The organism is Arthrobacter sp. 05N429, from assembly GCF_056397045.1.
The window spans coordinates 1-406,576 of record NZ_JBFTMQ010000004.1 but is presented as its reverse complement, the minus strand read 5'-3'; the positions used below and the strand labels follow the sequence as shown (position 1 = coordinate 406,576).

Genomic DNA, 406,576 nt, shown 5'->3' with positions numbered 1-406,576 from the left:
CGCCCGGTCCCATTCCGAACCCGGAAGCTAAGACCCACAGCGCCGATGGTACTGCACCCGGGAGGGTGTGGGAGAGTAGGTCACCGCCGGAACATCATTACACGGTCGAGAGCCCCAACCACAGGTTGGGGCTCTCCCGCATTTAACCCACAAACCACAACCAGAACCCTCCCGCACCTCCTGCCGGCCACACCCGCACCCTCCTGCACCGCCGGCGGCATAAAACCCGGCCCTCCCGCACATCCTGCCGGAGCGTCCAGGACAACCCGCCATCGCCGGCGACCCGGTGCCATCACGCGCAGAAGCCGAACCGCATGCGACAGGCCAGCAGCCGGCCGGATGCCGCCGTCGTCGGCCTCAGGGACGGGCGCGGCAGCGCCGCCCCGGATAGCGCCGGATTTGCGGGAGCATCGGGGCGGATGCCGCCGGAGCTGCGGGAGCGTCCGCTGATGGCGAAATAATGCCTCGAAAGGCGCCGATTCGCGGGTTTTTCCTCAAAAAAGGCCGAAAACACGCGGAATTTGCCACCTCGGCGGCAGCAAGCTGGTAAGTTTTCGGACAGTGGCTTGTGCGCATGCCGTGTGCAGGCTCCAGAAATCATGACCGTCCAGGAGGACATAAATGGCTAAGAACCGTAGTGAACTTGTTGCAGAGGTAGCAGGCAAGGCCGGCACCAGCCAGGCAGCCGTCAACTCCGTGCTGGATGCACTGTTCGAGGTCTTCGAGACCTCTGTCGCCGCGGGCGAAAAGATCACCATCCCGGGCTGGCTCGCAGTTGAGCGCACCGACCGTGCAGCTCGCACCGGCCGCAACCCGCAGACCGGCGAGACCATCCAGATCGCCGCGGGCCACAGCGTTAAGCTGACCGCCGGCTCCAAGCTGAAGGCTGCGGTCTCCAAGAAGAAGTAGTCTTCTTGAATGCTTGAAAGGAGCGGCGACCCTCTGGGTCGCCGCTCCTTTTTGGTTAAGCGGCGTCCGGCAACGGCGCCCGGGTGTTTTCGGGCAGCTGCCGATTCGGTGAGCAGGCGGGGCGTGGCGGACAATGGACTTGTGCCTTCCGCAGCAAATCCCCGTGCCACCGCAACCGCTCCCACCCCGACCGGGGGAGGGAGGGGCCCTGTTGCGGGTCCCGCCGGGATCTCCCGGCCCTGGCTGTTCGCGGGCCTGGCTGGCCTGTTCCTGGGACTTATCGCCGCCCTGCTGTTCTCCGGTGCAGCAGCAGCCCGGGAGGTTTCTGATCCGGGTGCACTGGTCCGCTGGGGTCTTCCGGTCAGTAAGGCCGTCCACAACGTCGCGCTGGCCACCGTGATCGGCGGGCTGCTCTTTGCCGTCGGAATCCTGCCCCGCTCGCTGGCCCTCTCGCGGTCCAAGGCCACGGACGCCCCGGAGCACCCGGCCTTCACCCGCGCGCTGGCAGTCGCCGCCGCGGCGGGCGCCGTCTGGACCCTGTCGGCGATTGCGGTCCTGGTGCTGAGCTACTCGGACATCGCCGGGCAGGGCATCTCGGGGGATCCGGAATTCACCCGTTCCCTGGTCTACTTCATGACCGACATCGAGACCGGCCGCGCCTGGCTGGCCGTGGTCATCATCGCCGCAGTCGTCACCACGGCGCTCTTCGGCGTCCGCTCCCTGGGCGGCCTCGCCGCCACCCTGGTGCTCGCGCTCATCGGGCTGGTCCCCTCAGCGCTGATCGGGCACTCCGCCAGCGCAGCCGACCACGAGGGCGCCATCAACTCGCTCGGCCTGCACCTGGTGGGCGTATCGGCCTGGGTCGGCGGCATCATCATCCTCGCGCTGCTGTCCGGTGTGCTGGGAGCCTCTGCGTCCGGCGCGAAGACCGGCGGCCGCCCGGACATCACCGAACCGACGCTGCGCCGGTTCTCCGCCCTGGCCGGATTCGCCTTCATCCTCGTCTTCGCCTCCGGCGTGATCAATTCCAGCATCCGACTCACGTCCTGGAGCGACCTCTTCGGTTCGGCCTACGGGCAGCTGATCCTGGCTAAGACGGCGGCGACCCTCGTCCTCGGCGGCATCGGCCTGATGCACCGGCGCTGGGTCATCCCGCAGCTGGTCAGCAAAACAGGCGGTCTGTCCGCCCGCCGCGTGCTTTGGCAGCTCATCGCGGTCGAGCTGCTCGTGATGGGAACGACGTCGGGCGTCGCCGTCGCGCTCGGCCGCTCCGCGCCGCCGCAGGGCGAGACGCTGGCCCCCAACGCCACCCCGGCCTTCATCGTCTCCGGCTACGACCTGCCGCCCGAACTTACCCCAGAGCGCTGGCTGACCGAATGGCGGCCCGACTGGCTCTGGGTCGCCGTCGCCGTCTTTGGCCTGGTGGCCTACATCCTCGGCATGCGGAAGGTGCTCCGGCGCGGGGACTCCTGGTCCTGGTTCCGGGCCGTCAACTGGGTGATCGGGCTCGGGGTCCTCACCTACGTGACGTCCGGTCCGCCGGCGGTCTACGGCCGGGTGCTGTTCTCGGCGCACATGGTGGACCACATGGCACTGACCATGGTGGCGCCCATCTTCCTCGTCCTCGGCGCCCCCGTGACCCTGGCCCTGCGCGCGCTCACGCCGCGGCGGGACAGTTCCCGCGGCCCGCGCGAATGGCTGCTCATCCTCATCCACTCGAAGTTCTCCCAGCTCGTCACACACCCGCTGTTCGCCGCCGCTAACTTCGCCGGCTCGATCGTGCTGTTCTACTACTCGGACGCTTTCGGGTATGCGATGCGGGACCACGTGGGCCACGAGCTGATGAACCTGCACTTCGCCCTGACCGGCTACATCTTCGTGCTGACCATGATCGGCACCGACCCCCTGCCCCGGCGGGCGCCATACCCCATGCGGCTGCTGCTCCTGCTGGCCACGATGGGCTTCCACGCCTTCTTCGGCGTCGCGATCATGGGCGGCACCGGGCTGCTGGCCGCGGACTACTTCGGCAACCTCGGCCGGACCTGGGGCGAATCGGCCCTGCTGGACCAGCAGCTGGGCGGCGCGGTGGCCTGGGGCATCGGCGAAGTGCCCACGCTGCTGGTGGCGATCGGCGTCGCCGTCCAGTGGTCCCGCTCCGATGCGCGCGAATCCAAACGCACCGACCGGGCGGCGGACAGGAATAACGACGCCGATCTCACCGCTTACAACGATATGTTTGCCAAGCTGGCCGAGCGCGATGCCCGGCTGGCCGAACGCAACTCAAAGCTGGAAGGACGCTCATGACCGAAACCGTACGCACCCACCTCCGGGTCCGGGCCTCCGAGCTGGTGGGCCGCAACTGGCTCAACACTGGCGGCAAGTCCCTGGACCTGGAATCCCTGCGCGGCAAGATCGTGCTGCTGGACTTCTGGACCTTCTGCTGCATCAACTGCCTGCACGTGCTGGATGAACTGCGCCCGCTCGAGCAGCAGTACTCCGACGTCCTTGTCACGGTCGGCGTGCACTCTCCCAAGTTCGAGCACGAGGCGGACCCGGTGGCGCTGGCCGCCGCCGTCGAGCGTTACGAGATCCGCCACCCGGTCCTGGACGATCCCGAGCTGGACACCTGGAAGGCCTACACCGCGCGCGCCTGGCCCACGCTGGTGGTCATCGACCCCGAGGGCTACATCGTGGCGCACCTCTCCGGCGAGGGCCACGCCGACGGCCTCGCCGTGCTCATCCCGGAGCTGATCGCCGAACACGAGGCCAAAGGCACCCTGCACCGCGGCGACGGGCCGTATGTGGCGCCGGAGCCGACGTCGGGCACCTTGCGGTTCCCCGGCAAGGCGCTGTTCCTCCCCGACGGCCGCGGCGTCGGAAGCGCCTCGGAAGCCGGTTCCTGGCTGGTCACGGACACCGGACACCACCGCCTCGTGGAGCTCTCGACCGATTTCCAGACCGTGCTGGCCACCTACGGCTCCGGTGACAAGGGCCATTCCGACGGCAACGCGGCCACAGCCCGCTTCAACGAACCCCAGGGCCTGGTGCTGCTCCCGGACGACGTCGCCGCCGAGACCGGCTACGACGTCGTGATTGCCGACTCCGTGAACCACCGGCTCCGCGGGCTGTCCCTCACGGACGGGACCGTCAGCACCCTGGCCGGCAACGGCGTGCAGCGGCTCCTCGAGACGGGCCCGGCCCGGGTGGACGAGGAGGGCGCCGCTTATGGCGCCCGCCTGGAGGCGGACCCGCTGCGGGTTTCCCTCAGCTCGCCCTGGGACGTTGTCTGGTCCACCAAGCTGAACGCGGTCGTGGTGGCGATGGCCGGCGTGCACCAGATCTTCAGTTTCGACCCGCGCTCCGGCGCCGTGTCCATCATCGCCGGCAACGGCCTCGAAGGCCTGTTGGACGGCCCTGCCGAGGAAGCCTGGTTCGCCCAGTCCTCCGGCCTCGCCGAGGATGCCGACGGCAACATCTGGGTGGCGGACTCCGAGACCTCCGCCCTGCGCAAGCTCGTGATCGCCGACGGCGGTTCGGTTACCGTCGAGTCAGCCGTCGGCAAGGGCCTGTTCGACTTCGGTTTCCGCGACGGCCCCGCCTCTGAGGCGCGGCTGCAGCATCCCTTGGGGGTGACGGTGCTCCCGGACGGTTCGGTGGCGATCGCCGACACGTACAACGGCGCCGTCCGCCGCTACGACCCGTCCTCCGGCACGGTCTCCACGCTGGCGCGCGGACTGTCCGAGCCCTCCGACGTGATCGTGGACCACACCCAGGTGGCCGGCGCGGAGCCGCTCCTGGTGGTGGTCGAGGCGAACAAGCACCAGCTGGTCTATGTGCCAATCCCCAAGGAAGCGCAGCAGGTGGACGAGGGCGCGGCGCAGACCCACAGGCCCAAGAGCCCCGTGGCCCCCGGTCTGCTGGAACTGGCCGTCCGTTTCACCGCGCCGACCGGCCAGAAGCTGGACGACCGCTGGGGCGACCCGACCCAGCTGAAGATCTCCTCCACCCCACCGGAGCTGCTCGTGTCCGGCGGCGGAACGTCTGTGGGGCTGCAGCGCACCCTGGAGCTGTCCTCCGACGTTCCCGAGGGCGTGCTGCACATTACCGCCCGCGCCGCGGCCTGCGACGGCCCGGAGGACGCCGACGGCGAGATCCCGGATCACGCCGCCTGCCACCTGTACCAGCAGGACTGGGGCATCCCGGTGCTGCTGCAGGCCGACGGGGACACCGAGCTGGTGCTGGACCTGCGCGGAATGGACTGACCTCCGCCCGGGGTGGCCCGGTTTTGGCTGCTGTTCGTGACGCTGGCGTCACGGGCAGCAGCCTTTTGGGTTTAACAGGCCCCCGGATCCGCAGAATTTCGGGGATTCGACGCCTCGGCGGCCCTAAAACAATGCTCCCCGTGACGTGAAGATGTCCACATAGAAGGTCAACGGACTGCCGGCGACGCGTGACGGGGGAAACGATGGCCCCATGGATGTCTTGCGGGCTTTGGCCATCTGCGGGGGAGCGGCCCGGCGGCCTGCGCTGGCCCGCTTGGGGATCGACGACGCCGCGCTACGTCGGGCGGTAAGGGCCGGCGTCCTGCAGCCGAACCGCGGCCTCTATGCGCTCCCGACGGCGGCCCCGGACCATGTGGCGCTGCTGCAGCACCGCCAGCTCCTCACATGCAGCAGCGCGGCTCCCTTCTACCGGCTCTGGTCCATGAACTCCACCGGGCCCATCCATGTGCAGCACAGACGCGGTGAAGCCTTCGAAGGGCAGATTGGCCACTTCGGCCTGCTCCTGGAGCCGCATCCGCACCGGCCGGTTGCTGCCCTGGGCGACGTGCTCCTCCACGCGCTGAGGTGCCTGCCGTTCGCTGAATCCTTGGTCATGGTGGACTGCGCCGTCGGCCGGGGCGATATGACAGTCGGGTTCCTGCGGGAGCGACTCCCCGGGAAGCGCAACGGCCGCGCCCGCCAGGTCCTGGACTGGGTGGACGGTGGTGCCGAATCCATGCTGGAGACCCTTGCCAGGACGTATTTCCGCCAGGCGGGCATCAGCGTGGAAACGCAAGTCCACATTGATGGCGTCGGATACGTGGATCTCCTGCTGGAGGGCAGGCTGATTGTGGAGCTGGATGGACGCCATCACGGTGAGTGGACCCAGGTCAAGAAAGACCAGCGGCGCAACAACGTATCCGTAGTCCGTGGCTACTCCGTGCTCCGGTACTACTACGACGACGTCGTGCACCACCCGGCGCTGATGCTGGCCGAGGTCCGGGCAGTCCTCGCCGGGGTGAATCTGCAGGTCTAGGTGTCACGGCAGGCAGGTTTTTGGCAGCGGGAAACCACTTTTTTCGCGGAATGACGGGGTGCGGCGCGGCTGGCTGGGCCAAAAGACTGCCTGGCGTGACGCCCGGACGCCCTGGGTGCCGCCGCAGCCGGGGCTAGTAGCTCAGGAGCGGGGTGACTTTGACGGTTTCGGCGTCGATGTCCAGGCGCGTGGTGAAGCTGAAATCGTGGATAGCGTTGAGTTCAGTCACGGCCCCGGTGAACAGGTCCACCTGCTGGGCCTTGATCTGGGCTTTGCCGTTCAGGGGCGCCACCACCCAGCGTCCGCCGAAGGGCTCGATGCTGACGGTGGGGTACTCCGTGATGCTCCAGTCGATGGTGCCGTCGACGACGCGGTTGTTGGTGGTGTGGTAGAACGGGCAGTCCGGCTGGAGCTTCTGCTGCTTGTCGGCGGTGTCGGCGCAGGTGTCCAGGAACTCCTTCACCTTGCTGCCCACGGCGTCCTTCAGCCCGTCCGTGGCCTCGGTCATCAGGTTCAGCGGGGCTGCGGGGACCTCGCGGCCGGACAGCGTGGCCTTGGTGGACGGGGCGGAGAAGTACTCACCGGCCAGTGAGGCCTCGTACTCGCCGGGGTAGAAGACGGCGAAGGAGTTGCGGCCGTTGGGCATGTTCACCGGCACCCCGTTGAGCGTGGCCTCATTGGCGTTGACCACAGTGACGTCCAGGACCGGAAGGGCGGCGGGGACAATGGCCCACCTGTGGAAGAACAGCCAGTCCGTGCCGGACTTTTCCAGCAGGAACTCCGTCCGCAGTGTGCTGCCGTCAATCGTGTATTCAACCGGGACCATGACCCGGTTGCCACCGCGGTCCTCCGCCTCGCCGTACTTCACACCGCTGATCCGCGCGGCGGCGGTCTGCAATGCCGTCCCGTCCAGCATCGCCGCGCTGCTTTGGGGCACGGTGGCGTGCAACAAGCCGAGGGCTTTCTCGCCCTCGCCCTTCTGCAAGGCGTCGAGATATTCGCGGACAGGCTGCTGCGGGCTCGCAATGGAGTTGTTCACGATATTGATCGCGACGACGCCCGCGGCCACGGCAAGCATCAGGCCCAGCAGCCACCCGGCTGCGATCCTGACCAACGCCTGACTCATTTGCACTTACCTTACGTTACCTGCACCCCACAGGAATCCCCTTGTCACAAGGGCCCCATGTGACAAGGTCCGCTCAGCGGCGGCGCTTTAGCGGCGGCGCTTGGGGGCCGTGCCGAAGACGCCGCGGAGCAGTTCGCGGCCGAGCTGGGTCCCCAGCGAGCGGGCCATGCTCTTGAGCCCGCCGCCGAGGGCGCCGCCCAGAGCGCCGGCAAGGTCCCCGGCCGTGCCGCCGTCGTCCGCGGGTTGCCGCTGCGGCTGGCGGGGTGACTGGCGCTGAGGTTCCTGGCGGGTCTCTTGAGATGCGGGAGCGGGCGCGGGCAGGCTGCTGGGGCGGCCCAATATGTCCTCCTCGATCCGCCGCGCCTCCGCGTCGACACCGGACGTGCCGGCGCCGGGAGCCGGTGACTCCGCCTCGCCGCTGTCCGCCGCTGCCTTCCCGGAGATCTTCTCGTACGCGGAGACGTTGTCGACGGCGGTGCCGTACTTGGGCAGCAGCGCCGAGCCGGCCACGGTGCTCGAGATCAGGGCGTCGGCGCTGGGACCCATGACGGATTCGGGCGCGCGCAGGCGGGTGAGCGCCACCGGCGTCGGGGCGCCCTTTTCGTTCATGACGGTGATGACCGCCTCGCCGATGCCGGCCGAGGTGAGTGTCTCCTCAAGGTCGTAGTCGCTCATCGGGAACGTGGAGACGGTGGCTTTGAGCGCCTTGGCGTCCTCCGGCGTGTAGGCCCGGAGGGCGTGCTGCACCCGGTTGGCGAGCTGCCCCAAAACCTCCGCGGGGACATCCTTGGGGGTCTGGGTGACGAAGAAGATGCCGACGCCTTTGGACCGGATCAGGCGCACGGTGGTGGTGATGGCGTCCAGGAATGCCTTAGAGGCGTCGTTGAACAGCAGGTGGGCCTCGTCCAGGAAGAACACCAGCTTCGGCTTGTCCAGGTCGCCGGCCTCGGGTAGGTCCTCGAACAGGTCGGCCAGCAGCCACATCAGGAAGGTGGAGAACAGCATCGGCTTGGTCTGCAGGGTGGGCAGTTCCAGGCAGGTGATGACGCCGCGTCCGTCGGGGACCGTGCGCATCAGTTCGGCGGTGTCGAACTCGGGTTCGCCGAAGAACTTCTCCATGCCCTGCGCCTCGAGCGTGATGAGTTCACGGAGGATCACGCCGGCCGTCGCCTTCGACAGCCCGCCGAGTTCCTCGAGTTCGTCCTTGCCTTCGGCGGAGGTGAGGAACTGGATGACGGCGCGCAGGTCTTTCAGGTCGATCAGTTCGAGGTTGTTCTTGTCGGCGAAGTGGAACACCAGCTGCAGGCTCGATTCCTGCGTGTCGTTGAGCTCCATGATGCGGGAGAGCAGGATGGGCCCGAAGGACGTGATGGTGGCGCGCACCGGGATCCCGTTGCCGTCGCCGCCCAGGGCCAGGAATTCCACCGGGAACGTCTTGCCGGACCAGGGCTGGCCGATCCCTGCCGTGCGGGCCAGCAGTTTTTCGCTGCCCGCGGCGGCAGTGGCCAGCCCGGACAGATCGCCCTTGATGTCCGCCAGGAAAACCGGGACCCCGGCGGCGGAGAGCTGTTCGGCCATCATGTGCAGCGTGACGGTCTTGCCCGTGCCGGTGGCTCCGGCCACCAGCCCGTGGCGGTTCATCATCGAGAGCGGCAGCCGGACGGGGGCGTCCTTGTGGACCTCGCCGTCGATGATCGCGGCGCCGAGTTCAATCGTGGGGCCCTCGAGGGTGTACCCCTTCTGGATGGTGGCGACTTTATCTGCAGTGGATTTGATGGCCATGCGGACAGCTTAGCCGGGTCCGGCAACCCGGACCCGGCTTCGGCGGGGTCGCTACCCGGCCAGGGCCTTGAGGACTTCCTGCGCCACGTCCTCGCTGGACTGCGGGTTCTGGCCGCTGATCAGATTGCCGTCGCGCACCACATGGGAGCTCCAGGCGGCGGCGGTCTCGACGACGGCGCCTTTGTCCCGCAGCACGTCCTCCACGAACCACGGCGTGTTGGGCCCGGTGCCGCCGCCCAGTTCCTCTTCGTTCGTGAATACGGTGAGGCTGCGTCCCGCGAAGGCGAACGTACCGGCGTCGTCGGTGGCGCTCAGCAGACCGGCCGGGCCGTGGCAGAACGGCGCGATGATGGTGCCGGCCGTGTTGGCCGCCACCAGGATTTTGCCGAGGTTCGCGTCCTGGTAGAGATCGGCCATGGGGCCGTGGCCGCCGGGCAGGACGATCGCGTCGTAGCCGGAGGGGTCGACGTCGGCCAGCGCCAGCGGCGCGGACAGCTCGGCGTCGATCCCGGCGAGGTACTTGCGGAAGCTGTCGGCGCGGTCCTGGCCACCGGCGGACTCGGCAGCAAGGCTCACCTCGTCCACTGTGGGCTTGGCGCCGCCGGGGGTGGCGATGTGGACGGTGTGCCCGGCGTTGCGGAGGGTCTGGTGTGAAACCACCAGTTCCTCGGCCCAGTAGCCGGTGGGGTGTTTGCTGCCGTCCCGCATCGTGAGGGAATCGGCGGCGGATACGACCATCAGAATGCTTGCCATGTGAGGCTCCTGTTCTGCCGGCCAGCGGGCCGGCGTTGGAAAGTGAAGGGACTTAGGGGCGGCAACTCCCTCAGCCTGCTGAGTATTCCAACCGCCGACGCGCACGGCGGGTTTCCCGGCCCGGGGCAGGGGCCGGTCGTAAGCTGGGGCATGGCTACCCGGGTATTGACGAAGCTGGTTTCTGCCGCCATCACGCTTGGCCTTGTCCTCCTGGGCGGTGGAACGGCCAGTGCGGCCCCGCCCCGAAATGCCGAGCCGGTCGGCATCGACGTTTCTTGGCCCCAATGCGGCAAGACCCTCCCCAAACAGCCGGCTTTCGCGATCGTCGGCGTGAACAACGGCCTCGCCAACACCACCAACCCGTGCCTGCCGGCCCAGCTCACCTGGGCGAACACCGCCCCGTCCCCGGCCCTCACGGCCCAGCCTCGGGTGGCGCTGTACGTCAATACGGCCAACCCGGGCCTCCAGGGCTCATGGTGGCCGAGTTCCAATCGCTACGGCGGTGCCGACGTTGCCAACCCGTATGGTGTCTGCGGCAGCGGCGAGGGCGATTTCCGGGCCTGCTCCTACATGTACGGCTATGCGAAGGCTTACGACGACGCCACCATCCGCGGCGTCGACAATCCGGAAAAGTACCTGTGGTGGCTGGACGTGGAGACCGAAAACAGCTGGCAGCCGGACAAGACCTCCAACGTCGCCGACCTCGAAGGCATGGCCGCCTACTTCAAGAGCATCAACGCGAAAGTCGGGCTGTATTCCACGGGGTACCAGTGGAACCAGATTGCCGGCACGGTTCCGGCAAGCAGCCCGCTCGCCGGCTTGCCGAGCTGGCTCGCCGGCGCGCGGTCCCTCACGGGTGCCAAAGCCAACTGCTCTTTGCCGGCGCTGACCCCCGGCGGCCGCGTCGCGGTGACCCAGTACATCTCCGCGGGGCTGGACTACAACTATTCGTGCCCCTGAGCGGCCGCCGGCTACATGGGGAGCGCCACAGCCGGGGCAGAAATAACCCGGGGCCCGGCGTCGTTGTCGCCAGTGTGAGCGTGCCGTGATCCGGCGCGGCACCTGAATCTTCCCCGCTACGAAAGGCCGGCTTTTCCGTGACTGTTCCGCTTTCCATCCTTGACCTGGCAACCATCGGCAAGGACCAGACGGCGGCAGAAAGCCTCGCGGGAAGCGTCGCGATGGCGCAACTTGCCGAGAAGCTGGGGTACCGGCGGGTCTGGTATGCCGAGCACCACAACATGTCGGCCATCGCCTCCTCGGCCACCAGCGTGCTGATCGCCCACGTCGCCGCGCAGACCGGGAGCATCCGCCTCGGCGCCGGCGGCGTGATGCTGCCCAACCATTCCCCGCTGACCATCGCTGAGCAGTTCGGCACCCTCGAAACCCTGCACCCGGGACGCATCGACCTGGGCCTGGGCCGTGCACCCGGCAGCGACCAGAACACGCTGCGGGCCCTGCGCCGCGACCCGATGTCCTCGGACAGCTTCCCGCAGGACGTGCTGGAACTCCAGGGCTACCTGACCGGCCCCACCCGCATCCAGGGCGTGGAAGCCACCCCGGGCAAGGGCACCAATGTGCCGCTGTACATCCTGGGATCCTCGCTGTTCGGCGCCAGGCTCGCCGCGCAACTGGGCCTGCCCTACGCCTTCGCCTCGCACTTCGCGCCCAACGCGCTGCAGGACGCCGTCGCCATCTACCGCCGCGACTTCCAGCCCTCCGCGCAACTGGACGCCCCGCACGTGATCGCCGGCGTCAACGTGATCGCGGCGGATTCCGCGGCCGAGGCGCAGGAGATGTTCCGGGCAACCAAACGCGCCCGCGTCTCGCTGTTCTTCGGCAACGGCCGTGAGTTCAGCGACGACGAGGCGGACATGATCCTGGACTCGCCGCAGGGCCAGCACGTGGCCCAGATGATGAAGTATTCCGCCGTCGGCACCCCGGACGCCGTGCTGGAATACCTGGACGAATTCACCGCCCACGCCGACGCCGACGAGCTGATCGTCGCGCACCAGAGCACGGGCACGGAGGCCCGGCTGCGCTCGGTGCAGCTCCTCGCCGACGTCGCCGGACTGGTCCGGGTTTAGCCTTAGGGGTCGGCGCCCGCGCCGCCGTCGGGTGCCACCCGGCCCCGTCACGCACGGCAGGCTTTTGCGGGGCTCGACGCCGTCCTGCCGCGGATTGGCGCGGCGGGAGGGCTTCTTGGTCGCCGAAGACCTGCCCTGAGTGACGCGGGTCCCGGCGGCCCGGCGGATGTTACACACCCGCAACCGCCGGGACACCCAGGGGAAATCGAGCCGGGCGGATACTGGAAGTACGTCCCGCGGGGACGGTCTCATGCAGGCATTGGGGACGACTCGAAGGACTCCGCGCATGCCCACTCCGCTCAACCAGTCCCTGGCCGACTCTGCCCTCCTGACGAAATCCCTGCCGCTGGGCCTGCTCCGCGCCTTTGTGCAAACCAACGCCGCCGACGACGGGCTGACGCCGCAACTGCTGGCCGAACTCAAGATCCTGGCCCGCACCCCGGGGCTGCTCGTGGCCTGCAACTACGGCGGGACCCTGTGCGAAGCGGAAGGAATCTCCACCGAGACCCTGCCACTGGGCGGTGCGGCGATTGCCCTCCGGGCGCTGGCCGCCCTCCCGAACACCCACGCGGCTGTCATCTCGGGGCGTTCCCTGCGTGACCTGGCCGCCGTCTCACGGCTCCCGGCCGAGGTGCACCTCGTCGGTTCGCACGGCGCCGAGTTCGACATGGGCTTCGCCCACGGGTTGTCCCTGGCCACCGAATCCGTGCTGCAGCAGGCCAGCCAGGCCCTCGCCGAAACCGTGGGCGCCTACCGCGGCATCACCATCGAGCGCAAGCCGGTCGCAGTGTCCGTGCACACCCGCCCGGCCGCCCCCGACGTCGTCGCGCTGGCCACCCAGCAGGCGGAGGAAATCGCCCGGGCGCACGGGCTGAACTTCATTGTCGACGGCTCCGTCCTGGACCTGTCCGTGGTGGAACCGTCCAAGGCCGCCGCCATGGAGCACCTCCGGTCCATGCTGGGGGTCAGCGCCGCCCTCTACGCCGGGGACGCCTCCAGCGACGAGGCCGCCATGGCCACGCTGCGCGGCCCCGACCTGGGCCTGCGCGTCGGCGCGGGACAGACCGTAGCGGCGCACCGGCTGCGGGATCCGGAGTCCTTCGCCCGGGTCCTGGGCATCCTCTTTGAACTCCGCCGGGCCTGGCTGTTCGGGGAGGACGCCGTCGGTCTGGAGCGGCACTCGATGATCGGCAACGGCTCCTCCACCGCGCTCATCACACCGGACGCCAGGATCTGCTGGATGAGCCACCCCCTGCCGGACTCGGGATCCCTCTTTGCCCACCTCCTCGGCGGCGACGCGGCGGGCCATTTCTCGGTGGAACCGGTGAAGGCCTCGCAGGTCCTGGGCCAGCGCTATGTGGACAGCACCATGATCGTGGAAACCCGCTGGGCCGACGTCACCGTCACGGACTACCTGGAGCCTGCGCCGGACGGCATCACCAGCCTGGTCCGGGTGCTCTCCGGCACGGGCACGGCGCGGATTGTCTTTGCCCCGCGCCCGGACTACGCCAACGCCCCGTTCAGCATGGAAGCCCGCGGCCCGGAGCTGCACGTTGTCGGGACCGCGGACCCGATCATCCTGCTCGCCCCCGGCGTCGGCTTCACCATCACTTCGGACGGCCGCCATGCCACCGCCACGGCCGACGTCGAGCTGCGGTACGGCCCGGTGGTGCTGAACCTGCGCTGCGGCGACACGGAACCCCAGCGGGCGGAACCGCCGGAGGAGAACTCGCGCCGCGCTGCCGTCGCGCATCATTCCCGGCGCTGGGTGCAGGCACTGCAGCTGCCGGCCGTGAAACCCTCCCTGGTCCGCCGGTCGGCCCTGGTGCTCCGCGCCCTGGTCCATGAGCCCACCGGCGCCGTGCTGGCCGCGCCCACCACCTCGCTGCCGGAGGGGATCGGCGGCACCCGGAACTGGGACTACCGGTACTGCTGGCTGCGGGACGGCTCCATGACGGTCAACGCGCTGGTGGACCTCGGCTCCACCGCGGAGGCGGAAGGATTCCTGGCCTGGCTGGGCCGGATCCTGGCCAACGCCCCCGGCCCGGAGTGGCTGCATCCGCTGTATTCGGTCACGGGTGCGCCGCTGTCCACCGAGGCCATCATCGAAAGCCTGCCCGGCTACGCGGGCTCCCGGCCGGTGCGGATCGGCAACGCCGCGGACCACCAGGTGCAGCTGGACGTCTTCGGGCCGATCGCCGAACTGATCGATGCCCTGAGCGCCCGGCAGGGCGCACTGGCCGACGCCCACTGGGAGCTGATGGTCCAAATGGCCTCGGCCGTGCTGGCCCGCTGGCACGAGGCCGACCACGGGATCTGGGAGGCCCGGCGGGCGCCACGGCACCACATTTACACGAAAGTGATGTGCTGGGTGGCGCTGGACCGCGCCCTGCGCACCGCCGCCCGGCACGGCCGGGAGCCGCTGCCCGAGTGGGAACCGACCGCCGCGACCATCCGGGAGGAAGTCCTGCGCGAGGGCTGGGACGAGAGCTCAGAGTCCTACACCGTGGCCTACGACAGCCCGGACCTGGACGCCGCGGTGCTGCACATCGGGCTCTCCGGGCTGCTGGACGTCGCGGACCAGCGCTTCCTGGACACCGTTACGGCGGTGGAGCGGGAACTGCGCGTGGGGCCAACCGTGTTCCGGTACCGGTACGACGACGGGCTGCCGGGCCTGGAGGGCGGCTTCCACATCTGCACGACGTGGCTGATCGAGGCCTATGTCGCGGTGGGCCGGATCGAGGAGGCCTGGGACCTGTTCGACCAACTGGTCAACCTGTTCGGCCCCACCGGGCTGCTGCCGGAGGAGTACGACCCGGGCACGGAAACCCATCTGGGGAACCACCCGCAGGCGTACTCGCACCTGGGCTTCATCCGCTGCGCCCGGCTGCTCGACGCGCTGCCGAAGAACTAGGGGCTCTGCGGGCGCTGCACGGCCTGCATATGGTGGCGCGCTATTCGCAGGCGACGCCGTCGCGGTCGCCGTCCATCTTCTCGCGGTAGCCCGGCTGGCCGGCCCGCAGCGGCGCGGCGCCGGCAGCCCGGGCGGCGGCGCAGTTCGCGTAGTACACCGCCGCGGGAGCCGGGGCTGCGGGAACCGGGGCGGCGTTGGCCGGGGCGGGCGCGGCGTTGGCCGGGGCGGCCGGGGGTGCCGGCTGGGGTTCTGCCTGCTGGGGTTGCGCCGGGGGAGCGGGCGCAACCTGGCTGGTGGGCGCGGCCGTGTCAGGGCAGTCCCCGAGCACGCGCGCCATTGCATCGTGTTCGGCCCGGGTGACCCACAGCCCGTAGCTGGACTTGACCGAGATCTGGCGGGCCACATAGTCGCAGCGGTAGGACTTGTTCGGCGGCAGCCAGGTGGCGGCGTCGCCGTCGCTCTTTTGCTGGTTGGCGGGCCCGTCCACCGCGAGCAGGTTCAGCGGATCGTTGGCGAAGGAGAGCCGCTGGGCCTCGGTGAGCTGCTGGGCGCCCTTCTGCCAGGCATCGCTGAGGGCTACGACATGGTCGATCTGCACGGCAGCGCTGGTGCTGCTGCCGCGGAGAAAGTTGATCAGGGTAGCCGTGTAGGGGTCGGTCAGGACGCCGGAGAGGACAACGCAGTCCCGGGTGCCGGACTTGAGGGCCAGGTTGCTCAGGTCCCGGCGGAGCATGTCGTTGCGGGTGTCGCAGCCGTTGCGGTCCACGTCGGCCCAGGCCTGGCCGAACTGGTCGCGCGAGTAGCCCGTCTTGGGCGCGCGGCCCTTGACCGGGATCGTGGCCAACACCTCCAGGGCCTTGCTGGCGAACGCCGGCTGCTGGTGGGGCGCGCTGGAGCCCTCGGCGGCGGCGGGAGTCTCGGGGTCCAGCGGGGCGCCATCCACGGCCGGGGCGGAGCTCTCGACGGCGGTCGGGGCGGCGGCCGGTGCCGTCCCGGGGCTGGCGCAGGCCGTGGCGGAAACCAGCAGCAGCCCAGCCAGTCCGGCCGCGATCCAGTCGACGGCGCCGGACCTGGCCGTTAGAGATCCAGCGGCCAGAGGTCCAGCAGTCCGAAATCCAGTGGTGCCGCGTCTTTTGTCCCGGCGCTGGTTGTCTCCGCGCCTAATATCGCTGTGCAATTCTTCCCCAATTCGTGCTGTTGCCCCGGTTATCTGCGGGGCGGATAAGGCCGGACCCAGCCTACCGGCGCCGGGCGACAACGCGGGGTCACATCGCGTCCATGCCGAGGGGCGGGAGGGGCGCGGTCTGACCCCGCGTTGCCTCTGTACCGACCAAGGGATCAGCGGACGCCCGGGCGGGACGCCGAGAAGATGGCCGGCGCCGTGCCTTCGCCGGTCGCGAGGTCGGCGAGGATCCGCCCGACGACGGGCGTGAATTTGAACCCGTGGCCGGAGAAGCCCGCGCCGATCACGAGCGGCCCGATGCGGTCGAGGATGAAGTTCTCGTCCACGGTGGTGGTGTAGGTGCAGCTGACATCCGTCAGGGAGTCGGCATCCACTCCGGGGAGCCAGGTCCGGGCGTAGCATTGCAGCGCCGCCATTTGCGTTGGCTCCGGCGTGAAGGACCTCCGGTCCGGGTCCACGACCGGTCCCACGCCGTGCCACCCGGCCTTGATTCCCTCGCCGGGTGTCTGCATCCCGTAGACCGGCGAGTACCAGTCCGCGAACTCCGCGCCGTGGCCCGGAACATGGTTGAACCCGGGCCAGACCGCGCCCTCGTCCGTGACGGCGAAGTGTGCCGGCTGTTCCTGCGTCACGGTGAGCCGGGGGAGGGACGTCAACCCGCCGAGCAGCTTCGAGGTCCAGGCGCCGGCGGTGACGACGGCCTGCCGGGCGGCCAGCACCTCGGTCCGGCCGTCGGCGTCGACCGTCAGCCGGACGCCGTCGTCCTTCACTGCGAGCTCCAGCACCTTGACCCGGTGCCGGATGTCGGCCCCGCGGCCCGCGGCGAGGCGCTGCAGCACCGGCAGGGCAGCGTCGGGATTCAACTGCCCGCCGTCGGGCATGTGCAGCACCTCCTCGTCGAACCGGATGCCGCGCCAGCGTTCGGCCGCTTCCGCGGCGCCCAGGAACTCTGCCCGCAGGCCGGCGGCGTGGAGGGCGTCCCGAACGTCGCCCAGCCGCGGATCGGTCCCGTGGTTCACGACGCCGGTGCGCGCCAGCAGGCGCTCGCCGCCGTCGGCCTCGAGTTCGTGCCACAATCGGACCGCTTCGGCCAGCATCGCGACGTAGTCCGGATCGGCGTAGCCGGGATTGAAGTTCCGCGTGGCGCCGTGCGATGCGCCGTTGCGGTGCCCCGGGGTGAACTGCTCCAGCAGGGTCACGTCCCGGCCGCGGCTGGCCAGGGCCCAGGCAGCCGCCGAGCCCATGGCGCCGCCCCCGATCACGATGGTGTCCAGGTGAGTGGTCAATGGGTCCTCCGGTTGGTGTTGGTGCGGGAAGGCGGGCGGGCAGGGCAGGGCAGGGCTGGCGTCAGGTGAGGAGCAGGGCCACAACGATCATGGCCGGCACGGCCACCACCGTCGTGATCAGCACTGTGTCCTTGGCCACGGCCAGGCCGGTCCGGTAGCGGGTTGCGATGACAAAAACGTTCTGCGCGGTGGGCAGGGCGGAGGTGACCACCACGGCGAAAAGTGCCTGGTCCTCCAGATGCAGGGCGAAGCGCGCGAAGAGGTAGGCCAGAAGCGGGTGGACCACGAGCTTGAAGCCACAGGCCAGGAGGGTGTCGGTCCGGCGGCCGGCCGAGGCCTGCAGCGGGCGGGAGCCGTTCAGGCTCATGCCGAAGGCCAGCAGCATGGCAGGGATGGCGGCCCCGCCGATCAGGTGGATCGGCTCCATCACCAGCGGTGGCACCTGCCACCCGGTTGCGGCCACCGCCAGGCCCAGCCCGGTGCCCACGATCATAGGATTCCGCAGGATCATCAGCACGAAGCTCAGCGGGGTGGTCCGGTGGGTGCTGGTGGTGGCGTCCAGGGCCATCAGGAACAGGGGAGTGAAGAACGCCAGCTGGAAGATCAGCAGCGGCGCCACGTAGCTGGCATCGCCCAGGACGTACACGGCGATGGGGATGCCGAGGTTGGCGGAATTGGCCAGTGAAGCGCTCATGGAGGACATCAGGGATTCCGCCAGGGTGCGTTTGAGCAGGAAGCGGACGATGACGAAGAAGAGCCCCGCCGTCGCGAAGGCGCCGACCGCCGCCACGAGGAGCGGGGCGGCGAAAATGTTGTGGACGTTGGCCTTGCTGAGGGTGTCGAACAGCAGGGCCGGACTGGCGACGAAGAACGTCAGGGCGCTGAGTACGGAGCGGGCGTTCTCGCCCAGGATCCCGCGCCGGCCGACGAACATGCCCACCAGGATGATGCACCAGACCACGAAGAATCCGGCGAGGACGCCTAGCACGCGGCGGTCCGCGGCGTGCTGGGCGGGGAAAGGGTGGCGGTCACCCTTCCAGAGTAATCAGCTTTATTAGTGCCGGGCGCCTGTTACGGCGCAAGGCGCGGGGCCAGGTTGGGGGCCGTCAGTTCAGCGTGGCGTTGTTCAGCGCAAACGGCGGGCGCATGATCCCGGGCGTATGGCCTTCCGCGGGGTCGTTGCCGATCTGGACAATCTTGTTGTCCTTGTCCACATGGACCACCTTGGGGCTGTAGGCCTTGGCCTCATCCGTGGTCATCTGGGCGTAGGTGATCAGGATGATGATGTCGTTCTCGTGCATGAGGTGCGCAGCGGCACCGTTGATCCCGATCACCCCTGAACCGCGCTCGCCGGCGATGGTGTACGTCTCCAGGCGGGCCCCGTTGGTGACGTCGACAATGGACACCAGCTCGCCGGGAAGGATGTCGGCCGCTTCCAGCAGATCCAGGTCCACGGTGACCGAGCCGACATAGTGGAGGTCCGCGTGCGTGACCGTGGCGCGGTGGATCTTGGACTTGAATATTGTGCGATTCATAACGGGACCAGTCTAGCGCCGGGCCGCCGGGAGCGCTGTGAGCCAGCGAACACCCTGCCGGTCAGGGTCCCGCGGGCGGGATCGAGGCCGCCGTCTCGGCCAGGATCTCCCGCGCGGCCAGGATCGCAGGGCGCGTGGCGCTGGAGCGCCGCACCGAGGTGAAGATGGTCCGGTGCGGGTCGCCCGGCAGGGTGATCAGCTGCGACGTCGTGCCCCGCCCGGTCCAGACGAGGTCCGGCATGAGGGCAACGGCGTTCCCGGATTCAATCAGCCGGATCTGGGCCTGCAGGTCGGCTGTCTCAAAGCGGACGTCGGGCTCGAACCCGGCGCTGCGGCAGGCCTGCTCGGCCCAGTGCCGCGACGCCGCCCCGCGCGGCTCCATCACCCAGGCCATCCCGGCGGTATCCGTCAGGGACGTGATGGCCGGCCGGCCGGGGCCGGGCGGCGGAACGGCGAGGCGGATCGCATCACTCGTGAGCCGGACGCGGTCGAGTTCGTCATACCGGGGAGCCGCGTGTCCGGGGTACTGCTCGGCAATCACCAGGTCGAAGTCCCGCGCCCAGGTCTCATGCAGGGCCGTCTCGGGTTCCCGTTGGGTCATTTCGATCCGCACCTCGGGGTAGCTGGACGACATCCGGGTGAGGGCATCCGGCATCAGCGCCAGCGCCGCGGACTGGAAGACGGCGATGCGGACGGTGCCTGTCACAGTGGTCAAGGAGGCTGCCAGATCCGCCTCGGCCTGTTCCAGCGTTTCCAGGAGTTGGGCCGTGTGGGCCACCAGGACCTCGGCCTGGGGGGTGAGCTGGACGCGGCGTCCGGTCTTGCGGAGAAGCTCGACGCCGGCCTCTTTTTCCAGGAGCGCCAGCTGCTGCGAGACCGAGGAGGGGCTGTACTGAAGCGCCTCCGCGACCTCGGCCAGGGTGCCCCGGATCTTCAGTTCGCGCAGAAGGCGCAACCGCCGGACATCCAGCATCGCTATTCCTTTGTGAATTCTAATGGTTATTGATTAGGAGAATTCACTTTATCTAATGCAATCCCGGTTGCATACTGTTGTCGTTGAGTAACCCCCATCACAGGGTGGATTGATGGGCGCCACACCTAAACGCGGGAGACCCTGATGGCTACACAAGACATAGACAGGTCGATCATGCGGCGCAAGCCGATCGACGACATTGAGGAAGAGAACCTTCACAGCGGTTTGATGAAAAGCCTGGGGTTCTGGCAACTGACGGCCATCGGCGTCGGCGGCATCATCGGCGTCGGCATCTTTTCCCTGGCGGGCCTCGTCGCCCACGGAAGCGAGTCCGAACCCGGCGTCGGCCCGGCGGTGCTGTTTTCCTTCCTGATCGCGGGACTCGCCTCAGCAGCGGCCGCATTGTCCTACGCGGAATTCGCCGGCATGATCCCTCGGGCGGGGTCGGCCTATACCTATGGCTACGTGGCGCTCGGCGAAATCATCGGCTGGTTCATCGGCTGGGACCTGCTGCTGGAATACATTGCGATTGTGGCCGTCGTGGCCATCGGCATTTCCGGCTACTTCGACGCTTTTCTCTCCGGCATCGGCATCAACATGCCCGTCTGGATGACTGCGACGCCGGATGAAGGCACCGGCGGCATCGTCAACATCCCGGCGATCGCGGTCTGCCTGCTCGTGACCTGGATCCTGTCCCGCGGCACCAAGACCTTCGGACGGTTCGAGCTCATCGCCGTCGCCATCAAGGTCATCCTGATCCTGTTCATCATTGGTCTCGGCATCTTCTACATCGATACCGGAAACTACAACCCGTTTATGCCCAGCGGCTTCGGGCCGGTGGTGGCGGGAGCGGCCACAGTGTTCTTCGCCGTGTTCGGGTACGACGCGATGAGCACCGCCGCGGAAGAGGCGAAGGACGGCAAGAAGCACATGCCGAAGGCCATCATCATGTCCCTCATCATCGCGATGCTCCTCTACGTCGCCGCAACCCTGGTGCTCACCGGCATGCAGAACTACTCGGAAATCGACCCCAAGGCCGGCTTCGCGTCCGCCTTCAACAGTGTGGGGCTGCCGGTCATCGCGACGATCATCTCGGTCTTTGCCGTGCTGTCCATCCTGACCGTGATGCTCACCTTCCTGCTCGGCGTCACCCGCGTCTGGTTCTCGATGAGCCGCGACGGGCTGCTCCCCGGCTGGTTCTCCAAGACGGACCGCCACGGCACGCCGCAGCGCGTGACCTGGATCGCAGGCGTCGCCTCCGCGCTGCTCGCCGGCGTGTTCCCGATCAAGGCCGTCGCCGACCTGACCAACATCGGCATCCTGGCCGCGTTCGTCGTCGTCTGCACCGCGGTCATCGTGTTCCGCTATAAGAAGCCCGAGGCCCCGCGCACCTTCCGGCTTCCCCTGATGCCGCTGGTTCCCGCCTTCGGTGTGCTGGCATCGGCGTTCCTGATGCTCCAGCTGCACTGGGAGACCTGGGCCCGCTTCGGCATCTGGCTCGTCATCGGCCTGGTCATTTACTTCGGCTACGGCCGCAAGCACTCGCTGATGAATCCGGACAGCCCGCGGCACGAGGAGCTCGTCGAGATGCACCGCCCCCTCAAGTAACCGCGCACCACCCGAGTTGCGCTGTCAGTTTTGGCTCCCATCCGCGCCTTGTGGGAGCCAAAAATGATAGCGCATCCGTGTGTTCGGGGGCGGCTGCGTCCGGCCCGGGACTCTTCGATTTTTCTAACCAGTATTGCTCGGAAAACATCGCTTTATCTTATGAAAATCCGGTCGCATACTGAATCAAGAAGGGTCCACATTTTGAGAAAGAACGAGTACCAGCCATGACCAACATTTCAACGGAGTCCGACGTGAACACTGGCAGCGCCGCCGACCACGCACCCGTCTCGGAAGGCTCGCCGGTCCTTGAGGCCGCAGCCCTCGCCGAGGAGACCATCGGGCTGGTACGCCACTGGCTCACCGAAGCGGCGAAGGTCCCCGTCGACGCCTCCGCCGAACAGCTCGCCGGCGTCCTGAAGGACCCCAACGGCCTCGACTTCACCGTGGGGTTCGTCGACGGCGTCGTGCGCCCCGAGGACCTGCAGGTCGCCGCCCGGAACCTTGCCGCGCTGGCGCCCAAGGTCCCCGCCTTCCTGCCCTGGTACATGCGAAGCGCCGTCCGCCTCGGCGGCACCATGGCCCCGGCCCTGCCGCAGGTGGTCATCCCGGTTGCCCGCCGTGTGCTCCGTGAAATGGTCGGCCACCTGATCGTCGATGCCACTGACGCCAAGCTCGGACCCGCCATCGCCAAGATCCGCAAGGACGGCATCAAGCTCAACGTCAATCTCCTCGGCGAGGCCGTGCTCGGCGAACACGAGGCTTCGCGCCGCCTCGAGGGAACACACAAGCTCCTGTCCCGCCCCGACGTCGACTACGTCTCCATCAAGGTTTCCTCCACCGTGGCCCCGCACTCGGCCTGGGCGTTTGACGAGGCCGTGGAGCACGTCGTCGAGAAGCTCACCCCGCTCTTCACCCGCGCCGCCTCCTTTGCCGCCGGCGGACAGAAGGCCAAGTTCATCAACCTGGACATGGAGGAGTACAAGGACCTGGACATGACCATCGCCGTCTTTACCCGGATCCTGGACAAGCCGGAGTTCAAGGACCTCGAGGCCGGCATTGTGCTGCAGGCCTACCTCCCGGACGCGCTCGCCGCCATGATCCGCCTCCAGGACTGGGCCGCCGCCCGCCGCGCCGGCGGCGGAGCCGCGATCAAGGTCCGCGTCGTCAAGGGCGCCAACCTGCCGATGGAACAGGTCGAGGCGTCCCTGCACGACTGGCCGCTCGCCACCTGGAACACCAAGCAGGACTCGGACACCAACTACAAGCGCGTCATCAACTACTCGCTGCACCCGGACCGGATCGGCAACATCCGGATCGGCGTCGCCGGCCACAACCTCTTCGACATCGCCTTCGCCTGGCTGCTGGCCAAGCAGCGCGGTATCGCGGATACCGCAGAGCAGAGCATCGAATTCGAGATGCTGCTCGGCATGGCCCAGGGCCAGGCAGAAGCCGTCAAGAAGGACGTCGGCTCCCTGCTGCTCTACACCCCGGTGGTCCACCCGGCCGAGTTCGACGTCGCGATCGCCTACCTGATCCGCCGCCTCGAGGAAGGCGCCAGCCAGGACAACTTCATGTCCGCGGTCTTCGAGCTCAGCGAGAACGAAACGCTCTTCGAGCGCGAGAAACAGCGCTTCCTCGCCTCCCTGGCCAGGCTCGACGACGAGGTCCCGCCGCCGAACCGCCGGCAGAACCGCAGCCTTCCGGCCGAGCCGATGCCGCACGACTCCTTCGAGAACACCGCCGACACCGACCCCTCCCTGCCGGCCAACCGCGACTGGGGCCGCGCCATCCTCGGCCGCGTCACGACGTCGACTCTGGGCAACGCCGCCGTCGAGGCCGCAACGATCAACGATGCCGAGACCCTTAACACGGTGATCGATACCGCGGTGGAAAAGGGCAAGGCCTGGGGTGCGCTCTCCGGCGCCGAGCGTGCCGCGATCCTGCACCGCGCCGGCGACGTCCTCGAGGCCCGCCGCGCCGACCTCCTCGAGGTCATGGCCAGCGAGACCGGCAAGACGATTGACCAGGGTGATCCGGAAGTCAGCGAGGCAGTGGACTTCGCGCACTACTACGCCGAGGCGGCCCGCAAGCTCGACGACGTCGACGGCGCCAGCTTCGTGCCGGCAAGGCTCACCGTCGTGACCCCGCCGTGGAACTTCCCGGTGGCCATCCCGGCCGGTTCCACCCTGGCCGCCCTCGCAGCCGGTTCCGCCGTCGTGATCAAGCCCGCCAAGCAGGCCCGCCGCAGCGGCGCCGTGATGATCGAGGCACTCTGGGAAGCCGGCGTACCGAGGGACGTGCTGACCATGGTCCAGCTGGGCGAGCGTGAGCTCGGCCAGCAGCTGATCTCCCACCCCGCCGTGGACCGGGTCATCCTCACCGGCGGTTACGAGACCGCGGAACTGTTCCGTTCCTTCCGCCAGGACCTGCCGCTGCTGGCCGAAACCAGCGGCAAGAACGCCATCATCGTCACCCCAAGCGCCGACCTGGACCTCGCGGCCAAGGACGTCGCGTACTCCGCTTTCGGCCACGCCGGCCAAAAGTGCTCTGCGGCCTCGCTGGTGATCCTCGTAGGTTCCGTGGCCAAGTCCAAGCGCTTCCACAACCAGCTCATCGACGCCGTCACCTCGCTCAAGGTCGGCTACCCCGAGGACCCGGCCAGCCAGATGGGCCCGATCATCGAACCCGCCAACGGCAAGCTCCTCAACGCCCTCACCACCCTCGGCGAAGGCGAAAGCTGGGCCGTCGAGCCGAAGAAGCTGGACGGTACGGGCAAGCTCTGGAGCCCGGGCGTCCGCTACGGCGTGCGCCGCGGATCGTACTTCCACCTCACCGAGTTCTTCGGCCCCGTCCTGGGCGTGATGACCGCAGAAACCCTTGAGGAGGCCATCGCCATCCAGAACCAGATCGAGTACGGCCTGACGTCCGGGCTGCACTCGCTGAACCCGGCGGAAGTGGGCCTCTGGCTCGAGACTGTCCAGGCCGGCAACCTCTACGTCAACCGCGGCATCACCGGCGCCATCGTGCAGCGCCAGCCCTTCGGCGGCTGGAAGAAATCCGCCGTCGGCGCCGGCACCAAGGCCGGCGGGCCCAACTACCTCGTCGGACTCGGCGAATGGGTCGGCAAGCCCAGCACTGCCCCTGCCGCCGTTTCCCCCCACGCGGGAGTCCGCCGGATCGGGCAGGCAGCCGTGGGCTTCCTGGCCGCCGACGAGCTGGAAGCGCTGGAGCGTGCCCTGGCCTCCGACGCCCTCGCATGGACCGAGGAATTCGGTACGGCCAAGGACGTCTCCGGGCTGAGCGCCGAACGGAACATCTTCCGCTACCGCGCGCTGCCGGTCACGGTGCGGCTCTCCGAGGGCGAGCCCCTCGCCCGCCTGGTCCGGACAGTGGCGGCCGGCGTCCTGGCGGGCTCGGCACTGACTGTGTCCACCGCCGTCGAGCTCCCCGCCCAGCTGCGCACCGTGCTCTCCGGCCTTGGCATCGACGTCACCGTTCAGAACGACGCCGACTGGCTGGCCTCCGCGGGCAAGCTCGCCGGAACGGCCAGCCCGGCTCGTGGTCTGTGGGGAGTGCGCGGCGCCCGCGGCCTCAGCCGAAGTACCAGCCGGGCGGAACCCACGCCGCGGGCACCGCGTGCGCGGAGAAGTCGTCGCAACCGGAGCAGAAGTACGTGACTTCGCCCAGCTTATTGATGGAACCGTCCCGGTGATGGGTGGCGGGGACAAAAGTCTCAAGGTAGATGAACTCGTCGGTTCCGCACCGTTCGCAATATGGGCTGCCGACGTATTCCGCCTCAACCAACGTGGTGGGATGCGGGTCCAGACGTCCGAGGCTGGGATGCTTGGCGGCTGCGCCGCGGTGCACAGCCTGTGAGAACGGGCCCACGGGCTTGAGGCTTCGGGCTGTCGATGCGGAAGGGGAGTGCGGGCGGTTAATGGCTGGCGTCACTGTCGGCCTATCCCGAACGCCTCCGGCGGGTCGCCGCACGGCGGGCCCATAGGACAGCGTTCGTTAATCGAATCGTTGTCATAGGCCACTGCTTGACCTTCGACACACTCAGGATATGTCAGGAATACGAGTGGATCAATGGTATGCGTAAGTACGCAATCCGAGTAGGTACATCGGCGTGTACGCAGGCCATGGGAACACTGCTGTTCCACTGCGGCACGAGTGGCGGCTCAGGCGGGGCGCCGCAGGGTCCGGCCCGCGATCGTCTGGGTCAGCGCCTCGATCACCTCGGTGTTGGCCAGCGGGTTGCGGATGAGGGTGAAATCGACGTCGCCCACCGGCGGCAGGTCGAAGCGCCGGGTGATGATCTTCAGGTCCTCCGGCACCAGCGAAGCCGGCATGACCGCCACGCCGATGCCGGCCCGGACAGCCGCCAGCACGCCGCTGATCTGCCGGGTGGTGCAGGTGATGCGCCAGGTCCGCCCGGCGGATTCGAGCGAGTCGATGGCGAGCTTCCGGCTCAGGCTGGGTGACGGATAAGCAATCAGCGGCACGGGCTCGGCGGGGTCCAGCGAGGTCTGCTCCAGGCCCACCCAGGCGAAGGAGTCCTGCTGCACCACTGTGCCGTCCTTGGCCCCGGCCACCCATTTGACGAAGACGAGGTCCAGCTGGCCGGCATTGAGCCTCTTGTAGAGCTGGTCGCTTTGGCCCACGGTCAGTTCCAGGTTGATCTGCGGGTAGACCTGGCGGAACTCCCGCAGGATCCTCGGCAGGCCGGTGATCGCGAGGTCGTCCGCCGTGCCGAACCGCAGCCGGCCGCGCATTGCAGACCCGGAGAAGTAGCGTGAGGCGGCGTCGTGCGCGGACAGGATGCTGCGGGCGAAACCGGCCATGGCGTCCCCGTTGTCCGTCAGGCGCACGTCCCTGGTATCCCGTGCCACCAGGACGCGCTTCGCGGCGGCCTCGAGCTTGCGCACGTGCTGGCTGACCGTCGGCTGCGCAAGGCCCAGCCGTTCGGCAGCCTTGGTGAAGCTCAGTGTTTCGGCCACGGCAAGGAAGGACCGCAGCTGGGCCGGTTCGAACATGCGGGCTCCTGACCTGCGGCGAACTCGCGCCGCATTGCGTTCCGTAATGCTAGTTATGCGGTGAATAATCTTCCACAATTCCCTGCGGCCAGCTTAGCGTTAAGGCATCCCCGCTCACCCGCTCCTTTGAGGACTTTCCGTGGCACCCCCTCCGCCTCTAGAGGCCAACGTAACTGCCCTGCCGGACACCATCACCGCGCCAATCGCCGTCGTCAACGCGCCACTGCCCTGGCGCCACACCTTTATCTCGCTGAAGGTCCGCAATTTCCGCATCTTCGCGATCGGGCACTTCATCGCCGTGATCGCCCTGTGGATGCAGCGGATCGCCCAGGACTGGCTGGTGCTCCAGCTCTCCGGTTCCGTCACCGCCGTCGGGATCACGGTGGCGCTGCAGTTCCTGCCCTCGCTGTTCCTTGGCCCGTGGGCCGGAATGATGGCGGACCGCTTCGCGAAGCGCAGGATCCTGATGCTGTGCCAGTCCGTGGCCGCTGTCCTCGCCGCCATCCTCGCGGTGCTGGCACTGACCCAGCGGATCGAGGTCTGGCACGTCTATGTGATCGCCCTGGCCCTGGGCCTCGTCACCGTGCTGGACCAGCCCGCGCGGCAGGTCTTCGTCAACGAGCTCGTGGGACCGGCCTACCTCCGGAATGCCATCAGCGTGAATTCCACGACCTTCCAGCTCGGCGGCCTGATCGGGCCTGCGCTCGCCGGACTGCTGCTCACGGCGGTGGGCGCCGGGTGGGCGTTCGCCGCGAACGCCGTCGCTTGTTGCTTCACTGTCGCGATGCTGCTCACCCTGCGGAAGGACCAGCTGCACCTCAGCGCCCCGGTGCCCAAGCGCAAAGGCATGCTGCGGGAAGGACTGAACTACGCACTGGGCAAGCCCACCATCTACTGGCCCTGGCTGATGGCCGGCTTCGTCGCAGTGTTCGCAATGAGCCTGCCGGTGCTGCTGGCCGCCTTCGCGGACCACGTGTACGACGTCGGCGCCGGCGGGTACGGGCTGCTGAACGCGCTCGTGGCCCTCGGGGCGCTGGCCGGGGCGATCACCTCCGCACGCCGGCGGGAACTGCGGCTGCGCTCGGTGATGCTGGGCGCCGGAATGTACGGGCTGATGCTCTGCCTGGCCTCGCTGGCGCCGTCCATGGTGTGGTTCGGCGCGGCGATGGTGCTGGCCGGGTTCTGGTGCCTGATGTTCCTGACCGCTGCCAACCAGCTGGTCCAGATCAGCTCCAATATGGCCATCCGCGGGCGCGTCATGAGCCTGTACATCATGGTGCTGATCGGGGGGCAGGCCATTGGCGGGCCGATGATCGGCTGGCTGGCCGAGCACGTGGATCCGCACACGGCCATCCTGGTCTCCGGCGGGGTGCCGGCGCTCGCCGCGGCGACGGTCGCCGTCGTGCTGGCACGCCGGGACCAGCTGATGCTCAAGGTGGACCTGAAGGACCGGCGCAGGCTCTTGAGGATTGTCCGGAACCAGAAGCTTTCCGCACCGGTTTAGGACAGCCGCTGCGTGGATCCACGCAGCGGCTGTCCTATTTCGCAGCGGAAACGGGTGTCAGTCCGTCAGAGGCAGGTGCGGGTACTCCGGCTCGCGATGCTGGAACTGCAGTACATCCGGGTTGAGGATGACGCCGTCGCGGATTTCGATCGCGCGGCGGATGGTCTCGTTCTCTGTCCAGGCCCCGGGGCCGCTGGTCACGGTCTCCAGGAACGGCAGCAGCGCCTCGCTGATTTCCCAGCTGGCCGAGTTCCACAGGTAGGACGGGCTGTGGTCCACCGCGTAGTAGTCGATATGGTCCCCGACCTTGAACATCGGCTCGGCGAACGTGGTGGTTTTCGCCCAGCTGAAGCCCATGCCCTCGTCGCAGGACACATCCACGATCAGGCTGCCGGGCCGGAACGCGTCCAGGTCCTCGGTGCGCAGGTACGTCAGCGGCGCGTTCGGGTCCTGCAGGGTGCAATTGACCACGATGTCGCTCTCGGCGAGGAACGGTGCCAGCGGCACGCGTCCGCGCTCCGTGATGACCTCGCTGAGGAACGGCGCCTCGTGGTCGTGGTCGAACTGCGCGATCCGCACCGAATGGATGGGGGACCCAACGGCGGCGACGCCGCGGTTGGTCAGCACCTGGACGTCATGGATGCCGTGGGCGTTGAGGGCCGTCACCGCACCGCGGGCAGTGGCACCGAAGCCGATGACGACGGCGCTCAGCCGGCGGCCATAGTCGCCGGTGGAACCGGTCAGCGCCAGGGCGTGCAGCACGGAGCAGTAGCCGGCCAGCTCGTTGTTCTTGTGGAACACGTGGAGACCGAAGCCGCCGTCGCTGGCCCAGTGGTTCATCGCCTCGAAGGCGATGAGCGTGAGCTTCTTGTCGATCGCCAGCTGCGTGATGGCCCGGTCCTGGACGCAGTGCGGCCAGCCCCAGAGGACCTGACCGTCGCGCAGTTCGGCGAGGTCTTCGGGCTGCGGCTTGGGCAGGAGGACGACGTCGGCCTCGGCCAGCAGTTGCGCGCGGGGGGCGATACGCCCCACGAGCGGCGCCAGGTGGGCGTCCGAGACGCCGAAACGTTCGCCGTAGCCTTCCTCCATGATGAGCTGCTGCCGGAGTTCCGGGGCGATGCGGTCCAGATGGTGGGGGTGGATCGGGAGTCGCCGTTCGTCAGGCTTCCGCGTGGTGGCCAGGACTCCGAGGGTGAGGTGGCTCATGGTGCCGCTCACTTCTTTTTGGCACCCGCCGGCTTGGAGCTGGTGGCCTTGTCCAGGGAGCTGGGCGGGGCTGCGGCGTCCCTCTTCTCGGCGCGCTTTTCCTTGATGGATTTAGCGGATTTCTTGGATGCTGCTTGACGGGGGGACTTGTCAGCCATGATCGCTCCTGTAGCGGAACCGAAGAGGTTCCTGACTTCGAACGATACAGGTAGCGACCTAACGGCCCCGGGGCCTTCCGCTGGACGGAGTTCCGGAGGCGGGATTGGAGCGGCTGACGGGAATCGAACCCGCGTATCAAGCTTGGGAAGCTAGCGCTCTACCATTGAGCTACAGCCGCAGTGGGACGGTCCAGAAAGCTGGACGCGGTCCCGGGGAACAACGAGTTTTACCTTACCCCAGCCGGAAGCCATCTCAGAACACCCGTTCCGGTTCTGACCCCTCCAGTCGTTCCCGCAGCCATCCGAGGCATGCTGCCCCTTCCGCCTGCTGGAAAGCGCGCAAGGTGGGAAGCCCCGGGGGTGACGGCTTGCGGGCGCTGTCAAGGAAATATCCGGCCAGCGCTGCGAGCACAGAATCCACCTGCTGCGGCTCGGCGGGCGCGAATACCGCGTGCTCCCGGAGGGCTGCCTCCGTATCGCACGCCGGGTCGCTGACTCGCGCATCGACGAGGAGGGTGAGGGCGTCGAACCACGACGCTCCATGTGCCGCCCACGGCCAGTCGACAATGACAGCCCGCCCGGCGCGGTCGATGAGAATGTTGTCCGCCCGCAGGTCCACGTGTGCGAGCCGATCACCGCCCACGTTCTCTGCAGCGGCAGCGGACAAGGACTCCAGCAGGGCATGGTTCACTGCCGCCCACGGGCCGATTCCGTCGTGCGGGTCGTTACGCAGCCTCGCCCAGCCCGCAAAAATTTCCCGCACCTCATCTGACAGCGACGGCAAGACCTCGAGTGCCTGGGGCGGCAAAGGACGTGCGGAGATGGCGTCCACGGCATCGAGGACAGCGTGAAGATCGGCGCCCGACAGTTGCGGGTGCCGTCCATCAACGTCGGTGAACACCAGGGCGACCCACTCGCCGTCGTCATGGGTGCCCACAAGTCGCGGGATGGGAAGTCCGTCGGGGAGCAGGGGCATGATCCGTGCTTCCCGGCGGTGCAACTGCGGCGACTCGGGGTTCAGTGAACTGGTTACCGCCTTCACAAAAAAGCGGTTGCCTTCGGCCGTGACCACTCGATCCGCGCTGCCGGGGGAGTATCCGCCGGGTTGGGAGCGGGCGGCGATGACAGGGCTGCCCGCCATGCACTCGACGGCGGACCGGACGAATTCCGGGAGGTCGGCCCACCCGATGCGGGAGCGGCCTTCTGGCGTGGCATCTGGGCCAGGCGACGGTGCCGGTATGCCCGGCGTGGACGCGGCGGCGCGGAGCACGGCCTGGCCTTCACCGGGTGCGTCGTTCATGTCGGCTGGCCGCCTCGGCACGAAGTCGCTCATGCAGCAAGACTAGCGACGGGACGGCGTGTACTTGGGGAACCGATCTGCCTTGTGTCCTGCCCGGGCCAAGCGGCCGGGCGGCTGCATTGGGGGTCAGCCGCCCGGCACACTTCTACGTTACTCGGCTTCGGTGGTGTGGGTGTCGTGGAGAACTCCCGCGAATGGCGGCGGCAATGCCCGGCTCCAGGTGGAGTTGCCGGGTGAACCAGCGCGGCCAGGAACGGTTCGCGGAGCGTCACGGCGCCCGAGGGGCGCAGACCTCTATAGCCTAGATCCATGACTGTTCTCCCGATGAAGGGCCAGCGGTGGTAATGGACCCCGCGCCGGCGCTGGACGCCCAGCCGGACGCCGGGCCCGCCAGCGAATCCGCCGTTCCCCGGCAGACCCCGCGGCACCAGCAGCTGATCGTCACGATCTACGGCCTGTATGGTCGCGCCAACGGCGGCGCGCTGCCCGTCTCGGTGCTGATTTCCATGCTGGATGACCTCGGCGTCGAGTCTTCCGGGGTGCGCTCTTCCGTCTCCCGGCTCAAGCGCCGCGGCGTGCTGGAAAGCGTCAGGCAGGGCGGGGTGGCCGCCTACCGGCTGGCGCCCAATTTGGAGGATGTCTTCCAGGAAGGCGACCGCCGCATCTTTTCGCCCCGGCGGGCGACGGCGGCCGACCGCTGGCTCCTCATCGCTTTCTCCGTCCCGGAATCCCAGCGCCACCTCCGCCACCAGCTGCGCAGCATGCTGACCCGGATGGGCTTCGGCTCCGTGACCCCGGGGCTTTGGATTGCCCCGGGCAACACCTATGAGGACATCAGCCACCAGCTCGAGCGGGCGGGGCTGACGGAATATGTGGAGTTCTTCAAGGCCGAGCACCTGACCGCCGGGGACGTCAAGGACAAAGTTTCCCGCTGGTGGGACCTGCCGGCCCTCGAATCGCTCTACGCGGAGTTCATCGAACGCTTCGCGCCCGTGTTGGAACGCTGGGAACCGGCGGGAGCGCCGGTGCCCGGGCCCGACGCCGACCGGGCGGCCTTCGCGGACTACGTCCAGCTGCTCACCCAGTGGCGCCGGCTGCCGTACCTGGATCCGGGCCTGCCGGAGGAGTTCCTGCCGCCGGGCTGGCGCGGGCTGACCGCGGAACGGATCTTCGCGGAACTGCACCGTCTCCTGAACGGCCCGGCCCGCCAGCATGCCGAGCGGCTGCTGGGGGCCACGGGCAGTTCCGCGTAGCCCCCAGCCTTAGCCTCGGGCCTTAGCCCTGGCCCGACACGACGGCGACGGCCTGGATCTCGATCAGCGCCTCGGCCTGCCAGAGCCGCGTGACGCCGACGCCGGCCATAGCGGGATAGTCCGTGCCGGCCATCTCGCGCCAGATCCGCCCGATTTCACGGCCGTTCTTCTGGTAGTCCTCGACATCGGTCAGGTAGATGGTGACGTTGACCAGGTCCGAGGGCATGCCCCCGGCTTCGGCCAGGGTGGTGAGGACGTTGGAGAAGCACTGCCGGAACTGTTCCACGATGCCGCCGGGAACGATGTCGCCGTTGCTGTCCATGGCCGTCTGGCCGCCCAGGTACACGGTGTTGCCGGCCAGGATGCCGTGGGCGAAGCCGGAGGGCTTGGCCAGGGCTGCGGGGTTGATGACCTTGTGGTTCATGGTGGCTCCTCATTGAGTCGGCGGTGCATTGGAAAGGCCGTGCTGTGGAATTCGAGCTAACTGCGAACGGGCGGATCCGGCACTTCTGCCGGTCTACCCAAACCGGTGAATTCGTGTTAACTTGAGCATATGTGACGACCGTAAAAATGTCGACATACCCTCTCGGGGGATGGCATAGTTTGCACGTCACCGGAATCGGCAATGGGGCCGGTTCCGCCGTCGAACCGGAAGTGAAGAATCATGCGCCTTGCGACCGTCATTACGGCAGCCAGCGACGCCAGTGGTGATCCCGCCACCCGCGCCGCCGTGCAATCGGGGGACCGTTTTGTGCTCCTGGCCGCGCGGGACCTCAATGAGCTGCTGGAGACTGCCGGCTGGCAGGAGCAGGCAGCTGCCGCCGCGGAAGAAGCGGCCGGCGGCGGCCCGCACGACTCCATCCCTGCCGACGGCGCCCGGTTCGCCACCGTACTGCCGCGCCCGTCCAAGGTCATCTGCTGCGGACTGAACTACGCGGACCACATCGCGGAAATGGGCCGGGAACTGCCGGAATACCCCACCCTGTTCGCCAAGTATGCGGACACCCTGATCGGCGACGGCGAGGTCATCGACGCCGCCGGCCACGGCGCCAAGGTGGACTGGGAAGCGGAACTGGCGGTCGTCGTCGGCGCCCCGCTCAAGAACGCCTCGCCGGAGGAAGCCTCCGCCGCAATCGCCGGCTACACCGTGGCGAACGACATCTCCCTGCGTGACTGGCAGAACCGCACCCTGCAGTGGTTCCAGGGCAAGGCCTTCGACCGCACTACCCCGCTGGGCCCGGTACTCGTGACCCCGGACGAATGCGACCCTGAAGCCGGCGTCCGGGTCCGCTGCCTGGTCAACGGCGAAGAGGTCCAGAACGGCAACACCAAAACCCTCGTCTTCACCGCGGCCGCCCTGCTGTCCTACATCTCCACCTTCACCCGGCTGAGCCCCGGCGACGTCGTCCTCACCGGCACGCCCGGCGGCGTCGGCATGGGCGCCACCCCGCCCCGATTCCTGCACGACGGCGACGTCGTCACCACCGAGGTCGAGGGCATCGGCACGCTCACCAACACCGTCCGCCTCTAAGCCACCAATACCGACCCGCCATATAGAGAGGTATCACCATGACAGAACAGATCACAGACCAGGTTGTCCCCGTCGTCACCCGCAAGGGCGCAGAGCACCGCGACACCGGCCAGTCCGGCGGAGCCGTCCGGATCTCCGGCGTCAGCGCGCAGCACACCCCTGCTACAAAGATTTGGTACGGCCAGGTCAGCAACGAACCCGGCTACCGTTCCTTCCCGCACCACCACGGCGAAGCCGAGACCGGCGGCTACGTGCTGCGCGGCCACGGCCGGATCTACTTCGGCGAGGACTACAAGGAATTCATCGACATGACCGAGGGCGACTGGGTCTTCGTCCCGCCGTACATGCCGCACGTGGAAGCCAACATGAGCATCACCGAGGAACTCGTCTGGCTCACCGCCCGCACGCCGGAGAACATCGTGGTGAACCTCGACGACGTCGACGACTCCACGCTCGACGGGTACCGCCGGGTATGAGCCCGACGTCGGAGATCCTCCTGTCCGCCCTCGAGCTGACACCGGCCGAGCCGGACTTCCTCGACGAGGCCTACACCGCCACGACGCAGTACGTGCCGTGGCCCAAGGCCTACGGCGGGGACATGGTGGCCCAGGCCGCGGCCGCGGCGATGCGCTCGGTGGGGGATGACCGCTCGCTGCACTCGATGCACAGCTACTTCATGCGGCCCGCGGACATCGGCGCCGAAGTCCGCTACGAGGTGGAGCGGCTCCGCGACGGGCGGGGCTACTCCACCCGGCAGGTCCGCGCCTACCAGGGCGGCAAGACCGTCTACGTGGCCATGGCCTCCTTCCACGCGGAGGAATCCGGCGAGGAATTCGCCCGGGCCATGCCGGCCGGGATCCCGGATCCGGGGTCGCTGCCGTCCTCCGCCGACGTGCTCGACGGCGTCGACGGCGACGCCGCGGCGTACTGGTCCGGCGGCCGCAGCTTTGACATGCGGCACGTGCCCGGCGCCGTCTACCTCAGCGTCGAGGGGGAGCAGGTGCCGCACCAGGCGGTCTGGGTGAAGGCTTTCGACCGGCTCCCGGACGATCCCGACCTGCAGCGTGCCGCCCTGGCCTACGTCTGCGACTACACCATCCTGGAACCGGTGCTCCGGGTGCACGGCTACGCCTGGGGCGACCCGGGCCTGGTCACCGCCAGTCTGGACCACGCCATGTGGTTCCACCGCGAAGGCCGTGTGGACGACTGGCTGCTCTACGTCCAGGAAGCCGTCTCCGCCCAGGCCAGCCGCGGCCTCGCGCAGGGACACTTCTACGACCGGCAGGGCAGGCTCCTCGCCACGGTGGTCCAGGAAGGCATGATCCGGATGTCGACTGCTCCGTAACTGCCCTTTTGGCCCGTCAAAACGGCCGTTTCGGAGCAATCGATGATTACTCCCACTCCTATCAATGACGATACGAAAGGCCTGCCATGGATCTAACGCCCTCGGCGCACCAGGACACCTTTGCCCGTGACAACCTGCCCCCGGCAGAGCAATGGCCCGCCCTGGAGTTCACGCTCCCCGAACTGCAGTACCCGCAGCAGCTTAACGCCGCCACCGCGCTGATCGACGACGCCGTCCGCAGCTTCGGTGCCGACCGCCCCGCCCTGCTCACCCCCGACGGCGGGTCCTGGAGCTACGGTGAGCTGCAGGCCCACGCCAACCAGGTGGCCCAGGTCCTGGTCGAGGACTTCGGGATCGTCCCCGGGAACCGCGTCATGCTGCGCTCGCCGAACAACCCGTGGCTCGTCGCGGCCTGGCTCGGCGTGCTCAAGGCCGGCGCCGTCGTCGTCACGATCATGCCGGCGTTGCGCGCCAACGAGATCCGGACCCTGCTGGAACTGACCCGGCCGGCCGCCGCCCTGTGCGACCACCGGTTCCTGTCCGATCTGGCCGAGGCCGCAGGAAACGAGGTGCCGGTGCTGGCCATGGGGGGCAGCACCGGCACGGACCTCGTCGCCCGCTGCGCCGCCAAGAGCGGCGACTTCACCAACGTCGCGACGGCGGCAGACGACGTCGCGCTGCTCGGCCCGACGTCGGGCACCACCGGAACGCCGAAGATCACCATGCACTTCCACCGCGACATCCTCGCCAACGCGGACACCTTCGCCCGGCACATCCTGAAGCCGACATCGGACGACGTCTTCGCGGGGTCCCCGCCGCTGGCCTTCACCTTCGGACTCGGCGGCCTGGTGGTCTTCCCGCTGCGCTTCGGCGCCGCCGCCCTGTTGACCGAACGCGCCACCCCGCTCGAACTTGCGCAGGCGGTGCACGCGGCGAAGGCCACCATCCTGTTCACCGCCCCGACGGCCTACAAGGCGATCATCAAGGAAGGCGCCGAGGGGCTTCTCGCCAGCCTCCGCACCGCCGTCTCGGCCGGCGAGCACCTGCCGGCCGAAACCTGGCGCGCCGTCCACGAACGAACCGGCCTGAAGCTGGTCAACGGCATCGGCGCCACTGAAATGCTCCACGTCTTCATCTCCGCGGCAGGCGACGACATCCGCACCGGCGCCACCGGCACGGCCGTCCCCGGCTACCGGGCCACCATCCTTGACGAGGACGGCCGGGAACTCGGCCCGGACGCCGTCGGACGCCTTGCCGTGATCGGCCCCACCGGCTGCCGCTACCTCAACGACGCCCGCCAGGCGGACTACGTCGTCAACGGCTGGAACGTCACCGGCGACACCTTCAGCCGCGACGGCGACGGCTACTTCTTCTACCAGGCCCGCTCCGACAACATGATCGTGTCCTCCGGCTACAACATCGGCGCCCCGGAAGTCGAAGCCGCGATTGACCAGCACCCGGACGTGATGGAAAACGCCGTCGTCGGCCGGCCCGACGCGGACCGCGGCAGCGTGGTCTGCGCCTTCATCGTGCTGCGCGAGGGGGTCGAGGCCGATGACGCCAAACGCAAGGAAATCCAGGACTTCGTCAAGCAGACCATCGCCCCGTACAAGTACCCGCGCCAGGTGAACTTCGTTGACGGCCTGCCCCGCAACCCCAGCGGCAAACTCCAGCACTTCCGGCTGCGCGAGCAGCTGGCCGCTGACACCGCCACCCCCGAACACCAGAACGCTTGAGAGGCACCACATGAAAATCGCAATCATCGGCGGCGGTCCGGGCGGACTGTACTTCGCCGCCCTCATGAAGCAGCTGGACCCGAACCACGAGGTCACCGTCTGGGAACGCAACGCCGCGTCCGACACCTTCGGCTTCGGCGTCGTCTTCAGCGACGAAACCCTCGGCGGCATCGGCAACGCGGACACCGTGATCGCCGAGTACATGTCCGAGCGCTTCGCCCGCTGGACCGACATCGACATCCACTTCAAGGACGCGCAGCACACGGTCGGCGGCCAGGGCTTCGCCGCCATGAGCCGCAAGGAGCTGCTCGAGCTGCTGCAGCGGCGCTGCGCCGAACTCGACGTCGACCTGCGCTTCAGCACCCTGGCGCCCGACGTCGAGGAACTCAGCAAGGACTACGACCTGGTCCTCGCCGCGGACGGCCTAAACTCCGCCGTCCGCTCCCGCTACGCCGACGTCTTCCGGCCCAGCCTGGACGTCCGCAAGTCCAAGTACATGTGGCTCGGCACCGACCTCGTCTTCGAGGCGTTCAAGTTCTTCGTCAAGGACACCGAGCACGGCGTCATGCAGATCCACGGCTACCCCTACTCCGACGAGGGCAGCACCTTCATCGTCGAAATGCACGAGGACGTCTGGCGCAGCGCCGGCTTCGACGCCACCGAGCACCAGGCCTTCCGGCCCGGCGAAAGCGACGAGGCGGCCGTGGACGCCATCCGCGCCATCTTCGCCGAGGAGCTGGAGGGTCACGAGGTCCTGGTCAACAACTCCAAGTGGATCAACTTCACCACGGTCCGCAACGAGTCCTGGCGGCACGGCAACGTCGTGCTCCTCGGCGACGCCGCCCACACCGCGCACTTCTCCATCGGCTCCGGCACCAAGCTGGCCATGGAGGACTCCCTCGCCCTGGCGGCCTGCCTGCACGAGCACTCCGATCTCGAAACCGCCCTGGAAGCCTACGAAACGGAGCGCCGGCCGGTGGTCGAGTCCACCCAGCGCGCCGCCCAGGCCTCCCTGGAATGGTTCGAGAACATCGGCATGTACAAGGACCAGAACCCGGTGCAGTTCTGCTTCAACCTGCTCACGCGCAGCCGCCGGATCACTTACGACAACCTCAAGCTGCGCGACCCCGAGTTCGCGGCCCGGGTGGACGAGGAATTTGCCCGCACCCAGGGCATCGCGGGCAGCGCCCCCGCCATGTTCCAGCCATACCGGATCGGCGGGCTGGAACTGAAGAACCGGATCGTCGTCTCCCCAATGGACATGTACTCCGCCACCGACGGCGTCCCGGGCAACTTCCACCTCGTCCACCTCGGCAGCAAGGCCCTCGGCGGCGCCGGCCTGGTCATGACCGAGATGGTCTGCGTCTCCGAGACCGGCCGCATCACGCCGGGCTGCAGCGGCCTCTACAACGATGCCCAGCAGGAGAGCTGGCGCGAGATCGTCGACTTCGTGCACAGCCGTTCGACGGCGGCCGTCGGCGTCCAGCTGGGCCACTCAGGCCGCAAGGGCTCCACCAAACTCATGTGGGAAGGCATCGACGAGCCGCTGCCCGAGGGCGGCTGGGAGCCGGTAGGCCCCTCGGCCATCCCGTACGGCCCCGGCAGCCCGGCCCCTCGCGAAATCAGCCGCGCTGAAATGGACCAGGTCCGGGACGAGTTCGTTGCCGCCACCGTCCGGGCGGCCGCTTCGGGCTTCGACCTGCTGGAGTTGCACTGCGCCCACGGCTACCTGCTCTCCTCGTTCCTCTCGCCGCTGGCCAACCGGCGCACGGACGAATACGGCGGATCGCTGGAGAACCGGCTGCGTTACCCGCTGGAGGTGTTCGACGCCGTCCGAGCCGCCTGGCCCGCGGACAAACCGCTGACTGTGCGGCTGTCGGCAACCGACTGGGCCCCCGGCGGCAACGACGAGCAAGACGCCGTCGCAATTGCCCGGGCCTTTGTGGAGCACGGCGCCGACGGCGTGGATGTCTCCTCCGGCCAGGTGGTCAAGGAGGAGAAACCCGCCTACGGCCGCAGCTACCAGACCCCGTTCGCGGACCGCATCCGTCAGGAAGTGGCCCACAAGGCAGGCGTGGCGGTGATCGCCGTCGGGGCGGTGTCCTCCTACGACGACGTCAACTCGATCCTGCTGGCGGGCCGGGCGGATCTCTGCGCCCTCGGCCGCACGCACCTGTTTGATCCGCAGTGGACCCTGCACGCGGCGATCGAGCAGGACTACCGCGGCCCCGGCGCCGACTGGCCGCAGCAGTTCCGCGCCGGCAGCCGGAAGCCGCCGTCGGCCCGCACCGACGCCGTCCGGCCCCGGCTGGCGCTCGTGCGGGAGCCGGAGATCGCCGACCTGCCCACGCACCTGCGCTGGACGCCGGCGAAGGTGCCGGCGTCGGTCTAGGGACGGTAAGGAATCGCCGCCCGGCGCGGCCGGGAGGGCTAGTCCTGGCCGTGCGCCGCGCGGGCGGTGACTTTGGCCGCCAGGTCCGCCGGCCACGGGGTGGCAGCCGTGCCGCCCCGGGCCACATGGGCGGTGACGAAAGTTCCGTGGGCGGCGAGGGCGCGGGGTTCGCCGCGGAACTCCTCGCCCCACACTTCAAAGCTGAACGTCATGGACGTGCGGCCGATTTTCTCCACCACTACGGTGGTGGTGACCTGCTGGCCGAAGTACAACTTCGCCCGGTAGTTGAGCTCGTGGCGAACCCGCGGCGCCGACGGAAAGTACTCCGGCAGATCCAGGTCCCGGAACAACTTGGCCTCGCAGGCCTCGACAAAGCGGAGCACCGCCGAATTGTGCTGGTGCCCCGCGGCATCCGTATCCACCCATTCAATGGTCCGAACCAGGGTTGCCGTCGTGGCAGTGCAGGGGAGGGACTGGGTGGGGTTCATGGACGCCGCCTGGGAGTTAGAAGAGCAATACGAGTGCATTACTGAGTGGGAGGTAAGTCCATGCTAGTAGTTTCACAAAGTTTCCCGGACGCGCTGGTGCAGGCCGTCGATGCCCCGCAGGAGACCGTGCCGGCGACCGTCGCCCAGCTCGTGGGCCGGACCCTGGCCGGGCTCGGCGTCGGGCATGTCTTCGGCGTCGTCGGCAGCGGCAACTTCGAGGTGACCAACGCACTGCGCCTGGCCGGAGTGCCCTTCACCGCCGCCCGGCACGAGGGCGGCGCGGCCACGATGGCCGACGCGTACTCCCGGATGTCCGGGCGGGTGGGCGTGGTCAGCACGCATCAGGGCTGCGGGCTGAGCAACGCGATCACCGGGATCGGGGAAGCCGCCAAGAGCCGGACGCCGCTGATCGTGCTGACCGCCGACACCCAGGCCTCCGCCGTACGGTCCAACTTCAAGATTGACCAGGATGCGCTCGCCCGCAGCGTCGGGGCCGTGAGCGAGCGGATCCATTCCCCGGCAACCGCCGTCGCGGACACCCTCCGGGCCTTCCGCACGGCACGGAACGAACGCCGCACCGTGGTGCTCAACCTGCCCCTCGACGTCCAGTCCGCCCCTGCCCCCACTGTGCACCGGGATGCGCACCCGGCTGCGGTGGCCGACGCCCAGCCGGTCCGCCCCTCCGCCGCCAGCGTTCGGCGCCTCGCGCACCTGATCAACGCCGCCGAGCGCCCGGTGTTTGTGGCGGGCCGCGGGGCGCGAAATGCGCGGGAGGAACTGCTCGGCCTCGCCGCCCACGCCGGCGCGCTCGTGGCCACGTCCGCGGTGGCGAACGGGCTGTTCCAGAACGAGGACTTCAACCTCGGGATCTCCGGCGGATTCTCCTCACCGCTGACCGCCGGGCTGATCCAGGGCGCCGACCTGATCATCGGCTGGGGCTGCGCCCTGAACATGTGGACCATGCGGCACGGCCACCTGATCTCGGACGGGACCGCCGTGGTGCAGGTCGACGTCGAGGACTCCGCGCTCGGCGCCAACCGGCCCGTCGACCTGGGCGTGGTGGGGGACGCCGCACTGACCGCGGCGGATGTCCTCGCGGAATTGCGGGCGCTCCAGCCGGACCCGGCGGAGAAGTACTGCACCGTGGAGAACGCGGAGGCCATCGCAGAACGCTCACGCTGGAACGGCGTCGAAACGCCGGACCTCTCCGGCGGCGGGCGCATCGATCCCCGGGTGCTGAGCCGCGAACTGGACGCCATCCTGCCCGCGGACCGGATCGTCTCGATCGACTCCGGCAACTTCATGGGCTACCCCAGCACCTACCTGGCAGTCCCGGACGAGTTCGGCTTCTGTTTCACCCAGGCCTTCCAGTCGATCGGCCTGGGCCTCTCCACGGCGATCGGCGCCGCACTGGCCCGCCCGGACCGACTGCCGGTGCTCGGCGCCGGGGACGGCGGGTTCCTGATGGGCATCAGCGAACTGGAGACCGCCGTCCGGCTGGAGCTGCCGCTGGTCTGCATCATCTACAACGACGCCGGCTACGGGGCGGAAGTCCACCACTTCGGCGCCGCGGACGACGGAGGGGACGACGGCGGTCCCGCCGTCGATCTCAGTACCGTCACCTTCCCGGACACGGACATTGCCGCGATTGCCCGGGGCTTCGGCGCGGACGCCGTGACGGTCCGCAGCGTGGCGGATCTCGAGGAGGTCCGCGACTGGGTGCGGGCGCGTCCCTCCCGGCCGCTGGTCATCGACGCCAAGATCGCGTCCGACGGCGGCGCCTGGTGGCTTGCCGAGGCTTTTAAGGGCCACTGACGCAATTCGCAACGACTGACGATCGTTACGCAAACGATATATGCTGATTTGTTTACTGTCGCAATCAAAGCGTGACACAGTGGGCACAGCATGTGAGCTACCACACAAATCCCCACGAAATCTCAACGAGAGGTACATCCATGACGCAGTCAATGTCGACTGAGTTGCGCAACGAGGCCACACCTCGCTGGAAGGGCCACGCGGTCCTCATCCTGTGCTTCGTGGCCATTGTCTTTGATGGCTATGACCTGGTGGTCTACGGTTCCACCGTCCCCACGATCCTGAAGTTCCAGGAATGGGGAGTCACCCCCGCACAGGCAGGCCTGATCGGCAGCCTGGCCCTGGTCGGTATGCTGGTCGGCACGCTCTCCGTCGGCATCCTGACCGACAAGCTGGGCCGCCGCCGCATCATGCTGGCCTGCATCGCCTGGTTCTCCACCTTCATGCTGCTCACGGCCTTCGCGCCGTCCGCTGAGGTCTTCGGCTTCCTGCGGTTCCTGACCGGCCTGGGCCTGGGTGGCATCGTGCCGACCTGCATTGCGCTGACGGTCGAATACGCCCGCAAGGAGCGCCGCCAGATCGCCAACGCCGTCATGTTCAGCGGGTACTCGGTGGGCGGCGTGGGCGCCTCGCTGCTCGCCATCAACCTCCTGCAGCACATCGACTTCCGCTGGATGTACGCCATCGGCGCCCTGCCCCTGGTCACCCTGCTCCCCATCGCCTGGAAGCTCCTCCCCGAATCGGTGGCCTACCTTGCCCGCAAGCAGCGCATTGAAGAAGCCAGGACCACCGCGGACCGCTATGGCCTGGTCTACTCGGACATCGTCACCGCCGAGGACGTCAAGACCGGCGCCGAGGCGCCGAAATCAGCCATGAAGACCCTGTTCACCCGCAAGTGGGTCCGCTCCACGGTCCTCTTTGCTCTCGCCAACTTCTGCGGTCTCCTGCTGGTCTACGGGCTGAACACGTGGCTCCCGCAGATCATGCGCCAGGCCGGCTTCCAGCTCGGGGACGCCCTGACCTTCCTCCTGGTCCTCAACGCCGGCGCGATCGTCGGCTCCATCAGCGCCTCTGTGCTGGCGGACAAGATCGGCATCCGCAAGGTGGTGACGGCGTCGTTCCTCCTCGCCTTCGTGGCCATCCTGATGCTGAGCCTCCAGCTGCCGCTGGCGATGCTGCTCGTAATCGTCGCCTTCGCAGGCCTCGGCTCCGTGGGAACCCAGATTCTGGTGGGCGGCTACTGCGCCACCCACTACCCGCAGTCCCTGAGCGCCACGGCCCTCAGCTGGTCCCTGGGCATCGGACGTATCGGCGCCATCTGCGGGCCGCTGATCGGCGGGCTGATCGCCGGCATGGCGTTCGGCTGGCAGCTCAACTTCTACATGTTCGCGGCCTTCGCCGTGATCGGCGCCATCGTGGTGTTCTCGGTGCCGAAGCTGACCGAAAAGTAGCCCCTGAATCAGCCACTGCGAGGCAGTCACGGAGCAGTACACAGTCGGTGCACAGTCCGGAGGCCCATAACTCTTCGATAAAGGCCCGCCCCCGCAGCCGCGCGGGGCGGGCCTTGCTGTCTATCCTGAAGGAGTTAGCTGCAGTTCCGGGGAAGCGGGCTACGCCCATCAGCTGTCCGCCGAGCAAGGATTTCCGTGGCAATCGCAGAGTACGACGTCGTCATCCAGCGGGATGCCATGAGCGTGTATGACTTTCTGCTGGACGCCCGCAACCTGCCCCGCTGGCGGGCCGGCGTCCGCAGCATTGAGCTGGAATCCGGCGCCGCCGGGACCAAAGGCGCCGTCTACCGGCAGACCATTGCCGGCCCCGGCGGACGCACCCTCAGCGGGGATTTCGAGATCACCGAGGCGCGCCCAGGCGCGGAGATCCAGTACAGGGTCCTCGCCGGGCCGGAACGGATGCACGGCGGCTACTACCTGAGCACCGAAGGCGGCAGCACCCGCGTCCGCTTTGCCCTCGAACGCGAACCCCGGGGGATCCTGGCCCGGCTGAAGTCCCCCTTCCGCCGGCGGATGAAGGCTGAAGTCTGCCAGCTGGAGCAGCTCAAATCGGTGCTGGAAGGATAGCCGGGCAACCAATCGGCGGGGCTACTGCGCCAGCCTGATCCCGGCCCAGGCGCCGCCGATATTGGACGGCGAGGACAATGCCCCGGTGCTCAGGTCCCAATACTGCACGACGTCGCTGCCCCGGCGCAGCGCCAGTCCAGTCGAATTGATGCCGGTGACGTTCCGGAGGGGCCGGATGGCGGTCACATCCGACCAGCCGCCGGCCACGACAACCCGCGGCTCCGAGCGGGGCGAGGGAACACCGGCGCCACGGTACAACAGGACGTTGCCGTTGGACTGGAGGGCGAGCAGATCCTGGAAGCCGTCTGCGTCGTAGTCCACCATGGACAGCCGGGTGGCCGGAATTCCGGAGCCGACCATGGTTCGCCGGGACAGGTCGCCGAGTCCCGTGTTGTGGTACAGCCACAGGTTCCCGGATCCGTCCAGTGCCAGCAGTTGGGGAAGCCGATTGTTCGAACACCACTGGCCAAGCGCCACCGTCATGCCAGCCCAGCCGGCCTGGCCCAGTGTCACCGACCCGCGGAAGCCGCCGCCCGCCAGCCCGGAGTGGAGCGTGACACGCCCATCGCTCCACTGCGCCAAAACGTCGTACACGCCGTCGCGTTCCCAGTCGGTAAGAAATATCTGCAGGGCGGAAGAGAAGCCGCCACCAATGACCGTCGGGGGACCATAGCCCAGGCCGCCCAGCCAGGGCCTGTTCACCAAAGCGCCCGCCGAATCCACGGACAGCAGGTCGCTGCCGCTCTTGATGGCTGCCGCAGTCAGGTCGAGGGTTGGCGGCATATGCTTGACGGCAGGATCGCAGACGCTCGGACTCGGGGCGGGTACGCCGTCGTTCCCCCCGCCGGGGGCGCTGGTGGTTCCGGCAGGCAGGACGTTGAAGCCGAAGAAGTTGACGACGCCCCACATCGTGTAGCGGCTGGGGCTTGTCCGCCAGTCGCCGTCAGTGAAGGTGATGCCAATCCCGATGACGTTGAAGCGCGGATCCCGGAGAATGGCATCGTGGGCGGCAGAACCCTTCCACCATTCGACCAACTGTGCCGCGTCGCGGTCCCAGCGGACGGCGATGACCTCTCCGGCGCCATTAGTGGGGTTCAGGGCCCGTGCGTCGCTCCAGAAGTTGGCCCGGTGCTCGATGACTTCCCGCGACGCAATGTTGTCGGACCATTCCTGCGACATCGCCGCGACGGTGGCGTGATACTTCACGGGAGGCAGGCTCAGGGAAGCGCGGTACTTGTTGATGGCGTCGAAAACCGCGACGAGCTGGGAAGAGTTGCTGTCCCGGACAAGTGCCTGGGTCGAGACGTCGGGCGCAGTTTCAACATATCCGGCCGCTGCCGAGCGGAGTTCGGCGTCGGTCGCGGAAAGTGGCGGGATCGAGGCCGGCTGCGGCGGGATGGAGGCCGGCGGCGGAGCCGTCCCGGGTGCTGGGACGTTGGACCCCAAGGATCCGGACGGACTTGTTGCAGCAGCCTGCGCAGGAGTTTCGGTGGAGGGGTCATCGGGCCGGCCAACGGCGGGGGGCGCCGAGTCAGTGTCCCGGCGGCCGGCCTCAGTCGAGGAGACCGGCAGGGGCGGCGTTGGCGCCGTTTTGTCCGGAGCCGTGGTGGCAGGCGGGAGTTCCAAGGCAGAGCCCGCATTGTCCAGGCTGCTGATGGCCGCTGGCGAAGGTACAGCGATTGACCGCAAAGGCTCGGCTGCCGGAGAGACCAGCGCCAACGCGCACAGCGCAACCACGGCAAACTTCTTCAAAACGAACCCCAGATCCGTTGTGGCCGCCGGTCACCGGATGGCCTACTGTCACAGCAGTAACACTAGCCTCACCTGTACCAGCCAGCAACAGCAAGTAGGGTAATTTTGAGTCTGTGCTGATCTCAGACCGCGACATTCGTGCCGAAATTGACTCCCAACGGATCGTTCTGGAGCCGTTCGACCCCGCCATGGTTCAGCCATCGTCGGTGGACGTCCGGATCGACAAATTCTTCCGGCTCTTCGACAACCACAAGTACGCCCACATCGATCCGGCCGAGGAACAGCCCGAGCTGACCCGCCTGGTGGAGGTCGAAGCCGGCGAACCCTTCATCCTTCACCCCGGAGAATTCGTGCTGGGCTCCACCTACGAGACGGTGACGCTCCCCGACGACATCGCCGCCCGGCTCGAGGGCAAGTCCTCGCTGGGCCGGCTTGGCCTGCTCACCCACTCGACCGCCGGATTCATCGATCCGGGATTCTCCGGCCACGTGACCCTGGAGCTGTCCAACATGGCGACGCTGCCGATCAAGCTGTGGCCGGGCATGAAGATCGGCCAGTTCTGCTTCTTCCGGCTCACCTCGGCCGCTGAGCACCCGTACGGCTCCGGCGAGTACGGCAACCGCTACCAGGGCCAGCGGGGCCCTACAGCCAGCCGCAGCCACCTGAACTTCCACCGCACGGACGTCTAAGACCCACCTGCCCGGGATGGGCGGCGCAGACCGGCTGTGCGGTCAGATCCCGTCGGCCGTCTGTACCGCGGGCGGCTTCGCCGGGCGGCGCAGCATCGCCACCATCGGTTCCACGTACCGGGCCGCAAGCGGGCCAGTCACCGCCATAATCAGCACGTAGGCGGTGGCCAGGGCCGCGAGCTCTCCGGGCACCACGCCGGAGGCCACGGCGAGTCCGGCGATCACGATCGAGAACTCCCCGCGGGCGATCAGTGCCGCGCCGGCGCGGAAGCGGCCCGGCAGGCCGATCCCGGCGCGCTTCGCCGCCCAGATCCCGGTGAGCATCTTGGTGGCCGCCGTGACGGCGGCCAAAAGGAGCGCCCAGCCGAGCACCGGCGGGATGGTGGAGGGGTCCGTATTGAGGCCGAAGACCACAAAAAAGATGGCCGCGAAGAGATCCCGCAACGGCTCCAGGATCCTGGTGGCGCTGTGCGCGGTGGCGCCTGAAATCGCAATTCCGAGCATAAAGGCGCCCACCGCCGCGGACACCTGCATGGCTGCGGCGAGACCGGCCACGAGCAGGGCAGCCCCCAGCAGGTTGAGCAGGAAAACCTCGGAATTTTCGCTGTGCACGGCCTTGGACACGTGGTGACCGTGCCGCAGTGCCACCACCAGGACCACGGTGACGACGGCAAGTGAGATCCCGACGGTCTGCAGCCCCACGGCGAAGCTGACTCCGGCCAGGGTGGCCGTCAGGATCGGCAGGTAGATGGCCATGGCGAGATCCTCGAACACCAGGATCGAGAGCACCACCGGAGTTTCGCGGTTGCCGATCCGGCCCAGGTCCGTGATCACCTTGGCGGCGATCCCCGACGAAGAAATGTAGGTGACGCCGCCCATCACCATCGCTCCGACGACGCCCCAGCCCAGCAGGATCGCGAGGAGGGCGCCCGGCGCGAAGTTCAGGACGAGGTCCAGAACGCCGGCCTGCCACGAGCGGCGCAGCCCTGTGACCAGTTCGGCGGCTGTATATTCCAATCCGAGCATGAGCAGGAGGAGGATGACGCCGATCTCGCTCGAGAGATGTGCGAACTCATGCATACCTTCGAGTTTCACAACACCGCCGGCCCCGAAGAACAGGCCGCCGAGGAGGTACAGCGGGATAGGGGACATGCCGATCCGCCCGGCCAGCCTCGCCAGAATGCCGAGGCAAAAGACGACGGCCCCGAGTTCAATCAAGGTCAATGCGAGCGGATCCATGCCGTCAGCCGTTGCGCAGGATGCCGGCCGCCGTGTCGAGGCCTTCTTGCGTTCCGACAGCAACCAGGAGGTCGCCCGGGTGCAGGACGACGTCGGGTCCCGGTGACGGGACCACCTCGCCCTCACGCATGATCGCGACGATCGAGACGCCGCTGCGGGTCCGGATGGCGGCCTTGCCCATCGGCTGGTTGTGGAACGGGGAGCCGGCGGCGATGGAGAACTGCCGGGTGACAATCCCCGGGACTTCGCGGTGGGCTTCCGAAAGCTGCATGGCCAGGCGCTGGCCGCCCAGCAGGTTGCCCAGCGCGGCGGCCTCGTCGGCGGTCAGCGGAATGGACGCCTGGCAGGTGTCCGGATCGTCCCATGTGGAGACGATCAGTTCGGTTTGGCCCTCACGGTACTCCACGACGCCGATACGCCGTCCCGAGGCGGTCATGAAGTCCTTGCGCCGGCCTAGTCCCGGGAGGTCTGTTTCATCCACGTTCATGCCTCCAGCCTAGTGCGCCGTATGGCTTTTCGCGCAGCGTCAGGCGGCGGGGACGACTGCGATTTCCGTCTTGTCCGGAGCCTTGACCGGGAGCAGGAGCAGCAGCCCGGCGAGGAGCACCACCATGATCCCCAGGATGCCCCAGCGCTGCGCTTCGCCGGGCTCCACCAGCGGCGCCGCGACCGTGATGCACAGCGTGAAGAGGGCGGGGGCGAGGAAGCTGACGGCCCGGCCGGTGGTGGCGTAGAGGCCGAACAGCTCGCCGGATTCCCCGTGCGGGGCAAGCCGGGCCAGATAGGCCCGCGAGGAGGACTGCGCCGGCCCCACGAAGAGGCACAGGAACAAACCGAAAATCCAGAAGGTGGTGCTGCCGGCCCACTCCATGCCGAAGAAGGAATGGGTTTCGTTGCCGAGGACCAGGATCGCGGTGCCGGCGATCAGCAGCCCGGTCAGGGATCCGATGATCACCGCCTTCGGTCCGATCCGGTCGTCGAGGAAGCCGCCCAGGATGGCGCCCACCGCGGCAACGACGTTCCCGAAGATCGCGAAGAAAATGACTTCCTTGAGCTCGAAGCCGAAGGTGCCCGCGGCGATGATGCCGCCGAAGGTGAACACCGCGGCCAGCCCGTCCCTGAACACTGCGCTGGCCAGCAGGAAGTAGATGGTGTGCGGGCTGGTCCGGTAGATCGCCTTGATCCGACGCACCAGCAGGCCGTAGGAGGCCAGGAACCCCAGGCTGGCGCCCTGCCGGGACCGGGGAAGCTCCGGGACGGCGAACATGACGGGCAGCGCGAAGATGAAGAACCACAGCGCGGAGAACACTGCGACCAGGCGGATGTTCAGGCCGTCCGCCGTCGAAGCGCCGAACCACTCGAAGCTGGGCTGGACAAACAGCTGGAGCACCGCCAGCAGCGCCACAATGCCGCCGAGGTACCCCATGCCCCAGCCGAAGCCGCTGACCTTGCCGATGTTCTGCGGGGTGGAGATCTGGGTGAGCATGGCGTTGTAGTTCACGCCGGCGAACTCGAAGAACACGTTCGCCAGCGCAATCAGGGTCACGCCGAGCAGCAGGAACTCCGGCCGGGGGAACACAAAGAAGCACAACGCGGTCAGGAGCGCGACGGCGGCGGTGTTGACCCCGAGCCAGAGCTTCCGGCGTCCGCCCGTATCGGAGCGCTGCCCGGTGACGGGGGCCAGCAGCGCGATCGCGGCGCCGGCGATGGCGAGTGCGCCGCCCAGGACAGCGGACGCCTGGTCCTCGCCGCCGAAGGCATTCGAGGTCAGGTAGACGGTGAAGACGAAGGTGGTCATGACCGCGTTGAAGGCGGCCGAGCCCCAGTCCCAGGCAGCCCAGGCGAGGATGCGGCCCTTGTGGAAGACGTGGTTTCCGGATTCCAGTTCCGAGGCGGGACGCATGGCCTCTGGGGCGGCGGCGGAGTTCATAGCTCGAATATTATCCGCAGCGGGCGCACGGCCAGGCGCACCGTGCGAAAGAAACCCAGCGAAAAGAATTTGTCCACGCTTGGTAAACTGTCCGGACTGAACCTAACCAATGCCCCGCCTGCTCCAACTTTTGACAATCGAATTCCTGACGTTGCGGAGATAACAGTGATTACAGTCCTTGCCGTGCACTTTGCGGTGGCTGCTGTGGCGCCATTTCTCTTCCGAAGGTTCGGCCGGAATTCGTTTTTCGCCCTCGCGGCGGTGCCGGCGGGCTCGTTCGTCTGGTTGATCCTCCAGCACGGCGCGGTCTATTCCGCCGATGGCGGAACCCAGGCCGGCGCTGCCGGCAACGCCGTGTCCGAGGTCCTGCCGTGGATCCCCGAGCTGCAGATCGACCTCGCCTTCCGGCTGGACGCCCTGGCCTGGGTCATGTCCCTGCTGGTCCTCGGCGTGGGGGCGCTGGTCCTGGTCTACTGCGCCCGGTATTTCAAGGACAAGGACGACTACCTCGGCGGGTTCGGTGCCCAGCTGCTGGCCTTCGCCGGTGCCATGTTCGGCCTGGTGACGGCCGACGACCTGCTCCTCATGTTCATCTTCTGGGAACTGACCACCGTCCTGTCCTACCTGCTGATCGGCTACGCCCGGACCCGGCTGTCAGCGCGGCGCTCCGCGTTGCAGGCCCTCGTGGTGACCACCGCCGGCGGCCTGGCCATGCTGGTGGGCCTGATCATCCTGGGTTTCAACGCCGGCACCTACCGGATCTCGACCATCCTCGAGCAGGCGCCGGCCCTCACCACCGGGCCGGCTTCCGGAGCCGTGGCAGCCGCCGTCGTCCTCATCCTGGTGGGCGCGATCACCAAATCCGCACTGGTCCCCTTCCACTTCTGGCTCCCCGGCGCCATGGCGGCCCCCACCCCGGTGAGCGCCTACCTGCATGCCGCGGCCATGGTGAAAGCCGGCGTCTACCTCGTGGCACGGCTGGCCCCCGGCTTCGCGGAAACCCCGTTCTGGCACCCGGTGGTGCTCGGCCTGGGCCTGGCCACCATGCTGGTGGGCGGCTACCGGGCGCTGCGGCAGACGGACATCAAGCTCATCCTGGCGTACGGAACGGTCAGCCAGCTCGGCTTCCTGACCATGGTGGTTGGCCTTGGCACACCCGAGGCGGCCCTCGCCGGGCTCGCGCTGCTCCTCGCGCACGGGCTCTTCAAGGCCACCCTCTTCCTGGTGGTGGGCATCATTGACCACCAGGCCGGAACCCGCGACATCCGCAAGCTCTCCGGCGTCTACCGGTCTTCCCGTGCCCTCGCGATCGTGGCCGGAATCGGGGCCGCCTCGATGGCGGGCATCCCGCCGCTGGCCGGCTTCGTCGCCAAGGAATCCGTCTTCGAAGCCTTCGTCCACTACGCCTCCGACCCCGCCGCCGGCCTGTGGGGGCCGGTCATCCTGGCCGGCCTGGTCCTGGGGTCCATCCTGACTTTCGCGTACAGCGCACGGTTCATGTGGGGCGCCTTTGCCGTCAAGCCCGGTGTCGAGGCCACCCCCTTCAAGCCGATCAAACCGGCCTTCCTGGCCGCCCCCGCCATCCTGAGCCTGCTGACCATCGTCTTCGGCCTGTGGCCCGCCCCGGTGGACGGCTGGATCCAGCCGTACGCGGCACTGTTCGTGCCCGCCGGCGAGGACGTGGCGGCCGCCGCCGGCCACCTGGCGCTGTGGCACGGACTGACCCCCGCCCTGGGGCTCACCGCCATCACCTTCGCGCTCGGCCTGGCCATGTTCTACGGCCGCAACGCCGTCGCCCGGCTCCAGGGCCTGGTTCCGGGCTGGATCGACGGCGACCGCACCTACCAGCTGACCATCGGCGCCCTCGACGACGTCGCCGTCTGGATTACCGGGCGGACCCAGCGCGGTTCGCTGTACTTCTACCTGTCCGTCATCCTGACCGTGGCGTTCGTCCTGCCGCTCACCGCGCTGGTGCTGGCCAACAAGCCGCTGCCCGGAGACCTCTACTTCATCGACCCCAACGCGCCGCTGCAGATCGTGGTAGGCGCCGGGATCGTGATCGGCGCGCTGGCCGCCGTGCGCGCCAACAAGCGCTTCCTGGCCGTCCTGATGGTCTCCGTCACCGGCTACGGCATCGCCTTGATGTTCGCGTTGCAGGGCGCCCCGGACCTCGCGCTGACCCAGATGCTGGTGGAAACCATCATCCTGGTGGCCTTCGTCCTCGCCATGCGCAGCCTCCCCGCGGAGCTCCGGGACCGCACCGGCGGGCGGTACCGGGTGGTCCGAGTGATCATCGGCGCCGCTTTCGGCATCACGATGGTGTTCGCCGCGATCTATGCCCTCGGCGCCCGCGTGGCGGCGCCCGTCTCGCTCGAATTCCCCCAGTTGGCGTATGAGGGAGGCGGCGGACTCAACATCGTCAACGTGACCCTCGTGGACATCCGGGCCTGGGACACCTTCGGCGAGATCTCCGTCCTGGCCCTGGCGGCCACCGGCGTCGCCAGCCTCATCTTCGTCCGGGGCCGCGGCGACCGGAGCCCTGCATCGTCGAGCGTCGCTGAGGGCACGGTCGGACGCCGGAAGCCCGGCGCCGCAGGCGGGGGCAACACCCGCGACGACGCCGCGCTGGCCATGAGCCGCCGCTTTGCCGCCTCCAGCCGCGATGCGTGGCTGGTTGCGGGCCGGACCCTGGCGCCGGAACGCCGCTCGATCATCTTCGAAGTGGTCACGCGGCTGATCTTCCACTCGATGATCGTCTTCTCGATCTACCTCCTGCTGGCCGGCCACAACCTCCCCGGCGGAGGCTTCGCCGGCGGCCTCACCGCCGGGCTGGCACTCACCATCCGCTACCTCGCCGGCGGCCGTTTCGAGTTGCGCGAAGCCACCCCGGTCAGTGCCGGCGCGCTGCTGGGCATCGGCCTCGCCACGGCCGCGGCCTCCGGCGTCGCGCCGCTGCTGCTGGGCGGCCAGGTGTTCCAGACCGCCATTCTCGAGTTCTGGCTGCCGGTCTTTGGCGACGTCAAGTTCGTCACCTCCACCATCTTCGACATCGGCGTGTACATCGTGGTCGTCGGCCTGGCCCTGGATGTCCTCCGCAGCCTGGGCGCCGAGATCGATGAGCACTTCGAGGAACACCCGGCAGAACCGTCCGAGGACCAGGAAGCCGGCGACATCCCGGCCGAAACCACAGCCAAGGGGAAAGCATGAGCGTCAACCTGACCCTGCTGACGGTCATGGGGGCACTGTATGCCTGCGGCATTTACCTCATCCTGGAACGCAGCCTGACCCGGGTCCTGCTGGGCCTGATGATGCTGACCAACGCCACCAACCTGCTGATCCTCACCACGGGCGGTTACGCGGGGCTGGCGCCACTGTTCAGTAAGGACACCGGCCCCGGCGAATACAACGACCCGCTGCCCCAGGCCCTGATCCTCACGTCGATCGTGATCTCCTTCGCCGTCACGGCGTTTATGCTCGCCCTGATCTACCGCACCTGGGTGCTGGCCCGCCAGGACGAGATCCAGGACGACGCCGAAGACCGCCGTGTCGCCAAGACCCCCAGCTTCGACGCCGAGGACGACTCCGTGATTCCGGTGGAAACCTCCGAATTCCCGTTGACCATGATCGGCGGGGACGGCGACGCGATATCCAACACCCGAGACGGCGCCAACGGGGCCTCGGGCGCCACCGTGAAGGTGGGCGACCGCAGGCTCGAGGCCGACGAGACGGCGTCGGAGGAACAACCCGGCTCCCTCAACGTGAAACAACCCAAACAGGAAGGAGGCGGACAATGAACATTGCCAGTTTCGCCCCGCTCGCCGTCCTCCTCCCCATCCTCGGCGCCGCGCTGACCTTCCTGCTGATCCGGCATTCGCGGGCCCAGCGGACCGTGAGCATCGGGGTCCTGTCCGTGACGCTGCTGCTTGAGTGCTGGCTGCTGGCCTCCGTCTGGGACGGCGGCACCGCGGCGGTCAACATCGGCGGGTGGCTCCCGCCCTGGGGCATCGTGATGGTGGTGGACCAGTTCTCCTCACTGATGCTGGTGGTGTCCTCCTCCGTGAGCCTCGCCGTGCTGATCTACGCCACCGGGCAGGGCATGGCCGACGGCGACCAGGACGCTCCGGTCTCGATTTTCCACCCCACCTACTTGATCCTGGTGGCCGGCGTGTCCAACGCCTTCCTCTCCGGGGACCTGTTCAACCTCTATGTGGGCTTCGAGATCCTGCTGACAGCAAGCTACGTGCTGATGACGCTCGGCGGAACGGGACCGCGGATCCGGGCCGGGGTGACCTACGTGGTGGTCTCGGTGGTGTCCTCCGTGCTCTTCCTGATCGCGATCGCCATGATCTACGGGGCCACCGGAACCATCAACATGGCCGACCTCGCCCTCAAACTCGCCGAGCTGGATCCCGGCACCCGGAACCTGCTGCACGTCATGCTGCTCGTGGCGTTCGGGATCAAGGCCGCCGTCTTCCCGCTGTCCTTCTGGCTGCCGGACTCCTACCCGACGGCGCCGGCCCCGGTCACGGCCGTGTTCGCCGGCCTGCTGACCAAGGTGGGCGTGTACGCCATGGTCCGGACCGAAACGCTGCTGTTCCCGGGCGACACGTTCAATACGCCGCTGATGGTCGCCGCCCTGCTGACCATGGTGGTGGGGATCCTCGGCGCCCTGGCCCAGAGCGACATCAAACGACTCCTGTCCTTCACGCTGGTCAGCCACATCGGCTACATGGTGTTCGGCCTGGCGATGTCGTCGGTGGCCGGGCTCGGCGCCGCCGTCTTCTACGTCGCCCACCACATCACCATCCAGACCAGCCTGTTCCTTGTGACGGGCCTGATCGAACGCCGCGGCGGCAGCTCCTCGATGGACCGCGTCGCCGGTCTTGCCAAGCTGTCCCCGCTGCTGGCGGTGCTGTTCTTCGTGCCCGCCATGAACCTGGCCGGCATCCCGCCGTTCTCCGGTTTCCTGGGAAAACTGGGCCTGCTGCAGGCCGGCGTCCAGCTCGGAACGCCGCTGGCCTACGCGCTGGTGATCGGCGGTGTGCTGACCAGCCTGCTGACCCTGCTGGCCATCGCGAGGGTCTGGAACCGCGCCTTCTGGCGCAAACCCGAGGACGCCGAACACCCCGACCCGGTCCTGCTGGCAGATCCCGCCGGTTCGGCCAAGGGCGACCGGGCAGGACAGAGCAACGTCACCCTCCTGCCGCGGACCATGGTGGGATCCACGCTGGGACTGGTGATCTTCGGCGTCGCGCTGACGGTCTTTGCCGGGCCGCTGTTCCGGGTGGCGGACCAGTCCGCCGTCGAGATGCTGGACCGGACCTCTTACATCCACGCGGTCCTCGGCGAGGGCGCGCCGGTCCCGGCGCTCTCCCAGCCAGGCCCGGACCCCGCCGGCGTGCCGCCGGTCAGCGGGGAGGAGCACAAATGAGCCGTAAACGGATATCCCTGCGCCAGGAACTGCCGCTCCTGGTCTGGCTCGTGATCGTCTGGGGCGCCCTGTGGCAGAACTTCAGCCCGGGAAACCTGCTCTTCGGTGCCCTCATCGCGGTGCTGGTGGCCCGGCTGTTCTACCTGCCCCCGGTGGAGCTCGGCGGGCGCTTCAACGTGCTGCGCGCGGTGCCGTTCGCCCTGACGTTCCTGGGCAAAGTGGTTGTGGCGAGCTTCCAGGTCCTGTTCCTGGCAGTGGCCAAAGGCCCCAAGGTCATCAGCGCCGTCGTCGCCGTACCGCTGCGGAGCCACTCCGACCTGCTGGTCACCGCCACGGGGCATGTGACCGCGCTAATCCCGGGCTCGCTGGTGGTGGAAGTGGACCGCTCCACGTCAACGCTCTACATCCACGGCATCAACGTCCGCAACGCCGAAGACGCCGCGCAGTTCCGCAAAGACGTCCGCAACACTGAGGCCGGTTTGATCAGGATCATGGGCACCAAAGCCGAACTGTCCGCCCTCAACCAGGAGCTGGTGCCATGATGCAGCTTGTCCTGACCGTCACCGCCGTCGTGCTGTCCCTGGCCGCCGGAGGGGCCATCATCCGGATCGCGAGGGGCCCGTCGCTTCTGGACCGGGTGCTCGCCGCGGACGTGCTGCTGGCCATCCTGGGAGCGGCGCTGTGTATCGACATGGCCGTGAACCGGCACCTGAACAACCTCATGCTGCTGGTGGCAGTGTCACTCATCGGGTTTGTCGGCTCCGTCACCGTGGCCCGGTTCGTCGCCGACCGGAGGGAGCAGCCCCGTGAATCCTGAGACGTTTTCAGGCGATGCCGTGATCGACGCCGTTTCGGCGGTCTTTCTGGTGGTCGGCGCGCTGATGTCCCTCGCGGCGGCGGTGGGGCTGCTGCGCTTCCCGGACCTCATGACCCGGATGCACGCGGCCACCAAGCCGCAGGTGCTGGGCCTGTTCCTGCTGCTGTTCGCGCTGGGGCTCCAAATGCGCACCTGGTGGGTGTGGCCGGTGCTGGTAGTGGCCTGGATCTTCCAGCTGCTGACGGTGCCGGTGTCGGCGCACATGGTGGGCCGGGCCGGTTACCGCACCAAACACCTGCACCCGGAGCTGCTCAGCACCGACGAACTGGAGGCTGTGGTGCAGCAGGCGGCGGGTACAGGCGGTTTCACCGACGACGGCGACGAGGTCACCGGCCCGCGGTAGTGGCCGGGCAATGCGCCTGAACCAGGCGCCCTGAACCAGGCGCCTTAAACCAGGTCTTGAGTCTTGGCGAAGCGCGTGATCGCGCGCTGGGTGCCGCGGTTGGCGAGGACCTGGATGATGGCGCTGACGGACGCTGAGATCAGCGCGAAGGTCAGGGCCGAGCGCAGCGTGGTGGGCACGTCGTCGTCGTTGCCCTTGGGCGGCTTGTTCCCCGTGGATTTTTCCCAGACGCTGTCAACGAGCTTGGTGCCGAGGAAGCCGGCCAGCAGGCTGATGCCGGTGCCGAGCAATTTGATGAAAATGTTCATTCTTCGCAACTCCTTGCGGGAGGAAACAGGGCTGCCCCTAGCCTAGCGTTCCCGGACCGGCGGTCCAGCCAGGCAGCGTGCTGAGAACAACACCCGCCGCCGACGTCGGCGTTCAGTCAGTTCCCTGTGCCTGCAGCCCCTGCCGACCAGGAGCGAAGAGTCGGCTTGTTGTCCAGGGCTGACGAAATAGGACGATGTGCGGGGCCCCGATGTCGATGCTTAGCCGCACGTTCCGCCGGCGATCAGCGGGACAGTGACTTGCCTTCGTTCATTGGGGTCCATGTAGTCGAACACGTAACTGATGGTGGCCGTGTTGGCGGCCCATTCCACTGAGTATTGCCTGTCCCTGAACGGGTCGTAGCCGTCGTCGGTGGTGATCGTGGCGCGGCGCACCAGGAGCGGACCGCAGGCGGGCTCGTAGACGTCGTGGCTGCCGAGCAAGAGAAAACTGCTGTCTACGATGAGGAGCCGGTGTGCGCCGTCGGGGGATTGGATGGCGCGGTGCGTCGTGTCGGCCGCGATCGTCATGAACGCGCCGTAGAGGGCGAATGCGGTCAGCATGGCAGCGGTCAGGGTCCAGAGGATGGTTGACGCCGCGGTCCGCAACCAGAGCGGCCTGACCGCGGTCAAGGCCCTGGGGATGAGGATCATGGCGGCGCCCATGAACAGGAACCATGCCGTGGCCAGGCAGAGAACGGCAAGGATGTCGGACCCAACGGGCCCGCCGAGGTGGATCAGCACACCATCGGTTTTCAGGGTGGTGAGGGTGTGGGCGATGCTAAGGAATCCGCAAGCCTGAAGGAGCCGGCTGAAACCGAAAACGGCCGGCCCCGTACGCAGCTGTCCGGGGCCGGCCTGCTGCTGTTCTTCCCCGAGGACCAGCGTTTCGAAGCTTTGGTAGGCCCGGTCCGAGAGGGTTCCATCGAAGACCGCCGGGTGCCGGCGGGGCGGCGTCATTTGCCGGCTGATGCGGTGCGTTGGCGGAAGGTCCCGGCGATGGAGAGTTTGCTCGAGTATTGGATGGACCCGTACCGGAAGAGGTGGACGGCGAGTCGGAGGATGAGGAATCCGGTGATGAACAGTTCGGCGATGATGATCGTGGACTCAAGCGGGCTGAGCGTGCCAAAGCTGTTGCGGAGAAGGGCGGTCACGGGGGCCGAGAGCGGGAAGTACGTGAAGATTTGCACGATGGGGGCGCGCGGGTCGGAGATGATCAGGCTGATCGCGTAGAACGGGACGAAGATCAAGGCCATCAGGGGCCCGAAGATCGTGCCGCCGTCTTTGGCTGTAGGCATGATCGCCCCGATTGCGACCAGGACACCGGTGAATACCGTGAACCCGCCCAGCAGCAGCAGCGCCCCGACGGCCATGGTCCCCGGATCGAAAGTAATGGTCGACAGGTCCAGGTCGGGTATGGCGAGCTTGTCGCGGAAAAAGAGGAACGCCACAACGATCGGGGTCAGGAAGACCAGGATCTGGATGAGCCCCACCATGAACAGGGCAATGACTTTGCCGATGATCAGGGTGGTCGGGTTCAGGGTGGTGAGGATCATTTCGGTGACCCGGTTTTCCTTCTCTTCCAGGGTGCTGTTGAGCATCTGGTTGGAGAGCAGAATTATCGAGACGTAGAAGATCAGCAGGAACATCAGGGGCGGTATGGCGGAACCGAAGCCGCCGGTGGCCTGGCCGTCCTTGAAGGTCTGGGACTCGGTTTTCACGTCGCCGCTGGCTGCGGCGGTGAGCTGCGGGGAGCCGACCGCAGACTGGGCGGAGGCGGTGAGGAGCTGCTTCGCGACGGCGTCGTACTTGCCGTTTTCGAAGATCCCCTTATCTGTTCCGTAGACCTTCACCGGCTGCGAGGCCGGTTCGGCGGGGTAGGCGAAGTACGCATCCGTCACCCCGGCTTTCACGTCCTGCAGGGCCTGGCCGGGGTCTGTGGCTTTCTTCCCGCCCATGGCCGTCGCGATGTCCGGGGTGACGAGCCCGGAGTTGTCGGTGTAGGTGAAGCTCACGGCGGCGGTCTTCAGTGCGTCTTCGGTGGCCGCGGTGGAGGAGTTGCTCAGGTAGACGAGCGCAAACACGATTGCCATGACGACCGGGATGGACAGGGTCGCGATCCAGAAGGCGCGCTTCTTCATGGTGCGGGTGAATTCGAAATCCACCACCGTGCGGAGGTTGTGCCGGGCGAAGGGCCGCTTCGGCGGGACGGGCAGCGTGGGAGGTACCGGGCCGGGGGAGGGGAGTTGGGTGGATGTCTGCTGTGCCATTGAAATCTAGACCTCCGCCATTTCGTGGTTCTCGCCGTAGACCTTGATGAAGACCTCGTCCAGCGAAGTCCTGGCGGTGGTGAAGGAGCGGACGGCAACACCGTGGCCGATAAGTTCGCGCAAGACGGCCGTTTCGTCCGTGCCGGGGCCGGGGGAGAGTTCAGCGGCGCCGCCAGCGTCGGTGACGATGTCGTACAGGGCAGAGGACGGCAGGATTCCGTCGTAGGTGAGCCGGTAGACGGTTCCGCCGAATTGTTCCTGGACGTCCGCGACGGTGCCGTAGGCGCGGGAGGTGCCGTCCTTGAGCAGGATCACCCGGTCACAGAGGCGTTCGACTTCCTCCATCTGGTGCGTGACCATGATGACGGTCGCGCCGGCGAGTTTTTGTTCCTCGATGATGTCCATCAGCAGGCGCCGGTTGACCGGGTCGAACCCCTTGGTGGGTTCGTCCAGGATCAGCAGCTCGGGGTCGTTCATGATGGTCACGCCGAGCTGGATTTTTTGCTGTTGTCCGCCGGAGAGCTTGTCCAGGCGCGTGTTCGCTTTGTCGGCGAGACCGACGCGTTCCAGGTACTCCCGCGACCAGGTCCTGGCGTGGGTTTTGTCCAGGCCCTTGAGCCGGCCAAAGTAGACCATGAGGTCAAGGACGGACTCTTTTTTGTAGAGGCCGCGTTCCTCGGGCAGGTATCCCAGCCGGGCACCGTCCTGCGGGGCGAAAGGCTTGCCGCCGATGTGGAGGGTCCCGGCGGTCGGCTGGTAGATGCCCAGCAGCGCCCGGAGGGTGGTCGTTTTCCCTGACCCGTTGCTGCCGAGGAATCCGAAGGTCTCCCCGGCCCGGACGTCGAAGGAGAGGTCTTTGATGACCGTCGTGTCCCCGAAGTCCATCCTGAAGTCTTTGATGTGTACAAGCGGCTCCGCGGCCGCGTCCCCCAACGTCATGCGCACCACTCTAACCGGACACTCAGCCGCTGGTGATCAACGGCACACCACGCGGAACCCGGCGGGAAGCGGCGAGCCGTCCCGGCCCGGCGTCCCGGCTAATTCCCGGCACGGCCGAGGATGTCAGACAGGGCCTCAACCACCAGCTCATGGTCGGCCTTCTGCGGCAAACCCGACACCGTGACGGTGGCAACCATTCCGGTTCCGCGCACGTAGATGGGGAAGGCGCCGCCGTGGGCGGCAAACTCCTTCTCATCGAACCAGGCGTTGTCCTCGATCATCCGTCCCGCGGACCGGGCCCTGAGTCCGACCAGCAGCGACGGGACCTCGTACCGCACGGCCGTGCGCTGCTTGGCCCTGATCCAGCGTTCATTGTCCGGGGTGGCGCCCTCCAGTGCCGCGTGGAACAGCACCTGTTCACCTTTGGTGATGTCGATGGCGATCGGGTAAGAGCGCTGCCTGCCGAGTTCCACCAGACGGAGCCCCAGATCCAGGGCGTCGTCTTTGCTGAAAGACGGGAACTGCAGTTCGTCCATTTCCGCCAGAATCCTGCCGATGAGTGCCGCCAGGGATCCGTGCGGCTGCGGTTCGGTCGAGTCCGGATCGTAGCCGGGTGAAGGAGCTGGTGGGTTGGTCACGTGATTCAGCTTCCGTTAGTGAGCCGCCGTCGGGTAGCCATCAGGCCGCAGCGGTGTCCGGTGTTCCCATGCCCTGCCGACTCTACCAAGCGGGCGTCCGCAGGTCACCGGCGCCGAAGCCGGCGGATTGTGACGGCCGGGCCCGGAAAACAACGCCCCCCGGGTGTAAACTGGGCCACGCCCACAAGGGCAATTTTCAATACGACAGGGGAGCGCCGCCGTCGGGCATCACCGGAGAAATCCGGGGAAACCACAGGTGGGCGCTGAGAGTGCGGACAGCCGCAGACCCTCGAACCTGATCCGGTTAGTACCGGCGCAAGGGAGTCGAGTTCTCAGAGTGCCCGGGGCGGCGGCGGATGCCGCGGCCCGGGGGCACTCTCCCCTCCTGTTCCTCAGGAGGACGAAATGACTGATACATCTGCTGCATCTGCGAAACAGACGCGCACCCGGCGCAGCTACAACTGGCGCGTGGTGGACATTGTGGTGGCCGCGTTGATCGCGGTGGCCGGCGGCGTGATTTTCTGGGCCTGGTCCCAGGGCGCCAACCTCGTTTCCGTCCCGCTCAATGCGGTTTACCCCCCGCTGACCGGGCTTTACGCCGGCGGCTGGATGATCCCGGCGGTGCTGGGCATGCTTATCATCCGCAAGCCGGGCGCGGCACTGTTCTGCGAAACCGTGGCTGCTACCGGCGAGCTGATCATGGGCTCGCAATACGGCGCCTCCGTGCTGTTCTCCGGCTTCCTGCAGGGCCTGGGCGCCGAACTGGTCTTCGCCGCGTTCGTGTACAAGAAGTTCAACCTGCCCGTGTCCCTGCTGGCCGGTGCCGGCGCGGGCCTGTTCTGCGGGCTCAACGATTCGTTCCTGCCGTGGGGCTGGAACATTGCGTATTCCGGCGGCGACAAGCTTGCCTACATCATCTTCACTGCCATTTCCGGCGCCGTGATCGCCGGCGGACTGTCGTGGATCGCCACCCGGGGCCTGGCCAGGACCGGTGTGCTGAGTTCCTTTGCCTCCCGCAAGGCGGCCACGGAGCCCGTCTTTTCCTGATGTCCGCCTTCAACACGTCCGCCGGCAGCGGGGTCCGGCCGGCGGCGATCACCGCGCGGGGCTGGGGCTGGCGGCACGCCGGCCGGCCCCGGCCCGCCGTCAGCGGCCTGGACCTGGACATCCGGCCCGGGGAACGCGTGCTGCTGCTGGGGCCTTCGGGCGCCGGCAAGTCCACGCTGCTCCACGCCCTGGCAGGCGTGCTCGGCGACAGCTCCGCCGGTGACGCCGGCCGGGCGCCCGGCGCCGCTGACCTTGCTGCCAGCGGCGCGGCCGGGGACGCGGACGAGACCGGCAGCCTGCTGATCGACGGCGCCCCGCCCCGCGTCCGGCGCGGCCGTGCCGGGCTGATGCAGCAGGACCCGGAGACCCAGGTGGTGCTCTCCCGCCTCGGCGACGACGTCGCCTTCGGCGCGGAAAACCTGTCCGTGCCTCCGGCGGAGATCTGGTCACGCGTCGCGGAAGCGCTCGACGACGTCGGGCTGGGCCGGCTGCCGCTGGACCACCCGACGTCGGCCCTCTCCGGCGGCCAGAAGCAGCGGCTGGCGCTCGCCGGCATCCTCGCGATGCGGCCCGGGCTGATCCTGCTCGACGAGCCGACCGCCAACCTGGACCCCGCCGGAGTGCTGGAAGTCCGGGACGCCGTCGGCCGCTGCCTGGACAAAACCGGAGCCACCCTGGTGGTGGTGGAGCACCGTGTCTCGGTCTGGAAGGACCTCGTGGACCGGATCGTGGTGCTGCAACCGGGATCGGCCACGGATTCTGCCGTGCTGATCGACGGGCCGCCGGACCTGGTCCTGGCGCAGGCACGGGACATGCTCACCGCAGCCGGGGTCTGGGTGCCCGGCTACGTGCCGCAGACCCGGGCACGCGGCTTGCGGGCCGCAGGCACACGCGCCACCGGGCCGGAAGCCGCACAAGGCAATATCGCGGGGCAGCTGCTGCTGGCCGTGGAGGATCTGGGCGTCTCGCGGGAACGGCCGCGGCGGGCGGGGTTCCGCGGAGGCTTCCGTCCCATTCCGCCGGAGCCCGTACAGTCCGGGATCACGGCCCAGGTCCGCGCCGGTGAGGCGCTGACCATCACGGGACCTAACGGGTCGGGGAAGTCCACCTTCGCCCTGACCCTCGCCGGCCTGCTGGCGCCGGTCTCCGGCAGGGTGTCCGCCACCCTGGACCTCAGCGCCGGCGCCGGGATCGATCCCTACCGGTGGAAGGCGCAGCAGCTGATCGCCAGGATCGGCACCGTGTTCCAGGAGCCCGAGCACCAGTTCGTCACCGGACGTGTGCTGGACGAGCTGATGTTCGGACCCCGGCACCTGGGCCGCGGCGGGGAACGCGTCGACGAACTGCTGGAGCGTCTGCGGCTGACTGATCTGGTGGACGCCAATCCGTACACACTCTCGGGCGGCGAAAAGCGGCGCCTGTCCGTGGCCACCGTCCTCGCCGCGCACCCCCAGGTGCTGGTCCTGGACGAACCCACCTTCGGCCAGGACGCCAACACCTGGGCCGAGCTGGCCTCCTTCCTCTCCGAACTGCTCGACGGCGGCACCGCCGTCGTGTCGGTGACGCACGACGCCGAATTCAGCGAGGTCCTGGGCGGCACCACATTGAGCCTCCGCGCACCGGAACACCGGGAACCTGGCCGGGCGCCGGAAGTTCCGGAACCAGAACGCCGCGAAACTGAACGCCGGGAACCAGGGAAGGTCCAAGCACCATGAGGCAGGAACTGAACCTGCGCGGCAACCATGCGCTGCTGGCGCGCGCCAACCCGCTGGCGAAGTTCGCCGCCGTCATGCTCATCACCCTGGTGCTGGCGCTGTCCATCGACTGGGTGTCCGCGTCGGTGGCGCTCGCCTTCGAACTGGCGCTGCTTCCGCTGGCCGGGCTGACCCTCGGACTGCTCTGGCAGCGTGGCTGGCCCCTGATCCTCGCCGCGGCGCTGGGCGGCTGGAGCACCACGATCCTGGCGCCGGACAGCGGGAACATCCTGCTCGACGCCCGGATCTGGTCGATCAGCGAAGGGTCCCTCGAACTCGGCCTCGGCTTTATGATCCGCGGCCTGGCCATTGCGCTGCCGGCCGTCCTGCTGATGAGCTGCACGGATCCCACGGACCTGGCCGACGCCCTCGCGCAGAAGGCGAAACTGCCGCACCGCTTCGTTCTCGGCACGCTCGCCGCGCTGCGCCTTGTGGGACTGATGGCCGAGGAGTGGCAGACCATCGGCATGGCCCGCCGCGCCCGCGGGGTGGGCTCGCACGGGAACCCGCTGCGGCGGCTGCGGGCCATCCTGGGGCAGAGCTTCGGGCTGCTGGTGCAGGCCGTCCGGCGTGCCTCGCGCCTGGCCGTCACCATGGAAGCCCGCGGCTTCGGCAGCGCACAACGGACCTGGGCCCGGACCTCGGTTTTCAGCGGCCTGGACGCCTGGGTGTTCCTGGGCGGGGTCCTGATCGCCGGAGCCGCCGTCGCGTCTGCCCTGGCGGCGGGGACCTGGAACATGGTCTTCCTGGCGCAGCAATAGCACCGGTTATCGCACAATACGGGTAGTGCTGTGAGATTAACGGCATTCCGGCGGGTTTGCCGGGGGTTAATAAATCATGCGTGATATTTTCGTGGAATGACTCAAGAGACTGCTGAACACGTCGGAGCACTGCTCCGCGACGCCCGCGGCCAGAAGGGCTGGACCCAGGGGCAGCTCGCTGCCGAGCTGGGAACCAGCCAGAGCGCCATCGCCCGCATGGAACAGGGCAAGCAAAACCTGAGCCTGAAAATGATCCAGCGGCTCGAGACCATCTTTGGCCGGAGCATCGTGAAGGTGGGACGGCCCGCCATGACGCACCTCCGGGTCGAGGGCGGCCGCACCCTGTCCGGCTCCGTGGACGTCAACAGCAGCAAGAACGCCGGCGTCGCGCTGCTGTGCGCCAGCCTGATCAACCGCGGCACCACCACGCTGCGGCGGCTCGCACGGATCGAAGAGGTCAACCGGATTGTCGAGGTGCTGGCCAGCATCGGCGTCGAATGCACCTGGCTCAACGCCAACGACCTGCAGATCCGCCGCCCCGCCGTGCTGGACCTCGACTCGATGGACGTCGAGGCAGCCCGCCGTACCCGCAGCGTCATCATGCTGCTGGGCCCGCTCCTGGACGAATCCAGTGAGTACCGGCTGCCCTACGCCGGCGGCTGCGACCTCGGCACCCGCACCGTGCAGCCGCACATGCAGGCGCTGCGCCAGTTTGGCCTCAGCGTCGACGCCAAGTCAGGTTTCTACGCCGTCCAGGCGCCGCCGTCGGACGGGCACGACCGCTCCTTCGTGCTCAGCGAACGCGGTGACACCGTCACCGAAAACGCCATTATGGCCGCCGCCCACCGCAGCGGCACCACCATCATCCGCAACGCCAGCCCCAACTACATGGTGCAGGACCTCTGCTTCTACCTGCAGATGCTCGGCGTGCAGATCGACGGTGTGGGCACCACCACGCTGAAGATCACCGGCCGCCCCGCCGTCGACGTCGATATCGAATACTTCCCCTCCGAGGACCCGATCGAGGCGATGAGCCTGATCACCGCCGGCATCGTCACGGACTCGGAAGTCACCATCCGCCGCGTTCCGATCGAGTTCATGGAAATCGAACTCGCGACCCTGGAACAGATGGGCCAGCGGCTCGAAGTGTCCGGCGAGTACCTGGCCCGCAACGGGCGGACCCGGCTGGTGGACGTCACCACCAGGCCCTCGGAACTGCGCGCCCCCGAGGACAAGATCCACCCCATGCCGTTCCCCGGGCTGAACATCGACAACCTGCCCTTCTTCGCGGTCATCGCCGCGAATGCCACGGGCCAGACGATGATCCACGACTGGGTCTACGACAACCGCGCGATCTACTTGACCGAACTGAACAAGCTCGGCGCCCAGGTGCAGCTGCTCGACCCGCACCGGATCTACGTCAACGGACCCACCAAATGGCGTGCAGCCGAGGTTGGCTGCCCGCCGGCCCTGCGGCCCGCGGCCTGCCTGCTGCTGGCGATGCTCGCCGCCCGGGGCGTCTCGGAACTGCGCAACATCTACGTGATCGAGCGCGGCTACGAGGACCTGGCGGAGCGCCTCAACACCATCGGCGCGAAGATCGAGTACTTCCAAGACTGAACGTACTGGCCGGAGTGACCCCGCGTTAAGGTAGGAGCGTTTCGGCGGTTCCTGCCGCACAATAGATTCATGCGCACCTTCGGCGTGGAGGAAGAACTGCTCATAGTGGATCCCGAAACAGGGATGCTGCTTGCGCTCGCCGACGTCATGCTGCCCAGCCTGGTGCCGCCAAAGCAGGACGCCGCCCTGGTTCTCCCGGGGCAGCAACCGGTCCACGACGGCGGCGCCGACTTCAGCTACGAGCTCAAGCTCGAACAAATCGAAACCCAGACCCGGCCATGCCTGGACTACGCGGAACTTCTCCGGCAGCTCAGGCAGGCCCGGGCGCGGGCTGACCACGCAGCCCGCGCGCACGGCGGCCGCGTCGCGGCCCTCGCCACCTCGCCCCAAGGCGCCGCCACCCACCTGACGCCGAACAAGCGCTACATGACCATGCAGCAGCGCTTCGGGCTCACGGTCCGGAACCAGCTGACCTGCGGCCTCCACGTCCACACCTTTGTGGAGTCCCCGGAGGAAGGCGTGGCCGTGATGGACCGGATCCGGGACAAGCTTGCCGTCCTGATCGCCCTCAGCGCGAACTCCCCGTACTGGAACGGCGCAGAGACAGGATTCGAAAGCTACCGAACCCAGGCGTGGAACCGCTGGCCCGGGTCCGGCCCCACAATGATCTTCGGCAACCTGGCCGTCTACCGGCGGCTGGTGACCCGGCTGGTGGAAAGCGGCGTCCTGATGGACGAGGGGATGGTCTACTTCGACGCCCGGCTGGCAAGGCTCCATCCCACCGTGGAGGTCCGGGTCGCCGACGTCTGCCTGCGGGCCGAGGACGCGGCGCTGATCGCCGTGCTCGTGCGGGCGCTCGTCGAGTCCGCATCCCGGGAATGGAACGACGGCGTCGATCCCGCCCCCGTGCCGACGCTGCTGCTGCGGATGGCCGCCTGGCAGGCCAGCAACTGCGGACTGCGCGGGGAACTGCTGGACTTCGGAACCTTCACTCCGGCCCCGGCCGCGGACGTGGTCTGGTCGCTCGTGGACTTCGTGGCCCCCGTGCTCGAGGAACAGGGCGAGCTGGATCTGGTCCGCGAGGGCGTCGGCCGGATCCTGGCGGAGGGCTCGGGTTCGCAGCTGCAACGGGAGCCGTTCCACGCGGGCGGGCTCGCCGCCGTCGTCGAACGGGCGGTCGAGGTGACCACGGAGGGGACCGCGGGCGACCAGGCTGACCAGGGGCCGTCCCTGGGGCGGATCCGCCAGGGCTGACCGGAGGAAACCTAGACCTGCTTGAGCGCCTGGCCCAGGTCGCGGACCAGGTCCTCGATGTCCTCGAGTCCCACGGAGAGGCGCACCACGCCGTCGCTGAGCCCGATTGCAGCGCGGCCCTCCGGCCCCATGGCGCGGTGCGTCGTGGTGGCGGGATGGGTGATGAGGGACTTCGAATCGCCGAGGTTGTTGGAGATGTCGATGATCCTGAGCGCATCCAGCAGCGCGAAGGCGGCCTCCTTCGCCGAGCGCCCGGCGGACGGGGAGAGCTCGAAGGTCAGCACGGTGCCGCCGGCCTTCATCTGCCGCGCGGCCAGTTCGTGCTGCGGGTGGGACGGCAGCAGCGGGTACTTGACCCAGCTGACCGCGGGCTGCTCCTCAAGCCATTCGGCCAGCCGCAGCGCGGAAGCGGAGGAATGGTTCACCCGCAGGGCCATGGTCTCCAGCCCCTTGGTCAGCACCCACGCATTGAACGCCGAAAGTGCCGGCCCGGTGTGGCGCATGAGCTGCTTGACCGGGCCGTCGATGAACTCCTTGGTGCCCAGGATCGCGCCGCCGAGCACCCTGCCCTGGCCATCGATGTGCTTGGTGCCGGAGTAGACGATCACGTCCGCGCCGAGCTCCCCGCAGCGCTGCAGCAGGGGAGTGGCAAAGACATTGTCGACGACGACCGTCGCCCCGGCGGCGTGCGCCAGGTTGCTCACGGCGGCGATGTCCACGATTTCCTGCATCGGGTTCGACGGCGATTCGAAGAAGACCGCCGCCGTGGGTTCCGACAGCGCGGCGCGCCACTGCTCCAGGTCCGGGCCGTCCACGAAGACCGTCTCCACACCCCAGCGGGGAAGGATCTCGTTGAGGATCACGAAGCACGAGCCGAACAGCGAGCGGGCCGCGACCACGCGGTCGCCGGCGGCCAGCAGGGCGCCGAGGGCCGTGAAGACGGCGGACATGCCCGAGGCGGTGGCGAAGCAGGCCTCAGTGCCTTCGAGCAGCCGGAGCCGTTCCTGGAAGGTGGCCACCGAGGGGTTGCCATAGCGGGAGTAGACGAAGCGCTCGTCCTCGCCGGTGAACGCACGCTCGGCAGCGGCCGCGGATTCGTAGACGAAGCCGGAGTTCAGGAAGATCGGCTCGGACGTTTCCTGGAAGCCGGTCCGGTCGAGTCCGCCGCGGACGGCCTGGGTGTCGGCGCTCCAGCCGGCGGCGTCGGGGTTGAAGGTCACTTAGTGCTTTCCGGGGTTGGTGGGCAGGCCGCGGTTCTTCCAGCCGTTGACGGTGCGCTCGCCGTGGCGGTCCGGTTCGCCCTCAAAGCCCTCGAGGACGTTGTAGGAGGTGTAGCCGGCCTGCGTCGCGGCGATCGCTGCGGCGATGGAACGGGCGCCGGAACGGCACAGGAAGACCAGTTCGGTGCCCTGCCCGTCGGGGGCCTGCAGCTTCAGCTGTTCTATGAACCGGGCGTTGGGGATGCCGCCCGCGAGGTTCCACTGGATGAACAGCGGATCGTGCGGCTTTTCCCCCGCCGACGCAGTGTCCGGGATGCCGATGTGGGCCCATTCGCCCTCGGTGCGCACGTCCACCAGGACGGCGCCGTCCTCCAGCTTGGTCCAGGCCTCCTGCGGGCTGAGGTCCCCGGCGTAGCTCACGCGTGGCCCTCGCCGTCGAACTCCAGATCATCCACGGCATTGGCGACGGCGGCATCGGCGCTGGCGATCGCGGCCGGCAGCACCACGGCCTGGGCCACAATGACGCTGCCGCCGTTGGACGTGGCGGCCGGGCCGCCGTGCAGCACGTAGCCCTCGGCCAGCGCGGCCGAGACGCGCTCGCAGAAGGCGCGGTCATCGGGGCCGGTGAACAGGCGGTACGCCAGTCTCTCTCCGGCGGCACCGGGGACGGCGGGGTCTGGCACTGTTCGGGGTGCTGTATCGGGGACAGCGGGGGCGGACGCGTCAGGCACGACGGATCTCCTTCTTTCACGCTTGCAGCTCGAATTGGTCGATATGCCGAGTATTCACCTGAGGCACCCCGCCGCGAAAGGGAGGGTTGCCGACCGGCCAGTCAGGGCTTGGCGCCGGTTCTCATTACTCCCCAAAAACGTAACACCCGCGACGCCGGCCGGCACCGCCGCCGTCGTCATGTTAAGTAACGGAATCCGCCGGAGTGCGGGGACCCATCCGGCGGTTCCGGGAGGATAATGACGGGAGGTGAAGTCCTTTTACGCCGGATGAAATCAGGTGGCCGTGAACACCTCGGATGCCCCTACAGTCGGTCCCATGCTGCATTTTGGGTGGTTTGTGGGCCACGGCTTCGGCGTCCAGGGCTGGGGAACCCCCGGCTACGGGATCGGTTATGACTGGAAGAAGCCGGCGCTGTACCAGGACGCGGTCCGGGCCTTTGAACGCTCAGGGCTGGACCTTTTCATCATCGAGGATTCCCTCACCGTCCCGGACACCTACGGCGGCAGCGCGGAAGTCTCCCTGGCGCAGGCGTCCTTCGCGCCGAAACACGATCCGCTGGCCCTCGTGCCGTACCTGTTCTCCGCCACGAGGCACCTGGGCATCGTGCCGACGATCAGTGCCTCCTTCTACCCGCCGTTCACGGCGGCGAGGCTGCTGGCCACCCTGCAGCACTTCTCGCACGACCAGCTGGGCTGGAACGTGGTGACCTCCGGCAGCGACCTCGCTGCGCAGAACTACGGCCTGGACCAGCAGATCGAACACGACCGGCGCTATGAGAAGGCCGAGGAGTTCGTGGATGTGGTCCGCCGGCTGTGGCGCAGCTGGGAACCGGACGCGATCCGGGAGGACGCCGGCGGGGGCGTATTCGCGGACCACACCAAGGTCCACCCGATCCACCACGACGGCGAGTTCTTCAAGGTCCGCGGGCCGCTGAATACGGCACCATTGCCGGAGGAACCTGTGCTGGTGCAGGCAGGGGCCTCCCCGCGGGGCAAGGCCTTCGCCGGGGGCAATGCCGACGTCGCGATTGCGCTCGCCCGGGGAGCGGACGGGATGAAGGCCTACCGGGACTCCATCCGGGCGGAGGCGGCCACCGCCGGCCGGAACCCCGACGACGTCAAGGTACTGTTTGTCCTCAAGCCCACAGTGGTCGGCTCGCGGGCGGAGGCGGAGGAGCTGCGGGCCCGGCGCCGGGACCTGACGCAGCGGGACATCGACAGCCAGCTCAACTCCATCTCCTATCTCTCCGTCATCGACTTCAAGCAGTTCGACCTCGACGCCCCGCTGCCGGAGCTGCACACCAACAGCAACCAGGGCACCCTCGACCACTTCACCAAGGCCGCGCCGCCGGGATCCACGCTGCGCCAGCTCCTCCAGGCCCGCAGCGGCGGCGCCGGGGACAGCATCATTGGCACAGCCGAGGAGATCGCGGACTACCTCGAAGAGACCGGGGCGCAGGTGGGCGGCGACGGCTTCCTCTTCTCCGGGTTCGTGGACCCCGCGACGGTCCACGGCGTCCTGGACCGGCTGACCCCCGTGCTCCGCCGCCGGGGGCTGATACGGACCAGCTACGGCGACGGCGGCCTCCGCCGGAACCTGCGGGACTTCTAGCGCAATGACCGACCAGCCGGCCGCCGCAGCAGCGTCCTTCCTCATCGGCACGGCCCGGCTGCATGCCCGGGAGGTCGCCGCGGCGGCCGCCGACCCCTCCGTGCGGGTGGTCCTGAGCGAACAGGCCCTCGAAGTGGTGGGCCGCTCCCGGGAAGTGGTCCAGCGGGCCATTGAGTCCGGGCACAAGGTCTACGGCCTCAACACGCTGCTGGGGTCCGGCCGGGACACGGCCGTGGCGGAGGAATCCATCCTCGCCTACCAGGTCCAGGTGGTCCGCTACCACGACAGCGGCGTCGGCGGGCTGCTGGACGCCGCCGAAGCCCGCGCCACAGTCCTTGCCAGGCTGATCGGCGTCAGCCGCGGAGGCTCGGGGGTGCGCCCGGAGACGGCCCGTTTCTACGCCCGGCTGCTCAACCGCGGCGTGCTTCCCGCCATCCCGCGCGACGGCTCCGTGGGATCCTCGGACCTGACCCAGCTCGCCGCCGTCGCCGCCGTCGCCATCGGGGAGGGACAAGTCCTGTCTCCGGACGGGCCGCCCGTCCCCGGCGCGCAGGCGCTCGCCGCCGCCGGGCTGGAGCCCCTGGCCCTGGCGCCGGGGGAAGCACTGGCCCTGGTCAGCGCCAACTCCTACTCGATCGGCGTGGGCGCGCTCCTGCTGGGACGGCTCCTGCGCCTGGCGGACCTGGCCGACACCGCGCTGGCGCTCTCGCTGGAAGCGACCGCACGGTACGACGGCGGCGGGAACCTCAGCCCCTTCTCCGCGGCCGTGCAGGCGGCCAAGGCCGTCGACGGCCAGGCTGTCTCCGCCGGCAACGTCCGCCGGCTGGTCCGCGGCGGCTGGCTGGAGCAGGACGGCCGGGACGCCTCAGCGCAGGATGCCCTGTCCTTCCGGGCCGCCCCGCAGACCCACGGCGCCTTCCGCTGGCAGCTCGGCGCCCTCGAGGAAGCCCTCGAAGTGGAGCTCAACGGACAGGGCGACAATCCGCTGACCGACCTGGCCTCGGGACGGATGGTGTCCGGCGGGAACTTCCAGCCCATGCAGCTGGCCCTGGCCTTCGAAGCCCTCCGGGTGGGCCTGGCGCACCTGGGGATCAGCAGCGAACGCCGGATCGCCAAGCTCTATCCGCCGCAGCGCCGGATCCGGCAGCTGCACCTTGCCGCTGCGGGGGACGGCGCCGCCCTGGAGCGGGAGGAGCTCCCGGGCCTGCTCTGGTACTCGGCGGCCGGGCTGCTGGCCGAGCTGAAGACCCTGGCGGCGCCGGCCACCCTGGGGGCTCCGACCCTGTCCGCCGACGTCGAGGACCATTCCACGCTGGCGCCGCTGGCCCTGCAGCAGCTCGAACGCTCCGCCGAGGCCGCCGAGAAGCTCTTCACCATCGAGGCGCTGACGGCGGCCTACCTGCTGTCCCGCGCCGGCGACGGTGGGGGCCCGGGGGCGGCCGGGACCGGAGAGCGGCCGCTCGGGGCGGGGACGGGCGCCATCCAGGCACGCCTTGAGCGGGTGCTGGCCTACGGCGCCTCCGGCGGCCTGACGGCGTCCGCACTGCTGGACGCGGCGCGCGATGATCTGCACGCCGCCCTCGCGGAACGTGCCACAGGGGAGGGGGAAAGCCATGACGGGGAAGCACACGGTCGCGGAGAAGCTGCCCAATGACGCGGATGCCGTCCTTGCCCAGGTGGGCAACACCCCGCTGGTGCGGTTGAGAACGATCACCAAGGGCCTGGCCAGCGCGGTCTACGTCAAACTCGAATCGGAAAACCCGGGCGGATCGATCAAGGACAGGACGGCCCTGAGTATGGTCCGGGCCGCCGAGCGCAGCGGGGCGCTGCAGCCGGGCGCCACGATCGTGGAGAGCACGTCGGGGAACACCGGAATCGGACTTGCCCTGATCGGGGCACTGACCGGCCATCCGGTGGTTGTGGTCACGGGTGACTCGATTTCCGCCGAGAAGCTGGCCGCCCTGCACCGTTACGGCGCGCGGGTGGTGATTACGGACTGGGACGCACCGTCCGGATCGCCGGAGAACGCGCGGGCGGTGGCGGCACGGATCACGGCGGAGACACCGGGGGCGTGGCGTCCGCTGCAGTTCGACAACCCCGCCAACCCGCAGGCGCACTATGACACCACGGCGCCGGAGATCTGGGAGCAGACCGGCGGCACGGTCACGCACTTCGTCGCCGGTGTGGGCACCGGCGGCACCATCAGCGGCACCGGCCGCTACCTCAAGGAAAAATCGGCGGGCCACGTCGAGGTGATCGGCGCCGATCCGTTCGGCTCGGTCTATAGTGGCGGGCACGCGGGGCAGATCCTGGTGGACGGGGTGGGGAATACCTGGCCGGAGGCCGACTGGCCGAAGGCCTTCAACCGTTCCACGGTGGACCGCTTCCTGCGCATCCCGAACGACGAGGTCTACACGACGGCGCACCGGCTGCTGAACGATGAGGGACTGTCACTGGGACCGTCTTCCGGACTCGCGGTGGCGGCCGCTCTTCGGGTGGCGCTCGCCGCGCCGCACGGCTCGGTGGTGGTGGCCATCGCCCCCGACGCCGGCAGCAACTACCTGAGCAAGGCCTTCAACCCGGTGTGGCTGGCCGAAAACCATATCCACCCCGCCGGGGAAACCCGCGACGAATAACCGCGAAGGAAGCGGCAGGAATGCGGCAGGAAAAGCCAATTCGGGTAGTCGAAGTAATGAATGCGAGTACTACCCGGCTCGGCATTTAATTCTGATCGATGAAGTTTCAAGTAGTCCCTACTCGGGTCATCTGATAGGCGACTCACCTTTACTGGAAGAGCAAGTCCAAGGTCTCCAGAAGGTCCCAAATGCCACGCAACATGCCGGGGGGCAATCGCGCTGTGCAACATATGCGCTGGTCAACGCCCAGAGGTGCGCGCGCAGCCGATCACGGTTGCGCCGGTTGCTGTCATGCGCCCCGCCGGAGATGCCGCGGACTGACAATTAGCCCGGCCAGCGCTGAGGGCTGCCGGTACTTCTACGAAGGAATTAGATTTCCATGGTCTCGATATATGTCCTGCTCATTGTTTTCCTGATCACTTTTCTGGTGGCCGCCGCCGTCGGCCGTTCCTGGTTCCATCGGCGGCTGCGCCGGCCCGAGTTGCTCCGGCAGATTTCCCTCGCAGTTGCAGGCACGTTGCTGTTGACGAATCTGGCCTGCTTCATCCTCGACGCGCCGGACTTCTGGCGGACCGCCGACTTCACCGCAACCCTCGGGGGCCTCGCGGCGCTGGGCGTCGCCATGACGGCCCTGCGCACCGGGGGCGCCCCGGCCCGGCAGCCCCGCCGAGTCCTGGCCATCGGCGCCCACCCGGACGACCTCGAACTGGCCTGCGGGGGCACCCTGGCCAAGTTCATCGACTCCGGCCACGAGGTCCAGGGACTCGTCCTGAGCGACGGGAAGCGTGGCGGGGACGCCCTGGAGCGGTCGCTGGATGCCCAGCGGGGCGCGGCGTTTATGGGCCTCACCGGGATGACCCACCACAATTTCACCGACACGGAGCTCAACCGGCACAGCCAGGAGATGGTCGGTGTCATCGAGGCCGCGATCGCACGCTACAACCCCGACATCATCCTGACGCACTCCAACCACGACCAGCACCAGGACCACCAGGCCGTGCACCAGGCCACGCTGCGGGCCGCCCGCCAGCATCACTCGATCCTCTGCTACGAAAGCCCCTCCGCGACGCGGGAATTCAATCCGAGCGTGTTCGTCGACATTGACGACTACATGGATGCCAAGGTCCAGGCGGTCAAGATGCACAGCGACCAGCTCGCCAAGCCGTACATGACTCCCGAGCGTGTCCGCGGCATGGCCTCCTTCCGGGGCGGGCAGGCCCGCCGCCGGGTTGCCGAAGCCTACGAGCCCATCCGCCTCCTGAACACCGAAATGGAAAAGCTGTGAAGCCCCGCGTCCTGGTCACCGGCGCGGGAGGGCCGGCAGGCAGCGCCATCGCGGCCCAACTGAAGGCCCGCGGCATTCCCGTCCTCGGCGCCGACGTCCGCGAGCTTCCCGCCGGGTCGGGCCTTACGGTTGTCCCCGTCCCGCCCGCATCGGATCCGGAGCTGGTTTCGGCGCTCCGCAGGCTCGTTGTCCATGACGGCATCAACCTGGTCATCCCCACAGTCAGCGAGGAACTCCCGCAAATTGCGGCGTTCCGGGCGGCGTTTGGGGCGGAGGTCCGCGTGATCATTGGCGATCCCGGGCCGGTGGCGGTCGCCAATGACAAGCTCTTCACGGCCTGGCAGCTGCAATCGGCCGGAGTCCCAGTGCCACGGTTCGGTGTGCCCGGGGACTTCGCCGACGCGGAAGCCGCCATGGCCGCGCTGGGCGGACCCGTCGTCGTCAAGCCCCGGGTCTCCCGCGGCGGGCGCGGCGTGATCGTCATCGACGGAAGTACGGACGTGGACTGGCACCATCTCCCGGACGGGCAGATCATCCAGGAGTTCATCCCCGGCACCGAGTACGGACCCATGGTGTTCGGCACCCCCGCGCACAACAGCGCCGCGCCGTTCGTCGTCGTTGTGGAGAAGACGGAGCTGGCACAAGGCAACGTCGGGAACGCCGTCGCGACCCGCCGGGCAGAAGCCGGCGAGGCGATCGACGTGGGAAACGTGGCGATGGCCGCGGTCCGTTCCCTGGGCCTCGCCGGCCCGGTGGACGTCGACGTCCGGCGCCGAGCGGACGGGACCCCGGTGGTCCTCGAGGTGAACGCCCGGTTCGGCGCGAACAGCGCACAGGCCCCGGAACTGCTCGACGCCGTGCTGGCGTCCTTCGCCCTTCCGTCCTTCAACCCGGCGTCCTTCCGGCAAAGCACAGGGGTGTACGCCAATGTCCTGGTTTGAATCAACCCTCCCCGCGGCCCTGCTCCTGCTCCTCGTGCTCGGGGTGCCGATCCTGGTCTTCGGGCTGGTGAAACTGCTGGTGCTGCCGCTCTCCGTGTGGTTCGAAATCCGTGCCGCCCTCCGGCGCCGCCGCGAAGTCCCCACACTGCGCGACGAATGGCCCAGCGTGTCGATCATCGTGCCCGCCTTCAACGAGGCAACAGTCATCGGGAACTGTGTCCGGTCGATCCAGCTCACCCGGTATGACCGGTACGAGGTGATCCTCGTGGACGACGGCTCCACCGACAACACGGTAGAGCTGATGGCGGAACTCGCCGCCGGGGACCCGCGGATCAAGGTGCTGACTCAGGCCAACGCAGGCAAGGGGGCCGCGCTGAATCTGGGGATCCGGAACGCCACCGGCGAGGTCCTGATGTTCGTCGACGCGGACGGCATTTTCTCCCGGTACACCGTCGAGAAGATGCTCCAGGGCTTCGAGGACGGGCGCACCGGGGCGGTCTGCGGCGATGACCGCCCGGTGAACCTGAACCGGGTCCAGACCCGGATGCTGGCCTTCATCAGCCACATCGGCACCGGCATGGTCCGGCGTGCCCTGACCATGATCGGCTGCCTGCCCATCGTCTCCGGCAACATCGGGGCGTTCCCGCGCAAGGTGGTGGAAGAGATCGGCCTGTTCCGCGAAGACACGGTGGGCGAGGACCTGGAACTGACCTGGCGGGTGCACAAGGCGGGTTACCGCGTTGTCTTCGCGCCCCGGGCGCTCGTCTACGCGGAGTCCCCGTCGACCATCGGCGCACTGTGGCGGCAGCGGGTCCGGTGGGCCCGCGGGCTGCTGCAGACCATGGCCGTCCACAAGGGCATGATCGGCAATTTCCGGCACGGCAGGTTTGGCGCGTACCTGCTGTTCAACGCCGTCACCATGGTGATCCTGCCCGTGGTCCAGATCCTGGTGCTCCTCGATCTGGCGTTCCTGCTCGCCCTGGGCTACAACCCGCTCGGCGGGGATACCTGGGCGGTCCTCGGCTGGCTGGGCATCATCGTGACGCTCGTCCTGACGGTGTGCGCCCTCGGCATGAACCGGGCATGGAAAGACCTGCGGCATGTGTGGGTGCTGCCGCTGATCCCCTTGTATTCCGTGTTCACCAGCCTGACCATGGTCGCTGCCCTGGGCCAGGAACTGCGGGGGAAGGAAGCCCGCTGGAACAAGCTCACGCGGACGGGGATCGTCAGCGTCAATGTTCCGCAGCCCCGCACGGAAGTGCGGGCTTGAGACGCGGCCTGGGTCTCCTGTCCGTGCTGGCGCTCGCGGCAACCTCGTGTTCCGGACCGCAGGACGGGCCGACGGCGGGGGCGGCGTCCGCCGCGGAGCGGACGGTCGGCGTCGGCTACGAAACCGTGGTTGACGCCGCCCACACGCTGCCGGCCCTGGCCAGGAGGCTGGACGAGGTGAACGCCAACAGCGTCACCATCAGCGTGGGTCGGCTGGACTGGACGGCCTTCCCCTGGGCTGCCCACCCGGAACTGGAGGCGGTCCCGGGCCGGGACCATGCAGCCGAGGCCATCAAAGCCCTGGGCGCCGGCAGCGACGGGACGAAGCGGAGGATCACCCTGACCGTGGACCTGCTGATCCCGGGCTGGATCAGCACGAATCCGGGCCTGGCGGGCATCAACTTCGACGGCACCCGGTCCACGGACTTCGCCAGCGTCACCGCCCTCACCACCGGCCCGGTGGGGGAGCGGCTCGTGGAGTTCGTGGCCGAGGTGACGCGGCGCTATCGGCCGGACGCGGTGGCCCTGACCGAGCTGATGTTCGACAACAACACGTACGGCGGGGACGACCGCGATTCCTACATGCTGGCCAGCGGCGCCACCGACTGGCCGCGGCTGGCGAACGGGGACATCGACGTCGAGCATCCGGGCATCGCGTCCTGGCGGTCCGGGGCGCTGGCCTCCGTGGTGGCCCGGGCGGCGGCGGCCGCGCACAGCAACGGGGCCACCCTGGACATGGACGTCCGTGCGCCGTGGGACGATCCGGCCGGCGACCGCCCGGAGAGCGGCCACGACTACACCCTGTTGGCCTCGGCCGCGGACCGGCTCGTGCTGTGGAACTACTTCGGACTCAATGACAAGGAGCCCGGCTATTCCGCCGAACTGGCCCGTGCCATGGCAGCACGCCCCGGCAGGTTCGCCATCTCGGTGGGGATGTGGGCGACGGACGGCAGGATTTCCGCCGCCGACCTGGCGGGCGGGCTGGAGGCGTCCGTCTCCGGAGGCGCGACAGCCGTCGCCGTCACGCCGTCCAGCATGCTCGACGACGACGCCTGGCGGGTGCTCCGGAGGGCGTGGTCCTAGGCTGCACAGGGCCGGGCCCGGCCGCTGAGTGACCCCGCGTGCCCTGACTGTGGGCTGGCGGAGGCTACTCGATGGTGGCGTAGAGGGCGTTGAGCTCTGCCGTGAGCTGCCGGCGCAGCTCCGGGGTGCCGATTTCCTTGCCGTCGATGTGGTTGACGGGCGCCAGCAGCCGGATGCTCGAGATCAGCCAGACGGCGTCCGCGTCGTACAGGTCGTGGGGCTCCAGCGGGCCGTAGCCCAGCTCCCAGCCGGCGGCCCTGGCCGCGGTGAACAAGGCGCCCTGCGAGGTGCCGGGCAGGATCCCGCTGTCGAGCTGGGGGGTGATGAGGCGGCGGACGGTGCGGACCCCGCCGGCTCCGTCGTCGGAGGTCTCCAGGTGCGCGAGCAGCACGGTCGACGTCGGGCCCTCCAGGACCCGGCCGTCCGAGGAGGTGAAGATGACGTCGTCCGCGCCCTGGGCGTGGGCGTAGCGCAGCGCGGCCATGTTGACGGCGTAAGAGAGGGTCTTGGCGCCCATGAGCAGCCACGGGGCCCGCTCGCCGACTTCGCTGTCGTAGCCGCGGTCCAGCAGGATCACATCGACCCCGGTCTCGCGCTGCCGCCGCCCGGCGGGGCCGGGAGCTGACGCCTGGACCCAACAGGTGGATGCGGCCGCGACTTCGACGCCGCGGGTGACGAGCAGCTTGACCACGAGTTCGTCGTCGGTGCCGGCCTCGGCCCCCGGCAGGTGCTGGCTGCGGTATTCGCTGATCGCCGTCGCGATGGCGCGGCGCCAGGCGTCCTCCGCCGGGATGTCCAGCTCCAGCAGCCGGGCGGACCCGGCCAGCCGGTCCAGGTGCGCCTGGAGCTTGCGGGGCTGCCCGCCAACGGCCAGCAGCGACTCGAAAACCCCGTCGCCGCGGGTGGCGCCCTGGTCGGTCGCCATCAGCTGCGGCTTGGACGCATCGGCCAGCCGGCCGTCCTCGAAGGCGGGGTCGAGGAAGACCAGCACCGTGGCGTGGGAGGGGGCGGCGGCAGGAGAAGTCATGGCTTCAGCTTAGTGCGGCGGGCAACGGGTTAGGATTTGACGGTTGCCCGTTCCGGAACTGTTCCGCGGGTCTGGAACCTGAGGGGTACGCCTGTGCTGTGGCCGTTTTCGCTGGCGGAATCACTCCCGTCCTGGGTGATCCTGATCATGACCGTGGTGGACCTCGCGATCCGGGTGCTGGCCCTCGGCATCATCCCGGGAAACCGCCGCCCGACCACTGCCATGGCCTGGCTGCTGATCATCTTCTTCGTCCCGGCCGTGGGCCTGGTCCTGTTCCTGCTCTTCGGTAACTTCCGGCTCTCCCGCAAACGCCGGGCGCAGCAGGACGCCGTGAACACCCGGGTCCGCGCCGGCACCTCCGAGCTGGCGATGCTGGAAAGCCGCTACGAGGGTCCGGAATGGGTGTCCTCCGCCGCGGAACTGAACAAGACCCTGGGCTCGCTGCCGATGGTGGACGGCAACCACGTGGAGCTCCTGCCCGGTTATCCGGACTCGATCAAGGCGATGGCGGCCGCGGTCCGCAAAGCGGAGTCCTTCGTCAATGCCGAGTTCTACATTCTGAGCTCGGACCACGTCACGGACGATCTGTTGACCGCGATGGAAGAGGCCGCCGAGCGCGGCGTCGAAGTCCGCCTCCTGTTCGACCACCTGGGAACCCTGCGCATCAAGGGCTACAGCAAGCTGATCGCCCGGCTCAAGGCGAGCAAGATCCGCTGGCGGCCCATGCTGCCGCTGCGACCCGTGCACGGGCAGTGGCGCCGCCCGGACCTGCGCAACCACCGCAAGATCATGGTGATCGACGGCGAAGTGGCCTTCACCGGTTCGCAGAACCTGATCGAGCCCTCCTACAACAACCCGCGGCACCGCAAGGTGGGCCGCGAATGGGTCGAGCTGATGGCCTGCCTGCGCGGGCCGATCGTCACCACACTCAACGTCGTCTTCGCCACCGACTGGCTCAGCGAGACTGACGAGTCGCTTGAGGCCCAGCTCGCGCACCGGCCCGAACTGCACGCCGGCAACATCACCGCCCAGGTGGTGCCCAGCGGCCCCGGCTTCATCACGGAAAACAACCTGCGGCTCTTCAACACGCTCATTTATTCGGCGCAGCACAAGATCTCGATCTGCAGCCCCTACTTCGTCCCGGACGACTCGCTGCTCTACGCGGTGACGACGGCGGCGCAGCGCGGCGTCGACGTCGAACTCTTCGTTTCGGAAAAAGGCGACCAGTTCCTGGTCCACCACGCCCAGCAGTCCTACTACGAGGCGCTCCTGGAAGCCGGGGTGCGGATCTACCTGTACAAGGCCCCGTTTGTGCTGCACGCCAAACATTTCACCATCGACAACGAGGTGGCCGTGCTGGGCTCGAGCAACATGGACATGCGCTCCTTCTCGCTGAACCTCGAAGTCTCGGTGATGCTCCTGGGCGAGGACATCGTGCGGCGGATCAGCGCCGTGGAGGACACCTACCGGGGCATTTCGCGCGAACTGACCCTCGATGACTGGATGAAGCGGCCGATGGGGGTCAAATACGTGGACAACGTTGCCCGGCTGACCGCCACCCTGCAGTAGTCCGCACGGCGTCAGCCGGGCGGGAACTCCGCGCCGAGCGCCGAGAGGACGCCGAAGGCCTTGGTCCGGATCTCCTCGTACTCCTCCTGGGGCGAGGAATCCGCCGTAATCGCGCCGCCAACGCCGAGGCTGAGCCCGGTGCCGCCTCCGTCCTGTCCGCTGAGCACGAGGGTCCGGATGGCGACGGCCAGGTCGGTGGCGCCGTTCAGTGAAAAGTAGCCGATCGCACCGGAGTACACGCCCCGGGGCGCGCCCTCGAGCCGATCCAGGATGGCCATGGTGCTGACCTTCGGGGCGCCGGTCATGGATCCAGCCGGGAAGCACGCCGCGACGGCCTCGGCCCGGGGCATCCCCGGCCTGAGGCGGGCATCGATGGTGCTCACCATCTGGTGGACCGTGGCGTAGCTTTCGATCGCGCAGAGCCGGCTGACGGACACCGAGCCGGGCACTGCGAAGTGGCTGAGATCGTTGCGCAGGAGGTCCACGATCATGATGTTTTCGGCGCGGTCCTTGGGGGAGGACTCGAGCTCCTGCCGCAGCAGTGCGTCCCGCGCGGGGTCGGCGTTCCGGTGCCGGGTGCCCTTGATCGGCTCGGCGCGCATCCCGCCGTCGGCCGCGATCCGCAGGAAACGCTCGGGAGAGGTGCTCGCCACGGTGAGGTCCCCGAAGCGCAGGTAGCTGGCGAACGGGGCCGGGTTCCGCCGGCGCAGCGCCAGATAGGCCTGCCACGGGTCCAGCGCCTCGCCGGGAAGTCTTGCCGTCAGCGCGGTGGTCAGGCAGACCTCGTAGGTGTTGCCCTCGGCGATCTCGTACTGGGCCTCGGTGATTTTCGACTTGTAGGCCACCTCCGAGTCCCGTGCCGTGAAGTCCAGCGAGGCGTGGCCGGGGGCAGCAGGGCCGGCGCCGCTGGCGCCGTTGCCGGAGGCTGTCGCGTACCCGTGGGCCGCCGTGGTGGCGGAGCGTGCCATTTCGAGCCAGTCCGCGGCGTCCGCGGTATCCAGGGTGAGCAGCCAGGCCGTGCGCTCCACATGGTCCAGCACCACGGCGCGGCCGGCGAACAGCAGGCAGGCGTCGGGGGATTCGGCCGTCACATCACTGCCGCCGGTCTCACGTTTGAGTTCGTAGCCGAGGTAGCCGAGCCAGCCCAGGGTGAACTCGCAGGGGTAGCCCTCGGGGCCGCGGAGGGCGCGGCGGCCCCAGACGCCGTCGAGCCAGCGGAAGAAGGGGCCCTCGGTCCGGACGCTGGCGTTGCCGATGCTCACCTGGGTGCTGCCCGAACTGTGCCGGACCGACTGGCCGAAGGGGCCGCCGTCGTCCGCGAGGATGCTGAAGCGGCACCGTTCCGCCGCGGCGTTGCCCTCCGGTGCCAGGGAGGAATCGAGCCAGACGGCGTTGGTCGAGTGGCCGAAGAGGGACTCGAACAGCCGGGCAGGGTCCGGGGCGGCGTCGATCCGTTCGGCGCGGAGCTCGAGGCCCCGGCGGGCGGCAAGCTCGGGGACCAGCACCGGGGAAAGCGCCGGCAGGTACTGGAGTGCCTGCAGCACTTCTGCCGGGGCTTCGCCGTCGGCAAGGTTGTGCACCATGACGTCGGCATGGGCAGGAACGTCGTCCCGGGCCAGCCACTCCTGTTCCTGCGCGGCCCACTCGTCCCAGAAAGGTTCGTAGCTATCGCCGTCCCGGGCGAGGGCCCTGCTGCGCCGGTCCTGTTCGGGTGAATCGGCCCAGATCACAGCGGCCAGGTAGGGGCGGGCTGCCTCTGCGGCTGCCCCCACGCCCTCCACCAGGACGATCTCGGCGGGCTGGGTGGTGCGGGTGTCGCCGTCGTAGTGCGCGTTCCAGTCCCAGCTGACCCACTCGGGCGGCTCGCCGCGGTGCAGCGGGGCCAGGACGGTCGAGGCGTAGCGCTCAATGCCGGCCGCGAGCCCGTTCCAGCCTGGGTAGATGTCCTCGAGGTGGAAGAGGGACACCTTGTGGTGCTCGCGGAGCCGGGCCGCCAGTTCGATCGCCAGGGTGGTCTTGCCTGCGCCGGAGCGTCCGTCGATGGCGATAATGACGGGTGCGGGACTCATGAAATAGAGCGTACCGGCTGCTGTGCATTGGGTTGATCACTGCCGGGATGTTGCCCGTCCGGCTGGCGCAAGGCGAGCTCCGCCCGGACATGCGCCACGATCCCGGGAAGCGCTGCCTGGATCAGGTTCCAGGTGAGGTCGAAGTCCGCGTGGCCGCCGTACCAGGGATCTTCGATGCCCTGGTCGAGGGGGTCCTTGCCCGCGACGGCCGGATCGAAGCTGCGCAGCATCCTGACTTTTGCCAGGGACTCGCGGTCCGGCGCCGCCTGCTGCAGCCAGCCGAAGTGGTCCACGTCCAGTGCCAGGATGAGATCGCGGCTCCGGAACCATTCCGCCCGCCATTCGCGCGCCACATGACGGTCCGAGGGGATGCTGTGGGCGGTGAGCTGGCGGGCGGCGCGGGGGTCGATCGGCCGGCCAACCTCATAGGCCGTGATTCCAGCCGAATCCACGACGGCGCCGGCCAGTCCCTCGGCGGCGATGGCCTCCGCGAGCATCAGTTCGGCCATCGGCGACCGGCAGATGTTTCCGGTGCAGACCGCGATGATCCGGTACTGGCTCGACATTGAGGTCATAGAGCAAGCATGAATCATGCGGGTCCGCTTGGCTAGTTTCCGGGCCGCGCGTATTACAAAGTTTGTCACACTTGTATTCCACGCTGTCATGTGCCGTCTGGGGCTTGCCGGGACCCTTGCCCGGGCCCTGGTTGGTGCGGCGGGTCCGTCAGTGGATCAGGGCCAGCATGACGCCGACGGCCATGAACAGGACGCCGAACGTCCGGTTGAGGATCCGCTGTCCGCGGGCATCGTGTGTGAAGCGCTGGAAGGACTTGGCCGCGGCGGCAAAGAAGAACCACATGACCAGGATATCGATCACCACCACGGTGGCAGCCAGGACCAGGTACTGCGGCACGAGCGGATCGCCGGGGCGGATGAACTGCGGCATGAAGGCCAGGAAGAACACGATGGCCTTGGGGTTCAGCAGGTTGACCCAGAGGCCGCGGCGGAACATGGAGGCGGCCGGCTCATTGCGCAGTGCTGCGGCCTTCTCCTGGTCCAGATCGGGCTTGTGCCGGAACTGCTGGATGCCCAGATACACAAGGTAGGCGGCGCCGGCGTAGCGGATCACGTTGAACGCGACCGGCGAGCTGGCCACCAGGACTCCGACGCCCAGGGCCACGATCACGACGTGCACGATCAGTGCGGCCTGCTGCCCGAGGATTCCCCAGATGGAACGCCGGAAGCCCGAGTTCAGGGAGTTGCTCATGGTGTTGATGGCGCCCGCGCCGGGCGTGAAGCTGATCAGGACGCCGGCGCCCGCCAGGGCCAGCCAAAGGGAGGGTTGCACGGAGCCAGTTTACGGCCGCGGACGGGCCTGCCCGGTCGCAGCTTCACAACGCCGTCACACGCCGTGTGCTGCCGGCCGCCGGGAGGTCGCCCGGAGCCTGACTCTCCCCTCAGCTGCCGCGCAGGCCGTAGCTCAGAATCATGTTGCCCTTGCTGGTCTGTTGGGATGACTGCAGCTCAAGCCGGGTCAGGGGATCGCCATCGTTGAAGAGCCGCCGGCCACTGCCGGCCACAACAGGATGGACGATCAGCATCAGGCTGTCCAAGAGCCCGGCGAAGAACAGCTGGCGGACCAACGAGATGCTACTGAACACGCCGATGTCGCCGCCGTCGTCGTCCTTCAGCCCCGCGACGAAATCCTCCAGCGGCCCCGCGATCAGTTGCGAGTTCTGCCACGCCAGATCGCCGGTCAGCGTGCGGGACGCCACATATTTGGGCAGCGGGTTGATGAACCCGCCAAAGTCGGCGTCGGCTTCTGCGTTCGGCCAGTACTCTGCCCATTGCTGGTACCCAACGCGGCCCAGGAGCCCGGTATCGATCCGGCCCATCATCTCGTTCATCCCCGCGCCCAGTTCCTCATCGAAGCTGTCGAATTGCCAAAGGAAAGGGTCTTCCACCACGCCGTCCACGGAACTGAACAGTCCGGCCGTCACTTTGCGCATGCTTCCTCCTCGTCACAGGGTGTCTGAGTGCACCCTAGCGGCAGATCCGCCGGCGGGGAATGGCTGGCGTATACCTGCTCCGGACAAATGGCGTCGGAGGATTCGTCGTTGCTGTTGAGTCCGCCCGAGAGCCGGGCCGGACTGGCCATTCGCGGGGCGACGGAGCCGGAACCAACTCACGCCCGGGCGATCACCTCGCCGTTGGGGATCAGGAACCAGCCGTCGTCCGTGGAACCCCAGCGGTGCCAGCCGGCCGAAATCCGGGCCAGGTCGGCGGCGTTGGCGAAGCCGTATTCAAGCGCCTGGTCCGCGAACGCCGAATGCAGCACCCGTTCGCCCCATACGCGGGCCTGCCAGCGGCGCTGCTGGCCGGTGGCGTAGAGCCAGTTACTGCTGGAAGGCGCGACGTCGGTGAACCCGGCGGACTGCGCCCAGGAAACCAGGCGGCGGCCGGCGTCGGGCTCGGCGCCGTTGCGGCGGGCGATCCGCTGGTACAGCTCCATCCACTCATCCAGCTCGGGGACGGCCGGGAACCAGCTCATGCCGTGGAAATCGGCGTCGCGCACCGCCACGATCCCGCCGGGTTTGGCGACGCGGCGCATTTCGCGCAGGGCAGCGACCGGGTCAGTGAGGTGCTGCAGCACCTGGTGGGCGTGCACGACGTCGAACGTTTCATCCTCGAAGTCGAGGTCGTAGATATTTCCTGCGACAAACTCGACGTTCTGCACGCCGCGCTCGGCCGCGAGAGCGGCCGCGTGGCTGATCACCTCCGGCGAGCGGTCCAGCCCGGTGACTTTCCCGGGGGAGACGAGCCCGGCGAAATCGCAGGTTATGCTGCCGGGCCCGCAGCCGACGTCGAGCACCGAGACCCCCGGTGTCAGATGCGGGATCACAAACGCCGCGGAGTTCTCCGCCGTCCGCGAGGCGTGGGCTCGGACCACCGACTCGTGATGGCCGTGGCTGTACACATCTTCAGGCTGCTGCGCACTCATAATGAAACGCTACCGCCCCGTGCCGACAAATCCGCGAAAGCCGGGGAAGGCGGCCGGGAAGACGGCAGACTGTGGGGCACGGGCGCTCATGGGGGAGCGGGCGAGAGCCGCCGGCCGGCTGGTTTCCGAATTCAATCCGTCCCCGGTGATAAATTGGTAAGCGTGACCACTGCCGAGAAGGAAGAATGGGTTGGGCCTGGTCGGCAAGTGCCGATTTCCCAGACCACGCGAGCCCCACGGCAGTCCCTGCGTGAGGTGCAGAAACAGGTAACTCGCGAGAGGCTCATCGATGCCGCAGCGGAGGAGTTCCGGAACCGCGGCTTCAATGAGACGACTGCCGAGAACATCGCGACCGCGGCAGGCGCAAGCCGCGCCACGTTCTATGTCTACTTCCGGACCAAGGCGGAGATCGTTGCAGAGCTGATGCGGCGCAGCCAGTCCGATGTGATGGCTGCCTACCGACGGTTGGACGAAATGGAAGATCCGGACCATGCGGGCATCCTCGAGTGGTTGGACGACACCATTATGCTGTGGCGGGAGCGCTCCAGCGACTTCACCACCATGGAGCAGGCGCTGGCGAACGATGACTTGGTTACTGAAACATGGTTGACCATTCTCGGCGACACCTACAAGGTGATGCCGAAGACCTTTGCCAGGTACACCGATCCGGCGCAGCACGAACGCGCGCGGCTGCACTTGCTGACACTCCAGATGGCGCTGGACCGGACCATGTTCTTTACGATCCTTCGCGGCAGGCCGCTGGATATGGCCCTGCTTAAGGACGTGCTGGCCATGCAGTGGCTGGCTTTCGTCCGCGGTGACGCCGCCGAAGGCTAAGCGGGGCAGAAACAGACGCAGAGGCGCCGGACCACCGTGTCCGGCGCCTCTTTGCTGATTTAGGTGCGTCGACCCAAGTCAGCTAAAGCGGTGGCTGTCTCAGTGGCCGGAAATCTCCGTCAGCTGGACACGCTTTGAGAGGGTGAACGCCGCAGCGATCGCCACCAGGGAGACAACGGCTGCCGTGAGGAAACCGGTGGCGTAGTTCTCAGCCGGAGGCAGTGGAGCTGCAGGCGTGGTGTTCAGGCCGATGATCGCTGCGTAAACTGCCGTTCCGATGGCCGATGCGGACAGGGCAATGCCCACGTAGATGGAGGCGGTGCCGGCACCCTTCCCGGCCGGCGCTTCGGCGGCGATGATCGAGACGGCAATGGTCAGCACCGTGGTGTAGGCAATGCCGTAGAAAAGGATGCCGACGACGACGGCCCAGAGCTGGGCATGCATGAAGTACAGCCAGACAAATGACAGCATCAGGAGGAAGGCCCCGGCGGCTAGGGGGCCGCGCGGCGGAATCCGGTGCAGCAACCTCGGGATGACCGTTGAGACCACGATCCCGGCCACCGTCATCGGGATGAAGAGAAACCCCGCCGTCAGGGGATTCAGTCCGAAGCCATAACCCGCCAGCTCGGCAGGGGTCAGTGCCCAGCCCATCACGAAGTTGAACATCATGATCCCGGCGATGCCTAGCGTCACAAATACGGCGTATGCGGGCAGCAGCCGCGAGCTGAGCAGCAGCGAGATATCGACCAACGGCTGCTTGCTGCGGGATTCCGCGAAGAGCGCCAGGCCAAGGCCCACAACGCCGGCGATCACCCAGGTGAGGGTGGCAGGGGAAGTGAAGCCCCAGACCGGGCTCTGGCTCAGGCCGATGCAGATGGCGGTCAGGGAGAAGCCGAGGAGGGTGACGCCGGCGACGTCGATGCGCTTGCTCTTGCCCCGGTTCCGGACCGTGGCGTCAGAGTCCGAGCCCCACAGCAGCATTCCAATCATGCTGAGGACGGTCAGGGCTGCGCCGATCCAGAACGCATGGCGCCACGTTGCGCCGATGACTACCATGAGGCCGCCCACGCCAAAGCCCAGCGTGACGCCGATGGCCTGGCCGCCGGCGATGATGCCGATGGCCTTTTTGCGGTCGAAGTTGCTGAGGCGGTCGTTCATGATCCCGACCACCAGGGCCTGCCCGGCCATGATGCCGGTCAGTGCGCGGCCGATCACCAGCATGGTGAAATCTGTGGCGAGTGCTGACATTACGTAGCCCGCGAAGATACCCACGATGCAGATGATCATCACCTTGCGGTGGCCGAAAACGTCGCCAGCCTTCGACAGGAGCGCGATTGAGGCGGCACCCATCAGTAGGGTCGCCAGCAGGGCCCACGAGACCTGTGACGGCGTGAGGCCGAGGTCCAAGCTCATGGACTGGTAGAGGGGGATGGCCATCATGGCGCCCACCTCGTTGAGCATCTGCAAGCCGGAGAACGTCACGGCCATCAGCATGCCAGCACGCTTCCAGGGGAGCTTACGCTGCGTATCCGGCAGCTCGCCTGGAGCCAGTTGGACGGCCGGGGAGCCCGTCATTGGAACTGTCATGCTTCTCCTTTGAAGAGAGGCCCGAGGGCCTCGAAGTTCTGTCTGGTGAGGTTCCCTGCGGCCGTCAGGCTCCAGGGCGAAGTGAGCCCGGAAAGCGACATCGGACATGGACCGGATATGTGACCGTACTCACGGGGATGGAAGAAGCACAACACATTGACTGGACACTTGTCTACTAAATCTACTAATGCATTTTTTCTTACACGCCGTCCAATAATTCGCTGGACATGTGTCTAGCGAGGTGCAACACTGGTGTCCGACATCACATTTTGAGCCGCCTCGCTGGCGGACAGCAGAAAGGCACATCGTGACTCTTCAAGGGAAAGTGGCATTCGTCACCGGAGCCGCCTCCGGAATCGGACTGTCCACCGCAAAGGCTCTTGCGGACGCAGGCGCCGCGGTGGTTGGTGCCGACATGTCCGAGGCTGCCCTGGACCGCGAGTTCTCTGCCATCCCCCGATCGCTGTCGATCCCCCTGGACGTCACGAGCAGCGTCGCCGTCAACGATGCCTTTGGCAAACTGGACGCAAAATTCGGCCGCCTCGACGTGGTCATCAACGCAGCTGGCATTAACGCGCCGTCCAAGGCCGCGAACGACAAGCTCGTTGACACCAACGTCCGCGCCTTCCGGGCAGCACGGGCAGGCGAGGACTTCTTCCCCGACTTCCTCGGTGACATCACGGATGACGATTTCCGCCGGGTCCTGGAAGTCAACCTGTTCGGGCCGTTCTACGTCATGCGGGCGGCCGCCCCGCTGCTCAAGCGCACCGGCGGAGGTTCCATAGTCAACGTTTCCAGCTCGGCTGCCCTGCTCGGCGTGCCGATGCCGCTGTACTACCCGGCGTCCAAGGCGGGCGTCCTCGGCATGACCAGGGCGGCGGCCGCCGAGCTGGCACCGTTCAACATCAGGGTCAACGCGATCGCCCCCGGCGCCGTGGACACCCCGCTGTTCCGTCAGCAGCCGGAGGAGATCACGGGGATGCTGATCGGCATGCAGCCCATCAAGCGGCCCGCCACCCCGGAAGAGATTGCGGCCACGATGCTGTTCCTGGCCAGCGAAGCAGGCGCCTACTACACCGGGCAGACCCTCTCGCCGTCCGGCGGCCTGCACATGTAGGGCCGATGCCTCCCACAGCAGCCTCCCGCCGCCGTCGAACGCACGACGGCGGACTGCCGTCACCACCCCGTTCATTCCCCTTTACGCCAGCTACCAGGAGCAGGACCATGACCCACGGACTCAACGCCGAGACCATCGACCTACTAGAGCAGACCATCCGCAACGACATCAGTGCAGGCGACTACGACGGCGCCCGCATCATCGTGGCCCGCCACGGCGAAGTTGCCCTCGACGCAAGCCTCGGCTGGGCGGACCGTGCCGCCGGCCGCGCCATGGCGACGAACAGCATCTTCCGCGTGCTGTCACTGACCAAGGCCTTCACGAACGCCCTGGTGTACCAGGCCATCGGCGAGGGCCGGCTGGCCCTGAGCACCCGCGTGGTGGACGTCATTCCCGAGTTCTATGGCAGCGACCGGTTCCGCGCCGGACGCAAGGACCGCGTAAACCTGGCACACCTGCTCACCCACCGCTCCGGTATGCCGGCCACGCCGGAACCGCTCCCAAATGCGCAGCTGGGAAACCTCAGCGACGTCATCGCCGCCATCTGCGAACTCGACGTCGTCCACGAGCCGGGCACCAACCTCACCTATTCACCCGCCGTCAACCATGCCCTGATGGGCGAGATGCTCCGCAGGGTCTACGGCGCCGATTCCTTCCGGGACCTGGCCGACAAGAATCTCTTCGGACCGCTGGGCCTCAAGGACACACGGTTCGGCCCCCTGGCGGACTGGAAGGACCGGATGGTTCCGCTCAGGGCCTACATCCCCGACTCCGGCTGGCTCTCGGCCAAGGACATTGAGGTCCTCGACGACGTCATCAACGAGGACGCGGAAATGCCGTGGGTGGGCTCCGCCAGCAGCGCCGCTGACGTTTTTGCTTTCGCCGAGATGATCCGCCGCAGGGGCGCCCACGAGGGCCGGCAGTTGATCGCGCCCGCCGTGCTGGACGCGGCCACCACGCTGCAGACCGGCGACATGACCAATGACCTGTACGCCATGATCGCCCGGTTGCGCGGCTGGGAAGAGCCCCCCGGAAACTTCGGCCTGGGCTTCTCCCTGAGCGGAACCGGAACGCACCCGTCCTTCTTTGGCCCCTTCACCAGTCCGCGTACCCACGGCAACTACGGTGCCGGATCCACGCTCTTCTGGATCGACCCGGAACGCGACATGACGTTCGTCTGCCTGACGGCCGGGGTCATGGACGAGGGCGACAACGTCCTGCGCTTCCAGAAACTCTCCACCATCGCCGCCTCCGCGGTCCTCTGACACCCCTTCCTCCTGGAGCACACCATGTCCATCAACACCATCGCCCCCGCCCACCGAGGCCCCCTTTCCCCCGGCTTCGACGCCATGGGCGATGACTACTACCGCGACCCCGCCCGGCATTTCGCCGACGTCCGCGAGGGCCGGCCGGCCTTCTTCTACCCGTACCTGAACGCGTGGATCATCACCCGGCGCGCCGACGCCGAAACCATCCTGCCGGACTGGCAGAAGTTCTCCAGCGCCAGCAACGGCGGATTGATCCCGGTCCCCGAGGCGTATCAGGAGATCATGCCGGCCGAGCTGATCTCCCGGATCCTGGTTGGGTCTGATCCGGCCGGGCACACGATTGCCCGGCGCGTGGCCCAGAAGGCGTTCCTTCAAGACCGGATGGAAGCGTTGCGGCCCGAAATCGAAGCCCGCGCCCACCGCATCATCGACAGGTTCGAGACGGAGGGGCACGCCAATCTGATGGACGCCTACTGCCTGGAGCTCACTACGCAGACGCTCCTTGCCCTGATGGGGCTCGGTCCGGAATTCGATTCCCTGATGCGCGGCCTCCGTGACGATTTCTTCCAGGTGCTCGCCAGCGCCCAGGAAAAGCTCGAAGAGCCGCGCCGCTCGGCAGTATGGGACAGCTACGTGTCAGCGCAGCTGACCCTGCGCCGGATTGTCCGCGAACGGCGGGACAGCCCGGCAGACGACCTCATCTCCGTCATGGCCCGGGACAAGGACCGGGAAGGCAACTGGTCCCTGTCCGAGGAACAGATCGCCCTGCACCTGAGTGAATTCGCCGCTGCCGGCACCGACACCACCGCCCAGGCCATGGCCAACGCGGTCATCTTCCTCAACGAGACACCGCCCGCACTCGCAGACGCCCTGGACGATCCCACGCTCTGGCAGCGGGTTTTTGACGAGACCGTCCGGCGCCGCCCGTCGTCCACGTTCGCTTCCCGGCGGGCCAACGTCGACGTCACCATCGGCGACGCCGACATCAAGGCCGGCGACATGATCTGGATCGCGCTGGCCAGTGTCAACACGGACCCGGACTACTATGACCGGCCTTTCGAATTCGACATCCACCGCGAGGACCCCAGGGACCACCTGGCGTTTACCAAGGGCCGGCACACCTGCCTGGGACAGCCGCTAGCCCGCGCACAGGGTTCCACCGGTCTGATGGTGCTCTTCCAACGACTGCCCAGCCTGCGCCCGGCCAGGGATTGGGGCCTGGACTTCGTCAGAATGGCCCTCCTGCCGGTCCGCAGAAGCCTGGACGTGCAGTGGGACGTGGCACCCAGGGCGGGGCGGCACGCCGTCGAACTCCCCGATGATCCGACGGCCACCCTGGAACTGACGGTGCGGGAGCTGCGGGAGGAGTCCGACGGCGTCGTATCCCTGACGCTCGTGGACCCGTCCGGGCTGCCGTTGCCAACCTGGCACCCGGGGGCACACATCGACGTCCACGTCGATGGCCATATCCGGCAATACTCCCTGTGCTCGCCCGGAGGAGGCCAGGACAACTGGCGGATCGGGGTGCTGAAGGAGGTCAACGGGCGCGGCGGATCGCTGGCCATTCACAACACCGTGGAGGCCGGGTCGACCCTGGTTGTCGGCCAGCCGCGCAATAACTTTGTACTCCAGCCGTCCCCGCACTACGTCTTCATCGCCGGCGGGATCGGCATCACGCCGATCCTGGCCATGGTGGAGCAGGCCGAACGCGAGGGTGCCGACTGGAGCCTTGTCTATGGCGGACGCTCACGCGCCACAATGGCGTTCCTGGAGGAGCTGGGCGTTTACGGTGACCGTGTCCTGTTCGTCCCGGAAGACACCGACGGCAGGGTGAACTTCACGTCCCTCTTGAAGGACGTCCGGCCTGAAACCCTGATCTATTGCTGCGGACCCGAGCCCCTGCTGAACGTCGTCGAAGGCGCCTCGGCGCACTGGCCCGCCGGCAGCCTGCACGTGGAGCGCTTCGTGGCCAAGGAAATCGACGTCAGCGGCGACGTCGCCTTTGAGGTCGAGTTCGTGGACAGCGGCGTCACGCTGACCATCCCCGCGGACAAGTCCATCCTCGAAGTTGCCCAGGCTGCCGGACTGCCCGCCCTGTCCTCGTGCAGCGAGGGGACTTGCGGCACCTGCGAAACCCCGGTCATTTCGGGTACACCAGACCACCGGGACTCCATCCTGACGGATGACGAGAAGGCCAGTTGCGACAGCATGTTCATCTGCGTCTCCCGGTCCCAGGGTGGCTGCCCGCTGAAGCTCGGGCTCTGAGTCATGGGAATGGAGCAGCTTCTGCTTGATGCCCCAGCGCTCCGCTGGGGCATCAAGCGGAGTTTCATCGACTATCTGTCCCGGCTGCCTGACGGCAGCGTCTCAGCAGACGCGGGGGCGTCCATCGTCAGCGGGAGCTACTTCCAGTTCGAGCCCGACGGCGGTGCGTCGGCGGCGGAGGCTGGGTGGCCGGCGGGCGTCCGCAAGTTTCGCGGCCAGGTGCGGCTCAGCGGCCATCAAGGAATGATGAGCCTGTTTGTCACGGACCCGTGGCTCGAATTCGGTGCTGAGGGCGTCTTGCTGAGCGTCGCGGACCCGCGGCGGACGCCGGGCAGCGAGGCCCGGCTGGAACTCCTCCGGCTGGCCGTGCCGCGTGGCCCGGAGTCTGCCGCGACGGAATGGACGGAACTGCCGGCGCAATTGGCTGCGGCCGGTGTCGAGCTCTTCAACGGCCAATACGTGGCTGGGGAGGAAATGGATCCTGTTCTCCTGGGCCGCGAGGTTCCGGGCAGGTGACGTGCTGACCCGCGGGATGCACTGCATTCAACTTGTGTCCCAAAGGCAGTACAGGCCCGTCACAATAGCGTCGGTACTGGCCTAAAAAGCTTTCATGTGTTGCCACCAAGCGATCCGTTGTGATTGCATGCAATAGGCTTGTATTTAGTGAACTTAGGCACGTGTAGGAGAAGGTGAGGGATTCAAAATGACCGAACTCACGGTGAACCGGGAGATCACGCGAGAACCTGCGTCGCATGTTTTCGATGCTCTCGGCGACGCCTATTTTCGCGACCCGGCGAAGCATTTCGCCGACATCAGGGACGAGATGCCGGTTTTCTGGTACCCCTACTTGAAATCTTGGGTCGTTACTCGAAAAGCAGACGTCGAGATGGTCCTGTCCGACTGGAAACGGTTCAGGAATGGGTTCAAGGGCGAATCAATCCACGTTCCGGAAGCATTCCAGCACATCATTCCGCGGGATTTGTTCTCCAACATCTTGATTGGGTCTGACCCGCCCCGGCACACGCGTAACCGCGCCATCGCTCAGCGAGGATTCGTGAAGTCACGAATGGATGCACTGCGCCCCGTCATAGAAAACCGGGCACATCGCATCATCGACTCGATTGAGCACAAGGGATCCGGCAACCTCATGGAGGACTACTGCCTGGAACTAACGACGCAGACTTTCATGGCGCTGGTCGGTCTTCCGCCTGAGGACGAACCGATGATGCGCCAGCTCCGAAATGACATGTTCATGATTCTTGGCTCAGCACTTGAGCCCATGCCGGAACCGACCTTGACCAATGTCTGGACCCGGTACACGGAGGCGCTGGTTCATATCGGCCAGGTCGCACGGGAACGTGCAGAAAACCCGGGAACGGATCTCATTTCTGAGATGGCCTCGGCACGGGACGAGGCCGGCCATCCCTTGATGTCACCCGAGCAGGTGGCCCTCCATATCGGGGAATTCGCCGGGGCAGCTACGGATACAACCGCCCAAGCGATGGCCAACGCCGTACTGTTCTTGGACCGGAATAGGGGAGTCCGTGAACGGGCACTGGGCGATTCCTCGCTATGGCCGGTCGTTTTCGATGAAACGGTCCGGCGTCGACCGTCAGGAACCGGGACCCGATGGGCAACAGAAGATGTAGAGATCGCTGGCGTACAGATCAAAGCCGGTGACGCTATCTGGCTGGGATTGGCTTCGGCGAATACCGACCCCGACTACTACGATCGTCCATTCGACTTCACGCTCGACCGGGAAGTCGGCGACCATCTGGCCTTCACGAAGGGCCGGCACACCTGCCTGGGACAGCCCTTGGCTCGGGTGCAGGGGTCTACCGGACTGAGAGTACTGTTCGAACGGCTGCCATCTCTGGCACCCGACTCCGACATTCCCTTGGATTTCATGCAGCTGGCGCTCCTGCCGGTGCGCCGGACGCTCCCAGTGACATGGGACGTGGAGGCTGACGCGGGACGGTTCGAACCGACCCCGCCAAGCGAAGTAATTGGCGCCCCCGCACCCAAGGCACATCTCCAGGAAACCATGGGGCTTCGAGTCTCAAAGCGGGTGATGGCATCGGAATCGGTACTGGCGCTGGAATTCGAACACCCACTCGATGAGGAGCTGCCGGAATGGATGCCCGGAGCGCACATTGACGTCTTGGTCGAAGACGGATCAGCCCGACAGTTTTCCTTGAGCTCAGATCCAGCGGACCGCACACGGTACCGCCTGGGCATCCTGCGGGATCCGGACGGAAATGGCGGATCGATGTACCTTCACGACAACGTCAATGTTGGGGACGTCTTAGCGGTCGGCCTGCCGAGGAACCACTTTGAGCTCGTTGAATCCGACGCGTACTTGTTCGTCGTGGGTGGCATTGGTGTCACACCCGTACTGCCGATGATCCATGCCGTCGAGGCTCAAGGCAAAGAGTGGAAGATGCTCTACCTTGGTCAGTCACGCAGGACGATGGCTTTCCTCGACGAGTTGGATCCCTACGGCGATAAGGTCACAGTCTGGCCGAGCGAGGAACGAGGCCGTGCAAGGCTAAGCGACTGGATCGGCGCTCCTGCCGAACGATGCAAGGTCTATGCGTGTGGGCCCAACAGAATGCTCGAAGAGACTGAAGACCTGATGAAAGCTTGGCCGTCGGGCGCACTCAAGATCGAGCATTTTGAACCCAAGACCATCTTTGTTGAAGGTGAAGACGAACCCTTCGAGGTGGAATTCACGGACAGCGGGATCACCGTCGCGGTTGGCGCCGACCAGACAATTCTGGAAGTAGCCGAGCAGATTGGCGTCAACGTCTTTTCATCGTGCCAGGAAGGCACGTGTGGAACCTGCGAAACTCCGCTTCTGTCGGGTCGGGTGGAACATCGGGATTCTCTCTTGACCGATGAAGAGAAGGACGCGCAGGACACCATGATGATCTGCGTCTCGCGAGCCGAACGCGGATGCCCAAAACTGCGCCTGAAACTTTGAGCCGGGTGCAGGTGTCACGGCACGCATGTGCAACTTATGAAAGGAAATCTCTATGGTGCAGGTCAGCGCTTTAGGGCCTACTGATACCGCTTCGACGGTTGAACTCCTGGCCGCCCAGCGGGAAAGCGGGGTAGTCCGGTCGGAACGTGGATTGGAAGTTCTTCGCTATCAAGAGGCGCTCGAGGCGCTTCGACATCCACAGTTGTTCCGGGCAAAGCTCTTTCTGTGGCGGCACGACCGCATCGGGTTGGGCCTTGGATTTGCGCGCGACTTCCTGACTCGGACGCTCAACTCGCAGGAAGGGGAGCAGCGTTCGCGACTGCGTAATCCGCTTGCGCGGATCCTTGCGCCGCGGTCAATCCGAAAACTGACCGACGGCGTTCATGACATCGTTGCCCAGATTCTGGATGACATCGACAATCCGGATGACGTGGACTTTCTCGGGGATGTTTGCTGGCGGCTGCCGTCGATGGTCTATTGCATGATGGTGTCAGCGCCGATGGATCTTGCTCCGACCATCCAACGGCTGTCCGACTCGATTCTCGCGCCGATGCTGACTGTCGACCCAACACGGGTGCAAGAACTGGAGGACGCCCGACGTGAGGCGTATGACCTTGCAGTGAAACACATCGAGGAGCGGCGGAGGAACCTGGGAGATGACTTCACGTCCGCTCTTATCCGTGAACAAATCGATGGAAACCTCACCGAACAAGAGCTTCACGATATCGGCGCAGCGCTGCTGGAAGCCTCGGTGGATAACACGGCTCATTCGGCCGCGATAACGGTGGCGCGACTGCTGGAACGCCCAGACGATTGGCACCGCCTCACAGAAGATCGCAGCCTTATTGCGGGCGCAACAGAAGAAACGATCAGACTATGGCCGCGGTTCAGGACCCATATGCGGTACGCGTCCGAGGACATGGAATTCGCCGGTGCCGCTTTGGCACGCGACGATATGGTCTTTGTCTCTGTCGCGGCTGCGCAGCAGGACCCCGCCGTATTCCCCGATCCGGAGAAGTTCGACATCACACGGCCGTTGGTCCCCGGCACGCTGGTATTTGGGCAGGGAAAGTACTCCTGCATAGGAATGCACCTCGCCCGTCTGGAAATGCACGTGCTGCTCGATGCTGTGCTTGAACGCTTCCCTAATGCCCGCCTCCTGGAGTTTGAGGAAGAAGAAGGCCCCTTCATCCGGTCTGTCACAAAATGCCGGATCTCATTGAGCGGCAACTACGAAGACTTTGAAAGGAAACACAGATGAGTTCGGATCTATTGGGTAAAACGATAATCGTGACTGGCGGTGCCCGCGGTCAGGGAGCAGCCGAAGCCAAGAAGCTGGTGCAGCTGGGTGCCAATGTTGTGGTCGGAGACCTTAATGAGGACGCCGGGGCCGAGCTCGTTACGGAGCTCGCCGGAGGACCGGGAACGATCCGGTTCTTCAAGCTCGATGTCACCGACGAGAACAACTGGCGCACACTGGTGCAGGAAGTGGCGGGGGCAACTGGGACCATTGACGGCTTAGTCAACAATGCCGGAATTGCGGTTCCTGGTCGTCTTGGATCGATCGATTTGGAATCCTGGAACAAGTCGTTCGCCGTCAATGTCACCGGTGCGATGCTGGGCATGCAGGCGGTCGCCCCACATATGCCCGAGGGCTCCTCCATCGTCAACATTGGGTCCGTCGCTTCGGTCATCGCCCACCACAACGCCGCTTACGGTGCGGCCAAGTGGGCGCTGCGCGGCCTGTCCAAGTCCGCTGCAGTCGAGTTCGCGCCGTTCGGAATCCGCGTCAATATGGTCCATCCCGGCTATATCAAGACCCCCTTGAACGCCAATGCTGATCCGCGCTTTCTAGAGACCCATCTGAAAATGACTCCTGCACGTCGTGGTGGAGAGGTCGATGAGATCGCCGATGCCGTGATCTTCCTGCTGTCCTCAGCATCCAGCTACATCACCGGCGTAGAACTTCCGGTGGACGGTGGTTTTTCCAGCCACGGCGGCAACATCGTTGTATTTGACGCCCTCGGACGACCGGAGCACCTTGAAAACATTTCTTGACTGGGGTGTCCGCAAGAATTGGCGTGCCTACGTGCTGGGGCTCTCTGACGGGCGCTTCCATACCGACGGTGGCATCATTCTGGAGAACCAGTCTGCACTCTTTCCTCTGCTGGACGATTCCAATTGGAGCGACGGGCGGGGAATCCTGAAATTTTCCGGCACCCTGCAGGCGTTCGGTCACTTCGGCATGTCCTTGGGGCACATCATCGACCCCTGGGTGGAGAAACACCAAGATGGCGTGCATCTGTCGGTCGTACGTTGGCCGGGCCAAAGTCACCGCATAACCATTGCCGATCTGCAAGGAAATCCGCAGAACGGCCAGTCAGGCGCAACGCTCACCCTTGAAGGCACAGAAGTCTTCGGTGGCGTCTACCAGGCCGGCACCGAGCTCGATCCAGTTTCGGTGGTCTCCAATCCCTGATGGGGCCAGGGACCACGTCCATTTAATCCACGAAGAGAAGGGAAACGCTATGACTCAAACATCGGTCGACGACCGGGCAGTCGAACGTCTATTGAACACCGTCCGTCAGGACATCGACGCCGGCCAATATGACGGAGCGGTTCTTGCCCTGGCCCACCGCGGCCAAATCATCGCACATGAGGCAATCGGCCAGACGGACGTCGACGCCGGACGTGCTGCACAGGCCGACGACGTCTTCCGCATCCTCTCCCTGACCAAAGCATTTACGGTTGCGCTTGTTTTTCGTGCAATTGATGCGGGGCTGTTGTCCCTGACCACCAATGTCGTGGAGATAATCCCCGAGTTCCGTTCTCCGGATCGGTTCCTTAACAAGGTCCGTGACAGGATCTCGGTGGCGGATCTCCTCACCCACCGGGCGGGCCTGCCCGCTACCCCCGAACCGCTGCCCTACGACCGCTTGGGCACCCTGTCTGAGGTGATTTCGGCAATCTGCGAAGCCGGTCCCATCGGTGAGCCCGGTCAAGCAATCGAATATAGCCCTGCTTTCAACCATGCGCTCTTGGGCGAGATGGCCCGCCGGGTACTCGGCCCGGAGCGCCGATACCGTGAACTCGTGAAGGAACACATCTTTGAGCCACTGGGGATGGGCGACACGGCGATTGGAGCGCGACCGGACCTTGGCGACCGCCTTGTGCCTTTGAAAGCGCGGTTCGAACCGTCCGGATGGCTTGGCCCCCGTGATATCGAAGCACTCAATGACGCTGTGGACGCTGAAGCTGAAATGCCCTGGGTAGGTGGCGTTTCTACTGCCTCGGATGTGTTGCGTTTCGCGGAGATGCTCCGTCGCGGCGGAGCGCTGGGGGAGACCCGGATACTGTCGAACGCGATTTTGCAGCGCGCCACGCGCAACCACACCGGCGACACGCCCAACAATTGGTGGATCCCGATGGCTGAACGTCGAGGATGGAAAGTCATGCCGGCAAATCTGGGGCTCGGGCTCTTCCTGCGGGGTGAGGGCCTTCATCCTTCTATCCTTGGAACACTCACTTCTCCGCAAACCTTCGGTAACTACGGTGCTGGCTCGAGCATCTATTGGGTGGATCCAGTCCGGGAAATGACCTTTGTTTGCCTGACCGCCGGGATCATGGAAGAAAGCGAAAATATAGTGAGGTTCCAAAAGCTATCCGACCTTGCAGTCAGCACCATAGTAACTGCAGACCACTATCCACCCCTCTAGCCAAGAGGGGCCCAATACGGTCCGACGCCCTCCGAAGTTCCCGGGCCAGGCGGCGGCCACGAAAACGAGACGATGATGGACACTGAACGCATTGAAGTGAAGCACGCCAAGGCCAAGGGCAGTGAGCCCGTAGGCCTCGATTTGCGCAACTTGGTGGTGAAGAGCGGTCACGGATCGACGACGGATGCGGTCACGGATGCCCTCAGGGAGGCTATCCTGACCGGACTTCTGCACCAGGACACATGGTTGCGTGAAGGCGAGCTGGCGGAAGCTTTGCAGGTGAGTCGGACACCAGTCCGCGAGGCTTTGCGGCGCTTGTCCGACGAAGGCATGACCCAAAGGGTAGCCAACCGTGGCACCGTTGTTGCGCCGATTACGTTCGAAGAGATCCTAGCTGTTTACTCGGTGCGGACCAGCCTGGAGGGGCTAGCCGCCCGGCTCGCCGCCTTGCGCAACCCCCCTGGACTCGTGGAGGAACTCATAGGTATCCAGCGGGAAATGGCCGAGGCAGTGCGGGATGACAGCGACGTCTCAGAGATCAACCTTCGGTTCCACAGGGCCATCAGGGACGCAGCAAGAAACCCATATCTCGAACGCTTCCTGGTCCAGGTGGAAAACGCCGTCCGACGGTTCGGCGAAACGACCTTCAATGTGCCGGGCAGGCTCGATGAAGTCCTGGTTGAACATCAGGCCATCATCGAGGCCATCGCAGCCAGCGATCCCGACACGGCCGAAGCGATGGCCACATCCCACATGCGTAAAGCCCGCGACGTGAGAACGCGGCAGATGCTCTCCCCGTAAAACTTCCATGCAACTTTGTGGAAACAGCGACCGAGCCGGCGATCTGTGCGTGACGTCTAGCGCAGCAGCGTTTTGTTACGGATCGGTGCCCTTCCTGACATTGCCCCAACCCTAGGAAAATCAACACATTTTGGCCGTGTCACGGCCTCCAGCTGCTTCGTCGCGCCATTTTTCGGTTCCGAGTCAAACCCTTTTCGCTTTCCAAATAACCCACTGTCGCAACAAGTAAGAAATACGTTGGCAGGGACAATCCGCTCATGTAGCATTCTCAGTGCATGCAATCTTGTGTGATCTAACTTACAAAAAACTTTGATTCAAGTCTCAGGAGGACCACCGATGTCGAAGAAGACATACACGCGACGCAAAGTTACGACCCTCGTTGCTGCCATGGCAGCGTCTGCCATGCTGGCCGCCTGCGGTGCCGGCGGACAAGCTCAGTCTTCCGGGAATGCCGCTAGCGACGAGAAGACTTCCCTCACCGTCCTTCGCACGAACGGAGGGCAGTTCGAAGGGATCCTGCTGGGCAAAGAGAAGGGTATCTGGGCTGAGAACGGTCTCACCCTTGACGACAAAATCGGCGCGGACTCTTCAGCGCAGCGCGTTCCTCCGCTGTTGAACAAGGAAGCGCACTTTGCCCAGATTGATGCCACGGCGATGATCCGGGCCGCTGCTGAAGGTCTTCCCGTGCAAATCGTTGGTTCCGTCCAAATCGCGCCGGACACCGGTGCCGCAGGATTTAAGCCCGCAGACGGGTTGATGGTCCCGCCGAATTCGCCGATCAAGAGCCTCAAAGACCTCGCCGGAAAGACTGTGGGTGTCCCCGCGTTGGGTGCGACCATCCACGTTACCGCCATGCTGGCCCTGGAAAAGGCCGGCGTAGACCCGAAGTCCGTCAAGTTCATTGCTCTTCCCGCGGCAAATCTGCTCTCCTCGGCCGAGGGGGGCCAAGTGGACGCCGTGACATTGTGGAGCAACTTCTATGGGCAGGCCCAGTCGAAGCAATTTACTGTTATCGGTCCTTCCGCGGGCGAAGTGATTAAGGGTATTCCGCAGATTGTTTGGGCCTCGTCCAAGCAGTACGCCAATGAAAGCCCCAAGGTGGTTGAACAGTTTCTGAACGCCAACGCCAAGGCCCAGGACTACGCCAATAGCCACCCGGAAGATCGACGCCGCTTGATGGGTGAGCTGACCAAGCTGCCCAAGGACTACATCCAAAACGTGTGGCTGGTCCCGTTCTCCAACCAGATCAACCGTCAGGGCGTGCAGGAACTGGCCGATGCACTGAAGCGCTTCGGATTCATCGATAAGGCGCCAGCCATGGACGACATCATCTGGAAGGGTGCCCAAACTGCCTGATCCAGGCAGTACAGGTAGCGGTCAGAGATTGAGGTGAAGTAGTGCGACAGCAAAAAATGACAGTCCTAGGGAGCCAGATCGGCGTAATCCTCGCCCTTCTGGTGATCTGGGAGTTGATCGCCCGGTCGGGGTTGGCTGCAGAGAATGCGTTTCCGCCCTTCTCGGCGGTGGCGGCGGAGTTGATACAGGGAATGCCAACTTCCAGATACTGGACCGCTGTGTGGCAGACCCTTCAGGGGGCGCTGCAGGGATTCCTGGTGGCTGCGGTAGTCGGGATTCCACTAGGTGTCGTGGTGGGCTTCTCGCCCTTCCTTGAAAAGTCCAGCCGCATCCTGGTCGACTTTGGACGATCCTTCCCCGCCATTGCCCTGCTACCCATTTTTGTGCTGTCGTATGGGTCGACCATCACCACAAAGACCATCGTCATCGCCGTCGGTTGCGTGTTCCCCATCTTTGTTCAGAGCTTCTACGGAGCTCGCCGGGTGGACCCAGCAATCGTCGAGACGGCCAAGGCGTTCCGTATTCCTGCAGGTATGCAACTCACTCGCATTGTTTTACCGAGTGCCGTTCCCTCGATCATGACCGGCTTGCGACTGGGCATTACGATGGCCGTCCTCCTATCGATCGGCGTGGAAATTCTCGCAGGCATACCGGGACTTGGCCAGCGGATTGCCGGCGCACAGCAGGATGGCGCATCGGCCGTAGCCTTTGCGTACATCCTGACGGCAAGTGCGCTGGGTTTTGCCGTCAGCAAACTGTCGCAGGCAGTTGAAAGCCGCCTGCTGCGGTGGCGACCACCAACGACCGTAAGTTGAGAGGGGACGGGCTCATGAACATCCAAAAGACCTTGCTCGACGCCGGGAAAATGTTGTGGCTGCCAGCCCTGGTCGTTGCCGCCTGGTGGGTTCTTTCCGGGACCTCGGAGAATTTCTACTTCCCACCCCTGTCCAAGATTTTCGACAAGATCATCTTCCAGGCCACCGAAGGAGCGCTTTGGGAGAACGTCCTGTTCTCCATGATCAACTTCATCATTGGTTTCGTCGTCGCTGGCATCGCCGGCATCCTGTTCGGCATTCTGCTGGGATCACTCCGACGCGTCCGTGTCGCGGTGTCCCCGCTGTTGGACTTCATGAGGTCCATGCCGCAGATCGCCTTGGTTCCCGTTGTCATCATGGCCTTTGGCATTGGACCGCAGCCCAAAGCGTTCCTTATCGGGTTCATCTGCTTCTGGCCGATCCTCCTGAACACCATTGACGGTGTCCGTGGACTCAATCCCCAGCTCCTTGAGGTCGCGAAGGCCTACCGGATCCCATATCCCGTCTACCTGATGCGGATGGTCCTCCCCGCTACACTGCCCACCATTATGGCGGGCATGCGAATCGCCATCGGCCTGGGCGTCGTCATGATGGTGGTCAGCGAAATGTATTCCTCGACGCGGGGAATCGGTTTTTACATCCTCCAGAGCCAAGAAAGCTACCGCATCACTGACGTCTGGGCCGGAACGATCGTCATTGGCCTCCTGGGCTATTTGATCTCCGTGGGCTTCGTCGCCGTCGAACGCTATCTCCTGGCCTGGTACTACCAGGTGGAGCGCCGTGGACTGCGCAGGTGGCCGCCTAACACCGCCGCCAAAAACGCAGCAGCACCGCCGGTGAGGAACCCCGTTGGCGAGCGTTTGAAAGAAGAGCTCACCGCAGATAAGGACTCTGAAGTAGTTGTGGCAACACGGAAAGGCGTTTGACCATGTCAAACCATACAAGCGACACCCTTTATGTCGAAGGACTCTCAAAGACCTACGGAGAGGGAAGCACGGCGCACCAAGTGCTGGGAGATGTGTCCCTCGAAGTTCACCCACAGGAGCTGGTGAGTCTCGTCGGTCCCTCGGGAGCTGGCAAGACCACACTCCTCCGCTGCCTCTCCGGGTTGCTTGAACCTACATCAGGGCAGGTCCGACTCGGCGACCGGCCGGTCAGCAAACCCATCGAAGATATTGCCGTGGTCTTTCAGGACTACCGCGGATCCCTTATGCCCTGGATGCCCGTCTCCGAGAACGTCGCCTTTCCCTTGCAGGGTAAAGGGGTGGCGAAGGCAGAGCGTGACCATCGAGCGCAGCAAGCCTTGGAAGCAGTAGGTCTGGGTGATGCCGGGAGCAAGTACCCGTGGCAATTGTCCGGCGGAATGCAGCAGCGCGTCGCTATCGCGCGAGCCTTGGCTTACGAGGCCCCTATCCTCTTGATGGATGAGCCATTCGGGTCGGTCGATGCGCAGACACGGTTCGATCTGGAGGACTTAACCCTCCGACTCCGCCGCGAAATGGGCATCACCATCGTGCTGGTGACTCACGACATCGACGAAGCGGTCTACATGGCCGACCGGGTTGTTGTCTTGGGCGGGCGACCGACTCGGGTGCTGGAAACCATCGACGTCGACCTTGGCGATGACAGGGATCAGATCAGCACCAAAGAAAACCACCTATTCGCAGAGCTCCGGTCGCACGTCCTGAACGAGGTCCGACACAATCCGGCGATTTAGGAAAGAGGAGATCACTGTGGTTGAAACAGCCATTCTCGACACCCGCATGCTTATTAACGGTCTCCGGGTCGAGCCCGACACCGACCGGACTATCCCCGTCTACAGTCCCCTCACAGGCCAAGTGCTCGCTGAAGTCGCCGACGCTACGGCGGAACAGGCGGCCGCAGCGATCAGTGCGGCCGAAGCCGCATTCGAAAGCTGGCGAACCACCAGTGGTGCTGAGCGCGCCCGTCTTATGCATCGCCTTGCCGATCTGCTCGATAGAGAGGCCGATTCGTTGGCCCGTCTCGAAAGCGCCGATAACGGGAAGCTACTTCGTGAAACATCAACACAGGCGAAGTTCACGGTGCGGAACTACCGGTTCTTCGCCGGAGCCGCCGACAAGATTTACGGACACACCATCCCCCTGGACGCATGGGAGACCTTCGACTACACGCGGCGGGAGCCTGTAGGCGTCGCAGTGCTCATTACGGCCTGGAACTCTCCGATGCAGTTGTTGGCCAACAAACTTGCGCCCGCCTTGGCAGCGGGTTGCACCGTGGTCATTAAACCCAGCGAAATTGCACCCCTCACAACCCTGAGCCTTGCCGGCATCATCGAGGAGGCGGGCTTCCCGCCGGGAGTAATCAACATTGTCACCGGCGGCCGGGATGCTGGTGTGGCTCTCACCACGGACTCCCGCGTCGGTCGGATCTCGTTCACCGGATCAGTGTCCACGGGGCAGGCCATCGCCCGCGCGGCCGCGGACGTCCTTGTGCCTGTGACACTCGAGCTTGGGGGCAAGAGCGCCAACATCGTCTTCGAAGACGCAAACCTCGACCGTGCTGTGCCAGGAGCGGTCGCTGGCATCTTCGCGGCCGGCGGACAGACTTGCATCGCCGGCTCCCGACTCCTTGTTCACGAATCAATCGCTTACGAGTTCACCCGCCGCGTCTCCGAAGTCGCCCAGACGATCCGGCTCGGAGATCCAGCGGATCCAAACACCCAAATGGGGCCAGTTGCATCAACCGCGCAACGAGACCGCATCCTCGCGATGATCGCCGATGCCAAAGCCGACGGATCCCGCCTGATCACCGGAGGCGGCACCCCCGCAGCCCCGGAGCTGGCTGACGGCGCCTTCGTGGAACCGACAATCTTCGTGGACGTGGATCCAGCATCTCGGTTGGCACAGGAGGAAGTCTTTGGCCCAGTACTGGCCGTCACAACCTTCCGCACAGACGAGGAGGCAATCGCCATTGCCAACAGCACGGACTTCGGCTTGGCATCGGGGATATGGACACAGAATGTGCAGCGCGCCCATCGCATCGCGCGGGACCTTGTGGCCGGCACCGTATGGATCAACACCTACCGCTATTCGGCCGCCCAGGCCCCGTTCGGAGGGGTCAAGCAGTCTGGCTACGGGCGGGAACGCGGCCTGGAAGCCCTCGACGAGTACTTGCGCACCAAGAACGTGTTGATGGATCTTTCCGACGACATCCGCGACCCATTCGCCATCAAGGCGTAAGGAAGGAACCATGAGCGACCATATAGCAGTCGTGGGTCTTGGCCAGATGGGACTTCCCATCGCCACTCGCCTCGCAGCCAGCTTCGACGTGCTGGCCTTCGATATCTCCAACGAGCGCCGCACGCTGGCGGCCGAGCACCGCCGAATCACGACCACAGACGACCTCACGCAGCTTGGATCAAGCACCACCGTGGTCTTGTCGCTACCGAACCCCTCCATTTCCCGCAGCGTGCTCTCCCAACTTGCGCCACAACTGACACCCGGAACCGTCGTGGTCGAGACGAGCACGGTCCTGCCGGATGATGTCCGCGAATGGCAAAGGCTGCTCGAGCCCGTAGGAGCACGAGTCGTTGACGCGGCAGTGCTCTCCGGCGTGGCACAAATGGAGCAAGGCAAAGCCACTCTCCTTGTCGGCGGGGACACCTCCGATCTGGGGGGTGTCTCCGCTGTGCTCGCAGCAATCGGGGGAGCCGGCGTGCAGCGGTTCGGCCCGTTGGGCGCGGGCATGGCCGCCAAAGTCGTTAACAACGGCGTCGCCCACGCTGTCATGGTCGTCCTGGTCGAAGCGTTCGCCATGGCAAGGGCTGAGGGTGTCGCGCTCGAGGATATCGCCGCCATGCTCGACCGTGAAGACGGAGGACTGCAGCGACCCCTCAACCACCGGATCATGCAGCGGATGGCGTCCGCCGACTTTGAGGGCGGCATGCCCCTGGAAGCCGCACGCAAGGACTCGACCCTGGCATTGGCGATGGCGCAGCGATCGGGCACGCCGCTGTTCGCAACCCAGGCCGCTCAAACTGTCTACGACATTGCCTCCGGGGCGGGCCTGGGACGCGCAGACTACTCTTCGGTTGCCAAGCTCTGGGAGGAATGGACAGGACGCGGACTGTCATACGGGGAGGCCAGCGATGCGCGCCTCTGACGGGGCCTACGCGCTGCGCTACGCCTACCGCACCGAGTCCTTCAAGGGCGAGCACTTCCATGGATACGCCAAAGACTGCCATGACCGCTGGCCGATCGACTACTACACCTGGGTCATCGTGCAGGATGGGGTGCCGTACATTTTCGATGCGGGCTTCACCCGGGAAGAAGCCGAACGCCGCGGGGCACGCACCTATCTGGCCTCGCCGGTTGAACTGCTGGCAAAGCTGGGATTTGCGCCGGCGGACGTGCCGGTGCTCGTGCTATCGCACCTTCATTACGACCACACCGGTCACCTTTCCTCCTACCCGAATGCGCGCATATTCGTGCAGGCCAGCGAACTCGAATTTTGGGAAGGCCCGTACTCGCGTCGCGGGGCATATGTCCATCTCCGCCCCCATGAGGACCTTTTGGCGCTGCGGAAACTCGTAGACGACGGACGAGTCGAACTCTTGGAAGGCGATACGGAAATCGTCCCTGGAATCACTGTGCATCTAGTCGGCGGGCATACCGCCGGAACCCAGGTCATGCGCGTCGAGACACCCGAGGGCCCATTGGTTCTCGCCTCGGATGCCTCGCACTTCTACGCCAACTTCGAAGAAGACCGTCCCTACGGCGCCGTGCACCATCTCGACTTGATGTACGCGGCCTTCGACACCCTCTTCGAGCTCGCCGGAGAACAAGGTGTCATCGTTCCTGGCCATGACCCTCGGGTACCCGAGAGACACGCGCCTCTCAGCGATGATCCCCGCATCATCCGGCTACGCATTCCGCGCTAAATTGCCCTAGTACTTAGTTGTATACATGTGTATACAATAACCAAAACGGAGCCAGATGCTGACGCATGACGGCCCAAGGAGACAAAGAACTCTGAAAGGAATTGGTTGTGACGACCCCAACTGAATTTGATGTGATTGTTGTCGGTGGCGGAAACGCCGCCTTCGCGGCCGCCCACGCCGCAGCTGAACGAGGGCGGAAAGTTGTGTTGCTGGAACGCGGCCGTGAGGACATGGCTGGCGGCAACAGCTTCTACACAGCCGGCGCTACCCGCATCTCCCACGACGGACTCGAGGACCTCAAGGACTTCGTGGAACAGGACGACCGCCACGCCGTGACCGAGGTCCCGCCCTACTCGAGCGAAGAGTACCTCTCTGACCTGATCAAGGTCACTGACGGAAAAACGGACCTTGCAATGGCAGATGTGCTGGTCAACGAGTCCCAGGACGCGGTGCGGTGGCTCAACGACCTTGGCCTCAAGTACCGGCTGATGTACGAGCGTCAGGCATACTCACGTTCCGACGGCTCCTACCTCTTCTGGGGAGGTCTGCATGTCGGCAACGTGGGAGGTGGCGAGGGGCTCATTGCCGACCATACCGACGTCGCCGCACGCCTTGGCACCGAAGTTCGCTACGGCATCCGCGCTACAGGCCTCATTGTCGAAGACGGCAAGGTGGTCGGCGTACGCGGAACCGACGATCAGGGCGCCGCACACGATGTGCGCGCCGAGAGCGTCATTATCGCGTCAGGCGGCTTCGAATCTAGCCCCGAATGGCGCCAGCAGCATCTCGGCCAGGGCTGGGAGAACGCGATAGTTCGCGGAACCCCGTACAACGTCGGAGACATGATCGAAGCGGCCATCAAGATCGGGGCCGCCAAGGGCGGCGATTGGTCGTCATGCCACTCCGTCCAGTGGGACGCCGGGGCCGAAGAAAACGAGTCGAACCGCGAGCTGACCAACCGCCTGACTCGACAGAGCTACCCGTTGGGCATCATCGTAAACCGCAGCGGTGAGCGCTTCCTCGACGAGGGAGCAGACTTCCGCAACTACACCTACGCCAAATACGGAAAGGAAATCCTCAAGCAGCCCGGTTCGATTTCTTGGCAGATCTTTGACTCAACATTGCGACCGATGCTGCGCACCGAGGAATACGACATGCCGGGAATCGGCGTCCACCGAGCCGACAGCATTGGTGAACTGGCGGACGCCATGGGCGTTGACCCTTCAGCACTTGTCTCGACGGTCGATGCCTTCAATGCATCCATCGACCGCGACGTCCCGTTTGATCCGACTGTGCTCGATGGCCGCGCTGCCCACGTGAATCCACCGAAGTCGAACTGGGCCTCGCCCATTGAGACGGGACCCTTCTACGCGTACCCGGTCACCTGTGGAATCACCTTCACCTTCGGGGGCCTCAAGGGCGACCTGGAAGGGCGGGTGCTGGATGAGAGCGGGGAGCCGATCCAGGGATTGTTCGTCTGCGGTGAAGCGCTGGGCGGGCTCTTTTCCGGCAACTACCCCGGCGGCTCGGGTCTTGCCGCCGGAATGGTCTTCGGACGCCGGGCCGGAGCGATAGCCTAATTCCCTAACTGCTTGACGACGATAGTGATACTCGAGGGCTTGTGCGATGTCGACAAATGTCTACGATACGATCCGTGATGCCATCGTCAGCGGGCGCATCAAAGCCGGTGACCCGCTGAGCGAGAACAAGCTCGCCGCAGACTACGGCACATCCCGCACGCCCATCCGCGAGGCGCTGCACCGGCTCGAGATCGAAGGTCTCGTTGAACGGTTGCCGCGGGGGGTGCAGGTACGTGAGACGAGTCCCGAAGAGATCATTGACATCTACGACGTGCGCATCACCCTGGAAGGAGCCGCGGCGCGGGCGGCAGCGGAACGAGCGACAGAGCTCGACCGACGCCGCCTGCGTGCGGCTCAGGCAGCCATGGTTGCTGCGGGGCAAGATCCGGGCGTTCGGGCAGAGGCGAACCGCCAATTCCACGAAGCCATCTGGGCGGCCAGCCACAGCCCCACCCTTGTGGATCTGCTCCACAGGCTCAACGTGCATCTCGTGCGGTATCCCACAACCACCCTCGAATACGAAGACCGCTGGAAGGCCGTACTCGCTGAACACGAGGCGCTGCTCGGGGCTATCGAGGCTCGCGATTCCGCCAAAGCCCGCGAGGTCGCGGAAGCGCATATGACCGGCGCTCGTGAGGTGCGCATGCGCATGTACGCTCACTCGGACCCCGCCGCTCAGTGAATAGCCCAGAAGTCACACAGGGCAACCATGGTTTCTAGTGCGGGTCGGCTGGAGCCGGTGCCGTCTGCTGCGCCGCCTCCTGCCCGGCCCTGACCGTCGCGTCAATCATCGAGGTCATGAACCGAGTGGCGATCTCTAGCTCCTCGGCGGTGAACTGGGCCATGGCCGCGTCCATCTGGCGGGCCAGCGGCATGAACATGGCGCTTCCGTCGCGGTAGGCCTTGGGGGTCATCCGGAGCTGGACCTGGCGGCGGTCCGTGCCCTGCCGTTCGCGGACCACGTGGCCGGAGTTGTAGAGCCGGTCCACCAGCGCGGTCGTGGCGGGTGAGCTGAGGTGGAGTTCCTTGCGGAGCACTCCCGGAGTGACGATCTGGTTCCTCGCGGTGTGCTGCATAATCACAGCCAGGGCATTGAGGTCGGTCCGGTGCATGTCATTGCGGCCGCCGGCGGAATCCACGTAGCGGTTGGCCTCGAGGCTGAACTCCTGAAGCAGCCGGACCAGCGGCGGCGGACCGGAGCCCGCGGGCAGGCCTGCGGCTTCGGATGGGCCTGCGTTTCCGGATAGGCCCAGGTGTTCGGCTGACACGGCGGACCTCCCTTGTTCCTAGTTATGGCGTTCATAGATAGGGGCATCTCTGGATAAGTCGTCCCTGTCGGCGGCGGTCTGACTGCAGCCGGGTGGCGTCAACGACGGCACTCTCCGGATTTTACTGCAGCCCGAACCATACTGCGGCGGCCGCCGGGCGCCGACGGTTCGTCCCTTCTTCCGCCCTTCTCCTCAGGCCGTCGCAATGACACTTATCTCTACCATAGAGATAGTCTACTATGGAGCTACATGCCGGTTCCACGCCCCGCACCCCGGAAGGTCACATGAAAAACCCCACGCCCCCGCCGACTTCGGAAAACCGCGGCGAAATCGGACCCCCGCACCCCGGATCAGCAGCGCGGTCGTCCGAAAGCGGCGCAGAAAACCGAATCCGAACGCCCCGTGTCCCCTTTTGGCTGCGCTGGCTGGTTCCCGTCCTGCTCGTCGTCACGTGGCTGGCCATCGCCGGCATCGGCGGGCCCACCTTCGGCCGGCTGGACGAGGTCTCCTCGAACGACCAGGCGTCCTTCCTCCCGGCAGGGGCCGAGGCAACCGCGGCCCAGGACTGGCAGGCCAAGTTCCGGGACTCCAACGAGATTCCCGCCGTCATAGTCATCGAAAGCGACGCCGCCTTCACCCCGGCCCAGCTCGGCGAGGCGGCAGCACTCAAAGGCAAGCTGGAGGCCGTCGGTGCCGGTAGTACCGTCGTCGGTCCCATCCCGTCAGAGGATGCCAAAGCCGTGCAGTTTGTGGTCCCGATCGATTCGGCCGGCGAAGTGAAGGAAGTGGTCAAGGAACTCCGCGAGGTGGTGCAGGAATCGGCTCCGGAGGGCATGCAGACCTTCGTGACCGGCCCGGCCGGGCTCACGGCGGACCTGGTCAGCGCCTTCGCCGGCATCGACGGCATCCTGCTGCTCGTGGCGCTCGGCGCGGTCTTCCTGATCCTGCTGATCGTCTACCGCTCGCTGCTGCTGCCGATCGCCGTTTTGTTCACCTCGGTCTTCGCCCTGTGCGCCGCCATCCTGCTGGTGTTCGGCATGGCCAAACTGGGGTGGATCCAGCTCAACGGCCAGAGCCAGGGCATCCTGTCCATCCTGGTGATCGGCGCGGCCACGGACTACGCGCTGCTCTATGTGGCACGCTTCCGCGAGGCCCTGACGCACACCACCAACCGCACGGCCGCCGCACTCACCGCATGGAAAAATTCGTGGGAACCCATCATTGCCTCCGGCGCCACGGTCATCATCGCCCTGCTCTGCCTGCTGTTCTCCGACCTCAACTCCAACAAGGCCCTCGGCCCGGTGGCGGCCGCGGGCATCCTCTGCTCGCTCTTCGCCGCGCTGACCCTGCTGCCGGCGCTGATGGCGCTGCTGGGCCGCGCCGCGTTCTGGCCGTTCCGCCCCAAACTGCTCCCGGAGACCGAGCGCGAGCCTGAACTCGTCACTGGCCTCGAGGGGCAGAAGGGGGTGTGGCGGGCCACCGGTTCCCTCGTTTCCCGCCGGCCGCGGACCGTCTGGATCGCCTCCGTGCTGCTGCTCCTGGTGGCGTCCGCCGGCGTCCTGCAGCTCAAGGCCAACGGCGTCCCGCAGACCGACGTCATCCTCACCGCCTCCAACGCCGTCGACGGCCAGGACGCCCTGGCCCGGCACTTCGACGCCGGCTCCGGCAGCCCCGCCGTGATCGTCGCGGACGAGGCGAAAGCCCAAGAGGTGCTGGCGAAGGCCAAGGTGACCGGCGGCGTCGGGGACGCCTACCTGCTGGCCGACGGCGGCGCACCCGTCATCACGGGGGTGCCGGCTGCCCCCGGCGCTCCCGCCCCGGCGGCGCCCGCCGTGCGGGACGGGAAGATCCTGATCAACGCGACGCTGAACTTCGCCGCAGACTCCACCGAGGCCGAAAACGTCGTCGTGGACCTCCGCCGGGAACTGAAGGAGATCGACGGCGGCGCACTGGTCGGCGGCGTGACCGCGACGGCGCTGGACACGAACACCACCGCCCAGCGCGACCTCGTCACCATCATCCCGGTGGTCCTCGCGGTCATCCTCGTGATCCTGATGCTGCTGCTGCGCTCAGTGCTGGCACCGGTCCTGCTGGTCGCCTCCGTGGTCCTGTCCTACGGCGCCGCGATGGGTGTTTCCGCCTTCGTGTTCAACAACGTCTTCGGATTCCCGGGCGCCGATGCCACGGTTCCGCTGTTCGGCTTCGTCTTCCTCGTCGCGCTGGGCGTGGACTACAACATCTTCCTGATGAGCCGGGTCCGGGAGGAATCCCTTAACCACGGCACCCGGCCCGGGATCCTGCGCGGCCTCGGAGTCACGGGCGGGGTCATCACCTCCGCCGGCGTGGTGCTCGCGGCCACCTTCGCGGCCCTGGGCGTCATCCCCATCATGTTCCTGGTGCAGCTGGCCTTCATCGTGGCCTTCGGGGTGCTGTTGGACACCGTCCTGGTCCGCTCCCTGCTGGTCCCGGCCCTGGCCTACGACATCGGCTCGCGGATCTGGTGGCCCGGCAGGCTGGGACGCCCCGAGGTGGACGCCGCCGCACGCGCGCTGCCCGCCGTCCCGGAGGCCGAGCCCGCGGAGGCGGGAAGCCGCTAGGAACCCTGCCGTCGAAAACCCCGCTCGTCGGAACCCTCAACCGCAGCCGTCGTCACCGTTCCTGGTCCCCCCACCAGGCAACCGTGGCGGCGGCTGCTTCCGTCAGCGGGGTCGGCGCCACGCCCAGGGCGGACTGGCTCGCAGTCGAATCCATCACGAACGGGCGCTCGAACTGGTACAGCGTCTCGGCGATTTCCCGCAGATCAGGGGAGAACACCGTCATCGCCTTCAGCGCCCATCCGGGTATCGCCGTGACACGCGGCGCCCGGGCACCGGCTGCCCTGGCGAATGCCCCCGCAAGCTCGCGCTGGGTCAGCGCAGGTCCGGTAGGCGCATGCCACACCCGGTTCCATGTGTTCGGATTATTCGCCGCGGCGATCATGGCGGCCGCGAGGTCGGGAACGTACGTGAAGGAATGCGGCTGGTCCGCCCGGCCGACCACCTGCATTGGCTTGCCGGCCGCGACGGGACGGACCATGCGCTCGCCGGCGTGCGACATGCGGACCCGCGGCCCGAAGAAATCGCCCGCCACCACGCTCACCGTGTCCGTTGCGGACGCCGCCCGCGCCTTCAGCAGCGCGGTGCGGACACCACGCTTGCCGCCCTGCGCCTCGCGCGGACCCTCCTCGGTCATCGGCCGGTCAGGCTCGCTGTACGAGTACAGGCTCTCCGGGAAGACGACGACGGCGCCCGCCTCGCCCGCCGCGGCCAGCACGGTCTGTTCGGCGCCGGGAAGTTCCGCCGCCCAGACCTTCGCGTTGTACTTCGAACCGTGGATGCAGTGGAACACCGCTTGGGCGCCGCGGAACAGCCCGCGGAGCTGGGCCGCGTTGGACACATCCGCTGCCTTCTTCTCGATGAGCGGGTGATCCGGCCCGCTGCCGGAGCGGGTGAGGACGCGCACCCGCTGGCCCGCAGCGGCGAGCTGCTCGGCCACCGTCCATCCGACCGGACCGGCTCCGGTGACCACAAACAATGCCGGGGCCTGGACCTCCGGGGATTCGAACTGGGACACGGTGTTCTCGCTTTCGCTGGGCCGGCTGTGCTGTCCGGGCCGGGGTTTGTTCCGCCCGTCGGGCTTATCTCGCTTGAGAGCAGTGCTCTCTGAGTACAGGATGCGACGGTCGTCGACAGAAGTCAAGAGCGGTGCTCACACTTGTTGACACTGCTCTATTTTATGGAATGCTGGAGCCGTGCCACAGACTGCCAGCGTCCCGTCCGAGAAGCCGCCCACACCCCGCGAGCGGGCCCGGGCCCGGACCATCGAGGACATTGTGCGCCTCGGCCGGGAGCATCTGGCGCTGCACGGGGCTGCCGCTCTGTCGCTCCGCGCCGTAGCCCGGGACCTCGGCGTCGTCTCCTCGGCGGTCTATCGCTATGTGGAGAACCGCGAAGAGCTGCTGACCCTGCTGCTGGTCGATGCTTACAACGAGCTTGGGGACGAAGTGGAAGCCGCGGTGGCCGTCCTTCCAGTGGACGATTTCGCCGGCCGGTTCAGCGCACTGGGCTCCGCGGTGCGGCGCTGGGCCCTGCGCGAACCGGCCCGCTACGGGCTCCTCTTCGGCAGTCCCGTGCCCGGCTACCGGGCGCCGGCCGAACGGACCACCGGCCCGGGTACGCGGGTCATCTATGCGCTGATGGCACTCCTTGACGGCGCTTACCGCGCCGGCCGGCTGACGATGCCTGGCGGTCCGGCCGCCGTCACCGCGCCGCTGGCCGCCGACTTGGAGCGCATCCGGGCCGGGATGGGACTCGCCGTGCCGGACAGTCTGCTGGCGCGGGGTGCGCTCGTCTGGACCTCACTCTTCGGCGCCATCAGCTTCGAGGTCTTCGGCCAGTACGGCGCGGATACCTTCGCCGCCCCGGATGAGCTCTTCTCCCACCATCTGGCCGTGCTTGCGGATCTCGCGGGACTTGGGCTCTCGGCGGGCCAGTCCGGCGGGCGGGCCGCTCAGCCGGAATAGCCGTTTTGATCGACGCTTGGCCGGGCCGTCTCCCGGCGGGGTGTCTCCGTTTCCCGCGGTTTCCCCCTGTTGTCTCCCGGCGGCGCTAGATAGACTGCCCCTGCGCCTGCCTGGGCGCGCTGAAGCTTCCAGGAGGGATCCAACCATGTCCGAAAACAATGACTTTGACCGCAAGGCAGCAGAACCCGAAGCCGAGACCGCCGAGGGCCAGTATGTCGAGGGGGACTACGGCACCGCGGGCGCTACCGGGGAGAATCCGGCAGAGGCCGCGGAGGGCGAATACGCCACCGGCGACTACGGCTCGGCAGGCGTCGCCGGGGCCACCGCCGTCGGCACCGAAGAGGGCGACTACCCCGAGGGGGACTACGGGGCGGCAGGTGGCACCGGCGCAGCACCGGCCGCCGTCGAAGAGGGAGAGTATCCCGAAGGTGACTATGGCGCCGCCGGCGCCGCCAGCGGCCGGCCGGCCAGCCGCGCCGCCGACAAGGCGCCCGCGAGGGACGAATCTGCCGGCGAAGAGGGCCGCGGCGAACGCTAGGAGTACGTCCAGGCAGCGGACTTCGCGCACAGCGAACAGTGCGGCGTCAGTGCCGCGGCTGCACAACCATGCCCGGAATTCCGGGAAATCCCAGCCGCTGAAGAACGTTCCGTAGCGCCCAAAAGAGCAAGTTGAGCGTACTTCACTCAAGTTTGAATTGACTTTGAAACGGCCCTGAGTAAAGTTGAGTGCAGATCGCTCAATAACGGTCGGATCCAGCGAGCTATAACCGCTGCGGTCCGAAGCCATCTCAGCAAGTTTCCAAAGAAAGAGGAAGCAACACATGTCACGTGCAGTAGGTATTGACCTCGGAACAACCAACTCCGTCGTCTCCGTTCTCGAAGGTGGCGAGCCCACCGTCATTGCCAACGCCGAGGGTGGCCGCACCACGCCGTCGGTTGTTGCGTTCTCCAAGTCCGGCGAAGTGCTGGTCGGCGAGATCGCCAAGCGCCAGGCCGTCAACAACATTGACCGCACCATTGCTTCCGTCAAGCGCCACATGGGCACCGACTGGTCGGTCGCCATTGACGACAAGAAGTACACGGCGCAGGAAATCTCCGCCCGTATCCTCATGAAGCTCAAGAACGACGCCGAGTCCTACCTCGGTGAAAAGGTCACGGACGCCGTGATCACCGTTCCCGCGTACTTCAACGACGCCGAGCGCCAGGCCACCAAGGAGGCCGGCGAAATTGCGGGACTCAAGGTCCTGCGCATCGTCAACGAGCCCACCGCGGCCGCACTGGCCTACGGCCTGGACAAGGGCAAGGAAGATGAACTCATCCTCGTCTTCGACCTCGGCGGCGGAACCTTCGACGTCTCCCTTCTCGAAGTGGGCAAGGACGAAGACAACTTCTCCACCATCCAGGTCCGCTCCACCGCCGGCGACAACCGCCTCGGCGGCGACGACTGGGACCAGCGCGTCGTCGACTACCTGCTGAACCAGCTCAAGGTCAAGGGCATCGACCTGTCCAAGGACAAGATCGCCCTGCAGCGCCTGCGTGAGGCAGCCGAGCAGGCCAAGAAGGAACTCTCCTCCTCCACCAGCACCAACGTCTCGCTCCAGTACCTCTCCGTCACCCCCGACGGCCCGGTGCACCTGGACGAGCAGCTGACCCGCGCCAAGTTCCAGGACCTCACCAAGGACCTGCTCGAGCGCACCAAGAAGCCGTTCCACGACGTCATCAAGGAAGCCGGAATCCAGCTTTCCCAGATCGACCACATCGTGCTCGTCGGCGGGTCCACCCGTATGCCGGCCGTCTACGACCTGGTCAAGGAACTCGCCGGCGGCAAGGAACCGAACAAGGGCGTGAACCCGGATGAGGTCGTCGCCGTCGGCGCCGCCCTGCAGGCCGGTGTCCTGAAGGGCGAGCGCAAGGACGTTCTCCTGATCGACGTCACCCCGCTCTCCCTCGGCATCGAAACCAAGGGCGGCATCATGACGCACCTGATCGAGCGCAACACGGCCATCCCGACCAAGCGCTCCGAAACCTTCACGACGGCGGATGACAACCAGCCGTCCGTGGCCATCCAGGTCTTCCAGGGCGAGCGTGAGTTCACCCGCGACAACAAGCCGCTGGGCACGTTCGAACTGACCGGTATCGCTCCGGCCCCGCGCGGCGTCCCCCAGGTCGAGGTCACCTTCGACATCGACGCCAACGGCATTGTCCACGTGTCCGCGAAGGACAAGGGCACCGGCAAGGAGCAGTCCATGACCATCACGGGCGGTTCCAGTCTCTCCAAGGAAGACATTGACCGCATGGTCAAGGACGCCGAGGAGCACGCAGCAGAGGACAAGGCCCGCCGCGAGGCAGCCGACACCCGCAACACCGCCGAGCAGCTCGCCTACTCCGTGGACAAGCTGATCGCCGACAACGCCGACAAGCTGCCGGAAGAGGTCAAGACCGAGGTCCAGGCCGACGTCGACGCCCTCAAGGCAGCCCTCGAAGGCACTGATGACGCCGCCGTGAAGACCGCATTTGAGAAGCTTCAGGCTTCCCAGGGCAAGCTCGGCGAGGCCATCTATGCCCAGGCAGGTTCCCCGGACGGCGCCACCGGCGCCCAGGGTGCACCGGCCGGCGAGCCGGCAGCCGGCACCGATGAGGACATCGTCGACGCCGAGATCGTTGACGAAGACGAGAAGAAGTAGCCATGCCGCATCACGGTAACGAAGAAGAGCACGGTTCTTCCGAGAGCCGTCGCGACGCTGAACAGCGGGACAACGAGCCGCAGAAGCCGATCATCCACGACAACCGCAAGGTTGATCCGAAGACCGGACAGGCCCGCCGCCCTGACCAGGAGCACGCCGATGCTGCGGACTCCCGTTCCGGGGATGCACTGTCCCAGGCGGAGGACATCCTCAACAGCGTTGAGGTGCCGGCCGCGGAGTCCGTGGCCCAGGGTGCCGACGGGGCGGAAGCGGAGGAGCTCAGGAATGACCTTCGCCGCCTGCAGGCCGAGTACGTCAACTACCGCAAGCGGGTCGAACGCGACCGTGCCGTGGCAGGGGAGATGGCCGTCATCGGCGTCCTGAACTCCCTGCTCCCGGTCCTGGACGACGTCGACGCCGCCCGCCAGCATGGTGACCTCACGGACGGACCGTTCGCCGCGATCGCCGCCAAGCTGGAGAACGCGCTGAAGACGTACGGCCTGGTGCGCATCAATGAGACCGGCGTGGAGTTCGACCCCACGATCCACGAGGCCCTCATCCAGCAGCCCGGCCCGGACGTCGAGATCGACACCGTCAGCCAGGTCCTGCGCTCCGGCTACAGGTCCGGCGACCGCGTGCTCCGCGCAGCACAGGTCATCGTGGCTGTGCCGGCGTAGTTGCCTCCACGCCTCCGCGGATGAGGGGGCCCCGCCCCTACGCGTGGCGGCTTAGGTCCTGCGGACCCAAAGCCGCCACGCTCCGGCAGGCCCGAAGCCACTCCCGGGCCCCCTCATCCGCTCCGGCGTTCAGCGTTCGTGTCACCTAAGGTGAGATGATCACATGCTCGGAGCGATACATGGGCCCCGGGAGTGGCATCGGGCCTGTCGAAGCCGGGTGGCTTGGGATCGCAGATCCCAAGCCACCCGGCGAAGGGGCGGGGGCCCATGTATCGCGGAGAGCTCGGTAAGAACAGATTTGAAAGGAAACGCCATTGGCTAGCCAGGACTGGGTGGACAAGGACTTTTACAAGATCCTTGGAGTCGCCAAGGACGCTTCCGACGCCGACATCAAGAAGGCTTACCGGAAGCTCGCGCGGCAGCACCACCCGGACACGAACGCCGGTGACACCGCGTCGGAGAAGAAGTTCAAGGACATCTCCGAGGCCTACTCCGTGCTTTCCGATCCCGACGAGCGCCAGCAGTATGACGCTATCCGGGCCATGGGCGGCGCACGGTTCGCGCCCGGCGGCGGAGGGGGCGGCGCCGGTGGCGGGGCCGGCTTCGAGGACCTCTTTGGCGGGCTATTCACCGGCGGCGGGGGACGCCACTCCGGCGGCTACAGCACGGCGGGCGGCATACCGCCGGAATTCGCCGACCTGTTCGGCGGTGGCGGCGGCTTCGGCGGGGGCCAGTCGTTCCAGCGTGCCCCACAGAAGGGCGCGGACCGCACGGCGTCCACCTCCATTTCCTTTGCCGGGTCCATCCGCGGCACCACCATCGGCCTGCGTGAACCGGACGGCGAAGTCATCGACGTGCGCATCCCGGCCGGCATCAAGGACGGCCAGAAGGTCCGTGTCCGCGGCAAAGGCCAGTACGGTCCGGCCGGGTACGGGGACCTCATGGTGAGCGTCTCAGTGAAGCCCCACGATTTTTATGTCCGCGACGGCGACAACCTGCGGATCCACGTGCCGGTCACCTTCCCGGAGGCAGCCCTGGGCGCCGACATCGAGGTTCCCACCATCGACGGCGACAAGGTCAAGGTACGCGTCCCGGCCGGCACACCGTCGGGCCGTACCCTCCGGGTCAAGGGGCGCGGCGTCAAGCACGCCAAGGCAACCGGGGACCTGCTGGTGACCATCGACGTCGCCGTCCCGCGGAAGCTGAACAAGGAAGCCGAGGAGGCCGTCAAGGCCTTCGGCGCGGCCACCGCCGGCGAGGACGTCCGCGCCGAACTGGCAGCCAAGGCCCGGCTCTAGGACCGGGTGCCTGCCATGGCCATCGAGTACGAGCAGCCGATCTTCGTGATCTCCGTCGCCGCGGAGCTGGCGGACATGCACCCCCAGACGCTGCGGCAGTATGACCGGCTGGGCATCGTGTCGCCCAGCCGCGCGCCCGGCAAGTCCCGGCGCTATTCACAGCGGGACATCACCATGCTCCGCGAGGTGCAGCGGCTCTCCCAGGAGGGTGTTTCCCTCGAAGGCATCAAACGGATCCTCCAACTGGAAAACCAGGTGGCGGCCCTGCAGCGGCGAGTTACCGAACTCAGCGGGGAACTCGAACGCCGCCCCCGCGCGCTGGACTCCCGCATCTTCGCCGCCGGAGCCGCGGGCGACGTCGTCAGCCTGGCCCGCGGCAAGCGCCCCCGGGCCCGCTCCCAGGCAGTTGTCGTGTGGCGGCCGCGGAACAGCGAGTGACGGAGCCGGTTGCCGGCTCCCTCCTCCGTCCTCCCCCGTCCGTCCACGTAGTCAGCGCCCCAGAGTGAGTACTGGTGCGCGGTCGCCGGGTGGCAGCCGTGCGTAAAGACGGGTACAGCGTTTGCGTGACTTCGGGGCCGCCGGGCCGTTTGAATTGTCCATGGCAGGAATCTGGCGTCGCAGCCAGTGAAGCAGCGAGGACAGCCGGGGGGCACCTAATGTTGAATCCATCTTGGCCGGGCAGATCGGCACCTGGACCCGCACTGATCGCGGGCAGGTCATGAACTCCGGACTCCAGGTCCTGGCCATGTTCGCCGGATCCCTGACCGGCTCAATCCTGCTGTCCCTGGGCCAGACCGTGGTGGTGGTGTGTGTCTGCTTCGACATGGTCCGCGCCCTTTCGGTGCCCCGGTCCCACCGCCGCTACGTGGCCAACACCGTCTTCGCGACCCTGGCCTGGCCGTCGATCCTGATCAGCGCAGTCACCGTGCTGATCGATGCCGCCAGCGGAACGTGGCAGGAGGTTGCGGCCGGAGTCTTCGTGATGGTCATGGTGATCTTCCGGTGGCGCCACGGCGGCGACGAGGACAGCTGGTGGAAGGGCAAGGGCAAGAAACTGGCCGCTTGGTTCCGCGACCAGACGGCCTCCCGGCCCGCGGCCGCGCCCGCCGCCGCCTGACCCCGCGACGCGGGGTCACTCCGCGCCCATCCCGACGGGTCTCACCGGCGCAAAGTTCCCCCGCGTTCAGTAGCTGGCGGGGGTGTCCTCCGACTCACCTGTCGGGCCCGGCCGGACGTATTCGGCGGCGAGTGCCTCGGAGCCACGGGCCAGCAGCGCCACGTCGGCGCCCACCAGGACAAACGCCGCACCGGCAGCAAGGTAGGCGCGGGCAGTTTCCGGGTTGAAGGCGTTCACCCCGGCCGGTTTGCCGGCCGCTGTGGCAGCGGCAAGGCAGTGTTCGACGGCGGCGCGCACCTTGGGGTGTTCCTGTTGGCCCAGCAGTCCCATGGAGGCGGCGAGGTCCGAGGGGCCCAGGAAGATCGCGTCCACGCCGTCCACCGCCAGGATCTCCTCCACCGCGGCAACCGCGGCAACGGACTCGATCTGCACGGTGACGCTGACGGTTTCGGACGCCCGGGCGAGGTAGTCGGTGACCCGGTTCCAGCGCGCAGCCCGGGCCAGGGCGGAGCCCACGCCGCGGACGCCGTGCGGCGGATAGCGGGTGGCGGCGACGGCGGCTTGCGCCTCCGCGGCCGAGTTCACCATGGGGATCAGCAGGTTCTGGGCGCCCAGGTCCAGGTACTGCTTGATCAGCACGGTGTCGTTCACCGGCGGCCGGACCATCACCTGGACCGGATAGCCGTTCACGGCCTGCAGCTGGGCAATGATGGATTCCAGCCCGTTGGGGCTGTGCTCGGCGTCGATCAGCAGCCAGTCCAGCCCGGCTCCGGCGCAGATTTCGGCCACGAGGGGGCTGCCCGAGCACACCCACATCCCGGCCAAAGGACGGCCGGCAGCACCGGTTTGGCTGCGCAGGGCGTCCCTGAAGGTTGCGTCTGGTTCTACTCGAAGCGGCATGTGATGCTCCCCAATGGTCCGTAGTCGGCGTGGACGGTATCACCCTTGTACACCCAGAGGGGGCGGGTGAACGAGCCGGCGAGGATGATGTCCCCGGCTTTCATGCCGTCGCCGTGGGCGGCGATTTTGTTGGCCAGCCAGTGCACCCCGGCGGCCGGGTGGTCGAGGACCCCTGCGGCCACGCCGGTTTCCTCCACGGTCTGGTTCTTGTAGAGGATCGCCGAGACCCAGCGCAGGTCGACGGCGTCGGGACGGACGGGGTTGCCGCCCACCACCATGGCGCCCATGGCCGCATTGTCGGCAATGGTATCCACGATGGTCCGGCCCTCCATCTCGATCCGGGAGTCCAGGATCTCGAGGGCCGGCACCACGTAGTCGGTGGCGTTCAGGACGTCGAAGATGGTGCAGCCGGGCCCGGACAGGTCCTTCTTCAGCACGAACGCCAGCTCCACCTCCACCCGCGGATGGGTGTACCGGTCCCACTCCACGGAGCAGCCCGTCTCGAGCACCATGTCATCGAAAATGGCGCCGTAGTCCGGTTCGGTGATGCCCGTGGCGGCCTGCATGGCCTTGGACGTGAGGCCGATCTTGCGGCCCACGAGCTTCCGGCCGGCGTCCTCATTGCGCCGCCGCCACAGCTGCTGCACGGCGTAGGAGTCCTCCACCGTCATGTCCGGGTAGCGGGCCGTCAGTCGGGGGACCGGTGTCCGGCTGCGGCCGGCTTCCAGCAGTTCGTCGGCGATGGCCTCGATCGTCTTGGCATCCAGCATGGCTACAGCTGCGCCCCGAGCTTGAAACCCTCAGCCTCAGAGCCTTCCTTGCGGGTGTAGGAGAATCCGTCGGCCCCGACGGTCACAGCCATTTCGGAGGCGTCGGTGCGCTCGATGACGGGTTGGGGGTTCCCGTCGAGGTCCAGGACCAGGGAGGCTTCGGTGTACCAGGACGGGACCACGGGGTTGCCCCACCAGTCGCGGCGCTGGTTGTCGTGCACGTCCCAGGTGATGGTGGGGTTGTCCGGGTCGCCGGTGTAGTAGTCCTGCGTGTAGATCTCCACGCGGTGGCCGTCCGGGTCCAGGATGTAGAGGTAGAAGGCGTTGGAGACGCCGTGCCGGCCGGGACCGCGTTCGATCCGGTCGCTGATGCGCAGGGCGCCCATCTTGTCGCAGATCTGGATGATGTTGTGCTTCTCGTGCGTGGCGAACGCGACGTGGTGCATGCGCGGGCCGTTGCCCCCGGTCAGGGCGGTGTCGTGCACGGTCTGCTTGCGGTGCATCCAGGCGGCGTAGGTGACGCCGTCGGAGTCCTGGATGTCTTCGGAGACGCGGAAGCCGAGATCCTCGAGGTACTTGCGGCCGCGCGGGACGTCCGGGGTGACCTGGTTGAAGTGGTCCAGCCGGACCAGCTCGCCGGCGGAGTAGAGGTCGTAGCGCTGGGTGAGGCGCTCGACGTGCTCCACCTCGTAGAAGAACTCGTAGGGGAAGCCCAGCGGGTCCTCCACCCGGACGGAGTCGCCGATGCCCTTGGTGAAGCCGTCCTTGCGGCGTTCGGTGCGGCAGCCCAGTTCTTTGTAGTACGCCTCGGCGGCGTCCACTTCGGCGGGGGACTTCACCCGGTAGGCGAAGGCCGCGACGGCGGCGATGGGGCCCTTGCGGAGCACCAGGTTGTGGTGGATGAACTCCTCGAGGGAACGCAGGTAGATCGCGTTCTCGTCTTCTTCGGTGACGTGCAGGCCCAGCAGGTCCACATAGAAGGCGCGGGACTTGGCGAGGTCGGTGACCACGATCTCCATGTAGGCGCAGCGGACGATGTCCGGGGCCGGGACGGTGGGGGTGGGGACGAAGTTGGTCATGGGAATCTCTCTTCTTTGAAAGGGGTCTGGGTGGCGCTGGAAACTCAGGCGCCGAATTTGGGGGTGTGCACGGTGCCCAGGGTGATGTGCACGGCCTGCTGGTCGGTGTAGAAGTCGATGGAGCGGTAGCCGCCCTCGTGGCCCAGTCCGGAGGCCTTGACGCCGCCGAACGGGGTGCGGAGGTCGCGGACGTTGTGGCTGTTGAGCCACACCATGCCGGCCTCGACGTTCTGCGAGAAGTTGTGGGCGCGGGTCAGGTTCTGGGTCCAGATGTAGGCGGCGAGGCCGTACTTGGTGTTGTTCGCCAGGGCGAGGGCTTCGTCGTCGGTGTCGAACGGGGTGATGGCAACGACGGGGCCGAAGATCTCCTCCTGGAAGATCCGCGCGTCCGGGGCGACGTCGGCGAACACCGTGGGGGCGATGTAGTTGCCCTCCGGGAGATGGTCCGGGCGGCCGCCGCCGGCCAGCAGCCGGCCTTCGGACTTACCGATCTCCACGTAGGAGGCCACCTTGGCGTAGTGCTCCGGGTGGACCAGGGCGCCGACCTCGGTTTTGGGGTCGTGCGGGTCGCCGACCACGATGTTCTTGGCGCGGGCGGCGTACTTGTAGCAGAATTCCTCGTACACGGCACGCTCCACCAGGATCCGGGAGCCGGCGGTGCAGCGTTCGCCGTTGAGCGAGAAGACGCCGAAAAGTGCGGAGTCGATCGCGGCGTCGAGGTCGGCGTCGGCGAACACGACGCACGGGGACTTGCCGCCGAGCTCCATGGACAGGCCCTTGAGGTTGGCCGCGGCGTTGCGGAAGATCGTCTGGCCGGTGGTGGTCTCGCCGGTGAAGGAGATCAGCGGGACGTCCGGGTGCTTCACGAGCGCGTCGCCGGCTTCCTCGCCCAGGCCGTTGACCAGGTTGAAGACGCCGTCGGGCAGGCCGGCGTCCTTGAAGATCTGTGCCCACAGCGATGCGGAGAGAGGCGTGAATTCGGCCGGTTTGAGCACCACGGTGTTGCCGGTGGCCAGCGCGGGGGCGAGCTTCCAGGACTCGAGCATGAACGGCGTGTTCCACGGCGTGATGAGGCCGGCGACGCCGATCGGCTTGCGGTTCACGTAGTTGATCTGGGCGCCGGGGACTTTCATGGCGTCGTCGAACTGGGCGACGATCAGGTCTGCGAAGAAGCGGAAGTTCTCGGCTGCGCGGAGCGCCTGGCCCTTGGCCTGGGTGATGGGCAGGCCGGTGTCGAAGGTTTCGAGCTCGGCGAGGCGGGCTTCCTGGGCTTCGACGGCGTCGGCGATCTTGTTCAGGACGCGGGCCCGCTCCCGGGGCTTCATCTTCGGCCAGGGGCCGTTCGTGAATGCCTCGCGGGCGGCGGCGACGGCGAGGTCGATGTCTTCCTTCTGCCCGGCGGCCGCGGTGGCGTAGTTCGTGTTGGACACCGGGTCCAGGACGTCGAAGGTCTTGCCGCCCACCGAATCAACGAATTCGCCATTGATGTAGTGCTGGATGTGGGTGGGGAGGTCCTGCGGGACGTAGTGGGTGGTGGTAACAGGAGCAGTAAACGTCATTGTTGTCTTCCTAACTGTTGCTTTGGGCGAGGTACGCGTCCAGGGTGGCGGAGCGGTGCAGGCGGGCTGCTTTTTCGATAGCGTCCGCGCTGGCGCCGGACTCGATGAGCTGCAGCAGCGCCTCGTGTTCGTCCACTGACTCGTGGGCGCGGCCCGGGACGAAGCGGAACGTGGAGGACCGCAGCGAGGCGAGCCGGTTCCAGCCCCGGTGGACGAGGTCCAGGATGTGCGGGTTAGGGCAGTGCTCGAACAGGACGCTGTGGAAGTCCTGGTTGAGTGCGGTGAAGCGGACGGGGTCGAAGTGCTGCAGGCATTCGCGCATCTCGGCGTTTACGGCGCGGGCGCGGGCGATGTCCGCCGCCCCGATCAACGGGGCCGAGAGGGCTGTGGCGGCACCCTCGACGATGCTGAGCGTCTGCATCGTGTAGAGGTATTCGGTGGGGTCGATGCCGGCCACGGTGGCGCCGACGTTCCGCTCGAACTTCACCAGGCCCTCGGCCTCGAGCCGGCGGATGGCCTCCCGGACCGGGACCACGCTTACGCTCAGGTCCTCGGCGATCTTCGCCAGCACCAGCCGGTAGCCGGGGGAGTAGGTTCCGTCCACGATCCGTGCTTTGACGGCGGCGTAGGCCTGCTCGGATTTGCTGGCTGTGTGCGCGGCAGCGTTAGTGGCTGCGGTCGCGACCGCGTCAGCCATTGGTGTTCCCCGCTTCCCATTCCCCGTACTTGGCGCGCCATTCGGCGTTCAGCGGGTAGAGGCCGTCCACGCTGTGGCCCTGCTGCACCATCTCGGCGATAAACGTTTCTTCACGCTCCTGGGCGATGGAATCGTCCGCGACCTCCCCGGCGAGGGCCGGCGGGATCACCAGGATGCCGTCCGAATCCGCCACGATGATGTCCCCGGGCTGCACGGTGGTGCCGCCGCAGGCGATGGTGATGTCCGTGTCCCACGGGATGTGCCGGCGCCCCAGGACAGCGGGGTGCGGGTTGGAGTAGTACGTGGGCATCTCCATGGCGGCCACGGCGGAGAAGTCCCGGACGCCGCCGTCGGTGATGATGGCGGCCGCGCCGCGGACCTGGGCGCGCAGGGCCAGGATGTCACCGATGGTTCCGGTGCCCTTTTCGCCGCGGGCCTCCATGACCAGGATCTCGCCCTCGTTGACGGAATCGATCGCCTTCTTCTGGGCGTTGAAGCCGCCTCCGTGGGTCTTGAAGAGGTCCTCGCGGTTGGGCACATAGCGCAGCGTCCGGGCCAGGCCCACGATCCGCTTCTCCGGCCGGGTGGAGGAGAGGCCGTCGATGCTGACGTTGTTCAGGCCGCGCTTGCGCAGCTGGGAGGAAAGGGTGGCCGTGCAGACGCTTTCCAGCTTCGCCTTGAGTTCCGGGGTCAGGACATGCCCGACGGCGGCGGCCGCCACGGGTGCCAAGCCGGCCGCTTCGCGTGAACCGTACGCTTCCTCCCGTTGGAGGTCATCGGTCTTCGGCCGGGCGCCGAAGTCCGCGAACGGCGTCGAGCCTTCCGTTACCCGGGTGGCCAGCCGCCCGGTGGTCAGGGCCCCAGCGCTGACTTCAACCTCGACGACGTCGCCCGGCTGGGCGACGGAGGCGCCGGCCGGGGTGCCGGTGAGGATGATGTCGCCCTCCTCGAGGGTGAGCAGCTGGGACAGGTCAGCGACCAGGCGGGCGAACGGGAAGAGGAGGTCCTCGGTGGTGTCGTCCTGCACCAGTTCGCCGTTGTGCCAGGTGCGGATCCGCAGCTTGGCGGGGTCGACCGCGTCGGCGGCGATCAGTCCCGGGCCCACCGGGGTGAAGCCGTCGCCGCCCTTGGACCGGAGGTTGGAGCCCTTGTCGGCGTAGCGGAGGTCGTAGACGCCGAGGTCGTTGCTGGCCGTGACCCACTCGACGTGGCGCCAGGCGTCCTCGATGCTTACGCGGCGGGCGGGCTTGCCGATGATCAGGGCGATCTCACCCTCGAAGCCGAGGAGTTCGCAGCCGGCCGGGCGTTCCACCGTTGAAGGGGTATCCGCCGAGCCGAATGCCAGCGAAGAGGAGGGCTTCAAGAAGTAGGAGGGCTGCTCCGGCGTGCGGCCCCGCTGGGCTGCCCTGCTGGGGTAGTTGATGTGCACCGCGATGACCTTGCGGGCCGCGGCCAGGAGGTGGTCGGTGACCTGTTCCAAAAGTTACTCCTCATCGAGTACGAAATCGTATACGATGACTATGGCTGAGGAATTGCAGATCGTCAACCCCTGATGCCGGGGGTTTTCGCACTACTTGTAACCCACGTCATATCTGCCGTAGAGTTTTGGATCACAGACTAAATTTCGATAATCGAACACGAAATTCTATTATCGAACACGAAAGACGGCAACAGGCCGCCACACAACGAAGTGAGGAAAGCCCGTGCATTTCCACCATCACGGATACGTATCCGGTGACCCGCGCGTCCAGCCGGCTGCCGGCGTCGGCACCAACCGCCCTACCCAGCTTCCTGACGAGGTCGACGTGCTCATTGTGGGCACCGGGCCCGCAGGTATGCTCGCGGCCGCTCAGCTGTCCCAGTTCCCGGACGTCACCACACGCATCGTGGAGCGCCGCGCAGAGCGGCTCGCCATCGGCCAGGCCGACGGCATCCAGGCCCGGAGCGTCGAGACCTTCCAGGCCTTCGGCTTCGCGGAGCGGATCATCGCCGAGGCCTACCGCATCACCGAGATGGCATTCTGGAAGCCGGACCCCCAGAACCCTTCGAAGATCGTCCGCAGCGCCCGCACCCTCGACGACCCGGGTGGGATCAGCGAGTTCCCGCACCTCATCGTCAACCAGGCCCGCGTACTGGACTACTTCGGCGAATTCATGGCCAACTCGCCCTCCCGCATGGCGCCCGACTACGGCTACGAGTTCGTTGGGCTCGAGGTCGGCGAGGGCGAGTACCCCGTCTCGGTGACGCTCCTCCGCACCGCCGGTCCCGAAGAGGGCCAGACCCGCACTGTCCGGGCCAAGTACGTCGTGGGCGCGGACGGCGCGCGCAGCAAGGTCCGCGCTTCGATCGGCTGCACCATGGCCGGCGACCAGGCCAACCACGCGTGGGGCGTTATGGACGTGCTGGCGAACACGGACTTCCCCGACATCCGCCTCAAGTGCGCCATCCAGTCCCACGATGGCGGCAGCATCCTGCTGATCCCGCGCGAGGGCGGGCACCTCTTCCGTATGTACGTCGACCTCGGCGAGGTGCCCGCAGACGACAACGGGGCCGTCCGCAAAACCACCATCGAGCAGATCATCGCCAAGGCCAACGCGATCATCCGCCCCTACACCCTCGACGTGCGCAACGTGGCCTGGCACAGCGTCTACGAGGTGGGCCACCGCCTCACCGACAGGTTCGACGACGTCCTCCCGGAGGACCTCGGCACCCGCACCCCGCGCGTTTTCATCACCGGCGACGCCTGCCACACGCACAGCGCCAAGGCGGGCCAGGGTATGAACGTATCCATGCAGGACGGCTTCAACATCGGCTGGAAGCTCGGCCACGTGCTGGAGGGCCGCAGCCCGGAGAGCCTGCTCTCCACTTACTCGGCCGAACGGCAGGTCGTCGCGAAGAACCTCATCGACTTCGACAAAGTGTGGTCGACGCTCATGGCCAAGAAGCCCGAGGAGTTCGAGAACCCCTCCGAGCTCGAGGACTTCTACGTGCGCACCGCCGAGTTCCCTGCGGGCTTTATGACCGAGTACTCGCCGTCGATGATCGTCGCCGAGGCGACGCATCAGAACCTGGCCACCGGCTTCCCTGTCGGCAAGCGCTTCAAATCCGCGCCGGTGGTGCGGGTCTCCGACACCAACCCGGTCCAGCTCGGCCACCAGGCCACGGCGGACGGCCGGTGGCGCATCTACGTCTTCGCCGACGGGGGCGCGCCAGGACAACAGGCTGGTGCGCCGTCGCCGACCGCGGACCTGGCCGCGTGGCTGGCAGACGCGCCGGACTCGCCGCTCGCGGCCACCCCCGAAGGCGCCGACCGTGACGCGTGGTTCGACGTGAAGGTGATCTACCAGCAGGACCACACCAGCGTGGACATCGGCGCGGTGCCGTCGGTGTTCAAGCCGCAGGTGGGACCGTTCAAGCTCAACTACCTCGAGAAGGTCTACGCCACCGATCCGGCGGCGGACATTTTCGAGCTGCGCGGCATCGACCGCGGCGGCGTGGTGGTGGTGGTGCGGCCGGACCAGTATGTGGCCAACGTCCTGCCCCTGACGGCGACGGCGGAGCTCGCGGCGTTCTTCGAACCCCTCCTTCATGCCGGCAACCGCGCCCCCGAACTCCAGGACCACGCGGGCTGACCGCCGGCCCGGGCACCTGCCGATGATGCGGTGACGCTCCTGCCCAGTTACCGCAGACCGCACCTCCACGCACCCGCTAAACCCCGCGGAATCTAGCGGTTCCCGGGTGTGGACGTGGGGTGCGGCCCCGAGTAACCGGGCTGGAGCGTCGCCACCCGGGAGGCAGGGACGGGCGGATGCCCCCCCGCGCAGCCCCCGTCCGGCTCCGCGGCTCAGGCCATTCCGCTGCGGAAAACGTCCTATGACACGGCAACGGCCCAGCGCTGCGGATAGACCGCAGCGCTGGGCCGTTTGCGCGTCACGAGCCCGGGCCCGTAGCGAGCGCGTCAGCCGTTGATGACCTGCGGGACGCCGAGGGCTTTGAGGCCTTCGACGCCGAACTCGAGTCCGTAGCCGGACTGCTTGGCTCCGCCGAAGGGGATGCGCGGGTCGACGGCGCCGTGTTTGTTGATCCAGACGGTGCCGGCTTCGAGCCGGGCCGCCACGTTCCGGGCGTCGGCCGCGTCGGCGGACCAGACGGAGGCACCGAGGCCGACGTCGAGCGCGTTCGCCATGATGACCGCCTCATCCACGGTGCCGTAGCGGATGATCGGCAGGGCGGGGCCGAACTGTTCCTCGGTCACCAGGGGATTGTTGTTGCCGATGTCGGCCACGAGGGTGGCGGGGTAGAAGTGGCCGGGCTGGTCCGGGTCCGGGTTGCCGCCCAGGAGGATCCGGGCGCCGGAGTCCCTGGCGGCGCCCACGAGCCGGGCCACGATGTCGAACTGCTGGCGGTTCTGCAGCGGGCCCAGGACGTTGACCTCGTCCAGGCCGTTGCCCATGGGCATGGCGGCGGCCACCTTGGTGAGTTCTTCGCAGACGGCGTCGTAGATGCTGTCGTGGACGTAGAGGCGCTTGAGTGCCGCGCACGTCTGGCCGGTGTTGATGAAGGCGCCCCAGAAGAGGCCCTCGGCGATGGCTTTGGGGTCGGCGTCGGGCAGGACGATGCCGGCATCGTTGCCGCCGAGTTCCAAGGTGAGGCGTTTGACGGTGTCTGCGGAGGATTTGATGATGGCCTTGCCGGTGGCGGTGGAGCCGGTGAACATGACCTTGCCGATTCCGGGGTGTCCGGCCAGCGCTTCGCCGACGTCGCGGCCTCCGCTGACCACCGTGAGGAGGCCGTCGGGGAGCTCTTCGTTGAGGACCTTGGCGAGGGCCAGCACGGACAGCGGGGTGTATTCGGAGGGCTTGACCACCACGGCGTTGCCCATCCGGAGGGCCGGGGCGATCTGCCAGACCGTGATCATCATGGGCCAGTTCCAGGGCCCGATCGCGCCGACGACGCCGATGGGCCGGTAATGCAGTTCGGCGCGGGTTTCGCCGTCGTCCACTACGGTTTCCGGGTCCAGCGGCGTGCCGGCGGCGGCGCGCAGCCAGGCGGCGCAGGCCCCGACCTCGAAGCGGGCATTGGGGCCGTTGAGGGGCTTGCCCTGTTCGCGGGAGAGCAGTTGGGCGAGCTCTTCGGCGGAGCGTTCGACGGCGTCCGCAGCCTTCAGGAGCGCGGCGGACCGGGCGTCGTGGCCCAGCGCCGCCCACGCCGGCTGGGCGGCTTCGGCGGCGGCGATGGCCTGCTCGAGGTCTTCGACGGTGTGGACCGGGGCTTCGCCGACCGGCTGCCCGGTGGCCGGGTCAAGAATCGAGCGGGTCTCACCGGACACGGGGGTGATCGAGGCGAGAAGGGCGTCGTAGGTTTCCATGGGTACTCCACATCGAGTAGTTGAGGCACTGAGTCGTTGCGACACATGTCCGAGTGTCCTCCTGCGCCGGACGTGCAGTCTTGTCTTTGCGCGAACTGCAGTTGACCCGGTGCGAATGATCGCCATGGCCCGGAGGCCGGTGCGCCGATTCCACTGCGCTGGGGAACAACAACCGGTCACTGATCGACAAAAGAGTGACGGGCGTCACCTGCCATGCTGGATTTCACGGTGCACCATTGCCCGGGCCCGGCCGTCTTCCCCGCACATTCCCCAGCACTCATCACCGTTAAGAAGGATCCAATGAGTATTTCGAATCCCGAATCCCGGACCGCAGAACCCGGTTCCCGCCAGGAACACTCCACCGCCCTGCGCGCAGGCAGTATCGGAGTCCTGGGCATTCTGTTCTTTGTCCTGTCCGCGCAGGCCCCGCTGACCGGAATCGTCGGAGCAGCACCGCTCGCAGCGGCGCTCGGCAACGGCGCCGGCGCCCCGGGTGCCTACCTCGTCGTCGGCATCGTCATTGTCATCTTCGCCGTCGGCTTCGTGGCCATGAGCCGGAAGGTGCAGACCAACGGCGCCTTTTATGCCTACGTCACGGCGGCGTTCGGACGCAAAGTGGGTGCCGGGGCGGCGTGGCTTGCCCTGCTGGCTTACAGCACGGTGCAGGCGGCGATGTACGGCCTGTACGGGGCGGCCTTCTCGGGCCTGCTGGCCTCCGCCGGGGTCGCTGTGCCCTGGTGGCTGCTCGCCCTGGTCACCATGGCCGGCGTCCAGGTCCTCGGATCCATGAACATCGAGTTGGGTGCCCGCGTCCTTGCCGTATTGGTGGGCCTGGAGGTGGCCATCCTCCTGATGTTCGGGGTCTCCGTGCTCCTCAAGGGCGGCGGTCCCGAGGGGCTGAACTTCGCCGCCTCGTTCGCGCCCGAAGCAATCGCCAGCGGAGCCCCGGGGGTTGCCATCATGTTCGCGGTTGCCTCGATGTTCGGCTTCGAATCCACGGCCATCTACTCCGCCGAGGCCAAGGATCCGCACCGGACCGTGGCGCGGGCCACGTATCTGTCCGTCGGCATCATTGCCGTCTTCTTCTCCTTCATCACGTGGATGCTGGTCAGCTTCTACGGTCCGTCACACGTGGTCGACGCCGCGGGTGCCGCCTTGGAATCCGGGGACGCGACCTCTTTCGTGATTGGCCCCATCGTCGAAATGTTCGGGCCCTGGGCCGGCATCACTGCCGGAGTCCTGCTGGTCACCTCGCTGCTCGCAGGCATCATCGCCTTCCACAACGGCATCAACCGCTACCTGCATTCACTGGCACTGCGTGGCTCCATGCCGGCAGTTGTTGCCCGGACCAACAAACACCGTGCGCCGGCCGCCGCGGCCTGGATCCAGACCGTGGTCGCGGCGCTGCTGGTGGCGCCGTTCGCCCTGCTGGGCCTGGACCCGGTGCTGACCCTCTTCTCATGGTTCAGCGGGCTCGCCGTCGCGGCACTGCTGGTGCTGTACATGCTGTCCTCGGCCGCCGTCGTCGGCTATTTCCGCCGGGAGCGGGTGACCGGCCAGCTGTGGCAGACGTTCATCGCCCCGGTGCTCGCTTCCGTGCTGCTGGCGTGGGTGCTGTACCTGGTGGTCAGCAACTTCACCTCCCTCATTGGAGGAAGCACGGAAACGGCCGTGGGGCTGCTGATCGCGGTACCGGTGGTCTTTGCGGCAGGCGTGCTGGTGGAGGTCCGGGTGGAGAAGCAGATCCGTACCTCAGCGCTGGAGTTCGCCGGGCAGCCGCGCGGCTGAGGAGGTGCGGAGGCGGTGCCGGGCAGATCCGGCACCGCCCGTCCGCGTCCGGGCCGGCGCGCGTGCGATGGTCACCCTGTAGTGTCATGGCAACGGCAGTATGGGGGTGCTGGCAGATGTCACAGTTCACGTTGCGCGGCCACCGCAGAAGGTGGGTCCTGGCGGCACTTCTTGTTGTTGTCGGGCTGGCTGCAATCCCCGCGGCGGGCATCGTTCGCCACATGGTTGACCAGGCTGTTGGAAGGACAACAGTGGTCACGGGCGCCGATGGTACCGAGCGCACCGTCTACTGGCGCGCATACCCCGGCGTCGCCGGGATCGATCCCCGGCAGGTATTGGAGGGCCCGACGCCACAGGAGGGCCACGACGCCGGGCAGGCCATGGTTGCCGAGATCAAGGCCGCCTTGTCGGAGGAATTCCAGCTTGAATGGGCCCCGTTGGGCACCGAAGTCGGCAGCAGCCCGTTTCATCGGCCCATCGAGAACGGCTACGGAGGCGAGTCGCTCCTCACAAATGTGAACGGCCCCGAATCCCAGAGCACCACCGTGCCGCAGGCGTGGGAAGAAAAGCAGCGGGCAATTGGCATCATCGGGGAGGTTGCCCGCCGATACGGCTACGAGGCGCCGGCCATCAACGGCTTGGAAAACTGGTCCGCAGAAGACCGCATCCGAGACCTTGGCGGGCTCACTCCGGACCGGCAAGTTATTGTTTCCGGGGTCGCGCCGGGTCCGGCAGGTCAGTGGGTGTCCTTCAGGTTCCAGGATCTTTCAAAGGACACCAACGGCGTCTTCGAGGAGCGGCTCCGGCCGCCCGAAGGATCACAATGGCAGATGAATACGCTGGCGTTGAGTTACGGGGCTAACGGTCTTCTGGCAGCGGAAGACCGCAACGAATTCCAGGCCCGCATTGAGCCCTTTCGGGGGCTCACCCCGCCGGAGCCGCTGGAGAGTTAAGGCATCGCCAGTGCGGCCCGCACTTCAATCCGGGATGCCGGGCTCAGGCGCCGCGCCGCCAGTCGCTGGGCGATTCACCGAAGGCGTCACGGAAGGTGCGGCTGAAGTGGGCCGCATCCAGGAAGCCCCAGCGCCCCGCAACGGCCCCCACCGGCATGCCGGCCAGGAGCGGATCCCGCAGCTCGCGGCGCGCCCCTTCCAGCCGCTGCGTGCGGATCCAGCTCGCCACGGTGGTCCCGGATTCGTGGAACACGTTGTGCAGGTGCCGGGTGGAAATGAAATGGGCCGCCGCGATGGAGGCGGGCGAGAGCATCGGATCGGCCAGGTGCGCGTCGATGTACTCGCGGACGGATGCTGCCAGGAGGGCCTGCGGTTTCATCCGGTCCGGGGACATGTCCAGTTCCGAATGCAGCATCGTGGAGACGAGATCGAGGGCATTCGTGGCGAGGCGGGACCCGCTGGGGCCGCTCAGCGCCTCCAGGTTCTCCGCGAGGTGGGCGATGAACGGCCCGACGATCGCGGCGAGGCCGCCGTCGGAAGCCATCCGCACGGCGGAAAGCTGCGCGATGCAGTCCGGCGGCAGGGACAGCGCATCCCAGGGAAACATCACGACCATGAGCCGGGCGTCACCCTCGAAGGCAAGCGTGTAGGGGCGGCTGGTGTCATAGATGGAGAGATCGCCCGGATGCAGGACTGCCTCGCGGTTGTCCTGGATGAGGAGCCCAGTGCCCTGCAGCTGGAGATTGAGCTTGAAATACCGCTGGTTGGACTGCGCAATCAGCGCCGGCGTGCGGTGGACCTCATGGCTCGTCGAGGAGACCTCGACGAGTGCCACACGGTCCAGCTTGCGGGCCCGCATGCGTCCGCGGAAGTTGTCCGCAGCTGCGCTTGAAGCGGCCAGGGGAACGAAAGACTCCGCGACCAGATGCCGCCAGTGGTCGAAGGATTCCGCCGTGCTGGTGCGGACGTCCTGTCCGGCGGGACTGGGCGAGGGGCGGACTGCAACTGCGGTCATCGAAGTTCCTGACGCCGTCGTATTTCTGGGACTGTCCTCAAGGAATGTGTCTTGGGGCACAGTCCTTTCAGGGTAGCGCCGCAGCCCGTCGGTGTCATCTTTTTTCGACAACCGGCGAAAAAAGATTGTCCGCGGACCTAGCAGCCCAGCAGCGTCAGGAAGCCCTCCAGCTGCTCGTTCAGTCCGAGCTCCACCTGGCCTTCCGGTGCCAGCGCCGCGGCGATCTGCGCGCCGAGGAGGAGGTTGAGCAGCTGCCCGGCGAGGGCGGCGTCGTTGACGCCGGTGGTGACGGTGCCGGCCTCCCGCGCCTCGGCGAGGTACTGCCGCATCGCCGCAAGCCACTGCTCCATCGAGTCCCGGTGGATCCGCGCCTTGCCGGGGTCGTTGATGGCCTTCTGCCAGAACGGGATGACAATCCGGGCCTCGTTGATCCGCTCCTCATCCAGGGGCAGCACCTCGACGCAGAATGCCCGCAGGGCCGGGAGTCCGGCCTGCCCGGCGGTGACCTCCGCGATGCGCTCGTTGGTGCGGTTGAAGACGTGCCCGAAGGCGAACGTCAGCAGGTCATCCTTCGTGGGGAAATACGGCTTGAGGGCCCCGTTCGCAAAACCGGCCTCGAGGGCGATCTCCCGCATGGTGGCACTTTCGATCCCGAGCCGGGCGATGATCCGCCATGTGGCGTCGACGAGTTCGAGCCGCCGCTGGTCGTGGTCGACAATCTTTGGCACCGGACAGTTCCCCAATTTTCTTGCGTCGGACTCTTGTGGCACAGCTTACATTTCCGTATTCTCTACAACTATAGAAAATAAAGTTCCGACCCGCCAGGGTCCTTGAACAAAGGCCGTCATGATGACCGCACAAACCGACACCCGCAGCTCGTTTAGCCCGTACAGCCTGGCCGCGGACGCCGAAATCACCGCAGTCCAAGGCATCCTGGGGGCGGCGGGCCTGCTGGGCGAGACCAAGCGCATCGCGTACCTGGGCCTGGTGGACCCCGCCAGGAACGCGCCGGCGGGAACCGAAGACCGCCGGTTCCGGGTCTTCCTGCACGATGTGCGCGGGGGAAAGCCCGCTGACGTGACCGTCTCGCTGTCCAGCGGCGCGGTGATTTCCGCCGTCGAACTGGACACGGCAGAGACCGGCGAGCTCCCTGTCCTGGAGGAGGAGTTCGAAGTCGTCGAGGAGCTCCTGGCCACGGACGAGCGGTGGCTCAAGGCCCTGGCCAGCCGCGGCCTGGATGTCAGCAAGGTCCGTGTTGCCCCGCTGTCTGCCGGCGTCTTCGAGTACCCGGAGGAAAAGGGGCGCAGGATCCTGCGCGGCCTGGCCTTCGTGCAGGATTTCCCCGAGGACAGCGCCTGGGCGCATCCCGTGGACGGTCTCGTGGCGTATGTCGACGTCGTCAGCAGGGAAGTCACGCAGGTCCTGGACATCGGCGTTGTCCCGGTGCCCGCGGAGCACGGCAACTACACCGATCCGGAGCTCACCGGCCCGCTGCGCACGACGCAGAGGCCCATCAACATCACCCAGCCGGAGGGTCCCAGCTTCAGCGTCACGGGCGGGAACCACGTCGAGTGGGAAAAGTGGAGCGTCGACGTCGGCTTCGACGTCCGCGAAGGCGTGGTGCTGCACAACATTGCGTTCCAGGACGGCGACAGGAAACGGAGCATCATCAACCGCGCCTCCATCGCCGAAATGGTGGTCCCGTACGGGGATCCGTCGCCCATCCGGTCCTGGCAGAACTACTTTGACACCGGTGAATACCTCGTGGGCCAGTATGCCAACTCGTTGGAACTGGGCTGCGACTGCCTCGGAGAGATCACGTACCTCAGCCCCGTCATCAGCGACGCTTTCGGCAACCCCCGGGAGATCCGGAACGGCATCTGCATGCACGAGGAGGACTGGGGAATCCTGGCCAAGCACAGCGACCTCTGGACGGGCATCAACTACACCCGCCGCAACCGCCGCCTGGTGATCTCCTTCTTCACCACCATCGGCAATTACGACTACGGCTTCTACTGGTACCTCTACCTCGACGGCACCATCGAGTTCGAGGCCAAGGCCACCGGCGTCGTCTTCACCTCCGCCTTCCCGGAGGGCGGCTCGGCCAACATCTCCCAGCTCGCCCCGGGCCTGGGCGCCCCCTTCCACCAGCACCTCTTCAGCGCCCGCCTGGACATGGCCGTTGACGGCTTCACCAACCGGGTGGAGGAGGAAGACGTGGTCCGCCAGGCCATGGGCGAAGGCAACGAACTCGGCAACGCCTTCTCCCGTAAGCGCACCGTACTCACCAGGGAGTCCGAGGGTGTCCGTGAGGCCGACGCCGGAAGCGGCCGGACCTGGATCATCTCCAATCCGCAGTCCCTCAACCGCCTGGGCGAGCCCGTGGGCTACAAGCTCCACTCCGGGAACCAGCCCACACTGCTGGCGGCGCCGGAGTCCTCCATCGCCAGGCGCGCCGCTTTCGCCACGAAGGACCTCTGGGTTACCCGGTACGCCGACGACGAGCGGTACCCCACCGGCGACTTCGTGAACCAGCATTCCGGCGGGGCTGGCCTGCCGGCCTACGTCGCCCAGGACCGCGAGATTGATGGCCAGGACATCGTCGTGTGGCACACCTTCGGCCTGACCCACTTCCCGCGTCCCGAGGACTGGCCCATCATGCCGGTGGACACGGTCGGCTTCAAGCTTCGGCCCGAGGGATTCTTTGTCCGCAGCCCCGTGCTGGATGTGCCCGCGAGTGCACAGCCGGCCGGCGGCCACTGCCACGGCTAGTCCGGCCGCCGTGAGTGCCGCAGCGAGCCTGGACCGCCGGTCCGGCGTCGTCTTCCATTCGCGGATCTGCGCCGCCGTGACGGCGGCGTCGTGCCTCGCGCACCTGTGGCTTGTCGCCGGGAACCAGCACGGGACGTGGCTGAGCCTGCTCATGCTCGCCATGGTGGCGGTGTGCGTGCCGTGTGCCGTGCATATCTGGCGCCAGGGCCGGGTCGGGTCCCTTCGCCAGGTCATGGCCTCGGCGCTGGCGATGACCGGGGTGCATGCGCTCCTGCTCCTCGGCGCCGGTCCTGGGGCAGCTGGCCACATCCACCATGGCGGCGCTGCACCGGCAGCCGGAGCGGCAACTTCCGGCGCCGGCATGCTGCTGGCGGTCATCGCACTGGAAATGACGACGGCGTTGATCGCCTCGACGCTCCTGGCCCGGCTCCGGCGACGCTCCTGCCCGGTTACTTCCGGCCGAACCTCCACGTACCCCCGGAATCCCGCGGTTCCCGGGCGCGGAGGTGGGGTGCGGCACCGAGTAACCGGGATGGAGCGTCGCGACCCGGAACCGCTCCGGGCGCAGGGCAGCGGCTGGACACCGGCTGAACCGCGTCCGGACCGCGTCAGTCGGTGAACAGGCCGGCCAGGTCCTCCGCCGTGAGCGCTCCGCCGGACAGCGCGTCACCGGACATGACGTCGGCGAACAGCTGGGATTTCCGGGCCTTGAGCGCCATGACCTTTTCCTCGATGGTGTCCTTGGCGACGAGCCGGTAGACCATCACGTTCCGGGCCTGCCCGATCCGGTGCGTGCGGTCCACGGCTTGCGCCTCCGAGGCCGGGTTCCACCACGGGTCCAGCAGGAACACGTAGTCCGCCTCCGTCAGGTTCAGGCCGAACCCGCCGGCCTTGAGGCTGATCAGGAACACCGGCGCGGCGCCGTTCTTGAACTCATTGACGACGTCGGTGCGGTTCCGGGTGCCGCCGTCGAGGTAGCAGAACTCAATGTTCTCCTCGACAAGCCGCTCGCGGACCTTGCCCAGGAAACCGGTGAACTGGCTGAAGATGAGGGCGCGGTGACCTTCCGCCACGAGGTCCTCGAGCTGCTCGAAGAGTACATCGAGCTTGCTGGACCGGACGCCGGACAGCGAGGGATCGATCAGCGAGGGGTCCAGGCTGAGCTGCCGCAGCAGCGTGAGGGACTGGAAGATAGTGAAACGGTTCTTGTTGACATCGTCGATCAGGCCCAGGATCTTCTGGCGCTCCCGCTGCAGGTGCGTCTGGTAGACCTTCTGGTGCCGCGGGTTCAGCACGACCTCGAGGATCTGTTCCTGCTTCGGCGGCAGGTCGTGGATGACCTGTTCCTTGGTGCGCCGCATCATCAGCGGACGGACCCGACGCCGGAGCTTGTCCAGCTGCGCCTTGTCACCGTTCTTTTCGACCGGCTTCTGGTAGTACTCGGCGAACCGCTTCGGGCTGGAGAAGAGGCCCGGCGCGACAATCGAGGTGAGCGCCCAGAACTCCATCAGGTTGTTCTCCAGCGGGGTGCCGGTGATGGCCAGTTTGAACGCCGCCGGAAGCTTCCGGGCGCACTGGTAGGCCTTCGACTGGTGGTTCTTGACGAACTGGGCCTCGTCCAGGACCAGCCCGGCCCATTCTTTGGAGGCGTAGGCCTCGTAGTCGATCCGGAACAGGGCGTAGGAGGTGATGACGATGTCCGCGCCGGCCATCGCCTCTGCCGGGTCCGAGCCGCTCTTGGCAAACGTTTCGCCGATGGCCCGCACCATGAGGCCCGGTGCGAACCGTGCGGTCTCGGCCTCCCAGTTGCCCACGACGCTCGTGGGGGCGACGACGAGGAAGGGCGCATTAGGGGCGGCGCCGGGTGCCGTGGCGGGCGCCGGGCCGACGGCAGTGCCGTCGTCGGACGCTTCCGCTTCCGGCACCACGGCCGCGTCCTTGGCGGCGCAGATCAGCGCCAGCGCCTGAACGGTCTTGCCCAGGCCCATGTCATCGGCCAGCACGCCGCCGAGTCCGTGGCGGTAGAGGAAGCTAAGCCAGTTGAAGCCCTCCAGCTGGTAAGGGCGCAGCTCGGCGTTGAGCGTTGCCGGCAGCGGCAGGCCCTTCACGCCGCCTTCCAGAAGCCCGCCGACAGCCTCGCGCCAAGCTGCGGCCTGCTGGTCCACGATGCCGAGCTGGGCCAGTTCGTCCCAGAGCCCGGCCTGGAAGCGGCTGATCTGCAGGGGCGCATCCTTGTTGTCCTGGAGTTCCCTGGCCTCTTCAATGAGGGCGCGGAGCTGGTGCAGTTCCGGCAGGTCCAAGGAGAAGTAGGCCCCGCTGGGGAGCAGCATCTTGGTCTGGCCGGCCGCCAGGGCCGAGAAGACGGCCGCGAAGGACACCGGCTGGCCCTCCAGGGAGATCTGGATGCCCAGGTCGAACCAGTCACGCTGCTCGGTGGCCTTGGTGGAGATGGATACGACCGGAGCCTCTTCGGCCTCGCGGTAGTCGGCGATCTCGCCGGCGGTATCCACACTGACACCGGGGACCTCGCGGAGCCGGGGGAGCAGCTCCTCGGTGAAGGCCAGGGTGTCGAGGCCGCTGAGTTCCGCCGAAGCCGCCAGCCGCGGTGTTCCCCAGCCGCCGGTGGCCGACTCGCCCAGGGCCGGCACCACGTCCCACGGCTGCCCGACCGCTTCGAGGATCCGGGCCTCTGCGGGGTCGTCCCGGTAGCCGTGATCGCCGGGGTGGCGCCACAGCGGCTGGGCCGTGACGAGCTTGCCGGACTTGTAGTGCCATTCCCAGTGCAGCCGGACCCGGTGGCCGGCGCCGTAGTTCGCCAGCAGCGACAGGGTGGGAACGGCCAGCTGGGGCAGTTCCACGGATTCGTCGGAGGCCGTGACCCGGGCGCTCTGCTTGAGTTTGGGGTAGAAGCCGGTCAGGAACCGGCTCTCGTCCCGGGCCGGAATGTGCAGCGTGGTTCCGGCGGTGACGAAAGTCAGGAGTTCCTCGCTGAGCCCGCTCTCCAGCGGGGCGAGCGTGATAATGGAGTCTCCCGGCGCGATGCCGGGCAGGGCGTCCGCCCCGGAAGTCAGGAAGATGCCGTGGGCCGGGCGCCCGATGGTCCCGACGGAGGCCGGATCAACCACGTCCCCCTCGACCGTGATGGTGGGGGCGAGCGACAGCCCGCCGTCGTCGGCTGCCTCGGCCGGGACCGGCGCGGTTCCGTACCGCGTCAGGTTGAGTCCGACGGCGGCCGGCTGCTCAACGAGCCGCACGGGCTCCGAACCCCGGCTGTGGACCAGGGCCACGCCGACTTTCCGGGCCTGGGCCAGCAGGCTCCACAGGTTTTTGCCGGCATAGGTGTTCAAGCCCAACCACAGTCCGGTCCCGGCGTGCTGGCGGTTGGCCTGGGCGGTATGCGCGGCCAGGAACTCCTGCATCCACTCGACGTGGGCCTCGTTGCATTCGCGCCGGTAGCTGAGGTAGCTCAGGGTGTTCCAGGAGACATCGCCCCGGATCCATTTGCCCTTGGCGCCCATGATCACGGGACGGGCCTTCAGTTGCCGGACGCTGCGCAGCGGATCCCGGCGGCCGGTGTAGGAGAAGTGCGGGGCGGGTTCTTCGATTTCGAACTGGAGCGCCAGCGGGATGCCGTTGGTGGACGGAGTGATTCCCGGTTGGGCGATCAGCGGGCTGAGGGCCTGTTCCCAGTCCGGGACCTCCAGCGCCGGGACCTGCCGGGACAGCCGGCTGACGTCGGCGGGGGCGAGCAGCTGGACCCGGATCGCCGGACTGTCCTCGGCGGAGAACAGCAGGGCGGCAACATGCTTGCAATCCTTCCGGACCGGGCAGCTGCAGACGCCCACGGTGCAGCTCCAGCCGCCCGCCTTCCGGACCAGCTTCGCCGTCGTCGAATATGGCGCGTCGGCGCCGCCCCGCACCTTGCCGAGCATGAGGCCGGTGGCGGCGTCGAAGGAAATCCCGGAAACGCGGCTCCCCATGGCGTAGGCAAGCCCGGCCGCGAGGGAGCGGTCGTTGATTGCGGGAGTCTGTATTGCCAGCGCCGCACTCTCGTCCGGATGGGATGGCATGTGCGCACTACTTTCAGCAGTTGGTCATCTGATCCATCTTAGCGAGCCGGGCGGGGCCCCTCGAACTCAGGGGCCGGCACGAGGGCCGTGGTCGGTGCTTCGTCTACTGGATCTTGACCGGCGGCGCGCCGCGCGGCGAAGAGGACTCCCTGGCAACTGCCACCCAGGCGGAGGACCACCCGGACCCGGACGTGGGTGGAGCCAGTGGCTTAGTTCCGCGGAATCTTGCCCGGGTTTAGGCCGCCAACGCTGTGTCGAAGAGGCGCTCGGCCAGCCGGAGCAGGTGGGCAGGTGCAGCTGCGTCGTCGCCGTTGTTTCCGTGGCCGAGGAAGACAACCGTCCCGCGGACGGTCTCTTCGAGCTGCAGGCCTGCTTCGCGGATCAGCACTTCGGCCCGGGCGTTCACGGGCAGGGGGATGGAGTCTGCCTCGTCGTTGAGATAGACGTGCCAATCCACAAAAGTGATTGCCCCGACGCTGCCTTCAACCAGGGTCTGCCGTGTCGCCAGAGAGGTGTCGATCTCTTCGGCGCGAATGGGGTGGCTGAAGCGGGCCGGAATAATCAGGGCGGTATGGGTCTGGCGCATGACTGGGTCTTTCTGTGTCTCAACGATCGGCAATTTCCGCAGGCTTGAAAAACGGTCCAGCCGAGAATCACCCGGCGCCCGTCGGAGCAATCTGAAGCATCAATATCGGTCGCGTGGTTTGCATTGAACCGTCTAGCGCGAATTGGAAGTTTTTGGCGGTAGTTGCGGGCAGCCGGTCGCGGCTAGGAGTCTCGCGTCCGGCTGCCCGCAGTTCCTTCAACGCGGAGGGCCCCAGCCCCCGGGCGCGTTGTAGGCCCGTTTCCGCCTGCAACCGTGGCTGCGTGCGGATGGTGCGTCAGGGTCGAGGTGTCACCGCTGGTTTTTGCGCGGCTTTGCGAACAGGGTTTCGCTGGATTCGCTTTTTGCCTTTTTTTCGGCTCTCTTTTCGAGAATCGACTTTCCCGTTTTCTTGGCACTGCTGTTTCTGGGAGACTTTCCTGACAATGGAATCACGCCTTTCTAAACGCTATCTACCCATCACCATACCCACTTATATTTTAAATGCCAGTCCGCGGGTTTAGGGGGAATTGCGGACCGGTCTCGGACACAAAAAGAGGCACGAAATCTGGCCGTCCGAACGAAGGCGCAACTTCAAGAATCGCGCCACGCGTCGTGTCCCCGCCGTCCCGGGTCACCCAAACTTCGCCGGACGTTCAGCTCCGGCTCAACCGCGGCGCCTGCGGTGCAACGTACGTTGAAGGGGATCGGAGCGGCACCCGCCTAAGCAGTGAGGATTTTCCATGAGCAACGGCCTTTCCACCACCCTTCCCGCCACCGGATACGCGACGGTCCTGCCGCGGGAGAGCATCACCGGCAGCGACGCGGACGTCGTCGACGCGAACGTGAACGTGGTCAACATGATGTACGCGGAGCTGCTCGACATCGAGGAAATCGCCCCCAGCGCCCTGGGCAGCTACTACGTCGACTTCTACCTGACGCAGTGTCTGGGCGGAGGCTTCGCCCAGTATGTGTTCTCCGCGCCCGGGCGCGCAGAGATCGACGCCTGCGTCCGGGCCGGGCTGGAAGGCATGGGGGCTGCCGCGCACCTTGACCTCTTCAACCGCAGCGTGGCCGCCTTCGACTCCCTCTCCGAGGAGGAGGCAGACGCGTACCTTGACGGGGACACGGACCTCGAAGGCGACGCCGACGGCGGTGTCCCGGACGCCGTCCGCCTCCTCGAAGAGCTCGACGGCGACTTCGAAAGCCTGCTGGAGACCGAAAACATTGTCGCGCTCAACGCCGCGTGGCTCCGGAGCCAGGCAGACCTCCTCGTCCTGGACGATGAGGAGCTCGACCGCCACATCGCCGAGCGCGTGTCCCGGATCCCCAACCTGGCGGAGCGCCAGGCTGAGGCCGCCGAAGATGAACTGCTGGACACTCCGGAATTCGAGATGATCATCCGCGAGCTGTGCGCCGTGGCCGGGCACACGCTCCTGAAGATCACCATGGGCGACCCCAACTATGAGCACGAGGGCCGGACCGCCCTGGCATGGCATTTCACCACGGACCAGGGCGAGTTCCTCATGCTGGACGATGAGCAGGAAGCGGTCATGATCCACCCGGACACCAAGGAAATCCTGGCCGCCGTCGAGTTCGAGGACGCCGACGGCTAAGCCCTGCTGTCCGGTGCCTGCCGCCGTCGTCCGTCCTTCGTCAGTACCCGGCGGCGGCGGTGATCATGTCACCGGAGGGGGCCACGAGATACCAGACGCTCCCGACGCCCTGGCCGGTAATGTCCCCGGCAGCCAGATCCTTGGCGTAGTAATACACGGGCATCCCGTTGATGGTCAGCTGATTCTTGCCGTCGGGGGTGGCAATCGTGCCCACGGTGCCGGTGACGCCGTCGACCGTTGGTGTGTCAGCGGTGGCGAGGACCGGCGGCCACGCGTCGAGGCAGCCGCCGGTGCAGGCGCTCGTCCCGGAGTCCTTGACGTCCTTCGTGTAGTAATAGACGCTCATGCCCTTGCCGTCCACCACGATCTTGCCCGCGGAGGAATCCGCCACCTTGAGGTCCGCCGTGGCAGCGGCCGGTGCAGACGTCGAAGCGGGACCCGACGTCGACGAAGATCCCGCTGCGCTGGTTGGCGCCGCCGTCGTCGGGGAAGTGGTGGTTCCGCCGCTGCCGGCACAGCCGGAGAGTAGTGCGGCGAGGGCGAAAGCGGACAGGCCAATGCTGAGGTGCTTCTTCATCTGCTGCTCCTTGACTCGAATGCTCCATGACTCGAAAACACCGTGAAGCGAACCCCCCAACTGGTCCGGCGGCGCTAACCGTTACGACGCCTCCGGGGTAAGAATGGTTCACAGCTGCACTGGACCCGGCCCCGCAACCGGTGCACGTGAACTTTTCCGGCGGACAGCACGTCGTAGGGGCAGAAGCGCGAGCCGAAGGGCTGCGGAACCGCAAAGCGGAACCGCAGAGAAGGGTGGACGGTCATGCCGCTGGACGAAGACGTGGTGGCTGCGATTTACCGCGACCACGGAGCGGCGCTCAGGGGCTTCGTCCTAAGCGCCTGCCGGGACCCTCAACTTGCGGACGACATCGTGCAGGAGACCGTGCTGCGGGTCTGGCAGCAGGCCCCGCATATCACCGGAAGCATGCGGAGCTACCTGTTCCGGACCGCCCGCAACATCATGATCGACAACTACCGCAAGGCCCAGCGCCGGCCCCGCGAGACGACGGACCGGGATCTGGCCGACCCGGCCGGCGGCGCGGAACGCGTCGACGAACTCCTCAACCGGGTCCTGATGGAAGAGGCGTTGCTGCGGCTCAGCGCGGAGCACCGCAACGTCCTGGTGGCCCTCCATTACCGCCGCTATACCGTCCAGGAGGCATCAGTCAGTTTGAATATCCCGAGTGGAACAGTGAAGTCCCGGGCGTTCTACGCCGTACGGGCCCTCCGGACAATCCTTGACGAAATGGGGGTGCAACGGTGAGTGCTACTGACCCGCACCAGCTGCTCGGCGCCTATCTGCTGGGCGGCCTGGAGCCTGACGAGGCCGCCGCCTTTGAGCAGCACTTGGCCCGTTGCACGGATTGCCGGCAGGAGCTGGACGAACTGGCCAGCCTCCCGGCGCTGCTGGACGCGCTCCCGGTGACCGACGCCGTCGCCCTCGGCACGGCGGCCGGGCGGGAACCGGCGCCGTCGGTTCCCGCGCCGGCTGCCGTGCCGCGGCGGCTGCTCGACGAGCTGTCCACGCGGCGCCGGAAGGTGCGGCTCCGGTGGACCGCCGCCGTGGCTGCGGCGGCGGCGGCGTGCCTCGCCCTCGGGATCCTGGCCGCGCCGCTGGTCAACCCGCCGCCCAAGCCGGACGCCAGCTACTCCGTCCAGGCCGGCGACGGGCTGCAGTTCACGGTGGGCATGGTCAAGAAGACGTGGGGCACCGAGCTGGCGGTCGAGGGCCGGAGCCTGCCGGTGGACGGCACCCTTTCACTGTGGGTGAAGGACAGCGGCGGCGGCGAAGAGCGCGCCTGCGCGTGGACGGCCACGCCCAGCGGCAGGGTCAGAATCACCGGGGCCACGCCCCTGCAGCTGACCAATATCGCCAGCGTCGAGATGCGGGACGGGCAGCAACAGACCATGGCCGTCATCGCCGTCCCCCGCGGCTAGCGGTACTCAGCTAGCGGCGGCGGTGCCCCCGCCTATTCCGTCACACCCCTCTGTTCTACTCAGGGTGGGAGAGCTGCCGGCTTCTCCACCACCTGCGGCATGGACGTCCGCACCTGCGAACGGGGATTCGTTATGGAACAGGCTTATGTGGTTGTCACTTCAGGGAAAGAACTCGCGCTGCGCCTGAGGGCGGCCGGACGGACCAAACCGGCGGCCGTCATTTCCTGGCATCCGGAGCAGCGTGACAACGGAATCGACGTGGAACACATTGCCCGGGAAGTTGGAGACCTGGCCGACGTCTATTGGCTGGAAAACGGTCCGGAAAGCTATGCCTTCGGCGACAGCCTGCCGGCCGGGGCGCACGTGTTCGGGAATGCGGCACGCGTCTATTCGGAGGATCTCCGCTGGATGAAGGACGTGCACCGCAGCCCGCTCCGGATGGCGCGGGACCGCCTTGCGGCTATCCGCGCGGCCGAGGACATCATCGAGGACGTGCTGAACCTGATCACCGTGGTTCCCCCAAAGGCTGCCCCTGTCCGCGCCGCGCCCAGGCGCGTCCGGGGCACCGTCAAGGCGTTCGCCAGCGCCGGGTCCCGCGCCATCGTAGAACTGGCCGACGGCAGCTGCTGCACCATCCAGCGCGAACACGTGTCCCCGCCGGTCCGCCTCGACTGGATGCTGGCCCTCGGGCAGTCCGTCGACGGCGACCTCAACGACGAGGACAAGACACTGGACATCAGGGACCTGCGGATAACTCCCCGGCTCGCGGAGCTCTACCGCTCCGGAGACCTCGTTCTCGCCCTGGCCGAAGAGGTTTGCGCCAACAGCGCGAAGCTCACCCTCTACCCCGGATTCAGCTGGCCCGTTACACAGGACCGCGTCTCCTCCAACCCCCTCGACACCGTGGACAGCCTGGTGACGGAGGGCGAAGTGGTGGTGGCGCGGTTCCTTAGGGAACGCGGGGCGGTGGTGTTGTCCCTGTTCGATGTCGATGACGACGCCGACGTCGTGGAGGCGCCGGCGCTTCTGACGGGCGGTACTCCTTGGCTGCAGTCCGGGCGGCACCTCACGGCGCAGTCCACCTCGGGCCGGACATTTTCCGCTGAAGCCGCCGGCACCCCCGGGGCGGGAACCGGGGACGCGGGGCAGAGCGGCGGTTCCGCAGCCGGGGCGGAGCCCGCTCCCAGGCCGCCGGTAGCGCTCATGACCGTCCAGCTCCAGCTGGAAGCCGAGCGGAGGAAGGTCGCGGCCCTGCAGGAACTGGCCGCAGCGGCCAGTCAGTCCGGGGCAGGACTCGTCAGCCTCCAGCAGGAACTTGATGCCCTCCGGCTGGAACTCGAAGCGGAACAACACATCGCGGAGGCGGCCCGGGCGGCGCTGGAGGACACGGCGGTCCGGCTTGCCCGGCGGCAGGAGGAACTCCTCGAACTCCGGGCCTACAAGCGCCGGACGCAGCCGGCCCTCAAGCGGGCGCTGGCAGCCGATTCGGACGGGCTGTTCGCGGCGGACGAGGAGCAGCTGAGGCATGACGTCTACCTTGCCTGGGCCAAAAACGTTCCGGCGTCGGACAAGGCGCGGCAGGCGCTGCCTTCGGACTGGACGGCCGGCCCCGGGTTTGCGGCATCCCTCTACGGCTTTACCGAGCCCGGAGTCGTGGCCAAGGCGCTGAAGGCAACGGTCGAGGTGCTGACAGGGACGGCGGAGCGGAACGCAGCGCGGCAAGTCCATGCGCTCCGGGCAAACCCGGGCGGAGATGCGGCCCAGGTGGTGCGTGAGGACGGGGCGAAATGTTTCCGTGCGGCGATCGAGCAGAACGTGGCGTCGGCCCGGCGGCTGCACTTCTGGCGCCTGCCGGACGGTTCGGTTGAGCTGTCGAGGGTTGTGGTCCACGACGACTTCAGGCCGTAACCCCGGCCGCCGGCGCGCCGCCGTCGTGCACTACATCTCGTCGGGCACTACATCTTTGCGAGTTTCGCCCGCACCATCATGAAGATGCCGTAGCAGATCAGGCCCACGCCGACGGCGGCCAGCATGTACACGCCGAAAGGCTGGTCGCGGAGGGCCTTCAACCCGCCGTCGACCCCGGTTGACTCCTCGGGGTGCACTTTCACGGTGGCGATGATGACCAGCAGCCCCACCAGCAGCAGGGCGATGCCTTTGGCCGCATAGCCCACGACTCCCAGGACCGTCACCGCCGTCCGCGCCCGTTGCGAGGCCGGGAGGCGGAGGTGCTTGGCGAACGACTGGCGGAAGCCCCGGATGGCGTACACGATCCCGGTGACCGCCACGGCTGCCCCGATGGCGAGCAGAAGAGCGTAGCCGCCGGGGGCTTTCATCACGGACGCAGTGAGGTCGCTCGTGGAGCTGCTTTGGTCAGAACCGGCGCCGTTGGCGAACGAGAACAACGTGATGGCGAGCCCGGCATAGACGACGGCCTGCAGCGCGGCTTTGAGCTTCTTTGCCAGCTTTTTCTTTGCCGGCAGGTGCTCGAAGTCGAAAATGGCGTCACTGGTCTGCCAGATGGCGAGGGCCACGCACGCCGCGAATGACGTCCACAGCAACAGCGGGCCGGCCGGCTGGCTGGCAAGCTGCTGGACGGCTCCGCTGACGTCGGCCTTGCCTTCCCCGCCCATGGCGAGCCGGATCGCGACTACCCCGATGAGGAGGTGCAGGACGCCGCTCACGGCGAAACCGGCACGCGCTACGAGCTCCAGCGCACGTGAATTGGTGATTTCTTCCGCCGCATCCGCAGCGGTTTTCATTTCTTTTTTGATGGCGGATTCCTCAACTGGCTCGGTGGTTCTGCCGGGCTTCTGGTCAGCCCGGTTGCATCTTCCGCAATCGTGCCACGCCGAGCCCCCCGCGAACAGCACCCGGCAATGCGGACCCTGAAAGGCGACAGCAGGGGAGTCGGACCCGGCCGGCGGGCCGGCTCTCCGCGGCCTGTTTTTCTAGCTACCGGCGCCGGTAGCTGAGGTCGAAGATCAGCCGGCCCGCCTCGTGTGCCTTGTTCTCGAAACTCGTCAGGATCCGGCCATCGAACCGCGGCGCCCAGCCGCCGGTCTCGTCGGTGCCCTCGTTCGGGCCGGTGTGTTCGGTGCTCACCGGGGCGCGGCCCTCCTTGACGGGGGCGCCGCCCACAAGGGACTCGACGCCGGATTCCCACACCTTGGTGAGGGGGCTCTCCGGGCCGCTGCGCTCGCCGTCGTGCAGGTTCTCGAAGTCGGGGGAGCCGGCCAGGACCTCCCGCACGTGCACGGCGTAGTTGGACCAGTCCGTCGCGATGCGCCAAAGGCCGCCGGGCTTGAGGGCCCGTGAGGCCAGTTCGGCGAAGGCAGGCTGGATGAGGCGGCGCTTGTGGTGCCGGGACTTGTGCCACGGGTCCGGGAAGAACACCCACAGCTCCGTCACGGAACCGGCCGGCAGCATGGTGGCGAGCACCTCGGGGGCATTCGCCTCCACGACGCGGACGTTGCTCAGGCCGCGGCTGTTGATCTTGATGAGGGTGTTGGCCAGCCCCGGGGTATAGACCTCAACGGCAAGGAAGTCCGTGTCCGGGTTCTCCTCGGCGGCGTGGCAGACGGCGTCGCCGAGCCCGGAACCGATCTCCACGATCAGCGGCGCCTTGCGGCCGAACTCGGCTTCGGCGTCGAAGACGTAGTCCGGGTGCACTGACGTGTTGGCGATGTGGCGGGGGACCTCGACGGCCCACCGGTCGGAATGCTCCTCCCACGCAGCCTGCCGGCGGCCCTGCAGCCTGGTGCCGCGCCGGACGAAGCTGACCGGGCGGCCGCCGTAGGTGCCGAAGGAGGCCTGGCTGCCGGGGGTCACCGGGCGCGGTGGCTGCGGCGTTTCGGGGGATTCTGGGGTTTCACTCATCCCTTCCAGAATAGTGGAGTTCCGCCGTCGGGCCGTTGGGACCGTGGCACGCGTTCCAGTCCGGGGTCCGTGGCAGACTGTCCGCATGACCGACGCAATACGCGAATACTGGGACGGGCAGGCGGCGGACTTCGACCGGGAGGCCGACCATGGCCTGCTGGATCCGGGCGTCCGCCGGGCCTGGGCGGAGCTGATCCTGCCGCTCATCCCCTTGCCCGCCAGCGAAGTGGCCGATTTGGGTTGCGGGACCGGCAGCCTGTCCATCCTGCTGGCGGAGGCAGGCCACCGCGTCCAGGGCCTGGACCTGTCCGCCCGGATGGTGGAAGCGGCGCGGGTAAAGGCAGCCGAGGCGGCCAATGCTGCCGAAGCCGCCGGCGCCCGGCCGCCGGCAGCGGTTGAGTTCCTGCAGGGTGACGCCTCGGAACCGCCGTATCCGCCGGCGGGCTGCGACGTCGTCCTGGCCCGGCACGTGCTGTGGGCGCTGCCGGATCCGGACGCCGCGCTTGGCCGGTGGACGAGGCTCCTGCGCGGACCCGGAACCATGATCCTGGTGGAAGGGCTGTGGGGCACCGGGGCCGGCATTTCCTCGGCGGAGTGCCGGGAACTGGTTCTCAGGCACCGCCGCCACGCCCACGTCGTCCCGCTGACAGACCCAGCGCTGTGGGGGAAGGAGATCAGCGACGAACGCTACCTGATCCTGAGCCGGAGCTGACAGGACCGCCGGCAGGGTGCTGTCGACGGGCCGCTGTTGACAACGCCAGCGGCGACGAGCCTGCCAGAATGGGTCCGTGACTGCACCGAAGAGCTCCCAGGACTCCACCGTCGGCGGCCTCGAGATCGAGGACGGCCGGGGCATGCTGGTGGACGCCGAGATCGACGACGTCCCCGCAGCGGAACCCACCCGGGTCGCCAGCCGCCGCGCGCTGGCTTACCTGGGCGTGTGCCTTGTCCTGATCGGGCTGAATCTCCGCACTGTGTTCTCAAGTTTCTCTGCCGTTCTTCCGGAGGTGACAGCCGACGCCGGGCTGCCGGGCTGGGCGGTGGTGGTCCTCACGACCGTGCCGGTGACGCTGCTGGGCGTCTTCGCCCCGCTGGCTCCTGTCCTGGCGCGCCGTTTCGGGGCCGAGCGCGTGCTGCTGGGCGCCATGGTGGTGCTCACCGCAGGGCTGCTGCTGCGGCCCCTGGAAGTGGGCGATGCAGGCCACCTCCCCGCCCTGCTGGCAGGGACGGCGGCCTGCGGCGCCGCGATCTCGCTCTGCAACGTGTTGCTGCCCGGCCTGGTGAAGCGCGACTTCCCGCACCGGCTCGGCCTGATGGGCGGCCTCTACACCACGGCGATCTGCGCCTCAGCGGCCCTCGGCGCAGGGTTCACCTACCCCGTTTTCAGCGCGACAGGGGAGTGGACTGCGGCGCTGCGGTTCTGGGCGCTGCCCGCCGGCGTCGTTCTCCTGCTGTTCCTGCCGGTGGCCATCCGGCAGCGCCACGGCCGCCAGCGGTTGTCGCACGGCGGCGTGAATGTGTGGCGCTCGGGGATTGCCTGGCAGGTGACCATCTTTATGGTGCTGCAGGCGATGATGTCCTTCAGCGTATTCGCCTGGCTGGCCCCGATCCTGCGCGAACGCGGCGTCGACGGCGGCACAGCCGGGCTGATCGTCTCCGTCTCGATCGTGCTGCAGATGCTGGGGTCCCTGTTTGCCCCGGCGCTGGCCACCCGGTTCCGGGACCAGCGCGGTATCAACACCGTGGTGGCGCTGATGACCGGTGGCGGCTTCGCACTGACCATTTTCGGTCCGCTGGAGCTGATCTGGGTGTGGACCGGGCTGCTGGGCCTGGGCCAGGGCAGCCTGACCGCCGCCGCGCTGACCATGATCATGGTCCGCACCCGGGACGGGCACACCGCCGCGCACCTGTCCGGCATGATGCAGGGCGTGGGCTACGGGGTGGGCTCCACCGGCACGCTGATGGTCGGCCAGCTGCACCAGTCCACGGGGTCCTTCGCGGCGGCCGGGGTGCTGTTCATCGTCGTCGGATTGCTGGCCGCGGTGTTCGGCTACCGCGCCGGGCGGAACCGCTTCGTCGGCGGCTGAGCCCGTCCCCGACTCGTTTTCAGCGGCGCGGGCTCAGCGGCGCCGGGCCTTCAGATACTGCTCGACGAGGTGGTCCGCGATGGCCAGGCACGACGTTGCGGCCGGCGACGGCGCATTCCTCAGCAGCGTCACCGGCCCCACTTGGTCCACCGCGAAGTCGTCCAGCAGCGACCCGTCGCGGCCCCAGGCCTGGGCCCGGACGCCCGAGGCTGTCTTCGCCGTGAGGTCCGCCATGGTGAGCTCGGGGATGAAGCGCCGGGCCTTGCGGTAGTAGGCCGGTTTGAAGAGCGACGCGCTGATCTCGTCGATACCCATCCGCCAGTGCTTTTTCGCCAGCGGGCCGGCTCCGGGCCACAGCAGCGAATCCCAGGTGTCTTTCACCGAGACCGTCCGCCAGCCGTAGCCTTCGCGGGCGAGCGCCGGGACGGCGTTGGGACCCACGTGCACGTCGTCGTACACACCGCGGGTGAAGTGCACGCCGAGGAACGGGAACCGGGGGTCCGGCACCGGGTAGATCATCCCCTGCACCAGATGGTCCCGCTCCGGGCTGAGTGACCAGTATTCGCCCCGGAACGGAAGGATTTTCGGTGAGGGGTCGGCGCCCACCAGGCGGGCCACGACGTCGGACTGCAGACCGGCGCAGGCAATCACCCGGTCGAACACATGCTCGGACCCGGCGGTTCCTACCCGCACGGTGCCGCCTTCAACGGCCATCGCAACCACCTCCTGTCCGAGCAGGATCGTGCCGCCGGCGGTCCGGACGTCCTGGGCCATCGCTTCCGTAATCGCCGCGAAATCGACGACGGCGGTGTGCGGCGAATGGACCGCCGCCACCCCTGCGACGTGCGGTTCGATCTCGCGCAGCCGCGCGGCGCCGTCGATCCGGGCCAGGCCGGGCACGCCGTTCGCCCGGGACCGGCGTTCGATTTCGGCCAAGGCAGGCAGTTCGGATTCGTCGACGGCGACCACCAGCTTGCCGACTTCCCGGTACGGAAGGCCCTTCTGCAGGCAGAAGTCCCGCAGGGCCGCACGTCCGGCAACGCATAGCTGCGCCTTCAGCGAGCCCTCGGCGTAGTAGAGGCCGGCGTGGACGACGCCCGAGTTGTGGCCGGTCTGGTGGGCGGCCAGCCGGTGCTCCTTCTCGAAGACCGTGACGTCTCCCGTCCCGGCCTGGGCAAGGGCGCGGGCCAGCGCGATGCCAACAATCCCGCCACCGATGATTCCGATTCGTTCAGTCACGTCATTGCGTCCTTGTCGCCGTGGTCTTCCCGCGAGTATAGAACCCCGCCAATGCCCAGGGGCTGCGTCCCGGCCGCCGGCTGTGGCATGCTTCCCCTTAAGCCAACATCCCGGTTCCATCAGGAAACCTCGCCCGGCAACGGGCCCCGACCCCAACGTCACCTGAGGTTCCGGGATCCGTCCACGACTACCGATCAGGCCACGCCCTTGCCCAGCACCACCCCCGCCCCGACCTTGGAATCAGCCGGCATCTTCCACCGCGAGTACCTGCTGGTGACCCTGGGTGCCTGTGCCCTCGTGTTCCTGGCTGCCTTCGAGTCGCTGGCGGTGACCACGATCATGCCGCTGGTCAGCCGTGAACTGGATGGGGCCGCCTTCTACGCCCTGGCGTTCGCCGGTCCGCTCGCCACCGGCGTCATCGGCATGGTGGCCGCCGGAAACTGGTCCGACCGGCGTGGCCCGGTGGGCCCGCTGTACGCGTCCGTGGCCATGTTTGTGCTGGGCCTGCTGATCGCCGGAACAGCGTCGACCATGCCCGCCCTCGTGGCGGGCCGGCTGGTCCAGGGCCTGGGCGGCGGCGCCATGACCGTGGCGCTGTATGTGGTGATCGCCCGGGTCTATCCGCCCGTGCTGCACCCGAAGATCTTCGCCGCGTTTTCCGCGGCCTGGGTGATTCCCTCGCTGGTGGGACCCTTCGCCGCCGGCATCGTGGCGCAGGTGCTCAGCTGGCATTGGGTCTTCCTCGGAGTGGTGGGCCTGGTGGTGCCGGCCCTGCTGATGATCGTTCCCGCCCTGCGCGGGCTGCGCGGAACACCCGACGCCGGACCCCGGGAGGGCGCCGCACCGAAGGACATGTCCACCCGCAAGTCCACGGGCTCCGGCAGGCTGGCCTGGGCTGCCCTCGCGGCGCTCGCCGTGCTTGGCCTGAACCTCTCCGCCAGGCTTCCGGTGGCAGGCGGAGTCGTGGCCGTGGCCGCCGTCGTCGTGGCCCTCATTGCCGTCCGCCCGCTGGTGCCGAGGGGAACCCTGACGGCCCGCCGGGGGCTCCCCAGCGTCATTCTTACGCGCGGCCTGGCCTCTGCAGCGTTCTTTGGCGCCGAGGTCTATCTGCCGTACCTGCTGGTGGAGCAGTACTTCTTCTCGCCCACCTTCGCGGGCCTGGCGCTCACGGGCGGAGCCGTCTCGTGGGCCGCGGGCTCTGCCGTGCAGGGCCGGCTCGGGTCGCGCCTGGACCACGGCCGCGCGGTTCGAATCGGAGCGGCCATGGTCCTCGGCGCCGTCGTTCTGGTGCTGGTGACCACGCTGCTGGGCTGGCCGGCCGCCGTCGCGATTGCCGCGTGGGTGGTCGCGGGTGGCGGCATGGGCGTGATGTACGCGCGGCTGAGCGTCATGACCCTGGCCCTGTCCAACAGGGACAACGAGGGCTTCAACAGCTCTGCGATGTCCATTTCCGATTCGCTTGGCGGGGCGCTGTCGCTCGCCACGACGGGAATCATTTTTGCCGCGTTCCCGACGGCGGCGGCGTCCTTCGGCGGCGTCTTCGCCCTGACGGCGTTGATCGGCGTCGCCGCCGTGGTGGTTGCCCCGCGGGTCTCCGGGCGGCGGTAGGGCCGGCGCCGCCAGGCCGCGTTGCCCGGAGTTTTCCTCGCCTGCGCTGGAGTTAAACCAAGGGAGCTCCGGCCGGTGGATCCGGCCGGAGCTCCCTGCCCGGGTGCCCTTCGGGCCGCCGGGAGGAGGGTTATTGCCTAGCTTGCTGCGGGGACTGACGCGGCGTCGCGGATGGCTTTCCATTCAGCAATCCGGGCCTGCTGCAGCGGCGTCTGGCGGTTGAAGTACCAGGCGGCGCCCAGCATCAGGAACCAGATCGGCGCCACCAGCAGGGCGAGCCGGGTGTCGTCGGCCTGGCCCAGCGCCACCAGCATGAAGCCGAAGAAGGCGAGCACCACATACGGCATGAAGCCCGACCCCGGCATCTTGAACTTCGAGGCCGCGTGCAGTTCGGGACGGCGGCGGCGGAACACAATGTAGCTGATGAGGATCATGGACCAGACGAACATCGTGAGCACGGAGGCCACCGAGGTGACCACGGTGAAGGCGCCGATCACCGAGTCGCCCGAGTAGAGCAGGATCAGGCCGGCCAGCAGGAAGATGCAGGAGAACAGCAGGGCGTTCTGCGGAACCTTGCGGATGCTCAGCTTGCCGAAGGCCTTCGGGGCGTTGCCGTCCTGGGCCAGGCCGTAGACCATGCGCGAGGTGGAATAGATGCCGGAGTTGGCGCTGGAGGCCGCGGAGGTGAGCACCACCAGGTTGATGACCACCGCGGCGATGCCGAGGCCGGCCAGGGTGAACATGCCGATGAAGGGGCTGCTGGCGGCATCGATGGTGCGCCACGGGTTGACCGCCATGATGACCACCAGGGCGCCTACGTAGAACAGCAGGACACGGATGGGGATGGAGTTGATGGCGCGCGGCAGGTTCTTCTCGGGGTCCTTGGTTTCTGCCGCCGCGGTGCCCACCAGCTCGATGCCGGCGAAGGCGAAGATGGCGATCTGGAAGCCGAGGATGAAGCCGAACATGCCGTGCGGGAACATGCCGCCGTCGTTCCACATGTTGGCCAGGTTCGCCACTGCGCCGTTGGGGGAGGTGAAGTTCGTGGCGATCATAACGATGCCGGTGCCGATCAGCGCCAGGATGGCCACCACCTTGATGATGGCGAACCAGAACTCGGCTTCGCCAAAGGCCTTGACGGTGGGGAGGTTCAGCAGGATCAGGACAACAGGAGTGATCAGGGCCGGGATCCAGAGGGGTGTGCCGGGCGCGAGCTTGTCCACGTACCCGGCGATCGCGACGATGTCGGCCACGCCGGTCACCACCCAGAAGAACCAGTAGGACCAGCCCGTGAAGAAGCCCGCCCAGGGGCCCAGGAGGTCGCCGGCGAAGTCGCTGAAGGACTTGTAGTTCAGGTTGGAGAGCAGGATCTCGCCCATGGCCCGCATGACGAAGAACAGCATGAAGCCGATGATCATGTAGACGAAGATGACGGACGGGCCGGCCAGGGAGATGGTCTTGCCGGAGCCCATGAACAGTCCGGTGCCGATCGCGCCGCCTATGGCCAGCAACTGGATGTGGCGGTTGCCCAGTGCGCGGGCGAGGTGCGGTTCCTGGCCCTGGCTGCTGGGGGAGGACTCTGGAGCGATGTTCGGGACAGCCGTGGTGGTGCGTTCAGACATTAGGCTTCTTCCTTGTTACAGGCGGGCCACGGGCGGAGAGCATTCCGCCGGAGGCCCGCACGGATCCATCGGAGGTGTGATGGAGGTAACACTTTGTCGTGTGGTTTAAGCGTAGGTGCGGGATTTGGGCGGTTCTGCGGCGCCGCTGCCCGGCGACCCGGCGCCGTCGTGCCTCCCGTGGCGGGGCCCGCGGGGGACGCGCAGGGCCTCCCGGCCGGACGGCTAAAAGGCCCGCCCCGCCGCGAACCCGGGAATTTTCGACGCCGGCGTCCGCCTGCCGCCGCGGCTCCGGCCGGGGCTGACCGGCGGCCGTTCCCGGCGTTCCCATGGTCGACAACTGTCGACCAACCCAGCCTCAGTTGTCGTCCAGTGTCCCATGTCATATCTGAATCCTGGAAACGCGGGGCCGAGACGCGGTTGGCGCCGGCGGATCAGGTGCGGTTGCCGCCGCGCTCAGCGGGCGGCGAGGCGGGTGGCGCGCAGGACGGCGTCCGTCAGGGCGGCAGCCTCGCCGTCGGGCCCGGTGGCGCTGCGGTGCCGGGTGTCCACGACGTCGAGCCGCCACTCGGGTGCCTCAATGCCCAGCTCGCGCGCCAACTGCTCGGCCGTGTAGAACTTCTCCGGCGCATGGTGGTGCTGCCCCCACGGCGGCAACCCCGCGGGGTGGTGGCCCACAATCAGCAGTGTTCCGCCGGTCCGCACCGCGGCGGCGGCCAGCTGCAGGGCCTGCTGCCAGGGCATCACCGTGGAATGCAGGAACTGGGCCGTGACCAGATCGAAGAGCTCCCCCGGCACCCACGTGGCGAGATCCTCCCGCACCCACTTGATGTTCCCGCCCTGGCCCCGTTCCTGCGCGTGCGTTTCGGCCCGCTCCAGCGCGACGGCGGAGACGTCGACGGCGGTGACCGTCCAGCCGCGGCTGGCGAGCCAGATGGCGTCCGCACCCTCGCCGCAGCCCAGGTCAAGGGCCGTCCCGGGCGGAAGAGGCGCGGCCTCGGCAATCAGCTGCGGATTCGGTTCGCCGCTCCAGATCCTGTTCCGGCTCCGGTACTTCTCGTCCCACACTTCGGCCGCGCTGGCGCTGCTGGTCTCCGCCGGGTGATTGTGCTCCGTCATCGTTGTCCTCGCCGGTCGTGTGGGTGGTGGGTTGTTAGCCACATCATGGCAGGGGGAGGCTGCCGGCGGAACCAAGGTCTGGGCGACACGAGAACATCACCGCGCGGAAACGCCGTCGAAACCTTCATGGTGGAGGCTGAAGCCTGAGAGCGGAATGGCGCTGGGGTGAATCCGGATCTGGGGAAAGGAGCAGGCCATGACTGCAGAGGTTTCGCAGCAGGTGCAATCGAGTGGGGAGCTGTCGGTGGGGGACCGGATTGAAGCGTGGCACAACGGCAAACTCTTCCATCGGGGCGAGGTTATCCGGACTGTGGCGGACACGGACCTGTTCTGGATCCTGGATGGGGGCACCGGAACCCGGCGGCTGATAGACACCGAGGCATTGGTCATCGTGCGTGTCGCGGCCCCGGCCGCCGGGCGCGGTACGGCCGCAGCGTTCGGCGCCGCGGCCGGGAGTGAGCCGTCCGTGCTGCCGCCGGTGAAGTCCCCGGAGTCCGTGCGGCCGGCGTCGCACGTTCCGCTGTTCCAGGCCCCCGCTTTGGTGCCCTGAGCGGGGAGAAGGCGGCCCTGGCCCCGGCCGGATGATAGACTGGGTGAACTTGATGTGCAGTGATGCCCACTTTGGTCTTGAATGACCGGTCCGGTTCATCAACCGGTTCCCCTGCTGGATTCCTTGCGGATTCCGCTCAGGGAGTGGGACTTTTTCATGTGAGAGGCACATCCTGCGTCGATGAACGCGTTCTATTTGGTCCTGGCCGCCGCTTCTTACAGCAGCTGGCCGGTTGATCACCTGACTTTTCTTCGGCGAACCCCTGGGCCAACCGGCACCGGGGGCCGATATCCGCATGGATACCGCCTGAAAGACCATTGAAACTTATGACTACTTTTGCTGCCCTCGGCACGCCCAAAGCACTTGCCGACACGCTGACCGCCCAGGGGATCGTCGAACCGTTCCCCATCCAGGTCAAGACCCTCCCGGACACCCTGGCCGGACGCGACGTCCTCGGCCGCGGCCGCACCGGCTCCGGCAAGACCATCGCCTTCGCCATCCCGCTTGTAGCGCGACTCGCTGAGCGGGAAGCCAAGCACTTCCGCAAGCCCGGCCGCCCGATGGGCCTGGTCCTCGCGCCGACCCGTGAACTGGCCACCCAGATCAACGCCACCATCGAGCCGATGGCCAAGGCCATGGGCCTGAACACCACCGTGATCTACGGCGGCATCTCCCAGGCCCGCCAGGAAAAGGCGCTGCGGGCCGGCGTCGACATCGTCATCGCCTGCCCGGGCCGCCTGGAGGACCTGATCCGCCAGCGCATCCTGACCCTCGAAGGCGTCGAGATCACCGTCCTGGACGAGGCCGACCACATGGCCGACCTCGGCTTCCTCCCGGTGGTCAAGAAGCTCATGGACATGACCCCCAGCCAGGGCCAGCGCCTGCTCTTCTCCGCCACCCTGGACAACGGTGTGGACAAGATCGTCCAGCGCTACCTGTCCAACCCGCTGACTCACGCCGTGGACGAATCACAGGCCGCGGTGACCACCATGGAACACCACGTGCTCGTCGTCAACGACCAGACCGTCAAGAAGCAGCTGATCGTCGAGCTCGCCTCGGGTGCCGGCCGCCGCGTGCTCTTCCTGCGCACCAAGCACCACGCCCGCAAGCTCGCGAAGACCCTGACCGACGCCGGCATCCCCGCCGTCGACCTTCACGGCAACCTGTCGCAGAACGCCCGTGACCGCAACCTTGCCGAGTTCTCCTCGGGCGAGGTCCGTGTCCTGGTCGCCACCGACGTCGCCGCCCGCGGCGTCCACGTCGACGACGTCGAGCTGGTCATCCATGTGGATCCGCCCACGGAGCACAAGGCGTACCTGCACCGCTCGGGCCGCACCGCCCGCGCCGGCTCCGACGGCACCGTGGTCACGCTGACCCTGCCGGAGCAGCAGTCCGACGTCAAGAAGCTCATGAAGGCTGCCGGCGTCGAGGTCAACTTCGAACGCGTCACCGCCAACTCGCCGTTGGTTGCCGAACTGGTCGGCGAAATGGCCGACAAGATCGATCCGCGCACCCGCGCCGCGCTGCTGGCCGCCAAGTCCAACCAGGGCGGCGGCAGCTCCACCGGTGCCAACGCCGAGCGCAAGCGCGCCCGCCGCACCACCCAGGCTGCACCCACTGCGGGTGGCCGTGGCGGCCGTGGCGGACGCGGACGCGTCGGAGCCGAGGCTCCCCGCACCGACCTTCCCCGTGCCGAGCGCCGTGCCGTGGCCTACGAAGGCCAGGCTGCCGCCCGCAACGCGGCAGAGCGGGTTATTGAGCGGAACGAGGACCGGATGGATGCAGAGCGCGCCGAGCGCCGCAGCGCCCGGGCCCGCTCGACGTCGTACGGCACCCACCGCAACGATGTCCCGGCCGCAGGCGGCCGCGCGTCGGCCGGCCGCGGTTCGGACGGACGCGCAGCAGAAGGACGCAGCGACGCCCGGGGCGCTTCGGCTCCCCGCAGCGGCGCTCCCCGCAGCGGTGCACCGCGCACCGGCGGGGCTCCCCGTACGGGTGGCGCAACCGGCGGCCAGCGCAATGGACGTCCGGCGACGGGCCAGCGTGCGGCTGCCGGCGCCAAGTCCGGAGCCAACTCGGCTGTCTGGTCCTCCAACACCGGTGGCACCTCGGGCGGCTCCTACGCAGGCGGCGGCAACGGCCGCTCCGGCGAAGGCCGTCCGGCACGCAGCGGCGGACCCCGCCGCGCGTCAGCCCCGGCGTCGAACGAACGCCGTAGCCGCTAAGGTTTAGGTTTTCCGCTACACAAACGGACGGACGCTACGGGGATTCCCGCAGCGTCCGTCCGAAAGCGTAGCGCCAGTCTGCAGCTACCAGCCGCGGGCGCGCCACTCTTCCAAGTGCGGGCGTTCCGCGCCCAGGGTGGTGGGCTTCCCGTGGCCCGGGTGCACCACGGTGTCATCCGGGTACACATCGAACAACCGCTCGCTGACATCGCTGATCAGCTGGGCGAACCGTTCGGGATCCTTCTGCGTGTTGCCCACGCCGCCGGGGAACAGCGAGTCGCCGGAGAAAATGTGCGCCGGGCCTTCCGGGTCCTGGTACACCAGCGCGATCGACCCCGGGGTGTGGCCGCGCAGGTGCACTGCCGTCACGTCGAAGCCGTCGAAGTTGCCGACGTCCCCGTGATCCAGCAGCACATCCACCGGCACCGGCAGCTCCGGGGCGTCAGCCGTCCCGGTCGCCGTCTTCACGCCGGTGGATTCCACCAGGCCCGGCAGCGCCCGTACGTGGTCCCAGTGCTGGTGGGTGGTGGCAACCAGCGCCAGTTTCGGCTCCGCGGAGGTATCCGCGGCGGCGTCGGACAGCAGTTCCTGGATGGCGGCCAGATCATCGGCCGCATCGATCAGGAGCTGGGCGCCGGACGCCTTCGCGGTGAGCAGATACACGTTGTTGTCCATCTCGCTGACCGAAATCCGGCGGATGGTGATGTTCTGTAACGAGTGAATGAGCGAGTCCATGGGCTTCAGTCTACGGAGACGCTATTCACGGCCCTGGGACACCCAGTGCGGGTCCGCGGAGCGGGAGCCGACGACGGCGTCCGCAGCGGCGTCGAGCTTCTCCAGTTGCGCCGGGGTGAAGTCGAGCGTCAAAGCACCCAGGTTCTCGTCGATCCGGTCCGCCTTGCGGGTGCCGGGGATGGGGACCACGGGCAATCCCAGGCTCCGGCCCTGCGCGAGCAGCCAGGCCAGAGCCACCTGGGCGGGAGTTGCAGCCTGCCCGGAAACGGCAAGTTCAGCCGCGACTGCCTGCACGGCGGCGACCACCCCCTGGTTGGCGTCCAGCGCCGCTTCGGCGAAGCGCGGGATGTTGCGGCGGAAGTCGTTGTTGCCCAGCGTCGCCGCGTCCACGGTGCCGGTGAGGAATCCCCGGCCCAGCGGCGAATAGGGCACAAAACCCACCCCAAGTTCGGCCGCCGCGGGAACAACGCTGCGTTCCACATCGCGGCTCCAGATGGACCATTCACTCTGGACCGCGGCGATCGGGTGGATGCTGCTGGCTTCACGCAGTTCCTCGGCCGTCACCTCGGACAGGCCAAGGTGCCGCACCTTGCCGGCCTGAACCAGCCCCGCCATGGCCTCCACGGTTTCCACTATCGGAACGCGGAGGTCACGGCGGTGCATGTAGTACAGGTCGATGGTGTCGGTGCCCAGCCGCCGCAGGCTCCGGTCCACGGCCTGCCGCACGTAGGCGGCGTCGCCCCGGATGTCGGAGTAGCCGGTGGCTGGGGTGCCCACCAGCCCGAACTTGGTGGCCAGCTGCACCTCGCTGCGGCGTTCCTTGAGGAGCTTGGCGATGAGTTCCTCGTTGCCGCCCCCGCCGTAAATGTCCGCAGTGTCGATGAAGCTGGCGCCGGCGTCCACCGCGTGATGCAGGGTCCGCAGCGCCTCGGCCGGATCCACGTCCCCGTACACCGGGGTCAGGGCCATGCCGCCGAACCCCAGGTGACTGACCATCAGGCCGTCGCCGAGCCGGACTGTCGCTGCCGTCATCTTTGGTCTCCCTTCGCGCTTCGGGTAGTTCCGTCCCTGCCAAGAACCTCGGGGTGCGCGCGGCTATTCCGGCCCCAATGGAAGAATCTCCCCACCTTTGAATGTTGTGCGGCCGGTACGACGGCGTGCCGCGGGGGACACGCCGTCGTACTGCCTCAAAGGTGGGGAGATTCCGCGGGGAATGGCGGCTCCGGTGCCTCCGACGCCCGTGCCGTTGCCTATTTTGCCGCCGGCAGGAGCTTCAGGCCTGCCGCGCAGCCGACAATCCCGGCGATGAACAGCAATTTGAGCGGGCTGGCCGGTTCGACGCCGGTCGCCATCGCCCAGCCGACCGTCAGCGCCGCGCCGATCCCCACCCAGACGGCGTAGGCCGTGCCGAGCGGGATGCTTTTCACGGCCAGGCCCAGCCCCGCCATGCTCAGGGTCGCGGTCAGCGCGAACACGAGGGTGGGCAGGGGTTGAGTGAAGCCGTCGGAGAGGCCCAGGGCCGTGGCCCAGACCGCCTCCAAGACCGCGGAGGCGAGCAGGATGAGCCAGGCCAGCGTGGTGGCCGGGGCTTTGGTTGCCGATATTGGTGTGCGGTTCGCGGCCATGGCTACGCCACCAGCTTCAGGCCGGCCACGCAGGCGACGATTCCGCCGAGCAGCAGGATCCGCCCCGCCGTCGCGGGCTCAACTTTGCTGACCATGGCGTAGGCCGAGGTCAGCACGACGCCGACACCCACCCAGACGGCGTAGGCGGTCCCGGTCGGGATGGACTGCATGGCGACGGCGAGCCCGCCGGTGCTGGCGAGCACTGAGACGAGGAAGACGGCGGCCGGTGCGATCCGGCGGCGGCCCGTGGCCTGCGCTGTCCGGTGCAGGGCTGCGGCCCAGACGGCTTCCAACGAGCCCGAAAGAATGAGAATTAACCACGACATGACTGCTCCTGTGGCCAGTCTTGTCGCGTACCGGGTACTGATCCGTCGTCCGGAGGCCCAAGAAAGGGCCTTGATTCCAGCTTAGCAACGCCCGTGCACAGAGGCGAACCCGCCGGCCCGCCACCAAGGCGCGGGGCCCAGCCCGGATACAGCGCAGGGTCAGAGCGCGGTGGCGCCGCTCCAGATCCGGAACTTCCGGCCCACGGGATAGGCGCTGCAGCCCTCCTCGGCCACGGTAAGGTCACCCGCGGCGATGTCCGGGGCCGCCGAGACGATGGCGCGGCCGTCAGAGTTCACCAGCGTGGCCCGGTCCCCGATCCGGCGCAGTCCGGGCATGGCGCCGCGCTCCAGCCGCTGTACGGTGACGTCCATCCCCACAATGCCCACCACCGGACCGTCCGGGCGGCAAAACACCGGGTGCGTGAAGGTCAGGACGTACTCGTCCGTGCACAGGAAATCGACGTAGGGCCCGGTCACGTGGGCTTGGCCGGTTTCCACGGGGACGCGGAACCACTCGGACTTGACGTACCGGCTGATGGAGTTGGGACTGAAATTGGCGAGGGCGTCCACATGCTCCAGCTCCTCGCCCTGCCACCAGGCGATGTAGCTGCGTTCCGGCCCCAACAGCCCGGCATTGGCGAGGAAGCCGGCGCCGGCAGCGTAGCCGTCGGGAGTCCGGACCAGTTCCTCGACCACCGGCCGGATGAGCTTGTCCACGGCGGTGCCGGTGACCTTGCCGGAGAGGGCCGCCAGTGCTGTTCCCGTCTCCGCGGCCCACGCCGCGAGCCGGCCCTCGACGCCGGTGATGACGGCGTCGAGTTCCGCGGCGGGCAGGGTGGTTGTGGCGGGGGAGGTGGTGGTTTCAGGCATCGGGATCCTTGGCTCGAAGGAACTGGTCAGTAGCGTTTGGACTGCTCGTTCAGCAGCCAGTCCGTGGTGGCGGTGACCAGGGCTTTTACGGCTGCTTCCGCAGCTGCCGGCTGGTGGGATTCGACGGCGGCCGCGGTTTCCTCGAGGAGGCCGGCCGTCGTCGTACGGTAGCCGGAGTCGGCGCAGGGCAGCAGTGTGAGGGTGCCCAGATCGACCTGCAGGCGGATCAGCTCCCGGGCCAGCCGGGCCGAGCGGGCGATGGCGGCCACCTCCAGCAGGAACTCGGAGAGGGCCAGCCGCCAGTGCAGCGGATCCTCCTCCGCGGTGGGGATGAAGGAACGCAGTATTGCCATGTCCGCGGCGTCGGAGCGCCGGGCCGCGACGCCGGCGCAGGCGGCGGCAATGGCCTGGTAGTGCAGACCCAGGTCGCTGATCTGGAGCCGGGTGAGGTCCCGCAGCTGGTCCAGGGCGCGCTCCCGGGAGGGCAGGACGTCGTCCGCGATGAAGCTTCCGCCGTTGCGGCCCCGGGCCGTGCGGATGATGCCCGAGGTCCGGAGCTGGGACAGCGCCTCGCGGGCGGTCACCGCGGAAACGCCCAGGGCGGCGGCGAGCTCCGTCTCATTGGGCAGCCGCTGGCCGCTGGTGAGCAGTCCGGTTTCCACCGCCTGTTCGATCCGGCCGCATACCTCGTCCACCAGGCCCCGGGACTTGATGGGCGTGAACACGGCCGCCAGGCTCCGGGAGGCGCCCTGCGGTGTCAGCAGCATCCGGGCCTCCCTGGCAGTCTTGGCGTGGCGGTTCCAGCACCTGGAACGGACGCTGGGGGCTCCCCGCGCCCGGTTGAAGCCATCCTAATGCGGGCTATTCCGGGGGTCTATACACAAAACCTATGGAGTAATAGTATTTGGCCCAACAGCCTGTTGTGGCCTGAATCACACCCCGCTGTGTCGCATCTGGAACGATCCGGCAACGGAGTTAGGCGCACCCCATGACCGAAACGCTCGCCGCCGGCCGGCAGACGGGAACGGACGCGGTTCCGGCGATCCGCCTGCGGAAACTCACCAAAGTCTTCGGCGACACAGTCGCCGTCAACGCCGTGGACCTGGACATCCGCCAGGGCGAGTTTTTCTCGATGCTCGGGCCGTCAGGATCCGGCAAGACCACGGTCCTGCGCCTGATCGCAGGCTTCGAGCTGCCCACCTCCGGAAGTATCGAACTCGAGGGCAAGGACGTCACCGGAATGGCGCCCTTCGAACGGAACCTCAACACCGTTTTCCAGGACTACGCACTGTTCCCGCACATGTCCCTGATCGACAACGTCGCCTACGGCCTGCGCGTGCGCGGCATGCCCAGGAAGGAGCGCCACGAGCGGGCCCGCGACGCCCTGGAACGGGTGCAGCTGGGGAAGTTCGTCGGACGCAAGCCCGCCCAGCTCTCCGGCGGCCAGCGCCAGCGCGTGGCCCTGGCGCGGGCGCTGGTGGTGCAGCCCAAGGTCCTGCTGCTGGACGAGCCGCTCGGCGCCCTGGACCTGAAGCTCCGGCAGCAGATGCAGGTGGAACTCAAAGAGCTGCAGCGCTCGCTGGGCATCACCTTCATCTTCGTCACCCATGACCAGGAGGAGGCCCTGACCATGAGTGACCGGATCGGCGTCTTCAACAACGGGAGCCTGGAACAGATCGGCACGGCGCACGAGATCTATGAGCGCCCCGGCGGCGCGTTCGTGGCCAACTTCGTCGGCACGTCCAACATCTTCGACGCCGACCTCGCCCAGAAACTCTACGGCCGCGCGGAGCAGGTCTGCATCCGGCCGGAGCGGCTGCGCTTGTCCTGGGCGGCGGCCCCGGAACCACGCGACGGCGTCACGTCCCTCCCCGGAACCGTCGCCTCGCTTGTCTATGTCGGGCACGCCACCCAGGTGCGGGTGCAGCTCGACGACGGTCCCGCCGTCGTCGTACTGGAGCCGGAGACGCTGCAAGGCGGCGACGCCGAACTGCTGGACCGGCGCGTCACGGTGAGCTGGGACGACGGCGACGCCGTCTGGCTGCCGCCCGCCGGCTCCTGAAAGATATGTCCGCGCCCCGAGCCTGAATCAGATTCACCCCACAACGAAAGGTAAGGATCATGGCATCAAGGAATAGGGCCTCCCTCGTGGTTGGGGTGGCCGCGGCGGCAGCCCTCGTCTTGGCGGGCTGCGGCACCACAGGCGGGGGATCTGCCAGCCCGTCCGCGCAGCCGGTCAAGACCGAAATCGGCCAGGGCGAGGGGCAGCTCTCCATCCTCGGCTGGCCGGGCTACGCCGAGGACGGCAGCAACGATCCCGCCGTCGACTGGGTGACCCCTTTCGAGACCGAGACCGGCTGCAAGGTGAACTTCAAGCCCTTCGGCACCTCGGACGAGGCCGTGACCCTGATGCGGACCGGCCAGTACGATGTCGTCTCGGCCTCCGGCGACGCCTCCCTGCGGCTGATTGCCGGCAACAACGTGGAGCCCGTCAACATGAGCCTGCTGAAGAACTACGCCGACGTGTACCCGTTCCTGAAGGACAAGGCCTGGAACACTGTGGACGGCAAGAATTACGGGATGCCGCACGGCTGGGGCGCCAACCTGCTGATGTACTCCGTGGATGCCGTCACACCGGCGCCCACCTCCTGGAAGGCCGTGTTCGACGACGCCGCCCAGCACAGCGGCAAGGTCACTGCGTACGACTCGCCGATCTACATCGCTGACGCCGCCGTGTACCTGATGGCGCACAAGCCGGAGCTCGGCATTAAGAATCCCTACGCGCTGGACAAGGACCAGCTCGCGGCCTCGGTTGCCCTGCTGAAGGAGCAGCGCCAGCACATCGGCGAGTACTGGAGCGACGTCGTCAAAGAGGTTCAGGCCTTCGCCAGCGGCAGCACCGTGGTCGGCACCACCTGGCAGGTGGGCGCGAACATCGCCGGCGCGAACGGGACCAATGTGAAGACCCTGCTCCCCGAAGAGGGCGCCACGGGCTGGTCGGACACGTGGATGATCAGTTCGACGTCCAAGAACAAGAACTGCGCCTACCTGTGGCTCGACTACATTGCCAGCCCCAAGGCCAATGCGGCAGTGGCGGAGTTCTTCGGTGAATCACCGGCCAACCCCAAGGCCTGCGACCTCACCGCCGACAAGGCGCACTGCGAGACCTATCATTCCGGCGACGAGGCATACGCGAAGCAGATCTGGTACTGGACCACCCCGGTGGCGAAGTGCCTTGACGGCCGGACAGATGTCCAATGCACGGACTACTCGGCGTGGACGAAGGCGTGGACGGAGATCAAGGGCTGACATGACGGTCCAGACGCAGCACCCGGTCCCCGGGGCGCCGCCGGCAGCTCCCGCGGTGCCCCGGCCCAAGGCCCACAAGTTCTCGGCGCTGCTCCACCGTTCGCCGAACCTTCGGCTGGCGGGGCTGGTGACGGCCCCCGCCGGCTGGCTGGTGCTCGTCTACATCGCCGCCCTGGCGGCGCTGCTGATCACCGCGTTCTGGACTGTGGACACCTTCACGGGGAAGGTGTCCACGGACTGGACCACCGAAAACGTGGTGACGGTCCTGACGGATCCGGTCTACCAACGGATCACCCTGCGGACACTGTGGATCGCCATTGCCGTGACGCTGATCGACCTGGTCCTGGCCCTGCCCATGGCGCTATTTATCGCCAAGGTGGCCAGCCCCCGCTGGCAGAAGCTGCTGGTGGTGGCGGTACTGATGCCGCTGTGGGCCAGCTACCTCGTCAAGGCCTACGCGTGGCGGAACGTGCTCGCCGAAGGCGGGCTGCTGGAGTGGCTGGGGGCGCCGATCGGGCTGCAATCGCCGGGGTATGGGGAAACCGCCGTGATCCTGACGCTGGCCTACATCTGGCTGCCGTTCATGATCCTGCCGATCTACGCCGGATTCGACCGGGTGCCCGATTCGCTGCTGGAGGCCTCCGGGGACCTGGGCGCCAAGCCGCTGGCCACGATGCGCCTGGTCATGTTCCCCCTGCTGGTCCCCTCCATCATTGCCGGGACGATCTTCACGTTCTCGCTCTCACTGGGGGACTACATCACGGCGCAGATCGTCGGCGGCACCACCCAGATGCTCGGCACCGTGGTCTACGCGAACGTTGGGGCCGCGAACAACCTGCCGTTGGCCGCGGCCGTCTCGCTGGTGCCGATCGCGATCATCACGCTGTACCTCTTCATTGTCCGGCGCTCCGGCGCCCTCAACAGCCTGTGAACAGTGGGCGGCGTTTAGCCCGGAGCAGGCGGCAGGAGCACCATGAGACTTTCCCGAAGCGCCAAAGTCGTCCTCGGCGTCGTCACCGCACTGGTTTTCCTCTTCATCTACGTCCCGCTGCTGCTGGTGGTGGTGAACTCCTTCAACGCGGACAGGACGTTCGGCTGGCCGCCGCAGGGGTTCACCCTGGAATGGTGGGTGCGGGCCTTCGACTCCACCGGCGTCCGCGAGGCCCTGGTCTCCTCGCTGTGGGTGGCGGCGGTCTCGACCCTCATTTCGCTGGTGCTGGGGACGCTCCTGGCGCTGGCGTTGCTGCGTTATCAATTCTTCGGCCGGGACGTCATCAGCCTGCTCGTGATCCTGCCGATCGCGCTGCCCGGCATCGTGACCGGCATCGCCTTGAACAACATGTTCACCACCATCCTGGGTGTCTCGCTGAGCATGTGGACCGTGGTGATCGCGCACGCCACGTTCTGCATGGTGACCGTGTTCAACAACGTCATTGCGCGGCTTCGCCGGATGCAGGGCGGCCTGGAGGAGGCGTCTGCCGATCTGGGCGCCGGCGTGTTCACCACATTCCGGCTGGTCACGTTCCCGCAGCTCCGCTCCGCCCTGCTGGCCGGCGGGCTGCTGGCCTTCGCGCTGAGCTTCGACGAGATCATCGTGACCACGTTTACCATCGGCGCCGGGGACACGACCCTGCCGATCTGGATCCTGCAGAACCTTTTCCGGCCCAACCAGGCCCCGGTGGTCAACGTTGTGGCCGTAGTCCTGATTGTCGTCTCGATCGTGCCGATCTGGCTCGCGCAGCGCCTGTCCCAGGACTCGGTGGGCATCGGCGGCACACGTGTGAAGGCTACGGAGGGTTAGTCCTCGACGCGGTCGATCGACACGACGGCGAGGAAGCCGCGGCCCAGTATCTCCGGGGTGCCGGCGTCGGAACCGACGACGGCGTCATAGCGGGCGAGCGTTGTCGGCTCAGCGTCAGTGGCCCCGCCGGCAGCGCCGGGGGTAACCGCAGCCTGGCCCTGCAGCAGGATTCCCAGCTGGCCTTCAAACACGGGATGCGCGCGCTTCTTGGAGAGTTCGATGATGGAGGTGTAGCCCTTGAACACGCCGTTGCGGGTGATGACGTTCAGGTCCCGAATGTCGCCGGTGGGCAGCGCCCCGGCCGCGGCGGCGTCGCCGGAGAACCGGAACGGGCGGTACTTCTCGAGCGGGTGCTCGGCGCCGTCGACGATGAGCAGCAGGAGCTCGCCGTCCACGACGGTGAGGACGCGGTCCATCCCGGGGAACGCCGAGAAGTCGCCTGCCTTGGAGACGTCGGCAATGCTCACCCGCCAGTCCCAGCCGTTGGCTCCGGGGCTTTCCGGGGAAGACGTCGACGCCGAATGGCTGGCCAGTTCGCGGGTCACGCCGCCGCCGTTGCGCCAGGGTTGGGCTTTCAGCTCGGCAAAGCGGATGATCTCCATCCCACCACCCTATCCGCCGCGCCTCTTCGCGGATTCCCGACGCCGCGGCGGCGGCCGGGAAACGTCATCCCGTCGCCCGTCATCTGGGTGGCCGGCGCGCCGGCGTGCCCTGGACCTTGCTAACGTCGGAGGCAGAAACCACTTTTGAAGGAGCCGGATGTTCGTCAAGGTATGCGGGCTCAGCACCCCCGAGTCGGTCCGGACCGCGGCGGACGCCGGAGCGGACGCCGTCGGCTTCGTCCTGACCCGCAGCCCCCGCGAAGTCACGCCGGCGCAGGCACGGGAGCTCCTGGCCCACGTCCCGGCCGGGCTCCCCGCCGTCGGCGTCTTCCGGCACGAAGCCGCGGCAGCCGCCGCGGGCCTGGCCCGTGAAGCGGGGCTCGACTGGGTCCAGCTCCACGGCGACCGCACCCCGGACGACGTGCGCACCGTGCACGCCGCCGGACTCAAACTCATCCGGGCCGTCACCATGTCCGCCGCACCGGACGCGTTCGCCGACTGGGGCGAGGACTTGCTTCTGATCGACGCCGCGGTGCCCGGCTCCGGCGAGGCCTGGGACTACTCCTCGGTCCGCGCCAAGGGGCTGGAGGGGCGGAACTGGCTGCTGGCCGGCGGGCTGGATCCCGCCAACGTCGCAGGCGCCGCCTCGCAGGCAGGCGCCTGGGGGGTTGACGTCTCCTCCGGCGTCGAGTCCTCTCGCGGGGTGAAGGACCTGGCCAAAATCAGGGACTTCGTGGCCGCGGCAAAGTCGCGGGCTGAAAAGTCCTGAACCCGCGGAATGCCGCCGGACCCTCCCGTGTTGCCCCTGACATGAAGCGCATCGGATTCCTGTCCTTCGGCCACTGGGGCCCCGGCGAGGGTTCCCGCACCCGGACCGCCCGCGACGCCCTGCTGCAGGGCATCGAACTGGCCGTCGCCGCCGAGGAACTGGGTGTGGACGGCGCGTTTTTCCGTGTGCACCACTTCGCCCGGCAACAGGCCTCCCCGTTCCCACTGCTGGCCGCCGTCGCCGCCCGGACCAGCCGGATCGAAATGGGGACCGGCGTGATTGACATGCGCTACGAGAACCCGCTGTACATGGCCGAGGAGGCCGCCGCGACGGACCTGATCAGCGGCGGGCGGCTGCAGCTGGGAATCAGCCGGGGCTCACCCGAACCAGCCCGCGACGGCGCCGCCGCCTTCGGCCACATGCCGGCCGACGGCGAAACCGCGGCGGACATGGCCAGGAGGCACACCGCGGTGTTCCGCCGCGCGATCTCGGGCGCCGGGATGGCAGAGGCCGAACCGCGCTACGCGGGCGGCGGGTCCGGCCTGCTGCCCGTCCAGCCGCATTCCGCGGGCCTCGGCGAGCGGATCTGGTGGGGCGCCGGCTCGCGCGCCACCGCCGTCTGGACCGCGGAACAGGGCATGAACCTGATGAGCTCCACGCTGCTCACCGAGGACACCGGCGTGCCGTTCGATCAGCTGCAGGCCGAACAGATCGGCATGTTCCGCCAGGCCTGGGCCGGCGCCGGCCATCAACACGAGCCGCGCGTATCGGTGAGCCGCAGCGTCCTGCCGATCGTCGACGACGAGGACCGGCGGTACTTCGGCCTCAGTGCCCTCCGGGAAAAGCGCGACCAGGTCGGGGTGATCGACGGCCTGGTGGCCCGCTTCGGCCGGAGCTACGTCGGCGAGCCGGATGCCATCGCCGAGGAGCTGGCCGCCGACGCCGCCGTGCGGGACGCCGACACCCTGCTGCTTACGGTCCCCAACCAGCTCGGCGTGGACTTCAACGCCAAGCTGCTGGGCACCGTGGTCCGGCACATCGCCCCGGCGATCGGCTGGTCGCCGAAGCCCCGGGTGTAGCGGCCGCCCAGGGTTCCGCGCAGGGCTAGCCGGGCCGAGGCGGCGTGACTAGCATGGCTCCTTGGGGGAGTACCCCAATGACCCGGCGGGCCCGGCCCGCCACCCGCGCGAAGGAGACCGTTGTGACTCTGCCCGAAGGTTTGACCCCCGGCGTCTGGACGCTGGACATGTCCCACAGCGAAGTCGGCTTCAGCGTCCGGCATGCAGGCATCAGCAAGGTCCGCGGCCGCTTCAACGAGGCGACCGCCGAGGCCAGGGTGCGGGACTCCCTGGCGGATGCCAGCCTGCATGCCAGCATCAAAACCGCCAGCTTTGACTCCGGCGACGCCAACCGCGACGCCCACGTCCGCGGCGAAGACTTCTTCGACGTCGAGAAGTATCCGGAGATGACGTTCCGCGCCACTGGGATCCGGGGCGACGGCGAGGACTACGTGCTGACCGGCGACCTGACCATCCGCGACGTCACCAAGCCGGTGGAGCTGGAGGTCGAGTTCACCGGTGTCGCCGTCGACCCGTTCGGCGCCACCCGTGCGGGGTTCAGCGCGGAGGCGGACATCAGCCGCAAGACATTCGGCCTGACCTGGAACGCTGCACTCGAAGCCGGCGGGCTGCTGGTCAGCGACAAGGTCAAAATCAATGTCGAGGCCGCCCTGGTAAAGCAGGCCTAGCCACAGAAGACCGGCGTCTAGAAGAGCAGCAGGACGAAGCCGCCCACCGTCGAAATGATGCCCACCCCGGTGAGGATCCAGCCCAGGGTCCAGGCGGCATTGTCCTGCTTGGGCGGGGTGAGCCCCCAGCGGGACGGGTGGCACACATCGTAGAAGAGGTCGACGTCGGACCCGACCACCAGATCGTGCGACTCCGCCGTCGGCAGCAGGGACCGGTGGTCGGCGTCGTGGTGGTCCGTCCAGCTGTAACCCGTGAATCCGCCGGCGCTGATCACCTTGCCCGTGGTCCCGGTCCACTCGCAATGCCGCCGCCGGGTAATCCAGCCCCACACCAGCAGCGGCAGGCCCAGGACGAAGCCCACCCACGTCATGACTTCGAGAATGGGCCCGAGCAGGTCCCCGATGTTGGTCATCTGCGTATCCCTGCCTGCGGCGTCAGCGGGAGATGCGCGAGCGGCGCAGGAAGAACATAACGCCGGCGCCCACCAGGACCAGGAGGCCCACATAGAGCAGGAACTGCACGGCCTTCACAACAAATCCGACCACCAGCAGGACAACGGCAACTATCAGGGCGAACTTAAGGAGTGCAGGCATGCTCCAAGTATTGTGCCCTTTCGTGTGTTCGCAAAGCTCCCCTCCCGCGGCCCGCGTCACGCGGGGCAATTCAGGAATTATTCAGGGTGAACCCCTAGGCCGGACGGGCCTCCGGCAGGGGACAATGGAGCCATGAAGACATTGCTCAACATCATCTGGCTGCTCTTTGGCGGGCTTTGGCTGGCGCTCGGATATTTCGCGGCCGGGATCATCTGCTGCCTGCTGGTCGTCACCATCCCGTGGGGGCTCGCGTCGTTCCGCATCGCCAACTATGCACTCTGGCCCTTCGGGCGCACCGTGGTGGATCGCCCGGGCGGCACCGGGCTGTTCTCCCTGCTCGGGAATGTCATCTGGCTGCTCGTCGCCGGCATCTGGATCGCGATCGCCCACGTGGTGACCGCCTTCGCCATGGCCATCACCATCATCGGCATCCCGCTGGCCATCGCCAACCTCAAGCTCATTCCGGTCTCGCTCATGCCGCTGGGCAAACAGATCGTCCCGACTGACAGGCCCTTCGTGACGGCCTACAGCAAGTCATACCGCTAGCCACCATCAGAGGAGGACCAGAATGTCCGAGCATGTCACCGCTGTTCCGGCAACGGCCGGCCAGGGTGAACCCCCCGCTTCGACCGAAGACCTCATGCTGGTCATTACCCGTGAATTCCAGACCCCCGTTCCCCGGGTGTGGTCGGCATTGACCGACCCGGACCAGGCACCGGCGTGGTGGGGACCTCGGGGCTTCCACACTCCGCGCGAGAGCATCGAAGCGGATCCGGAGGTCGGCGGACTTTACCGGGCCTGCATGGTCCAGGACAGCACGGGAGAGGAACTCTGGTGGGGCGGCGTCCACACGGACATCGAGCCGCCCAATCTACTTGTTTTCACCCATGCCTGGGACAAGCCGGACGGGACCCGCGGCTTTGAGACCGAGGTGACCTTCCAGCTGGACGAGGTCGACGGCGGCACCCGGATGACGTTTATCCAGGGCCCCTTCGAGACGATCGACAACCGCGACGCCCACGGCGTCGGCTGGCGCGAATCCTTCGACCGCCTCGCCGAACACCTCCGCCGCAGCCCCTGAAAACAGTGCAACGCGGGGTCACCTAGCGTCCGTCCCGACGGGGGTTTATGGGCGCCAGGTGACCCCGCGTTGCGGTCCCGGCTACGCTTTCAGAGCCGCGGATTCACGGGTCTCGTAGCTGATGTTCTGCAGCTCCTCGTCCGCCTCATTGACCTGGACGACGTACCCGTCGGGGTCCGCGACGGTGAAGAAGCGGCCGAAGGTTTCATCGATAATGGCGGACGGCGCGAAGCCGGCCGAGGCCAGGCGCCCGGCAAGGGGCTCCAGCTTCTCGTCGCTGGTGAACTGCAGCGACACCGCGCCGGCGTCGAGGTGGGTTCCGGGGGCGGCGGCGATATGGAGCCCCAGCCCGCCGCCGTCGCCGCGCAGTTCGGCCCAGGTGCCGCTGGTCGCCGCGGTTTGCTCCGTGAGGCCGAGCATGCCGTAGAAGCGGTTGGACGTCTCGATATCCCGCACGTAGCGGATCGGCGTGATTTTCATTTTTCCGGGCCTTCCTTGCTGTTCAGGACTTGCGTCAGTGCTTGTTCCACATAGGCCGACAGGGACATGCCCTCTTCGATGGCGGCATGTTTGACCCGTTTCACCAGCGGCGCCGGCAGGTACACGTTGAACTGCGTTTTCTCGACCATGGCTAGAATGCTAGCAATCTAGTATCCGTTTGGCTAGGGGGTGGGCGTCCCGCCTACCCGAGTTCGGCCCGCAGGTTCCTCCGCGCCGCCTCCAGCCACAGGTCCCTGCCGCGCGGGGTGTGGAAGAGCGGCTCCAGCTGCAGGAGCCGGCGGACGACGGCGGCGCGTCCGGCGGCGAAATCGGCGTCGCCGATGTGCGCAAAGTCCTGCCGGACGGCGGCCAGGTACCGCGCGTAGGCGTCCGGGGTTCCGCCGAGCACGGAGAGGTCGGCGTCGCTGAGGAGGGCGCCGGCGCCGTCGTCGGTCTCCGGCTGGTGGTCGGCCGTCATCCGCACCAGGCGGGCCACTTCGTCCACCTCGGCCGCGGGAAGGCCCGCGTGAGCAAGCCTGTCCTCGGCGAGCCGGGCCGATTCCTCCTCGTCCTGGCCCGCGATTCCGCGGTAGACGGCGTCGTGGAACCAGGCGGCGAGGAGCACGGTGCGTGGCGGATCGGCGGGCCCGCTGAGGAGGTCCAGGGCTTCGAGGACAGCGAGCAGGTGGGTGCGGCCGTGGTATTTCCGGTGTTCCTCGCCCCAGCGGTCCAGCAGGTCCAGGAAGAGCGCGTCGTGGCCCGGCAGCACGGCGTTCCAGCGGGTCAGCAGGGGGAGTTTGAGGGAGCCGCTGCGCCGCCGGGCCGGGATCCGCAGGCCGCTGGAAATCAGTTTGCGGACCAGGACCCTGCCCTCCACCGGGACGGCCCCGGCCGCCACAAGGGCGTTGTACCGGGCCTCGGCGACGTCGTAATGGTCGCCGTCGAACGCCCTTTCCGGGATGCCGGACGCCGCAGCGAAGGCGTGCAGTTCCTCCAGCGAGGTGTCCGAGATCAGGTGCGAGAAGTGCGTCCCGTGCGCCGGCCAGAGCGGAGGGTCAAGATAAATGGCCATACTGGAAGTCTAGACAGGCCGCGGATCAGCCGTGGTTGGCGTCCGCGTCCGCGGTGTCGGACTGGTCTTCCTGCTGCGTCCGGGCGTGGTGCGGCTTGGAGCGCACGCCCTCGCCCTTTTCGTTCAGCCGGGTCTCATGCTCGGCCACCGCGATGGCCTCGGGAGTGATGACGTCTGCCGAGTTCCACGCCTTGATCGCGGCCCAGGCCACTGCCACGAGGGGGACCGCAAGGATCGCGCCGATGATCCCGGCGAGGATGGTGCCGGCGGTGAGGGCCAGCAGGATGACGAGCGCATGCACGTTGAGTGCCTGGCCCATCACGACGGGCTGCAGGAAATTGCCCTCCAGCTGGTTCACCACGATCACCACGATGATCACGATCAGCGCGGCGAGCGGCCCGTTGGCCACCAGCGCGACCAGCGCAGCGAGGATTCCGGCCAGCGTGGCGCCGATCAGCGGGATGAAGGCGCCGATGAAGGTCAGGGCCGCGAGCGGCAGCGCGAGGGGCACTCCCATGATGACGAGCGCCAGGCCGATGAAGAACGCGTCCACGAAGGCCACGATGGAGGTCCCGCGCACATAGCCGCCGAGCACGTTGAGGCTCCGCTCCCCGGCAAGACGCGCTTTGACCAGCTTCTCTCCCTTGAACGCCCGCAGCACGAAGGCCCAGATGCGCTCTCCGTCCTTCAGGAAGAAGAACAGGATTACCGCCATGAGCAGGGCGCCGGTGATGAAGTTGCCGGCCGCGCTGAGTCCGGAAATGGCGCCGGCGCCGACGGTGCTGCTGGTGGCAAAATCGATGGCGGCGTCGCGGGCCTGCTGGATCTGCTGGTCATCGATCGGGAAGGGGCCGGTGCGGATGAACTCGTAAACCCGGTCGAAGCCCTCCGTGGCCTTGCTGGCCAGTTCGTCGGACTGGCTCATGACGGCCAGGACGATGCCCGTGATCACGGCCCCGAACGCGACCAAGAGCAGCAGGAACGACACGGTGGTGGCGGCCGTGCTGGGCCAGCCCCGGCGGCGCAGCAAGTGCACGAAGGGTGCGATCGCGGCGGCCAGGATCAGCGCCAGCAGCGCCGGAATCACCACGAGCCGGACCTGGATCAGGGCATAGACCACCACCACGGTCAGGACCAGCAGCAGGAGCACCTGCGCGGTCCTGATGCTGGCGCGGCCCAGGCTGTCGCCCCACGGGGTTGTCTTTTCCGGACTGCGCATGCTGATTTTTTCTCCCACGGTCGGATGGTCACGTTACTTACCAACCGTCTCACAGCCGGGGCCGTAAGCCTGCGGGACGTGCCCGCGCATCAGGACGCGGATCAGGCCGCGGCTGGCCGGATGTTCTGGTTTCCGCGGAAAGTGTTCTCCGGATCAAACTCCCATTTCACCCGGGCCAGCCTGCTGTAATTCTCCTCGCCGAAGGCCGCGCGGACGCGGTCCTGGCCCTCGTCGCCGATGAAGTTCAGCCACACGCCGCCATTCGCGTACGGCGCGATGTCCTGGCGGAACCTTTTGACCCAGGCCTTCGCCTCCTGGCCGCCTTCCGGGGTGTCACCCAGGCCAAAGGGGTGTGTCACCCAGCTGGCGTTCCGGTGCTGCAGCGGGGTCGCCGCCGCGGCCGGGCCACCCACCGCCCCGCCCCAGTGGGCAATCAATTGCTGCGAACTCGGTCCGGGCAGGTTCCGGGCGGAATCGACGATGATGTCGAGGGCGTCGTCGGACAGTTCGTCGTGGTAGTCCGCGCTCCAGTAGTTGTACTTGCCCGGAGGGTCGTCCAGGGAGCACTGGAAATCGGCATATCCGATGTCCTCCAGGAGGTCCACGGAGGGCTTCAGCGCGCGGTAGGGCTTCGCGTGTTCGGCGCCCTCCGCCGCGTCCCCGGCGTACACGTAGACGATGGCGACCGCCATCTTGCCGACCATCTCCGGCGGCACGAACGGTTCGGGCGGGGCGGTCAGGTAGATGATGGCACCGGTTTCCTCATTCGGCGCCGCCAGTGCCAGCTCCCGGTAGCCGCGGCTGATCTCCTGAGCTGCGTCGCCGGGCCACAGCATCAGGCCCGCATGCACCGTCGGGCCGAGCCGGTGCAGGCCAAACGTAAAGGACGTGGCGACGCCGAAGTTCCCCCCGCCGCCGTGCAGTGCCCAGAACAACTCGGGGTTCTCCGCCGCGCTGGCCGTCATTTGCTCCCCGGAAGCGGTCACCAGGTCCACGGAAATAAGGTCGTCGCAGGCAAAGCCGAAGGCCCGCTCAAGCCAGCCGGAGCCGCCGCCCAGCGTGAAGCCGGCCAGGCCCGTAGTGGAGACGCGGCCGCCGGTGAGCGCGAGGCCGTGCTGCTGGGTGGCCCGGTCGAATTCCCCGCACGTCAGCCCGGCGCCGGCTGTGACCGTGCGGGCCGCGGGGTCTACACTGACGGACTTCATCGGCCGAACGTCGATCACCAGGCCGCCGTCGTTCAATGACATGCCGGCGACGGAGTGCCCGCCGGCCCGGACAGCAACAGCCAGGCTGTTGTCCTGTGCATACTGCAGGGCCTCGGCGACGTCGGCGGCGTCACCGCAGGGTGCGATCACCGCCGGGTGGCGGTCGATCATGGCGTTGAACAAAGTCCGGGATTCGTCGTAGCCCGGGTCAACAGGTGTAATCCACTTCACGGCGGTGCTCCTCGGTGACCGCGGCTCCACCCCTCGCGGAAATTTTAGGTCCGGTGGGGACGCCGGGGATAGAGCGCGTGAAGGTAAGCGGCGGGTCGGCGCCGGGCAGCGTATTCCGAATCTGCGGGGGAGAAGCGGCTCCCACTCCGCAAATGCGGGTTAGAGTTGCCGCATGCCTAATATTCGCGTTTCGGAGGCGGCCCGGTTGCTCGGGGTCAGCGATGACACCATCCGGCGCTGGACTGAGAACGGAAGCCTGACCGCCCACAAGGACGACGCCGGGCGGCTCGCTGTGGACGGCCTGGAACTGGCACGGCTCGCCCGGGAGCAGGCCCAGCTTCCGGATGATCCGGCCCGGGCTGGCAGCTCGGCCCGCAACCGCTTCGTCGGCCTGGTCACGGCCATCACCGCGGACACCGTTATGGCCCAGGTGGAGCTGCAATGCGGGCCGTTCCGGGTGGTGTCGCTGATGAGCAGCGAGGCAGTGCGGGAGCTGGGCCTGGAGCTCGGCTCGGTCGCGACCGCCGTCGTCAAGGCCACCACGGTGATCATCGAGACGCCCAAAGGCAAGGGCGTCGTATGAGACCCGCGCTCAAGGCCGCCGCCGTGGTGGTGGCAGGAATCGTTGCCGCCGGCCTGGCAGGCTGCGGCACACCCGGAGGCGCCGCGGACGGCGGCAAGTCGCTCACCGTGTTCGCCGCGGCGTCCCTCAAGGCCCCCTTCACGGCGCTCGCCGGTCAATTCGAGGCAGCGCACCCGGGAACCACCGTGACGCTCAGCTTCGCCGGGTCCGCCGACCTCGCCACCCAGATCAGCCAGGGCGCGCCGGCGGACGTGTTTGCCTCCGCCGATACCAAGAACATGGCGAAGCTTTCCGACGCTTCGCTGGTGGAAGGAAAAGCCGCGGACTTCGCCACCAATGTGCTGACGATTGCCGTGCCTCCGGCCAACCCCGCGTCCATCACCTCCTTCGCGGATCTCGCCAGGCCGGGGATGAAAGTGGTCATTTGCGCGGCCCAGGTTCCGTGCGGCGCGGCCACAAAGACCCTTGAGCAGAAAACCGGCACCACACTGCAGCCGGTCAGCGAGGAATCGTCCGTGACCGACGTCCTGGGCAAGGTCGTCTCCGGAGAGGCCGATGCCGGGCTGGTCTACGTCACGGACGTCAGGACCGCCGGAGACAAAGTGAAGGAAATCCCCTTCCCCGAGGCCGCGCAGGCCGTCAACACCTATCCCATCGCCGCGGTGCGGACCAGCAAGAACAAGGAGCTCGCTGCAGCGTTCATCGCGGCGGTCACTGGCCCCGACGGCCGGCGGCTCCTCAGCGGCGCCGGCTTCGGAACCCCCTAGGCGCCGCATGAAACGCCGGAGAGACAGTTCCTACAGCGGGATTCCACGCTGGGTCGTGGCCGTGGCCGCCGTCGGGGCGCTGCTGGTGCTGCTGCCGCTTGTGGGCATGGTGGCCAGGGTCAACTGGCCGCAGTTCATCCCGCTCATCACATCCGAGTCGTCCCTCACGGCCCTGGGCCTGAGCCTCCGCACCGCCGCGGCGAGCACGGTGCTGTGCGTGCTGTTCGGGGTGCCGCTGGCGCTGGTGCTGGCCCGCGGCGACTTCCCCGGCAAGCGGCTGCTGCGCTCCTTCGTCCTGCTGCCGCTGGTGCTGCCCCCGGTGGTGGGCGGCATCGCGCTGCTCTACGCCTTCGGCCGCCAGGGCCTCCTGGGCAGGAGCCTTGAAATCGCCGGCATCCAGATCGCGTTCTCCACGACGGCGGTGGTCCTCGCGCAGACGTTCGTGGCCCTGCCGTTCCTCGTGGTCAGCCTCGAAGGGGCGCTCCGCTCGGCCGGCAGCCGGTACGAGGCCGTGGCCGCCACCCTCGGCGCGCGCCCCACCACCGTGCTGCGCCGGGTCACCCTGCCGCTGGTCCTGCCCGGGCTCGCTTCGGGCGCCGTGCTCTCCTTCGCCAGGAGCCTCGGAGAATTCGGCGCCACGCTCACCTTCGCGGGAAGCCTGCAGGGAGTCACGCGCACGCTGCCGCTGGAAATCTACCTGCAGCGGGAGACCGACGCCGACGCCGCCGTCGCGCTGTCCCTGCTGCTCGTCGTGGTGGCGGTCGTCGTCGTCGGGCTCTCGTACCGGGGACCCGCGCCGGCCGGGTCCGGCAGCAGGACGGCCCGCAGCGCGGGCCAAGCAGAGCGGGCGGCGGCATGACGTTCACTCTCGACGCCGCCCTCGCCGCCCGCCGCTTTGAGGTCTCCCTGAGCTTGGCGCCGGGCGAGACGGTTGCGGTGCTCGGCCCGAACGGGGCGGGAAAGTCCACCCTGCTCTCCGTGATTTCCGGACTGGTCCGCCCGGACAGCGGCCGGTCCGAGGTGAACGGCCGGGTGCTGTTTGAGCTCGGCGCAGGCGTGCACACCTGGACCGCGCCGCACCGCCGCGGCACTGCCCTGCTGGCCCAGGATCCGCTGCTGTTTCCGCACCTGAGCGCACTCGAAAACGTCGCCTTCGGGCCGCGGAGCGCGGGGGTGCCCAAGCGGGAGGCCCGGGAGGCCGCCCGGCACTGGCTGGCCGAGGTCGACGCCGCCGGCCTCGCCGACCGCCGGCCGGGGGAGTTGTCCGGAGGTCAGGCGCAGCGTGTGGCGGCGGCGCGTGCCCTGGCCGTGGATCCCGAGGTGCTGCTGCTGGATGAGCCGCTGTCAGCCCTGGACATCCATGCGGCTCCGCTGCTGCGGCGGCTGCTCAAGCGCGTGCTGGCCGGGCGGCGGGCCATCATTGTCACCCACGATGTCCTGGATGCTTACATGCTCGCGGACCGGGTGATCGTGATGGAGGAGGGCCGGATCACCGAGGACGGCCCCACCCGTGAGGTCCTCCGGCGGCCGCGCAGCAGCTTCGCCGCGGGGCTGGCCGGGCTGAACCTGGTGTCCGGGACCGTGACGCCCGCCGGCATCCGGTCCGCCGAGGGGCTCGAGTTCGCCGGTCAGCACGACGCGCCGCTCGTCGCGGGGCAGGCAGGCGTGGCGGCTTTCCCGCCGTCGGCCGTGTCCGTTTTCCTGAGCGAGGCGCACGGCAGCCCGCGGAACTCGTTCCGGGTCACGGTCACGGACCTGGAGCCGCACGGCGACCAGATCCGGGTCCGCGCCGGCGAGCTGTCCGCGGACGTGACCCCTGCTGCCTCCGCGGACCTCGGCCTGGTTCCCGGCCTAGAGGTCTATTTCGTGGTCAAAGCGGCGGCTGTGGCGATCTACCCGGCCTGACGGCGGCCGGAGGTGCCGGGCTCGCCGCGGCCCTTGCGGACGGGGTGCTGGCTGACGATCGACACCCGGTTGAACGCGTTCATGGCGATCACCAGCCAGCTGACGGCGGAGAACTCCGCGTCCGTGAGGTGTTTCCGGGCGGTGGCGCCCTCGTGCTCGCGGGCGCGGGCGTCGGAGATGTTGGTGATGGCCTCGGCCAGGGTCAGGGCGGCACGTTCCTTCTCGGTGAACAGGTCCGTGTCCCGCCAGGCCGGGAGGACGGCGAGGCGCTGGGCGGTTTCGCCGTTCCTCACGGCGTCGCCCACGTGCAGGTCCAGGCAGTAGGCGCAGCCGTTGATCTGCGAGATGCGGACGTTCAGCAGTTCGATCAGGGTCTGGTCCAGGCCGGCGTCATCCGCGGCTTCTTTGGCTTTGAGGCCCAGCCCGTTGAGGGCCCGCCAGGCGGCGGGGTGGGCCTTGTCCAGGAAGACGGACTGGGTGGTGTGGTGCTGCGCTGCTGCTGTCTCATCCATGGTCAAAAGACTACCCACGGAAACGCCGAAAATATCGCGTGACAAATCTGTCACATCTGTGACAAGATGCATAAACAGCGAAGTTTCCCTGCAGGGGCGGTTCCCCCGACCGCTCCGGGCTGGTCTCCCGACATGGGACCAGCCCCATTAATTGGCGGTCGGCTCCTTGGGGGAGCCGGCCGCCGAAATGGTTTAACGGGGCCGGCGTCGCGGACGCTGAGCATGTCCAGTCATGGGTGCAGTCCGCCCTTGAAGGTGCCGGGGGGACATGCCCACTCTTGCGGCCCAATCTTTGGGGGCATGTCCAGTCCTGGCCCCGAAGAGCGGACATATTGGCACTATGTCCAGTGCTTGCGGCTAACGGAGGGCATGTCCTGTCGTGTCCGCAAGGCAGGCCCCGGCGACCGCCGCGCCCGCACGTGTCATCGCGGCCGCGTCGCTCGCCACGATCACGCCGGCGAAGTTGTTCGCATAGTCGCCCAGGTCCTCGTGGACGGACCCCACGACGGCGTAGACGCTTTTCGTGCCGCGCCTGGCAAGAATGGCCGCGATGATCTTGCCCTGGCCGGTCTGTGAATCCAGCCGGCCCTCTCCGACCACGACCGCGCTGCAGCCGGCGAGGTGCTGCTCGAAGTCCAGGAGGTCCAGCACGTAGTCCGCGCCGGAGGCCAGTGTCGCCCCGTAGCGTGCCCACATCCCGCCGGAAAACCCGCCGGCGGCCCCGGTCCGGTCAACCGTGCGCGGGTCACGGCCGTGCTCGCGGAGGAACGCCAGGGCCTGCTGCTCGAGCCGGTCGGTGAGCATGTCCACGGCGGCCGGGCCGGCGCCCTTCTGAGGCCCGAAGACCCGCGCGGCATCGCCGAACCGGGTGGTGACGTCGCTCAGGACCGCCACCTCCGCGCCGCGGAGCCCTCCGAGTTCCTCGACCGCAGCGATGGCGCCGGCGCCGCCGTCGGTCGTGGCGGACCCGCCGGATGCCACCAGGATCCGGCGTGCCCCCAGCCGGGCGGCCTCGGCGATCAGCACACCCGTACCGTAGGTGCTGGCAGCCAGCGGATCCCGCCCCCGGCTGGAGGGAAGATTGAGACCGCTGGCCGCGGCAAGTTCAACGATGGCGGTCCCGTCCGCCGTCAGCCCGATCGCCGCCGTGACCGCGTCGCCCCACGGCCCGACGGTGCTGACGCTGACCTGCCGGGCGTCCAGACCCCGGACGAGCACGTCAAAGGTTCCCTCGCCGCCGTCGGCCACCGGCAGCTCAATCGCCTCACCGCCGGCGGACCGGATCCCGGCCGCGATGTGCCGGGAAACGTCGACGGCGGTGAAGGTCCCTTTGAAGCTGTCCGGGGCAACGAGGATGCTCATGCGCTTAGAAGCCGACCTTGTCGCGGCCCTTGAGTTGCAGCATTTCGCGGGCCTCGTCCGGGGTGGCGACCTCGAAGTTGAGGGCCTCGAGGATGGTGCGGATCCGCGTGACCTGCTGCGCGTTGGACGTTGCGAGCTGTCCGGGGCCGATCCAGAGCGAGTCCTCCAGCCCGACCCGGACGTGCGAGCCCATGGCGGCGCCGATGGTGGCCAGGGGCATCTGGTTCTTGCCGGCGCCCAGGATCGACCACTGGTAGTCGTCGCCGAGGAGCCGGTCCGCGGTGCGGCGCATGTGCATCAGGTCCTCCGGGTGGGCGCCGATCCCGCCGAGCAGGCCGAATACGGACTGGACGAACAGCGGGCCCTTGGCCAGGCCCCGGGCGTGGAAGTGCGCCAGATTGTTCAGGTGCGAGATGTCGTAGCACTCGAACTCGAAGCGGGTGCCGTTCTCGTTGCCGATGCCTAGGATGGTCTCGATGTCCTGGAAGGTGTTCTTGAAGACCAGGTCGCGGCTCTTCTCGAGCCCTTCCCGCTCCCAGTCGTGGCCGAACTCGGTGAACCGGTCCAGCATCGGGTAGAGGCCGAAGTTCATCGAACCCATGTTGAGGGACGCGAGCTCGGGCTTGAACAGGGCCGCGGGCTGCATACGTTCTTCCACGGTCATGTGCGGCGAGCCGCCGGTGGTGATGTTGATGACGGCGTCGGTGTTCCGCTTGAGTTTGTCCAGGATCGGGGCGAAGTGCTCCGGGTCCTGGGACGGCCGCCCGTCCCGGGGGTCGCGGGCGTGCATGTGCACAATCGCGGCGCCCGCCTCCGCGGCGCCGATGGCGGCGTCGGCGATCTCATCCGGCGAGACCGGCAGGTGCGGGGACATGGACGGGGTGTGGATGGCGCCTGTGACGGCGCTGGTGATGATGACTTTGCGTGAAGCAGCCATGGGAGGTCTCCTAGAGTGGGCCGAATTTTCCGGGCGGGCCGGATCAGTAGAGTTTCTCGGTGTTGCCATCGACGGCCAGGGCCTGGCCGTTGACGTTGCGGGCCATGTCGCTGGCGGCGAAGGCGGCCATGTTGGCGATGTCCTCGGCTTCGATCAGCCGTCCCAGCGAGGACTGGTTGTGGTAGAGCTCGGAGACCTGGTCCGCCGGCAAATCCAGCATCTGTGCCTTGGCCGCGATGACGGCGTCGATCCGGGGGCCGTTGACCGCGCCGGGGCAGATCGCGTTGACCCGGATCCGGTCGGGGCCGAGTTCGATCGCGAGGGTCTTGGTCAGCCCGATGACAGCCCACTTCGACGCCGAATAGGCGCTGCGCCCGGCCATGCCCAGCCGTCCGGCGGCGGAGGAGAGGTTCACGATCGAGGCTTCGCTGCCCTGCCGCAGCATCGGCAGCGCGTGCTTGATGCAGAAGAACTGGCCGTGGATATTGACGTCGAAGGTCGCCTTCCAGGCGGCCGTGTCCAGCGATTCGAGAGGCCCGGTGGGTCCCGCGATGCCGGCGTTGTTGACGAGGACGTCCAGTCCGCCCAGTTCCGACTGGACCAGGGCCATCAGTTCGCGGACCTGGTCCTCGTCGGAGACGTCGCTGACAGCGGCGGCGAGGCCGTTGACGCGGGCCTTCTCGACGGCGTCGGGGTCAATGTCCGTGACGAAGACGGCGGCCCCGAGCGCCTGGAACTTGGTGGCGATGGCGAGGCCGATGCCGTTGGCTCCGGCGGTGACCAGCACCCTTTTTGAGCTGAAATCCATGACGTTTCCTTGCGTTGGTGGAGCGGTGGACTGCTCCTGCTGACGCCCGCGCGTCTGGCGCGCGTCAGCAGGAGTGTCGGGTCGGCGTGGCTTAGTGGGCGGCGGGGGCGAGCTCGGGCTTTTCGGTGCCGCGCTTGAGCATGAGCGAGAGCAGGGCGCCGATGATGCACATGCCCACGATGAACCAGAGCCCGGAGAGCTTGGAGCCGGTGGCGTCCTGCATCATGCCCATCACGTACGGGCCCAGGAAGCCGCCGCAGAGGCCGATGGTGTTGACGAAGGCGATGCCGCCGGCGAGGGCGGCGCCGGTGAGCCGGGTGGCCGGGTAGGTGAAGAGGATCGGCTGCAGGGCGAAGAAGTTGAAGGCGGCGAGGCAGAAACCGATCATGCCAAGGAGGGGACCGCCGACGGCGCCGAGGGCGAAGCCGGAGACGATGCCGATCATCGTTCCTGTGACCAGCAGGCGGGAGCGCCGGCCGTCGGTGGCGAACCGGGGAATCAGCAGGGCTCCGGCGGCAGAGAAGATCCACGGGATGGCCGTCAGCAGGCCGATCTGCAGCGGGTTGAGCTTGCCGTAGGTGCCGATGATGGAGGGCAGGAAGTAGGACAGCGCGTAGACGGCGATCTGGTGGGTGAAGTAGATGCCGACCACGAGCAGGATCTGCTTGTCCCTGAGGATGTCGCGGAGGCGGTGGTTGCCGGACGCTTCAGCGCCCGCCTTCTCCTCGGCGGCGATGCGGGCTTCGAGGTCCATGGCTTCTTCGGGTGTGAGGAACGTTGCCTGGGTGGGGCGGTCCGGAAGCTTTTTCCAGACCACGTAGGCCAGGATGCAGGCGGGCAGGCCCTCGATGATGAACATCCACTGCCAGCCGTGCAGGCCGCCGAAGCCGTCCATGGTGAGCAGCAGGCCGCCCAGCGGTGCGCCGACGATGTTGGCAATGGACACGCCCAGCAGGAACATGCCGTTGGCCTTCGCGCGGTCCTTCACGACGAACCACTGGGTCAGGAAGTACATGACGCCGGGGAAGAGCCCCGCCTCGGCGACGCCGAGCAGCATCCGCATGATGTAGAAGGACCATTCGCCCTGCACGAAGGCCATGCAGGCGGAGATGATGCCCCACGTGATCATGATCCGCATGATCCAGAAACGCGCGCCCACCTTGTGCATGATCAGGTTGGACGGGATTTCGGAGAGGGCGTAGGTCAGGAAGAACAGCCCGGCGCCGATGCCGTAGGCGGTGGCGGAGATGCCGAGGTCAATCTCCAGCCGGTCCTTGGCCATGCCGATGTTGGTGCGGTCCAGGAACGCCATGATGTAGGCGCCGATGAGGAGCGGCATGACTCTGCGGAGGATCACACCGTTGATTTCCTTTGGTGTGCGCATCTTCGTTGGTGCGGATACAACTGACATGGGTCTTCGTCCTTGAATTGGTGGTCAGGGCAGGTGGATGGGCGGTTCGGGCAGCCCGGAGGCCGGGCAGCAGGGCAGTAGGGCAGGAGCCAGGGTGGCTGGCCTTGGGTGTGGTGCGTGGGAGGGGCTAGCGGGCTGGAGGGGTGCAGCCGCAGGTGCGCCCGATATGCAGGCGGTGCGGGCACACCTTTGAGCTGTACGTGCCGGAGGGGGCTTCGATGCGTCTGAGCAGCATGGCGAAGGCCTCGTGGGCCATCTCCTGCTGGGGCTGGACGATGCTGGTCAGGTTGATGAGCCCGGATCGGCTGTGCGGGAGTCCGTCGCAGCCGGCGACGGCGACGTCCTCCGGGATCCGAAGTCCCTGGGCCAGGGCGTGTTCCATAACGCCGATGGCCAGTTCGTCACTCCCGCACACGACGGCCTGCGGCGGTGTCTCCGCGGAGAACAAACGCTCGGCTGCCAGCCGTCCGCCCTCGTTGTTGACCCGTGTGCTGATCTTGCGGTCGCCGCTGATGCTGATCCCCGCGGCAGCGGCGGTGCGGACGAACGCCTGTTCCCGGGCCAGGGACGCGGTGGAAAACCGCGGACCGATCACAGTGGCGATCTCCGTGAAACCATGGCTCAGCATGTGCTGCATCAGCGTGGTCGCCGCGGCGTCGTCGTCGATCCCGACAAAGTCGGAGTCGAGGAAGTCGGCCCGCCGCGAGAGGCAGACGTACGGGATCCGGGCGGCCCTCAGGGTGCGGAGCGCGGTGGCGTCGTCCCGGAGTGACGCGGCCAGGATGATGCCGTCCACGTTGCGGTTCGCGAGGGTCGACGTGACCTGGGCGAGCACGTCCGGGTCGTCCTGGGTGGTAGCGACGAACACCTCGTAGCCGGACTCGGCTGCAGCGGAAATGACTCCCTGGGCCCACCTCGGAAACATGGGGTTGATGATGTTCGGCAGGATGAGGCCGATCACCCGGGTGCGCTGGGCATCGGTGGACTGCGAGGACTTACGGGGCCTGAAGCCCAGCTCGTTTGCCACGTGGATGATGTGGCGCCGGGTTTCCGGCGAGACTCCGCTCTTGCCGTTGAGGACGTAGGACACCGCGGCGGAGGAGACCCCTGCCGCCCGGGCCACAGCGGCGGCCGAAACCGGCGGCACCCGGCCGCCCAGGGTGGCGCTTGTGGCGTGGTCCTGCATGTCCGGCCCTCCTTCGCGTCGGTTTGTGTTCCTGTGACCTCAGTTACAGTAGGGAGGCCGCCGAATCTTAAGCAACGTTAAGTGATTTCCGCGGAACATGCCCAATCGCCGCTCCGGCCCCGAGGGGACATGCTCATCCCTCGCGGCACCCGGCGGGCATGCTCATTTTTCGCGCCCGGATGCACGGGACACGTCCAGTTCTGGGCTCGAACAATGGGCATAGTGGGACCATGTCCGGTGGCGGACGCCAGGGGAGGGTATGTCCAGTCCTGGGGCCGGCTCAGTGTGTGTGGCATGTCCCGGGCTGTGCGCCGGGCGCCGTGCGGGGACTCCGGCACTAGACAGTCATTTCGCCGTGGGCAAACATGGACCCAAAGGGACCCAATGCAAAGTTGAGCGGAGTACACTCAACTTTAACACCAGCATGTTCCCGGAAGGAGCTCTCTTTGGACGCCAAATTCACCACCAAGAGCCAGGAGGCTCTCGCGGCTGCCGCCATGAACGCCTCGACGGCGGGGAACCCCCAGCTCGAACCCGCCCACCTGCTCAAGGCGCTGATGGATCAGCGCGAGGGCGTCGCCGTCGCCCTCCTCCGCGCCACCGGGGCGGACCCGGATTCCGTCAGCGTCCAGGCCAGCACCGCCATCAAGGCCCTGCCCTCCACCTCCGGCAGTTCGGTGCAGCAGCCGCAGCTGTCCCGCACCGCGCTGCAGGCCATCAAGAATGCCCAGAATGAGGCCGAGCGGCTCGGCGACAGCTTCGTCTCCACCGAGCACCTCCTGCTGGGGCTCGCGTCCGGAAGCGACGCCGTCGGAAAGCTGATGCGCGACGCCGGCGCCTCCCACGAGGCCCTGCTCGCCGCCCTGCCGGGTGTCCGCGGCGACCGCAAGGTGGACAACGCCGACCCCGAGAACTCCTTCCAGGCGCTGGAGAAGTACGGCACCGACCTCACCGCGATTGCCCGCTCCGGAAAGCTGGACCCGGTGATCGGCCGCGACGCCGAGATCCGACGCATCATCCAGGTCCTGAGCCGCCGCACCAAGAACAACCCCGTCATCATCGGCGAGCCCGGCGTCGGCAAGACCGCCGTCGTCGAAGGACTGGCCCAGCGGATCGTGGCCGGCGACGTCCCCGAGAGCCTGCGCGGCAAGACCCTGATCGCCCTGGACCTCGCGTCCATGGTGGCCGGCGCCAAGTACCGCGGCGAATTCGAGGAGCGGCTCAAGGCGGTTTTGGAGGAAATCAAGAGCTCCGAAGGCCAGATCGTCACGTTCATTGACGAGATCCACACCGTGGTCGGCGCCGGCGCCACCGGGGACAGCTCCATGGACGCCGGCAACATGCTCAAGCCCATGCTGGCCCGCGGCGAGCTCCGCCTGATCGGCGCCACCACGCTGGACGAGTACCGCGAAAACATCGAGAAGGACCCGGCGCTGGAACGCCGCTTCCAGCAGGTGTACGTCGGCGAGCCCAGCGTGGAGGACACCATCGGCATCCTGCGCGGGCTCAAGGAACGCTACGAGGCACACCACAAGGTCGCCATCGCCGACTCCGCCCTCGTCGCCGCCGCCACGCTCTCCAACCGCTACATCTCCGGGCGGCAGCTTCCGGACAAAGCGATCGACCTCGTGGACGAGGCCGCTTCCCGGCTGCGCATGGAGATCGATTCCGCTCCGGAGGAGATTGACCAGCTGCGCCGTTCCGTGGACCGCCTGACCATGGAGGAACTGGCGCTGGCCAACGAGACCGACCCCGCGTCGGTGGAGCGGCTGGCCGCGATCCGGGCGGACATGGCGGACAAGAAAGAGGAGCTCGCGGGGCTCAACGCCCGCTGGGAGGCCGAGAAGGCTGGCCTGAACCGGGTCGGGGACCTCAAGGCCCGGATCGACGAACTGCGCTCCGCCGCCGAGAAGTTCCAGCGCGAAGGCGACCTCGAGGCCGCCTCCCGGATCCTGTACGGCGAACTTCCCGCCCTGGAACGGGAACTCAACGAAGCCGCGGAGGCGGAGTCCGCCCGGGTGGCCGGCGGCGGGGCCAAGCAGGACCTGATGGTCGCCGAAGAGGTCACCGCGGACGATATCGCCGAGGTGATTTCCGCCTGGACCGGGATCCCCGCCGGCCGCATGCTGCAGGGCGAGAGCCAGAAGCTGCTAGAGATGGAACACGTGCTGGGCGAGCGGCTGATCGGCCAGACCAAGGCTGTCACCGCGGTCTCGGACGCGGTCCGACGCGCCCGCGCGGGGATCAGCGACCCCAACCGGCCCACCGGTTCCTTCCTGTTCCTGGGCCCCACCGGCGTCGGCAAGACCGAGCTCGCCAAGGCCCTGGCCGACTTCCTGTTCGACGACGAACGCGCCATGGTGCGGATCGACATGTCCGAGTACTCGGAGAAGCATTCCGTGGCACGGCTCGTCGGGGCGCCTCCCGGCTACGTGGGCTATGAGGAGGGCGGCCAGCTGACCGAGGCCGTCCGCCGCCGGCCGTACTCCGTGCTGCTGCTGGACGAGGTGGAGAAGGCCCACCCCGAGGTCTTCGACATCCTCCTGCAGGTGCTCGACGACGGCCGCCTCACCGACGGCCAGGGCCGCACCGTGGACTTCCGCAACGTGATCCTGGTCCTGACATCCAACCTGGGCAGCCAGTTCCTGGTGGACCCGACGCTCGACGCCGCCGCCAAGCGCGACGCCGTCATGGCCACCGTGAACGCTTCCTTCAAGCCCGAGTTCCTGAACCGGCTCGACGAAGTGGTGCTGTTCGACCCGCTGAGCATCGAGGAGCTGTCCAGGATCGTGGAGCTGCAGGTCAAGGAGCTGGGCGAACGCCTCAAGGGCCGCCGGCTCAACCTGGAAGTGACCGAGGGGGCCCGGTCGTGGCTCGCCGTGACGGGCTTCGATCCGGCCTACGGCGCCCGGCCGCTGCGCCGTCTGGTGCAGCGCGAAATCGGCGACAGGCTGGCCAAGGCCATCCTTGCCGGCGACATCACAGACGGCGACACAGTGCTCGTCGATACCGAACCGGACCTCATGGAGCTCACCGTGGGCGGCACAGAAGCCTCGGACCGGCCCGCCGGCGGCGCTTCCGCCGGCAGCGGGCTTTCCGTCCGGCGCAAGGAGTAGGACCCCGCTGCGGTAGGACCCCGCAGCATTAAACAAGAACTGCCAGCCGGATCTTGCTCCGGCTGGCAGTTTCTTTTTGTGCAGAATCCTTGCGGGAACGCCTTAGGGAACCAGCGATTCCATAATGACGTTCCCGGTATCCGCGGTGACGTAGCAGTCCACCCGCCGGTCGCCGTTGTCCCAGCTCGCGGAGCTCGGGTAGGCCAGCTTGTAGCTCAAGACGTAGTCCGCAGACTTGTCCGTCAGGGGTGCGGCCTTGCAGGCGTCCAAAGCCTTCTGCTTGAGCGGATCCCGTCCCGGGTAGGAGTCGGCGGCCGCGTAGTGTTCGATCGCGATCAGCTGCGCGGAGTGCCCCGTGGTGCAATCCACGATGGTGGACTCCGGTGCCTCCGGGTCGAAATCCTTGAAGCAGTCGCCCGCCTGGAAGTCCAGCGGGCCGACGCCCTCCAGCGGAAGGGCCCCCCGGCTCGCGGGGGCGGACGACGTCGTGGTGCCGGCGGGGGCGGAGGAGGTATCCGCGACTGTCTGCTTGCTGCCGCCGAGTGACGTCAGCCACCAGATCAGCAGTCCCATAACGACGACGGCGGTCACCGCGGCGCCGAGCCGTGCCGGACTCTGGCGGCGTAGCAATCCGCCCAGCTGCGAGGCCTTCTCCGATGCCGCCTTGCCAGCCCCTGCGAGGGCGCCGCCTGCGGCTCCCGGAGCGCCCTGGGCGCTGCCGGAACGCCGGGAGCCGGGCTGCCCGGCGTCGGGCCGGTTGACCGGCGGTACGAAGGGGCGGACGGGCGGCGGTGCGGACGGCGCCGCGGGCTGGGCAACGGGCGGCCCGACCGGGGGCTTGCCGGGAGCGGCCTGCGGGACAACCGGCGTCGCGGAGGTCGGCGGCGTCGAAGGCTTCGGGGGCACGGCAGACGGCACGGCGGGGGCAGACCGTCCGCCGGGTCCGCCGGCAGGGGGAACCCCAGGCATGCCGGCGCCGCCGGGCCTTTCGTTCTCTTCGGTCACTGAGAATTCACCACTTTCGTGCGTCTTTGCCGCGGCTGGACGCCCGGCGGAAGGACCCGTTTCCGGAAGTCCACTACGGAACTCTATCTAAGATGCCGCGTGCGCCGCATGCCGCCGGGGCGCCGTCCGGGGCTGCGGCGCGGGCAACACTGTCCACAGCGGCCGACCCGGGGAGCAGTTGCAGCAGAAAGCATGTAATCTAGGTGTACGACAAATTGACCAAACATTCCGGGGCCTCACCGATCGCCAATGGTGACCACCTCCGGTCCGAGTACAAAAGGGGGTCACGCCATGGGGCGCGGCCGTCAAAAGGCAAAAGCTACCAAGCAGGCTCGGGATATTAAGTACTATTCCCCGAACACTGACTACTCTGCGCTTCAGCGTGAGCTCAAGAGCTCTGAGGGTCGTGCACCGAGTCGTTTCTCGAGTGAGCCCGTTGAGCCGGATTATTCGGCTTATGTGGATAAGTACGCGGACGATGTGGAAGAGGACGACGACGAGGTAGATTCCCGTCGGATAGGTTAGTCGACACTTCTTTCCGGCATGCTGTTCCGCTCGCGGATTGCCGACCACGTGATTTCAGGCCCGCCGGCCACTCCCCGTTACGGGCGTGGACGGCGGGTTTTCTGCTGCCCGGATATTCCGCCCGGCCATGCGCCGCGGAGTGTCCGCGCAGTTGTCCGGGCCCCGACCCTCAGGCTAGGTTGAAGCTGCCGGCACCACCCGGCCCGCACCACAATATTCCGGAAGGATTGCCATGACCATGCGCACGGGATTCACCGAAGGCGAGGTCTGCTGGACGGACCTCCAGAGCAGCGACGTCGGGGCGGCCAAGGCCTTCTATGCCGCGGTGTTCGGCTGGCGCTACGTGGACCTGCCCACCCCGGACGGGCGCAGCTACGCGCAGGCGTTCCTGGGCGACGACCTGGTCACCGTCATCGCGCCGCAGAACCCGCAGCAGGAGGCCGCCGGGGCCGCGCCGCAGTGGAACGTGTACTTCGCGTCCCCCGACGCCGCCGAGCTCGCCGCCGGCCTTGATCACGCCGGCGGAACCCTCGAGTTTGGTCCGGAAGCGGTGGGCGAAACCGGTGTCATGGTCTTCTTCGCCCCGCCCGGAGGCGGCACCACCGGCGCCTGGCAGGCCGGAAGCCACCTCGGCACCACCCGTGGCGGTGAACCCGGAGCCCTGACCTGGGCCGAACTCTTGACGCCCGAGCCGCAGTCCGCCGTCGGATTCTTCCAGCAGCTGTTCGGGCACGACGTGACCGAATACCCGCAGGACGACGGCGGCAAGTACACCACGCTGATGGTGGACGGTGCGGAGGTGGCCGGGATCGCCGCGGTCCCGGCGGACGCGGAAGGCACGCTCAAGCCGGGGTGGCAGGTGTACTTCGGGGTGTCGAGTGTCCCCGAGGCGGTCGCAGCAGCCGTAGCCGCCGGCGGCACCGTCCTGATTGAACCGGACGAGGCCGAGGACGCCGGCACCATCGCCACCCTCGAGGATCCGCAGGGCGGCGTGTTCAGCCTGCTGGAGGTTTAAACACATCGAGTGCTCCCCCAGCCGGTGGGGAGCACTCGATGAAGATTTAGAAGGATCAGGCGTAGGCGTTGACCAGGCGGACGGCGCCGCCGTCGACGCCCTTTGCGCCCTGCACGTAGTCCGGGCCGGTCTTGACGATCGAGTCCGAGTCCGCCTCCACGGTGCCCATGACCCAGGCCGGCAGTCCGCGCTCGTTGAGGCGGTTCACCGCGGCGTCGGCGGCTTCGGGGGAGACGATTGCGACCATGCCGACGCCGAGGTTCAGCGTGCGCTCCAGATCGGCCAGCGGGACGTTGCCCAGCTCGGCGACGAGCCGGAAGATGGCCGGGAGCTGCCAGGTGGCGCGGTCCACGGTGGCCACGAGGCCCTGCGGCAGGACGCGGGCAAGGTTGGCGGCGAGCCCGCCGCCGGTGACGTGGCTGAATCCGTGCACGGCCTGGCCGGCGGCGGAGCCGTTCACCGGGAAGGTACGGGCCAGGTCCAGGCAATCGGCGGCGTAGACGCGGGTCGGTTCCAGGAGTTCCTCGCCCAGCGTGCGGCTGAATTCGGAGACGTGGCGGTCCAGGGCCCAGCCGGCGTGGTTGATGACGCGGCGGACCAGGGAGTATCCGTTGGAGTGCAGCCCGGAGGAGGCCATGCCGATCACAACGTCGCCGGCGCGGACACGGTCCGGGCCGAGGAGGTCGGCGGCCTCGACAACACCGGTGGCGGCACCGGCGACGTCGTACTCGTGCTCGCCCAGCAGGCCCGGGTGCTCGGCGGTTTCGCCGCCCACCAGGGCGGTGCCCGCGACGGAGCAGGCGGCCGCGATGCCGCGGACGATGTCCGCGATGCGCTCCGGGACAACCTTGCCGCAGGCGATGTAGTCGGTCATGTACAGCGGCTCGGCGCCCACCACCACGATGTCATCGACCACCATGCCGACGAGGTCGAAGCCGATGGTGTCGTGAATGTCCATGGCCTGCGCGATGGCGACCTTGGTGCCCACGCCGTCGGTGGACGTGGCCAGCAGCGGGCGCTTGTACGTGAGCAGCTTCGAGACGTCGTACAAGCCCGCGAAGCCGCCGACGCCGCCAATCACCGAGGAGTTGTGGGTCGCCTTGATGGCGCCCTTCATCAGTTCGACGGCGCGGTCGCCCGCTTCGACGTCGACGCCGGCGGAGGCATAGGTGATGCCGACGGCGTTCTGGGCGGCGTTCATGTCAGCGGCCGGGGAGGCGGAAGTCATACTGGCTCTTTCTTGTCGGCTGAGGTGACGCGGTCGGCATCGGTGAGCAGTTCTTCAAATTCGGCATCCGGTCCCGGATCGCAGCCGGTGGCGCCGGCCTTCTCGGCGGGGTCCTCATCGTCGGCGACGGCGGGATCGACGTCGGCTGCACCGGCCGCGGTGCCGGCAGACGCAGGGGCGGCGGCGGGGAGTCCGCCGAGGTCCGTGCGTTCGAGCAGGTTCTTGCCCAACTTGTCGGCGGCCGGAAGTTCGATCGGGTACTTGCCCGTGAAGCAGGCGGTGCACAGGCGTTCGCGCGGCTGCCGGGTGGCTTCGATCATGCCGTCTTCGGAGATGTAGGCAAGCGAGTCGGCGCCGATGGCCTGGGTGATTTCATCGATCGTGGCGCCGTTGGCGATCAGTTCCGCGCGGGAGGCGAAGTCGATGCCGTAGAAGCAGGGCCACTTGACCGGCGGGGAGGAAATCTTGATGTGGACGCTTGCGGCGCCGGCCTCGCGGAGCATCCGCACAATCGCGCGCTGGGTGTTGCCGCGGACGATCGAGTCATCCACCACAACAACACGCTTTCCGCGGATCACAGATTCGAGGGCGTTGAGCTTGAGCCGGATGCCGAGCTGGCGCAGCGTCTGCGAGGGCTGGATAAACGTGCGGCCCACGTAGGAGTTCTTGACGAAGCCGTGCGCGAAGGGGATGCCGGATTCCTCGGCGTAGCCCACTGCAGCGGGGGTGCCGGACTCCGGCACCGGGATGACGATGTCCGCTTCCTGGGTGTTTTCGCGGGCCAGCTGGCGGCCCATCTCCACGCGGGACTCGTACACGGAGCGGCCCGCGATGGAGGCGTCCGGGCGCGCGAGGTAGACGTATTCGAAGACGCAGCCGGCCGGCGTCGCCTCGGCGAAGCGCTGGGAGCGGACGCCGTCCTCGTCGATCGCGATGAACTCGCCGGGTTCGATTTCGCGGATGAAGCTGGCGCCGACCGTGGCGAGGGCGGACTGCTCGGAGGCGACCACCCAGCCGCGTTCCAGCCGGCCCAGGCAGAGCGGGCGGATCCCGTACGTGTCGCGGGCGGCGTAGAGGGTGCCTTCATCCATAAAGACGAAGCAGAAGCCGCCCTTGATCTTGGGCAGCAGTTCCATCGCGGTCTCTTCGAGCGACTTGCCCTCTTCGCCCTCCAGCAGGGCGGTGACGAGGGCCGTGTCCGAGGTGTTGCCCTGCTTCATTTCGCCGCTGAGCTGGCCGCCGTTGCGGTCCTCGATCATGGCCTTGAGCTCGGCGGTGTTGGTCAGGTTGCCGTTGTGGGCCAGAGCCACGGTGCCGGTCGCCGTCGCGCCCAGAGTGGGCTGCGCGTTGGCCCAGTGGCTGGCGCCGGTGGTGGAGTAACGGCAGTGGCCGACGGCCAGGTGCCCGGTCAGGGTGTTCAGCGTGGTCTCGTCGAAGACCTGGGATACCAGTCCCATGTCCTTGTAGACGTTGATCCGCTGGCCGTCGCTGGTCGCTATGCCAGCAGACTCCTGACCGCGGTGCTGCAGTGCGTACAGCCCGTAATAGGTGAGTTTTGCAACCTCTTCGCCGGGAGCCCAGACCCCGAAGACGCCACATGCGTCCTGGGGGCCTTTTTCGCCAGAGAGAAGGTCATGAGAAAGTTTTCCATCGCCGCGTGCCACTGGTTGATTATCTCACGTTGTGCGCTAGGACTTTCCCGGCGGCCGGTTTATGACCTGCGGCCGCTCAGGCGCCCTGCTGGTCCCCGTTGTCGGGAACGGAATCCGGGACGGACTCGACGACGGCGTGCTTGGCCCGCCGGACGCTCAACCGGTCCAGGATAAGCGCCACGGTACCGCCCAGAATGACGCCGCCGGCGCCGCACATGATCATAAAGAAGCCGAACACCGCGCTGGCGTCGTAGCTTTCATCGCCGGGGAGGCCGTAGGCGAGGAATGCGGCCAAGACAAAGCCCAGCAGCCCGCCCAGGACCAGGAACGGCACGTACTTCGGCGCCCGGCGCACGGTGATTTTGCGCCGTTCGGGGACGTGCTGCTCGCTGGGGGTGCCGGGGTTTTCGGGGGTAGACATGGTGTTAAGCCTACTGCCCCGGGCGCCATTGCTACCGCCCGGTCCGGGGGCGCACACTAAGGGGTGGGGGAGGGCAAGGAACAGCTTAGGAGCGCCATGTCAGCCTCAGCGGAACAGATCAGGGACCAGCAGCGGAGCACCTGGGACGAGTTCGCCGCAGGCTGGCGGAAATGGGATGCGGAAGTCCTCGGCTGGCACGCCCCCTTCGGCGACGCTGTCATCCGGGAGGCGTGGCTCCGCCCGGATTCCGCGGTCCTCGACGTCGCGGCCGGAACCGGAGAGCCAGGCCTCACCGCGGCGGCCCTCGTTCCGCGCGGAAGCGTCACCCTGCTGGACCTTTCGGAGGGGATGCTGCGGGTGGCCTCCGAGAAAGCGGCGGCCCGCGGCCTGGCCAACGTGCGGACCGCCGTCGGCGACGCCGCCGCCCTGCCGTTCGACGACGGCTCATTCGACGCTGTCCTCTGCCGCTTCGGCATCATGTTCTTCCCCATGATGTCGTCCGCGGTGGGCGAAATGGTACGCGTGGCCAAGCCGGGCGCCCGGATCAGCGCCGCCGTCTGGAGCCGGGCCGCCGAGAACCCGTGGGCCAGCCTGATCCTCGGCACGATCGCCCGCCACACCGAGCTGCCGGTGCCGCCGGCGGGAACGCCGGGGCTGTTCAGTTGCGCGGCGCAGGGGTTCATGACCCGGATGTTCAGGGACGCCGGGCTGGTCGACGTCAGCGAACGGAAGGTCAGCACGGACCTGGTCCAGGAGTCACCCGAGCTCTACTGGGAGTTCATGACCGACATCGCGACCACCGTGGCGGTGGGCCTGGCGCGGGCGGACAGGGAATCCCGGGAACTGATCCGCTCCGACGTGTTCCAGCTGCTGGGCCGCTACGAGCACGACGGCGCCATCCGGCTCCGCTCCACGGCCACCATCGTGGCGGGGACCCGGGTGTAGGCCGCTGCGCCGTTTTCCGCACCGTTTTCCGGCTCGCGCCACGATTTCGGACCGGCGCCGCGGGGATCCGGGGAGCCCGTGTCTGATTCCGCGGCATTTTTCCGGAAGCGAGTCCGGATTAGCGACGACAGGACGGGAGTGTCGCCCGCGGAACGCCTGCCTCCGCCAGGAACGCGGCAAATCTTGCGGGGCTGGACAGCTCAGACCACGTCCATCGCACCACCCGCCGGCCCGTGGCCCGGATCCGGTCCTCCCGGCGCTTCTCGTCGGTGAGAGCCTGCGCCGGGGTCCGGCCGCGAAGATACTCCGGATTGCGGTATTTCACGAGGCCGTCGAATTCTCCGCACAGGCGATCCTCGGGCCAGTCAAAGTCCGTGAAAGCCACCAGCCCGCGTCCGTCCCGGATTTCGACCTGGAGGAGGGGAATTCTGAAGCCAAGCCGGTGCATCATGGCACGGCTGACGGATTCTCCCGGCGAACCGGAAGCAGGATCGGCAAACTCCAGGGCGGTGCGGATTCGCCGGGCCGCGGCCGCAGTGTAATTACCGTCGACGCCGGCGTCGAGTTCCGCTTTGTTGAGCGGTGCAAGGGTGCCGGGCTGCGGTCGGAGGACGTGGTCGAATACCGCGACGCCCTGCTCAAATGATTCAAAGGCTGCCAAGTCCAAGGCCGTGCTCGCGCGGCCAGTGACCAGCAGCCCGTGGCGCTCGTCGATCCGGGCCGAGTCCAAATCGACGAAATGCCGGCGGACACCGGCACGCGAGCGTCCGCCGCCGGCGTCGGAGGTGCATGCGTGCACTGGATGTTGAAGGCCCAGCACGGGCATGTCCCAGAGCGCACCGGAGGACTGGCGGCAGAAGACCGTGCGGCTCTTCAACGTAGCGGCCGCCGCCCTGATGAGGAGCGGATACCGGTCCCACGGAGTCAGCGCCTCCCAGTCCTGCGCCCGGACGTAGACGCCCTGCCGGATGCGGCGGAGCTGCCCGGACTTCGCCTTCCGGGCCAGGTCCCGAGCGTCCTGGCCAAGCCGTGCGAGATCGCTGGTGAGAATCAATTCGGGTAGGTCCATGCCACAGATGGTGGTCCGCGAAAACGGGCCGGGCAACGGCCGGCGCGGCGGATGTGGAGAACTTTCGCGCGGTGGCTTCGGCCCGGCGCGGCGGAATGTGGGGAGCTTTCGCGCGGTGGCTTCGGCCCGCCGCGGCGGAATCGGACCGCCGCGCCTCGGATAATCGCAGCCCGTGTCGGTTTCCGGCGCAACGATCCGGAGGCGCCGCGGGGCGGTTCCTCGGCGTCGAGCTCGTTCGCTAGCGGGAATTTGACGGCAAGACCGCCCGTGAACCGGCCGGGGCGTGCGGGTGTCCTGGGAGGTGCCGAGGACCCGGACGGGAACGTGCGGCGCCGTCGGAAAAGCGCGGCGGAATCGGACCGCCGCGCCTCGGATCCTGTGTGCGCTAGTCCGAAACCGGTGCGCCAGTCCGAAACCGGTGCGCCAGTCCGGCGGCGGTGCGTCTGTCCGAAAACGCCGCGGAAACGTGGGCCGCCCCGGGTCAGGCTGGGATAGCGGGGCCCGAGGCATCGGCGATGATGGCCCGGACGGAGTTGTTGCGCTTGTCGTGTGTGAGCTCCACCAGGCCCAGCGCTTCCAACAAGGGCGGCAGGTACATGCCGAACCGGCCGCGGTAGCCCTTCCGCAGCCCGTACCAACCGCCCACGGGGTTCTCCGGATCCCGCCCCCATGCCTCGACGGTTCCTTCGGCGGCCGGCTTGTTCTCATCGGCGGCGCCTAGCGGCACCCAATCGACCCGCTCCATCAGCCACAGCTGAAGGTCCTCAACGGCCCGGAGGTGATACTTCAGCGTCGTGGAGCCGACTTGGCATACGAGGGCGGCGGGATCGGACTCCTCGTCCCGGTACATCGTGTACTCGGACGTTCCGGGGGCTGTCTTGAGCACCCAGGGATCCTGCTTGGTTCCAGTTGCCACGTTTCCGCCTTAGCGTAGGCCGTTGCCGGCGCTGTTTGGACCGAGCCTACCCAGTGCGCCCGGCCCACGCGAGAGCCTAGACGCCGAGCGCGTCCTTCAACGCGGCGACATGGCCCTGCGCCTTGACCTGGTACTGGGTCAGCCGGACGCTGCCCTCGGGGTCAACGACGACGGTGGAGCGGACGATCCCCTCGGTGACTTCGCCGTTGACCAGCTTTTCGCCCCACGCGCCGTAGGCCAGCGCCACGGCGTGGTCCTCGTCGGCGAGCAGCGGGAAGGTCAGTGCGAAGTCGCCGGTGAACTCGGCAAGGGCCTCCGGGGCGTCGGGGGAGATGCCCAGCACCTCGTAGCCGGACCCCTGCAGGGAGGCCAGGCTGTCGCGGAAATCGCAGGCCTCGGTGGTGCACCCAGGGGTGGCGGCCTGCGGGTAGAAGTACACAATGACGTTCTTGCCGCGGTAGTCGGCCAATGACACTTTCTGTCCCGCGGCGTCCGGAAGGGTGAACTCCGGGGCAGGGGTTCCGGGCTGGAGCTTGATGGTGGGGTTGGGGCTCATGGCGTTCCTTCGGGGTCTGTTGGAGTGTCTGCGGACAAAGCGGTCTGTCGTTAAACAACCACCGGTTCAGAGGCTGTATTCCGCCGGACCGCGCACATCTGCCCGGGCTGCGGGCGCACCCCCCGCCGGGACAGCTTCGCCGCCCCGGCGGAGCAGTTGTCCGCGGGGGGTGCGGCCGTCGATTTCACGGCCGCGCAGGAAGGTCCGGCGGACCACCCCGGAGAGGGTCTTGCCGTCGTAGGGGGTGATGGGGTTCTTGTGCCTGAGCTTGGCGGCGTCCACCACGAAGGAATCCTCGGGCGCGAAGATCGAGAAATCGGCGTCGTAGCCCACGGCGAGCTGGCCCTTCGAGGCCAGCCTGGCGAGTTCGGCGGGCCGGCGGGCCATCCAGGACACCACCTGTTCCAGTGGAATGCCGCGGTGCCGTGCCTCCGTCCAGACCAGCGACAGGCCCAGCTGGAGCGAGGAGACCCCGCCCCAGGCCACGGCGAAGTCGCCGTTTTCCAGGTCCTTGAGGTCCAGGGTGGACGGGGAGTGGTCGGAGACGATGCAGTCGATGGTGCCGTCCTGGAGGCCCTTCCAGAGCAGTTCCCGGTTGGCGGCCTCTCGGATCGGCGGGCAGCACTTGTAGGCGGTGGCCCCGTCGGGGATTTCCTCGGCCATCAGGGTGAGGTAGTGCGGGCACGTCTCCACGGTGAGGCGGACGCCGTCGCGCTTGGCGCTGGCGATCATGGGCAGGGCGTCCGAGGAGGACAGGTGCACGATGTGGGCGCGGGCGCCGGTCCAGCGGGCCCGTTCGATCACCTCGGCGATGGCCTTGTTCTCGGCGCCGCGGGGGCGGGATGCGAGGAACGCCGCGTACTGGCCGCCGCCCTGGTGCGGGGCATGTTCGATCGCTTGGGGGTCCTCGGCATGGACGATCATGAGCGAATCGAAGGACTTGAGCTCGGTGAGGTCCTCTTCCAGCTCCTCGGCGTCGAGGTGCGGGAATTCGTCCACGCCGGAGGGCAGCAGGAAACACTTGAAGCCGAAGACACCCGCGTCGTGCAGGGGGCGGAGGTCCGCCTTGTTGCCGGGCACGGCTCCGCCCCAGAACCCGACATCGACGAACGCCTGCCCCTCGGCCACTTCGCGCTTGCGGTTGAGGCCGTCCGCGGTGGTGGTGGGCGGGATGCTGTTGAGCGGCATGTCGATGATGGTGGTCACGCCGCCGGCCGCCGCAGCCCGGGTCGCGGAGGCAAAGCCCTCCCACTCGGTGCGGCCCGGCTCGTTGACGTGGACGTGGGTGTCCACGAGGCCCGGGAGGAGGGTTTCGTCGTCCGCGAGCTCAATGACGGTGGCGCCGGAGAGCCCGACGCCGAGCGGCCCGACGGCGGCGACCTTGCCGCCGCGCACCCCCACCTCGCACGGCGCGGTCCCCGCCGTCGTCAGGACGCGCTGCCCGCGGATGACGAGGTCGAAGGTTTCTTCAGGCATTAGGGCTCTCCTTGCTCGTGGCCGTCTGACGGTCCGGGCCCTGCGGTCACCGGGCCGGCTGGCGGAGAGCCCAGTCGAACGCGGTTGCTGCCGGTTCCTTGTACTCGAGGCCGATGTAGCCCTCATAGCCGAGCTGCCGGCTGCGGGCGATCCAGTCGTCCAGGGGAAGCCCGCCGGTTCCGGGAGCCCCGCGGCCGGGGCTGTCGGCGATCTGGATGTGGCCGAAGTCCTTGGCGTGCTTTTCGATGACAGCGTCGACGTCGTCCCCGTTGACGGACAGGTGATAGAAGTCGGCGAGGAGCTTGATGTTCTCCGCACCGGTGTCCTCCTTCACCCGGGAGATGACCCGGAGGGCGTCGTCGGCGGTGAGGAGCGGGTAGCGCGGGGCGCCGCTGACCGGTTCGAGCAGCACGGTTCCGCCGATGCGGGCCACGGCGGCGGCCGCGGCCGCGAGGTTCTGGACCGCCAGCTCATCCTGGGCTTCGGGCGTGTGCCCGTCCTGCCGGTTGCCGTAGAGGGCATTGAACGAGCTGCAGCCGAGGCGCCCGCCGACGCCGGCCACGACGTCGATATTGTCCCTGAATTCGGCGGAGCGGCCCGGCCAAGAGACCAGGCCGCGGTCGCCGGCGGGCATGTCGCCGGCGTTGAAGTTCAGGCCGGTGAGTTGGACACCCGCGTCGGTGACCGCCCGCTCGAAACGGGTGAGCTCGGCGTCGCCGGGGACGGAGGTTGCGAAGGGCCACCAGAACTCGACGGCGTCAAAGCCGGCCGCCTTCGCCGCGGCGGGCCGTTCCAGGAGCGGCAGTTCGGTCAGCAGGATAGAGCAGTTCACGGAGTACGCCATGGTGTTCCTTTCTGGTGCGCAGGGGATCTTCTTACCCCTTCGAGGGGTCCTTCCGGGCCGCCAGGCCCACCAGCGCCCCGACGCCCACTCCGATCAGCAGGCCGGTGAACGGCTTGTCGGCGCTGACCACGCCAATGACCAGCCCGAGGGCCGCGCCAACGAGCATTCCGATCCACAGCGACTCGTACTTCACAGCCTCAGGCTAGCAAGCCCTGTCTAGGTGAGGCGGACCTGCCGGTTGACGTCCTTGTAGAGCAGGTAGCGGAACGGGCCCGGCCCGCCGGCGTAGCAGGCCTGCGGGCAGAACGCGCGGAGCCACATGAAGTCGCCGGCCTCCACTTCCACCCAGTCGTCGTTGAGCCGGTAGACGCCCTTGCCCTCCAGGACAAAGAGCCCGTGTTCCATCACGTGGGTCTCGGCGAAGGGGATCGACCCGCCGGGCTGGAACGTGACGATGTTGACGTGCATGTCATGGGCGAGGTCGTCCGGGTCCACGAACCGGGTGGTCGCCCAGGCGCCGTTCGTGCCGGGCATGGGCCGCGGCTCGACGTCCTGGTCCCGGGTCACAAAAGACTTCGCCGCGAAGCCGTCCAGCGGCTCGTAGGCTTTGCGGATCCACTGGAAACTGGCAGCCTCCCCGGCCCCGTCGTTGGACACTTTCCAGTCCGAGCCCGCCGCGAGGTAGGCGTAGCCGCCGGGCTCCAGGCGGTGGCGCTCGCCGTCGAGCGTCAGGGTCAGTTCGCCTTTGGTGAGGAAAATGACGCCTTCGACGCCGGCCTCCGCCTCGGGTCTGTCGCTGCCGCCGCCCGGCCCGACTTCCACGATCAGCTGCGAGAAGGTTGTGGCGAAACCGGCGATCGGCCGGGCGAGGATCCAGGACCGGGTCTTGGTCCAGCCAGGCAGGTTGGACGTGACGATGTCGCGCAGCACGCCCTTGGGGATGACCGTGTAGGCCTCTTTGACCACGGCGCGGTCGGTGAGCAGGTGGGTCTGCGGCGGCAGGCCGCCCTCGGGGGAAAAGTAGCTGCTCATGGGATCGCTCCTGGTAGGGGTCAGTGGTTGGGGGAGGCTGACGGCTGCGCCAGCCGGGGGTGTGCCAGGCCCGTCAGCCGGGGCAGGCTGAGACCCGTCAGCTCAAGGACTTCCGCGGCGCTCGCTGCGCCGCATTGGATGCCGCGCAGCACAAAGGCGGCCAGGGCGCGGGCCGTGGCGGGTTCATCCATTACGCCGCCTTCAACTCGCTCCATATAGTTGCGGAGCCGTGCGGCGGCGGCCGGAAGGCCCTGCCGGTAGAAGGCATAGGTGGCAGCGAAGCGGCTCGGCAGCTGGGCGGGGTGGAGGTCCCAGCCCTGGTAGTAGCCGCGCTCCAGTGACCGGCGGACCAGCCGGCCGTGGAGCCGCCAGGCGTCCTGCACGGCGTCGCCGACGGGCATGACATTGCTGGACCCGTCAGAGAGCCGGACGCCGGTTCCGGCCACAGCAAGCTGCATCACCTCTTTGGCGTGGTCCGCCGCCGGGTGTTCCATGGACTGGTATTCGGCGGAGATCTGCAGGGAGGCCGAGTAATCGTAGGTGCCGTAGTGCAGGGCGCTGATCCGGCCGGGGACGGCGTGCGGCAGCTGCGCGACCGGGGAGGTGCCGTCCGGGCCGAGGATCAGCTGCGGCGTTTCCACTTGCACTTCAAACCGCAGGCGGCCGGCGGGCAGCGAGTGGGCCTCCTCCAGCCGGGACACGGCAAAGTCCATCGCCTGCACCTGGGCCACGGTGGTGACCTTGGGCAGGGTGAGGACCAGCCCTTCCGGGAGCTCGCCGGCGGCGGCCAGGCCGGAGACGAACAGGTCCAGGGTGCGCAGCCCGCGGGCACGGGTGGCCGCCTCGAAGCACTTGAACCGGATCCCGATGAAGGGCGGGGCGCTGCCGTCCGCCACCGCGGTGGCGACGGCGGCCGCGGCAGCGACGGCGTCGGCGTCCTCGACGTCGTCACCCCGGTCCCCGTAGCCGTCCTCGAAGTCCAGCCGGAGATCCTCGATCGGCTCGCTGCCGAGCTTCGCGGCCACACGGGACGCGACGGCGGCGGCCAGCTCGGGGTCCTGGCCGAGCAGTCTTCCCAGCCGTTCCAGCCCGCCATGGGCGTCCGCGGCGGCCAGCGCCTGGGCACCCCAGCCGGCTGCGAAGCCCGGAGTGAAGCGGTCGGCGGGGACGTAGACGGTGTGGACCGGCTGGCGGGAGCCGTCGTCGCCCGGATAGTTCCGGTCCAGCAGCAGGTCCGTGGCCGCGAGCTGGGTATCTATCCGGTCCAGGTCGGCGCCGGAGAGGGACCCGGACCTGGGCCCGGAGGGAGACGCAGGCGGGGGTGCAGCCACGGCTCAGTCCACCAGTTCGTAGGCGGGCGTGGTGAGGAAGTCCGTGTAGTCCTCGGAGAGGCAGATGTTGCCGATGAGCTCGCTGGCGGGCTGGTAGTGCTTCGCGAAAGCGTCCTCGCCCACCTCGGCCCGGAGCTTCTCGGTTTCCTCGGCCAGGATCCCGGCCACCAGCTCACGGGTCACGGTCCGGCCGGTATCGGCGAGGACCACCTGGTTGCGGATCTGCTGCCAGACCTGCGAGCGGGAGATCTCCGCCGTCGCCGCGTCCTCCATCAGGTTGTGGATGGCGACGGCGCCGTTGCCCGAGATCCACACCGCGGTGTAGGCGACGGCGACGTAGAGGTTCAGGCGCAGGCCCGCCTCGGTGACCGTCCCGTTCGCGGAGGCGATGTCCAGGAGCTGGTCCGGGGTGACCGAGACCTCCGGGCGCTGCCTGTCCAGCTGGTTCGGGCGTTCGCCGAGGACGGCGTCGAACACGTCTTGGCAGACCGGCACCAGGTCCGGGTGGGCCACCCAGGACCCGTCAAAGCCGTCGTTTGCCTCGCGGGTCTTGTCCGCCCGCACCTTCTCGAAGGCCTGGGCCGTCACCTCGGGTTCGCGGCGGTTGGGGATGACGGCCGCCATGCCGCCCATGGCGAAGGCGCCGCGGTGGTGGCAGGTCTTGACCAGCAGCTCGGTGTAGGCGCGCATGAACGGCGCCGTCATGGCCACGGTGGCGCGGTCCGGGAGCACAAAGCGCGGGCCGGCGTCGCGGAAGTACTTGATGATGCTGAACAGATAATCCCAGCGTCCGGCGTTCAGTCCGGAGGCGTGGTCGCGGAGCTCGTAGAGGATCTCGTCCATTTCGAAGGCCGCGGGGATGGTTTCGATCAGGACGGTGGCGCGGATGCTGCCCTGGGGGATGCCGACGTAGTCCTGGGCGAACACGAAGACCTGGTTCCAGAGCCGGGCCTCGAGGTGGCTCTCCATTTTGGGCAGGTAGTAGTAGGGACCCTGGCCGTTCTGCAGCAACTGCTTGGCGGTGTGGAAAAAGTGCAGGCCGAAGTCCACCAGGGCGCCCACGGTGCGTTCGCCGTCGATGAGCAGGTGGCGTTCACTCAGGTGCCAGCCGCGCGGGCGGGCCACGACGACGGCCAGCGGGGCGTCGGTCCGGAGTTTGTATTCCTTGCCTTCGGGGGAGGTGTAGGCCAGGGTGCCGGCAGCGGCGTCGCGGAGGTTCAGGATCGATTCGACCACGTTGGACCAGGTGGGGGTGCTGGCATCCTCGAGGTCGGCGAGCCAGATCTTCGCCCCGGAGTTCAAGGCGTTGATCGCCATCTTGGCCGGGGCGGCCGGGCCCGTCATTTCCACCCGTCGGTCCTGCAGGGCCGCGGGGGCGGCGGCGACTGACCAGTCAGCTTCGCGGATGTCGCGGGTCTCCGGCAGGAAATCGAGCCGCCCGGTGCGCGCCACGTCCTCGCGTTTGGCCGCGCGGGCCTTGAGCAGCTCCCCGCGGGTGGCGGCGAAACGCTGGTGCAGTTCCTCGATGAACGCCAGCGCCTCCGGGGTGAGGATCTCCCCGGCGCGGTCAACGGGGCGGTGGGCTGAAACTGTGAGAGCCATGGTGGTCCTTCTTCGTCGGTGAATCAGGCGGTGCGTCACGTGGTGCATCAGGGGGCGGGAATCCGGCAGCAGCGATCTGGATCGGTCTTGGCGAACACACTAGCCTCCCCGGGCATGATTACGGCCGCCCGCCGCCGATCGTGACTTCGTTCCTAGCAGAAGCCGGCAATGCCGGCCCAGGCGGCGTCGGCCGGCACGGCGTCGTCGCGCTGTACGGCCGCCTCGATCAGGCCGTACGGGCGGTCGGCGGCAAAGAAGACCTCGTTGGGGTTGTCGAGGCCAAACGGCGAGAGGTCCACCAGGAAGTGGTGCTTGTTGGGCATCGAGAACCTGATTTCGTCGATCTCGGGGTGTGCCTCGAGGACCTTCGCGCCCATGTCGAACAGGGTCTGCTGCAGGGCGTGGGAGTACTTTTCGGTGAAACCCTCCAGCAGCAGGGCCTTGATGTCCTCGTAGCCCTTGTTGAAATCGAGGGAGCCGTAATCCGTGCCGGTCCGGTAGCGCCAGCGGGCGGAGACCTCCGTGGCCAGGATCCGGTCCGTGGTCTCCGGCAGGGTGGTGTACCTGTCCCGCGGAAAGCCGAAGAAACCGGACTGCGTGGACTTGAGGACGGTGAGGTCCTTGAGGCCCGAGAGCAGATGCCGTTCGGCGCCGTCGCGGACCAGCACCGCGGTCCGCACCTCCTGGCCGTTGCGCACGAAGGAGTGGTCGTGGGGCGCGCCGTGGGACTGGATGCGGTCCCAGCGGTAGGACTCGGCTTCCCAGCGGCCGCCGGTCACCCAGTCGAAGCTGGACGTGAAGTGCTCTCCGAGCCGGAGCAGGAAGGCCTCCGGGGAGCCGATGCCTTCCCGGGCGAAGGCGTAGATGGTGTTCTTCTGGGTGTCCGTTGCCACCACGTGGCTGTTGTCGCCCTTCAGGTGGGCTGCGGCGAAGTCGCCGCGGAGCTGGGAGGTGACGTTGAGGTCGTCGATCTCGTGGCGCTCGGTGTCGCGGGTGATCTTGACGACGCGGACTTCGGCTTTACCGTACTGGTTCTGTCCGAGGACGATCCTGCTGCTCATGGTGCGGTTCCCAACTTCCGGTAGGTGGAGCCAAAATGCCACATGGAAATTTCGAACGCATTTCGCGTCCGTTTCCTTCTCGCCGGCCCACAAAAAAGAGCCGGCGTCAGTTAACGCCAGCTCATTACAACCCTGCCTGCTGCTCCCAGGTCACGTGACACACGCCACGAAGTAGATCCAACGCTAGTGGGGCGGCAGGCACATCACAAGCATCCAAAAAATTGATGGCGCAACCCCCTTTCCGCTGCTAGTCTCGCTCGTGTCAACGGCGGGCACCCGGGAGCCGGGAGGCTATCTACCAGGCGCAACACCAACTTCACCGCAAACGCTGGAGCCTGGTAACCGACGCCGCAGGCTCATCACCTTCCGGTACGGTTCCGGCTTCCACAGCAGAGGGAGTCGCATCATGACTGTCATCGCCACGGCCCAGGTGTATCTCGCCAGGTCCATCGAGCTGGCCACCGCCAACGTCATGAACAGCGGAGGGCCCTTCGGCGCCGTCGTTGTCACCGCGGACGGACAAGCGTTCGACGGCGTCAACCGCGTCACCGCCACCAACGATCCCACCGCCCACGCCGAGGTCACGGCCATCCGCCGGGCCTGCGCCGAACTGGGCCGGTTCGAACTCAGGGGAGCCACCCTCTACACCAGCTGCGAACCGTGCCCCATGTGCCTGGCCTCCGCCCTCTGGGCCCGGGTGGAAGGCGTGGTCTTTGCCGCTGACCGGCACGACGCCGCCTCCGTGGGATTCGACGACGCCGTGTTCTACGAATTCTTCGAGAAGGGCCAGCCCGCCGCCGTGATGCCCGTGCGCAAGCTGGCGCTGGACGGCCCCGAGGCGCCGGCCGTGCTGCTGCCCTTCACCACCTGGACGACCCACCATTCCCGGATCCACTACTAGATTCCGCGGCGCTTTCGGACAGGCGCTGCGCTTTTGGACAGGCGCTGCGCGGATCCGGGGCGCGGAATTCCGCAATCACAGCGGATTTCCGGCGGGCCCGGCCGCGGCGGTCCTTTCCCCGGCCACCGTTTGGAACGACAATGTGCAGATCATCGCCGCAGGGGAGAAGGGGGTGCAGCAATGTTGGATCTGATGCCCGCGCTCGCAGCCTGGCCGCCGGCAGCCAGTGGCCGGCGCTGCGCTGTGGCAACGATTGTCGGGGCCACCGGTTCCGGGCCGCGCCCGGTGGGAACCTCCATGCTGGTGTCCGAGTCCGGCGACGTCCTGGGCAGCCTCTCCGGGGGCTGTGTTGAGGGCGCCGTCGTGGCGGCGGCGCTTGAGGTGATGGACGACGGCGGCCCCCGCCGCGAGTTCTTCGGCTACAGCCCCGCGGACGCTTTCGCCGTCGGGCTCACCTGTGGGGGCGGGCTGGAAGTCCACATCGAACTGCTGGCGGATGCCCTCGGGCCCCTCGGTCCGGAGGGCCTGAATGCCCTGGACACCAACGATCCCGGCACGGGCCTGGCGCTCCTCCGCCGGATCGACGCCCGGTCCCCGCACAGTGCCCAGCCCGCGCAAGGTGCCGGCGCCGTCATGGTCCCGGATCCGGCCAGCTACCAGGTGGCGCAGTCCGAGGCAGTGGCGACACTGCTGGGTATAGACACGGCGTCAGGGGACGGGGGCCACGCCCTGCTGCGGGCAGCAGCCGCGCAGCTCGAGCCCCTGCTGAGGAACGGGACCACCGGCGTGGCGCGGCTGGCGGCGGAATCCGGCTGCGGCGGCGATGCGGCGGGGCGTGCCACCGAGCCCGTCACCCTGCTGGTGGAGAGCAGGCTGCCGCCGGCCCGAATGCTGGTGTTCGGTGCCAACGATTTTGGTGCGGCCCTGCTGCCGGCCGCCCGGCTGCTCGGCTACCACGTGACCTTGTGCGACGCACGGCCTGCGTTCGCCGGGCAGGAGCGCTTCGCCTCGGCGCAGGAGGTGGTCACCGACTGGCCGCACCGGTATCTCGCCGCCGAAGCCGCAGCGGGCCGGCTCGATGCCCGGCCGGTTGTCTGCGTGCTCACCCACGATCCCAAATTCGACCTCCCGCTGCTGGAAGCGGCGCTGCGGCTGGACCTGGCATACGTCGGGGCCATGGGATCGCGGCGGAGCAGCGCCCAGCGGATGAGGTCGCTGCTCGCAGCCGGCGTGACGCCGGAGGAGGCCGAGCGGCTGCATTCCCCGATCGGGCTGGACCTGGGTGCGGTCACGCCGGCCGAGGTGGCCGTTTCCATCGTCGCGGAGCTGGTGGCGGCCCGGACGCGTTCCGCCCGGCGGCTATCGCTAAAGCACCGGAGCGGACCGATCCACCAGTACGCCGGCGCCGGCCAGCCCGCGACAGAGCCACGTACCGCGTCGCACCCCATCACACCGCATCACGCGCCGGAGCACGTCACCGCTCCGCACCACACGCCGACGCACCATGCCCCTGAGCACCTCACCCCGCAGCGCCACGCACAGCAACACCTGGAGACGCCATGGACATGAACACCATCGAGGCGGTGGTCCGCACCGCGGATCCGGCCGACTGGCAGCCCGGCGACGCCTGGCTGGCCGGCGGCACCGTGCTGTTCTCCTACGGCAGCTTCGCCTTCGGCAATGAACCGCTCCGGCGGCTCCTGGACCTCGGCTCCACGGGCTGGCAGGCCATCACAGTGTCCGAATCCGGCATCGAGCTCGCGGCCACCTGCACCGTCGCCGAGCTCTATGCGCTTCCCGCCGGCGACACCGGCCGGGCACACGCGGCCGCCTGGCCCGCGCTGGAGCTGATCCGGCCATGCTGCGATGCGTTCGTGGCATCCTTCAAGGTCTGGAACATGTCCACCGTGGGCGGCAACCTCTGCACGTCCCTGCCCGCCGGACCCATGATCTCCCTCTGCGCGGCCCTCGACGGCGTGGCCACGGTGCTCGGCCCGGGCGGCGCCAGCCGTACCATCCCGGTGACGGACTTCGTCACGGGGGACGGGCGCAACGCCTTGGCACCCGGCGAGCTGCTTCGCAGCATCCAGCTGCCGGCGTCGGCCCTTGCCTCACGGGTGGCGTTCCGCCGGCTGTCGTTGAGCAACCTGGGACGATCCGGAGTGCTGCTGATCGGACGGCTCGACGCCGACGGCGGACTGGTCCTCACCGTCACCGCCGCCACCAAGCGCCCCGTGCAGCTGCGCCTCGGTAACGGGATAGTTGCCGCAACCGAACTGTCCGCCGCGCTCGACGCCGTCATCCCGGACGGGCTCTATCACGACGACATCCACGGCCTGCCCGAGTGGCGCAAGGACATGACCTACCGGCTGGCCGAGGAAATCCGCGCCGAACTGGCGGCCCCGGCGGGGACGGTGCCGGCCCACGTTTCCGGCGATTTCTGGCCTCCGCCGCGCACGGCGCCGCAGACTCAGGCGCCGCTGGCTTCGCCGCAGCAGGAAGGGGCCTGAGCATGGGCATCGAGATCAACGGCGCAATTATGATCAACGGCGTCGCGGCGCAGGCCGAACCGCGGCCGGGGCAGTGCCTGCGGACGTTCCTGCGGGAGCAGGGCAACCTCGGCGTGAAGAAAGGCTGCGACGGCGGCGACTGCGGGGCGTGCACCGTGCACGTGGACGGCGTTCCCGTGCACAGCTGCATCTACCCCGCGGTCCGCGCGGAAGGCCGGGCCGTCACCACCGTGGAGGGGCTCGCCAGCACCAACACGGAAACCGGCGCTTCCCTCCATCCCATGCAGCAGCAGTTCATGGAGCGGCAGGGCTTCCAGTGCGGCTTCTGCACCGCGGGCATCGTGATGACGGCGGCCACCTTCGACGACGAGCAGAGGGCGGACCTGCCGCGGAACCTCAAAGGGAACCTGTGCCGCTGCACCGGCTACCGGGCGATTGCGGACGCCGTCTGCGGCGCCGCCGCGCACGGCAAGTCCAGCCACCACGACCCCGCGGGGCCGGGATCCGGGATCAGCGGCGAGGGCCAGCCCGGCCTGCGTCCCGGCCAGCTCGGCGACGACGTCCCGGCGCCAGCCAGCCAGGCGATCGTCACCGGCACGGCTCGCTACACCCTGGACGTCCCGGCGTCGGAGCTCCCCGGACTCCTGCACGTGAAGCTCCTGCGCTCGCCGCACGCCCACGCCCGAGTGCTGTCCATCGATGCCACGGACGCGCTGCGGATTCCCGGCGTGGAGGCGGTCTTCACCCACGAGGCCTCACCCGCGCAGCTGTTTTCCACGGCGCAGCACGAGCTCTTCACCGACGATCCGGACGACACCCGGGTGCTGGATGACGTGGTCCGCTTCGTCGGGCAGCGGATCGCCGCCGTCGTCGCCGATACCGTCGCCGCGGCGGAAGCCGGCGTCCGGGCGCTGAAGGTGGAGTACCAGGTGCTGGACGCCGTGTTCACCCCGCAGGACGCGATGCGCCCCGGCGCCCCGGCGATCCACGGGGACAAGGACGCCGCCACGGCCCGCATCGGCCGGCCGGAGCGCAACGTGGTGGCCGAGCTGCACTCTGAACTGGGCGACGTCGCGGCGGCGTTCGCCGCCGCGGACTTCATCCACGAGCAGACCTACCGCACGCAGCGGGTGGCGCACACCGCGCTGGAGACGCACGCCGCCATTGCCTCGATCGACGACGACGGCCGGCTCCAGGTCCGCACGTCCAGCCAGGTGCCGTTCCTGGTCCGGCGCACCCTGGGCCGGGTCTTCAGCCTGCCGGAGGACCGGATCCGGGTCGTCACGGGGCGGGTGGGCGGCGGCTTCGGCGGCAAACAGGAGGTCCTCACCGAGGACATCGTGGCCCTCGCCGCGCTGAAACTCCGGCGCCCGGTGCAGCTCGAGTTCACCCGCAGCGAGCAGTTCACGGCAGCCACCACCCGGCACCCGTTCACCATCCACCTCAAGGCCGCCGCCAGCAACGACGGCAAGCTGACGGCGCTGCAGCTGGAGGTCCTGACCAACGCCGGCGCCTACGGCAACCACTCCGTGGGCGTGATGTTCCACGGCTGCGGCGAGTCGCTGGGCGTGTACACCTGCGCCAACAAGAAAGTGGACGCGCACGCCGTCTACACCAACACCGTGCCCTCCGGCGCCTTCCGCGGCTACGGGCTGAGCCAGACGATCTTCGCGATCGAGTCCGCCGTCGACGAGCTCGCCACCGGAATCGGCATGGACCCGATGGAGTTCCGCCGCCGCAACATGGTCCGCGAGGGTGACGACATGCTCTCCACGCGCGCCGAACCGGCTGAGGACGTGCTCTACGGCAGCTACGGGCTGGACCAGTGCACCCGGCTGGTGCAGGACGCCCTGGCGCGCGGCCGGGACCGCTACCGGAACGCCGGGCTCGGCGACCCCGGGCCGGGCTGGGTCATCGGGGAGGGCTCGGCGCTGTCCATGATCGACACCGTCCCGCCGCGGGGCCACTTTGCGCATTCCAAAATCCGGGTCCTGCCGGACGGGAGCTACCAGGTGGACGTGGGGACCGCGGAGTTCGGCAACGGCACCACCACCGTGCACGCCCAGCTCGCCGCCACGGCCCTGTCCACCACCGCTGACCGGATCGCGGTCCGGCAGGCGGACACGGACCTCGTGGACCACGATTCCGGCGCTTTCGGCTCGGCCGGGACTGTGGTGGCCGGCAAGGCCACGCTGGCCGCGGCAGAGGAGCTGGCGGTGCGGATCCGCGCCTTCGCCGCCGGCATCCGGCAGGTCCAGGCCTCCGGCTGCGTGCTGGAGGACGACGCGGTGATTTGCGAGGGAACCCGGGTGCCGCTGACGGAACTGTTCGACGCCGCCGCAGCGGCCGGCGTCGAACTTTCCGGCGAGGGGCGCTGGGGCGGGACCCCGCGGTCGGTGGCGTTCAACGTCCACGGCTTCCGGGTGGCGGTGAACACGGGGACGGGGGAGTTGCGAATCCTGCAGAGCGTGCAGGCCGCCGACGCCGGCGTGGTGGTCAACCCGCGGCAGTGCCGGGGGCAGATCGAAGGGGGCATCGCGCAGGCGCTCGGCGCCGCGCTGTATGAGGAGGTCAGGGTGGACGACGGCGGCCGGGTCACCACGGACATCCTGCGGCAGTACCACATCCCGTCCTTTGCGGACGTGCCGCGCAGCGAGGTGTACTTCGCCGACACGTCCGACAAGCTGGGCCCGCTGGGCGCGAAGTCCATGAGCGAGAGCCCGTTCAACCCGGTGGCGCCGGCGCTGGCCAACGCCATCCGGAACGCCACGGGGATCCGGTTCGCGGAGCTGCCGATCGCCCGGGACAAGATTTACCTGGCCCTGAAGGAAGCAGGGCTGGTCCCAGCGTTGCCATCCCGGCCTATAGTCGGATGATGGAACAGCGCATCTTGGGCAAAACCGGACGGAACGTCTCCATTGTCGGGCTGGGGACCTGGCAGCTTGGCGCGGACTGGGGCAATGTGGACCCCGCGCAGGCGCAGGCCATCCTGGCCGCCTCCGCGGAGGCCGGGGTCACGTTCTTCGACACCGCGGACGTTTACGGCGACGGCCGCAGCGAGCAGGCCATCGGCAAATTCCTGGCGGACAACCCGGGCCTGGACATCACGGTGGCCACCAAGATGGGCCGCCGGGCGGAGCAGCTGCCGGAGAACTACAGCCTGGCCAACTTCCGCGAGTGGACGGACCGGTCCCGGCGCAACCTGGGTGTGGAGCGGCTGGACCTGGTCCAGCTGCACTGCCCGCCCACCGCCGTGTACAGCAGCGCCGAAGTCTACGACGCGCTGGACACCTTGGTGGCAGACGGCGTCATCCGGAACTACGGCGTCAGCGTGGAGCGGACCGACGAAGCCCTCGAAGCCATGCGCCACGCGGGCACGGCCACGGTGCAGATCATCCTCAACGCGTTCCGGCTCAAGCCCCTGGACGAGGTGCTGCCCGCGGCGGAGGCGGCCGGCGTCGGCATCATCGCCCGCGTCCCGCTCGCCTCGGGGCTGCTCTCCGGCAAATACACCGCGGACACGTCCTTCGCGGCGGACGACCACCGGAACTTCAACCGCACCGGATCGGCGTTCGACGTCGGCGAGACCTTCTCCGGCGTGGACTTCGAACAGGGCCTCAAGGCGGTGGCCGAGTTCGAGGAACTGGTGCCCGACGGCGTCAGCACCGCCCAGGCGGCCCTCGCATGGATCGCGGCGCAGGACGGCGTCAGCACGGTGATCCCCGGCGCGCGCAACGTGGACCAGGCCCGCTCCAACGCGGAAGCGGCGGGGGTCAGGGGCATTGACTCGACGTTCGACGTCGGCGTCCACGAAATCTACGACCACTACTTCCGCGCCTCGATCCACCCGCGCTGGTAGCCGCCACTTACGGCCCGCCCATGACCTCATCCTCCATCGACGGCTTCGTGTACCGGCTCGCGGCCGTGGCAACGGGGCCCGGGTGCAACAACTTCTTTGACCACTCCGTCCCCGGCAATGCGCAGCGCCGGCGGAACCTGGCGATCTACCTGCAGGAAATGCTGGACCGGCGCCCGAAGGTGCTGCTGGTGGGGGAGGCCCCCGGTTTCCGCGGCATGAGGATCACCGGCGTCCCCTTCACCAACCGCACGATGTTCGAGGGCCCTGCCAACGGGTTCGGACTGTTCGGGCCGGGCAAGGGCTACGTGCTGCCGGTGGAAGCCGCGGGGGTTGCGGCGGAGCCGACGGCCACCGTGATGTGGGAGGTGCTGGCCGAGCTGGACTTCCTTCCCCTGCTCTGGAGTGCCTGTCCCTGGCATACCCACGTCCCCGGGCGGCCGCTGTCCAACCGCACGCCCAACGCCGCCGAAGCGGCCCTGGGGACTCCGTTCTGGCAGGCGCTGACGGACCTCTTTCCCATCGAGACGGTGGTGGCCGTGGGCAATGTGGCGCACCGCAGCCTGCAGCGCGGCGGCCTGGACGTGCCGAAGATCAGGCATCCCGCCCACGGCGGCCGGTCCGGCTTCAAACGTGGGCTGCAGGAGCTCCTGGACGCCGGCATGGAGCAGTAAGGCGGCGGCGTGTCTTGACCGGGTCAGAGCCGGGCGCCCGTTTCGTCAGCGAGGGTTCGCAGGAGCTGGTCTTGGAACGTGTGGTCATTGACTGCGCGGTGTGGCTGCTGCCTTTGCTGGTGGTACCAGTACCCGCCGCTCGTGAGCGCCTGGGGTTCATCGCTTGCCGCGAGCCATGCCTGGGTTCGGTGTCCGAGGTCCAGATCGTCCGGTGCACCGGGTCCGCCCATCCTGGTGGGCACCCAGCCGGGGTCCACGGCGTTGCTGAGCAGCTCCGGACGCAGCCGGGCCAGCGCGGCTGCGAGCGTGGTGACGAACACTTTGCTGTCCGAGTAAGACCCGGGCGTCGTGCCCTGCCAATCGACTCCGGCCAGCGAGGGCTGCCCGCCGAAATGCGAACCGCTGCTCAAAAACACGTGCCGCCGGGGTCCGTCGAGCAGGGCCGTGAGGAGGTAGGGCGCGATGATGTTGACCGGCATGACCGCCCGTCCGCGCCAGACGCCGGCGTTGTGGATCACGGCGTCGAGCGGGTCCCGGCCGTTCAGCTCGGCGGCGATGCGCCGTACGGCATCGCGGTCAGTGAAGTCGCCCACCACGATGTCCGCACCGCGGTCCACGAGGGCGGCGAGGCTGGCCGCGCGGTCCTGGTTGCGGGCATGCAGGACGACGTCGTGGCCGGCATTCAGCAGGGAATCCGCCGCGGCCCGTCCAAGGCCGTCCGCGGAACCTGTGACGAGGATTCTCATGATTGCTGGTTCTCCTTAGGTTGTGCGGGGAGCTGCGGTCGTTTCTCAGTCGAGGAGGTGCAGCTGGTCGGGGGTGTCGAGGTCCTCGCCGCCGGAGAGGTCGCTGCAGTCCACCAGATCAACCAGGTCCGGGTGGGCCCGCAGGAAGTGCCGCGCCCCGGCGTCGCCTGTCGCCGTTTTTGCGGCTTCCGCACGGAGGCCGGCGTCCAGGAGCAGCGGATGTCCCCGCCGCAGCTTTCCCTCGGGATCGCGGTAGGCGGCCGCCGTAACCCGGCCCGGCCGGTGGGCTGCCAGCAGCCGCGCGACGGTCTCCGGAGTAAGTCCCGGCTGGTCCACCAGCGCCATGAGCACACGGTCCGCCGGGTCCGCCGCGGCGACTCCGGCTCGGAATGAGCTGCCCATCCCGGTGGCCCAGTCCGGGTTATCGACGACCCGGTGCCGGCCGAGGTCGGTAGCGGCGCGGACTTTCGCCGCGTCCGCGCCGAGGACGATCACCACTTCCCGGCAGCCGCCTGCGAGGAGCACGTCGGCCAGAACTTCCACGAGGGTGCGGCCGCGGAACGGGAGCAGTGCCTTGGGACCGAGCCCGAGCCGCGTCCCGGCGCCGGCGGCAAGCAGCACCGCCGTCGTTGATCCCGCCGCAGTGAGCCGTTCCGATGAGTCAGCCATGGACCCAGCCTATGCATCCAGTTGGCAGTTGACGGCAGTCGCGGGCCGGAACATTGCCGTCAACTGCACACTCGATGGGTTCAAGGCGTTGTAGCCCAGTCGCGCTAGAAACCGGCGGCCTGCCCGTCGGGTCGAAATCCGGCGGGCTCAGCTGCCCCGGTAGGTGGAGTAGGCGAAGGGGCTGAGCAGAAGCGGCACATGGTAGTGGGCCTCCGACTCCACCACGCCAAAGGTGAGGGTCACTTCGGGGAAGAACGTCTCGGTGGCGCTGGCCGCGAAGTACTTTCCCGTGTCGAAGGCCAGGCGGTACGTTCCCGTGGGCAGCCGCTCCGGACCCAGTTGTTTGACGCGTCCGTCGGGGTCGGTGGCGCCCTCGGCGATCTGGACCCAACGGTCGCCGTCGAGCCTGTGCAGGGTGACCGGAACGTCCGCCGCCGGTTTGCCGGAGCCGGTGTCGAGTACGTGGGTGGTGACGTGGGACATGCTCATTGGCCGATCAGTCCTTCGAGTCGGAGCGCGGCGATTTCCCGCAGCTGATGGCCAATGATTGCTTGTTCTTCCCCGGGCGTGTGGGCGAGCCTGGTGTGGAGTGCGGCCAGGATCTCCTCGCGGCTGTGGCCGGCTGCCCGGATCAGGAACACCTGCCCGAACTTCTCCTCGTAGGCCCGGTTGCCCTCCGCCAGGGCCTGCGCGACGGCGGTGTCCGCCTCGCCGAGTCCGGTCTGCTCCGACTGGGACAGCCTGGCCTCCATACTGTTTCCCGGCGCCCGCTCGCCGATCCGCGGGTGGTGGGCGAGCGCCGCCTCAATCTCCGCGGGACTGAACGGGTTGGCTGCGCCGCGGCCAGCCTCAAGCAGCGCCGCGAGGCCGGAGTATGGCCGCGCGTCGACAAGTTCGTCGATCCAGCGCGGGATGTCCAGGCAGGGGCGCAGGGCATCGGCGGCCTCGGTGCGGCTGGCCGAGTTGAACTGTTCAAGGTGCATGGGACATGTCCTAGTGAGCGGCTGCTGGATTCACGGTCTAGGGCCCACGTTAGTCTGGGAAAGGATTCAATCCACGGACGAAAGGAAGTGTCATGAGTGATCCCAACGAACCGGCCACCGATCCCGCAGGCCTCCGCGGGCCGGGCGACCCGGACGCCGTCGAAGCCCGCCAGCCGCACGCCGAACCCGGCCAGGCCGGCAATATCCGCGAGGAACAGCAGACCCAGGCCGCAGGAACGGTGCCCGCCGCCTATGTCGGGTCCGGCGACGCGGCGGCGGAGGACAAGCCGGAAGACGCTGCCGCGGACACCGGCATGTGGGACGACGAGGCCTGACATTGAGGCCCTGTTGGGTGGGGTGACAGCTGATTCATAGCTCCGGCATAGCTGGCGTGGCTAGCTTGGGCAACTATGGAACAGCGCACGCCCCGGGAGCCCAGTCACCGCCACGGCGGCACTGCGTCCCGGCGGCGCTCCCGCACGTTCCGCCGCACCCGTGCGGTCATCTTCGCGCTGTGCGCCGCGGTGGTGGCGGTGGCGGTGGGTGCCGGTGTTCACTCCGCCGCGCAGGCCCGTCCGACGGCGGCCGTCCAGTCGGGGAGCGTGACGGACAGCCTGACGCCGGTGCCGACTTCGAACGGCCAGGCGCCCGCTGCGGCGGCAGCGCTGCCGGCGGCCACGGAAACGGCAGCGCCGGCCTCACCGGCCGCGGGAGCAATCGGCACGGAGCTGGATGCCAGGATCAACGCCATCATCGACGCCAACAGCGAGTACCAGCTCGGCGTCGCGCTCGTGGACCTGTCGGACGGCGCCGATTCAACCGCTGTCCACGAATACGGCGTCCAGGCGGCATTCGTCGCCGCCAGCACGGCCAAGGTCCTGGCCGCCGAGGCCTACTACCACCTCGTCGAAACCGGCAGGGCCTCCCTCGACGATCCGCTGGGGGCCTACACCGCGGAATTCCAGCTGCAGGCGATGATCCAGCAGAGCGACAACGACTCTTGGTCCCTGATCATGAACGCGGTGGGCTACGCGGAACTGACGGACTACGCGGCATCGATCGGGGTGGACTACGCCCCCACCAGCAATACGCTCACGCCCGCGGAGATGGCCCGCATCCTGGCCGGGCTGTACTCCGGGACGCTGCTGGAATCTGGGCACGCCGCGCAGCTGCTGTCCTATATGCAGGACACCAACTATGAGACGCTCATTCCGGCCGCCGTCCCGGCCGGCATCACCGTCTTCCACAAGTACGGCCTGTTGGGCGGGCAACTGCACGACGCCGGCATCCTCGCCCGGGACGGCAGGGCCTACGCCCTGGTGATCTACACCAAGGGCGCCGGCCTAGGCAGCGTCCCCGAGCGGACGGACGTCATCCATCAGCTGACAGCGGCTGTGGTGGAGGGTTTGTTCTAGGGATCCGGGCAAAAAGGGAGCCAGAGGACCCGTCCCCTGGCTCTCGGTGCACGGCCGCGCGGGCCGCTGGATGATCACTAGTGGATCCTGGCCACGTCGCTCTTTTCCCAGCGGGTCCAATCGGACCAATGATCGCTGTTGCCGCTGTGGACGCGGAAGGAAACGAGTTGGTAGACCTCCTCGGCGCCTGGGCCGTTCCGCACGTGGTCGAAACTGTGAATCCTCACTGCGTCGTCACGGCGGTCGAAGGACTTCCAGAACGTGGACCACCCCAGGAATTCGTCGTTCCTGCCGCGCTCGTCCTCAAAGCGCAACTGCCGGATCTGCACGGTCCTGTTTCCGATGCAGTTCACGTAGATCCGGAAGTCCACTGTGGTTCTGCTTCTGTCCCAGTTGTCCTGTTTGGTGGGCTTCAGAGGGTTCACGGTGCAGCCGCGTTCGGAGGTTGCTGCGGCGGCCGGCCCGGCCGTTGCGACTGGTCCTCCGATGAGCCCCAAGGCGACGGCCGGGATCAGGGCGATCCGGGCCGCCCGGGTGCGGGATTTTTTTGGTGCGTTGATGATGGACATTGTCTTGGTTCTTCTGCGAGATGCGAATCTGTAGCTTGGGACGGCGCCTGCCCGCCCGGGTCACGCCGCGGTGGCACCGCAGGCGAGGGCGGCGGCGATCCAGTCCAATTTTCACGTAGCTCACCCGTTCTGTGCGGGGGCTCGAATCCGGCGTCTGCTCGTGGCATGTGGGAGACCCGGTGCTTTAATCCTCCGTCGGCTGCGGCCCCTGATCAAGAGGCCAAGGCGACGTCGCCCTCCGGCCCGGGGGCACTTTGCCGCCGTCCGGCGTCGAAATGGACGACGGCGGCCCGGCGTTTCGTGTCGAAGTGCCCCCGGGCGGCGCGGACCCGGGCCCCGGCCCGCTGAGGGACCTACTTCCCCAGGAACCCGAGCAGCGCCTCGTTGACCTCGGCGGCGTGGGTCCAGAGCATGCCGTGCGGGGCGCCGTCGATCTCCACGTACTCGGCGCTGGGCAGGGCCTTGGCGAACCGCCGGCCCGCGACGTCGATCGGCAGGATGTTGTCCGCGGTGCCGTGGACGATCAGCGCCGGGACGTCGATCTTCGGGATGTCGGCGCGGAAGTCGGTAAGCCAGGTGGGCTGCGCGGCCACCGACGCCGTGGGGCCGCCCGACGTCGCGAGGTTCCAGCCGGCCCGCATCACTTCCTCAGACAGCCGGGGCGTGCCCAGGAAGGTGTCGCTGTTGTAGAAGTTCTTGAAGAACTCGGTGAAGAAGGCGTAGCGGTCGGCGGTGACAGCTTCCAGCAGGCCGTCGAACACGGACTGCGGGACGCCGTCGGGGTTGTCGTCGGTCTGCAGCAGGTAGGGTTCCAGCGAGCCGAGGAACACAGCCTTCGCCACCCGGGCCGAACCGTAGGTGCCGAGGTAGCGGCCCACCTCGCCGGTGCCCATCGAGAAACCCACCAGCACGGCGTCGTTCAAGTCCAGGGTGGTCAGCAGGGTGTTGAGGTCCCCGGCGAAGGTGTCGTAGTCGTAGCCGTCGGTGGGCTTGCTGGACTGGCCGAAGCCGCGCCGGTCGTAGGTGATGACCCGGTAGCCGGCGCCCAGCAGGGCCGTGGTCTGCTTCTCCCAGGATGATCCGTCCAGCGGGTAGCCGTGGATCAGGACCACCGGCTGCCCGGTCCCGTGGTCCTCGTAGTAGAGCTCGATGTCGGTGCTGTTCTCGGTTCCAACCTTGATGTAAGCCATGTCAGCGGTCCTCTCGGTACGGTTCGGAAGTCAGTTCGTGCAGGAGCGGCGCAGCGCTGGTGCCACTGTACGGAACCAACGCCGGCAGGCAACAGGGTGTTCCCGCGGGCGCTTTTGCCGTCGCATACCCCCTGGGGTATATTAATTACGACAGACCTACCAACAAGGAGAACCAGATGTGCCGACAGGTTGCATGCAAGAAGTGCGGTAAGACCACCTGGGCCGGCTGCGGCCAGCACGTTGACCAGGTCATGCGGGGCGTCAAGAGCGCCGACCGCTGCAAGGGCCATGAAGGTGAAGTCAGCACCAAGACCGGCTTCTTCGCCAAGCTATTCGGCCGCTAACCCCGGTTCTCCAGCTGGAACAGAGCCCCCGTTGCACAAGGTGTAGCGGGGGCTCGGACCGTTAACCCGACCACTTACCCGGCAGGAGAGCGCACGACTACTCCCGCAGCGCCCGCGCCACCACGTCCGTCACCGAGTGGATCACGGCCAGGCGTTCCTCGCTCTCGCCGTCCTCGCCCCACGTGTAGATGGCCAGCGCGTAGGACCGCTCGCCGGAGCTCAGGAGGGCGGCGTCGTGGACATAGCCCTCCAGCTCGCCGTACTTGTGCTGCACCGTGATGTCCGGGCCGACCGCGGCGGGGATGAGCCGTTCGTTGTTGGTTTGCTGCATGTAGCCGAGCAGCTCCTGCGTGTGCTCCGCGTTCAGCAGTTTGCCGGTGGAGAGCTGTTTGAGCAGCTCCGCCATCTCGGCCGGGGTCAGCAGGTTCTGCTCCGGGTCGTAGCTGATCCCGATCGAGGCGGCGTACTCGATCAGCTTCGGGTAGCCGATGTCCTGCATCAACAGCAGCCAGGCGTCGTTGCTGCTCGCGTTGACCATCGCCTTGACCTGGAACGCGGCGTCGTAGCTGCCCAGCGGCACGTCCAGGGACTTTTCGCCGGTCTCCACCAGGTGGTAGTAGGCGGCCGCCGTGATGATCTTGGCGGTGCTGGCCGCCACGAATTCGGTCCCGTCGCCGTAGCTGCGCGGATCCCCGCCGTGCGTGTCCGCGAGGACGACGCCCACCCGGTAGCCGGGGTTCTCGGCCAGGATCCGTTTGATCTCGGTGTCGACGTCGACGGCGGCCCGCGGGGCCGGCGTCGACGTGGCGGGGGCCGCCGCCTCGGGCTGCCCCTCCCACTGGCTCTGCAGGCTGGCGAGGAAGTCCGTCCTAGGTACCGGACCGGTGCGGACGACGGCGGCCGTCACCATGCCCAGCAGCACCAGGGCCGTGGCCGCCCAGACTAGAAGCAGTTTCCCGCGGGCATTGAGGGATTTTGCGGCCGGACGGGATGATCCCGAGGTGTTCATGGTGCAGGACCTTCCAGGTCAGTAGGCGGAGGGGTCTCCTGCAATGTATGCCCGGCCGCGGGGCATTTCCAAAAGACGCGCGGCGCGGCGCGGAGGTGAGGGCAGACTCCCGGCTGTGCCAGATGCCGCCATCACCGCCCGGGCAGCATGCCGCACTAGGCTGGCAGCTATGCCGAGGAAAATAACTGTGAGCCTGCCGGACCCCACCCTGCGCGAGTACCTGACGCCCCACCCCGATGTCACCGTCCTCGAGTGGGACTTCACCGGGGAGCCTCCCGTGCCGCGCCTGGACATCGTGGTCCAGCCCTACATGGGCAGCACGGAGGTCCTGCGCGCCCTGGAAACGGTGGACACCGGGCTGGTGCAGAGCCAGTCGATCGGGTACGACGGCGTCGCGGCCTCACTGCCGCCGGGCCGGGTGTTCGCCAACGCCGCCGGCGTCCACGAGACCTCCACGGCCGAACTGACCCTGGCCCTGATCCTGGCCAGCCAGCGCGAGTTCCCGCGGCTGCTGCAGAACCAGCAGGAAGGCCGCTGGGAGACCCGGCCCACCGCCAGCCTCGCCGACCGGCGGGTCCTGATCGTCGGCTACGGCGGTGTGGGCAAGGCGATCGAGGACCGGCTCCTGCCCTTCGAAACCACCGTGACCCGGGTGGCCAGCAGAGAACGGACGGACCCCCGCGGCCACGTCCACGGCATCGACGAGCTCCACACCCTGCTGCCGGAGCACGACATCGTGATCGTCGGGGTGCCGCTGAGCGACGCCACCCGCCACCTCATCGACGACGCTTTCCTCGCGGCCATGCCCGACGGCGCGTTGCTGGTCAACGTGGCCCGCGGCCCGGTCGCGGACACCGACGCCCTGGTGAAGCACACCGGCTCCGGCCGGATCCGCGCCGCCCTGGACGTCACTGATCCCGAGCCGCTGCCGCAGGACCACCCGCTGTGGCGCACCCCCGGCGTCATCATCAGCCCGCACGTGGGCGGGGCCAGCTCGGCCATGCGCCCGCGGATGGGGAAGCTCCTGCAGCGGCAGATCGACCTGATGCTGGCGGGCGAGCCGCCGGTGAACGTGGTGCTGGGCGGCTAGGTCAGCCCGGAGAGGCGGGTCACCCGCCTCGCCCTGAGTGCTTGCCATCGACTAACGCCAGGGAATACCGTCCCAACCAGCGGTTGAAAACCACTAGCGGAAGACATTTCATGCTGAAGCAAGTCGCTGAGGGCGTTCTGGTTCATGAGAGCGAGTTCATCCAGAGCAACTCCGTTGTGGTGCAGGGCCGGGCCGGGGTGTTGCTGATCGACCCCGGCATCACGAGCAACGAAATGGCCGACCTCGCGAACGACCTTCGTGAACTGGGCCAGCCCGTCGTGGCAGGCTTCTCCACGCATCCTGATTGGGACCATCTGCTCTGGCACGCGGCCTTCGGCGATGCGCCCCGCTACGGTACAGCCCGCTGCGCTGCCTCCATCCAGCTGCTGCTGTCCCACTCGGACTGGGAGGCCCGCGTGGCCGAGGGACTGCCGCCGGAGTATGCCGAGGAGATTCCGATGGAGCTGCTCGGTCTCATCACCGGGCTGCCAGCCGACGCTGCGCTAATTCCTTGGGATGGCCCCACAATCCGGATCATCGAGCACCGGGCCCATGCCCCAGGCCATGCGGCGCTGTTGATCGAGGAGCGCGGCGTCCTCGTCGCGGGCGACATGCTCTCCGACATCCTCATGCCGTTCCTCGACCTGGAGGCCGCGGCTCCGCTCGAGGACTACCTCGCAGCGCTGCGGCTTTTCGAGAGCGTTGCCGACGGCGTTGTTGCCGTCGTCCCCGGCCACGGCTCAGTCGGCGGAGCCGGCCAGCTGCGGGCACGGATCGAACAGGACCGCGCGTACGTACAAGCCCTGCTCGACGGCGGTGTTCCCGACGACCCGCGCGTCGGTCCGTCCGCGCCGCTGGAGTGGCTGCCCGACGTGCATCAATGGCAAGTACGGCGGCTCGCCCAAAGAGAACAGAACTAACATCGCTACATGACACAGGTTGCCCGCCGGGCCGCGAAAACCGAGGACATCACCCTCATGCGCAACCTGGCCCGCGTCAGTTAGGAGCCAGCGCTCGCTTCAAAGACCATCACAGGTTCTGCGGCCGAGCCTGTGAAGGGTGTGCGATTCCAGTCCCGCCAGATGCGTAGCACCGTGAGACCCGCATTGTTCAAATCTGCCGTAACCTGCCCGGCCGTGCGGAACTGGAGGCGCTGCTCGACGTCGACCACGCAGTCGGCGTCGAGGAATTCGTTGTGGCACCCCATGGTGACCACTCCGTCGGCGTCGGGGGCCGTGGTGGTTGTTGACTCGCGCAGCCGGCCGACGGCGGTGCTCCGCTCGGAGCCGGGATCGCTCCACCGGGTCCATGCCCGCGCCTCGGGATTGCGAGTTTCGAAGGCCAGCACACCGCCGGGTTTCAGCCCCCGGCGAATGTCACTCAAGGTGGTATGCCAGTCGTTTCCGAGGATGTGCATGGCCACATTTCCAGTCATGGTGATGAGGTCGCTCTCCCCGGCGTCGATCAGCTTCGACGTGCCTAACCGCCATTCGACTGCATCCCCGCCGGGCCGGGCTGCGGCCCGTCCGAGCATGGCAGCAGCGGGGTCGATACCGAGGACTCTCCGGCCCGGTGCCACCAGGGTGACGGTGAGGATCCCAGTGCCGCAGCCCAGGTCGGTGATTCGAGTGGCATGGAGCCTGGTAGCCAGTGCCCGGTAGTAGTCGTGGTCCTGGCCGTCGGGGTTGTCGTCGTCGTAAATGGCGGCCAGGAGATCGTCGTCGTATTCGTCGTAGTCCATTGCGGCCTCCCCGCGCACATAGCCGCGCGTAACTCCGGTCCTTGCGTTCTTACTCAGACCCACGGTAACCGAGACGGTGGCGGACCCCCGCCAGCGAACGTGTCGCCGCCCAGCTAACGCATGCCGCATCCGCCGGCGGCCGGCCCGCCACCATATAATTCGAGAATGCCAATCACCCGCCTTGACCGAGGCAACCTCGTCCAGCCGTCCGACCTCAAGAAGTACGGAAGCGGGCTGTGAGCGGCGGTCTGGTCGCCCTGCTGGACGACATCGCAGCCCTGGCCCGCATTGCAGCCGCCTCGGTGGACGACGTCGCGGCCGGTGCTGCCAAAGCGGGGGCCAAGGCCGCCGGCGTCGTGATCGACGACGCCGCCGTCACCCCGCAGTACGTGTCCGGGGCGGACCCGTCCCGCGAACTGCCGATGATCAAGCGGATCTTCTGGGGCTCGCTCCGGAACAAGCTGTTGATCATCCTGCCGGCCCTGCTGCTCATCAGCGCCTTCATCCCGGGGGTCATCCCGTTCATCCTCATGCTGGGCGGCACCTACCTCTGCTACGAGGGTGCCGAGAAGGTCTGGCACAAGTTCTTCGGCCACCACACGGCCGAGGAAGACAAGCCCGCGGTGGACCGGGGCCCGGAGGCGGAGGCCAAGGTCACCAAGGGCGCCATCACCACCGACTTCATCCTCTCCTGCGAGATCATGGTCATTGCCATGAACGAGGTGGCCGCCGAGTCCTTGTGGGTCCGCGCCATCATCCTGGTGGTCGTGGCGCTCGTGATCACGGTGGCCGTGTACGGCGCAGTCGCACTTATCGTCAAGATGGACGACATCGGCATGCACCTGGCAGCCAAGGACTCCGCGGGCTCCCAGCGCTTCGGCGAGCTGCTCGTCAGGGGGATGCCCGCCGTGCTGGCCGCGATCACCGTTGTCGGGACGGTCGCCATGCTTTGGGTCGGCGGCCACATCATGCTGCAAGGGGCCCACGACCTCGGCTGGCACCTGCCGTACGACCTGGTCCACGTCCTCGAGAAACCGTTCGTCGGGATCCCGGTGGTGGGCGGTTTCCTGGCCTGGCTCGTGAACACCCTGTGCTCGGCCGTCCTCGGCCTCGCCTGGGGCCTCGTCGTCATGGCGGTCCTGGTCCCGCTGCTCAAGGTGCTGCCGTTCGGCAAGAAGAAGAACGGGCACGACGACGGCGACGTCCCCGCCGCCGTCGACGGCCATCAGCCGGCGAAGCACGACGCCGATCCCTCCGCCTAGCTCGTACCCGCCGGCAGGACAGGCAGGCAGGGACGGGCCTAAGCCCGTCCCTGCCCGCGGAAGTTGTTGGGCAGGCGTTAGGCGTCGTCCCGGCAATGGTCGTTCCTGTTACGACAGCTCGGCACAGAGGTCCCGCTGTGTGCCGGAAGCGCTGATCAGCGTAGTGAAGCCGGTGACCAGGTTAAAGGTGTAGACGATGCGCCCCGTGTACTGGATTGCTGACGGCGTTGGTACGCCAGGAACGTTGGACACATCGTTTGAGAACAGGATCAGGCCGTTGCTTCCCCTCGACGTGACGGTCACGACGTTGTCAGCGTTGGGGGCTGACGTGTGCTCAGACGTTCCGTTGGTTTCGAAGGTCACGGATGTCCCGGTGTCCATGTTCGTGTAAGTCAGGAGGTAACCCTTGCCCGAGATGATCTGGCTGCCGTTGGCGAATGTCTTGACGCGCGCCTTGGCGCCGGTCCCGGCAACCCCCAGCGCAAAATTGCAGCCCTCTCCGGGATCGACCACCACGTCGGGGGGAAAGTCCGGCCGGGGTGGCGGGGGTGCGGCGACAGCTGCCGACGATCCAGCGAGCAGCGCGGCGGTAAGCAGGGCAGAGGGGGCAAATCTTTTCATGAGTATCTCCGGTGTTCGGCGGGCCGTCTGGGCCCCAGATATGTAAGGCGGAGGTGCGCAGATGGATGCGCTTTTCGGATGCGTTGCCCCGTGTGCTTCTTCACGGCGGCGAGGGGTTCCCCGGTTTCGTCCGGCTTTCTCACAGCTTGAGATCCTCAATGGTCCGGCGAATGGAGGAGCCGTTAACTCAGTCACATGCTTATCTCAGAGACCTTGTGAATACCTTTGGGGCGTAGGGCGTCCCACACACGCTTCACCCGGGTGGTCGAGTTCTCCCGAATAGGAGATGACCCGGGACAACACACAGGATTCGCCCTGAGAGGAACCCGTTCCACTCCAAGCCTCCGGACGTAAACTGACGTTCGGATTACTCGGCGGAACGCACGGCTGGGAGTACGGATGCTCTGGAAACTGCTGGTTGAATACCTGACACCGCAACGCAGGCTGCTGCTCGCCGTCGTCGTCTTCCAGCTGGCGCAGTCCATCGCCTCGCTGTACCTGCCCACCCTGAACGCGGACATCATCGACCAGGGCGTGGCGAAGGGCGACACGGAGTACATCCTCCGCATCGGCGGCGTGATGCTGCTGGTCACCCTGCTGCAGATCGCGTGCGCTATCGCGGCCGTGTACTTCGGGGCGAAGGCGGCCATGGCGATGGGCCGGGACGTGCGCGGGGCGATCTTCAGCCGGGTGGCGGCGTTCTCCGAGCAGGAGGTCACCCGCTTCGGCGCGCCGAGCCTCATCACCCGCTCCACCAACGACGTCCAGCAGGTCCAGCAGCTGGTCCTCATGTCCGCCACCCTCATGGTGGCCGCGCCCATGCTCTGCATCGGCGGGGTGATCATGGCGATCCGGCAGGACCTGCAGCTGTCCTGGCTGATCGCGGTCAGTGTGCCGGTGCTGCTGATCGGGGTGGGGCTGATCATCACCCGGATGGTGCCGCTGTTCCGGCTCATGCAGACCCGGATCGACACCGTGAACCGGGTGCTCCGCGAACAGCTCACCGGCATCCGCGTGGTCCGCGCGTTCGTCCGGGAGGACGTGGAGACCGCCCGCTTCACCCGGGCCAACGAGGACGTCACGGACACCGCCCTCCGCGCCGGCCGGCTGATGGCGCTCGCGTTCCCCGTCGTGATGCTGGTGCTGAACGTCTCGTCCGTGGCCGTGATCTGGTTCGGCGCGTTCCGGATCCAGGACGGCTCCATGCAGGTGGGCACCATGATCGCGTTCCTGAGCTACCTCATGCAGATCCTGATGTCCGTCATGATGGCCACCTTCATGGCGATCATGATCCCGCGCGCGGCGGTCTCCGCGGACCGAATCGGCGCGGTGCTGGGCACCGAATCCAGCGTCCGGCCGCCGGAGCACCCGCTGGATTTCTCCGGCCGTAAAGGCCGCGGCGAGCTCCAGATGCGCGACGTCGGGTTCGCCTACCCGGGCGCCGAGCAGCCGGTCCTGTCCGGGATCAGCTTCACCGCCCGGGCGGGGCAGACGACGGCGATCATCGGCGCCACCGGCTCCGGCAAAACCACCCTGGTGAACCTCATGCCGCGGCTCTTCGACGCGACCTCCGGCTCGGTGATGATCGACGGCGTCGACGTCCGGGAGCTGCACCCGGACCTGCTGTGGGGGCACATCGGCCTGGTCCCGCAGAAGCCGTACCTGTTCTCCGGCACGGTCCGCAGCAACCTGCTCTACGGCAAACCCGACGCCACCGAAGACGAACTCTGGCGGGCGCTGTCCATCGCGCAGGCGGAGGACTTCGTCCGGGAGATGGAGGGCGGGCTGGACGCGCCCGTCTCGCAGGGCGGCACCAACGTCTCCGGCGGGCAGCGGCAGCGGATCGCGATCGCCCGGGCGCTGGTGAAACGGCCCGAGCTCTACATCTTCGACGATTCCTTCTCCTCGCTGGACACCGCCACCGACGCCCGGCTGCGGCAGGCGCTCCGGCAGCACACCGCCGGCGCCACCCTGGTGATCATCGCCCAGCGGGTCTCCAGCATCGTCGACGCGGACCAGATCCTGGTGCTCGACGGCGGCCGGATCGTCGCGCACGGCACGCACACCGAGCTGCTGGAAACCTCGGAGACCTACGGCGAAATCGTGAACTCCCAGCTCGCGGCGGAGGAGGCGGCATGAGCAAGGTCGAGTCCCAGACGCCCGGAACCGGCGCCGCGGGCGGCGGCCCCGGCGGCGCCACCCGGGAGGCCCCGCTGCGCATTCCCCGGCCGGCGGGCGGGCCGGGCCGCGGCGGACCGTTCGCCGGGATGAACGTCCCGGCGGAGAAGGCGATGAACTTCTGGCCGTCCGCCACGCGGCTGCTGGGCCAGCTGCGGCCGGAGCGGCTGTGGCTGGTACTGGTCCTGCTGCTCGCCGTCGTGAGTGTGACGTTCTCGGTGATCGGACCGCGGCTCCTCGGCGAGGGCACCAACCTGATCTTCGCCGGCGTCGTGTCCAAGCAGCTCCCGGCCGGGGTGAGCCAGGAGCAGCTGATCGCGCAGCTGCGCGCCGAGGGGCAGACCCAGCAGGCGGACATGCTCAGCGCCATGACGCTGACCCCGGGCGCGGGGATCGACTTCGCGGCGCTGGCCAGCGTGCTGCTGTGGGCGCTGGCGCTGTACGTGCTGGCGTCGGGATTCATGTGGATGCAGGCCTATATCCTCAACGGCGTGGTGCAGCGGACGATGTTTCGGCTGCGCGAGCGGATCGAGGCGAAGATCAACCGGCTCCCGCTGCGGTATTTCGACTCGATCCAGCGCGGCGAGCTGCTCAGCCGGGTCACCAACGACGTGGACAACATCTCGCAGAGCCTGCAGCAGTCCATCAGCCAGGCGGTCACGTCGCTGCTGACGGTGCTGGGCGTGCTGGTGATGATGTTCATCCTCTCGCCCACGCTGGCGCTGATCGCGCTGGTCACCGTGCCGCTGACGCTGGTGACGACGGCGGTGATCGCCAAGCGATCGCAGAAGCTGTTCGTGGCGCAGTGGAAGCACACGGGGGAGTTGAACGGCCAGATCGAGGAGACGTACACCGGGCACGCGCTGGTGAAGGTGTTCGGCCGGCAGCGGGAGGTGGAGGAACGGTTCCGGCAGAAGAACGCGGAGCTGTACGAGGCGAGCTTCGGCGCGCAGTTCGTGTCCGGGCTGATCATGCCGGCCATGACGTTCATCGGGAACCTGGTCTATGTGGGGATCGCCGTGGTGGGCGGGCTGCAGGTGGCCGCCGGCGCGATGCAGCTGGGCGACGTGCAGGCGTTCATCCAGTACTCGCGGCAGTTCACCCAGCCGCTGGCCCAGCTAGGGTCGATGGCGAACCTGCTGCAGTCCGGCGTGGCGTCGGCCGAGCGGGTGTTCGAGCTGCTGGACGAGCAGGAGCAGTCCGCGGATGCTGTGCCTGCGGTGGCGCCGAACGGCGGGCGGGGCCGGCTGGTGTTCGAGAACGTGTCCTTTGCCTACTCGCCGGACAAGCCGCTGATCACGGACCTCAGCCTGGTGGCCGAGCCGGGGCAGACCGTGGCGATTGTCGGGCCGACGGGGGCGGGGAAGACGACGCTGGTGAACCTGATGATGCGGTTCTACGAGCTCGACGCCGGGCGGATCACGCTCGACGGCGTGGACGTCACCGCGATGACCCGCGACGGGCTGCGCTCGCGGATGGGCATGGTGCTGCAGGATACGTGGCTGTTCGGCGGGACCATCCGGGACAACATTGCCTACGGCCGGCCCGGTGCGTCGGAAGAGGAGATCCTCGAGGCGGCGCGGGCGACGTACGTGGACCGGTTCGTCCGGTCCCTGCCGGACGGCTACGACACGGTGCTCGAGGACGAGGGCGGCAACGTCTCGGCCGGCGAAAAGCAGCTGCTGACCATCGCCCGGGCGTTCCTGGCCCGGCCGTCGGTGCTGATCCTGGACGAGGCCACGAGTTCGGTGGACACCCGGACCGAGGTGCTGGTGCAGAAGGCGATGAGCGCCCTGCGGTCCGACCGGACCAGCTTCGTGATCGCACACCGGCTCTCCACCATCCGCGACGCCGACCTCATCCTGGTGATGGACTCCGGGCAGATCGTGGAGCAGGGGACGCACGCCTCGTTGCTGGCTGCGGGCGGGGCGTACGCGGCGCTGTACGAAGCGCAGTTCGCGGCTCCTGTGGCGGAGGTTTGAGGAGCGACTCTGCTGGGCCGCTGGAGGCGCTTACGGGTAGCCAATCCACAGCGGGACAGAAAAGATCGCCTCATCATCCGAAGGTTTGGGTATGAGGTGTTATCGGAGTTTGGGTTTTCCGATGCTCTCCCATTGACCCGTGCCGCCGCGGCTCATTCCTCTCTATCGACGCTTTCGGTGCTGGTTGGCTATCTCGGCGTCAGTGTCGTCTCTGACAAGAAATACGCCCCGCTTTCTCTCGAGGGCGTGTTTCACGATACTGTTCAGCCGCTGGGTGACATCCGCTGTCGATCCGATCCATCCGCGCTGTAACAGCGACACGAACTCGTCTTTCTCCAAATAGCGCTCGGCGTTCCGCCATCCAATGACCTTGCCGCCTCGTGGGCCCTTGATCCGGTCCGAGTGTTGCAGAAGCTCGAATAACGGCCGCGGGAAGTACATCCCCTTGACGAGTTTGTTCCCTTCAGGGCGTCTCATGTTGTTTTCGACGAGTTTGAAGTAGAAAGGTTCCTGCGAAAGGCGCCATTCATCGGGATCGGACGTTGACTCGTCTGATAACCATGCCCGCATCCGCTCGAAATCCTTCTCAAGCTGAGAGTCTGGCCGGTAGCCCCATTCCGCCATCCCGTTCTGCGCAGGAAGACGTTCCATTCGTTTGTACTGGACTAGAACGAATCCTGGGTGGGTGCTGCGGTAGTAGATCAGGTCGGTTCCAGTCAGCTTCTCGAGAGGTTCCTTGTCCGTGTAGACCACTGTCACTGTGCGTTGAGGTTGTCGGGATCGTGGAATGTCAGGACATCGTGAATGGGAGCATCGGTTATAGGCCAATCTTCGAAGTGTGTTGCGTCGTGCCGGATAATGGCGGCTTCGGATGTTCCGCCCTCATCCAAACCCGAGAGGAAGGGCATGTCAGTGTCCGTGGGTTCAGGGACGATCAACCGACTATCAAAACCAGCAATTTCAAGAGCCAGCGCAACGGCATCCCGCTGTTCGGCCACGATGCGGTGGCGGTTCGTGCTTACTGCTGCTCGGTCCCTCCTGGCAGCGAGGATCCGCCTTAACGCCGACGGCACTTCGGGGCGCAGACGGATCAAGGCTTCCATGAGGGCTTGTTCCGTTCTCTCGGGGACGATGCCGCCAACCGAAAGGTATTCCTCTGCTTTGAGCTTCAGACGTGAGTCGGGGATTTGGTCAGAGAGTTCCTCTATTGGAAGAGCGATCTCCAACAGGACGAGGTTGGAGTATCGAACTCGGGTGTCCAGATCTCCAGACCGTCCTAAGCTCCTACCAAGGCAGAGAGCCATCAATGCCCCTGAACCGACAATCAGTACGACCCTGTCGGTCACCATGGTGAGATTTGGTGATCGAACATTCAAGCTCAGCCAGTCTCGCCGGTATTCTTCTGCGATGGCACGAGCCTGATACAGGTCGTCAGCCGCCATTACCGCGATGACTGTCTTGTCTTTCGAGCGAGTCATAGCCGATCACTTCTCTTAGAGTTGTCGGCGCGACTCATCGTCATTTTCCCGTTCTTTCCCTTGCACGCGTTCCTCACTAGGGGGCTAGCCCACGGAGTCAACGGCGTGGTCCAATGTCTCGATCGGTGCCTTCTTCATGCGTTCCCTGGCTTCGCGATGGCGGTTCACGGGCGTGGCGGCGATGACACGGCGGACCATGGCAGCGAGGAAAAGTGCTGGGTGGATCTGTTCCGCACGTTCGTCAAAGATCAGGGACACAGGTGGAAGTTGTTGGAGGATTTGGCTGACCTCTGTGTCAGCGACCGCTTCAGGGGTTTCATCTTCGGGGCTCGAGCCAGTTTCGACTCCAGCTGCCGCCAGAGCGTCGTCTCCCTCGTCAGTGACGTCAGCACCCTCTTCCGCCGCGACGTCGTCACTGTACTGGATCATCAGCAGACCGACTGCGTGGTAGGCGTCGTCCTCGTTACCTAGTTTGTGGAGCAGGTCGATAATCCATTCGGCCTTATCCGGCTCCTTCTCCAAGATGGTCGAGCGTAGCCCGTAGACGAATCCGAGGGCGGCGAGCGGGTGGCGCAAACGAAGGTTCTTGGCGTCGCCGTAGCTTTCTTCGACCCGGTTCGCGGCGTTCTTGCCGAAGCTAGAGTCCATCCGTTTGGTGCTGATGAGGATCTCGGGCCCTGTGTCCCAGTCGGACATGACTACGTCGACTTGTTTGAAGTAGTTCTTGCCCAAGATGCTGGCGCTGGAGGCCACCACGCCTTTCATAGGCGATTCTCGGGTGAGTCTATCCTCGAGTTTCTTGCGTTCAGGGGGCGTCAGGCCTGCAAGAAGGCTTACGACGGAGCGGGGCATGATCCGTGGATGCTCGGCCCGGGGCCACACGGCGTCGTTGTCGAAGCCCGCTCTCCGCATCTCGTAGGAGACCCAGACATCCAAGGCGAGGGCGGGCACCCCGCTTTGTGTCACCGCCTTCAGATATAGGGGAACACCCAGGAGCCGCTTCAAAGTCTCGAAATCCGGCACGTACACCAGCTTGTTCCGCTCCATGAGGACCCAAGGGTTTGTATGAACTCTCCCGGGTGCGGCGTCGGCGACTATCTGGTCGAAAAGCGCCCAGGCCTGTGACTTCATCGATGGGCTACCTGCCACTTGCTGACCTCGTTACTCGTCGTTGGGAAAGGGTGTGGTGGGCGGCGCGGATGCTCTCCAGTTCATCGGGCGTTAGCAGTCCGCTTTCAATCAGCAGAACTCTGTCGATGACAGCCACAGCGTCCAGCAATCTGTTCTTTTGGAGAAGCCGAGTAACCTGCTGCCGCACTCCGCGCAAGGCCTCGGCCCGCCCGGCGACGATTGCCTGGGAAGGCATCATCCAGACATCTGCCTCCCGGGGCTCGATCTTCAGGATGCCGCCGCCGTATGAGCGGCCGACCATCTCCGCGCTCAACAGCGTGGCCGAGTTCAAGCTCGCCAATGGGAGCAGCTCGCGTCCCAGCTTCCTGTTCTCCGGCTTGAGGTAGACGCCGTGTACGGAGTTCAGGTGGTGTGCCCCGGCCTCATTCGTGGTCAACCGCGCCGTGTCGGCGTTCATGCAGGTCAGCAGCAGATCCGCGGGTGGCACCAAAGGAACGCGGTACCAGGGCTTTCTGACTCGACACTTGTAAGCACGGTCGACGCCGGTAGCCTGGCCGGTGCCTATATATTCGGCGGATGCGGAGGAGGGCTCCCCCGGTGGTCGGAACAGGAAGGTCGATTTGCCGGCCGCGCCGAGCCGCGTGAGCATGTCCTTGGACAGAGTTAGTCCGCGAAGGTGCGCGCTGCCCGGAGGGGACAAGCGCAGGGTATCTCCCCGCGGAATCCCCAATTCCTTCACACGTGCAGGGGAGAGCGCGAAATAGCCGTTGTTCCCGGTGACCATCCCAAGCGTGGTGTCACCCCACTGCTCCAACGGAGCGAAGCGCCCGGTAGTCCGCAGTTCGGACAGGGGTCCTAGTGCGTCTCTGCGGACGAGGCTCGCAGTCCATTTGCCCGCTGGGTCCGAGGGCACCCAGCGTTGTCCCACGCTGTCGGAGAGCAGGTCTTCGGCATTGCGCACATGTCGGATGATCGCAGCGTCCGTTGGGCCTTCGTTGAAGCCTTCGGCTAACAGAAGAACCACGTCCGCCTCGACTTCAGGGAACACCTGCTCATCAAAGAGCACCAGTTGGACGCTGCGGAATCTGTCGAAAAGGAACCGCCGGATCGAAGACGCATAGTTAACGCTAAGGAGCTCAGCCGGAAGAACTAGTCCCAGCCGGCCCCCGTCCTTCAAGAACAACGCGGAATGCACTGTGAACGCGGCCCAACTCGAAGCGAGCCCTGACAACGCAACGCCACCTTTCAACGCCGCTTCGCGGGCACGAGCCCGGGACGCTCCGCTGAAGTCCTGATAGCGGATGTAAGGCGGGTTGCCGATGACAGCAGAGTACTTGGAATCGGGATTCACGCGGAAAAAATCACAGACATTGATCTGGGGAATCCCCCCGGCCTCAACCACACGCGACTCCGCCCTCAGGGCGCTGTCGGCGTGGATCTCAACGCCGTCCACGATGGGCTGTATAGCAGAGTCGTTGCCGAGTTCCTGGAGCCGCCGAACGGCCTCGACTAAGAACGCCGCGTCGCCAGCCGATGGTTCCAGAACCTGATCAAGGGGGGTCCGAATGGCCCAGTCAGTGACAAAGCGGGTGATCGCAGCTGGGGTGAAAAAGGCCCCCCGGGCCTTACGCAGCTCTGCCGTATCGACGTGAGGCAGGGAAGCGGAAACAGACATTCTTCTATTCTGCCTTGGCCCTACGTCAATTAAGGCACAGAGTAAGGCACCGAGGACATGTCGTCGCTGCTGAAGTGATCTATCAGGCCAGACACTCCGCGCTAAGGGATGCTTGCCAGGAACGCACCTGCCTCAGCCGCGTTACGCTCTACCCATGTCCGTGCCAGGATGTCCAGGACGTGTGTTCTTACTCCCAAACGGCTACACATCCCGTTAACCCAATCGTGGTCGTCCGATCCTTCGAGAGCATCCAAGGCTCTGTTGACAGACTCCAGAGGCCTATTGAGAGCCGCTGCCAGCGCGGGGCCATCACTCGCCAATTCTCTGAACAAACCGTCTGGCGCTTTGTCAGTAGGGAGCAAGAGTGAGGGCCAGCTTTTTTCTTCGGATGCTCCTCGGACGGCAAGCTTTCCGCGTTGGTCACCGTCGAATACCAGGGCCATGGACATCTTCATCCCGCGGTACCGGGGAAGATGTTGTGCAAGTTTCCGGAGGTATCCGTCACCGTCCTTCCAGATTACCGACGTAGAGGCGGCCAGCCAGCCATCTTCGGTTTCGAGAATGGCGCGTACTAATGCTGCTGCAGACTCATCTTCACAGAAGAGTAGGGAACTGACAGGGCGAACCGGCAGGAGATCGGATGCGACAGTCACTCCATAGTCCTTGGAAGAGTATGCCTCGACGCCTTCTTGGCCGCGCCTCAAAAGGACGAAGGCATCGTTCTGGCATGCTGCCTCGACGATGGATTCGGAGTGCGTAGCGATCAGGAGATTCCACGCGTTGGCTCGGGCAACCTCGAGAAGCCTGACAAGCAAACGCTCCGCAGTGATGGGCGGCAGGTATGCGTCGGGCTCGTCCAACAGAAAGTACATGCCGGGAGCGTCCCTATACTGCGCCATGATCCAAAAAAGAAGATGCACGGAAAACTCCCCCAATCCCATTTCGAGAGAGGAGTATTCGATACCTTTGTGCTTCACCCGAAAGTGGGGAATAGTGACTTGATCATCTGGCCAATCGAAACTGGAAAGGTAATCCGCGGTCGGTTCGAAATCGAGGGCGTACCACTCAACAAACTCGTAGTCCCGGCCTATGACACGGTTCAGATGATCTAGCGTGGCCGGGTCAAGTGTCGATGCACCAGTTTCTTCTGCCATTTCAGAGATGTCATCTCTGGCACGAAGATTTACTCTTGCATGTTCGCAAAGTTCATGGAGACGTACCAGAACCGCCCGATCTCCAAGTGAATCACTGAAGGAAAGGAGTGCTCGCGTCTTGCCCGCTCCGTTGAGCCCAGCTAAGACTGTGCATGGCCCAGGCAGCGTAAGGGAGGTGCCCTTCGAGTCGAGCGGGACTTCGACAGGATCTTGACCACTTCGCTCCTTGGTGAGGTTTGCCCATGCTTGTCGCTCTACAACTGCTCTCATCGAATGTCGCTTTCGTGTGTGCGACCCAGGACAGATCGCCAATCCGAGCTATCTATGAATTTGAAAGTCAGATCTTGAACTTGGTCCCGGCGGCTGCGTCGAACTTCTTCCATGAGAAGGTGGGATCCGTTGAGGCTCGGCGTATTGAAACGCGCCTCCGAATACAGGTGAAGAACCACATCCCGAGCCAGTACGGAGCTCACGTCAGTAACTCGATAGGAAGCGCGATCATCGTAGAGGGCGACGGCCCCATAGATTGGATCGGAAGAGTCCTCGACCTCTCCTGTCTTAACTGTTCTGCGCTCGGATTCAAACGTCGACAGGAGATTTTGGGGAAGGCCGCGCCCAGTCAGCCGAGGGCTCCAGAAACAGTAGACGAGCCAGGTGAACAAGGTCGCCTTGTTAAACCGAACTCGGTTTTCGCAGGCGTTCACTTGCTCCAGTAGCTCGAAAGCGGCAGCTTCGACGCCAGCGATTGTTTTGGGAGTAAAAACCTCTGAGCGGTAGAACTCTTCGACAACGCCGTTGTTGATGTGTTGACCCAAGTCTCGTCTCTCTACGGCCACGCATGTCCGGGCAATGATGTCGTCATAGGCGAGCCGACCGTTAGAGAACCCTACGGACTCATGCTTGAGGAGGCCATTTTCAGAGAAAAGAACCACGAGTTCCTTCACCTGATCGCGAGCTCGCCCGTGTAGCGCATTTCGTTTCTCGGGGGGAGTCAAGTTGTAGGATTGATTGAGCCGAAAGAATAGTTCGTTAGGTTCCTGAGGTTCAAATTCTTTGAGAGTGACAATAGGTAACGCAAAGCGTTTAACAGCGCGCTGGTGATGATCAGGAAGTTGCGAAAACTTCTTTCCGTGCAGTTGTTTTATGGTCTCGTCCTGAGGCTCGATCGAGCCATCAACGCTGAACTTGCCGAAGAAAAAATCCCGTATGGCTGCTAATCTTTGCTGTCCGTCTAGGACAACTTCCATTCCGTCATCTTTTCGGACTATGTGAATTGCTGGAACGTACCACTTGCGGAGAATTGAGTCGATGAGCCTTTGCCGACGCCGGTTGTCCCAGATCTCTCCGCGCTGAAAATCCGGCTGAAGATCCAGCTCTCCATCAGAGATGCGCCTAACAATCGACTCCAGTTCCAGCTCGGTGCGATCTAACTGCATTCGGTCCTCTTAGGTTATGGGAGCACGCTAACGAAACGGGATCCACTATGGCGGTACAACTCGTGAGGCCTGCTCCTAAGAAACGAATACAGCCCGAGTTCTTCCCTTAAACATAGATCGTCCGACGGGCGATTCCGCAAACCATGCTCCAGAACAACCGAAACCGTCCGTCGACCTCATCCCTTACGGCATTGGCCTCACCGCGATCGGCGCAGCAGAGTTGCGGACCAGCTATCAAGGAAATCGGTTAGACCATCGACGCAGTGGTTGGGGTGTCCAGAAGTCGAGGACAAAGTGAGTGGCCGGCAGAGCTGGCCTTCGGACCTGCGGGTTTCCCGTGCGCACTTATCAGCGCTCGGGCTGATCGATGGCGTCAAGCACCTATGCGTTCGACGTCGCCAGGGTAGCGAAGAGCCGGCGCTTTGCCCGAGATGGCCGCTCGGCGATCTTTGCGGTACGGCGACGTCATAGCCCGAAGCCTCGGGCGAAGAGTGCATGCTTAGGTATATGACGACGACAGAGGCAGTCCTTCGGGATTGGAGATTTGGGCAAACACAAGCGGAGAGAATGTCTGCAGGCATATTGTCGATCGAAGGTTTCTCCGCGGTCGACCCGCAGCATCCGCTTGGTGGCCCGGACGGGATCAAGGATGTTGTTTGCCGTCGCGGAATTACGAACTTCGTGGCCGCAGCCTATTTTCCCCCGACATAGCCTTCCTTTGGGCAGATCAAGAAAAAGTTCACCGACGATCTTGCTGGCGTTGCCCACAACTCCGTCCGAGGTTTCGTCTTCATAGTGAATCAGCCGTTGACCATCGGCCAACGTGGCGAGCTTAGGGCTCTGGCAGGATCTGACACCGAGTCGATGGAGTTGTATCACCTAGAACGACTTCGTGCCGTTCTTGACTCACCTAAGGGGTGCGGAATCCGGCTGGAGTATCTGCGCCTCCCGATGACGCCTGAGGAACAGATCGCTTATTGGAGCAGCGCGAATATTGACGTTGGTAAGAAACTCGATCGCATCGAGGCGCTGCAACTAAGAACTATCCAACAACTCGATTCGAGCACGGATTTGATGCTCAACCGGACCTCGTCGATGTTCATGGACCTGCGCGCAGAATTGTCGTCGACTTCCGGTCCCCAGTTGGGTAGCAACCTTTTGCTGGGTTCCGGTCCCGCTAGCTCTGAAATCGACATTCCAGTATTGCTGTGGCTGCACCGAATCCTGGTTTCCGGCACCGGTATGCCCGATTCACTTGCTGGAGTTCTTCGTAAGATGGCTTTGACGGTGCAATCGCTAGATCCGGCAACGGGTGTCTTTGTCCCTCCGGCACCCGAAGACGTGCCAGAACTTCTCCGTGCGTGGTGTGCCGATTGGCGCGAAGGCTACAACCGGCTCCTGTCACACAACCAGGACGAGAAACTTGATGTCATCACCCGCGCCTACTACGAGTTCCTAAGGATCCATCCGTTCACTGATGGAAATGGAAGGCTAGGACGCATTTTGCTTGATCAGATGCTACGCGAGCTGCTGGGAGTTGCCTTGCCGCCCAGCTTTGCGGAGGCGCGAATTGAACAACAGAATGCCCTTCTGCGGGCCAACTCCGGAGACCTGTCCCCACTGCGCTCGCTGATCGTCGCGGCGCTTTCGTAGCCATGGGGCAGTAGCCAACCCTCATGCGTGAAATCCTGTGAAACGCTGGTCGCGGGCATCCAGGAAGATGGAGGGTCGGGCGGAGGGTTCCCGTGTCGGGTGTCCGGAGAAAGAGAGTCGTGTTTGTGAGTGGCCAGAATCGCGCTACCGGGTGTCGAACGTCGAGTTTCCGGCCCAACGTCTGGTACCGCGGGCCAGTCGCGATCCTCGACGAACTCTACGTCTGTCCAGAGCTGCGCGGTCACCGCCTCGGCAGCGCTCTGTTGGATGCGGCACTCGACTTGGTACGCGACCGGGGCGGCTCGCTCATTGAGATCAACGTGGACGGCGAGGACACTGATGCACGACGCTTCTACGAAGCCCACGGGTTCACAAACACTGAACCCGATCAGACAGTTCCAATGTTTTACTACTACCGAGAACTCTGAAGGCGGTCCCGCCACCCGCCAGCCAGATCGTACGAGCGAGCGCCTAAACCAGCGGCCAGGGGTAGCGCATGCCGGTGCGGTCTACTGGCAGGACCCGTGCGCGGAGCAGGCGCTGGGCGCGGTGCTGCAGGGCGGTGGCCTCGTCGTCGTCGAGGAGCTCGGCCACCTCGGGAGGCGCGGCCTCCGCAAGCGGAGCGATGTCCTCGAGCAAGGCATCGGGGATGGGTTCGCCGGCGAAGTCCCAGATCACCGTGCGGAGCTTGAAGGCTGCCGAGAAGCAGAGCCCGTGGTCGATGCCCCAGATCCGGCCGTCGTCACCGCGGAGCACGTGGCCGCTCTTGCGGTCGGTGTTGTTGGCGACGTAGTCGAACAGGGCGATGCGGGCGAGGTCAGCGTGGGTCTCGGGGGCGTCCTCGAAGAGGGTAAAGTAGTGCTCCTGGAAGTCGCACTCGATGAACCACTGCAGGGACCCGACCCCCAGCGGCGCCTCCTCGCGGATCACTGTTGGCGGGACGAGGCCCCAGCCAAGACATTCGCTGAGCAAGTATGCGGCGCGTTCGCGCTTATAGAGCCCGGGTTCAAAGTCGGACAGCGGACGTTCGCCGGCCTCCGGCTTGTAGACCGCGTACCCCGCCTCCTCGCCGCATGAAACCTGGACCAGGAACGTCTGGTTGCTGCTGCGCGGAATGAGGCCGAACAGTTTGATGTCGCCCTCGATCAGCAGGGTCAGCTCCGGGCCGGGCACGGTCCCTCCCGCCGCGGAAACGCGTTCACCGGGCCCGCAGTCCGCTGAGCGGCTCCGCGGTCGAATTCACCATCAGCACCGCGGGGTCCTGCCCGTCCGTGTAAGAGATGGCCGACACCGAACCCGGGCTGATCACGATCCGCTGGAAGAGGTCCAGCGGCGTGCCCAGGGCGTGGGCTACGGCGGCCTTGATGGGATCGGCGTGGGAAAAGCACACGACGGCGCCCCCGCCGTGGGCTGTTCGCAGCGCCTCGATCGCTCCGACGATCCGCGCCTGCATCTCCGGAAAGCTCTCGCCGCCCGGGAATCGGAAAGCGGACGGGCCGTGTTGGACGGTCTGCCATTCCGGCAGGACGGCCAGCTCGGCGATCGCGGCACCGGTCCAATCGCCGAAATCGCACTCCAGCAGCCCGTCCTCGAGCTTCACATCCAGCCCGGTGCGGGCTGCCGTCGGCTCCGCCGTCTCGCAGGCGCGCTCCAGCGGGGAGGAATAGAGCGCATCGACCGGCAGGCCAGTCAGTCGTTCAGAAACCCGTTCGGCCTGGGCCCGGCCCCGGTCCGACAGGTGCAGTCCCGGCGCCCTACCCGGCAGCACGGTGCCCGTCGTCGGAGTCTCCCCGTGGCGCACCAGAAGCAGGAGCGTGCCCCGCTGTGAGGGCTCCGCTGAAGGTCCAGACGTTGCTGCAGTCATCAGGATCCAGCGTAAGCCGGGCCAAGGCCCAAAGCTCAGGAATCTCAAAGAATCCCTCGATTCCCCGCCCAGCACAGGTCTACGGTGGAGGAGTGAGTGATCGCCCCGATATCTTCACCGTTGGTGAATTGCGTGCCTCCGGCCACGTGCACAAGGATCTGCGCCGCGAAATCCGCGACAACCTGCTCGCCGCGCTCGCCGCCGGCCGCGACCCCTGGCCCGGGATGTACGGCTTCAGCCGCACCGTCCTGCCCCAGCTCGAGCGCGCCCTGCTCGCCGGGCACGACGTTGTCCTCCTCGGCGAACGCGGACAGGGCAAGACCCGGCTCCTGCGCACCCTGGCCGGGCTGCTGGACGAGTGGTCGCCGGTGATCGAGGACTCGGAACTGAACGAACACCCGTACGAACCCATCACGGAGCACTCCCGCGCCCGTGCCCTCACCGAGGGGGACCGGCTGCGGGTGGCGTGGCGCCACCGCTCGGAACGGTACGTCGAGAAGCTCGCGACGCCGGACACCTCCGTCGCCGACCTGATCGGCGACGTCGACCCGATGCGCGTGGCCGAGGGCCGCCGCCTGGGCGACCCGGAAACCATCCACTACGGCCTGGTCCCGCGCTCCAACCGCGGCATCATCGCCATCAACGAACTCCCCGACCTCGCCGAGCGGATCCAGGTCTCCATGCTCAACGTCATGGAGGAACGCGACATCCAGATCCGCGGCTACGTGCTGCGGCTCCCGCTGGACGTCCTGGTGGTCGCGTCCGCCAACCCGGAGGACTACACGAACCGCGGCCGGATCATCACGCCGCTGCGGGACCGCTTCGGCGCCGAAATCCGCACCCACTACCCGATCGAGCTCGACGACGAGGTCGCCGTCATCCGGCAGGAGGGGCACCTGGTGGCCGGCGTCCCGCCCGTCATCCTCGAGATCCTGGCCCGGTACACCCGGGCGCTGCGGCAGTCTCCGGCGGTCAACCAGACCTCCGGGGTGTCCGCGCGGTTCGCCATCGCCGGCGCCGAAACCGTCGCCGCGGCCGCCCTGCGCCGGGCCAGCGTGCGCGGCGAGGACGAGGCCGTCGCCCGGATCATCGACCTGGACGCCGCCGTGGAAGTCCTGGCCGGGAAGATCGAGTTCGAGTCCGGGGAGGAGGGCCGGGAACAGGACATCCTGGACCACCTCCTCCGCGTGGCCACCGCGGAAGCCGTGCGGGCGCACTTCCACGGCATCGACATGGGTGAACTCGTGGCCGCGCTGGACGGCCACACCACGGTGACTACCGGGGAACTGGTGACGGCGCGGGAGTTCCTCGGCAATCTCCCGCCGCTCAACGGATCACGCCTCTACGACGACATCAGTGAGCGCCTTGGCGCGGAAAACGACGGACAGCGCGCCGCCGCCGTCGAACTGGCCCTGGAAGGCCTCTACCTCGCCCGGCGGATCGCCAAGGAGTCCGACGACGAGGCAACCGTTTACGGGTAACCACAGGAGGCCTCATGACCGCACACCACCGGTCCCGCTACAGCCGCTACCGGGGAGGACCGGATCCGCTCGCCCCGCCGGTGGACCTGGCCGAGGCGCTGGACGCCGTCGCCGAGGACGTCATGGCCGGCTACTCGCCCCGGCACGCACTTCAGGAGTACCTGCGGCGCGGCGGCCGCAACCGCGAAGGGCTCGACGACCTCGCCGGCCGCGTCCAGCAGCGGCGCAGCGAACTGCTTGGCCGGCACCGGCTGGACGGCACCCTCAACGAGGTCCAGAAGCTGCTCGACACCGCGGTGCTGGAGGAACGCAAACAGCTGGCCCGCGACGCCATGATGGACAACACGGACCGCGCCTTCCGGGAGATGCAGCTGCAGAACCTGCCCAAATCCACGGCGGCGGCCGTCAACGAGCTCGCCAACTATGACTGGCAGTCCAGCACCGCCCGGGAAGCCTACGAACGGATCAAGGACCTGCTGGGCCGCGAGATCCTGGACCAGCGGTTCGCCGGCATGAAGCAGGCCCTCGAGGGTGCAACGGAGGAGGACCGCGCGGCCGTGGCCGAGATGCTGCAGGACCTCAACGAGCTGCTCGACAAACACCGGCGCGGCGAGGACACGGACGCGGACTTCCAAGAGTTCATGTCCAAGCACGGCCACTTCTTCCCGGAGAACCCGCAGTCGGTCGAGGAGCTGGTGGACGCGCTCGCCCAGCGCGCGGCCGCCGCCCAGCGGCTGCTGCAGTCCATGTCCGCCGAGCAGCGCGAGGAGCTGATGCGGCTCTCCGCCCAGGCGTTCGGCTCGCCGGCGCTTATGGCACAGCTGGGCCAACTCGATGCCACCCTGCAGGCTTTGCGTCCCGGCGAGGACTGGTCCGGCTCCGAACGCTTCGACGGCGAGGAGGGGCTGGGGCTCGGCGACGGCACCGGCGTGCTGCAGGACCTCGCCGAACTGGACGAGCTGGCCGAACAGCTCTCCCAGTCCTACAACGGCTCGCGCCTGGACGACCTGGACCTGGACGCCCTCGCCCGCCAGCTGGGACAGGACGCGGCGGTGTCGGCCCGCACCTTGGCGGAAATCGAACGGGCCATGCACGACGGCGGCTTCCTGCAGCGCGGCGCCGACGGCGACCTCCGGCTCTCCCCCCAGGCCATGCGGCGGCTCGGCCGGTCGCTGCTCCGGGACACCGCCAGGCAGCTCTCCGGCCGGCAGGGCCGCCGGGACACCCGGGTTGCCGGGGCGGCGGGAGAGCAGACCGGCTCCAGCCGGCCGTGGGAGTTCGGGGACGCCGAGGCGTGGGACGTCACGCGGACCATCACCAACGCGATCCGGCGCACGATCGCCGACGGCGGCGACCCGCGCCACGGACTGCGCCTGGCCGTGGACGACATCGAGGTGACGGAGACGGAGGCGCGCACGCAGGCCGCCGTCGCGCTGCTGGTGGATGTGTCCTTTTCGATGGCCGCCCAGGGGCGCTGGGTGCCGATGAAACGCACGGCGCTTGCCCTGCACCACCTCGTTTCCACCAAGTTCCGCGGCGACCGGCTGCAGCTGATCAGCTTCGGCCGCTACGGACGGACCATGGACATCGGCGAGCTCACGGCCCTACCGGCCTTCCGGGAGCAGGGCACCAACCTACACCACGGGCTGCTGCTGGCCGGCCGGTTCTTCCGCCAGCACCCGTCGATGCAGCCCGTCCTGCTGGTGGTGACCGACGGCGAACCCACCGCGCACCTGCTGGCCGACGGCGAATCCTGGTTCGCGTATCCGCCGGACCCGGAGACCATCCGCGTCACCGTCGCCGAGCTGGACCGCCTGGGGCGCACCGGCACGCAGGCCACGTTCTTCCGGCTGGGCGACGACCCGGGCCTGGAACGGTTCGTCCAGCGGATGGCCCGCCGGATTGACGGCCGCGTCGTGGCGCCCGATACCGGGGATCTGGGCGCCGCCGTCGTGGGGGAGTACCTCCGGGCCCACTTCCGCGGCCGCCCCTACGACGACGACGACTGGGCTCGGTAGACGAGCCAGAAGGCGCCGGTGCGTCCAGTAGCGGTGAGGCCTTCGGGCGAGCTTGGTCGGCGTGTCGGCCGTGCGCGTTGCCTGGCGCCGCTACAGCGCGCGGTGGTACTGACTCGGCCAGTATTCCTTCGGCTGGCCGCCAGCCAGCCTAAGCGCATAGTAGGGGTCGCGCAGCAGCGCCCTTCCGACGATCACGGCGTCGACGCTGGATGACTCGAAGACGTTTCGCAGCAGGTCAGGGTCCGCCATTTGGCCTACCGGTGCTACCGCGATTCCGGCGGCTTCCTTCAGCGACTCCGCGAAGTCCAGGTTCAGGCCCTGCCTGTTTGGCGGTGGGGCGTCCACGGCTAGGGCCCCAGATGTCACGTCCAACAGATCGATGCCCAAACTGCCCAGGCGTTGCGCAAACACTTTTGCCTCCTCCAGGGTGATGCCGCCGTCAATCCAGTCCGTAGCGGTTATCCGGACAAATACGGGTTTCTCCGGCGGGAAGGCATCACGCACGGCCTTGGCGACCCGCAATGGGAGCCGCATCCGGTTCTCCAACGATCCGCCGTGCCCGTCCTGACGGTGGTTCGAAATCGGGGACAGGAACTGGTGGAGCAGGTACCCGTGCGCGGCATGGATTTCCACCACGTCATACCCGGCTTCATGGGCGTTGCCCGTGGCGGCGGCGAACGCGTCCACCACGTCGTCGATGTCCGAGGTTGTCATTTCAGCCGGCACGGTTAGCTTGCCGAATGCCCTGGCCGAGGGAGCCAGCGGCACCCAGCCCCCGTCATGGACCGGGACCGCGCTGTTCTGTCCGCTCTGGACCCAGGGCTGCCGGTGTGAGCTCTTCCGGCCCGCGCTGTTGAGCTGCACTGCGGCGACGGATCCGAACTCCTTGATCTGCGCGGCAAGCAGCTTGTGTCCCTCGACCTGCTCGGCGCTCCAGAGGCCGAGGTCGTGTGGCGTCGTCCGGTGCCGGGGCCCGACGGCGGTGGACTCCACCATGATCATTCCCGCGCCGCCGACTGCCCGGGAACCATAGTGCACGCGGTGCCAGCTGGTGGGCACGCCGTCGTGGTCGGCGGAGTACTGGCACATCGGCGACATCCAGATCCGGTTGGCAACTTCGATCCCGCGCAGCTTCAACGGCTCAACAAATCTTCCGCGATCCATTCCGGTCCATTCTCCAAATCCTGAGTTCGGGCCGGCGAGGTTGCCGGCCCGGTGGTGATGCACGACGACGGCGGGCTACGGACCCGCAAGTCCGCCGCCCGCCGTCGGACTTCTTAACCGGCGGTCGCCCCGACGACAGCGCTGAGGGCTCCCTCCGGGGCCTCTGCCAGGGCAGCCAGCAGGCCCGCGGCGAGGCACGTTCGCTCGAGCATGCCGTCGATGCTGATCCATTCGTGCCGGGCGTGTGCGCCGTCGCCCACTGCGCCGAGCCCGTCGAGGACCGGCAGGCCCAGTGCCGCGGCGAAGTTGCCGTCGCTGGCGCCGCCCACCGATGTCTCTGCGAGTGCGAATCCGAGCTGGTCGGCGACGTTTTCGGCTTCGGAAAAGAGCCATGCCGTCTGCTCGGAACGGGACATGACCGGCCTGTTCCAGTCGCCACTGACCCCCAAGGCCGCGTTGGCATTCCGTGCGGTCAGCCCGCCCAGCACCGCGTTGATGCGCTGCACTTCCGTCTCGGAGGAGACCCGGACGTCGATGTCTGCTGTCGCGGAGCCGGCCTTGACGTTCGTCCGGGTGCCTCCCCGCACCAGCCCGACGTTGACGGTGGTCCCTTTTTCGAGGTCCGTTTCAGCGTGGAGTTGCACGATCACTCGGGCGATTTCATCGATGGCGCTGGCGCCCACTTCAGGGTCAAGTCCGGCGTGCGCCTCCTGCCCGGTGGCAGTGACCTGGAAGATGCCGACGCCTTTCCGGGCGGTCTTCAAGGCACCTCCCGCGCTGGCCTCGAACACGAGGACGGCGTCTCCCCGGACCACTTCAGCCTCTATGACGGGCCTCGATGCCGGGCTGCCGACTTCCTCGTCCCCGTTGAGGACCAGCCGCACGTTCGGGCGGGGAAGCCCGAGCTCCTTCGAGGCCTTCAGCGCCCATACCAGCTGCACCAGGCCGCCCTTCATGTCAAAGGCTCCGGGGCCCGTGAACCGGTCCCCCTCGACACTTGCCGGCCAGCCGCGGAGGGTGCCCGCGGACCACACGGTGTCGTAGTGGCACAGGGCGGTGATCCAGCCCGTCGCCCCGTCGTTTGAGGGATAGTCCAGCACCAGGGTGTCGGCCCACTTTCCTCCGTCGACGAGCCGGCGGGAGGCAGGGTCCCCGATCCTGCTTTGCAGCCACTCCTCTACCCAGGCAAGACCCGAGGTGAGCAGCGCCTTGTCATCCGACGGTGTTTCCCGGGAAACGTAGGCGGTCAGGTCTTCGACCATGTCGGACCGTCTGTGGCGAACCCAGTCGGGCGCGTCCTTCAGGGTGCTCATCGGGTGGTGGCCTTCCGGTCGAGGGCGGTGAGATGTTGTTCGTCCATGGCGATTGAACCGGTTTCAAGCTGCCTGATCAGGGAGACGAGTTCCTCCACGAGGTGCAGCGTCAGCCCATGCCTGGCAGCGGTTTCGATCACCGGTTCGTACTGGGTCGGTACTTCCGTGGGGCGCTTCCGGACGGCAATGTCGCGCCAGATCCCGGAGCGTGTCTTGGTCTGGGTCGAGAGCCATTTGATGAGATCGTCCGTGGCCGCGGTGTTGCGGTCGGGGTCGGCGCCGCGCACGTAACTCGCCGGGTCGAAAGCATCGAACCCCTCAAGCCTGATGCCTTCAGCCGCGGCCACGTCAAAGACCTCGGCGGCCAGACCGTTCATGGCCGGCCGGTGCCGGTCAATGAGCTCGCTCATGTCGGCGTCGGCGAGCGCCGTCGCCGTCAGCATCGCCCCAAACCCAAGCTTGGACCACAGGAACCCGGCAACGTTGTCCGTAACCGTAGGCGTGCCCCAGTGGCGGAGGTCGTGGGCCAGTTGCCGGATCCGGTTGCTCGTGCCTCCCGCGTATTCGCCCAGTGCCATGGCTCCGCTGCCGCCGTCCTTGATCACGCCGGGCTCCAGCACATCCGCAAAGAGGTCCACAAAGGCAATGACCGTGCGGTGGTCACCAACGTGTGCGGCGATTGTCGCCTCGTTTAGCCCGTTCTGCATCGAGGCGACGTAGCCGTCTGGGCCGAGCCGCGGGGCAATCCAGGCCGCGGCGCTGTCGGTCGCCTGCGCCTTGACCGCCAGCAGCACACGGCCGAGCTGTTCCGGGGCGTCGTCCAGCCCGAAGACCGGGAGCCTGGACACCAGGACGCCGGCCGGGGTCTGGATCCGGAGTCCGTTCTCCCGTATCGCGGCGACGTGGGCGGCGTCGGCGTCGACCAGTTGGACCGGCACGCCCTGGGCATCGAGGTGCGCGGCCAGGGTTCCCCCGATGGCCCCTGCTCCCACGACTGTGTAAGGACTATCCTGCATGGCTACCTTTCAATTCGTTCTCGCCGGCACGGGTGCCGCCGGCGGCGGTCCAGTGCAGCGGGAGGTCCAGGGCTCCGGTCGCGGAGCCTCCGTCCACTCGCAATGTCTCGCCGGTGATCCATTCGGCTTCGTCCCCTGCGAGCCAGACGACCGCCCGCGCAATATCGTCAGGTTCGCCCCGGCGGCCAAGCGGGTTGCCGGAGACCGCCGCGGCGTATTCCTCCGTGACCGGGTTGATGCTGCTGTTGACAGTGACAAAGCCCGGAGCCACAGCATTGACGCGGATGCCGTACTGGCCGAGCTCGAGAGCCGAGGCCTTGGTGGCCATCTCCAGCGCGGCTTTGGAGGTGGAATACGGTGCCGCGCCCGGACGAGCACGCAGCGCCGCTCCGGAGGAGATGTTCACAACGCTGGCCGGTCTTCCCGCGGCAACGGCCCGCTGGGCCAACGCCACCGTCGCCAGCAGCGGGGCCCTGGTGTTGAGGTTGAGGACTTTGTCCCACGTCGCCGCATCCAGGGACAGGAACGGCGTCGCCGGGTAGACACCTGCCGAGTTGACCAGGACATCCACCGGCGCGAGCGCCCAGGCGTCGGCGACCATCGTCTCGGCGCCAAGTGCCGAGCCAAGATCCACTATCAGCGTCCTGACGGCCTCCGAACCAGCTTCCCGGCAGGCCTCCGCGGCGTCCGCGAGCGGTCCCGGATTGATGTCCACGAGCGTGAGCAGGAAGCCGAGACCCGCGAATCGTTGTGCAACCTGCAGGCCAATCCCGCTGCCTGCGCCTGTGATGACTGCGTGCCGGCTCAATCCAGGTCCTTGCCTTTCGTCTCCGGCATGGTCAGGTAGACCACGACGCCGACCGCTGCGGCCATGGCGCAGTAGAGCCACACGAGATGCCCGAGGCCGTTGGTGTTCATCCAGGTGGTCAGGTACGGTGCGGTCCCGCCGAAGATCGCCACCGCGAGCGCGTACGGCAGGCCGATGCCCGTCGCCCGGACTTCGGCCGGGAACTGCTCGGCCATGATCACGGCACAGTTGGCGGAGTAGCCCAGGAGCAGGATGACACCGATGACCTCAATCAGCAGGAGCATCCAGAAGTTGCCGTTCAGGAGGGCGAAAGCGGGCCAAGAAAACAGCAGGAAGCCGGCGGCGAAGGCCGTCATGGTGGGCTTGCGTCCGATCTTGTCCGAAAGGATTCCAGCGAACGGCAGGAGGACCAGGAACAGTCCGACGGCGATAAAGTTGGCCAGCAGGGCTTGGCTGAGGGGGATACCGGTTGCCACGGCGGCGTACGTGGGCATGTAAGAAACCCACATGTAGTAGAGGAGTGTTCCGGCGATCGTGATGCCGAAGACGCGAAGCGTGGACTTGGGGTGCTTCACGAACATCGTGAAGACGGAGTTGGCGCGCTTTTCGCCGCTGGCTTCACTGCGGGCCTGGGCGTTGACGAATGAGTCCGTCTCTTCCACCGAGGAGCGCAGCCAGAGGCCGACAAGGCCCAACAGCGCGGCAACGATAAAAGCGAGCCGCCAGCCCCAGCTGTCCAGCGCTTCTTTGGACAGGGTTGAAGTGATGATGGCGCCCATCCCAGAGGCGAGGAGCACGCCCGCCCCGACGGAGACCTGCTGCCACGAGCCGGCAAAGGCACGGCGGCGCGGGGCGGCGGATTCAACCAGGAACGCCGAGGACGACCCGAACTCGCCTCCTGCGGAGAATCCCTGGACCATCCGTGCGACCACCAGGATGATCGGGGACAGGATTCCGACCGTTTCATAGGTGGGGGCGAACCCGATGACGGCCGTGGCCCCTGCCATCAGCCCGATCGTCAGCACCAGGCCCTTCTTGCGCCCGTGACGGTCGGCGTAGGCCCCCATGACCGCCGCGCCGACTGGCCTCATCACGAATCCGACCGCAAAAATCGCGAGGGTCGCCAGGAGCGCCGCGATCGGATCACCCTTGGGGAAGAAGTGGTGGGCAAAGATCGACGAAAACGTGGTGTAGACCGCCCAGTCCACCCATTCAACGGCGTTGCCGATGCCGCCGGCGATGATGGCTTTGCGACCCCGGGCGGAGAGTTTGGTGTCGTGGATTGGTTCCAGCGTCGTTAGTTCACTCATGAAATGGCCATCCTGGTGGTGAGTTGGGATGCAACGTGCGTTGCCAGGTCTGCGTGCGTGGTGATCCAGATGTCGTCGTGCGTGCGGATGTGTTCCATCAGTTCGGCAAGCACGAGCATCCGGGAGCGGTGGCCGATGATGTGCGGGTGCATGGTGAGCTGGAATACACCGCCCTCGGCATAAGCGGCGTCGAATTCGTCCTTCCAGATCTGGACGAGCTGACGCGGCGGCATGTGGGGACGGAGCCCGGAGAAGCGGTCCATCATCAGGTATGGGGCGTCGTCGCGGATCCACTCCACCGGAATCTCCACGATTCCGGTCGGCGAGCCGTCGGAGAGCAGTTCGTAGGGTTCGTCGTCCGCCATGAGCGAGGAATCGTAGACAAATCCGAGCTCCCGGATGACGTCCAGGGTCGAATCGGAGAAATCCCAGGACGGCGTCCGGATCCCGACGGGCCGGACTCCCGCCTGGCGGTGAAGCACGTCCGTGGCGCGGCCGAGCAGGTCCAGTTCCTGTTCATGGCTGAGCAGTGTGTTGCGCTCGTGGATCCAGCCGTGCACTGCTACCTCGTGGCCCTGTTCCACGTAGGTGGGGACCTCGTCGGGGCGGAGCAGGGCACAGACCGCGGGAATGTAGAAGGATGCTGGAGCCTCATAGCGGCGCAGCAGCTCGAGGATTCGCGGCACACCAACCCGGGCGCCGTACTCGCCCTGCGCCATCCGCCCCGGTGACGTCTCGCCGTCGCGAAGGGACGGGGTCTCGTGGTCAGAGTCGAAGGACAACAGGACCGCCGCCTTCGCACCACCTTTCCAGCGCCGTGCCGGATCGGGGTGGGCCAGGGCCTGTCCAGCGCGGACCTTTTCCACGTGACCGCGCCATTGAGGCTCGGGCCACTGCCAGGACGGGGCGTCGTTCATCAGCACTCCTTATTGTTCGCGAGGTGCATACGGTTCGGCGGGGACTCGGTCCGCCCCTGCCAAGGAAGCAGTTCCCGGCAAGTGATGCAGCTCTCAATTTTCAAACCTAGGGCAGATCATGCTTTCAGGCAACAGTTTGTGGGAAAATCATTCAAAATTACGCCATCCAACGGTTATTTTCGCACCAATGCGTGGTTTGGGAGGGTACTCTGGACTTACTGCTGCGAGCTGAGACAACGATGGTGGAGGCCGACATTTCTTTCATGGACGAAACGGACTTGGACATTGTCGCTGCCCTCCAAGTGGCCCCTCGGGTCCCGGCGAACACTCTCGGCGAGATCCTGGGGGTCCCTACCAGCACCATCACCCGTCGGCTCAACCGGCTTCAGAATGAACGCCTGATGAAGGTGATCGGCCGCTTCGCGTGGCCCTTGATCCTCTCCGGCAATCCCCAGCAGCTCTGGGTGCGCTGCCTGCCTGGGCAGGCTGCTCAGGTGGCGGAGCAGCTCAAAGCTTTCCCGGAGATCCAGTTCGTGATGACCACGTCAGGGACCTGTGACATCTATGCGGACCTATTCCCATTGCGCGGCTCAGATGTCAATGATCTGCTCAGCAATCGCATTCCGTCCCTCGCTGGGATCAAATCGGTAGAGAGCCGCCTGGTGCTCGATTCTCGCCGCGTTGGCCAGTCGTGGCGGCTGGGGCGGCTGTCGGCGGCGCAGACCGAGGCATTGACAGCGCACATTGTCCCCGTGAACCAGCCGGCCCTGCGCCATATAGAGGAGTTGACCGACGTTGAATTCGGCACGATGTGCGAGCTAGGACGCAACGCCCGGGCTTCAGCTGCGGAAGTGGCCAGAACCCTGGATGTCAGCAGTTCATCGACTTACCGCGCCATTCAGATGCTCCTGGCTACGGGAGCTATTTCTCCGCGTGTCGAAGTGGAACCCACGGCCGTGGGCTTTCCGCTGAGTGCCGTGATCTCCCTGCAGGTCAAGCCCAAGTCGATTGGAACGGTCCTGGACCGGCTCGCCACCCACGACTCCGCGCGCATGGTCTCCATGGTCACCGGCAAGGCGCCCGTGGTTTTTCACGGACTCTTCAGGGGACCCGATGAACTGGCGGAATTCATCACCCGAGACATCGGCGCCCTCCCCGGCATCCAGACCATGGACACCTGCGTCGGGGTCAACGTGCTGCGCCGTTACTGGATGGATCGTGAGAGCGTGTTCATCGGCGAACAGGTGGAGGATTTGCTCCGGAGGTAAGGAAAGGTCCCGATACCCGAGGAAAGGAACGGCGACGTTCACCCTGCAGATTGGTGTCAAGCCCGGGACTCCGGGACATGCAGGCAAGTCTTCGACAACGACCAGCAGGATTCTGGAGCAGGTAGCCCGCGATGGCCAGGGCGGGTACTGACACGCAGCCTTTCACCGCCGGATGCGGGCTGAAGCTTGCTAACGTTTGGGTGGCCCAACTGCGGCCATACTCAAGGTGTTTGGAAGGTAATTCCTATGGCAATTGATCTCGATTGTTCCACCTGCCACACCGACGAACACGTTGTGCTCGCTGAGCGGCTGTCGGGGACGCAGAAGAGGCTTAAATGTGGGCACTGCGGACTAGAGTGGCTGCGTGGCGAGCCGGAGCGGCCAAAGATCCCCCTGCCATCGCTCGAGGACATCAAGAAGCGGTTCCCGAAGCCGGGGGACGTCGATCCCGTCAAGCTCGCACGGGCCAACGAACTCAAGGCTGAGTTTCTCCAGCGGGAGCCCGAGCCTGAGTCGAACGTCGCCCCGTACTGGGCCAAATACCAGCAAGTGTTCAGCGCCGATGGCCTGCCGAAAGCGGACCCTCTGGACCTCAAGGGCTTCGCCAACTCAAATGTCGGCGCCAACCCAGGGAACATGTCCGTCTTCAATGAGGCATGGAACGAAATGGGGGCCGAGGCTGGAGCGGCACAGGTCCGCAAGGCAGTCGAGTATCTGCTTCGCGGCACAGCGCCCGTCGAGCTGGAGGACCGCCTCACCGCCCTCATCAAGGACACCACCCCCTTCGCGATGAAGGGCTTCAAGGAGTCGCTCCTGACGAGGGTCCTGTGCGTCGTCGACCCCGAGAGGTACCTGACGATCCTCATGTATACCGGAGTGGCCGGCAAGCGGGAGATTGCACGCTCGCTCTGGGGTCTCGAACTGCCCGACCCCGAAAAGGTCAACTGGACTATTGGGCGCCTCATCTTGTGGAGCAACGACTTGCTGATTGCCCTTCTCGGCGACGGATTCCGGCATCAGCAGCACGCTGCCGAGTTCCTGTGGTGGGCCAAGGACAAGGCCTAAACGGGGCCGCAACGCCAGCGGCTGCTCGGCGACGTCGTCGGCTTAGGCTGTAACTATGAGCCAACCGCTGGACGAAGGTCCGTTCTTTCACGGCACGAAAGCCAACCTCCGGGACGGTGATCTCCTTCGGGCGGGTTTCAGGTCGAACTACCGTCCCGAAGTAGTGATGAATCACATCTACTTCACCGCTCTTCCGAACGGTGCGGGACTGGCTGCGGAACTCGCGCCGGGGGACGGCGCCCCGCGCGTCTACGCCGTAGAGCCGACCGGGGCGTTCGAGGACGACCCGAACGTGACGGACAAGAAATTTCCCGGCAACCCCACCCGGTCCTATCGCAGCGGTGCCCCGCTCAGGGTCGTCGGCGAAGTCACCGATTGGACACGGCTGGAGCCCGAGGCGCTGCAGGCGTGGAAAGAGCGCCTGGCAGTCCTCCGTGCGGACGAGCGAGGCGAAATCATCAACTGACGAGGATCCCGCTTCGCGGTTCCATGTGCACGGCGGCTTGATGCTCCCATCGTCGGTCTTGAGCCGTTGGGTTCGATCACCATAAGGTGATGCGAACAACAAGCACTCCAGGAGATGACATGTCCCTCGTCCGCGTGCATAACTTCTCGGTCTCCCTCGACGGCTTCGGCACTGGCGAGGGCCAGCAACTCGACGCTCCATTCGGTCACGCAGGCTCACGGCTTATGGAGTGGGCTTTCGAGACGCGCACCTTCCGCGAGATGGGTATCCACGGGGAATCAGAGGGGTCCCTCGGCGTCGACGAGGCTTTCGCCAGTGCGTGGGGGCCCGGAATCGGCGTGGAGATCATGGGGCGCAACAAGTTCGGTCCTCAACGCGGTCCCTGGGAGGACGAGGAATGGAAGGGATGGTGGGGCGATAATCCTGTCTTCCACACCCCTGTCGTTGTTCTGACACACAATCCCCGGCCGGTCCTCGAGATGGATGGCGGAACAACCTTCCATTTCGTTGACGCCGACCCCGTCTCCGCGCTCAAGCAGGCCCGCGCCCTGGCCGGCGACCACGACGTCCGGATCGGTGGCGGCGTCAGCACGATTCGGCAGTTCCTCGAGGCCGATCTGATCGACCACATGCACATCGTCCTCGTGCCAATCGTCTTGGGCCGGGGCGAACGGCTCTGGGATGGACTGGAAGGACTCGAACAACGTTTTGACATCGAAGCGACCCCGTCTCCATCCGGAGTTGTCCATCTGATCTTCACTCGTCGCGCGGGCCGGTAAGCCTGGCCGGTAGGCCGGCCAGGTGGCGATCGCCCGTGAACGTCGTCGTTCAGCGCCCCCTCCGTTCTGGAGCCTTGAACGATGTTCGGACAAGGTAAAGGATCGGACCGCATTGCGGCACTAAGGAAGGCGGGTTTCTGAATGGCGGTAATGCCACCAGCCACGCTGGAAGTGGACGACGCCGTCGTCCACTTCCTCGTCCGGGACCAGCGGCCCGATCTCGCCGACCGCTCTCTGGTCCGGGTCACGAATGGCTGGGACAATGCGACGTTCCGGCTCGGCGACGACCTGGCCGTCCGGCTGCCGCGCAGGGCGGAGGCAGTGCCGCTGATACTGCATGAGCAGCGCTACCTTCCCGGCATAGCCCGCCGCTCCCCGGTGGCGGTTCCTGTCCCCGTCCATGCCGGCCGGCCGACGCCGGACTTTCCCTGGCCGTGGAGCATCGTGCGGTGGGTCCCCGGGGCCGCCGCGGCCGACGTCGGCCCCGCAGACCGCGGGCCGGCCTCCGAAGGTCTGGCGGGTTTCCTCCGTTCCCTGCACGTGCCCGCCGACACCGGCGTCCCGGTGAATCCGTTCCGCGGCGTGCCGCTGCTGGAGCGTGATACTGCGATGGTGGAACGGCTCGGGGACCGCGAACGCTACCCGCAGGCGGCAGCGCTGAGCGCGGTGTGGGCGCAGACCCGTGCCGCCAAAGCCTGGGACGGTCCGCCGATGATGCTCCACGGGGACCTCCACCCCGGCAACATCCTGCTGGCGGACGACGGCTCGCTGGCCGGCGTCATCGATTTCGGCGATGTCGGGGCAGGGGACCCGGCCGTCGATCTTGCGGTGGGATGGCTGATGTTCGACGCCGGCGCCCGCCAGCACTTTATGGGCGCCTTTGGCCCCGCAGTGGACGGCGACACCTGGCTGCGGGCCCGGGGCTGGGCCCTCATCCTGTCCACCGCCCTGCTGAGCAACTCCGACGACAACCCGCGGATGTTCGCCGTGGGGGAGTTCGGAATCCGGCAGATCCTGGAAGGCTGACCCAGGGAAACTCTGGCAGGGCCCTCGCCAGCCCCACGACGCCAATGATCCTTCCCAGTTCACCCACCAGCCACCAACACGCCCTCCGGCGTTCTCCCGCGACCAGCAGTCTTTTCACGCACCCTTTTGCCCGGCACGTCCCCATGTGCCGGGCGGAGAATCCCCTGTATCTAAGGAGTACTCCTTGTTCGTGAAAAGCACTCTTGCCGCCGTCGTCGTCCTTGCGTCCCTGGCCGGGACAGCAGCAGCAGCCCCTGCCCCGGCGGAGGCGGCCAAGCCGGCTCCCGTCGTCGTCGGCCAGCCGCTCGCCCAGGCGCATGCGCACAACGACTATGAGCATGACCGTCCCCTGTTCGATGCGCTGGAGCATGGTTTCACCAGCGTGGAAGCGGACGTGTGGCTGGTGGACGGCGAGCTGCTGGTTGCCCACGACCTGGCGGATGCCCAGCCGGGCGTTACGCTCGAGAGCCTCTACCTCGATCCGCTCCAGGACCTGGTCCGCGGCCAGGGCAACAGCGTCTTCCCGAAGTGGGATGGCAGCCTCCAGCTTCTGATCGACATCAAGAGCGACGGCGAATCCACCTACGCCGCAATCGAGCAGGAACTGGCCGAGCACCGCGACATCATGAGCCGCTACAGCCACGGCGACACCAAGACCGGCCCGGTCACCGCGGTCATCAGCGGAAACCGCCCGCTCGCCACCATGCAGGCACAGGAGAAGCGCTTCAGCTTCTACGACGGCCGCTCCGCAGACCTCACCTCCGGAAAACCTGCCGGCCTGATGCCGCTGGTCAGCGACAACTGGACCAAGCTCTTCGCCTGGCAGGGCGTGGGCCCCATGCCGGAGGCCGAGCGCGCCAGACTGCGCGACTACGTGGCCGAGGCGCACGCCTCTGGCTACCGCGTCCGCTTCTGGGCCACCCCGGACATGCCCGGCACCGCACGCGACGCCATCTGGAACGAACTCTTCGACGCCGGCGTGGACCACATCAACACCGACGACCTCGCCGCACTGCAGCAATTCCTGACCGCCCGCGGGGCCTAAGCCGCACACGTCGAGCCCTACTCCCGCAAAGCAGAGGAACACCGCCATGCCTTCATTGACCATCAAAACGACGACGGCGGCAGCCGTCCTGGCGCTCGGCCTCCTTGCGTCCCAGCCCGCCACTGCCGCCGACAAAACTGCCGACAACACCCCCGACAGCGGGGCATTCACGTTCGGCGTGATCGGCGACATCCCCTACGGCGAGGCCGAAATCGCGAAGTTCCCCGCCCGCATTCAGGACATCAACGCCGACAGCGCGCTGAAGTTCGTCACCCATGTGGGCGACATCAAGAACGGCTCCTCGGTCTGCTCGGACGAGTACTTCCAGAACATCCGCGCGCAGTTCGACACCTTCGAGCACCCGCTGGTCTTCACCCCGGGCGACAACGAATGGGTGGACTGCCACCGCACCAACAACGGCGCGTACAACCCGCTGGAACGGCTCGACAAGCTGCGGGAGGTCTTCTTCGACGAGCCCGGCAAGACCCTGGGCGCCACCATGCCGGTCAAGACCCAGGCGGACCTCGGGCTGCCGGAAAACGTCCGCTTCACCCAGAACCGGGTGGCGTTCTCCGTGCTGAATATCCAGGGCAGCAACAACTCGCTGCAGCCGTGGACCGGCCTGGGCGAAACCACGGCCAAGCCCGAGCAGTTGGCCGAAGTGGAGCACCGGACGGACGCCGTCCTGGCCCAGATCCGCACCACCTTCGCCGACGCCGAACGCCGCAACGACCGTGCGGTTGTCCTGATGACCCAGGCCGACATGTTCGACCCGTCCCTGCTCGCCGCCGCGGCCGCCAGCCCGGACACGATGTCCGGCTTCCGCGAAATCGTGCAGGCCATCGTCGAGGAAACCAACAGCTTCGACGCCCCGGTTTACCTCATCAACGGTGACAGCCACGTCTTCGCCGAGAACCGGCCGCTCGCGGAGGGCTCACCCTGGCTGGACATTTACGGCCAGCCCGCCGCCGATGACCTGCAGCGCATCACCGTGGACGGATCCGCCAACGCCACCAACTACGTCCGGTTCACCGTCGCCGGCAACAGTGCCGACGGCACGGACGTGCTGGCCTGGGAAAAGGTCCCCTTCAGCCGGTAGGCGCCAGTCGGAAGAGGGCGACGGCGGGACGTCCCGCCGTCGCCCGCTTGGCACTTCGATAACCGAGCCACGGCTCAACGAGCGTCAGGATTGTGTCCCGACGGACGCCGTCGAATTTCACTGGAGCAAGGCGGTCGGCACAACCCCGCCGCGGACTATTCATTGGAACGCCGACTCAATGCGATTGCGAATCAGTATTGGATCTTTCCAATGAGCGCTGGGAACCTTGTGAGGGGCACACGCGAAAGACTGACGAGGGGGGACGGGCCGGTTGCTGATCAAAACCGCCGAGGACGCCGGCGTCCTGACACTGGTCCTCAATGACCCTGCCCGTCGGAACGCCATGGGCGATGAGATGCGCGGTCAACTCATCGCCGCCCTGGGCCGCGCCGGCTCTGACAGCTCCGTCCGCGCCCTTGTGCTCAGCGGCACCGGCGGGACGTTCTGCTCCGGGGGTGACCTGGCGGCCATGCCACCGGAGAACATGGCTGCAGCCCGGGACCGTCTGGCGCACGTCGCCACCCTGGTGAACATGCTGCGCGGACTCACGATGCCCACCGTCGCCGTCATTGAAGGTGCTGCCGCAGGCTTGGGGGCCAGCATTGCCTTGTGCTGCGACTACATCTACATGGCGGACGACGCCCGGCTTATGTTCCCTTTCTCCAGGCTGGGGCTGCTGCCTGACGGCGGCATCTTGCACAGCCTCGCAGCACGGGTCGGCGTCGCCAGGGCCAGGCAGCTGCTGCTAGAGGGCCGGAACGTTGGAGCGGAAGAAAGCCTGCTCCTCGGACTGGCTGACTACACCTACCCAAAGGGGCAGCTCGCAGCGGAAGCCGCGGCCAAGGCGGGCCAGCTCGCCACCTTGGCACCTCTCGCCGTCGGGGGCATCAAGAAGTCCTTGGCAGATGGCTTGCCTTCCTGGGAAGACGCGTTGGCCGCCGAGGCCAGCGACCAGCCGGGGTGCTACTTTTCCAGCGATTTCGCCGAAGGCAAGCGGGCCTTCGCCGAGCGCAGCCTCCCCGTCTTTACGGGATCACCAGCAGATTCTCACCAAACCTAGGAGCGCACCTTTGCTAATGCAGGACACAACAAGTGTGATCACCGGAGGAGCGCGGGGCATCGGCCTCGCAACAGCCCGGGCGCTCGCTGCCCAGGGGAGCAACATCGTTCTCGCCGACCTGGATCCCGCGGCGCTGGAACGGGCAGCTGAGACACTGGGCGACGGCGTTGTGACAGTCGTCTGCGACGTGACTTCCGCGGAGGGCATGAACGCAGCGGTGAATGCCGCCGTCGAAAGTTTCGGGTCCCTGGACGTTATGGTCAACAATGCCGGCTTCACCCGGGACGCCACCATGCGCAAGATGACCGAAACGGACTTCGACGACGTGGTCTCCGTCCACCTGAAGGGCGCCTGGCTGGGTACCCGCGCGGCCGCTGACGTTATGCGCAGGCTGGGAACGGCAGGCTCCATCATCAACGTGTCCTCCATCTCGGGCAAGGTCGGCATGGCGGGTCAAACGAATTACAGCGCCGCGAAGGCAGGAATCGTCGGACTGACGAAGGCTGCCGCCAAGGAACTCGGGTTCGCCGGCATCCGGGTCAATGCAATCCAGCCGGGCATCATCCGGACAGAGATGGTGGAATCACTGCGGGCGGATGTGCTCGAAAAGAAACTCTCCGAGATCCCGCTGTCCCGGTTCGGCGAGCCGGCGGAAGTAGCCAGTGTGGTGCTGTTCCTGGCCAGCGGCATGTCCAGTTACATGACCGGAACAGTCCTGGAAATCACAGGCGGCCGGCATGCATAAGCACTTCGAAATGATCATGCCGCTCCGCTGGTCCGACCAGGATCTCAACGGCCACATCAACAACGCCCGCATCGTCACGCTGATGGAGGAGGCACGCGTCACGTGGTTGAACTCGACGGCGGCGTCCGAAGGGCTGGAAACATTCCGGTGCCCGAAGGTGGTGGCCTCACTCAACGTGGAGTACCTGAAGCCCGTCAGCTACGAGGATCAGCTCCTGCTGGCGCTCGACATCACCAGGGTGGGCAACGGGTCCTTCACCGTCCGCCACACGGGGACCCAAGTAGGCAGCGTGGTCTTCGTGGGCACCACGGTGGTGGTCCCGCTGAGCCGTGAATCGGACCGACCCCGGAAGCTCACCGCTGCTGAATCCGCCTACCTCTCGCGGTACGCCGCGACGGCGTCAGTGGCCGGTTAGGCGCCTGCCGCCGTCGACGAGTAGTTCCGTGCCGGTGATGTAGCCCCCGATGTCGCTGAGGAGAAACGCGCAGGCATCGGCTATTTCCTCTTTCCGTGCCAGTCGTCCCAGCGGAATGTTCGCCCGGTGCGCCTCCGTCTCGGCCTCGGTTCCGTACAGGACCCCGGCGCCGCCGGTCCCCTCGGTCAGCCCGGGCGTGAGCACGTTGAGACGGATCCCGTGAGGCGCCCAGGCCGCGGCCAGCGACTTCGTCATGGCCAGCACCCCCGCTTTGGCGCTGGCTGAGTGGACGGTGTCGGGGTTTCCCAGCACGGCCGCGGAGGTGCCTATATTCACTACCGACAGCGGCAGTGAGGAGCCGATGGCCCGTCGGCCCACAGCCTGGGTGAGGTGCCAGGTGCCGTTGAGGACAATGTCGACGACGGCGTTCCAGCCATTCGGGGTGAGGTCCAGCGGGTTCACGCGGAAGTTGCCTGCGGCATTGTTCACGAGCAGGCCTACGGGACCGGAATCCGCTTCGATGGCTTCGAGGGCGTCCTGCACGGCTGCTTCGTTCCGGACGTCCGCCCGGTAGCCCCTGACGTCCAGACCCTTGTCCGCCAGGGCGGTCGCTGCCGTCTTCAGTTTCAGCTCATCGCGTCCGATGATTGCTGTCCTGGCGCCCAGGGATGCGAGTCGTTCCGCAATCGCCAGGCCGATGCCGGAGGAGCCTCCGGTGACAAGCGCGGTGCGGCCACTGAACATGGTGGTGCTAAACATCGCCCCCGTCACCGCAGGTACACCCGGCCCGGATCGATCTCGTCCCGCAAAAGCCGGAGCTCCGCCTCGGTGGGCGGCGGTGTCACAGTAAGGTCGTCCAGCACCCTGAGCGGCCATCCGGTCTGCTCACGGACCTGCTCCACGGTCACGCCTTCATGGATGCTGGCCAGGCACAATTCACCAGCAGCGTCCGAGGTGAAGACACCGAGTTCGCTGATGACGGTGGTGACTCCGGTTCCCCTTGTGGGCACCTTGGGATCAGCCCGGCGCGCCGCTACCGGCGACGGGCTGGTACAGAAGTCCAGTTCCCGGACGAAGGAGGTCGTGTTGTGCCGGCGCATCACAACGAAGACCTCCTGGGAGTTCGCCATGACCTCTGCGGCGCCACCGGACCCGGGAAGGCGGACTGTGGGCGAGCCCCACGCGCCGATGACGCTGGTGTTCAGGCTGCCATCTCTGTCGATCTGCGCTGCACCAAGGAATCCGACGTCGATCCAGCCGCCCTGCAGCACGTATCCGAACAGCACGGGCATGGTCAGGATGGCTTCGGCGCCGGTGGCCAGTGAAGCGTCCGCGATGGTTTCAGGAAGTTTTGGGGGGTGCGCGCCGCAGACACCCGATTCGTACACCTGTTCAATATCGGGAGACGTGGACTTCTGTGCCAGCGCGACTGCCAGGGTTGGCAGGCCGATGCCGGCAAAGACCCGCCGTTTGCCCTGCAGGTAACGGCAGCTGACGACCGCGAGGAGCTCGCTGACGGTGTACGCCGGTGCCGGAGCGGTGGCTGGTTCGATGACGCTGGTCATAGGACGCTCCCATAGTTGACGGGGGTGGACAGGCGAGGGGCCGGTGTCAGCCGGTCGAAGAACCCGTCGCCAAGCTTGTCGAGGTAGCCGTCGTGGCCGCCCGTGTCGTGGACCCATTCCTGGATCCAGCTTTGGAGTCGCTGCGGGTCTTTGCTGATGGCTGACCACGACCGGTAGAAGTCGTTGTCGCGGTCGTAGTGGCCCTGGGCGAAGGAAGGGTGCGCCCCGTACTTGCACTCCACCACCGCGTCGACGACGAACCCGGGGATGAGGGTCCTGTTGGGGTCTGAGCGGATGACGTCGTCGTCCACAATCTCCTCAACCAGGACGATGGTGTGCTTGGAAGCGAAGGCAACCTCCTGCTGCGGTCCCAGAATTCCCCAGCTCTGGACGTTGCCATGCCGGTCCGCCCGCTGGGCGTGGATCACGGCGACGTCGGGATTCAGGGCGGGCACAACGTAGGTCTCCACATCCTCGTCATACGGGGACTCCACCTTCCGCAGCTGGGGATTGATGCCCACCAGATCGCTGCCGGCATAGGACCTGACGGGCATGAACGGAATGCCCGCGGCGCCCGCCTGGTACCGTGCAAGAAGGCCGTAGTGGCTGTACTCCTCCAGTTCGAGACCCCCCGTGCCGCCGGCCTCAACCGCTCGGCGAACCGCATAGAGTGACCCAACGGAACTGTTACCGGCGAAGGCGAAGACCAATTTGTCAACGCAGCCGGCGGCAACCATTTGGTCGGCGATGATGTCCGGCGTCATTCGAACGAGTGTCAGGCCCTTCAGGCGCTGCCGGATGATTTCGTGGCCTGCGGCGAATGGGATGAGATGGGTAAATCCCTCCAGCGCTACGACGTCGCCGTGAGACACGAAAGTGCTCACTGCGTCCTTGAGGGAGAACAATTTTTCGGCCAAGGGGAAATGCCTTCCGGATATTTCGGCGGGTCCCCTCATGGTGGCAGTCTGCATATATAAGGTCCAATAGATAAATTACACTTCTGTGATAACGAAAACGTCTTGATCGGAGAGTCCGCAGTGGAACTGAGACATTTGGCAGGCTTTATTGCTACGGCCGAAGAGCTGCATTTCGGACGGGCGGCTGCGCGGCTGCACGTGGCGCAGCCAGCCTTGAGCCAGCAGATCCGGCTCCTTGAAAAGGAGCTGGGCGTGGAACTGTTCCACCGGAACACCCGGTCCGTCACGCTCTCCGATGGTGGGAAAGCGCTGCTCGGACCCGCCCGGCAGGTGATGGCCGACGTCGACATCGCCCGCCGGGCGGCGGTTCTGGGAAATTCGGAGATTGTCGGGAGGGTGGTGGTGGGCTTCGCCGGGGCGAGCAGCCGGAACGTGCTACCCCTGCTGGCCCGTGCCGTCCGGGCGGAACAGCCCGGCATAGAACTGGTGCTCCAGGGGCAGACGTACGCCGGCAAGGCCATTGCCGAGGTGGCGGCAGGGTCGCTGGACATTGGTTTTTCACGCCTTCCGGCCAATCACCAGAGCGTCTCAACCCGGATTTACGAGTACGAGCGCCTGGTGGCCGCCCTGCCCTCTGACCACCCGCTGGCGTGCAAGGAAACGATTCGCGTTGCCGACCTGGCGAGCGAGGCGTTTGTCACCTTCCCGGGCACCCAGGGCTCCACGGTGCGGGACGCGTTGATTCACGCGGCAATGGGGGCCGGCTTCACCCCGCGGATCATGCAGGAGGCGCCGGATTCGTACACCATCCTGAGCCTGGTTGCCGCCGGCGTCGGGGTGACCCTCACGGTATCGTCCGTGCAGCACATCGATACTCCGGGGCTGGTGTACCGGGAGCTGGAGGATGACCTCCCCCAGTTGGCCGTTGTCCTCGCGTGGAGGAAGGAAAACGTATCTGCCGCGACGAGGGCTGTGCTGGAGATTGCCGAACGACTCCTGCCGACACCGGCCCTGCAGGCGGTGAATTTCAACGGCTGAAACCCCCTATTAGTAACAATTCCAACTCGCTGTAGGTCTGATTATTTATTGGACGCTATGAGTTTTGACTGTCAGGGTAAGGGAGGAAATTCACCGTGTGCTGAGTCACAGGGTGCCACGACCAGACAATGGAGTTGTTGTGAGCGGATTGCAAGAGACGGTGGCGGGCGCGGCCCAATACCGCCAAAAGATGGCCCGGAAAGCAGGCCTCGCGTCGTTTGCCGGCACCACGGTCGAGTGGTACGACTTCTACGCCTACGGGACGGCCTCGGCTCTTGTCTTCGGAAAAATCTTCTTCCCGGCTGAGGATCAAGCCGTCGGAACGCTCGCTGCCTTTGCGACATTCTGGGTCGGCTTCCTCGCCAGGCCTCTCGGCGGAGTAATTTTCGGCCACATCGGCGACAAGCTGGGCCGCAAGAAAGCGCTGGTCACCACCCTGCTGATGATGGGCATCTGCACCACCGCCGTCGGGCTCCTGCCCACGTACGCCCAGGTCGGCGGCTGGGCAGCGGTGATCCTGGTGGTACTCCGGCTTGTCCAGGGCATTGCCATGGGTGGCGAATGGGGTGGCGCAGTCGTGCTTGCCGCAGAACACGCGCCCAAAGGCAAAGGCATCATCTACGGCGCGTTCGCCCAGCAGGGTTCGCCGATGGGCAACCTGCTTTCGACGCTGGTCTGGCTGGCCGTCGCGCAGCTTCCGGACGAGGATTTCCTGACCTGGGGCTGGCGGATTCCATTCCTCCTCTCCGCCGTGTTGGTGGGCATCGGGCTGTTTATCCGGTTGAGCATCGAGGAATCCCCGGCAATGCGGGCGCTTATGGAGACCAAAACGGTTGCCAAGGCGCCGCTGCGCGAAGTGCTCCGCAACTCCAAGGGCATCGTGGCGCTTGGAATCGGTGCGTGCGTCATCGCCGTCTCGGCTACTTACTTCAAGGGCACCTTCGCCCTGGCATGGGCCGTGGAAGAAGGACTGTTCACGCGGCAAAACTTCTTGTCCATTGTGACGATTTCCCTGGTGGTGCAGTTCCTGGTGCAGCCCTTCGGCGCAGTGCTCGCCTCCAAGCTGACGCTGCGCAAAGCAGTGCTGCTGATGCTGCTCCCGGAGCTCCTGGTCCTTCCCATGATGTTCACAATGATCGGGACGGGGGACTACATGCTCGCTGTCATCGGGATGGCCCTGGCCACCATTCCCCATTCCATGTATTACGCCGCCCTGGCAGGCATCCTTGCCAAGTCGTTCCCGCCCAACATCCGCTACACGGGCATTTCGCTCAGCTACCAGCTCAGCTCGACGATCTTCGCCGGCACGGCGCCGATGATGGGGCAGTACCTGTTCAATGTCACCGGCTCCATCATGGCCGTCATCGTCTTGGCCGTAGTGCACGTGGTGATCACCATCGTGTCGGTACTCGGGCTGCTTGCCCGGTCACGCGACCTGGGATCTGATTACGGAAGCGCAGACAGCTTCAGCACCCAAGACGAAGCTGTCGCCCCTGCCGCAGCAGAAGCGCGCCAAAGCCTCAGCCTCAAGGGCTAGCTGCCTGGCAGTTCCAGAAGCAAGTCAACGGACGACGGCGGGAAGTCCCGCCGTCGTCCTTTGCGTGCTGGCAGGTGCCAACAGGGCCGCCGCCGACAATGGCGCAACCTGCAACATGGTTCGAGGCGCGGCTCCAGCTCAATAAAAATTGCAGTTACTTCAAAAAATTGAGATCTGGGTCATATAAAGATGTAATGTAGGCCACATGGATGAAGCTCTTCCCGGAACTACCGCAGGTGACCGCCTTCGCAAGCGCCGCCGTGCCCTCCAGCTGACCCTTCAACAGGTGGCTGAGGAAGCTGGCATCACCACTGGGTACCTGTCCCAGCTCGAGCGCGGCGTCGTCAGCGGAGCCGTTGGCACACTGCAGCGGGTCTGCGCCGCCCTGAAGCTTGACGTCGGAGACCTCTTCCAGGGCCGGGCCGATCCTGCCGGACCAGTGCTGCGTTTCGCGGATGCCGGGCGCATCCACTTTGGGAATAGCGCTTCCAAGGTCAAGCTCACACCTCCCCACTTCGACCACTTGGAAGTCCTCCTGGGCGAGTTCGAGCCGGGTGGCGACACCGGCAACGAGCCGTACACCCATGGCAAATCAGAGGAGCTGCTCCTCGTGCTCGAGGGCCGCGTGCAGGTCACCGTCGATGGCACGACCCGCGAGCTGGGGCCCTACGACTCCATCCACTACAGCAGCGATCAGGCTCACCGCATCGTCGAGGCCACAGGCACCCACAGCGCCAGGGTGCTGTGGACGATGTCTCCGCCTACCTACTGACGTACGCCCCCGCGGAGCGAACGTCCCTTTGAGAGGAAACCTATGTCAACGTTGACCCAGCCCGCCGCCCCGCCCGGCAACCAGAACCAGAGCAGCGTAGGAGTCGGAGGCATGGCCTTCACCGAGCTCTGGGAACGCTTCTCCTTTTACGGCCTGCAGAGCATTTTGGCCTTTTACCTCCTCTATGAGCTCGACAAAGGCGGTCTCGCCCTGCCTGCCGCCGCGGCCGCCGGCATCACCGGCGCCTACGGCGGGGCCGTGTACCTGTCCCAGCTGCTTGGCGCGTGGGTCGGGGAGCGACTCGTCAGCCCGAAGAAGCTTGTTCTTTGGGGCGGGCTCGTCATTGCCGCAGGCCACATTTGCTTGGCGTTCATCCCCGGTTTTGTGGGCCTCGGCGTGGGCCTTGTCTTTATCATCTTTGGCACCGGCGCCCTGAAGACCAACATCACCTCGATCGTCGGTTTCATCCTCCAGGAGGAGAGCTCGGCCAAGAAGGATGCCGGGTTCTCGTACTTCTACATGGCCATCAACTCGGGCGCCGTCCTGGGCCCGCTGGTGACAGGTTTCGCCCAGAACCAGTGGGGCTTCCACCTCGGGTTCGGACTGGCTGCGGTCGGCATGCTCGTCGCCGTGGGCCAGTACATCTACTCCCAGCGGTTCCTCCCCGAGCGTGCCGCCCAGGTCACGAATCCACTGCCGATGGACAAGCTGCGCAAAGCAGTGACCATCGGTCTGGTCGCCGTCGCCGCGGTGGTTCTGGCCGCCACGACGGGATTGCTGAGGCCGGAACGCCTGGCGAGCATTGTCACCGTCCTCACGCTGGTTGCGGCGGCCGTCTACTTCTGCGTGATTCTCCGGGCGCGTACCGTGGACTCCTTCGAGAAGAAACGCGTGGCTTCGTTCATCCCCCTCTTTCTGGCCTCCGGCTTGTATTTCGGCTTTCTCTTCGCCAAGTTCACCTCTATATCCCTGCTCATCAAGGACCGCGTCGACCTCAGCATCGGAGACTGGAGTTTTCCCGTTGGCTGGATCACCATGCTGTCCTCCCTCTCCGGCGTGCTGACTCTCCCGCTGGCCGCCGCCATCTGGAAGAAAATGGGTCGGCGTCAGCCGAAGGCCGGCACAAAATTCTCTATCGGCCTCGTGCAGATCGGGATCGCCTTCCTCTACCTGCTGGTCATCTCGAACTTGTTCGCCGATGAAACCATCCCCTTCGGCTTCTTGATCGCGTTCATGTTCATCATGGGATCCTCAGAGGTCTTCATCGGACCCATCGGGCTCTCCCTGGCCACCCAGATTGCCCCCAAGGCGTTTACGGCACAGATGGTCGCCATCAACTTCCTCACGCTCGCCCTCGGCTCCTCGCTCTCTGGCCTGCTGGGGCAGTACTTCACAGTCGTTTCCAACAACACCTTCTTCCTCACCGTCGCCCTCATCGCGATCGTGGCCGGACTGGCGCTCTTCACCGCGCGTAGGCCCATCCACCGCGGCTTGTACGTTGGCCTGGACGACCGGGCACAACGGAGTCTCGTATGACCACGCCACGCATCGCCGTCATCGGCACCGGAACCATCGGCTCGCAGACCCTGTGGCAGCTCTCCAAGCTCGACTGCGAAGCCACCGGCTACGAACTTTTCAGCCCCGGCCACTCCCGCGGCGCAGGCGGCGGGGAATCGCGGCTCTTCCGTCACATCGAGATCGAGGACCTGCAATACCAGCCAGTCGTAGAAAGGGCCGATGAGCTCTGGAAGGACCTTGAGGCGGCCACGGGTCAGAAGCTGCGGGACATCTCCGGGGCGCTGACGTTCAGTGCCGAAAGTGCCCCGGCCACCCGCATCGCCCTGCAGTCTGCAGAGCTTCTGGGCGACCGGGTTGAGGTCATGACCGCGGCCGAGGCTAGATCACGGTTCCCGATGTACGAGACCGACCCGGACGAGATCGTGATCCTCGACAAAGGCGCCGGAACGATCTTCCCCGAGAAGACAATCCGCACGGCCGCGGCTGCAGCCAAAGCAAACGGTGCCACGATCCACACCGAAGCTCGCGTGACAGACATTTCCCAGGAAGGCGACAAAGTCGCGGTCACAGCTGACGGACACACGGAGCGCTACGACCGTGTCATCGTGGCCGCCGGCGCCTGGACCGCGACACTGTTGCCTGACATGGCTCCATATCTGGCCACCCGTCGAGTGCTCTCGACTTGGTTCCTGCCCCGTAGCGGCGAGAGCCTGGCGGGGATGCTGCCGTACATCCGAACCGAACCGAACTACTCCTACGGGCTGCCGACCGCCGACGGCCTGGCAATGAAGCTTGGTCTCGGGTTCGCCAACCACCTACCCGTCGACTCTCCGGACACCGCCCGTCTGAATGTCACCGAACAAGACCTCCAGGCAGTCCGCGACCTCGTCCGGCGCTTCCTGCCGCACCTGGAGACCTATCCGATGCGCATGGCCCCGTACTTCGAGGCCTACACGCACAACCGCCATGAGTATGTCGACCAACATCCCGGCATGCCCGGCGTGCTCGTCCTGGCCGGCTTCTCCGGCAAGGGTTTTAAGACCTCACCGGTGATCGGGGAGATCGCAGCCCGCGAAGTCCTCGGCCTCGAACAGAGCACCGACGCCAGATTCCTGCTGGATGGCCAGCGAGTCAGCGCGCAAGACCTGTAGGAGACCTGGAGCCCGGGTTTTTGCCAATAGATGCGCGGCAACTCGGGCCGGCGCTCAGGGGAGCGCGTACACACGGCGGGCGTTGCCGTGTGCGACGAGCTGCACGATCCTGCGGGCGTCCGCCTCGGAACAGTCGTCGTCGTCGATCCATCCGCCGACCACTTTGGTGATGGCGTTGCGCCACAGTTTCGCGCCGAGGTAGTGCAGTTCGGCCGGGCCGAACGCGTCGGAGGAGTAAAGGATTTTCGTGAAGGGGGCCAGTTCGAAGGAGCGGGCCACCAGATCCGGGCTCCGTGACCCGGTGTAGTTCACGGCGAGCCCCACATCGAGGTAGACGTTTTCAAAGGCGTGGGCCAAATAGCCGGCTTCGCGCTCGAACGGATAGCAGTGGAGCAGCATGATCGGTGTGTCCCGGACGTCGCGGGCCCGCAGAAAATCCAGGAGGTACAGGGGGCTGGTCTTATGGAGGTCGAGGTCGCGGTCCCCGAACCCCACATGGAACTGCAGCGGAAGCTTCATCGACACGGCCGTGTGGATCCCGTGGGCAAGGAGGGTCACATCCGTGAGCCTCACGTGGGTGCCGGTGCGCAGGTTCTCCTGCCACCGGCGGGCTGCTTCAACGACTGCGGCCGGTGACGGCCGGCTGAGATTTTGGTCGAATCCGGCGCGGTAGGCGAGCACTGTTTTGACGGCCACGGCGCTGCGGGTGAGCTCTTGAAGCCGCTGGCCGAACTCGTCGACGTAATCCGCGGGGTTGGCGATCTCCTGGATCAGCGACTCGGCGACCAGTTCCAGCCGGACGATCTCGTGGGTCCGGCCGCCGGAGACGTCGTCCATGCCGGCCGTGCCGAGGTAGCCAGGCGCATCCAGTCCCGTATCGATCAGCCAGTCGCTCACGCCGGCAGCGCGGGTCATGCGCCGGCACACCTCGAGTTCGCCCAGCTCGGAGCGCCGGAGCCAGTAGTCCGTCGGTGGGGCGTGCCGCGGCAGGTCAAGAATGCCGCTGCACCAGCGCCGGATGGCGAGCCCGATCTGCGAGTTGTACGCGTCCCCGGGGTGGGCCAGCGGTTCGGTGTTCCCCTCGTTGAGCGCGTTCTGGAAGCGTGCCTCATCACCGTCGGCGTAAAACGCGCCATGCACGTGGTGATCGATCAGGCTGACGTGGTCGACGAAGTCCGTGAAGGAGCCGGGCGCCATCAGATCGACCAGGCAAGTCGGAAGCGTTCAGCAAGCTCGTCCGGCGGGAGTCCCGCGGACATTCGCTGTTCATAGCGGCGGACGGCCACCGTGGCATCGACGATGGCGTCGCCGAGGAGCCCGCGTGCCAGGCGTGAGGTGTCCAGCGTGTCGATGATGTCGGCGGGGGAGCCCGGGAGCAGCCGGATGTTGGCCCGGCGCCGCTCGTCCTCGGAGAGCCGTCCGGGGTCGCCGGGGATCTGTGGCGGCAGCCTGCGCCCGTGGCGGATGCCGCCCAGGGCGAGCGCAAGGATGGCTGCGGACGCGAGATACACGTTCGACGACGGGTCGATGATTTTCACCTCGACGTTGGCTCCGTGCGGGTTGCTCTCGCCCTCCTCCAGGAAGCGCACCGAGGCCTCCCGGTTTTCCAGGCCCCAGCACAAGTAGGCGCCCGACCACGTGCCGGGTGCCAGGCGGCTTCCGGACAAGACCGATCCCGTGAGAAAACCCTGGATCTCGGGGAGCCCAGCGATGATGCCGCCAATGGCCGCGCCTCCCTCGGCGGAAATGCCGTGCGGTCCGCCGCCGCCGGAGAACAGCGGCAGGCCGTTCTTGTGGAGCGAGAAGTGCTGGTGGGCGCCGTTTCCGACGGTGCCGGCAAACGGCAGCGGGGAGAACGAGGCCTGCATGTTGTGGGCCCGGGCAACGATGCCAACCATGATCTTGGACAAGACCACGGCGTCCGCGGCTCGAACCGGCGGAGCAGGGGGAAGGGAAAACTCGAACTGGTTCCTGCCGTACTCGGCATGGACCTGTTCCGCCGGAACGCCGGCCTGGTTCAGTGCTGACAGCAGATCATCGAGGAACTCCGACCGGTCCAGCAGACCGGTCGCCCCGTACGGAACCCAGGGCACGGTTTCCAGCGCTGAACCGTCCGGGGCGACGAGAAAGAATTCCAGTTCGTGGCCCACGAGTGCCTGGTAGCCGGCCGCGTCGAGTCTGCCGTCGACGTCGGCCAGCAGCCCGCGGGCACAGGCCGGAGAAGCGGTTCCGTCTTGTTCGAACAGGCTGCCCGGCGCCCAGGCCCGGCCGCCCGGCAGGACACGGAGTCCCGCGATATCGATCTTCAGGCGCATGTCGCCAACGGTGGTGATGGTGTCCGTGAACGCTATCCCGCCGTCGATGGTGAAGACATGCCAGACGGGGGCGGCGCCCATCCCGGACAGGTGGAAGGCTCCGAGCCGGGCCAGCGGGACGCTCTTGGCCAGCGTGATGCCCGAAGCGTTCACCACCGTGCCGATCACGGTGCGGACGCCGGCCTCCTGGAGCTCGTGTTGAGCCTTGGCAACAGCGGACTCGTCGGCGGATGCGATGTACGCCATGCGCTCATCATGCGACGCCTCCCGGCCCCAATGAAAGGGTCGAAGGATGCGCCGGCTCTTTTGTCATCGGAGCTGGTCGGGCCTAAGGCTCGACCAGCGTCAGGATTGTTTCCGGACGGACGCCGTCGAATTTCATGGCTTCGGCTGTCTCTTCGGACTCCATGATCCGCTGGAAGGTTTCCATGTCGGGGACTTGGACGATCAGGCCCACACGGTTGCTCTTTGCCGGGTCGATGAACGTTCGGACCGTGATGCCCAGAGGCCCGAATACCTCTTCCCTTTTTGGTGAGCTGAGCCAGTGCTCAACGTCGTCGACTTCGTGAAAAATCATCAGTGTTGGCATCATTGCCTCAGCTTTCTGGGGTAGGGCCAGGAGCCGGGCTGGTCAAGGGGCCGCGTCGGGACATCCTGATAACGCTGAACGTACCACGGCCCCGAATGCGGCGATAGCGGAAAAACCGGCAGTTCGGCCCCTGCAAAAGGGCCAGCGGAGAAGGCCGGAAAGGTGCCGGTTGGCCGTAGGCGAGTGGAGGACGACGACGGCTGTGCCAACTAGTTCAAAGCCCGTCTTGGATGTCCGCAGGGGTCAGGGCCGGCGGCGAACTTCCGTCGATGTCCAGTACGCCGAACTCCTTCGCAACCGCGGCGGCGACGAGCACCTGGCCGGTCCGGGCCATCAGGTTCGGATCGTGGAATAGCGCGCTGATCACGCGGCCGATGAACTCGGGGCTCTCGCTGGTCGAGAGATCGAACGCGCCACTCTCCGCCGCCGCCAGGACCGCCTCGGTTCGCACCAGGCCCGGGTAGAGCGAGATGACCGGAACGTCGAAAGGTTTCAGCTCGATGGCCGTGTCGGACGTCATCTTGTCCGTCGCCGCCTTGGCGATGCCGTAGATCGTGTTGCCGAGGTGACGCTGCGCGGCCCAGAAGCTGATGTTGACGATCAGCCCGCTGTGCCGCGGCGTCATCAGGCGCTCAGCGTGCGCCGAACAAACAAATGCCGCGCGGACGCCGGCGTCGATCATGCCGGTCCAGCGGTGCATCGGCTGCTCCCAAAACGGCGCAGGCCACGTGAACGCACCGCCTTCGACCATCTGCTCGTAGCCGCCCCAGGCGCAATTGACGAGGAGATCCAGACGGCCCCGCTCGGACCGGATCACTTCAATCACGTGCCCCGTCTCGTCGTCTTTGAGATGGTCGCAGCGCAGGCGCCGTATCTCCCGCGGCAGATCCGCCTGGTCGATCGAGCGGCCCGTGCCGTACACCTGAAACCCCGCGGCCAGGAGGCCAAGTGCGATGCCCCGGCCCACCCCTCGGCTCGCGCCGGTCACGAGCGCCACGTTTCCCGTGGGCGCCTCGTCGCGTCCGCCCACGTGGTTCATTCCCGGGCGCTGAGCTTCCAGCGGACCCGGATGGCTCCGGCGATTGGGCCGGCGGTGACGTCGACGGTTTCAGGTTGCACGGTGACCTCCCCGGTGCTGGAAGAGACGTTCTTAATCATCCCAGCAGGTCGTCCTGATAGCACCAGCGCCAGTCTTCGCCCGGCTCGATGCTCCGCATGACCGGGTGCCCGGTCGCTTCGAAGTGCCTCGAGGCGTGGCTTCCGGGTGAGGAATCACAGCACCCCACTTGGCTGCACGCCAGGCACATCCGCAGGTGCACCGTCGTCGTGCCTTCCTTCCGGCAGTTCGCGCAGAAGGGGTCCCCGGGTACCTCCGGAGACCGGGCCGACTCGAGGTGGGCACATACTCCGCCCGGCCTCGCGATCCCTTCCCCGCCGCCCTCGCCGGAGGTGTCCACCTCGTCCAACGCCATGTCCAACATGGACTCCTCAACATCCAGCCGGTCCAGCACATCACTGAGGACCTCCTGCGCGTACTCGCCGCCTCGCCTCAGTTCCAGTACCTTGGCCCGTTCCGCATCCAGCATGGCCAGCCGCAGCCAGGCATAACGCGCGCTTGGGGTCGCCGTTTCCGCCGACGGACGGCCCAGCCGTTCCCAAGCAGCCAAACCGCGCTCCTGGGTGCGCCGCTTCAGCATGGCCACCACCTCTGGCGGATCGTTCTCCGTGCGCAGTTCCTGCAGGCGGGCAACTCCGGCAGCGGTGGCCAGCTGCATCAGCGAAGCCTGGTTCAACGCGTCTTCGCGCTGGTCTGGGCCCTGGACCCTCAGGAGACGGACCAACCCCGGAAGCGTGAACCCCTGCAGCGTCAGCGTGCCGCCCACCACCACCAGGGCGGCCAGAATCAGCACCGAACGGTGCTCCAGATCTGCGGGCAGCACCAGCACCGCGGCCAGGGTGACCACTCCCCGCATCCCGGCCCAGGAGACAATCGCCGCGAACTGCCACGGCGGCGCCGGGTCATTCCGCCGCACGGCCGGAATCAGGCGGGGCAGGTAAGTGGCCGGGAAAACCCACACCGGCCGGAGCACCAGCACGGCCAGCAGGATCACAGCGCAGCCGGCCCAAATCCGCCCGGCGCCCAAGGAGTCGTCTTGGACTCCGTCGATTATGGTCCGCACCTGCAGCCCGATCAGCAGGAATACCGCGTTTTCCAGCAGAAACTGCACAGTGTTCCAATTGCTGCGCTGACTCAGCCGGGCGGCGCCGTTGGGCATGGAGGGCGCCTTGGTGCCCATCACCAACCCGGTAACGACGACGGCGAGTACGCCGGACGCGTGAATCGCCTCCGCGGGAAGGTATGCGACGAGCGGGGCTATCAACGACGTCGACGTGTTAATGGCGACGTTCCGGGTCCGTTTGCGGAGCTCGGTCAGCACGTAGGCGGCTGCCATGCCCACCACCATCCCGCCCCCGGCCGCGAGCAGGAAGTCACCGGCGATCCCCGTCAAGGACACCGAACCCGCGATCGCGGCGATGGCGGCGCGAAGGCAGATCAGGGCGGTGGCGTCGTTGACCAGGGATTCACCCTCGAGGATGGTGACGATCCTGCGTGGCATCCTCACCTTCCTCGCGATGGCGGTGGCCGCCACAGCATCCGGCGGCGCCACGACCGCGCCGAGAGCGATAGCGGCAGCCAAGGGGATTTCCGGGAACAACCACCAGACCACAAAGCCCACTGCGAAGGTTCCGAAGATGACATAGCCCACCGAGAGCAGTCCGATGGCGCGGCGGTTGGAGCTGAAATCGAAGAGCGAAGTCCGAAGCGCCGCGGCGTACAGCAGCGGCGGCAACAGTCCCACAAGGACCACTTCCGGGTTCAGCTCAATGTGCGGGACGAAGGGGAGGAAGGAGCCCGCCACGCCGGCCAACACCAGCAGCAGTGGCACCGAAATGTTGAGCTTCCTGCCCAGCGCGCTGCCGGCGCAGACCACCGCGACGAGAACCAGGAGTCCCAGCGCGATGTCCATTGGGACATTGTCTCAGCTGGAGGAAAAGGTGTCCGGGCCAGCCGGGCATTTTCTGCGGCCCGCGCCGCGCGAGGCGGGCGAGGCGGCCCTCCGGCCCTACCGGGAGGCCGCTGGACGTCCTATCGTGGACCTGAATCAGCCCGAGGAAAGGAACCGACGATGTTCACCCTGCAGATTGGCTATCAGGTCCGGGACTACGAGGCATGGAAGAAGGTCTTCGACAGCGATCCCGCAGGCCGCGCCGCCTCAGGTGCCCGGTCTGTCCGGGTGTTCCGGGATGCCGAGGACCAGAACAGCATCGCCGTGCTGCTGGACTTCGACACCAAGGACGCGGCGACCGTCTTTCTGGAACGGCTCCGCAGCCAGGTATGGGACAAACCGGAGGTGATAGGGCAACTGGTGTCGGCGTCGCCGACAGCCAGGGTCCTGGAGGAGGTGGCCCGCGAGGGCCAGGGCGCCGGCTGATCGCTAAGAAATCGGCGGTCGAAGGTCAGCCTTGACCGAAATCCGAAGACCGGGTGTTTTGAGTTCGGACGGCGTTCAACCCCCGGAGTGCTCCCGCCAGTGCGGCGCTCAATGTTCGGCTGATCTCATCGCGGGAGAGTCGGTCTGCTTCGTGGAGGTCCAAGACCTCGCGGGGGTCAGATAGAGCGTTACTGATGAACAGTGCTTGCCGGAGCATTGTGCCCGGCAGGCCGAGATCCTCCAGCAGTCCGGCTACAGGCCGTTCCCAGATGAGCAGGGAAGCGCCGATGACCCGGTCGCCATGGTCAAGGCGATCCAGGTACCCGGAGCGGGACCGCAGCTGGACCATCACCTTCCCATGGTCGAGGACCAAATCCACCCATCTGGCGAGCGTCGCCTCGAACAGCTCGGACCCGGTCAGTGCGGATTCTGCCACGAAATCCTGTAGCTCCTCCATGATCTGCACCATGTAGGCCGTTAGAAGCTCATCCAACGACGAAAAGTAGCGGTACGCACTGGCTACGCCGACCTTCGCGCGGACTGCGACACTTTGCATCGAGATTCCGTTCGGATTCTGCCGGACTTCCTCCGCAACGGCCTGTATCAGCTGTTGTTGGTTTCTTTTTGTATCGCTGCGCACTGATGTTCCTTACGGCCGCGTGGCGCTAGTTCGGTTTCGTATATTGTCACAGACCGGCCACCAACGCTCGACCGGCGCTTGCTGACAAGCAGTCAGGACTGTCGAACCATGGAGAGGACGGTTTCGACGAATCTCAGCATTCCCTCATCAAGGCTGGCGGTGTCCGTTGCGAACGAGATCCGTACGTGGCCTTCACCGGAAGGGCCGTATTCGCTCCCAGACCGAACGATGACGCCGGCAGCGGCAAAACGGGCGGTCATCTCATCGGAGGACAGGCCGGAATCAATTTTCGGAAAGGCGTAGAACGCACCCTGTGGCTGAAGTAGGGTCACTCCTGCGAGCCCGGTCAGCCGCTTGGCCACCAAGTCACGCCGGAGCTGGTACGAGGCCGCGGCCGCTCGGATATCTGCCTCCGGTGTCTGGAGGGCAGTCAGGGCGGCATCTTGGACGAATGTGTTGACCGAGCCGTTTATGGAGCGGTGGACGAGGTTGACCTTTGCAGCGTGCTCCGATGCTGCAACAACGTACCCAAGACGCCACCCCGTCATCGCATAGGTCTTTGAAAATGTGCTGCAGAAAATAACCTGGTCGGCAACGGAGTGGAGCTCGAGGGTAGACAGGAAGGCGGCGCCGTCAAAGATGATGTCCGCGTACGCTTCATCAGCTAGGAGAAGAAGGTGCCGATTCTCTTCCAATATCCCGGCGAGGGCACGGAGTTCGTCGTGTGAGTAGACCCGGCCGGTCGGATTGCCGGGATTGCACAAGATGATCATCCGGGACGTTGCCGCTTCCCTGGCGAGTCGATCGAGGTCCAGACTTCCGTCCTGGCGATTGGCAACCCACTGCGCGTCAGCGCCCACCATGGCTAGGTGATCGGCGTAGAGCGAATAGGTCGGCTCCGGTATAAGGACTCGGTCCCCTGGGTCGACAAGCGCAAGAACAGAGGCGGCGAGTCCTGCGCTGCCGCCGTGGGTGATGACAACTTGGTCGGGAAATATTTCACGTCCTGCCTTCACAGAAAGAGTGGACGCCAGAGCGCCTCGCAGTTCAGGTGCTCCCGTGAGTTGCGTGTACCGGGTGCGGCCATTACGCAGCGCCGCCACGGCCGCCTCAACTACGCGGTCTGGCGTTCCGCTGTCGGGTTCACCCATCGACAGTGAGATCACATCCGGCGAATTCACGCCCAGCGACGCGGGTCTGCGTGAGGCGTCCGATATGCGCTCGACAGCTTTGGAGCCGGCGAGGACTGTCTGGACAGAGCTGGATCGATATTTGTTCATGGTGGACTCCTGGTTCGGTGGTGCAGAAGCGGCGCAAGACAAGGCCCGGAGGGGTCTTGTCTTAGCCGCCGAAGTGAGCCAAACTAAGAATAGATTATCAATTGATATTCTATTTTCAATACTTTCGAATGATGCGAGGAAAGACAGCAATGTTCATCGACGCCCCCATCACCAGCCTTACTGTCAATCCGCGCGCAGCGAACGGGGTGGGCAGGGAAGTCATTCGCACCTTCACCGGATACCCAGTCGCCAACGTCGGCGATGCCATGGACCGCCTTAACCTGATGGACACCGGGATACGCGCGCAGTGGGCCTCGAAGCAGTGTGTTGGGCCGGCTCTGACCGTGATGACCAAGGAAGGGGACAATCTCGCCATTCACCGCGCGCTGGACGAGGCCCAACCGGGCGACTTCTTGGTCATCAACGCGCTGGGCGGCACGACGCGTGCCGTGTTCGGTGATCTGCTCGCCGAGATCTGCATCCAGGCCGGTGTTGCGGGAGTGGTCATTGACGGACTGACACGGGACCGCGAAGCCATAGCTGCCCTCGGCCTACCTCTCTGGGCCAGGGGCGTCTCGCCCGCAGGTCCCGCCAAGAACGGCCCAGGCACGGTGTCTCTTCCCATTGCCTGCGGCGGCGTCGTTGTGAACCCAGGCGACATCATCGTTGCCGACGGCGACGGCGTGGCTGTCGTGCCGATGGCAGACGCCGAACGGATCCTTGGCCAGCTGGTGAAGATTGACGAGTTTGAAAACGACCTCCGGCACAGGATCAAGGCTGCGGGACGGCCGATCCCGGCTGTTGTGTCCAGCTAGAACCGCAGGAGTCACCGATGTTGGATACAGGCCGGACCATGAACAGCGAACCTCGGTCGAACACTCGAAGTGCTTCCACGACGGTTTCAACCGGATCGCACTCGCCGGTGAGCGGCTGGTGGGCGCCCCTGGATGCCGAAGGCGCAATCCGCTTCGTGCAACAGGGTGCGATGATGCCGTGCTCTGCCGGTGAGCCGGCCCGCTGGCGTCTGGCGTACGAGTCATGGCCCGCAGCCGCAGTGGACCCGTGCAAGCCACGTTCGTGGTCGGCAGTCTACGCACCCTGATCTGCCCGGCCGGCGGCCATCACAATGATTCGGCCTGCTTCTTCACCTGTCGGCGGGGCTGCGGCCCTTTGTCGATTCATCCGCAGCCTGTACCGAGACCCAACCCAGGACCGCACCGAAATAGGCTTGGCTCAAGACAGCTACGATCTCATCCCCCGGCAGTCCTTCTGTCGACCGGAGGTCTTCGATTTCGCGCGGATCAAAGATCATGTTGAAAAGAAAGAGCGCAGGGCGGAAGAACCGCTCCGAGACGCCGATCTCCCTCAGGACCTCCCGGATCGGTCTCTCCCACACTTCAGTGATGGCGGTGGTGACTGGATCGCTCGCGTCCAGGCGTTCGAGGAAACCCTGCCTGGAACGGATCTGGATCATGGCTTTGCCGTAGACGTCCAGAATCTGCACCCATTTGGTCACGATGTCCCGAAAGAGTGGCTTTCCGGAAAGCTGTGAAGCCAGGCTGTAATCGCGCACGTTTACTACGACGCTGTGAAGAAACTCGTTGTGAAGGCTCTGCAGCGTGGGGAAGTACCGGTACGCCGTGGCCAGGGAGACATTCGCGCGGTCAGCAATTGCTTGCATGGTCGCGCCGGCCGGATCAGAGCGGAGCAAGGCGCCTGTTGCGTTCAGGATCTGCCCGATGTTTCTCAGGGCATCCTTGCGCAGCCCGGACTTGGCGGGGGCTGCATCCAGACCGGACATGTATGGAATCCTTCAGGTAGGTGCTGCTGTTCAGTCTGCAAGTAAATCGTCGTTGCAGGACCCAGAGGTCTGCAACGACGCTTGGTTCGCAGGGCGGAGGCTTGTCGCCGCCACCCTGAAGTGCCTGTCTCAGATCACGCGGGCCAGGAACTCACGCGTCCGAGGATGTTCAGGGGCGCGGAGGACCTGGCTTGGGTCGCCGGTTTCCACGATATATCCATCCGCCATGAACACCACCTGATCGGATACCTCCCGTGCGAAGTCAATTTCGTGGGTAACGACCAACATTGTGATTCCGGATTCAGCGACCTTTTTCATCAGGCCCAGAACCTCGCCCACGAGTTCAGGATCGAGTGCAGACGTCGGTTCGTCAAACAGGAGAACCTTCGGGTCCATGGCAAGAGCCCTGGCAATGGCGATCCGCTGCTGCTGACCTCCCGATAGCTGCGCGGGGTGGGCGTCAGCTTTGTGGGGGAGACCGATCGAGTCCAAGAGTTCGAACGCTTTGGCCTTTGCCTTTGCCCTGGGCTGCTTGAGGATTTGCACGGGGCCCTCAATGATATTTTCCAGCACCGTTTTGTGGGCGAATAGATTGAAGTTCTGAAAAACCATGCCGATGCCGGCGCGCTGCCGGGCTAGTTCCCTGCCCGAAAGCTCCTTGAGGGCGTCACCCACTCGCTTGTAACCGATGTGGTCGCCGTCGACAAGGATTTCACCCTCACTCACAGTTTCCAGGTGATTGATGCACCGGAGCAGGGTCGATTTCCCGGACCCTGAAGGACCCAGGATTGAGGTCACTGTGCCCTCTTGGACGGTCAGACTGATGTCCTTGAGAACCTCGACGTGGCCGAATTTCTTGCGGACATTCCTGATTTCGACCATTGTCTTCATCGTTTTTCACCACTCTCGGTGTCGGGGCCCGCAGCAAGGGCTGCCTCGGCCGTGAAAGTCGTGAATCCCTTTCCGACCTTCTTTTCAAGGAAATGCTGTCCGACGCTCGCCACCGACACGATGGCGAGATACCAGAAGCAGGCTGTGAGCAGCAGCGGAATAACGGCGAAGTTCACAGAATAGATGTTCTGCACCGCCGTCAGGAGGTCCCCGCCGGCAATGAAGGCAACCAAGGACGTGGCCTTCAGCATGTTGATTGCCTGGTTGGCGGTGGGCGGAACCAGCACCCTCATGGCCTGGGGAAGCACAATGCGGTGCATGGTCCTGCCACTGGTCATGCCAATGGATTTCGCCGCCTCGGCCTGCCCGGGTGGCACGGAACCGATGCTGGCGCGGACGATTTCGGACATGTAGGCCGCCTCGTTAAGAGTGAACCCAAGCAGGGCAGCCACGAACCCGGTGATGGCGGTGTTGGTGTCGACGCTTATGCCGATGTCCGTAAACGGAATTCCCAGCCCCAGTGTCGGGAAGATGGCTGCGAGGTTGTACCAAAGAATCAGTTGGACAAGCAGGGGGGTGCCCCTGAAGATCCATACATAACCGAACGAGACCGCTCGAAGGACCCCATTATCGGACAAGGCCATGGTTGCCAGGAGCACACCGAGCAAGCTGCCCGCAACCATGCAGATCGCCGTTAGGACGATTGTGGTCCACAGGCCTTGCAATACCTGCGGATTCCATACGTACTCCCACATGGTCGGCCACTGAAGGTTTGGGTTGCCTGCAAGGTTGACGACAAACGAGATCATCACGACGACGAGCACGGCAGCCAGAACCAGCTGGCCGGTCTTTTTTCGCCGAATGATGCGCAATGGCGCATGGGGACGCTGATCTTCCGGAGCTTGAACAGCGCCGGCTGACTTAGTAGTCATTTCCTGCCTTTCGTGGAAGCCGGAGTGCTACTTGGCGGCGTTGATTTCCGTGCCGTCCATGGCCATCTTCTCCACGCCCCACTTATTGATGATCTTCGTGTAGGTGCCATCGCTCATGAGGCTATCCATCGCAGCTTGAAGTGCCTTCTGCAGCTCGGTGTCGGTTTTCCGCACGGCCGCGCCGTGGTATCCCAAGGCAAAGAGGTCTCCGGCGACCTCGACGGCGTCAGGCTTTTCCCTCATCAGCTGGGTAGCCAGGGCAGCATCGAAGGCAAGCGAATCGATCCGTTTGTTCTGAAGAGCCAGGCTCGCGTCAGATCCTGAGGGGAACTGCTTGATGTCAATCGCTGACTTGCCCTCCGCAACGCACTTTTCGGACTGCTCCTGTGCGACTTTGACGGACAGCGACCCCGTCGGACCTCCCGTGGCCGTTCCGCAAAGGTCGGTCAAAGACTGAATGGCCTTCGGGTTGCCCTTCTGGACCACGAGCTGCTGACCAGCCTTGGTGTAGTCGACGAAGGTGACCTGCTTCTGACGCTCGACCGTGTCGGAGAAGTCGCTCATGGCCACATCGATCCGGTTGGATGTCAGACCTGTGACCATCGCGGCGAACTTCGTATTCTCCACCACCGGCTGGAGCCCCAGGACCTTGCCTAGCGCGACCATGAAGTCAGCCTCTAGCCCAACGATCTTGTCACCCTCTGTGTACAGGTATGGAGGAAGCTGAGTCTCCCCACCGATCTTGAGCGTGCCAGACTCCTTAATCTTCGCCGGAAGAAGTGCCTGAGCTGCAGCGTTGGCTGCGACATCGCCCACGGCATCGGATGCTGTGAGTCCGGACTGGGTTGTACCGCCGGCCGCGGCGGATCCTGCTGGTGTCTGGGCGCCGGCCGAAGTGCAGGCGGACAAAGCCACTACCGAAGTTAGGAGAAGAACGATGGGGAGAGGGCGTTTCATGGTGCTCCTGAGTCGAAGGTCTTGTCGGCCCGTGTGTTAGCCGCGTCACAACTAAGAATGCACTGTTAGTTCTTGTTTGTCACCATCGTTCACAAAAGATTTACGCGCGGGAAACGTAATACTTTGCAGACGACCCGCTGAATAGTAGGGGTTTCTAGTCCTCCAAGGGCTGCTGCTAAGTGCAACAGTCTTCTGAGTTCGCACGACACGCTTTGGGCCGATCACCCGGGCGAGCGGCACCAGGCGACGGCGGGAGATCCCGGCGTCGTCCGCTCAACAGGTTTATTCCTGGGCGCTGAGGTTCCAGTGGACGCGGATTGCCTCGGCAATCGGGCCGGTGGTGACGTCGACCCGGAAAGCAACGGGCGCGGTCCCTGTCTCTTCGATGACCGAGTCACGGTACACGCGGCCACAGGAGGGACACAGGGTGTAAAGATCCTCATCCGCAGGCCATTCCGCCAGCCCGGCGGGGGCCGGGGTTGCGTCTCCGAGATGGACGGGGACGCCTTGTGAGTTGGCCTGGATCAACCCGTCCTTGCTGACGGTGTTGCCGCACACGCACGTGATGGTGGTGACATCATGATCGACTACATCGGCGGTTTCAGAGTCCATGATGACCTTCCCGGAGCTGGAAGAGACGTTGTCCAATTAGCTTAAGCCTGCTGATCCGTGCGGTCGCCCATGAATAAGATCGGGTCAACCGCGCCACCATGGTCCCGGGTCGGCACGCAGGTGCTAGTCGGCGAGGATCTGGTACAGCGCGCGCCGGGTTTCATCGATTTTTTCCATCGCTGCCTTGCGCTGCTCCTCGGAGGCCGAGAAGCGGAACTGGTGGATCACGCCCATGAGCTTTCCCACACTCTGATGAAACGCCGGGCCGGATCCCTGAGGGTCGGTGTTCCAGGCGTTCCCGAGCTCCTCCGCGTGATCGGCCACGTAGGCCCTGCCCGCCTCGGTGAGGGCGAACTCGGTGCGCCGGCCGTCAGTCACGGGCGCGATGAGTTCCTCATCAACGAGCTGCTGCAGCGTCGGGTACACGGAGCCTGGGCTGGGACGCCAAGCGCCGGACGTCTTCTCAGCTATTGCCTTGATCAGGCCGTAGCCGTTGGACGGCGATTCGGCCAGAAGGGAGAGGACCGCGGATCGAACATCGCCCCGGTTCGCCCGGCGTGAACCGCCCGGACCAAACCCGGGACCAAACCCGGGGCCGAACCCTGGCCCAAACCCGCGGCCCGGGCCGAAGCCGCCGCCCGGCCCGAAACCGCCGTGTCCGTGGGGTCCGCGGCGCCCTCTGCCGCGGCCGAAGCGCCCCGGGGCGGAGCCGCTTTCTGGGAAATTGTCGTCGTGTATGCCTTTCATAGCGGCATCGTCCTTCCTCGGGGAGTCATTCCTTCGCTGGTCACCGAAACTATCGGCGATAGTTAACGATATATCGGTAAGTATCGGTGATCAAGAGTTAATTCAACGCGGTTGGCAGCAGGTCCGGGACTAATTCGGCGGACGGTGCGGTTATGCAGTCGGAACAGGAGCCGGTTTTGCCGGCAACGCGCTTTTGGGCGCCGACGGGAATGGGATTACGTGACGACAACGCATGCTGACGGTGTGGGCTTCCGGTCCAAACGCGGACCGGTCCTCATCGCCCTGATGCTCTCCACGGGACTGGTGGCGATCGATGCCACGGTGGTGGCCACAGCGGTGCCTTCGATCGTGGACGACATCGGCGGTTTTACCTCGTTCCCATGGCTGTTCTCCGCCTACCTGCTGGCGCAGGCGGTGTCGGTCCCTGTCTACGCGAAGCTCTCCGACACCATCGGCCGCAAGCCCATCATGCTCCTCGGAATCGGCCTGTTCCTGCTCGGCTCCATCCTCTGTGGAGTCGCCTGGAGCATGCCCGCGCTCATCGCATTCCGCGTGGTGCAGGGACTGGGCGCCGGAGCAGTCCAACCGATGGCCATCACCATCGCCGGCGACATCTACACGCTGGCAGAGCGGTCAAAAGTGCAGGGCTACCTTGCGAGCGTGTGGGCGGTCTCCTCGGTTGTCGGTCCAACGCTCGGGGGAGTGTTTGCCTCACTCGGCATCTGGCGTGGCATCTTCCTCGTGAACATCCCGCTGTGCTTGGTGGCCGGGTGGATGCTGGTCCGGTCGTTCCACGAGAACATCGAGCGCGTGAAGCACCGGGTCGACTATCTGGGGGCGGGGCTGCTCACGGTCTCCCTCACCTTGCTCATCCTCGGGGCCCTTGAGGGCGGCCAGGCGTGGGCGTGGGACTCTGCCGTCAGCTACGCGGTGTTCGCCGCCGGTGCGGTTTTGTTCGCCGCGTTCATCTTCGTCGAGCGGAGGGCCGCGGAACCGGTCCTGCCGCCGTGGGTTGCGTCCCGCCGGCTGCTGGCGACGACGGCGATGGTTTCCTTCGGCGTCGGAGCCGTCATGCTTGGCCTCACTTCCTACGTGCCCACGTTCCTCGAGGGTGCGCTCTCCACCTCCCCGATCCTGGCCGGGCTCGCACTGGCCGCACTCACGATCGGCTGGCCGATCAGTGCGTCGCAGTCGGGGCGCTTGTACCTTCGAATCGGGTTCCGCAGGACCGCCCTGATCGGCGTCTCGGTCACCGTCATCGGCACGGCAGTCCTTGCATTCACCGCCCTTTCGCCGAACATAGCGACGGCCGCGGCCAGCTGCTTCATCGTTGGGCTGGGACTGGGGCTTGTGGCGACCCCGACCCTTATTGCCGCCCAGTCGAGCGTCGAATGGAACGAGCGCGGTGTGGTCACCGGCACCAACCTTTTCGCCCGATCGATCGGCAGCGCCATCGGCGTCGCCGTCTTCGGGGCAATAGCGAACGCCGTCTACGCCGGCACGCCGCACGGCGGCACGGATCCCCACACGGTCGTGGCGGCCTCCGCCGCCGTGTTTCTGGCCGTCATGATCGGTGCCGTCCTCACGGTCGTCGCCGTGATCGCGATGCCCGGCACAAAAAGCGTCCAACAGGCCCACGCCGCCGCGCGGGCGTAGTCACCAAAATCCCGCCAGGGCCGGGCGAAAAAAGGTGTCGGCACGCGCCTTTTTGCGTGCCAGAATCCTCACATGACCAAGGAACGCAGTGAACTGAAGAGCATCGGTTACGAGATCTTCATCGGTATCCTTTCGATTTTGTCGATCGTCAATCTGGGGCTCCTGTATGCCGCGCAGGAGAAATCGATCGATACGGTGCTGACGGTGATGAACGCCCTCTTCAGCGCGATCTTCGTCGTCGACTTCCTCTACCGGATTTTCACCGCGCCATCGGCGGGCGCCTATTTCTTTAGGCACTTCGGCTGGGCCGACCTGTTGGCCAGCGTGCCGTTGGCGCAGTTCAAGGTCCTGCGCGTCTTCCGGCTGGTCCGGGTGTACCGCCTGCTCCGCGATGTCGGCATCCGCACGGTCGGCGGGGCTCTGATCAAAGATCGGGCCGGCAGCTCCCTGTACACACTGCTGATCATGGGCATTCTCGTGCTGGAATTCGGAAGCCTCACGATGCTCACCGTCGAGCAGGGCGCCCCAGGGGCCAACATCACGACCGCCTCGGATGCCCTCTGGTTCACGATCGTCACGATCTCGACCGTCGGATACGGTGACCAATATCCGGTCACTGATGCGGGCCGCATGATCGGGGCAGGCATCATCGTCGTCGGTGTCGGCATCTTCGGCACCTTCACCGGCTACCTGGCCAACTTCTTCCTGTCTCCCAAGAAGACGGACTCCGCACCGCGCGCCTCTGCGACTGACACGAGTGCCTCAACGGTCGAAGGGCTCCGCCTGAGCCTCGAAGAGTCCGAAGCAAAGCTCGCCGAGATCAGAAAGCTGGTTGCCGGGCCAACCCAGTGAAGGGCCCGGATTGCTGGTGCGGGGCCAGCGAACGTGCGCACCGGAAGCCGATATGCGAGGTTGCCGTGTCCTCGGACTGCGGCGAACGCGCTGCCGGGCGGTAGCGCAGGCAGTACTCCGGGGCGCACAGGTGTGAGCCTCCCTTGAGTACGCGGCGTGGAATGCCGGACCCGGGCTCTGCGCTTTCGGCGGCCGCGTCCCGGTGCGGGGTGCATGCGCACCCGCCTGCCCGGTCCTGGGCCCTTGCTCCTGCGGCCAGGTCGTGGCAGTTCGAATAGTAGCTTCTGGTCCATTCCCATACGTTGCCGATCATGTCGAAGAGCCCGTACCCGTTCGGCGGGAACGTCCCCGCCGGGGACGTTCCCTTCCACCCCTTCGCGCCCGTCTGGAGGTACGGGAAAAGCCCCTGCCACGTGTTGGCCATGAGCACACCGTCCGGGCTCGCCTCGTCTCCCCACGCATAGGGGAACGCGTCGGAGAGTCCGCCCCTGGCCGCAAATTCCCACTCGGCTTCGTCCGGCAGTCGTTTGCCCGCCCAGGCCGCATAAGCGCCGGCGTCCGCGAAGGACACCTGCACGGCAGGGTGGTCCTCCCGGCCTTCGATGGAGGACCCGGGGCCTAGCGGCTGCTGCCAGCACGCGCCCGGGACCCAGCGCCACCACTGTCTCCAGTCGCCCAGGTCCACCGGCCCGGGCGAAGGCGTGAACACCAGCCCGCCGGGAGCCAGGTCCCGGGGCGACAGGTCGGGGAATTCCGCCGGGTCCAGCGGCACCTCGGCCACTGTGAGGTAACCCGTGGCCGCAACAAATGCGGCGAATTCCGCGTTGGTTACGGGACGCTCATCGAGCTCGAAGGCCTGCACGCGGACCCGGTGAGGGGGTCCCTCGTCGGGATAAAACGCGTCCGATCCCATCAGGAACTCACCGGCCGGAATATGCAGCATCGTCGGCGCTTCAGGCATGCCGGGCGTTGTCCTTCCCATTCCGCGTGCGCCGGCTGCTCCGTCAGATCGGGACCGGATGTCGCTCGGGCGCCATGGTTTGAGCCGATGCTACTTGCTATCGCGTGATGGTTCCAGACGCGGTCGGAAGTCCCCCGACAGGTGTTCCTCGGCGCCAGGCTGTTGCCGACGGGTCAATGCCCTACAGGTTCATTCCTTTGGGGTGAGGCAGGGGCCGACGGGGCGGAGCAGAGTGAATGGCAAGCCAGCAAAACAACAACCCAGGGGAGTCCCATGTCAATCACGGAGTACACACCCGGTGACCCGTTCCCAGGCGTGGCCGGGCGGACGGTCGAGGAGTCGGAGCCGGCCTGGCCCGCTCCACAACGGGCCCGCGAAGGAGCGCCGAACGTGCTGCTCGTCGTGCTCGACGACGTCGGCTATGGACAGCTTTCCTGCTTCGGTGGACTGGTTGAGACGCCGAACATCGACCGTGTCGCCGCGAGCGGCCTGCGGTACGCGAACATGCACACGACGGCGTTGTGCTCGCCGAGCCGGTCGTGCATCCTCACCGGCCGCAACCATCATTCCAACGGAGTCGCCAGCATCATGGAGCTGGCAACCGGCTTTCCGGGCTACGACGGCCGCATGCCGTTCGAGAATGGGATGCTGCCCGAGATGCTGATTGACCACGGCTACAACACGTTCTGTGTGGGCAAGTGGCATCTGTCGCCGACGGAGGACAACTCCCCGGCCGGGCCGTTCCACCGCCGGCCGCTTGGGCGAGGGTTCGAGCGCTACTACGGGTTCCTCGGCGGCGAGACCAACCAGTGGTTCCCCGACCTCACCCAGGACAACGCGTCGGTTCGCCAGCCCCGGTTGCCCGAGGACGGTTACCACCTCAGCGAGGACCTGGCGGACCAGGCGATCAAGATGATCCTGGACAGTGAGGCCAATGCGCCGGAGAAGCCGTTCTTTCTGTATTACGCACCCGGGGCGGGACACGCCCCACACCACGTTCCGAAGGATTGGGCCGACCGCTACCGAGGCAGGTTCGACGAGGGTTGGGACTCCTACCGCGAAACGGTGTTCGCCCAGCAAAAGACGATCGGCCTGTTCCCGGCCGACGCCGAACTCTCGCCACGTGACCCTGATGTCCCGGAATGGAACTCGCTGAGCGACGACGAGCGCCGGCTATACGCCCGCATGATGGAGGTCTACGCCGGCTTCGTCTCGCACGCGGACCACCACCTCGGGCGCGTGCTGGACACAATCGAGCAGATCGGCGAGCTCGAGAACACGCTGGTTATGGTCATCTCAGACAACGGCGCCTCGGCCGAAGGCGGCGTGACGGGCTCCTTCAACGAGATGCTGTTCTTCAATCAGGTCCCCGAGAACTTTGACGATAACCTCGCCATGATCGACGAGCTGGGCGGCACGCGGTCGTACAACCACTACGCGTGGGGTTGGACCTGGGCGGGCAACACGCCGTTCCGCCGCTGGAAGCGTGAGACGTACCGCGGCGGGGCAACCGACCCGTTCGTCGTCGCCTGGCCGGCGAGGATCGCGGCCCGCGGCGAAGTCCGCAGCCAGTACGCCCACGCGATCGACCTGGTGCCGACCGTTCTCGACGCCCTTGGAGTTGAGCCGCCGGCCGCCGTCCGTGGAGTTGCCCAGTCGCCGATCGAAGGGGTCAGCTTCGCTGGTTCCTTCGACGCGGCGGACGCGCCGACCGGCCACACGACGCAGTACTTCGAGATGTTCGGTCACCGGGCGATCTACCACGACGGGTGGCGGGCGGTGTGTCCCTGGCCGGGGCCGAATTACACGGAGGCCGCAGCCATGGGCCGCCGGATGGGTGCGCCGATTACGCTTGAGGTCCTCGAGCAGCTCGACGCGACCGGATGGGAGCTCTACGACATCAACGAGGATCCCACGGAGTCCTCCAACGTCGCCGCCGGGCACGCCGACCGGCTGCGCGAGCTGATTGCCCTTTGGTGGGAGGAAGCCGGGAAGTACAAAGTACTGCCCCTGGACGGCTCGCTTCAGGCACGTCTGGCGACGGAGCGTCCGCAGACATCGAGGCCCCGCACCCGGTTCGTCTATCGCCCGCACACATCGTTGGTCCCTGCCTTCGCGGCGCCACCCATCTACAACCGGCCCCACTCCATCGAGGCCGACATCGAGATTCCGGCTGACGGGGCAAGTGGTGTTCTCATCGCGCAGGGTGGAGATGCCGGCGGCTACACGTTCTTCTTGGAAGACGGACGACCGCGGTACGTGTACAACTATGTCGGACGCGAACAGTTCGAGGTTTCCTCGTCCGAAACGCTGCTTCCGGGACGGCATGCCGTCCGCTACGAGTTCGAGCCCACCGGTCAGCCTGACTTCAAGGTGGGCAAAGGAGCGCCAGGACACGCACAGCTCTACATCGACGGCAAGCTCGTCGGGTACGCAGACTTCCCGTACACCACGCCTCTCCTCTTCGAACTCGAGGGCCTGAGCTGTGGCTACGACTTTGGCGCTCCGGCGACCGAGGGCTATCAGCCGCCGTTCACGTTCACGGGCACGATCCACACGGTCACGGTCGAGGTGTCGGGCGAGCTGATCCGCGACAACGACGCCGAGATAGCCCGGCTCATGGCGCAGCAGTAAGGCAGGTGCCAGACTTTCCGCCGCAGCCCGTCGCCCAGCAAACATTGGGCAAATACGGGGCCAATTCCCAGCCTTTTTGCGGTACTTTCCGCAACATTTGACTGGCTCGAACTGCCGTGGCACGCGCGCGCCGACGTTAATGCAAGCGCTTACACAAGACTTGGGTACCCGGCCCCCGGGCGCCCGACGCAGGGTTTGGTAACCCGGCGCGGCGTGCCTAACGTGGTTCCCGGCGCCGGGCCGCAACATTCCCCCGCTGCCACTCGGGACCCTACCCAGGTCCCGTCCCCCCGACACGATGGCGTCCTCGATGACGCCTGCGGTGGCATCGGGGCTACCGGAGTCTCGGGGACTGGGCACATGCCCGTCTTCCACGAATGGTCTCAACTCCGCGAGAAGAGCAACAATGCACGAGCAACACAATTCACCCCGGAAGCTGCGGCGGCGTTCTGTCGCCGCGGCACTGGCGGCGGCCGTGGCGGCCTCCGTCTTCCTTTCCGTTCCGCCGGCACAGGCAAACGAGCCCTCGGATCCGCCGAACAGTGCGCAGATGCCGGCCCCGACGCCCGGCTTCCCCCTGCCCACGAAGCACACCCAGCAGGCCTACGATCCAGCCGCGGACTTCACCTCCAAATGGACGCGTGCGGACGCCAAGCAGATCATGGCCCAAAGCAGCACAACCGGGGCACCGGGCCAGAACTCCATGAGCCCGAGCGTCACTATGCCGGAGATCCCCGAGGACTTCCCGGCCATGAACGACGACGTGTGGGTTTGGGACACGTGGTCCCTGACCGACGAGAAGGCGAACCAGATCAGCTACAAGGGCTGGGACGTCATCTTCTCACTCGTTGCTGACCGCAAGGCAGGCTACGGCTTCGACCAGCGGCACTGGAACGCCCGGATCGGCTACTTCTTCCGGAAGACCGACGCCGATCCGGCCAAGGACAAGTGGAACTACGGCGGCCACCTATTCCTGGACAACACCTCCATCGGCAACACCGAATGGTCCGGTTCCACCCGCCTGATGCAGGGCAACCACGTCAATGTCTTCTACACCGCCACCACCTTCTACGATGTGGCTGCGCGCAACGCCGGCGGCGGCGGGCTCGCCCCGGACGCGGCCATCGCCAAGGCCCTGGGCAACATCCACGCGGACAAGAACGGGGTGACCTTCGACGGCTTCGAGCACACCAAGCTCCTGGAGCCGGACGGCGTCATGTACCAGAACAAGGCCCAGAACCCGGGCTTCGCCTTCCGCGACCCGTACACGTTCGAGGACCCGGCGCGGCCCGGCAAGACCTTCATGGTCTTCGAAGGCAACACCGGCGGTACCCGCGGCGACTACAAGTGCAAGAACGAGGACCTGGGCTACCAGCCCGGCGATCCGAACGCCGAGACCCTCGAGCAGGTCAACAGCACCGGTTCCTGGTTCCAGACCGCCAACGTCGGCCTCGCCGTCGCGGACAACAAGGACCTCACCAAGTGGTCCTTCCTGCCGCCCATCCTCTCCGCAAACTGCGTCAACGACCAGACCGAGCGCCCGCAGATCTTCATCCAGAACGAGGACGGCAAGAACAAGTACTACCTGTTCACCATCAGCCACCAGTTCACCTACGCTGACGGAATGCGCGGCCCTGACGGCGTCTACGGCTTCGTCGGTGACGGTGTCCGTTCCGACTACCAGCCCATGAACAACAGCGGCCTGGCCCTGGCATCCCCCACGGACCTGAACATGCCGGCCAACGCGCCCGAGGGTCCCGATCCCCGCCAGAACGGCCGCCAGTTCCAGGCCTACTCGCACTACGTGCAGCCGGGCGGCCTGGTGCAGTCCTTCATCGACAACGTCAACGGCGTCCGCGGCGGGTCCCTCTCGCCCACTGTGAAGATCAACTTCCGCAACGGTGTATCCGCGGTTGACCGCAGCTTCGGGCAGAACGGCCTCGGCCCGTTCGGCTACCTGCCCACGAACCTCAGAGTCGGCGGTGCCGGCCACTACAAGTAGCGCAGTAGGCGGTCATGAGGCGGAAGCGTCCGGGATTCCGGGCGCTTCCGTCCCTTCGCACGTGCAGGCCACAGTTGGGGCGGGATGGCTTCCACAAGAACCAGGAATGTTGAATCATGAAAAACCTTCGGACGATCTGGATTGCCTTGGCAGCAGCGGCCGCTGCTGTACTGGTCGCAGTGACGCTGATCCCGTCGGCGGAACCCCGTCCGGCTGCCCAGGGCAGGGCCGAGCAGGCACTCCGGGGCATTGCCGACGCGCAGGCCGAAGCCAGGGAATCCCACGCGCGTTACGGCTCGTACTGGCTCAGCGGTACCGACCGCACTCTTGAGAAGCTGGCCCATCCGCTCCGGACCGAGGGCGTAACTGACCTGCGGAGCATCGAATGCCCCGACGGGTGGGTGGCAGCCGCCCGGATCGGAGGCGACGTCGAGGTCATGTCCAGTCTGGAGGACAAGGTGGTCCGCGCAGGGGAGGGTGAGATTGTTCGTCCGGAGTGCATGACATCCGAAGCGGTGGAGTCCATGCTCGCCGATATGGGCGTGCCACGGAAGATCCCGGCGCCCGCGCCTTCAGCATTCGATCGGCCCGAGGGAGCATCAGAGTTCCGGCCGAGCTATCACGTCACGCCCGGAAAGAACTGGATGAACGATCCGCAGCGTCCCATCCTGCTGGACGGGCTGTGGCACTACTACTACCTCTACAACGCCGGGTACCCGAAGGAGAACGGTACCGAGTGGTACCACCTGACGAGCACAGACCTGGTCCATTGGAAGGACGAGGGGGTGGCGATCGCGAAGTACAAAAACGGGCTGGGCGACATCGAGACGGGTAGCGCCGTGGTGGACCAGGACAACGCGGCCGGCTTCGGCAAGGGCGCCGTCATCGCGATCATGACCCAACAGGACCAGGGCATCCAGCGGCAATCCATGTTCTATTCCACCGACGGCGGATACACGTTCACCGCGTATGCGCAGAACCCGGTCATGGAAAACCCCGGCGAACCGGACTGGCGGGATCCTAAAATCATCCGCGATGAAGCCCACGATCAATGGGTGATGGCCCTCGCCGAAGGCGACAAAATCGGTATGTATACGTCAACGGACCTGTTGGACTGGCACTACGCATCGGGCATCGAACGCACCGGTCTGGGCACCCTCGAATGCCCGGAACTCTTCCAGCTGGACCTCGACGGCGATCCATCCAAACGGACCTGGGTCCTGGCCGCAAGCGCCAACGGGAGCCAGGAGGGATTCACCACGGGCGTCGCCTACTGGACCGGTGATTGGGACGGAACACGATTCACCCCGTCCGGCGCTCCGCATCAGTGGCTCGACGCCGGGTCCGACTTCTACGCCGCCGTGACATGGGATGATCCCAGGCTCACCGAAAGCCAGCGGATGTCCTCCCGGCACGCCATCGGGTGGTTGAACAACTGGGCCTACGCCCGGCAACTGCCCACCGAGGACTGGCACGGCGGCGCCGACTCCATGGTGCGCGACATCAGGCTCGAAACGGTCGAGGGGAAGCCGACCCTGGTATCGAACCCAACGGCCGCCATGCAGTCCATCGAGGGCCCGGCGGCAACAATCGGGGAACGCCGCATGACACGGGACGGCGCAGGACAGCTGCCCGCTCCGGAGGGCGGGGCGTACCGGCTCGATATGACGCTTGAGCGGACGGCCGGCGACGACGGTTCCGTTGCGAGGATCGAGCTCGGAAGCGGCGGGCGAACATTCGCGACGGTCGGATATGACTTTGCCGGCGGATCGGCATTCATCTCCCGGGCGGCTGGCTCTGCCGCCGCCGGCAACGCCGACCTCGGTCCGGACTACCGGGCAACACGGCGCGCAGTCAGCCCGGCGCGTGACGGGAAAGTGGAGCTAACGATTTTCGTGGACCATAGCTCGGTTGAGGTTTTCGTCAACGGCGGCGAAAAGACCATGACGTCGCTCGTTTTCCCCGCGCCGGGCACTCCAGGCCTCAAAGCCGTCACGGCCGGGGGCACGCTGACGCTCAAGTCCTTGAGCTACAGGCGGCTGGCCTCCACGCACTGACCGGCTGGCCGCGGCCGGTCCCCGGCGCCGGCAGTGGGCCAGATGTCACTGGATGAAGGCCGGAGTCCCTGCCGCCGGCAGCTCGGTTGCCAGTTCCGCGGCCGTGGGCGGTGTCGCGCCCGGCCTGCGGACCGTAATGGCCGCCGCCTTCGACGCCGTGCGGCCGAGGCTTTCCAGGACGTCACGCCCCAGCCCTTCGGTGCTGCGGGCCAGCAGGCCGAAAATCAGGGCCGCCATGTAGGAATCGCCGGCGCCGATAGTGTCCGCCACCACGGATGTGATGGCTGGGACGTGCACTGTTTCGGCAAGGGTGGTCAGCAGTGATCCCTCCCCGCCGCGGGTCACCACGGCCAAACCGGCGCCCAGGGCCAGGATTCGGGCTGCGGCGTCCTCGAGCTGGAGCCCAGGGTAGAGCCAGCCGGCATCCTCGTCGCTGAGCTTAACGACGTCGGTCAGCGGAACCAGGTCTTCAAAGATGGAGCGTGCCTCGGCCTGGCTGCCCAGAAGCGCCGGCCGGACGTTGGGATCATAGGTCACCAGGCACTCCCGGTGTGCCTGCTCCAGGAGCCTCTTGACGGCGGACGCGCCGGGCGCGAGGAACGTGGCGATGGATCCGGTGTGAAGCACCCTGGGCAGGTAAGGGGGAGCGACCGGCGCCAGCTCCCAGCTGATGTCGAAGCGGTAGGAGGCGGAGCCGTCGGCGGCGAGTGTGGCAGTGGCTGACGCCGTACGGACCGCTGACTTTGAGCCAGGGAGGAGCTCGACGCCGGCACTGCGGAGGTGGGCTTCGATCGCCGCGCCCCGGGCGTCATTCCCGAGAGAGGTGAGCAAGGCAGTGGGCACGCCCAGGCGTCCCAGGCCGTAGGCAACGTTCATCGGTGAGCCGCCCGGGTGCTCGATGATGCCTTCGGCGGCGGTGACGACGTCCACGAGTGCCTCGCCAATAACAACGACGTCCGGAGTGACTGCAGGAATGGCGGTAAGCGATGGGGAGCTCGCGGGCACGGAGGAGCCTTTCGTGGAGCCGTCCGCGGGCCCGGTGCGGGCCCGCGGACGGAGTTGTTGGGTGCATCGGGTGGTGCGGGTCAGGCGGTGGCAGCACCGGTCATGATGGCCACCGCATCGGTCATGGTGTGGGATTGCGGCGTGATGGTGGCAGCGCATTTGCCGAGGCGCTGGATGTGGATCCTGTCCGCCACGTCAAACACGTGCGGCATGTTGTGGCTGATCAGGATGACGGGCAGACCGCGGTCCCGGAGGTCCCGAACCAGCTGCAGGACCTGGTTCGATTCCCGGACGCCGAGCGCCGCCGTCGGCTCGTCCAGCACAACCACCTTGGAGCCGAATGCCGCGGCGCGGGCCACGGCGACAGCCTGGCGCTGGCCGCCGGACAGGTTCTCCACCGGCACGGTGACGTCCTGGAGGGTGGAGATTCCCAGCCGGGTCAGCTCATCCTTGGCCTTCGTGCGCATGCCTTTGGTGTCAAGCATCCGGAACACGCTGCCGAGGAGCCCGGCACGCCGTTCTTCCCGTCCGAGGAAAAGGTTCGACGCAACATCCAGCGCAGGGGAGACGGCGAGGTTCTGGTACACCGTTTCGATGCCGTGGGCACGGGCGTCCTGAGGGCGTTTGAAGTGGACCGGCTGCCCGGACACCATCAGCTCGCCGGTATCCGGTATCTCGGCGCCGGTAAGGCACTTGATCAGCGTGGATTTCCCGGCGCCGTTGTCGCCGATGATCGCCAGGACTTCGCCCGGATACAGGTCCAGACTGACGCCGTCCAGGCCCACGACGCGGCCGAAGGTCTTGACGAGGTTCCGGGCCTGCAGGATGGGCTCGCGGGTGGCGACGTGGGGGGCTGAAAATTCTGTCGTGGTCATGACTTGACCTTTCGGATCCACTGGTCGATGGAGACAGCGAGGATGATCAGGACGCCCACTGCCAGGGTCTGGTACAACACGTCCAGCCCGGCGAGGGAGAGGCCGTTGCGGAAGACGCCAACGATCAGGGCGCCGAGAAGGGTTCCCCAGACGGAGCCGCGGCCGCCGAAGAGGCTGGTTCCGCCGATGACGACGGCGGTGATGGAGTCCAGGTTCAGGTCTACGCCGGCGTTGGGGCTGGCTGCGTTGGTCCGGCCGATCTGGATCCAGGCGCCGACGGCCAGGACGGCACCGGCGGCGAGGTAGACGCTCATGAGGACCTTGTTCACGGCGATGCCGGCCAGGCGGGCAGCTTCCTTGTCATCGCCTACGGCGTAGACGTGCCGGCCCCATGCGGTTTTGCCTAGGATGAACGCGATGGCTATGTAGAGCAAGAGCATCACGACGACGCCGGTGGAGATCCTGACCGGGCCCACCGGGAAGGTGGTTCCGGTCCAGGTCAGAAGGGGCGGCATGGCCGAGCCGCGCACTGTCGCTCCGTTGGAGTAGAGCAGCGTCAGGGCGATGAAGATGTTCAGTGTGCCCAGGGTGACGATGAACGGCGGGAGCCGGAACCGGGTGACCAGGAATCCGTTGAGTGCTCCGGCTGCGAGTCCGACGATTAGGCCCGCGAGCAGCGCGATTGGCGCAGGCACTCCGTTATTGACAGCGAGTTGGGCCATGACCATGGACGAAAGGATCATGACGGCCCCGACGGAAAGGTCGATGCCTGCGGTGAGAATGATGAGGGTCTGGGCTATGGCCAGGGTGCCGACGACGGAGACCTGCTGGGTAATCAGGGAGAGGTTTTCAACCCGCAGGAACCTCTCATTGAGGAGGCCGAACACCACCACCGCGATGAGCAGTACGAGGGCGGGGCTGACCGCCGGGTAGCGGTGGAGGATATTGCGGATCCGGCTGAGCGGTGTCTGGCGGTCAAGGAATTCCTCCGCCAGGTCGGCATGCCCGGCGCTGGGCGGGCCGGCGGTCTGTTGCTGGGTCACGATTGGTCCTGATCTTCCGTGATGGGTGCTAGGGCGGAGCTAGCTCGGTAGATGCAGTGCGGGGAGGCCGATAGCAGGCTCCGTCCTCCCCGCCCCGCAGTGAAGCTGGGTGCTTACTTTCCCCAGCAGATGTCGGAGGCCTCGGTGGTGGTGATGCTCTTGACGCCGTCGGCCGGCTTGTCCGTGACGAGCTCGACGCCGGTGTTGTAGAAGTCCAGCCCCGCGGAGTTGGCCGGCTTCTGGCCGGTCTTGGCGAGGTCAACGATGGCTTTCACTCCCAGTTCGGCCATCTTGACCGGGTACTGCTGGGCCGTGGCACCGATGACGCCGGCCTTGACGTTGTTCACGCCCGTGCAGCCGCCGTCCACCGAAACCACCAGCACGTCCTTTTCCTTGCCGGCGGCCTTCAGTGCCTCGAAAGCACCCGCTGCTGCAGGTTCGTTGATGGTGTAGACGACGTTGATGTTCGGGTTCTTGGCGAGGAGGGTTTCCATGGCGGTGCGTCCGCCGTCCTCGGCGCCCTGGGAGGCCTGGCTGCCGACGATTTCGTAGTCGCCGCCCTTGCCGCCGGTGTACGTGCCGGTCTTGGCTTCGTCGCCGTTCTTCTTGGCGTCAGCGGTGTCGATGCCGAGGCCGGTGAGGAATCCCTGGTCCCGGTTGTAGTCCACCGAGACGACCTTGTCGTCAAAGAGATCGACGAGGGCAATGGTCGCTTTTTTCCCATCCAGCTGGGCTGCGGTCCATTTGCCGATCAGCTCGCCGGCGGCGAAGTTGTCGGTGGCGAACGTGATGTCGGCGGCGTCGGCCGGGTCCGGGGGCGTGTCCAGGGCGATGACGAAGAGCCCGGCGTCCTTGGCCTTCTTCAGGGCGTCCACTACGGACGGACCGTTGGGGGTGATCAGGATGCCCTTGTCGCCCTTGGAGATGGCGTTCTCGATGGCCTGGATCTGGGTGTCCTCGTCGCCGTCAGCCTTGCCGGCTGCGAGCTTAAGGTCCACGCCGCCGGCCTCGGCCGCCTTCTTTGCCCCGTCCTGCATGGAGACGAAGAACGGGTTGGTCGTGGTCTTAACGATCAGCGAGACGCCGACCTTTTCGGCGGACGAGCTTCCGGCTGGTGTGGTGGACGTGGAACTTCCGCCGCAGGCTGAAAGACTGAGCGCTCCCAGGGTCAGCACTGCTCCCGCAGCGAACAGGCGGGTGGCCGTTGAACGGGGTGCTTTGGAACTCAACATTGAATCTCCTGGTGTTTGAGGCCTCACTGGCCTCGACAACGATGTCATGTACGATGTAAGCAGCATCACACCGGAGAGTCAATAGATGCAACTTAGAAGGAGCGATTTATTTGACAACGATGTCCGATCGTAGCCAGCCGGCCCTTTCCGCCAGTCGTCCGACAATGCGCCACGTGGCTGCCCTTGCCGGCGTCGGAATTAAGACCGTGTCACGGGTGATTAACGACGAACCTGGCGTGTCGGACGCCACCCGGGAAAAGGTGCTCAGCGCTTCACGACAACTCAACTACCAGCTGGACATGGCCGCCGGCAGCCTGCGCCGCGCGGGCAGGCGAACGCTCTCCGTCGGGCTCCTGCTGCCGAGTGTCTCCAACCCATTCAGCGGCGAGATCAACCGGGCAATAGAAGATGTGCTGGGGGCCCGGGGGATAGCGGTTTTTGCGGCGAGCCTCGATGATGACCCCCGGCGGGAGCAGGCCATCGTTACGGCATTTCTTGGCCGGCGCGTGGACGGGCTCATCCTCACGCCGATCGCCCGAAGCCAAGCGTATGTAATCCCGGAGCATTCCCGTGACCTGCCCTTGGTCTTCATCGACCGTGAGCCGGTAGGGATGGAAGCAGACGCCGTGGTGACCGACAACGCCGTAGGCGCCGCGAGTGCGGCCGCTCACCTGATGGGCCGGGGCCACACCAGGCTCGCCTATTTGGGGGACCGCACCGACATCCAGACCGCGCGGGAACGCCGTCGGGGGTTCATGGAAGAGATCGGCCGGCAGGGCATTCCCACCTCAACGGTTCCTGTCCGTGAAAACCTTCACGACGAGGAATCGGCGAGGTTGGCCGCGTTGGAGCTTCTCACTGCCGGCGAACCGCCAACTGCGATCTTCTCCAGTCAGAACCTCATCACTTTCGGCGTCATGCGCGCGCTGAGAGAGCTCGGGTTAAGCAAACGCGTGGCGTTGATAGGGTTCGATGACTTCACGCTTGCCGACATGATGGATCCCGGCGTGACAGTCATTGCCCAGCACCCCGAGCGGATCGGGAAGCTGGCAGCGGAGCGGCTGCTGGCCAGGATTGACGGCGACCAGCAGTCTCCGCACACCTATGTTGTCCCGTCTGAGCTTGTGCAAAGGGGCTCCGGGGAACTCCGCCCTCCGGCCTGACGCCGGGGAACTTCCTGAACAGTCCACCGAACATATTGACCTGAAAGGGATCATGATGACCAAAACCCTGTACGCCGAGTTCACCGTCAAGCCCGGCAGCGAAGCCCGCGTCGCGGAGATGATGCTCGAACTGACCCGGCACGTCCGCCAGGAACCCGGCAACGAACTGTTCCTTCCCTATACACGGGAAGAGAATCCCCGGGAGTACTTTGTCTTCGAGGTCTACAGCGACGAAGCGGCATTCCAGAAACACATCGACGCCGACTACGGCGCCAAATTCAATGAGGAACTGGCCCGCCACATCGAGGGCCACGGGTCGGCGCTGACCTGGCTCCTGCCAGTGGAATAGCCTTCAGCCAAGGCGCGCCAAGGCCCCGTTGACGGGACCCGCCTGGGCTCCCTTGAAGGGGGTGAACGGAACCCCGTACCGGAAAAGACCCTTCCAGACAGTCCGTTGGTGGGGAACTTTGTGCTGCCCGCCCATGTCGCTTCGCCTGCGCCGATAGGAACCGTTGACTTGTCTGATGGACATAACTTAGTGTCCTTCGCACTGACAACGTTGTCTATTGACAACGCGCGCAATGAAGGGCGAACCAAGCAGATGAAGAGAACCACCAGCAGCACGCATGCCGTGTCTGCACTGACGCTCGCAGGACTTACGCTGGCCGCGGCACTGGCAGGTGCCCTGCCGGCGTCGGCTGCCACAGGCCTCGGGGACGAACCCTACCGGCCGGCCTTCCACTACACGCCCGAAAAAAACTGGATGAATGACCCCAACGGAATGGTCTTCCACAAGGGCGTCTACCACCTGTACTACCAGCACAACCCCTCCGGCAGCACCTGGGGGAACATGTCCTGGGGCCATGCCACCTCCACAGACCTGACCCATTGGAAGGAGCAGCCGCTGGCCATCTCCACCGATGACCAGGAAGATGTCTTCTCCGGCAGCGTCGTGGTGGACAAGGACAACACCTCCGGTTTCGGCACGAAAAAGAACCCCCCGCTGATCGCGATCTACACCAGCGCGTACAAGGACGCCTCTCCGCACCGAGGCCTGCAGGCGCAGTCACTGGCGTACAGCGTGGACGACGGCCAGACCTGGACCAAGTACTCCGGCAATCCCGTGCTGAGCCGGAACTCGGCGAACTTCCGCGATCCCAAGGTCTTCTGGTACGGCGCACCGGGCGGCGGAGGCTACTGGGTGATGACGGCGGTGGAGGCGCAGGAGCACAAGGTGGTCCTCTACAAGTCCGCCAACCTCAAGGACTGGACAGCGCTGAGCGAATTCGGGCCCGCCAATGCCACAGGCGGACAGTGGGAGTGCCCGGACCTGTTCCCGCTCGCCGTGGACGGCGACAAAGGAAACATCAAATGGGTCATGGTGGTCAACATCAATCCCGGCGGCGTGGCCGGCGGATCCGCGGGCCAGTACTTCGTCGGAAATTTCGATGGCACCACCTTCACGTCCGACACCACCAAACCGGCCGCCGCGCTTCCTCCCGGCACGGTCCTGGCCGGGTTCAACGACGGCGACTACAACGGCTGGACGGTGAACAACGAGCCCGGCAACTGGAAGAACGGCCCTTTCGGTGACGCCCCCGCATCTGGCGCCCTTTCCGGACAGAGCCCGGTGACCGGATTCGGCGCCACCGGCCTGATCAATTCCTTCAACGACGGCGACTGGCCGCTTGGGTCCATGCAGTCACCAACGTTTACGGTGTCCGATGACTATTTGAACTTCCTCGTGGGCGGCGGCAAGCATCCGCGAGTCTCCGGCAAGCTGGACAACACCCCACCCGAGGGGGAGCTCAAGTTCAACGGCTTCGAGGTTCCGGAGGGGACAACACTAGCCGACGCCGACTGGACCGGAACCGGCGACCTCACCCCGAATTTCCAGCCCTCCGCCAGTGGCGGGGACTTCTACATCGGGGCCAAACGGGTCAACACTTTCGACACCGGCACCGCACCGGGCGATGACCGGCAGGGCACCCTGACGTCACCGGAATTCCCCATCACCAAGAATTTCATGAGCATGCTGGTCGGTGGCGGCAACCGCCCCGCGGACTCCGGACAGATCCTGGCCGTCCAGTTGCTCATCAACGGCAGCGTGGTCCGCTCCCTGGCCGGAGACAATGCCGGAATCCTGAACTGGAAGGGCTGGGACGTCTCCGAATTCGCGGGACAGAATGCACAGCTGCGGGTCGTCGACCAGGCAACCGGCGGGTGGGGACACCTCACCCTGGACCACGTCATGCTCACCGACACCGCCGCTGTCCCCAGGTCCGATGAAGAAACCGTGAACCTGGTAGTCAACGGACAGGTAGTCCGCACGGCCACCGGAAACGACAGTGAAACGCTCGACTGGGCATCATGGAATGTCAAAGAATTCATTGGCCAACAGGCGCAAATCAAAATCGTCGACAACAACCGATTCGGCTGGGGACATATCCTCGCTGACGAGTTCACCGCGAGCCCTTCAGCAGCGACGACCCGACTGCAGTCCTATGACTGGCTGGACTACGGCCGTGACTACTACGCCGCCGTGTCCTTCGCCAACATGCCCGAAGACAAGCGGATCATGCTCGGCTGGATGAACAACTGGGACTATGCCAACAACATCCCCACCAACCCGTGGCGCAGCGCCATGGCACTGCCGCGCGAAGTGAAACTGACTCAGACCCCGGACGGGCCCAGGCTCACCCAAAGTGCAGTCAAGCAGGTCGACAAGCTGGCCCAAAAGCCAAGCTACGTTGCCAAGGGCGGCATCCCGATCCCGCAGGGAACAACGCCGCTGCCCGCGGCCGCCTCCGGTCAGGTCCAACGAGTCGATATCACGCTCGCCCCGGGCACCGCCACGAAATCCGGCATCACTGTGCTGGGCGATGGAACATCATCCACCGTCATCGGCTACGACGCCACGACCGGGAAGCTCTTCGTTGACCGCACCAACTCCGGCAACACCGCTTTCCACCCGGCGTTCGCTTCCATCGAGAACGCCCCCGCCACCCTGGACAAGAACGGAAACATCACTATGCGGATCTATCTCGACCGCTCATCGGTCGAGGTGTTCGCCCAGGACGGCCTGCGGACCATCACCGACCAGGTGTTCCCCAACGCCGGCGCCGACAAGATGGCCCTCTTCGCCGAAGGCGGGGCCGCTCAGCTCAGATCACTCACCGTGACACCGCTGGAGAAGGCAATGTTCCTCCCCGAAAGGAAGCAACCCTAGCGCACCGCCCGACCTGCTCCCCAAAGGGGTGGAGCCGAAGGGACTGCGTACCGTATTGCGCCGGACCCAGTCCCTTCGGCCTTTCTATACTGCGCTGGCTGTACGAGTGATTCTCATGCTCAATATGACGCCGGTGGGTACCAGCAAGGCCCACGCCCAGGCCCAGGCCAGCACCACTCCTCCGGCAGCATAGGCGTGCCGATTGTGGCGGCGGCCCGACTGCGCCACCATGAGGTATGAACGCTGAAACACCGAAGGCGGAGCTCAACCTTCCCCAGGCTTTCCTCCTTCTCGCTACGAACGACCAGGACGGCAAACCCGCAGTGCCGATGTACGCACTCAGGACCACTTTGGCAGGAGCCATCTTGGCCGAGCTGGAGCTGAGCGGTGCCATCGGGCTGGAGGGGAAGCACGTCCGGGCCACCGGCACCGCCCCGCCAACGAACCTCCAGCACGAACTGGAGCTCATCCGCGGCAAAACCCGGCCCCACACCCCCAAGCGGTGGGTCTCCATGCTGGAGGGCCGCGCCGAGGTGCAACGCGTCTACGAGGGGATGGCGGCACTGGGCATCGTGGAACACGTCGGTGAAAAGCACCTGGGTCTGTTCCAATCGACGCGGTACCCGGAGAAGGACCATGCCCCGGAAGCGGCACTCCTGGCGAAGATCGAGGCGGCACTCGGTGGTCCGCCGTCGAAGCCCGCGGTTCCTGATTCTGTGGTGCCCGATTCCGGAGCGCCCGATGTTAAGGCACCAGTTGCGGGGACGCCCGCTCCCGCTCAGCCCGACGCCAAGGCACCCGATGCGAGGACCACAGCGCTGAGCGCCCTGCTCCAGGCAGCCGGGCTGCTCGGCAAGCTGGTACCGGCAGCAGACAAAATCCGGGCAAGTAAACTGGCGAAGGACTATTGGCCTTCCCGCGCGGTGGAGGACGAACTCCGCATGATCAGGCTGGCGGAAGAAGAAGAACCAGGCATATGAGGCTGCGTCCGCCGGCCGGATTCATTCGGGGGACTGACGTTTGATGGAAGCTGAAATTCGATCCTCCATCGCCCGGACCCCGCCCACAGCCGCTGGACCCATCTGCTGCCTGGCGCGGTTCACCGCGTCGCGGACTTCGCGGCGCACCACGCGTTCATTCTGGCTCGACGACTTTTCCCTGGTTTCTCTTGCTAGATCGAGCAAAGCCTGCGGGGCGTAGTGATTGACGCTCATGTCCGTGAGCAGGGGTAACTGCACTCGCAGATCCTGCTCAATGGCCGTGCGAAGGGGGCCCAGGCGCAGCAATTGCGTGAGGAAATCCGGACTCAGGACGGGCGAAGGAGGCGCAAGAGGGCCAAGGCGCTCCCGGAGGTGGTCCTTCATTTTCATTGCTGTTCCATCGAACGTCAGCCACCATGCCAGATAGCCCATGGGTGATGGGCCAATCGTCCGCCGGTACTCGATGACGCCGACAGAGTTTTCGACGTCGTGGGCAACCAGGCGGGACCGCGTTCCCGGGTCGGCCCCGTAGTCACCCCGGTGGCGCCGTCTCTCGTGGGTCTGATTCCACAGTTCCTGAACCGCGCCCCGGAGTTCGATCGATGCGGCGTCGGAGTACTCCAGGAGATTCCTTGTCTGGATCGAGAATTCGGCTTCGAGGTAGTCGCTGACGTCCTGCAACGGCTGTTCGCGTCCACAGATGTCCCTTTGCCAGTCCAAGAATTCATTCTCTGGCCGGCCCGAGAGCACGAAGGCCGAGTAGAGGAAAGGGACTCTCCCCGCCCAAGTCGACGTTCGGTTGTGACCATAAGCGACGGCAAGGTTTAGGTGCCTCTCAACTTCTTCTACGACCCCTTCCGTTACGAACAGCAGCAACCCGGCGTCGACCGCTGCCCGTATCAGGATCGTAAAGTGGCGCTCTTCCGGATCGTCTATCAGGCTCTCCCCGATAAGCGGCAGGATCGCGGTGGTGTCCATCCATATGTCGCCTTCACTGAAGACGTTGAGCATGACTTTCTGGACGTCCGGGGTTTGCTTCAGGAACGCGAAAAGCGTGTATGCGTCAGCCAGCCGCCGAAGATGGGACTGCGTTTGAGGCGAAGGCTGCTCCAGTACATGCGTTATGGTCGCGGCCGCGGCATCGGAACTGAGCCCCTTGATGCCTCCATCCGCTGTGATTTTGTCCGCTATGGCCACAGGACTGAGCTGGAACGGCTCTCCTGTTTCCACGGCTTCGGCAAAAGACTCACCTCGTTCCAGGAGTGTTTCGTCCAATGCCGTTCGCAGCTCCCGGGAAATCTCCGTCAACTGCGCGTCGCTCAGTTCTTGAGGTACTTCGAGGGCTCGTACCGCCACAACGAGCTCTGCATCCAGAGCAGCTTCGTCAAGAAGGAACTTGGCCGTCTGATCATTGATCCTCTTAGCCTCCTCAAAACTGAGGTGGTAGGTGTCCTCAGGCCCGGAAGCTGATTTGTGCTGTTTGACCGGTCCCTTCCGGGACAGGCGGTTCAACGCGCTCAGGGTCAGGGCATCGATTTGCCCTCGCTTTCCCACGGGCATACGGAGGGCGACGCCGTCCTGGATTTCGCTCAGGCTGAGCCTATTGTCTCTGCTCGAATCGTGAAGCGCCGCCAACACTAACGAATCGAAGCAGCTCTTGGTAAGACTCTCATCGGTCGCCTGATCTTCGTCGTCGAGTGCCAAGTGCAGCACGGCGACCTTGCTTTCGTCCGCTGTCAAGGTCGATATTCTGTCGATGACCCCTCGTTTGGACAGGAGCGGATCAACAAATCTCTTAGCCAGCTCCTCACTTGCCACCCGCCGTTGGGGATAGGACACCTCACGGTCCACGAACCACGACCGGTCCCGGATATCGACGGTTATGTTCCGGTCACGTCGGGATTCTTCCCTGAGTTCATCGGCGGCCGGACCAATCACCTGGTTGGTCAGGTAGATCATGGTGCTGACCGAAGGGAAATTCTTCTTGAGGGTGCCCAGCGTGCTCGTAATTTTCGACTTCCAGCTCGGTGTGACCGAGTATTGAAATGCGACTTTTGGTACGCCGTCAATCGTAAATATTTCGGCGTCCCTGCCCTTGTCTCCGTTCGGCGCCGCCATCGTGCGCAGGGCTGGATATTCGACGGCTAAGAACTCCGACGCGAACTTCTCGAATATTTCCCAGTCTCCTGGGCGAATACGTTCTAATGCGAGGGACAATCGCGGGTTCGGCATGACCGCATCATAACCACCACTGTCCTTTCTTGAACATCGCTGCGGGGCATTTTTAATCGACTCGTGGTTGGGGGAGTGGCAGTCTGGTTTCAGCTCTGAGGCCCGCGCCGCCGGCCGTCGACCAGTCCCAACAATCAATACTTATGCAAGGGCCTGCAAATTGATAGTGAACGCCCTTCCTCTTGGCGGATTTGGTGAAACTTCCCCGCCGAACCAGCCGCAGACAGTCGCCGTTGACTTTCGTGTCTCCTGCGAGGACGATGACGAGTTAAGTCGATGATTGGGGGGATAAATCAGAGTCTGACCTGCCGAAAATATGCATGTGTGCCGATTATTCCCGCGCTGAATCTTGATGCTGCAGGGACGTCGCCAATCGTGAAGCTCATGCTTCCTGATCTTTTAATAAACTCCGAAGCTTGGGGATCAACGGAGAGAAAATGACTAAGATTTCTTTTAAGCCGGGTGCAGGCACGCCCGGTGTATTTACAATTGCGCCGCTGAAATCCCGCAGGGGAGATCCAGCCCGTGCGATGATGCACGGTCGAAAAGCACCAATAAAAGCCGCAGGCAAAACAACAGCTCTCGTGGTTTCAACGACAGCGAACCCTGGGCTGGGCGTCATTGCTTTCAGACCGTCGAGTATATGGGACGCGGCCAAAGACCTCGCCGGTCGCGCTTGGGACGAAATCAACGAATTTCTGACTGATGAGGGCGGTGGTGGCGGTCTTTGCGCGATAGTGAGCCCGGACCAGGCCGAAATCGTCACAGCGGCCCCGGCGCCGGCACTGTTCAGACCGCGATTCTAAACACTCCGCTTCGGTTGCGTTTGGACCCAGCGAAAGGGACCAAGTGCGGGTCACTAGCTTCGGCCTGCACTTGGCCAAACGGGGACGACCAAGGCGCCAACCTCGACGACGCCATCCTCGCGTCCTTCGGCAGCAGGTCCGCGCTGCAGGGACGTGCCCTCAGACCGTACCGCGGCGCAGGTTCTGCGGGCCGGTCGGGACGATCGGCCTTGACTACATGTCGGGCCCCGAGGCCATAATCGGGCTGGCACCAGAGCGGTGCCGCAGAGAAGAGCCGACGGATGCCGCCGGAGCAGAGGAGTCCTCGAATGACGAAGTACCTGATCTCGTTCCCCGGTGAGGCCATGGTGTTCCCCGAGGAAGACCTCGAGGCGGTGGCCGCAGCCGCGCATGCCGTCATCGACGAGGCCAAGGCAGCGGGCGTGTACGTCTTCGGCGGCGGGATCGATGAGGACGTGGCCCCGGTGCTTGTGGCCGGTGACGGCACCGTCACCGAGGGCACGCACCCAGGCCATAAGGTGCCCAACGGCGGCTACACCGTTCTCGAGCTGCCCTCGCGGGAGGCTGCAGTTGAGTGGGCAGCGAAGATCGCCGTCGCCTGCCGCTGCTCGCAAGAGGTCCGGCAGTTTCAGTACGACCCGTCCAGCTGACTAGGGCAACCACAGCCATGGAGCCCATGGATTGTCTGGTCATCTACGTGCCCACCGAAGCTGCGCACGCTGTCCGGCAGGCTCTTGGCGATGCCGGGGCGGGCAGGCTGGGCAACTACTCGCACTGCTCGTTCAGCGTCGAAGGCACCGGGCGCTTCACGCCGCTGCCGGGCGCGAACCCGACCATCGGCGCCGTCGGGTCCCCCGAGGAAGTCCCGGAAACCCGGATCGAGGCCATTTACCCGCGCTCCCGGCGCAACGCCGTCGTCACCGCCGCACTGTCCGCGCACCCATACGAGACACCGGCGTTCATGACCTTCCCTGTCGACGGCGGCCTGCCGGAGGGAACGGACCCCGTGGCCTAAGGTTGCGGCCGAGCTCCCGTCGTCCAAGCCACCGACCAGAGGATCAATCCGCCGCGTAATCTTTCCTTCAGCCGCTTTTACTGGGGGTAGCGGGCTAAGATCGCGACAGCAAGTGCGGAACCGGAAAATGGGGTAATCAGTGCGTGAAATGAGCTTCACCGCAATCGACTTTGAAACGGCCAACAGCCAGCGTGGTTCGGTGTGCGCCGTCGGCTTGGCAAGGGTGGTGAGCGGCGAGATAGTCGAACGGGCGTCGTGGCTGATCAAACCGCCCGGCGGGATCGATCACTTTGAACCCCGGAACATCTCAATCCATGGCATCCGTGCACAGGACGTTGTGGCTGCCCGGAATTGGGAAGAGTCACTCGAGAGAATCTTCCGCTTCGCCGCGGGCGGGCGCTTCGTGGCGTACAACGCCAAGTTTGATGCGAGCGTCATGAAAGCCGCCTCCGGAGCGGCGGGGGTTGTCCTGCCACGGCACGACTTCTATTGCGCACTCGAACTCGCCCAAGGGCACTTGGATCTCCCGCGTCACAGGCTGAACGACGTCACCGATCATTTGGACCTTCCGCCCTTCCAGCACCACGAGGCCGGCGCAGACGCTGTCGCTTGTGCCAGCGTGGTGCTTGCCATCGCCCGCATGCGGCAACTCGAGTCCGTTGCTGACATGTGGACAGCCCCGCTCGGCGCGAAGAGGGTCAAGCGTTCAGCTTCGACGCAGGCGCGAACCCCGGTCGGCGGGCAAATTAGCTACACCACCGATCGGAACCTCCGCCTGTCTGATCTGCCACAGCCCAATGCCTCCGCCGACCCAAAACATCCCTTTTTTGGTCAGACCTTTTGCTTTACGGGCGACCTGGAGAGTTGTTCCCGGCTTGACGCGATGGCCGCCGTCGCGGACCGCGGAGCGATCAACCGCCAGGGCGTGACTAAAAAGACAACCCACATCGTTATCGGCCGCTCGGACTCTACGCATTCGGCGACGGCAGGTGACCTTGGCGCTTCCAGCAAAGAGAGCAAGGCGCTCGACTACATGGCCCTTGGTCAACAGATCACGGTGCTGGGCGAACGGGAGTTCCTTCAGCTTCTGGGTGGCGTTGGAGCCGCCGGGACGGTAGAGCGGTCGGCGCCCTCCTTCATCCACCCCATCCAGCACGGAATGGACAGATTGCCGGCGGGCTCCGGGTGGCTGGTCAGGCTCAAGGGTGTCCTTGGCCTGAAGTAGCCGCATGCGTACCCCTAGCGGCTGCTCACCTGGCCGAACAGCTTCGCGATGGGTGCCAGCACCAGCGGGCGGGCGGCGTACCACCCGGCCGCCGTGACGGCGATGGCGGCCGCGAAGAGCCAGAACCCGACCCAGTTCACCGCGTCGGTGCCGCCGTACATGTGGTTCAGGTTGCGCAGCGCGCCGGTCGCGAACACCAGGAACACGTGGATGAGAATGAACAGCACGAAGAACAGCATCGTCGGGAAGTGAACCGCGCGCGCAGCTTCCACCGGGTAAACCTTGTTCAACGTCTTCGCGTCCTTCGGCCAGAACTCGCTCATGCGCGCACCCGTGATCGCCGCGAGCGGGGCCGCGATGAACACCACGAGGAAGTACATGAGCTGCTGCAGGCTGTTGTAGTTGACCCAGCCGTTCTCCACCGGCCAGTCGAGTGTCATGTACTGCAGGAGCGCGGAGAGCGCGTTCGGGAACACCTCCCAGCTGGTCGGCACGATCCGCATCCAGTGGCCCGAGGCGAACAGCAGCACCACAAAGATGAGCCCGTTGGCCAGCCACAAGATGTCGAGCGACTGGTGCAGCCACAGGTTGATGCTGATCTTCTTGCCGCCGCGTTTCGGCGTCCAGAACGCCGGCGGCTTCTGCTGCGTGCGCACCTGGTAGCCGGAGCGGATGATGAGCACCATCAGGAAGAGGTTCAGGAAGTGTGTCCACTGCGCCCACCACGGGAAGCCCGGCTCCGCGGCCTCGGGCAGGTGGTACTCGCCGGGGTACCGCTCGAGGAACTCCGGGACGCCCGGCAATGTGGTCACACCGCGGGCGGCGAGCACCAGGATGGCCGCGGCGGCCACGGCACCGACGGCGAGGAGCGCCACGCGCTTGATCCACTGGCCCAGGGTGCGCGAACCGTAGAGCTTGGCCTCGGCCTTCGGCCTCGCAGGCTTTTCCGCGGCGGCGGACTTTGGCGCCGGTGCTGTTGCGGCAGGCTGTGCCGCCGGTGCCGGGGCGGTTACGACGGCGGGTGCACTCGCGGGAGCCGGCGGCTCCGCCTCGGCAACCGTCTCCACGACGGCGGCAGCCGGGGCCTGTGTCTCGACGAGCGGTTCGGGAGGTGCCTGCAGGGCAGGGGCGGCGGCAACCGCAGGAGCGACAGCGGCCCCCGGGGCAAGTCCAGCCGGTGGCCACGGTTCACCACCGGGGACCCGGGGAAGCCCGCGACGCAGCGGCATGGTTTCCGTCGTCGGGGCGGCGGGTATGGTGGCCGGAGCAGCTGAAGGCGGCGTCGACGTCGTCACTTCCGGCACAGCTTGCGCAGAAGCAGAAGCGGCCGTCGTCGGCGTCGTCGTCGGCGTCGTGTCTGCGGCGGGGGCCGCGGACAGTGCGGCCACTGCTGCCGGGGCCGCGCCCGCCGGCGGCCAGGGCTCGCCGCCCGGCACGCGTGGCAGGCCGCGGCGAAGCTGCCGCGGCCCCGCGGCGCCTGCGTTCATGGCGGGGGCCGGGGCGGACGCCGCCGTCGTACCCGGTGCCGTTTCGTGGGCAGTGGCGGGAGCGGCAGGAACATCAGGAACAGGCACGGCGGCCGCCGGAGCGGCGGTGACCAGTGCAGCCGCGGTAACAGAATCTTGCGGAGCTTCCGCCGGAACAATGCGTGCGGGCGCCTCGCCGGCTGGAGGCCAGGGGTCGCCGCCTTCGACGCGCGGCAGGCCCCGACGGACGGACCGAGACAGAGTTGCCATCGCTACTTCTTCCGGGCCTCAAGCGCGCTGATCAGCTGGGGGACCACCTGGAAGACGTCGCCCACCACACCGAAGTCGGCGATCTCGAAGATCGGCGCGTCCCCGTCCTTGTTGATGGCGACGATGGTCTTGGCGGTCTGCATGCCGGCCCGGTGCTGGATTGCGCCGGAAATGCCCAGCGCGATGTACAACTGCGATGACACGGAAACCCCGGTCTGCCCGACCTGCGCCGACTGCGGGATGTAGCCGGCATCCACGGCGGCACGCGAGGCGCCGACGGCAGCGCCGAGGGTATCGGCGAGCTGTCCCACGAGGGCGAACTGTTCCTCCGACCCGAGGCCGCGGCCGCCCGCCACAACCTTCGCTGCACCGCGCAGCTCCGGCCGCGAGGTTGCGGCTACTACCTCCTCGAACGAGTCAAGGCGCGCGGCCTGCTTCCCGGAGGGCGTCACTGACAGGGTCTCCGATGCTTCCGGCTGAGCCGTGGCGCGTGCCTCGATGGAGCCTTGGCGGACCGTAATGACGGGAGCCCCGAACGTGGCCGTTGACGACACGTTGTAGGCACCGCCGTAGACCGAGTGGTGGGCCACGACGCCCTCGTCATCACGCGATACACCGATCGCATCGACGGAAACCGCCGCCCGCGAACGGGCAGCGTAACGGCCGGCAAGGTCGCGGCCGTTCAGGGAGTGCGAAATCAGGATCGCATCCGGCTGCACTTGCTCCGCGGCGGCGGCCAGCGCGTCAACGCCCGGCACTCCGAGCGCGGACGGATCCGGCGTCTCGGCGATGAGTACGCGCGCGGCACCAAGGGCCGCGGCCTCCGAGGCGGCGGTGCTCCCGGTGCCGGGTGCGGCAAGGACCAGTGCCACCGGCGTGCCGGCGGAGGCGGCAGCGCCGAAGAGCCCGGCCGCAGCCTTCTCGAGTTCACCGGAAGCCTGGGCTTCCACGACGACGAGGATTGCGTCACGAGGGAATTCAGTCATGTCCGTTGTTCCTTACGCCAGTCGGTTTTCGATAAGGAAGTCAGCGAGCTTCTCGCCGGCGTCACCCTCGTCAGTGATCTTTACGCCCGCCGCACGCGGGGGCTTCTCCGCGACGGTCAGCATGATCGAACGCGCCGCGTCCGGGTTGTCGGCCGTGACCCCGAGGTCTGCGAGGGTCAGCACCTCAACGGGCTTCTTTTTCGCGGCCATGATGCCTTTGAAGTTGGGGAAGCGGGGCCCGGGAAGCGCCTCGGTAATGGAAATTACCGCGGGCAGGTCCGCTGAGACCTGCTGCACGCCGGAGTCCACCGGCCGGGTGCCGGATACCGCGCCGTCGCTGATCTCCACGGAGCTGAGGCCGGAAGCCAGCGGCACGTCCAGCAGTTCGGCGAGCATCGCGGGAATCATGCCGCCGGATCCGTCGGTGGAGACGTTGCCGGTGATCACAAGGTCAAAATCGCTGCGACGGATGGCGGCGGCGAGGGTTTCGGCAGTGAGTCCGAGATCCGCACCCCGGAGGGCCTCGTCGGAGATGTGGGTGGCGCTGCCCGCGCCCATCGCGAGGCCCTTGCGGATGGTTGCCGTGGCGCCCTCGGGAGCGAGGGAGAGGACCGCGACCTCGGTGCTGGCGTTCGCGTCGGCGTACGTGAGCGCCAGTTCCAGGGCCCGCTCACCGATCTCGTCGATGACTGTCTCGCTGGCTTCCCGGTCGGCGAGGCCTGTTTCCAGGTTCAGTTTTCGGTCCCCGTACGTGTCGGGGACTTCCTTTACTAGGACGACAATCTTCATCGATAACTCTTCCTGTGGCGGGCATGCCTCCACAGGGAGACACGTCGGATCTCCATAGAGTCTACGAAAATGCGGCGCCCGCTGCGCCGGCGGGGCCCGTGTCGCGAGTTGGAGTGCCCGGTGCGAGCTGCACGAAGACCTCTCGCCAACCTCGGCAGTCGGACCGGGAGGGGCCTGTTTAGACGGCGCCAGGCGCCGTAGGCTATGGGCATCCATCACACCGAGGAGGCACTCATGCGCACGGCAAATCCCACAGTGCAGGCCGATCAGGTCCGGCACCTTTCCGAGAATCTCATGTCTCAGCTCACGAAGGGGAGGGAGTGGGCCACTCCAGGGGTCGAGGCGGCATTGCAGAAAGCGGTCGCGGGGCTCGATACCGGGATTGAATCTGCGTCCCCGAGGATCCAGGCCGGTCTGCGGCGGCTCGCTGACGAGCTCGCCGGCGGAGTGGAAACTCTGGCTCCCCGTGTCCACGAGGGTCTGATGCGGGTGGCTCCTAAAGTTGCCCCGGCACCCGCACGGGCTAAGTCGAGGCGGACGGCTTCCGGGAAAGCCTGGTTGATTGCCGGGGCCGTAGCCGTCGCGGTGACCGCGGGAGTCGCGGCCTGGAACCTTTTCCGGCCCGCCGATGAGAAACCGGTGCCGTCCGTGAATGTCCGGCCTACCAGCGGCGCGAACCCCGACGCGGGCGCTGGCGCCGCAGAGGTCCGGACCTGAGGCAATCCCGGGCAGGGAAGCGGGGTCAGCTGACGCTAGTCCAAGGGCAGCGTGACCGTCACACAGGTTCCTGCCGCGGCGGACGAATCGATGGTCACCTCTCCGCCAGCAAGGCCTACAGCCATGCGCATAAGCCGCAGTCCCATGCCGTTGTGCCGGCCAACCACGGCCGCCTGCACGTCGAAACCACCGCCGTCGTCGGTCACCTTGAGCTGAACGCCGTGGCTCATGCCGTGGGTGACACAACCGAGCCGGACAGTCACAGCTGACGACTGAGCGAATTTATAGACATTGCTGAGGAGCTCCTGCGCTGCCCGGTACAGAAGAGTTGCGGACTGCCGGTCCACTTCCATCCCGTGGTGCGGCGTCTCCACATGTACCACGGTGCCGCGTTTGCGGAGGGGAAGGGTCAGGCGGTCAATTGCGCCGGTGAGCCCAAGAACATGGAAATCGACCGGGTGTGTATCGGTGAGGACGCCACGTACGGCGACAACGTCGTCGCTGAGTAGTGATTTCATGTTCATACTGTGCGCTTGTGACGTTGAATTTTCCTGTGACGCGCCGAGGGTAGCGGCGGGAGTTCCCGCCGTCGTCCGCTTTGGAGTCTCAAGTCAAGATTCGACGTCGGCCGCGGCAATCGCTTTGTCCGTGAGGATGGGCATCATCCCGAGCAGCGCGAGGGTCAGCACTCCCATGATGCCGAACATGACCTGCAGGCCCAGCCATTGGGCCAGCAGGCCGCCCGCTGCCGCTCCGAGCGGCATGGTGCCCCACGCCAGCAAGCGGTAGGCGCTGTTGACCCGGCCCAGCAAGCGGTTGGGCGCAATGCGCTGGCGCAGGGACACCGTGATGACGTTCCAAAGGACGATCAGCACGCCGCCCACAAAGAACAGCGGGCCAAGAATGTAGGGGTTGTCCGTCACGGCCGGCGCACCCACGAACAGCGCGCCACCGAAGATCGTGAGGGCCAAGGATTTGGACCGGCCCAGCTTTGCTTCCACCCGTTCGGCGAGGAACGACCCGATGAAGGCTCCGAGGGCGGAGGTCGTCAAGAGCACGCCGAACCCCACTTCGGACAGTTTCATTTCCGAGGCCGGGCCAACGGCGAACAGCACGAAGACCGCGAATGCCGCGTTGGATGCGAAGTTGAACACCCCGGTCATCACCGCGAGCGTGCGGAGGATCTTCTGGTTCCAGAGGAACCGCAAGCCCTCGCCAATGTCGAACCGCAGGGTCGTCTTCACCTCCCGCTCTGTCCGAAAAGCCCCTGGGACCAGGAGCAGGGCCCCGACGGCCGCCAGCCACAGTGCCGCCGGCGCCGCAAAGCCCGCGACGACGCCGATGGCCACCAGCAGCCCGCCCAGCGGGGGGCCAACGAACTGGTTCGCGGTGAGCTCGACGGCGTAGAGCCGGCCGTTGGCGCGCGACAGCTGGTCCCGGTGGACCACCTGGGGCAGGATCGACTGCGCGGAGGTGTCGTAGAGCGTCTCAGCCACACCCACCATCAATGCGACAACGTACAGGGCCCAGATGGAGCCCAAATCCAGCAGGATGCCAGCCACCAGCAGGGCGGGCAGCAGCGCGCGGCCGAGGTTGGCCCAGAGCATGAGCTTGCGCCGGTCCAGCCGGTCGGCCAGCGCCCCGGCGGTGAGGGCGAAGAGGAGCCAGGGAAGCGTCGCTGCGACACTCAGCCCGGCGATCAGTGTGGGGGACTGCGTGAACTGAATGGCCAGCAGCGGCAGCGCGATCTTGAAGACGCCGTCCGCGAGGTTGGACAGCCCGGATGAGGTCCAGAGTTTCCAGTAGGACGCACCCAGCGGCGCACCACTCTGTTCTGTCACCTGCGCGGCGGAACTAGTCATGGATGAACCATTCCCTATCGATTGAGAAAATTCAAGGGGGTTGAATTAAGTACATCGGATCGTAGGATGGATGCATGACGGACGCAGGGCCGACCGGCGCGAACGATAAGAAACCCGCCGCCAGCGCCCGGGAAATCAAGGCGCTGGCCCATCCGCTGCGCCTGAGGATCCTGCGCCTGTGCGGGCTCCACGAACTGACCAATAAACAACTCGCCGACCGGCTGGGCCAGGACCCGGGGACCATGCTGTACCACGTGCGGCAATTGCTCTCCGCCGGATTCCTTGAACCCGCCGACGTCCGCACAGGAGAAAGCGGCGCGCTGGAGAAGCCGTACCGCTCCACAGGGCGGTCCTGGAATCTGGACACGGCGCTGCGCGAAGCTGGTCCCGGCGGCCCCTTGGCGCCCATCGAGGCGTTCCGGGAAGAGCTCTCGGAGGCAGGGCCGGACGCGCTCACCAGCCTCTCCCGCTTCGTCTTGCATCTCTCCGAACAGGACACCGAGGACCTCATCGGGCGCATCGGCGCGGTGCTGGACGAATACACGGGCAGTGACCGGCAGCGGGTTGACCAGCCCGCCTACGGTGGGATCTTTGTCCTTCACAAGTCACCCGACTAGGGCGTCATAGAGCCTGCGCCAGCGTCAGGGCGCCGGCCAGTGCGACCCAGGCCAGATATGCCAGCATGTTGACGCGATTGGGCCAGCCGATACGAACGGCGGGCTTCCCGACCGCGTCGGACTGACCGAGCCGGAGTGCAGCGCCCAGGAACCACGCCAGGCCCGCCCACGGGATGATCGCCGCCCACGCCAGAATTTGCCCGGCCGGTGCATGCGTGGCTGCACCGATTCCCGCACACGTCGCGGCAACGGGAAATCCCAGGATGAAGAGCGAGCCGAGACCGGCGTGGACCTTGCTGCGGCCCGTGATCTCCGGCCGCGGCGTGGTGACCGGGTCCGTATCGACGAAGGCCGCCCCGATCGGCCCAAGCGCAACCACGGGAAGTCCAATAGCCAGAACGCCAGCAGGCTGCCACAAAGCGACACCGCAAGCCGCGACGCCGGTTCCGCCGAGGATGAATGCAATCCGCATGATGACGCCGTACCTGCCCAGCGAATATTCGCTGAGCATCCGCCATGAGGGGTCGAATTCCGGTTCGAGTTTGTGAAGCGCCACAACCAGGAGGATGGCAACCGCGACGGCGCCCAGCGAGTAGCAGGCGGCGGACGCCGCGAGGGGGTGCGTCAACGCCGTCATGCCTTGATTATCAGCCCCGACGCCGGAAATGCCTCGCTCCGTGCGTCAGGCCTCGTGCCTGGCTCAACGGAGCGAGGACTGGCGCCAGTTCTTCCGTGAGGCGCTTCCGTTAGTAGACGGAGCCTTCGAGCAACTCCGACAGCCTGGCGGCGGCACGGCGCAGTTCCGGAATGCCTGCTTTGAGGCCGGCTTCGGTGGCTGTCTCTACGGGGCTGGTAAGGGCGAGGGATTCGCTGGGGCGACCGGCCCTGTTGGGGACAGCGACGGCGACGGAGAGGACGCCGGTGGCGCGTTCGTCGGCGGAATAGGAGTAATCGGCGCCGGGTTCGGGCAGGCGTGCGCGGAGTTCCTCGACCGTAAAAGTGGGGTCTTCGTGGCTGGCCGTGATGGCCGCGGCCACAACCTCCTTAAGTTCTTGCCCGGAAGCTGAGGCCAGCAAGATTTTGCCCGCGGCCCCTACCGTGAGGGGGAGTCGCTTGCCCAGTGGCAGGTCGTACCGAAGGGGCGAGTCACCGTCGATGCGTGCGACCAGAATTCTCTCAAAGCCCAGCCTGGTGTACAGCGATGCCGTGAGTCCCGTCTGGGAGGCGACCTGTTGAAGGATCGGTCGGGCGGCGACGACAAGGGGGTCGTTCTCGAGGTAGCTTCGGGCCGCTGGCAGGACGGCGGGCCCGATCCGGTAGGACTTGTCCGTCTGGCTGACCATGCCGAAGTCCTGCAGCACCCGCAGGATCCGCAGCGTGGTGGGCGGGCTCATGCCGCACGTCCTGGCCAGGTCGCTGAGCCGCTGGGGTCGTTCCGCGCGCTGGAGTTCGGCGAAGACCTCCATCGCCCTAGACAGGGAACGCATGTTGGAGGCCTTGGGGCTGTCGTCGGCACCGCTGGCCGAGTGCGTCGATGTCACCGTCATCCTTTCATTCTATGTAATTTGCTTGCGCTTGACAGCCCATGTGTCTCCTGTCACTATTTCTCTAGACGCAATGTTCTTTCATTGTATGAAATGGATGATCACGGAACGTAAGAAGGAACCCAATGACAACGGAGTCACTCATAACAAAACCCGAGAGCGCAGTCCGAGTTGCGCCCACAGTGTTGGCGGGTATCGGCGCGTTTGCCGCCGTCGGCGTTTATGTACTCTTCAGCTCCATCGCACTCGGGCTGTGGACTTCGCTCGGGCCGGGGCCGGGAATGTTCCCTTTCGCGATGGGCGCGGTGCTGGTCGCCATGTCGGTCATCTGGCTGGTCCAGGAGCTACGCCGCCCCAGTGAAACGGCCGAAGGCGTTGACCGGGGGCTGGTGATCGCCGTCGTCCTCAGCCTGATGATCCTCGCGGCAGTGATGGACCTGCTCGGCTTTCAGCTGAGCATGTTCCTGTTCCTCATGTACCACCTGAAACTGCGTGGCCGCAGAACCTGGGTTTCTTCGCTGATCATCGCTCTCGCCGGCAGCATCGGCGCGTTCTATGCCTTCAATTACGGTCTGAACGTGACGCTGCCGGTATCTGCCTTCCCCCTGCTGAACACGATCGGACTCTAGACGTGGATACACTCAACGAACTTCTCGGCGGCTTCGCCGCCGCCATGACCTGGCAGAACCTGATATTCGCCTTCCTTGGTTGCCTGCTGGGCACCATCATCGGCGTCCTGCCAGGCATCGGCCCCGTTGCCGGCGTCGCATTGCTCATCCCGCTCACCATGAACCTGGATGCGACTGGCGCCATCATCATGTTGTGTGCCATTTTCTATGGCACCGCGTACGGGGGAACCATCACCAGCGTCCTGCTGAACACTCCCGGCGAAGCAGCGTCAGCAATTACCACCATCGACGGCTACGCCATGACCAAGGTTGGCAAAGCGGGAGCTGCACTGACCATCGCCGCCGTTGGATCCTTTGTCGGCGGAACGATAGCGACAATCGGTCTGGTGGCTGCGGCCAAGCCTCTCGGGGAGCTGGGTCTGCTCGTCGGACCGCCGGAATTCTTCGCCCTGATGGTCGTCGGTATTTCCCTTCTCGTCGCCCTCGCAGGCAAGTCCATGGTCAAAGCGATCATCTCCGGCGCCCTGGGCCTGCTGATTTCCATGGTCGGCATCGACCCGGTTGCCGGCGCCCCGCGCTTCACGTTCGGCATGGACCGGCTCCTGGACGGTGTCAGCTTCGTAGCCGTGATTGTGGGTGTCTTCGGACTCTCGGAACTCCTTTCCCACCGCAAGGACTCCCACACCCCCACAGTGCACGCCCCGGGCCTGCGTTCACTGCTCCCCACGGGCAGGGAATGGCGGCGGAGCGCGCCGGCCATGGCCCGCGGCACCGGCATAGGCTTCGGTCTCGGACTCATCCCGGGTATGACCGGTTCCGTGTCATCCCTGCTCTCCTATGGCGCCGAAAAGAAGTTCTCGCGCCACCGCCACGAGCTTGGCAAGGGCGCCATTGAAGGTGTTGCGGGCCCTGAAACAGCCAACAACGCCCACGCAAACGCTGCGTTGATCCCGCTGTTTACCCTCGGCATTCCGGCCTCGCCGACGATCGCGGTGCTCATGGGAGCGTTCCTTCAGCAGGGGCTCACCCCGGGGCCTACTCTGTTTACCGAACACTCCGAAATCGCCTGGGCAATCATTGCCAGCCTCTTCATCGGAAACCTCCTCCTGCTCCTGCTCAACGTCCCCCTGGTCGGACTCTGGACGTCCATCCTCCGTGTTCCGTCATCGATCCTGACCGCAGTAATCCTGCTCTTCATGGTCATCGGCGCATACACCATCAACTTCAGCGTCTTCGACGTCTTCGTCATGATTGGTTTCGGACTCCTCGGTCTGGCCCTGCGGCACCTGGACATCCCGCTGGCACCGATGGTCCTGACCCTCGTGCTTGGACCCCTGATGGAACGCTCACTGCGCGAATCCCTCGAAATCTCCCAGGGCGACTTCGGCATCTTCGTCAACCGCCCCATCTCCGTGGTCCTCATCGGACTCGGCATTCTGATCGTCCTTAGCCCGCTGCTCAAGCTCCGCAAGCCCAAGGCGCTGACCGAAGACCCCGAAACCTAAGCCGCGAACAGCCCGACCAGCCGTTCGCACCCACTACACCAACCAAATCGCACCTTCAAAGGAGAAGAACCATGACCACTCGTACACGCATCGCAGCAGCCTTCGCGGCAGCAACACTCATCGCACTCACCGGCTGCGGCGCCAACGCCGGCGCCTCCACCAACGCCGGGGACGACTTCCCGAAAAAGGGCAAGTCCGTCGACCTCGTCGTGGCGTTCTCCTCCGGCGGAGCCGTGGACACCGCCGCCCGGCTCATCCAGCCGATCCTGGAAAAAGAACTCGGCACCAACGTCGAAGTCATCAACAAGCCCGGCGCCGGCGGACAGATCGGCTACACCCAACTGACGAGTGCCAAGCCGGACGGCTACACCATCGGCGCGACCGGTTCCCCGTCTGTGGTCGTCTCACCCCTGGATCCCGCCCGCGGTGCCAAATACAACCGCAGCAGCTTCCAGCCCCTCGGCCGGCAGGTCATCGACCCGACCGTCATTGCCGTACAGCCCGACAGCCCCTACAAAACACTCAAAGACCTCCTCGACGCGGCGAAGGCCAACCCGAAGTCCATGACCGCCAGCACCACCGGACTGCAGACCGGTGAACACTTCGCCCTGGCCCAGCTCCAGGAGACCACCGGCGCGGACTTCGCCCCGGTCCACTTCTCCGAAGGCGCCTCCCAGGCAACCACCGCATTCCTCGGCAAGCACGTGGACATCCTCGTCGCCAACGTCAGCGACGTGAACGACCTGACCAAGCAGGGCAAGGCCCGCGTTCTGGGCGTCATGACCGCAGAACGCGCACCTTCACTCCCGGACGTTCCGACGTTCAAGGAATCCGGCTACGACCTTGAAGCCGGAACCGCCCGCGGTTACTCCGCCCCGGCAGGGCTGCCCGATGCCGTGGCCAAGAAGCTCGAAGCAGCCATCCAAAAGGCCATCGAGGACCCGACCGTCGTGCAGAAGATGAACGACCTCGGCCTGCAGACCAGCTACCTCTCCGGCCAGAGCTACGAGCAGTTCTGGGCAGGACAGGAAGAGGACTTCAAGAAGGTCCTCCCGCTGGTCCAGAAAACCGACTAACCCACCTGCAAAGTCCGCCAAACGGAAGAATTCATCATGACAACCCCAGCCATTGACACCATCGACGCTGACTTCGTTCGCCCCGACCGGGACCTCGTGGAACGCCTCGCCAAACTGCCCGCCGCTAACATCGGCGATGCCATGGACCGCCTTGGCGTCGCACACTCGGCAATCCAGGCAATCTGGCCCGGAGCCCACCTCGCCGGGCCGGCATTCACCGTCTGGACCCGGCCCGGAGACAACCAAGGCATCCATCAGGCTCTGGGGTTGGCCCGCCCGGGAGATGTCATAGTCGTCGCCGGCGGCGGAGATGAGTCACGGGCCCTTCTCGGGGAACTTATCGGAGAACGCGCCATCAACCTCGGCATTGCCGGCTTCGCACTTGACGGGGCGGCCCGCGATGCCGAGGCCCTGGCCGAGATTGGTATGCCGGTCTTCGCACGCGCCACTACACCGGCCGGTCCCTTCAAGAACGGCCCCTCCCGCCTCGGAACACCCATCGCCTTCGGCGGCGTTCCCGTCCTTCCCGGCGACGTCATCATCGGCGACTCCGACGGTGTCGTTGTCATTCCCCGCGAACGGGCGGCCGCAGTCGCCGAAGCCGCGGAAGCAGTCTTCGCCGACGAAACCAACCGCCGGCGAGCCATCGTCGCGGACCGCCACTAGCAAGAGAGACACAAACTCATGACAGCGTGCACCGTCATCGGCCTCGGCGAAGCCGGAGCCGCCTACGCGGCGGCCCTCGTCGCCGCAGGCCACAGCGTCACCGGATTTGATCCAGTCGCCCCGTCCAACCCGGCCGGCGTCACCAGGGCAGCAACCGCGGCCGAAGCCTGCGTCGGAGCGGACGTCGTCCTTGTCCTTACCGGAGCGGCCGCCGCCCGCAGCGTCGCCCAGGAATGCCTGCCCGCGCTGCCTGCCGGGAGCTGCTACGCAGACTTCACTTCATCCTCTCCAGACGTCATGCGCGAACTCGGACAGCGGCCCGGCAAGGCAAACTTCGCCGACGTCGCCATCCTGGGACCTGTAGCCGCGCTGGGCGAGAAGACCCCCCTGATGGTCAGCGGGCCCGGTTCCCAGGCGGTCGCCGACCTCCTAGCCCCGCTCGGTGCCGACGTCGAAATCGCTGACGGGGAGCCGGGTGCGGCCATGGCCCACAAACTCCTCCGCAGCGTCCTGATGAAAGGCCTGGCCTCCGTAGTGGTCGAAGCCGTCACAGCAGGCAGAGCCGCAGGACTCGAACAGTGGATCCGGGGTCAGATCGCCGGGCAGTTGGCCGGCGACGGCCAGGCGGTCATCGACCGGTTCGTCACCGGCACCACAAAGCACGCCCTGCGCCGCTCCAAGGAAATGCAGGATACCGCGAGCTACCTGTCCGGCCTCGGAGTTCCAGCCGAAATGACCACCGCTTCTGCCGCGGCATTGGCCCGCATGGCCCGGGAAGCCGCTCCAACCCCCGCGGCCGCCTTGCGCTGACCGTCATCAGGCAGAATCGTCTACGGGAATCAATAATTAACCTACAAACCAGCGCCACCCCGTCAGGAGCAGCAGCATGATCGGCATCTGGGCCCTCGGCGCCTACTTGGCAGTCATCCTGCTGTGGACGACACTGCTCAAGCGCGGCGTCGGGGAGGCCATGATCCTAGGATTCCTGGTCGTCCTGCCGTTCACGGGGTTCTCCGCGGCGCAGATCGGCTGGGCCTCGCTGTACTCTGCGGTTACGGACGAGATCGTCTACGCGACCATGGCGTTCGTTTTCATGGGGTATCTGCTGGACACAACCGGGGTGCTGGACCGGCTCATTGACCTGCTGAACTCCCTGATCGGCGGTGTCAAGGGCGGCCCCGCCTGGGTCTCGACCGTGGCGTCGGCTGGGCTGGGCGGGGTGGTCCACAACCAAGCGGCGATCGCCGCGACCGTGGGTTCGGTGACCATCCCCTGGATGGAAAAGTCCCGGCTCGACAAACCCTCGGCCGCGACCCTCGTCGCCGGCAACGCCGGAATGGGTATCACCTTCCCCTTCAGCGCGTCGATGTTCGTCCTCGTAGGATCGGCCACGGTGGGACCCCTGCTGGACGTCAATGACCTCGTGCTGCCACTGCTCATCGGGGGGCTGTGGTGCTTCCTGCACCGGTTGATCGTCACCTGGCTGCTGGTCCGCAAGAGCGGAATGACCCCGTTGGATTCAGCGCACCGGGTAACGGTCCGGGCGGCGTTCGGCCGCGGTTGGGCGACGATGACGCTGTTCGTCGTCGTGGCCATCCCTCTGATCATCACCTCCGGCACTATCGCCACGGCACTCTCGGATTGGACCGGGGAAGACATCACCAAATCCGTCAGCGTTATCGTCTGGATCCCGGTGGTCCTGATCATCTCCGGCGCCCTCCTCGGCCGGAAAAACCTCCCGCGCAGCGGACGGGCCTGGTGGAGCCTGCTGCAGAACTCCGCCCCACGGTTCGGCATCGTCGGCATCACGGTCGTCTTCGCCTTCGCCGGAGCCAATGCCCTCGCCGCCACCGGCCTTCCCAATCAGATGACCGCCCTTCTGGACCAAATGAACCTGCCCCTGTGGCTCCTTGCCATCGTGATCGGGCTGATCGTCATCGCCGTCGCCGCCCCGCTGTCAGCGACGGCCACGATGGCCGCCGTCGGAACCGTCGGAGTCGCCGCGCTCGTTGCCGCCGGAGTCCCGGCGACAACAGCCGCCGTCGCCGTGCTGGTGTTCTCCTCCTGCGAAGCCGCCGTTCCCCCCGGAGGCGCGCCCCTGTATGTCGCCTGCGGCATCGCGGATGTGGACCCGATGAAAACCTTCTCCCGGCTGCTCACCCACTACGCCTTCCCCCTGCTGGGCATTGGTGTGCTCATCATCCTCGGCGTCCTGCCGATCTAAAGGAACCACGACATGAACAAGATCAGAAGAGCCATAGAAATCATCTTCGTCCTGACCCTTGCAGCCCTCCTCCTCGGCGGTGTCCTGTTCGTGGCAGGCCAGGCCCTGGCCCTGATCGCCGGCCAAGGCGGCTGGCTGTCGTTTTTCAGTGAATCCGTCAAGGCGCCGATGTGTATCGCGGCATCGATCTGTGCGGTCGCGGGGTTCTTTCTCAACTACAAGCGCTACCAGAAACATGAACAGACTCCCCACGAGGCAGCCACGCGATGACAGACAGCACCGAAGCCGGAACCTACCCGAAGTTCTCAGGTCTGCTGGAACGGGGCGGCAGGTTCGCCGGGACCTCCTGGGGCCTGTTTTCCGAACCGGACCGCGGAACACCTTCCTTCATCACGCACGACGCCATCCTGGAAGCCAGGAACTGCATCAGGACCGGAACGGTCTTTGGCCTTGACTACTCAGCCGATGCCTTCGACCCCGGAATGTCACTCAAACGCACCGCCCCGCGCCACAGCATCTACTCCTCACACCCGGCCCACCGGGACGACTACCTGGACGGGTACTACCTCCAAGGATCCACGCAGATCGACGGGCTCAGGCACCGACGCGCAGACGACATCGGCTTCTACAACGGCACGCCGGATGACCGGATAAGGGAAGGCACTCCGGACCTCGGCATCCAGGAATGGGCAGAAAACCCCATCGTCGGTAGGGGAGTGCTTGCCGACCTCGACGGGCACCGCTCCGGGCAGGGAAAACCGATCGACCATGCAGGCGGAGAGCCCCTCGATCTCGACCTGATCCAGGCGGCCTTGGATGCCCAGTCCCTGGCCATCCGCCCGGGCGACATCCTCATGCTCCGCACGGGCTGGTGCGAATGGTTCCTTGGCCTGACACCGGAGGATAAACAACGAACCCGCGACAGCCGCCGCGCCACTGGGATAGCCCAATCGCTCGACTTTGTGGCGTGGGCCTGGGACAACCGGATCGCGGTCATCGCCGCCGACAATTTTGCCCTCGAATGCCTGCCCGCCGTGCCCGAGAGCCCCTTCCGTCACTCCGCCCCGAACGACCAAGGCATGATGCACCAGCAGTTCCTCGCCAAACTCGGCATGCCCCTCGGTGAACTGTGGCGGCTTGGCCCACTCGCGCGCCACATGAAAACCACTGGCAGCTGGGAGGCCTTCATCAGCATCAAGCCGCTGAATATCACCGGAGGCACCGGGTCGCCCGCTAACGCCATAGCCCTGACATGAAACAAGGTAACGGCCGCGTCCCCGGCGGTCCAAAGGGATGGACGCGCGGGAATACCCGCCTACGCAGTCCTTCCGGGCGTTAGCTTGACGTAAAAATCCACTACCGGATCGCAGCCGAACTTTGGCCGGAGTGCCGATTCTGGCCGCGAGGTCACGATGCCGATCCGGGGGAGGGGTTGTGACACCACAAAGCCTTGACGTGACACCATCGTGGTGTCATTATGGTGGCATGGAACTCGGACAGTACGTCAGCGACCTGCAACGCCAGCTAGTGGATGCCGCGGAGAACGGCTCGGAGGACACCCGCGCCGCCGCCGAGCGGCTCGCCGCCGGACTGGATGCCGCCACGCGGCTCGTGTTGCTCGACGTCCTGTCGGCCGCGGCCGGCGAGATCACCCGGGACCTTGCGCCCGGCTCGGTGGACCTGCGGCTGCGCGGGCGCGACGTCGAGTTCGTCGTCACCCAGCCGAACACCGATCCTGACAACGACGATCGTCCCGCCGCACCCCTCGACCTCGACGATGCGAGCACCTCCCGCACCACACTCCGCCTGCCTGACGCCCTCAAGGCGCGGGTGGACGAGGCGGCCGCGGCAGACGGACTGTCCGTCAACACCTGGCTGGTCCGTGCCGTTGCCACCGCCCTCCAACCCAAGCAGCGACGATCCGCGCAGCGCACGCTGCGCACCGGCGACAACTTCGCGGGGTGGGCGCGCTAACCCGCCCACCCCAACCTCAACCAACCATCCACCAGCCACGCGAACCCCGCGGGGCCGGACGAACACACCCACAGAAAGGCAGACTTCGGCATGCCCACTTTCAACACCCCCGCCCCCATCGACCTCGCCATCAACCTGCAGGTCGGCGCGATCGACGTCTTCGCCGGTGACCGCGCCGACACCGTCGTGACAGTCTCGCCCACCAACCCCGCGAAGGCGGTGGACCGCCGGGGCGCGGAGGAGACCACGGTCGACTTCGACGGCCAGCGGGTCACCGTCAAGGGCCCGCGGCCACGGATCAGCTGGATCGGCCCCACCGAGTCGGTCGACGTCAAGATCGAGCTGCCGGCGGGGTCGCGGTTCACCGCCGAGATCGCGGTGGGCGGCGTGCGTACCGTCGGACGACTCGGCGCGACACGCATCAAAAGCTCGCTGGGCCGCGTGGATCTCGACACCACCGGCGACCTGTGGCTGCGCGCCTCGCACGGCAACGCGACCGTGGGTACCGCCGAGGGCGGAGTCGAGATCACGGCCGACCACGGTCAGATCCGGATCGGCACGGTCACCGGCGACGCCCTCCTCAAGGCATCGCACGGCAGCATTCTCATCGGGGAGTCCGGCGGCGACGTCGACGCGAAGCTCTCCTACGGCGACCTCGAGATCACGAAGGCGCTCGCCTCCGTTGCGGCAAAGACCGCCTACGGCAGCATCCAGCTGGGTGAGGTCTCAAGCGGTTCCATCCAGGTGGAGAGCGGCTTCGGCCAGGTCACCATCGGCGTGCGGCCCGGCGTTCCCGCCTGGCTCGACCTGTCCTCGAAGGACGGGCACGTGCGCAACGAACTCGACGGCGACCACGCACCCGGCGCGTCGGAACAAGCCGTCGCCGTGCGTGCCCGCACTCGAGCCAGTGACATCAGCATCCAACGCGCCCGGTGACCCCGGGCAACCAGCAGAGGGGAACGAATCACATGAACATGCCAGCGATCCAAGTCCGCGGCCTGCGCAAGTCCTACGGCCAGAAGCTCGTGCTCGACGACGTCCACCTCGCCGTGGGCGCCGGCACTGTCACCGCGCTGCTTGGCCCCAACGGCGCCGGCAAAACGACCGCCGTGCACATCCTGTCCACGCTTGTCCGGCCCGACGGCGGCACGGCGTTCGTGAACGGCTGCGACGTCGTCCGCGATCCGGGCGGCGTGCGCGCCGCGATCGGACTGACGGGCCAGTTCTCCGCGGTGGACAACCTGCTCACCGGCGAGGAGAACCTCCTGCTGATGGCCCGGCTGCGCCACCTCGGGGCGAAGCGCTCAAAGACCCGGGTGGCCGAGCTGCTGGAGCAGTTCGACCTCATCGACGCCGCCCGCAAGCCGCTCGCCACCTACTCGGGCGGGATGCGGCGCCGCCTCGACCTCGCGATGACCCTCGTATCGGCGCCCAGTGTCATCTTCCTCGACGAGCCCACCACGGGCCTGGACCCGCGCAGCCGGCACACCATGTGGGACATCGTGCGGAGCCTCGTCGCGGACGGCACCACCGTGTTGCTCACCACCCAGTACCTCGACGAGGCGGACGAACTCGCGGACCGCATCGCGGTGCTCGACGGCGGCCGCATCGTCGCCGAGGGGACGCCGGACGAGCTCAAGCGCCTGGTGCCCGGCGGTCACATCCGGCTCCGGTTTGCGGATGCCGCGGCGCTCGACGCGGCCTCCCGCCTGTTGGCTGAGTCCGCCCGCGACGACGCCGGACTCTCACTCACCGTGCCGAGCGACGGCGGGGTGGGCGCGCTGCGCACCGTGCTGGACCGCCTGGACACGGCCGACCTCGAGGTGGACGACCTCAGCATTCACACTCCGGACCTCGATGACGTGTTCTTCGCGCTCACCGGCCGGGCAGACCCGAAGGGAAACGCGTCATGACCACCATCACCGCCCAACGCAAGACGACCCCTGGCACCGGCTGGCAATCCCACGTCATCGCCGACGCCGTCACGATGCTCGGCCGCAACCTGCTGCACATGGTCCGCTACCCGGGCCTGTCGGTGTTCACCATCTTGGGCCCGGTGGTGCTCCTGCTGTTCTTCGTGTTCGTGTTCGGCGGCACCCTCGGAGCCGGCCTGCCAGGTGCGGATCCGGCCGGCGGGCGGGAGGCGTACGTCGCTTACGTGATGCCGGGCATCCTGCTGCTCACCATCGCGGGCAGCGCCGGCGGCACCGCGACGACGGTATCGATGGACATGGCCGAAGGCATCACGGCGCGGTTCCGCACCATGGCGATCTCGCGGGCGGCGGTGCTCGCCGGGCACGTGCTCGGCAACACCATCCAGGCGATGATCGCCGTCGTGCTGGTGCTCGGCGTCGGTCTGCTGATCGGCTTCCGCCCGACCGCCGGACCCGTCGAGTGGATCACCGCCGCTGGTCTGCTGGTGTTCATCTCGTTCGCCATCAGCTGGCTGGGGGTGGCGATGGGCATGCAGGCGAGGTCGGTCGAGACCGCGAGCAATCTGCCCCTCCTGCTGACTTTCCTGCCCTTCCTCAGCAGCGGCTTCGTGCCGACCGGGTCGATGCCGGAGTGGATGCAGTGGTTCGCGCAGTACCAGCCGTTCACGCCGTTCATCGAGGCCATCCGCGGGCTGCTGCTCGGCACCCCGCTGGGCTGGAGCCCGGTGCTCGCGGTCGGATGGTGCGTGGTGATTGCGGTCGCCGGGTACGCCTGGTCGATGGCGCTCTACGAGCGGAAGTCGGTGCGCTGAGCCCGTGTACGTTGCCATAGGCTGTCTACAGTGCCGGGCCGGTGGCTCGGCACGTGAATAACCGGAAGGATCCCATGTCCCAGACGACAGTCGCCGAGCTGATGGCCGAGCTGGCCGCCCTCGAGGACCCGAAGATGCGCGCGGTCAACGAGAAGCACGGCGATGACCACGGCGTGAATCTCTCCAAGCTGCGCGCCATCGCCAAACGCCTGAAGACGCAGCAGGACCTCGCCCGCGTGCTCTGGGCGACGGATGACACGCCCGCCCGGCTCCTCGCGCTGCTCATCTGCCGGCCCAAGGAGTTCGAACGCGGCGAGCTGGACGCCATGCTGCGCCAGTCACGGGCACCCAAGGTGCAAGACTGGCTGGTGAACTATGTGGTCAAGAAGAGCCCGCACGCCGAGGAGCTGCGTACGGCCTGGACCGCCGATCCCGACGCCGTGGTGGCCAGCGCCGGCTGGGCACTGACCAGCGAACGAGTGGTGAAGAAGCCCCAGGGTCTTGACCTTCCGGGCCTGCTCGACACCATCGAGGCCCAGATGAAGGACGCACCGGATCGTCTGCAATGGGCGATGAACATGTGCCTGGCCCAGATCGGGATCCAGCACGCCGCGCACCGTGCCCGGGCGATCGACATCGGCGAGCGGCTCGAGGTTCTCAAGGACTACCCGACCCCGCCGAACTGCACGTCCCCGTTCGCGCCGGCCTGGATCAACGAGATGGTGCGACGGCAGGGCGCCGCGGGCTGACCCACGGCTACGCGGACAACCAAGGCCTTCGCAGGACGCTCCAACAGCTGTCAATCGCGGGCGAGTGCTTCCTCGTCAGTAAGTTGTTGGTCCTCGGTCCGCACGCTTCTGAACTTCGAGCCAAGGAGCACCATGGAGGCCAGCAGAAGAAACGCGACGGAAGCCCAGAGCGCGGTACCGGCGCCCGCCATGGTGGCTATGAGCCCGCCCAGCGGGGCGCCGATGACAATCATTCCGCGGTTCACTGAACGCATCGTGGCACTCATCCGGGCGATCAGGCTGTCCGGGGTGACAGCTTGGCAAAATCCCATTTCGAGCGGTCCTTCGACGCCCATGGCCGCGCCAAAGAGCAGCTGCCCTGCGCCGATGAGAGCGAAGGCGGCCCATATCTCCCCGGTCCACTGCAACGGGGAGCCATACGATTCTCCCGTGCCTGTCGCACCGGCGACGACGGGCCCCAGGGCCACCAACGCGATCGCGACCGGCTGGGCCATCCGTGCCATCACCATTGTCCGGCCCGTACCCCACCGGTGGCCCACTCGAGTGGAAACTGTCGTGCCGATGACAGCCCCAATTCCGGCACACCCCATGACCAAGCCGAGACCGACGGCGCCCATACCAAGATCGTTCAGAATCACAGCCGGCAGGACGGTCCCGAGGATGGACGAGCCGATAAACCAGATATGGGTGCTGCACGCCAAGGGCGTCAGGTAAGAATGCCTGTAGACCCAGCGAAGGCCCTCCGCGACCTTCCGGTGAAGCCGCTGTGAGCTTCGAACCGGAGCCTGGGAAGGCCGCTGCAGGGTGAGGAGGACCGCGGCTGAGAGGAAATAAGAGACGGCATCCAGCAACAAAGCGAAGGGGGCTGTCACCAGTGCGACCAGGCCGCCTGCTACTGCACCTCCGGTGGTTTGTGCCACGGTATCGCTTTGCTGCAGCCGGGCATTGGCCTTGGTCAGCAGGGGCCTGGGGACCAGTTGCGGGAGGAAGCTCTGATGCGCGGCGTCACTTGTCAGCGCCAGTGTTCCAAAGGCAAAGATCAGGATTACCAAGGCCGGAATGGAAAGCAGGCCGGCCGCCGATGCCAGGGCCACGCCCGTCAGTATCAGGCCGCGGCCGAGGTCTCCGCCGATAAGCACTGTCCGGCGGGGAAGCCGGTCAATCCACACCCCCGCCACGAGACCGAAGAGTAGATACGGTGCCCACCGCGCAGCATTAACCAGTCCCTGGTCAAGGGCTGTCCCGTTCATCGTCGCCAGAATCAGGACGGAGAGGGCCACAGAAGTTATGTAAGTGCCGAAACCGGATACCGTCGAGGCCAGCCAGAACCGCACGAACGGCGGATAGCGGCGAAGCTTTGATTCCATAACGACGGAGCTGTCGGCAGAGACTCCCACCTATCCCCCCATCGTCGTTGGCCTACAGCATACCGACGGCTATAGGCCCCCTATGGCGCGCTCTCTTCTCGCGCGGCGGGAGGTCCCGCCGCCGTCCGCATCTGTCCTAGGCGGGTCCCGTCCTTTCCGGCAGAAGGACAATCTTTCCGAACGGCCCGCCGCCTTCGAGATGCCGGAGGGCGTCCTGCACCTGACCGGTGGAATAGGTGGAGTCGATCACGGGGACGACCCGGTGCTCTGCGATGAAGCCGGCCATCTCCTCGAACATCTCGCGGGAGCCGGTTTCAATGCCGTGGATCGTGACGTTCTTGGTGACGAACTCGTAGGTGTTGACCCGTGCAGCGGTCCCGGCGAGGAGGCCGATGAAGCTGATGGTTCCACCGATCCTGACCGCCCTGAGGGAGTGATTGAGGTTCTCGCCCCCAATCGTCTCGATGACGTGGTCAACCCCTTCTCCTGACGTGAACGCCAGGACCTGGCCCGCGAGGTCCGGCGTCTCGGCGTAGTTGACGGTGTGGCGGGCGCCAAGTGCCAGGGCCTTCGCGAGCTTTTCATCGCTGCTGGACGTGATGATTGGGATTCCGCCGAGCGCTGCGGCGAACTGCAGGGCGAACAGGGCCACGCTGCCGGTCCCGTGGATCAGGACGGTGTTGCCCGGCTGGACGCGGCTTCGCCTTCCCACGGCGTGCCAGGCAGTGGTTGCCGCGACGGGCAGGGTGGCGGCATGGATGTCGCTGATTCCCGGCGGGATTTCCGCGGCCTCGTCCTGGTGGACCGTGACGTACTCGGCCAGCATGCCGCGGTTGCGCGGGCCACCGGTCGGGTCCACGTAGGTCTCCCGGGTCAGCTGCCCGGTGTGCCACTTGGGCAGGAAGATCGGAGCGACGCGGCTGCCCACACTGAACCGGGTGACGCCGTCACCGGTTTCCACCACGGTGCCTGCGGCGTCGGAGAGCGGCACCACGGGGGCCGGGGGTTTCCAGCTGTCCCGCCCGCTGATCACCATCAGGTCCCGGTAGTTCAGGGAGAGCGCATTGATTCGGACCAGGATTTCCTCCGGGCCGGGGGTGGGCCGCGGCACCCGGGCGGGCTGCAGCTTGGCGATTCCGTCGCCGCGGGTGGTCCAGGCGGTCATGAGTTCCACGGTGCTGGGTCCATTTCTTGTCTGTTCGCGGGGGAGTGGTTGCCAGCACGGTACCGCCGGCGGGGTGCTGGCGATAGTCCCTGTTCCGGCTGCTCATGAGCACTGTGTCGGGGCTGGTTTCAGAATGTTCAGCGGTTTGGGGATTCGGCGGTGACCTGCACGATGACGTTGCCCCTTTTGCGGCCGGTATCCACGTAGCGGTGGGCCTGTCCGATCTCGGCAAGCGGGTAGGTCCGGTCGATGACGGCCGTGTAGCGGCCGTCTTCCGCGAGGCGGACGAGGGCGGCCAGGTCTTCCGCGGTGTAGTTGAGCTTGAGATCGCCGGCGGTGACGAGCTTTCCGCTTCGGCGGCTGTTGCCGGGTGCCTGCAGCATCCCCTTGAGGTCGGCGATGACCAGAAGCAGTGCACCCCCGGGGTTCAGGCTGGAGGCGACCCGGCTGAAGGGGGCATTGCCGACGCAGTCCATGATCACGTCGTAGCTCCGGCCCCCGGCGGTGAAGTCCTCAGCGGTGTAGTCGATCACGCGGTCTGCGCCGAGGGAGGTCAGCAGCCCGCTGTTTCCGCCGCTGCAGACGGCGGTGACATGGGCGCCGAGGTGTTTGGCGAGCTGCACCGCAGCCGTGCCCACTGCACCGGAGGCCCCGTTGATGAGGACGGTCCGGCCGGGTTCGACGGCGGCGCGCGCCAGGAACGCCTGGGCCGGAAGTCCGCCGAAAACAAGTGTGACGGCCTCCGAGAAGTTCATGCCGTGCGGTTTGGCGGTGATGGGCCCGTCCTGCCGGACTGTCACGTAGTCCGCATGGCCGCCGAACTTGGCCCCCAGCATGGCCACCACCTCATCGCCGACCCGGAACTTGCTCGCGTCCGAACCCGTGGCCTCGACAACGCCGGCAACGTCCATCCCCAGAATCCTGCGCCGCGGCCTGACGACGCCAAGCGCCAGGGCGGAGAGGACCTGCAGCCCGGCCGGGACGGTGCGGCTGCGCGCCCGGCGGTCGGCTGCGCTGAGCGTGCTGGCGTGAACCCTGATCAGGACCTCGTCCGGACGCGGCGAGGGCTTCGGGACCTCCTCGATGCAGACCACCTCCGGGCCGCCAAAACGGCGGTAGGTTGCCGCCCTCATCGCGACGCCCGGGTAACTGCCGGCGTCGCCTGCGCCGCGCAGTTCGTGGTCACTGCCTGCCTGGATTGTGTTCACTTGAAGCTCCTCCACTATTGAAGTGTACGGCGTACACCTGTTGAGAAAAGACTAGAGTGTACGGCGTACACCTGTCAATGGTGGAAAGCTGAATGATTTCGGGGGGCCTTGGCTGTGACTTCGCCGAAATTTACTGTGAATCGTTCGCCCGTTCGTGCGGGGAGTCTGGTTGCCCGCGGCAAGCTGTTAATGACGTTGGAAATTGATCAGGAAAGCTGCACGGCGAGGGTGCCGTCAGGACGTGTCGCGGCGATTACGCCACCCGTGCAGGAGCCCACGGATCGGGGCGCATGAAATGAAACGTGCAATATCCACTCAGGCCAAATATCGCGCCATCGGAATCTACTCACTGGTTGCCTCTTTGCGGCCTTCAAGTCCACGAACATCAACCAGTACATCGCGATACCGGCCTACCCTTGATCTCAGGATCCCGGACGGGCATGAGGAAAATCCTGGACTGTCCTTTTTACTTGCGCATGACGGCCGGAGACGTCGCACCCTGGATGACCCAGCGGTTGCCGTCCGGGTCAGCGAAGTAGGCAAACTGCACCCCGCCCATGTCCTGGACCTCACTGATATCGGCGCCCCGGGCCAGGAGCTCGGCTCGAGTCGCACCGATGTCGGGCACGACGAGCTGCAGCCCTTCGAGGCTGCCCGGTGCCATGCTTGTCATTCCGGTTCCTATGACGACCGAAGCAGCCGAACCCGGCGGCGTCAGCTGCACCACCCGCATCCCGGGGATGTACTCAACATCGTGGTCAAGGACAAAGCCCAGCTTCTCGGTATAGAACGACTTGGACCGGTCGACGTCGGCGACGGGTACCTGCACAACTTCGAGGCGCATCTCCATGCGCCTCACAGTACCGCTGCGCGACCGGGATTGCTGCTGGATGGACCAGGTACTTCTTAAGCCATTCTTAAAGGCCGCACTGGAGAGTGGAAGCAGGCGCCGGACAGCGCCCATGCCCCGATCCGTAGGACTCCATGCCTGGACCAGCCCCTGTTGACCGCACGACAGCACCCCAGAATCCCGCCACACGTCAGGCTGCCCGCCCGCAGTTCTGGGCATTTCCGCAGGTCCGCCACTGGCCGCTATGGGGCGCACTGCTGTGCGCGGCAGTCCTTGCACTCGGAGTGGCGGCGCAGCTGGTGCCCGGCGGCAGCGCGGCCGAGCTCGTTGTCGACCAGGATCTCAGCCAGCACCACGCCGCATTACTGACCGACGTGGCAATGGTCCTGAACGTGGTGTTCGGCCCGGCGGCCGGCGTGATCCTGGTGGCCGCCGTCGCGCTTTACCTCTGGGTGGTCCGCCGCTCCCCGGTGAAGGCCGTCGCATTCGGCCTCGTCGCCTGCTCCGGCTGGGTGGCCAGTGAGTTCTTCAAACTCATCATCGCCCGCCAGCGGCCCAACCCCGCCCTGCTGTTCGATCCGCTTTCGCCCGAAACCGGCTCCAACAGCTTCCCCAGCGGTCACGTTTCCTTTGCGGTCGCGCTGGGATTTGCGCTGTACTTCCTGGCCCGCGGCACCCGCTGGGCCAAGGCCACTGCAGCTGCCGCTGGGGTGGTGGCCCTGGTGGTGGCATGGTCGCGGCTCTACATCGGGGTCCACTACCCCACCGATGTGGCAGCCTCCTTCCTCGCGGCGAGTGCGGCAGCGCTGCTGCTCGGAGGCCTGTGGAACCGATTCGCTCCGCGCATCATGGACCGGCTCCCGGCTGCAGCCTCGCCCCAAACAACCGGTTCCACCCGGTCCACCCGATCCTAAGGACCTGACCATGCACGGCATTTACGCTTCAGCACTCGCCCCGGCACTATCGGCCGCGGCCGGGTCCCCGTCCCTCCTTGACCCTGCGGGCCTGCTCGAGGGCCTGGGCCCGGCGGCGCTCGGCGTCATTTCCCTAATGGTGTTTATCGAATCCGGCGTGCTGTTCCCCTTCCTGCCCGGGGATTCGCTGCTCTTCACAGCAGGCCTCCTGCATGAGCAACTGCACCTGACGCTGCCGGTGCTCATCGGCGTCATCACCGCCGCTGCGGTGGCCGGCGACCAGGTCGGCTACATGATCGGACGCAGGTTCGGCCGCCGGTGGTTCAAGGACGACGCGCGGGTCCTCAAGACAGCGCACCTGACCACCACGGAGGATTTCTTCCGCCGCCACGGCGGAGCCGCCGTCGTCCTGGCCCGCTTTGTGCCCATGGTCCGGACGTTCGCCCCCCTCAGCGCCGGCATCGCCCGTTATGAGTACAAATCCTTCACGCTCTGGAACATCGCCGGGGCGCTGGCCTGGGGCTCGTCCGTGACGCTGCTGGGGACATGGCTGGGGCACTATGAGATCGTCGCCAACAACATAGACGTCATTGCCGTTGTCATGGTCCTTGTCTCCGTCCTGCCGTGGGTTATCCAGTTCCTGAAGCGCCGCCGCCGGAACCGCGGAGCAGCCGCCGAACCCGCGGCTGACTTCGGCGACGCCGCGGGTGATCTGCCGGCGGAAGGCATGGCACGGGAGAATAGCTGACATGACAACCGCTGACGGCCGGCCGTCCCTGCTCCTGGTGGAGGACGACGCGGCCCTGGGACCGCTGATCGCCGAACTGCTGGAAACGGACTACCGGATCCGGCTGGCCACCGATGGTCTGGACGGCCTGCACCTGGCGCTGACCCAGGCCTGGGACGTTATGGTGATCGACCGGGGCCTGCCCCTGATGGACGGGATCGCGCTGATCACGGCGCTGAGGTCCAAGGGGGTTCCGACGCCGATCCTGATCCTCACGGCCCTCGGGGCCACCGATGAAAAGGTCAGGGGCCTGGATGCGGGCGCCAATGACTACATGGCCAAACCGTTCGACGCCGGTGAACTCGCGGCCCGTCTGCGCGCCCTGACGCGCACCTTCACGCCGGAACCGGCACCCGTGAGCATCGGAGACTGGGAATTCGATCCGGCGTCGCGTTCCGTGCGCTCGATCTATGGGCAATTGGTCTCCCTCACAGCAAAGGAAGCAGAGCTGCTGTCCGCCCTGGCCTCCGAACCGGGCAGGGTATTCACGCGGGAGGAACTGCTCGGCGAGCATTTCCGGGCCGCCGACCAGCCCGGCCTGATCGACACGTACGTCCACCACCTCCGAAGGAAGATTTCCAAGGCCGTGGTCCGAACTGTCCACGGCGTCGGCTACCAGATCGGCGATGCCCCATGAATCGGATACCTCCCGTGACAGGCGAACCGGACCGTGACACACTTCGGCGGGCCTCGCTCAAAGTCGCTGTACGGACAAGCGCCGCCTGCGCGGTGCTTGTTCTTTGCCTCCTCGCCGCCGCGACCGCCTACCTGATGAACAAGCTGGCGCACCCCGATCTGCCTGGCTCCGTTGCGCACGGGGAGGCCTACACCTATCTCGATTCCAAAGACCTGATCGAAGCGATGATCATCGCAGGAGGGGCGGGAATCGTCCTGGCAGGCGTCGTCGGGTGGCTCAGCGCGCGCAGCGCCATCCTGCCGCTAGGGGAAGCGCTTGCCTTGCAGCGGCGGTTCGTCCAGGATGCCAGCCATGAACTGCGCACGCCCTTGGCCATCCTGGACGCGCGCATCCAGCTCGCCCAGCGCGACACCAACCCTGACTCCAGACCGGGCCGGGCACTGGGCAAGATCCGGGAAGATGCAGCCACCCTGACCGGGATCGTCAACGAACTCCTGCTGGCGGCCACCGGAGCCGCGCCGGATCCCGCCGCGGAACCGGTGGAGTTGGCCGACGTCGCTGGGGCCGTCAGTGAAAGCCTGCAGGAACTTGCGGCGCGGCAGGACGTCCGGCTGTCCTTCTCCGACGACGGCGGCCAGCCGCTGGCCCGCATCGACCGGAACTCATTGCGGCGGGCCGTGCTCGCCCTGGCGGACAATGCCCTGGCCCACACGGGGTCCGGCGGGAGCATCATCATCAGGACAGGAACCGAGGGCAACCAGGCGGTTGTCTGTGTGGCGGACACCGGATCCGGAATCACGGACGTCGACCAGGCCCGGATCTTTGACCGCTTCGTCAGGACTTCCGGCCCGGATGGATCCGGGAGCCAGCGCAGCTTCGGCATCGGCCTGGCACTGGTCCGTGAAATCGCCACGGCCGCTGGCGGCTCTGTCGAGGTGGACCGGACCGGACCCGAGGGTACGACGATAAAGCTCAGTCTTCCGCTGGCCCGGCGCTAAGGATCATTACGCAAAGATTCTGTGCCGTAATTTTGCTTAGGTAAGCCTAAGCTAATATCATCGTCCGAATGACCACGCACCTTGATTTCATGCGGGTGCCCTTTGCCGCCGATCTTGCGAGCTACGGGGACAGACCCGCCATCCTCACCGACACTCTGGCGCTGACCTACCGGGAGCTGGCGGAACGCGTCGACGATCTGGCCGTCCGGCTGGGCACCGAACGGCGCCTCGTCGCGCTCGCCGCAGCCAACGACGTGGAATCGCTCGTCGCCTATCTGGCGGCCCTGATGGGCGGACACCCCCTCATCCTCCTGCCCGAGGACAAGCCCGCCGCCCTGGAATCCCTCGTTGCGGCCTATGACCCCGACGTCATTGTGCGGTCCGGCAGCGGGCGCGCGGTCCTTGAAGAGCGGCGGCCGGGCACGCGGCATGAGCTGCACCCGGATCTTGCCCTCCTGCTCAGCACGTCCGGATCCACGGGCTCGCCCAAGCTCGTCCGTCTCTCGCATGCGAACCTGCAGTCCAACGCCGAGTCGATTTCCGAATACCTGAACATCGGCCCGGACGACCGGGCCGCGACGACGCTGCCCATGTCCTACTGCTACGGGCTGTCGGTGATCAACAGCCACCTGCTCCGCGGTGCGGGACTGGTTCTCACCGACCTCTCCGTCGTTGATCCGTGCTTCTGGGAGCTCTTTCGAAGCCGCGGGGCGACGGCATTCGCGGCCGTTCCGTACACCTTCGAGCTGCTGGAACGGGTGGGCTTCGCCGATATGGAGCTTCCCGACCTGCGCTACATCACCCAGGCCGGCGGCAGAATGGCGCCGGAATCGGTGCGGCGATACGCCGAGCTCGGACGCCGGAAGGACTGGGAATTTTTCGTCATGTACGGCCAGACGGAGGCTACGGCCAGGATGGCCTACCTGCCGCCGGACCTCGCAGCCACTGTCCCGGGCGCCGTCGGCGTCGCCGTGCCCGGCGGCTCCTTCCGGATCGAACCTGTGCCGGGACTGGAGCACGGCGAACTGGTCTACTCCGGCCCCAACGTCATGCTTGGCTATGCCGAGAGCCCGTCGGACCTTGCCGCCGGCCGGAGCATCACGGAGCTCCGCACCGGTGATCTGGCCCGGAAGCACCCCGCGGGCGTCTACGAAGTGGTGGGCCGCCGCAGCAGGTTCGTCAAAATCGTCGGACTGCGCGTCGATCTCGGACAGGTGGAGCGGATCCTGGCCGACCTCGGCGTGCAGGCAGCCAGCGCCGGCACGGACGACGGGCTGGTCGTCGCCGTCGAGGGCGACCACGACACGCGTCTCCTGGGCAAGGTCCTCGCCCAGGGTGTGGGGCTGCCGCGTGCGGCCCTCGAACTCCACACCGTCCAGCAGCTCCCGCGCCTGGCCACGGGCAAGCTCGACTACCAGGCTGTCCTGGCACTGTCCCGGCCCGAGCGCGAGCCCGCGGACGCGGACAAAGGCGCGGCCGCCGTCGGCCCGGGCAGCGTCCGGGAGATCTTTCGGGACGCATTGGAGGTCGCCGACATTGCCGGGGGCGATACGTTCGTCTCGCTGGGCGGAGACTCGCTGTCCTACGTGGCAGCATCGGTCAGGCTGGAACAGGCCCTGGGTCATCTTCCGCCGGACTGGCATGTGACTCCGGTCCGGGACTTGAAACCACGCGCCAGCGATGCGCCGGTCCGGAAGCGGGGGCGATTCTTTGCGCCGCTCGACACGAGCATCGTGCTGAGGGCCGTGGGGATCGTCCTGATCGTCAGTACGCACGTCGGCCTCTTCAGCTGGCAGGGAGCGGCCCATGTGCTCATGGCGGTGGCCGGGTACAACTTCGCCCGCTTCCAGCTCTCGGGGGAGCGGCTCCCGCGCCTGCGGAGGCAGCTGGCCAGTCTGGCCAGAATCGTCGTGCCCAGCATGGTGTTCATCGCTGTCGCCTATCTGGTCACCGACGACTACGCCCCGGCCAATATCCTGCTCCTGAACGCCGTCGTCGGGCCGGAGGCAGTGACAACACAGTGGCACTTCTGGTTCATCGAAATACTTGTCTACCTGATCCTGGGAATGACAGTTCTGCTCGCCGTTCCTTGGGCGGACCGCGCCGAGCGGCGCTTCCCGCTGCTCCTTCCACTGGCGCTGACCGGAGCCGGACTGCTCACCCGGTACGAGCTGCTGAACCCCGGAGTGCCGCACACGGCGCCCGCCCTCTGGCTCTTCGCCCTGGGCTGGGCCACTGCACGGTCCCGGACGGTGGCCCAACGCTGTGTGGTCTCGGGCATTGCGGCGCTCACCGTTCCGGGGTTCTTCGACAACTCGATCCGCGAATGCACGCTCCTCGCCGGGATACTGCTGCTCATCTGGCTGCCCAGCATCCCGGTGCCGAAGGGCCTCCGCCGGTTGACGGTGGTGCTGGCCAGCGCCTCCCTCTACGCGTATCTGGTCCACTGGCTGGTCTACCCGCCCCTGGCCGGGATTAGCCCGGCACTGGCCGTCGCGGCATCGCTGGCCGCGGGAGCAGCGTACTGGGCAGTGTGCACGCGGGTGCTGAACGCAGCCACCCGCCGGCGGACCCGCTCGAAGCAGCTCCGGGGGACGCCGGCCCGTCAGCCCTTGCGGCGTGGAAGGACCAGCAGTGCATCTCCCACCGGACGCTGACCGGCGGCATCCGAGGGGGAGTTGATGACCTGGCCGGCTGCGACCATGGTGGTGGAACCTCCGCCATCGAGGTTGATGGCGTCCACCATCCCCAGAGACCGGGCGACGTCGGCTGCTTCCTTAATGCTCAGCCCAAGCGATGTTGTTTGGCGTCCATCGGCCGTGACCAGGAGGGTGCGCCCCTCGGCGTCGACGCCCGCGATCGTCCGGGGGTTGCGCTTGTGGACCCAACCGTAATAGAAGCTGTTGCTGTCGCCGGAGTGAACCATGCCGTCCCGTCGGGCCGTGATGTTCTCGGCGCCGCCGGACACAAGCATCGGCCCGCCGTTGACGACGGATGTGGCCCGGCCCGTCTTCTCTGCCCTGCCGGCTTCATTGGTCAGGTTGGATTCGACGTCGAGGCGTTTTCCAGGGGTGGCCAGACTGTTGAGCTTCGCGACGTCCGCGCCGGTGGCCTGCACGGTGCGGCCGCCGGCCGGAACTGCTGTGCCCCGGGCGGCGTTGATCGCCGTCACCGTGCCGTGTTGATCCAGGACAACTTCCAGTCCCGGTCCGGACGGTGTGGAGGGCCCGAACTCGCCGCTAAAGGCGACAGTCTCGTCAGGATCCGTGCACGTGATGTCGTGCAGGGGCAGGTTGGTGGGGACGTCACCGGTACCCCCGCAGTTGCGGATCAGCCCCGGCACCCGGTTGAGTCCGTCGAGATTCAGCGTCGTGCCCTGGCCTGGGGACGAAATACGTCCGGTCCATGTCAGGCGCTGTATTGAAGATTCATTCCTCTGGCCGTCGATGACGAGTGACGGCCGGTCCCCGACAGGTTCGCTGAGCAGTTTGCCACCGACGACGGCGGTTCCGGCCGGATCGCCCGGTGCGCCGGCCTTCGGGTCCAGAACGAAGTAACCGCCGTTCACTGCGGCCAGGGCACCGTCCGCCGCCGCGAGCCGGCTTGTCGTTTCCCGGTCCTGAAGGTCCGGGCCGAAGCCGGAGGTGAGCTCTCCCTTGAACACCTTCGGGTCAAGGGTGAGGACTTCCAGCTTCCATGGACCGCGGGTTTTTCCTGTGTTCCCGGCGTCGCCGTCCCAGCCGGTGTACAGGACCGAGGCGGTGTAGCCTGCAGCCGTGATCTGGCTGATGGTTGCTGTGCCGTCGGCCTTGGACTGAAACGCTCCGGCCCGCACGCGGTATCCAAGGTCCCCGCCGGCGTCGGCGAGATGGGGAGACTGGACGTGCTCAACCCTGGTCTGGACTCCGGCGTCCCGGAGTCTTACGGCCACTGACCGGGCTGTCGCTTCATCGGACAGCGCGGAGGCTGGAGCGTCTGGATCGGGTGACGTGGACGGGATGGCGACTTCGGCGGTCCAGAACAGCGAGGCATCCGGAGCGCCGCGGGTGATGGAGGTCCGAGTCAGCCCAGGTGCCAACGTTGTGACGGTGCGAGTCTCGGTGAGATCCGGGGCGCCGAGCTCCAGTTTCCGGCCGTCCTGCTGTTCCTGCACGTGTGATGCCGGCGCTGAGGCGTCTGCAAAGGACACTCCTGTTGGGGAAAGAAACGCTGCAGGAAGGCTAAGGGCCACAGCCGCGATCGCAGCCCTGCCCAAGCGCAAAGGGGGAGTTGTCATGGTTCGAAACTACCTCTCCGTCACCGGACCAGGCCGCGCCTTTCTCGCGGTTTAGAAGGCCTTTGCCGACTGTTCACGCGGCGTTTCACGGCACCTCCGCGGGTATCATCGGAAAGATCCGTCCCTTGGAGAGTGGAGCAACAATGCAGCTCGGCGCTTTTTCCATCAGCCTCGCCGTCAAGGACATCGAGGCTTCCGCTGCCTTCTACGAGAAACTCGGTTTCAGCAGATTCGGTGGCGACATCACCCAGAACTGGGTGATCCTGAAGAACGGCGAGACTGTCATCGGACTCTTCCAAGGGATGTTTGAGAAGAACATGCTCACGTTCAACCCGGGCTGGAATCAGAACGCGGAAGCTGTAGACCCCTTCACCGATGTCCGCGAGCTCCAGTGGGAACTGAAAGCCAAGGGCACGGAATTCCTTGCCGAGGCAGACACGGGAACGTCGGGGCCGGCGAGCTTCATCGTCCTGGATCCGGACGGCAACCCGGTGCTGGTCGACCAGCACGTCTGATGTGAGTATGTGCCGGCGCAGAGGCCGGTAAAAATCCTCATTGTGGTGGCTGGGTAACTGCGCCACCATGATCCTTATGGATGCTGACACACCAAAGACGGCGGAACTGAGCCTTCCCCAGGCTTTCCTGCTCTTGGCCACGAACGACAAGGACGGCAAACCGGAAGTGCCGGTGTTTGCACTCAGGACCACCGTGGCAGGGGCAATACTGGCCGAGCTGGACCTGCTCGGTGCAATCGGGCTGGAGGGGAAGCACGTCAGGGCCACCGGCGCCGCCCCGCGAACGGACTTCCAGTACGAACTGGAACTCATCCGCGGCAAGTCACGGCCGCACACCCCCAAGCAATGGGTCGCCATGCTGGAAGGCCGCGCCGAAGTGCAGCGTGTCTACGAGGGGATGGCGTCACGGGGCATCGTGGAACATGTCGGCGCAAGACACCTGGGCCTGTTCAAGTGGACGCGGTACCCGGAGAAGGATCACGGTCCGGAGGCCGCGTTCCTGGAAAAGATCGAGGCGGCACTCAGCGGTGCGCCGGCGGAGCCTGCGAAGCCTGCATCCGTGGCGCCAGATTCCGCAGCGCCTGATGCCGGGGCACCTGAGGCCGGGCCTGACTCCATGGCATCCGATGCGAAGCCTGATGCCACGGCGTCCGTTGCCAGTGCGTCCGTTGCCAAGGCGCCCGACCCCAGGGTGCCCGATGCCAGGACCACAGCGCTGATCGCCCTCCTCCAGGCGGCCGGGTTGCTCAGGAAGCTCTTCCCGGCAGCAGATCGGAGCCGCGTCATGAAGCTGACGACGGGCTATTGGCCCTCCCTCGCCGTGGAGGACGAACTGCGACTGACCAGGCTGGCAATGGAGGAAGAGGCAACCCTTTGATCCTGCCTGAGATCGCCAGGCGGGCGTGACAGGACGGCGCCTCGGCCGACCCCTAGGCCGCGCCCGACGGGACTTTCAAGGGCTCGATCCTGCCCAGTACGAAGAGGTAGTTCACAGCGCCAAGCAGCGAAATGCATCCGATGACCGCGAGCGGCGCCACGAAGGATCCCGTTTGGTCCACCAGGACGCCGATGAGGATCGGCGTGAAGATGCCAGCCAGATTGGAGGCGAAGTTCTGTAGGCCGCCAATGGATCCCACATGCCGGGAGCTCGGGGCGACGTCCGCGGGCAGTGACCAGATCCCGGTAGCGGCGACGGTGAGGCTGGAGTAGGCGAGTGACAGCAAAGCCAGTGCCATCCACGCCTCCGGAACCACCGCCGCGAACATGATGACCGAACCGCCGATCAGGCCGCCGGCGATGGCGGTCTTGCGAACCCGGGTCACCGAGGCGCCGCGCTGCACGGCGCGGTCGGCGACGTAGCCGGCCGACCAGCCGACGATCACCGCGCAGATGCCGGGTATGGCGCCTAAGACGCCGAGTTTGAGCAGGTCGAACCCGCGCTCCGTCACGAGGTAGCTCGGGAAGAATGTGATGAAGAAGTAGATGGCGCTGTTCAGGCAAAAGAAGCCAAACATCATGCTGAGAATGGTGCGGTATTTGAACAGCGAACGCCATGGGAGCCCTGCGGCGCTCGCGTTGTCACTTGCTTCGCTCCGGGCACCCCCTTCCTGGATGTAGGCCAATTCCTCGGCATTGGCTCCCGAGTGCTCCTCGGGGTTGCGGTAGGTCTTCCACCACACTGCCGCCCAGATAAGGCCGGCCACGCCGATGATAATGAAGACCGCGTGCCACGAGGTGAACGCGACGATCAGAGTGATGATCGGAAGCGCTATGACTGCGCCCACGCGGGACCCCGAATCCCAGATGCTCGTGGCAAGGGCCCGTTCCCGGACGGGAAACCACACAGCCACCACCTTGGCTGCGGTGCTGGGTGCCGGGCTTTCACCGACACCTAGCAGGAACCGGGCGGCGAACAACGACCAAAAATTCTGCGAAACGGCGGTCATGATAGTGAAGATGGACCACCATACTGCTGCGAGCGAGAAGGATTTCCGCGGGCCGACTTTGTCGACGTACCAGCCGGCTGCCAGCTGGCAGAAGTCGTAGGCCCAGAAGAAGGCAGCGAAGATCATGCCCTGCTGCGTTGCCGAGAGCTGGAAGTCTTTGCCCATGAACGGCAACGCCACACTCAGGCTGGAGCGGTCCAGATAGTTGATGCTAAGCCCGATAAACGCGAGCCAGATGATCATCCAGCGCCTGCGGGATCTGGTGCGGAGAACCGTGGGGGAGGGCGTGGCGGTGTGCCTGCTGGCCATGGCAGTCATACGGTCTCCTTTGACGTAACGAGGCTCTGGATGAGGGGGCGCCAAGACGGGGAAACGCAAAGGGAAGCCTCCGCCCAATCCATATCGAAATCTGGCTAATCATATAGAGGTGCGAGCCAGGCCACGTCCCTGTGGTCTCCCGTTAGACACAGACTCCAAGGGCCGTGCTTTATGATTCCCACAGCGACTCCGTTCAACCAGCACAAAGAGGTAACCGCGTGCCCCCACGTCAACCGTCCGATTCGTCCAAAGGCAAGGCGGGCGTCAGCGACGTCTACGCTTCCATGCGGGCCTCCATTCTCAGGGGCGAAATCGCGCCCGGCACCCGCATCAACATCGATGCGGTTTCGCGCGAACTGGGCGTGTCGCAGACGCCGGTCCGGGAAGTTCTTCAACGGCTCGAGGGCGACAACCTGGTGGTTTACAGTCCCGGACGCGGCTACAGCACCACGCCCTTGCTGGATCTCCCTGCGTTGCGTGCCCTCTTCGAATTCCGGCTGCTGGTGGAGCCATGGGCGGCGCGGTCCGCGGCCGTGGACCGACTCGCAAACCCGGCCGCAGCCCTGGATAAAGAGCTGTCCGCCTTTCGCGGCACCATGGAAGCCGGGGGCGAGCTGCGACAGGATCTAGTCGCCCACGACACCCGCTTCCACGACTCCATCCTCGCCGCAGCCGGGAACCCGGTAGTGCGGCATGCTTTCGCTCAAACGCACTGCCACCTGCACACGTTCCGCCTATACCCGGCAGACATCGACGGCGCCATCACCGTGGCGGAGCACTCGGCCGTGCGGGACGCCATCTCGGCATGCCTGCCGGATCAGGCGGAGCGGGCCATGGCCGAGCACATCAGGAACTCCTTCTACCGGTTCTCCCAGGCTTTCGAGGGAGCCGAGGACCTCCCCCCGCTGGAAGATAGCGGGCCTCCGAGAAGGCACATCGTCGACTGAAATGAAGCCCTGGCCTGCTGGTCGGGGCTTTTTTCTTGCCCATACCCTTGATCTGGTTGGCCATTCCTATATGATTATATAAATTCATATAGGAATCGCCGCGTACGCTCGTGTAATTGACCAGAGAGAAGATAACTGTGACTTCCATCGTTTCCATCCATACCCAGGACGTACGCTTCCCCACGTCCCTCGAGCTCGATGGCTCTGACGCCGTCAACGTGGACCCCGACTACTCGGCCGCCTACGTCGTCATCCGCACAGATGGGGGCGACGAGGGCCACGGCTTCGTCTTCAGCTGCGGCCGCGGCAACGAGATCCTCACCCATGCGATCGAGGCCTACGCCAGGCTCCTGCTCGGCCGCGATATCGACGAACTCATCTACGACCTCGGCGGGGCCTCCAAACGCCTCATCCATGATTCCCAGCTGCGCTGGCTGGGCCCGGAAAAGGGCGTCACCCAGATGGCCTGCGGTGCGCTGGTCAGCGCACTCTGGGACATCCGCGCCCGGCGCGAAAACAAGCCCCTCTGGCTACTGCTCAGTGAGATGCCAGCAGAGGAGATTGTCGACGTCGTGGACTTCACCCACATTCGGGATGCCTTGAGCCCGCAGCAGGCGCTCGATATCCTGCGCGCCGGCGAGGACGGCAAGGCCGCCCGCATCGCAGCCCTCAAGGTGGACGGTTTTCCGGCGTACACAACGTCGCCCGGCTGGCTCGGCTACAGCGACGAGAAACTCGTGCGGCTCAGCAAGGAAGCGGCCGCCGACGGATTCTCCATGATCAAGCTCAAGGTGGGAGGCGACATTAACGACGACCGCCGCCGCATGGCCCTGGCGCGCCAGGCCGTCGGAGATCTGCCCATCGCCATCGACGCCAACCAGCGCTGGGAGGTCTCCGAAGCCATCGAATGGGTCAACCAGCTCGCCGAGTTCAGCCCCTACTGGATTGAAGAGCCCACCAGCACCGATGACATCCTGGGCCACGCCGAGATCCGCAACGGCGTTTCTCCCGTGCGCGTCGCCACCGGCGAGGCCGTCGCAAGCCGCATCGTCTTCAAGCAACTGCTGCAGGCCGGAGCCATCGACGTGCTCCAGCTGGACTCCACCCGCGTCGGCGGCGTGAACGAAAACATCGCCAACCTCCTGCTCGCCGCCCGCTTCAAGGTGCCGGTCTGCCCGCACGCCGGTGGGGTGGGGCTGTGCGAGCTCGTCCAGCACTTCTCCTTCTTTGACTACGCAGCCGTCAGCGGCAGCCAGGACGGGCGGATGATCGAATACGTCGACCACCTCCACGAGCACTTTGCCGAGCCGGTCCGCATCGTCAACGGCCGCTACGCCGCACCCCGGCTGCCGGGTACAGGTGCCGAAATGATCACCGCTTCCCGCTCCCGGTGGGAATTTCCGGGCGGCGCCGGCTGGCTGGAGGTCGGCGACCGCGCCGCCGTCACGGGCGGCTCACTGACGGCAACCGGCGCGGTCCGATGACGACGGCAATCTCCGAGCTCAACGCGAAAGTCGAGGCCGCCCACACGGCGTTCGAGAAGGGCCGCGCCGCGGATCCCCGGACCCGCGGGGACTGGCTCGACGCGGTGGCCGACGGTCTCGAAGCCGAAGCGGAGGCCCTGGTGGAAATCGCCGTTCAGGAGACGCACCTCGGTGAGGCGCGGTTGCGCGGCGAACTGAGGCGCACAGTCTTCCAGCTCCGCCTCCTCGCAACCGAGATCCGTGCAGGCGAGCACTTCGATGCGACCATCGACCATGCGGACGCGGCGTGGGGCATGGGCCCGCGGCCCGACCTGCGCAGGCTCAACGTGCCAATCGGCGTCGTCGGTGTATTCGGGGCATCCAACTTCCCCTTTGCCTTTAGCGTAATCGGCGGGGACAGCGCCTCGGCACTTGCCGCGGGCTGCGCCGTCGTCCACAAGGCACACGACGGACACCTGAAGCTTGCGCTGCGCACAGCCGAGGCCGTCGAGGCGGCGCTCGACGCAGCCGGGGCGCCTTCCGGGCTCTTCTCACTCGTCACCGGAAGGGCCGCGGCTGAGGCTTTGGTCGACCATGCCCTGGTGAAAGCCATTGGATTCACGGGCTCGACGGCGGGCGGTCGGGCGCTGTTCGACCGCGCCAATGCCCGCCCGGAGCCGATCCCGTTCTACGGCGAACTCGGCGGCATCAATGCGGTTTTCGTGACCGAAAAGGCCTGGGCCGCGCGGCGTGACGAGATCCTCGGCGGTTATGCCGGCTCCTTCACGATGGGAATGGGCCAGTTCTGCACCAAGCCAGGACTGCTCTTTGTGCCCGGCGGCCAGACCGACAGGGTGCGGGAGTTGCTGGGCGACGCCCTGGTGGGCTTCGTTCCTGCACGGCTGCTCAGCAACCGGCTGCACGAGGGGTTCACCGACGCTGTCCGTTCGCTGCAAAGCGCGGACGGAGTAGACGTTCTGCTCGAGGGCGACTTCGCCGAGACGCCGGCGCCCACCCTGCTCCACACGACGTCCGCCGCCGTGCGCAGCGATCCGTCGGTCCTCCGGCAGGAGATGTTCGGACCCGCCAGTGTGCTGGTGGAATACAGCGACGAATCCGAGCTCCCGGCCCTCGCTGAGCTCCTGGAAGGACAGCTCACCACCACGCTCCAGGCGGAGCCGGATGATGACGTCGCCGAGCTCGCGGCACGGCTGACCGACATCAGCGGCCGGGTGCTCTGGAACGGCTGGCCCACGGGCGTCACCGTCAGCTACGCCCAGCACCACGGCGGCCCGTACCCGGCCACGACGTCGGCCACCACCTCGGTGGGCACGGCCGCCATCCGCCGGTTCCTGCGCCCCGTGGCGTACCAGTCCTTCCCCGTGGGACGGTTGCCTGAACCCCTGCGGGACGCCAACCCGTGGAACGTGCCGCAGCGCATCGACGGGACCTGGCAGTTGCCAGCGGCTGAGCGCGCGGCTCAGAGCGAGGGGCAGGGGTGAGCGCGCCCGTGGCTCCCGTACCCTCGGTCCTCCCGGACGATGCGGATCGGGCCCTGTTGGTCGGCAGGCTCTGGGACCCCGTAACGGCCGGACCCAGGGTGGTTGCGGTGCAGGAGGGTGATGTCTTCGATCTGACCGGCCTGGCGGAAACGGTCTCCGAACTGCTGGAGCTTGCCGGTCCGGCGGCCGCAGTGCGTGCCGCGCTGACCGAGCCCCGCTGGAGCACTGACGACGTCGTCAGCGCATCCCTGGCGCAGGAACCGGACCTTCCCCACTTCCTGGCCCCGGTGGATCTGCAGGTCATCAAGGCCTGCGGTGTGACCTTCGTGGACAGCATGATCGAGCGCGTCATCGAGGAGCGCTGCGGCGGGGATGCCAGCCACGCCCTCGAGATGCGCGAGCTGGTGGGCCGTGCACTCGGCGGCAGCATAGGCTCCATCCGCCCGGGTTCGGCGGAGGCAGCCGAGGCCAAGAAAGTGCTGATCGCTGAGGGGCTGTGGTCACAGTACCTTGAGGTCGGCATCGGACCGGACCCCGAGGTCTTCACGAAAGCCCCAGTGCTCTCCTCGGTGGGGCTGGGTGCCGGAGTCGGGATTCCATCGTTCTCCACCTGGAACAACCCGGAGCCGGAACTCGTGCTCATCGTCACCTCGAAAGGTGCCGTGGTGGGCGCAACGCTCGGAAACGACGTCAATCTCCGGGACGTGGAGGGCCGGAGCGCCCTATTGCTGGGGAAGGCGAAGGACAACAACGCGTCCAGCGCGCTGGGGCCCTTGATCCGGGTGTTCGACGACAACTTCAGCCTGGAGACATTGCGCCAGGAAGAAATCCTGCTGCGTGTGGAGGGGGAGGACGGCTACGCGCTGGAGGGCCGCAACTCCGTGGCGCGAATCAGCCGGCCATTCGAGGAGTTGGTCGCGGCGACGTACGGAAGCCACCACCAGTACCCGGACGGATTCGCGCTCTTCACGGGCACCCTGTTCGCGCCGACGCAGGACCGGGAAGAGCCCGGGCAGGGCTTCACCCACCGGCCGGGCGACCTCGTGACCATCCGCAGCAGCCACCTCGGCGCGCTCGTTAACCGTGTGGGCGCGGCGGAGGAGCTGCCCCAATGGTCATACGGTCTGCGGGAACTCTTCTCCTATCTGCATGACCAGCGCAACATCCCGGAATCCACCCTCAGCGCCAGCTAACGCACACAGACCGGCCGGCAGGCAGTTTGCTGACGGCCCGGATTGGGGGAGGACGACGGCGGGGAGCTTCCCGCCGTCGTCCTTCTGCGTACCGATGAATGCCCGAAAGGAACTCTTCATGAAGTTTGCCCAGATAGGCGCCCCGGGCGCCGAACTACCCGTTCTCGTCCACGAGGGGAGGCACTACGCGCTCAGCGGCCTCACCCTGGCGATCGACGGAAACTTTCTGTCCGGGGGCGGTCCGGCGGCGGCCGCCGCAGCGCTGGCGGCGGGTACGCTCCCGGAGGTCAGCTCAACGGACGTGCGGTACGGCGCCCCGGTCGCGCGGCCGTCGGCTGTTATCTGCGTCGGCCTCAACTACGCCGCACACGCCGCGGAATCCGGTGCGGAGCCGCCCGCCCACCCGGTCATCTTCCTCAAGACCCCCAACACCGTCGGGGGTCCGGATGACGCCGTGGGCATCCCCCGCGGATCGACCCGGACCGACTGGGAAGTAGAGCTCGGGGTGGTCATCGGCCGGCGCGCCTCATATCTGGAGTCCACCGAAGCCGCCCGCGATCACATTGCAGGGTTCGTTGTGGTCGACGATCTCTCCGAGCGCGACTTCCAGCTGAACGTCTCCGGCGGCCAATGGTCCAAGGGCAAAAGCTCACCAGGGTTCTGCCCCACCGGACCGTACCTGGTCACCCCCGAGGCGGTAGACGCCGGCGACCTGCGGCTGCGCAGCTGGGTCAACGGCGAACTCCGCCAGGATTCATCCACGGCGGACATGATCTTCGACGTCGCCACCATTGTGTGGAACCTGAGCCAGTACATGGTTCTCGAGCCCGGCGATCTGATCTGCACTGGCACGCCCGAGGGGGTCGCGTTGTCCGGTCGCTTCCCGTATCTGAAGGCTGGCGATGTTGTGGAAATCGAGATCGAAGGACTGGGGCGCCAGCGCCATGAATTCGTAGCATGAACAGGGATCCAGGCATGGAGTTTGACGGTATCCGGGTCATCGTCACCGGGGGAGCCTCCGGGATAGGTGCCGCCACAACCTCGCACTTACTGAGCCGCGGGGCCAAAGTGGCGGTGCTGGACCTCAACCCGGATGCCGTGCCCGCTTCGGTGCTCGCGATCCAGTGCGACGTCGCCAATGATGCTTCCATACGTGCCGCAGTCGAGCAGGTCGCGCGGGAACTGGGTGGAATCGACGTCGTGGTCAACAACGCCGGGATAGGTGCGCAGGGCACTGTTGCGGACAACGACGACGCCGAATGGCACCGCGTTTTCGACGTCAACGTGGTCGGCGCAGTGCGTGTAAGCCGCGCAGCACTGCCCTACCTCCGGCTGTCGCCCGCCGCGGCCATCGTCAATACCTCTTCTATCGCCGCCACCGCTGGGTTGCCGGCCCGCGCACTGTATTCGGCCACCAAAGGAGCTGTGCGGGCCCTGACGATGAGTATGGCGGCGGACCACATCCACGAAGGTATCCGGGTCAACTGCGTCAATCCAGGCACCGCTGACACGCCATGGGTCGGCCGTCTGCTGGGCCAGGCCGAGGACCCGGCGGCGGAACGCGCCGCTCTGGAGGCGCGCCAGCCGCATGGACGGCTGGTCGCCCCGGACGAGATCGCAGCCGCCATTGCCTATCTTGCGAGCCCTCTTGCGGGCTCGACCACGGGAACCGAGCTAGCGGTCGACGGCGGCATGCAGGCGTTGCGCCTGCGTCCGGCCGGTTAGAAGCTACGGGCGATCCGGGGTCATGCGCACGAGCGTGGCTTCGGCCAGCGCAGACGGTTCCTCGTCGAATGCCCGGGCGAAGCGGTAGAAGGAGTTGCGGATGTGCTCGCTCATGGCGTCCTCGGCCGTGCCCGGATCCCGGGCTTCGATGGCTTCGCGAATGCCGTGGTGCTCCAACAGGGTGATTCGCCCGTCCAAATCGGCGGGGTAGAGCCGGAACATGTGCAAATGGCAGTGGGTCTGGACGTAGGCCTGCTGGACGACTTCGTTGCCGGCAGAGGCCAAGATCAGGTCATGGAAGCGTGCATCGTGAGCCACTAGGTCCTGGCGCAGGTTTGCCGTGTCATCGACGACGTGACGCTCGAGTGATGCCAGCTCGGCCCGCAGGGCTCCGGCCGGGTTTGACAGGCGTTCCACCGCGGCAGAGCGCGCCGCCCAGGGCTCAACCAGAAGCCGGAACTCGAACAGGGAGCGGAGCTCCGAAAGGCTCAGCAGCGGCGTCGTGCTGTAACCGCGGCTGGGGTAATACATCAGCAGGTTGTCGCCCTCCAGGCGCTGCAGGGCTTCTCGAACCGGGGTGTGGGACACGCCCAGCCGCCTGGAGACGGCGTCGATGTTAATGCGTGTACCCGGGGTGATGTCGCCGTCGAGTATCGACTGGCGAAGTGCCGAGTAGACCCCGCCGGCAGCGACCTTGGTCAGCGTTGTGTCGCTTGCGGTTGGTGCCGCCATTTCTTTCCTTTCGGTGGCCGAACGGGCCCTCGCGGGCGCTTGGTCGGCGATTGCGCGACAGACCTTAGTTCACAAAGCTTGACCTGGATCACATTGCATATATGATACAACATATTCCTATACGATTCTCGTCGCGAAAGCGGCTGGGGATACTCGGGACGCCGTCAGCGGCCGCTTCCGATACGCACAAACGATCACAGGAGAGTTCCCATGTTCAGAGCAACACCGAAGTTGCTTCTTGTTCCGGCTGTCGCTATGGCCCTGGCGGTGGGGGGCTGCTCATCGAACGGCGCCGCTAACGCCGGTGCCGCAACAGGAGCCGTGGCGGACAGCCATCTCACAAAGGTTCTCAAGTCGAAGACGGTCAAGATCGCCGTCAGTGCAGACTCCCCGGGATTCGGGGTAATGAATTCGTCTGGGGACCGCGAGGGTTTCGACATTGACGTCGCCAACGCGCTTGGCGCCTCGCTGGGCGCCAAGGTCGAGTTCGTTACGGCCACGAACGAAAGCCGCATCCCTTTGCTGCAGACCGATAAGGCGGATGTCGTGATTGCCACCTTCACCGCTTCGGATGCGCGTGCACAGGTAGTCGAAATGTCTGACCCGTACGCTGCCAGCTCCACGGTCTTCATGGTGCCGGCTGGAAGCCCGATCGCCAGCTACGCCGATTTGGACGGCAAATCGGTGGCCACCTCCAGGGGCAGCGTGGGCGAACAGATCCTTAAGGCCAGCTTCCCCAACGCCAAAGTGACCGGGTTCAACACAACCGCCGACTCCATTCAGGCGCTCAAGAGCGGCAAAGTGGACGCCTTGATCGAAAACAACGCCATCGTTGGCGGCCTGGTGAAAAAAGAGCCTGCCGCGTTCCAGGTGCTCAAAGGCGACCCGATCAAACCGGCACTGTTCTCGATTGGCGTTAAGCCGGGAGACCAGACGTGGCTGAACTACCTCAACAACTTCATCCGGAACTACAACATCTCCGGACAGAACGAGGCCTCGCTGCAGAAGTGGTTTGGGCTGAGCCTGCCCCCCTTCCTCGCCCACTAACAGAAGTCGGACGCGCCCTCCAGCGTGGGTGGAGGACCTGAAGTTCTCCACCCTCGCTGCCGTTCACGGACAGGACCCTTTGCACATGGCTTTATATTTTGGAGACCTTCTCCCGTACAGCTCGCTTCTTCTGGAGGGGCTTTGGACTGCGTTGTACATCACCCTCCTGGCCATGCTGGCGGGAAGCGCGCTCGGTGTTCTCGTGTACCTGGGTAAGGCCGGACCCGGAAAGCCGGTCAGCGTCCTCTGCACCTGCTACATCGAGGCCATCCGCAACACGCCTCTGCTCGTGCAGCTGTACCTGATCTACTTTGCCCTTCCCGGCCTGGGTATCAACCTCGAGCCCGTCTGGGCGGCCATTATCGGCCTCACACTGAACAATGCCGCTTATACAGCCGAAATTTACCGCGCAGGGTTCGAATCGGTGCCCCGCGGCCTGCGTGAGGCCGGGAAAGCGCTGGGCATGAAACCCGCCCAGATCGTCCGCTACATCGTGCTGTTGCCGGCCACTCGAAACGTCTTCCCCGCATTGACCAACCAGCTCATTCTGCTGTTCTTGGCCTCGTCGATTGGATCCATCATCTCGCTCCCTGAATTGACCAACGCGATCATGAGCGTCAGCAACACCACGTACCGGACCATAGAGGTGCTTGCCGTCGGCGGGCTCCTCTACCTCGGAGTATCAGCACTGATGTCGCTGGTCTCAAAGCGGGCCGAAACGACATTGTTCCGGTGGGCGGTGGGGACGCATGTTTAGGGACTTTGAGTGGCAGGACCTCGTACCCCTCGTCGAGGGGGCGTGGCTGACCATCCAGCTCTGTGCAGTGTCCGGAATACTCGGAGTCATCTTCGGCCTGATCCTCGGCATCGCCCGGACTTCCCCGAGCAGAATTGCCCGCTGGATCAGCACCATCTACATCAGCTGCGTTCGCGGAATTCCCGTCCTGGTCATCATCTTCTTCGTCTTCTTCGGGATTCCGTTGCTGTTTCCGGGTCTGGAACCGGACAAGTTTTCCTCGGCCGTGATAGCGCTGACCTGCTTTGCCGCCGCTTATGTGGCCGAAATCGTGCGAGGCAGCATCGAAGCCGTCGCCAAGGGCCAAAGTGAAGCAGCTGACGCCTTGGGCCTCGACTACTGGCGGAAACTGCGGTACGTCATCCTGCCACAGGCGGTAAAGATCATGGTTCCGCCCGGGATCGGCTTCCTCATCGGTTTGGTCAAGGACTCGTCGCTGGTCACCGTCACAGGCCTTCTTGAGCTCACCCACGCGGGCAACGTTGTCACCAACCTGACCGGTGACCCCATCAAGACATTCCTGGTTGTAGCTGCCATGTATTTCGTCATTTGCTACAGCATTTCCCTGTTGGGGCGGCTGTACGAGAAAAGGACCGGGATCCACGTCGACCCCCTCAAACTCCCAGAGCCCGCGGGCCTCTAGAACGGAATATGAAGTGATTTTTGTTGAAAACCTGCACAAAAAGTTCGGACCAAACCATGTGCTCAAGGGGGTGGATTGCCACATCCGTGAGCGGGAGGTCGTGTGCGTTATTGGCCCCTCAGGTTCCGGGAAAAGCACCTTTCTGAGGTGCATGAACGGCCTGGAATCGATCAGTTCCGGAAGCATCGTCATCAACAAACACAGGTTGGATGACGCAAGAACCAACATCAACCTGGTTCGGCAGGAGGCCGGGATGGTATTCCAGCACTTCAACCTCTTCCCACATTTGAAAGTCCTCGATAACGTCATGCTTGCCCCGCTGAAGGTCGGGAAGGTTACGAAGGAAGAAGCCCGCGCCAAGGCCGAAATGCTGCTGGCAAAGGTCGGCCTCGCAGCAAAGATGGACACCTTTCCGGGGAGTCTGTCGGGCGGACAAATGCAGAGGGTTGCCATCGCCCGGGCTCTGGCAATGGATCCGAAAATCATGCTTTTCGACGAACCGACCTCCGCCCTCGACCCCGAGATCGTCGGCGAAGTGCTGACGGTGATGAAGGACCTGGCCAACGAGGGTATGACCATGGTGGTCGTCACCCACGAAATGGGCTTCGCCCGGGAAGTAGCCGACCGCGTGCTTTTCATGGACCAGGGGCTGATCGTCGAGGAAGGCACACCGGAGCAGATCTTTTCCTCTCCACGGCACTCGAGAACTCAAGGATTCCTCAGCAAGGTTCTTTAGCGCATGCCGGCGATCATCGGACACGAATATGTCCGGTGTCATCGCCGACTTGGGTACCGACGGCGGTGGCCGTCCACGGGGTAATCCCTTCCCGTCGACGGGGGATGGCTGGGCTGCTGGCTTCGGTTATCATTCGGAGCGTTTGAGAGCAGAGAGCGCCCTTGAACGGCCCCACTGAGTGCACCATGACCTGCGACGATGCCTGCACGGAGCCACGACGCCGCCGGGCTACTATGGACCCAACCAGTCGAAATACATCCGACGACGGCCATGTACCGCGGGCAGCGACGTGCCAACAGGGACCAGCCACAGGAACCACCGGACGGACGCACCTGCACCGGCAGCGCGGAAGCGCGGAGGTGTCACTCCGCCGTCGGTCCCGATCGGCTCGCTGAAGCGAGGAAACAAAAAAGAATGAGTTGGCAGATGTCGTCCGGTGCAGCAGCGCGAAACAACGTCCAGGTGTATGGGCCGAAGGATGGCCCGGTCCTGGTGTTCGCCCACGGCTTCGGCACCGACCAGACGATGTGGCACAAAGTACTGCCCTGGTTCACCGACCGCTACCGGGTGGTGCTGCTGGACCACGTGGGGTCCGGCGGCTCCGACCAGTCGGCCTACGATTCGGACACCTATTCCAAGCTGGACGCCTACGTCGATGACCTGCTGGAAGTCTGCGCGGAACTCGGGCTGGAGCACGCCACCCTCATCGGCCACAGCGTCGGGTCCATGATGGCCGTCAGCGCCGCCGTCCGGGACGAAAGCCGCCGCTTCGGCCGTCTGGTCCTGGCCACCGCCTCGCCCAGCTACCTCGACCACCCCGAGGACGGCTACGCGGGCGGCTTCACCCGCCAGGACATCGACGACGTCTTCGAATCCCTGGACGCCAACTACGTCGTCTGGGCCGAGACAATGGCGCCGGTCTACATGAACACACCGCACGCCCCCGACCTGGACCACGAAATCCAAGGCAGCTTCGGGCGGATCAGCCCCCGGGTTGCCCGTGACTTTGCCCGGGTGGCGTTCCTGTCCGATGTCCGGCACCTGCTGGCCGAAGTCACCGTCCCCGTGCTGGTCCTGCAAAGCACCGACGACGTCGTCACACCCGACCACGTGGGAACGTACCTTCACCAGAAGCTCCCCACCAGCACGCTGGTCCGGCTTGCCGCCACCGGCCACTTCCCACAAAGCAGCGCCCCGGAGGAAACGGCCGCCGCCATCCTTGACTTCCTCAAACGGGGATGAGCCAGGTGACCCCGGCCGCCGTCGACTACGGGGAACTCTTCCACCAGGCGCCTGCCGGCTACATCGTGGCGGGCACCGACGGAACCATTCTCGCCGCGAACGCCACCATGTGCGCCTGGGCCGGTGTCCCGGCCGGCGGGCTCGTCGGAAGCCGGCTGCTGGACCTCATGCCGGCGGGCGACCGGCTCATGTACCGGACCCATGCCGGGCCGAAGCTGGAACGCGACGGCGACCTCGCTGAGCTCTCGATCGAAATTCTGGGACCTGACGGGCAACGCCGGCCGGTCCTGCTGTCGATCACCCGGACCGCGGACGGGACGGAGCCGAGGGACCTGATGATCTTTTTCGCCGCCCCCGAACGGCGGCGATACGAACGCGAGCTGGCCAGCGCGCACCGGCAGTTGGAGGACGCAGAAGCGGACCGCGCCAAACTCCTGCGGGAGGCACACCACCGGGCACTCCATGACCCTTTGACGGGACTGCCGAACCGGCGGCGGTTGGAGGAAAGCCTGCTGGCAGCCCTGGCGCGCGCGGGCGAACAGCGGCACCGTGTGGGCCTGCTCTTTTGCGATGTGAACAACTTCAAGCACGTGAACGACACCCTGGGCCATGCGGCGGGGGACCAGGTCCTGGTGCACGTGGCGCGGATGCTCTCCCGGGCCGTGCGCGACGCGGACACGGTCACGCGTTACAGCGGCGACGAGTTCGTGGTCTTGATCCCCCGGCTGGAGCACCCTGCGGAGCTGGACGCGGTGGCCGGCCGCGTCCGGAGCTGCCTGGAGGACGCCGTCACCGTCGCTGGGACCGAGCTCCAACTGGGCATGTCCGTGGGCCGGGCGGATACGGCCGTTTCAGCGGACGCCGGTACGGCCGAACACCAGGAACTGGCCAAGGCGCTGCTGATCGCGGCCGATCACGACATGTACCGGGCCAAGACGGAGATGCGGCGGTCCGCTTCCCGGTGACCTTCGGCTGAAACACGACGACGACGGCGGGAGACTCCCGCCGTCGTCGTGGTGTTGCGTGTGGGTAGTGCTAGAGGTTGACCGTCTCGAGGTTGGCTTCGCCGTTGTTCAGGCTGAGCGTGAACGTGCTGGGGCCGCTGGCGTGGACCGCGATGTTGCTCTTCGGGGTGTTGTGCCGGACCGAGAGGTCGTGGATCAGGGCGTCCAGCTCGTGGTGCATCGTGGAGCGGTCCCAGAGCTTGTGGGTGACAGAGGTGGCAGTTTCAAACGTCATTGTTCAGTGCTTCCATTCGTGAATCCGGGTGTCCGGCTGCCGCACCGATGCGGAGCCGCCGTAGGGGCCAAACCGGGAACGCTCCGGGACCGTTGGCAGCTCTGCGAGCTCACCGGTTTGGCCTCATTGCGTCCACCAGGATGGGTAAAACTGTTGCCGCCGGCCATCTGATCCGCTGCGTGCGCGGAGCGTCGGAGGGGCCAGGGGCTGCTGCGGCGGGACTCTGACGTCCCTGCCGTGCCTTTCCATAGTGCACAGCGCGGCGCGATCGGCTCAAGCTGAATTGGCATTTATTGCCCGTGAGACTCGTCACAGGCGTTGGGGGATCGCAGGCGTCCCCGCCGCCCGGTTATGGTGATGGAGCCGCGCAAGAACCCAAAGGAATCTGAAGGAGCCAGTTGTCCGCCGAAATGTCCGCTGCCCTCGCAGGGCTGGTCCTGATCGCCGTCGAGCTCATCCGGTCAGTACCCGCGCTCCTGCGCGTGCAGCGCACCGGGACCAGCGACGGCGTCAGCGGCCTGAGCCTGGGCGTTCTGGCCGGCACGGGACTCGGCTGGCTGGCGCTGGCGGTGCTGGTCCAGAGCTGGTGGGTGCTGGCGGCCAACATCCTGTGGATCGTCATCCACGCCTTCCTGTGCCGGGAGGTCGCCAGGACCGACGCCCGGAAGAACCGCGAAATTATCCTGGCCGGCACTGGCTCGGCGGTAGCCCTTGCCCTTGCAACGGTCGGAGCCCGGTTCTTTTTGCCGTTTGAGGACGCCCTGGGGCTCATGCTGGGTCTATCGACGCTTTTCTATGCCATCCCGGCGGCGTATGAAGGCCTGGCCAGCGCGTCAACCCGCGGACTGAGCCTGCTGTCCCTCGGCGTGAACACCGTGGAAGGGACCATATATTTCCTGGCCGGAACCGCCGTGCTCAGGATCGCCGAGGCGGGGGACCCTGTGTTCGGCTTCGCCTTCTTCGGGGCAGTCAGCATCGCCTCCAACGGCGTGCGGTTCGTGCGCGTCGCCTACCGGCGGATCAAGCGCCTCGACCTGGTCCTGCCACCGGCGGCCGCGCCGGTCGTCGAGTCCCGGCCGTAGCGCCGCGGACGGACGGGAGCACGACGGCGGGAGGCCCCTGCCGTCGTGCACTTGGATGGTGGGACTGCCCGTCGCTGTCGCCTCACGGTGACCGCAGGTCATCGAGCAACTGTTGCACGTGGTCCGGCTGTTCGATGTTCGCGAAGTGGCCGCAGCGGGGGATCGTCACCATCCGGACGTGCGGGACCACATCGGCCAGCCGGGCCAGATCGGACGGAGGCGTGAACACGTCGCTGTCCCCGCGGGTCGCCAGCACCGGACAGAGGATCCCGCGCCACGGAGCAAAATCGTAGTGCGCCGCGGCCTCGGCAGCAGCGCAGAAGCCTGCGGGCCGGGCATTGCGGCCAAGGCCGCGGATCACGCTTTTGGAAAGGGCTGCGGGGTTCGCGAAGAACGGGGACAACAGCAGTCCCATCGCAGGTGTGGCACGGACTGCGCGGACCAGCGCCGACCCTGCCGGGCCGAGGGCCGTCACGGAACGCATGAGCAGCAGCATGCCGGCGAACGCCGGGAATCCGGACAGGCCGCGCAGTGGCCGACGGGCTGCTTCGGCCACGCCGAAGGTCGTAGCAGAGATGGCGGCTACGCTGGCGGTCCGCTCCGGCGACGTCGCGGCAATGTGCAACGCCAGGAACCCTCCCATGGAGTGGCCCACCAGGTTCCATCGCAGGTAACCGAGCGAGTTCAGTACGTCGGTGACAGCGCGGGCCATCGCCTCGATGCTGAATTGTTCGAGCCGCGCGCCCTTCGTGGATTCGCCCCAGCCCGGCAGATCGATCAGCACCCGCGCCCGGGTCTGTGCGCCGGAAAGCAGCGGGACGAAGTCAGTCCAGGATCCCGCGGCGCCGTGAAGGTAGACATCCGCTGTTCCGGACGTGGGAGGCGGGCCCTCGATGCCCTTCTGGACACGCACCGTGCAGGGGCCCATTTCCGTGGGAAAGACATACCGGCACAGCGTGGCCGCTTCCTTGGCAGCGGTGTTCTCCTGAACACTCATGGTCACCTCCTGTCGTGGTCTCAGAAGGTGATTCGGAGCCGCAGGCGTTCCGGACCGCCGTACGGGCGCGTCGCCGTCGGACCCGCCGGACCGGCCGGGCGGATCCGGGCTCAGCGACGGCGCCATGTCGGCCACAACCGCGGAACGACGGTGTGCTTGCGGCTCAAGCCCCGGGCGGGCGAGGGAGTGACCGGCACCGGACCGCCGGGCTCCGGGCCAGCGGCGGCCCGTCCGTAGCGGGCGGCCAGCGGCGCGGCGCTGATGCCGTGGGCCAGGACGCTGAGCAGGACGGTGGCGGTGATGACGCCCACCGCTTCGTCTGACACTGGCCCGAGGGTTTCCAGCGCCAGCAGTGCGAACACGAGCGAAGCCAGGCCGCGCGGACCGAACCACCCCACGAAAAGGATGGTCTTGCGGTCGAGGCCGGCACCCATCGAGGCGAGGGCCACCGGCAGCATGCGCACCACCGTGAGGCTGAGCACCGCATAGACCAGAGTCAGGGGGACAAAGTTCGCCAGCATGGTCGGAACGGAGATGGCTCCGAAAGCGAGCCACACCAGCAGGGAGGCCAGTCCGCCCATCTGCTCGACGAAGACCAGTTCCGCCGGTCCCCGCTGGCCGGCGCACGTACCGAACGCCAGGCCGGCGCAGAACGCTGCGACGAACCCGTTGCCGCCCACCGCGAGGGCGGCGGTGTAAGCGAGCAGGCTCAGGGCAAGGACTCCGATGCCGACAAAGTCCTCGGCGGCGGCCCCGTGCCGGCGGGCCAGCTGAAGCAGCCACCCGCCCAGGGCTCCGGCTGCTGCGCCGACGCCGGCGCCGACGAGCAGCGCGACGGCGGCGCTGCCGGGAGCGGCGGCGCTCTCCAGTCCTGCTGCGGCGGCCGCGCCGGCGATGGCGACCATAACCACCGGGGTGGCGATGCCGTCGTTGAGGCCGCTCTCCACCGTGATCAGCTGGCGGATTCGTGACGGCACCGCCGGGTTCGTGACTACGGGGATCCCGAGGGCGGCGTCGGTGGGCGCCAGTGCGGCGCCGACGAGGAGGGCCAGCCACAGCCCGAACTGGGGGAAGAACCAGAAGGCCAGGGCCCACCCGAACACTATTGTCAGCGGCAGGCCGACCCCCAGCAGCCGCACGTAACGGCCCACGTCACGGCGCAGCTGCTGGAGGGGCAGGCGGGCGGCGTCGGAGAAAAGCACCCATACCAGGGTGACCTCGACCACTGGGGTGACGGCCTCCGGGGGCGAGGCGCCATCGACCATCCCGGACCAGGCCATGGCCGCGCCGACAGCGGTGAACACCACGGGAGCGGTCAGGTCCGCCTGCTGAAGCCGTGCGGAAACCAGTGCCCACACGAACAGCGTGGCGGTGATGAGGACTAGGGCCGTCAGCTCCATGTCGGATCTGTGCCTCCGTAGTGAACGAGGTTGAGGGCGTTCTTGCGGTGGCGGGGCCGCACGGCGTCGATCTTTCCGCCGCTGCTTGTTTTGGCGTGCTTGACGTTGCGCCGGAGCCTGATGACTTCTTCAAGCAATGCGCGCAGTTCTTCGATCTCCGCGCTGGACACGAGTTTTACTCCTGCGGGTCGTCCTTCGTTCCAGTCCGGGCGTGCCGGAACTGGCCATGCTCAATTTTAGGCGGGGTGGACCTGCCGGGGCCCGTGTCCAAAGTCCCTTGGGGCGGCGCAGGCCTTCGGGTGAGAACCCCGAATACTCTCCTCAGAGGGGCTGAGCCGCCGACTGGGATCGTCTAGTTGTTGAGCTCACGGTGGAGCCGGGTCCGGGCACTGTTTTCGACCAGCGTCGGGATGTAGATTCTGATCCGCCCTGTGTCTAAAGAGTCGTATTCCTCGGCTACTATCCCTTCAATCCGGTGCCGGGGCGCCTCGGGGAAGCGGGAGGCGAGGCGCTCGGCAACCTTACGGATGGTCGGTTCCCTCTCGGCATCGCTCATTTGTTCAGTGTGATTCAAGTCGATTCCGGCGTCAATCAAATGAGCGCCGGCGGAATCGGCCCTGAGACCGTGAAACGCTACGGCAGCCGCGACGGCCGCAGCAGGCTGGGCGTGCCGGCGCGAGCAGGGTCGAGCTCCACCGGGCTGACCAGCACGGCCGGGCCGCGGTGCAGCGGGCCGTCCGAAAGCGGCTGGCAGCGCACGCCTCCCCGTCCGCGCATGGCCGCGTGCGCTCCGGGGGCAAGCATCTGGTCCATCCAGGCACACGGGTGGGCCGGCCGCCCCGCCCGGAGCCGCACCAGATCCCCGCCCGACTCCAGGGCGAAGTCGTGACCCAACAGGGGAGCCAATGGTGCGCCCCGGAGAACCACATTGCGCCGGGTCAGGAGCGGGTCAAAGGGCCCGACGCCGAGCTCCGCGGCCATCGCCTCGAGGGCTTCGACCGCGATCAGGGTGACGGCCGCATCCATGTGCGCCGCCTTGCTGAAAAACCGGTCGCCGACGATCCCCTTGCCGGCCACCAGCTCCGCCCGGTCCGCATCCGTCGTCGGGACGTCCGCTGCGCCCTCGCGGGCGCGGCCGAAGTACGCGTGCGCGGGCGACACGAGGAGATGCAGAATCTCGACGTCGTACCTGTAGCTTGCCGTCATGTCCTCAAACTATCCTCCCGGGCAGCGGACGGCACCTTGGCGCGGGACCGCACTTCCGGGCAGAGGGCCGCCAAGGCGCAATCGGTGAGGCGTACCCTGAGCCTATGGACTCCGAGGTCCGGAATCTGCGGCTCACCACAGGCATCACGGTGCCGTGCCTCGTCCAGGGCAGCGCAGATGCGCGGCCACTGTTGCTCTTGCATGCATGGGGCGAATCCCGCCGAAGCTTCGACCGCCTTGTGCCGCGGCTGACTGGCTTCAGGGTCTATGCGCCCGACCTTCGGGGCCAGGGCGACGCCGACAAACCGGCGGACGGGTATTCGCTGGCGGAACAGGCCGCGGATGCCGCCGCAATCCTGGATGCCCTCAACGTGCAGAGGGCCTTCGTTCTGGGCTCCTCCAGTGGCGGCTACGTGGCCCAGCAGCTGGCTGTCGGGCACCCGGAGCGCGTCGCGGCGCTTGTACTGGTGGGCTCTCCCTTGAGCCTGCGGGCCCGGCCCGCTTTCACGGAAGAGGTCGATCGCCTCACGGACCCCATCGACGAGGACTGGGTGCGGAATTCGCTGTCCTGGTTTCCCTTGCTGCATGCAGTGCCGAGGTGGTTCATCGAGGACCGGGTGCAGGACGGTGTCAGGATGCCGGCGCACGCGTGGAGGCGCATTCTGGAAGGCCTGTTCGCCGCCACACCGCCCACCGAGTCCGGAACGATTCATGCCCCCACGCTGATCCTGTGGGGAGCCCACGACGGCGTGCTGCCGCGGCGGCACCAGGAGGCCCTGGCGGCACGAATAGCGGGCGCCGAGTTGAAGGTCTATCCCGCCGTCGCGCACCTGGTTCTCTGGGAGTGCCCTGAGCAGGTGGCTGAGGATGCGACGAAATTCTTGAGCTCCGTCGACTGAGGCCGGCAGGAGCTCTTGCGCAATGCGTTAGCGTACACTAACGTATTATCTGTGCTGGATGCCCTGGAGATCGCCGCGGAGCCGAACCGCCGTCGGCTGCTGCATCTTCTGGCACGCAGCGAACAGTCGGTGGGGGAGCTGGCCGCCCACTTCACGGTCAGCCGCTCCGCTGTCTCCCAGCACCTGCTGTTGCTGGAGCAGGCAGGCCTGGTGACTGCGCGCAAGGAGGGACGGAACAGGTACTACCGCCTCGACCCCGTGGGCATGGGCAGGCTTCGGGATCTCGTCGAGCAGTTCTGGACCAACGAACTTGACCTGCTGGCGTCCGACGCCGAAGCACTGGCCCGCCAGCGTCCCGGACCCCCGCAACACCACCGGACCCAGCCGGATACTTCCCCTCAAGATAAGGACCCTTAACATGAGCTTCGATAAGACAATCCACCTGCCCGTCGGTGCCGACGAGGCGTTCGCGCTCATCACGGAGCCGGAACGCCTGCGCCGATGGCAGGCCGTGGCGGCCCGGGTGGACCTGCGGATCGGCGGCGAATACCGCTGGACGGTCACCCCCGGCCACCACGCCGCCGGCACGTTCCAGGAGATCGAGCCGGGCAAGCGCATCGTCTTCACCTGGGGCTGGGAATCCGGGATGGACCTGGCGCCCGGCGCGTCCACCGTGACGATCACCCTGGAGCCCGAAGCCGACGGCACCTCGTTGCGCCTGGTGCACGAGGGACTCACGCCCGAACAGGCCGCTGCCCATGCCGAGGGCTGGAACCACTATCTGGACCGCCTGCTGGCCGAAACGTCATCCGCGACCGGCGCTGGGCCGGACGAGTGGTCCGCGGCTCCGGATCCGATCGATCACTTCAGTGCCGCCGATGCCTCCCTCGCCGTGCTCCTGGGCGTGCTGCGCAAGCTCACCCCGGAAGACCGGGAGAAAGCCACTCCCTGCGAGGAGTTCACCGCCCACGAACTGCTCGGGCACCTGGCCGGGTCGCTCAAGCAGATCGGCGGCGCGCTTGGCGCTGATGTGGCGGACGACGCCGAAGCAGCCCCCGAGGTGCGCATCGCCGGACTCGCACAGCCCACCCTTGAAGCGTTCACCCGCCGCGGCATCGAAGGCACCATCGACATGGGCTTCGCGGAACTTCCCGCCACCGTGGTGGCCGGCATCCTCAACCTGGAACTGCTGGTGCATGCCTGGGACTTCGCGACGGCCGCCGGCCAGGAACTCGTGGTCTCCGACGTCGTCACCGACTACGTCGAGAGCCTCGCCCAGGTGACCATCTCCGATCAGGTCCGCGCCAGCGGGAGCTTCGCGGCCGCGGCCCCGGTGACCGAGACGGCCGGCAGCCTGGAGCGACTGATCGCGTTCACCGGCCGGTCCGTCACCGCCTGAGATTCTTCCCGACCGCACCGACCAAGCACTCCGCGTTTCTCCCGGCGGCGCCACGGCGCCGAGCCAGCGTGAGGTCGCCGGATACAGCATCCTCGAGGCGGAGAACCTCGAGGGTGATTGCCGCCGCTGCCCCACAGCGGCGGTAATCACCCCAACCTCACAGAAGCCGGACCCCCATGCCCACCCTTGACCCGAGCCGCACCTTCAACCTGAAAATCAAGGGGTTCGCGCCGTCGGCCCGGCTTGCGTGGGGGTGACTCGCTTGGAACCCGCGTCTACAGCCTCACCGAGACCAACGACGGGCAGACCCGCTTCGAGATGGTCGAACGCATCGGCGGACCGGTGTTCCCGCTCTTCGCGAAAAAGATCCCCTCTTTCGATGCCAGCTTCGCCCAGTTCACCGCTGACCTGAAATCCACAGCCGAACGGGCCCGCTGACCGCACTGGCGGTGTTGCGGGCGGCTTCCTCCTATGGCGCAAACCACGCGTCCGGGCGCAAAATGCGAGACATCAACGGAGAGGAACGTGAGGACTGTGGAATCTGCAAACGAGAAGGTAGTCAAACGGCTGATCGGGTGCATCAATGACCGTCGGGTAGAGCTCATGGATGAGCTGTTCCACGACGACGCGGTGATGAACTGGCCGCAATCCGGAGAACTGGTCCGCGGCGCCGAGAACCGGCGGGGCATCTACAACGCGTTCCCGCAACTGCCGACCATCACGCCCCGCAGGCTGGTCAGCGGCGGGGACCTGGTGGTCCTCGAGGCGTCACTGGACTACGAGGGTCCGACGTATGAAACGGTCTTTATCTTCGAATTCCGGGACGGCAAGATTGCCACGGAGACTGCGTACTGGAGTGAAGCCTTCGAGGCGCCGGCCTGGCGCGCCCAGTGGGTGGAAAAGACCTAGCGAGGAGATCAGGGCCGGATGACATCGTCATGCATGAGACTGCGGGTGCAATGATGGTCGCCATGAATATCGTCGAGTTCCTGGAAGCGCGCATCGCGGAGGAAGAAGCAGCCATCCGGGATGGCATATTCGTTCTCGGTACGTCCGATCTCCCGGAAGACGGAAGCGACGGCAAGGGTTCCCTGGGCGAGCGGATGGAGGAGGAGTGCGCACAGAAGCGGGCCATCATCGCCAGCTGGAAACAAGCTGCCGCGGAGGAGGGAATCGAGGATCCCGCGGACGCTGAAGGGACGGTTGCCGTTGCCCGCCGGGCCATGCTGACCATATTGGCCGGGTCCTATCGGGAGCACCCGGACTACGATCCGGGTTGGTCGCCGGATCTGCCCACAGACGTGCCGGCTGAATAACCCGCTGCGACGCTGTCAGGGTATGACCCGAATGACCCGCCGGACTCGTCAGGTGGTGCGGGCCCGGGTGGCCGTCCGGAACTTCGATATCGGCCCGGTCGTTCCAAGGGCATGATCAGGCGCTTCGGTATTCCGGCTGCCGTCCTGCTGGCCGCCATGGCAGTCGCCGTCGGGCTGTATCTGTTCCAGCCGTGGCGGATCTTCACGAGTTCAACCGTGAGCGAGGACGTGCCGTCCGCTGCCCCGCAGACCAGCCAGCCCGCGGGACCCTCCGGCAAGCCCACGTCGACCGCCCCGCGTGAACTCGCCACGGGCAAATTGATCAGCCATGAACATTCCAGCTCGGGATCCGCGAAAATCCTCGAACTTCCCGATGGGAGCCGCGTCCTGAGGCTCGAAGGTCTCGATACCTCCGACGGTCCGGACCTCCGGGTGTGGCTCAGCGACGCCCCGGTGATCGAAGGACCGGCCGGGTGGTACCTCTTCGATGACGGGGCGCACCTCGATCTGGGTGCGCTCAAAGCTAACAAAGGCGATCAGAACTATCAGATCCCGCCCGGAGCGAACCTGGCCGACTACAGCTCCGTCAGTATCTGGTGCGCGCGATTCGCGGTCTCCTTTGCCGCCGCCGAGCTGACGGGCTAGGCCTACCGGACGGGGCTACTCGGCGGACGGCCGCTTGCGCTGCAGTTTCGTCGCCGCCCGCTGTCCCTTTGCCGCGAGGCGCCGCTGCTTCGATCCCCGGGTGGGTTTGGTCGCACGGCGGCGGGCAGCTTCGGGAGCGAGGCCCTCCGCCACAAGGTCGGCAAGCTTGGCCAGGGCCATCTCGCGATTGCGCAGCTGAGAGCGCCGTTCGGACGCAGTCACTGTGATCACCCCGGCGACGAGGCGCCGTCCGAGCCGTGTCGCCAGCAGCAGCCGTTGCTCGTCCGAAAGCGCCGCTGAGGCGGCGATGTTCCACGAGAGTTCGACGCGGCTGTCCGACGTGTTGACGTGTTGGCCGCCGGGCCCGGACGAGCGCGAGAACCGCCAGCCGAGTTCCGACGCGGGAATCGTGAGCGCGGGTGACACCTCCAGATCCATGGAACTAGCGTTGCACGATATTGGTCGGTTCACCGCCGGGCGCCAGCCGCAACCTGCCCACCCGCTCAGCCAGGATCCGCCGCGCCTCCCCGGGAAGGCCCTCGTCGCTGATGAGCTCGTCCGCCTCCTCCAGGCCGGCGATGGTGCTGATGCCGAAGGTGCCCCACTTCGTGTGGTCGGCCAGGACCACCACCCGGCGGGCCGCAGCCACGAAGGCCCGATCCGTCTCGGCTTCCAACACGTTGGGCGTCGTAAAACCAGCGTCGGCATCCACGCCGTGGACGCCCAGGAACAGCACGTCCAGGTGCAGCTGTTTGAGGGCCGACGTGGCCAGCGGCCCCACCAGTGCGTCCGAGGGCGTGCGCTCACCGCCCGTCAGGATCACCGTGGACGGGGACGAACTCTGGTGGAAGACGTCGGCCACGCGCACCGAGTTGGTCACCACGGTGATCCGGGGGCCGGCGGACAGCAGCTGCGCCAGCGCCCACGTGGTGGTGCCAGCGCTGAGGCCCACCGCCATACCCTCGCGCACCTGGGCCGCGGCCTCATGCGCGATCGCCATCTTTTCTTCCTGCAGCTGAGTCGCCTTCAACTCGAAGCCGGGCTCGTGGGTACTGACCGCGCCGGGCAGCTTTGCCCCGCCGTGGATCTTCTCCACGGCCCCCGCCGCGTCCAGGGCATCGATGTCCCGCCGGACGGTCATGAGGGACACGCCCAGCACCCGGGCGAGGTCCGCGACGCGGACGATCCGCTCGCGCTGGACCTCCGCGATGATGGCGGAGTGGCGTGCTGCGGCGAGCATTCTGCGTCCTTCGTGGGGTGCCGGCGGGGATTCGGGGGAGCGGGAAGCAATGACTGCCCGGGCTTCCTGCTACATATCCTAGTGTCCGGACCCGCGAAGCGCACACACTTCTTGCTTCATTTTGTGCTCTATTGTTTGAAAATGTTTTCTCGTGTACAACTGAACCCATGACGCGAACCACCATGACCCGCCTGGCCGACGGCCGGGAGATCCTCTATTTTGACGACGCCGGGTCCGCCGGGCGGCCCGCCGCCTCCCTCGTGGACCACCGCGAGCTGCCCGCCCGCCCGGAACCAGGCCAGCTGCGCTTCGATGCGCTCAGCGGCGAATGGGTGGCCGTCGCCGCTCACCGGCAGTCACGCACGCATCTGCCGCCGGCGGACCAGTGCCCCATCTGCCCGACGACGCCGGCCAACCGGACCGAGATTCCGGCGCCGGACTACGACGTCGCCGTCTTTGAGAACCGCTTCCCTTCCCTGGGCCCGGCCACGCACGATGTCCCGCCGGAGCCGGGCTGGGGGACCGCCGCGCCCGCCGTCGGCCGCTGCGAGGTGGTGGCCTTCACCCCGCGGCACACCGGGTCCTTCGCCGAGCTGGGCTGGCAGCGCACCCGCACGGTGATCGACGCCTGGGCCCACCGCACGGAGGCGCTCAGCGCGCTGCCCGGCATCCAGCAGGTCTTCCCGTTCGAAAATCGCGGCGCCGAAATCGGCGTCACCCTGCACCACCCGCACGGGCAGATCTACGCCTACCCCTACGTCACGCCCCGCGCCGCGGTCCTGGCCGCCGCGGCCGGCGAATACTCCGCCACGTCCGACGGCGGGGAGACGCTCACGTCCTCCCTGCTGCGGGCCGAACGCAATGACGGCAGCCGCATGGTGCTCGAGGGCGAACACTTCAGCGCCTACGTTCCCTTCGCGGCGCGGTGGCCGCTCGAGGTTCATCTGGTCCCGCACCGCCAGGTACCGGATCTCGCCGCCCTGAACGGCGCAGAACGCGACGAGTTGGCCGGGCTGTACCCGGAACTCTTGAAGCGTTTCGACGCCCTCTACCCGACGCCGACCCCGTACATCGCGGCCTGGCACCAGGCCCCGCTGGAGCCTGCCCTGCGCCGGGACGGCCATCTGCACCTGCAGCTGACCTCGCCCCGACGCGCCGCGGACAAGCTCAAGTACCTGGCCGGCTCCGAGGCCGCCATGGGAGCCTTCATTAACGACACCACCCCGGAATCCGTCGCCGCCCGGCTGCGGGAGGTGGCCAGTGAAGCGCCAGCCGGCGCGGCCACGCTCACCACCCTGACCCCGGAAGGCGCCCCCGCATGAACACCACCACATGCATGGACGCCGGGACCGGCGCCCTGGCAGGCCGGTTCGAGGCCACGTTCGGCACAGCCCCGCACGGCGTCTGGGCCGCCCCCGGCCGGGTGAACCTGATCGGCGAGCACACCGACTACAACGAGGGCTTCGTCCTGCCCTTCGCGATCGACAAGCGGGCCAGGACCGCCGTCCGCCTTCGCGGCGACAGCAGCATCCGCCTGCTGTCCACCTTTGGCGGCCAGGGGCTCGTCGAGGCCGACGACGCCGCCCTGGCGCCGGGCGCCGTCGAAGGCTGGGCCAAGTATCCGCTGGGGGTGGTGTGGGCCCTGCAGCAGCGTGGCATCGACGTCCCCGGTTTCGACCTCCTCCTCGATTCCGACGTCCCGCTCGGGGCGGGGTTGTCCTCCTCGCACGCGATCGAGTGCGCCGTCGTCACGGCCCTGAACGAGCTCACCGGCGCCGGGCTCACCGCGGAGGAAATGGTCATGCTCACCCACCATGCCGAAAACGCCTTCGTCGGTGCGCCCACCGGCATCATGGACCAGTCGGCGTCGCTGCGTGGCGCCAGCGGGCATGCGGTGTTCCTCGACTGCCGCGACCAGTCCGTGGAGCTCGTCCCGTTCCGGGCGCAGGACGCCGGGCTCGTCCTGCTGGTGGTCGACACGAAGGTGGCGCATTCCCACGCCGACGGCGGTTACGCCTCCCGCCGCGCGTCCTGCGAGCTTGGCGCCGAGGTCCTGGGCGTCAAAGCACTGAGGGACGTCGCCGTCGCCGACCTCGAGGAGGCCAGCGGCCTGCTCGATCCGGTCACGTTCCGGCGGGTCCGGCACGTCGTCACCGAAAACGCCCGCGTGCTGCAGGCTGTGGACACCCTCCGGTCCCACGGCCCAGCCCGCATCGGCCACCTCCTCGATGACAGCCACGCCTCCATGCGGGACGACTTCGAGATCTCCTGCCCGGAGCTCGACCTTGCCGTGGACACGGCCCGCGGCCACGGCGCCATCGGTGCACGCATGACCGGCGGCGGCTTCGGCGGCTCGGCGATTGCCCTCACGCCGGTGCGGTACGAGCGGCAGGTCCGCGACGCTGTCGTGCGTGCCTTCGCGGAAGCCGGGTTCACCGCTCCGGACATCTTCACTGTCACGCCGGCCGCCGGGGCGGAGCGCCTGTCCTGACGTCGGCTGCTCCCCACCCGCCCCCTCGCCTCGCAAGCTCGGCCAGGGAACCCTGCCGGCGTGGGCCCAAGCGGCCCCCTCGCCTCGCAGGCTCGGCCAGGGAACCCTGCCGGCGTGGGCCCAAGCGGCCCTTTAGACCCCTCAACAGGGCCGTTATGGAGCAGTCGATGGGGTTTAAGCGGGACAGCCGCAGGACTGCCGGATCCGCAGTTCGGTGGGGAACGTGCGGTGCTCCGCCGGTTCGCCGCGGCGCGCGCCGAGGAGTGCGCCGACGGCGGCTTCCGCCATCACCCGGACCGGCTGCTCCACGGTCGTCAGGGCGGGCCAGCTGTATTCGGCCTCGGCAGAGCCGTCGAAGGAAGTCAGTGCAATGTCGCCCGGCACGCTCAGTCCGGCCTCATGGATGGCGCGCAGGATGCCGATCGCCTGCATGTCCGAACTGGCAAAGATGGCCGTGGGCCGGTCCGCCGAGGCAAGCAGCCTGCGGCCGACGGCGTACCCGCCCTCCCGGCTGAACGGCCCGCGGACAATGGGCCCCTCCGGCAGCCCTGCCGCCGCAAGCGCCTGCAGCCAGCCCTCTTCACGGAGATCGTAATCGTGGCCCGTGTTGGTGCCCATGGCGAGGGCGATGCTGGTGTGCCCGTGCCCGATCAGGTGATCCACCGCCATCCCCGCCCCGGCTGCCAGGTCCACGCCCACACTGTTGAATCCGGGTGACTTGCCGCCATGGTTCAGGAGCACTGCGGGAATCTCCGCCGATTCGAGGGCCGCGAGGTCGGGTTCGAACAGCACGCTGGCGAGCACCACCCCGTCCACCTGGCGCGAGGCGAGGTTGCGGATGTTCCGGCGCTCCTTGGAGAGGTTGCCGTCCGAGTTGGTCAGCAGCAGGGCGTAGCCGAGCTCGGCCGCGGCGTCCTCGACGGCGTGGGCCAGCAGCGAAAAGAACGGGTTGGTGTTGTCCGGGATGACCAGGCCGATGGTCTCACTGGAGCCCAGCTTGAGCGCGCGGGCGGCCGCGTTGGGCCGGTAGCCCAGAATGCGGATGGCATCCTGGACCTTCGCCTCGGTGGCCGGGGCCACCTTCTTCGGGCCGCCGTTGACGACATAGCTGACGACGGCGGTGCTCACCCCGGCGTAGCGGGCGACGTCCTTGCGGGTCACCGGGCCGCGGGGGGTGTGTACTGCCGAGGTCGTCATGGCTTCCATGCTAGCCACAGGGCCGATCGCTCACGGGACGCCTCTCGAGATGGACATTTCAGACAGTGTCCCATGGCTATCTACTCGAGTCAATGATTACTGGCCGGTACGAGATTACCGCAGGAACAGCAGGGTAATTTCCTTGCCTGCTCGAATCTACTCGTGTAGATTCGAGTCCAGCTGTTACCCACATCACACCATCAGGAAGAGTCAACGATGACTACCATCACCAAACTTCCGGATCCCGTGGCTGGCGGATCCAAGCCCCAGCACCGCGGGAAAACCCTCCTCCGGGCCGGTCGCGGACGCCGCCTCGGAGACCTGAAGATTGCCCTGCTGTTCATCGCCCCGGCGATGATCGGGTTCATCTTTTTTTATGTCGTCCCGACCATCCGCGGCGTGTACCTGAGCTTCACGGAGTACAACATCCTCGGAGATCCGGAATGGGTGGGGCTGGACAACTACACGGCGATCGCCAAGGACCCGCTCTTCTGGAACTCCCTGGCCGTCACGGGCCAGTACGTCCTCATCAACATCGCCCTCCAGACGGCACTCGCCCTGGGCCTCGCCCTCCTGATGCACCGGATCGCGAAATCCACGCTCATCCGCGGCGCCCTGCTCCTGCCCTACCTGATGTCGAACGTCATCGCGGCTCTGCTCTGGTTCTGGATGCTCGACTACCAGATCGGTGTGGTCAACCAGTTCATCGAGTGGGCAGGTCTGCCCCGCGTGGCGTTCTTCGGCAGCGAGGAGTGGGCCATCCCCACCCAGGCCCTGATTAACACCTGGCGCCACATGGGCTACACCGCGCTGCTGATCTTCGCCGGCCTGCAGGCCATTCCGGGTCACCTCTACGAAGTGGCCAAGCTGGACGGGGCCTCACCGTTCCAGACCTTCCGCAAGATCACCATCCCGCTCCTGCGCCCCGTCCTGGTCCTGGTCCTCGTCGTGACAGTAATCGGCTCATTCCAGGTCTTCGACACGGTTGCCGTCACCACCCAGGGCGGACCGGTCAACGCCACCCGCGTCATCCAGTACTACATCTACCAGCGCGCCTTCACCGAGTCGGACTTCGGATACGGATCCGCCATCGCCGTCATTCTCTTCCTCATCCTCGCTCTCGTGGCCTTCATCCAGATGAAGTTCCTCAAGGGCAACGAGTCGGACCTGGACTAAGGAGTCCCGCATGACCACCACCACCAGCCGCGCACCGCTGCCGGCCCCAGCCCGCCGCCGTCGTCCGTTCAACCCCCGCCGCGCGGGTGCATGGGCCCTCCTGGTCCTGGCCATCGCCGTCTCCGTCCTCCCGTTCCTCTGGGTGCTGCGCACGGCACTGTCCACCAACGGGTCCCTGGCTGCCCAGTCAGCCAGCCTGCTTCCCGCGGACTTCACTTTCGGCGCCTTTATGCGGGTGTTCGGGCTGCAGAGCCCGGAGGATGCCATCGCCGAGGGCGGTTCGGGGGCCGCGATCGACTTCTGGCTCTACCTGCGGAACTCCCTTATCTTCTCCTCCATCACCACCGCCGGGGCGGTGTTCTTCAGCGCGCTGGCTGCCTACGCCTTCGCCCGGCTGCGCTGGAGGGGCCGGAACTTTGTGTTCAGCCTGTTCCTGGGCACCATGCTGGTCCCGCCGATCTTCACGGCCCTGCCCAACTTCCTGCTGATCAAGAACCTGGACCTGCTCAACACGATGCTCGGCATGGTCCTTCCCTATGTCTTTATGACGCCGTTCGCCATCTTCTTCCTGCGCCAGTTCTTCCTGAACATGTCCCGCGAGGTCGAAGAGGCCGCCATGCTCGACGGCGCCAAGCACCTGCGCATCTTCTTCCAGATTGTCCTCCCCAACGCCGCAGCGCCCATCGCCACACTGGCACTGCTCACCTTCATCGGCCAGTGGAACGAATATTTCTGGCCGCTGCTCGTCGGATCCCAGGAGGACGTCCGCGTCCTGCAGGTAGGCCTCGGCGTCTTCAAATCGCAGTCCCCGCAGGGCGCCCCGGACTGGTCAGGCCTCATGGCCGCAACCCTGGTGTCGGCACTGCCCGTCCTCATCCTCTTCGCCGCCTTCGGCAAGAAGATCGTCAACTCCATCGGCTTCTCCGGCATCAAATAAGCACCCCAACTCCCTCCCGCTCCTCCCCATACCCGAACGGAAAGTAGAACCATGAAAAAATCCCTCGGCGCCGTCGCTGCCGCCGCAGCCATCGCCATCTCCCTGTCCGCCTGTGGCGGCGGTTCCGCCTCCTCCGCAGAGTCAGCCAAGGGCGAGATCAACTACTGGCTCTGGGACGCCAACCAGCTTCCCGCCTACCAGCAGTGCGCCACCGACTTCCAGAAGGCCAACTCCGACATCACGGTCAAGATCACCCAGCGCGGGTGGGATGACTACTGGAGCACTCTCACCAACGGCTTTGTTGGCGGCACCGCCCCGGACGTCTTCACCAACCACCTCGGCCGCTACGGCGAGCTCGCGGAGAACAAACAGCTGCTGGCCATCGACGAGGCCGTCGAGAAGGACAACGTGGACCTGGCAGCCTACAACGAAGGCCTGGCCGACCTGTGGGTCGGCCAGGACGGCAAGCGCTACGGCCTGCCGAAGGACTGGGACACCATCGGGCTGTTCTACAACAAGGCCATGACCGACTCGGCGGGCCTCACGGCCGAGCAGATGGCCAACCTCGACTGGAACCCGCAGGACGGCGGCAGCTACGAGAAGGCGATCGCCCACCTGACCGTCGACAAGAACGGCAAGCGCGGGGACGAGCCCGGCTTCGACAAGAACAACGTTGCCGTCTACGGTCTGGGTCTCAACGGCGGCGGCGACTCCTCGGGCCAGACGGAGTGGAGCTACCTCACCAACACCACCGGCTGGTCCCACACGGACAAGAACCCCTGGGGCACCCACTACAACTACAACGACCCCAGGTTCCAGGCGAGCATGGACTGGTTCGCGCAGCTGGTTGCGAAGGGCTACATGCCCAAGCTCGAGACCACTGTGGGCGCCAGCATGGCGGACACCTTCGCAGCGGGCAAGTCGGCCATCAACGCCCACGGCTCGTGGATGACCGGCCAGTACACCGGCTACAAGGGCCTCGAAGTGGGCATCGCCCCCACCCCGGTGGGCCCGGAAGGCAAGCGTGCCTCCATGTTCAACGGCCTGGCCGACTCGATCTGGGCCGGAACCAAAAAGAAGGACTCCGCCATCAAGTGGGTCGAGTACCTCGCCTCCGCCGAGTGCCAGGACGTCGTGGCCTCAAAGGCGGTTGTCTTCCCCGCGCTCAAGGCCTCGTCCGACAAGGCCGCGGAGGCCTTCAAGGCAAAGGGCGTGGACGTCTCCGCGTTCACCGGCCACGTCAAAGACAACACCACGTTCCTGTACCCCATCACGGACAACACCGCGAAGGTTAAGGGCATTATGGAGCCCGCCATGGACGCGGTGGTGTCCGGCAAGGCGCCGGCCAGCTCGCTCACGGAAGCCAACAACCAGGTCAACGCCCTCTTCAAGTAGGGCCCGCCCGCCCCGGATGCCGCCGCTACCTCCTCGCGGCGGCGGCATCCGGTCTTCCCCTTGAACCATCCCCGCGCATACCCAGCGTCCCGGACGCCCCCGAACCACCGAAAGAGACCCGCCATGGAACCCCTGTACCTCCGCTCCGCCAGCACCAGCCTGGTGATCAGCTTCGACAGCGGAGAGGCCGAGGTCATCCATTGGGGTGCCGATCTGGGCGACTCCCTGCCCGATCTGGCCATCCTCGGAGCCCCCGTCCCGCACTCCGCTGTCGACGACGCCGTCCCCGCCGGGCTCCTCCCGCAGGCCTCCTCCAGCTGGCGCGGCCGCCCGGCCCTGCGCGGCCACCGGATCGCCGGCGGCGTGCCCGGCTACGACTTCTCCGTCCGGCTCCGCGTCGCTGAGGTGACCGCCGGCGCCGTCGGGAACGCCGCGGTGATTGTCCAGGCCGACGCCGACGCCGGGATCCGTGTGTCGTCCGCCCTCACCCTGCACGACGGCGGCCTGCTGGAACTGCGCCACACCGTCACCAACACCGGGACCTCGCCGTACCAGCTCGACGAACTGGCCACGGTGCTCCCGGTCGCGCCGGACGCCGTCGAACTCCTGGACCTGACTGGCCGCTGGTGCCGGGAACGCCACCCGCAGCGCCGCGCCATCGAGCAGGGCACATGGGTGCGCACCGGCAGGCACGGCCGCACCGGCCACGACTCTTCGCTCCTCTTCGCCGCCGGAACCGCCGGCTTCGGCAACCGCCACGGCAAGGTCTGGGCCACCCACCTGGCCTGGAGCGGCAACCACGAACAGTTCGCGGACAGCGCCGCGGACGGCAGGACCATGATCGGCGGCTCCGAACTTCTGGGCCCGGCCGAGGTGATCCTGGCCCCCGGCGGCAGCTACACGACGCCCGCGCTGTTCGCCGCCTACTCGGACCGCGGCCTGGACGGCATCAGCGAATCCTTCTACGCCTGGTTCCGGAACCGGCCGCACCACGTGCTGCCCTCCGCGGCTGCGGACGGACACCGCGCCGGCGCCGGGAAGCCCCGTCCGGTGGTGCTGAACACCTGGGAGGCCGTGTACTTCGACCACAACCTCACCACCCTGATCGAACTCGCGGACTCCGCCGCGGAGCTCGGCGTCGAGCGGTTCGTGCTCGACGACGGCTGGTTCCGCGGCCGCCGCGACGACCACGCCGGCCTCGGCGACTGGTACGTGGACGAGGCCCTCTGGCCGTCCGGCCTCACCCCGCTGATCGACGCTGTCACGTCCCGCGGGATGGAATTCGGGTTGTGGGTGGAGCCGGAGATGGTCAACCTGGACTCCGACGTCGTCCGGGCGCACCCGGAGTGGATTGTCGGGCCCTCGGTACAGAGCTACAAGGACGGCGGACGGCTGCCGCTGGAATGGCGCCACCAGCACATCATTGATCTCGTCAACCCGGACGCCTGGCAGTACATCTATGACCGCGTGGATGCTCTGCTGCGGGAGAACAACATCAGCTACCTCAAGTGGGACCAGAACCGGGACCTGCTGGAGCACGGCCACGCCGGCCGCGCCTCGGTGCACGAACAGACCCTCGCCGCCTACCGGCTCTTCGACGCGCTGAAAGCCGCGCACCCCGGCGTGGAGATCGAAAGCTGCTCCTCCGGCGGCGCCCGGGTGGACCTGGGCATCCTGGAGCGGACGGACCGGATCTGGGCCTCGGACTGCAACGACGCCCTGGAACGGCAGACCATCCAGCGCTGGACCGGTCTGGTGGTCCCGCCGGAGCTGGTGGGCGGGCACGTCGGCCCCACCACCTCGCACACCACCGCCCGCACGCACGATCTGTCCTTCCGCGCCATCACCGCCCTGTTCGGGCACTTCGGGATGGAATGGGACGTCCGCCAGGTCGAGGGCGTGCAGCGGGAGGAGCTCAAGCGGTTCATCGGAATCTACAAGGAGCACCGCGGCCTGATCCACTCGGGCCGGATGGTCCGCGCCGACCTGGCGGATGACTCTCTGATGCTGCACGGCGTGGTGGCCGGCCCGGCCGCTTCCGCCGGCGGTCCCGCGGTCCCGGGTTCGACGGCGGCGCTGTTCACCCTGGTGAGCACCGGCACCTCACCCGCTGAGCAGCCCGGCCGGATTGCCGTCCCCGGCCTCGCCGCCGACGCGGACTACCGGGTGGAAGCGGTCTTCCCGGTTCCGGGCGACGCCGACTACGCCCGCACGTTCACGCAGGTCCAGCCCCCGGCCTGGCTCGAGTCCGGGGCCACGGCGAGCGGACGCTTCCTGGCCGAGGTGGGTCTGCCGATGCCCGTCCTCAACCCGGAGCACGCATTGCTGCTCAAGGTCACCACCGCCTAGCACCCCACCATCGGCTGCTCCACACCCGCCCTTTTGAGCCCTCAAAACGGCCGTTGTGGAGCAGCCGATGCCCTAAGGCTGCAGCGGCAGGTACAGCACGGTGTAGATTCCCAGGCCGGCGAGGACCACAACGCTGCCCGCGATGGCCGCCGTCCCTCTGACATTTGCCCTCATCACCGCTCCTCCGATGCCGCTGGCATGGTGGTGGTAGCGGCGTCGCTGCGTCAGGGCTATGCCGAGGGCGACCAGCAGCGAACCCGCCACCAGCGTGCCCGCGAACCAGCCGTGGTGCGGCATCCAGCGCAGGAATATGCAGGCCGCCGTGATCAGCGTGAAAGAGGTCCGCCGCCACGCGAGGTCCGTACGCTCGGGCTGGAGCCCGGGGTCGTTATGCACCGCCGCCGGCCTGGCTTTAGCCACGGCTAGGCCCGCCCGACCACGAAAACGATCAGTACGGCCGCGACGATCGCCCCTCCGATTGCCAGGACCGGGGCGAGCAGGGGAGCCGGCAGCGGAGCCTGGAGCCGCATGGCCCGCTCCACGTTGAGCCAGCGGAAGAACGAGCCGCCGCCGGTCACCAGCCCCAGCAGGAGCAACAGCACGGCGACGGACTTCCGCAGTTGCGGGTCAAACAGCTCCGAGGTGAAGGCCTCGACGGCGATGCCGCCGGCAACGAGCGCCAGTGAGGTCCGGATCCAGGCCAGGAATGTGCGCTCGTTGGCAAGGGTGAACCGGGGGTCCGGGTCGGTCCCGCCGCCCAGGGCCCAGGCCGAGAACCTGTGCCGGCTCCGGTCCGTGCCAGGGTCCTCCCCGGCCGCCCCCGCCCCGGTGCTGTCCGCGGCAGGAGCCGGGCCGCCCGGCGCCTCGCGGCCGGTGGGGGACATGTCGTGTGCCTCTTCGTGTGCGGTCATGATGCTCTCAGGATGCCACCCCGCGGAATAATTCCGCACATCTCCGCACCGCTCCCTAATAGTCAGTTGCTGACGGCCGCATACAGGTTCAGGCTCGCCGAGAACACCAGCCACGACAGGTAGGGCAGCATCAGCAGCCCGGCCGTCCTGCTGATCGGACCGAAGTGGAGGACGGCAAAAGTCGCAGCCACGGCATGGGCGCCGAGCACGAGCAGCGCCAGCCACAGGGCCGCCGTCCCCATCATCGGGTACAGGCCGAAGAACATCAGCGGCCACGCCAGGTTCAGCAGCAGCAGGGCGCCATAGGTCTTAAGCGACGCCCGGCGGGATAAGCGCTGCTGCCGCCAGACAAACCAAACCGCGACGGCCATGGCCGCATAGAGCATCAGCCACACTGCGCCGAAGATCCACCCCGGCGGTGTCCACGGGGCCTTCTCAGCCGCGGCGTACCAGCCGCCTCCGTGCATCCGGATCGGCAGGGAGCCCAGCATCGACACGACCCAGGACACCGCCAGAAAGCCGACCAGCGCCGCCGCCTGCCGCCCCCGCGGGCGAACGCCCGTCAGCACCGGAGGCGGGATCATGTCTTCAACGTTCGCAAGCACTGACTCACTGTGCGCAGTAGAGGGCGTGTCCGTCAAACCGCGACGGTGTGACCTCCCGCCGTCGACCCACCCCCGGGTCAGACCGCCGGAACCCGCAGCACATCCACGGCAGCCAGCAAATAGGGCACCGGGTCGGGGTCCGTGCCCGCAGCCCACTGCATCCACGCCTCAAAAGTCGCGGCCAGATACGCCGCACACAGGTAGCCTGCGGCGTCCTCGGGAATCCCGTGGTCCAGAAGGTACTGCCGGGCCCGGTCGCGCTGGGGCGCCAAGGAACCGTAGCTCCGTCTGGCCAGTTCGGGATGATGCGCGATCAGGCGCAGGCGCCCCCGCGACACCGCAAGGTCGGGAATTACCGCCACTCCGGCGATCGCGGCGGCCCGCAATCCTGCCATGATGTCGCCGTCGGCCGAGCGCCGGACACGCGCCTCCTCCAGGACCAGCCCGGAGGCCCGGACAGCAGGTTCCATGCCGCCCCAGATGAGGTCGGCTTTGCTGGAGAAATACCGGTACAGGCTCTTGCGCCCAATCCCCGCCTCGCGCGCGATGTCCTCCATCGAGGTCTGTTCGTAGCCGTTCTCGGCGAAGAGCCGCAGTGCGAGGCCGGCGATGGCATCCGGGTCGATGGTCGCCGGACGCCCGGAGGAACGCGTGCTGGCTGGTCTGGAGTCTTGCGCGGGCATTCCACCAGTATTCACCCTTTCATAATGACACAGCGTGTCATAAGCTGGAAAGCGACAGCATTTCGAAACGTTCGGAAGGACATCATGGGCAGCGACGCATCATGGCAGGAAACCATCACCGCGGGCCGCTTCGCCGGCAAAACGGCCATCGTCACGGGCGCCGGTTCGGGCATCGGCCTGGCCACGGCCCTGCGCGTTGCCAAGGAGGGCGGCAAGGTCATCGCGGCCGACATCAGCTCCGAGCGGCTGGACGCACTGGTGGCCGGAAACGGCGGCCTGGACCTGGTCCCCGTGGCCGGTGACATTTCCACCGAACAAGCCGTCGTCGCCGTCGTCGCCGCCGCTGGCGGGCGGGTGGACGCCCTGGCGAACGTCGCGGGAATCATGGACCACTTCGCCCCGATCCACGAAGTCGACGACGACACCTGGGACCGGGTCTTCCGGATCAACGTCACCGCCCTCATGCGCCTGACCCGCGCCGTGGTGCCGCTCATGCTCGAGGCCGGCTCCGGCTCGGTGGTCAACGTCGCCTCCGAAGCAGGGCTGCGCGGTTCCGCCGCGGGGGCCGCGTACACCGCGTCCAAGCACGCCGTCGTCGGCCTGACCCGAAACTCCTCGGTGATGTACGGGCCGAAGGGTCTGCGTTTCAATGCCGTGGCACCGGGCGCCACCATCACCAACATCGAGGCCACCTGGGGTTCCCAGCTGGCCGCCGAACGGCTCGGCCCGCTGATGGGTGCGAACATCCCCGCCCCCGCCACGGCGGCGCAGCTCGCCGCCTCCATCACCTTCCTGCTCAGCGACGACGGCACCAACGTCAACGGCGCAATCCTCGCCTCCGACGGCGGTTGGTCGGCGGTCTAACGGCATCCAAGAACGACGGGAGCGGACGACGGCGGGAACTCCCCGCCGTCGTCCGCTCCCGTTTTCCGACGCACCCAACCGGGTGCTGGCCAGCTGGCCGGCTTCAGTGCGGTCTGCCAGACGGCTGCGGCCTCCGCGACATTGAACGTCCAGGTGGCTGTGCCGCTAATGCCATTACGTGGCTCTGGCTGTGCCGGCGGATTGCATGTTTCATCTGGACCGCCGTTTCTTTCATGCATCTGATTTCCGTTTCCGTGGCGTTTTGCGGAAGCTTTTCGACTGGGGCAATGCGCACCTCTCTTTGCGGAAGCGAAAAGATCCACTTTCCATATTTGAGTATTTTTCCTGTCTTTTCCTGGCGGAGAAGGAGCTGTTATGGAATCCGCGATATGCCCCCCAAGTGTCAGCGGCACTGCACCCGGAATCCCGTTTTACCCTTTGCGCGCGGCCTCCCGGCAGCTCTGCTTTGGCTGAGGTGCACTGGCTCTCGACGTCGCCAGCCGAGCGACGTACGGTTCCAGTAGCAGGTCAAAAGCGCTGAAACTCAACGAATATCGGCTCCCCTTTTGCTGACCGAGTACACCGCTGAAGAGCGAGTCGTAGTACCCGAGTAGGCCGCCACGGAGACCCAAGTAGAGGTATGCGGGTCGCGCATCGAGTGGAACCAACAACCAAGTACTAGCCACTCGTGACACAACTTTGGGTGAACTTTAGGCTCTAGGCAAGGCCACAGTCAGTGGCAAGTGGGGTTTGGGGTTGCTGATATTTCGACGGATGTCTTTGAATTCGTCCGCTAGGTTCTCATTCGCAGATGGCCAGACCATCGAGGTCCGGAAACTTCATAAGGTGGTGAGGCTTTTGTCTATTCCAAATATGGTCCCTAATTCGCCGGCCGAGCAAATTGCCGCCTCGCCCAGGGCTTCGGTGAGTGTGGTTATTCCGACTCTTAACGAAGAAATGAATTTGCCCTGGGTTCTGCGGCGCATGCCTTCATATGTGGATGAAGTGGTCATTGTGGACGGTCGCTCCCATGACCACACCATTGACGTCGCACGCGCACTGCGGGTCGACGTCGTTGTGGTGGCGGAACCCCGCAAAGGTAAGGGCATCGCCGTCCGCGCCGGCTTCGCAGCGGCGTCGGGAGACATCATCGTGATGCTCGACGCGGACGGGAGCATGGATCCGCAGGAAATCGGCTGGTTCGTTTCTCCACTCCAGCATGACTACGACTTCGTCAAGGGCTCGCGCTACGTAACCGGAGGCGGGTCGGAGGACCTCACTTGGCTTCGGAACACCGGGAACCGGGTCCTGACGGGGTTGGCGAACACGGTTCTGAGAAGCAACTACTCGGACCTTTGCTACGGCTACATTGCGCTTCGCCGGGAGTGCCTGGAGGTCCTCGAGCTGGAGTCGGACGGCTTTGAGATCGAGACGGAGCTGATTGTCAGGGCCGCCCGCGCAGGCCTCCGCATCGCGGAAGTGCCGAGCTTCGAACTTGACCGCATCTCCGGCGTTTCGAACCTGCAGACTTTCCGCGACGGATGGCGGGTCCTCCGCACCCTGGCGCGGGAATGCACCTCGTGGGAAGCGCCAACCGCGGGGGCAAGGCCCGAAGCCCTCCGACGGGTGAAGTACACCTACCCGAACGTCCGGTTTGCCCGCACACCCACGGATCCGCACAGCGTGCTCACCGTGGCGGAAGGAGCTTAACGTGCTCGACTTCAATTTCCGGCCCACGGCTTCCGTCGTCATCTGTTCCTACACGGAGCAGCGCTGGGAACTACTGATGGACGTCATTGACTCAGTCCACGCCCAGACGCTTCAGCCGAAGCAGGTGATCGTAGTGGTGGACCACAACGAGGACCTGTACAAGCGGCTGGTGGCTGCCGTTCAGGACGTCACCCTCGTGGAGAGCACCGGGCTCCAGGGGCTTTCCGGGGCGCGGAACACAGGCGTTGGCCTGGCCACTTCGGAGATCGTGGCGTTCTTGGACGACGACGCAGTGGCAGCCCCGGACTGGCTCGAAAAGCTGACGGCGCTCTACGACGACACCGACGTCCTGGCGGTCGGCGGGAAGGTCGAGCCGGCGTGGGAAGGCGGCCGGCCCGGCCACTTCGGCACTGAACTGGACTGGATCGTCGGCTGCAGCCACCGCGGCATGCCCAAGGTGGCCTCTGAAGTGCGAAATGTCATCGGCGCCAACATGTCCTTCCGGCTCCAAGTGCTCCAGCAGGTTGGCGGCTTCAACCTCTCCCTTGGACGCCAGGGCACGAAACCGCTGGGATGCGAAGAAACCGAAATCTGCATCCGGGCGGCTGTTGGCTCCCCGGGCTCCCGCATTGTGTACGAACCGGCAGCGCTGGTGCACCACCATGTTCCGGTCCAGCGGGGGACGTTCCGGTACATGCTGGAGCGTTCATGGTCGGAGGGTTTGTCCAAAGCCCAGGTCAGCCACATCGTGGGACACAAACGGGCACTGGGTCCCGAGCGGCGCTATGTGCGCAGCGTCCTGCCGCGGGCAGTCTTTTCCGCACTGGCGGCCTGGGGCCGTGGTGCCGACCCCGACGGTTTGCGCCGGGCAGGCGCCTGCGTGTCCGTTCTGGCAACCACGGCCGCAGGATATCTCTACGGACGCCGGGTCGCCCACGGCTCCGGATCGTTGCTGTCCAGCTCAACTCCTGTACCCGTTAGCGGGCCTCCCTGGAGAGAAGCCACGTGATCCAAGCGCATTCTCTGGCGGAGGAGCCGGAAATTCGCTGTGGGAAGAAGGTTCACGGCAAGATGTGACCATGGAGAACACCGACCAGCAGCCTTGGGTGAAGAACTATCAGCCGGGCGTCCCGGCCCGGATTGAACTCCCCACCGAGTCGCTTGTGGACATGCTGGAGCGTTCCGTGGCCGAGGCCGGCATGGCCCCCGCACTGGAGTTCTTCGGCCGCCGCACCAGCTATGCCGAACTCGGCGAACAGGTCGAACGGGCGGCCGAGGGCCTGCGCCGACTGGGAGTCCGTGCCGGCGACCGGGTAGCCCTGATCCTGCCGAACTGCCCGCAGCACGTCGTCGCCTTCTACGCGGTACTGCGCCTCGGCGCCGTTGTCGTCGAACACAACCCGCTGTACACGTCCCGGGAACTCCGCCACCAGTTCGAGGACCATCAGGCCCGCGTTGTCATCGCCTGGGACAAGGCTGCGTCGGCCGTACGGGACTTCCCGTCCGACGTCGAGATCGACCATGTTGTCTCGGTCAACCTCCTCGAGGCGTTCCCTGCCGTCAAGCGCCTTGCCCTGCGCCTGCCGGTCAAGAAACTGCGGGCGTCCCGCGAAGCGCTGACCGGTCCCGCCCCGGGAACGACCCCGTGGAAGGCTCTCCTGGGCCATGGCCGGATCGACCCGGAACACCCCCGCCCCTCGGTGGATGACCTCGCCGCGATCCAGTACACCTCGGGAACCACCGGCCGTCCCAAGGGCGCCATGCTCACCCACTTCAACCTGTACTCCAACGCCCTGCAGGGCGAGGCCTGGATGCAGGGCGCCGAGTACCGCAAGGAAATCTTCTACGCGATCCTGCCGATGTTCCATGCCTTCGGCATGACGCTCTACCTCACCTACGGGATCCGCAAGCAGGGCCTTCTGGTTCTCTTCCCCAAGTTCGATCCGGACCTGGTGCTCGATGCCATGAAGAAATCGCCCGCCACGGTCTACTGCGCGGTCCCGCCGATCTACGAGCGCACCGCCATGGCCGCCAAAGAAAAAGGCATCTCGCTCCGGTCCTGCAAATACTGCATCTCCGGCGCCATGAACCTGCCGGACCATGTGGTGGAACTGTGGGAGTCGGTCTCCGGCGGGCTGCTCGTGGAGGGCTACGGAATGACCGAGTCCTCGCCGGTCGCGCTGGGAAACCCCTTCCACCCCACCCGCCGCAACGGCACCATCGGAGTGCCGTTCCCGTCGACCCTCATGAAGGTCGTCGACGTCGACGATCCCGCCGTGGAGGTCCCGCCGGGCCAGCCGGGTGAGCTGCTGCTGAAGGGCCCGCAGGTATTCCAGGGCTACTGGAACAACCCGGAGGAAAGTGCCAAGACCCTGACCGCCGACGGCTGGCTGCGGACCGGCGACGTGGTGACCGTGGACGGTGACGGATTCACCACCATCGTGGACCGGGCCAAGGAACTCATCATCACCGGGGGCTTCAACGTCTCGCCCACGGAGGTGGAAACGGTGCTGCGGCTGCACAAGGACGTCAAGGACGCAGCCGTCGTCGGAAAACCACTCGAACGGGGCGGCGAGATGGTGATCGCCGCCGTCGAACCCGAACCGGGCAGCACGCTGGATGAGGACGCCCTCCGCGAGCACTGCCGCGAGCACCTGGCCGGCTATAAGGTCCCCAAGCGGATCGTCGCCATCCCGGACATGCCCCGCTCGATGCTCGGCAAAATCCTCCGCAAACAGGTCCGCGAGCAGGTCCTGCCGACGCTCTGACCCTCTTGAACGCCGGGGCTCGGCGACGGCGTCATCCGGCCCCGCGGGGGCACTCCCTTGGCTGCCTGGAGTTTGGTTCGCATACTGGGAGGGTGCTGTTGCGGCCGAAAAGGGGAGGGAACGATGAGCGGCGAATCGGGCGGGGCGTTCCGGCGCCGCGTGGAGCGCGCGGCCGAACTCCGCGCGCTCCGGATCAGCGGAATGACGGTCCAGGAAGAGGAAGAGCTGGCCGCCGCCGACGCGAAGGAACGGGAACTGCGTGCAAAGTTCGACGACGCCGCCCGGGCCGAATATCTGATCCGCGATGCCATGGCGCAGGGAAAGTTCGATCACTTGAAGTACGCCGGCAAACCCATCCCCGGCCTGGGGGAGAACTACGACCCTGACTGGTGGGTCAAGGGACTGCTCCAGCGCGAAAGCATCACCGGAATGGGTCCCCCTGCGATCCTGCTACGCACCGAAGATGCCGGGCTTGACGCCCGGATCGACGAGCTGCACTCCGAGAACCAGATCCGCGAGCTCCTGGACGACTTCAATGCACGGGTTGTCGACGCCCGGCGGCAACTGCAGGGCGGACCGCCAGTTGTCACCAAGACCCGCGACGTCGAGGCCGAACTCCGGCGCTGGCGGGAACGCCGCGCGGCGCTCGCCGTCGCCGTCGAGCAGGAAGCGTTGCAGGAACCGGAAATCCGCCGCCGATGGTGGCGGCGGATCCGGCCAGGCTCCTAGCCCGCTGCTGCCTTCATCCGCTCACGCCGCCCGTCTGGGGCCCGCGTCAGTCCCGTTCGTCAGTATTTGGCGATCTGGGCCAGGTAACCGTAGTACTTCCCCTTGATCGGATGGAGGGGATCGCCCTCGAAGCCGAAGTCCCGGTGGTTCTTGTTGTAGTCGGCTGTCAGCTCCTGGAACTGGGACATCACTTCCTTGCCCGAGCCCTCACATGCTCCCTCGCTGATGCACAGAGCCAGCGAACCGGCGACGGCGGGGCTCGCGAAACTGGTCCCGTGGGCCACCCCATACCCGCCCGGCACCGTCGAGGTCATGCAGACTCCGGGGGCGGCGACGGTGTGTTCCCGGTCCTCGGATTCGCTGGCGTAGTTAGAGAAGAACGCAGGATGGTCATCCAACTGGCCTCGTTTCGACCAGTCGTCGGGCCCGCAGATCGGCGCCGCGAGGGCATCAGGCTTGCCGTCGAAGTCCGCGATCGCCGTGGCGGTCAGCACTTCGTCGTAGGTGGCCGGGACAAAACCGGCGATGTCTTGGCCGGAGTTTCCAGCCGCAACGGCGTAGGCGACTCCCGCCTTGACGGAGCGGCAGATGGCGTAGTGCATCGGATCCGTTCCCTTGCCGCAGTTGGGGGTTTCGGTGCCCGATCCGCCGATGCTGATGTTGGCCACCTCGATGTCGTTGTCCGGATTCCCGTCCTTGCGCGTCGCTGTCACCCAGTCGATGGCACAGATGAGCATTTCCTCCGTGATCACACCGGCGTCGTCAACAACGCGCACAGACCACAGCGGGGTTCCGGGCGCCGTACCGATCACGCCCAGATTGTTGTCCTTTGCGCCGATCACCCCGGCCACCAATGTCCCGTGCCCGACGTCATCAGTGGAGGTGACCTTGACCGGCGAGCCGGTCGAGCAGTCAATGCCGCCGCGCACATTGAGGTCCGGGTGGCTGGCGTCGATGCCACTGTCGATCACAGCCACGTTGACATCGACGGAGCCCTGGCCCCACTGTTGCTGGTCGTCAGGGAGAGTGCCGCCGATCCTCAGCCACCAGAGTGGCGCCACCTGCGTGCTCGGCTTCGCGTCCTTGGGCGTCTCGAACTCCCGGGCCACTGTGATGAAATCAACGCTTGGATCTGCAGCGAGGCGTGCCGCGACGGAGGGCGTCATCGTGGCGGCGTACCCGCTCACGGCATCACGATAGACCGTGGAAACAGTAAGGCCATAGCTGCCCTGCTGGGCCGCGGCGGCGGTGCCGGCATCAGCCAGGCCGTCCTTCAGCACCACAATGTATTTTTGTTCCAGCTCGGCACCGGTCGAGGGGAGGGCCGCAACGAGCCCCCCGGCCACGGCCAGGGCCAGTGCTGCGAGACCGCCGACGATCCGCCGGAACCGTTGCGTGGCTTTGGGCGGGGGAGCGGCGCTTCCGGGATCCTGGTGTGGCTCCGCTGCTGTGGGCGCTGGTAGTCGTGCTGATCCCGGACGGCGGACGTAGCTGAACATAATGGCCTCCACTAAGCGTCTTCGCTAATGAGCGCCCCCCCGCTCTTAGCTTAGGGCAGCGATTGGATATTGCACACGGACCTTTGGAAATTCTTGGGCGGCCGGCAGCCCCAGCTGTGTGGCGTCAGTACACCTACGTGCGTAACCAGTCCTGATCGAAGTCCGGGTGGTCGTAGTAGGGGAGGGCAAGGGCATTCAGCGACTGTTCCATCCACTCAAGCGACTCCGGGATCCAGCCCGCGTCCGGGTCCGTGTCGCTGACCATCGCTGCGAGGGCCGCCTGACGGGCGGATTCCACGATGCGGATCTGTCGCCGCTTGGCCTCGCATTCGAGCAGCAGCCGCTGTTCGTACCAGGCTCCGGATTTCGAGACGGTCCGGTCGCCAAGGAGGGTCCGCGCCACGGCCTCGTCCTCGCTGATGCGTTCGGACAGGAATTCCACGATGTCCACACCGCGAGCGTACGCGCGGTCCTTGCCCGGCAGCCAGATCCGGCTGCGGCGTGGTACTGCTGCCTAGCGCGCCGCCAGGTTTTCCGCGTCCTCGGGACCCACGAAGTGGCAGGATCCCTCGTGCCGCTCGCGCAGGTCGCAGGTCCGGCCCGTCGGGAGATGAACGTTGCCGCACAGGCCGGTAACCGCGACGTCCTCGCGGACATGCAGGCTGCTCAGGTCGGGCCGGAGCTGGCTTTGCTCGTGGATCTTTGGACCGCTGTGAGGATCGTGCTCTGGACTGGTCATGTCTGCTGCTCCTTGGTGGGTTGCCGTGCAGGGAGTTGTCAGTCTCGATCTGGGTCCGTGATCCAGTTTCACACCACCACGTTAACTGCGGGTTACAACCCCGTTAGATCCTTGTCTCACGTTCCGGACTGGTACGCCGACGACGGCGGGGCGCACCGCCGTCGTCGTCGTGGCTGCCGGCTCTCGCCGCCGGAACAAAATGCCAAAGTTGAATGTTCAATAAAATATGGACTTCGGTATCTTCACCTTCGGCGAGCTCTCCCGCAACCTCCACACCGGCAAAGGGCTGTCCCCGCAGCAGCGCCTGAAGGAGATCATTGAGCTCGCCAAACTGTCGGACCAGGCGGGCTTGGGGTTTCTGGGCCTCGGCGAGCATCACCGGCGCGACTTTGCCCTGTCAGCCCCCGAGATCGTCCTGGCAGCCATCGCCAGGGAAACCACGACGCTGCGGCTCAGCACAGCCGTCACGGTGCTCTCCACCCAAGACCCGGTGAGGCTCTTCGAGCAGTTCGCCACCCTGGACCTGATCTCCGACGGGCGCGCGGAGATCATCGCCGGCCGGGGCGCCTTCATCGAGTCCTACCCGCTGTTCGGCCACGAATTGGAAGACTACGACGCCCTCTTCGAGGAGAAGCTGCAGCTGCTCCTGGAATTGCGGGACAACGCCGCCGTGACCTGGCAGGGGACGCTGACCCAGAGCATTCCCGGGATGGACATCGCTCCGCGCCCGGTCCAGGGCAGGCTTCCGGTGTGGGTCGGCGTCGGCGGAACTCCCGCCAGTTTCGTCCGGGCGGGACGGCTGGGTCTTCCCCTGTTCGTTGCCCTGCTGTCCGGACCCGCCCGGTTCCGCCGGCTGGTGGAGCTCTACCGCCAGTCGGCCGCCGACGCCGGCCACGACGCCGGCTCCCTGCAGGTGGGGGCCGGCGGCCACTTCTACGTGGCGCCCACCTCGCAGCAGGCGAGGGACACTTTCTACCCTTACTACCGGGCCTATTTTGAGCAGAACATGCCGCGCCCGGTGGAGCATTTTCCGCGCTCCACCTTCGATGACTGGGCCGAACCCGGCGGCGGCCTCCTGGTGGGCAGCCCGCAGCAGGTCATCGAGAAACTGCTGGAAATTCATGACACGCTCGGCACCAGCCGTTACATGGCCCAGATCGGCCTTGGCGGCCTGCCGTTTGCCGAGACCGCGCGGTCCATCGAGCTGCTGGCCACCGAGATCATGCCGGCCGTGAACCTGGAAATCGGGACCGTCCAGCCGGTTCGAAGTGGCATTTCAGCCCTCGGCAGCGAACGGAATCTCCAGGAACCCGCCCGCGGCGTCCCAGCTGCTCGCGGTCCCGAGATGCCGGCTTAGCCGCTGCATCCGTTCCGCGATCTGCCGGGAACTCCTGCCCGCCAGCCGGGCCTGGAAATCCGTGATCAGCGTCGGATACAGCCTCAGCGTCCGGGGTGCACCCCCGTCCGCTGAGAGCAGGAAGATGAACGACTGGTCGTTGCGCTCCACCGGGTCCACCGCGTAGTCGTCCACGAAGTCCCCGGCGCTGTAGATGATGGGCCGGTTCCGGAACAGCTCGACGCCGCGAAAGATGTGCGGCGAGTGTCCGTAGACGACGTCGGCCCCCGCGTCGATCAGTGCCCGTGCGAGCTCGCGGTGTTCCGGTGGTGCGCCGGAGCCCCAGTTCGGCCCCCAGTGCGCGGAAACGATCAGGAGTTCCACGCGGGCCTTCGTCCGCCGGACCAGTTCCAGCAGCTCCGTCACCCTGCGGTCGCTGCCCACCGCTGGCACGTAGAAGACTCCGGGCCCGCTGCCCGCTTCCCAGTCCGGCTGGTTGTCCGTGAAGGCAATGAGCCCGACGGCGGCCCCTGACACGCGGCGCACTGCCGGCCTGCGGGCGGCGTCACGGTCCAGCCCGGCACCGGCATGCAGGATGCCGGCCGCGTCGAGTGCCGGCAGCATTTCCCGGAAGGCCCCCGCCCCGTAGTCCAGCACGTGGTTGTTGGCCAATGACACCATCCCGATCCCCGCGGCGCGGAGGCTGGCCACATTCTTCGGGTCGGAACGGAAATGGAACACCTTCCCGGCTTCCGGCTCACCGCCCGCGGCCAGGACGCATTCAAGATTGGCGATCGTGAGGTCTGCCGTGCGCAGCACCGCGTCCGCATCGCCCCACGGGTAATCGGCGCCGGCCCGTCGCAGCCGCTCATTGACCAGCCGGCCCAGCATGACGTCGCCCAACAGTGCAATCAACATGGCGCACCGGCCGGGAGCTCAGGACTCGTAGTTTTCCACCTGCTCGACGGGGCGGGGCTCCGCATCATCAGGGTTTTCGCCGTACTGCAGCTTGGCCCGGCGTTGCCGCAGGAGGTCCCAGCACTGGTCCAGATCCTCTTCGATCCGCTTCAACCGGGCGTGCTCCGGACTGTGTTCATAGTCCGGCGAGGAGGACGGCGCCTTTTCGCGGAGCGTCTGCTCCTCTTCCACCAGCGCTGAGATTCGTTCCAGGATGTGTTGTTCGTCCATGACGGCCTTCTTTTTCGGGTAGCAGTCCTCCCGCCAGACTAGCGAGGCCGTGATGCGCTGGCCAGAGGACGATTAACCGGGAAGGGGCCAATGAAATAATCAGCTTGCTTATTATTTCATGGCTTCCTAGAGTTGACTCCGTAAGGCATCAAACTCTCCGAGTGGAGGGCCCCGGCCGTTTAACGGCGGTGTTGACCTCCCCCGGGCACCCGAGGAGGAACCATGTCACAGCACAATATTGCCGGTAAGAAAGTCGCCTTCCTGCTCACGGACGGCGTGGAGCAGGTGGAACTGACCAGCCCCTGGAACGCCGTGAAGGAAGCCGGCGGCGAGCCCACCCTGGTGGCGCCCAGGAGCGGCAAGCTTCAGGGCTTCGACGGCACCGAAAAGGGGCAGAAGTTCGACGTCGACCTCACCGTCGCCGAAGCCAACGCCGCCGACTTCCATGCGCTGGTGATCCCCGGCGGCGTCGTCAATGCGGACCACCTCCGCGCCGACAAGGACGCCCAGGCCTTCACCCGTGCCTTCTTCGAGCAGCACAAGCCGGTGGCCTCGATCTGCCATGGCCCTTGGCTGCTGATCGACGCCGGCGTCATCACCGGCCGGAATGTCACGTCCTACCACACCCTCCAGACCGACCTGAAGAACGCCGGAGCCAACTGGAGTGACCAGGAGGTGGTGGTGGACCAGGGTCTGGTGACCAGCCGGAACCCGCACGATCTCCCCGCGTTCAACGACAAGCTGCTGGAAGAGATCGCAGAGGGCGAGCACGCCGGACAGACGGCCTGAGGGGCAGTGCCACGCAACGGGACCGTGCACGGGGCCGGGAAACGGCGGCGGCGCCTATCCTAATCGTTTGATTTGGGGCAGGATGTGCCATGTAAAAGTGCGCCGGCCGCGGCCGCAACATGGCACCTTGGCCGGCGCCCCAGCTGCAAGGAGTCCCGGATATGACCACGCTTAACCCGTACTTGAGCTTCCGCGACAACGCTAAAGAAGCCATGACCTATTACCACTCCGTGTTCGGCGGTGAACTGAACATCAGCACCTTCGGCGAATACCACGCCAGCGAAGACCCCGCCGAGCAGGACAAGATCATGCACGCCATGCTGACCACCGACAAAGGCATGGTGCTGATGGGAGCGGACACTCCCAACGGAATGGACTACACGGCCGGCAGCAGCATCTCCGTGTCCCTCAGCGGTTCCGACGAGGCCGAGCTGCGCGGCTACTTCGACAAGCTCGCCGACGGCGGGAGCGTTACGGTGCCGATGGAGAAGGCGCCATGGGGAGACATCTTCGGCATGTGCACGGACAAGTTCGGCACCGACTGGCTGGTCAACGTCGGACCGGAGCCGGGCCAGGCCTAAGGCCGTCCCGCGCAGCCTGTCCGTCCTGGTCCTCCGCCGGGCGTCGCGGCATCGCGTCCCTGGCGCCGGCGGAGGTATGGGCCTCAACGGGCCTTGACGGCGCTGGACACACGTCTGGCGGGCTTCCGGCGACCGGCTCCCGCCTCGCCAGCCGTATTCCCCTCCTTCCGGGGCGCCGTTATCCTGAAGGCGGCCGGGACACCGCATTTTCTTCGAGTCCAATGTCCGGCCCGGAGAGGCATGCCATGAACGAGAAGCTCCACCTCACGCCCGAGGACGAGTTCCCCGAGGACCTCAGCAAGGTGGAAGACACGGAACTGCAGGTCCTCGATAGTCAGGTCCAGCGCCAGCTCGACTACGAGTACGTGGCGGAGGGCGAACCGCACCCGGAGACCGAGTTCAGGCACTTTGACCTGGACGAGGAGTTCAGCGAGCGGGACAAGCGCGACGACTGATCGGCGGAATCTGTCAGTATGCTTACTGGACGCTGACCGGCGGCGCGCAGAAGGCGCTGAACAGAAAAGAGTCCACCATGAGCAGGCCCGACCGCTTCGAGATTGAGGCCGCAGGCCAGCTCGGCCACGTTTTTGTCTCCAGGGGCCCGGCCGGCCCCTTGCCCGCACGGCCCGCCGTCGTACTCATCCACGGAATCGGCGTCTCACACCGATACTTCCGCCGGCTGCACGGGCGGCTTGCGGAAACCGGCGACACCTACTCGATCGACCTGCCCGGTTTCGGTGCGACTCCAAGGCCCGCACATGCGCTCTCGGTCGCTGACCACGCCACCTACATCCTTGGCGCCCTGGAACAGCTCGGAGTCCTCGAATTCGTGCTCGTCGGGCACTCGATGGGAAGCCAGTTCGCGGTCGAGGCAGCACTGCAGCAGCCGGACCGGGTCTCCCAGTTGGTCCTGATGGGGCCGGTGGTCGATTCGAAACGCCGCTCCGTCCTGCAGCAGGCCCTGGCACTGGGCCGTGACAGCCTCTTCTTCGAAAGCCCCTCCTCGAACGCCCTCGTCTTCACGGACTACCTCCGCTGCGGCCCAAGCTGGTACCTGAAGACCCTGCGCGTCATGATGGACTACCACACCGAGGAGCGAATCGCTTCAGTTGCGGCGCCGGTCCTTGTGCTGCGGGGCGCCAACGACCCGGTCGCGTCCGCGGACTGGTGCCGCCGGTTGGCTGCGCGGGCTGCCCGGGCGAGGCTGGCCGAAATCCAGGGCACCGGCCATGTGCTGCAGCACAACCGTGCCGCCGAAGTGTCCGAAGCGATCCTGGGCTTCGCGAGGACCCACGCAACGGCCCACGAAACTTTCCGGGAGAATCCGGCATGAGCGGGGTATTGCAGGCTGCCCGCTGGTGGGTCCAGGACTACCTTTACGCGGCGGGGCGGCAGATCCTCGGCGCCGCTTCGCGGACCAGGCCGGAGGATTTCCTCAGCGGCGCCGGCCGGCCCGTCGTCGTGATTCCCGGAGTCTACGAGGATTGGCGCTTCATGCTGCCGCTGGTCCGGCGGCTGCATGAGGCCGGCCATCCGGTGCATGTGCTGGCGCTGCTGCACCGGAACCGGCTCGCGGTGCCCAAGGCCGCGGATCTGATTGCCGGCTACATCCGCGAACGTGACCTGACCAACGCAATGATCGTTGCCCACAGCAAAGGCGGGTTGATCGGCAAGTTCGTGATGATGCAGCTGGACCCGGAACGCCGGATCGCCGGCATGGTGGCGGTCTGCTCGCCGTTCTCCGGCTCGCGCTACGCCTCGTTCATGCTGCTGCCGAGCCTGCGCGCCTTCTCGCCACGGAGTGCCGTGACCATGCAGCTCTCCCGCGAGGAGCGCGTCAACGAACGCATCACCTCGGTGTACGGCAACTTCGACCCGCACATCCCTGAAGGCAGTGTCCTGCCGGGCGCACGGAATATCCAGCTGGATACTGCCGGCCACTTCCGGATCCTGGCCCACGAGGACACAATCCGCACCATCCTGGAGGCGGCCGCCGAAGAACCCGCGGGAGCCCCCGCCAGGCCTCCCGGGTCCCCGGCCTAGACCTCGAAGTGCGTGTGGATGGGACCTTGGCCAAGCGACTCCACGAGCCCAGCGGCCACCAGGTTCAGCTTGATGTTGCGCGCACTTGAGGCCGACTTGAGCAGCTCGAACGCCTCGGCCTGGCTGCAACGGTTCTGCGCCATGATGATGCCCACAGCAACATCGATGCTAGTCCTGCTCTCCAGCGTGGCCTTGAGGTTCGCCGCTGTGTCGCTGTAATGCGCAAAACGCACCGCCAGCCGCAGCGCCAGGGAGGTCTGGCTCACGAAGTCCCGGGCCAGTTCCAGCGCCCGGCCGTCGAACCGGCCCGGCCGGTGCGAGTAAAGATTGAGGGCCGCGCGGGTGTCACCGTCAAGCAGGAAAGGCACGGCCAGGATGGAACGCACGCCGTGGCCCCGGACCGTGGCGGCGTATTGCGGCCACCGGGCGCAGCCCTCCACCTCCGGGATGTGGACGGTTTCCTGTTCCCGGGACGCCGTCACACACGGGCCGTCGCCGAAGGCGTACTGGATTTCATCCATGGCCTGGGCTGCCGCGCTGCTGCTGGCAACAGTTGCAGCCTTCCGGTGCCGGAAGAGCGTGATTCCGCAGAGAACCTCGTCGCCGGGTTCCGAAAGGCTGCGCGCGGAAACGCGTGCCAGTTCGCGCAGGAACTCCTCGACGTCGGAGCTGTTGAGCACCAGTTCATGCAGGTGCTGGTTGGTTGAAGTTGCGGTTGATTCGCTAACCACTATCTCGTCGTGCCGTTTCACTCAGGTCAACACGATCCGGACGGGCAGCGCGCCACCAGCCGCAAAGCGCGGTGGGGGACGGCAGAGGGCCGGATCGAAGAACAATCCAACGGCTCGCTGCAAAACCGTACCGGGAAATTATATACAGCCGGATTTGGTGCCACTGAACGGGACGGTCAAGGTCGAGCAACCGCCGTACGCGGCAAGCCCGCGGACGTACCCTAAGACATAACTCGTAGTTCGATTGGAAACTCCGTGCCAGAGCTCGATACCAGGGAACCGCGCTCCCTCCTCCTCGCGATCGCCGACGCCGCCCACCGGCCCGCGAACGAGGTCCTCGAGCGGCTGGGATCGAGCGTGGAAGGACTGAGCAGCAGCAAGGCCGCCCAGCGGCTCCTTGAACTGGGGCCGAACGCGGTACGAACCCACCAGGCCAGCGGATGGTCGGTCCTGGGCCGGCAGCTGCGCAGCCCCATCCTGATCCTGCTTCTCGCTACAGCCGGTCTCTCGCTCTTCCTCGGTGACGCCACGAACTCGATCGTGATCGGTGTCATCCTGCTGGTCAGCGTCGGACTCGGGTTCAGCAACGAATTCAGGGCGGAACGTGCCGCGGAGGCGCTGCACTCCCGTGTCACCCACCGCGCCGTGGTGGTCCGTGACGGGACGCCTGTGGACGTGGACGTCACCGCCCTGGTGCCCGGCGACGTCGTACACCTGGCCATCGGTGCGATCATCCCCGCCGACGTGCGGCTGCTAAGTTCCAAGGACCTGCTCTGCGATGAGAGCATCCTGACCGGGGAGTCCATGCCGGTCGGCAAGGACCCTGCCCCGGTGCTTGGGACGGCGGCGCTGGGGGACCTGACGTCCTGCCTGTTCATGGGGACGGTGATCCAGGGCGGCAGCTGCACCGGTGTGGTGGTCTCCACCGGCGGGCGGGCCGAATTCGGCCGGATCGCATTGGGCCTCGGCGAGCGCCAGCCCCAGACAGAGTTCCAGCTGGGCCTGCAGCGATTCTCCTACCTGCTGCTCCAAGTCGCCGTCGGCCTCACGTCCCTGATCTTCCTCGCCAATCTGTTGCTGCAGCGGCCCGTCATCGAGTCGCTGCTGTTCTCACTCGCGATCGCCGTCGGAATCACGCCGCAGCTGCTACCCGCCATCGTCAGCACGAGCCTGGCTACCGGAACCCGGCAGCTGGCCAAGCGCAAAGTCCTGGTCAAACGGCTGGTCTGCATTGAGGACCTCGGCGACATGGACGTCCTGGTGACTGACAAGACCGGGACGCTGACGGAGGGCAAAATCAGCTTCACTGCCGCGCTGCCCGCCGGCCCCGGTGTCTCCGCCGATGAACTGCTGACCCTGGGGCTCCTCGCCACGGAATCGGACTACGCCGAATCCCAGGGGTCCCCGGTGGGCCTAAATCCGTTGGACGCCGCGCTGTGGGCCTCCGCCGGTGCAGCAGCCTTCACGCCGGCCCGTTATCGGCGCCTCGACGTTATCGACTTCGACCATCTGCGGCGGAGGACCAGCGTGCTCGTCACCGACGCGGGAGCCGAGCCCCGCATCATCACCAAGGGGTCCCCCGAAGACGTTTTGGCGCTCTGCGGACCCACCACTGCCGGCGTGCAGGCGATGCTGGACCAACAGTTCGACGCCGGATCCCGGGTTGTTGCCGTCGCCACCCGGGCGGCCGATGGCGCGACAGTCATCGGCCCGGCCGACGAACGCGGCCTGGTCCTCGCCGGCTTCCTCATCTTCCTGGACCGGCCCAAGTCCAACGCCCGCGCCTCCCTGGACCGGCTTGAGGAGCTCGGCATTACAGTCAAGATCGCCACGGGAGACAATCCCAAGGTGGCAGAAAAGGTCTGCGAAGAGCTCGGCGTACTCTCCGGCGGGACACTCACAGGCCTCGCGGTCGAGGCCATGTCCGATCCGGAACTGGCCGCCGCGGCCCGCGAGGCCAGCATCTTCGCACGCGTCTCGCCCGAACAGAAGGCGCGGATCATCAGGCTCCTGCGGCAGAGCGGAAGGTCCGTAGGGTTCATGGGCGACGGCGTCAACGACGCGCTGGCGCTGCACGCCGCGGACATCGGTGTTTCCGTCGACAGCGCCACCGACGTCGCCAAGGACGCCGCCGACGTCGTGCTGCTGGACAAGGACCTGGGCGTCCTGGCCGAAGGCGTGATGGAAGGACGGCGGATCTTCGCGAACACCATCAAATACGTTCTGATGGGCACTTCCAGCAACTTCGGCAACATGTTCAGCGCCGCCACGGCCTCCGTGGTACTGAGCTTCTTGCCGATGCTGCCGGGACAGATCCTGCTGAACAACCTTTTGTACGACGCCGGCCAGCTCGCTATCCCGGGGGACCGGGTGGACAAGGAACAGCTCCTGGCACCCTCGCACTGGGACATCGGTTTCATCCGGCGCTTTATGTTCGTGTTCGGTCCGATCAGCTCATTGTTCGATTTCGCCACGTTCGCCCTGATGCTGTTCGTCTTCGACGCCGTTCCAGGGGAATTCCGGGCCGGCTGGTTCATCGAGTCCATCGTCACGCAGACGCTCATCATCTTCGTCATTCGGACCCGACGCGTGCCTTTCTTTCGCAGCAGGCCGTCGCTGGGCCTGATCGGCGCGTCCCTGGGCGTCGTGACCCTCGGTATCTATCTTCCGCTCTCGCCGCTGGCCGGAGTGCTTGGCTTCGATCCGCTGCCCGTCCCGTTCTTCCTCGCCCTGTTGGGGATGGCCGCGGTGTATCTGGTGCTGGTTGAAATAGCCAAACTCTGGTTCTATGCCCGGGCCGCGCAGCAGCAGGTCCCGGCCCAGCCTGCGGGGGTGCGCCGACGCGGCCGCGCCCACCACATCGCGCGCCGTGCGGCGCGGTTTAGCACCGCCAAGACCGGCCCTTTGCGCCACAACCGCGGACGGCGCCGGGGGCGCCGGTCAAACCGGGCATAAAGGCCCTCACATCCCCGGGGTTCCTGACAGATAGTGGGAGGGAGCGGCGAACTGGTCAATTTCCCAGCCTGCGGAGCGCACGCCTGGATGGAGGCCACGGCCGACATCCCGATTGGAAAGCCAAACCGATGAGCATTTTCGAAGACAGGGTCGACGCCGGGCGGCAACTGGGGCGGCGGCTGGCGGAACTGCGGGGCCAGGACATCGTGGTCCTGGGCCTGCCTCGCGGCGGCGTCCCCGTCGCCTTCGAAGTCGCCGCCGCCCTCGACGCACCCCTGGACGTGATCGTCGTCCGGAAACTGGGACTTCCCTACCAGCCCGAGCTCGCCATGGGCGCCATCGGGGAAGGTGGCGCCCGGGTGCTGGAGGAACGCGTACTCGCCCATGCCCGGGTCAGCGACGCGGAGTTGCAGGCTGTTGAGGACCACGAACGCGCCGTGCTCGAGAACCGGGTGCTCCGGTTCCGGAAAGGCCGGGCCCCCCAAGACCTTACCGGGCGTATCGCCGTGATCGTCGACGACGGAATCGCCACCGGGTCCACGGCCAGGGTCGCCTGCCGGGTCGCCCGGCAACTTGGCGCCGCGAGGGTGATCCTGGCGGTACCGGTGGCGCCGGCCGACACCCTCGGCAGCCTGACCGAGCCCGACGAGGTGGTCTGCCTCGCTACACCGCACCAGTTTTCCGCGGTCGGCTACCACTACCGGGATTTCTCGCCCACTGAGGACGACGAGGTGGTGAAGCTGCTCGACGCCGCGGCCAAGCGCCTGGGGAACTCGCAGCCGGCGTCCCGGAAGCCGGACGCGGCCGGCGCGGACGCCCCCGCGGAGATCGACGAGGAAATCGAGATCCCGTCGCGGGGGGTACGGCTCCAAGGCCAGCTGCATTTGCCGGTCCCCGCCCGGGGCATCGTGTTGTTCGCGCATGGCAGCGGCAGCAGCCGCCACAGCCCCCGGAACAGGTATGTGGCCGGGGTGCTCCAACAGGGCGGGCTCGGCACACTGCTGCTGGACCTGCTGACGCCGGCGGAGGAACGGAACCGGGCCAACGTTTTTGATATCGAACTGCTGGCCCGCCGGCTGTCCTCGGCCACGGACTGGCTCGTCTCACGGCGGGATACGGCCTCCAGCACTATTGGCTATTTCGGAGCCAGCACGGGTGCCGGGGCTGCGCTCTGGGCCGCTTCGGAGCCGACCGCCAGGGTCGACGCCGTCGTCTCCCGTGGCGGCCGACCCGATCTGGCCGGTCCCCGGCTCTCCGCCGTCCGGGCGCCGACGCTGCTCATCGTGGGCAGCTCCGACCGCGAGGTCCTGGAGCTCAACCGCAAGGCGAAGTCCAGGATGCGCTGCCCCAACCAACTGGCCGTCGTCCAGGGCGCCACGCATCTGTTTGAGGAACCCGGCACGCTGGCCGCGGCCGCCATCCTCGCCCGGGACTGGTTCGTCGACTACCTGCTGCCGGCCAAAACCGGTCCCCTGGCGTAGCCCGTCAGACCCCGTGCATCTTGTGGTGGCCGCCGGCGCGGTGGCGGTAGGCGTAGACCAGCAGGGCTGCGCCGGCGAGCAGCAGGAGCACCGGGACGAAGAATTCGCTGGCAGTGAGCAGTACCGTTGCCTGCAAAGCGAAGATCAGCCCCATCACCGCCAGGACCGCGGCCGGAATCAGCGGCCACTTCATCCTTGCTGGTTCCGTTGCTCCGGGCTGGCCAGTATGACCGGGTAAGGCTCCGGGCTGGCCGGGGCGGTGTTCGGGGTGGACGGGAACCAGGGACAAAGCCGCGAAGGTGGCGGCCAGTCCCAGGAACAGGACGGCGGCCACCGGCATGCCTTCCCAGGCCGGCGGGAGGGCCACCACCAGGGAAAGCGTCAGCATCACCCCGCAGGGAATCAGTGCCCACCAGTTGGCGGGCTGGCGCACGTACACCGCGCCGAAACCCGCGCCCATGAACAGGAACAGGAAGGCGCCCGCCCAGTACGCCGCAGGGCCCGGCCAGAGCTGGGTGACCAGGACGACCGCTGCCAGGCCCAGAAATACCGAGCCGGGAATAGCAGCCCACCAGTTGTCGCGGCTGCGGAAGAACAGGGTCAGGAAAGCTGCTCCGGCCGCAGCGAAAATGAGCGGCCACACGAGGGCCGCGCTGTCGAGGATTCCGAGCAGATCCAGCAGCAGCAGGACGCCGGCCGCCATCAATGCGATGCCGGCGATGATGCTGGTCTTAGCCGATTCCACCGTTTGCCTCCCGGAACCCGGCGGGCGGCGCACGCCGCCCCTGAACATTAAGGCTAGTCCCGCGGGGGCCGCCGGCGTAGGGCACAAGGGCACGGAGGCTGTCTGCCGGTCGGTTACCGGTCCCGGCCCTCGGCCCGGGACTTGATGCCCAGCAACATGCGCCGTTCCATAGTGAATTGCATGGGCTCCAGAACCGGCCGGAGGATCAGTCCCACAGCCAGGGGCGAATAGTCGTAGCGCGTCCGGGACAGCAGCCGCGTGGTGCGCTCGTCGACGGGTTGCAGGACAAATGTCCAACCGAGTTCCAGCCGCGGGCCTGCGGGTGCAACGACGGAGGACGTGATCTTCCCGGTGCGCGGATCCATGGTGCCGCCGAGACCCAGCACGGAGCCGGTCTCCAGCCGCCGGACGGGAATGCCGACGTCGGGGCCCAGCGGGATGACGTCGCCGACGTCGAGCCGCTGGTGTTCGGGCAGGATCCGGTCCGCGCTGCGCATGCCGAGGCCCGCGGCGTTCTCGAGCGCGTCGTAGCTGTACATTCCGCCTCGTCCGGCACCCAACTGGACGAGCCAGGGCCAGACGTCCGCGGCCGGTGCGTTGATGGTGACGGCACGGGTGCTCTGCATCCGAGGCGTGCGAACGAGCTCGTCGCCCGGAAGCGGCCCGGCAGCTTCCTGGGTGCTCGCACCCCAGCGCAGCAGCCGCGGCCGGACGGCCAGGACGTAACAGGCAGCGGCGGCTGCCGCGGCCAGGGCCGCCACCGGCCCGCGGAGCCGGAGGGATGCGGGGGACCGGCTCATCCGCCCGGCTGTTGTTTGCCCGAGGTGTCGCCGACCACGAGTACCGGGCAGCGGGCGTGGGCCACGCAGGCGCCGCTGACCGAACCCATGACCTGTTCGAGGAAACCGCCGCGGCCGCGCCGGCCGACCACCAGAAGCTGGGCGTCCCGGCTCTCCTCGACGAGGACCTTGGCGGGGGAACCGAACTTCACCGTCCGGGTCAGGCTCTCAGGAACGGCGCCGCCGAAGGCACGGTCCAGGGACTCGTCGACGAGGCGTTTGGCCGTCTCTTCCAGCTGGGTGGTGGTGGGGGAGCTTTCTTCGGGCAGATGGGAGGCCAGGAAAAGATCCGAGGTGCCCAGGCAGGTGACCACCTCCAGCGGCGCGCCAAGGGCACCGGCCATGCGGCCGGCGAGCCGAAGCGCCGTCGTCGAGAAGTCCGAACCGTCCACACCCACGACAATCCGCTGATCAGCGTTCATGGCCCCCAGCCTGCCCGGTCCGCCCGGCAGCGCCTAGGGCCAAAAGTCACCCGGGGCTGGGCACGGTCCGCCGCCCGCCCTAGGCTGGAACAGACCCACCACCCAACCCCGCCGATTAGGGAGTGCCGATGAGAGTTGCTGTTACCGGAGGAAGCGGAAAGCTCGGCCGGAGCGTCGTCCGGCGGCTGAGCGAGGACGGCCACGAGGTCACCAACCTGGACCGCACCGGCACGCGCGGACGCGGATTCACCGAGGTGGACCTGCGCAACTACGGCCAGGTGGTGGATGTGTTCCTGGGCCTTGAGGACCGGCACGCTGGGTTCGACGCGGTGGTGCACCTGGCCGCGATCCCGGCCCCAGGCCACGCCCCGGACGCCGCGACGTTCGAGAACAACATGCTGTCCACCTACAACGTGTTCCAGGCGGCCCGCCGGGCCGGGATCAAGAGAATTGTCTACGCGTCCAGTGAGACGGTGCTGGGACTGCCGTTCGACGTCGACCCTCCCTATGTCCCGGTGGACGAGGAATACCCGGCCCGGCCGGAAAGCACCTATTCCCTGGTCAAGCACCTCGAGGAGCAGATGGCGATCCAGCTCACCCGCTGGGATCGGGAGCTGAGCATCACCGGACTGCGCTTCTCCAACGTGATGGACCCCGAGGACTACGAGGAGTTCCCCGGCTTCGACGCCGACGCGCGGCTGCGCAAATGGAACCTCTGGGGCTACATCGACGGCCGGGACGGCGCACAGGCCGTGGCCCGCGCCCTCGAGCACGGCACCCCGGGGTTCGAGGCGTTCATCATCGCCAACGCGGACACCGTGATGAGCCGATCCAGCGCCAGCCTCGCAGCGGAGGTGTTCCCGGACGTGCCCGTGGCCAAGGAGCTCGGCGAGCACGAAACCCTGCTCTCGATCGACAAGGCCAAGCGCCTGCTGGGGTACGCTCCGGAGCACAGCTGGCGGAACTACCACCCGCTCCGCACCACTCCCACCGAAGACTGAACGCAGAAGCAACGCGGGGTCACCTCGAGCCCATCCCGGGGCCGACATGGGCCGTAGCTGACCCCGCGATTTGGCTGGCGTGGTGGGTGAGGGGGCTAGGCGGCGGGGCCGTGCTGGTGGCTGGACCAGATGTCGCCCATCTCCTCGGTGGACTGCTCCACGATCCGGCTCATGGCGGCGTGTGCCGCGTTCGCCTCGCCGCGCTGGATGGCGCTGGCCACATCCACATGCAGCTGCAGCGCTTCATGGTGCGGCAGGTGCGGCATCAGGCCGTGCTCGGTGCGCCCGGTCAGGACCTCGGTGACGAGGTTGTGCAGCTGGGAAAACATGGGGTTCCCGGAAGCCTTAAGCACTGCGGCGTGGAACTCGATGTCCAGCCGGAGGAATTCGTCGTTGTCCCCGCGCTGTCCCGCCGCCCAGAGCCGCGCCGCCTGGGAGACGAGGTCGCTGGCGGCGTCCAGGGAGGCGCGCCCGGCGGCGAGCCGCGCGGCCTGGGGTTCAATGGCGCCGCGGAGTTCGTTCAGTGCCTGCAGCTGCTCCAACCGCCTGGAGGAGGCCAGCCGCCAGCGGATCACCTGCGGATCGTAGGCGTTCCAGGCGTCTTCCGGCTGTACCACCGTGCCCAGCCGCCGTCGTGATTCCAGCATGCCCTTGGAGGAAAGCACCCGCGCGGCTTCCCGGACTACCGAGCGGGAGACGCTGTGCTGCGCCTCGAGTTCGTCCAGCCGGAGGATCGAGCGCGGCGCCAGGGTCCCCTCGGCAATAGCGAGCCCCAGGTTTTGGACCAGCACGGAATGCAGGTCAGGTGAGGACTCCGCCTTTGGGGTTTTCATAAATAAATCATACGGGTGGGGCGCAAGGGGTTGTTTAAGTCTGCTTTATTTATCTAAGATCGCTTCCAGAGCAGATGTAAAGATGCATTTGCAGCCGGCTGGACCGTGACGCCCAGCCCTGAAAACCAAGGGAGTCGTAATGAAGCGACGTTCGATCGTGCAGTACGCGGCTGTCGCCGCGGCCCTGTCTCTGGGCCTCACCGCCTGCGGCGGCGCCAGCGGCAGCAGCGATGCAAAAGCCGCCGGCACCGTCCGGGTCACCCTCGCGAACCACGTCTGGACCGAGGGCATCAAGGCAGCCATTCCGGAATTCGAAAAGTCCAGCGGCCTCAAGGTCGAGCTGACCCAGCTCGGCGAGGACCAACTCTCGGACCAGTACAACGTCAAGCTCAACGCCGGCAGCGACGAGATCGACGTCATGATGTACCGCCCGCTGCAGGAGGGCAAGGCGTTCGCCAAGAACGGCTACCTCGCCGACCTCACGTCCAAGGTCTCCTCGGACTCCGGCTGGGACTGGAAGGACTACCAGGAGGGCCCGGTCAAGGCCACCACCGCTGACGGCAAGGTCGTGGGCGTCCCGATCATCACCGAACGCGAAGTGCTCTACTACCGCAAGGACCTGCTGAAGGCGGCCGGCCTCGAGGTTCCCAAGACCATGGAAGAGCTCGAAGCAGCGGCCAAGGCCATCAAGGCTTCCTCACCGGACACCGCAGGCTTCGTGGCCCGCACCGGCAAGTCCGCCGCCGTCACCCAGTTCTCCAGCTTCCTGTACAGCTTCGGCGGCGACTTCACCGATGCCAGCGGCAAGTCCGCCGTCAACACCGACGAAGCCAAGAAGGCCTACGCCTTCTACGGCGGCCTGATCAAGAACTACGGCCCGGCCAACGTCAGCACCGACATGAGCTGGCCCGAGGCGATGGCCATCTTCACCCAGGGCAAGGCGGCCTTCTACACCGAGGCCGACTCGCTCTACAAGAACGCCACCGACCCGGCCAAGTCCAAGGTCGCCGACTCCGTCGGCTTCGCCGCGCTGCCCGCCGGACCGGCAGGTTCCAAGCCGTACAACATCCCGTCGTGGGGCCTCGCCGTCAACGAAGCCTCGGGCAACCAGGACAATGCCTGGAAGTTCATCCAGTGGGCCACCAGCAAGGAACGCACCCTGGCAGCGCAGAAGGCCGGCGTCCCCGGACCGCGTGCCTCCGTCTGGGCCGACCCGGCCGGTACCTCCACCTACCCGGCAGACCTGGCAGAGGCCATCTCCGCCAGCGCCAAGAACGGCGTCGGCCACGACCGTCCCGAGGTTGTCACTGTCGGAAAGGCCCGCGAAATCGTGGGCGGCCCGATCGTAGCGACCATCACCGGCGAGGACGCATCCGCCGCCGCTGACACGGCCCACGACGCCTTCCAGAAGTTCCTGGACAGCGAAAAGAAGTAGCACCGCGCACTTCACGCCCGATGCTCCACCCAGCCCGGCGGGGCGGCAGCCCAGCCGCCGCCCCGCCGCGGCCAGCTCTTCACTTCACCCCCGACTCCTTAGGTGAACCATGTCTGTATTGACTCCTCCCCGCAGCGCGCAGTCCCAGCCGCCGTCCAGCCGCAACGGCGGCCGGGCCCCCGGCGCCCGCGAGAACTTCTCCGCCTGGGCCAACCGGCACCGCAAGTGGCTCTTCGCCGCCCCCGCGATGATCTTCGTCGGCGTCCTGATCATCTTCCCGCTGGCCTGGACCCTGTACCTCAGCCTCACCGACTCGCAGGGTTCGGTCCGCGCCGCGTCCGAGTTTGTCGGCCTGGAGAACTACCTCACCGTCCTGTCCGACGTCGAACGCTTCTGGCCCGCCGTCGGCCGCACGCTGAGCTTCACCGGCGTCGCCCTGGTCTGCGAAGTGGTCCTGGGCATGTGCATCGCGCTGCTGCTGTGGCGCCCGTTCCGCGGCGAAAAGTGGGTCCGCGTCGCTATCCTCCTGCCGCTGGTCGCCACCCCCGTGGCCGTCGGTATGATGTGGCGGCTGATCTTCGACCCCAACATCGGCTTCGTCAACCAGTTGCTGGGCATGGTCGGCATCCCGCCGCAGCCGTGGCTCTCCGGACAGGACACCGCGCTGGGCACCACCATCTTCATGGACGTGTGGCAGTGGACCCCCATGGTGGTGCTGATCCTGCTCGCCGGCCTGACCTCGCTGTCCGAGGAGCCCGACGAGGCGGCCCGGATGGACGGCGCCAACGCCTTCCAGCGCTTCTTCTTCATCACGCTGCCCCTCATGATGCCGACGGTGATCGTGGCCATCCTGCTCCGCGGCATCGACGCCCTGAAGACCTTCGACATCCTTTACGCCACCAAAGGCAAGGGCGGCGGATCCTTCCACGAGGTGGAGACCCTCAACGTCTACGCCTACGGCCTGAGCTTCGACTACAACCAGTACGGGCTGTCCTCCGCGGTGCTGATCCTGTTCTTCATGATCATCATCGGCTCCATGTGGCTGCTGACCATGCGCAAGAAAGCGGTAAGCAAATGACCGTCCTGTCCAACACAGAAGAAAACACAGAAACCCGGACCGCCAACACCGTCCGGCCCGCGCCGGCCCCCCGCCGCCGCAAGCCCCTGGGCACCCGCGCCTACAAGACCTTCCGCGTCGCGGCCCTGATCGCCGTCGTGCTGTTCCTGGTGGCCCCGCTGTTCTGGATGCTGCTGGCGTCCTTCAAGACCAACGTGGACATCTACGACACCGGCAAGTCGTTCTTCTTCACCCCCACCGGCGAGAACTACGCCAACGTGCTGCAGCGCAACAACTACTTCGTCTTCATCTTCAACAGCTTCTGGGTGGCCTTCGTCTCCACGGCCCTGTCCCTGGTCCTCGGTGTCCCGGCGGCCTACGCGATGAGCCGCTTCACCATGCACCGCTCCGCCCTTGTGGTCCTGATGGCCCGCGTCATCCCCGGCGTCTCCCTGCTGGTGCCCTGGTACTACGTCTTCTCCAACCTGAAGATGGTGGGCGGCTTCGAAGTCCTGATCCTCAGCCACATGTTCGTCTCGCTGCCGCTGATCGTCTACATCATGATGAGCTACTTCGACTCGCTGCCACTGGAACTGGAGGAATCCGCACAGGTGGACGGGCTCACCCCGATCGGCGCCTTCCGCCGCATCACCCTGCCGCTCTCGGTGGCCGGCATGGCCACCGCGGGCATCCTGTCCTTCATCTTCTCCTGGAACAACTTCATGTTCGCCCTGGTGCTCTCGGGATCCAAGACCAAGACCCTCCCGGTCGCGATCTTCGACTTCGTCTCCTACGCCAGCATCGACTGGGGCGGGCTCATGGCGGCCGCCACGGTGGTCACCGTTCCGATCATGATCATTGCGCTCTTCACGCAGAAGTACATCGTCTCCGGCATGACCGCCGGCGCAACCAAGGGCTAGGCCACCGATGACACTCATCAGCAGGATTGAAACGTTCCTCATCGCCCCGCGCTGGCTCTTCGTCCGGATCGAGACCGACAGCGGGATCGTCGGCTGGGGCGAGGCCAGCTGCGAGGGCCGCAGCGAAACGGTCCGCACCGCCGTCGACCAGCTCTCCGAGCTGCTCATCGGCAACGATGCGCTGCGGATCGAGGACCACTGGCAGGTCATGACCAAGGGCTCCTTCTACCGCGGCGGACCCATCCTGGCCAGCGCCGTGTCCGGGCTGGACCAGGCCCTGTGGGACATCGCCGGCAAGCACTTCAATACCCCCGTGCACCAGCTCCTGGGCGGACACGTCCGCGACCGGATCCGGATGTACGGCTGGGTGGGCGGCGACGAGCCCAACGAGGTCGCCGACCAGATCAGCGCCCAGCTGGAGGTCGGTCTCACCGCCGTCAAGATGAACGCCAGCGGCCGGATGAGCCCCGTCGCCTCTGTCGCGGAGCTCGACGGCGTCGTCCGCCGCGTCGCTGCCGCCCGCGAGGTGCTCGGCGACCACCGCGACGTAGCGGTCGACTTCCACGGCCGCTTCAGCCTCGCCAACGCCCGGCGCGTGGCGCCGCTGCTGGAACCGTACCGGCCCTTCTTCCTCGAAGAGCCGGTGGTCCCGGAGAACACGCACCTGCTGCGCGAATTCACCTCGTCCACCACGACGCCGGTCTCCACCGGTGAGCGGCTCTACAGCCGGCAGGAATTCCTGCCCGCGCTGCAGGCCGGCATCGCGGTGGCCCAGCCGGACCTCTCCCACGCCGGCGGCATCACCGAGGTCCGCAAGATCGCCTCGCTCGCCGAAATCTACGAGGTCCAGCTGGCCCCGCACTGCCCGCTGGGTCCGCTGGCGCTGGCCGCCTGCCTGCAGGTGGGCTTCGCAACACCCAACTTCCTGATCCAGGAGCAAAGCATCGGGATCCACTACAACCAGGGCGCCGAAGTCCTGGACTATGTGGTGGACAAGTCCCCGCTGAAGTTCGTGGACGGGCACATCGAACGCCTGACCGGCCCGGGTCTGGGCATCGAAATCGACGAGGCCGTGGTCCGCGCCGCGGACAAGCGCGGCCACGCCTGGCGCGGGCCCGTCTGGCGCCACCCCGACGGCGCCTTCGCAGAATGGTGAATGACATGACTTCAGTGCTGACCCCGGAACTACTCCTGGCGGGAATCCGGCAGACCCGGCTGGTGGCCATTGTGCGCGGCACCGACGGCGGTGCGGCCGCGAAGGCGGCCCTCACCGCGATGGAGGAGGGCTTCCGTTTCGTCGAGATCGCCCTCACCACGCCGGACGCGCTCGCGGCGATCCGCGAGGTCCGCGCCGCCGCCCCGGCCGGCTGCTTCGTTGGCGCGGGCACGGTGCTGACCGCGCAGGATGTGGATCATGTGGCCGAGGCCGGCGGCCAGTTCATGGTCACCCCGGCCCTGGCCGAGTCGATCGATGCCTCCGCGGCCCGGGGAATCCCCGTGCTGGCCGGGGCCCTGACACCCACCGAGGCCTACGAGGCGATGACCCGCGGCGCCACCGCGGTGAAGCTCTTCCCCGCCTCCATCGGCGGACCGGGCTACCTCAAGGCCCTGCGCGACCCGTTCCCCGGGATCCCCTTCATCGCCGTCGGCGGCGTGGGGCTCGAGGAGGCGGCTGGCTACTGGCAGGCGGGCGCCGTCGCCGTCGGCCTGGGCGGACCGCTGTTCGGGGACGCCGGCTCCGGCGGGGACCTGGCCCCGGTGCGTGAGCGGGCCCGCGCCTTCGTGGCGCTTGCCGCCGAATTCGACCGCCGGACCGCCGCGGAGCGCCCGCTGTGAATCCCGATTCTGTGCTTCCCGTCCCGGGGATTCCTGAGCTCCTGACCTTCGGAGAGTCGATGGTCTCGCTGCGCTCCGCCGGGCCGCTGTCCGCCGGCGGCGCCCTGGGCATGCATGTGGCCGGGGCGGAGTCGAACGTGGCCGTGGGTGTTGCCCGGCTCGGCCACCGGGTGGGCTGGGCCGGAGTGGTCGGCGCCGACCCGCACGGCGAGTTCATCCTGCGGCAGCTGCGGAGCGAGGGCATCGCGGTGCAGCACCGGAAGGACGCCACCCGCAGCACCGGCGTGATGTTCCTTGAACAGCGCACCGCCGACGTCACCCGGGCCTTCTACTACCGCGCCGGTTCCGCCGGATCCACATTCGGCCGGGACGACGTCGATGCTGCCTTCCGGAGCGGCGCCAGGGTCCTGCACCTCACGGGAATCACGGCCGCCCTCAGCCAGGAGGCGCGGCGCGCCGTGGAGTACGCTGCCGCCCGCGCGGCCGGCGAAGGGCTGGACGTTTCCCTTGATGTGAACTACCGCAGCAAGCTCTGGTCCCGGGACGAGGCGCGCGCCGTCCTCACCCCGCTGGCCCGGTACGCGAGCGTCCTGATCGCCTCCGACGACGAACTTGGGCTGGTCGCCTCTGGCGAAGCCGCAGTCGCCGGCGAATCCGCAGTCTCCGGCGACGCCGAAGCGGCCATGGCCGCCGAACTCATCGACCGCGGCGTACGCGAGGTCGTGGTCAAACGCGGCGCTGCCGGCGCCGGGGTCCACACCGCGGCCGGCCGGTGGGAAACGCCTGCCGTGTCCGTCACCAGCATCGACACCGTGGGCGCCGGCGACGCCTTCACCGCCGGATACCTCTCCGCCCTGCTGGACGGCGAGGACGTGGCCTGCCGCCTGCAGCGAGGCGCCCTCGCGGGGGCCTTCGCCGTCAGCACGGCCGGTGACTGGGAGGGCCTGCCCCGAAGGGACGAGCTCGCACTGCTCGGGGCGACGCCCAGCGGAACCACCCAGCGCTAGGACCGGCCCGGCCGCCTCCGCCACGATTCATTTCAGACCGACACCGAAAGCCTTGGACCAACTGTGAAAATCATTGCTGCTGAAGTCTTTGTGACCAGCCCTTCCCGGAATTTCGTGACCTTGCGGATCACCACGGAGGATGGTGTGACCGGGATCGGGGATGCGACGCTGAACGGGCGCGAGCTCGCGGTCGCTGCGTACCTGAAGGAACACGTCGCGCAGTTGCTGATCGGGAAGGATCCGCACCGGATCGAGGACACGTGGCAGTTCCTGTACCGGTCCTCGTACTGGCGCCGGGGTCCGGTGACGATGGCCGCGATCGCCGCGGTGGACATGGCGTTGTGGGACATCAAGGGCAAGGTCGC

At 66.6% G+C, this 406,576-nt stretch carries 381 protein-coding genes, 1 tRNA gene, 1 rRNA gene, 3 pseudogenes and 3 riboswitches; of the genes and pseudogenes, 216 read left to right on the top strand and 170 right to left on the bottom strand.

Translation table 11 applies throughout. The features are described from left to right. The 5 genes from rrf to AC1DF4_RS10775 form a co-directional block, all read left to right on the top strand. Window positions 1–92: ribosomal RNA gene (rrf, locus tag AC1DF4_RS10795) — 5S ribosomal RNA — on the top strand; the annotation flags it as partial. A 529-nt stretch (window positions 93–621) separates the two neighbouring features. Then, on the top strand, window positions 622–909 hold the full coding sequence (locus tag AC1DF4_RS10790) for an HU family DNA-binding protein (RefSeq protein ID WP_024367639.1): 288 nt from the start codon (window positions 622–624) through the stop codon (window positions 907–909). A gap of 141 nt (window positions 910–1,050) precedes the next feature. Continuing rightward, window positions 1,051–3,213, top strand: coding sequence for a bifunctional copper resistance protein CopD/cytochrome c oxidase assembly protein (locus AC1DF4_RS10785; RefSeq protein ID WP_476912892.1), 2,163 nt, complete (start codon window positions 1,051–1,053; stop codon window positions 3,211–3,213). Further along, entirely contained in the window at window positions 3,210–5,171 is a 1,962-nt protein-coding gene (locus AC1DF4_RS10780) for an NHL domain-containing thioredoxin family protein (protein WP_476912891.1), read from the top strand. The genes AC1DF4_RS10785 and AC1DF4_RS10780 overlap by 4 nt, the downstream gene beginning before the upstream one ends. A 211-nt stretch (window positions 5,172–5,382) precedes the next feature. Further along, window positions 5,383–6,207, top strand: a complete 825-nt coding sequence (locus tag AC1DF4_RS10775) for a DUF559 domain-containing protein (protein WP_476912890.1) — start codon at window positions 5,383–5,385, stop codon at window positions 6,205–6,207. A gap of 133 nt (window positions 6,208–6,340) precedes the next feature. On the opposite strand, the gene AC1DF4_RS10770 is transcribed toward AC1DF4_RS10775, so the two are convergent. From AC1DF4_RS10770 to AC1DF4_RS10760, 3 genes are all read right to left on the bottom strand, one after another. Next, the gene (locus AC1DF4_RS10770; RefSeq protein ID WP_476912889.1) at window positions 6,341–7,333 is read right to left on the bottom strand and encodes a hypothetical protein; all 993 of its coding nucleotides are present in this window, start codon (window positions 7,331–7,333) and stop codon (window positions 6,341–6,343) included. 87 nt (window positions 7,334–7,420) lie between these two features. Further along, window positions 7,421–9,115: a helicase HerA-like domain-containing protein gene (locus tag AC1DF4_RS10765; protein WP_476912888.1), complete on the bottom strand. Its 1,695-nt coding sequence runs from the start codon at window positions 9,113–9,115 to the stop codon at window positions 7,421–7,423. 51 nt (window positions 9,116–9,166) lie between these two features. After that, window positions 9,167–9,868, bottom strand: coding sequence for a type 1 glutamine amidotransferase domain-containing protein (locus AC1DF4_RS10760; RefSeq protein WP_476912887.1), 702 nt, complete (start codon window positions 9,866–9,868; stop codon window positions 9,167–9,169). Window positions 9,869–10,018: 150 nt separating this feature from the next. Between AC1DF4_RS10760 and AC1DF4_RS10755 the strand changes: the two genes are divergently transcribed. From AC1DF4_RS10755 to AC1DF4_RS10745, 3 genes are all read left to right on the top strand, one after another. Next, window positions 10,019–10,828 carry a glycoside hydrolase family 25 domain-containing protein gene (locus AC1DF4_RS10755; protein WP_476912886.1) on the top strand — a complete coding sequence of 270 codons (810 nt, stop codon included), beginning with the start codon at window positions 10,019–10,021 and terminating at the stop codon, window positions 10,826–10,828. A 137-nt stretch (window positions 10,829–10,965) separates the two neighbouring features. After that, window positions 10,966–11,955: an LLM class flavin-dependent oxidoreductase gene (locus tag AC1DF4_RS10750; RefSeq protein ID WP_476912885.1), complete on the top strand. Its 990-nt coding sequence runs from the start codon at window positions 10,966–10,968 to the stop codon at window positions 11,953–11,955. Window positions 11,956–12,241: 286 nt separating this feature from the next. After that, complete coding sequence (locus AC1DF4_RS10745; protein ID WP_476912884.1) at window positions 12,242–14,869, top strand: trehalase-like domain-containing protein; 2,628 nt, start codon at window positions 12,242–12,244, stop codon at window positions 14,867–14,869. Window positions 14,870–14,909: 40 nt separating this feature from the next. Here the strand turns inward: AC1DF4_RS10745 and AC1DF4_RS10740 are convergent, their stop codons facing one another. The 5 genes from AC1DF4_RS10740 to AC1DF4_RS10720 form a co-directional block, all read right to left on the bottom strand. Continuing rightward, complete coding sequence (locus tag AC1DF4_RS10740; RefSeq protein WP_476912883.1) at window positions 14,910–16,046, bottom strand: GmrSD restriction endonuclease domain-containing protein; 1,137 nt, start codon at window positions 16,044–16,046, stop codon at window positions 14,910–14,912. A 161-nt stretch (window positions 16,047–16,207) separates the two neighbouring features. Further along, entirely contained in the window at window positions 16,208–17,338 is a 1,131-nt protein-coding gene (locus AC1DF4_RS10735; RefSeq protein WP_476912882.1) for an FAD-dependent oxidoreductase, read from the bottom strand. 61 nt (window positions 17,339–17,399) lie between these two features. Next, complete coding sequence (locus AC1DF4_RS10730; protein WP_476912881.1) at window positions 17,400–18,326, bottom strand: AEC family transporter; 927 nt, start codon at window positions 18,324–18,326, stop codon at window positions 17,400–17,402. Between the two features lie 118 nt (window positions 18,327–18,444). Further along, complete coding sequence (panD, locus tag AC1DF4_RS10725) at window positions 18,445–18,873, bottom strand: aspartate 1-decarboxylase (protein ID WP_224047853.1); 429 nt, start codon at window positions 18,871–18,873, stop codon at window positions 18,445–18,447. 61 nt (window positions 18,874–18,934) lie between these two features. Then, the gene (locus AC1DF4_RS10720) at window positions 18,935–19,846 is read right to left on the bottom strand and encodes a LysR family transcriptional regulator (RefSeq protein WP_476912880.1); all 912 of its coding nucleotides are present in this window, start codon (window positions 19,844–19,846) and stop codon (window positions 18,935–18,937) included. 144 nt (window positions 19,847–19,990) lie between these two features. Between AC1DF4_RS10720 and AC1DF4_RS10715 the strand changes: the two genes are divergently transcribed. Together AC1DF4_RS10715 and AC1DF4_RS10710 are read left to right on the top strand one after the other, a co-directional pair. Further along, window positions 19,991–21,454, top strand: a complete 1,464-nt coding sequence (locus tag AC1DF4_RS10715; RefSeq protein WP_476912879.1) for an amino acid permease — start codon at window positions 19,991–19,993, stop codon at window positions 21,452–21,454. 224 nt (window positions 21,455–21,678) lie between these two features. Continuing rightward, a pseudogene (locus AC1DF4_RS10710) lies at window positions 21,679–25,014 on the top strand (bifunctional proline dehydrogenase/L-glutamate gamma-semialdehyde dehydrogenase); the annotation flags it as partial. Window positions 25,015–25,635: 621 nt separating this feature from the next. Here AC1DF4_RS10710 and AC1DF4_RS10705 read toward each other — a convergent pair. Beyond that, the gene (locus tag AC1DF4_RS10705) at window positions 25,636–26,490 is read right to left on the bottom strand and encodes a LysR substrate-binding domain-containing protein (protein WP_476912878.1); all 855 of its coding nucleotides are present in this window, start codon (window positions 26,488–26,490) and stop codon (window positions 25,636–25,638) included. 139 nt (window positions 26,491–26,629) lie between these two features. Between AC1DF4_RS10705 and AC1DF4_RS10700 the strand changes: the two genes are divergently transcribed. After that, window positions 26,630–27,994, top strand: a complete 1,365-nt coding sequence (locus AC1DF4_RS10700) for an MFS transporter (protein ID WP_476912877.1) — start codon at window positions 26,630–26,632, stop codon at window positions 27,992–27,994. A gap of 57 nt (window positions 27,995–28,051) precedes the next feature. Here AC1DF4_RS10700 and AC1DF4_RS10695 read toward each other — a convergent pair whose 3' ends face one another. The 4 genes from AC1DF4_RS10695 to AC1DF4_RS10680 form a co-directional block, all read right to left on the bottom strand. Further along, entirely contained in the window at window positions 28,052–29,200 is a 1,149-nt protein-coding gene (locus AC1DF4_RS10695) for a N(5)-(carboxyethyl)ornithine synthase (protein ID WP_476912876.1), read from the bottom strand. Window positions 29,201–29,208: 8 nt separating this feature from the next. Further along, window positions 29,209–29,358, bottom strand: coding sequence for a hypothetical protein (locus AC1DF4_RS10690; protein WP_224047845.1), 150 nt, complete (start codon window positions 29,356–29,358; stop codon window positions 29,209–29,211). 105 nt (window positions 29,359–29,463) lie between these two features. After that, window positions 29,464–29,537, bottom strand: a tRNA-Gly gene (locus AC1DF4_RS10685). Window positions 29,538–29,611: 74 nt separating this feature from the next. Then, window positions 29,612–30,691 (bottom strand): phosphotransferase family protein, encoded by a 1,080-nt coding sequence (locus AC1DF4_RS10680; protein WP_476912875.1) that lies wholly within the window; start codon window positions 30,689–30,691, stop codon window positions 29,612–29,614. A 311-nt stretch (window positions 30,692–31,002) separates the two neighbouring features. Between AC1DF4_RS10680 and AC1DF4_RS10675 the strand changes: the two genes are divergently transcribed. After that, on the top strand, window positions 31,003–31,911 hold the full coding sequence (locus tag AC1DF4_RS10675) for a PaaX family transcriptional regulator (RefSeq protein WP_476912874.1): 909 nt from the start codon (window positions 31,003–31,005) through the stop codon (window positions 31,909–31,911). Window positions 31,912–31,933: 22 nt separating this feature from the next. Here the strand turns inward: AC1DF4_RS10675 and AC1DF4_RS10670 are convergent, their stop codons facing one another. After that, window positions 31,934–32,335 (bottom strand): RidA family protein, encoded by a 402-nt coding sequence (locus AC1DF4_RS10670; RefSeq protein WP_476912873.1) that lies wholly within the window; start codon window positions 32,333–32,335, stop codon window positions 31,934–31,936. Window positions 32,336–32,575: 240 nt separating this feature from the next. On the opposite strand from AC1DF4_RS10670, the gene AC1DF4_RS10665 reads away from it, so the two are divergent. From AC1DF4_RS10665 to AC1DF4_RS10645, 5 genes are all read left to right on the top strand, one after another. Next, window positions 32,576–33,442, top strand: coding sequence for a fumarylacetoacetate hydrolase family protein (locus AC1DF4_RS10665; RefSeq protein ID WP_476912872.1), 867 nt, complete (start codon window positions 32,576–32,578; stop codon window positions 33,440–33,442). 38 nt (window positions 33,443–33,480) lie between these two features. Next, window positions 33,481–33,918: a cupin domain-containing protein gene (locus AC1DF4_RS10660; RefSeq protein WP_476912871.1), complete on the top strand. Its 438-nt coding sequence runs from the start codon at window positions 33,481–33,483 to the stop codon at window positions 33,916–33,918. Then, complete coding sequence (locus tag AC1DF4_RS10655) at window positions 33,915–34,787, top strand: acyl-CoA thioesterase (protein ID WP_476912870.1); 873 nt, start codon at window positions 33,915–33,917, stop codon at window positions 34,785–34,787. The genes AC1DF4_RS10660 and AC1DF4_RS10655 overlap by 4 nt, the downstream gene beginning before the upstream one ends. 86 nt (window positions 34,788–34,873) lie before the next feature. Next, window positions 34,874–36,523, top strand: a complete 1,650-nt coding sequence (locus AC1DF4_RS10650; RefSeq protein ID WP_476912869.1) for an AMP-binding protein — start codon at window positions 34,874–34,876, stop codon at window positions 36,521–36,523. 10 nt (window positions 36,524–36,533) lie between these two features. Next, window positions 36,534–38,915, top strand: a complete 2,382-nt coding sequence (locus AC1DF4_RS10645) for a bifunctional salicylyl-CoA 5-hydroxylase/oxidoreductase (RefSeq protein ID WP_476912868.1) — start codon at window positions 36,534–36,536, stop codon at window positions 38,913–38,915. Window positions 38,916–38,953: 38 nt separating this feature from the next. Here the strand turns inward: AC1DF4_RS10645 and AC1DF4_RS10640 are convergent, their stop codons facing one another. After that, window positions 38,954–39,403, bottom strand: coding sequence for an acyl-CoA thioesterase (locus tag AC1DF4_RS10640; RefSeq protein WP_476912867.1), 450 nt, complete (start codon window positions 39,401–39,403; stop codon window positions 38,954–38,956). 60 nt (window positions 39,404–39,463) lie between these two features. Here AC1DF4_RS10640 and AC1DF4_RS10635 point away from each other — a divergent pair, with 60 nt between their 5' ends. The 3 genes from AC1DF4_RS10635 to AC1DF4_RS10625 all read left to right on the top strand — a co-directional run bounded on the left by AC1DF4_RS10635 (window position 39,464) and on the right by AC1DF4_RS10625 (window position 43,296). Beyond that, a complete protein-coding gene (locus AC1DF4_RS10635; protein WP_476912866.1) occupies window positions 39,464–41,218 on the top strand; it encodes a thiamine pyrophosphate-binding protein in 1,755 nt (584 codons plus the stop codon). A gap of 140 nt (window positions 41,219–41,358) precedes the next feature. Beyond that, window positions 41,359–42,669 (top strand): MFS transporter, encoded by a 1,311-nt coding sequence (locus AC1DF4_RS10630; protein ID WP_476912865.1) that lies wholly within the window; start codon window positions 41,359–41,361, stop codon window positions 42,667–42,669. Between the two features lie 195 nt (window positions 42,670–42,864). Further along, window positions 42,865–43,296 (top strand): SRPBCC family protein, encoded by a 432-nt coding sequence (locus AC1DF4_RS10625; protein WP_476912864.1) that lies wholly within the window; start codon window positions 42,865–42,867, stop codon window positions 43,294–43,296. A gap of 21 nt (window positions 43,297–43,317) precedes the next feature. Here AC1DF4_RS10625 and AC1DF4_RS10620 read toward each other — a convergent pair whose 3' ends face one another. Next, window positions 43,318–44,742 carry a CAP domain-containing protein gene (locus AC1DF4_RS10620; protein WP_476912863.1) on the bottom strand — a complete coding sequence of 475 codons (1,425 nt, stop codon included), beginning with the start codon at window positions 44,740–44,742 and terminating at the stop codon, window positions 43,318–43,320. 419 nt (window positions 44,743–45,161) lie between these two features. Here AC1DF4_RS10620 and dcd point away from each other — a divergent pair, with 419 nt between their 5' ends. Continuing rightward, window positions 45,162–45,737, top strand: coding sequence for a dCTP deaminase (gene dcd, locus AC1DF4_RS10615; protein WP_224047832.1), 576 nt, complete (start codon window positions 45,162–45,164; stop codon window positions 45,735–45,737). 42 nt (window positions 45,738–45,779) lie between these two features. Here dcd and AC1DF4_RS10610 read toward each other — a convergent pair whose 3' ends face one another. From AC1DF4_RS10610 to AC1DF4_RS10600, 3 genes are read right to left on the bottom strand one after another with little or no spacing between them, the layout of a single operon-like run. Further along, the gene (locus tag AC1DF4_RS10610; RefSeq protein ID WP_476912862.1) at window positions 45,780–46,976 is read right to left on the bottom strand and encodes a cation:proton antiporter; all 1,197 of its coding nucleotides are present in this window, start codon (window positions 46,974–46,976) and stop codon (window positions 45,780–45,782) included. 4 nt (window positions 46,977–46,980) lie between these two features. Beyond that, window positions 46,981–47,463 carry a cation:proton antiporter regulatory subunit gene (locus AC1DF4_RS10605; RefSeq protein ID WP_441406228.1) on the bottom strand — a complete coding sequence of 161 codons (483 nt, stop codon included), beginning with the start codon at window positions 47,461–47,463 and terminating at the stop codon, window positions 46,981–46,983. Between the two features lie 39 nt (window positions 47,464–47,502). Beyond that, entirely contained in the window at window positions 47,503–48,906 is a 1,404-nt protein-coding gene (locus tag AC1DF4_RS10600; RefSeq protein WP_476912861.1) for an MFS transporter, read from the bottom strand. 165 nt (window positions 48,907–49,071) lie between these two features. Here AC1DF4_RS10600 and AC1DF4_RS10595 point away from each other — a divergent pair, with 165 nt between their 5' ends. Genes AC1DF4_RS10595 through mnhG form a run of 6 tightly spaced genes read left to right on the top strand, consistent with a single transcriptional unit; the run spans window position 49,072 to window position 55,557 of the window. Further along, window positions 49,072–52,113, top strand: a complete 3,042-nt coding sequence (locus tag AC1DF4_RS10595; protein WP_476912860.1) for a Na+/H+ antiporter subunit A — start codon at window positions 49,072–49,074, stop codon at window positions 52,111–52,113. Then, complete coding sequence (locus AC1DF4_RS10590) at window positions 52,110–52,700, top strand: Na(+)/H(+) antiporter subunit C (RefSeq protein ID WP_476912859.1); 591 nt, start codon at window positions 52,110–52,112, stop codon at window positions 52,698–52,700. The genes AC1DF4_RS10595 and AC1DF4_RS10590 overlap by 4 nt, the downstream gene beginning before the upstream one ends. Next, window positions 52,697–54,337: a Na+/H+ antiporter subunit D gene (locus tag AC1DF4_RS10585; RefSeq protein ID WP_476912858.1), complete on the top strand. Its 1,641-nt coding sequence runs from the start codon at window positions 52,697–52,699 to the stop codon at window positions 54,335–54,337. The genes AC1DF4_RS10590 and AC1DF4_RS10585 overlap by 4 nt, the downstream gene beginning before the upstream one ends. Then, a complete protein-coding gene (locus tag AC1DF4_RS10580) occupies window positions 54,334–54,879 on the top strand; it encodes a Na+/H+ antiporter subunit E (RefSeq protein ID WP_476912857.1) in 546 nt (181 codons plus the stop codon). The genes AC1DF4_RS10585 and AC1DF4_RS10580 overlap by 4 nt, the downstream gene beginning before the upstream one ends. Then, window positions 54,876–55,154, top strand: a complete 279-nt coding sequence (locus AC1DF4_RS10575; protein WP_224047824.1) for an MrpF/PhaF family protein — start codon at window positions 54,876–54,878, stop codon at window positions 55,152–55,154. Before AC1DF4_RS10580 ends, AC1DF4_RS10575 begins: the two co-directional genes overlap by 4 nt. Next, complete coding sequence (mnhG, locus tag AC1DF4_RS10570) at window positions 55,144–55,557, top strand: monovalent cation/H(+) antiporter subunit G (protein ID WP_476912856.1); 414 nt, start codon at window positions 55,144–55,146, stop codon at window positions 55,555–55,557. Before AC1DF4_RS10575 ends, mnhG begins: the two co-directional genes overlap by 11 nt. Window positions 55,558–55,601: 44 nt before the next feature. Here mnhG and AC1DF4_RS10565 read toward each other — a convergent pair whose 3' ends face one another. From AC1DF4_RS10565 to AC1DF4_RS10545, 5 genes are all read right to left on the bottom strand, one after another. Next, on the bottom strand, window positions 55,602–55,865 hold the full coding sequence (locus tag AC1DF4_RS10565) for a DUF4235 domain-containing protein (protein WP_476912855.1): 264 nt from the start codon (window positions 55,863–55,865) through the stop codon (window positions 55,602–55,604). Between the two features lie 219 nt (window positions 55,866–56,084). Beyond that, entirely contained in the window at window positions 56,085–56,822 is a 738-nt protein-coding gene (locus AC1DF4_RS10560) for a hypothetical protein (RefSeq protein ID WP_476912854.1), read from the bottom strand. Next, on the bottom strand, window positions 56,819–58,132 hold the full coding sequence (locus AC1DF4_RS10555; protein ID WP_476912853.1) for an ABC transporter permease: 1,314 nt from the start codon (window positions 58,130–58,132) through the stop codon (window positions 56,819–56,821). The genes AC1DF4_RS10560 and AC1DF4_RS10555 overlap by 4 nt, the downstream gene beginning before the upstream one ends. 6 nt (window positions 58,133–58,138) lie before the next feature. Beyond that, window positions 58,139–59,071, bottom strand: coding sequence for an ABC transporter ATP-binding protein (locus AC1DF4_RS10550; protein ID WP_476912852.1), 933 nt, complete (start codon window positions 59,069–59,071; stop codon window positions 58,139–58,141). Window positions 59,072–59,169: 98 nt separating this feature from the next. After that, window positions 59,170–59,709, bottom strand: a complete 540-nt coding sequence (locus AC1DF4_RS10545) for a heme-degrading domain-containing protein (RefSeq protein WP_476912851.1) — start codon at window positions 59,707–59,709, stop codon at window positions 59,170–59,172. Window positions 59,710–59,905: 196 nt separating this feature from the next. After that, window positions 59,906–60,049, top strand: a riboswitch (TPP riboswitch). Window positions 60,050–60,114: 65 nt separating this feature from the next. On the opposite strand from AC1DF4_RS10545, the gene AC1DF4_RS10540 reads away from it, so the two are divergent. The 5 genes from AC1DF4_RS10540 to AC1DF4_RS10520 all read left to right on the top strand — a co-directional run bounded on the left by AC1DF4_RS10540 (window position 60,115) and on the right by AC1DF4_RS10520 (window position 66,145). After that, window positions 60,115–60,756, top strand: coding sequence for an ECF transporter S component (locus tag AC1DF4_RS10540; RefSeq protein ID WP_476912850.1), 642 nt, complete (start codon window positions 60,115–60,117; stop codon window positions 60,754–60,756). After that, complete coding sequence (locus AC1DF4_RS10535; RefSeq protein ID WP_476912849.1) at window positions 60,756–62,471, top strand: ABC transporter ATP-binding protein; 1,716 nt, start codon at window positions 60,756–60,758, stop codon at window positions 62,469–62,471. The genes AC1DF4_RS10540 and AC1DF4_RS10535 overlap by 1 nt, the downstream gene beginning before the upstream one ends. Next, window positions 62,468–63,271, top strand: a complete 804-nt coding sequence (locus tag AC1DF4_RS10530) for an energy-coupling factor transporter transmembrane component T family protein (RefSeq protein ID WP_476912848.1) — start codon at window positions 62,468–62,470, stop codon at window positions 63,269–63,271. Before AC1DF4_RS10535 ends, AC1DF4_RS10530 begins: the two co-directional genes overlap by 4 nt. 96 nt (window positions 63,272–63,367) lie before the next feature. Beyond that, entirely contained in the window at window positions 63,368–64,891 is a 1,524-nt protein-coding gene (locus AC1DF4_RS10525; protein WP_476912847.1) for a UDP-N-acetylglucosamine 1-carboxyvinyltransferase, read from the top strand. A 69-nt stretch (window positions 64,892–64,960) separates the two neighbouring features. Continuing rightward, a complete protein-coding gene (locus AC1DF4_RS10520; RefSeq protein WP_476912846.1) occupies window positions 64,961–66,145 on the top strand; it encodes a glutamate--cysteine ligase in 1,185 nt (394 codons plus the stop codon). An 11-nt stretch (window positions 66,146–66,156) separates the two neighbouring features. Here AC1DF4_RS10520 and AC1DF4_RS10515 read toward each other — a convergent pair whose 3' ends face one another. Genes AC1DF4_RS10515 through AC1DF4_RS10505 form a run of 3 tightly spaced genes read right to left on the bottom strand, consistent with a single transcriptional unit; the run spans window position 66,157 to window position 68,048 of the window. Beyond that, on the bottom strand, window positions 66,157–67,365 hold the full coding sequence (locus AC1DF4_RS10515; RefSeq protein WP_476912845.1) for an O-succinylhomoserine sulfhydrylase: 1,209 nt from the start codon (window positions 67,363–67,365) through the stop codon (window positions 66,157–66,159). Beyond that, complete coding sequence (locus tag AC1DF4_RS10510) at window positions 67,366–67,785, bottom strand: rhodanese-like domain-containing protein (RefSeq protein ID WP_476912844.1); 420 nt, start codon at window positions 67,783–67,785, stop codon at window positions 67,366–67,368. It abuts the gene before it with no gap. Then, window positions 67,782–68,048, bottom strand: coding sequence for a DUF1737 domain-containing protein (locus tag AC1DF4_RS10505; protein ID WP_476912898.1), 267 nt, complete (start codon window positions 68,046–68,048; stop codon window positions 67,782–67,784). The genes AC1DF4_RS10510 and AC1DF4_RS10505 overlap by 4 nt, the downstream gene beginning before the upstream one ends. 61 nt (window positions 68,049–68,109) lie before the next feature. After that, window positions 68,110–68,225: riboswitch (SAM riboswitch) on the bottom strand. A gap of 187 nt (window positions 68,226–68,412) precedes the next feature. On the opposite strand from AC1DF4_RS10505, the gene AC1DF4_RS10500 reads away from it, so the two are divergent. From AC1DF4_RS10500 to AC1DF4_RS10470, 7 genes are all read left to right on the top strand, one after another. Then, the gene (locus AC1DF4_RS10500; protein WP_476912843.1) at window positions 68,413–69,708 is read left to right on the top strand and encodes an NtaA/DmoA family FMN-dependent monooxygenase; all 1,296 of its coding nucleotides are present in this window, start codon (window positions 68,413–68,415) and stop codon (window positions 69,706–69,708) included. Window positions 69,709–69,712: 4 nt separating this feature from the next. Then, window positions 69,713–71,362 (top strand): aromatic amino acid ammonia-lyase, encoded by a 1,650-nt coding sequence (locus AC1DF4_RS10495; protein ID WP_476912842.1) that lies wholly within the window; start codon window positions 69,713–69,715, stop codon window positions 71,360–71,362. Next, the gene (locus AC1DF4_RS10490; protein WP_476912841.1) at window positions 71,322–72,344 is read left to right on the top strand and encodes a PLP-dependent cysteine synthase family protein; all 1,023 of its coding nucleotides are present in this window, start codon (window positions 71,322–71,324) and stop codon (window positions 72,342–72,344) included. The genes AC1DF4_RS10495 and AC1DF4_RS10490 overlap by 41 nt, the downstream gene beginning before the upstream one ends. A 379-nt stretch (window positions 72,345–72,723) precedes the next feature. Continuing rightward, a complete protein-coding gene (locus AC1DF4_RS10485) occupies window positions 72,724–73,629 on the top strand; it encodes a PIG-L deacetylase family protein (RefSeq protein WP_476912840.1) in 906 nt (301 codons plus the stop codon). Next, a complete protein-coding gene (locus tag AC1DF4_RS10480) occupies window positions 73,626–74,570 on the top strand; it encodes an ATP-grasp domain-containing protein (RefSeq protein WP_476912839.1) in 945 nt (314 codons plus the stop codon). Before AC1DF4_RS10485 ends, AC1DF4_RS10480 begins: the two co-directional genes overlap by 4 nt. Beyond that, a complete protein-coding gene (locus AC1DF4_RS10475) occupies window positions 74,557–75,840 on the top strand; it encodes a glycosyltransferase family 2 protein (RefSeq protein ID WP_476912838.1) in 1,284 nt (427 codons plus the stop codon). The genes AC1DF4_RS10480 and AC1DF4_RS10475 overlap by 14 nt, the downstream gene beginning before the upstream one ends. Next, the gene (locus AC1DF4_RS10470) at window positions 75,837–76,922 is read left to right on the top strand and encodes a hypothetical protein (protein WP_476912837.1); all 1,086 of its coding nucleotides are present in this window, start codon (window positions 75,837–75,839) and stop codon (window positions 76,920–76,922) included. Before AC1DF4_RS10475 ends, AC1DF4_RS10470 begins: the two co-directional genes overlap by 4 nt. Before the next feature lie 64 nt (window positions 76,923–76,986). Here the strand turns inward: AC1DF4_RS10470 and AC1DF4_RS10465 are convergent, their stop codons facing one another. Further along, complete coding sequence (locus AC1DF4_RS10465) at window positions 76,987–77,949, bottom strand: aminodeoxychorismate lyase (protein WP_476912836.1); 963 nt, start codon at window positions 77,947–77,949, stop codon at window positions 76,987–76,989. 147 nt (window positions 77,950–78,096) lie between these two features. Here AC1DF4_RS10465 and cls point away from each other — a divergent pair, with 147 nt between their 5' ends. Then, window positions 78,097–79,518 (top strand): cardiolipin synthase, encoded by a 1,422-nt coding sequence (gene cls / locus AC1DF4_RS10460; RefSeq protein WP_476912897.1) that lies wholly within the window; start codon window positions 78,097–78,099, stop codon window positions 79,516–79,518. A gap of 11 nt (window positions 79,519–79,529) precedes the next feature. Here the strand turns inward: cls and pabB are convergent, their stop codons facing one another. The 5 genes from pabB to AC1DF4_RS10435 form a co-directional block, all read right to left on the bottom strand. Continuing rightward, window positions 79,530–81,587 carry an aminodeoxychorismate synthase component I gene (pabB, locus tag AC1DF4_RS10455; protein WP_476912835.1) on the bottom strand — a complete coding sequence of 686 codons (2,058 nt, stop codon included), beginning with the start codon at window positions 81,585–81,587 and terminating at the stop codon, window positions 79,530–79,532. Then, window positions 81,584–82,162, bottom strand: a complete 579-nt coding sequence (locus AC1DF4_RS10450; protein WP_476912834.1) for a low molecular weight protein-tyrosine-phosphatase — start codon at window positions 82,160–82,162, stop codon at window positions 81,584–81,586. Before AC1DF4_RS10450 ends, pabB begins: the two co-directional genes overlap by 4 nt. A 148-nt stretch (window positions 82,163–82,310) precedes the next feature. After that, a complete protein-coding gene (locus AC1DF4_RS10445; RefSeq protein WP_476912833.1) occupies window positions 82,311–82,934 on the bottom strand; it encodes a LysE family transporter in 624 nt (207 codons plus the stop codon). Window positions 82,935–83,043: 109 nt separating this feature from the next. After that, complete coding sequence (locus tag AC1DF4_RS10440; RefSeq protein WP_476912832.1) at window positions 83,044–83,595, bottom strand: dihydrofolate reductase family protein; 552 nt, start codon at window positions 83,593–83,595, stop codon at window positions 83,044–83,046. A 176-nt stretch (window positions 83,596–83,771) separates the two neighbouring features. Next, a complete protein-coding gene (locus AC1DF4_RS10435; RefSeq protein WP_476912831.1) occupies window positions 83,772–84,587 on the bottom strand; it encodes a methyltransferase domain-containing protein in 816 nt (271 codons plus the stop codon). A gap of 162 nt (window positions 84,588–84,749) precedes the next feature. On the opposite strand from AC1DF4_RS10435, the gene AC1DF4_RS10430 reads away from it, so the two are divergent. After that, complete coding sequence (locus tag AC1DF4_RS10430; RefSeq protein WP_476912830.1) at window positions 84,750–85,424, top strand: TetR/AcrR family transcriptional regulator; 675 nt, start codon at window positions 84,750–84,752, stop codon at window positions 85,422–85,424. Window positions 85,425–85,523: 99 nt separating this feature from the next. Here AC1DF4_RS10430 and AC1DF4_RS10425 read toward each other — a convergent pair whose 3' ends face one another. Then, window positions 85,524–87,011, bottom strand: coding sequence for an MFS transporter (locus AC1DF4_RS10425; protein ID WP_476912829.1), 1,488 nt, complete (start codon window positions 87,009–87,011; stop codon window positions 85,524–85,526). Window positions 87,012–87,318: 307 nt separating this feature from the next. Here AC1DF4_RS10425 and AC1DF4_RS10420 point away from each other — a divergent pair, with 307 nt between their 5' ends. The 19 genes from AC1DF4_RS10420 (at window position 87,319) to AC1DF4_RS10330 (ending at window position 108,515) form a co-directional block, all read left to right on the top strand. Continuing rightward, window positions 87,319–88,128 (top strand): SDR family NAD(P)-dependent oxidoreductase, encoded by an 810-nt coding sequence (locus AC1DF4_RS10420; RefSeq protein WP_476912828.1) that lies wholly within the window; start codon window positions 87,319–87,321, stop codon window positions 88,126–88,128. 107 nt (window positions 88,129–88,235) lie between these two features. Further along, window positions 88,236–89,393: a serine hydrolase domain-containing protein gene (locus AC1DF4_RS10415; RefSeq protein WP_476912827.1), complete on the top strand. Its 1,158-nt coding sequence runs from the start codon at window positions 88,236–88,238 to the stop codon at window positions 89,391–89,393. A gap of 24 nt (window positions 89,394–89,417) precedes the next feature. After that, window positions 89,418–91,661 (top strand): cytochrome P450, encoded by a 2,244-nt coding sequence (locus tag AC1DF4_RS10410; RefSeq protein ID WP_476912826.1) that lies wholly within the window; start codon window positions 89,418–89,420, stop codon window positions 91,659–91,661. A gap of 9 nt (window positions 91,662–91,670) precedes the next feature. Continuing rightward, window positions 91,671–92,177 (top strand): HtaA domain-containing protein, encoded by a 507-nt coding sequence (locus tag AC1DF4_RS10405; RefSeq protein ID WP_476912825.1) that lies wholly within the window; start codon window positions 91,671–91,673, stop codon window positions 92,175–92,177. A 187-nt stretch (window positions 92,178–92,364) separates the two neighbouring features. Next, complete coding sequence (locus AC1DF4_RS10400) at window positions 92,365–94,644, top strand: cytochrome P450 (protein WP_476912824.1); 2,280 nt, start codon at window positions 92,365–92,367, stop codon at window positions 94,642–94,644. Between the two features lie 52 nt (window positions 94,645–94,696). Further along, window positions 94,697–95,905 carry a cytochrome P450 gene (locus AC1DF4_RS10395; RefSeq protein WP_476912823.1) on the top strand — a complete coding sequence of 403 codons (1,209 nt, stop codon included), beginning with the start codon at window positions 94,697–94,699 and terminating at the stop codon, window positions 95,903–95,905. After that, a complete protein-coding gene (locus AC1DF4_RS10390; RefSeq protein ID WP_476912822.1) occupies window positions 95,902–96,702 on the top strand; it encodes an SDR family NAD(P)-dependent oxidoreductase in 801 nt (266 codons plus the stop codon). The genes AC1DF4_RS10395 and AC1DF4_RS10390 overlap by 4 nt, the downstream gene beginning before the upstream one ends. Next, on the top strand, window positions 96,686–97,123 hold the full coding sequence (locus AC1DF4_RS10385; RefSeq protein WP_476912821.1) for an HtaA domain-containing protein: 438 nt from the start codon (window positions 96,686–96,688) through the stop codon (window positions 97,121–97,123). Before AC1DF4_RS10390 ends, AC1DF4_RS10385 begins: the two co-directional genes overlap by 17 nt. A 49-nt stretch (window positions 97,124–97,172) precedes the next feature. Then, window positions 97,173–98,360 carry a serine hydrolase domain-containing protein gene (locus AC1DF4_RS10380; RefSeq protein WP_476912820.1) on the top strand — a complete coding sequence of 396 codons (1,188 nt, stop codon included), beginning with the start codon at window positions 97,173–97,175 and terminating at the stop codon, window positions 98,358–98,360. Between the two features lie 72 nt (window positions 98,361–98,432). Continuing rightward, window positions 98,433–99,161: a GntR family transcriptional regulator gene (locus AC1DF4_RS10375; RefSeq protein WP_476912819.1), complete on the top strand. Its 729-nt coding sequence runs from the start codon at window positions 98,433–98,435 to the stop codon at window positions 99,159–99,161. A gap of 336 nt (window positions 99,162–99,497) precedes the next feature. Beyond that, entirely contained in the window at window positions 99,498–100,517 is a 1,020-nt protein-coding gene (locus AC1DF4_RS10370) for an ABC transporter substrate-binding protein (protein ID WP_476912818.1), read from the top strand. A gap of 41 nt (window positions 100,518–100,558) precedes the next feature. Continuing rightward, window positions 100,559–101,332, top strand: coding sequence for an ABC transporter permease (locus AC1DF4_RS10365; RefSeq protein ID WP_476912817.1), 774 nt, complete (start codon window positions 100,559–100,561; stop codon window positions 101,330–101,332). Window positions 101,333–101,346: 14 nt separating this feature from the next. After that, on the top strand, window positions 101,347–102,258 hold the full coding sequence (locus AC1DF4_RS10360; protein WP_476912816.1) for an ABC transporter permease: 912 nt from the start codon (window positions 101,347–101,349) through the stop codon (window positions 102,256–102,258). Between the two features lie 2 nt (window positions 102,259–102,260). After that, on the top strand, window positions 102,261–103,049 hold the full coding sequence (locus AC1DF4_RS10355; RefSeq protein ID WP_476912815.1) for an ABC transporter ATP-binding protein: 789 nt from the start codon (window positions 102,261–102,263) through the stop codon (window positions 103,047–103,049). 16 nt (window positions 103,050–103,065) lie between these two features. Beyond that, window positions 103,066–104,553, top strand: coding sequence for an aldehyde dehydrogenase (locus AC1DF4_RS10350; RefSeq protein WP_476912814.1), 1,488 nt, complete (start codon window positions 103,066–103,068; stop codon window positions 104,551–104,553). Between the two features lie 10 nt (window positions 104,554–104,563). Then, entirely contained in the window at window positions 104,564–105,475 is a 912-nt protein-coding gene (locus AC1DF4_RS10345) for an NAD(P)-dependent oxidoreductase (protein WP_476912813.1), read from the top strand. Then, window positions 105,462–106,253 (top strand): N-acyl homoserine lactonase family protein, encoded by a 792-nt coding sequence (locus AC1DF4_RS10340; protein WP_476912812.1) that lies wholly within the window; start codon window positions 105,462–105,464, stop codon window positions 106,251–106,253. The genes AC1DF4_RS10345 and AC1DF4_RS10340 overlap by 14 nt, the downstream gene beginning before the upstream one ends. Window positions 106,254–106,360: 107 nt before the next feature. Next, window positions 106,361–107,833: an FAD-dependent tricarballylate dehydrogenase TcuA gene (gene tcuA, locus AC1DF4_RS10335; RefSeq protein ID WP_476912811.1), complete on the top strand. Its 1,473-nt coding sequence runs from the start codon at window positions 106,361–106,363 to the stop codon at window positions 107,831–107,833. Window positions 107,834–107,879: 46 nt separating this feature from the next. Next, on the top strand, window positions 107,880–108,515 hold the full coding sequence (locus AC1DF4_RS10330) for a GntR family transcriptional regulator (RefSeq protein ID WP_476912810.1): 636 nt from the start codon (window positions 107,880–107,882) through the stop codon (window positions 108,513–108,515). 34 nt (window positions 108,516–108,549) lie between these two features. Here AC1DF4_RS10330 and AC1DF4_RS10325 read toward each other — a convergent pair whose 3' ends face one another. Further along, a complete protein-coding gene (locus AC1DF4_RS10325; RefSeq protein ID WP_476912809.1) occupies window positions 108,550–109,101 on the bottom strand; it encodes a MarR family winged helix-turn-helix transcriptional regulator in 552 nt (183 codons plus the stop codon). Between the two features lie 284 nt (window positions 109,102–109,385). Between AC1DF4_RS10325 and AC1DF4_RS10320 the strand changes: the two genes are divergently transcribed. Next, entirely contained in the window at window positions 109,386–111,698 is a 2,313-nt protein-coding gene (locus AC1DF4_RS10320; RefSeq protein WP_476912808.1) for an MMPL family transporter, read from the top strand. Between the two features lie 52 nt (window positions 111,699–111,750). Here AC1DF4_RS10320 and AC1DF4_RS10315 read toward each other — a convergent pair whose 3' ends face one another. Beyond that, a complete protein-coding gene (locus tag AC1DF4_RS10315; protein ID WP_476912896.1) occupies window positions 111,751–112,674 on the bottom strand; it encodes an NAD-dependent epimerase/dehydratase family protein in 924 nt (307 codons plus the stop codon). Between the two features lie 217 nt (window positions 112,675–112,891). Here AC1DF4_RS10315 and AC1DF4_RS10310 point away from each other — a divergent pair, with 217 nt between their 5' ends. The 7 genes from AC1DF4_RS10310 to AC1DF4_RS10280 all read left to right on the top strand — a co-directional run bounded on the left by AC1DF4_RS10310 (window position 112,892) and on the right by AC1DF4_RS10280 (window position 119,438). Then, window positions 112,892–113,662 carry a TetR/AcrR family transcriptional regulator gene (locus tag AC1DF4_RS10310; RefSeq protein WP_476912807.1) on the top strand — a complete coding sequence of 257 codons (771 nt, stop codon included), beginning with the start codon at window positions 112,892–112,894 and terminating at the stop codon, window positions 113,660–113,662. Window positions 113,663–113,807: 145 nt separating this feature from the next. Next, window positions 113,808–114,200, top strand: coding sequence for a hypothetical protein (locus AC1DF4_RS10305; protein ID WP_476912806.1), 393 nt, complete (start codon window positions 113,808–113,810; stop codon window positions 114,198–114,200). Window positions 114,201–114,483: 283 nt separating this feature from the next. Continuing rightward, window positions 114,484–116,346, top strand: coding sequence for a molecular chaperone DnaK (gene dnaK / locus AC1DF4_RS10300; protein WP_441406192.1), 1,863 nt, complete (start codon window positions 114,484–114,486; stop codon window positions 116,344–116,346). Between the two features lie 2 nt (window positions 116,347–116,348). After that, window positions 116,349–117,023, top strand: coding sequence for a nucleotide exchange factor GrpE (locus AC1DF4_RS10295; protein WP_476912805.1), 675 nt, complete (start codon window positions 116,349–116,351; stop codon window positions 117,021–117,023). 314 nt (window positions 117,024–117,337) lie between these two features. Beyond that, window positions 117,338–118,321, top strand: coding sequence for a DnaJ C-terminal domain-containing protein (locus AC1DF4_RS10290; protein ID WP_476912804.1), 984 nt, complete (start codon window positions 117,338–117,340; stop codon window positions 118,319–118,321). 15 nt (window positions 118,322–118,336) lie between these two features. Beyond that, on the top strand, window positions 118,337–118,759 hold the full coding sequence (locus tag AC1DF4_RS10285) for a heat shock protein transcriptional repressor HspR (protein ID WP_476912803.1): 423 nt from the start codon (window positions 118,337–118,339) through the stop codon (window positions 118,757–118,759). A 232-nt stretch (window positions 118,760–118,991) separates the two neighbouring features. Then, window positions 118,992–119,438, top strand: a complete 447-nt coding sequence (locus AC1DF4_RS10280; protein ID WP_476912802.1) for a hypothetical protein — start codon at window positions 118,992–118,994, stop codon at window positions 119,436–119,438. 66 nt (window positions 119,439–119,504) lie between these two features. Here the strand turns inward: AC1DF4_RS10280 and AC1DF4_RS10275 are convergent, their stop codons facing one another. The 6 genes from AC1DF4_RS10275 to AC1DF4_RS10250 are packed head-to-tail and all read right to left on the bottom strand — an operon-like array spanning window position 119,505 to window position 125,923. Next, complete coding sequence (locus AC1DF4_RS10275) at window positions 119,505–120,338, bottom strand: HpcH/HpaI aldolase family protein (protein WP_476912801.1); 834 nt, start codon at window positions 120,336–120,338, stop codon at window positions 119,505–119,507. Then, entirely contained in the window at window positions 120,323–121,108 is a 786-nt protein-coding gene (hpaH, locus tag AC1DF4_RS10270; RefSeq protein ID WP_476912800.1) for a 2-oxo-hept-4-ene-1,7-dioate hydratase, read from the bottom strand. The genes AC1DF4_RS10275 and hpaH overlap by 16 nt, the downstream gene beginning before the upstream one ends. Window positions 121,109–121,110: 2 nt before the next feature. Continuing rightward, the gene (gene hpaD, locus AC1DF4_RS10265) at window positions 121,111–122,187 is read right to left on the bottom strand and encodes a 3,4-dihydroxyphenylacetate 2,3-dioxygenase (protein ID WP_476912799.1); all 1,077 of its coding nucleotides are present in this window, start codon (window positions 122,185–122,187) and stop codon (window positions 121,111–121,113) included. A 44-nt stretch (window positions 122,188–122,231) separates the two neighbouring features. Further along, window positions 122,232–123,746, bottom strand: a complete 1,515-nt coding sequence (hpaE, locus tag AC1DF4_RS10260; RefSeq protein ID WP_476912798.1) for a 5-carboxymethyl-2-hydroxymuconate semialdehyde dehydrogenase — start codon at window positions 123,744–123,746, stop codon at window positions 122,232–122,234. A 10-nt stretch (window positions 123,747–123,756) separates the two neighbouring features. Continuing rightward, complete coding sequence (locus tag AC1DF4_RS10255; protein ID WP_476912797.1) at window positions 123,757–124,443, bottom strand: GntR family transcriptional regulator; 687 nt, start codon at window positions 124,441–124,443, stop codon at window positions 123,757–123,759. After that, window positions 124,436–125,923 (bottom strand): fumarylacetoacetate hydrolase family protein, encoded by a 1,488-nt coding sequence (locus AC1DF4_RS10250; RefSeq protein ID WP_476912796.1) that lies wholly within the window; start codon window positions 125,921–125,923, stop codon window positions 124,436–124,438. The genes AC1DF4_RS10255 and AC1DF4_RS10250 overlap by 8 nt, the downstream gene beginning before the upstream one ends. A gap of 223 nt (window positions 125,924–126,146) precedes the next feature. On the opposite strand from AC1DF4_RS10250, the gene AC1DF4_RS10245 reads away from it, so the two are divergent. Further along, window positions 126,147–128,075 (top strand): FAD-binding monooxygenase, encoded by a 1,929-nt coding sequence (locus AC1DF4_RS10245; RefSeq protein WP_476912795.1) that lies wholly within the window; start codon window positions 126,147–126,149, stop codon window positions 128,073–128,075. Window positions 128,076–128,401: 326 nt separating this feature from the next. On the opposite strand, the gene AC1DF4_RS10240 is transcribed toward AC1DF4_RS10245, so the two are convergent. Beyond that, a complete protein-coding gene (locus tag AC1DF4_RS10240; RefSeq protein ID WP_476912794.1) occupies window positions 128,402–129,811 on the bottom strand; it encodes an aldehyde dehydrogenase family protein in 1,410 nt (469 codons plus the stop codon). Window positions 129,812–130,111: 300 nt separating this feature from the next. On the opposite strand from AC1DF4_RS10240, the gene AC1DF4_RS10235 reads away from it, so the two are divergent. Beyond that, window positions 130,112–131,599 carry an APC family permease gene (locus AC1DF4_RS10235; RefSeq protein ID WP_476912793.1) on the top strand — a complete coding sequence of 496 codons (1,488 nt, stop codon included), beginning with the start codon at window positions 130,112–130,114 and terminating at the stop codon, window positions 131,597–131,599. 116 nt (window positions 131,600–131,715) lie between these two features. Then, window positions 131,716–132,552, top strand: coding sequence for a hypothetical protein (locus AC1DF4_RS10230; RefSeq protein ID WP_476912792.1), 837 nt, complete (start codon window positions 131,716–131,718; stop codon window positions 132,550–132,552). 43 nt (window positions 132,553–132,595) lie between these two features. Here AC1DF4_RS10230 and AC1DF4_RS10225 read toward each other — a convergent pair whose 3' ends face one another. Both AC1DF4_RS10225 and AC1DF4_RS10220 read right to left on the bottom strand, forming a co-directional pair. Further along, window positions 132,596–133,567, bottom strand: coding sequence for an AraC-like ligand-binding domain-containing protein (locus tag AC1DF4_RS10225; RefSeq protein WP_476912791.1), 972 nt, complete (start codon window positions 133,565–133,567; stop codon window positions 132,596–132,598). 137 nt (window positions 133,568–133,704) lie between these two features. Next, window positions 133,705–134,295, bottom strand: coding sequence for a TetR/AcrR family transcriptional regulator (locus AC1DF4_RS10220; RefSeq protein ID WP_476912790.1), 591 nt, complete (start codon window positions 134,293–134,295; stop codon window positions 133,705–133,707). A gap of 118 nt (window positions 134,296–134,413) precedes the next feature. On the opposite strand from AC1DF4_RS10220, the gene AC1DF4_RS10215 reads away from it, so the two are divergent. Next, the gene (locus tag AC1DF4_RS10215) at window positions 134,414–136,339 is read left to right on the top strand and encodes a primary-amine oxidase (RefSeq protein ID WP_476912789.1); all 1,926 of its coding nucleotides are present in this window, start codon (window positions 134,414–134,416) and stop codon (window positions 136,337–136,339) included. 10 nt (window positions 136,340–136,349) lie between these two features. Further along, window positions 136,350–136,958 carry a hypothetical protein gene (locus AC1DF4_RS10210; RefSeq protein WP_476912788.1) on the top strand — a complete coding sequence of 203 codons (609 nt, stop codon included), beginning with the start codon at window positions 136,350–136,352 and terminating at the stop codon, window positions 136,956–136,958. Here the strand turns inward: AC1DF4_RS10210 and AC1DF4_RS10205 are convergent. Beyond that, window positions 136,948–140,409 carry a DEAD/DEAH box helicase gene (locus AC1DF4_RS10205; protein WP_476912787.1) on the bottom strand — a complete coding sequence of 1,154 codons (3,462 nt, stop codon included), beginning with the start codon at window positions 140,407–140,409 and terminating at the stop codon, window positions 136,948–136,950. The genes AC1DF4_RS10210 and AC1DF4_RS10205 overlap by 11 nt on opposite strands. A 235-nt stretch (window positions 140,410–140,644) precedes the next feature. Beyond that, complete coding sequence (locus AC1DF4_RS10200) at window positions 140,645–140,995, bottom strand: DUF3846 domain-containing protein (protein WP_476912786.1); 351 nt, start codon at window positions 140,993–140,995, stop codon at window positions 140,645–140,647. A gap of 740 nt (window positions 140,996–141,735) precedes the next feature. On the opposite strand from AC1DF4_RS10200, the gene AC1DF4_RS10195 reads away from it, so the two are divergent. After that, window positions 141,736–142,608, top strand: a complete 873-nt coding sequence (locus tag AC1DF4_RS10195) for a DMP19 family protein (RefSeq protein ID WP_476912785.1) — start codon at window positions 141,736–141,738, stop codon at window positions 142,606–142,608. A 40-nt stretch (window positions 142,609–142,648) separates the two neighbouring features. Here AC1DF4_RS10195 and AC1DF4_RS10190 read toward each other — a convergent pair whose 3' ends face one another. Continuing rightward, complete coding sequence (locus AC1DF4_RS10190) at window positions 142,649–143,185, bottom strand: COG4315 family predicted lipoprotein (protein WP_476912784.1); 537 nt, start codon at window positions 143,183–143,185, stop codon at window positions 142,649–142,651. A 243-nt stretch (window positions 143,186–143,428) separates the two neighbouring features. Here AC1DF4_RS10190 and AC1DF4_RS10185 point away from each other — a divergent pair, with 243 nt between their 5' ends. The 3 genes from AC1DF4_RS10185 to AC1DF4_RS10175 all read left to right on the top strand — a co-directional run bounded on the left by AC1DF4_RS10185 (window position 143,429) and on the right by AC1DF4_RS10175 (window position 146,511). Beyond that, window positions 143,429–143,929 carry a sigma-70 family RNA polymerase sigma factor gene (locus AC1DF4_RS10185; protein WP_441406164.1) on the top strand — a complete coding sequence of 167 codons (501 nt, stop codon included), beginning with the start codon at window positions 143,429–143,431 and terminating at the stop codon, window positions 143,927–143,929. After that, window positions 143,926–144,603 (top strand): anti-sigma factor family protein, encoded by a 678-nt coding sequence (locus AC1DF4_RS10180; protein ID WP_476912783.1) that lies wholly within the window; start codon window positions 143,926–143,928, stop codon window positions 144,601–144,603. Before AC1DF4_RS10185 ends, AC1DF4_RS10180 begins: the two co-directional genes overlap by 4 nt. A gap of 132 nt (window positions 144,604–144,735) precedes the next feature. After that, window positions 144,736–146,511 (top strand): hypothetical protein, encoded by a 1,776-nt coding sequence (locus tag AC1DF4_RS10175; RefSeq protein WP_476912782.1) that lies wholly within the window; start codon window positions 144,736–144,738, stop codon window positions 146,509–146,511. Between the two features lie 47 nt (window positions 146,512–146,558). On the opposite strand, the gene AC1DF4_RS10170 is transcribed toward AC1DF4_RS10175, so the two are convergent. Together AC1DF4_RS10170 and trmB are read right to left on the bottom strand one after the other, a co-directional pair. Beyond that, window positions 146,559–147,365: a DUF1206 domain-containing protein gene (locus tag AC1DF4_RS10170; protein WP_476912781.1), complete on the bottom strand. Its 807-nt coding sequence runs from the start codon at window positions 147,363–147,365 to the stop codon at window positions 146,559–146,561. 193 nt (window positions 147,366–147,558) lie between these two features. Beyond that, window positions 147,559–148,482 carry a tRNA (guanosine(46)-N7)-methyltransferase TrmB gene (gene trmB, locus AC1DF4_RS10165; protein WP_441406155.1) on the bottom strand — a complete coding sequence of 308 codons (924 nt, stop codon included), beginning with the start codon at window positions 148,480–148,482 and terminating at the stop codon, window positions 147,559–147,561. 85 nt (window positions 148,483–148,567) lie between these two features. Between trmB and AC1DF4_RS10160 the strand changes: the two genes are divergently transcribed. Both AC1DF4_RS10160 and AC1DF4_RS10155 read left to right on the top strand, forming a co-directional pair. Beyond that, window positions 148,568–149,194, top strand: a complete 627-nt coding sequence (locus AC1DF4_RS10160; protein ID WP_476912780.1) for a class I SAM-dependent methyltransferase — start codon at window positions 148,568–148,570, stop codon at window positions 149,192–149,194. Between the two features lie 142 nt (window positions 149,195–149,336). Beyond that, window positions 149,337–150,569 (top strand): MFS transporter, encoded by a 1,233-nt coding sequence (locus AC1DF4_RS10155; protein ID WP_476912895.1) that lies wholly within the window; start codon window positions 149,337–149,339, stop codon window positions 150,567–150,569. A 33-nt stretch (window positions 150,570–150,602) separates the two neighbouring features. On the opposite strand, the gene lhgO is transcribed toward AC1DF4_RS10155, so the two are convergent. Next, the gene (gene lhgO, locus AC1DF4_RS10150; protein ID WP_476912779.1) at window positions 150,603–151,808 is read right to left on the bottom strand and encodes an L-2-hydroxyglutarate oxidase; all 1,206 of its coding nucleotides are present in this window, start codon (window positions 151,806–151,808) and stop codon (window positions 150,603–150,605) included. A 207-nt stretch (window positions 151,809–152,015) separates the two neighbouring features. Here lhgO and AC1DF4_RS10145 point away from each other — a divergent pair, with 207 nt between their 5' ends. Continuing rightward, entirely contained in the window at window positions 152,016–153,416 is a 1,401-nt protein-coding gene (locus tag AC1DF4_RS10145) for an MFS transporter (protein ID WP_476912778.1), read from the top strand. 137 nt (window positions 153,417–153,553) lie between these two features. On the opposite strand, the gene AC1DF4_RS10140 is transcribed toward AC1DF4_RS10145, so the two are convergent. Both AC1DF4_RS10140 and AC1DF4_RS10135 read right to left on the bottom strand, forming a co-directional pair. Continuing rightward, window positions 153,554–155,038, bottom strand: a complete 1,485-nt coding sequence (locus AC1DF4_RS10140; RefSeq protein WP_476912777.1) for an amino acid permease — start codon at window positions 155,036–155,038, stop codon at window positions 153,554–153,556. A gap of 453 nt (window positions 155,039–155,491) precedes the next feature. Beyond that, window positions 155,492–156,154, bottom strand: a complete 663-nt coding sequence (locus AC1DF4_RS10135; protein WP_476912776.1) for an SAM-dependent methyltransferase — start codon at window positions 156,152–156,154, stop codon at window positions 155,492–155,494. A gap of 196 nt (window positions 156,155–156,350) precedes the next feature. Between AC1DF4_RS10135 and AC1DF4_RS10130 the strand changes: the two genes are divergently transcribed. Together AC1DF4_RS10130 and AC1DF4_RS10125 are read left to right on the top strand one after the other, a co-directional pair. Further along, on the top strand, window positions 156,351–156,704 hold the full coding sequence (locus AC1DF4_RS10130) for a hypothetical protein (protein WP_476912775.1): 354 nt from the start codon (window positions 156,351–156,353) through the stop codon (window positions 156,702–156,704). Between the two features lie 326 nt (window positions 156,705–157,030). After that, complete coding sequence (locus AC1DF4_RS10125) at window positions 157,031–158,929, top strand: DEAD/DEAH box helicase (protein WP_476912774.1); 1,899 nt, start codon at window positions 157,031–157,033, stop codon at window positions 158,927–158,929. Between the two features lie 84 nt (window positions 158,930–159,013). Here the strand turns inward: AC1DF4_RS10125 and AC1DF4_RS10120 are convergent, their stop codons facing one another. From AC1DF4_RS10120 to AC1DF4_RS10095, 6 genes are all read right to left on the bottom strand, one after another. Next, window positions 159,014–159,664, bottom strand: coding sequence for an MBL fold metallo-hydrolase (locus tag AC1DF4_RS10120; protein WP_476912773.1), 651 nt, complete (start codon window positions 159,662–159,664; stop codon window positions 159,014–159,016). Between the two features lie 21 nt (window positions 159,665–159,685). Continuing rightward, entirely contained in the window at window positions 159,686–160,696 is a 1,011-nt protein-coding gene (locus tag AC1DF4_RS10115) for an aldo/keto reductase (RefSeq protein WP_476912772.1), read from the bottom strand. A 218-nt stretch (window positions 160,697–160,914) separates the two neighbouring features. After that, the gene (locus tag AC1DF4_RS10110) at window positions 160,915–161,289 is read right to left on the bottom strand and encodes a DMT family transporter (protein WP_476912771.1); all 375 of its coding nucleotides are present in this window, start codon (window positions 161,287–161,289) and stop codon (window positions 160,915–160,917) included. A gap of 2 nt (window positions 161,290–161,291) precedes the next feature. Then, window positions 161,292–161,615 (bottom strand): DMT family transporter, encoded by a 324-nt coding sequence (locus tag AC1DF4_RS10105; RefSeq protein WP_441406143.1) that lies wholly within the window; start codon window positions 161,613–161,615, stop codon window positions 161,292–161,294. A gap of 9 nt (window positions 161,616–161,624) precedes the next feature. Then, a riboswitch (guanidine-III (ykkC-III) riboswitch) is annotated at window positions 161,625–161,689 on the bottom strand. An 85-nt stretch (window positions 161,690–161,774) separates the two neighbouring features. Next, on the bottom strand, window positions 161,775–162,485 hold the full coding sequence (locus AC1DF4_RS10100) for a cache domain-containing protein (RefSeq protein WP_476912770.1): 711 nt from the start codon (window positions 162,483–162,485) through the stop codon (window positions 161,775–161,777). A 26-nt stretch (window positions 162,486–162,511) separates the two neighbouring features. Continuing rightward, a complete protein-coding gene (locus AC1DF4_RS10095) occupies window positions 162,512–163,252 on the bottom strand; it encodes a FadR/GntR family transcriptional regulator (RefSeq protein WP_476912769.1) in 741 nt (246 codons plus the stop codon). Between the two features lie 221 nt (window positions 163,253–163,473). Between AC1DF4_RS10095 and AC1DF4_RS10090 the strand changes: the two genes are divergently transcribed. From AC1DF4_RS10090 to AC1DF4_RS10075, 4 genes are read left to right on the top strand one after another with little or no spacing between them, the layout of a single operon-like run. Then, a complete protein-coding gene (locus tag AC1DF4_RS10090; RefSeq protein WP_476912768.1) occupies window positions 163,474–164,547 on the top strand; it encodes an ABC transporter ATP-binding protein in 1,074 nt (357 codons plus the stop codon). Between the two features lie 59 nt (window positions 164,548–164,606). Continuing rightward, window positions 164,607–165,794: an ABC transporter substrate-binding protein gene (locus AC1DF4_RS10085; protein WP_476912767.1), complete on the top strand. Its 1,188-nt coding sequence runs from the start codon at window positions 164,607–164,609 to the stop codon at window positions 165,792–165,794. A 1-nt stretch (window position 165,795) separates the two neighbouring features. Continuing rightward, a complete protein-coding gene (locus AC1DF4_RS10080; protein WP_476912766.1) occupies window positions 165,796–166,725 on the top strand; it encodes an ABC transporter permease in 930 nt (309 codons plus the stop codon). A gap of 42 nt (window positions 166,726–166,767) precedes the next feature. Beyond that, complete coding sequence (locus AC1DF4_RS10075; RefSeq protein WP_476912765.1) at window positions 166,768–167,595, top strand: ABC transporter permease; 828 nt, start codon at window positions 166,768–166,770, stop codon at window positions 167,593–167,595. Here the strand turns inward: AC1DF4_RS10075 and AC1DF4_RS10070 are convergent. Further along, the gene (locus AC1DF4_RS10070; RefSeq protein ID WP_476912764.1) at window positions 167,592–168,197 is read right to left on the bottom strand and encodes a HutD/Ves family protein; all 606 of its coding nucleotides are present in this window, start codon (window positions 168,195–168,197) and stop codon (window positions 167,592–167,594) included. The two genes, AC1DF4_RS10075 and AC1DF4_RS10070, sit on opposite strands and share 4 nt — an antisense overlap. A 157-nt stretch (window positions 168,198–168,354) precedes the next feature. On the opposite strand from AC1DF4_RS10070, the gene AC1DF4_RS10065 reads away from it, so the two are divergent. The 3 genes from AC1DF4_RS10065 to AC1DF4_RS10055 all read left to right on the top strand — a co-directional run bounded on the left by AC1DF4_RS10065 (window position 168,355) and on the right by AC1DF4_RS10055 (window position 170,713). Then, a complete protein-coding gene (locus tag AC1DF4_RS10065; protein WP_476912763.1) occupies window positions 168,355–168,966 on the top strand; it encodes a phosphoribosylanthranilate isomerase in 612 nt (203 codons plus the stop codon). 41 nt (window positions 168,967–169,007) lie between these two features. Continuing rightward, window positions 169,008–170,045, top strand: coding sequence for an LLM class flavin-dependent oxidoreductase (locus AC1DF4_RS10060; protein WP_476912762.1), 1,038 nt, complete (start codon window positions 169,008–169,010; stop codon window positions 170,043–170,045). A gap of 122 nt (window positions 170,046–170,167) precedes the next feature. Beyond that, window positions 170,168–170,713 carry a YceI family protein gene (locus tag AC1DF4_RS10055; RefSeq protein ID WP_476912761.1) on the top strand — a complete coding sequence of 182 codons (546 nt, stop codon included), beginning with the start codon at window positions 170,168–170,170 and terminating at the stop codon, window positions 170,711–170,713. A gap of 17 nt (window positions 170,714–170,730) precedes the next feature. Here the strand turns inward: AC1DF4_RS10055 and AC1DF4_RS10050 are convergent, their stop codons facing one another. Then, complete coding sequence (locus AC1DF4_RS10050; protein WP_476912760.1) at window positions 170,731–171,126, bottom strand: hypothetical protein; 396 nt, start codon at window positions 171,124–171,126, stop codon at window positions 170,731–170,733. Window positions 171,127–171,148: 22 nt separating this feature from the next. Further along, window positions 171,149–171,307, bottom strand: a complete 159-nt coding sequence (locus AC1DF4_RS10045) for a hypothetical protein (protein ID WP_476912759.1) — start codon at window positions 171,305–171,307, stop codon at window positions 171,149–171,151. Between the two features lie 132 nt (window positions 171,308–171,439). Here AC1DF4_RS10045 and AC1DF4_RS10040 point away from each other — a divergent pair, with 132 nt between their 5' ends. Both AC1DF4_RS10040 and AC1DF4_RS10035 read left to right on the top strand, forming a co-directional pair. Further along, the gene (locus AC1DF4_RS10040) at window positions 171,440–171,853 is read left to right on the top strand and encodes a YccF domain-containing protein (protein WP_476865865.1); all 414 of its coding nucleotides are present in this window, start codon (window positions 171,440–171,442) and stop codon (window positions 171,851–171,853) included. A 22-nt stretch (window positions 171,854–171,875) separates the two neighbouring features. After that, a complete protein-coding gene (locus AC1DF4_RS10035; RefSeq protein WP_476912758.1) occupies window positions 171,876–172,388 on the top strand; it encodes an SRPBCC family protein in 513 nt (170 codons plus the stop codon). Window positions 172,389–172,469: 81 nt separating this feature from the next. Here AC1DF4_RS10035 and AC1DF4_RS10030 read toward each other — a convergent pair whose 3' ends face one another. The 5 genes from AC1DF4_RS10030 to AC1DF4_RS10010 form a co-directional block, all read right to left on the bottom strand. Further along, complete coding sequence (locus tag AC1DF4_RS10030; protein WP_476912757.1) at window positions 172,470–172,868, bottom strand: VOC family protein; 399 nt, start codon at window positions 172,866–172,868, stop codon at window positions 172,470–172,472. Beyond that, complete coding sequence (locus tag AC1DF4_RS10025) at window positions 172,865–173,017, bottom strand: ribbon-helix-helix protein, CopG family (RefSeq protein WP_441406128.1); 153 nt, start codon at window positions 173,015–173,017, stop codon at window positions 172,865–172,867. The genes AC1DF4_RS10030 and AC1DF4_RS10025 overlap by 4 nt, the downstream gene beginning before the upstream one ends. A 53-nt stretch (window positions 173,018–173,070) precedes the next feature. Continuing rightward, entirely contained in the window at window positions 173,071–173,940 is an 870-nt protein-coding gene (locus AC1DF4_RS10020) for a DUF4031 domain-containing protein (protein ID WP_476912756.1), read from the bottom strand. 25 nt (window positions 173,941–173,965) lie between these two features. Further along, a complete protein-coding gene (locus AC1DF4_RS10015; protein ID WP_476912755.1) occupies window positions 173,966–175,159 on the bottom strand; it encodes an AI-2E family transporter in 1,194 nt (397 codons plus the stop codon). Between the two features lie 101 nt (window positions 175,160–175,260). Then, entirely contained in the window at window positions 175,261–176,595 is a 1,335-nt protein-coding gene (locus AC1DF4_RS10010) for an FAD-binding oxidoreductase (protein WP_476912754.1), read from the bottom strand. 172 nt (window positions 176,596–176,767) lie between these two features. Here AC1DF4_RS10010 and AC1DF4_RS10005 point away from each other — a divergent pair, with 172 nt between their 5' ends. Genes AC1DF4_RS10005 through AC1DF4_RS09990 form a run of 4 tightly spaced genes read left to right on the top strand, consistent with a single transcriptional unit; the run spans window position 176,768 to window position 179,850 of the window. After that, on the top strand, window positions 176,768–177,178 hold the full coding sequence (locus AC1DF4_RS10005; protein ID WP_476912753.1) for a TOBE domain-containing protein: 411 nt from the start codon (window positions 176,768–176,770) through the stop codon (window positions 177,176–177,178). Continuing rightward, on the top strand, window positions 177,175–177,945 hold the full coding sequence (gene modA / locus AC1DF4_RS10000; protein WP_476912752.1) for a molybdate ABC transporter substrate-binding protein: 771 nt from the start codon (window positions 177,175–177,177) through the stop codon (window positions 177,943–177,945). Before AC1DF4_RS10005 ends, modA begins: the two co-directional genes overlap by 4 nt. A gap of 7 nt (window positions 177,946–177,952) precedes the next feature. Further along, entirely contained in the window at window positions 177,953–178,804 is an 852-nt protein-coding gene (locus AC1DF4_RS09995; RefSeq protein ID WP_476912751.1) for an ABC transporter permease, read from the top strand. Continuing rightward, window positions 178,801–179,850, top strand: coding sequence for a sulfate/molybdate ABC transporter ATP-binding protein (locus AC1DF4_RS09990; protein WP_476912750.1), 1,050 nt, complete (start codon window positions 178,801–178,803; stop codon window positions 179,848–179,850). The genes AC1DF4_RS09995 and AC1DF4_RS09990 overlap by 4 nt, the downstream gene beginning before the upstream one ends. Here AC1DF4_RS09990 and AC1DF4_RS09985 read toward each other — a convergent pair. The 6 genes from AC1DF4_RS09985 to AC1DF4_RS09960 form a co-directional block, all read right to left on the bottom strand. Next, a complete protein-coding gene (locus AC1DF4_RS09985; RefSeq protein ID WP_476912749.1) occupies window positions 179,838–180,362 on the bottom strand; it encodes a carboxymuconolactone decarboxylase family protein in 525 nt (174 codons plus the stop codon). The genes AC1DF4_RS09990 and AC1DF4_RS09985 overlap by 13 nt on opposite strands. A 357-nt stretch (window positions 180,363–180,719) precedes the next feature. Beyond that, window positions 180,720–181,724, bottom strand: coding sequence for a glycerate kinase (locus tag AC1DF4_RS09980; protein WP_476912748.1), 1,005 nt, complete (start codon window positions 181,722–181,724; stop codon window positions 180,720–180,722). A 4-nt stretch (window positions 181,725–181,728) separates the two neighbouring features. Then, window positions 181,729–182,661 (bottom strand): 3,5-dioxohexanoate:acetyl-CoA acetone transferase, encoded by a 933-nt coding sequence (gene kce, locus AC1DF4_RS09975; protein WP_476912747.1) that lies wholly within the window; start codon window positions 182,659–182,661, stop codon window positions 181,729–181,731. A 43-nt stretch (window positions 182,662–182,704) separates the two neighbouring features. Continuing rightward, a complete protein-coding gene (locus tag AC1DF4_RS09970) occupies window positions 182,705–183,469 on the bottom strand; it encodes an SDR family oxidoreductase (protein ID WP_476912746.1) in 765 nt (254 codons plus the stop codon). 91 nt (window positions 183,470–183,560) lie between these two features. Further along, window positions 183,561–184,880 (bottom strand): MFS transporter, encoded by a 1,320-nt coding sequence (locus tag AC1DF4_RS09965; RefSeq protein WP_476912745.1) that lies wholly within the window; start codon window positions 184,878–184,880, stop codon window positions 183,561–183,563. 127 nt (window positions 184,881–185,007) lie between these two features. Beyond that, entirely contained in the window at window positions 185,008–186,066 is a 1,059-nt protein-coding gene (locus AC1DF4_RS09960; protein WP_476912744.1) for a LacI family DNA-binding transcriptional regulator, read from the bottom strand. Window positions 186,067–186,512: 446 nt separating this feature from the next. On the opposite strand from AC1DF4_RS09960, the gene clpB reads away from it, so the two are divergent. Then, the gene (gene clpB, locus AC1DF4_RS09955) at window positions 186,513–189,182 is read left to right on the top strand and encodes an ATP-dependent chaperone ClpB (RefSeq protein ID WP_476912743.1); all 2,670 of its coding nucleotides are present in this window, start codon (window positions 186,513–186,515) and stop codon (window positions 189,180–189,182) included. A 102-nt stretch (window positions 189,183–189,284) separates the two neighbouring features. On the opposite strand, the gene AC1DF4_RS09950 is transcribed toward clpB, so the two are convergent. Then, window positions 189,285–190,187 carry a hypothetical protein gene (locus tag AC1DF4_RS09950; RefSeq protein ID WP_476912742.1) on the bottom strand — a complete coding sequence of 301 codons (903 nt, stop codon included), beginning with the start codon at window positions 190,185–190,187 and terminating at the stop codon, window positions 189,285–189,287. Between the two features lie 291 nt (window positions 190,188–190,478). On the opposite strand from AC1DF4_RS09950, the gene AC1DF4_RS09945 reads away from it, so the two are divergent. After that, entirely contained in the window at window positions 190,479–190,712 is a 234-nt protein-coding gene (locus AC1DF4_RS09945; RefSeq protein WP_082492711.1) for a DUF3073 domain-containing protein, read from the top strand. Between the two features lie 232 nt (window positions 190,713–190,944). Next, window positions 190,945–191,727, top strand: coding sequence for a VOC family protein (locus AC1DF4_RS09940; protein WP_476912741.1), 783 nt, complete (start codon window positions 190,945–190,947; stop codon window positions 191,725–191,727). Between the two features lie 55 nt (window positions 191,728–191,782). On the opposite strand, the gene purM is transcribed toward AC1DF4_RS09940, so the two are convergent. The 3 genes from purM to AC1DF4_RS09925 form a co-directional block, all read right to left on the bottom strand. Continuing rightward, entirely contained in the window at window positions 191,783–192,955 is a 1,173-nt protein-coding gene (gene purM, locus AC1DF4_RS09935; protein ID WP_441406112.1) for a phosphoribosylformylglycinamidine cyclo-ligase, read from the bottom strand. Further along, complete coding sequence (gene purF, locus AC1DF4_RS09930; RefSeq protein WP_476912740.1) at window positions 192,952–194,619, bottom strand: amidophosphoribosyltransferase; 1,668 nt, start codon at window positions 194,617–194,619, stop codon at window positions 192,952–192,954. Before purF ends, purM begins: the two co-directional genes overlap by 4 nt. Before the next feature lie 64 nt (window positions 194,620–194,683). Continuing rightward, on the bottom strand, window positions 194,684–195,028 hold the full coding sequence (locus AC1DF4_RS09925) for a hypothetical protein (RefSeq protein WP_476912739.1): 345 nt from the start codon (window positions 195,026–195,028) through the stop codon (window positions 194,684–194,686). A gap of 96 nt (window positions 195,029–195,124) precedes the next feature. Between AC1DF4_RS09925 and AC1DF4_RS09920 the strand changes: the two genes are divergently transcribed. Then, on the top strand, window positions 195,125–195,973 hold the full coding sequence (locus AC1DF4_RS09920) for a class I SAM-dependent methyltransferase (RefSeq protein WP_476912738.1): 849 nt from the start codon (window positions 195,125–195,127) through the stop codon (window positions 195,971–195,973). A 118-nt stretch (window positions 195,974–196,091) separates the two neighbouring features. On the opposite strand, the gene AC1DF4_RS09915 is transcribed toward AC1DF4_RS09920, so the two are convergent. The 10 genes and pseudogenes from AC1DF4_RS09915 to pucL all read right to left on the bottom strand — a co-directional run bounded on the left by AC1DF4_RS09915 (window position 196,092) and on the right by pucL (window position 205,860). Beyond that, on the bottom strand, window positions 196,092–197,042 hold the full coding sequence (locus tag AC1DF4_RS09915; RefSeq protein ID WP_476912737.1) for a hypothetical protein: 951 nt from the start codon (window positions 197,040–197,042) through the stop codon (window positions 196,092–196,094). 481 nt (window positions 197,043–197,523) lie between these two features. Beyond that, entirely contained in the window at window positions 197,524–197,958 is a 435-nt protein-coding gene (locus AC1DF4_RS09910) for a DUF6855 family protein (RefSeq protein WP_441406108.1), read from the bottom strand. Between the two features lie 76 nt (window positions 197,959–198,034). Continuing rightward, the gene (gene bcp / locus AC1DF4_RS09905; protein ID WP_476865844.1) at window positions 198,035–198,514 is read right to left on the bottom strand and encodes a thioredoxin-dependent thiol peroxidase; all 480 of its coding nucleotides are present in this window, start codon (window positions 198,512–198,514) and stop codon (window positions 198,035–198,037) included. Window positions 198,515–198,652: 138 nt separating this feature from the next. Next, window positions 198,653–199,990: pseudogene (gene allB / locus AC1DF4_RS09900) on the bottom strand (allantoinase AllB); the annotation flags it as partial. Between the two features lie 46 nt (window positions 199,991–200,036). Further along, on the bottom strand, window positions 200,037–200,834 hold the full coding sequence (locus tag AC1DF4_RS09895; RefSeq protein WP_476912736.1) for a hydroxypyruvate isomerase family protein: 798 nt from the start codon (window positions 200,832–200,834) through the stop codon (window positions 200,037–200,039). A 31-nt stretch (window positions 200,835–200,865) separates the two neighbouring features. Further along, complete coding sequence (locus AC1DF4_RS09890) at window positions 200,866–201,027, bottom strand: hypothetical protein (RefSeq protein WP_476912735.1); 162 nt, start codon at window positions 201,025–201,027, stop codon at window positions 200,866–200,868. A 23-nt stretch (window positions 201,028–201,050) separates the two neighbouring features. After that, a complete protein-coding gene (locus AC1DF4_RS09885; protein WP_476912734.1) occupies window positions 201,051–201,866 on the bottom strand; it encodes a bifunctional allantoicase/(S)-ureidoglycine aminohydrolase in 816 nt (271 codons plus the stop codon). A gap of 20 nt (window positions 201,867–201,886) precedes the next feature. Next, the gene (locus AC1DF4_RS09880; protein WP_476912733.1) at window positions 201,887–203,197 is read right to left on the bottom strand and encodes a DUF6986 family protein; all 1,311 of its coding nucleotides are present in this window, start codon (window positions 203,195–203,197) and stop codon (window positions 201,887–201,889) included. Window positions 203,198–203,200: 3 nt separating this feature from the next. Next, window positions 203,201–204,799, bottom strand: coding sequence for a malate synthase A (gene aceB / locus AC1DF4_RS09875; protein WP_476912732.1), 1,599 nt, complete (start codon window positions 204,797–204,799; stop codon window positions 203,201–203,203). A gap of 152 nt (window positions 204,800–204,951) precedes the next feature. Then, window positions 204,952–205,860 carry a factor-independent urate hydroxylase gene (gene pucL, locus AC1DF4_RS09870; protein ID WP_476912731.1) on the bottom strand — a complete coding sequence of 303 codons (909 nt, stop codon included), beginning with the start codon at window positions 205,858–205,860 and terminating at the stop codon, window positions 204,952–204,954. A gap of 406 nt (window positions 205,861–206,266) precedes the next feature. Between pucL and AC1DF4_RS09865 the strand changes: the two genes are divergently transcribed. The 6 genes from AC1DF4_RS09865 (at window position 206,267) to AC1DF4_RS09840 (ending at window position 213,801) form a co-directional block, all read left to right on the top strand. After that, window positions 206,267–206,761, top strand: coding sequence for a nucleoside deaminase (locus tag AC1DF4_RS09865; RefSeq protein WP_476912730.1), 495 nt, complete (start codon window positions 206,267–206,269; stop codon window positions 206,759–206,761). Window positions 206,762–206,941: 180 nt separating this feature from the next. Continuing rightward, window positions 206,942–208,330 (top strand): XdhC family protein, encoded by a 1,389-nt coding sequence (locus AC1DF4_RS09860; protein ID WP_476912729.1) that lies wholly within the window; start codon window positions 206,942–206,944, stop codon window positions 208,328–208,330. Next, window positions 208,321–209,271, top strand: coding sequence for an FAD binding domain-containing protein (locus AC1DF4_RS09855; RefSeq protein ID WP_476912728.1), 951 nt, complete (start codon window positions 208,321–208,323; stop codon window positions 209,269–209,271). Before AC1DF4_RS09860 ends, AC1DF4_RS09855 begins: the two co-directional genes overlap by 10 nt. A gap of 2 nt (window positions 209,272–209,273) precedes the next feature. Next, the gene (locus AC1DF4_RS09850) at window positions 209,274–212,147 is read left to right on the top strand and encodes a molybdopterin-dependent oxidoreductase (protein ID WP_476912727.1); all 2,874 of its coding nucleotides are present in this window, start codon (window positions 209,274–209,276) and stop codon (window positions 212,145–212,147) included. Next, the gene (locus AC1DF4_RS09845; RefSeq protein WP_476912726.1) at window positions 212,147–213,130 is read left to right on the top strand and encodes an aldo/keto reductase; all 984 of its coding nucleotides are present in this window, start codon (window positions 212,147–212,149) and stop codon (window positions 213,128–213,130) included. Before AC1DF4_RS09850 ends, AC1DF4_RS09845 begins: the two co-directional genes overlap by 1 nt. A 20-nt stretch (window positions 213,131–213,150) precedes the next feature. Continuing rightward, complete coding sequence (locus AC1DF4_RS09840) at window positions 213,151–213,801, top strand: uracil-DNA glycosylase (protein WP_476912725.1); 651 nt, start codon at window positions 213,151–213,153, stop codon at window positions 213,799–213,801. Between the two features lie 23 nt (window positions 213,802–213,824). Here the strand turns inward: AC1DF4_RS09840 and AC1DF4_RS09835 are convergent, their stop codons facing one another. The 4 genes from AC1DF4_RS09835 to uraD form a co-directional block, all read right to left on the bottom strand. Continuing rightward, complete coding sequence (locus AC1DF4_RS09835) at window positions 213,825–214,547, bottom strand: SDR family NAD(P)-dependent oxidoreductase (RefSeq protein WP_476912724.1); 723 nt, start codon at window positions 214,545–214,547, stop codon at window positions 213,825–213,827. A 45-nt stretch (window positions 214,548–214,592) separates the two neighbouring features. Continuing rightward, complete coding sequence (nboR, locus tag AC1DF4_RS09830; RefSeq protein WP_476912723.1) at window positions 214,593–215,216, bottom strand: nicotine blue oxidoreductase; 624 nt, start codon at window positions 215,214–215,216, stop codon at window positions 214,593–214,595. A 147-nt stretch (window positions 215,217–215,363) separates the two neighbouring features. After that, window positions 215,364–215,705, bottom strand: a complete 342-nt coding sequence (uraH, locus tag AC1DF4_RS09825) for a hydroxyisourate hydrolase (RefSeq protein WP_476912722.1) — start codon at window positions 215,703–215,705, stop codon at window positions 215,364–215,366. Further along, entirely contained in the window at window positions 215,702–216,199 is a 498-nt protein-coding gene (gene uraD, locus AC1DF4_RS09820) for a 2-oxo-4-hydroxy-4-carboxy-5-ureidoimidazoline decarboxylase (protein ID WP_476912721.1), read from the bottom strand. The genes uraH and uraD overlap by 4 nt, the downstream gene beginning before the upstream one ends. 92 nt (window positions 216,200–216,291) lie before the next feature. Between uraD and AC1DF4_RS09815 the strand changes: the two genes are divergently transcribed. After that, window positions 216,292–216,534, top strand: a complete 243-nt coding sequence (locus AC1DF4_RS09815) for a hypothetical protein (RefSeq protein ID WP_476912720.1) — start codon at window positions 216,292–216,294, stop codon at window positions 216,532–216,534. A 75-nt stretch (window positions 216,535–216,609) separates the two neighbouring features. After that, on the top strand, window positions 216,610–217,614 hold the full coding sequence (locus AC1DF4_RS09810; protein WP_476912719.1) for a serine hydrolase: 1,005 nt from the start codon (window positions 216,610–216,612) through the stop codon (window positions 217,612–217,614). A 77-nt stretch (window positions 217,615–217,691) separates the two neighbouring features. On the opposite strand, the gene AC1DF4_RS09805 is transcribed toward AC1DF4_RS09810, so the two are convergent. Both AC1DF4_RS09805 and AC1DF4_RS09800 read right to left on the bottom strand, forming a co-directional pair. Further along, window positions 217,692–218,183, bottom strand: a complete 492-nt coding sequence (locus AC1DF4_RS09805) for a hypothetical protein (protein WP_476912718.1) — start codon at window positions 218,181–218,183, stop codon at window positions 217,692–217,694. A gap of 353 nt (window positions 218,184–218,536) precedes the next feature. Beyond that, entirely contained in the window at window positions 218,537–219,373 is an 837-nt protein-coding gene (locus AC1DF4_RS09800; RefSeq protein WP_476912717.1) for an alpha/beta fold hydrolase, read from the bottom strand. A 176-nt stretch (window positions 219,374–219,549) separates the two neighbouring features. Between AC1DF4_RS09800 and AC1DF4_RS09795 the strand changes: the two genes are divergently transcribed. After that, on the top strand, window positions 219,550–219,717 hold the full coding sequence (locus tag AC1DF4_RS09795; protein WP_192815714.1) for a hypothetical protein: 168 nt from the start codon (window positions 219,550–219,552) through the stop codon (window positions 219,715–219,717). A 97-nt stretch (window positions 219,718–219,814) separates the two neighbouring features. On the opposite strand, the gene AC1DF4_RS09790 is transcribed toward AC1DF4_RS09795, so the two are convergent. Beyond that, window positions 219,815–220,726, bottom strand: a complete 912-nt coding sequence (locus AC1DF4_RS09790) for a serine hydrolase (RefSeq protein ID WP_476912716.1) — start codon at window positions 220,724–220,726, stop codon at window positions 219,815–219,817. Between the two features lie 169 nt (window positions 220,727–220,895). On the opposite strand from AC1DF4_RS09790, the gene AC1DF4_RS09785 reads away from it, so the two are divergent. Together AC1DF4_RS09785 and AC1DF4_RS09780 are read left to right on the top strand one after the other, a co-directional pair. Next, a complete protein-coding gene (locus AC1DF4_RS09785) occupies window positions 220,896–221,816 on the top strand; it encodes a 2-hydroxyacid dehydrogenase (RefSeq protein ID WP_476912715.1) in 921 nt (306 codons plus the stop codon). A 110-nt stretch (window positions 221,817–221,926) separates the two neighbouring features. Beyond that, on the top strand, window positions 221,927–222,736 hold the full coding sequence (locus AC1DF4_RS09780) for an MBL fold metallo-hydrolase (RefSeq protein WP_476912714.1): 810 nt from the start codon (window positions 221,927–221,929) through the stop codon (window positions 222,734–222,736). An 80-nt stretch (window positions 222,737–222,816) separates the two neighbouring features. On the opposite strand, the gene AC1DF4_RS09775 is transcribed toward AC1DF4_RS09780, so the two are convergent. Continuing rightward, the gene (locus tag AC1DF4_RS09775; protein WP_476912713.1) at window positions 222,817–223,557 is read right to left on the bottom strand and encodes a class I SAM-dependent methyltransferase; all 741 of its coding nucleotides are present in this window, start codon (window positions 223,555–223,557) and stop codon (window positions 222,817–222,819) included. A gap of 236 nt (window positions 223,558–223,793) precedes the next feature. Between AC1DF4_RS09775 and AC1DF4_RS09770 the strand changes: the two genes are divergently transcribed. Beyond that, window positions 223,794–224,819 carry a DUF808 domain-containing protein gene (locus AC1DF4_RS09770; RefSeq protein WP_476912712.1) on the top strand — a complete coding sequence of 342 codons (1,026 nt, stop codon included), beginning with the start codon at window positions 223,794–223,796 and terminating at the stop codon, window positions 224,817–224,819. A 108-nt stretch (window positions 224,820–224,927) separates the two neighbouring features. On the opposite strand, the gene AC1DF4_RS09765 is transcribed toward AC1DF4_RS09770, so the two are convergent. After that, window positions 224,928–225,440 (bottom strand): hypothetical protein, encoded by a 513-nt coding sequence (locus AC1DF4_RS09765; protein WP_476912711.1) that lies wholly within the window; start codon window positions 225,438–225,440, stop codon window positions 224,928–224,930. A gap of 399 nt (window positions 225,441–225,839) precedes the next feature. On the opposite strand from AC1DF4_RS09765, the gene AC1DF4_RS09760 reads away from it, so the two are divergent. Both AC1DF4_RS09760 and AC1DF4_RS09755 read left to right on the top strand, forming a co-directional pair. Next, window positions 225,840–227,579 (top strand): ABC transporter ATP-binding protein, encoded by a 1,740-nt coding sequence (locus AC1DF4_RS09760; RefSeq protein WP_476912710.1) that lies wholly within the window; start codon window positions 225,840–225,842, stop codon window positions 227,577–227,579. After that, complete coding sequence (locus AC1DF4_RS09755; RefSeq protein ID WP_476912709.1) at window positions 227,576–229,600, top strand: ABC transporter ATP-binding protein; 2,025 nt, start codon at window positions 227,576–227,578, stop codon at window positions 229,598–229,600. The genes AC1DF4_RS09760 and AC1DF4_RS09755 overlap by 4 nt, the downstream gene beginning before the upstream one ends. A 162-nt stretch (window positions 229,601–229,762) precedes the next feature. Here AC1DF4_RS09755 and AC1DF4_RS09750 read toward each other — a convergent pair whose 3' ends face one another. The 6 genes from AC1DF4_RS09750 to AC1DF4_RS09725 form a co-directional block, all read right to left on the bottom strand. Then, window positions 229,763–230,359 carry a hypothetical protein gene (locus tag AC1DF4_RS09750; RefSeq protein WP_476912708.1) on the bottom strand — a complete coding sequence of 199 codons (597 nt, stop codon included), beginning with the start codon at window positions 230,357–230,359 and terminating at the stop codon, window positions 229,763–229,765. Further along, window positions 230,356–231,078, bottom strand: coding sequence for a hypothetical protein (locus AC1DF4_RS09745; protein WP_476912707.1), 723 nt, complete (start codon window positions 231,076–231,078; stop codon window positions 230,356–230,358). Before AC1DF4_RS09745 ends, AC1DF4_RS09750 begins: the two co-directional genes overlap by 4 nt. A gap of 84 nt (window positions 231,079–231,162) precedes the next feature. Beyond that, window positions 231,163–232,209: a hypothetical protein gene (locus AC1DF4_RS09740; protein ID WP_476912706.1), complete on the bottom strand. Its 1,047-nt coding sequence runs from the start codon at window positions 232,207–232,209 to the stop codon at window positions 231,163–231,165. A gap of 7 nt (window positions 232,210–232,216) precedes the next feature. Next, a complete protein-coding gene (locus AC1DF4_RS09735; protein ID WP_476912705.1) occupies window positions 232,217–233,884 on the bottom strand; it encodes an Eco57I restriction-modification methylase domain-containing protein in 1,668 nt (555 codons plus the stop codon). A 101-nt stretch (window positions 233,885–233,985) separates the two neighbouring features. Continuing rightward, window positions 233,986–235,038 (bottom strand): ATP-binding protein, encoded by a 1,053-nt coding sequence (locus tag AC1DF4_RS09730; RefSeq protein ID WP_476912704.1) that lies wholly within the window; start codon window positions 235,036–235,038, stop codon window positions 233,986–233,988. Window positions 235,039–235,304: 266 nt separating this feature from the next. Beyond that, the gene (locus tag AC1DF4_RS09725) at window positions 235,305–236,474 is read right to left on the bottom strand and encodes a DUF262 domain-containing protein (RefSeq protein ID WP_476912703.1); all 1,170 of its coding nucleotides are present in this window, start codon (window positions 236,472–236,474) and stop codon (window positions 235,305–235,307) included. Between the two features lie 951 nt (window positions 236,475–237,425). Here AC1DF4_RS09725 and AC1DF4_RS09720 point away from each other — a divergent pair. Together AC1DF4_RS09720 and AC1DF4_RS09715 are read left to right on the top strand one after the other, a co-directional pair. Then, entirely contained in the window at window positions 237,426–238,127 is a 702-nt protein-coding gene (locus tag AC1DF4_RS09720; RefSeq protein WP_476912702.1) for a Fic family protein, read from the top strand. A gap of 92 nt (window positions 238,128–238,219) precedes the next feature. Then, window positions 238,220–238,555 (top strand): GNAT family N-acetyltransferase, encoded by a 336-nt coding sequence (locus AC1DF4_RS09715; RefSeq protein WP_476912701.1) that lies wholly within the window; start codon window positions 238,220–238,222, stop codon window positions 238,553–238,555. A 43-nt stretch (window positions 238,556–238,598) separates the two neighbouring features. On the opposite strand, the gene AC1DF4_RS09710 is transcribed toward AC1DF4_RS09715, so the two are convergent. Further along, window positions 238,599–239,300 carry an SCO1664 family protein gene (locus AC1DF4_RS09710; protein ID WP_476912700.1) on the bottom strand — a complete coding sequence of 234 codons (702 nt, stop codon included), beginning with the start codon at window positions 239,298–239,300 and terminating at the stop codon, window positions 238,599–238,601. A 25-nt stretch (window positions 239,301–239,325) separates the two neighbouring features. Further along, on the bottom strand, window positions 239,326–239,991 hold the full coding sequence (locus AC1DF4_RS09705; protein ID WP_476912699.1) for an MSMEG_4193 family putative phosphomutase: 666 nt from the start codon (window positions 239,989–239,991) through the stop codon (window positions 239,326–239,328). Window positions 239,992–240,083: 92 nt separating this feature from the next. Between AC1DF4_RS09705 and AC1DF4_RS09700 the strand changes: the two genes are divergently transcribed. Both AC1DF4_RS09700 and AC1DF4_RS09695 read left to right on the top strand, forming a co-directional pair. After that, window positions 240,084–241,472 (top strand): sigma 54-interacting transcriptional regulator, encoded by a 1,389-nt coding sequence (locus AC1DF4_RS09700; RefSeq protein WP_476912698.1) that lies wholly within the window; start codon window positions 240,084–240,086, stop codon window positions 241,470–241,472. 14 nt (window positions 241,473–241,486) lie between these two features. Then, complete coding sequence (locus tag AC1DF4_RS09695; protein WP_476912697.1) at window positions 241,487–243,490, top strand: vWA domain-containing protein; 2,004 nt, start codon at window positions 241,487–241,489, stop codon at window positions 243,488–243,490. A 90-nt stretch (window positions 243,491–243,580) separates the two neighbouring features. Here the strand turns inward: AC1DF4_RS09695 and AC1DF4_RS09690 are convergent, their stop codons facing one another. The 6 genes from AC1DF4_RS09690 to AC1DF4_RS09665 form a co-directional block, all read right to left on the bottom strand. Next, complete coding sequence (locus AC1DF4_RS09690; RefSeq protein WP_476912696.1) at window positions 243,581–244,654, bottom strand: NADH:flavin oxidoreductase/NADH oxidase; 1,074 nt, start codon at window positions 244,652–244,654, stop codon at window positions 243,581–243,583. A 113-nt stretch (window positions 244,655–244,767) separates the two neighbouring features. Further along, window positions 244,768–245,967, bottom strand: coding sequence for a M20 family metallopeptidase (locus tag AC1DF4_RS09685; RefSeq protein ID WP_476912695.1), 1,200 nt, complete (start codon window positions 245,965–245,967; stop codon window positions 244,768–244,770). After that, a complete protein-coding gene (locus AC1DF4_RS09680) occupies window positions 245,964–246,983 on the bottom strand; it encodes a ketopantoate reductase family protein (protein ID WP_476912694.1) in 1,020 nt (339 codons plus the stop codon). The genes AC1DF4_RS09685 and AC1DF4_RS09680 overlap by 4 nt, the downstream gene beginning before the upstream one ends. Further along, a complete protein-coding gene (locus AC1DF4_RS09675; protein WP_476912693.1) occupies window positions 246,973–247,791 on the bottom strand; it encodes an SDR family NAD(P)-dependent oxidoreductase in 819 nt (272 codons plus the stop codon). Before AC1DF4_RS09675 ends, AC1DF4_RS09680 begins: the two co-directional genes overlap by 11 nt. Then, window positions 247,788–249,101, bottom strand: a complete 1,314-nt coding sequence (locus AC1DF4_RS09670; protein WP_476912692.1) for an MFS transporter — start codon at window positions 249,099–249,101, stop codon at window positions 247,788–247,790. The genes AC1DF4_RS09675 and AC1DF4_RS09670 overlap by 4 nt, the downstream gene beginning before the upstream one ends. After that, window positions 249,098–250,018, bottom strand: a complete 921-nt coding sequence (locus AC1DF4_RS09665; RefSeq protein ID WP_476912691.1) for a polysaccharide deacetylase family protein — start codon at window positions 250,016–250,018, stop codon at window positions 249,098–249,100. Before AC1DF4_RS09665 ends, AC1DF4_RS09670 begins: the two co-directional genes overlap by 4 nt. A 263-nt stretch (window positions 250,019–250,281) precedes the next feature. On the opposite strand from AC1DF4_RS09665, the gene AC1DF4_RS09660 reads away from it, so the two are divergent. The 10 genes from AC1DF4_RS09660 to AC1DF4_RS09615 all read left to right on the top strand — a co-directional run bounded on the left by AC1DF4_RS09660 (window position 250,282) and on the right by AC1DF4_RS09615 (window position 258,986). Then, a complete protein-coding gene (locus AC1DF4_RS09660) occupies window positions 250,282–251,286 on the top strand; it encodes an Lrp/AsnC family transcriptional regulator (protein WP_476912690.1) in 1,005 nt (334 codons plus the stop codon). 246 nt (window positions 251,287–251,532) lie between these two features. Beyond that, window positions 251,533–252,351: a hypothetical protein gene (locus AC1DF4_RS09655; RefSeq protein ID WP_476912689.1), complete on the top strand. Its 819-nt coding sequence runs from the start codon at window positions 251,533–251,535 to the stop codon at window positions 252,349–252,351. A gap of 55 nt (window positions 252,352–252,406) precedes the next feature. Further along, window positions 252,407–252,817: an NAD(+)--rifampin ADP-ribosyltransferase gene (arr, locus tag AC1DF4_RS09650; RefSeq protein ID WP_476912688.1), complete on the top strand. Its 411-nt coding sequence runs from the start codon at window positions 252,407–252,409 to the stop codon at window positions 252,815–252,817. 119 nt (window positions 252,818–252,936) lie between these two features. Further along, entirely contained in the window at window positions 252,937–253,596 is a 660-nt protein-coding gene (locus tag AC1DF4_RS09645) for a dihydrofolate reductase family protein (protein WP_476912687.1), read from the top strand. Window positions 253,597–253,746: 150 nt separating this feature from the next. Further along, the gene (locus AC1DF4_RS09640) at window positions 253,747–254,622 is read left to right on the top strand and encodes an aminoglycoside phosphotransferase family protein (RefSeq protein ID WP_476912686.1); all 876 of its coding nucleotides are present in this window, start codon (window positions 253,747–253,749) and stop codon (window positions 254,620–254,622) included. Between the two features lie 184 nt (window positions 254,623–254,806). Further along, on the top strand, window positions 254,807–255,667 hold the full coding sequence (locus AC1DF4_RS09635; RefSeq protein WP_476912685.1) for a phosphatidylinositol-specific phospholipase C/glycerophosphodiester phosphodiesterase family protein: 861 nt from the start codon (window positions 254,807–254,809) through the stop codon (window positions 255,665–255,667). A 46-nt stretch (window positions 255,668–255,713) separates the two neighbouring features. Beyond that, window positions 255,714–256,766 (top strand): hypothetical protein, encoded by a 1,053-nt coding sequence (locus AC1DF4_RS09630; protein ID WP_476912684.1) that lies wholly within the window; start codon window positions 255,714–255,716, stop codon window positions 256,764–256,766. A 271-nt stretch (window positions 256,767–257,037) separates the two neighbouring features. Further along, window positions 257,038–257,826, top strand: coding sequence for an enoyl-CoA hydratase/isomerase family protein (locus AC1DF4_RS09625; RefSeq protein ID WP_476912683.1), 789 nt, complete (start codon window positions 257,038–257,040; stop codon window positions 257,824–257,826). A 16-nt stretch (window positions 257,827–257,842) separates the two neighbouring features. Further along, the gene (gene fabG, locus AC1DF4_RS09620; RefSeq protein WP_476912682.1) at window positions 257,843–258,571 is read left to right on the top strand and encodes a 3-oxoacyl-ACP reductase FabG; all 729 of its coding nucleotides are present in this window, start codon (window positions 257,843–257,845) and stop codon (window positions 258,569–258,571) included. Then, window positions 258,564–258,986 carry an acyl-CoA thioesterase gene (locus tag AC1DF4_RS09615; protein WP_476912681.1) on the top strand — a complete coding sequence of 141 codons (423 nt, stop codon included), beginning with the start codon at window positions 258,564–258,566 and terminating at the stop codon, window positions 258,984–258,986. Before fabG ends, AC1DF4_RS09615 begins: the two co-directional genes overlap by 8 nt. Here the strand turns inward: AC1DF4_RS09615 and AC1DF4_RS09610 are convergent. From AC1DF4_RS09610 to AC1DF4_RS09600, 3 genes are read right to left on the bottom strand one after another with little or no spacing between them, the layout of a single operon-like run. After that, entirely contained in the window at window positions 258,972–259,745 is a 774-nt protein-coding gene (locus AC1DF4_RS09610) for an SDR family oxidoreductase (protein ID WP_476912680.1), read from the bottom strand. The genes AC1DF4_RS09615 and AC1DF4_RS09610 overlap by 15 nt on opposite strands. 8 nt (window positions 259,746–259,753) lie before the next feature. Next, on the bottom strand, window positions 259,754–260,551 hold the full coding sequence (locus tag AC1DF4_RS09605; protein ID WP_476912679.1) for a CoA-transferase subunit beta: 798 nt from the start codon (window positions 260,549–260,551) through the stop codon (window positions 259,754–259,756). Then, entirely contained in the window at window positions 260,548–261,507 is a 960-nt protein-coding gene (locus AC1DF4_RS09600) for a CoA transferase subunit A (RefSeq protein WP_476912678.1), read from the bottom strand. Before AC1DF4_RS09600 ends, AC1DF4_RS09605 begins: the two co-directional genes overlap by 4 nt. A 96-nt stretch (window positions 261,508–261,603) precedes the next feature. Between AC1DF4_RS09600 and AC1DF4_RS09595 the strand changes: the two genes are divergently transcribed. The 5 genes from AC1DF4_RS09595 to AC1DF4_RS09575 all read left to right on the top strand — a co-directional run bounded on the left by AC1DF4_RS09595 (window position 261,604) and on the right by AC1DF4_RS09575 (window position 267,484). Next, window positions 261,604–262,506, top strand: coding sequence for a LysR family transcriptional regulator (locus AC1DF4_RS09595; protein ID WP_476912677.1), 903 nt, complete (start codon window positions 261,604–261,606; stop codon window positions 262,504–262,506). A 139-nt stretch (window positions 262,507–262,645) separates the two neighbouring features. Next, entirely contained in the window at window positions 262,646–264,043 is a 1,398-nt protein-coding gene (locus tag AC1DF4_RS09590; protein WP_476912676.1) for an MFS transporter, read from the top strand. A 205-nt stretch (window positions 264,044–264,248) separates the two neighbouring features. Then, a complete protein-coding gene (locus AC1DF4_RS09585; protein WP_476912675.1) occupies window positions 264,249–264,815 on the top strand; it encodes a helix-turn-helix domain-containing protein in 567 nt (188 codons plus the stop codon). Between the two features lie 42 nt (window positions 264,816–264,857). Further along, window positions 264,858–266,351 (top strand): peptide MFS transporter, encoded by a 1,494-nt coding sequence (locus AC1DF4_RS09580; protein ID WP_476912674.1) that lies wholly within the window; start codon window positions 264,858–264,860, stop codon window positions 266,349–266,351. After that, entirely contained in the window at window positions 266,348–267,484 is a 1,137-nt protein-coding gene (locus AC1DF4_RS09575) for an FAD-dependent oxidoreductase (RefSeq protein WP_476912673.1), read from the top strand. The genes AC1DF4_RS09580 and AC1DF4_RS09575 overlap by 4 nt, the downstream gene beginning before the upstream one ends. Before the next feature lie 54 nt (window positions 267,485–267,538). On the opposite strand, the gene AC1DF4_RS09570 is transcribed toward AC1DF4_RS09575, so the two are convergent. The 6 genes from AC1DF4_RS09570 to AC1DF4_RS09545 form a co-directional block, all read right to left on the bottom strand. Beyond that, complete coding sequence (locus tag AC1DF4_RS09570; protein ID WP_476912672.1) at window positions 267,539–268,681, bottom strand: amidohydrolase family protein; 1,143 nt, start codon at window positions 268,679–268,681, stop codon at window positions 267,539–267,541. Next, complete coding sequence (locus AC1DF4_RS09565) at window positions 268,681–270,045, bottom strand: type I glutamate--ammonia ligase (protein ID WP_476912671.1); 1,365 nt, start codon at window positions 270,043–270,045, stop codon at window positions 268,681–268,683. Before AC1DF4_RS09565 ends, AC1DF4_RS09570 begins: the two co-directional genes overlap by 1 nt. An 82-nt stretch (window positions 270,046–270,127) precedes the next feature. Beyond that, window positions 270,128–270,376 carry a hypothetical protein gene (locus tag AC1DF4_RS09560; protein WP_476912670.1) on the bottom strand — a complete coding sequence of 83 codons (249 nt, stop codon included), beginning with the start codon at window positions 270,374–270,376 and terminating at the stop codon, window positions 270,128–270,130. Between the two features lie 226 nt (window positions 270,377–270,602). Next, window positions 270,603–271,427, bottom strand: a complete 825-nt coding sequence (locus tag AC1DF4_RS09555) for an SDR family NAD(P)-dependent oxidoreductase (protein ID WP_476912669.1) — start codon at window positions 271,425–271,427, stop codon at window positions 270,603–270,605. Continuing rightward, window positions 271,424–271,546: a hypothetical protein gene (locus AC1DF4_RS09550; protein WP_476912668.1), complete on the bottom strand. Its 123-nt coding sequence runs from the start codon at window positions 271,544–271,546 to the stop codon at window positions 271,424–271,426. Before AC1DF4_RS09550 ends, AC1DF4_RS09555 begins: the two co-directional genes overlap by 4 nt. Then, window positions 271,543–273,417, bottom strand: coding sequence for a Na+/H+ antiporter (locus AC1DF4_RS09545; protein ID WP_476912667.1), 1,875 nt, complete (start codon window positions 273,415–273,417; stop codon window positions 271,543–271,545). Before AC1DF4_RS09545 ends, AC1DF4_RS09550 begins: the two co-directional genes overlap by 4 nt. Window positions 273,418–273,576: 159 nt before the next feature. Here AC1DF4_RS09545 and AC1DF4_RS09540 point away from each other — a divergent pair, with 159 nt between their 5' ends. Next, entirely contained in the window at window positions 273,577–273,882 is a 306-nt protein-coding gene (locus AC1DF4_RS09540) for a hypothetical protein (protein ID WP_476912666.1), read from the top strand. Window positions 273,883–273,907: 25 nt separating this feature from the next. Here AC1DF4_RS09540 and AC1DF4_RS09535 read toward each other — a convergent pair whose 3' ends face one another. Both AC1DF4_RS09535 and AC1DF4_RS09530 read right to left on the bottom strand, forming a co-directional pair. Then, entirely contained in the window at window positions 273,908–274,522 is a 615-nt protein-coding gene (locus AC1DF4_RS09535; RefSeq protein ID WP_476912665.1) for a TetR/AcrR family transcriptional regulator, read from the bottom strand. Window positions 274,523–274,614: 92 nt separating this feature from the next. After that, window positions 274,615–275,802 carry a pyridoxal phosphate-dependent aminotransferase gene (locus AC1DF4_RS09530; protein WP_476912664.1) on the bottom strand — a complete coding sequence of 396 codons (1,188 nt, stop codon included), beginning with the start codon at window positions 275,800–275,802 and terminating at the stop codon, window positions 274,615–274,617. Between the two features lie 128 nt (window positions 275,803–275,930). Between AC1DF4_RS09530 and AC1DF4_RS09525 the strand changes: the two genes are divergently transcribed. Continuing rightward, window positions 275,931–276,617, top strand: a complete 687-nt coding sequence (locus AC1DF4_RS09525) for an RraA family protein (RefSeq protein ID WP_476912663.1) — start codon at window positions 275,931–275,933, stop codon at window positions 276,615–276,617. A gap of 329 nt (window positions 276,618–276,946) precedes the next feature. Here AC1DF4_RS09525 and AC1DF4_RS09520 read toward each other — a convergent pair whose 3' ends face one another. The 6 genes from AC1DF4_RS09520 to AC1DF4_RS09495 all read right to left on the bottom strand — a co-directional run bounded on the left by AC1DF4_RS09520 (window position 276,947) and on the right by AC1DF4_RS09495 (window position 281,742). Beyond that, window positions 276,947–277,603, bottom strand: coding sequence for a TetR/AcrR family transcriptional regulator (locus tag AC1DF4_RS09520; RefSeq protein ID WP_476912662.1), 657 nt, complete (start codon window positions 277,601–277,603; stop codon window positions 276,947–276,949). A gap of 129 nt (window positions 277,604–277,732) precedes the next feature. Continuing rightward, a complete protein-coding gene (locus AC1DF4_RS09515; protein ID WP_476912661.1) occupies window positions 277,733–278,485 on the bottom strand; it encodes an amino acid ABC transporter ATP-binding protein in 753 nt (250 codons plus the stop codon). A gap of 5 nt (window positions 278,486–278,490) precedes the next feature. Continuing rightward, a complete protein-coding gene (locus tag AC1DF4_RS09510; protein WP_476912660.1) occupies window positions 278,491–279,426 on the bottom strand; it encodes an amino acid ABC transporter permease in 936 nt (311 codons plus the stop codon). 27 nt (window positions 279,427–279,453) lie between these two features. Further along, a complete protein-coding gene (locus tag AC1DF4_RS09505; protein WP_476912659.1) occupies window positions 279,454–280,383 on the bottom strand; it encodes an ABC transporter substrate-binding protein in 930 nt (309 codons plus the stop codon). A gap of 282 nt (window positions 280,384–280,665) precedes the next feature. Continuing rightward, the gene (locus AC1DF4_RS09500) at window positions 280,666–280,995 is read right to left on the bottom strand and encodes a hypothetical protein (protein WP_476912658.1); all 330 of its coding nucleotides are present in this window, start codon (window positions 280,993–280,995) and stop codon (window positions 280,666–280,668) included. A gap of 123 nt (window positions 280,996–281,118) precedes the next feature. Continuing rightward, window positions 281,119–281,742 (bottom strand): PadR family transcriptional regulator, encoded by a 624-nt coding sequence (locus AC1DF4_RS09495; RefSeq protein ID WP_476912657.1) that lies wholly within the window; start codon window positions 281,740–281,742, stop codon window positions 281,119–281,121. Window positions 281,743–281,961: 219 nt separating this feature from the next. Between AC1DF4_RS09495 and AC1DF4_RS09490 the strand changes: the two genes are divergently transcribed. Beyond that, window positions 281,962–283,398, top strand: a complete 1,437-nt coding sequence (locus AC1DF4_RS09490; protein WP_476912656.1) for an MFS transporter — start codon at window positions 281,962–281,964, stop codon at window positions 283,396–283,398. 72 nt (window positions 283,399–283,470) lie between these two features. Next, window positions 283,471–284,250: an ion transporter gene (locus AC1DF4_RS09485; RefSeq protein WP_476912655.1), complete on the top strand. Its 780-nt coding sequence runs from the start codon at window positions 283,471–283,473 to the stop codon at window positions 284,248–284,250. Here the strand turns inward: AC1DF4_RS09485 and AC1DF4_RS09480 are convergent. Then, window positions 284,219–285,211, bottom strand: a complete 993-nt coding sequence (locus tag AC1DF4_RS09480; RefSeq protein WP_476912654.1) for a formylglycine-generating enzyme family protein — start codon at window positions 285,209–285,211, stop codon at window positions 284,219–284,221. The genes AC1DF4_RS09485 and AC1DF4_RS09480 overlap by 32 nt on opposite strands. Before the next feature lie 273 nt (window positions 285,212–285,484). On the opposite strand from AC1DF4_RS09480, the gene AC1DF4_RS09475 reads away from it, so the two are divergent. The 3 genes from AC1DF4_RS09475 to AC1DF4_RS09465 all read left to right on the top strand — a co-directional run bounded on the left by AC1DF4_RS09475 (window position 285,485) and on the right by AC1DF4_RS09465 (window position 291,904). Further along, entirely contained in the window at window positions 285,485–287,845 is a 2,361-nt protein-coding gene (locus tag AC1DF4_RS09475) for a sulfatase-like hydrolase/transferase (protein ID WP_476912653.1), read from the top strand. A gap of 406 nt (window positions 287,846–288,251) precedes the next feature. Beyond that, a complete protein-coding gene (locus AC1DF4_RS09470; RefSeq protein WP_476912652.1) occupies window positions 288,252–289,847 on the top strand; it encodes a glycoside hydrolase family 68 protein in 1,596 nt (531 codons plus the stop codon). Window positions 289,848–289,963: 116 nt separating this feature from the next. Next, on the top strand, window positions 289,964–291,904 hold the full coding sequence (locus AC1DF4_RS09465) for a glycoside hydrolase family 32 protein (RefSeq protein WP_476912651.1): 1,941 nt from the start codon (window positions 289,964–289,966) through the stop codon (window positions 291,902–291,904). Between the two features lie 45 nt (window positions 291,905–291,949). Here AC1DF4_RS09465 and AC1DF4_RS09460 read toward each other — a convergent pair whose 3' ends face one another. From AC1DF4_RS09460 to AC1DF4_RS09445, 4 genes are all read right to left on the bottom strand, one after another. After that, window positions 291,950–292,909: a carbohydrate kinase family protein gene (locus AC1DF4_RS09460; protein ID WP_476912650.1), complete on the bottom strand. Its 960-nt coding sequence runs from the start codon at window positions 292,907–292,909 to the stop codon at window positions 291,950–291,952. An 80-nt stretch (window positions 292,910–292,989) separates the two neighbouring features. Next, the gene (locus AC1DF4_RS09455) at window positions 292,990–293,784 is read right to left on the bottom strand and encodes an ATP-binding cassette domain-containing protein (protein WP_277525119.1); all 795 of its coding nucleotides are present in this window, start codon (window positions 293,782–293,784) and stop codon (window positions 292,990–292,992) included. After that, window positions 293,781–294,827 carry an ABC transporter permease gene (locus tag AC1DF4_RS09450; RefSeq protein WP_476912649.1) on the bottom strand — a complete coding sequence of 349 codons (1,047 nt, stop codon included), beginning with the start codon at window positions 294,825–294,827 and terminating at the stop codon, window positions 293,781–293,783. The genes AC1DF4_RS09455 and AC1DF4_RS09450 overlap by 4 nt, the downstream gene beginning before the upstream one ends. A gap of 113 nt (window positions 294,828–294,940) precedes the next feature. Further along, on the bottom strand, window positions 294,941–296,059 hold the full coding sequence (locus AC1DF4_RS09445) for a substrate-binding domain-containing protein (RefSeq protein WP_476912648.1): 1,119 nt from the start codon (window positions 296,057–296,059) through the stop codon (window positions 294,941–294,943). 164 nt (window positions 296,060–296,223) lie between these two features. Here AC1DF4_RS09445 and AC1DF4_RS09440 point away from each other — a divergent pair, with 164 nt between their 5' ends. From AC1DF4_RS09440 to AC1DF4_RS09425, 4 genes are all read left to right on the top strand, one after another. Further along, entirely contained in the window at window positions 296,224–297,222 is a 999-nt protein-coding gene (locus AC1DF4_RS09440; protein WP_476912647.1) for a LacI family DNA-binding transcriptional regulator, read from the top strand. A gap of 52 nt (window positions 297,223–297,274) precedes the next feature. Then, the gene (locus AC1DF4_RS09435) at window positions 297,275–297,571 is read left to right on the top strand and encodes a putative quinol monooxygenase (RefSeq protein WP_476912646.1); all 297 of its coding nucleotides are present in this window, start codon (window positions 297,275–297,277) and stop codon (window positions 297,569–297,571) included. Between the two features lie 252 nt (window positions 297,572–297,823). Next, entirely contained in the window at window positions 297,824–300,451 is a 2,628-nt protein-coding gene (locus tag AC1DF4_RS09430) for a GH32 C-terminal domain-containing protein (RefSeq protein ID WP_476912645.1), read from the top strand. A gap of 236 nt (window positions 300,452–300,687) precedes the next feature. Continuing rightward, the gene (locus tag AC1DF4_RS09425) at window positions 300,688–301,431 is read left to right on the top strand and encodes a GOLPH3/VPS74 family protein (protein ID WP_476912644.1); all 744 of its coding nucleotides are present in this window, start codon (window positions 300,688–300,690) and stop codon (window positions 301,429–301,431) included. Between the two features lie 21 nt (window positions 301,432–301,452). On the opposite strand, the gene AC1DF4_RS09420 is transcribed toward AC1DF4_RS09425, so the two are convergent. Further along, window positions 301,453–303,663 carry a hypothetical protein gene (locus AC1DF4_RS09420; RefSeq protein ID WP_476912643.1) on the bottom strand — a complete coding sequence of 737 codons (2,211 nt, stop codon included), beginning with the start codon at window positions 303,661–303,663 and terminating at the stop codon, window positions 301,453–301,455. Window positions 303,664–304,079: 416 nt separating this feature from the next. Here AC1DF4_RS09420 and AC1DF4_RS09415 point away from each other — a divergent pair, with 416 nt between their 5' ends. The 4 genes from AC1DF4_RS09415 (at window position 304,080) to AC1DF4_RS09400 (ending at window position 306,709) form a co-directional block, all read left to right on the top strand. Further along, window positions 304,080–304,469 carry a hypothetical protein gene (locus AC1DF4_RS09415; protein ID WP_476912642.1) on the top strand — a complete coding sequence of 130 codons (390 nt, stop codon included), beginning with the start codon at window positions 304,080–304,082 and terminating at the stop codon, window positions 304,467–304,469. Between the two features lie 308 nt (window positions 304,470–304,777). Then, window positions 304,778–305,119, top strand: coding sequence for a YciI family protein (locus AC1DF4_RS09410; RefSeq protein ID WP_476912641.1), 342 nt, complete (start codon window positions 304,778–304,780; stop codon window positions 305,117–305,119). 26 nt (window positions 305,120–305,145) lie between these two features. Then, the gene (locus AC1DF4_RS09405; protein ID WP_476912640.1) at window positions 305,146–305,484 is read left to right on the top strand and encodes a hypothetical protein; all 339 of its coding nucleotides are present in this window, start codon (window positions 305,146–305,148) and stop codon (window positions 305,482–305,484) included. A 148-nt stretch (window positions 305,485–305,632) separates the two neighbouring features. Further along, on the top strand, window positions 305,633–306,709 hold the full coding sequence (locus AC1DF4_RS09400) for an exonuclease domain-containing protein (protein ID WP_476912639.1): 1,077 nt from the start codon (window positions 305,633–305,635) through the stop codon (window positions 306,707–306,709). A 14-nt stretch (window positions 306,710–306,723) separates the two neighbouring features. On the opposite strand, the gene AC1DF4_RS09395 is transcribed toward AC1DF4_RS09400, so the two are convergent. From AC1DF4_RS09395 to AC1DF4_RS09385, 3 genes are read right to left on the bottom strand one after another with little or no spacing between them, the layout of a single operon-like run. Beyond that, the gene (locus AC1DF4_RS09395; RefSeq protein ID WP_476912638.1) at window positions 306,724–308,445 is read right to left on the bottom strand and encodes a cytochrome b/b6 domain-containing protein; all 1,722 of its coding nucleotides are present in this window, start codon (window positions 308,443–308,445) and stop codon (window positions 306,724–306,726) included. A 2-nt stretch (window positions 308,446–308,447) separates the two neighbouring features. Further along, a complete protein-coding gene (locus tag AC1DF4_RS09390; RefSeq protein WP_476912637.1) occupies window positions 308,448–309,431 on the bottom strand; it encodes an electron transfer flavoprotein subunit alpha/FixB family protein in 984 nt (327 codons plus the stop codon). A 12-nt stretch (window positions 309,432–309,443) separates the two neighbouring features. Further along, a complete protein-coding gene (locus AC1DF4_RS09385) occupies window positions 309,444–310,220 on the bottom strand; it encodes an electron transfer flavoprotein subunit beta/FixA family protein (RefSeq protein ID WP_476912636.1) in 777 nt (258 codons plus the stop codon). A gap of 294 nt (window positions 310,221–310,514) precedes the next feature. Here AC1DF4_RS09385 and AC1DF4_RS09380 point away from each other — a divergent pair, with 294 nt between their 5' ends. Next, window positions 310,515–310,937 (top strand): hypothetical protein, encoded by a 423-nt coding sequence (locus AC1DF4_RS09380; protein WP_476912635.1) that lies wholly within the window; start codon window positions 310,515–310,517, stop codon window positions 310,935–310,937. A 35-nt stretch (window positions 310,938–310,972) separates the two neighbouring features. Here AC1DF4_RS09380 and AC1DF4_RS09375 read toward each other — a convergent pair whose 3' ends face one another. Together AC1DF4_RS09375 and AC1DF4_RS09370 are read right to left on the bottom strand one after the other, a co-directional pair. Then, on the bottom strand, window positions 310,973–311,455 hold the full coding sequence (locus AC1DF4_RS09375; RefSeq protein WP_476912634.1) for a sensor histidine kinase: 483 nt from the start codon (window positions 311,453–311,455) through the stop codon (window positions 310,973–310,975). A gap of 93 nt (window positions 311,456–311,548) precedes the next feature. Further along, window positions 311,549–312,799 (bottom strand): MFS transporter, encoded by a 1,251-nt coding sequence (locus AC1DF4_RS09370; RefSeq protein ID WP_476912633.1) that lies wholly within the window; start codon window positions 312,797–312,799, stop codon window positions 311,549–311,551. 74 nt (window positions 312,800–312,873) lie between these two features. Between AC1DF4_RS09370 and AC1DF4_RS09365 the strand changes: the two genes are divergently transcribed. Further along, a complete protein-coding gene (locus AC1DF4_RS09365; protein WP_476912632.1) occupies window positions 312,874–313,416 on the top strand; it encodes an ArsR/SmtB family transcription factor in 543 nt (180 codons plus the stop codon). Between the two features lie 4 nt (window positions 313,417–313,420). Here the strand turns inward: AC1DF4_RS09365 and AC1DF4_RS09360 are convergent, their stop codons facing one another. Together AC1DF4_RS09360 and AC1DF4_RS09355 are read right to left on the bottom strand one after the other, a co-directional pair. Beyond that, window positions 313,421–314,053, bottom strand: a complete 633-nt coding sequence (locus AC1DF4_RS09360; RefSeq protein ID WP_476912631.1) for a DUF998 domain-containing protein — start codon at window positions 314,051–314,053, stop codon at window positions 313,421–313,423. Between the two features lie 109 nt (window positions 314,054–314,162). Further along, window positions 314,163–314,963 (bottom strand): IclR family transcriptional regulator, encoded by an 801-nt coding sequence (locus AC1DF4_RS09355; protein WP_476912630.1) that lies wholly within the window; start codon window positions 314,961–314,963, stop codon window positions 314,163–314,165. 122 nt (window positions 314,964–315,085) lie between these two features. On the opposite strand from AC1DF4_RS09355, the gene AC1DF4_RS09350 reads away from it, so the two are divergent. From AC1DF4_RS09350 to AC1DF4_RS09290, 13 genes are all read left to right on the top strand, one after another. Further along, window positions 315,086–315,589, top strand: coding sequence for a tripartite tricarboxylate transporter TctB family protein (locus AC1DF4_RS09350; RefSeq protein ID WP_476912629.1), 504 nt, complete (start codon window positions 315,086–315,088; stop codon window positions 315,587–315,589). Window positions 315,590–315,591: 2 nt separating this feature from the next. Further along, window positions 315,592–317,094 (top strand): tripartite tricarboxylate transporter permease, encoded by a 1,503-nt coding sequence (locus AC1DF4_RS09345; protein WP_476912628.1) that lies wholly within the window; start codon window positions 315,592–315,594, stop codon window positions 317,092–317,094. Window positions 317,095–317,165: 71 nt separating this feature from the next. After that, a complete protein-coding gene (locus tag AC1DF4_RS09340) occupies window positions 317,166–318,170 on the top strand; it encodes a tripartite tricarboxylate transporter substrate binding protein (RefSeq protein ID WP_476912627.1) in 1,005 nt (334 codons plus the stop codon). A 36-nt stretch (window positions 318,171–318,206) separates the two neighbouring features. After that, a complete protein-coding gene (locus AC1DF4_RS09335; protein ID WP_476912626.1) occupies window positions 318,207–318,836 on the top strand; it encodes an RraA family protein in 630 nt (209 codons plus the stop codon). Between the two features lie 18 nt (window positions 318,837–318,854). Beyond that, on the top strand, window positions 318,855–319,646 hold the full coding sequence (locus AC1DF4_RS09330) for an NAD(P)-dependent oxidoreductase (RefSeq protein WP_476912625.1): 792 nt from the start codon (window positions 318,855–318,857) through the stop codon (window positions 319,644–319,646). A 76-nt stretch (window positions 319,647–319,722) separates the two neighbouring features. Next, window positions 319,723–321,060: a TRAP transporter large permease subunit gene (locus tag AC1DF4_RS09325; protein ID WP_476912624.1), complete on the top strand. Its 1,338-nt coding sequence runs from the start codon at window positions 319,723–319,725 to the stop codon at window positions 321,058–321,060. A 12-nt stretch (window positions 321,061–321,072) separates the two neighbouring features. After that, on the top strand, window positions 321,073–321,330 hold the full coding sequence (locus AC1DF4_RS09320; protein WP_476912623.1) for a hypothetical protein: 258 nt from the start codon (window positions 321,073–321,075) through the stop codon (window positions 321,328–321,330). Next, window positions 321,327–322,316, top strand: a complete 990-nt coding sequence (locus AC1DF4_RS09315) for a cyclase family protein (RefSeq protein WP_476912622.1) — start codon at window positions 321,327–321,329, stop codon at window positions 322,314–322,316. Before AC1DF4_RS09320 ends, AC1DF4_RS09315 begins: the two co-directional genes overlap by 4 nt. Window positions 322,317–322,545: 229 nt before the next feature. Continuing rightward, window positions 322,546–323,034 (top strand): type II toxin-antitoxin system HicB family antitoxin, encoded by a 489-nt coding sequence (locus tag AC1DF4_RS09310; protein WP_476912621.1) that lies wholly within the window; start codon window positions 322,546–322,548, stop codon window positions 323,032–323,034. A 90-nt stretch (window positions 323,035–323,124) separates the two neighbouring features. Beyond that, complete coding sequence (locus AC1DF4_RS09305) at window positions 323,125–323,970, top strand: DUF4097 family beta strand repeat-containing protein (protein ID WP_476912620.1); 846 nt, start codon at window positions 323,125–323,127, stop codon at window positions 323,968–323,970. A 38-nt stretch (window positions 323,971–324,008) separates the two neighbouring features. Further along, on the top strand, window positions 324,009–324,947 hold the full coding sequence (locus AC1DF4_RS09300) for an ATP-binding cassette domain-containing protein (protein WP_476912619.1): 939 nt from the start codon (window positions 324,009–324,011) through the stop codon (window positions 324,945–324,947). Continuing rightward, on the top strand, window positions 324,944–325,780 hold the full coding sequence (locus AC1DF4_RS09295) for an ABC transporter permease (protein ID WP_476912618.1): 837 nt from the start codon (window positions 324,944–324,946) through the stop codon (window positions 325,778–325,780). Before AC1DF4_RS09300 ends, AC1DF4_RS09295 begins: the two co-directional genes overlap by 4 nt. A gap of 74 nt (window positions 325,781–325,854) precedes the next feature. After that, entirely contained in the window at window positions 325,855–326,529 is a 675-nt protein-coding gene (locus AC1DF4_RS09290; RefSeq protein ID WP_476912617.1) for a DNA alkylation repair protein, read from the top strand. A gap of 50 nt (window positions 326,530–326,579) precedes the next feature. On the opposite strand, the gene AC1DF4_RS09285 is transcribed toward AC1DF4_RS09290, so the two are convergent. The 4 genes from AC1DF4_RS09285 to AC1DF4_RS09270 form a co-directional block, all read right to left on the bottom strand. Further along, on the bottom strand, window positions 326,580–327,926 hold the full coding sequence (locus AC1DF4_RS09285) for an MFS transporter (RefSeq protein ID WP_476912616.1): 1,347 nt from the start codon (window positions 327,924–327,926) through the stop codon (window positions 326,580–326,582). A gap of 106 nt (window positions 327,927–328,032) precedes the next feature. After that, entirely contained in the window at window positions 328,033–329,061 is a 1,029-nt protein-coding gene (locus tag AC1DF4_RS09280) for a zinc-dependent alcohol dehydrogenase family protein (RefSeq protein ID WP_476912894.1), read from the bottom strand. Between the two features lie 137 nt (window positions 329,062–329,198). Beyond that, a complete protein-coding gene (locus AC1DF4_RS09275; RefSeq protein WP_476912615.1) occupies window positions 329,199–330,269 on the bottom strand; it encodes an NAD(P)-dependent alcohol dehydrogenase in 1,071 nt (356 codons plus the stop codon). Between the two features lie 466 nt (window positions 330,270–330,735). Next, window positions 330,736–331,119: a VOC family protein gene (locus AC1DF4_RS09270; RefSeq protein ID WP_476912614.1), complete on the bottom strand. Its 384-nt coding sequence runs from the start codon at window positions 331,117–331,119 to the stop codon at window positions 330,736–330,738. A 134-nt stretch (window positions 331,120–331,253) separates the two neighbouring features. On the opposite strand from AC1DF4_RS09270, the gene AC1DF4_RS09265 reads away from it, so the two are divergent. From AC1DF4_RS09265 to AC1DF4_RS09245, 5 genes are all read left to right on the top strand, one after another. After that, entirely contained in the window at window positions 331,254–332,033 is a 780-nt protein-coding gene (locus AC1DF4_RS09265) for a phosphatase PAP2 family protein (protein WP_476912613.1), read from the top strand. 10 nt (window positions 332,034–332,043) lie between these two features. Then, window positions 332,044–332,781, top strand: coding sequence for a DedA family protein (locus tag AC1DF4_RS09260; RefSeq protein ID WP_476912612.1), 738 nt, complete (start codon window positions 332,044–332,046; stop codon window positions 332,779–332,781). A gap of 1 nt (window position 332,782) precedes the next feature. Continuing rightward, window positions 332,783–333,457: a response regulator transcription factor gene (locus tag AC1DF4_RS09255; RefSeq protein ID WP_476912611.1), complete on the top strand. Its 675-nt coding sequence runs from the start codon at window positions 332,783–332,785 to the stop codon at window positions 333,455–333,457. Between the two features lie 14 nt (window positions 333,458–333,471). Further along, on the top strand, window positions 333,472–334,455 hold the full coding sequence (locus AC1DF4_RS09250) for a sensor histidine kinase (protein ID WP_476912610.1): 984 nt from the start codon (window positions 333,472–333,474) through the stop codon (window positions 334,453–334,455). Window positions 334,456–334,523: 68 nt separating this feature from the next. Further along, a complete protein-coding gene (locus tag AC1DF4_RS09245) occupies window positions 334,524–337,112 on the top strand; it encodes an AMP-binding protein (protein WP_476912609.1) in 2,589 nt (862 codons plus the stop codon). On the opposite strand, the gene AC1DF4_RS09240 is transcribed toward AC1DF4_RS09245, so the two are convergent. Further along, the gene (locus AC1DF4_RS09240; RefSeq protein WP_476912608.1) at window positions 337,061–338,608 is read right to left on the bottom strand and encodes a phosphodiester glycosidase family protein; all 1,548 of its coding nucleotides are present in this window, start codon (window positions 338,606–338,608) and stop codon (window positions 337,061–337,063) included. The two genes, AC1DF4_RS09245 and AC1DF4_RS09240, sit on opposite strands and share 52 nt — an antisense overlap. Window positions 338,609–338,874: 266 nt before the next feature. Here AC1DF4_RS09240 and AC1DF4_RS09235 point away from each other — a divergent pair, with 266 nt between their 5' ends. Together AC1DF4_RS09235 and AC1DF4_RS09230 are read left to right on the top strand one after the other, a co-directional pair. Continuing rightward, entirely contained in the window at window positions 338,875–339,246 is a 372-nt protein-coding gene (locus AC1DF4_RS09235) for a VOC family protein (RefSeq protein WP_476912607.1), read from the top strand. Between the two features lie 76 nt (window positions 339,247–339,322). Beyond that, window positions 339,323–340,123 carry a GOLPH3/VPS74 family protein gene (locus AC1DF4_RS09230; protein WP_476912606.1) on the top strand — a complete coding sequence of 267 codons (801 nt, stop codon included), beginning with the start codon at window positions 339,323–339,325 and terminating at the stop codon, window positions 340,121–340,123. Between the two features lie 52 nt (window positions 340,124–340,175). On the opposite strand, the gene AC1DF4_RS09225 is transcribed toward AC1DF4_RS09230, so the two are convergent. Next, entirely contained in the window at window positions 340,176–341,510 is a 1,335-nt protein-coding gene (locus AC1DF4_RS09225; protein WP_476912605.1) for an MFS transporter, read from the bottom strand. 218 nt (window positions 341,511–341,728) lie between these two features. On the opposite strand from AC1DF4_RS09225, the gene AC1DF4_RS09220 reads away from it, so the two are divergent. From AC1DF4_RS09220 to AC1DF4_RS09195, 6 genes are all read left to right on the top strand, one after another. Further along, window positions 341,729–342,457: a GntR family transcriptional regulator gene (locus AC1DF4_RS09220; protein WP_476912604.1), complete on the top strand. Its 729-nt coding sequence runs from the start codon at window positions 341,729–341,731 to the stop codon at window positions 342,455–342,457. A 137-nt stretch (window positions 342,458–342,594) separates the two neighbouring features. Then, complete coding sequence (locus AC1DF4_RS09215) at window positions 342,595–343,941, top strand: enolase C-terminal domain-like protein (protein ID WP_476912603.1); 1,347 nt, start codon at window positions 342,595–342,597, stop codon at window positions 343,939–343,941. Then, window positions 343,938–345,422, top strand: a complete 1,485-nt coding sequence (locus tag AC1DF4_RS09210) for an aldehyde dehydrogenase (NADP(+)) (protein ID WP_476912602.1) — start codon at window positions 343,938–343,940, stop codon at window positions 345,420–345,422. The genes AC1DF4_RS09215 and AC1DF4_RS09210 overlap by 4 nt, the downstream gene beginning before the upstream one ends. Further along, entirely contained in the window at window positions 345,419–346,615 is a 1,197-nt protein-coding gene (locus AC1DF4_RS09205; protein ID WP_476912601.1) for a fumarylacetoacetate hydrolase family protein, read from the top strand. Before AC1DF4_RS09210 ends, AC1DF4_RS09205 begins: the two co-directional genes overlap by 4 nt. A 118-nt stretch (window positions 346,616–346,733) precedes the next feature. Beyond that, complete coding sequence (locus AC1DF4_RS09200; RefSeq protein ID WP_476912600.1) at window positions 346,734–347,576, top strand: fumarylacetoacetate hydrolase family protein; 843 nt, start codon at window positions 346,734–346,736, stop codon at window positions 347,574–347,576. Window positions 347,577–347,590: 14 nt separating this feature from the next. Continuing rightward, complete coding sequence (locus AC1DF4_RS09195; protein ID WP_476912599.1) at window positions 347,591–348,340, top strand: SDR family NAD(P)-dependent oxidoreductase; 750 nt, start codon at window positions 347,591–347,593, stop codon at window positions 348,338–348,340. Between the two features lie 3 nt (window positions 348,341–348,343). Here AC1DF4_RS09195 and AC1DF4_RS09190 read toward each other — a convergent pair whose 3' ends face one another. After that, window positions 348,344–349,072 (bottom strand): GntR family transcriptional regulator, encoded by a 729-nt coding sequence (locus tag AC1DF4_RS09190; protein WP_476912598.1) that lies wholly within the window; start codon window positions 349,070–349,072, stop codon window positions 348,344–348,346. Window positions 349,073–349,393: 321 nt separating this feature from the next. On the opposite strand from AC1DF4_RS09190, the gene AC1DF4_RS09185 reads away from it, so the two are divergent. From AC1DF4_RS09185 to AC1DF4_RS09160, 6 genes are all read left to right on the top strand, one after another. Then, a complete protein-coding gene (locus AC1DF4_RS09185) occupies window positions 349,394–350,119 on the top strand; it encodes a transporter substrate-binding domain-containing protein (protein WP_476912597.1) in 726 nt (241 codons plus the stop codon). Window positions 350,120–350,204: 85 nt separating this feature from the next. Next, window positions 350,205–350,876, top strand: coding sequence for an amino acid ABC transporter permease (locus tag AC1DF4_RS09180; protein ID WP_476912596.1), 672 nt, complete (start codon window positions 350,205–350,207; stop codon window positions 350,874–350,876). After that, window positions 350,869–351,558, top strand: a complete 690-nt coding sequence (locus AC1DF4_RS09175; RefSeq protein WP_476912595.1) for an amino acid ABC transporter permease — start codon at window positions 350,869–350,871, stop codon at window positions 351,556–351,558. The genes AC1DF4_RS09180 and AC1DF4_RS09175 overlap by 8 nt, the downstream gene beginning before the upstream one ends. A gap of 13 nt (window positions 351,559–351,571) precedes the next feature. Then, the gene (locus tag AC1DF4_RS09170; RefSeq protein ID WP_476912594.1) at window positions 351,572–352,294 is read left to right on the top strand and encodes an amino acid ABC transporter ATP-binding protein; all 723 of its coding nucleotides are present in this window, start codon (window positions 351,572–351,574) and stop codon (window positions 352,292–352,294) included. A gap of 414 nt (window positions 352,295–352,708) precedes the next feature. Beyond that, window positions 352,709–353,536 (top strand): alpha/beta fold hydrolase, encoded by an 828-nt coding sequence (locus AC1DF4_RS09165; RefSeq protein ID WP_476912593.1) that lies wholly within the window; start codon window positions 352,709–352,711, stop codon window positions 353,534–353,536. Continuing rightward, on the top strand, window positions 353,533–354,501 hold the full coding sequence (locus tag AC1DF4_RS09160; protein ID WP_476912592.1) for a sensor domain-containing protein: 969 nt from the start codon (window positions 353,533–353,535) through the stop codon (window positions 354,499–354,501). Before AC1DF4_RS09165 ends, AC1DF4_RS09160 begins: the two co-directional genes overlap by 4 nt. A 70-nt stretch (window positions 354,502–354,571) precedes the next feature. Here the strand turns inward: AC1DF4_RS09160 and AC1DF4_RS09155 are convergent, their stop codons facing one another. Next, window positions 354,572–354,775 carry a hypothetical protein gene (locus tag AC1DF4_RS09155; RefSeq protein WP_476912591.1) on the bottom strand — a complete coding sequence of 68 codons (204 nt, stop codon included), beginning with the start codon at window positions 354,773–354,775 and terminating at the stop codon, window positions 354,572–354,574. A gap of 398 nt (window positions 354,776–355,173) precedes the next feature. Between AC1DF4_RS09155 and AC1DF4_RS09150 the strand changes: the two genes are divergently transcribed. Next, window positions 355,174–355,857 carry a hypothetical protein gene (locus AC1DF4_RS09150; RefSeq protein ID WP_476912590.1) on the top strand — a complete coding sequence of 228 codons (684 nt, stop codon included), beginning with the start codon at window positions 355,174–355,176 and terminating at the stop codon, window positions 355,855–355,857. A gap of 82 nt (window positions 355,858–355,939) precedes the next feature. On the opposite strand, the gene AC1DF4_RS09145 is transcribed toward AC1DF4_RS09150, so the two are convergent. The 5 genes from AC1DF4_RS09145 to AC1DF4_RS09125 all read right to left on the bottom strand — a co-directional run bounded on the left by AC1DF4_RS09145 (window position 355,940) and on the right by AC1DF4_RS09125 (window position 359,460). Beyond that, window positions 355,940–356,854, bottom strand: coding sequence for an alpha/beta fold hydrolase (locus tag AC1DF4_RS09145; protein WP_476912589.1), 915 nt, complete (start codon window positions 356,852–356,854; stop codon window positions 355,940–355,942). 110 nt (window positions 356,855–356,964) lie between these two features. Continuing rightward, window positions 356,965–358,254: a cation:proton antiporter domain-containing protein gene (locus AC1DF4_RS09140; RefSeq protein ID WP_476912588.1), complete on the bottom strand. Its 1,290-nt coding sequence runs from the start codon at window positions 358,252–358,254 to the stop codon at window positions 356,965–356,967. After that, a complete protein-coding gene (locus AC1DF4_RS09135) occupies window positions 358,245–358,424 on the bottom strand; it encodes a hypothetical protein (protein ID WP_476912587.1) in 180 nt (59 codons plus the stop codon). The genes AC1DF4_RS09140 and AC1DF4_RS09135 overlap by 10 nt, the downstream gene beginning before the upstream one ends. Before the next feature lie 182 nt (window positions 358,425–358,606). Then, window positions 358,607–358,810 (bottom strand): three-helix bundle dimerization domain-containing protein, encoded by a 204-nt coding sequence (locus AC1DF4_RS09130; protein WP_476912586.1) that lies wholly within the window; start codon window positions 358,808–358,810, stop codon window positions 358,607–358,609. A gap of 77 nt (window positions 358,811–358,887) precedes the next feature. Next, complete coding sequence (locus AC1DF4_RS09125; protein WP_476912585.1) at window positions 358,888–359,460, bottom strand: MOSC domain-containing protein; 573 nt, start codon at window positions 359,458–359,460, stop codon at window positions 358,888–358,890. Window positions 359,461–359,564: 104 nt separating this feature from the next. Here AC1DF4_RS09125 and AC1DF4_RS09120 point away from each other — a divergent pair, with 104 nt between their 5' ends. The 7 genes from AC1DF4_RS09120 to AC1DF4_RS09090 all read left to right on the top strand — a co-directional run bounded on the left by AC1DF4_RS09120 (window position 359,565) and on the right by AC1DF4_RS09090 (window position 363,719). Next, a complete protein-coding gene (locus AC1DF4_RS09120; protein WP_476912584.1) occupies window positions 359,565–360,359 on the top strand; it encodes an alpha/beta fold hydrolase in 795 nt (264 codons plus the stop codon). A gap of 51 nt (window positions 360,360–360,410) precedes the next feature. Beyond that, the gene (locus tag AC1DF4_RS09115; protein WP_476912583.1) at window positions 360,411–360,776 is read left to right on the top strand and encodes an ArsR/SmtB family transcription factor; all 366 of its coding nucleotides are present in this window, start codon (window positions 360,411–360,413) and stop codon (window positions 360,774–360,776) included. Window position 360,777: 1 nt separating this feature from the next. After that, a complete protein-coding gene (locus AC1DF4_RS09110; protein ID WP_476912582.1) occupies window positions 360,778–361,758 on the top strand; it encodes a TIGR03086 family metal-binding protein in 981 nt (326 codons plus the stop codon). Window positions 361,759–362,001: 243 nt separating this feature from the next. Further along, on the top strand, window positions 362,002–362,196 hold the full coding sequence (locus AC1DF4_RS09105) for a hypothetical protein (RefSeq protein ID WP_476912581.1): 195 nt from the start codon (window positions 362,002–362,004) through the stop codon (window positions 362,194–362,196). 96 nt (window positions 362,197–362,292) lie between these two features. Continuing rightward, a complete protein-coding gene (locus AC1DF4_RS09100) occupies window positions 362,293–362,667 on the top strand; it encodes a nuclear transport factor 2 family protein (protein ID WP_476912580.1) in 375 nt (124 codons plus the stop codon). Between the two features lie 29 nt (window positions 362,668–362,696). Beyond that, on the top strand, window positions 362,697–363,074 hold the full coding sequence (locus AC1DF4_RS09095) for a DUF6221 family protein (protein WP_476912579.1): 378 nt from the start codon (window positions 362,697–362,699) through the stop codon (window positions 363,072–363,074). Between the two features lie 111 nt (window positions 363,075–363,185). After that, entirely contained in the window at window positions 363,186–363,719 is a 534-nt protein-coding gene (locus AC1DF4_RS09090) for a DM13 domain-containing protein (protein ID WP_476912578.1), read from the top strand. Window positions 363,720–363,734: 15 nt separating this feature from the next. Here AC1DF4_RS09090 and arfB read toward each other — a convergent pair whose 3' ends face one another. Further along, a complete protein-coding gene (gene arfB, locus AC1DF4_RS09085) occupies window positions 363,735–364,157 on the bottom strand; it encodes an alternative ribosome rescue aminoacyl-tRNA hydrolase ArfB (protein ID WP_476912577.1) in 423 nt (140 codons plus the stop codon). Between the two features lie 4 nt (window positions 364,158–364,161). Then, window positions 364,162–364,959 (bottom strand): DeoR/GlpR family DNA-binding transcription regulator, encoded by a 798-nt coding sequence (locus tag AC1DF4_RS09080; protein ID WP_476912576.1) that lies wholly within the window; start codon window positions 364,957–364,959, stop codon window positions 364,162–364,164. Between the two features lie 167 nt (window positions 364,960–365,126). Between AC1DF4_RS09080 and galT the strand changes: the two genes are divergently transcribed. Beyond that, entirely contained in the window at window positions 365,127–366,281 is a 1,155-nt protein-coding gene (gene galT / locus AC1DF4_RS09075; RefSeq protein WP_476912575.1) for a galactose-1-phosphate uridylyltransferase, read from the top strand. Further along, a complete protein-coding gene (galK, locus tag AC1DF4_RS09070) occupies window positions 366,278–367,450 on the top strand; it encodes a galactokinase (RefSeq protein ID WP_476912574.1) in 1,173 nt (390 codons plus the stop codon). Before galT ends, galK begins: the two co-directional genes overlap by 4 nt. A gap of 174 nt (window positions 367,451–367,624) precedes the next feature. Here galK and AC1DF4_RS09065 read toward each other — a convergent pair whose 3' ends face one another. Beyond that, window positions 367,625–368,656: a LacI family DNA-binding transcriptional regulator gene (locus tag AC1DF4_RS09065; protein WP_476912893.1), complete on the bottom strand. Its 1,032-nt coding sequence runs from the start codon at window positions 368,654–368,656 to the stop codon at window positions 367,625–367,627. 207 nt (window positions 368,657–368,863) lie between these two features. Here AC1DF4_RS09065 and AC1DF4_RS09060 point away from each other — a divergent pair, with 207 nt between their 5' ends. The 4 genes from AC1DF4_RS09060 (at window position 368,864) to AC1DF4_RS09045 (ending at window position 374,504) form a co-directional block, all read left to right on the top strand. Beyond that, on the top strand, window positions 368,864–369,823 hold the full coding sequence (locus AC1DF4_RS09060; RefSeq protein WP_476912573.1) for a carbohydrate ABC transporter permease: 960 nt from the start codon (window positions 368,864–368,866) through the stop codon (window positions 369,821–369,823). A gap of 10 nt (window positions 369,824–369,833) precedes the next feature. Next, the gene (locus AC1DF4_RS09055) at window positions 369,834–370,760 is read left to right on the top strand and encodes a carbohydrate ABC transporter permease (RefSeq protein ID WP_476912572.1); all 927 of its coding nucleotides are present in this window, start codon (window positions 369,834–369,836) and stop codon (window positions 370,758–370,760) included. 51 nt (window positions 370,761–370,811) lie between these two features. Then, on the top strand, window positions 370,812–372,155 hold the full coding sequence (locus AC1DF4_RS09050) for an ABC transporter substrate-binding protein (RefSeq protein WP_476912571.1): 1,344 nt from the start codon (window positions 370,812–370,814) through the stop codon (window positions 372,153–372,155). A gap of 123 nt (window positions 372,156–372,278) precedes the next feature. Next, the gene (locus AC1DF4_RS09045; protein WP_476912570.1) at window positions 372,279–374,504 is read left to right on the top strand and encodes an alpha-galactosidase; all 2,226 of its coding nucleotides are present in this window, start codon (window positions 372,279–372,281) and stop codon (window positions 374,502–374,504) included. A 72-nt stretch (window positions 374,505–374,576) separates the two neighbouring features. Here AC1DF4_RS09045 and AC1DF4_RS09040 read toward each other — a convergent pair whose 3' ends face one another. The 4 genes from AC1DF4_RS09040 to AC1DF4_RS09025 all read right to left on the bottom strand — a co-directional run bounded on the left by AC1DF4_RS09040 (window position 374,577) and on the right by AC1DF4_RS09025 (window position 376,703). Further along, entirely contained in the window at window positions 374,577–374,900 is a 324-nt protein-coding gene (locus AC1DF4_RS09040; protein WP_476912569.1) for a DUF202 domain-containing protein, read from the bottom strand. Between the two features lie 26 nt (window positions 374,901–374,926). After that, window positions 374,927–375,415 (bottom strand): YidH family protein, encoded by a 489-nt coding sequence (locus tag AC1DF4_RS09035; protein WP_476912568.1) that lies wholly within the window; start codon window positions 375,413–375,415, stop codon window positions 374,927–374,929. A 62-nt stretch (window positions 375,416–375,477) separates the two neighbouring features. Next, entirely contained in the window at window positions 375,478–376,020 is a 543-nt protein-coding gene (locus AC1DF4_RS09030; RefSeq protein WP_476912567.1) for a TspO/MBR family protein, read from the bottom strand. A gap of 77 nt (window positions 376,021–376,097) precedes the next feature. Beyond that, window positions 376,098–376,703, bottom strand: coding sequence for a TetR/AcrR family transcriptional regulator (locus tag AC1DF4_RS09025; RefSeq protein WP_476912566.1), 606 nt, complete (start codon window positions 376,701–376,703; stop codon window positions 376,098–376,100). Window positions 376,704–376,787: 84 nt separating this feature from the next. Here AC1DF4_RS09025 and AC1DF4_RS09020 point away from each other — a divergent pair, with 84 nt between their 5' ends. The 5 genes from AC1DF4_RS09020 (at window position 376,788) to AC1DF4_RS09000 (ending at window position 382,774) form a co-directional block, all read left to right on the top strand. After that, a complete protein-coding gene (locus tag AC1DF4_RS09020) occupies window positions 376,788–377,567 on the top strand; it encodes an SDR family NAD(P)-dependent oxidoreductase (RefSeq protein WP_476912565.1) in 780 nt (259 codons plus the stop codon). Window positions 377,568–378,440: 873 nt separating this feature from the next. Continuing rightward, complete coding sequence (locus tag AC1DF4_RS09015; RefSeq protein WP_441405960.1) at window positions 378,441–379,277, top strand: glycosyltransferase family 2 protein; 837 nt, start codon at window positions 378,441–378,443, stop codon at window positions 379,275–379,277. A gap of 1 nt (window position 379,278) precedes the next feature. Beyond that, on the top strand, window positions 379,279–380,286 hold the full coding sequence (locus AC1DF4_RS09010; RefSeq protein ID WP_476912564.1) for a glycosyltransferase family 2 protein: 1,008 nt from the start codon (window positions 379,279–379,281) through the stop codon (window positions 380,284–380,286). Window positions 380,287–380,356: 70 nt separating this feature from the next. After that, complete coding sequence (locus tag AC1DF4_RS09005; RefSeq protein ID WP_476912563.1) at window positions 380,357–382,045, top strand: long-chain-fatty-acid--CoA ligase; 1,689 nt, start codon at window positions 380,357–380,359, stop codon at window positions 382,043–382,045. A 123-nt stretch (window positions 382,046–382,168) separates the two neighbouring features. After that, entirely contained in the window at window positions 382,169–382,774 is a 606-nt protein-coding gene (locus tag AC1DF4_RS09000; protein WP_476912562.1) for a DnaJ family domain-containing protein, read from the top strand. Window positions 382,775–382,833: 59 nt separating this feature from the next. Here the strand turns inward: AC1DF4_RS09000 and AC1DF4_RS08995 are convergent, their stop codons facing one another. The 3 genes from AC1DF4_RS08995 to AC1DF4_RS08985 form a co-directional block, all read right to left on the bottom strand. Continuing rightward, the gene (locus tag AC1DF4_RS08995) at window positions 382,834–384,273 is read right to left on the bottom strand and encodes a S8 family peptidase (protein WP_476912561.1); all 1,440 of its coding nucleotides are present in this window, start codon (window positions 384,271–384,273) and stop codon (window positions 382,834–382,836) included. A 133-nt stretch (window positions 384,274–384,406) separates the two neighbouring features. Beyond that, window positions 384,407–384,724, bottom strand: a complete 318-nt coding sequence (locus AC1DF4_RS08990) for a DUF6221 family protein (protein WP_476912560.1) — start codon at window positions 384,722–384,724, stop codon at window positions 384,407–384,409. 63 nt (window positions 384,725–384,787) lie between these two features. Next, window positions 384,788–385,012 (bottom strand): hypothetical protein, encoded by a 225-nt coding sequence (locus tag AC1DF4_RS08985; protein ID WP_476912559.1) that lies wholly within the window; start codon window positions 385,010–385,012, stop codon window positions 384,788–384,790. A gap of 226 nt (window positions 385,013–385,238) precedes the next feature. On the opposite strand from AC1DF4_RS08985, the gene AC1DF4_RS08980 reads away from it, so the two are divergent. Beyond that, entirely contained in the window at window positions 385,239–386,369 is a 1,131-nt protein-coding gene (locus AC1DF4_RS08980; RefSeq protein ID WP_476912558.1) for an LLM class flavin-dependent oxidoreductase, read from the top strand. Here AC1DF4_RS08980 and AC1DF4_RS08975 read toward each other — a convergent pair. Together AC1DF4_RS08975 and AC1DF4_RS08970 are read right to left on the bottom strand one after the other, a co-directional pair. After that, on the bottom strand, window positions 386,289–387,266 hold the full coding sequence (locus AC1DF4_RS08975; protein WP_476912557.1) for a CapA family protein: 978 nt from the start codon (window positions 387,264–387,266) through the stop codon (window positions 386,289–386,291). The two genes, AC1DF4_RS08980 and AC1DF4_RS08975, sit on opposite strands and share 81 nt — an antisense overlap. An 18-nt stretch (window positions 387,267–387,284) precedes the next feature. Beyond that, window positions 387,285–387,536 (bottom strand): DUF2630 family protein, encoded by a 252-nt coding sequence (locus tag AC1DF4_RS08970; protein WP_346924684.1) that lies wholly within the window; start codon window positions 387,534–387,536, stop codon window positions 387,285–387,287. Between the two features lie 222 nt (window positions 387,537–387,758). On the opposite strand from AC1DF4_RS08970, the gene AC1DF4_RS08965 reads away from it, so the two are divergent. The 5 genes from AC1DF4_RS08965 to AC1DF4_RS08945 all read left to right on the top strand — a co-directional run bounded on the left by AC1DF4_RS08965 (window position 387,759) and on the right by AC1DF4_RS08945 (window position 390,949). Then, complete coding sequence (locus AC1DF4_RS08965) at window positions 387,759–388,325, top strand: type 1 glutamine amidotransferase domain-containing protein (protein WP_476912556.1); 567 nt, start codon at window positions 387,759–387,761, stop codon at window positions 388,323–388,325. Between the two features lie 161 nt (window positions 388,326–388,486). Further along, on the top strand, window positions 388,487–388,906 hold the full coding sequence (locus AC1DF4_RS08960; protein WP_476912555.1) for a VOC family protein: 420 nt from the start codon (window positions 388,487–388,489) through the stop codon (window positions 388,904–388,906). Between the two features lie 245 nt (window positions 388,907–389,151). Continuing rightward, entirely contained in the window at window positions 389,152–389,361 is a 210-nt protein-coding gene (locus AC1DF4_RS08955) for a hypothetical protein (RefSeq protein ID WP_476912554.1), read from the top strand. Window positions 389,362–389,438: 77 nt separating this feature from the next. Continuing rightward, window positions 389,439–390,239, top strand: coding sequence for an alpha/beta fold hydrolase (locus AC1DF4_RS08950; protein ID WP_476912553.1), 801 nt, complete (start codon window positions 389,439–389,441; stop codon window positions 390,237–390,239). Beyond that, window positions 390,236–390,949, top strand: coding sequence for an esterase/lipase family protein (locus AC1DF4_RS08945; RefSeq protein WP_476912552.1), 714 nt, complete (start codon window positions 390,236–390,238; stop codon window positions 390,947–390,949). Before AC1DF4_RS08950 ends, AC1DF4_RS08945 begins: the two co-directional genes overlap by 4 nt. Here the strand turns inward: AC1DF4_RS08945 and AC1DF4_RS08940 are convergent. Further along, entirely contained in the window at window positions 390,946–391,680 is a 735-nt protein-coding gene (locus AC1DF4_RS08940; protein ID WP_476912551.1) for a GAF and ANTAR domain-containing protein, read from the bottom strand. The genes AC1DF4_RS08945 and AC1DF4_RS08940 overlap by 4 nt on opposite strands. 255 nt (window positions 391,681–391,935) lie before the next feature. Between AC1DF4_RS08940 and mgtA the strand changes: the two genes are divergently transcribed. Then, complete coding sequence (mgtA, locus tag AC1DF4_RS08935; protein WP_476912550.1) at window positions 391,936–394,635, top strand: magnesium-translocating P-type ATPase; 2,700 nt, start codon at window positions 391,936–391,938, stop codon at window positions 394,633–394,635. A gap of 128 nt (window positions 394,636–394,763) precedes the next feature. Then, window positions 394,764–396,116: a phosphoribosyltransferase family protein gene (locus AC1DF4_RS08930; RefSeq protein WP_476912549.1), complete on the top strand. Its 1,353-nt coding sequence runs from the start codon at window positions 394,764–394,766 to the stop codon at window positions 396,114–396,116. A gap of 4 nt (window positions 396,117–396,120) precedes the next feature. Here AC1DF4_RS08930 and AC1DF4_RS08925 read toward each other — a convergent pair whose 3' ends face one another. The 3 genes from AC1DF4_RS08925 to AC1DF4_RS08915 form a co-directional block, all read right to left on the bottom strand. Further along, window positions 396,121–396,861, bottom strand: a complete 741-nt coding sequence (locus AC1DF4_RS08925) for a hypothetical protein (protein WP_476912548.1) — start codon at window positions 396,859–396,861, stop codon at window positions 396,121–396,123. Window positions 396,862–396,974: 113 nt separating this feature from the next. After that, entirely contained in the window at window positions 396,975–397,661 is a 687-nt protein-coding gene (locus AC1DF4_RS08920) for an SRPBCC family protein (protein WP_476912547.1), read from the bottom strand. Continuing rightward, on the bottom strand, window positions 397,658–398,122 hold the full coding sequence (locus AC1DF4_RS08915; protein WP_476912546.1) for a universal stress protein: 465 nt from the start codon (window positions 398,120–398,122) through the stop codon (window positions 397,658–397,660). The genes AC1DF4_RS08920 and AC1DF4_RS08915 overlap by 4 nt, the downstream gene beginning before the upstream one ends. A 128-nt stretch (window positions 398,123–398,250) precedes the next feature. Between AC1DF4_RS08915 and AC1DF4_RS08910 the strand changes: the two genes are divergently transcribed. Next, on the top strand, window positions 398,251–399,123 hold the full coding sequence (locus AC1DF4_RS08910) for an NAD-dependent epimerase/dehydratase family protein (RefSeq protein ID WP_476912545.1): 873 nt from the start codon (window positions 398,251–398,253) through the stop codon (window positions 399,121–399,123). A 95-nt stretch (window positions 399,124–399,218) separates the two neighbouring features. On the opposite strand, the gene AC1DF4_RS08905 is transcribed toward AC1DF4_RS08910, so the two are convergent. Then, window positions 399,219–399,956 (bottom strand): FadR/GntR family transcriptional regulator, encoded by a 738-nt coding sequence (locus tag AC1DF4_RS08905; RefSeq protein WP_476912544.1) that lies wholly within the window; start codon window positions 399,954–399,956, stop codon window positions 399,219–399,221. Between the two features lie 139 nt (window positions 399,957–400,095). Here AC1DF4_RS08905 and AC1DF4_RS08900 point away from each other — a divergent pair, with 139 nt between their 5' ends. The 7 genes and pseudogenes from AC1DF4_RS08900 to AC1DF4_RS08870 form a co-directional block, all read left to right on the top strand. Further along, entirely contained in the window at window positions 400,096–401,391 is a 1,296-nt protein-coding gene (locus tag AC1DF4_RS08900; RefSeq protein WP_476912543.1) for an ABC transporter substrate-binding protein, read from the top strand. A gap of 109 nt (window positions 401,392–401,500) precedes the next feature. Continuing rightward, window positions 401,501–402,469 carry a carbohydrate ABC transporter permease gene (locus AC1DF4_RS08895; protein WP_441405989.1) on the top strand — a complete coding sequence of 323 codons (969 nt, stop codon included), beginning with the start codon at window positions 401,501–401,503 and terminating at the stop codon, window positions 402,467–402,469. After that, window positions 402,466–403,368 (top strand): carbohydrate ABC transporter permease, encoded by a 903-nt coding sequence (locus AC1DF4_RS08890; protein WP_476912542.1) that lies wholly within the window; start codon window positions 402,466–402,468, stop codon window positions 403,366–403,368. The genes AC1DF4_RS08895 and AC1DF4_RS08890 overlap by 4 nt, the downstream gene beginning before the upstream one ends. 7 nt (window positions 403,369–403,375) lie before the next feature. Then, a complete protein-coding gene (dgoD, locus tag AC1DF4_RS08885) occupies window positions 403,376–404,524 on the top strand; it encodes a galactonate dehydratase (RefSeq protein ID WP_066439240.1) in 1,149 nt (382 codons plus the stop codon). 5 nt (window positions 404,525–404,529) lie between these two features. Next, window positions 404,530–405,204: a bifunctional 4-hydroxy-2-oxoglutarate aldolase/2-dehydro-3-deoxy-phosphogluconate aldolase gene (locus AC1DF4_RS08880; protein WP_476912541.1), complete on the top strand. Its 675-nt coding sequence runs from the start codon at window positions 404,530–404,532 to the stop codon at window positions 405,202–405,204. After that, window positions 405,201–406,211 carry a sugar kinase gene (locus AC1DF4_RS08875; protein ID WP_476912540.1) on the top strand — a complete coding sequence of 337 codons (1,011 nt, stop codon included), beginning with the start codon at window positions 405,201–405,203 and terminating at the stop codon, window positions 406,209–406,211. Before AC1DF4_RS08880 ends, AC1DF4_RS08875 begins: the two co-directional genes overlap by 4 nt. Window positions 406,212–406,274: 63 nt before the next feature. Then, window positions 406,275–406,576, top strand: a pseudogene (locus AC1DF4_RS08870) (bifunctional D-altronate/D-mannonate dehydratase); the annotation flags it as partial.

Bases quoted from the DNA above. Each gene is read 5' to 3' on its own strand.
- AC1DF4_RS10790 (WP_024367639.1), top strand. From the start codon at position 622: ATGGCTAAGAACCGTAGTGAACTTGTTGCAGAGGTAGCAGGCAAGGCC.
- AC1DF4_RS10780 (WP_476912891.1), top strand. From the start codon at position 3,210: ATGACCGAAACCGTACGCACCCACCTCCGGGTCCGGGCCTCCGAGCTG.
- AC1DF4_RS10775 (WP_476912890.1), top strand. From the start codon at position 5,383: ATGGATGTCTTGCGGGCTTTGGCCATCTGCGGGGGAGCGGCCCGGCGG.
- AC1DF4_RS10770 (WP_476912889.1), bottom strand. From the start codon at position 7,333: ATGAGTCAGGCGTTGGTCAGGATCGCAGCCGGGTGGCTGCTGGGCCTG.
- AC1DF4_RS10765 (WP_476912888.1), bottom strand. From the start codon at position 9,115: ATGGCCATCAAATCCACTGCAGATAAAGTCGCCACCATCCAGAAGGGG.
- AC1DF4_RS10760 (WP_476912887.1), bottom strand. From the start codon at position 9,868: ATGGCAAGCATTCTGATGGTCGTATCCGCCGCCGATTCCCTCACGATG.
- AC1DF4_RS10755 (WP_476912886.1), top strand. From the start codon at position 10,019: ATGGCTACCCGGGTATTGACGAAGCTGGTTTCTGCCGCCATCACGCTT.
- AC1DF4_RS10745 (WP_476912884.1), top strand. From the start codon at position 12,242: ATGCCCACTCCGCTCAACCAGTCCCTGGCCGACTCTGCCCTCCTGACG.
- panD (WP_224047853.1), bottom strand. From the start codon at position 18,873: ATGAATCGCACAATATTCAAGTCCAAGATCCACCGCGCCACGGTCACG.
- AC1DF4_RS10720 (WP_476912880.1), bottom strand. From the start codon at position 19,846: ATGCTGGATGTCCGGCGGTTGCGCCTTCTGCGCGAACTGAAGATCCGG.
- AC1DF4_RS10715 (WP_476912879.1), top strand. From the start codon at position 19,991: ATGGCTACACAAGACATAGACAGGTCGATCATGCGGCGCAAGCCGATC.
- AC1DF4_RS10705 (WP_476912878.1), bottom strand. From the start codon at position 26,490: ATGTTCGAACCGGCCCAGCTGCGGTCCTTCCTTGCCGTGGCCGAAACA.
- AC1DF4_RS10695 (WP_476912876.1), bottom strand. From the start codon at position 29,200: ATGAGCCACCTCACCCTCGGAGTCCTGGCCACCACGCGGAAGCCTGAC.
- AC1DF4_RS10690 (WP_224047845.1), bottom strand. From the start codon at position 29,358: ATGGCTGACAAGTCCCCCCGTCAAGCAGCATCCAAGAAATCCGCTAAA.
- AC1DF4_RS10680 (WP_476912875.1), bottom strand. From the start codon at position 30,691: ATGAGCGACTTCGTGCCGAGGCGGCCAGCCGACATGAACGACGCACCC.
- AC1DF4_RS10675 (WP_476912874.1), top strand. From the start codon at position 31,003: ATGGACCCCGCGCCGGCGCTGGACGCCCAGCCGGACGCCGGGCCCGCC.
- AC1DF4_RS10670 (WP_476912873.1), bottom strand. From the start codon at position 32,335: ATGAACCACAAGGTCATCAACCCCGCAGCCCTGGCCAAGCCCTCCGGC.
- AC1DF4_RS10665 (WP_476912872.1), top strand. From the start codon at position 32,576: ATGCGCCTTGCGACCGTCATTACGGCAGCCAGCGACGCCAGTGGTGAT.
- AC1DF4_RS10660 (WP_476912871.1), top strand. From the start codon at position 33,481: ATGACAGAACAGATCACAGACCAGGTTGTCCCCGTCGTCACCCGCAAG.
- AC1DF4_RS10655 (WP_476912870.1), top strand. From the start codon at position 33,915: ATGAGCCCGACGTCGGAGATCCTCCTGTCCGCCCTCGAGCTGACACCG.
- AC1DF4_RS10650 (WP_476912869.1), top strand. From the start codon at position 34,874: ATGGATCTAACGCCCTCGGCGCACCAGGACACCTTTGCCCGTGACAAC.
- AC1DF4_RS10645 (WP_476912868.1), top strand. From the start codon at position 36,534: ATGAAAATCGCAATCATCGGCGGCGGTCCGGGCGGACTGTACTTCGCC.
- AC1DF4_RS10640 (WP_476912867.1), bottom strand. From the start codon at position 39,403: ATGAACCCCACCCAGTCCCTCCCCTGCACTGCCACGACGGCAACCCTG.
- AC1DF4_RS10635 (WP_476912866.1), top strand. From the start codon at position 39,464: ATGCTAGTAGTTTCACAAAGTTTCCCGGACGCGCTGGTGCAGGCCGTC.
- AC1DF4_RS10630 (WP_476912865.1), top strand. From the start codon at position 41,359: ATGACGCAGTCAATGTCGACTGAGTTGCGCAACGAGGCCACACCTCGC.
- AC1DF4_RS10610 (WP_476912862.1), bottom strand. From the start codon at position 46,976: ATGGATCCGCTCGCATTGACCTTGATTGAACTCGGGGCCGTCGTCTTT.
- AC1DF4_RS10605 (WP_441406228.1), bottom strand. From the start codon at position 47,463: ATGAACGTGGATGAAACAGACCTCCCGGGACTAGGCCGGCGCAAGGAC.
- AC1DF4_RS10600 (WP_476912861.1), bottom strand. From the start codon at position 48,906: ATGAACTCCGCCGCCGCCCCAGAGGCCATGCGTCCCGCCTCGGAACTG.
- AC1DF4_RS10590 (WP_476912859.1), top strand. From the start codon at position 52,110: ATGAGCGTCAACCTGACCCTGCTGACGGTCATGGGGGCACTGTATGCC.
- AC1DF4_RS10585 (WP_476912858.1), top strand. From the start codon at position 52,697: ATGAACATTGCCAGTTTCGCCCCGCTCGCCGTCCTCCTCCCCATCCTC.
- AC1DF4_RS10580 (WP_476912857.1), top strand. From the start codon at position 54,334: ATGAGCCGTAAACGGATATCCCTGCGCCAGGAACTGCCGCTCCTGGTC.
- AC1DF4_RS10575 (WP_224047824.1), top strand. From the start codon at position 54,876: ATGATGCAGCTTGTCCTGACCGTCACCGCCGTCGTGCTGTCCCTGGCC.
- AC1DF4_RS10565 (WP_476912855.1), bottom strand. From the start codon at position 55,865: ATGAACATTTTCATCAAATTGCTCGGCACCGGCATCAGCCTGCTGGCC.
- AC1DF4_RS10560 (WP_476912854.1), bottom strand. From the start codon at position 56,822: ATGACGCCGCCCCGCCGGCACCCGGCGGTCTTCGATGGAACCCTCTCG.
- AC1DF4_RS10555 (WP_476912853.1), bottom strand. From the start codon at position 58,132: ATGGCACAGCAGACATCCACCCAACTCCCCTCCCCCGGCCCGGTACCT.
- AC1DF4_RS10550 (WP_476912852.1), bottom strand. From the start codon at position 59,071: ATGACGTTGGGGGACGCGGCCGCGGAGCCGCTTGTACACATCAAAGAC.
- AC1DF4_RS10540 (WP_476912850.1), top strand. From the start codon at position 60,115: ATGACTGATACATCTGCTGCATCTGCGAAACAGACGCGCACCCGGCGC.
- AC1DF4_RS10535 (WP_476912849.1), top strand. From the start codon at position 60,756: ATGTCCGCCTTCAACACGTCCGCCGGCAGCGGGGTCCGGCCGGCGGCG.
- AC1DF4_RS10530 (WP_476912848.1), top strand. From the start codon at position 62,468: ATGAGGCAGGAACTGAACCTGCGCGGCAACCATGCGCTGCTGGCGCGC.
- AC1DF4_RS10525 (WP_476912847.1), top strand. From the start codon at position 63,368: ATGACTCAAGAGACTGCTGAACACGTCGGAGCACTGCTCCGCGACGCC.
- AC1DF4_RS10520 (WP_476912846.1), top strand. From the start codon at position 64,961: ATGCGCACCTTCGGCGTGGAGGAAGAACTGCTCATAGTGGATCCCGAA.
- AC1DF4_RS10500 (WP_476912843.1), top strand. From the start codon at position 68,413: ATGCTGCATTTTGGGTGGTTTGTGGGCCACGGCTTCGGCGTCCAGGGC.
- AC1DF4_RS10495 (WP_476912842.1), top strand. From the start codon at position 69,713: ATGACCGACCAGCCGGCCGCCGCAGCAGCGTCCTTCCTCATCGGCACG.
- AC1DF4_RS10490 (WP_476912841.1), top strand. From the start codon at position 71,322: ATGACGGGGAAGCACACGGTCGCGGAGAAGCTGCCCAATGACGCGGAT.
- AC1DF4_RS10485 (WP_476912840.1), top strand. From the start codon at position 72,724: ATGGTCTCGATATATGTCCTGCTCATTGTTTTCCTGATCACTTTTCTG.
- AC1DF4_RS10475 (WP_476912838.1), top strand. From the start codon at position 74,557: ATGTCCTGGTTTGAATCAACCCTCCCCGCGGCCCTGCTCCTGCTCCTC.
- AC1DF4_RS10465 (WP_476912836.1), bottom strand. From the start codon at position 77,949: ATGACTTCTCCTGCCGCCGCCCCCTCCCACGCCACGGTGCTGGTCTTC.
- cls (WP_476912897.1), top strand. From the start codon at position 78,097: ATGACCGTGGTGGACCTCGCGATCCGGGTGCTGGCCCTCGGCATCATC.
- pabB (WP_476912835.1), bottom strand. From the start codon at position 81,587: ATGAGTCCCGCACCCGTCATTATCGCCATCGACGGACGCTCCGGCGCA.
- AC1DF4_RS10450 (WP_476912834.1), bottom strand. From the start codon at position 82,162: ATGACCTCAATGTCGAGCCAGTACCGGATCATCGCGGTCTGCACCGGA.
- AC1DF4_RS10440 (WP_476912832.1), bottom strand. From the start codon at position 83,595: ATGCGCAAAGTGACGGCCGGACTGTTCAGTTCCGTGGACGGCGTGGTG.
- AC1DF4_RS10435 (WP_476912831.1), bottom strand. From the start codon at position 84,587: ATGAGTGCGCAGCAGCCTGAAGATGTGTACAGCCACGGCCATCACGAG.
- AC1DF4_RS10425 (WP_476912829.1), bottom strand. From the start codon at position 87,011: ATGACAGTTCCAATGACGGGCTCCCCGGCCGTCCAACTGGCTCCAGGC.
- AC1DF4_RS10415 (WP_476912827.1), top strand. From the start codon at position 88,236: ATGACCCACGGACTCAACGCCGAGACCATCGACCTACTAGAGCAGACC.
- AC1DF4_RS10410 (WP_476912826.1), top strand. From the start codon at position 89,418: ATGTCCATCAACACCATCGCCCCCGCCCACCGAGGCCCCCTTTCCCCC.
- AC1DF4_RS10405 (WP_476912825.1), top strand. From the start codon at position 91,671: ATGGAGCAGCTTCTGCTTGATGCCCCAGCGCTCCGCTGGGGCATCAAG.
- AC1DF4_RS10400 (WP_476912824.1), top strand. From the start codon at position 92,365: ATGACCGAACTCACGGTGAACCGGGAGATCACGCGAGAACCTGCGTCG.
- AC1DF4_RS10395 (WP_476912823.1), top strand. From the start codon at position 94,697: ATGGTGCAGGTCAGCGCTTTAGGGCCTACTGATACCGCTTCGACGGTT.
- AC1DF4_RS10390 (WP_476912822.1), top strand. From the start codon at position 95,902: ATGAGTTCGGATCTATTGGGTAAAACGATAATCGTGACTGGCGGTGCC.
- AC1DF4_RS10380 (WP_476912820.1), top strand. From the start codon at position 97,173: ATGACTCAAACATCGGTCGACGACCGGGCAGTCGAACGTCTATTGAAC.
- AC1DF4_RS10375 (WP_476912819.1), top strand. From the start codon at position 98,433: ATGATGGACACTGAACGCATTGAAGTGAAGCACGCCAAGGCCAAGGGC.
- AC1DF4_RS10370 (WP_476912818.1), top strand. From the start codon at position 99,498: ATGTCGAAGAAGACATACACGCGACGCAAAGTTACGACCCTCGTTGCT.
- AC1DF4_RS10360 (WP_476912816.1), top strand. From the start codon at position 101,347: ATGAACATCCAAAAGACCTTGCTCGACGCCGGGAAAATGTTGTGGCTG.
- AC1DF4_RS10355 (WP_476912815.1), top strand. From the start codon at position 102,261: ATGTCAAACCATACAAGCGACACCCTTTATGTCGAAGGACTCTCAAAG.
- AC1DF4_RS10345 (WP_476912813.1), top strand. From the start codon at position 104,564: ATGAGCGACCATATAGCAGTCGTGGGTCTTGGCCAGATGGGACTTCCC.
- AC1DF4_RS10340 (WP_476912812.1), top strand. From the start codon at position 105,462: ATGCGCGCCTCTGACGGGGCCTACGCGCTGCGCTACGCCTACCGCACC.
- AC1DF4_RS10330 (WP_476912810.1), top strand. From the start codon at position 107,880: ATGTCGACAAATGTCTACGATACGATCCGTGATGCCATCGTCAGCGGG.
- AC1DF4_RS10320 (WP_476912808.1), top strand. From the start codon at position 109,386: ATGAAAAACCCCACGCCCCCGCCGACTTCGGAAAACCGCGGCGAAATC.
- AC1DF4_RS10305 (WP_476912806.1), top strand. From the start codon at position 113,808: ATGTCCGAAAACAATGACTTTGACCGCAAGGCAGCAGAACCCGAAGCC.
- dnaK (WP_441406192.1), top strand. From the start codon at position 114,484: ATGTCACGTGCAGTAGGTATTGACCTCGGAACAACCAACTCCGTCGTC.
- AC1DF4_RS10295 (WP_476912805.1), top strand. From the start codon at position 116,349: ATGCCGCATCACGGTAACGAAGAAGAGCACGGTTCTTCCGAGAGCCGT.
- AC1DF4_RS10285 (WP_476912803.1), top strand. From the start codon at position 118,337: ATGGCCATCGAGTACGAGCAGCCGATCTTCGTGATCTCCGTCGCCGCG.
- AC1DF4_RS10275 (WP_476912801.1), bottom strand. From the start codon at position 120,338: ATGCCGCTTCGAGTAGAACCAGACGCAACCTTCAGGGACGCCCTGCGC.
- hpaH (WP_476912800.1), bottom strand. From the start codon at position 121,108: ATGCTGGATGCCAAGACGATCGAGGCCATCGCCGACGAACTGCTGGAA.
- hpaD (WP_476912799.1), bottom strand. From the start codon at position 122,187: ATGACCAACTTCGTCCCCACCCCCACCGTCCCGGCCCCGGACATCGTC.
- hpaE (WP_476912798.1), bottom strand. From the start codon at position 123,746: ATGACGTTTACTGCTCCTGTTACCACCACCCACTACGTCCCGCAGGAC.
- AC1DF4_RS10255 (WP_476912797.1), bottom strand. From the start codon at position 124,443: ATGGCTGACGCGGTCGCGACCGCAGCCACTAACGCTGCCGCGCACACA.
- AC1DF4_RS10240 (WP_476912794.1), bottom strand. From the start codon at position 129,811: ATGGAAACCTACGACGCCCTTCTCGCCTCGATCACCCCCGTGTCCGGT.
- AC1DF4_RS10235 (WP_476912793.1), top strand. From the start codon at position 130,112: ATGAGTATTTCGAATCCCGAATCCCGGACCGCAGAACCCGGTTCCCGC.
- AC1DF4_RS10230 (WP_476912792.1), top strand. From the start codon at position 131,716: ATGTCACAGTTCACGTTGCGCGGCCACCGCAGAAGGTGGGTCCTGGCG.
- AC1DF4_RS10225 (WP_476912791.1), bottom strand. From the start codon at position 133,567: ATGACCGCAGTTGCAGTCCGCCCCTCGCCCAGTCCCGCCGGACAGGAC.
- AC1DF4_RS10215 (WP_476912789.1), top strand. From the start codon at position 134,414: ATGATGACCGCACAAACCGACACCCGCAGCTCGTTTAGCCCGTACAGC.
- AC1DF4_RS10205 (WP_476912787.1), bottom strand. From the start codon at position 140,409: ATGCCATCCCATCCGGACGAGAGTGCGGCGCTGGCAATACAGACTCCC.
- AC1DF4_RS10200 (WP_476912786.1), bottom strand. From the start codon at position 140,995: ATGCGCCAGACCCATACCGCCCTGATTATTCCGGCCCGCTTCAGCCAC.
- AC1DF4_RS10195 (WP_476912785.1), top strand. From the start codon at position 141,736: ATGAGCAACGGCCTTTCCACCACCCTTCCCGCCACCGGATACGCGACG.
- AC1DF4_RS10190 (WP_476912784.1), bottom strand. From the start codon at position 143,185: ATGAAGAAGCACCTCAGCATTGGCCTGTCCGCTTTCGCCCTCGCCGCA.
- AC1DF4_RS10185 (WP_441406164.1), top strand. From the start codon at position 143,429: ATGCCGCTGGACGAAGACGTGGTGGCTGCGATTTACCGCGACCACGGA.
- AC1DF4_RS10175 (WP_476912782.1), top strand. From the start codon at position 144,736: ATGGAACAGGCTTATGTGGTTGTCACTTCAGGGAAAGAACTCGCGCTG.
- AC1DF4_RS10170 (WP_476912781.1), bottom strand. From the start codon at position 147,365: ATGAAAACCGCTGCGGATGCGGCGGAAGAAATCACCAATTCACGTGCG.
- trmB (WP_441406155.1), bottom strand. From the start codon at position 148,482: ATGAGTGAAACCCCAGAATCCCCCGAAACGCCGCAGCCACCGCGCCCG.
- AC1DF4_RS10160 (WP_476912780.1), top strand. From the start codon at position 148,568: ATGACCGACGCAATACGCGAATACTGGGACGGGCAGGCGGCGGACTTC.
- AC1DF4_RS10155 (WP_476912895.1), top strand. From the start codon at position 149,337: ATGCTGGTGGACGCCGAGATCGACGACGTCCCCGCAGCGGAACCCACC.
- AC1DF4_RS10140 (WP_476912777.1), bottom strand. From the start codon at position 155,038: ATGTCTGAACGCACCACCACGGCTGTCCCGAACATCGCTCCAGAGTCC.
- AC1DF4_RS10135 (WP_476912776.1), bottom strand. From the start codon at position 156,154: ATGACGGAGCACAATCACCCGGCGGAGACCAGCAGCGCCAGCGCGGCC.
- AC1DF4_RS10130 (WP_476912775.1), top strand. From the start codon at position 156,351: ATGACTGCAGAGGTTTCGCAGCAGGTGCAATCGAGTGGGGAGCTGTCG.
- AC1DF4_RS10125 (WP_476912774.1), top strand. From the start codon at position 157,031: ATGACTACTTTTGCTGCCCTCGGCACGCCCAAAGCACTTGCCGACACG.
- AC1DF4_RS10120 (WP_476912773.1), bottom strand. From the start codon at position 159,664: ATGGACTCGCTCATTCACTCGTTACAGAACATCACCATCCGCCGGATT.
- AC1DF4_RS10115 (WP_476912772.1), bottom strand. From the start codon at position 160,696: ATGACGGCAGCGACAGTCCGGCTCGGCGACGGCCTGATGGTCAGTCAC.
- AC1DF4_RS10110 (WP_476912771.1), bottom strand. From the start codon at position 161,289: ATGGCCGCGAACCGCACACCAATATCGGCAACCAAAGCCCCGGCCACC.
- AC1DF4_RS10105 (WP_441406143.1), bottom strand. From the start codon at position 161,615: ATGTCGTGGTTAATTCTCATTCTTTCGGGCTCGTTGGAAGCCGTCTGG.
- AC1DF4_RS10100 (WP_476912770.1), bottom strand. From the start codon at position 162,485: ATGCCTGAAACCACCACCTCCCCCGCCACAACCACCCTGCCCGCCGCG.
- AC1DF4_RS10095 (WP_476912769.1), bottom strand. From the start codon at position 163,252: ATGCTGCTGACACCGCAGGGCGCCTCCCGGAGCCTGGCGGCCGTGTTC.
- AC1DF4_RS10090 (WP_476912768.1), top strand. From the start codon at position 163,474: ATGACCGAAACGCTCGCCGCCGGCCGGCAGACGGGAACGGACGCGGTT.
- AC1DF4_RS10085 (WP_476912767.1), top strand. From the start codon at position 164,607: ATGGCATCAAGGAATAGGGCCTCCCTCGTGGTTGGGGTGGCCGCGGCG.
- AC1DF4_RS10080 (WP_476912766.1), top strand. From the start codon at position 165,796: ATGACGGTCCAGACGCAGCACCCGGTCCCCGGGGCGCCGCCGGCAGCT.
- AC1DF4_RS10075 (WP_476912765.1), top strand. From the start codon at position 166,768: ATGAGACTTTCCCGAAGCGCCAAAGTCGTCCTCGGCGTCGTCACCGCA.
- AC1DF4_RS10070 (WP_476912764.1), bottom strand. From the start codon at position 168,197: ATGGAGATCATCCGCTTTGCCGAGCTGAAAGCCCAACCCTGGCGCAAC.
- AC1DF4_RS10065 (WP_476912763.1), top strand. From the start codon at position 168,355: ATGTTCGTCAAGGTATGCGGGCTCAGCACCCCCGAGTCGGTCCGGACC.
- AC1DF4_RS10060 (WP_476912762.1), top strand. From the start codon at position 169,008: ATGAAGCGCATCGGATTCCTGTCCTTCGGCCACTGGGGCCCCGGCGAG.
- AC1DF4_RS10050 (WP_476912760.1), bottom strand. From the start codon at position 171,126: ATGACCAACATCGGGGACCTGCTCGGGCCCATTCTCGAAGTCATGACG.
- AC1DF4_RS10045 (WP_476912759.1), bottom strand. From the start codon at position 171,307: ATGCCTGCACTCCTTAAGTTCGCCCTGATAGTTGCCGTTGTCCTGCTG.
- AC1DF4_RS10040 (WP_476865865.1), top strand. From the start codon at position 171,440: ATGAAGACATTGCTCAACATCATCTGGCTGCTCTTTGGCGGGCTTTGG.
- AC1DF4_RS10035 (WP_476912758.1), top strand. From the start codon at position 171,876: ATGTCCGAGCATGTCACCGCTGTTCCGGCAACGGCCGGCCAGGGTGAA.
- AC1DF4_RS10030 (WP_476912757.1), bottom strand. From the start codon at position 172,868: ATGAAAATCACGCCGATCCGCTACGTGCGGGATATCGAGACGTCCAAC.
- AC1DF4_RS10025 (WP_441406128.1), bottom strand. From the start codon at position 173,017: ATGGTCGAGAAAACGCAGTTCAACGTGTACCTGCCGGCGCCGCTGGTG.
- AC1DF4_RS10020 (WP_476912756.1), bottom strand. From the start codon at position 173,940: ATGGCCATTTATCTTGACCCTCCGCTCTGGCCGGCGCACGGGACGCAC.
- AC1DF4_RS10015 (WP_476912755.1), bottom strand. From the start codon at position 175,159: ATGCGCAGTCCGGAAAAGACAACCCCGTGGGGCGACAGCCTGGGCCGC.
- AC1DF4_RS10005 (WP_476912753.1), top strand. From the start codon at position 176,768: ATGCCTAATATTCGCGTTTCGGAGGCGGCCCGGTTGCTCGGGGTCAGC.
- modA (WP_476912752.1), top strand. From the start codon at position 177,175: ATGAGACCCGCGCTCAAGGCCGCCGCCGTGGTGGTGGCAGGAATCGTT.
- AC1DF4_RS09995 (WP_476912751.1), top strand. From the start codon at position 177,953: ATGAAACGCCGGAGAGACAGTTCCTACAGCGGGATTCCACGCTGGGTC.
- AC1DF4_RS09990 (WP_476912750.1), top strand. From the start codon at position 178,801: ATGACGTTCACTCTCGACGCCGCCCTCGCCGCCCGCCGCTTTGAGGTC.
- AC1DF4_RS09985 (WP_476912749.1), bottom strand. From the start codon at position 180,362: ATGGATGAGACAGCAGCAGCGCAGCACCACACCACCCAGTCCGTCTTC.
- AC1DF4_RS09980 (WP_476912748.1), bottom strand. From the start codon at position 181,724: ATGAGCATCCTCGTTGCCCCGGACAGCTTCAAAGGGACCTTCACCGCC.
- kce (WP_476912747.1), bottom strand. From the start codon at position 182,661: ATGGCTGCTTCACGCAAAGTCATCATCACCAGCGCCGTCACAGGCGCC.
- AC1DF4_RS09970 (WP_476912746.1), bottom strand. From the start codon at position 183,469: ATGGATTTCAGCTCAAAAAGGGTGCTGGTCACCGCCGGAGCCAACGGC.
- AC1DF4_RS09965 (WP_476912745.1), bottom strand. From the start codon at position 184,880: ATGTCAGTTGTATCCGCACCAACGAAGATGCGCACACCAAAGGAAATC.
- AC1DF4_RS09960 (WP_476912744.1), bottom strand. From the start codon at position 186,066: ATGCAGGACCACGCCACAAGCGCCACCCTGGGCGGCCGGGTGCCGCCG.
- AC1DF4_RS09945 (WP_082492711.1), top strand. From the start codon at position 190,479: ATGGGGCGCGGCCGTCAAAAGGCAAAAGCTACCAAGCAGGCTCGGGAT.
- AC1DF4_RS09940 (WP_476912741.1), top strand. From the start codon at position 190,945: ATGACCATGCGCACGGGATTCACCGAAGGCGAGGTCTGCTGGACGGAC.
- purM (WP_441406112.1), bottom strand. From the start codon at position 192,955: ATGACTTCCGCCTCCCCGGCCGCTGACATGAACGCCGCCCAGAACGCC.
- AC1DF4_RS09925 (WP_476912739.1), bottom strand. From the start codon at position 195,028: ATGTCTACCCCCGAAAACCCCGGCACCCCCAGCGAGCAGCACGTCCCC.
- AC1DF4_RS09920 (WP_476912738.1), top strand. From the start codon at position 195,125: ATGTCAGCCTCAGCGGAACAGATCAGGGACCAGCAGCGGAGCACCTGG.
- AC1DF4_RS09915 (WP_476912737.1), bottom strand. From the start codon at position 197,042: ATGGACCTACCCGAATTGATTCTCACCAGCGATCTCGCACGGCTTGGC.
- bcp (WP_476865844.1), bottom strand. From the start codon at position 198,514: ATGAGCCCCAACCCCACCATCAAGCTCCAGCCCGGAACCCCTGCCCCG.
- AC1DF4_RS09895 (WP_476912736.1), bottom strand. From the start codon at position 200,834: ATGGCGTACTCCGTGAACTGCTCTATCCTGCTGACCGAACTGCCGCTC.
- AC1DF4_RS09885 (WP_476912734.1), bottom strand. From the start codon at position 201,866: ATGAGCAGCTACTTTTCCCCCGAGGGCGGCCTGCCGCCGCAGACCCAC.
- aceB (WP_476912732.1), bottom strand. From the start codon at position 204,799: ATGGCTCTCACAGTTTCAGCCCACCGCCCCGTTGACCGCGCCGGGGAG.
- pucL (WP_476912731.1), bottom strand. From the start codon at position 205,860: ATGAGCAGCAGGATCGTCCTCGGACAGAACCAGTACGGTAAAGCCGAA.
- AC1DF4_RS09865 (WP_476912730.1), top strand. From the start codon at position 206,267: ATGACTGTCATCGCCACGGCCCAGGTGTATCTCGCCAGGTCCATCGAG.
- AC1DF4_RS09860 (WP_476912729.1), top strand. From the start codon at position 206,942: ATGTTGGATCTGATGCCCGCGCTCGCAGCCTGGCCGCCGGCAGCCAGT.
- AC1DF4_RS09855 (WP_476912728.1), top strand. From the start codon at position 208,321: ATGGACATGAACACCATCGAGGCGGTGGTCCGCACCGCGGATCCGGCC.
- AC1DF4_RS09850 (WP_476912727.1), top strand. From the start codon at position 209,274: ATGGGCATCGAGATCAACGGCGCAATTATGATCAACGGCGTCGCGGCG.
- AC1DF4_RS09845 (WP_476912726.1), top strand. From the start codon at position 212,147: ATGGAACAGCGCATCTTGGGCAAAACCGGACGGAACGTCTCCATTGTC.
- AC1DF4_RS09840 (WP_476912725.1), top strand. From the start codon at position 213,151: ATGACCTCATCCTCCATCGACGGCTTCGTGTACCGGCTCGCGGCCGTG.
- AC1DF4_RS09835 (WP_476912724.1), bottom strand. From the start codon at position 214,547: ATGAGAATCCTCGTCACAGGTTCCGCGGACGGCCTTGGACGGGCCGCG.
- nboR (WP_476912723.1), bottom strand. From the start codon at position 215,216: ATGGCTGACTCATCGGAACGGCTCACTGCGGCGGGATCAACGACGGCG.
- uraH (WP_476912722.1), bottom strand. From the start codon at position 215,705: ATGAGCATGTCCCACGTCACCACCCACGTACTCGACACCGGCTCCGGC.
- uraD (WP_476912721.1), bottom strand. From the start codon at position 216,199: ATGCACCTTGAACAGTTCAACTCGGCCAGCCGCACCGAGGCCGCCGAT.
- AC1DF4_RS09815 (WP_476912720.1), top strand. From the start codon at position 216,292: ATGAGTGATCCCAACGAACCGGCCACCGATCCCGCAGGCCTCCGCGGG.
- AC1DF4_RS09810 (WP_476912719.1), top strand. From the start codon at position 216,610: ATGGAACAGCGCACGCCCCGGGAGCCCAGTCACCGCCACGGCGGCACT.
- AC1DF4_RS09805 (WP_476912718.1), bottom strand. From the start codon at position 218,183: ATGTCCATCATCAACGCACCAAAAAAATCCCGCACCCGGGCGGCCCGG.
- AC1DF4_RS09800 (WP_476912717.1), bottom strand. From the start codon at position 219,373: ATGGCTTACATCAAGGTTGGAACCGAGAACAGCACCGACATCGAGCTC.
- AC1DF4_RS09795 (WP_192815714.1), top strand. From the start codon at position 219,550: ATGTGCCGACAGGTTGCATGCAAGAAGTGCGGTAAGACCACCTGGGCC.
- AC1DF4_RS09790 (WP_476912716.1), bottom strand. From the start codon at position 220,726: ATGAACACCTCGGGATCATCCCGTCCGGCCGCAAAATCCCTCAATGCC.
- AC1DF4_RS09785 (WP_476912715.1), top strand. From the start codon at position 220,896: ATGCCGAGGAAAATAACTGTGAGCCTGCCGGACCCCACCCTGCGCGAG.
- AC1DF4_RS09780 (WP_476912714.1), top strand. From the start codon at position 221,927: ATGCTGAAGCAAGTCGCTGAGGGCGTTCTGGTTCATGAGAGCGAGTTC.
- AC1DF4_RS09775 (WP_476912713.1), bottom strand. From the start codon at position 223,557: ATGGACTACGACGAATACGACGACGATCTCCTGGCCGCCATTTACGAC.
- AC1DF4_RS09765 (WP_476912711.1), bottom strand. From the start codon at position 225,440: ATGAAAAGATTTGCCCCCTCTGCCCTGCTTACCGCCGCGCTGCTCGCT.
- AC1DF4_RS09760 (WP_476912710.1), top strand. From the start codon at position 225,840: ATGCTCTGGAAACTGCTGGTTGAATACCTGACACCGCAACGCAGGCTG.
- AC1DF4_RS09755 (WP_476912709.1), top strand. From the start codon at position 227,576: ATGAGCAAGGTCGAGTCCCAGACGCCCGGAACCGGCGCCGCGGGCGGC.
- AC1DF4_RS09745 (WP_476912707.1), bottom strand. From the start codon at position 231,078: ATGACTCGCTCGAAAGACAAGACAGTCATCGCGGTAATGGCGGCTGAC.
- AC1DF4_RS09740 (WP_476912706.1), bottom strand. From the start codon at position 232,209: ATGAAGTCACAGGCCTGGGCGCTTTTCGACCAGATAGTCGCCGACGCC.
- AC1DF4_RS09735 (WP_476912705.1), bottom strand. From the start codon at position 233,884: ATGTCTGTTTCCGCTTCCCTGCCTCACGTCGATACGGCAGAGCTGCGT.
- AC1DF4_RS09730 (WP_476912704.1), bottom strand. From the start codon at position 235,038: ATGGCAGAAGAAACTGGTGCATCGACACTTGACCCGGCCACGCTAGAT.
- AC1DF4_RS09725 (WP_476912703.1), bottom strand. From the start codon at position 236,474: ATGCAGTTAGATCGCACCGAGCTGGAACTGGAGTCGATTGTTAGGCGC.
- AC1DF4_RS09720 (WP_476912702.1), top strand. From the start codon at position 237,426: ATGACGCCTGAGGAACAGATCGCTTATTGGAGCAGCGCGAATATTGAC.
- AC1DF4_RS09705 (WP_476912699.1), bottom strand. From the start codon at position 239,991: ATGACTGCAGCAACGTCTGGACCTTCAGCGGAGCCCTCACAGCGGGGC.
- AC1DF4_RS09695 (WP_476912697.1), top strand. From the start codon at position 241,487: ATGACCGCACACCACCGGTCCCGCTACAGCCGCTACCGGGGAGGACCG.
- AC1DF4_RS09690 (WP_476912696.1), bottom strand. From the start codon at position 244,654: ATGGATCGCGGAAGATTTGTTGAGCCGTTGAAGCTGCGCGGGATCGAA.
- AC1DF4_RS09685 (WP_476912695.1), bottom strand. From the start codon at position 245,967: ATGAGCACCCTGAAGGACGCGCCCGACTGGGTTCGCCACAGACGGTCC.
- AC1DF4_RS09680 (WP_476912694.1), bottom strand. From the start codon at position 246,983: ATGCAGGATAGTCCTTACACAGTCGTGGGAGCAGGGGCCATCGGGGGA.
- AC1DF4_RS09670 (WP_476912692.1), bottom strand. From the start codon at position 249,101: ATGAGTGAACTAACGACGCTGGAACCAATCCACGACACCAAACTCTCC.
- AC1DF4_RS09665 (WP_476912691.1), bottom strand. From the start codon at position 250,018: ATGAACGACGCCCCGTCCTGGCAGTGGCCCGAGCCTCAATGGCGCGGT.
- AC1DF4_RS09660 (WP_476912690.1), top strand. From the start codon at position 250,282: ATGGACGAAACGGACTTGGACATTGTCGCTGCCCTCCAAGTGGCCCCT.
- AC1DF4_RS09655 (WP_476912689.1), top strand. From the start codon at position 251,533: ATGGCAATTGATCTCGATTGTTCCACCTGCCACACCGACGAACACGTT.
- arr (WP_476912688.1), top strand. From the start codon at position 252,407: ATGAGCCAACCGCTGGACGAAGGTCCGTTCTTTCACGGCACGAAAGCC.
- AC1DF4_RS09645 (WP_476912687.1), top strand. From the start codon at position 252,937: ATGTCCCTCGTCCGCGTGCATAACTTCTCGGTCTCCCTCGACGGCTTC.
- AC1DF4_RS09640 (WP_476912686.1), top strand. From the start codon at position 253,747: ATGCCACCAGCCACGCTGGAAGTGGACGACGCCGTCGTCCACTTCCTC.
- AC1DF4_RS09630 (WP_476912684.1), top strand. From the start codon at position 255,714: ATGCCTTCATTGACCATCAAAACGACGACGGCGGCAGCCGTCCTGGCG.
- fabG (WP_476912682.1), top strand. From the start codon at position 257,843: ATGCAGGACACAACAAGTGTGATCACCGGAGGAGCGCGGGGCATCGGC.
- AC1DF4_RS09615 (WP_476912681.1), top strand. From the start codon at position 258,564: ATGCATAAGCACTTCGAAATGATCATGCCGCTCCGCTGGTCCGACCAG.
- AC1DF4_RS09610 (WP_476912680.1), bottom strand. From the start codon at position 259,745: ATGTTTAGCACCACCATGTTCAGTGGCCGCACCGCGCTTGTCACCGGA.
- AC1DF4_RS09605 (WP_476912679.1), bottom strand. From the start codon at position 260,551: ATGACCAGCGTCATCGAACCAGCCACCGCTCCGGCACCGGCGTACACC.
- AC1DF4_RS09600 (WP_476912678.1), bottom strand. From the start codon at position 261,507: ATGAGGGGACCCGCCGAAATATCCGGAAGGCATTTCCCCTTGGCCGAA.
- AC1DF4_RS09585 (WP_476912675.1), top strand. From the start codon at position 264,249: ATGGATGAAGCTCTTCCCGGAACTACCGCAGGTGACCGCCTTCGCAAG.
- AC1DF4_RS09580 (WP_476912674.1), top strand. From the start codon at position 264,858: ATGTCAACGTTGACCCAGCCCGCCGCCCCGCCCGGCAACCAGAACCAG.
- AC1DF4_RS09575 (WP_476912673.1), top strand. From the start codon at position 266,348: ATGACCACGCCACGCATCGCCGTCATCGGCACCGGAACCATCGGCTCG.
- AC1DF4_RS09570 (WP_476912672.1), bottom strand. From the start codon at position 268,681: ATGGCGCCCGGCTCCTTCACGGACTTCGTCGACCACGTCAGCCTGATC.
- AC1DF4_RS09565 (WP_476912671.1), bottom strand. From the start codon at position 270,045: ATGGCGTACATCGCATCCGCCGACGAGTCCGCTGTTGCCAAGGCTCAA.
- AC1DF4_RS09560 (WP_476912670.1), bottom strand. From the start codon at position 270,376: ATGATTTTTCACGAAGTCGACGACGTTGAGCACTGGCTCAGCTCACCA.
- AC1DF4_RS09555 (WP_476912669.1), bottom strand. From the start codon at position 271,427: ATGAACCACGTGGGCGGACGCGACGAGGCGCCCACGGGAAACGTGGCG.
- AC1DF4_RS09550 (WP_476912668.1), bottom strand. From the start codon at position 271,546: ATGATTAAGAACGTCTCTTCCAGCACCGGGGAGGTCACCGTGCAACCT.
- AC1DF4_RS09545 (WP_476912667.1), bottom strand. From the start codon at position 273,417: ATGGACATCGCGCTGGGACTCCTGGTTCTCGTCGCGGTGGTCTGCGCC.
- AC1DF4_RS09540 (WP_476912666.1), top strand. From the start codon at position 273,577: ATGTTCACCCTGCAGATTGGCTATCAGGTCCGGGACTACGAGGCATGG.
- AC1DF4_RS09530 (WP_476912664.1), bottom strand. From the start codon at position 275,802: ATGAACAAATATCGATCCAGCTCTGTCCAGACAGTCCTCGCCGGCTCC.
- AC1DF4_RS09525 (WP_476912663.1), top strand. From the start codon at position 275,931: ATGATGCGAGGAAAGACAGCAATGTTCATCGACGCCCCCATCACCAGC.
- AC1DF4_RS09520 (WP_476912662.1), bottom strand. From the start codon at position 277,603: ATGTCCGGTCTGGATGCAGCCCCCGCCAAGTCCGGGCTGCGCAAGGAT.
- AC1DF4_RS09515 (WP_476912661.1), bottom strand. From the start codon at position 278,485: ATGGTCGAAATCAGGAATGTCCGCAAGAAATTCGGCCACGTCGAGGTT.
- AC1DF4_RS09510 (WP_476912660.1), bottom strand. From the start codon at position 279,426: ATGACTACTAAGTCAGCCGGCGCTGTTCAAGCTCCGGAAGATCAGCGT.
- AC1DF4_RS09505 (WP_476912659.1), bottom strand. From the start codon at position 280,383: ATGAAACGCCCTCTCCCCATCGTTCTTCTCCTAACTTCGGTAGTGGCT.
- AC1DF4_RS09500 (WP_476912658.1), bottom strand. From the start codon at position 280,995: ATGGACTCTGAAACCGCCGATGTAGTCGATCATGATGTCACCACCATC.
- AC1DF4_RS09495 (WP_476912657.1), bottom strand. From the start codon at position 281,742: ATGAAAGGCATACACGACGACAATTTCCCAGAAAGCGGCTCCGCCCCG.
- AC1DF4_RS09485 (WP_476912655.1), top strand. From the start codon at position 283,471: ATGACCAAGGAACGCAGTGAACTGAAGAGCATCGGTTACGAGATCTTC.
- AC1DF4_RS09480 (WP_476912654.1), bottom strand. From the start codon at position 285,211: ATGCCTGAAGCGCCGACGATGCTGCATATTCCGGCCGGTGAGTTCCTG.
- AC1DF4_RS09475 (WP_476912653.1), top strand. From the start codon at position 285,485: ATGTCAATCACGGAGTACACACCCGGTGACCCGTTCCCAGGCGTGGCC.
- AC1DF4_RS09470 (WP_476912652.1), top strand. From the start codon at position 288,252: ATGCACGAGCAACACAATTCACCCCGGAAGCTGCGGCGGCGTTCTGTC.
- AC1DF4_RS09465 (WP_476912651.1), top strand. From the start codon at position 289,964: ATGAAAAACCTTCGGACGATCTGGATTGCCTTGGCAGCAGCGGCCGCT.
- AC1DF4_RS09455 (WP_277525119.1), bottom strand. From the start codon at position 293,784: ATGACCACGACAGAATTTTCAGCCCCCCACGTCGCCACCCGCGAGCCC.
- AC1DF4_RS09445 (WP_476912648.1), bottom strand. From the start codon at position 296,059: ATGTTGAGTTCCAAAGCACCCCGTTCAACGGCCACCCGCCTGTTCGCT.
- AC1DF4_RS09440 (WP_476912647.1), top strand. From the start codon at position 296,224: ATGCGCCACGTGGCTGCCCTTGCCGGCGTCGGAATTAAGACCGTGTCA.
- AC1DF4_RS09435 (WP_476912646.1), top strand. From the start codon at position 297,275: ATGATGACCAAAACCCTGTACGCCGAGTTCACCGTCAAGCCCGGCAGC.
- AC1DF4_RS09430 (WP_476912645.1), top strand. From the start codon at position 297,824: ATGAAGAGAACCACCAGCAGCACGCATGCCGTGTCTGCACTGACGCTC.
- AC1DF4_RS09425 (WP_476912644.1), top strand. From the start codon at position 300,688: ATGAACGCTGAAACACCGAAGGCGGAGCTCAACCTTCCCCAGGCTTTC.
- AC1DF4_RS09420 (WP_476912643.1), bottom strand. From the start codon at position 303,663: ATGCCGAACCCGCGATTGTCCCTCGCATTAGAACGTATTCGCCCAGGA.
- AC1DF4_RS09410 (WP_476912641.1), top strand. From the start codon at position 304,778: ATGACGAAGTACCTGATCTCGTTCCCCGGTGAGGCCATGGTGTTCCCC.
- AC1DF4_RS09405 (WP_476912640.1), top strand. From the start codon at position 305,146: ATGGATTGTCTGGTCATCTACGTGCCCACCGAAGCTGCGCACGCTGTC.
- AC1DF4_RS09400 (WP_476912639.1), top strand. From the start codon at position 305,633: ATGAGCTTCACCGCAATCGACTTTGAAACGGCCAACAGCCAGCGTGGT.
- AC1DF4_RS09395 (WP_476912638.1), bottom strand. From the start codon at position 308,445: ATGGCAACTCTGTCTCGGTCCGTCCGTCGGGGCCTGCCGCGCGTCGAA.
- AC1DF4_RS09390 (WP_476912637.1), bottom strand. From the start codon at position 309,431: ATGACTGAATTCCCTCGTGACGCAATCCTCGTCGTCGTGGAAGCCCAG.
- AC1DF4_RS09385 (WP_476912636.1), bottom strand. From the start codon at position 310,220: ATGAAGATTGTCGTCCTAGTAAAGGAAGTCCCCGACACGTACGGGGAC.
- AC1DF4_RS09380 (WP_476912635.1), top strand. From the start codon at position 310,515: ATGTCTCAGCTCACGAAGGGGAGGGAGTGGGCCACTCCAGGGGTCGAG.
- AC1DF4_RS09375 (WP_476912634.1), bottom strand. From the start codon at position 311,455: ATGAAATCACTACTCAGCGACGACGTTGTCGCCGTACGTGGCGTCCTC.
- AC1DF4_RS09370 (WP_476912633.1), bottom strand. From the start codon at position 312,799: ATGACTAGTTCCGCCGCGCAGGTGACAGAACAGAGTGGTGCGCCGCTG.
- AC1DF4_RS09365 (WP_476912632.1), top strand. From the start codon at position 312,874: ATGACGGACGCAGGGCCGACCGGCGCGAACGATAAGAAACCCGCCGCC.
- AC1DF4_RS09360 (WP_476912631.1), bottom strand. From the start codon at position 314,053: ATGACGGCGTTGACGCACCCCCTCGCGGCGTCCGCCGCCTGCTACTCG.
- AC1DF4_RS09355 (WP_476912630.1), bottom strand. From the start codon at position 314,963: ATGACGGTGACATCGACGCACTCGGCCAGCGGTGCCGACGACAGCCCC.
- AC1DF4_RS09350 (WP_476912629.1), top strand. From the start codon at position 315,086: ATGACAACGGAGTCACTCATAACAAAACCCGAGAGCGCAGTCCGAGTT.
- AC1DF4_RS09340 (WP_476912627.1), top strand. From the start codon at position 317,166: ATGACCACTCGTACACGCATCGCAGCAGCCTTCGCGGCAGCAACACTC.
- AC1DF4_RS09335 (WP_476912626.1), top strand. From the start codon at position 318,207: ATGACAACCCCAGCCATTGACACCATCGACGCTGACTTCGTTCGCCCC.
- AC1DF4_RS09330 (WP_476912625.1), top strand. From the start codon at position 318,855: ATGACAGCGTGCACCGTCATCGGCCTCGGCGAAGCCGGAGCCGCCTAC.
- AC1DF4_RS09325 (WP_476912624.1), top strand. From the start codon at position 319,723: ATGATCGGCATCTGGGCCCTCGGCGCCTACTTGGCAGTCATCCTGCTG.
- AC1DF4_RS09320 (WP_476912623.1), top strand. From the start codon at position 321,073: ATGAACAAGATCAGAAGAGCCATAGAAATCATCTTCGTCCTGACCCTT.
- AC1DF4_RS09315 (WP_476912622.1), top strand. From the start codon at position 321,327: ATGACAGACAGCACCGAAGCCGGAACCTACCCGAAGTTCTCAGGTCTG.
- AC1DF4_RS09310 (WP_476912621.1), top strand. From the start codon at position 322,546: ATGGAACTCGGACAGTACGTCAGCGACCTGCAACGCCAGCTAGTGGAT.
- AC1DF4_RS09305 (WP_476912620.1), top strand. From the start codon at position 323,125: ATGCCCACTTTCAACACCCCCGCCCCCATCGACCTCGCCATCAACCTG.
- AC1DF4_RS09300 (WP_476912619.1), top strand. From the start codon at position 324,009: ATGCCAGCGATCCAAGTCCGCGGCCTGCGCAAGTCCTACGGCCAGAAG.
- AC1DF4_RS09295 (WP_476912618.1), top strand. From the start codon at position 324,944: ATGACCACCATCACCGCCCAACGCAAGACGACCCCTGGCACCGGCTGG.
- AC1DF4_RS09290 (WP_476912617.1), top strand. From the start codon at position 325,855: ATGTCCCAGACGACAGTCGCCGAGCTGATGGCCGAGCTGGCCGCCCTC.
- AC1DF4_RS09280 (WP_476912894.1), bottom strand. From the start codon at position 329,061: ATGACCGCCTGGACCACCCGCGGCGACGGAATCGCCAAGCTGCAGCCC.
- AC1DF4_RS09270 (WP_476912614.1), bottom strand. From the start codon at position 331,119: ATGGAGATGCGCCTCGAAGTTGTGCAGGTACCCGTCGCCGACGTCGAC.
- AC1DF4_RS09265 (WP_476912613.1), top strand. From the start codon at position 331,254: ATGCCTGGACCAGCCCCTGTTGACCGCACGACAGCACCCCAGAATCCC.
- AC1DF4_RS09260 (WP_476912612.1), top strand. From the start codon at position 332,044: ATGCACGGCATTTACGCTTCAGCACTCGCCCCGGCACTATCGGCCGCG.
- AC1DF4_RS09255 (WP_476912611.1), top strand. From the start codon at position 332,783: ATGACAACCGCTGACGGCCGGCCGTCCCTGCTCCTGGTGGAGGACGAC.
- AC1DF4_RS09245 (WP_476912609.1), top strand. From the start codon at position 334,524: ATGACCACGCACCTTGATTTCATGCGGGTGCCCTTTGCCGCCGATCTT.
- AC1DF4_RS09235 (WP_476912607.1), top strand. From the start codon at position 338,875: ATGCAGCTCGGCGCTTTTTCCATCAGCCTCGCCGTCAAGGACATCGAG.
- AC1DF4_RS09230 (WP_476912606.1), top strand. From the start codon at position 339,323: ATGGATGCTGACACACCAAAGACGGCGGAACTGAGCCTTCCCCAGGCT.
- AC1DF4_RS09225 (WP_476912605.1), bottom strand. From the start codon at position 341,510: ATGACTGCCATGGCCAGCAGGCACACCGCCACGCCCTCCCCCACGGTT.
- AC1DF4_RS09210 (WP_476912602.1), top strand. From the start codon at position 343,938: ATGACGACGGCAATCTCCGAGCTCAACGCGAAAGTCGAGGCCGCCCAC.
- AC1DF4_RS09200 (WP_476912600.1), top strand. From the start codon at position 346,734: ATGAAGTTTGCCCAGATAGGCGCCCCGGGCGCCGAACTACCCGTTCTC.
- AC1DF4_RS09195 (WP_476912599.1), top strand. From the start codon at position 347,591: ATGGAGTTTGACGGTATCCGGGTCATCGTCACCGGGGGAGCCTCCGGG.
- AC1DF4_RS09190 (WP_476912598.1), bottom strand. From the start codon at position 349,072: ATGGCGGCACCAACCGCAAGCGACACAACGCTGACCAAGGTCGCTGCC.
- AC1DF4_RS09180 (WP_476912596.1), top strand. From the start codon at position 350,205: ATGGCTTTATATTTTGGAGACCTTCTCCCGTACAGCTCGCTTCTTCTG.
- AC1DF4_RS09175 (WP_476912595.1), top strand. From the start codon at position 350,869: ATGTTTAGGGACTTTGAGTGGCAGGACCTCGTACCCCTCGTCGAGGGG.
- AC1DF4_RS09165 (WP_476912593.1), top strand. From the start codon at position 352,709: ATGAGTTGGCAGATGTCGTCCGGTGCAGCAGCGCGAAACAACGTCCAG.
- AC1DF4_RS09160 (WP_476912592.1), top strand. From the start codon at position 353,533: ATGAGCCAGGTGACCCCGGCCGCCGTCGACTACGGGGAACTCTTCCAC.
- AC1DF4_RS09155 (WP_476912591.1), bottom strand. From the start codon at position 354,775: ATGACGTTTGAAACTGCCACCTCTGTCACCCACAAGCTCTGGGACCGC.
- AC1DF4_RS09145 (WP_476912589.1), bottom strand. From the start codon at position 356,854: ATGAGTGTTCAGGAGAACACCGCTGCCAAGGAAGCGGCCACGCTGTGC.
- AC1DF4_RS09140 (WP_476912588.1), bottom strand. From the start codon at position 358,254: ATGGAGCTGACGGCCCTAGTCCTCATCACCGCCACGCTGTTCGTGTGG.
- AC1DF4_RS09130 (WP_476912586.1), bottom strand. From the start codon at position 358,810: ATGAGCGATGCCGAGAGGGAACCGACCATCCGTAAGGTTGCCGAGCGC.
- AC1DF4_RS09125 (WP_476912585.1), bottom strand. From the start codon at position 359,460: ATGACGGCAAGCTACAGGTACGACGTCGAGATTCTGCATCTCCTCGTG.
- AC1DF4_RS09120 (WP_476912584.1), top strand. From the start codon at position 359,565: ATGGACTCCGAGGTCCGGAATCTGCGGCTCACCACAGGCATCACGGTG.
- AC1DF4_RS09110 (WP_476912582.1), top strand. From the start codon at position 360,778: ATGAGCTTCGATAAGACAATCCACCTGCCCGTCGGTGCCGACGAGGCG.
- AC1DF4_RS09095 (WP_476912579.1), top strand. From the start codon at position 362,697: ATGCATGAGACTGCGGGTGCAATGATGGTCGCCATGAATATCGTCGAG.
- AC1DF4_RS09090 (WP_476912578.1), top strand. From the start codon at position 363,186: ATGATCAGGCGCTTCGGTATTCCGGCTGCCGTCCTGCTGGCCGCCATG.
- arfB (WP_476912577.1), bottom strand. From the start codon at position 364,157: ATGGATCTGGAGGTGTCACCCGCGCTCACGATTCCCGCGTCGGAACTC.
- AC1DF4_RS09080 (WP_476912576.1), bottom strand. From the start codon at position 364,959: ATGCTCGCCGCAGCACGCCACTCCGCCATCATCGCGGAGGTCCAGCGC.
- galT (WP_476912575.1), top strand. From the start codon at position 365,127: ATGACGCGAACCACCATGACCCGCCTGGCCGACGGCCGGGAGATCCTC.
- galK (WP_476912574.1), top strand. From the start codon at position 366,278: ATGAACACCACCACATGCATGGACGCCGGGACCGGCGCCCTGGCAGGC.
- AC1DF4_RS09065 (WP_476912893.1), bottom strand. From the start codon at position 368,656: ATGGAAGCCATGACGACCTCGGCAGTACACACCCCCCGCGGCCCGGTG.
- AC1DF4_RS09060 (WP_476912573.1), top strand. From the start codon at position 368,864: ATGACTACCATCACCAAACTTCCGGATCCCGTGGCTGGCGGATCCAAG.
- AC1DF4_RS09055 (WP_476912572.1), top strand. From the start codon at position 369,834: ATGACCACCACCACCAGCCGCGCACCGCTGCCGGCCCCAGCCCGCCGC.
- AC1DF4_RS09050 (WP_476912571.1), top strand. From the start codon at position 370,812: ATGAAAAAATCCCTCGGCGCCGTCGCTGCCGCCGCAGCCATCGCCATC.
- AC1DF4_RS09045 (WP_476912570.1), top strand. From the start codon at position 372,279: ATGGAACCCCTGTACCTCCGCTCCGCCAGCACCAGCCTGGTGATCAGC.
- AC1DF4_RS09035 (WP_476912568.1), bottom strand. From the start codon at position 375,415: ATGACCGCACACGAAGAGGCACACGACATGTCCCCCACCGGCCGCGAG.
- AC1DF4_RS09025 (WP_476912566.1), bottom strand. From the start codon at position 376,703: ATGCCCGCGCAAGACTCCAGACCAGCCAGCACGCGTTCCTCCGGGCGT.
- AC1DF4_RS09020 (WP_476912565.1), top strand. From the start codon at position 376,788: ATGGGCAGCGACGCATCATGGCAGGAAACCATCACCGCGGGCCGCTTC.
- AC1DF4_RS09015 (WP_441405960.1), top strand. From the start codon at position 378,441: ATGGTCCCTAATTCGCCGGCCGAGCAAATTGCCGCCTCGCCCAGGGCT.
- AC1DF4_RS09005 (WP_476912563.1), top strand. From the start codon at position 380,357: ATGGAGAACACCGACCAGCAGCCTTGGGTGAAGAACTATCAGCCGGGC.
- AC1DF4_RS09000 (WP_476912562.1), top strand. From the start codon at position 382,169: ATGAGCGGCGAATCGGGCGGGGCGTTCCGGCGCCGCGTGGAGCGCGCG.
- AC1DF4_RS08995 (WP_476912561.1), bottom strand. From the start codon at position 384,273: ATGTTCAGCTACGTCCGCCGTCCGGGATCAGCACGACTACCAGCGCCC.
- AC1DF4_RS08985 (WP_476912559.1), bottom strand. From the start codon at position 385,012: ATGACCAGTCCAGAGCACGATCCTCACAGCGGTCCAAAGATCCACGAG.
- AC1DF4_RS08980 (WP_476912558.1), top strand. From the start codon at position 385,239: ATGGACTTCGGTATCTTCACCTTCGGCGAGCTCTCCCGCAACCTCCAC.
- AC1DF4_RS08975 (WP_476912557.1), bottom strand. From the start codon at position 387,266: ATGTTGATTGCACTGTTGGGCGACGTCATGCTGGGCCGGCTGGTCAAT.
- AC1DF4_RS08970 (WP_346924684.1), bottom strand. From the start codon at position 387,536: ATGGACGAACAACACATCCTGGAACGAATCTCAGCGCTGGTGGAAGAG.
- AC1DF4_RS08965 (WP_476912556.1), top strand. From the start codon at position 387,759: ATGTCACAGCACAATATTGCCGGTAAGAAAGTCGCCTTCCTGCTCACG.
- AC1DF4_RS08960 (WP_476912555.1), top strand. From the start codon at position 388,487: ATGACCACGCTTAACCCGTACTTGAGCTTCCGCGACAACGCTAAAGAA.
- AC1DF4_RS08955 (WP_476912554.1), top strand. From the start codon at position 389,152: ATGAACGAGAAGCTCCACCTCACGCCCGAGGACGAGTTCCCCGAGGAC.
- AC1DF4_RS08950 (WP_476912553.1), top strand. From the start codon at position 389,439: ATGAGCAGGCCCGACCGCTTCGAGATTGAGGCCGCAGGCCAGCTCGGC.
- AC1DF4_RS08945 (WP_476912552.1), top strand. From the start codon at position 390,236: ATGAGCGGGGTATTGCAGGCTGCCCGCTGGTGGGTCCAGGACTACCTT.
- AC1DF4_RS08930 (WP_476912549.1), top strand. From the start codon at position 394,764: ATGAGCATTTTCGAAGACAGGGTCGACGCCGGGCGGCAACTGGGGCGG.
- AC1DF4_RS08920 (WP_476912547.1), bottom strand. From the start codon at position 397,661: ATGAGCCGGTCCCCCGCATCCCTCCGGCTCCGCGGGCCGGTGGCGGCC.
- AC1DF4_RS08915 (WP_476912546.1), bottom strand. From the start codon at position 398,122: ATGAACGCTGATCAGCGGATTGTCGTGGGTGTGGACGGTTCGGACTTC.
- AC1DF4_RS08910 (WP_476912545.1), top strand. From the start codon at position 398,251: ATGAGAGTTGCTGTTACCGGAGGAAGCGGAAAGCTCGGCCGGAGCGTC.
- AC1DF4_RS08905 (WP_476912544.1), bottom strand. From the start codon at position 399,956: ATGAAAACCCCAAAGGCGGAGTCCTCACCTGACCTGCATTCCGTGCTG.
- AC1DF4_RS08900 (WP_476912543.1), top strand. From the start codon at position 400,096: ATGAAGCGACGTTCGATCGTGCAGTACGCGGCTGTCGCCGCGGCCCTG.
- AC1DF4_RS08895 (WP_441405989.1), top strand. From the start codon at position 401,501: ATGTCTGTATTGACTCCTCCCCGCAGCGCGCAGTCCCAGCCGCCGTCC.
- AC1DF4_RS08890 (WP_476912542.1), top strand. From the start codon at position 402,466: ATGACCGTCCTGTCCAACACAGAAGAAAACACAGAAACCCGGACCGCC.
- dgoD (WP_066439240.1), top strand. From the start codon at position 403,376: ATGACACTCATCAGCAGGATTGAAACGTTCCTCATCGCCCCGCGCTGG.
- AC1DF4_RS08880 (WP_476912541.1), top strand. From the start codon at position 404,530: ATGACTTCAGTGCTGACCCCGGAACTACTCCTGGCGGGAATCCGGCAG.